The sequence below is a fragment of the Paenibacillus spiritus genome (genome assembly GCF_008710135.1).
In the GTDB taxonomy this organism is placed as follows: domain Bacteria; phylum Bacillota; class Bacilli; order Paenibacillales; family Paenibacillaceae; genus Paenibacillus_AQ; species Paenibacillus_AQ glufosinatiresistens.
On the sequence record NZ_VYKK01000005.1, the window covers coordinates 1 to 458,744 of the forward strand.

427 protein-coding genes, 1 tRNA gene, 1 pseudogene and 1 riboswitch are annotated in these 458,744 nt (G+C 56.9%); of the genes and pseudogenes, 361 read left to right on the top strand and 68 right to left on the bottom strand.

Going from position 1 to position 458,744, the window contains the following annotated elements; all coding sequences use genetic code 11:
- Positions 1 to 380: 380 nt before the first annotated feature.
- The 13 genes from spoIVA to F4V43_RS19650 all read left to right on the top strand — a co-directional run bounded on the left by spoIVA (position 381) and on the right by F4V43_RS19650 (position 10,050).
- Positions 381 to 1,859 carry a stage IV sporulation protein A gene (spoIVA, locus tag F4V43_RS04520; protein ID WP_150457062.1) on the top strand — a complete coding sequence of 493 codons (1,479 nt, stop codon included), beginning with the start codon at positions 381 to 383 and terminating at the stop codon, positions 1,857 to 1,859.
- 259 nt (positions 1,860 to 2,118) lie between these two features.
- Positions 2,119 to 2,391: an HU family DNA-binding protein gene (locus F4V43_RS04525; RefSeq protein WP_038697055.1), complete on the top strand. Its 273-nt coding sequence runs from the start codon at positions 2,119 to 2,121 to the stop codon at positions 2,389 to 2,391.
- Positions 2,392 to 2,492: 101 nt separating this feature from the next.
- Positions 2,493 to 2,741, top strand: a complete 249-nt coding sequence (mtrB, locus tag F4V43_RS04530) for a trp RNA-binding attenuation protein MtrB (RefSeq protein WP_150457063.1) — start codon at positions 2,493 to 2,495, stop codon at positions 2,739 to 2,741.
- 72 nt (positions 2,742 to 2,813) lie between these two features.
- A complete protein-coding gene (locus tag F4V43_RS04535; RefSeq protein WP_150457064.1) occupies positions 2,814 to 3,278 on the top strand; it encodes a hypothetical protein in 465 nt (154 codons plus the stop codon).
- 277 nt (positions 3,279 to 3,555) lie between these two features.
- A complete protein-coding gene (locus F4V43_RS04540) occupies positions 3,556 to 4,323 on the top strand; it encodes a heptaprenyl diphosphate synthase component 1 (protein ID WP_150457065.1) in 768 nt (255 codons plus the stop codon).
- Positions 4,324 to 4,341: 18 nt separating this feature from the next.
- Positions 4,342 to 5,079: a demethylmenaquinone methyltransferase gene (locus tag F4V43_RS04545; protein WP_150457442.1), complete on the top strand. Its 738-nt coding sequence runs from the start codon at positions 4,342 to 4,344 to the stop codon at positions 5,077 to 5,079.
- Positions 5,072 to 5,947 carry a UbiA-like polyprenyltransferase gene (locus F4V43_RS04550; protein ID WP_150457066.1) on the top strand — a complete coding sequence of 292 codons (876 nt, stop codon included), beginning with the start codon at positions 5,072 to 5,074 and terminating at the stop codon, positions 5,945 to 5,947. Before F4V43_RS04545 ends, F4V43_RS04550 begins: the two co-directional genes overlap by 8 nt.
- A complete protein-coding gene (locus F4V43_RS04555; RefSeq protein WP_150457067.1) occupies positions 5,944 to 6,552 on the top strand; it encodes a UbiX family flavin prenyltransferase in 609 nt (202 codons plus the stop codon). The genes F4V43_RS04550 and F4V43_RS04555 overlap by 4 nt, the downstream gene beginning before the upstream one ends.
- Positions 6,549 to 7,409 (top strand): menaquinone biosynthesis protein, encoded by an 861-nt coding sequence (locus F4V43_RS04560; protein WP_150457068.1) that lies wholly within the window; start codon positions 6,549 to 6,551, stop codon positions 7,407 to 7,409. The genes F4V43_RS04555 and F4V43_RS04560 overlap by 4 nt, the downstream gene beginning before the upstream one ends.
- Positions 7,406 to 8,374, top strand: a complete 969-nt coding sequence (locus F4V43_RS04565) for a polyprenyl synthetase family protein (RefSeq protein ID WP_150457069.1) — start codon at positions 7,406 to 7,408, stop codon at positions 8,372 to 8,374. Before F4V43_RS04560 ends, F4V43_RS04565 begins: the two co-directional genes overlap by 4 nt.
- A 90-nt stretch (positions 8,375 to 8,464) precedes the next feature.
- On the top strand, positions 8,465 to 8,908 hold the full coding sequence (ndk, locus tag F4V43_RS04570; RefSeq protein ID WP_150457070.1) for a nucleoside-diphosphate kinase: 444 nt from the start codon (positions 8,465 to 8,467) through the stop codon (positions 8,906 to 8,908).
- 28 nt (positions 8,909 to 8,936) lie between these two features.
- Positions 8,937 to 9,734 (top strand): CheR family methyltransferase, encoded by a 798-nt coding sequence (locus tag F4V43_RS04575; protein WP_150457443.1) that lies wholly within the window; start codon positions 8,937 to 8,939, stop codon positions 9,732 to 9,734.
- A 151-nt stretch (positions 9,735 to 9,885) separates the two neighbouring features.
- Positions 9,886 to 10,050: a hypothetical protein gene (locus tag F4V43_RS19650; RefSeq protein WP_191089476.1), complete on the top strand. Its 165-nt coding sequence runs from the start codon at positions 9,886 to 9,888 to the stop codon at positions 10,048 to 10,050.
- 141 nt (positions 10,051 to 10,191) lie between these two features.
- On the opposite strand, the gene F4V43_RS04580 is transcribed toward F4V43_RS19650, so the two are convergent.
- On the bottom strand, positions 10,192 to 11,346 hold the full coding sequence (locus F4V43_RS04580) for a hypothetical protein (RefSeq protein ID WP_150457071.1): 1,155 nt from the start codon (positions 11,344 to 11,346) through the stop codon (positions 10,192 to 10,194).
- A 633-nt stretch (positions 11,347 to 11,979) separates the two neighbouring features.
- Here F4V43_RS04580 and aroC point away from each other — a divergent pair.
- The 19 genes from aroC (at position 11,980) to F4V43_RS04675 (ending at position 29,693) form a co-directional block, all read left to right on the top strand.
- Positions 11,980 to 13,149 carry a chorismate synthase gene (gene aroC / locus F4V43_RS04585; RefSeq protein WP_150457072.1) on the top strand — a complete coding sequence of 390 codons (1,170 nt, stop codon included), beginning with the start codon at positions 11,980 to 11,982 and terminating at the stop codon, positions 13,147 to 13,149.
- 3 nt (positions 13,150 to 13,152) lie between these two features.
- Positions 13,153 to 14,256: a 3-dehydroquinate synthase gene (gene aroB / locus F4V43_RS04590; RefSeq protein ID WP_150457073.1), complete on the top strand. Its 1,104-nt coding sequence runs from the start codon at positions 13,153 to 13,155 to the stop codon at positions 14,254 to 14,256.
- A complete protein-coding gene (gene aroH / locus F4V43_RS04595) occupies positions 14,250 to 14,618 on the top strand; it encodes a chorismate mutase (RefSeq protein WP_150457074.1) in 369 nt (122 codons plus the stop codon). Before aroB ends, aroH begins: the two co-directional genes overlap by 7 nt.
- A gap of 345 nt (positions 14,619 to 14,963) precedes the next feature.
- Positions 14,964 to 16,514, top strand: a complete 1,551-nt coding sequence (trpE, locus tag F4V43_RS04600; protein ID WP_150457075.1) for an anthranilate synthase component I — start codon at positions 14,964 to 14,966, stop codon at positions 16,512 to 16,514.
- Positions 16,515 to 16,548: 34 nt separating this feature from the next.
- Positions 16,549 to 17,598, top strand: coding sequence for an anthranilate phosphoribosyltransferase (gene trpD / locus F4V43_RS04605; RefSeq protein WP_150457076.1), 1,050 nt, complete (start codon positions 16,549 to 16,551; stop codon positions 17,596 to 17,598).
- Complete coding sequence (gene trpC / locus F4V43_RS04610) at positions 17,585 to 18,406, top strand: indole-3-glycerol phosphate synthase TrpC (protein WP_150457077.1); 822 nt, start codon at positions 17,585 to 17,587, stop codon at positions 18,404 to 18,406. The genes trpD and trpC overlap by 14 nt, the downstream gene beginning before the upstream one ends.
- 4 nt (positions 18,407 to 18,410) lie before the next feature.
- Entirely contained in the window at positions 18,411 to 19,109 is a 699-nt protein-coding gene (locus tag F4V43_RS04615; protein WP_150457078.1) for a phosphoribosylanthranilate isomerase, read from the top strand.
- Positions 19,109 to 20,311, top strand: coding sequence for a tryptophan synthase subunit beta (gene trpB / locus F4V43_RS04620; protein WP_150457079.1), 1,203 nt, complete (start codon positions 19,109 to 19,111; stop codon positions 20,309 to 20,311). The genes F4V43_RS04615 and trpB overlap by 1 nt, the downstream gene beginning before the upstream one ends.
- Positions 20,308 to 21,135, top strand: coding sequence for a tryptophan synthase subunit alpha (gene trpA, locus F4V43_RS04625; protein WP_150457080.1), 828 nt, complete (start codon positions 20,308 to 20,310; stop codon positions 21,133 to 21,135). The genes trpB and trpA overlap by 4 nt, the downstream gene beginning before the upstream one ends.
- Before the next feature lie 61 nt (positions 21,136 to 21,196).
- Positions 21,197 to 22,294 carry a histidinol-phosphate transaminase gene (hisC, locus tag F4V43_RS04630; RefSeq protein ID WP_150457081.1) on the top strand — a complete coding sequence of 366 codons (1,098 nt, stop codon included), beginning with the start codon at positions 21,197 to 21,199 and terminating at the stop codon, positions 22,292 to 22,294.
- A 62-nt stretch (positions 22,295 to 22,356) separates the two neighbouring features.
- A complete protein-coding gene (locus tag F4V43_RS04635; RefSeq protein WP_150457082.1) occupies positions 22,357 to 23,448 on the top strand; it encodes a prephenate dehydrogenase in 1,092 nt (363 codons plus the stop codon).
- A gap of 599 nt (positions 23,449 to 24,047) precedes the next feature.
- Complete coding sequence (locus F4V43_RS04640; RefSeq protein ID WP_150457083.1) at positions 24,048 to 24,644, top strand: RNA polymerase sigma factor; 597 nt, start codon at positions 24,048 to 24,050, stop codon at positions 24,642 to 24,644.
- Complete coding sequence (locus F4V43_RS04645) at positions 24,641 to 25,231, top strand: zf-HC2 domain-containing protein (protein WP_150457084.1); 591 nt, start codon at positions 24,641 to 24,643, stop codon at positions 25,229 to 25,231. The genes F4V43_RS04640 and F4V43_RS04645 overlap by 4 nt, the downstream gene beginning before the upstream one ends.
- A 109-nt stretch (positions 25,232 to 25,340) precedes the next feature.
- A complete protein-coding gene (locus F4V43_RS04650; RefSeq protein WP_150457085.1) occupies positions 25,341 to 25,928 on the top strand; it encodes a histidine phosphatase family protein in 588 nt (195 codons plus the stop codon).
- Positions 25,929 to 26,031: 103 nt separating this feature from the next.
- Positions 26,032 to 27,114 (top strand): hypothetical protein, encoded by a 1,083-nt coding sequence (locus F4V43_RS04655; RefSeq protein ID WP_150457086.1) that lies wholly within the window; start codon positions 26,032 to 26,034, stop codon positions 27,112 to 27,114.
- A 31-nt stretch (positions 27,115 to 27,145) separates the two neighbouring features.
- A complete protein-coding gene (locus tag F4V43_RS04660; protein ID WP_150457087.1) occupies positions 27,146 to 27,697 on the top strand; it encodes a gamma carbonic anhydrase family protein in 552 nt (183 codons plus the stop codon).
- Positions 27,672 to 27,851 carry an IDEAL domain-containing protein gene (locus F4V43_RS04665; RefSeq protein WP_150457088.1) on the top strand — a complete coding sequence of 60 codons (180 nt, stop codon included), beginning with the start codon at positions 27,672 to 27,674 and terminating at the stop codon, positions 27,849 to 27,851. The genes F4V43_RS04660 and F4V43_RS04665 overlap by 26 nt, the downstream gene beginning before the upstream one ends.
- A gap of 183 nt (positions 27,852 to 28,034) precedes the next feature.
- On the top strand, positions 28,035 to 28,694 hold the full coding sequence (locus tag F4V43_RS04670; RefSeq protein WP_150457089.1) for a DUF1405 domain-containing protein: 660 nt from the start codon (positions 28,035 to 28,037) through the stop codon (positions 28,692 to 28,694).
- A 57-nt stretch (positions 28,695 to 28,751) separates the two neighbouring features.
- Entirely contained in the window at positions 28,752 to 29,693 is a 942-nt protein-coding gene (locus tag F4V43_RS04675; RefSeq protein ID WP_150457090.1) for a sporulation protein YpjB, read from the top strand.
- 116 nt (positions 29,694 to 29,809) lie between these two features.
- Here F4V43_RS04675 and F4V43_RS04680 read toward each other — a convergent pair whose 3' ends face one another.
- Complete coding sequence (locus F4V43_RS04680; RefSeq protein WP_150457091.1) at positions 29,810 to 30,679, bottom strand: YitT family protein; 870 nt, start codon at positions 30,677 to 30,679, stop codon at positions 29,810 to 29,812.
- A 175-nt stretch (positions 30,680 to 30,854) separates the two neighbouring features.
- Between F4V43_RS04680 and F4V43_RS04685 the strand changes: the two genes are divergently transcribed.
- The 22 genes from F4V43_RS04685 to F4V43_RS04790 all read left to right on the top strand — a co-directional run bounded on the left by F4V43_RS04685 (position 30,855) and on the right by F4V43_RS04790 (position 52,905).
- Entirely contained in the window at positions 30,855 to 31,184 is a 330-nt protein-coding gene (locus tag F4V43_RS04685; protein ID WP_150457092.1) for a nucleotide pyrophosphohydrolase, read from the top strand.
- 46 nt (positions 31,185 to 31,230) lie between these two features.
- Complete coding sequence (locus F4V43_RS04690; RefSeq protein WP_150457093.1) at positions 31,231 to 31,755, top strand: tetratricopeptide repeat protein; 525 nt, start codon at positions 31,231 to 31,233, stop codon at positions 31,753 to 31,755.
- A 32-nt stretch (positions 31,756 to 31,787) separates the two neighbouring features.
- The gene (gene dapB, locus F4V43_RS04695; RefSeq protein WP_150457094.1) at positions 31,788 to 32,591 is read left to right on the top strand and encodes a 4-hydroxy-tetrahydrodipicolinate reductase; all 804 of its coding nucleotides are present in this window, start codon (positions 31,788 to 31,790) and stop codon (positions 32,589 to 32,591) included.
- Between the two features lie 18 nt (positions 32,592 to 32,609).
- Entirely contained in the window at positions 32,610 to 33,029 is a 420-nt protein-coding gene (gene mgsA / locus F4V43_RS04700; RefSeq protein ID WP_150457095.1) for a methylglyoxal synthase, read from the top strand.
- The gene (gene bshB1 / locus F4V43_RS04705) at positions 33,026 to 33,721 is read left to right on the top strand and encodes a bacillithiol biosynthesis deacetylase BshB1 (RefSeq protein WP_150457096.1); all 696 of its coding nucleotides are present in this window, start codon (positions 33,026 to 33,028) and stop codon (positions 33,719 to 33,721) included. The genes mgsA and bshB1 overlap by 4 nt, the downstream gene beginning before the upstream one ends.
- Before the next feature lie 338 nt (positions 33,722 to 34,059).
- Positions 34,060 to 35,208, top strand: coding sequence for an N-acetyl-alpha-D-glucosaminyl L-malate synthase BshA (gene bshA, locus F4V43_RS04710; protein WP_150457097.1), 1,149 nt, complete (start codon positions 34,060 to 34,062; stop codon positions 35,206 to 35,208).
- 31 nt (positions 35,209 to 35,239) lie between these two features.
- Positions 35,240 to 36,514: a CCA tRNA nucleotidyltransferase gene (locus tag F4V43_RS04715; protein ID WP_150457098.1), complete on the top strand. Its 1,275-nt coding sequence runs from the start codon at positions 35,240 to 35,242 to the stop codon at positions 36,512 to 36,514.
- Positions 36,501 to 37,274 (top strand): biotin--[acetyl-CoA-carboxylase] ligase, encoded by a 774-nt coding sequence (locus tag F4V43_RS04720; protein WP_223879778.1) that lies wholly within the window; start codon positions 36,501 to 36,503, stop codon positions 37,272 to 37,274. The genes F4V43_RS04715 and F4V43_RS04720 overlap by 14 nt, the downstream gene beginning before the upstream one ends.
- Before the next feature lie 469 nt (positions 37,275 to 37,743).
- Positions 37,744 to 38,610, top strand: a complete 867-nt coding sequence (gene panB / locus F4V43_RS04725; RefSeq protein WP_411898449.1) for a 3-methyl-2-oxobutanoate hydroxymethyltransferase — start codon at positions 37,744 to 37,746, stop codon at positions 38,608 to 38,610.
- Complete coding sequence (gene panC, locus F4V43_RS04730; protein ID WP_150457101.1) at positions 38,607 to 39,497, top strand: pantoate--beta-alanine ligase; 891 nt, start codon at positions 38,607 to 38,609, stop codon at positions 39,495 to 39,497. Before panB ends, panC begins: the two co-directional genes overlap by 4 nt.
- The gene (gene panD, locus F4V43_RS04735; protein WP_150457102.1) at positions 39,490 to 39,873 is read left to right on the top strand and encodes an aspartate 1-decarboxylase; all 384 of its coding nucleotides are present in this window, start codon (positions 39,490 to 39,492) and stop codon (positions 39,871 to 39,873) included. The genes panC and panD overlap by 8 nt, the downstream gene beginning before the upstream one ends.
- Before the next feature lie 108 nt (positions 39,874 to 39,981).
- Positions 39,982 to 40,662: a tetratricopeptide repeat protein gene (locus F4V43_RS04740; RefSeq protein WP_150457103.1), complete on the top strand. Its 681-nt coding sequence runs from the start codon at positions 39,982 to 39,984 to the stop codon at positions 40,660 to 40,662.
- Between the two features lie 120 nt (positions 40,663 to 40,782).
- Positions 40,783 to 43,641, top strand: coding sequence for an ATP-dependent DNA helicase DinG (gene dinG / locus F4V43_RS04745; RefSeq protein WP_150457104.1), 2,859 nt, complete (start codon positions 40,783 to 40,785; stop codon positions 43,639 to 43,641).
- Positions 43,642 to 43,713: 72 nt separating this feature from the next.
- Complete coding sequence (locus F4V43_RS04750; RefSeq protein WP_150457105.1) at positions 43,714 to 44,364, top strand: redox-sensing transcriptional repressor Rex; 651 nt, start codon at positions 43,714 to 43,716, stop codon at positions 44,362 to 44,364.
- The gene (locus F4V43_RS04755; RefSeq protein WP_150457106.1) at positions 44,354 to 45,652 is read left to right on the top strand and encodes an amidohydrolase; all 1,299 of its coding nucleotides are present in this window, start codon (positions 44,354 to 44,356) and stop codon (positions 45,650 to 45,652) included. Before F4V43_RS04750 ends, F4V43_RS04755 begins: the two co-directional genes overlap by 11 nt.
- Positions 45,653 to 45,670: 18 nt before the next feature.
- The gene (locus tag F4V43_RS04760) at positions 45,671 to 46,183 is read left to right on the top strand and encodes a DUF5590 domain-containing protein (RefSeq protein ID WP_150457107.1); all 513 of its coding nucleotides are present in this window, start codon (positions 45,671 to 45,673) and stop codon (positions 46,181 to 46,183) included.
- A 293-nt stretch (positions 46,184 to 46,476) separates the two neighbouring features.
- A complete protein-coding gene (locus F4V43_RS04765; RefSeq protein WP_150457108.1) occupies positions 46,477 to 47,010 on the top strand; it encodes a hypothetical protein in 534 nt (177 codons plus the stop codon).
- Positions 47,003 to 48,505, top strand: a complete 1,503-nt coding sequence (locus F4V43_RS04770) for an AAA family ATPase (protein WP_150457109.1) — start codon at positions 47,003 to 47,005, stop codon at positions 48,503 to 48,505. The genes F4V43_RS04765 and F4V43_RS04770 overlap by 8 nt, the downstream gene beginning before the upstream one ends.
- A 131-nt stretch (positions 48,506 to 48,636) precedes the next feature.
- Complete coding sequence (locus F4V43_RS04775; RefSeq protein ID WP_150457110.1) at positions 48,637 to 49,509, top strand: 3-hydroxyacyl-CoA dehydrogenase family protein; 873 nt, start codon at positions 48,637 to 48,639, stop codon at positions 49,507 to 49,509.
- On the top strand, positions 49,506 to 50,711 hold the full coding sequence (locus tag F4V43_RS04780) for an acetate kinase (RefSeq protein WP_150457111.1): 1,206 nt from the start codon (positions 49,506 to 49,508) through the stop codon (positions 50,709 to 50,711). The genes F4V43_RS04775 and F4V43_RS04780 overlap by 4 nt, the downstream gene beginning before the upstream one ends.
- 100 nt (positions 50,712 to 50,811) lie before the next feature.
- A complete protein-coding gene (gene asnS / locus F4V43_RS04785; protein WP_150457112.1) occupies positions 50,812 to 52,107 on the top strand; it encodes an asparagine--tRNA ligase in 1,296 nt (431 codons plus the stop codon).
- Positions 52,108 to 52,122: 15 nt separating this feature from the next.
- A complete protein-coding gene (locus F4V43_RS04790; RefSeq protein ID WP_150457113.1) occupies positions 52,123 to 52,905 on the top strand; it encodes a DnaD domain protein in 783 nt (260 codons plus the stop codon).
- 132 nt (positions 52,906 to 53,037) lie between these two features.
- Here F4V43_RS04790 and proC read toward each other — a convergent pair whose 3' ends face one another.
- From proC to proB, 3 genes are all read right to left on the bottom strand, one after another.
- Positions 53,038 to 53,922: a pyrroline-5-carboxylate reductase gene (gene proC, locus F4V43_RS04795; protein WP_150457114.1), complete on the bottom strand. Its 885-nt coding sequence runs from the start codon at positions 53,920 to 53,922 to the stop codon at positions 53,038 to 53,040.
- A 37-nt stretch (positions 53,923 to 53,959) separates the two neighbouring features.
- The gene (locus tag F4V43_RS04800) at positions 53,960 to 55,231 is read right to left on the bottom strand and encodes a glutamate-5-semialdehyde dehydrogenase (protein ID WP_150457115.1); all 1,272 of its coding nucleotides are present in this window, start codon (positions 55,229 to 55,231) and stop codon (positions 53,960 to 53,962) included.
- A gap of 293 nt (positions 55,232 to 55,524) precedes the next feature.
- On the bottom strand, positions 55,525 to 56,628 hold the full coding sequence (gene proB, locus F4V43_RS04805) for a glutamate 5-kinase (protein WP_150457116.1): 1,104 nt from the start codon (positions 56,626 to 56,628) through the stop codon (positions 55,525 to 55,527).
- A gap of 415 nt (positions 56,629 to 57,043) precedes the next feature.
- Here proB and F4V43_RS19655 point away from each other — a divergent pair, with 415 nt between their 5' ends.
- Entirely contained in the window at positions 57,044 to 57,211 is a 168-nt protein-coding gene (locus tag F4V43_RS19655; protein ID WP_191089477.1) for a hypothetical protein, read from the top strand.
- Positions 57,212 to 57,317: 106 nt separating this feature from the next.
- Here the strand turns inward: F4V43_RS19655 and F4V43_RS04810 are convergent, their stop codons facing one another.
- Positions 57,318 to 58,229, bottom strand: a complete 912-nt coding sequence (locus tag F4V43_RS04810; protein ID WP_150457117.1) for a LysR family transcriptional regulator — start codon at positions 58,227 to 58,229, stop codon at positions 57,318 to 57,320.
- A gap of 201 nt (positions 58,230 to 58,430) precedes the next feature.
- Here F4V43_RS04810 and F4V43_RS04815 point away from each other — a divergent pair, with 201 nt between their 5' ends.
- The 27 genes from F4V43_RS04815 (at position 58,431) to F4V43_RS04945 (ending at position 95,543) form a co-directional block, all read left to right on the top strand.
- Positions 58,431 to 58,778 carry a DUF898 domain-containing protein gene (locus tag F4V43_RS04815; protein WP_223879779.1) on the top strand — a complete coding sequence of 116 codons (348 nt, stop codon included), beginning with the start codon at positions 58,431 to 58,433 and terminating at the stop codon, positions 58,776 to 58,778.
- 235 nt (positions 58,779 to 59,013) lie between these two features.
- On the top strand, positions 59,014 to 60,438 hold the full coding sequence (gene leuC / locus F4V43_RS04820) for a 3-isopropylmalate dehydratase large subunit (RefSeq protein WP_150457119.1): 1,425 nt from the start codon (positions 59,014 to 59,016) through the stop codon (positions 60,436 to 60,438).
- A gap of 23 nt (positions 60,439 to 60,461) precedes the next feature.
- The gene (leuD, locus tag F4V43_RS04825) at positions 60,462 to 61,070 is read left to right on the top strand and encodes a 3-isopropylmalate dehydratase small subunit (protein ID WP_150457120.1); all 609 of its coding nucleotides are present in this window, start codon (positions 60,462 to 60,464) and stop codon (positions 61,068 to 61,070) included.
- A gap of 262 nt (positions 61,071 to 61,332) precedes the next feature.
- The gene (locus tag F4V43_RS04830) at positions 61,333 to 62,817 is read left to right on the top strand and encodes an N-acetylmuramoyl-L-alanine amidase (protein ID WP_150457121.1); all 1,485 of its coding nucleotides are present in this window, start codon (positions 61,333 to 61,335) and stop codon (positions 62,815 to 62,817) included.
- A 109-nt stretch (positions 62,818 to 62,926) separates the two neighbouring features.
- A complete protein-coding gene (locus F4V43_RS04835; RefSeq protein ID WP_150457122.1) occupies positions 62,927 to 63,595 on the top strand; it encodes a GerMN domain-containing protein in 669 nt (222 codons plus the stop codon).
- 98 nt (positions 63,596 to 63,693) lie between these two features.
- On the top strand, positions 63,694 to 66,768 hold the full coding sequence (locus F4V43_RS04840; protein WP_150457123.1) for an S-layer homology domain-containing protein: 3,075 nt from the start codon (positions 63,694 to 63,696) through the stop codon (positions 66,766 to 66,768).
- Positions 66,769 to 66,951: 183 nt separating this feature from the next.
- Complete coding sequence (gene nth, locus F4V43_RS04845; protein ID WP_150457124.1) at positions 66,952 to 67,638, top strand: endonuclease III; 687 nt, start codon at positions 66,952 to 66,954, stop codon at positions 67,636 to 67,638.
- A 25-nt stretch (positions 67,639 to 67,663) separates the two neighbouring features.
- Positions 67,664 to 67,930 (top strand): NAD/NADP transhydrogenase alpha subunit, encoded by a 267-nt coding sequence (locus tag F4V43_RS04850; RefSeq protein ID WP_150457125.1) that lies wholly within the window; start codon positions 67,664 to 67,666, stop codon positions 67,928 to 67,930.
- A 245-nt stretch (positions 67,931 to 68,175) separates the two neighbouring features.
- Positions 68,176 to 71,826: a dynamin family protein gene (locus F4V43_RS04855; protein ID WP_150457126.1), complete on the top strand. Its 3,651-nt coding sequence runs from the start codon at positions 68,176 to 68,178 to the stop codon at positions 71,824 to 71,826.
- Positions 71,827 to 72,055: 229 nt separating this feature from the next.
- Entirely contained in the window at positions 72,056 to 72,511 is a 456-nt protein-coding gene (locus tag F4V43_RS04860; RefSeq protein ID WP_150457127.1) for a GNAT family N-acetyltransferase, read from the top strand.
- A 243-nt stretch (positions 72,512 to 72,754) separates the two neighbouring features.
- The gene (locus tag F4V43_RS04865; RefSeq protein ID WP_150457128.1) at positions 72,755 to 74,398 is read left to right on the top strand and encodes a response regulator; all 1,644 of its coding nucleotides are present in this window, start codon (positions 72,755 to 72,757) and stop codon (positions 74,396 to 74,398) included.
- 3 nt (positions 74,399 to 74,401) lie between these two features.
- Positions 74,402 to 76,246: a sensor histidine kinase gene (locus tag F4V43_RS04870; protein WP_150457129.1), complete on the top strand. Its 1,845-nt coding sequence runs from the start codon at positions 74,402 to 74,404 to the stop codon at positions 76,244 to 76,246.
- A complete protein-coding gene (locus F4V43_RS04875) occupies positions 76,243 to 77,307 on the top strand; it encodes a substrate-binding domain-containing protein (RefSeq protein ID WP_150457130.1) in 1,065 nt (354 codons plus the stop codon). Before F4V43_RS04870 ends, F4V43_RS04875 begins: the two co-directional genes overlap by 4 nt.
- A 176-nt stretch (positions 77,308 to 77,483) precedes the next feature.
- Positions 77,484 to 78,341, top strand: coding sequence for a DUF5050 domain-containing protein (locus F4V43_RS04880; protein ID WP_150457131.1), 858 nt, complete (start codon positions 77,484 to 77,486; stop codon positions 78,339 to 78,341).
- 183 nt (positions 78,342 to 78,524) lie between these two features.
- Complete coding sequence (locus F4V43_RS04885; RefSeq protein WP_191089478.1) at positions 78,525 to 79,220, top strand: DUF5050 domain-containing protein; 696 nt, start codon at positions 78,525 to 78,527, stop codon at positions 79,218 to 79,220.
- Positions 79,221 to 79,516: 296 nt separating this feature from the next.
- Positions 79,517 to 80,278: a carbohydrate-binding protein gene (locus F4V43_RS04890; protein WP_223879798.1), complete on the top strand. Its 762-nt coding sequence runs from the start codon at positions 79,517 to 79,519 to the stop codon at positions 80,276 to 80,278.
- A gap of 217 nt (positions 80,279 to 80,495) precedes the next feature.
- Complete coding sequence (locus F4V43_RS04895; RefSeq protein ID WP_150457134.1) at positions 80,496 to 81,572, top strand: galactose ABC transporter substrate-binding protein; 1,077 nt, start codon at positions 80,496 to 80,498, stop codon at positions 81,570 to 81,572.
- A gap of 153 nt (positions 81,573 to 81,725) precedes the next feature.
- On the top strand, positions 81,726 to 83,237 hold the full coding sequence (locus F4V43_RS04900; RefSeq protein WP_150457135.1) for a sugar ABC transporter ATP-binding protein: 1,512 nt from the start codon (positions 81,726 to 81,728) through the stop codon (positions 83,235 to 83,237).
- Positions 83,238 to 83,306: 69 nt separating this feature from the next.
- Complete coding sequence (mglC, locus tag F4V43_RS04905; RefSeq protein ID WP_150457136.1) at positions 83,307 to 84,314, top strand: galactose/methyl galactoside ABC transporter permease MglC; 1,008 nt, start codon at positions 83,307 to 83,309, stop codon at positions 84,312 to 84,314.
- A 172-nt stretch (positions 84,315 to 84,486) separates the two neighbouring features.
- Entirely contained in the window at positions 84,487 to 86,430 is a 1,944-nt protein-coding gene (locus F4V43_RS04910; RefSeq protein ID WP_150457137.1) for a WG repeat-containing protein, read from the top strand.
- 239 nt (positions 86,431 to 86,669) lie between these two features.
- On the top strand, positions 86,670 to 87,377 hold the full coding sequence (locus F4V43_RS04915; RefSeq protein WP_150457444.1) for a CAP domain-containing protein: 708 nt from the start codon (positions 86,670 to 86,672) through the stop codon (positions 87,375 to 87,377).
- A 141-nt stretch (positions 87,378 to 87,518) separates the two neighbouring features.
- Positions 87,519 to 88,385, top strand: coding sequence for a GDSL-type esterase/lipase family protein (locus tag F4V43_RS04920; protein WP_150457138.1), 867 nt, complete (start codon positions 87,519 to 87,521; stop codon positions 88,383 to 88,385).
- A gap of 17 nt (positions 88,386 to 88,402) precedes the next feature.
- Positions 88,403 to 89,389, top strand: a complete 987-nt coding sequence (locus tag F4V43_RS04925; protein ID WP_150457139.1) for an ABC transporter ATP-binding protein — start codon at positions 88,403 to 88,405, stop codon at positions 89,387 to 89,389.
- A complete protein-coding gene (locus F4V43_RS04930) occupies positions 89,382 to 90,368 on the top strand; it encodes an ABC transporter permease (RefSeq protein WP_150457140.1) in 987 nt (328 codons plus the stop codon). Before F4V43_RS04925 ends, F4V43_RS04930 begins: the two co-directional genes overlap by 8 nt.
- Positions 90,369 to 90,427: 59 nt before the next feature.
- A complete protein-coding gene (parE, locus tag F4V43_RS04935) occupies positions 90,428 to 92,407 on the top strand; it encodes a DNA topoisomerase IV subunit B (protein WP_150457141.1) in 1,980 nt (659 codons plus the stop codon).
- A gap of 40 nt (positions 92,408 to 92,447) precedes the next feature.
- Positions 92,448 to 94,883 (top strand): DNA gyrase subunit A, encoded by a 2,436-nt coding sequence (gyrA, locus tag F4V43_RS04940; RefSeq protein WP_150457142.1) that lies wholly within the window; start codon positions 92,448 to 92,450, stop codon positions 94,881 to 94,883.
- Positions 94,884 to 95,099: 216 nt separating this feature from the next.
- Positions 95,100 to 95,543 carry a MarR family winged helix-turn-helix transcriptional regulator gene (locus tag F4V43_RS04945; protein WP_150457143.1) on the top strand — a complete coding sequence of 148 codons (444 nt, stop codon included), beginning with the start codon at positions 95,100 to 95,102 and terminating at the stop codon, positions 95,541 to 95,543.
- A 144-nt stretch (positions 95,544 to 95,687) separates the two neighbouring features.
- On the opposite strand, the gene F4V43_RS04950 is transcribed toward F4V43_RS04945, so the two are convergent.
- Both F4V43_RS04950 and F4V43_RS04955 read right to left on the bottom strand, forming a co-directional pair.
- The gene (locus tag F4V43_RS04950) at positions 95,688 to 96,452 is read right to left on the bottom strand and encodes an RluA family pseudouridine synthase (RefSeq protein ID WP_150457144.1); all 765 of its coding nucleotides are present in this window, start codon (positions 96,450 to 96,452) and stop codon (positions 95,688 to 95,690) included.
- 6 nt (positions 96,453 to 96,458) lie between these two features.
- The gene (locus F4V43_RS04955) at positions 96,459 to 97,322 is read right to left on the bottom strand and encodes a class I SAM-dependent methyltransferase (protein WP_150457145.1); all 864 of its coding nucleotides are present in this window, start codon (positions 97,320 to 97,322) and stop codon (positions 96,459 to 96,461) included.
- A 208-nt stretch (positions 97,323 to 97,530) separates the two neighbouring features.
- On the opposite strand from F4V43_RS04955, the gene F4V43_RS04960 reads away from it, so the two are divergent.
- Together F4V43_RS04960 and F4V43_RS04965 are read left to right on the top strand one after the other, a co-directional pair.
- Positions 97,531 to 97,986 (top strand): flavodoxin, encoded by a 456-nt coding sequence (locus F4V43_RS04960; protein WP_150457146.1) that lies wholly within the window; start codon positions 97,531 to 97,533, stop codon positions 97,984 to 97,986.
- Positions 97,943 to 98,665: a hypothetical protein gene (locus tag F4V43_RS04965; protein ID WP_150457147.1), complete on the top strand. Its 723-nt coding sequence runs from the start codon at positions 97,943 to 97,945 to the stop codon at positions 98,663 to 98,665. The genes F4V43_RS04960 and F4V43_RS04965 overlap by 44 nt, the downstream gene beginning before the upstream one ends.
- 137 nt (positions 98,666 to 98,802) lie before the next feature.
- On the opposite strand, the gene F4V43_RS04970 is transcribed toward F4V43_RS04965, so the two are convergent.
- Positions 98,803 to 99,657 carry a GNAT family N-acetyltransferase gene (locus F4V43_RS04970; RefSeq protein WP_150457148.1) on the bottom strand — a complete coding sequence of 285 codons (855 nt, stop codon included), beginning with the start codon at positions 99,655 to 99,657 and terminating at the stop codon, positions 98,803 to 98,805.
- A gap of 58 nt (positions 99,658 to 99,715) precedes the next feature.
- A complete protein-coding gene (locus tag F4V43_RS04975) occupies positions 99,716 to 99,991 on the bottom strand; it encodes a GNAT family N-acetyltransferase (protein ID WP_150457149.1) in 276 nt (91 codons plus the stop codon).
- A 274-nt stretch (positions 99,992 to 100,265) separates the two neighbouring features.
- On the opposite strand from F4V43_RS04975, the gene F4V43_RS04980 reads away from it, so the two are divergent.
- Positions 100,266 to 100,886, top strand: a complete 621-nt coding sequence (locus F4V43_RS04980) for a 50S ribosomal protein L25 (RefSeq protein WP_150457150.1) — start codon at positions 100,266 to 100,268, stop codon at positions 100,884 to 100,886.
- A 95-nt stretch (positions 100,887 to 100,981) separates the two neighbouring features.
- Here the strand turns inward: F4V43_RS04980 and F4V43_RS04985 are convergent, their stop codons facing one another.
- Together F4V43_RS04985 and F4V43_RS04990 are read right to left on the bottom strand one after the other, a co-directional pair.
- Positions 100,982 to 102,466, bottom strand: coding sequence for an N-acetylmuramoyl-L-alanine amidase (locus F4V43_RS04985; protein WP_150457151.1), 1,485 nt, complete (start codon positions 102,464 to 102,466; stop codon positions 100,982 to 100,984).
- Positions 102,467 to 102,541: 75 nt separating this feature from the next.
- Positions 102,542 to 102,964 (bottom strand): MarR family winged helix-turn-helix transcriptional regulator, encoded by a 423-nt coding sequence (locus F4V43_RS04990; protein WP_150457152.1) that lies wholly within the window; start codon positions 102,962 to 102,964, stop codon positions 102,542 to 102,544.
- A gap of 176 nt (positions 102,965 to 103,140) precedes the next feature.
- On the opposite strand from F4V43_RS04990, the gene F4V43_RS04995 reads away from it, so the two are divergent.
- Positions 103,141 to 104,601, top strand: coding sequence for an MFS transporter (locus tag F4V43_RS04995; protein ID WP_223879780.1), 1,461 nt, complete (start codon positions 103,141 to 103,143; stop codon positions 104,599 to 104,601).
- 86 nt (positions 104,602 to 104,687) lie between these two features.
- Here F4V43_RS04995 and F4V43_RS05000 read toward each other — a convergent pair whose 3' ends face one another.
- On the bottom strand, positions 104,688 to 105,812 hold the full coding sequence (locus tag F4V43_RS05000; RefSeq protein WP_150457153.1) for a glycoside hydrolase family 99-like domain-containing protein: 1,125 nt from the start codon (positions 105,810 to 105,812) through the stop codon (positions 104,688 to 104,690).
- Positions 105,809 to 106,810, bottom strand: a complete 1,002-nt coding sequence (locus F4V43_RS05005; RefSeq protein ID WP_150457154.1) for a glycosyltransferase — start codon at positions 106,808 to 106,810, stop codon at positions 105,809 to 105,811. Before F4V43_RS05005 ends, F4V43_RS05000 begins: the two co-directional genes overlap by 4 nt.
- Positions 106,811 to 107,069: 259 nt before the next feature.
- On the opposite strand from F4V43_RS05005, the gene F4V43_RS05010 reads away from it, so the two are divergent.
- On the top strand, positions 107,070 to 107,579 hold the full coding sequence (locus tag F4V43_RS05010) for a hypothetical protein (protein ID WP_150457155.1): 510 nt from the start codon (positions 107,070 to 107,072) through the stop codon (positions 107,577 to 107,579).
- Positions 107,580 to 107,705: 126 nt separating this feature from the next.
- Here F4V43_RS05010 and F4V43_RS05015 read toward each other — a convergent pair whose 3' ends face one another.
- Positions 107,706 to 109,064, bottom strand: a complete 1,359-nt coding sequence (locus tag F4V43_RS05015) for a PFL family protein (RefSeq protein ID WP_150457156.1) — start codon at positions 109,062 to 109,064, stop codon at positions 107,706 to 107,708.
- A 28-nt stretch (positions 109,065 to 109,092) separates the two neighbouring features.
- Positions 109,093 to 109,362, bottom strand: a complete 270-nt coding sequence (locus F4V43_RS05020; RefSeq protein WP_150457157.1) for an ACT domain-containing protein — start codon at positions 109,360 to 109,362, stop codon at positions 109,093 to 109,095.
- A 186-nt stretch (positions 109,363 to 109,548) separates the two neighbouring features.
- Here F4V43_RS05020 and fumC point away from each other — a divergent pair, with 186 nt between their 5' ends.
- From fumC to F4V43_RS05080, 11 genes are all read left to right on the top strand, one after another.
- Complete coding sequence (gene fumC / locus F4V43_RS05025) at positions 109,549 to 110,925, top strand: class II fumarate hydratase (protein ID WP_150457158.1); 1,377 nt, start codon at positions 109,549 to 109,551, stop codon at positions 110,923 to 110,925.
- Positions 110,926 to 111,214: 289 nt separating this feature from the next.
- Positions 111,215 to 112,132: a hypothetical protein gene (locus F4V43_RS05030; protein WP_150457159.1), complete on the top strand. Its 918-nt coding sequence runs from the start codon at positions 111,215 to 111,217 to the stop codon at positions 112,130 to 112,132.
- Positions 112,133 to 112,181: 49 nt separating this feature from the next.
- The gene (locus F4V43_RS05035) at positions 112,182 to 117,761 is read left to right on the top strand and encodes an RHS repeat domain-containing protein (RefSeq protein ID WP_150457160.1); all 5,580 of its coding nucleotides are present in this window, start codon (positions 112,182 to 112,184) and stop codon (positions 117,759 to 117,761) included.
- A complete protein-coding gene (locus F4V43_RS05040) occupies positions 117,758 to 118,264 on the top strand; it encodes a hypothetical protein (protein WP_150457161.1) in 507 nt (168 codons plus the stop codon). Before F4V43_RS05035 ends, F4V43_RS05040 begins: the two co-directional genes overlap by 4 nt.
- 152 nt (positions 118,265 to 118,416) lie before the next feature.
- Positions 118,417 to 119,481 (top strand): IS110 family transposase, encoded by a 1,065-nt coding sequence (locus tag F4V43_RS05045; RefSeq protein ID WP_411898450.1) that lies wholly within the window; start codon positions 118,417 to 118,419, stop codon positions 119,479 to 119,481.
- 115 nt (positions 119,482 to 119,596) lie between these two features.
- Complete coding sequence (locus tag F4V43_RS05050) at positions 119,597 to 120,244, top strand: hypothetical protein (RefSeq protein ID WP_150457162.1); 648 nt, start codon at positions 119,597 to 119,599, stop codon at positions 120,242 to 120,244.
- Between the two features lie 13 nt (positions 120,245 to 120,257).
- Positions 120,258 to 120,656: a DUF4279 domain-containing protein gene (locus F4V43_RS05055; RefSeq protein WP_191089480.1), complete on the top strand. Its 399-nt coding sequence runs from the start codon at positions 120,258 to 120,260 to the stop codon at positions 120,654 to 120,656.
- A gap of 536 nt (positions 120,657 to 121,192) precedes the next feature.
- A complete protein-coding gene (locus tag F4V43_RS05060) occupies positions 121,193 to 121,456 on the top strand; it encodes a hypothetical protein (protein WP_150457164.1) in 264 nt (87 codons plus the stop codon).
- A 138-nt stretch (positions 121,457 to 121,594) separates the two neighbouring features.
- Positions 121,595 to 121,849: a hypothetical protein gene (locus tag F4V43_RS05065; RefSeq protein ID WP_150457165.1), complete on the top strand. Its 255-nt coding sequence runs from the start codon at positions 121,595 to 121,597 to the stop codon at positions 121,847 to 121,849.
- 1,812 nt (positions 121,850 to 123,661) lie between these two features.
- On the top strand, positions 123,662 to 124,039 hold the full coding sequence (locus tag F4V43_RS05075) for a hypothetical protein (RefSeq protein ID WP_223879781.1): 378 nt from the start codon (positions 123,662 to 123,664) through the stop codon (positions 124,037 to 124,039).
- 150 nt (positions 124,040 to 124,189) lie between these two features.
- On the top strand, positions 124,190 to 124,594 hold the full coding sequence (locus F4V43_RS05080; protein WP_150457167.1) for a hypothetical protein: 405 nt from the start codon (positions 124,190 to 124,192) through the stop codon (positions 124,592 to 124,594).
- 532 nt (positions 124,595 to 125,126) lie between these two features.
- On the opposite strand, the gene F4V43_RS05085 is transcribed toward F4V43_RS05080, so the two are convergent.
- Both F4V43_RS05085 and F4V43_RS05090 read right to left on the bottom strand, forming a co-directional pair.
- Entirely contained in the window at positions 125,127 to 125,531 is a 405-nt protein-coding gene (locus F4V43_RS05085; protein WP_150457168.1) for a CBS domain-containing protein, read from the bottom strand.
- Between the two features lie 128 nt (positions 125,532 to 125,659).
- Positions 125,660 to 126,643, bottom strand: coding sequence for a LacI family DNA-binding transcriptional regulator (locus F4V43_RS05090; protein ID WP_191089481.1), 984 nt, complete (start codon positions 126,641 to 126,643; stop codon positions 125,660 to 125,662).
- 184 nt (positions 126,644 to 126,827) lie between these two features.
- On the opposite strand from F4V43_RS05090, the gene F4V43_RS05095 reads away from it, so the two are divergent.
- Complete coding sequence (locus tag F4V43_RS05095; protein ID WP_150457170.1) at positions 126,828 to 128,549, top strand: glycoside hydrolase family 13 protein; 1,722 nt, start codon at positions 126,828 to 126,830, stop codon at positions 128,547 to 128,549.
- 504 nt (positions 128,550 to 129,053) lie between these two features.
- Positions 129,054 to 131,525 (top strand): starch-binding protein, encoded by a 2,472-nt coding sequence (locus tag F4V43_RS05100; RefSeq protein WP_150457171.1) that lies wholly within the window; start codon positions 129,054 to 129,056, stop codon positions 131,523 to 131,525.
- Positions 131,526 to 131,669: 144 nt separating this feature from the next.
- Here F4V43_RS05100 and F4V43_RS05105 read toward each other — a convergent pair whose 3' ends face one another.
- Together F4V43_RS05105 and F4V43_RS05110 are read right to left on the bottom strand one after the other, a co-directional pair.
- Positions 131,670 to 133,091 (bottom strand): MFS transporter, encoded by a 1,422-nt coding sequence (locus F4V43_RS05105; protein ID WP_150457172.1) that lies wholly within the window; start codon positions 133,089 to 133,091, stop codon positions 131,670 to 131,672.
- A 104-nt stretch (positions 133,092 to 133,195) separates the two neighbouring features.
- Positions 133,196 to 134,104: a LacI family DNA-binding transcriptional regulator gene (locus tag F4V43_RS05110; RefSeq protein WP_150457173.1), complete on the bottom strand. Its 909-nt coding sequence runs from the start codon at positions 134,102 to 134,104 to the stop codon at positions 133,196 to 133,198.
- Positions 134,105 to 134,378: 274 nt separating this feature from the next.
- Here F4V43_RS05110 and F4V43_RS05115 point away from each other — a divergent pair, with 274 nt between their 5' ends.
- From F4V43_RS05115 to F4V43_RS05125, 3 genes are all read left to right on the top strand, one after another.
- Positions 134,379 to 135,473 carry a GIY-YIG nuclease family protein gene (locus F4V43_RS05115; RefSeq protein WP_191089482.1) on the top strand — a complete coding sequence of 365 codons (1,095 nt, stop codon included), beginning with the start codon at positions 134,379 to 134,381 and terminating at the stop codon, positions 135,471 to 135,473.
- A gap of 52 nt (positions 135,474 to 135,525) precedes the next feature.
- Positions 135,526 to 135,873, top strand: a complete 348-nt coding sequence (locus F4V43_RS05120; protein WP_150457175.1) for a P-II family nitrogen regulator — start codon at positions 135,526 to 135,528, stop codon at positions 135,871 to 135,873.
- A 178-nt stretch (positions 135,874 to 136,051) separates the two neighbouring features.
- Positions 136,052 to 137,347, top strand: coding sequence for an ammonium transporter (locus F4V43_RS05125; protein WP_150457176.1), 1,296 nt, complete (start codon positions 136,052 to 136,054; stop codon positions 137,345 to 137,347).
- Between the two features lie 147 nt (positions 137,348 to 137,494).
- Here the strand turns inward: F4V43_RS05125 and F4V43_RS05130 are convergent, their stop codons facing one another.
- A complete protein-coding gene (locus F4V43_RS05130) occupies positions 137,495 to 138,718 on the bottom strand; it encodes an alkaline phosphatase (RefSeq protein ID WP_150457446.1) in 1,224 nt (407 codons plus the stop codon).
- Positions 138,719 to 138,946: 228 nt separating this feature from the next.
- Between F4V43_RS05130 and F4V43_RS05135 the strand changes: the two genes are divergently transcribed.
- Together F4V43_RS05135 and F4V43_RS05140 are read left to right on the top strand one after the other, a co-directional pair.
- Entirely contained in the window at positions 138,947 to 139,669 is a 723-nt protein-coding gene (locus F4V43_RS05135) for an MOSC domain-containing protein (RefSeq protein ID WP_150457177.1), read from the top strand.
- A gap of 383 nt (positions 139,670 to 140,052) precedes the next feature.
- Positions 140,053 to 141,621 carry a DNA-binding protein gene (locus tag F4V43_RS05140; protein ID WP_150457178.1) on the top strand — a complete coding sequence of 523 codons (1,569 nt, stop codon included), beginning with the start codon at positions 140,053 to 140,055 and terminating at the stop codon, positions 141,619 to 141,621.
- Between the two features lie 108 nt (positions 141,622 to 141,729).
- On the opposite strand, the gene F4V43_RS05145 is transcribed toward F4V43_RS05140, so the two are convergent.
- On the bottom strand, positions 141,730 to 142,713 hold the full coding sequence (locus tag F4V43_RS05145) for an aldo/keto reductase (protein WP_150457179.1): 984 nt from the start codon (positions 142,711 to 142,713) through the stop codon (positions 141,730 to 141,732).
- A 210-nt stretch (positions 142,714 to 142,923) separates the two neighbouring features.
- Between F4V43_RS05145 and F4V43_RS05150 the strand changes: the two genes are divergently transcribed.
- From F4V43_RS05150 to F4V43_RS05190, 10 genes are all read left to right on the top strand, one after another.
- On the top strand, positions 142,924 to 144,069 hold the full coding sequence (locus F4V43_RS05150; RefSeq protein WP_150457180.1) for a PTS transporter subunit EIIC: 1,146 nt from the start codon (positions 142,924 to 142,926) through the stop codon (positions 144,067 to 144,069).
- An 88-nt stretch (positions 144,070 to 144,157) separates the two neighbouring features.
- Positions 144,158 to 144,370, top strand: coding sequence for a DUF3139 domain-containing protein (locus F4V43_RS20080; RefSeq protein WP_191089483.1), 213 nt, complete (start codon positions 144,158 to 144,160; stop codon positions 144,368 to 144,370).
- A gap of 94 nt (positions 144,371 to 144,464) precedes the next feature.
- Positions 144,465 to 144,626: a DUF255 domain-containing protein gene (locus tag F4V43_RS05160; RefSeq protein ID WP_150457181.1), complete on the top strand. Its 162-nt coding sequence runs from the start codon at positions 144,465 to 144,467 to the stop codon at positions 144,624 to 144,626.
- Between the two features lie 257 nt (positions 144,627 to 144,883).
- On the top strand, positions 144,884 to 146,272 hold the full coding sequence (locus F4V43_RS05165) for a hypothetical protein (protein ID WP_150457182.1): 1,389 nt from the start codon (positions 144,884 to 144,886) through the stop codon (positions 146,270 to 146,272).
- Between the two features lie 167 nt (positions 146,273 to 146,439).
- Complete coding sequence (locus F4V43_RS05170; protein WP_150457183.1) at positions 146,440 to 146,922, top strand: hypothetical protein; 483 nt, start codon at positions 146,440 to 146,442, stop codon at positions 146,920 to 146,922.
- Between the two features lie 18 nt (positions 146,923 to 146,940).
- A complete protein-coding gene (locus F4V43_RS05175) occupies positions 146,941 to 147,231 on the top strand; it encodes a hypothetical protein (RefSeq protein ID WP_150457184.1) in 291 nt (96 codons plus the stop codon).
- 433 nt (positions 147,232 to 147,664) lie between these two features.
- Positions 147,665 to 148,027 carry a hypothetical protein gene (locus tag F4V43_RS05180; protein WP_150457185.1) on the top strand — a complete coding sequence of 121 codons (363 nt, stop codon included), beginning with the start codon at positions 147,665 to 147,667 and terminating at the stop codon, positions 148,025 to 148,027.
- A 762-nt stretch (positions 148,028 to 148,789) separates the two neighbouring features.
- Positions 148,790 to 152,794, top strand: coding sequence for a hypothetical protein (locus F4V43_RS05185; RefSeq protein WP_150457186.1), 4,005 nt, complete (start codon positions 148,790 to 148,792; stop codon positions 152,792 to 152,794).
- 131 nt (positions 152,795 to 152,925) lie between these two features.
- Positions 152,926 to 153,087 carry a DUF255 domain-containing protein gene (locus tag F4V43_RS19960; RefSeq protein WP_150457181.1) on the top strand — a complete coding sequence of 54 codons (162 nt, stop codon included), beginning with the start codon at positions 152,926 to 152,928 and terminating at the stop codon, positions 153,085 to 153,087.
- Between the two features lie 37 nt (positions 153,088 to 153,124).
- Positions 153,125 to 155,038 (top strand): thioredoxin domain-containing protein, encoded by a 1,914-nt coding sequence (locus F4V43_RS05190; protein ID WP_191089484.1) that lies wholly within the window; start codon positions 153,125 to 153,127, stop codon positions 155,036 to 155,038.
- A gap of 187 nt (positions 155,039 to 155,225) precedes the next feature.
- Here the strand turns inward: F4V43_RS05190 and F4V43_RS05195 are convergent, their stop codons facing one another.
- Positions 155,226 to 156,734 (bottom strand): glycoside hydrolase family 5 protein, encoded by a 1,509-nt coding sequence (locus F4V43_RS05195; protein ID WP_411898451.1) that lies wholly within the window; start codon positions 156,732 to 156,734, stop codon positions 155,226 to 155,228.
- Positions 156,735 to 156,948: 214 nt separating this feature from the next.
- On the opposite strand from F4V43_RS05195, the gene F4V43_RS05200 reads away from it, so the two are divergent.
- Positions 156,949 to 157,311, top strand: a complete 363-nt coding sequence (locus F4V43_RS05200; RefSeq protein WP_150457187.1) for a hypothetical protein — start codon at positions 156,949 to 156,951, stop codon at positions 157,309 to 157,311.
- Between the two features lie 127 nt (positions 157,312 to 157,438).
- On the opposite strand, the gene F4V43_RS05205 is transcribed toward F4V43_RS05200, so the two are convergent.
- Positions 157,439 to 157,726: a YxcD family protein gene (locus tag F4V43_RS05205; protein ID WP_150457188.1), complete on the bottom strand. Its 288-nt coding sequence runs from the start codon at positions 157,724 to 157,726 to the stop codon at positions 157,439 to 157,441.
- The gene (locus F4V43_RS05210; protein ID WP_150457189.1) at positions 157,726 to 158,166 is read right to left on the bottom strand and encodes a hypothetical protein; all 441 of its coding nucleotides are present in this window, start codon (positions 158,164 to 158,166) and stop codon (positions 157,726 to 157,728) included. The genes F4V43_RS05205 and F4V43_RS05210 overlap by 1 nt, the downstream gene beginning before the upstream one ends.
- Positions 158,167 to 158,360: 194 nt before the next feature.
- On the opposite strand from F4V43_RS05210, the gene F4V43_RS05215 reads away from it, so the two are divergent.
- Complete coding sequence (locus F4V43_RS05215; protein WP_150457190.1) at positions 158,361 to 158,990, top strand: NUDIX hydrolase; 630 nt, start codon at positions 158,361 to 158,363, stop codon at positions 158,988 to 158,990.
- A 58-nt stretch (positions 158,991 to 159,048) separates the two neighbouring features.
- On the opposite strand, the gene F4V43_RS05220 is transcribed toward F4V43_RS05215, so the two are convergent.
- Positions 159,049 to 159,615, bottom strand: a complete 567-nt coding sequence (locus F4V43_RS05220) for a beta-class carbonic anhydrase (protein ID WP_150457191.1) — start codon at positions 159,613 to 159,615, stop codon at positions 159,049 to 159,051.
- Complete coding sequence (locus F4V43_RS05225; protein ID WP_223879783.1) at positions 159,612 to 160,022, bottom strand: iron-sulfur cluster biosynthesis family protein; 411 nt, start codon at positions 160,020 to 160,022, stop codon at positions 159,612 to 159,614. The genes F4V43_RS05220 and F4V43_RS05225 overlap by 4 nt, the downstream gene beginning before the upstream one ends.
- 108 nt (positions 160,023 to 160,130) lie before the next feature.
- On the opposite strand from F4V43_RS05225, the gene F4V43_RS05230 reads away from it, so the two are divergent.
- The 9 genes from F4V43_RS05230 (at position 160,131) to F4V43_RS05270 (ending at position 167,266) form a co-directional block, all read left to right on the top strand.
- Complete coding sequence (locus F4V43_RS05230; protein ID WP_150457192.1) at positions 160,131 to 161,660, top strand: carboxypeptidase M32; 1,530 nt, start codon at positions 160,131 to 160,133, stop codon at positions 161,658 to 161,660.
- 85 nt (positions 161,661 to 161,745) lie between these two features.
- Positions 161,746 to 162,393: a PAQR family membrane homeostasis protein TrhA gene (gene trhA, locus F4V43_RS05235; RefSeq protein ID WP_150457193.1), complete on the top strand. Its 648-nt coding sequence runs from the start codon at positions 161,746 to 161,748 to the stop codon at positions 162,391 to 162,393.
- A gap of 191 nt (positions 162,394 to 162,584) precedes the next feature.
- On the top strand, positions 162,585 to 162,941 hold the full coding sequence (locus F4V43_RS05240) for a putative DNA-binding protein (protein ID WP_150457194.1): 357 nt from the start codon (positions 162,585 to 162,587) through the stop codon (positions 162,939 to 162,941).
- 20 nt (positions 162,942 to 162,961) lie between these two features.
- Positions 162,962 to 164,344 carry a signal recognition particle protein gene (gene ffh, locus F4V43_RS05245; protein WP_150457195.1) on the top strand — a complete coding sequence of 461 codons (1,383 nt, stop codon included), beginning with the start codon at positions 162,962 to 162,964 and terminating at the stop codon, positions 164,342 to 164,344.
- 69 nt (positions 164,345 to 164,413) lie between these two features.
- Positions 164,414 to 164,686, top strand: a complete 273-nt coding sequence (gene rpsP / locus F4V43_RS05250) for a 30S ribosomal protein S16 (RefSeq protein ID WP_150457196.1) — start codon at positions 164,414 to 164,416, stop codon at positions 164,684 to 164,686.
- A gap of 22 nt (positions 164,687 to 164,708) precedes the next feature.
- Positions 164,709 to 164,939 carry a KH domain-containing protein gene (locus F4V43_RS05255; protein WP_150457197.1) on the top strand — a complete coding sequence of 77 codons (231 nt, stop codon included), beginning with the start codon at positions 164,709 to 164,711 and terminating at the stop codon, positions 164,937 to 164,939.
- Between the two features lie 78 nt (positions 164,940 to 165,017).
- The gene (rimM, locus tag F4V43_RS05260) at positions 165,018 to 165,542 is read left to right on the top strand and encodes a ribosome maturation factor RimM (protein ID WP_150457198.1); all 525 of its coding nucleotides are present in this window, start codon (positions 165,018 to 165,020) and stop codon (positions 165,540 to 165,542) included.
- Positions 165,542 to 166,342 (top strand): tRNA (guanosine(37)-N1)-methyltransferase TrmD, encoded by an 801-nt coding sequence (gene trmD, locus F4V43_RS05265; RefSeq protein WP_150457450.1) that lies wholly within the window; start codon positions 165,542 to 165,544, stop codon positions 166,340 to 166,342. Before rimM ends, trmD begins: the two co-directional genes overlap by 1 nt.
- A gap of 372 nt (positions 166,343 to 166,714) precedes the next feature.
- Entirely contained in the window at positions 166,715 to 167,266 is a 552-nt protein-coding gene (locus F4V43_RS05270) for a putative glycolipid-binding domain-containing protein (protein WP_150457199.1), read from the top strand.
- A 279-nt stretch (positions 167,267 to 167,545) separates the two neighbouring features.
- On the opposite strand, the gene F4V43_RS05275 is transcribed toward F4V43_RS05270, so the two are convergent.
- Positions 167,546 to 167,619, bottom strand: a tRNA-Pro gene (locus tag F4V43_RS05275).
- Between the two features lie 120 nt (positions 167,620 to 167,739).
- Complete coding sequence (locus F4V43_RS05280; protein WP_150457200.1) at positions 167,740 to 168,753, bottom strand: hypothetical protein; 1,014 nt, start codon at positions 168,751 to 168,753, stop codon at positions 167,740 to 167,742.
- 230 nt (positions 168,754 to 168,983) lie between these two features.
- Here F4V43_RS05280 and F4V43_RS05285 point away from each other — a divergent pair, with 230 nt between their 5' ends.
- From F4V43_RS05285 to F4V43_RS05330, 10 genes are all read left to right on the top strand, one after another.
- Positions 168,984 to 169,271, top strand: a complete 288-nt coding sequence (locus F4V43_RS05285) for a hypothetical protein (protein WP_150457201.1) — start codon at positions 168,984 to 168,986, stop codon at positions 169,269 to 169,271.
- Between the two features lie 159 nt (positions 169,272 to 169,430).
- On the top strand, positions 169,431 to 169,775 hold the full coding sequence (gene rplS, locus F4V43_RS05290) for a 50S ribosomal protein L19 (RefSeq protein ID WP_150457202.1): 345 nt from the start codon (positions 169,431 to 169,433) through the stop codon (positions 169,773 to 169,775).
- A 225-nt stretch (positions 169,776 to 170,000) separates the two neighbouring features.
- Entirely contained in the window at positions 170,001 to 170,609 is a 609-nt protein-coding gene (lepB, locus tag F4V43_RS05295) for a signal peptidase I (protein WP_150457451.1), read from the top strand.
- Between the two features lie 33 nt (positions 170,610 to 170,642).
- On the top strand, positions 170,643 to 171,503 hold the full coding sequence (ylqF, locus tag F4V43_RS05300; protein WP_150457203.1) for a ribosome biogenesis GTPase YlqF: 861 nt from the start codon (positions 170,643 to 170,645) through the stop codon (positions 171,501 to 171,503).
- 162 nt (positions 171,504 to 171,665) lie between these two features.
- Entirely contained in the window at positions 171,666 to 172,361 is a 696-nt protein-coding gene (locus tag F4V43_RS05305; RefSeq protein WP_223879800.1) for a ribonuclease HII, read from the top strand.
- A 61-nt stretch (positions 172,362 to 172,422) separates the two neighbouring features.
- Positions 172,423 to 174,633 (top strand): DNA ligase, encoded by a 2,211-nt coding sequence (locus F4V43_RS05310; RefSeq protein ID WP_150457204.1) that lies wholly within the window; start codon positions 172,423 to 172,425, stop codon positions 174,631 to 174,633.
- Positions 174,630 to 174,938: an EscU/YscU/HrcU family type III secretion system export apparatus switch protein gene (locus tag F4V43_RS05315; protein ID WP_150457205.1), complete on the top strand. Its 309-nt coding sequence runs from the start codon at positions 174,630 to 174,632 to the stop codon at positions 174,936 to 174,938. The genes F4V43_RS05310 and F4V43_RS05315 overlap by 4 nt, the downstream gene beginning before the upstream one ends.
- Positions 174,935 to 175,366, top strand: a complete 432-nt coding sequence (locus tag F4V43_RS05320) for a YraN family protein (RefSeq protein ID WP_223879784.1) — start codon at positions 174,935 to 174,937, stop codon at positions 175,364 to 175,366. The genes F4V43_RS05315 and F4V43_RS05320 overlap by 4 nt, the downstream gene beginning before the upstream one ends.
- Positions 175,367 to 175,472: 106 nt before the next feature.
- Entirely contained in the window at positions 175,473 to 175,889 is a 417-nt protein-coding gene (locus tag F4V43_RS05325; protein WP_150457206.1) for a hypothetical protein, read from the top strand.
- A 77-nt stretch (positions 175,890 to 175,966) separates the two neighbouring features.
- Positions 175,967 to 176,479: a phosphoesterase gene (locus tag F4V43_RS05330; protein WP_150457207.1), complete on the top strand. Its 513-nt coding sequence runs from the start codon at positions 175,967 to 175,969 to the stop codon at positions 176,477 to 176,479.
- A gap of 126 nt (positions 176,480 to 176,605) precedes the next feature.
- On the opposite strand, the gene F4V43_RS05335 is transcribed toward F4V43_RS05330, so the two are convergent.
- Positions 176,606 to 178,300, bottom strand: coding sequence for a YifB family Mg chelatase-like AAA ATPase (locus F4V43_RS05335; RefSeq protein WP_150457208.1), 1,695 nt, complete (start codon positions 178,298 to 178,300; stop codon positions 176,606 to 176,608).
- A 126-nt stretch (positions 178,301 to 178,426) separates the two neighbouring features.
- Complete coding sequence (locus F4V43_RS05340; protein WP_150457209.1) at positions 178,427 to 178,855, bottom strand: organic hydroperoxide resistance protein; 429 nt, start codon at positions 178,853 to 178,855, stop codon at positions 178,427 to 178,429.
- Positions 178,856 to 179,004: 149 nt separating this feature from the next.
- Here F4V43_RS05340 and F4V43_RS05345 point away from each other — a divergent pair, with 149 nt between their 5' ends.
- The 104 genes and pseudogenes from F4V43_RS05345 to F4V43_RS05855 all read left to right on the top strand — a co-directional run bounded on the left by F4V43_RS05345 (position 179,005) and on the right by F4V43_RS05855 (position 285,701).
- On the top strand, positions 179,005 to 179,475 hold the full coding sequence (locus tag F4V43_RS05345; RefSeq protein WP_150457210.1) for a MarR family winged helix-turn-helix transcriptional regulator: 471 nt from the start codon (positions 179,005 to 179,007) through the stop codon (positions 179,473 to 179,475).
- 261 nt (positions 179,476 to 179,736) lie between these two features.
- A complete protein-coding gene (gene sucC, locus F4V43_RS05350) occupies positions 179,737 to 180,897 on the top strand; it encodes an ADP-forming succinate--CoA ligase subunit beta (RefSeq protein ID WP_150457211.1) in 1,161 nt (386 codons plus the stop codon).
- Between the two features lie 50 nt (positions 180,898 to 180,947).
- Positions 180,948 to 181,877 (top strand): succinate--CoA ligase subunit alpha, encoded by a 930-nt coding sequence (gene sucD / locus F4V43_RS05355; RefSeq protein WP_150457212.1) that lies wholly within the window; start codon positions 180,948 to 180,950, stop codon positions 181,875 to 181,877.
- Between the two features lie 140 nt (positions 181,878 to 182,017).
- Positions 182,018 to 183,148, top strand: coding sequence for a DNA-processing protein DprA (gene dprA / locus F4V43_RS05360; RefSeq protein ID WP_150457213.1), 1,131 nt, complete (start codon positions 182,018 to 182,020; stop codon positions 183,146 to 183,148).
- Between the two features lie 36 nt (positions 183,149 to 183,184).
- The gene (gene topA / locus F4V43_RS05365; RefSeq protein ID WP_150457214.1) at positions 183,185 to 185,284 is read left to right on the top strand and encodes a type I DNA topoisomerase; all 2,100 of its coding nucleotides are present in this window, start codon (positions 183,185 to 183,187) and stop codon (positions 185,282 to 185,284) included.
- 31 nt (positions 185,285 to 185,315) lie between these two features.
- Positions 185,316 to 186,692, top strand: a complete 1,377-nt coding sequence (gene trmFO / locus F4V43_RS05370) for an FADH(2)-oxidizing methylenetetrahydrofolate--tRNA-(uracil(54)-C(5))-methyltransferase TrmFO (RefSeq protein WP_150457215.1) — start codon at positions 185,316 to 185,318, stop codon at positions 186,690 to 186,692.
- A gap of 16 nt (positions 186,693 to 186,708) precedes the next feature.
- Positions 186,709 to 187,257 (top strand): ATP-dependent protease subunit HslV, encoded by a 549-nt coding sequence (gene hslV, locus F4V43_RS05375; RefSeq protein WP_150457216.1) that lies wholly within the window; start codon positions 186,709 to 186,711, stop codon positions 187,255 to 187,257.
- Positions 187,258 to 187,287: 30 nt separating this feature from the next.
- On the top strand, positions 187,288 to 188,688 hold the full coding sequence (hslU, locus tag F4V43_RS05380; RefSeq protein ID WP_150457217.1) for an ATP-dependent protease ATPase subunit HslU: 1,401 nt from the start codon (positions 187,288 to 187,290) through the stop codon (positions 188,686 to 188,688).
- 394 nt (positions 188,689 to 189,082) lie between these two features.
- Positions 189,083 to 189,490, top strand: a complete 408-nt coding sequence (gene flgB, locus F4V43_RS05385; RefSeq protein WP_150457218.1) for a flagellar basal body rod protein FlgB — start codon at positions 189,083 to 189,085, stop codon at positions 189,488 to 189,490.
- A 3-nt stretch (positions 189,491 to 189,493) separates the two neighbouring features.
- Positions 189,494 to 189,940 carry a flagellar basal body rod protein FlgC gene (flgC, locus tag F4V43_RS05390; protein WP_150457219.1) on the top strand — a complete coding sequence of 149 codons (447 nt, stop codon included), beginning with the start codon at positions 189,494 to 189,496 and terminating at the stop codon, positions 189,938 to 189,940.
- A 65-nt stretch (positions 189,941 to 190,005) separates the two neighbouring features.
- Positions 190,006 to 190,320: a flagellar hook-basal body complex protein FliE gene (gene fliE, locus F4V43_RS05395; RefSeq protein WP_150457220.1), complete on the top strand. Its 315-nt coding sequence runs from the start codon at positions 190,006 to 190,008 to the stop codon at positions 190,318 to 190,320.
- A 34-nt stretch (positions 190,321 to 190,354) separates the two neighbouring features.
- Entirely contained in the window at positions 190,355 to 191,941 is a 1,587-nt protein-coding gene (fliF, locus tag F4V43_RS05400; protein ID WP_150457221.1) for a flagellar basal-body MS-ring/collar protein FliF, read from the top strand.
- Between the two features lie 4 nt (positions 191,942 to 191,945).
- Positions 191,946 to 192,962 carry a flagellar motor switch protein FliG gene (fliG, locus tag F4V43_RS05405; protein ID WP_150457222.1) on the top strand — a complete coding sequence of 339 codons (1,017 nt, stop codon included), beginning with the start codon at positions 191,946 to 191,948 and terminating at the stop codon, positions 192,960 to 192,962.
- Entirely contained in the window at positions 192,955 to 193,803 is an 849-nt protein-coding gene (locus tag F4V43_RS05410) for a FliH/SctL family protein (RefSeq protein WP_150457223.1), read from the top strand. Before fliG ends, F4V43_RS05410 begins: the two co-directional genes overlap by 8 nt.
- Positions 193,790 to 195,109 carry a flagellar protein export ATPase FliI gene (gene fliI, locus F4V43_RS05415; RefSeq protein ID WP_150457454.1) on the top strand — a complete coding sequence of 440 codons (1,320 nt, stop codon included), beginning with the start codon at positions 193,790 to 193,792 and terminating at the stop codon, positions 195,107 to 195,109. The genes F4V43_RS05410 and fliI overlap by 14 nt, the downstream gene beginning before the upstream one ends.
- 5 nt (positions 195,110 to 195,114) lie before the next feature.
- A complete protein-coding gene (fliJ, locus tag F4V43_RS05420; RefSeq protein ID WP_150457224.1) occupies positions 195,115 to 195,561 on the top strand; it encodes a flagellar export protein FliJ in 447 nt (148 codons plus the stop codon).
- Between the two features lie 18 nt (positions 195,562 to 195,579).
- Positions 195,580 to 196,536 carry a kinesin gene (locus F4V43_RS05425; protein ID WP_150457225.1) on the top strand — a complete coding sequence of 319 codons (957 nt, stop codon included), beginning with the start codon at positions 195,580 to 195,582 and terminating at the stop codon, positions 196,534 to 196,536.
- 36 nt (positions 196,537 to 196,572) lie between these two features.
- A complete protein-coding gene (locus F4V43_RS05430; protein WP_150457226.1) occupies positions 196,573 to 198,039 on the top strand; it encodes a flagellar hook-length control protein FliK in 1,467 nt (488 codons plus the stop codon).
- A gap of 29 nt (positions 198,040 to 198,068) precedes the next feature.
- On the top strand, positions 198,069 to 198,542 hold the full coding sequence (locus F4V43_RS05435; RefSeq protein WP_150457227.1) for a flagellar hook capping FlgD N-terminal domain-containing protein: 474 nt from the start codon (positions 198,069 to 198,071) through the stop codon (positions 198,540 to 198,542).
- Complete coding sequence (locus F4V43_RS05440; protein ID WP_150457228.1) at positions 198,539 to 198,922, top strand: TIGR02530 family flagellar biosynthesis protein; 384 nt, start codon at positions 198,539 to 198,541, stop codon at positions 198,920 to 198,922. The genes F4V43_RS05435 and F4V43_RS05440 overlap by 4 nt, the downstream gene beginning before the upstream one ends.
- A 113-nt stretch (positions 198,923 to 199,035) precedes the next feature.
- Positions 199,036 to 199,851, top strand: a complete 816-nt coding sequence (gene flgG / locus F4V43_RS05445; RefSeq protein WP_150457229.1) for a flagellar basal body rod protein FlgG — start codon at positions 199,036 to 199,038, stop codon at positions 199,849 to 199,851.
- A gap of 108 nt (positions 199,852 to 199,959) precedes the next feature.
- Positions 199,960 to 200,184, top strand: a complete 225-nt coding sequence (locus F4V43_RS05450; protein ID WP_150457230.1) for a flagellar FlbD family protein — start codon at positions 199,960 to 199,962, stop codon at positions 200,182 to 200,184.
- On the top strand, positions 200,181 to 200,651 hold the full coding sequence (locus tag F4V43_RS05455; protein ID WP_150457231.1) for a flagellar basal body-associated FliL family protein: 471 nt from the start codon (positions 200,181 to 200,183) through the stop codon (positions 200,649 to 200,651). The genes F4V43_RS05450 and F4V43_RS05455 overlap by 4 nt, the downstream gene beginning before the upstream one ends.
- Positions 200,652 to 200,691: 40 nt before the next feature.
- A complete protein-coding gene (gene fliM, locus F4V43_RS05460) occupies positions 200,692 to 201,690 on the top strand; it encodes a flagellar motor switch protein FliM (protein ID WP_150457232.1) in 999 nt (332 codons plus the stop codon).
- A complete protein-coding gene (gene fliY / locus F4V43_RS05465) occupies positions 201,680 to 202,999 on the top strand; it encodes a flagellar motor switch phosphatase FliY (RefSeq protein WP_150457233.1) in 1,320 nt (439 codons plus the stop codon). The genes fliM and fliY overlap by 11 nt, the downstream gene beginning before the upstream one ends.
- Before the next feature lie 26 nt (positions 203,000 to 203,025).
- Positions 203,026 to 203,391: a response regulator gene (locus F4V43_RS05470; protein ID WP_019910416.1), complete on the top strand. Its 366-nt coding sequence runs from the start codon at positions 203,026 to 203,028 to the stop codon at positions 203,389 to 203,391.
- A 9-nt stretch (positions 203,392 to 203,400) separates the two neighbouring features.
- A complete protein-coding gene (locus F4V43_RS05475) occupies positions 203,401 to 203,928 on the top strand; it encodes a flagellar biosynthetic protein FliO (protein ID WP_150457234.1) in 528 nt (175 codons plus the stop codon).
- On the top strand, positions 203,925 to 204,692 hold the full coding sequence (gene fliP, locus F4V43_RS05480; RefSeq protein WP_150457235.1) for a flagellar type III secretion system pore protein FliP: 768 nt from the start codon (positions 203,925 to 203,927) through the stop codon (positions 204,690 to 204,692). The genes F4V43_RS05475 and fliP overlap by 4 nt, the downstream gene beginning before the upstream one ends.
- Positions 204,693 to 204,711: 19 nt before the next feature.
- Positions 204,712 to 204,981: a flagellar biosynthesis protein FliQ gene (gene fliQ / locus F4V43_RS05485; RefSeq protein WP_150457236.1), complete on the top strand. Its 270-nt coding sequence runs from the start codon at positions 204,712 to 204,714 to the stop codon at positions 204,979 to 204,981.
- Positions 204,982 to 204,990: 9 nt separating this feature from the next.
- Positions 204,991 to 205,785 carry a flagellar biosynthetic protein FliR gene (fliR, locus tag F4V43_RS05490; protein WP_150457237.1) on the top strand — a complete coding sequence of 265 codons (795 nt, stop codon included), beginning with the start codon at positions 204,991 to 204,993 and terminating at the stop codon, positions 205,783 to 205,785.
- 12 nt (positions 205,786 to 205,797) lie between these two features.
- Positions 205,798 to 206,886 carry a flagellar biosynthesis protein FlhB gene (gene flhB / locus F4V43_RS05495; RefSeq protein WP_150457238.1) on the top strand — a complete coding sequence of 363 codons (1,089 nt, stop codon included), beginning with the start codon at positions 205,798 to 205,800 and terminating at the stop codon, positions 206,884 to 206,886.
- 18 nt (positions 206,887 to 206,904) lie between these two features.
- Entirely contained in the window at positions 206,905 to 208,938 is a 2,034-nt protein-coding gene (gene flhA / locus F4V43_RS05500) for a flagellar biosynthesis protein FlhA (RefSeq protein WP_150457239.1), read from the top strand.
- Positions 208,935 to 210,281 carry a flagellar biosynthesis protein FlhF gene (gene flhF / locus F4V43_RS05505; RefSeq protein ID WP_150457240.1) on the top strand — a complete coding sequence of 449 codons (1,347 nt, stop codon included), beginning with the start codon at positions 208,935 to 208,937 and terminating at the stop codon, positions 210,279 to 210,281. Before flhA ends, flhF begins: the two co-directional genes overlap by 4 nt.
- Positions 210,278 to 211,168 (top strand): MinD/ParA family protein, encoded by an 891-nt coding sequence (locus F4V43_RS05510; RefSeq protein WP_150457455.1) that lies wholly within the window; start codon positions 210,278 to 210,280, stop codon positions 211,166 to 211,168. Before flhF ends, F4V43_RS05510 begins: the two co-directional genes overlap by 4 nt.
- Positions 211,169 to 211,194: 26 nt before the next feature.
- Positions 211,195 to 212,598: a chemotaxis response regulator protein-glutamate methylesterase gene (locus tag F4V43_RS05515; RefSeq protein ID WP_150457241.1), complete on the top strand. Its 1,404-nt coding sequence runs from the start codon at positions 211,195 to 211,197 to the stop codon at positions 212,596 to 212,598.
- 33 nt (positions 212,599 to 212,631) lie between these two features.
- Positions 212,632 to 214,719: a chemotaxis protein CheA gene (locus F4V43_RS05520; protein ID WP_150457242.1), complete on the top strand. Its 2,088-nt coding sequence runs from the start codon at positions 212,632 to 212,634 to the stop codon at positions 214,717 to 214,719.
- A 27-nt stretch (positions 214,720 to 214,746) separates the two neighbouring features.
- Positions 214,747 to 215,208, top strand: a complete 462-nt coding sequence (locus tag F4V43_RS05525) for a chemotaxis protein CheW (protein ID WP_150457243.1) — start codon at positions 214,747 to 214,749, stop codon at positions 215,206 to 215,208.
- A 36-nt stretch (positions 215,209 to 215,244) separates the two neighbouring features.
- On the top strand, positions 215,245 to 215,838 hold the full coding sequence (locus F4V43_RS05530) for a chemotaxis protein CheC (protein WP_408638310.1): 594 nt from the start codon (positions 215,245 to 215,247) through the stop codon (positions 215,836 to 215,838).
- The gene (locus F4V43_RS05535; protein ID WP_150457245.1) at positions 215,831 to 216,328 is read left to right on the top strand and encodes a chemotaxis protein CheD; all 498 of its coding nucleotides are present in this window, start codon (positions 215,831 to 215,833) and stop codon (positions 216,326 to 216,328) included. Before F4V43_RS05530 ends, F4V43_RS05535 begins: the two co-directional genes overlap by 8 nt.
- 1 nt (position 216,329) lies before the next feature.
- Positions 216,330 to 216,764 (top strand): hypothetical protein, encoded by a 435-nt coding sequence (locus tag F4V43_RS05540; protein ID WP_150457246.1) that lies wholly within the window; start codon positions 216,330 to 216,332, stop codon positions 216,762 to 216,764.
- A gap of 81 nt (positions 216,765 to 216,845) precedes the next feature.
- Positions 216,846 to 217,634 (top strand): FliA/WhiG family RNA polymerase sigma factor, encoded by a 789-nt coding sequence (locus F4V43_RS05545; RefSeq protein WP_150457247.1) that lies wholly within the window; start codon positions 216,846 to 216,848, stop codon positions 217,632 to 217,634.
- Between the two features lie 27 nt (positions 217,635 to 217,661).
- The gene (locus F4V43_RS05550; RefSeq protein ID WP_150457248.1) at positions 217,662 to 219,071 is read left to right on the top strand and encodes a DUF342 domain-containing protein; all 1,410 of its coding nucleotides are present in this window, start codon (positions 217,662 to 217,664) and stop codon (positions 219,069 to 219,071) included.
- A gap of 22 nt (positions 219,072 to 219,093) precedes the next feature.
- A complete protein-coding gene (locus tag F4V43_RS05555; RefSeq protein ID WP_150457249.1) occupies positions 219,094 to 219,399 on the top strand; it encodes a hypothetical protein in 306 nt (101 codons plus the stop codon).
- A gap of 24 nt (positions 219,400 to 219,423) precedes the next feature.
- Positions 219,424 to 220,002, top strand: coding sequence for a DUF6115 domain-containing protein (locus F4V43_RS05560; RefSeq protein WP_150457250.1), 579 nt, complete (start codon positions 219,424 to 219,426; stop codon positions 220,000 to 220,002).
- Positions 219,999 to 220,673: an endolytic transglycosylase MltG gene (locus F4V43_RS05565; RefSeq protein WP_150457251.1), complete on the top strand. Its 675-nt coding sequence runs from the start codon at positions 219,999 to 220,001 to the stop codon at positions 220,671 to 220,673. Before F4V43_RS05560 ends, F4V43_RS05565 begins: the two co-directional genes overlap by 4 nt.
- Positions 220,674 to 220,832: 159 nt before the next feature.
- Positions 220,833 to 221,534 carry a 30S ribosomal protein S2 gene (gene rpsB / locus F4V43_RS05570; RefSeq protein ID WP_150457252.1) on the top strand — a complete coding sequence of 234 codons (702 nt, stop codon included), beginning with the start codon at positions 220,833 to 220,835 and terminating at the stop codon, positions 221,532 to 221,534.
- Positions 221,535 to 221,771: 237 nt separating this feature from the next.
- Positions 221,772 to 222,422 (top strand): translation elongation factor Ts, encoded by a 651-nt coding sequence (gene tsf / locus F4V43_RS05575; RefSeq protein WP_150457253.1) that lies wholly within the window; start codon positions 221,772 to 221,774, stop codon positions 222,420 to 222,422.
- A 184-nt stretch (positions 222,423 to 222,606) separates the two neighbouring features.
- On the top strand, positions 222,607 to 223,335 hold the full coding sequence (gene pyrH / locus F4V43_RS05580) for a UMP kinase (RefSeq protein ID WP_150457254.1): 729 nt from the start codon (positions 222,607 to 222,609) through the stop codon (positions 223,333 to 223,335).
- A complete protein-coding gene (gene frr / locus F4V43_RS05585; protein ID WP_150457255.1) occupies positions 223,335 to 223,889 on the top strand; it encodes a ribosome recycling factor in 555 nt (184 codons plus the stop codon). Before pyrH ends, frr begins: the two co-directional genes overlap by 1 nt.
- A 76-nt stretch (positions 223,890 to 223,965) precedes the next feature.
- Positions 223,966 to 224,733 carry an isoprenyl transferase gene (locus F4V43_RS05590; RefSeq protein ID WP_150457256.1) on the top strand — a complete coding sequence of 256 codons (768 nt, stop codon included), beginning with the start codon at positions 223,966 to 223,968 and terminating at the stop codon, positions 224,731 to 224,733.
- 20 nt (positions 224,734 to 224,753) lie between these two features.
- Positions 224,754 to 225,557, top strand: a complete 804-nt coding sequence (locus F4V43_RS05595; RefSeq protein WP_150457257.1) for a phosphatidate cytidylyltransferase — start codon at positions 224,754 to 224,756, stop codon at positions 225,555 to 225,557.
- Positions 225,558 to 225,587: 30 nt separating this feature from the next.
- Positions 225,588 to 226,727, top strand: coding sequence for a 1-deoxy-D-xylulose-5-phosphate reductoisomerase (locus tag F4V43_RS05600; RefSeq protein WP_150457258.1), 1,140 nt, complete (start codon positions 225,588 to 225,590; stop codon positions 226,725 to 226,727).
- A gap of 107 nt (positions 226,728 to 226,834) precedes the next feature.
- Positions 226,835 to 228,109: an RIP metalloprotease RseP gene (rseP, locus tag F4V43_RS05605; protein WP_150457259.1), complete on the top strand. Its 1,275-nt coding sequence runs from the start codon at positions 226,835 to 226,837 to the stop codon at positions 228,107 to 228,109.
- Between the two features lie 75 nt (positions 228,110 to 228,184).
- Positions 228,185 to 229,633, top strand: coding sequence for a proline--tRNA ligase (gene proS, locus F4V43_RS05610; protein ID WP_150457260.1), 1,449 nt, complete (start codon positions 228,185 to 228,187; stop codon positions 229,631 to 229,633).
- A 146-nt stretch (positions 229,634 to 229,779) separates the two neighbouring features.
- Positions 229,780 to 234,108 carry a PolC-type DNA polymerase III gene (locus F4V43_RS05615; protein WP_150457261.1) on the top strand — a complete coding sequence of 1,443 codons (4,329 nt, stop codon included), beginning with the start codon at positions 229,780 to 229,782 and terminating at the stop codon, positions 234,106 to 234,108.
- A 165-nt stretch (positions 234,109 to 234,273) separates the two neighbouring features.
- Entirely contained in the window at positions 234,274 to 234,735 is a 462-nt protein-coding gene (gene rimP / locus F4V43_RS05620; protein WP_150457262.1) for a ribosome maturation factor RimP, read from the top strand.
- Positions 234,736 to 234,763: 28 nt separating this feature from the next.
- Positions 234,764 to 235,861, top strand: a complete 1,098-nt coding sequence (nusA, locus tag F4V43_RS05625) for a transcription termination factor NusA (RefSeq protein WP_150457263.1) — start codon at positions 234,764 to 234,766, stop codon at positions 235,859 to 235,861.
- 30 nt (positions 235,862 to 235,891) lie between these two features.
- Complete coding sequence (gene rnpM, locus F4V43_RS05630) at positions 235,892 to 236,206, top strand: RNase P modulator RnpM (protein ID WP_150457457.1); 315 nt, start codon at positions 235,892 to 235,894, stop codon at positions 236,204 to 236,206.
- Positions 236,196 to 236,520, top strand: a pseudogene (locus tag F4V43_RS05635) (YlxQ family RNA-binding protein); the annotation flags it as partial. The gene rnpM and the pseudogene F4V43_RS05635, both read left to right, overlap by 11 nt.
- Positions 236,515 to 239,172: a translation initiation factor IF-2 gene (gene infB, locus F4V43_RS05640; RefSeq protein ID WP_150457264.1), complete on the top strand. Its 2,658-nt coding sequence runs from the start codon at positions 236,515 to 236,517 to the stop codon at positions 239,170 to 239,172. The pseudogene F4V43_RS05635 and the gene infB, both read left to right, overlap by 6 nt.
- A gap of 20 nt (positions 239,173 to 239,192) precedes the next feature.
- On the top strand, positions 239,193 to 239,552 hold the full coding sequence (rbfA, locus tag F4V43_RS05645; protein WP_150457265.1) for a 30S ribosome-binding factor RbfA: 360 nt from the start codon (positions 239,193 to 239,195) through the stop codon (positions 239,550 to 239,552).
- 16 nt (positions 239,553 to 239,568) lie between these two features.
- A complete protein-coding gene (locus F4V43_RS05650; protein WP_150457266.1) occupies positions 239,569 to 240,546 on the top strand; it encodes a DHH family phosphoesterase in 978 nt (325 codons plus the stop codon).
- Complete coding sequence (gene truB / locus F4V43_RS05655) at positions 240,543 to 241,457, top strand: tRNA pseudouridine(55) synthase TruB (protein WP_150457267.1); 915 nt, start codon at positions 240,543 to 240,545, stop codon at positions 241,455 to 241,457. The genes F4V43_RS05650 and truB overlap by 4 nt, the downstream gene beginning before the upstream one ends.
- Before the next feature lie 50 nt (positions 241,458 to 241,507).
- Positions 241,508 to 242,446, top strand: a complete 939-nt coding sequence (locus tag F4V43_RS05660; protein WP_150457268.1) for a bifunctional riboflavin kinase/FAD synthetase — start codon at positions 241,508 to 241,510, stop codon at positions 242,444 to 242,446.
- A gap of 177 nt (positions 242,447 to 242,623) precedes the next feature.
- The gene (gene rpsO / locus F4V43_RS05665; RefSeq protein ID WP_150457269.1) at positions 242,624 to 242,893 is read left to right on the top strand and encodes a 30S ribosomal protein S15; all 270 of its coding nucleotides are present in this window, start codon (positions 242,624 to 242,626) and stop codon (positions 242,891 to 242,893) included.
- A 202-nt stretch (positions 242,894 to 243,095) separates the two neighbouring features.
- Positions 243,096 to 245,192: a polyribonucleotide nucleotidyltransferase gene (pnp, locus tag F4V43_RS05670; protein WP_150457270.1), complete on the top strand. Its 2,097-nt coding sequence runs from the start codon at positions 243,096 to 243,098 to the stop codon at positions 245,190 to 245,192.
- 303 nt (positions 245,193 to 245,495) lie between these two features.
- Positions 245,496 to 246,518 carry a polysaccharide deacetylase family protein gene (locus F4V43_RS05675; RefSeq protein ID WP_150457271.1) on the top strand — a complete coding sequence of 341 codons (1,023 nt, stop codon included), beginning with the start codon at positions 245,496 to 245,498 and terminating at the stop codon, positions 246,516 to 246,518.
- A 77-nt stretch (positions 246,519 to 246,595) separates the two neighbouring features.
- A complete protein-coding gene (locus F4V43_RS05680) occupies positions 246,596 to 247,885 on the top strand; it encodes a M16 family metallopeptidase (RefSeq protein ID WP_150457272.1) in 1,290 nt (429 codons plus the stop codon).
- Positions 247,845 to 248,291, top strand: a complete 447-nt coding sequence (gene dut / locus F4V43_RS05685) for a dUTP diphosphatase (protein ID WP_191089486.1) — start codon at positions 247,845 to 247,847, stop codon at positions 248,289 to 248,291. Before F4V43_RS05680 ends, dut begins: the two co-directional genes overlap by 41 nt.
- A 184-nt stretch (positions 248,292 to 248,475) precedes the next feature.
- Positions 248,476 to 249,369 (top strand): dipicolinate synthase subunit DpsA, encoded by an 894-nt coding sequence (gene dpsA / locus F4V43_RS05690; protein ID WP_150457274.1) that lies wholly within the window; start codon positions 248,476 to 248,478, stop codon positions 249,367 to 249,369.
- 6 nt (positions 249,370 to 249,375) lie between these two features.
- A complete protein-coding gene (locus F4V43_RS05695; RefSeq protein ID WP_150457275.1) occupies positions 249,376 to 249,972 on the top strand; it encodes a dipicolinate synthase subunit B in 597 nt (198 codons plus the stop codon).
- Between the two features lie 97 nt (positions 249,973 to 250,069).
- Complete coding sequence (gene dapG / locus F4V43_RS05700; protein ID WP_150457276.1) at positions 250,070 to 251,290, top strand: aspartate kinase; 1,221 nt, start codon at positions 250,070 to 250,072, stop codon at positions 251,288 to 251,290.
- 15 nt (positions 251,291 to 251,305) lie between these two features.
- Positions 251,306 to 252,181, top strand: a complete 876-nt coding sequence (gene dapA / locus F4V43_RS05705; protein WP_150457277.1) for a 4-hydroxy-tetrahydrodipicolinate synthase — start codon at positions 251,306 to 251,308, stop codon at positions 252,179 to 252,181.
- Between the two features lie 517 nt (positions 252,182 to 252,698).
- A complete protein-coding gene (locus F4V43_RS05710) occupies positions 252,699 to 254,378 on the top strand; it encodes a ribonuclease J (protein WP_150457278.1) in 1,680 nt (559 codons plus the stop codon).
- A gap of 200 nt (positions 254,379 to 254,578) precedes the next feature.
- Entirely contained in the window at positions 254,579 to 255,391 is an 813-nt protein-coding gene (locus F4V43_RS05715; RefSeq protein ID WP_223879785.1) for a ClpP family protease, read from the top strand.
- A complete protein-coding gene (locus tag F4V43_RS05720) occupies positions 255,388 to 255,606 on the top strand; it encodes a YlzJ-like family protein (protein WP_150457279.1) in 219 nt (72 codons plus the stop codon). The genes F4V43_RS05715 and F4V43_RS05720 overlap by 4 nt, the downstream gene beginning before the upstream one ends.
- 111 nt (positions 255,607 to 255,717) lie before the next feature.
- Entirely contained in the window at positions 255,718 to 258,402 is a 2,685-nt protein-coding gene (locus tag F4V43_RS05725; RefSeq protein ID WP_150457280.1) for an FtsK/SpoIIIE family DNA translocase, read from the top strand.
- Between the two features lie 228 nt (positions 258,403 to 258,630).
- Positions 258,631 to 259,509 (top strand): spore cortex-lytic enzyme, encoded by an 879-nt coding sequence (sleB, locus tag F4V43_RS05730; protein WP_223879786.1) that lies wholly within the window; start codon positions 258,631 to 258,633, stop codon positions 259,507 to 259,509.
- Positions 259,510 to 259,718: 209 nt separating this feature from the next.
- A complete protein-coding gene (gene yfmF / locus F4V43_RS05735; RefSeq protein ID WP_150457281.1) occupies positions 259,719 to 260,999 on the top strand; it encodes an EF-P 5-aminopentanol modification-associated protein YfmF in 1,281 nt (426 codons plus the stop codon).
- Between the two features lie 3 nt (positions 261,000 to 261,002).
- Complete coding sequence (gene yfmH / locus F4V43_RS05740) at positions 261,003 to 262,283, top strand: EF-P 5-aminopentanol modification-associated protein YfmH (protein WP_150457282.1); 1,281 nt, start codon at positions 261,003 to 261,005, stop codon at positions 262,281 to 262,283.
- 1 nt (position 262,284) lies between these two features.
- A complete protein-coding gene (gene ymfI, locus F4V43_RS05745) occupies positions 262,285 to 263,052 on the top strand; it encodes an elongation factor P 5-aminopentanone reductase (protein WP_150457283.1) in 768 nt (255 codons plus the stop codon).
- Between the two features lie 104 nt (positions 263,053 to 263,156).
- Complete coding sequence (locus F4V43_RS05750; protein WP_150457284.1) at positions 263,157 to 263,420, top strand: DUF3243 domain-containing protein; 264 nt, start codon at positions 263,157 to 263,159, stop codon at positions 263,418 to 263,420.
- 188 nt (positions 263,421 to 263,608) lie between these two features.
- Positions 263,609 to 264,376 (top strand): DUF3388 domain-containing protein, encoded by a 768-nt coding sequence (locus F4V43_RS05755; RefSeq protein WP_150457285.1) that lies wholly within the window; start codon positions 263,609 to 263,611, stop codon positions 264,374 to 264,376.
- Between the two features lie 27 nt (positions 264,377 to 264,403).
- Positions 264,404 to 265,366 (top strand): helix-turn-helix domain-containing protein, encoded by a 963-nt coding sequence (locus tag F4V43_RS05760; RefSeq protein WP_150457286.1) that lies wholly within the window; start codon positions 264,404 to 264,406, stop codon positions 265,364 to 265,366.
- Positions 265,367 to 265,447: 81 nt separating this feature from the next.
- Complete coding sequence (locus F4V43_RS19665; RefSeq protein WP_191089487.1) at positions 265,448 to 265,609, top strand: hypothetical protein; 162 nt, start codon at positions 265,448 to 265,450, stop codon at positions 265,607 to 265,609.
- 191 nt (positions 265,610 to 265,800) lie between these two features.
- Positions 265,801 to 266,292 carry a YajQ family cyclic di-GMP-binding protein gene (locus F4V43_RS05765; protein WP_150457287.1) on the top strand — a complete coding sequence of 164 codons (492 nt, stop codon included), beginning with the start codon at positions 265,801 to 265,803 and terminating at the stop codon, positions 266,290 to 266,292.
- Between the two features lie 103 nt (positions 266,293 to 266,395).
- Positions 266,396 to 266,980 carry a CDP-diacylglycerol--glycerol-3-phosphate 3-phosphatidyltransferase gene (pgsA, locus tag F4V43_RS05770; RefSeq protein WP_150457288.1) on the top strand — a complete coding sequence of 195 codons (585 nt, stop codon included), beginning with the start codon at positions 266,396 to 266,398 and terminating at the stop codon, positions 266,978 to 266,980.
- Positions 266,981 to 267,014: 34 nt separating this feature from the next.
- The gene (locus F4V43_RS05775; RefSeq protein ID WP_150457289.1) at positions 267,015 to 268,307 is read left to right on the top strand and encodes a competence/damage-inducible protein A; all 1,293 of its coding nucleotides are present in this window, start codon (positions 267,015 to 267,017) and stop codon (positions 268,305 to 268,307) included.
- 225 nt (positions 268,308 to 268,532) lie between these two features.
- Positions 268,533 to 269,594, top strand: a complete 1,062-nt coding sequence (recA, locus tag F4V43_RS05780) for a recombinase RecA (RefSeq protein WP_150457290.1) — start codon at positions 268,533 to 268,535, stop codon at positions 269,592 to 269,594.
- Between the two features lie 88 nt (positions 269,595 to 269,682).
- On the top strand, positions 269,683 to 270,414 hold the full coding sequence (locus F4V43_RS05785; protein ID WP_150457291.1) for a regulatory protein RecX: 732 nt from the start codon (positions 269,683 to 269,685) through the stop codon (positions 270,412 to 270,414).
- A 277-nt stretch (positions 270,415 to 270,691) separates the two neighbouring features.
- The gene (rny, locus tag F4V43_RS05790; protein ID WP_150457292.1) at positions 270,692 to 272,233 is read left to right on the top strand and encodes a ribonuclease Y; all 1,542 of its coding nucleotides are present in this window, start codon (positions 270,692 to 270,694) and stop codon (positions 272,231 to 272,233) included.
- A gap of 80 nt (positions 272,234 to 272,313) precedes the next feature.
- Complete coding sequence (locus F4V43_RS05795; RefSeq protein WP_150457293.1) at positions 272,314 to 273,108, top strand: TIGR00282 family metallophosphoesterase; 795 nt, start codon at positions 272,314 to 272,316, stop codon at positions 273,106 to 273,108.
- 201 nt (positions 273,109 to 273,309) lie between these two features.
- Positions 273,310 to 273,570, top strand: a complete 261-nt coding sequence (locus tag F4V43_RS05800) for a stage V sporulation protein S (RefSeq protein ID WP_025335291.1) — start codon at positions 273,310 to 273,312, stop codon at positions 273,568 to 273,570.
- A gap of 130 nt (positions 273,571 to 273,700) precedes the next feature.
- Positions 273,701 to 274,699, top strand: a complete 999-nt coding sequence (locus F4V43_RS05805) for a dipeptidase (protein WP_150457294.1) — start codon at positions 273,701 to 273,703, stop codon at positions 274,697 to 274,699.
- Between the two features lie 118 nt (positions 274,700 to 274,817).
- On the top strand, positions 274,818 to 275,390 hold the full coding sequence (pduL, locus tag F4V43_RS05810; RefSeq protein WP_150457295.1) for a phosphate propanoyltransferase: 573 nt from the start codon (positions 274,818 to 274,820) through the stop codon (positions 275,388 to 275,390).
- Between the two features lie 168 nt (positions 275,391 to 275,558).
- Positions 275,559 to 275,789 carry a DUF2188 domain-containing protein gene (locus tag F4V43_RS05815; protein WP_150457296.1) on the top strand — a complete coding sequence of 77 codons (231 nt, stop codon included), beginning with the start codon at positions 275,559 to 275,561 and terminating at the stop codon, positions 275,787 to 275,789.
- Between the two features lie 287 nt (positions 275,790 to 276,076).
- Complete coding sequence (locus tag F4V43_RS05820) at positions 276,077 to 276,631, top strand: hypothetical protein (RefSeq protein WP_150457297.1); 555 nt, start codon at positions 276,077 to 276,079, stop codon at positions 276,629 to 276,631.
- Between the two features lie 194 nt (positions 276,632 to 276,825).
- Complete coding sequence (gene miaB / locus F4V43_RS05825; RefSeq protein ID WP_223879787.1) at positions 276,826 to 278,415, top strand: tRNA (N6-isopentenyl adenosine(37)-C2)-methylthiotransferase MiaB; 1,590 nt, start codon at positions 276,826 to 276,828, stop codon at positions 278,413 to 278,415.
- A 24-nt stretch (positions 278,416 to 278,439) separates the two neighbouring features.
- Positions 278,440 to 278,883 carry a RicAFT regulatory complex protein RicA family protein gene (locus tag F4V43_RS05830; RefSeq protein ID WP_408638307.1) on the top strand — a complete coding sequence of 148 codons (444 nt, stop codon included), beginning with the start codon at positions 278,440 to 278,442 and terminating at the stop codon, positions 278,881 to 278,883.
- A gap of 204 nt (positions 278,884 to 279,087) precedes the next feature.
- Positions 279,088 to 279,858 carry an NUDIX domain-containing protein gene (locus F4V43_RS05835; RefSeq protein ID WP_150457298.1) on the top strand — a complete coding sequence of 257 codons (771 nt, stop codon included), beginning with the start codon at positions 279,088 to 279,090 and terminating at the stop codon, positions 279,856 to 279,858.
- A gap of 45 nt (positions 279,859 to 279,903) precedes the next feature.
- The gene (locus tag F4V43_RS05840) at positions 279,904 to 280,467 is read left to right on the top strand and encodes a cysteine hydrolase family protein (protein ID WP_150457299.1); all 564 of its coding nucleotides are present in this window, start codon (positions 279,904 to 279,906) and stop codon (positions 280,465 to 280,467) included.
- Entirely contained in the window at positions 280,464 to 281,915 is a 1,452-nt protein-coding gene (locus F4V43_RS05845) for a nicotinate phosphoribosyltransferase (protein ID WP_150457300.1), read from the top strand. Before F4V43_RS05840 ends, F4V43_RS05845 begins: the two co-directional genes overlap by 4 nt.
- Positions 281,916 to 282,351: 436 nt before the next feature.
- A complete protein-coding gene (locus tag F4V43_RS05850) occupies positions 282,352 to 283,362 on the top strand; it encodes a 2-oxoacid:acceptor oxidoreductase family protein (RefSeq protein WP_408638308.1) in 1,011 nt (336 codons plus the stop codon).
- Positions 283,363 to 283,397: 35 nt separating this feature from the next.
- The gene (locus F4V43_RS05855) at positions 283,398 to 285,701 is read left to right on the top strand and encodes a thiamine pyrophosphate-dependent enzyme (RefSeq protein WP_150457302.1); all 2,304 of its coding nucleotides are present in this window, start codon (positions 283,398 to 283,400) and stop codon (positions 285,699 to 285,701) included.
- Between the two features lie 304 nt (positions 285,702 to 286,005).
- On the opposite strand, the gene F4V43_RS05860 is transcribed toward F4V43_RS05855, so the two are convergent.
- Entirely contained in the window at positions 286,006 to 286,527 is a 522-nt protein-coding gene (locus F4V43_RS05860; protein WP_150457303.1) for a molybdenum cofactor biosynthesis protein B, read from the bottom strand.
- 168 nt (positions 286,528 to 286,695) lie between these two features.
- On the opposite strand from F4V43_RS05860, the gene F4V43_RS05865 reads away from it, so the two are divergent.
- From F4V43_RS05865 to F4V43_RS05875, 3 genes are all read left to right on the top strand, one after another.
- Positions 286,696 to 287,748: a CobW family GTP-binding protein gene (locus F4V43_RS05865; protein ID WP_150457462.1), complete on the top strand. Its 1,053-nt coding sequence runs from the start codon at positions 286,696 to 286,698 to the stop codon at positions 287,746 to 287,748.
- Positions 287,749 to 287,887: 139 nt separating this feature from the next.
- Entirely contained in the window at positions 287,888 to 288,235 is a 348-nt protein-coding gene (locus F4V43_RS05870) for a four-helix bundle copper-binding protein (protein ID WP_150457304.1), read from the top strand.
- A 130-nt stretch (positions 288,236 to 288,365) separates the two neighbouring features.
- A complete protein-coding gene (locus F4V43_RS05875) occupies positions 288,366 to 288,905 on the top strand; it encodes a hypothetical protein (protein WP_223879788.1) in 540 nt (179 codons plus the stop codon).
- A 142-nt stretch (positions 288,906 to 289,047) separates the two neighbouring features.
- Here F4V43_RS05875 and F4V43_RS05880 read toward each other — a convergent pair whose 3' ends face one another.
- On the bottom strand, positions 289,048 to 291,114 hold the full coding sequence (locus tag F4V43_RS05880; RefSeq protein ID WP_150457305.1) for an ABC transporter ATP-binding protein: 2,067 nt from the start codon (positions 291,112 to 291,114) through the stop codon (positions 289,048 to 289,050).
- Between the two features lie 223 nt (positions 291,115 to 291,337).
- Positions 291,338 to 293,083 carry an ABC transporter ATP-binding protein gene (locus F4V43_RS05885; protein WP_150457463.1) on the bottom strand — a complete coding sequence of 582 codons (1,746 nt, stop codon included), beginning with the start codon at positions 293,081 to 293,083 and terminating at the stop codon, positions 291,338 to 291,340.
- 517 nt (positions 293,084 to 293,600) lie between these two features.
- On the opposite strand from F4V43_RS05885, the gene F4V43_RS05890 reads away from it, so the two are divergent.
- On the top strand, positions 293,601 to 293,912 hold the full coding sequence (locus F4V43_RS05890) for a HesB/YadR/YfhF family protein (protein WP_150457464.1): 312 nt from the start codon (positions 293,601 to 293,603) through the stop codon (positions 293,910 to 293,912).
- A 107-nt stretch (positions 293,913 to 294,019) separates the two neighbouring features.
- Here F4V43_RS05890 and F4V43_RS05895 read toward each other — a convergent pair whose 3' ends face one another.
- The 3 genes from F4V43_RS05895 to F4V43_RS05905 all read right to left on the bottom strand — a co-directional run bounded on the left by F4V43_RS05895 (position 294,020) and on the right by F4V43_RS05905 (position 296,068).
- Complete coding sequence (locus F4V43_RS05895) at positions 294,020 to 294,532, bottom strand: ADP-heptose synthase (RefSeq protein ID WP_150457306.1); 513 nt, start codon at positions 294,530 to 294,532, stop codon at positions 294,020 to 294,022.
- A 98-nt stretch (positions 294,533 to 294,630) separates the two neighbouring features.
- Positions 294,631 to 295,074 carry a DUF441 domain-containing protein gene (locus F4V43_RS05900; protein ID WP_150457307.1) on the bottom strand — a complete coding sequence of 148 codons (444 nt, stop codon included), beginning with the start codon at positions 295,072 to 295,074 and terminating at the stop codon, positions 294,631 to 294,633.
- 10 nt (positions 295,075 to 295,084) lie between these two features.
- Positions 295,085 to 296,068 (bottom strand): YpdA family putative bacillithiol disulfide reductase, encoded by a 984-nt coding sequence (locus F4V43_RS05905; protein ID WP_150457308.1) that lies wholly within the window; start codon positions 296,066 to 296,068, stop codon positions 295,085 to 295,087.
- Between the two features lie 185 nt (positions 296,069 to 296,253).
- Between F4V43_RS05905 and F4V43_RS05910 the strand changes: the two genes are divergently transcribed.
- The 4 genes from F4V43_RS05910 to rsgA all read left to right on the top strand — a co-directional run bounded on the left by F4V43_RS05910 (position 296,254) and on the right by rsgA (position 299,787).
- Positions 296,254 to 296,850 (top strand): metalloregulator ArsR/SmtB family transcription factor, encoded by a 597-nt coding sequence (locus tag F4V43_RS05910; RefSeq protein ID WP_150457309.1) that lies wholly within the window; start codon positions 296,254 to 296,256, stop codon positions 296,848 to 296,850.
- Between the two features lie 118 nt (positions 296,851 to 296,968).
- Positions 296,969 to 297,430 (top strand): DUF3939 domain-containing protein, encoded by a 462-nt coding sequence (locus F4V43_RS05915; protein WP_191089488.1) that lies wholly within the window; start codon positions 296,969 to 296,971, stop codon positions 297,428 to 297,430.
- A gap of 118 nt (positions 297,431 to 297,548) precedes the next feature.
- Positions 297,549 to 298,271: an HAD family hydrolase gene (locus tag F4V43_RS05920; protein ID WP_150457310.1), complete on the top strand. Its 723-nt coding sequence runs from the start codon at positions 297,549 to 297,551 to the stop codon at positions 298,269 to 298,271.
- Between the two features lie 430 nt (positions 298,272 to 298,701).
- Positions 298,702 to 299,787, top strand: a complete 1,086-nt coding sequence (gene rsgA / locus F4V43_RS05925; protein WP_150457311.1) for a ribosome small subunit-dependent GTPase A — start codon at positions 298,702 to 298,704, stop codon at positions 299,785 to 299,787.
- Between the two features lie 81 nt (positions 299,788 to 299,868).
- Here the strand turns inward: rsgA and F4V43_RS05930 are convergent, their stop codons facing one another.
- Complete coding sequence (locus tag F4V43_RS05930) at positions 299,869 to 300,495, bottom strand: FMN-dependent NADH-azoreductase (RefSeq protein WP_150457312.1); 627 nt, start codon at positions 300,493 to 300,495, stop codon at positions 299,869 to 299,871.
- 352 nt (positions 300,496 to 300,847) lie between these two features.
- Between F4V43_RS05930 and F4V43_RS19670 the strand changes: the two genes are divergently transcribed.
- The 4 genes from F4V43_RS19670 to F4V43_RS05945 all read left to right on the top strand — a co-directional run bounded on the left by F4V43_RS19670 (position 300,848) and on the right by F4V43_RS05945 (position 303,838).
- The gene (locus F4V43_RS19670) at positions 300,848 to 300,985 is read left to right on the top strand and encodes a hypothetical protein (RefSeq protein ID WP_191089489.1); all 138 of its coding nucleotides are present in this window, start codon (positions 300,848 to 300,850) and stop codon (positions 300,983 to 300,985) included.
- A gap of 201 nt (positions 300,986 to 301,186) precedes the next feature.
- A complete protein-coding gene (locus tag F4V43_RS05935) occupies positions 301,187 to 302,233 on the top strand; it encodes an ATP-binding cassette domain-containing protein (protein ID WP_150457313.1) in 1,047 nt (348 codons plus the stop codon).
- On the top strand, positions 302,230 to 303,030 hold the full coding sequence (locus F4V43_RS05940; protein ID WP_150457314.1) for an ABC transporter permease: 801 nt from the start codon (positions 302,230 to 302,232) through the stop codon (positions 303,028 to 303,030). The genes F4V43_RS05935 and F4V43_RS05940 overlap by 4 nt, the downstream gene beginning before the upstream one ends.
- A gap of 1 nt (position 303,031) precedes the next feature.
- The gene (locus F4V43_RS05945) at positions 303,032 to 303,838 is read left to right on the top strand and encodes an ABC transporter permease (RefSeq protein ID WP_223879789.1); all 807 of its coding nucleotides are present in this window, start codon (positions 303,032 to 303,034) and stop codon (positions 303,836 to 303,838) included.
- A 116-nt stretch (positions 303,839 to 303,954) separates the two neighbouring features.
- Here F4V43_RS05945 and F4V43_RS05950 read toward each other — a convergent pair whose 3' ends face one another.
- Both F4V43_RS05950 and F4V43_RS05955 read right to left on the bottom strand, forming a co-directional pair.
- On the bottom strand, positions 303,955 to 304,194 hold the full coding sequence (locus F4V43_RS05950) for a hypothetical protein (RefSeq protein WP_150457315.1): 240 nt from the start codon (positions 304,192 to 304,194) through the stop codon (positions 303,955 to 303,957).
- Positions 304,195 to 304,472: 278 nt separating this feature from the next.
- Positions 304,473 to 306,176 (bottom strand): alpha-amylase family glycosyl hydrolase, encoded by a 1,704-nt coding sequence (locus F4V43_RS05955; RefSeq protein WP_150457316.1) that lies wholly within the window; start codon positions 306,174 to 306,176, stop codon positions 304,473 to 304,475.
- A 206-nt stretch (positions 306,177 to 306,382) separates the two neighbouring features.
- On the opposite strand from F4V43_RS05955, the gene F4V43_RS05960 reads away from it, so the two are divergent.
- From F4V43_RS05960 to F4V43_RS06060, 21 genes are all read left to right on the top strand, one after another.
- Positions 306,383 to 307,396 (top strand): ABC transporter substrate-binding protein, encoded by a 1,014-nt coding sequence (locus F4V43_RS05960; protein WP_150457317.1) that lies wholly within the window; start codon positions 306,383 to 306,385, stop codon positions 307,394 to 307,396.
- 5 nt (positions 307,397 to 307,401) lie between these two features.
- The gene (locus F4V43_RS05965) at positions 307,402 to 308,178 is read left to right on the top strand and encodes an ABC transporter ATP-binding protein (protein WP_150457318.1); all 777 of its coding nucleotides are present in this window, start codon (positions 307,402 to 307,404) and stop codon (positions 308,176 to 308,178) included.
- 22 nt (positions 308,179 to 308,200) lie between these two features.
- Positions 308,201 to 309,043 (top strand): ABC transporter permease, encoded by an 843-nt coding sequence (locus F4V43_RS05970; RefSeq protein WP_150457319.1) that lies wholly within the window; start codon positions 308,201 to 308,203, stop codon positions 309,041 to 309,043.
- A 69-nt stretch (positions 309,044 to 309,112) separates the two neighbouring features.
- The gene (locus F4V43_RS05975; RefSeq protein WP_150457320.1) at positions 309,113 to 310,078 is read left to right on the top strand and encodes an aromatic acid exporter family protein; all 966 of its coding nucleotides are present in this window, start codon (positions 309,113 to 309,115) and stop codon (positions 310,076 to 310,078) included.
- A gap of 103 nt (positions 310,079 to 310,181) precedes the next feature.
- Positions 310,182 to 311,201: an HD-GYP domain-containing protein gene (locus F4V43_RS05980; RefSeq protein WP_150457321.1), complete on the top strand. Its 1,020-nt coding sequence runs from the start codon at positions 310,182 to 310,184 to the stop codon at positions 311,199 to 311,201.
- A 114-nt stretch (positions 311,202 to 311,315) separates the two neighbouring features.
- Positions 311,316 to 311,873, top strand: coding sequence for an outer spore coat protein CotE (locus tag F4V43_RS05985; RefSeq protein WP_150457322.1), 558 nt, complete (start codon positions 311,316 to 311,318; stop codon positions 311,871 to 311,873).
- A 136-nt stretch (positions 311,874 to 312,009) separates the two neighbouring features.
- Positions 312,010 to 313,449 carry a putative amidoligase domain-containing protein gene (locus F4V43_RS05990; RefSeq protein WP_150457323.1) on the top strand — a complete coding sequence of 480 codons (1,440 nt, stop codon included), beginning with the start codon at positions 312,010 to 312,012 and terminating at the stop codon, positions 313,447 to 313,449.
- Positions 313,428 to 316,172: a DNA mismatch repair protein MutS gene (mutS, locus tag F4V43_RS05995; protein ID WP_150457324.1), complete on the top strand. Its 2,745-nt coding sequence runs from the start codon at positions 313,428 to 313,430 to the stop codon at positions 316,170 to 316,172. The genes F4V43_RS05990 and mutS overlap by 22 nt, the downstream gene beginning before the upstream one ends.
- 194 nt (positions 316,173 to 316,366) lie before the next feature.
- Positions 316,367 to 318,448 (top strand): DNA mismatch repair endonuclease MutL, encoded by a 2,082-nt coding sequence (mutL, locus tag F4V43_RS06000; RefSeq protein WP_150457325.1) that lies wholly within the window; start codon positions 316,367 to 316,369, stop codon positions 318,446 to 318,448.
- A 334-nt stretch (positions 318,449 to 318,782) separates the two neighbouring features.
- Positions 318,783 to 319,562 (top strand): class I SAM-dependent methyltransferase, encoded by a 780-nt coding sequence (locus F4V43_RS06005; RefSeq protein WP_150457326.1) that lies wholly within the window; start codon positions 318,783 to 318,785, stop codon positions 319,560 to 319,562.
- On the top strand, positions 319,552 to 320,535 hold the full coding sequence (gene miaA / locus F4V43_RS06010) for a tRNA (adenosine(37)-N6)-dimethylallyltransferase MiaA (RefSeq protein ID WP_223879790.1): 984 nt from the start codon (positions 319,552 to 319,554) through the stop codon (positions 320,533 to 320,535). The genes F4V43_RS06005 and miaA overlap by 11 nt, the downstream gene beginning before the upstream one ends.
- 53 nt (positions 320,536 to 320,588) lie before the next feature.
- Positions 320,589 to 320,831: an RNA chaperone Hfq gene (hfq, locus tag F4V43_RS06015; RefSeq protein ID WP_150457327.1), complete on the top strand. Its 243-nt coding sequence runs from the start codon at positions 320,589 to 320,591 to the stop codon at positions 320,829 to 320,831.
- A 148-nt stretch (positions 320,832 to 320,979) separates the two neighbouring features.
- Entirely contained in the window at positions 320,980 to 323,631 is a 2,652-nt protein-coding gene (locus F4V43_RS06020; RefSeq protein WP_150457328.1) for a transglycosylase domain-containing protein, read from the top strand.
- 152 nt (positions 323,632 to 323,783) lie between these two features.
- Entirely contained in the window at positions 323,784 to 324,344 is a 561-nt protein-coding gene (locus F4V43_RS06025; RefSeq protein WP_150457329.1) for a DUF402 domain-containing protein, read from the top strand.
- Positions 324,341 to 325,003 carry a YdcF family protein gene (locus tag F4V43_RS06030; RefSeq protein WP_191089490.1) on the top strand — a complete coding sequence of 221 codons (663 nt, stop codon included), beginning with the start codon at positions 324,341 to 324,343 and terminating at the stop codon, positions 325,001 to 325,003. Before F4V43_RS06025 ends, F4V43_RS06030 begins: the two co-directional genes overlap by 4 nt.
- Positions 325,004 to 325,110: 107 nt before the next feature.
- Positions 325,111 to 326,079, top strand: a complete 969-nt coding sequence (locus tag F4V43_RS06035; RefSeq protein ID WP_150457330.1) for an AAA family ATPase — start codon at positions 325,111 to 325,113, stop codon at positions 326,077 to 326,079.
- A gap of 64 nt (positions 326,080 to 326,143) precedes the next feature.
- Entirely contained in the window at positions 326,144 to 327,457 is a 1,314-nt protein-coding gene (gene hflX / locus F4V43_RS06040) for a GTPase HflX (protein WP_150457331.1), read from the top strand.
- Positions 327,458 to 327,566: 109 nt separating this feature from the next.
- On the top strand, positions 327,567 to 328,820 hold the full coding sequence (locus F4V43_RS06045) for an aminotransferase class I/II-fold pyridoxal phosphate-dependent enzyme (RefSeq protein WP_150457469.1): 1,254 nt from the start codon (positions 327,567 to 327,569) through the stop codon (positions 328,818 to 328,820).
- 85 nt (positions 328,821 to 328,905) lie between these two features.
- Positions 328,906 to 329,316: a MerR family transcriptional regulator gene (locus F4V43_RS06050; protein ID WP_150457332.1), complete on the top strand. Its 411-nt coding sequence runs from the start codon at positions 328,906 to 328,908 to the stop codon at positions 329,314 to 329,316.
- A 27-nt stretch (positions 329,317 to 329,343) separates the two neighbouring features.
- The gene (gene glnA / locus F4V43_RS06055; RefSeq protein WP_150457333.1) at positions 329,344 to 330,672 is read left to right on the top strand and encodes a type I glutamate--ammonia ligase; all 1,329 of its coding nucleotides are present in this window, start codon (positions 329,344 to 329,346) and stop codon (positions 330,670 to 330,672) included.
- Between the two features lie 126 nt (positions 330,673 to 330,798).
- Positions 330,799 to 331,515: a cupin domain-containing protein gene (locus F4V43_RS06060; RefSeq protein WP_150457334.1), complete on the top strand. Its 717-nt coding sequence runs from the start codon at positions 330,799 to 330,801 to the stop codon at positions 331,513 to 331,515.
- Between the two features lie 117 nt (positions 331,516 to 331,632).
- Here the strand turns inward: F4V43_RS06060 and F4V43_RS06065 are convergent, their stop codons facing one another.
- Positions 331,633 to 331,920 carry a hypothetical protein gene (locus F4V43_RS06065; protein ID WP_150457335.1) on the bottom strand — a complete coding sequence of 96 codons (288 nt, stop codon included), beginning with the start codon at positions 331,918 to 331,920 and terminating at the stop codon, positions 331,633 to 331,635.
- A 169-nt stretch (positions 331,921 to 332,089) separates the two neighbouring features.
- Positions 332,090 to 332,716, bottom strand: coding sequence for a transcriptional repressor LexA (lexA, locus tag F4V43_RS06070; RefSeq protein WP_150457336.1), 627 nt, complete (start codon positions 332,714 to 332,716; stop codon positions 332,090 to 332,092).
- A 186-nt stretch (positions 332,717 to 332,902) separates the two neighbouring features.
- Here lexA and F4V43_RS06075 point away from each other — a divergent pair, with 186 nt between their 5' ends.
- The 16 genes from F4V43_RS06075 (at position 332,903) to F4V43_RS06150 (ending at position 349,021) form a co-directional block, all read left to right on the top strand.
- The gene (locus F4V43_RS06075) at positions 332,903 to 333,298 is read left to right on the top strand and encodes a LysM peptidoglycan-binding domain-containing protein (RefSeq protein WP_150457337.1); all 396 of its coding nucleotides are present in this window, start codon (positions 332,903 to 332,905) and stop codon (positions 333,296 to 333,298) included.
- A 154-nt stretch (positions 333,299 to 333,452) separates the two neighbouring features.
- Complete coding sequence (locus tag F4V43_RS06080) at positions 333,453 to 333,659, top strand: DUF896 domain-containing protein (RefSeq protein WP_150457338.1); 207 nt, start codon at positions 333,453 to 333,455, stop codon at positions 333,657 to 333,659.
- Positions 333,660 to 333,712: 53 nt separating this feature from the next.
- A complete protein-coding gene (locus tag F4V43_RS06085; protein ID WP_150457339.1) occupies positions 333,713 to 334,231 on the top strand; it encodes a hypothetical protein in 519 nt (172 codons plus the stop codon).
- A gap of 33 nt (positions 334,232 to 334,264) precedes the next feature.
- Entirely contained in the window at positions 334,265 to 335,050 is a 786-nt protein-coding gene (locus F4V43_RS06090; protein WP_150457340.1) for an HAD family hydrolase, read from the top strand.
- A 139-nt stretch (positions 335,051 to 335,189) separates the two neighbouring features.
- On the top strand, positions 335,190 to 338,627 hold the full coding sequence (gene metH / locus F4V43_RS06095) for a methionine synthase (RefSeq protein ID WP_150457341.1): 3,438 nt from the start codon (positions 335,190 to 335,192) through the stop codon (positions 338,625 to 338,627).
- Between the two features lie 158 nt (positions 338,628 to 338,785).
- Positions 338,786 to 339,733, top strand: coding sequence for a ribonuclease Z (rnz, locus tag F4V43_RS06100; protein ID WP_150457342.1), 948 nt, complete (start codon positions 338,786 to 338,788; stop codon positions 339,731 to 339,733).
- 185 nt (positions 339,734 to 339,918) lie between these two features.
- The gene (locus tag F4V43_RS06105) at positions 339,919 to 340,731 is read left to right on the top strand and encodes a TIGR01457 family HAD-type hydrolase (protein WP_223879791.1); all 813 of its coding nucleotides are present in this window, start codon (positions 339,919 to 339,921) and stop codon (positions 340,729 to 340,731) included.
- A gap of 72 nt (positions 340,732 to 340,803) precedes the next feature.
- Positions 340,804 to 341,619 carry an Fpg/Nei family DNA glycosylase gene (locus tag F4V43_RS06110; RefSeq protein ID WP_150457343.1) on the top strand — a complete coding sequence of 272 codons (816 nt, stop codon included), beginning with the start codon at positions 340,804 to 340,806 and terminating at the stop codon, positions 341,617 to 341,619.
- Positions 341,609 to 342,490, top strand: coding sequence for a deoxyribonuclease IV (locus tag F4V43_RS06115; RefSeq protein ID WP_150457344.1), 882 nt, complete (start codon positions 341,609 to 341,611; stop codon positions 342,488 to 342,490). Before F4V43_RS06110 ends, F4V43_RS06115 begins: the two co-directional genes overlap by 11 nt.
- A complete protein-coding gene (locus F4V43_RS06120; RefSeq protein WP_150457345.1) occupies positions 342,483 to 342,797 on the top strand; it encodes a cyclic-phosphate processing receiver domain-containing protein in 315 nt (104 codons plus the stop codon). Before F4V43_RS06115 ends, F4V43_RS06120 begins: the two co-directional genes overlap by 8 nt.
- Positions 342,798 to 342,844: 47 nt before the next feature.
- Positions 342,845 to 343,180: a thioredoxin domain-containing protein gene (locus F4V43_RS06125; protein WP_150457346.1), complete on the top strand. Its 336-nt coding sequence runs from the start codon at positions 342,845 to 342,847 to the stop codon at positions 343,178 to 343,180.
- Positions 343,177 to 343,959: an ABC transporter ATP-binding protein gene (locus tag F4V43_RS06130; protein ID WP_150457347.1), complete on the top strand. Its 783-nt coding sequence runs from the start codon at positions 343,177 to 343,179 to the stop codon at positions 343,957 to 343,959. Before F4V43_RS06125 ends, F4V43_RS06130 begins: the two co-directional genes overlap by 4 nt.
- Entirely contained in the window at positions 343,956 to 345,035 is a 1,080-nt protein-coding gene (locus tag F4V43_RS06135; protein WP_150457348.1) for an SAM-dependent methyltransferase, read from the top strand. Before F4V43_RS06130 ends, F4V43_RS06135 begins: the two co-directional genes overlap by 4 nt.
- Positions 345,036 to 345,198: 163 nt before the next feature.
- Positions 345,199 to 346,971 (top strand): serine/threonine-protein kinase, encoded by a 1,773-nt coding sequence (locus tag F4V43_RS06140; protein WP_191089492.1) that lies wholly within the window; start codon positions 345,199 to 345,201, stop codon positions 346,969 to 346,971.
- A gap of 79 nt (positions 346,972 to 347,050) precedes the next feature.
- Positions 347,051 to 348,157, top strand: a complete 1,107-nt coding sequence (locus F4V43_RS06145) for a ThiF family adenylyltransferase (RefSeq protein WP_223879792.1) — start codon at positions 347,051 to 347,053, stop codon at positions 348,155 to 348,157.
- A gap of 159 nt (positions 348,158 to 348,316) precedes the next feature.
- Positions 348,317 to 349,021, top strand: coding sequence for a response regulator transcription factor (locus tag F4V43_RS06150; protein ID WP_191089493.1), 705 nt, complete (start codon positions 348,317 to 348,319; stop codon positions 349,019 to 349,021).
- A 29-nt stretch (positions 349,022 to 349,050) separates the two neighbouring features.
- Here F4V43_RS06150 and F4V43_RS06155 read toward each other — a convergent pair whose 3' ends face one another.
- Together F4V43_RS06155 and F4V43_RS06160 are read right to left on the bottom strand one after the other, a co-directional pair.
- Positions 349,051 to 349,551: a C40 family peptidase gene (locus tag F4V43_RS06155; protein ID WP_150457351.1), complete on the bottom strand. Its 501-nt coding sequence runs from the start codon at positions 349,549 to 349,551 to the stop codon at positions 349,051 to 349,053.
- A 280-nt stretch (positions 349,552 to 349,831) separates the two neighbouring features.
- A complete protein-coding gene (locus F4V43_RS06160) occupies positions 349,832 to 350,473 on the bottom strand; it encodes a thiamine diphosphokinase (protein WP_150457352.1) in 642 nt (213 codons plus the stop codon).
- A gap of 147 nt (positions 350,474 to 350,620) precedes the next feature.
- Between F4V43_RS06160 and F4V43_RS06165 the strand changes: the two genes are divergently transcribed.
- Complete coding sequence (locus F4V43_RS06165; RefSeq protein WP_150457353.1) at positions 350,621 to 351,106, top strand: low molecular weight protein-tyrosine-phosphatase; 486 nt, start codon at positions 350,621 to 350,623, stop codon at positions 351,104 to 351,106.
- A 107-nt stretch (positions 351,107 to 351,213) separates the two neighbouring features.
- Here F4V43_RS06165 and F4V43_RS06170 read toward each other — a convergent pair whose 3' ends face one another.
- Entirely contained in the window at positions 351,214 to 351,945 is a 732-nt protein-coding gene (locus F4V43_RS06170; RefSeq protein ID WP_150457354.1) for an alpha/beta hydrolase, read from the bottom strand.
- 256 nt (positions 351,946 to 352,201) lie between these two features.
- Between F4V43_RS06170 and pdhA the strand changes: the two genes are divergently transcribed.
- The 9 genes from pdhA to F4V43_RS06215 all read left to right on the top strand — a co-directional run bounded on the left by pdhA (position 352,202) and on the right by F4V43_RS06215 (position 364,973).
- Positions 352,202 to 353,269, top strand: a complete 1,068-nt coding sequence (gene pdhA, locus F4V43_RS06175) for a pyruvate dehydrogenase (acetyl-transferring) E1 component subunit alpha (RefSeq protein ID WP_150457355.1) — start codon at positions 352,202 to 352,204, stop codon at positions 353,267 to 353,269.
- A 15-nt stretch (positions 353,270 to 353,284) separates the two neighbouring features.
- Entirely contained in the window at positions 353,285 to 354,262 is a 978-nt protein-coding gene (locus F4V43_RS06180) for an alpha-ketoacid dehydrogenase subunit beta (RefSeq protein WP_150457356.1), read from the top strand.
- 39 nt (positions 354,263 to 354,301) lie between these two features.
- A complete protein-coding gene (locus tag F4V43_RS06185) occupies positions 354,302 to 355,642 on the top strand; it encodes a dihydrolipoamide acetyltransferase family protein (protein WP_150457357.1) in 1,341 nt (446 codons plus the stop codon).
- A 4-nt stretch (positions 355,643 to 355,646) separates the two neighbouring features.
- Complete coding sequence (gene lpdA, locus F4V43_RS06190) at positions 355,647 to 357,059, top strand: dihydrolipoyl dehydrogenase (RefSeq protein ID WP_150457358.1); 1,413 nt, start codon at positions 355,647 to 355,649, stop codon at positions 357,057 to 357,059.
- A 228-nt stretch (positions 357,060 to 357,287) separates the two neighbouring features.
- Positions 357,288 to 358,082, top strand: coding sequence for a thymidylate synthase (locus F4V43_RS06195; RefSeq protein WP_150457359.1), 795 nt, complete (start codon positions 357,288 to 357,290; stop codon positions 358,080 to 358,082).
- A 45-nt stretch (positions 358,083 to 358,127) separates the two neighbouring features.
- Complete coding sequence (locus tag F4V43_RS06200) at positions 358,128 to 358,619, top strand: dihydrofolate reductase (protein WP_150457360.1); 492 nt, start codon at positions 358,128 to 358,130, stop codon at positions 358,617 to 358,619.
- A gap of 208 nt (positions 358,620 to 358,827) precedes the next feature.
- Positions 358,828 to 360,315 carry a glutamate synthase subunit beta gene (locus F4V43_RS06205; protein ID WP_150457361.1) on the top strand — a complete coding sequence of 496 codons (1,488 nt, stop codon included), beginning with the start codon at positions 358,828 to 358,830 and terminating at the stop codon, positions 360,313 to 360,315.
- Between the two features lie 460 nt (positions 360,316 to 360,775).
- Positions 360,776 to 362,548, top strand: coding sequence for a proline--tRNA ligase (locus F4V43_RS06210; protein WP_150457362.1), 1,773 nt, complete (start codon positions 360,776 to 360,778; stop codon positions 362,546 to 362,548).
- A gap of 55 nt (positions 362,549 to 362,603) precedes the next feature.
- Positions 362,604 to 364,973, top strand: a complete 2,370-nt coding sequence (locus tag F4V43_RS06215) for a type IA DNA topoisomerase (protein ID WP_150457363.1) — start codon at positions 362,604 to 362,606, stop codon at positions 364,971 to 364,973.
- 136 nt (positions 364,974 to 365,109) lie between these two features.
- Here the strand turns inward: F4V43_RS06215 and F4V43_RS06220 are convergent, their stop codons facing one another.
- Both F4V43_RS06220 and F4V43_RS06225 read right to left on the bottom strand, forming a co-directional pair.
- On the bottom strand, positions 365,110 to 365,883 hold the full coding sequence (locus F4V43_RS06220; protein ID WP_150457364.1) for an HAD family hydrolase: 774 nt from the start codon (positions 365,881 to 365,883) through the stop codon (positions 365,110 to 365,112).
- 40 nt (positions 365,884 to 365,923) lie between these two features.
- On the bottom strand, positions 365,924 to 366,847 hold the full coding sequence (locus F4V43_RS06225; RefSeq protein WP_150457365.1) for an ArsR/SmtB family transcription factor: 924 nt from the start codon (positions 366,845 to 366,847) through the stop codon (positions 365,924 to 365,926).
- Positions 366,848 to 367,014: 167 nt separating this feature from the next.
- On the opposite strand from F4V43_RS06225, the gene F4V43_RS06230 reads away from it, so the two are divergent.
- The 5 genes from F4V43_RS06230 to F4V43_RS06250 are packed head-to-tail and all read left to right on the top strand — an operon-like array spanning position 367,015 to position 372,299.
- A complete protein-coding gene (locus tag F4V43_RS06230) occupies positions 367,015 to 367,743 on the top strand; it encodes a phosphonate ABC transporter ATP-binding protein (RefSeq protein ID WP_150457366.1) in 729 nt (242 codons plus the stop codon).
- A 45-nt stretch (positions 367,744 to 367,788) separates the two neighbouring features.
- Positions 367,789 to 369,084: a hypothetical protein gene (locus F4V43_RS06235; RefSeq protein WP_191089495.1), complete on the top strand. Its 1,296-nt coding sequence runs from the start codon at positions 367,789 to 367,791 to the stop codon at positions 369,082 to 369,084.
- Positions 369,077 to 369,775, top strand: coding sequence for a response regulator transcription factor (locus F4V43_RS06240; protein ID WP_150457367.1), 699 nt, complete (start codon positions 369,077 to 369,079; stop codon positions 369,773 to 369,775). The genes F4V43_RS06235 and F4V43_RS06240 overlap by 8 nt, the downstream gene beginning before the upstream one ends.
- On the top strand, positions 369,772 to 371,211 hold the full coding sequence (locus tag F4V43_RS06245; RefSeq protein WP_191089503.1) for a sensor histidine kinase: 1,440 nt from the start codon (positions 369,772 to 369,774) through the stop codon (positions 371,209 to 371,211). The genes F4V43_RS06240 and F4V43_RS06245 overlap by 4 nt, the downstream gene beginning before the upstream one ends.
- The gene (locus tag F4V43_RS06250; protein ID WP_150457369.1) at positions 371,208 to 372,299 is read left to right on the top strand and encodes a GNAT family N-acetyltransferase; all 1,092 of its coding nucleotides are present in this window, start codon (positions 371,208 to 371,210) and stop codon (positions 372,297 to 372,299) included. The genes F4V43_RS06245 and F4V43_RS06250 overlap by 4 nt, the downstream gene beginning before the upstream one ends.
- 127 nt (positions 372,300 to 372,426) lie before the next feature.
- Here the strand turns inward: F4V43_RS06250 and F4V43_RS06255 are convergent, their stop codons facing one another.
- Complete coding sequence (locus tag F4V43_RS06255; protein ID WP_150457370.1) at positions 372,427 to 373,644, bottom strand: glucose-1-phosphate adenylyltransferase; 1,218 nt, start codon at positions 373,642 to 373,644, stop codon at positions 372,427 to 372,429.
- A gap of 294 nt (positions 373,645 to 373,938) precedes the next feature.
- Here F4V43_RS06255 and glgB point away from each other — a divergent pair, with 294 nt between their 5' ends.
- The gene (glgB, locus tag F4V43_RS06260) at positions 373,939 to 375,972 is read left to right on the top strand and encodes a 1,4-alpha-glucan branching protein GlgB (RefSeq protein WP_150457371.1); all 2,034 of its coding nucleotides are present in this window, start codon (positions 373,939 to 373,941) and stop codon (positions 375,970 to 375,972) included.
- A 36-nt stretch (positions 375,973 to 376,008) separates the two neighbouring features.
- A complete protein-coding gene (gene glgA / locus F4V43_RS06265) occupies positions 376,009 to 377,523 on the top strand; it encodes a glycogen synthase GlgA (RefSeq protein ID WP_150457372.1) in 1,515 nt (504 codons plus the stop codon).
- Between the two features lie 126 nt (positions 377,524 to 377,649).
- On the opposite strand, the gene F4V43_RS06270 is transcribed toward glgA, so the two are convergent.
- Positions 377,650 to 379,401, bottom strand: coding sequence for an alpha-glycosidase (locus F4V43_RS06270; protein ID WP_150457373.1), 1,752 nt, complete (start codon positions 379,399 to 379,401; stop codon positions 377,650 to 377,652).
- Positions 379,402 to 379,597: 196 nt separating this feature from the next.
- Here F4V43_RS06270 and F4V43_RS06275 point away from each other — a divergent pair, with 196 nt between their 5' ends.
- From F4V43_RS06275 to F4V43_RS06290, 4 genes are all read left to right on the top strand, one after another.
- On the top strand, positions 379,598 to 380,425 hold the full coding sequence (locus tag F4V43_RS06275; RefSeq protein ID WP_150457374.1) for a transporter substrate-binding domain-containing protein: 828 nt from the start codon (positions 379,598 to 379,600) through the stop codon (positions 380,423 to 380,425).
- Positions 380,426 to 380,514: 89 nt separating this feature from the next.
- Positions 380,515 to 381,189, top strand: a complete 675-nt coding sequence (locus tag F4V43_RS06280) for an amino acid ABC transporter permease (RefSeq protein ID WP_150457375.1) — start codon at positions 380,515 to 380,517, stop codon at positions 381,187 to 381,189.
- Positions 381,176 to 381,898 carry an amino acid ABC transporter ATP-binding protein gene (locus F4V43_RS06285; protein WP_150457376.1) on the top strand — a complete coding sequence of 241 codons (723 nt, stop codon included), beginning with the start codon at positions 381,176 to 381,178 and terminating at the stop codon, positions 381,896 to 381,898. The genes F4V43_RS06280 and F4V43_RS06285 overlap by 14 nt, the downstream gene beginning before the upstream one ends.
- 127 nt (positions 381,899 to 382,025) lie before the next feature.
- On the top strand, positions 382,026 to 383,555 hold the full coding sequence (locus F4V43_RS06290; protein WP_150457377.1) for a Ppx/GppA phosphatase family protein: 1,530 nt from the start codon (positions 382,026 to 382,028) through the stop codon (positions 383,553 to 383,555).
- On the opposite strand, the gene ppk1 is transcribed toward F4V43_RS06290, so the two are convergent.
- Positions 383,503 to 385,629: a polyphosphate kinase 1 gene (ppk1, locus tag F4V43_RS06295; RefSeq protein ID WP_150457378.1), complete on the bottom strand. Its 2,127-nt coding sequence runs from the start codon at positions 385,627 to 385,629 to the stop codon at positions 383,503 to 383,505. The genes F4V43_RS06290 and ppk1 overlap by 53 nt on opposite strands.
- A 283-nt stretch (positions 385,630 to 385,912) precedes the next feature.
- Between ppk1 and F4V43_RS06300 the strand changes: the two genes are divergently transcribed.
- Positions 385,913 to 386,575 carry a 3D domain-containing protein gene (locus F4V43_RS06300; protein WP_150457379.1) on the top strand — a complete coding sequence of 221 codons (663 nt, stop codon included), beginning with the start codon at positions 385,913 to 385,915 and terminating at the stop codon, positions 386,573 to 386,575.
- Between the two features lie 97 nt (positions 386,576 to 386,672).
- Here the strand turns inward: F4V43_RS06300 and F4V43_RS06305 are convergent, their stop codons facing one another.
- Entirely contained in the window at positions 386,673 to 387,536 is an 864-nt protein-coding gene (locus F4V43_RS06305; RefSeq protein ID WP_150457380.1) for a polysaccharide deacetylase family protein, read from the bottom strand.
- A 185-nt stretch (positions 387,537 to 387,721) separates the two neighbouring features.
- Here F4V43_RS06305 and F4V43_RS06310 point away from each other — a divergent pair, with 185 nt between their 5' ends.
- The 7 genes from F4V43_RS06310 to glp all read left to right on the top strand — a co-directional run bounded on the left by F4V43_RS06310 (position 387,722) and on the right by glp (position 393,528).
- On the top strand, positions 387,722 to 388,756 hold the full coding sequence (locus F4V43_RS06310) for an NADH:flavin oxidoreductase/NADH oxidase (protein ID WP_150457381.1): 1,035 nt from the start codon (positions 387,722 to 387,724) through the stop codon (positions 388,754 to 388,756).
- A 79-nt stretch (positions 388,757 to 388,835) separates the two neighbouring features.
- Positions 388,836 to 389,540 (top strand): dihydroorotate dehydrogenase electron transfer subunit, encoded by a 705-nt coding sequence (locus F4V43_RS06315; RefSeq protein WP_150457382.1) that lies wholly within the window; start codon positions 388,836 to 388,838, stop codon positions 389,538 to 389,540.
- Positions 389,533 to 390,471 carry a dihydroorotate dehydrogenase gene (locus F4V43_RS06320; RefSeq protein WP_150457383.1) on the top strand — a complete coding sequence of 313 codons (939 nt, stop codon included), beginning with the start codon at positions 389,533 to 389,535 and terminating at the stop codon, positions 390,469 to 390,471. The genes F4V43_RS06315 and F4V43_RS06320 overlap by 8 nt, the downstream gene beginning before the upstream one ends.
- A gap of 38 nt (positions 390,472 to 390,509) precedes the next feature.
- On the top strand, positions 390,510 to 390,851 hold the full coding sequence (locus tag F4V43_RS06325; RefSeq protein WP_150457384.1) for a hypothetical protein: 342 nt from the start codon (positions 390,510 to 390,512) through the stop codon (positions 390,849 to 390,851).
- A gap of 70 nt (positions 390,852 to 390,921) precedes the next feature.
- Positions 390,922 to 391,593 carry a PspA/IM30 family protein gene (locus F4V43_RS06330; protein ID WP_150457385.1) on the top strand — a complete coding sequence of 224 codons (672 nt, stop codon included), beginning with the start codon at positions 390,922 to 390,924 and terminating at the stop codon, positions 391,591 to 391,593.
- A 24-nt stretch (positions 391,594 to 391,617) separates the two neighbouring features.
- The gene (locus F4V43_RS06335; protein ID WP_150457386.1) at positions 391,618 to 392,124 is read left to right on the top strand and encodes a DUF4178 domain-containing protein; all 507 of its coding nucleotides are present in this window, start codon (positions 391,618 to 391,620) and stop codon (positions 392,122 to 392,124) included.
- A gap of 129 nt (positions 392,125 to 392,253) precedes the next feature.
- Positions 392,254 to 393,528 carry a gephyrin-like molybdotransferase Glp gene (gene glp / locus F4V43_RS06340; RefSeq protein WP_150457387.1) on the top strand — a complete coding sequence of 425 codons (1,275 nt, stop codon included), beginning with the start codon at positions 392,254 to 392,256 and terminating at the stop codon, positions 393,526 to 393,528.
- A 388-nt stretch (positions 393,529 to 393,916) separates the two neighbouring features.
- Here the strand turns inward: glp and xerS are convergent, their stop codons facing one another.
- Positions 393,917 to 394,999, bottom strand: a complete 1,083-nt coding sequence (gene xerS / locus F4V43_RS06345) for a tyrosine recombinase XerS (RefSeq protein ID WP_150457388.1) — start codon at positions 394,997 to 394,999, stop codon at positions 393,917 to 393,919.
- Between the two features lie 161 nt (positions 395,000 to 395,160).
- Here xerS and F4V43_RS06350 point away from each other — a divergent pair, with 161 nt between their 5' ends.
- Together F4V43_RS06350 and F4V43_RS06355 are read left to right on the top strand one after the other, a co-directional pair.
- A complete protein-coding gene (locus tag F4V43_RS06350) occupies positions 395,161 to 395,670 on the top strand; it encodes a GNAT family N-acetyltransferase (RefSeq protein ID WP_150457389.1) in 510 nt (169 codons plus the stop codon).
- A gap of 16 nt (positions 395,671 to 395,686) precedes the next feature.
- Complete coding sequence (locus F4V43_RS06355; RefSeq protein ID WP_150457390.1) at positions 395,687 to 396,460, top strand: SDR family NAD(P)-dependent oxidoreductase; 774 nt, start codon at positions 395,687 to 395,689, stop codon at positions 396,458 to 396,460.
- A gap of 302 nt (positions 396,461 to 396,762) precedes the next feature.
- Here F4V43_RS06355 and F4V43_RS06360 read toward each other — a convergent pair whose 3' ends face one another.
- The gene (locus F4V43_RS06360) at positions 396,763 to 398,013 is read right to left on the bottom strand and encodes an MDR family MFS transporter (protein WP_150457391.1); all 1,251 of its coding nucleotides are present in this window, start codon (positions 398,011 to 398,013) and stop codon (positions 396,763 to 396,765) included.
- Between the two features lie 154 nt (positions 398,014 to 398,167).
- On the opposite strand from F4V43_RS06360, the gene F4V43_RS06365 reads away from it, so the two are divergent.
- Complete coding sequence (locus tag F4V43_RS06365) at positions 398,168 to 399,961, top strand: ABC transporter substrate-binding protein (protein ID WP_150457392.1); 1,794 nt, start codon at positions 398,168 to 398,170, stop codon at positions 399,959 to 399,961.
- Between the two features lie 370 nt (positions 399,962 to 400,331).
- On the top strand, positions 400,332 to 402,260 hold the full coding sequence (gene thrS, locus F4V43_RS06370) for a threonine--tRNA ligase (protein ID WP_150457393.1): 1,929 nt from the start codon (positions 400,332 to 400,334) through the stop codon (positions 402,258 to 402,260).
- Positions 402,261 to 402,321: 61 nt separating this feature from the next.
- Here the strand turns inward: thrS and F4V43_RS06375 are convergent, their stop codons facing one another.
- From F4V43_RS06375 to F4V43_RS06390, 5 genes are all read right to left on the bottom strand, one after another.
- Positions 402,322 to 406,416, bottom strand: a complete 4,095-nt coding sequence (locus tag F4V43_RS06375; protein WP_150457394.1) for an S-layer homology domain-containing protein — start codon at positions 406,414 to 406,416, stop codon at positions 402,322 to 402,324.
- 125 nt (positions 406,417 to 406,541) lie between these two features.
- The gene (locus F4V43_RS06380; RefSeq protein WP_223879793.1) at positions 406,542 to 408,410 is read right to left on the bottom strand and encodes an ABC transporter ATP-binding protein; all 1,869 of its coding nucleotides are present in this window, start codon (positions 408,408 to 408,410) and stop codon (positions 406,542 to 406,544) included.
- The gene (locus tag F4V43_RS06385; RefSeq protein ID WP_150457395.1) at positions 408,398 to 408,892 is read right to left on the bottom strand and encodes a MarR family winged helix-turn-helix transcriptional regulator; all 495 of its coding nucleotides are present in this window, start codon (positions 408,890 to 408,892) and stop codon (positions 408,398 to 408,400) included. Before F4V43_RS06385 ends, F4V43_RS06380 begins: the two co-directional genes overlap by 13 nt.
- Before the next feature lie 144 nt (positions 408,893 to 409,036).
- On the bottom strand, positions 409,037 to 409,210 hold the full coding sequence (locus F4V43_RS19675) for a hypothetical protein (RefSeq protein WP_191089496.1): 174 nt from the start codon (positions 409,208 to 409,210) through the stop codon (positions 409,037 to 409,039).
- A 116-nt stretch (positions 409,211 to 409,326) separates the two neighbouring features.
- Positions 409,327 to 409,875, bottom strand: a complete 549-nt coding sequence (locus F4V43_RS06390) for a TetR/AcrR family transcriptional regulator (protein WP_150457396.1) — start codon at positions 409,873 to 409,875, stop codon at positions 409,327 to 409,329.
- A 170-nt stretch (positions 409,876 to 410,045) separates the two neighbouring features.
- On the opposite strand from F4V43_RS06390, the gene F4V43_RS06395 reads away from it, so the two are divergent.
- Genes F4V43_RS06395 through F4V43_RS06415 form a run of 5 tightly spaced genes read left to right on the top strand, consistent with a single transcriptional unit; the run spans position 410,046 to position 414,405 of the window.
- The gene (locus F4V43_RS06395; RefSeq protein WP_150457397.1) at positions 410,046 to 410,633 is read left to right on the top strand and encodes an NAD(P)H-binding protein; all 588 of its coding nucleotides are present in this window, start codon (positions 410,046 to 410,048) and stop codon (positions 410,631 to 410,633) included.
- Between the two features lie 54 nt (positions 410,634 to 410,687).
- The gene (locus F4V43_RS06400) at positions 410,688 to 411,746 is read left to right on the top strand and encodes an NAD(P)-dependent alcohol dehydrogenase (RefSeq protein WP_150457398.1); all 1,059 of its coding nucleotides are present in this window, start codon (positions 410,688 to 410,690) and stop codon (positions 411,744 to 411,746) included.
- 19 nt (positions 411,747 to 411,765) lie between these two features.
- Positions 411,766 to 412,524, top strand: coding sequence for a carboxymuconolactone decarboxylase family protein (locus tag F4V43_RS06405; protein ID WP_150457399.1), 759 nt, complete (start codon positions 411,766 to 411,768; stop codon positions 412,522 to 412,524).
- A 12-nt stretch (positions 412,525 to 412,536) separates the two neighbouring features.
- Positions 412,537 to 413,379: an SDR family oxidoreductase gene (locus tag F4V43_RS06410; protein ID WP_150457400.1), complete on the top strand. Its 843-nt coding sequence runs from the start codon at positions 412,537 to 412,539 to the stop codon at positions 413,377 to 413,379.
- A gap of 45 nt (positions 413,380 to 413,424) precedes the next feature.
- Entirely contained in the window at positions 413,425 to 414,405 is a 981-nt protein-coding gene (locus F4V43_RS06415; RefSeq protein ID WP_150457401.1) for an aldo/keto reductase, read from the top strand.
- 134 nt (positions 414,406 to 414,539) lie between these two features.
- Here the strand turns inward: F4V43_RS06415 and F4V43_RS06420 are convergent, their stop codons facing one another.
- The 5 genes from F4V43_RS06420 to F4V43_RS06440 all read right to left on the bottom strand — a co-directional run bounded on the left by F4V43_RS06420 (position 414,540) and on the right by F4V43_RS06440 (position 422,322).
- Positions 414,540 to 415,859 (bottom strand): PQQ-binding-like beta-propeller repeat protein, encoded by a 1,320-nt coding sequence (locus F4V43_RS06420; RefSeq protein WP_150457402.1) that lies wholly within the window; start codon positions 415,857 to 415,859, stop codon positions 414,540 to 414,542.
- Between the two features lie 71 nt (positions 415,860 to 415,930).
- Positions 415,931 to 416,818 carry an ABC transporter ATP-binding protein gene (locus tag F4V43_RS06425; RefSeq protein WP_150457403.1) on the bottom strand — a complete coding sequence of 296 codons (888 nt, stop codon included), beginning with the start codon at positions 416,816 to 416,818 and terminating at the stop codon, positions 415,931 to 415,933.
- Positions 416,799 to 419,243, bottom strand: a complete 2,445-nt coding sequence (locus F4V43_RS06430; RefSeq protein WP_150457404.1) for an ABC transporter permease subunit — start codon at positions 419,241 to 419,243, stop codon at positions 416,799 to 416,801. The genes F4V43_RS06425 and F4V43_RS06430 overlap by 20 nt, the downstream gene beginning before the upstream one ends.
- A 4-nt stretch (positions 419,244 to 419,247) precedes the next feature.
- Complete coding sequence (locus F4V43_RS06435; RefSeq protein WP_150457405.1) at positions 419,248 to 420,501, bottom strand: hypothetical protein; 1,254 nt, start codon at positions 420,499 to 420,501, stop codon at positions 419,248 to 419,250.
- Positions 420,502 to 420,999: 498 nt separating this feature from the next.
- A complete protein-coding gene (locus F4V43_RS06440) occupies positions 421,000 to 422,322 on the bottom strand; it encodes an APC family permease (protein ID WP_150457406.1) in 1,323 nt (440 codons plus the stop codon).
- A 116-nt stretch (positions 422,323 to 422,438) separates the two neighbouring features.
- Here F4V43_RS06440 and F4V43_RS06445 point away from each other — a divergent pair, with 116 nt between their 5' ends.
- Both F4V43_RS06445 and F4V43_RS06450 read left to right on the top strand, forming a co-directional pair.
- Positions 422,439 to 423,383, top strand: a complete 945-nt coding sequence (locus F4V43_RS06445) for a LysR family transcriptional regulator (protein WP_150457407.1) — start codon at positions 422,439 to 422,441, stop codon at positions 423,381 to 423,383.
- Positions 423,374 to 424,276, top strand: a complete 903-nt coding sequence (locus tag F4V43_RS06450) for a tyrosine-type recombinase/integrase (RefSeq protein ID WP_150457408.1) — start codon at positions 423,374 to 423,376, stop codon at positions 424,274 to 424,276. Before F4V43_RS06445 ends, F4V43_RS06450 begins: the two co-directional genes overlap by 10 nt.
- A gap of 269 nt (positions 424,277 to 424,545) precedes the next feature.
- Here F4V43_RS06450 and F4V43_RS06455 read toward each other — a convergent pair whose 3' ends face one another.
- Entirely contained in the window at positions 424,546 to 425,469 is a 924-nt protein-coding gene (locus F4V43_RS06455; protein ID WP_150457409.1) for an L-lactate dehydrogenase, read from the bottom strand.
- Between the two features lie 162 nt (positions 425,470 to 425,631).
- Between F4V43_RS06455 and F4V43_RS06460 the strand changes: the two genes are divergently transcribed.
- The 17 genes from F4V43_RS06460 (at position 425,632) to murB (ending at position 442,687) form a co-directional block, all read left to right on the top strand.
- Entirely contained in the window at positions 425,632 to 427,026 is a 1,395-nt protein-coding gene (locus F4V43_RS06460) for an amino acid permease (RefSeq protein WP_150457410.1), read from the top strand.
- A gap of 32 nt (positions 427,027 to 427,058) precedes the next feature.
- A complete protein-coding gene (locus F4V43_RS06465) occupies positions 427,059 to 428,342 on the top strand; it encodes a VPS10 domain-containing protein (RefSeq protein ID WP_150457411.1) in 1,284 nt (427 codons plus the stop codon).
- A gap of 216 nt (positions 428,343 to 428,558) precedes the next feature.
- Positions 428,559 to 428,732, top strand: coding sequence for a hypothetical protein (locus tag F4V43_RS19680; RefSeq protein ID WP_191089497.1), 174 nt, complete (start codon positions 428,559 to 428,561; stop codon positions 428,730 to 428,732).
- Positions 428,733 to 428,884: 152 nt separating this feature from the next.
- On the top strand, positions 428,885 to 429,286 hold the full coding sequence (locus tag F4V43_RS06470) for a DUF2500 domain-containing protein (RefSeq protein WP_223879794.1): 402 nt from the start codon (positions 428,885 to 428,887) through the stop codon (positions 429,284 to 429,286).
- Between the two features lie 171 nt (positions 429,287 to 429,457).
- Positions 429,458 to 430,213: an SDR family oxidoreductase gene (locus F4V43_RS06475; protein ID WP_150457412.1), complete on the top strand. Its 756-nt coding sequence runs from the start codon at positions 429,458 to 429,460 to the stop codon at positions 430,211 to 430,213.
- 116 nt (positions 430,214 to 430,329) lie between these two features.
- On the top strand, positions 430,330 to 430,752 hold the full coding sequence (locus F4V43_RS06480) for a cell wall hydrolase (protein WP_150457413.1): 423 nt from the start codon (positions 430,330 to 430,332) through the stop codon (positions 430,750 to 430,752).
- A gap of 88 nt (positions 430,753 to 430,840) precedes the next feature.
- Positions 430,841 to 431,206 carry a spore coat protein GerQ gene (gerQ, locus tag F4V43_RS06485; protein ID WP_223879802.1) on the top strand — a complete coding sequence of 122 codons (366 nt, stop codon included), beginning with the start codon at positions 430,841 to 430,843 and terminating at the stop codon, positions 431,204 to 431,206.
- A 277-nt stretch (positions 431,207 to 431,483) separates the two neighbouring features.
- Complete coding sequence (locus F4V43_RS06490; RefSeq protein WP_150457415.1) at positions 431,484 to 432,800, top strand: hemolysin family protein; 1,317 nt, start codon at positions 431,484 to 431,486, stop codon at positions 432,798 to 432,800.
- A 224-nt stretch (positions 432,801 to 433,024) separates the two neighbouring features.
- Positions 433,025 to 433,744: a DsbA family protein gene (locus F4V43_RS06495; RefSeq protein ID WP_150457416.1), complete on the top strand. Its 720-nt coding sequence runs from the start codon at positions 433,025 to 433,027 to the stop codon at positions 433,742 to 433,744.
- Complete coding sequence (locus F4V43_RS06500; protein WP_150457417.1) at positions 433,744 to 434,205, top strand: disulfide oxidoreductase; 462 nt, start codon at positions 433,744 to 433,746, stop codon at positions 434,203 to 434,205. Before F4V43_RS06495 ends, F4V43_RS06500 begins: the two co-directional genes overlap by 1 nt.
- A 178-nt stretch (positions 434,206 to 434,383) precedes the next feature.
- A riboswitch (cyclic di-AMP (ydaO/yuaA leader) is annotated at positions 434,384 to 434,542 on the top strand.
- Positions 434,543 to 434,669: 127 nt separating this feature from the next.
- Positions 434,670 to 436,487 (top strand): APC family permease, encoded by a 1,818-nt coding sequence (locus F4V43_RS06505; protein ID WP_150457418.1) that lies wholly within the window; start codon positions 434,670 to 434,672, stop codon positions 436,485 to 436,487.
- 113 nt (positions 436,488 to 436,600) lie between these two features.
- Complete coding sequence (locus tag F4V43_RS06510) at positions 436,601 to 437,608, top strand: ABC transporter substrate-binding protein (protein ID WP_150457419.1); 1,008 nt, start codon at positions 436,601 to 436,603, stop codon at positions 437,606 to 437,608.
- Between the two features lie 137 nt (positions 437,609 to 437,745).
- The gene (locus F4V43_RS06515) at positions 437,746 to 438,804 is read left to right on the top strand and encodes a FecCD family ABC transporter permease (RefSeq protein ID WP_150457420.1); all 1,059 of its coding nucleotides are present in this window, start codon (positions 437,746 to 437,748) and stop codon (positions 438,802 to 438,804) included.
- Positions 438,801 to 439,826, top strand: coding sequence for a FecCD family ABC transporter permease (locus tag F4V43_RS06520; RefSeq protein ID WP_150457421.1), 1,026 nt, complete (start codon positions 438,801 to 438,803; stop codon positions 439,824 to 439,826). The genes F4V43_RS06515 and F4V43_RS06520 overlap by 4 nt, the downstream gene beginning before the upstream one ends.
- Positions 439,827 to 439,858: 32 nt before the next feature.
- Positions 439,859 to 440,665 (top strand): ABC transporter ATP-binding protein, encoded by an 807-nt coding sequence (locus F4V43_RS06525; protein ID WP_150457422.1) that lies wholly within the window; start codon positions 439,859 to 439,861, stop codon positions 440,663 to 440,665.
- A 24-nt stretch (positions 440,666 to 440,689) separates the two neighbouring features.
- A complete protein-coding gene (locus tag F4V43_RS06530) occupies positions 440,690 to 441,544 on the top strand; it encodes a (2Fe-2S)-binding protein (RefSeq protein ID WP_150457423.1) in 855 nt (284 codons plus the stop codon).
- Positions 441,545 to 441,757: 213 nt separating this feature from the next.
- Complete coding sequence (gene murB, locus F4V43_RS06535) at positions 441,758 to 442,687, top strand: UDP-N-acetylmuramate dehydrogenase (protein ID WP_150457424.1); 930 nt, start codon at positions 441,758 to 441,760, stop codon at positions 442,685 to 442,687.
- Positions 442,688 to 442,875: 188 nt separating this feature from the next.
- Here the strand turns inward: murB and F4V43_RS06540 are convergent, their stop codons facing one another.
- Positions 442,876 to 443,220 carry a hypothetical protein gene (locus F4V43_RS06540; RefSeq protein ID WP_150457425.1) on the bottom strand — a complete coding sequence of 115 codons (345 nt, stop codon included), beginning with the start codon at positions 443,218 to 443,220 and terminating at the stop codon, positions 442,876 to 442,878.
- A gap of 154 nt (positions 443,221 to 443,374) precedes the next feature.
- On the opposite strand from F4V43_RS06540, the gene F4V43_RS06545 reads away from it, so the two are divergent.
- Positions 443,375 to 443,689, top strand: a complete 315-nt coding sequence (locus F4V43_RS06545) for a hypothetical protein (RefSeq protein ID WP_150457426.1) — start codon at positions 443,375 to 443,377, stop codon at positions 443,687 to 443,689.
- 101 nt (positions 443,690 to 443,790) lie between these two features.
- On the opposite strand, the gene F4V43_RS06550 is transcribed toward F4V43_RS06545, so the two are convergent.
- Complete coding sequence (locus tag F4V43_RS06550; protein WP_150457427.1) at positions 443,791 to 444,006, bottom strand: hypothetical protein; 216 nt, start codon at positions 444,004 to 444,006, stop codon at positions 443,791 to 443,793.
- 256 nt (positions 444,007 to 444,262) lie between these two features.
- Positions 444,263 to 444,592: a winged helix-turn-helix transcriptional regulator gene (locus tag F4V43_RS06555; RefSeq protein ID WP_150457428.1), complete on the bottom strand. Its 330-nt coding sequence runs from the start codon at positions 444,590 to 444,592 to the stop codon at positions 444,263 to 444,265.
- A 200-nt stretch (positions 444,593 to 444,792) separates the two neighbouring features.
- On the opposite strand from F4V43_RS06555, the gene F4V43_RS06560 reads away from it, so the two are divergent.
- From F4V43_RS06560 to F4V43_RS06590, 7 genes are all read left to right on the top strand, one after another.
- Positions 444,793 to 445,575, top strand: coding sequence for a GTP cyclohydrolase II (locus F4V43_RS06560; RefSeq protein WP_150457429.1), 783 nt, complete (start codon positions 444,793 to 444,795; stop codon positions 445,573 to 445,575).
- Between the two features lie 80 nt (positions 445,576 to 445,655).
- Positions 445,656 to 446,702, top strand: a complete 1,047-nt coding sequence (locus tag F4V43_RS06565) for an ATP-binding cassette domain-containing protein (protein ID WP_150457430.1) — start codon at positions 445,656 to 445,658, stop codon at positions 446,700 to 446,702.
- Positions 446,695 to 447,540 (top strand): ABC transporter permease, encoded by an 846-nt coding sequence (locus tag F4V43_RS06570; RefSeq protein WP_150457431.1) that lies wholly within the window; start codon positions 446,695 to 446,697, stop codon positions 447,538 to 447,540. The genes F4V43_RS06565 and F4V43_RS06570 overlap by 8 nt, the downstream gene beginning before the upstream one ends.
- 6 nt (positions 447,541 to 447,546) lie before the next feature.
- Positions 447,547 to 448,332 (top strand): ABC transporter permease, encoded by a 786-nt coding sequence (locus tag F4V43_RS06575; RefSeq protein WP_150457432.1) that lies wholly within the window; start codon positions 447,547 to 447,549, stop codon positions 448,330 to 448,332.
- Positions 448,333 to 448,465: 133 nt separating this feature from the next.
- Complete coding sequence (locus F4V43_RS06580) at positions 448,466 to 449,011, top strand: hypothetical protein (protein WP_150457433.1); 546 nt, start codon at positions 448,466 to 448,468, stop codon at positions 449,009 to 449,011.
- A gap of 86 nt (positions 449,012 to 449,097) precedes the next feature.
- Positions 449,098 to 450,567, top strand: coding sequence for a DHA2 family efflux MFS transporter permease subunit (locus F4V43_RS06585; protein WP_223879795.1), 1,470 nt, complete (start codon positions 449,098 to 449,100; stop codon positions 450,565 to 450,567).
- Between the two features lie 33 nt (positions 450,568 to 450,600).
- Positions 450,601 to 451,407 carry a M15 family metallopeptidase gene (locus tag F4V43_RS06590; protein ID WP_223879796.1) on the top strand — a complete coding sequence of 269 codons (807 nt, stop codon included), beginning with the start codon at positions 450,601 to 450,603 and terminating at the stop codon, positions 451,405 to 451,407.
- A 63-nt stretch (positions 451,408 to 451,470) separates the two neighbouring features.
- On the opposite strand, the gene F4V43_RS06595 is transcribed toward F4V43_RS06590, so the two are convergent.
- Positions 451,471 to 451,677 (bottom strand): DUF1657 domain-containing protein, encoded by a 207-nt coding sequence (locus F4V43_RS06595; protein ID WP_150457434.1) that lies wholly within the window; start codon positions 451,675 to 451,677, stop codon positions 451,471 to 451,473.
- Between the two features lie 185 nt (positions 451,678 to 451,862).
- Here F4V43_RS06595 and F4V43_RS06600 point away from each other — a divergent pair, with 185 nt between their 5' ends.
- From F4V43_RS06600 to thiD, 7 genes are all read left to right on the top strand, one after another.
- The gene (locus tag F4V43_RS06600; RefSeq protein WP_150457435.1) at positions 451,863 to 452,723 is read left to right on the top strand and encodes a DUF421 domain-containing protein; all 861 of its coding nucleotides are present in this window, start codon (positions 451,863 to 451,865) and stop codon (positions 452,721 to 452,723) included.
- A gap of 67 nt (positions 452,724 to 452,790) precedes the next feature.
- Positions 452,791 to 453,975 carry an alanyl-tRNA editing protein gene (locus F4V43_RS06605; protein ID WP_150457436.1) on the top strand — a complete coding sequence of 395 codons (1,185 nt, stop codon included), beginning with the start codon at positions 452,791 to 452,793 and terminating at the stop codon, positions 453,973 to 453,975.
- 85 nt (positions 453,976 to 454,060) lie between these two features.
- On the top strand, positions 454,061 to 454,471 hold the full coding sequence (locus F4V43_RS06610; protein WP_150457437.1) for a bacteriohemerythrin: 411 nt from the start codon (positions 454,061 to 454,063) through the stop codon (positions 454,469 to 454,471).
- Positions 454,472 to 454,631: 160 nt separating this feature from the next.
- Complete coding sequence (msrA, locus tag F4V43_RS06615) at positions 454,632 to 455,144, top strand: peptide-methionine (S)-S-oxide reductase MsrA (protein WP_150457438.1); 513 nt, start codon at positions 454,632 to 454,634, stop codon at positions 455,142 to 455,144.
- A 12-nt stretch (positions 455,145 to 455,156) separates the two neighbouring features.
- Positions 455,157 to 456,308: a metallophosphoesterase gene (locus F4V43_RS06620; RefSeq protein WP_150457439.1), complete on the top strand. Its 1,152-nt coding sequence runs from the start codon at positions 455,157 to 455,159 to the stop codon at positions 456,306 to 456,308.
- 204 nt (positions 456,309 to 456,512) lie between these two features.
- A complete protein-coding gene (locus tag F4V43_RS06625; protein WP_191089498.1) occupies positions 456,513 to 457,757 on the top strand; it encodes a TPM domain-containing protein in 1,245 nt (414 codons plus the stop codon).
- Positions 457,758 to 457,830: 73 nt separating this feature from the next.
- Positions 457,831 to 458,643, top strand: coding sequence for a bifunctional hydroxymethylpyrimidine kinase/phosphomethylpyrimidine kinase (gene thiD, locus F4V43_RS06630; protein ID WP_150457441.1), 813 nt, complete (start codon positions 457,831 to 457,833; stop codon positions 458,641 to 458,643).
- Positions 458,644 to 458,744: the final 101 nt, after the last annotated feature.

Genomic DNA, 458,744 nt, shown 5'->3' on the forward strand with positions numbered 1-458,744 from the left:
TGCCGGCCCTTTACATTTACCGTCCACAATCCGGGTCACAGTTCACTCGCGCGGGGTTCTTTTTGGCGCAGGGACCGCATACAAATGACGGGAAGGCTTCGGGCGCCGAAAAGCGTGCGGGTTCGTATCCCGTCTGCCGGCGGCAGACGCAATTTTTGCGGATAACCGGCATAAATGCGATTCGGATACATAGGATGATACTAGTCCAAATGCATGTCCGGGCATTCGGGACTTGGCGCACGGGACAGGGATAATGAGGCCGAAGCCAGGCCGGAAAGCCGGCGCAGATGGAGCCCGGCAGGGCGGACGCAAGGCGCCAAGCGCGAAGTCGATGCTGGAACGGCATTTTTCTTCGGAAGCATATGAGGAGGGGATCTCTTTTGGAAAAAGTGGATATTTTCAAAGACATTGCCGAACGGACCGGCGGCGATATTTATCTGGGAGTTGTCGGCGCCGTCCGCACGGGGAAATCGACGTTCATCAAGCGCTTCATGGAGACGATCGTGCTTCCCAATATCACCAGCGAAGCCGACCGGGTGCGGGCCGTGGATGAACTGCCGCAGAGCGCCGCGGGCAAAACCATCATGACCACCGAACCGAAGTTTGTGCCGAACAATGCGGTGCAGATCAAGGTAGCCGAGGGTCTTGAGGTCAATGTCCGGCTGGTGGACTGTGTCGGTTATGCGGTGGAAGGAGCGAAGGGCTACGAGGACGAGAACGGGCCGAGGATGATATCGACGCCCTGGTTCGAGGAGCCGATCCCTTTTCAGGAGGCGGCCGAAATCGGCACCCGCAAGGTTATTCAGGAGCACTCTACGCTCGGCGTTGTCGTTACGACGGACGGAACGATCGCCGAAATCCCCCGCAGTTCTTATGTGGAATCCGAAGAGCGGGTAGTCGCCGAACTGAAGGAAGTCGGCAAGCCGTTCGTGCTGGTCATTAACTCGACCCGTCCGCGCAGCGAAGAGGTGCAGCAGCTTCGGGGCGAGCTTGCGGCCAAATACGATATCCCGGTGATGACGCTGAGCGCGGCCAGTATGTCCGAGGAAGACGTCACCGGCGTGCTGCGCGAAGTGCTGTATGAATTCCCTGTACATGAGGTGAACGTCAATCTCCCGAGCTGGGTCATGGTGCTTCCGGAGAACCACTGGCTGCGCAGCAGCTACGAGAATTCGGTTCGGGACACGGTCCGCGACATCCGCCGCCTGCGCGATGTAGACCGTCTGGTCGCCCAGTTCGCCGAATATGATTTTATTGACCGGGCGGGGCTCAGCGGCATGAACATGGGCCAGGGCGTGGCCGAAATCGACCTGTACGCGCCGGAAGAGCTGTATGACCGGGTGCTGATGGAAGTGGTCGGCGTCGAAATCCGCGGCAAGGATCATCTGCTTCAGCTGATGCAGGAATTCTCGCACGCCAAGCGGGAATACGACCGGTTCTCGGAAGCGCTGGAAATGGTAAAAACGACCGGATACGGCATCGCGGCGCCGTCCCTTGCGGAAATGGCGCTCGATGAGCCGGAACTGATCCGCCAGGGCTCGCGGTTCGGTGTGAGACTGAAGGCGACCGCTCCCTCCATCCATATGATCCGCGTGGATGTGGAATCGGAATTCAGCCCCATCATTGGCACCGAGAAGCAGAGCGAGGAGCTGGTCCGCTACCTGATGCAGGATTTCGAGAACGACCCGATCAAGATCTGGGAGTCCGATATCTTCGGCCGTTCGCTGCACAGCATAGTGCGGGAAGGAATTCAGGGCAAGATTGCCATGATGCCCGACAACGCCCGCTACAAGCTGCAGGAGACGCTCGGGCGGATTATTAACGAGGGCTCCGGCGGTCTGATCGCCATTATTCTGTAGCCGCTTCTTCTTATCCTCCCATTCTCGCTGACGCGTCAAGGAGGGCGTTTCATGGCCGAAAGGCCGAAGGAACGCCCTTTTTGCGCGCTCTTTTTCAGGATTGCCTTGAAATTGTGGAGCGCCTGTATTACTATAAATTTGTTGCGCATCCTGAGGTAAGGATGGCCATAAGCTTGCTCTTCGCAGTAAATCTACGTATATTTTGCGTTGAAACGGAAAGAGTGAACAGTAACAAGCATTTGTCGGGGAGGTGAAATGAATGAACAAATCTGATCTGATCAACCAGGTGACAGAAGCTACGGAACTTCCCAAGAAGGACGTTACCAAAGCGGTAGATGCCGTATTCGAGGCAATCACTGAAGCTCTGCAGAACGGAGATAAGGTACAGCTGGTTGGCTTCGGCAACTTTGAGGTACGCGAGCGTTCCGCACGCAAGGGCCGCAATCCGCAGACCGGCGAAGAAATCGAAATTCCTTCGAGCAAGGTTCCGGCGTTCAAGCCAGGAAAGGCGCTTAAAGACGGAATCAAATAAGATTCCTACATATCGATTCCTAGTAGCACACACGATGCCGCCTGAAAGGGCGGCATTTGTTGATCTTACACCTTATAGATTATCGGCAAGGAGGCGGCAAGATGAGCGAGAACAAGAGCGTTCCGGCGGCCAAGTCGGCGGAGAACGATTATGTGGTGGTCAAGGCGGTCGAGAACGGCGTCCAGGTCATCGGTCTGACCCGCGGTCTCGACACACGGTTCCATCATACGGAGAAGCTCGACAAAGGCGAAGTGCTGATTGCGCAGTTCACCGACCACACTTCCGCAATCAAGATTCGCGGCAGGGCGGAGATTCACACGAAGCACGGACGAACCGAAAGCGGAGTCTAGCGGATGGCGGTCTTCCGCCCCGCGTCTCCGGCACTCTAGCTGCCAAGCCCCACGTCTGTGGGGTTCTTTTTCATGGAGCGCGGATCCCGCCTCCGGCATAGCCCGCCCTTCTGCTCCATATATTGGGGTATACCGCATTTCGGCAGACGGGAGGGGAGAGGGATGGCGCTTATTCCAAAAGGCCGGCTTGCCGCCGCGCTGCTGGCAACGCTGCTGTTCGCCTTTCTCCTGCCGGCGCTTGCCGGGCTGGACGGGAGCGTGCGCCATGGCGGGGAACGCCCCGTCATGGCATCAAGCGAACCGGTGCAGCTCAGCGGCGGCACCCTCGTCGACGAGCTGGCTGCCCTGCCGCTGACGCTGCCGATTGGCCGCGCAGGCTGGAGCGACGGCGCGCTGTCGCTGGATCTGCAGGTAACGGACAGCGCGCAGCCTCCCGGCGAGGTTTACCTGAATATCGCCGACGTCCTCGACTTTGCCTTCGGGCGCACGGACAACGTCAATCAGGTGCTGCTGCGTATCATCGCGGTGGACAAATGACAGGGGACCTCGCGTCTGCTGCTGGCCGCCGATGTCCGGCGGGGCCGGTGGGACGCATCGGTCCGGAGCGCTCTGCTGTCGCTCGGAAGCGGGCCTCCGACGGAGCCGCTTCGGAATTTGCTGCGCCTGAGGGAGAGCGATCTGTGGAAGAGCGGGTTCCGCTTTTTGACACCCGGGGATTAAGAAGAGCGGCAGGACTGTGCGAGAAGAAATCACATATGATATAATAGACAAGATTGTGAACAACCGGTTATGGAAAAACCGCTCGGAGGCTGACATGAAATCGTATCGCGTACCGCAAACCGCCCAACAATATACCCATTACGACATGATTCAGCGGCACACGGAGCTGCCGCCGTTCGCGGACGCCCGGGGGGCGCTGCTGTACGCCTTTGTGAGCTGCGGCAGCCGTGTCCCTTCCACGAATAGAGAGGAACTGGCCGAACTCTACGCGCTTGTGACGGGACTGGTCCAGCTGGGATTGGACACCCATGAAGAGATCGAGCGGCCCGCGCTTGGAAGCGGGGAAGAGGCGATGCGCTCGCGGCAGCTGAAAGTGCTGGCCGGCGATTATTTCAGCAGTTGGTTCTACCGGCTGCTCGCCGAGAAAGGCGAGATCGAGAGGGTCGGTTCCCTCAGCGAGGCGATTGCCGAATACAATGTGAAGAAGGCCGAATTGTACGGAGAAGGCAGCAGGGCGCCGGAGGGAGAAGCGCGAATGGAAATGCTGGCCGAATTGAATACGGTGCTTTTCCGGTCGTTCACTCCTCTGATCGGGGCCTCTTATCAGGAGCTATGGTTGTCGCTGCTGCGGGAGCTGGGCCTGTATGAAGCGCTGGCCTGGGAAGAACGGAACAAGACAGAGACGGATGCGGGAGATGAGATGCGGGAACGGCTGTCGGACAAGCTGCGCGAGTCCCGGGAGCGGATCGCCGCACGGGTGGCCGGGGTGCGTGAAGAAGCGCTGCGGTCAGCATTGGAACTTGCCTTGGGCGCTTGGATAGCGCAGCCTGCGAGAACCGAACAAGCGTCGGGGGAGGCGTAAGTAGCATTCATGAACAAGATGACAACAGCCGGCGAGGAAGAAATGAAGCCCAAAGAGCAGTATGTTCATTCCGTGTTTGAGAAGATAGCCGGCAAATACGATACGATGAACGATCTTCTCAGCTTCCGCCGGCATAAAGCCTGGCGCCGCTTTGCCATGAAGAAGATGGCGATGCGGGAAGGCGATACGGCGGCGGATCTGTGCTGCGGCACCTGCGACTGGAGCATATCGCTGGCCGATGCCAGCCGAACCGGCAGCATTGTCGGTCTCGACTTCAGCGAGAGCATGCTCGCCGTCGGGCGGCGCAAAATTGCCGAGCGCGGAATGGATAAACAGATTTCGCTCGTGCAGGGCAATGCGATGAGCCTTCCTTTTGGAGACAATTCCTTCGACTACGCGACCATCGGCTTCGGGCTCCGGAATGTGCCTGATCCGAAGCAGGTGCTTGCCGAAATGAAACGTGTTGTGAAACCGGGCGGCATGGTGGTATGCCTGGAGCTGTCCAAGCCGACGGCCCAGCCGTTCAAAGGCATTTATTATTTCTATTTCCGCCGAATTTTGCCCCTGATGGGCAAGCTGTTCGCCAAGAGCTACGAGCAGTATAAATGGCTGCCGGAATCTCTGGCCATGTTCCCGGACCGCAAGCAGCTTGAAGGCATATTCCGGGAGTGCGGACTGACGGCGGTGGAATCCTTCCCCTTGACCGGAGGCATCGCGGCATTACATCTTGGCGTCAAGGAGAATCCGAATGTTTAAGAAAATCGGCGTATTTATGCAAATGATTAAGTTCGAGCATACCGTGTTTGCCCTGCCGTTCGCCTTTATGGGCGCCCTGCTGGGCTCCATGGTGATTTCGGACAAGCTGCCAAGCTGGCCCGAGATCGGCTGGATTGTTATTGCCATGTTCGGCGCCCGAAGCGCAGCGATGGGCCTGAACCGGCTGATTGACCGGATCAGCGACGCGAAGAATCCGCGCACGGCGGGAAGAGCTATTCCTGCCGGATTGCTGAAGGTGGGAGAGGTGATCGTCTTCGTCGCGGTCTCCTTCTTTCTGCTGTTCTGGGCAGCCTTCAAGCTGAATTCGCTGTCGGCGAAATTGCTGCCGATCGCAGTCTTCCTGCTGGTGTTCTATTCGTTCACCAAGCGGTTCACCTGGGCCTGCCACCTGATTCTGGGCCTGACCATTGCGCTTGCTCCGCTGGGCGGGTGGGTCGCCGTTACCGGACATGTGGATCTGACGGCGATGGTGCTGTACATTACCATTGTGTTCTGGACCGCCGGCTTTGATGTGATCTATGCCTGCCAGGACGTAGATTTCGACCGCCGGGAAGGACTGTATTCGATTCCGGTTCGCTTCGGCGTTGCGGGAGCGCTTCGGATCGCGGCGGCGTTTCACATCCTGACCGGAATCGGATTCATTTCGCTGCTCTTCCTGGCCGATCTGAGCTGGTTCTATGTAGCCGGGATGGTCATCGCTTATCTGATTCTGTTCTATGAGCATCATATCGTATCGCCGAGCGATCTGAGCCGGCTTCAGACGGCTTTCTTCACGATGAACGGCGTGCTCAGCATCGTCGTGTTCTCCTTTACTCTGATTGATCTGGTGGTGCAGACATACCGATGAGTACTCCTTCTTCCGCAAGCTATGTGGTTGGTATAACCGGAGCCAGCGGCGCCATATACGGCGTGCGGCTGACCGAGACGCTGCTCCGGCTCGGGATGACGGTGCATCTGGTGGTCAGCAACGCCGGATGGCGCGTGATCAAAGAGGAACTGGGCTGGAATGTCACCGACCGGGAGGGCCTGCTGAACGACAAGTTCGGGGCCGGTCCCGGTTCTCTGTTGTATCACCCCGTGAGCGACATCGGCGCTTCCATTGCGAGCGGCTCGTTCCGGGTCGAAGGCATGATTGTTATGCCCTGCTCGATGGGCACGCTGTCGGCCGTGGCGAACGGAACCTCCGACAACCTGATGACCCGGGCCGCAGATGTCATGATGAAGGAAGGACGCCGTCTCGTGCTTGTGCCGAGAGAGACGCCGCTGCACGCCGTTCATCTGGAGAATATGCTGAAGCTCTCCCGGCTCGGCGTAACCCTGATTCCGGCCATGCCCGCCTTTTATTTCGGCCCCCAGACCCTTGATGATCTGGTGAACTTTATGGTCGGCAAAGTGCTGGACAGTCTGCGGATCGACCATACGCTGTTCCGGAGATGGGGGAGCGGGGAATGACTGGACAAGAGACAACCGTAATCGGCAAAATCAGTTATACCAACTCTTGGCCGGTATACCACGGATTCGACTGTGCATCGCTCGGATTTCCGGCGCGCATGCTGAGCGAGGTTCCGTCGGAGCTGAACCGCGGAATGCAGGAAGGCACGATCCATATCGGAGCCCTGTCCTCCTTCGCCTATGCCGAAGCGAGCGACCGGCTGCTGCTGCTGCCGGATTTATCCGTCAGCGCCGAGGGGCCGGTCGGTTCGATACTGCTGTTTACCCGCGGACCGCTTGAATCAGCGCCGCTGAATACCGTCGCCGTAACCCGGACCTCGGCGACGTCGGTCAATCTGCTTAAGATTCTGATGCATTACGCGCTGGGCCGCTCGCCGGCGTACAGAACGGCTGAACCGGATCTGACGGCGATGATGGCTTCGGCGGATGCCTGTCTGCTGATCGGCGATCATGCCATCCGGGCCGATTGGGACCGGAGCGGATTTACCGTCACCGACCTCGGCCAACTGTGGAAGGATTTCACAGGTTGCAGCATGACGTTTGCCGTATGGGCCGTCTCGCGCAGCGCAGCCGCCTCGCGGCCGGAGCGGCTTGCTGCGGTTTCGGACGCCTTCAGGACGAGCAAGCGCCGCAATCTGGAGGACCTGTCCGGGGTCGTGCAGGCGGCCTGCGCCGCCGTCGGAGGCGTTGCGGACTACTGGTACAGCTATTTCCGCCATTTATGTTATGATTTCGGGGAAAGGCAGCAGGAAGGCCTGAATCTCTATTTCCGCTATGCTCACGAGCTCGGGCTGCTGCCGAAGCGGGTGAAGATGGAGCTTTGGCGCGACAATCTGTTGACACGGGTGAAAGAATGAAACGATTCCAGCTATTCGGGTATTTAAACAAGGACATGGACCTTCTGGAGAAACAGCTCTACCGCAGCGTCGAAGGCGGAGGAGAACTGCTGACCGAAACCTCGCTCCATCTGCTGAAAGCGGGCGGCAAACGGCTTCGTCCGGTCTTCGTCCTCATGGGCGGGAAATTCGGCGAGTACGATCTGGACAAGCTGAGCCGGGTGGCCATTCCGCTTGAACTGATCCACAGCGCTTCGCTTGTGCACGACGACGTCATCGACGACGCCGATACCCGCCGGGGCGAACCGACCGTCAAAGCCAAATGGGGCGACAAAATCGCGATGTACACCGGCGACTATATCTACGCCAAGGCGCTGGCTCTGACGGCTGGGCTGCCGAACCCGCGGATTCACCGCATCCTGTCCAAAGCGATGGTTGAGATGTCCATCGGCGAGATGGAGCAGATCCGCGACTTCTTCAACTGCGAACAGACCGTCCGCCATTATCTGCGGCGGATCCGGCGCAAGACGGCGCTCCTTATCGCCATCAGCTGTCAGCTCGGCGCGCTCGCTGCGGAGGCCGACGAAGAGGCGGTCCGGCTGCTGTACAGCTACGGCTACAACGTCGGGATGGCCTTCCAGATCCGCGACGACCTGCTCGATCTCTCCGGAACGGAGAAGCAGATCGGCAAGCCGCCGGGAAGTGACATGCGGCAGGGCAATATTACGCTTCCGGTTATTTACGCACTGGAAGACGAGCGGCTGCGCGGAGAATTGCTCGGCGAGATTGGGCGCATTCGCGAGAGCCGGTCGGGTACCGGCCGGGCCATTGATCTGATTCTTACCGGCGACGGCATCAAGCGGGCCGAAGAACTGGCTTCCCGGTATGTCGACAAGGCGCTGGCCGCGCTCGATCAGCTCCCCAATAACCGGACGAAGCGCAATCTGCGCGACATCGCTCATTTTGTCACCGGCCGGGCATACTGATTTCGTGCAAATTCCCCGTTAACAGCGGGGGCTGATTCTGGTAAGATATGCTACATGACGAACACAAAGCCAAATACGGAGTGTGAGCCAATGGAGAGAACGTATCTGATGATCAAGCCTGACGGCGTGCAGCGCGGTCTGATCGGGCGCATTGTGGCCCGGCTGGAAGACAAGGGCTTCAAGCTGGCGGCGGCCAAGCTGATTACCGTCACCGAGGAGCAGGCAAGACGGCATTATGCCGAGCATGAAGGGAAGGACTTTTTCGGAGAATTGGTATCGTTCATTACGTCCGGTCCCGTGTTCGCGATGGTCTGGGAGGGCGACGATGTCATTGCTCTGTCCCGGCTGCTGATCGGCAAGACCAAGGTGGGCGAAGCGCTGCCGGGAACCATCCGCGGAGACTTTGCCAGCCATACGCCGCTGAACCTGATCCACGGTTCGGATTCGCCGGAGAGCGCGGCGCGCGAGATTGCCAACTTCTTCACGCCCGAAGAGATCAACACGTACGACAAGACCATATCGGCCTGGATGTAGGGACAGGCGGAAGGCAGGAACTGACATGATGTCTGAACGCGAAACTTCGACTCCCGATCCCGATTACCTCGGTTTCATTCACAATGTGAACAAGAGCACCGGAATCGACCTTTCCCAGTACAAAGAAGCCCAGATGAAGCGGCGTCTGACCACACTGCGGCAGAAGAACGGCTTTCACACGTTTGCCGACTTTTTTGCCGCGATGATGAAGGACAAGGATTTATTCTATGAGTTTCTGGACCGGATGACGATCAACGTCTCCGAATTCTGGCGCAACCCGAACCGGTGGGAGGTGCTGCGGGATACCATACTGCCGGAGCTGACGAAGAGTTCCCGGAAGCTGAAGCTGTGGAGCGCGGCCTGCTCGACCGGCGAAGAGCCCTATACGCTGGCCATGATTCTGGCGGACAAGAAGCTGCTTGCGGCTTCCAGCGTTCTGGCGACGGACATCGACGACGGCGCGCTGGCCAAGGCCAAGCAGGGGATGTATCTGGAGCGCTCGCTCAAGGATGTGCCAAAAGAGGTCGCTGAACGTTACTTCAAGCCTGAAGGCGTTATGTACAAGGTGGACGAGTCCTTGAAGCCAGGCATTGACTTCCGCAAGCAGAACCTGCTGCTGGATACGTTCGACACCGGCTTTGACCTGATTATCTGCCGCAATGTAATGATCTACTTCACCGAGGAAGCGAAGGCCAAGCTCTATCACAAGTTCTCCGCCGCCCTGCGGCCGGGAGGCTATCTGTTCGTGGGCAGCACGGAGCAGATCTTCACCCCCTCCCAGTACGGATTCGAGTCGACCGAAACGTTCTTTTACCGTAAAAAATAAGCTGTATCTCCCGGCCGGGTTCCGCAAAGGACCCGGCTTTGTGCTGCGTCCTTTTGCCTGGCTTCGGGTATACGAAGCGTCTCCCGCAGTCATACTGAAATTAGAAGCCGCAGCTCCATGCCCTCTAAGCCCAATGAAAGGTCGATTCCCAATGGATAAAGATCAAGTCATACACGCGTACCGCCGCGGGCTGATTACGCGGAAAGAATGCGGACAGATTCTCGGCGTAGAGAACACGCAGTTGGACCGTCTGCTCCTCCAGGAGGAAGGGCGGCACCCAGGGCCGCACCCCGGTCCTCCTGTCGGCGGAAGCTGAAGCCATCCGCACCGCAGGTTCGGGCGATACGACAAGAGCAGCGGCACAGTTGCAACTGTGCCGCTTGGGGTGTGTGCGACAGACAGGGGGCCAGGGAACCGGCCCGGATTATAGCGGGTGAGGAGCTGCAAGGACGGAAGCTTAAGGAAGAAGGACTTTTTTTACGGAGGGGGGATTACTACTCTCTTGGGAAGAGAACAGAAAGTATGCCGCGCGTGCATCGGGATCATAGCTTAGAAACAGCCAGGGGCTTGGTAACCCGCTCTGATTCAGAGCAATGGGAACGCCGGAAATGCGATTATACAGACTCCAGGCCCCTGTGCCCAAGTCCTGTACGCATACGTATGCGCCGGACAGCTGCGTCTTCCACCCCGAGATCCGCCCCGGCGTCTGGTTAAATAGATGAGTATCTTGCCGCAGAAACTGTCCGGAATTCAAAAGATAAAGCGAATGAAAGGCCTGCCGCTCCGCTGGTTTAGGTACCGGCGAATTCCCCGAAGGCGTATCCGAGTAAGTGTAGGAACTCCACAGCTCCAGCTTGTTGCGGTCTACGATTTGCAGCCGGGTGTTGTAGGAAGGCCGATTGAGCACTGCGGCGGACCGGGAATACAAGTTAACAGTCTGCACCTCATAGGAATCTGACATGATTCCCTGTAAGTAATATTTAATGGCAAGGTAGGGGTAAGCCGCAAAATCCCAATCGTCGATTTGCAAGAATTCATATCCGGAATTGTCATCCAATGAGGCATTCCAGATTGCTAAAGCCGACTTGCTGGCCGGTTCATACAAGGAGAACTTGCTGCCCGTTCGAATCATTAGACGTTCATTTACTTTGCCGTAGGGCGCCGCCCATTTCGCTTCAGCACTGGAATCAACGGATATGGGGTATTGAAATGAACGGAGTTGGGTTCCCTGGTCATTGTATACCAATTTAATGATTTTGCCGGAAGAGGACCTGCTGATTACAATGAGCTTGTTCGGGTGTGAGAGCGTGTGAACATCCAGAATATCTTGGTTGCTGCTTAAATCCTTGATAAGCGTTCCGTCTTGGAGATCGACCAGAACCAGACGGTCTTTGGCCGCGTCTATGCGGTTATCGACCCGAACGAGAACAGAGCGGTTATCCACGGGATAGACCTGGCTGCCATTGTCACTTAATGCCGAAGATAAGATCGCTGAAGCCGGGGACGCGGCGGAATTCGCAGATGCAGTTGGGGCGGATAAAGAAGTACGACATAGAACAAGACTGGCCAGACAAATCGATCCGATAATGAGCGGGGTTAGACGGGTTCTCAAACCTCATTCCTCCTGTGGTCGTGGTAAGTGATGAACGAGCTTAAATGAAATTTGTAATCAACATATCCATAGGACTCATCTCTATCTGTTGTAGTACTTTGATCTTCACTCGGTGTGTCTCCTCGCTTTGAGCGCTCGGCAGATACCAAGTCTCCATCTTGATTAAAAGTCAGCGTTAACTCGTCATGAATAGCTTCTTGAATATAAGCATCAAATTTATTAGGGACGGGACTCTTTGTAAAACCGAGTATACTAGATTGACATAAAATGTAAATCCATTTTTTTTAAAAATATTAATTTTTATATAAAACTAGCTGTCCCAAATCGCGCAGAAACCGGTTGCCGTCCGGGAAGCGCCGGAGCGCCGGAACTGGGTATACGGCTGTGTGAGCCGGTGCGACACGGCTTCCGTATCGGAAGCGCTGCAAGAGCTGGCCGGTGCTTGAACCCAAGGGGCTGTACGAGGGCGTTCGGACCCTCTTGGGCGCTCCATAACCGGGGGGTCCCTTTTGATGAACGAGGTTATTTGCACTGGCCGTTGCTTCTTGTCAAACGGGAATCCCCTATACTATAATGAGCAAAGACATTAAGATTTTAGTGGTTTACAGTCTGAAAGTATGGGGGGAACGCTGCATGAGTTTACGTTATTTGACCGCGGGGGAAACGCACGGCCCTCAGTTGACGGCGATTATCGAGGGGCTGCCGAGCAACCTGCAGCTTGATTTTGAGCGGCTGAATCACCAATTGGAGCGCCGTCAGAAGGGCTACGGCCGCGGGCGGCGGATGCAGATCGAGAAGGATGCGGCCCAGATTGTGGGCGGTGTTCGCCACGGCTATACCACAGGAGCGCCGATTGCGCTCGTGGTAGAGAATAAGGACTGGACGCACTGGAAGAATATTATGAACATTGAGCCGATCCCGGGCAGCGACGAAGAGAAGCGGCGGGTGCACCGCCCGCGTCCGGGACATGCCGATCTGAACGGCGGCTTGAAATATAATCTGACCGATCTTCGCAACGTGCTGGAGCGTTCCAGCGCGCGGGAGACGGCAGCCCGGGTGGCGGTCGGAGCGGTGGCGCGGCAGTTCCTGGAGCAGTTCGGAATCAAGATCGCAGGACAGGTCATCCGCATCGGGGAAATCGAAGCCCCGGCGAATGATCTGAGCGCAGACGAGCTGATCGAACAGACGGAACGCTCTTCGGTCCGGGTGGTTGATGCCGAAACGGAGAAGAAGATGGAAGCGTACATAGACCGGATCAAGGAAGAAGGAGACTCGGTCGGAGGAATTGTCGAATGCATCGTGGAAGGCGTTCCAATCGGACTCGGCAGCCATGTGCAGGCCGACCGGAAGCTGGATGCCGCCATTGCCGGAGCCGTCGTGTCGATCAATGCCTTCAAGGGCGTCGAGATCGGCATCGGCTTTGAAGCGGGCAAGCTTCGGGGCTCGCAGGTTCACGACGAGATTCTGTACGATCCGGAGCGCGGCTACTACCGGGCCAGCAACCGGCTCGGAGGCTTCGAAGGCGGCATGACCAACGGAATGCCGGTTGTGGTGCGGGGAGTCATGAAGCCGATTCCGACGCTCTACAAGCCGCTGCGCAGCGTGGATATCGACACGAAGGAACCGTTCTCCGCCCAGGTGGAACGCTCCGACGCCTGCGCCGTGCCGGCAGCCTGCGTCGTGCTGGAGAGCGTGGTGGCCTGGGAGATCGCCAAAGCGTTCCTCGACAAATTCGGCGGCGATTCGATGGAAGAGATCCGGGCCAATGTCGAGGCTTACCAGGCCCAGCTGGAGAGGTACTAAGCGATGAGGACGTTGAAGGTAGATCTGGGGGATCGCTCTTATCCGATCCATATCGGGCCGGGCCTTCTGCCGGAGGTCGGCCGGCTCTGCCGGGAGGCGGGATTCCCGCTCCAGAGTCCGCTTCTTATAGTAACGGACAGCGAGGTAGGTCCGCTGTATCTGGACCGTGTAGCTTCCTCGCTGGCGGACGAAGGGTTTCGGACTGTCGTTCACACCATTCCGTCCGGAGAGGCGTCCAAATCGCTGGAGAACTTTGAAGCGATTATGACGACCGCCATTACCGGCGGACTGGACCGCAGCTCTGCCGTGCTGGCTCTTGGCGGAGGCGTGGTCGGCGATCTGGCGGGATTTGTGGCCGCTTCGTATATGAGAGGCATCGCATTCGTGCAGCTTCCTACAACGGTTCTTGCCCACGACAGCAGCGTCGGCGGCAAGGTGGCGATCAATCATCCGCTGGCGAAGAATATGATCGGCGCCTTCCATCAGCCGAAGATGGTCGTCTACGACCTGGACGCGCTGAAGACGTTGCCCAAACGCCAGATTCTGTCCGGACTGGCCGAAGTGGTGAAGCAGGGACTCATGATCGATCCGGAATTCGTCACCTGGCTGGAAGAACATGCGGAGGGACTGGTGGCCCTCCGGCCGGATCTTATCGGAGAGGCGCTGGAACATAGCTGCGCGATCAAGGTAGGCGTTGTCACCCAGGACGAACGGGAATTCGGAATCCGGGCGATCTTAAATCTCGGGCATACGCTGGGTCATGCGATCGAGGCGGTCGGCGGCTACGGAACGTTTCTTCACGGGGAAGCCATTTCGATCGGGATGGCCGGCTCGGCTCTCCTTGCGGTCAAGCTGGGCCGGGACCGTGCGATCTACACCGATACGATCCGTGTGCTGAAGGCCTTCGGGCTGCCGACTGTGCTGCCGGACCGGTACAGCGAAGATGAACTGATCGAGGCGATGATGCACGACAAGAAATTCAAGCAGGGCAAAGTCACCTTTATCCTTCCGGAGTCGATCGGCTCGGTGAGCATCGTGGAAGGCATCGAAGAGAGTGCGGTACGAGAAGTGATCGGCCAATTGAAGAAGGGGGACAGCCCATGGTGAACCGGGGCATACGCGGCGCGGCAACGGTCAGCCGCAACGATGAACAGGAAATTCTTCAGGAGACGGCAATCCTGCTGCGCGAGATTGTGGAACGCAACGGCTTCAAGCCTGAGGATGTAAGCTGCGTCTGGATCACCATGACCCAGGATCTGGATGCCACCTTCCCGGCGCAGGCGGTGCGCCGGCTGGAGGGCTGGGAGCTCGTTCCGCTGATGTGCGCCGTCGAGATTCCGGTGCAGGGCAGTCTGCCGCGCTGCATCCGGCTGCTCGTACAGGTGAACACGGACAAGAGTCAGCGTGAGATCCGTCATGTCTATCTGGGCGAAGCGCAGCGACTGCGGCCGGACCTGGCCGAGGAATAATCCTGATTTCGGGTTGTCAAAGCAAGGCGTTATCGAGTATAGTGGTCTTAGCCGAGTAGAGCAGAGTTGAGCGAAGTTGAGCAGAGCAGAGCGAAGTACATATGGAAGGATGCGGGACACCGGGTAAGAACCGGAATCCGCCTGGCGTAGCCCTTCATTGACCGCCGATTGGCGCACGGGTCCACAGGGACCGGTGGCTGACGGAAGGAAGATGGCGGGAGAACGGCCGCGGCACCTGCGCATCCTCTGCATGGTCCTATGCGAATGCCAACCACCTCTGTCCTATGGGCAGAGGTTTTTTGTATAGTCTTTTTTGTATAGTCAGAAGAAGGAGGAACGAGCGAAATGACGAGTCCCAAGGTAGAGCAAGTCCTGTCCCTGGCACGGCAGTACAATCTGATTCCGGTCGTCAAACGCCTGCTGGCCGATATGGAGACGCCGATCCGGCTGTTTCAGCGCTACGCAGAGCGCGACCGGGCGTTTTTACTTGAAAGTGTGGAGGGCGGGGTCCAATGGGCGCGTTATTCGTTCATCGGCAGCGATCCGTTCCTTCTGATTACCGGGAAGAAAGGCGAAGTTCACGTCGAGATCGGCGGCCAGCAGCGAACGCTCACAGGCAAGCCCGTCGAGGAGCTGAAGACGCTGCTGCGCTCCTACCGCTCTCCGAAATTGCCGGAAATGCCGCCCTTCACAGGCGGAGCGATCGGATTCTTCGGCTACGATCTGCTTCAGTATTACGAGAAGCTTCCGGCGCACGCCAAGGACGATCTGCAAATGGACGACATCCGGTTCATGTTCTGCGACCGCATCATCGTCTTCGATCATGTGAAGCAGCAGATTCTGCTGGTCGGCAATCTGCATGTGAAGGACGGCGATACCGACGAGAATATCCGGACCAACTATGAAGCGCTGGTGCGCAAGCTGGATGAGACGGCGGAGGAGCTTCACCGGGAAGGACCGAAGGAGAACCTCAACACCCGCAGCATTCCGCAGGAGACGGAGCTGGGCCGGATTGAGTCCAACCTGACGAAGGAGCAGTTCATTGCCAATGTGGAACAAGCCAAGGCGTATATCCGGGCGGGCGATATCTTCCAGGTGGTCCTGTCCCAGCGCTTCCATATCGACACCGAAGCTTCGCCCCTTCAGGTCTACCGGGTGCTGCGCACCGTCAACCCGTCCCCCTATATGTACTATTTGAAAATGGATGAGGACATCATCGTCGGCACCTCTCCGGAAGCGCTCGTCAAAGTAGACGGCGACCGGGTGGAGACCCGGCCGATTGCCGGAACCCGTCCCCGGGGCAAGAGCGAAGCGGAAGACCGGGAACTCGCCGCCGAACTGCTTGAGGATGAGAAAGAGCGGGCGGAGCATCTCATGCTGGTCGATCTGGGCCGCAACGATCTGGGCAGGGTATCGGCTTTTGGAACGGTAAAATGCGATTCCTTCATGGAGATCGAGAAGTACTCCCATGTGATGCATATGGTATCGAATGTCTCCGGCACGCTGGCCGAAGGCAAAGATTTCTTCGACGCCTTTCTGTCCTGCCTGCCGGCCGGCACCGTCTCCGGCGCTCCGAAACTGCGGGCGATGGAGATTATTGCGGAGCTGGAGAAAGAGGCGCGCGGCGCCTACGCCGGAGCGATCGGATATCTGGGCTTCTCCGGCAATATGGATTCCTGCATTACCATCCGGACGATCATTTTCCGCGGAGGCCGCGCTTATGTTCAGGCGGGAGCCGGCATTGTCTGGGATTCGGTGCCGGAGAAGGAGTATGAAGAGACCGTCAACAAAGCGGCAGGAATGCTGAAGGCCATCCGCATCGCGGAGGCCATGTTCCCGAGACGCAGTCAGGAGAGCGGCATACTGAATCAGGATTACTTGTACCGGGTGCGTTGACCCGGGGAGGAAGCGGAGGAAGGAGAAGATGAGAATGAGTGCAAATGCCCAGCAGCTTATGCAGGAAGGAATCAGCAGCCTGCTTCAGGGACGGAATCTGGAGCGCGGCGAAGCGCGCGCGCTTATGGGCGCGATCATGGAGGGTGAAGCGACTGCGGCCCAGATCGGGTCGATGCTGACGGCTCTACGAATAAAGGGAGAGACGGTCGAGGAAATTACCGGCTTCGCAGAAGCGATGCGCGGATTCGGCAGCCGGGTCTCCACCGAGAACCGAAGACTGCTCGATACCTGCGGCACCGGCGGGTCGGGCATCCATAAGTTCAATATCTCGACGGTCTCCGCCCTGATCTCGGCGGCGGCCGGTGTGCGGGTCGCCAAGCACGGCAACCGCTCGGCTTCCGGCCGCGTCGGCAGCGCCGATGTGCTGGAGGCGCTCGGCGTCGGCATTCATCTGAATGCGGAGCAGGCCCGCCGCTGTCTCGACAGCATCGGCATCTGTTTTCTCTTTGCGCAGATTTATCATCCGTCGATGAAGCATGCCGCCGCTCCGCGGCGGGAACTGGGCTTCCGCACCGTCTTCAATATGCTTGGCCCGCTGACCAACCCGGCGGGGGCCGACCGCCAGCTTCTCGGCATTTATGACCGCGAGAAGACGGAGACGGTGGCAGCGGTACTGAGAGAGCTGGGTTCGAGACGGGCGATGGTCGTCAGCAGCCTGGAGGGCCTGGACGAGATCAGCATTTCGGGACCAACCCGGGTCTCCGAGCTGCGGGGCGGCGAAATCAGAACCTATGAAATCCGGCCGGCAGACCTGGGGCTTCAGGAGCACCGGCTGCAGGATGTTCTTGGAGGAGATGCTGCCGAGAATGCGGCGATTATCCGCTCTGTGCTGGAAGGCGTCCTCACCCCGTACCGGGACATTGTGCTGGCCAATGCGGGAGCATGCATCTACGTGGCAGGACTGGCCGACAGCCATGCGGAAGGGGTCCGGACGGCTGCCGGGACAATCGATTCGGGCGCGGCGCTCCGCAAGCTGGAGCAGCTTACAGCCCTCACAAAGGAGCTTCAATATGTATCTGGATAAAATTGTCGCCACCAAAAAACAGGAAGTCGCGCTCCTGGAGCGATCTTTTAACCGGCTTGAGGCGGAGCGCGCCGTCTTGGCGATGGCCCCGACCCGCGGGTTCCGGCGCAGACTGACCGAGGGCCGGAACCGGTCCATGGGGCTGATTGCGGAAGTCAAGAAAGCTTCGCCGTCCAAGGGGTTGATCCGGCCGGATTTCAATCCGGTCCGAATCGCCGAAGCCTATGCGGCGGCAGGCGCCGATTGTCTGTCCGTGCTGACCGATGAATCGTACTTTCAGGGAAGCGGGGATTACCTGCGGCAGATTCGCGCAGCCGTGGATCTGCCGCTGCTGCGCAAAGATTTCATCATCGACGAGCGGCAGATTGTTGAAGCCCGTCTGCTGGGAGCGGACGCGGTGCTGCTGATTGCAGCGATCCTGGAGCCTTCCGTGCTTCGGGCTTTGGCCGACAAAGCGGCTTCTCTCGGGCTGGATGTGCTGATTGAAGTGCACAGCCGGGCGGAATTGGAGGCTGTGGCTTCCACCGGAGCATTTGAGCTTCAAGGCGCCATGCTTGGCATCAACAACCGGAATCTGCATACCTTCGAGACGTCGCTGGCAGTGACGGAGGAACTGGCCGCCCTTGCGGTCCCCGGCGTGCCGGTCATCAGCGAGAGCGGGATTGCAGGACCGGAAGACATTGCTTATCTGGCTTCAGCCGGAGCGGTCGGCGTGCTGGTGGGCGAGTATTTCATGTGCCGCGATGACGTAGAGGAAGCGGTACATGGCCTGCTCGGCCGACTTCCGGCCGGCAAAGGGCGAGGGTGAAGAAATGGCCGGGTGCGGGACAAAAGTGAAAATTTGTGGACTTCAGGACGTTGAAGTGCTAAAATCTATGGTAGATTTAGAGATCGACTATATCGGACTCGTCTTCGCGCCGAGCCGCCGCAGGGTAACGGCCGGACTGGCGGCAGAGCTGGCCGCCGAGCTGAAGAACTGGCGGAACGGGGAGCCTCCTCTGGCTGCCGGTGTATTCGTGAATCCGGGCCCGGAGGAACTGGACCGGATTCTGGCCGAGGTGCCGCTGGCCGTCGTGCAGCTGCACGGCGAAGAGAGCCCGGAATACTGCCGGGAGACGAGACGGCGCCATCCGGGTATTCAGGTGTGGAAGGCGCTGTCCGTCGGCGGCGAGGAAGAGGAACGGAATGCAGGCAGCGCCCCCGGACACGGACCTAAGGATCTGGACCCTTACGCCGGAGCCGTCGATGCCGTGCTGCTGGATACCTTCGATCCGGCCCGGCGGGGCGGATCGGGCAAGACGTTTGCCTGGGAGCGGATTCCGGCTTATCGGCAACGGGCCGAGGAGCTGGGCCTGCCGCTCTTCGTTGCCGGAGGACTCCATCCCGGCAACGTCCGGGAGCTGACCGGAGCTTATATGCCATACGGAGTGGATGTCTCCAGCGGAGTGGAGACTGAAGGGGCGAAGGATATCGCCAAGATGAAGGCTTTTGTCGAAAGGGTGAAAGGTTAATGAACCAGCAAGTACCGGACCAGCAGGGCCGCTTCGGCTCATTCGGGGGCCGTTTTGTACCCGAGACCTTAATGAACGCGCTGATTGAACTGGAGGAGGCCTACCGCAAGTTCAGCGCCGACCCGGAGTTCGGGCGTCAGGTGGACTATCTGCTGAAGCAGTATTCAGGACGGGAGACGCCGCTCTACTATGCGGAGCGGCTCACCGAGACGCTGGGCGGACCCCGGATCTATCTGAAGCGCGAGGATCTGAACCACACCGGCGCGCACAAGATCAACAACGCGATCGGACAGGGCATCCTGGCGAAGATGATGGGCAAGAAGAAGGTCATTGCCGAGACGGGTGCCGGCCAGCACGGCGTGGCCACGGCAACGGTTGCCGCCCTGCTCGGCCTGGAGTGCAAGGTCTTCATGGGCGAAGAGGATACGCGCCGCCAGCAGCTTAATGTCTTCCGGATGAAGATGCTCGGAGCCGAAGTGGTTCCGGTGACCTCCGGCAGCCGGACGCTGAAGGATGCAGGCAATGAAGCGCTCCGCTACTGGGTCAGCCATGTCGATGATACCTTCTACGTGCTCGGCTCCGTGGTGGGACCTCATCCGTACCCGATGATGGTCCGCAATTTCCAGCGCGTCATTGGAGATGAGACGCGGCGGCAGATTCTGGAGGCGGAAGGCCGCCTGCCGGATTTGCTTGTCGCCGCCGTCGGCGGCGGCAGCAACGCGATCGGGATGTTTTATCCTTTTGTCGAAGATGAAGGGGTAGGCATGATCGGCGTGGAAGCGGCAGGCCGAGGCATTGATACGCCGTATCATGCCGCCACGATGAGCAGAGGCACGAAGGGCGTATTCCAAGGCTCGATGAGCTATCTGCTCCAGGACGAGTACGGACAGGTGCAGGAGGCCCATTCCATCTCGGCGGGTCTGGATTATCCGGGCGTCGGTCCGGAGCATTCTTACCTGAAGGATATCAAGCGCGCGCAGTACGTTCCGATTACCGACAAGGAAGCGCTGGATGCGCTGAAGCTGCTCTGCGTAACAGAAGGGATTATTCCCGCTCTGGAATCCGCCCATGCCATCGCCCATGTAGCCAAGATCGCGCCCGAACTGTCCAGTGAGGATGTCGTCGTGATCTGTCTCTCCGGGCGGGGCGACAAGGACGTGGAGTCGATTATGGCTTATACGGAAGGAGAGGGATCGCTGTGACTGCACAAACGACCAACCGGATCGACGAGGCCTTCGCTCGGCTGAAGCGGGAAGGGCGCACGGCGCTGATTCCGTTTCTCACCGTTGGAGACCCCGATATTGCCGCGACTCTGGAGATTATCCGGGAACTCGAATCGGCCGGCGCCGATGTTCTGGAACTCGGCGTTCCCTATTCCGACCCGCTGGCAGACGGTCCCGTGATCCAGCGGGCGTCTTCCCGGGCGCTCCGGGGCCGGGTCAATCTCCGCGTCTGCATGGAGACGGCCCGGCAGGCCAGAGAGAACGGCAGCGAACTGCCGTTCATTCTGTTCACCTATTACAATCCGGTGCTGCAGATGGGCCTGGATGCCTTTTTTGCAGAATTAACGAACCATGAGATCAGCGGGCTGATTATCCCGGATCTTCCGGTCGAAGAATCGGCCGATATGCGCCGCCGCAGCTCGGAAGCGGGCATCAGTCTGATTCCGCTGGTTGCGCCAACCTCGGATGAGCGGATCGCCCGAATTGTGGACGGAGCAAGCGGGTTCGTCTACTGCGTCTCTTCCCTGGGCGTTACGGGCGAGCGTGCCTCGTTTCATTCGGATGTGGACCGGTTCATCCATTCGGTGAGGGAAGCTACCGATCTGCCCGTTGCGGTCGGATTCGGCATTTCGACAGCCGAGCAGGTGGAGCGCTTCTCCCGGATCTGCGACGGAGTAGTGGTCGGCAGCGCCATCGTGCGCAAGGTTGAAGAAGCGATTCCGCTGCTGGAGAATCCGCAGACCCTTGCTGAGGGTCTGTTGCAAATCCATGATTTTGTGGCACAATTAAAACCTAAGGCGTGAGCCGACTTGCATGCAGATCCCCTCGTACAGAGGGGGATATTTGAATAGTGGAGGAAGATCGATGAAGCCGAAACCGCATATCGTCAACCTGCCGGTGTATAAGCCGGGCAAGCCCATCGGTGAAGTGCAAAAGGAATTCGGACTGAGCGAGGTCATCAAGCTGGCTTCCAACGAGAATCCGTACGGACCGGCCCCCAGCGCCAAAGCGGCCATTCTGGGCGTCCTGGATGAGATCAGCCTGTATCCGGATGGCTCTGCCATTGAACTGACCTCCGAGCTTGCCGGACGTCTGGGCGTCGAGAATGATCAGATTCTGTTCGGCTGCGGATCGGACGAAATCATAGCGCTGATTGCCAGAGCTTTCTTCCTGCCGGGCGACGAGACCATCATGGCGGATCAGACCTTCTCGGTCTACAAGAGCAATGCCGACATTGAAGGAGCGGTCAGCATTGAGGTGCCTCTCAAGAACGGGACCCATGATCTGGATTCCATGCTGGCGGCCGTGACGGAGAAGACGAAGGTCATCTGGATCTGCAATCCGAATAATCCGACCGGAACGATTGTCTCCCGTACGGCGCTGGAGTCGTTCCTAGACGCCGTTCCATCCTCCGTGCTCGTAGTCCTGGACGAAGCCTATTATGAATATGTGACCGATTCCGATTATCCGGACGGCATTGCCCTTCTGCCCCGGTACCGCAATCTGGCGGTGCTCCGGACTTTCTCGAAGATTTACGGCTTGGCCGCGCTGCGCATCGGATACGGAGTGGCTTCGCCGGGTGTGATCCAGCTCATCAATCAGGTGCGCGAGCCGTTCAACACAACGGCGCTGGCTCAAGCAGCCGCACGGGCGGCGCTGAACGATCAGGCGTATGTGGAAGAATGCCGGGACCGGAATGCCCGGGGAATCGTTCAGCTTCAGGGAGAGTTCGACCGGCTGGGCCTGGATTATTACCCGGCTCACGGCAACTTCATCATGGTCGATGTGCGCAAGCCGGCTGTGGACGTCTTTCAGCAGCTGATGCGCAGAGGAGTCATTGTAAGAGCCGGCTTCGGATTATATCCGACCTGGGTGCGGGTGACGGTAGGGTCCGCGGAGCAGAACCGCGTCTTTATCCGGGAGCTGGAAGCGGTGCTGCAGGAGGAGAGCGTGCAGGCTTGAAGAAGATCGAACCGTAAAGCCTGCGCTGCGGAAACTTAATGGGGAAGGGTTGTACGAAAGACATGACCAAAATTGCGATTTTTGGCGTCGGCCTGATCGGCGGCTCTCTGGCGCTGTGCTTCAAGGGAAGAGACGGAATGACGGTGGTCGGCCATGCGCACCGGCCGGAATCCGCGGCCAGATATGTGAGCAGAGGGGTCGTCGACAGCGCAACGCTGTCTTTCGAGGAGGCGGCGCTGGGAGCCGACTTCATCTTCCTCTGCGTGCCGGTGGGCAAGCTGGAAGAGTACCTTCACCGGCTCAGCGAGCTGCCGCTGAAGGACGGCTGCATTATAACCGATGTCGGCAGCACGAAGGCAGGCATCGCACACTGTGCCAAAGCGCTGGATCTGGGCGGCGCGACGTTCATCGGCGGCCATCCGATGGCCGGTTCCGAGCGTTCTGGCGTTGAGGCGGCTTCGAGTCTGCTGTTCGAGAACGCCTACTACGTCCTTACCCCTCAGCCGGGGGCTTCCGAAGACGCCTATCTGGCGCTTCACAGCCTGCTTCAGCACACCCGCGCGCATATTGTAAGAATGGACCCCGAGCGCCACGACGAGATTGTCGGAGCGATCAGCCATCTTCCGCATGTGATTGCCGTGGCGCTGGTGAAGCAGATTCACGATTACGATGATGAGGATTCGCTCTACAGCACGCTGGCGGCCGGCGGCTTCCGTGACATTACGCGCATTGCTTCCAGCGATCCGGTAATCTGGCGGGATATTCTGCTGAGCAACCGCAGCGTGATGCTGGAGCTGCTTCAGGATTGGAACCGGGGGATTGAACGGTTCATGGGGCTTCTGGAGACGTCGGACGGAGACGGTATTCAGCGCGCCTTCGCCGAGGCGGGAGACTTCCGGGGAAGACTTCCCGAGCGGCGCAAGGGAATCATTACTCCGTTGTTCGATCTGCATATTGATGTGCCGGACCATCCCGGCATCATCGGCCGGATCGCTACCGAACTCGGAGACCGGGGCATCAACCTCAGCAACATGCAGATAATCGAGAGCCGCGAGGATGTGCCTGGCATCCTGAGGCTGTCTTTCCGGCAGGAGAAGGACTGGGAGCGGGCGAGAGAACTGCTTCAGCATCAGGATTATACGGTATATGTCTGAATACCACATTCATGGATAGAGGCGGCCGGGATTCTCCCGGCCGCCTTGCTGCGGATCGGGACATTGGGGCGGGGACATTGGGACGGAGCCCGGACAAGTCTGCACCGAGGTCAGCGAACAAAAAAAAGACCGCTTACAAGAAGCGGCCTCTGCTCACTGGAGCAGTAGTATTGGATAGGAGTGGAGAGAAACCATACTGTACTTTTATTATATGTATACGTTTACATTCTGTCAACCCCTTTTTTGAAAATGCTTACTTTGCGAGAGAGGCTGCGGAAAATCAGTCCCGGGCATCTAAAGATGGCGCTTTCGTGTCGACAAGGAACCGGTTTCTATTAAATGGAATAAGGTTACAAGTCTGTTTTTGTCACAACAGACCGAAGTGTGATACACTGAATTAGTATTTTTAGAGAATAGAGAGAAAGATCGACTCCCCATACCCATTGACTGAACAGCCGAAGTTGTGAATATACATAGTGATTGTGCGAGCAGAATGGTTAATTTATTTTGGAGAGACCGCAACTTTTTGACTCCCGGCCGGTACCTATTGATACATACGGCGGGGAACGACGTGCTATGGCGAGGAGGACTCACCCACCATGACGGATTCCCAGTTAATTCAGCAGATCAAACAAGGCGATACGGAGCTCTATTCGGAGCTGATGCGCCGCTACCAGCGTAAAATTCTGGCTTTTGTCTATCATATGCTTAAGAGTTCGCAGTTGGAGCACGCCGCAGAGGACCTTTGTTCCGAAACGTTCTACAAAGCGTTCAGAAGCCTTCATTCCTTCCGGGAAGTCGATGCCTCGTTCTCAACCTGGCTGTATACGATTGCCCGCAATACGGTTCTGAGCGAGCTGCGCAAGCAGCGGGCTGGCAATGTCTCTCTTGAGGAGAGCGGCTACACGCCTGTGGCGCCTGCGGATGTGGCCCCTGAACAAGCGGTGCTGCGAAGCGAACGAATGAATCTGGTGCGCCAGGCCATTAATAATTTGCCCGAGAAACAGCGCTCCGCGCTTATTTTGCGCGAGTACGACCAGATGGATTACCAGGAAATCGCCCTGGTTCTGGAACAGAGCGTCAGTTCCGTTAAATCGCTGCTGTTCCGCGCGAGAAGCAGCGTGAAGCTTCAATTGGAATCTTACTTTTATGAACCTCTATATGATGAGCACACCGAGAGGATGAACAGCCAATGAATTGCAGGGAAGCGCAGGAACGGATGCCGCTTCTGATCGATGTCAATCCCCAGGACCCCGAACGCAGACAGCTGGAACGTCATCTGTCGGACTGCGCCGGTTGTCAGGCGGAATGGGCGTTGCTTCAGGAAGGCAGCTTTCTGGCGCAATCCCTGCAGGATGCGGTCAGCGATGAACGCGCCGAGGCTATCAACGCCCGGGTTATGGAACGTATTTATCTGGAGAACCCTTGGCTTCTTCCGGGGGACGGCAAGAGCGCAGGGACGTCGGTGCCGTTTCGCCGGCGTCTTATGCTCTGGATCTCCTGCTTCTTGGCCGTGTTCCTGAGCAGTGTTCTCTACTTCGTCTTCTTCCAGCACAGCGCGGAGCCCTCCGCCGCTTCCAGCGGCATGATGCCGACCGGAGTCGCAGGATCGGCGGGCTGGGATCTGGCGCAGCCGGTAGCGTCCAGCCAGAGCGGAATATTCGAACCGCTCGTTGTGAACATGGACCCGACCCATCCGGAATATTGGATGCTGCTGTCGATGCTCGGCATCGCGCTGTCCGTCTTCTCGCTGCTTCGTCTCAATCGCTACCGCAGACAATAAGAGCCTTGTGTCCGCTTCGCCGGGCAGAGGCTCTTTCTTCTGGACGGCGGGACAAATGCAGGCTGCCTATGGTAAAGTAATAAAAACAATGAAAGGTGGATGTCATTTGATGTTAATCGGATTGATTCGTCACGGTCTGACCGATTGGAACGCCGTGGGAAGAATACAGGGACAAAGTGACATACCCCTTAACGACGAAGGCCGCAGACAGGCACAACTGCTCGCCGATCGGCTTCAGGAAGAGCCTTACCGCTGGGATGCCTGCATCACTAGCCCGCTCAGCCGGGCCGAGGAGACAGGCCGGATCATTGCCGGGAAGCTTGGCATTCCTCTTCTGGAGCCCGATGAACGGTTGCGCGAACGCTATTACGGTCAGATCGAAGGATTGACCGCCGAGGAGCGCGAAGCGAAATGGGGAACAGCCTGGGATCAGCTGGACCTGGGCCAGGAGAAAGATGAGCCTCTGCAGGCCCGGGCGCTTGCTTTTATGGAAGAAATCTCTTCCAGGCATCCGGATCAGAATCTGCTTGTCATAACCCACGGCGGCTTGCTGGCGCAGCTATATATCGCGCTCTATAAGAACCAATACCGGGAGCGCATCGGCAATCTGTCCCTGACTATACTGGAGAAAAAGGAAGCGGCATGGAATCCGCTGCTCTATAATTGCACCCGCCATATTTTGCAGAACCAGCGATAACCCGCCAACGATAACCCGTCAGCGGGTTATTTTTTTTGCCAGCAATGGAATAAAAAAAGCTTCATTTCCCATAATGGTATTAAAACGGCGAGGCGATGATGCGATGAATCTGGCGGAAATGCTCAGTTACGCGGATATCGGTCAGCTCCATGAGATGGCGAACCGGTACCGGTGTCCGAGTCAGACCCATTCCAAGCATGAACTGATCCAGTCACTGCTGGTGGCGCTTGGCAGCAATCAAGTGCTGGAATCTCTCATTCGGGAAAGCTCCCGCGCCGATCTCCGGTTCCTGAATGACCTGTTGTTCGATGACCGTCCCTTCCTCACCCCGGAAGATCTGCTGGCAGCCGCCGCCCGGGCGGCCTTCGACGAAGAAGGGAAGGGAAATCCACGGGAGAGAATCGCCCGGTTCAAGAACGGAGGCTGGCTGTACAGTGGTATTTCCGCACAGTCCCGTTACCTGTACCAGGTGCCCCGGGATTTGAAGAAGCGGGCCCGGCTCACCATGGGGCGTCTTCTGCAGGAGTCTGTCGGCGGAGCGGAAGAACCGGAAGCTTACCGGGATGAGGGGAATCTGGCGGCGGCGGATCTTGAAGCGCTGCTGCGTTTTATCGGAGAGTACCGGCCCGAGATCAGTTTGGACGGCGGCATGCACAGACGGTACCAGCAGCTCCTGATGAGCGCCCTGCATATCCAGGAGCCTCTGCTCGCCAAGGGAGGCTGGCGGTTCGGCTACGGCCGGGCCTGCGAGCACTATCCGCCAAGGCTTGCGCTGCTGGCCGACTATGCCAGGCACCGCCGATGGACGGCGGAAGAAGGCGGCCGGCTGGAGCTTACGTCCGCCGGGGCCGAACGGCTGGAAGAAGGAAAATCGGAATCGCTGTTAAACCTTTTCTCGTTTTGGTTAAGACTTTATAAAGGCGCAGTACCCAATCTTCCTTCTCTGGTTTATTGGATCAGCACCGCGGCGGCAGAGAACTGGATTGAAGTGCCTGCGCTCCAGCACAATCTCGATTACCTGATCAAACCGTTCTATTATGATACTCCGGAAACCATTCTGGAGAACCGCATTCTGCGGACGATGCTTCATTTGGGAATGATTCGAGCCGGCGATACCGCTGCCGGCCCTGTTATCCGGATAACGGAACGGGGACGGGAGGCGGCCGCAGCGGTGACAGCGGGTTAGAACGGTCGATCGGGCGCAAAGGAGGGGTAACTTGCGAATCGGGTTAGGGAACTACATACCGCAGCTTCATGAATCGTTCTATGTGGCGGAAGGAGCCAAGCTGATCGGCGATGTGAGGCTCGGCGAGCGCTCCAGCGTCTGGTTCAATGCCGTGCTCCGGGGCGACCTGGCCCCCGTCCTCATTGGTCGGCGCTGCAATATCCAGGATGGAGCTATCGGACATGTAGCTAGCGAACACCCTCTGATACTGGAAGACGACATCACAGTGGGACACGGAGCTATTATACATGGCTGCCGGATAGGCAGCGGCACATTAGTCGGAATGGGAGCAATTGTACTGAACGGGGCGCAGATCGGTGAATATGCTTTAATAGGAGCCGGGTCGGTGGTCACCGAGAACAGTATTCTTCCTCCTTATACGCTCTCTCTCGGAACGCCGGCCAAGGTCGTACGGGAGCTGACCGAGCAGGATTTGCTCCGGATGAAGCGCACCTGCGAGAGCTATATACAGAAAGCCCAAGAATACGGAACTCTCTTACACAGCGGAGGTGTATCGAATGGACAAAATGAAAGCAACCTATGAAGTGATGTTGGGGCTGGCAGCGGAAATGGTCTGGGACGAGGCGCTTCGCAAGCGCCGCTGCGACATCTTGTACCGGGAGATCGACACGGCGCTGGCTGCCGGAGACGAGAACGCATTCCGCCATCTGACCGAAGAGTTGAAGAGCCTTGCATAAGCAGGACACCATACAGCAACCATCAAGAACGGGGACGGCCGCTCTTTCCAATCGGGAAGAAGCGGCCGTCCTTGTCTCGAACGGGCGTCAGCTTGCAGAGCCAAAACCAAACAAGGTAGAATAGGAAGGAACGGCCTGATCGCGTGCGGTCAGGCTTTTTGAGGTCTATAAGGAGGACAAGCTGTGCGTCGCATTGGAGTCTGGATTCAAGAAGGATTAACCCGCCGATGGGTCATCTGGGCCCTGCTGGCGATCAATATTCCGGGTACCGTCTACGGGTATATTTGGTATGGGAATCAAATGGACTATACCGCTTCTACACAGCCGGCCTGGGTGCTTCCGTTTGTTCCCGACAGCCCTACGGCCAGTCTCTTCTTCTCGCTGGCCCTGCTGTTTCTGCTCTATCCGCCCCGGAGCGTAGGGGGAACCGTCGTCCGGAATCTGGTGGAAGCGCTGGCGGTTGTGACTTCATTCAAATACGGCGTCTGGGCGGTCACGGTTATCCTGGCGGGCGGCTATCAGGGAGGAACGCTGGATCTGAAAGACGGGATGTTGATCTTCTCCCATGCGGGAATGGCGCTGGAGGCGCTGCTCTACGCCGGTAAATTCGGCTGCCGCCGCATGATCCCGGCAGCGCTCGGCTGGGCGATTCTCAATGATCTGGTGGACTATACCCTTGGCGTATATCCGTGGCTGCCGAGCGAACTGGAGGATAATGTCGTCCAGGTTCAGTATTTCACGCTCATGCTGAGCCTCTTCAGCGGTGCCTTGGCCTGGCTTGCCTCCCGGGATGACTGGTCGCCGTCAGGCCAAAGACCGCGAACCCGTATGCGGAGGCCATAATTTTTGCAGTTCTACCCCTTGTCCCCCGGCATACATATAGGGCAGGAGGGATGTCTCATGCGACGGCTGTGGGTGCGGATCATGCTGATAGCTGGATTGGTAGGGGCGGCCGCGCCGCCGGCGGCAAGGGCGGCGGCGACTGGAGACCGGATGTTGGCCGGAACCGGAGAGGCGGGGTTCCGTTCTTTTGCAGCGGCTTCCCGCGGACCGCAGCAGACCGGCGAAGCGGAGCGGGCTTCCGCGGCTCCTGCGGCGGATACCATTCTCTCGCCGAAGGCGGGAGCCTTGAAGATGGATGAGGAAGCGCAGGCGCTGTATGAGCGTGTGCTGGAGGGGGATTTGACCAAAGCCCAGGCGGGAATTGATGAAATATCGCGGCTGTTTCTGGCCGGTTCATTCAAAGGACTGACCTCGGTGGAGGGCGTGCAGGCTTTCTCCGGCGCCATTACCGATGTGAAGGACGCGCTCGCCGCCGTACAGATCCAGCCGGACCGGCTGGAGGCGGCAGCGGCCAGGCTAAGATTTGCCGCCGACAGTCTGGCGCATCCCCGGGCCCCTCTCTGGAGCCAGTCCTACAAGCTGATGGCGGAAGACCTGCGGAATCTGGAGAAGAGCGCAGCCGCAGGCGACGGAGAAGGATGGGACCGCGCCGTCTCCTCCATTCAGTCCCGGTACAGCCATATCCGGGCAGCCGTGCTGATCTCCCGGGGCCCGTCCGAAGTCAATGCTTTTGAGAGCTGGCTGAGACAAGCGGCGAACCCCGGCAACGGGGGCGAGCGTCCGGAACGGGCACAGCTTCTTCAGATGGTCTCCTACGGGCGCGATGCCCTGCGGACCTTGTTCGGCAAGGAGAAGGATGAGCCTGCGCTGTCGCTGCCGCTGCCGGAACGAACCTTGGGCGGCTGGGGCTGGTTGGCTTGGGGATTCATTGCCGCCGCTCTGATCTATACGGCCTGGCGCAAATACAGGGGAGGGCAGAAAGCGTGGCGTCCCAGATAGCCGCCTGATTGCGGATGCCGGTCCCTACAAGCAACAAGCAACCCTGCCGGGAAGAGATGCAGCCTCTCTCCCCGGCAGGGTTCTTGCGGTTCCTTATTAGACTTTCTTAGACTTCATTAGACTTCCCGGAAGCCTTCTCCCTGAACGTCGTGGACGTCGCTGATAATGACAAAAGCTCGGGGATCGACAGACTTGACGAGCTGGCTGAGCTGCCGGATCTCCTGACGCGACACCACGCAGTAGACCATATGCTTGGCCTGCTTGGAATAAGCGCCGATCGAAGGAATCAGGGTCGCGCTCCGGTCCAGGTCGGTCGTGACCAGCCGGGCAATCTCTTCGCCGTGGTCGGTAATAATCGTGAAGGCTTTGGCGGCATAGGCGCCTTCCTGGATGAAGTCGATGACCCGGGAAGCGATGAACACGGCAACCAGCGTGTAGAGCACGCGTTCTTTGGTAATAAAGAGCAGGGAAGCGCCGATGATCACCACGTCGGAGGCGAGAATGAACTGGCCCATGCTCCAGCCGAATTTGCGGCCGACGATACGGGCGACGATATCGACGCCGCCGGTTGTTCCGCCGAACCGGAAGACGATGCCGAGTCCGAGTCCAAGCGTGACGCCCGCGTAGAGCGAGGCCAGAATGAAGTCCTGCTTGGTGGCGAAAGGCTCGATCCAGCCGAGGTGGATCGCCCGTTCGAAGAGCCACAGGAAGAAGGACAGGGAGCCGATGCCGACGCCGGTATAGACAATCTGGCGGCCGCCGAGCATTTTCCAGCCCATCAGAAAGAGCGGAAGGTTAATCAGCAGCGTGGTCAGGAAGATCGGAATCCCGAAAGCGTAATTGAGCAGGATTGTAATCCCGGTCACGCCGCCCTCCATTAATTCGTTCGGAAGGATAAAATAGAGAAGTCCGAAGGCGTAAACAGCCGTTCCCAGCATAATCGGGGCAACGGTTCTGGCGATGGCGTTAAGTTTGGATGAATTCATGAGAAATCCCTCGTTGTAGCCCGATTGAACGGGCGGAATAGGCCGCAGCAGGCGCTCTGTTCCTTAGTATAACCCTGCATGCGGAAGTTAAAAAAGATTTGTCTTCAAAACGTCTTTACGATAACATAGGGGCAAACAGAAGGCAATAAAGACCTGAGGGGATGAGAGAGAAGGTATGAGCAAAAGTCTGGAGGACATCCAGCGGGAAGTCGATGCCTACATATCCCAGTTCAAGGAAGGCTATTTCAGTCCGCTCTCCATGCTGGCCCGCATGTCGGAAGAAGTGGGAGAGCTTGCCCGCGAGGTGAACCATCAGTTCGGCGAGAAGCCGAAGAAGGCCGACGAGGCCGACAATTCCATTGAACTGGAGCTCGGAGACATCCTGTTTATTACGATTTGCTTCGCGAATTCTTTGGGAATCGACCTTACGGAAGCACACGATAAAGTGATGCACAAGTTCAATACCCGGGACAAGGACCGCTGGACGAGAAAAGACACCGAGTAGGCGTCTTCCGCATATGCTGGAGCATATGACGGAGGTAGGTGCCAACATGAGTCCCGAGGAATATGTGCAAGAAGCGTACCGCTGCATTTTGCGCAGCGATTTTGCCGAGGCGATTCTGTGCTTCGAGGCGGCCATTGCCGCCCGGCCGGATGACGCGCAGGTGCGCTACCGCTGTTCCATCACCTATGCGCGGAACGGGCGGCTGGACCGGGCGGTAGAACATGCGCAGGCTGCGGTGGATCTGGCGGGGGAAGAGCATCCGGAATACCGGCTCCATCTTCAGCATTTGCAGGCGATGACGCTCGTTCAGGAAGCCCGGAGGCTGTTGGAGCAGGAGAAGGGAAAGGGAATCAATCCCTATCATCCGGTTACCTTATTAAAAGAAGCCGTCTCGCTTGATCCGCTCTACGGAGACGCCTATGTCTGGCTGGCGCTGGCTTACAGCCGGGTCAACGAGCATCTTCCCGCCATTTCCGCGCTTCGGGAAGTCATCGCGCTTCATCCGGACGATGCGGGCTTGCGTGAATTAATGAAGGATCTGCAGAAGTCCCTGCGGGGATACATGAAATAACCATTACAGCCGAAAGCGAGGCGCTGCATGAAATGAACCGAAGAATCAGGGTAGCCGTATCAGGAGCGGGCGGCCGAATGGGCAAGGAAGTCATCAAGCTGGTGCTGCAGGACGAAGGAATGGAGCTGGCGGCGGCAATCGACCGTTCTTCGCATGGCGTGGATGCCGGCGGATTGGTTGGATTGGGCGAAGCGGGAGTGCGGGTGACCGATGATCTGGAGACGGCGCTCGCGACCGCCGGAGCGGATGTTCTCGTGGACTTCACGACCCCGCAGGCCGCGTATACGAATACGTCGCTTGCGATTAAATACGGGGTGCGGCCGGTCATCGGCACGACGGGCTTCACGCCCGAGCAGATTGGGGAACTGGACGAGCAGTGCAAGGAACAGGGAATCGGCGGGCTGATTGCGCCGAATTTCTCGATCGGCGCCATTCTGCTGATGCGGTTTGCGGCGCAGGCCGCCAAGTATTTTCCGCATCTGGAGATCATTGAATACCACGGGGATCAGAAGCTGGATGCTCCGTCGGGAACGGCCGTCAAGACGGCGGAAATGATATCCGAAGTACGCAAGGAAATGAAGCAGGGCAATCCGCGCGAGGAAGAGACCATTGAAGGGGCGCGCGGCGGCTATTACAACGGGTTTCGGATTCACAGCGTGCGGCTGCCCGGCATTTTTGCGCAGGAGGAAGTCGTGTTCGGCGACTACGGCCAGACTTTGAAGATTCGTCACGATTCCTACGAGCGGGCCGGCTATATGCCCGGCGTCAAGCTGGGGATCGAGAAAGTGATGGGTTATACGGGAATGATATACGGATTCGATCATTTTATTGATTAAGTCAGGGGAGAACATCGGATGGAAATCGCATTTATCGCACACGACCGCAAGAAGGATGAAATGGTCAATTTTGTAACGGCTTATGAGCATGTGTTCAAGGGCCACGGGCTGTACTCAACCGGCACGACCGGACAGCGGATCATGGAGGCGACCTCGCTGAAGATCAGCCGCTTCATGTCGGGTCCGCTCGGCGGGGACCAGCAGATCGGCGCCCTTGTCGCGCAGGACAAGCTGGACCTGATTATATTTATGCGTGATCCGCTGATGGCCCAGCCGCATGAACCGGATATCTCGGCTCTGCTCCGGCTGTGCGACGTCTACGGCATTCCGGTGGCGACGAACATCGCCACTGCCGAAATTCTGGTAAAGGCAATCGACCGCGGCGATTTCGCCTGGCGCGATCTGGTGCATAAATACAAGCCGGGCGTAGACGAATGAAGCTCGATATTCTCGTCTTCGGCGCCCATGCGGACGATGCCGAGATCGGAATGGCCGGTACGATCGCGAAGCATATCGCGGCTGGATACGACGTCGGCCTCTGCGATCTGACCCGGGCGGAAATGTCCTCGAACGGCACGGTGGAGCGCCGCCTCGAAGAGGCGCGGCAGGCGGCCGAGACGCTGGGGGTTCCGTACCGCAGCAACCTGAACCTGCCCGACCGGGGGCTGCGCCACACGGAAGAGCAGCTTGCAGCCGTCACGGCGGAGATTCGCCGGACCGCTCCGTCCATTGTGTTTGCCCCGTATTGGGAAGACCGCCATCCCGACCATGTCGCTGCAAGCCGGCTGGTCGAGGAGGCCGTATTCAGCGCCAAGCTGCGCCGTTACATGCCGGATCTCCCGGCTATACCGGCTCCGCAGCTTTATTTTTACTTTATCAATGATGGGGGACCTGCCGATCTGGTGGTCGATGTGTCGACATACTACGAGATCAAGGAGCGCGCGCTGGGGTGCTACCGCTCCCAGTTCGAACGGCCCCCGGGCGAAGACGCGGTTGCGACGCCGCTGACCGAAGGGTATGTGGAACGGGTGCGCAGCCGCGACATGCTAACCGGCCAGCGCCAGGGCTTCGCCTTGGCGGAGGGGTTCGCCGCCAAGGTTCCGTTCGCGCTGGACCTGTTCCGGATGTGACGAGGCAGCTTCCGAAGGAAGTTTTGCTGAAGCAGATTCCTAGTAGCTATATCAACGCAAAACTAGGTGTATGCTCCCGAAGCGAGTTTTGCTGAAGCAGATTCACAGTAGCTATATCCACGCAAAACTAGGTGTATGCTTCCGAAGGAAGTTTTGCTGAAGCAGATTCCTAGTGGCTATATCCACGCAAAACTAGGTGTATGCTTCCGAAGCAAGTTTTGCTGAAGCAGACTCCTAGTAGCTATATCAACGCAAAACTAGGTGTATGCTTCCGAAGCGAGTTTTGCTGAAGCAGATTCACAGTAGCTATATCCACGCAAAACTTTGAGGAGACGGTTATGGAACGATTATTAAAAATTGGCATCACCTGTTATCCGTCCCTTGGAGGGTCCGGGGTGGTTGCCACCGAGCTGGGCAAGCTGCTTGCCGAGAAGGGCCACGAAGTCCATTTTATTACGCACAGCATTCCGTTCCGTCTGGGAACGTTTCACCGGAATATCTACTATCACGAAGTGGAAGTCAACGACTATTACGTCTTTCGCTACCCTCCTTATGATCTGGCGCTTGCGACCCGGATGGCGCAGGTCGCCAAGATGCAGAATCTGGACCTCCTGCACGTTCACTATGCGGTGCCGCACGCCGTCTGCGCCTATCTGGCCAAACAGATGGTCGGCGACCGGCTGAAGGTAGTCACGACGCTGCACGGAACGGATATCACGGTTCTCGGCCAGGATGAGTCGCTGAAGGATCTGATCCGGCTCGGCATCAACGAGAGCGACGCGGTTACCGCTGTGTCCAACGATCTCATCACAGAGACGCGGCGGGCGCTGGACATTACGCGCGATATCGACCTGACTTACAATTTTGTGGACAAGCGGGTCTACTATCCGCGCGACGTGAGCGGCATGCGGGGCGATTTTGCCGAGCCGCACGAGAAGATCCTGATGCACATCTCCAACTTCCGTCCGGTCAAAAGAGTCGGCGATGTCGTAGACATCTTCGCCCGCGTCTCCAAGCAGATTCCGTCCCGGCTGCTGCTGGTCGGAGAAGGCCCGGATCTTCCGAAGATCCAGGCCAAGATCAGCGAGATGGGCCTGGAGGACCGGGTCCGCTTCCTCGGGAAGCAGGATGAGATTGCCCAGGTCATTTCCCTGGCCGATCTGCTGCTGCTGCCTTCGGAGAAGGAGAGCTTCGGGCTGGTCGCGCTGGAAGCCATGGCCTGCGGCGTTCCGACCGTCGGATCGGAAGCCGGAGGCATTCCCGAGCTGGTTCAGCATGGCGTGACCGGCTATCTGGCTCCGATCGGGGATACGGAAGCCATGGCCGAGCATGCGGTGCGCCTGCTCGGCGACGAGGAGCTTGCGGCCCGGTTCCGCGAAGCCTGTCTGCACCGGGCGTGCAGCGAATTCTGCAATAACCGGATTACGAATCAATACGAGGACATTTATTACCGCGTGCTGGGTCAAGCGCAAGGGCTTGCAGACTAGCGTCGGCTGTGCGGGCAGGAGGACTTGAACAATGAATTGGACCATGGCCGAACCCGAAATGGCGGAGGCGGCCCGCTTCGTGGTGTCTTCGCTGGAGGAATCGGGCAGCGAAGCGTACTGGGTAGGCGGCTGTATCCGGGATGAACTGCTGGGACGGCCTGTACACGATATGGATATTACAACCTCGGCCCTGCCGGAGGAAGTGATGTCGGTCTTTCCGCGCTGCGTGCCGACCGGTCTTCAGCACGGTACGGTCACGGTGCTGCACGGCGGCTACGGCTTCGAGGTGACCACCTACCGGACGGAGAGCGGCTATGCCGACTTCCGCCGGCCGGAGCGGGTGGCATTCGTCCGGGATGTGACCGAGGACCTTCGCCGGCGCGACTTCACGATGAACGCCATCTGCGCGGGGCTCGACGGACGGCTGGTGGATCCGTTCGGCGGAGCCGAAGATCTGGACCGCCGGCTCGTCCGCTGCGTCGGCGACGCGGAAGAGCGCTTCGGAGAGGATGCCCTGCGCATGCTCCGGTGCGTCCGCTTCGCGTCGACGCTGGATTTTGCCGTCGCCAAGAACACGTGGCGCGGCCTGCTGCGCCAGCGCGACAAGCTGGCGCATATTGCGGTGGAGCGCGTCTACGCAGAGCTTGCGCGCATTATGGAAGGGCCGCGCCCGCTGCGCGGCCTGGCGATGCTTGCGCGCGGCGGACTGCCCGCGCGCGTCAAGGCCCCGTTCCCCTGGGACGGGGAAGCCCTGGCGGCCGGAGCCGCCGGGCTGGCCCGCATCGGGGAACTGAAGAGCGCCCCCCTGCGGTGGGCGCTGCTGCTCCATACCCTGGGCACCCCGGCCGAGACGGCCGACGGACTGCTGCGGGCATGGACGTTCCCGGGGACGATCCGCCAGGCGGTCGTCCGGGTGCTGCGGGTCCGCGAAGCGTGGGACCCGCGGGCGGCGTCCGCCCTGCCGGGGGCGGACGGGGACGGCCGGCGGCGCTGGGTCGCCGCCGTGCTGAGCTTCGGCCGCGCAGCAGCCGAAGGCTGGCTGGACGTCGCCGCCGCGCTGCCCGGCGGCGGAGAGACCGGCATCGCCGCAGCGCGCGGCTGGATGGCCGGGATGCCGGTCTCCGGCCTCGGAGAGCTCGCCGTAGCCGGCGGAGACCTGACGGCCGCCCTGGAGCGGCGGCCGGGACCGTGGCTGGGCCGCCTGCTGCAGGAGCTGCTGCTGCAGGCGGCGCTGGGCGAACTTCCGAATGACCGGGAGGCGCTGATCGAAGCAGCGGGAAGGATGGATGAGCATGGACAGGCATAACGGGGCCGAAGGCGGCTGGCTGGAGAGGCTGGTGCGGCTGGATACCGTAGTCTCGACCCAGGAAGAAGCAAGACGGCTGGCCGAGAGCGGCGCTCCGGAAGGAACAGCCGTGATGGCCGAGGAACAGACCGGGGGACGCGGCCGCCAAGGCCGGCGCTGGCATTCGCCGCGCGGCCAGGGGATCTGGATGAGCGTTGTGCTGCGTCCGCGTCTTACCGCCGCCGCGGCGCCGCAGCTTACGCTGTTGGCCGGAGTCGCGGTCTGCGAGGCCCTTCGCGAAGTCGCCGGGGTGGAGGCCGGGATCAAATGGCCGAACGATCTGCTGATTGGCGGACGCAAAGTATGCGGCATCCTGCTTGAAGCGCATTTTCGCGAAGGCGTGCCGGATTATTTGATCGCCGGAATCGGGGTGGATTGTCTGGCCGTGGAGGAGGACTTTCCCGAGGAGCTTCGCGCTGTCGCCACCTCGCTGCGGATCGAACGCGGCGGCGTTCCGGTAGACCGGGAAGAGCTGGCCGCAGCCATGCTGTCCGGTCTGGAGGAACGGTACCGGCAGTACTTCGCCGAAGGCTTTGCCCCGATCGCCGCAAGGTGGGAAGAGCTGTCCGTAACCCTTGGCCGGCGGATTGCGCTTGCCGGACCGAAGGAGCAGCGAACAGGGGTGGCGGCCGGACTGGATGAGAACGGGGGACTTCGGCTGGTGAACGATGCCGGAGAGACGTTCACCGTGCTCTCCGGCGAGATTGAGTGGATGAACTGAAGCCTTAACGAACCGCCTGAATTAACGAACCGCTTGACTTAACGGACAGCCCTGACCGCACCTGCGGCCGGGGCTGCTTCTGCAAAGAGAGGCCAAAGCCGACGCCGGGTGCGAAGAGGCAGGAGGCCGGAGCCGGGCTTCGCCCGGGTGGCCCTTTTAAGAATCCGGTTAATGCCGCCGGTTAATCTCTTAACATTCTAGTCGGTTTAGAGGGTTTAATTATGCGTGTATTTAGGCGAGGGATTTGGTATACTGCTAGAGCGAGGCGGAACCGGGTTGCCCGGCCTGCACTTGCAAGCAGTTGGATGGCCTGGAATCAGCTACGTTGGATTCTGCTCTGAGCCGTAAGGACCGAGACAGAAGGGACGATCGCGAGTGACTCTTTTTTGCCCTTCGGACCTTTTTAGCGGACCTGCTAAAGAGGTTTTTTGTTTGCGCTTCTGGCGCGGTCACTCGACAGCAAAGGGGAATGAAGATGGCTCTGAATGTAATCAAAATGAAGAAAATGAAGGGGGAAGGCGTGCCGCTGAGCATGCTGACCGCTTATGATTATCCTTCCGCCCGGCTGGCGGAAGAGGCGGGCGTTGATCTGATCCTGGTCGGCGATTCGCTGGGCAATGTTGTGCTGGGGTATGACTCCACGCTGCCCGTTACGCTCGACGATATGGTCTATCATACGCGTTCGGTGGCGCGGGGAGCGGGCAATACCTTTATTGTAGCGGACATGCCGTTCATGACGTATCACGGCGGGATCGACGAGACGCTGCGGGGCGTGCGCCGACTGATGCAGGAAGGACATGCCCATGCCGTGAAGATGGAAGGCGGTCTTGAGATCTGCGATACTGTGCGGGCCGTCGTGAACGCCGGAGTGCCCGTTCTCGCCCATATCGGCCTGACGCCGCAGTCCGTGCATACGATCGGCGGGTACCGCGTGCAGGGCAAGGACCCGGAAGACGCGCGGCGGCTGATGAAGGAGGCCAAGGCGCTGGAACAGGCCGGGGCCTTCGGCATCGTGCTGGAGCTGGTTACCGAGGAGGTGGCCGAGGCCATCACGCGCGAGCTGGGGATCCCGACCATCGGCATCGGAGCCGGCCGCCGCTGCGACGGTCAGGTGCTCGTGTTCCACGATGTGCTGCAATATGCCTCTCCCTACCGGGAGAAGCGGTTCGTCAAGACGTACGCCGATATCGGCGGCGTGATCCGGGACGGATTGACCCGGTATGTGCAGGAAGTGAAAGAGCGGGCTTTTCCGGCCGAAGAGCATGTGTTCGCGGCCGATGAAAGCGTACTGGACAGTCTATACGGCGCAGCCGGAGAAGGAGCGAATTCGAAATGAAGACCGTAAGAACCGTTGATGAACTGAGACAGGAGCTGCGGCTGCGGCGCGCCCAGGGGACCGGCGCCGTCGGCCTCGTGCCGACGATGGGCTATCTGCACGAAGGACATGCCAGTCTGCTCCGCCAGGCCCGGAAAGCCTGCGGAACCGTAGTCATGAGCATCTTCGTCAACCCGCTTCAGTTCGGGCCGAACGAGGACTACGAGACCTATCCGCGCGACGAAGCCCGGGATTTGGCGCTGGCGGCGCGGGAAGGGGCCGATCTGGTCTTCATCCCGTCCGTGCAGGAGATGTACCCGAAGGAGAACCGCAGCCAAATCATCGTCTCCCGCCTGACCTCGAAGCTCTGCGGCGCTTCCCGCCCGGGGCATTTTGACGGCGTGACGACGGTGGTCTCCAAGCTGTTCAATCTGGTTCAGCCGGACTTCGCCTTCTTCGGCATGAAGGATGCCCAGCAGGTGGCCGTCCTGAAGCAGATGGTCTTCGACCTGAACATGAACGTCGAGATTGTTCCCTGTCCGATTATCCGCGAGCAAGACGGTCTGGCGCTTAGCTCGCGTAATGTGTATTTGTCGGGCGAGGAACGCCGGCAGGCGCTGGTGCTGTCCCGTTCCCTGCGGGAAGCCCGCTCTGCCTTCGAGGAGGGACGCCTGGAGACTGCCGGAGAGCTGCGCAGCCTGCTTACGGAAGTCATCTCTTCTTCGCCGCTGGCCGATATCGACTATGCCGAAGTGCTGACCTTCCCGGAACTGGAGCCGGTCGAAGAGGATGCGCCGCTGTCCGGGGTGGAAGGGGAGATCATCATGGCGCTCGCCGTCCGCTTCGGCCGTACGCGGCTGATCGACAATATCGTATTTACTCCTAAGGAGGTACCTGCCTGTGTTTAGACATATGATGAAATCCAAAATTCACCGCGCCACCGTTACGGAAGCGAACCTGAATTACGTCGGAAGCATCACGATCGACGAGGATCTGATGGAAGCCGCCGACCTGCTGGAGAACGAGAAAGTGCAGATTGTAGACAACAACAACGGCTCCCGGCTGGAGACCTATGTCATTCCGGGCCCGCGCGGCAGCGGGGTGATCTGCCTGAACGGCGCCGCCGCCCGTCTTGTGCAGCCGGGCGACACGGTAATTATTATTTCATACGCGGTCTTATCGCAGGAAGAACTGGCCGGCCACAGACCGACGGTCGTTTTTGTGGATGAACACAACCGTCCGTCGAAGCTTGCCGATCACGAGATCCACGCTACCGTGGGCTAAAGCCCCCAGGGCATCCCATGCACTGCCACGGATATAAGGGCCGTCCGCAGCGAACAATGAACTCAGGCAAGCTGCACTGATTTCATTTCCGCAAGGGGGAATGGCCTGGTGTTTCAACAGATGTTTGCCGAAATGAACGATATGCTGTCCGACATTGCCGCCCGGTATGCCGGAGCGGGCGACTCGGAGCGGCGCGAGCTGATGGAGAAGTACCGGATGCTCCGCCGGCTCAGCGACGAGGCCCTGGACGAATGGCTTGTCTTTGCGGAGCACCTGAGCCGCTTCAGGCAGGCTGCCGGCGTGGGCGACGAGGACGGGGGCGATCCTCAGGAAGCGCCGTTCTCCGGCCCCGCAGGCAGCGCGGCGGAAGAAGCCGAGCCGCCGGAGCTGGCCATGGACCAGTTCGTTCGGGGCCAGGGATACTACAAGCTTCAGATGTATCCCCAGTGCGTCGCTTCTTTCCTGGAGGTCTTGGACAGCTATCCGGACAGCCTCCCGGCCCGGCTGTATCTGGCGATGTCCCATCTGTATCAGGATGAGCGCGCCGAAGCCCGGACCCATCTGGAGCATATGCTTCAGCATGTCAGGGGGCGCAGGCTGAAAGCGATGCTGCTGAATGCCATCGGCTGCATCGCGGCCGGGCAACGGCAGTTCGGGGAAGCCGAAGAGCTGTTCCTGCTGGCGGCAAAGCATGATCCGGCGATGCCGGAGCCGGCGCGCAATCTGGAAGTATGCCGCCGCGGAAGCGGCAAGCTTTTGTACGGCAGCGATCTGACCCTGCTGCTGTGACGGAACATCCGCGCGATTCTCTAATGCGATGCGCCCGCCGGGCCGGCGGCGCGCATCGCCTTTTTTCGCAACTTCTGTTATGCTGATGAAGAGTCTCAATTGAAAGGGAACAAGGACATCATGAAATTTGCCGTGCTTGATTTTGAAACAACGGGAACCCAGTCCGTGGGTGAAATTATCCAGGTCGGACTTGCCATTATAGAAGAAGACCGGTCAATTTCCCGGGTATACGGTTCCTACGTCAAGCCCGGAGGACCGATTCCCGCTTTTATTACCGGACTTACCGGCATCACAGACCGCGATGTCGAGAACGCCCCCGAACTGGAAGAGATGATGATGGAACTTGTGCCGATGCTCGACGATGTCGTGCTCGTGGGCCACAATGTCGCCTTCGACTTCCATTTTCTTCAAAATGCGCTCGATCGCTGCGGATACCTGCCTTTTCAGGGCCGGATTCTGGATACGATCGATTTCCTGCGCATCAGCTATCCTTCCCTGACTTCCTACCAGCTCGGAGCGGTAACCGCCCAGTTCGGCCTGAAGCATGAGCGCCCTCACCAGGCCGACAGCGATGCGCTGGCGACCGCGCTCGTATTTTTGCGTTGTCTGGAGGAGCTGGAAGACCTGCCGCTGTTGACCATGCAGCGAATTGCAGACCTCTTCTCTTCGGAGGACAGCGATCTGGGCTGGTATTTCGACGGTCTCCTTCAGGAGCGGGAACGCCAGACGTTCCAGCCCGAAGACGGGATGAACCATTTCCGCCAGCTGGCGCTCCGCGTATCGGACTGGGCCGAGCTTGAGCCTCCGCGGGCGGACAGCCCTTTGAATCCGCTGGAAGACGAGACCTTCGAGTCCTTTCTGGAGAATGTGAAGATGCGGCTGCAGACGATCCTTCCGGGCTATGAGAGCCGTGAGGCCCAGGACCTGATGTTCGGCGAGGTCCATCGTTCGTTCGCAGAGGAGAAGCATCTGCTGATCGAAGCCGGAACAGGAACAGGCAAGTCGCTCGGTTATCTGCTTCCCGCCATCTACCACAGTGTCCGGAACCGTGAGAAGGTTATGGTCAGCACACATACCATCAATCTTCAGGACCAGCTCCGGGAACGCGACCTTCCGCTGCTGACCGAAGCCGTGCCGTTTCCGTTCAAGGCCGCCATCTTCAAGGGCAGAGGGCACTATCTCTGTCTGCGCAAGTTCGAGCAGCGGATCAATCAGAACCTTGCGGGTCCCCGCGAAGATGCGCTGATTGCCGCCCAGATGCTCGTCTGGCTGACGCGGACGGAGACCGGCGACGACGAAGAGCTGAACCTGGGCGGACGGGGCGGCGACTTCTGGGAGACGGTGGCCAGCGATACCGATTCCTGCCAGGGGCGGTCCTGCCCCTTCTTCCGCAAATGCTATTATCACCGTGCCAAGCACGAGGCGGGAAATGCCGACGTGGTCGTTACGAACCACTCCAAGCTGTTCGCGGACGTGAAGGCGGGACATCAGCTTCTGCCGTCCTATGAGCATCTCGTCATCGACGAGGCGCACCATCTGGAGGACGTAGCCGGGAAGCATTTGGGCATGCACATGAAGCATTTCACCCTTGCGCATACCCTGCTTCGGCTGTATAAGGACAGCCGCAACGGCCAGCTCCCTGCGCTGCGGCAGACGCTCCAGTCCGCCGGAAGCGAACAGGCCTCCGAATGGACCGCTGCCATCGACAGCATCTATCCCGATCTGCTGACGGTGAAGGAGAACTGGGACCAGCTCAGCGAGCGGCTGTTCGCGCTGATGCCGTCGCAGTCGGACGCTTCCGCGAGCGAGGCCGGCCAGCTTGTGCTGCGGCTTCAGCCCGGCAGACGGCCGAAGGGCTGGGAGGAGCTCGTTACGCTTGCGGATGCGTTCCATCTTGCGCTCGGCGAAGCGGTGCGCAAGGGAGACCGCATGATTACGGAAATGCGCGAGCAGGAGGGCCAATCCTCGGCGGACAACCTGGTGACCGATGTCGGCGGGCTGTTCAAGGATCTGGCCGCGATCCGGGAGCAGGTTCGCTTCTTCATGGCGCTGGATGACGAGAAGACGGTCTACTGGCTGGAGGCAAGCGGCCAATACCGCGCCAAATCGCTTCAGATGTACGCCGTTCCCGTCGATGTCAGCGGACAGCTCAAAGAGCTGTTCTTCGACAAGAAGAAAGCGATTGTGCTGACTTCCGCGACGCTTACCGTGGATAAATCTTTTCAGTACATGATTGACAATCTGGGGCTTGGGGCTGCGGCGGAACAGGACCGGCTGCTGACTGCGCAGCTTCCCTCGCCGTTCCGTTACCGGGAGCAGGCGCTGCTGGTGATCCCGCGCGATTTTCCGAGTGTGAAGGGCAGTGTCGGCGATGCGGCATTCGTGGAGAAGCTGGTTCAGTCGCTCTCCGAAGCCGCGGCCGCCACGGGCGGACGCATGCTGGTTCTGTTCACCTCTTACCGGATGCTGCGCCAAGTTTATGAACCGCTGCGCGATGCCCTGGCCGCCTCCGATATCGCCGTGCTGGGGCAGGGCATCGAAGGAGGCAGCCGAACGAAGCTGATCCGGCGCTTCCAGGAGAATGCAAGAACCGTGCTGCTGGGAACCAGCAGCTTCTGGGAAGGCGTGGACATCCCGGGCGAGGCGCTGACCTGCCTGGCGATTGTCCGGCTGCCTTTCCAGCCGCCGAATCATCCGCTGGTGGAAGCCAAATCCGAGCTTTTGCAAGCGCAGAAGAAGAATCCGTTCATGAAGCTGTCGGTTCCGCAGGCGGTCATCCGCTTCAAGCAGGGCTTCGGCCGGCTGGTGCGAACGAACCGGGATAAGGGCATTGTTATTGTATATGATACCAGAGTAATTGAATCTTATTATGGGAAATACTTCCTGTATTCGCTTCCGGGGCCGAAGATGGAGCATATGACGACCCGCCAGATGGTGCCCCGGATTGAAGAGTGGCTTCAAGAGGGCGGCGGTTCCTAGAATTATGGGACCAGCCGCGCTTTAGGTATAGATGCAAGGAATCGCTTGTACTTTGTTTAGGAGGAACGCCAGATGAAATCGGACAAAATTTCGGAAGCGGTCGTGCGCAGGCTACCTGTGTATTTGCGCTTCCTCAATGATCTCAACAAGCGTGAAATTTCCACCGTCTCCTCCCAGGAGCTCGGTCAGAAGCTGGACCTCAATCCGGCCCAGATCCGCAAGGATCTGGCCTATTTCGGCGATTTCGGCCGCAAGGGCATCGGGTATGACGTTCCGTATCTGATTGAGAAAATCCGCCATATTCTGAAGCTTGACCAGCCGATCAACGTGGCGCTGGTCGGAGCCGGCAATCTCGGCCATGCGCTGTCGAACTATAATGCGTATCTGAAGGATACGATGAAGATTACCGCCGTATTCGACGCCTACGAGCCCAAAGTGGGACAGAAGATCCATTCCCTGACCGTTCAGCCGATGAGCGAGCTGCAGGAGACGGTCCGGAGCCAGGGGATCCGCATCGGGATCATCACGGTTCCCGACCAGGAGGCGCAGAACGTCGCGGACCTGCTGATTGAAGCCGGTATCGAAGCGATTCTGAACTTCGCGCCGGTGATCCTGAAGACTCCCCCTTATGTGCGGGTGCATGCGGCGGATTTCACAACCGACCTGCAGAGTCTGGCCTATTATCTCCAGGACGGAAAGGAAGAAGAGCCGAATGAGCAATAAATGGGTGATAGCTGGCGGTTATTTTGCCGTACCCGGAGCGGACAGACCCGTCCTCCAAGGATACATGACGGTAGAGGACGATATCATCGTATCCATCAGCGAGGAGGCTCCTGCGCCCGAAGAGGGCGTAGAGCGCATGGACGGCAGCCGGCTGCTGTTCCTGCCGGGTCTCGTGAATACGCACGGACATGCGGCGATGTCGCTGCTTCGCGGCTATGGCGACGATATGGTTCTGCAGACGTGGCTTCAGGAGAAGATGTGGCCGATGGAAGCCAAGTTCACCGGAGAGGATGTCTACCGGGGAACCGCGCTGTCCATCCTGGAGATGCTCAAGGGCGGTACTACCACCTTCCTCGATATGTACGATCATATGGACCGGGTGGCCGAGGCGGCCGAAGAGTCCGGCATCCGGGCTGTGCTGATGCGCGGCGCCATCGGACTATGTCCGGAAGAGGTTCAGCGCGAGAAGCTGGCCGAAGCGGTGGCTTTTGCTCGCAACTGGCACGGCCGGGCCGAAGGACGGCTTACGGCCATGATGTCTCCGCATTCTCCGTATACGTGCCCTCCGGCCTTTATCGAGAAGTTCGTGCAGGCGGCGCATGATCTGGATCTGCCGATGCACACGCACATGTCGGAGACGCGCGCCGAAGTGGAGCAGAACGTCACGGAATACGGCCTGCGCCCGGTTGCGCATCTGGAGAAGCTCGGCATGTTCACCCGCCCGTCGCTTGTCGCCCACGGCGTGCACCTGACCGACGAGGAGATCGGGATTCTTGCCCGCCACCGGGTCGGCGTCTCGCATAATCCGGGCAGCAACCTTAAGCTTGCAAGCGGAATTGCCCGCGTTCCCGAACTGCTGAAGGCCGGAGTGCCGGTATCGCTCGGTACGGACGGAGCGGCAAGCAACAACAACCTGGATATGTTCGAGGAAATGCGTCTGGCGGCGCTGATCCACAAGGGTGTCAGCGGCGACCCGACGGCCGTTCCCGCTGCGGAAGCGCTGAAGATGGCCACCGAGTACGGAGCCGCTTCGCTGTTCCTGGAGCGCGTAGGCCGTCTGGCTCCCGGGATGAAAGCGGACTTCATTGCCATTGATATCGACCAGCCGCATCTGCTGCCGCACAGCGATCTGCTGTCCCACGCCGTCTATTCGGCGTCAGCCAAGGATGTTGCGCATGTGTGGGTGGACGGCAAGCAGCTGGTTAAGAACGGCGAATGCCTGACGCTGGACGAAGAACGAATCCGCCGCGAGGCCCAGGAAGCCTTTGAAGGCTTGCTGAACCGGTAGGGCAAGGAGGCTGGCAGCTTGAGAACGAAGCGCAAATGGGTCACGCTGGGGATTGCCGTCCTGATCCTGCTGGCCGCAGCTCTATATGCTTTTTATGCTTACGTGCTGAATGACCAGCGGAAGGAGCAGCGTCTGGCCGAGAATGCGGCCCGCTCCTCGGCGGGGCTGACGAAGGTCGTCCGCAGCGACAAATCGGTCTGGGACGCCGACTCGATCTACTGGGTCGTGACCGGAGACGACAAGAACGGCAAGCGCAAGCTGGTATGGGTGAAGTTCACGGAGCAGGGGAAGCCTTCCGGGGAGCCGGTACATACGGAGGATGCGTCCTCCGGCTTGTCCAGAGGCGAAATGGGCTCCAAGATCGCTTCGGCGCTTCCGCGTGCGGATATCCGCCGTCTCCTGCCGGGCGTCTACTACGGGGAATTTGTATGGCAGGCGTTCTACAAAATGGAGGGCCGCTATTATTATCAGTTCTATCGCTTTGCGGACGGAGAGCCGATCGGCGAACCGTACGCGCTCCCGAATCGGTAAATCGCGATATACGATCTATAGATAGATGGGTATATCATTCTGACAGAAGAAGAGATTCCAAATTCAAGAGCCGCAGCGCTAATCGCTGCGGCTCTTGCTTCCGATATAAGAAAAAGGCGAAATTGGAAATAAAAAATTTTAAATATATTCACAATTATATTTCGCCGCGTATATACACCTATGATATACTACTTGTTGTATTACGGCATGACAAAACACATGCCGCTTCGGACGAGTCTCGGCATGTACCCGGGGCCTTTTCTTTTCACATTCATTAAAGGAGGACGTAACCTGTGAAGCTGCGTATTGTCCCCATTCTGCTGACGTCGCTCTTGTCGGTAGCCGTACTGTTCGGCGGATGGTTTCTGTATCGCCACTATGCCGTTCAGGAACCGCTCCAGCGCATTGTTGACCGCTATGAGGGAGTGAAGTCATCCCACATTACTATTAACCGCCATGAGGTACTTTTGAAACTCGATTTGCAGCCGGGAACGAAACTTCGCGACCTGGTTCAATATATCAACAGCGAAGGCAAGTCCGAAATCGGAAGCCGGACGCTGAAGCTCGATGTCGAGCAGCATTCCGGCAAGCAGCTGGATGAATACTGGGACAAGGCGATGTTCAGCGTCGCCGAAGCCATGGAGAGCCGCAAGTACACATTGATCCCGCAGACGCTGGAAGAACTGTCCGGTCAGTACAAGGGCATCACGGTAGAGACGGATATCGATGACCGCAATGTCTATGTCAGCCTGTGGAACGGCACCGAGAGCAAATTTGTGATTCTGCCGCGCGAATCCGATACAATGGGGGTTTGGACCAATGCCTAAATGGATGAAGGAAGCGTTGATCGGCTTTGTGCCGGTGCTGGTGATTTTTCTCGCTTTTATGGGACTTAATATTATTCCCGTCCTGGTGGCCGCCGGAATGATCGGAGCGCTGCTCCTCATTACGCAGATGCGGGGCGGGCTTGCCGTAGGCGCAAGCGCCGAGAAGAAACGCAAGAAGAACGGTCCTTCGAAGCTGACGTTCGAGGAGATCGGCGGACAGGACAATGCGAAGCAGGAGCTGCGCGAAGCGCTTGATTTTCTGATTCGGCATGAAGAGATCAGCAAGTTCGGGATTCGCCCGCTCAAGGGCATTCTGTTGACAGGGCCTCCCGGAACGGGCAAAACGCTGATGGCGAAGGCCGCGGCCCATTATACGAATTCCGTATTCGTTGCCGCTTCGGGCAGTGAGTTCGTCGAGATGTACGTTGGCGTCGGAGCGGGCCGCATCCGCGACCTGTTCAAGGAAGCCCGGACCCGGGCCTCCAAGGAGAACAAGCAGAGCGCCATTATTTTCATTGATGAAATTGATGTAATTGGCGGCAAGCGCGAAGGCGGGCAGCAGCGCGAGTACGATCAGACGCTGAACCAGCTGCTCACCGAAATGGACGGGATTTACAATTCCGATACGCCGCGCATCCTGCTGATTGCCGCGACCAACCGCAAGGAAATGCTGGATAGCGCGCTGCTTCGTCCGGGACGTTTTGACCGCCACATTCAGGTCGATCTGCCGGACAAGAAGGGCCGCCGCTCCATTCTGGAGCTGCATGCCAAGAACAAGCCGCTGCATTCCGGTGTGAATCTCGACAAGATCGCGGAAGAAGCCTACAACTTCTCGGGCGCCCAGCTCGAGAGCGTCATGAACGAAGCTGCCATCTACATGATGCGCGAGAATCTGACCCAGGTCGAACACCGCCATCTGGCGATGGCTATCGACAAGGTCATGATGGGCGAGAAGACCGACCGCGAGACCAACCAGGAAGAGAAGAAGCGGGTAGCCATCCATGAACTCGGCCATGCCATTATGGCAGAAGTGCTCCGTCCCGGCAGTGTGAGCCAAGTTACGCTGACTCCGCGCGGACAGGCGCTCGGTTATGTGCGTCATAACCCGCAGCAGGAGCAGTATCTCTACACGAAGGAATACCTGGAAGAGCAGATCATGATCGCGCTCGGCGGCGCGGCCGCGGAAGAAATGTTCTACGGCGGGCGGAGCACGGGCTCGCGGGGAGATTTTGACCAGGCTCTGAACATTGTGGAGATGATGATGAAGTCCGGTCTGACGTCGCTTGGCATTGCCAAGCTGGATATGGTGACGACGGAAGAGCTGATGAGAGAGAACAGCAAGATCCTGGACGAGCTCACCGCGCGGACCCGGAATCTGCTGGAGAGCCAGCGTCCGGTATTCGAATATTCCCTGGATATCCTTATGAAGGAAGAAGTTCTCTCCGGAGAGCAATTTCGTTGTCAATTTCGTGACAGCGTTCGGTTGCCGGCATAAATCTTTATGCCGGTTATTTTTTTTTACTTTTCAGGCATGCTAAGATATTATTATATGTCGGAGTGTGTGCTATTATGTCGGCTCACTCAGGGTATTATATAAAGAGATACCGAAAGGATGGAGGCTTTTTTATGAATTTTAAAAAGATCGGCGTCATCGGCGGAGGAACCATGGGCCAGGGCATCGCCGAAATGCTGGCGGCCAAGGGCCTGGATGTTCTTCTCGTGGAGAAGACGCCGGAGCGGCTGGAATACTCGTACAGCATGATTGAGACCAGCCTCGACAAGCAGCTTGAGAAATGGGCCATTACCCAGGCGGAGAAGAAACTCATTCTCGGCCGCATCCAGAAGGTAATCCACTTCGCGGAGCTCAGCGCCTGCGACATGGTAATCGAGACGATTACGGAAGACCTGGAAGCCAAGAAAGCGGTATTCAACCAGCTTGACCAGGTATGTCCGAGCCATATTATCCTTGCCAGCAACACCTCCACGCTCAGTCTGACCGAGCTGGCCAGCTCCACAATGTATCCGGAGCGCGTCATCGGCATGCACTTCATTTACCCGGTTGCGAAGGTCAACGTCGTTGAAATCGTCCGCGGTCTGAAGACGTCCGAAGAAACATTCGAGAACACCAAGGCTTTTGTCGACGATGTGGTGGAGAAGAAGGGCGTTATGATTTACGAATCCCCGGGATTTGTAACATCTCGCCTTATTTGTCTGTTCATCAACGAAGCGATGCATGTTCTTCAGGAAGGCGTAGCTTCCGCCAAGGACATCGACGACGCCATGCGGATCGGCTACCAGTTCCAGTACGGACCGCTTGAAATGGCCGACCGTTTCGGTCTGGACTCCGTACTTGCCGCTCTGGAGCGGATGTTCCGCGAATACGGCGAACTGAAATACCGTCCTTCGACCATCCTCAAGAAGATGGTGCGCGCGGGACAGCTCGGCATGAAATCGGGAGAGGGCTTCTTCCAGTACGACAAGGACGGTGACCGGATATGAATATTCTCGTAATCAATGCAGGCAGTTCCTCGCTGAAATACCAGCTCTACAATATGGAAGATGAATCCGTTCTGGCTAAGGGTCTGGTGGAACGTATCGGAATGGATTCCTCCATTCTGACGCACAAACCGACCGGCAAGCAGGAAGTGACCGAAGTCAGTGAAATTCTGGAGCATACCACCGCAATCCGCAAGGTGCTGTCCAGTCTCACCGACAAGGAACACGGCGTCATCGGTTCCATCAACGAGATCAATGCCGTCGGCCACCGCGTCGTACACGGGGGCGAAGTGTTCAAGGAGTCGGCACTCGTGAACGGGGAAGCCAAATCGGAGATCCGCCGCCTGTTCGACCTGGCACCGTTGCATAATCCGGCTGCCATCATGGGGATTACGGCTGCCGAAGTCAACATGCCCGGCGTTCCGCAGGTTGTCGTGTTCGATACAGCGTTCCATCAGACGATGCCCGAGAAAGCCTACATGTACGCCATCCCACGTGTCCTGTACAACAAGTACAAGGTTCGCCGCTACGGCGCGCACGGCACGTCTCATGAATTCGTCAGCAAGGCAGCTGCCGAATATCTGGGCCGTCCGCTCGACGAGCTGAAGATCATTACCTGCCACATCGGCAACGGCGCGAGCGTCACTGCCGTTCAAGGCGGCGTCTCGGTGGATACGTCGATGGGTATGACTCCGCTGGAAGGCCTGATGATGGGCACGCGCAGCGGCGACATCGACCCGGCTGTCGTTCCTTATGTAATGAACAAGGAAGAGCTGACTCCGGGCGAAGTCAACTCGATGCTGAACAAGCACAGCGGTCTGCTGGCCATCTCGGGCACAAGCAGCGACATGCGCGATATCATCGACGGCTACGAGAAGGGCGATGCCAACTCGACGCTGGCCTTTGAAATGTATGAATACCGGCTGCGCAAGTACATCGGTTCCTACGCGGCAGCGATGAACGGCGTTGACGTGATCGTATTCACGGCCGGCGTCGGCGAGAATGCCGCTCTGCTGCGCGAGAAAGTGCTGAGCAATCTGACTTTCCTCGGCATCGACCTGGACAAGGAAGCGAACAAGGTGCGCTCCGGCGATCCGCGCCGGATTACGAAGGAAGGCTCCAAGGTTGAGGTGCTGGTCGTACCGACGAACGAGGAGCTTGTCATCGCCCGTGATACGCTGCGCATCGTGCAATCTCAGGCGTAAGGCTGTACAATAATATACAGGAACGTCCGCAGCCAAAGGCCGCTCCCGCGGTCTTTGGCTGCGTTAGCCTTATCAGAAGTCAAGAGGAGAGATAGAAGGCATGTCCAACAAAACCGTCATCCGCAATGTGAACGAGCATGTCGGGGAAAGCGTCATCATCGGCTGCTGGGTCAACAACAAGCGCTCCAGCGGCAAAATCCAGTTCCTGCAGCTTCGCGATGGAACCGGCTATATTCAGGGCGTCGTGGTGAAGTCCGAAGTATCGGAGGAAATCTGGGACGCCGCCAAGAGCCTGACCCAGGAGAGCTCGCTGTATGTTACCGGGATTATCCGGGAAGAACCGCGCAGCCAATCCGGGTACGAAATGACCGTAACCGGCATCGAAATTCTGCACCTTACAGAGAATTATCCGATTACGCCCAAGGAACATGGCATCGACTTCCTGATGGACCACCGCCATCTGTGGCTGCGCTCGACCAAGCAGCGCGCAGTTCTGCTGGTACGCGCGGAGATTATCCGGGCGATTCAGGAATTTTTCAATACGAACGGCTTCACAAAAGTGGACCCGCCGATCCTTACGCCGACATCGGCAGAAGGGACGACGAATCTGTTCCACACCAAATACTTTGAAGAAGACGCCTATCTGACGCAGAGCGGCCAGCTCTATATGGAAGCCGCCGCGATGGCGCTCGGCAAGGTCTACTCCTTCGGTCCGACGTTCCGCGCCGAGAAATCGAAGACCCGCCGGCACCTGATCGAATTCTGGATGATCGAGCCGGAAATGGCGTTCACCGATCATGAAGAGAGCCTGCGCGTTCAGGAGAACTTCATTACGCATGTGGTGCAGTCGGTCGTCAAGAACTGCCGGACCGAGCTGGAGACGCTCGGACGGGATATCTCGAAGCTGGAGAACATTCAGGCTCCGTTCCCGCGCATCAGCTACGACGATGCCATCCAGTTCCTGAACGAGAACGGGTTCGAGCTGCCTTGGGGCGAAGATTTCGGCGCACCGCACGAGACGGCGATCGCCGAAGCCTATGACAAGCCGGTATTCATTACGAATTACCCGGCCGGCATCAAGGCGTTCTACATGAAGCCGGACCCGAACCGTCCGGAGGTTGTTCTCTGCGCCGACATGATCGCGCCGGAAGGGTACGGAGAAATCATCGGCGGATCGCAGCGGATCGACGATCCGGAGCTGATGGCCGAGCGCTTCAAGGAGCATGAGCTGCCGATGGAATCCTATCAGTGGTATATGGATCTCCGCACGTACGGTTCTGTACCGCACTCGGGATTCGGCCTGGGTCTGGAGCGGACGGTAGCTTGGATCTGCGGACTGGACCATGTCCGCGAGACTATTCCGTTCCCTCGTACGCTGTACCGCCTCTACCCGTAAGGAAGGGAGCCATTCATGGAAGGCAAAGACTGGAGCGGCTGGAGCGAAGGAGCAGCCTTCGGCCTGGAACAGGGCATGGCCGTTATCCCTTACGCCCTTCTGAAATCCTACCGGAAGCTGCATCTGACCGGAAGTGAAGCGATGCTGCTGATTCATCTGCTGTCCTTCCGCCAGGTGGAGGGGATGGACTTCCCGACGCTGGAGGATCTGCAGGAGGTTACCGGACGAAGCATTCCTGTGATTGCCGGAGAACTGCGCAAGCTGATTCAGGAAGGCTTCCTGAGCATTGAAGGCGGAAGTGACGAAGAACGCGGGGTCCATTACGAGCGCTATAACTTCGCCGGCCTGTATTCGAAGCTGGGACGCCATCTCGCGGAGCAGGCCCGCGAAGGACGAACGGGCGAAGCGCCGAGGTATTCGGTACAGCAGGCAGGAAGTGCCGCTTCCGGGGCCGAATACCGTCCGCCGGAAGCGGCAGCGTCCAGGTCCGCCGGTTCTGACGGAATGGGCCGGGACAACCACCCGGCAGGGCTGGAGGAGAGCAAGAGCCTGTTCGGAATCTTCGAGAAGGAATTCGGACGTCCGCTCTCTCCGATGGAATGCGAGACGATCTCGGGCTGGCTGGATCAGGACCGCTATGCGGAAGAATTGATTCTGCTGGCCTTGAAGGAATCGGTCTTCGCCGGAAAGATTCATTTTCGCTATATTGACCGGATTCTGCTGGAATGGAGCCGCAACCGGGTGAAGACCGCCCAGGATGTCAAGGCATACGCGCAGAAGTTCCGGGGAGGCCGCTAGATCGGGCTGCGCGCTGAATAGGCCGGAGCAGCTCCAACAGCAGACAAGCCGGGCCGCAGGGGATACCTTGCGGCTCGGCTTGTTTTGGCATGGATGCGACATGGCATGGATGATACGATAGGGCAGGCCCGGCTATTCTTCCCCGGCGCTCTTCTTCAGTTCGGCGTCCAGCGCCGCGCCCATCTCGCGGGAGCGTTCCGCGCAGCGCGCAACAGCGGCGATGACCGTCTCGTAGAAGTCGCCTTGGTCCAGCACTTCCAGGGCAGCCTGGGTGGAGCCGTTCGGAGAAGTGACCTTCTTCCGCAGAGCCGCCGGTTCCTCGCCGGTCTGCTGGACCATCCGGGCGGCGCCCAGCACCGTCTGGACCGTCAGCTCGGCCGCCTGCTCCTTACCGAGACCGCCGCGGATGCCGGCGGCGATCATGGCTTCCATCATGTAATAGATATAAGCCGGTCCGCTGCCGGAAATGCCGGTCAGCGTCTCCATCCGCTCCTCGTCAATAACCGCCGTCGTTCCTACGGCTTCGAAGATCTGCATCGCAAGCTGGCGCTGTCCCTCGGAGACTTCGCGCGAGAAGGCGATCCCGGTAGCCCCCAAGCCGATGGAACTCGATGTATTCGGCATGGTGCGGACCACCGGCTGTGCGGTGCCGAGCAGACCCTGGATGGTGCGGATCGACAGGCCGGCGATGACGGACAGGATGAGCTGTTCGCCGGACAGGGCCGGCCCCAGCTTCCGCAGCGCTTCAGCGGCGTCCTTGGGCTTCATGGCCAGAACGATAATCGGGGAGGAGGAGAGGTACTCCTCTTTCTGGACCGGATCATTCGTAGCTCTGACTCCATAGCGCGAGCGCAGTTCGGCGAGCCGATCGCTGCCGTTGCGGTTCAGCATCACAACCTGATCGGAAGCGACCACCGAGCGGGCCACCAGTCCGCGGACGATGGCTTCGGCCATGGAACCGGCTCCGTAAAAGACAATTCGTTCCTTGATAAGCGGTTTTGCGGGTTGCTGACACATTCAAGTGTCCTCCTTATCTGTGACGGGCCATCGGGGACTAGCCCCGGATTTGGCCGGTGCCGTAGATTTTGTATTTCGTTGAGGTCAGAGCGGGCAGACCCATCGGTCCCCGGGCGTGCAGCTTCTGGGTGCTGATGCCGATCTCCGCGCCGAATCCGAATTCGAAGCCGTCGGTAAAACGGGTGGAGGCGTTATGGAACACCGCCGCCGCATCGACTCCCTGCTGGAACTTCGCGGCTTCCTCTGCGTTTCCGGTGACGATGCACTCGGAGTGCATGGTGCCGTAGCGGGCGATATGGGCCATCGCCTCTTCCGTAGAGCCGACGATTCTCACATTCAGGATGTAATCATTATACTCCGTAGCATAATCCTTGTCCGTCGCCTGAACTGCCCAAGGGACCAGAGCGAGCGTCTCTTCGCAGCCGCGGAGCTCCACGCCGGACCGGCGGAAGGACTCGGCGAGCGATGGGAGGTGCTCCCGGGCGAAGGAGCGGTGAACGAGCAGCGTCTCCATAGCGTTGCAGACGGATGGCCGCTGGACCTTGGCATTCAGGCTGATCGCTTCCGCCATTGCCGGATCGGCCTGGGCGTCGAGATACGTATGGCAGATTCCTGCGCCGGTCTCAATGACCGGCACCGTGGCATTCTGCACGACATTCTGAATAAGCGACGCGCCGCCGCGCGGAATAATGACGTCCAGCAGGCCGTTCAGCTTCAGCATCTCGTCTACCGAAGAGCGGTTCGGGTCTTCGATCAGCTGCAGGGCAGCCGGCGGCATCACCGTTGCGGCCAGCGCTTCGTGAAGAATTCCGACAATGGCCCGGTTCGAGGACAGAGCCGAAGACCCGCCGCGCAGCACAACGGCATTGCCGGTCTTCAGGCAGAGTCCCGCTGCGTCCACCGTGACGTTCGGCCGGGCTTCGTAGATAATGCCGATAACGCCGAGCGGAACGCGAATCTTCTCGATGTGCAGCCCGTTGGGCCGGTCCAGCACCTCCAGCGTATCACCGACGGGATCGGGCAGCAGCGCAATCTGCCGCAGTCCTTCCGCCATCGCATGAATGCGGGAGGAGTCCAGCGCCAGCCGGTCCAGCAGCGAAGACGGGGTGCCGTTCTCGCGGCCGCGGGCCAGGTCTTCGGCGTTCGCTTCAATCAGCGCCTGCTCGTGCACAACCAGCGCATCGGCCATGGCCAGCAGCGCGTCGTTCTTCTCCGAGGTGGTCAGGGCAGCCAGCGTACCGGCTGCTCCGCGGGCAAGGCCGGCTTTGGCGGCGACTTCGCCGCCGGTATAAACAATCGCTTTGTTCATGGGAAAACCTCCTAAAAGTTTTGTTAGGATTCACTTCTATGAATATGAGTCGGCAAAACTTGCATCGAAAGCATAAGCTAAGTTTTGTTAGGATTTACTTCAATGAATAAGGGGCGGCAAAACTTGCATCGAAAGCATAAGCTAAGTTTTGTTAGGATTCACTTCTATGAATAAGGGTCGGCAAAACTTGCATCGGAAGCATAGGCTAAGTTTTGTTAGGATTCACTTCTATGAATAAGGGTCGGCAAAACTAGCATCGAAAGCATAAGCTAAGTTTGGCTGGCCAAGTCCGCCTATTTCAGCGTAATCCATTCGTCCCGGTGGATCACTTCCAGCCGGTGAATCTCGCCCAGCCGGGCGACGGCTTCTCCGCTGCCCAGTCCTCTGATCGTCCGAAGCTGGGCGTCATCATAATTGACGATGCCCCGGCCCAGCAGGGAGTTGTCCGGCCCAAGCACTTCGACTACATCCCCGGCGTGGAAGCTGCCCTGTATCTCGCGGACTCCTACCGGAAGCAGGCTGTGTCCACCGTGCAGCAGCGCTTCGGCCGCGCCCGCATCTACGGTGAGCGTACCAAGCGGCGTCGACATGAAGCCGAGCCACTGCTTCTTCACCGGGAGCGCGGAGAGTGTTGTGGCAAAATACGTTCCTCGGCCTTCCCCGTCCGCAGCTCGTGCAATGTCGCCGGGCTCCGTCGCGCGCCCGACAAAGACCGGGACGCCGCCGCGCGTGGCGATTTTGGCGGCGTCAATCTTGGAGCGCATGCCGCCGGTGCCGACCGCCGACCCGGCCCCGCCCGCAATGGCATAGATTTCAGGCGTAATCTCTTCGACCTCGCGCATGCGGACCGCATCGGGATTCTTGCGCGGGTCGGCGCTGTAAAGCCCGTCCGTGTCCGTGAGGACGAGCAGGCGGGACGCCTTCAGCAGGTTGGCGACGAGCGCCGACAGCGTATCGTTGTCGCCGAATTTCAGCTCGTCGACCGAGACGGTGTCATTCTCATTAAAGATGGGGATGGCCCCTTGCCGCAGCAGCTCTTCCACCGTCATCACGGCGTTGTTCATTGCCCGGCGGCTGCAGAAATCGGTGCGCGTCAGCAAAATCTGGGCGGCCGTCAGGCCATGCTCGGCCAGTGCCTGCTGATACGCCTGCATCAGCAGGGCCTGGCCGACGGCCGCGGCGGCCTGCTTCTCATGCAGCAGCTTCGGCCGTGAAGCGTAGCCGATGCTGCGGAAGCCGGCGGCTACGGCTCCCGAGGTGACCAGCAGCACCTCGTCGCCGCGGCGGCGCAGCGCGGCCAGCTCGGCCGCGAAATAGGCTACGGCCGGACGGCTGAGGCCGCCCTCCGGCGCGGTGAGGGAGCTGCTCCCGATTTTGACGACAATTCGGTTCGACATCCGAGTCACTTCCTTCAACAAAAGAATACAAAAAAGCCCCCATCCTGAGACTGTGCAAAGGACGAAAGCTTGGTCGACTTCCGCGGTACCACCTTCATTGATGAGGGATCATCCGGCTTATGGCCTCGTAACGGGAGGTGCCGTCCTGTTTTGGGCAGGCCGTTCAGGGGTAGGATTCGGAGCGGTAGCCGCGGTAAATTCTCTCAGCCCATGGAATTTACTCTCTGGCGCAGCCGGGTAACGCTCGTACTGGTCCCGTCTTCACGTGTATCATTTGCCATACAGAATACCACGGCGAAGAGGAATTTGCCAAGTGCCGATTGCCGGAGAAGCGAATGCGGCCTGTGCAAATGGCCGTTTATTCCTGACGAAGACGGGTAAAATAAGAGTATCCCATACCTGGAGGTGGCACACCATGTCAAAGGAACCGGAGAACACCCAGGAAGCCCAGATCGAAGCAACCCGCGATTTTCTGGAGAACCGGACGGGAGAGCCCGCAGCGCCGGGACCGGTCAACGAAGATACCGCCCGCCTGCCCGACAATCAGAACCGCCTGATCTCGCAGCACAATCTGCGTAAATAAGGAAGAAATGAAGAAATAAAGAAATGAAGCGTTCGCCCTGCGCCTTTCCGGTCACGGAAAGGCGTTTTGCGTTGCAGCCGGAACTTGTGCGCGGAATCAGGGAGGACTATTCCCCTGCAAGCTCTGCCACGGTCGCCTGGAAGGTCTGGATGAACGCTTCGGCAGCGACGGACAGATAGCGTCCTTTGCGGTAGGCGAATACGAGCGTCCGGCTCGGTACCGGTTCGGCCAGCGGCAGATAGACCGGAACGAACTCGCCGCGCGGCGCTCTGGCAATGAAGCGGGGAACGAGCGTTACGCCCATGCCGGCGGCAACGAGCGACTGGACGGTCTCCATATTGCTGCTCTCAAAAACCACCCGCGGCTCGAAGCCGGCCTCGCCGCAGAGCTGGATCGTCATTTTGCGGAAGCCCTGGCCTTCCTTCAGCACAATAAAAGGATCATCCTTCAGCTCGGACAGCGAAGTCCGCTGCCCGGCCGCGGCCCGCTCCGCCAGCGGATGGCCGGGGGGAACGGCCAGATCAATTCGCTCCTCCCCGATCACACGGCAGGACAGAGCCGGGCTCTCGATCGGGAGAGACAGCAGGCTGAGGTCGGTCTGGCCGACGGCAGTAAGCTTTTCCAGATTCATGGAGGAGTCTTCCAGCAGGGTAATCTCGACTTCGGGATATTTATTCTGGAAGACAGGAAGCACATGGGGCAGGAGGTGGGCGCCGGTAATCGGCATGCTGCCGACGACGACATGGCCGGTCCGGAGCTGGGAGATATCCGACATCTCCTGACGGAGCAATTCAACGGCATCGATAATATGCTGGGCCTGTTCGACGAACCGGGCTCCGGCGTGCGTAAGCTCGACGGTGCTGGTATTGCGCTGGAACAACAGAACGCCAAGCTCCTTCTCCAGCTTGGAGAGCTGCTGGCTGAGCGAGGGCTGGGCGATGTGCAGCTTCTCGGCGGCCCGGGAGAAATTGCGCTCGGCTGCAATCTGCAGCGCGTACTGCAATTGGCGAAGCTCCATGGAAGAACATCCTTTCTGTACTATAGAGTAAAAAACTGTATCTGACAGGCTGGCCCTGTACGGGTCTGTTACTTCTCGTCTGCTGGAGCAGGGAGTGAGTCTAAAGATTTATTTTATTTGCAAATTATACACATTTTAAGCGGGTAAATAGTCCTAAGAGAACGAATGTAATAATGTAGAAAACTGGAAGGGATGATATGTGTGAGCACCGTGTTAAATGTCAATGTGTCCGGCTACGAGCCGCGCACCGAGCAGCAATCCTACTTTGACGGCGGCCTGTTGCAGTACATTGGATGGAGTATTCTGGGGGCGCTGGTCACAATCTGCACCCTGGGAATCTGCTCCCCTTGGGCGCTTGTCATGATTTACAGATGGAAGATCGAACATACGGTTATCGACGGTCGCCGCCAAACGTTTGACGGTACGGCCATGCAACTGTTTGGCAACTGGATGAAGTGGTGGCTCCTATGCATTGTAACAATAGGTATCTACTCCTTTTGGCTGAACATCAAGCTGGAGCAGTGGAGAGTCAAGCATACTCACTTCTAGTACATATTCGATTAACTGAACCGCCTGGGATACTCCGCAGGCGGTTTATGCTATTCTCGCCCTCGGATAAGACCGGAACTATCTCTCCATACAGCTGCTGATGTGATAGGTCTAGACTATAACTTCTATAGCTATTATATCTTAGTATTATAAAGCAGCCCGTGTTATATTTAAACCATTCAAGAGAGACTCCACGCTCTCTTCAGACGAACGATTAAACCGACGAGGTGAGAACATGGGCAAGAAGACAATGTTTGAGAAGATTTGGAACAACCACGTGATTCATTCGGAAGAGGGCAAGCCGAGCATCCTGTATATCGATCTTCATCTCGTACACGAAGTGACCTCTCCCCAAGCGTTTGAGGGCCTGCGTCTCAGCGGGCGCAAGGTGCGCCGTCCGGAGCTGACCTTCGCCACTATGGACCATAACGTGCCGACCCAGGACCGTTACAATATCAAGGACCCGATCTCCAAGCAGCAGATTGATACGCTGTCCAAGAACTGCGCCGACTTCGGCGTCCGGCTGTTCGACCTTGACGACATCGACCAGGGAGTCGTGCACGTCATGGGACCGGAGATCGGACTCACCCATCCCGGCAAAACCATAGTCTGCGGCGACAGCCACACCTCCACGCACGGCGCCTTCGGCGCTCTGGCTTTCGGCATCGGAACAAGCGAAGTCGAACACGTGCTGGCGACGCAGTGTCTCCAGCAGGCCAAGGCGAAGACGATGGAAGTCCGGTTCGTCGGCAGACGCAACCCGGGCGTGACGGCCAAGGATATGATCCTCGGCGTAATTGCCAAGTACGGCACCGATTTTGCCACAGGCTATGTCATTGAGTATACCGGAGAAGCGATTCGCGAGCTGTCGATGGAAGAACGCATGACGGTCTGCAACATGTCCATCGAGGGCGGAGCCCGGGCGGGGATGATTGCTCCGGACGAGACGACGTTCGAGTATCTCCGCGGCCGCCAGTATGTGCCGCAGGGCGCCGAGTTCGACGCCGCTGTGGAACGCTGGAAAGCGCTCGTGACCGATGAAGGCGCCGAGTTCGATACCGTGGTTGAATTCGATGTGGAATCGCTGATTCCGCAGGTAACCTGGGGAACAAGCCCGGGCATGGGCACCGATATCAATTCCTCCGTGCCGAATCCGGCCGATTTCCCGACCGAGAACGAGCGGAAGGCCGCCGAGAAGGCACTGGAATATATGGCGCTGACTCCCGGCACGCCGATGTCGGAGATCGAGATCGATTATGTGTTCATCGGCTCCTGCACGAACGGGCGGATCGAAGATCTGCGGGCGGCGGCCAAGGTGGCCCAGGGCCACAAGGTATCCGGCCAGGTTACGGCCATCGTCGTGCCGGGTTCGGGTCGGGTGAAGATGCAGGCCGAGAAGGAAGGACTGGATGTCATCTTCAAGGAAGCCGGATTTGAATGGCGCGAAGCAGGCTGCAGCATGTGCCTGGCGATGAACCCCGATGTGCTTCAGCCGGGACAGCGCTGCGCCTCGACCTCCAACCGCAATTTTGAAGGACGGCAGGGACGCGGCGGACGCACGCATCTGGTGTCGCCGGCAATGGCAGCGGCGGCGGCGATTACCGGCCGGTTCACCGATGTGCGGGATTGGAACTACAAGACGGAAGCCGTTGGCGTATAAGAAGAGAGCGGAGGGGATCGAATATGGAAGCTTTTAAGAAATGGACAGGAATTGTCGCCCCGGTGGACCGGGTCAATGTGGATACAGATGCTATCATTCCGAAGCAGTTTCTGAAACGAATCGAACGCACAGGTTTTGGCCAGTTCCTGTTCTACGAATGGCGCTTCGACGAGGAAGGGCGGGTCAATGAGAACTTCGAGCCGAACAAGCCGCGTTACCAAGGCGCTTCGGTGCTGATCTCGCGGGCGAACTTCGGCTGCGGCTCTTCCCGGGAGCATGCGCCCTGGGCCATCCTGGATTACGGCTTCAAGGTAGTTATTGCGCCTTCGTTCGCCGATATCTTCTACAATAACTGCTTCAAGAACGGAATTCTTCCAATCCGTCTGTCCGAAGAGCAGGTAGAAGACTTGTTCCAGCGGACGGCTGCACACGAAGGCTATGCGCTGACGGTTGACCTGGAGAACAAGACGATTACCGACGAAGCGGGACTCCGCATCGACTTTGATCTGGACGAGCACCGCCGCCAGTTCCTGCTGCAGGGATTGGACGATATCGGCCTCACGCTGAAGCATGAGGATGAGATCGCCGCTTACGAGCAGCGAAATGCCGATACCCTGTTCGCCCGGGCCTAATCGCCAACAGAAACAGCCTTTCCGATAGATGCCGGAGCAATCCGGTTATCGGAAAGGCTGTTTTTATTTGCGGACAACCATTCAATGTGCCGGGTTCTATGACGAAGATAAGAGTAGAAAAGATGCCGGAACCTGCCAAAAGAAATGGGAGATATTCGCAACTTTTGCGGAAGAAAGGCGTCTAATAGATGTCAAAGGTCGTCGCAGGAAGCCCCAACAACGCCAATTCCAGGGCGGAATACTAGATTCTTAGAGGTGAAAGATGAAGAAATTCGGTTTTATGCTGCTGCTGCTTCTGTTCGTACTGGTATGGCCCCGGGAAGGGCATGCCGCCGCTGGAAACAACAAGATCATCCTCGACGGAACGGATGTGACGGCCGGGCAATCGGTCCCGGTTGAGAATGTGAAGGGAACCATTATGGTTCCGCTGCGTATGATTAGCGAGAATCTGGGGTACAAGGTCGATTGGAATCAAGCTTCCCAGACCGTAACAATTACCCAACAGAGCCAGGAACTGAAGCTGGTCGTCGGCCAGAAGACCGCCTCGGTAGACGGCAAGTCGCTGGAGCTCAGCCAGGTTCCCTATATGAAGAATTACACGACGCTGGTTCCGATCCGCTTCATCAGCGAACAGTTCGGCGTCTCCGTCAATTGGGACAACACCCAGAAGATCGTATCTCTTATTACCCCGAATTCGGCCCCGGTAACCGGACCGTCCGGCAGCACAGGCGGAACTTCGGGCGGGGACGCATCCGGTGCCGCCGGCGGCGGAACGGCAACGTCTCCATCGGCCGGTACAGCAGCGGGTCTGAGCCAGATCAACGGCATCAGCTTCAGCGACAATATGTTCATGATTGCCATGAGCGGGGACGCGAAGCCGGTCACCTCGACGATGACAGGCAAGATCATCATCGACATTCCCAACGCGACGTTCTCCGATTCGTTCATCACAGGCCAGCAGCTCAAGCCGGAGTTGGTCGGAACGCTTGCGGTCGACGGCTATCCCGACGTCAAGCAGGTCCGTTATTCGCTCTACAGCAGCAACCCTTACACGGTCCGGTTCGTTATTGATTTGACCGGAAGCTCGAAGAGCTTCGCTGTCGAAACGACCGGGGACTCCGCTTCCCGGCTGGCGGTCGTCAATCTGAACGCGAGCGTCCCGTCCGCCGGAGACAGCGGGGGAGGAGTCCTGCCGGGCAGCGATGGACGCAAGGTTATCGTTCTGGACGCCGGGCACGGAGCGAAGGATTCGGGAGCGGTCGGAATTACGGGCAAATACGAGAAGAATTTCAATCTGGCTGTTGTGCTCAAGGCCGCCGAGCTTCTTCGCAAGGAGGCCAATATCGATGTGGTGACGACCCGCAGCAATGATACCTTCCTTGAATTGAAGGAACGGGTTGCAATTGCGGAGAACCTGAATGCCGATCTCTTCATCTCGGTCCATGCCAACAGCAGCTCTTCTTCCGCGGCAAGCGGAACCGAGACGTACTACAAGCGTTCGGGAGCCAGCAAGGATTTTGCCGGCGTTATGCACAAGTATCTGGTCGAGGCGACCGGCCTGAAGGACAGAGGCGTGCAGTATGGCAATTTCCATGTCATCCGGGAGACGACGATGCCGGCTATTCTGCTGGAAGTCGGGTACTTGAGCAATAAGAACGACGAGGCCCTGCTGTTCACGGAGGATCTTCAGAACCGGGTGGCGGCTGCCATAGTCAAAGGCGTCAAAGAATATCTGGGTATGAAATAAGACACTTCTATAAGTTCAAATAAAGAGCCGGACCGGGCCGTTCTGATACGGGAGATTCTCCCGCTTTATGGAGCGGACGGTCTTCGTTCAATAGGGAGGCGTTATGATTATGATGAAAAAAGTATTGCCCATTGCCGCTGCCGGAATGACCTTGGCGGTTCTCCTTGCCGGCTGCGGATCGAAGCCGGCCGCCGCGCCGTCGGCCGCTTCCGCATCGCCTGCCGTGCAGGCGGAGGGGAGCGCGGCCAGCCCTGCGCCGTCGGCGACGGCCGCACCGTCCCCATCTGCTTCCGCTTCCGCCGCCGCAGAAGCGACGCAGGCCCCTGCTGCAACTTCGTCTTCGCCGGCGGATACGGAAGAGAAGCAGAGCCGCGAAATCAATGTGTATTACACCGATGCCGAACAGATGGATCTTGTCCCGGCAAAGGCGAAGATTTCGTTCAAAGACGAGGCCGCCGACAAATACCGCGAAGCGTTCCGGGCGCTGCAGACCAGCGACAATCCGGATCTCGTGCCGCTGTGGGAACGCATTGAACTGAAGTCGGTCACCTTCACCAACGGATTGCTGACTCTGGACATCCATAAGCCGCAGGAAGCGCAGCTCGGAGCTGGCGGCGAGTCATTTGCCATTCAGGCGCTGACTTCCACGATGTTCCAGTTCACGGAAGTCCAGAATATCGAAGTGCTGGTAGACGGTGAGCAGACAGAGAGCCTGATGGGCCATGTCGATCTGCTCTATCCGTTCACCCGGGCCAATTCGGCGCCTTCGCAGGAATAAGCGCATCCTGTGGCGAATGGTTATCCATCCGGCCGCAGGGGCCGCTTGAAATCAAATCAGATCTTCAGGAGAACCATGCAGAGAGGGGAATCATGCGTTTGTTCAACCGAAATCATACGGAGTCTCATGTAGAGCCGAATCCCGCAGCATCAGCCGGAAGCCGTCTTGCTTCCAAGACCGTGGCGGCGCTGCTTGCAGGCGCCATGACGCTGGGAGGGGGCGCCTCTGCACTGGCAGCGTCCGCTTCATCGTCCCTGGCCGCAGCGGCTGCCCCGGCAGCCACAGCCAAGCCGAGTGCCACCGCTGCACCCGCAGCTACGGCCAAACCGACCGCCACCGCTGCACCCGCAGCTACGGCCAAACCTACCGCCACCGCTGCCCCGGCAGCTACGGCCAAACCTACTGCCACCGCTGCCCCGGCAGCTACGGCCAAACCGACTGCTACCGCTGCACCCGCAGCTACGGCCAAGCCGACTGCTACCGCTGCACCCGCAGCTACGGCCAAGTCAACCGCAACCGCTGCACCCGCCGCTACCGCTGCACCCGCAGCTACCGCTGCACCCGCCGCCTCCGCCACACCTTCGGCAGCCGGATTCTTCAGCGATGTAGCGAAAGGCTTTTGGGCCGAGAAGCATATCTACAAGCTCGCCGGACAGGGCATTATTATCGGGAACAACGGCAAGTTCCGTCCCGGCGATTCCGTTACCCAGCAGGAAGCGGTTCTGATGGCGCTTCGGTTTATGGGCGCTGATACGAAGGCCGCTGATGGCACAGTGGACACCGCACTGCCTGGGGGCATCGAAGTGTCCAATTATTACAAGCCTTACGTTATTCTTGCCTTTCAGATGAACCTGCTGGACAAGGCCGAAGTGGCCGCAGAGGCAGCAGGCAAGACGGCATGGGGAATGCGCCCGGCAAGCCGGGAATGGATCGCGGAGCTGCTGATCCGTTCGCTCGGCAAGAGCGGCGATGCGCAGGCCGCTTCGGGAGAAAATTCAGGTTTTGCGGATGATGCGAAAATTTCTGCCGACAAGCGGGGATACATAAACACAGCGGTTGATCTTGGCCTGGCAACCGGTCTGAACGGCAACCTCTTCAGTCCGAAGGGGGAAGTGACCCGGGCGCAGCTCGCCACCTTCTTCAGCCGGGCGGAGGCGTACTCCACCGTGGCTTATGCCGATACGGCAAGCGGAACAATCCTGGAAATCAAAGACGGCCGCCTGACGCTCTATAACGGGGCAGCCAAGACCGTATACACCTTGTCGTCCGGCACGGGATATTTCAAGGCGGGTTCCGAAACCGCAATCGCTCTGACCGAGCTTCAGCCTTACACCAGAGCAACGGTGATCGCCAGCGGAACCGTCGCTTCCTACATTGAAGTCACGGATACGACTCCGCAGATCGAGACCCTTCAGGGAAAGCTGGCCCGGATTTCGGCAGGGACGAAGAAGCTGTGGCTCATGACGGATGACGGTTATCCGGAGTACAGCTATGACGATACGGCGGTGTTCACGGATGCGGCGGGCAATGCGGTGGAGCCGTCCGCCATTACCGAGAACAGCGCAGTTACGCTTCTGCGCGAGAAGTATACGGGACAGAACAAGATCATTAAAGTGGTCGTTACCTCGGGCGTAGTCAACAAAACGGCGACCGGCGTCCTGAAGGCCATCGACCGGACCGCACAGACCCTAACATTCACCGCTTCGACGGGCGCCGAGGAGACCTTCGCGTGGACTTCCGATACGCTCTTCACGTACCAGAGCAGTATTCTGACTCCAGCCGATCTGACGGTTGGCGCTGCGGTCAAATACAAAATTCAGAACAGCAAAATTGCGTCCGTTGAAGCCACGGATCTGAAGAACCGTTCCTTGCAAGGTACGCTGACCGAGAAGACGTCCAATTCCCTGATCTATAAGAAGGCTGACGGATCGCTGGAGGTCAAAACGCTGGCGGACAAGCCGCTTGTGACCATTCCGGGCGTGACCTCGCCGTCGCTGGATGATCTGGTGGCGGATGCGTCCGGCGGCGATCTGGTGGAGCTGACGCTGGACTCGGCCAACAAGGTCACCGGCATCTCGGTGGTCAAGCGGCAAATGGATCAGTATTACGGCGTTACCGTCGCCGGGTACAACAATACAACCAAGCTGCTTACCGTTCTGGATGCTTCCGGCAACGCCAAGGCCGTGAAGCTGGACGACAAGACCAAGTTCTCCGCCAACTTCGGAATCACGCCGACGCTGGCTACGGTCGGCCCGATGCTGACGGAAGACCGCAAGCTGAACCTGAACGCCATTGGTCAGCGTCTGCTGTCGCTGGAGTTCGTCAGCCAGTACGACGGAACGTTCACTTCTTATTCGGCAACGGCCCGGACGATCGCAATCAAGACGAGCGATGGCAGAACGCTAACGCTGCCTTATCCGGGCGCCGTCGAGATCTTCGGCCAGAACAACAAGACGGTTGCGGATGTGCCGACCGGCGCTATGGTAACGGCAACGCTGGCGCCGAACCAGTCGACGGTCACTTCCCTGAAAGTGAAGACGACGCAGCAGTTCGCGATCAGCTTCCTGGATGCGGCTGCTAATAAATTGAAGGTGAACACGCCGGCAGGTACTCTGGACATCTATACGCTGACCGTGCCGATGACCGATGAGAACGGTACTGTGATTAAGATCGGTGATCTGAAGAGCGGGGACCTCCTCAATGTTACGGCTGTCGGAGGATCGCCGGTCTCGGTCCAGCGGGTGCTGCAGACGACCGGACGCATCTCGGCGGTGGACACGGCAGGCTCCAAGCTGACGGTGCAGGAGTATGGCGGCCGGGTTCGCGTCCTGGATGCATCCAAAGGGGTACAGGTTCTGCGTTCCGGCGCCGCAAGCAGCACGCTTGCAGGGCTGACCGCAGAGGACCGGGCGGTGATTCGCCAGGATGCCGACGGCAAACTGACCGTTCAGGTGCTGGCTTCTCTGAGCCGCACACTGGCCTGGTACGAGTCCTCCACCAATCAGATTGTGGTCACCCGGAGTACGCTGGATGAGAAGAATCAGTTTATTCTAAGTCCGAATGTATACATTCACCAAGGCGACACGACTTTATCCGTGCAATCCTTGAAAGAAAATGATAAAATAACGCTATATTTCAATGACAATGTCGTTGTTGAAATCGTGAAATTATAATGGTGGCTTCTTGGCAGACGCCGTCTTGGCGCGAATCCCGCGATTCGCGTCAGGACGTTTTTTTTGAGGCCGGGCGAAAATGACGGAACGATGCCCCCGGACTTCTTGTCAGGCGGTAAGGCGTTCGGTATAATGAATCTTCCGCCATGCCGGAGAAGTCATTCGTTTGGAGAGGGACAGGCTATGAAGTCTTCGGCAGTTCGATACATTCTCGACACCATCGGTGAAATGTTCCCGGATGCCCACTGCGAGCTCAATCATGCCAATGCGTTTGAATTGACGATTGCGGTGCTGCTCTCGGCGCAGTGTACGGACGCTACCGTCAACAAGGTGACGGCCGATCTGTTCCGGAAGTACAAGACTCCGCAGGATTACGTATCCGTCCCGCTGGAAGAGCTGGAGCAGGATATACGGCGCATCGGGCTGTACCGGAACAAAGCGAAGCATATCCGGAATTTGTGCCTGATTCTGATGGAGCAGTACGGGGGAGAAGTACCGGAACGCCATGACCAGCTGGTGACGCTGCCGGGCGTAGGACGGAAGACCGCGAATGTGGTCGTCTCGAATGCCTTTGGCGTGCCGGCGATCGCCGTGGATACCCATGTCGAGCGGGTGGCCAAGCGGCTGGCTCTGGCCGGCATCGGCGACTCGGTGCTGGAGGTGGAGAAGAAGCTGATGAAGGCGGTCCCCCGCGAGGAATGGACGCTTACCCATCACCGGCTGATCTTCTTCGGCCGTTACCACTGCAAAGCCCAGAATCCGCTCTGTCAGGTATGTCCGCTTCTCGATGTGTGCCGGGAAGGCAAGAAGCGTATGAAATCTGCGCAGATCAGCAAAACTAAGAAACAGGCGAAAGCCCCAAAAAGCTAGAGATGAAGAAGAGGATGGGATAGGAATGAAGTGCATTTCGGTCTACACGAACAATTTTGAGCTGTTCTCCGATATTTTCGACCGCGTTGTGGAGAGCCCGCTGGAGGAGAACGAAGAGCAGGAAGTCGAAGGGATTACAATCAGCCATTCCGGCGACGTGCCCGAGCACTACCTGGAACGGATGGCCCAGAAGCCTGAAGTGGTGGTCATGAAGGACAAGACCCGTGGTCTGACGATTTTGCAGCACGGCAAAGTATTTGAGATTCTGCTTCCGGCGCTGGAGATTGCCTAGACGGATTCTTTCATTCAGAGAGCGTACTACCCGAACAGATGACCGCGCCGCTCGTCGTTTTGAGCAGCGGCCGCGTCAAACAGCCGGACGGATTCCCCGTCCGGCTGTTTGACGTTGGGTTTCTTCAAAGAATGCTCGGATTGCGGACAGCGGCGCTTTCCTGCTTTAAATTGTGGCAATCTGGTGATAAAATGGATTCATATTAAAGGGGCTCTTGAATTCATCGCAAAGGTGGCAGCAAATCCATGGAAGCGGAACGGGTGGAGAAGCATACGGACAGCAGCGCACAAGAACTATTGAAATCGCTTGCGCAGTGGAGCGAAGAGCAGGGGAATCCGGAGGCTGCGGACATCTTTCGGGACCTGGCGGGTAAGCTGGCGGACGGAGAGCTGACACTGGCGTTCTGCGGCCATTTCTCGGCAGGCAAATCCAGCCTGATTAATGCGCTCTGCGGCAGCACCGTTCTGCCTGCGGGCCCGGTTCCGACGAGCGCCAATGTCGTCGCAATCCGCAGCGGATCTCCGCGGGTGGTGGTCTATCCGAGGCTTCAGGAAGGCAAGGGCCAGCCGTTCGAGACGACGCCGGAGCGTCTGGCGGAGCTATGCCGGGACGGCGGCCGGTACGAGTCCATTGAGGTCTGGGCTGAGGTGCCGCTTCTGGGCGCGCACGGCGTTCTGCTGGATACGCCAGGCGTGGATTCCACCGACGACGGACACCGCTCAGCGACCCGTTCGGCGCTGCATCTGGCGGATGTCGTCTTCTACTGTATGGACTATAACCATGTTCAATCGGAAGACAATTTGGCTTTTGCCAAAAGTCTCAGCGATTGGGGCAAACCGCTATACCTGATCGTGAACCAGATCGACAAGCACCGGGCGGACGAGATTGACGCCGGTCTGTACCGGCTGCAAGTGGAAAGCGCCTTCAAGGATTGGGGCATCCGCTATGCCGGTCTGCTGACCACTTCCCTGAAACCAAAGGATCACCCGCTCAGCCAGTGGCGGGAGCTCCCGGCGCTGATTGCCAAGCTTCTGGAAGAACGCCGGGAACTGCTGGCCTACAGCGTATCCCGGTCGGTCCAGCATACGGTTCAGGCCATGCAGGAACGGTTCCAATCGGAAGAAGCCGGGCAGCGGGAGCCCCTGGAATCGATGACCGGCGGGAGAACGTCGGCAGAGCTTCAAGAGGAGGCCGCTGAACTTGAGGCAGAGGGGAAGCGGCTGGATAATCTTGAAGACGAATCCCGCGGCCGTCTGCGGCAGCGGCTGGACACTCTGCTGGAGAGTGCCAATCTGATGCCGGCCGCTCTGCGCGAGCTGGTGGGCCGGTACGCGGAGACTCTGGGACCGGGCTTCCGTGTCGGACTGCTGCCGTCAGCGGCCAAGAAGGAGCGTGAACGGGAGCGCCGGCTGGAAGAGCTTGCCGCGGACTGGTCAGAGACGACACGGGCGGCGCTGGACTGGCATGTGCGGGCACTGCTTGCGGAATGGACGGCAGAGACAGGACTCCCTGAAGCCGCGGAGGCGGCCCGGGAGGCGCCGCTGCCCGTCTGGGACAAGGACGCGGTGGCGGCTGCCGTGCCGCCGGGCTCGCCCTCCTCGGGCGGAGGGCTGCTGAACCTCTGCCAGAGACTGGCGGCGGATATCCGCGCCGCCGCGCGCAAGTCCGCGCTCCGCTTCGCGGACGAGGCGCTCGAGGGTCTCCCGCCACTTGTGGCCGAGCGGCGGGAGGCCCTCTCGGCCCGCGCTGCGGCCGCGGGCGAGGCGCTGGCGGCCGCTAAGACGCTGGCCGCCCTGGACCGCGCGGCGAAGGCGCGCGCGGACGCCCTGGCGGCGCAGACCCCCGCGCCGCTCGCCCTTACCCCCGGCGTCCTGCCGGGGGTGACCCCGCCGCGCGTCGCGCCGGACGGCGCGCCCAAGCCCGCTGAGCCGCGGCGTACGGCCGCGGCTCCGGCGCCGGCGGCTCCGCGCCGCGGCGGCGCGGAGCCGGACGCACCGCGCCGGCGGCTGCGCAGCGCCGCAGCGGTGCTGGACGCCGCCGCAGAGCGGCTGCGCCGCGAGCCGGCTCTGGCGCCGCGGGCGCGCGGCCTGGCGGAGCGGGCGGCCGGCCTGGCCGGCGGCCGCTTCACGCTCGCGCTGTTCGGCGCCTTCAGCGCCGGCAAGTCTTCCTTCGCCAACGCTCTGCTCGGCGAAGACGTGCTGCCCGTGTCGCCTCACCCCGCCACGGCTGCCGTCACCCGCATCCTGGCGCCGGAAGGCGGGTATGTGCATGGTACAGCCGCCGTAGCCATGAAGACGGCGGACGAGTTCCGGGACGATCTTCGGCATTCCTTCTCCGTACTGGAGCTCGGCGAGCCGGACCCGGAGGAATGGCCGAAGACAGCCGCCTGTCTGGAGGGCCGGGGCCTGCACCCTTCGGCGCTGCCGCATATCGGCTTCCTGCGGGCCGCCGCAGCCGGATGGGAAGCGTCGCGCGGTCTGCTCGGGTCCGTGCGGACCGTTGACCTGGACGAATACCGGGGACTTGTCGCCGACGAGACGAAGGCCTGCTTCGTCCGGCGGATCGATCTCTATTATTCTTCCCCGCTGACGGAAGGCGGCATCGTGCTGGTTGATACGCCGGGAGCGGACTCGCTGCATGCCCGGCACACCGGGGTCACCTTCGGTTATATGAAGGAAGCCGATGCCATTGTCTTCCTGACCTACTACAACCACGCCTTCTCCAAAGCCGACCGGGCGCTTCTCGCCCAGCTCGGCCGGGTGAAGGACAGCTTCGCCCTCGACAAAATGTTCTTCATTATCAACGCCTCCGATCTGGCATCGGACGAGGAGGAGCTGGATGCGGTCGGAGAGCATGTGCGGACCGAACTGCGGACTGCCGGTCTGATCGCCCCAAGGATTTACGCTTTGTCGAGCCTGTTGGCTCTGCAGGGACGCCGGCCGGGCGAAGAGGCTGCCCGGGAAGCGTCGCGCTTCGACCGCTTTCAAGAAGAACTGATGCGGTTTGCCGGCGAGGAGCTGCCCGCGCTGTCTCTCCGAGCGGCTTCCTCGCTGTTGTCCTCCACCCGCCGAAGGGTAGAGGAATGGGCCGCTCTGGCTTCACGGAATGCGTCCGAGCGGGAAGAGGAGCTTCGGCGGAGACAAGACTGGCGGAGCGAAGCCGAGGCCGGGCTGCGGAAGCTGGCCTGCGAAGAGATGCCGCTGGCGGCCCTTGGCCGTGAAGGCGAGGAGCTTCTGTATCATGTGCGCCAACGCATCGGCTTCAAGTTCGGCGCCATGCTTCAGGAATCTTTCCATCCGTCGCTGCTGCGGGAAGAGAGCGGTCATCTGAAAGGGCTGTTCACGGCCAGCGGACGGGAGCTGTGGCGGACGGCGCAGCGGGAGCTGGAGGGAGAACTCTGGGCGACGACGCTTCGGCTGGAGGCGGCCGGACGCCGACTCGCGGCGGAAGCCGCCGCCGAAGAGGCGCTTCGGCTGGGCCTGGACCCATCCGATTTGGCGGATCGGGAGCCGGACGCATGCTGGCCCTCCCCGGAAGGGCTGAAGGCCGAACTGGAACCGGTGGACTGGAGCGCCTATACAGGCCTCTTCCGCTCTCCGCGGCATTTCTTCGAGGGCGGCGGCCGGGACCGGCTGCGGTCCGTGGTCGAACCGCTGCTGAAGAATGCGCTGGCGGCTGCCGTGCAGGGAGCGGCCGGAGAACTGCTGCACCATTACCGGAATTTGACCTCGGAAGCGCTCAAGCGGGCGGCGGACCGGCTTCGTCAGATGCTGGCCGAGCAGGATGAGGCGATGGAGGCAACGCTGAAGGGAGGTGAATCGGGAGAGCATTGGACAGCCCTGGCCGCCGAGCTGCAAAGCCGCGAAAAGGATCTGGAAGCGCTATCAAAAGGATAGGTACTCATGTAAATTAAGACATTTTGTCGAAGAGTCTTGCAATCTGCCGCAGCTTGGAAGAAAATAAAGAGGCATGAAAGTTTCCGAAAAAGAATGGAATGCGTCATGCGGGGATTGGAGCTCCGGATAGACGACGGATGGCGGCGGGTTCAACCGGCCGAATCCGTGGAACCAGCGCGGGTGCCGGCCCATGGGACGGCTTCCCTGTTAAAAGTGGAGGTATACGATAATGAACAGTAGTATTCAGACAGCGACGCTGCAAATTCGCAAATGCCGAAGCTGCGATCTGGAGGCTGTGACATCGCTCGTCAAGAGCTGCGGCTATCCGACAACGCTCGGGGTTATGAAAGAACGGATGGAAGCGTCGGAGAAGGACGATCACCATGGAACCCTGGTTGCCTTGCTGGACGGCCGGACAGCCGGCATGGTCAGCTTGACCCGGGTGGGATCTTACTACATGCAGCGGGATATGGCCGAGATCACCGCAATTGTCGTATCGGAAGAGCATCGGGGCGAGGGCCTCGGAAGACGCCTCATGGCAGCCGCCGAGGAGTGGGCGAGAGCCCGCGGCTGCGCGCAGATTTTCCTGCGGAGCGGCAACCGGGTCGAGAAAGCGCCGGCCCATGCTTTTTACCGTCATCTCGGCTTTGAACAGAACGGATACCGATTCTCCAAATCCGTATAACCGTAGCCCATACACAGCCGATCATCCATCCCGTTTACGGGGTGGCTTTTTTTTGCGCATAAGGGTCTATTAACCTTCCCGGCTCCTCATGAAACGGCGGCAGCCGTTTGGAGGGATTTTCATTTGGCAAACGGAAGGAACCTGTTTACAATGAAAGCGAACCCATGAAAGCGAACCCATGAAAGTGTACGACAGTTGCCCATTGCCGGATAGCCCGGATGGCGGCGTCTTGAGGAGGACTTAATGTACAAGCTCATCTTGGTGGAAGACGAAGAGGAAGTACGGGAAGGCATTGCTTCCCGAATCGACTGGAACGCCCACGGCTTCGAGGTGGTGGATCAGGCGGAGAACGGCCGGGAAGCGGCCGAGCTCATTGACCGTCTGCAGCCCGATGTCGTGGTAACCGATATTCAAATGCCGTTCATGAACGGGCTTCAGCTGGCGGAATGGATTCGCAGCCATCACCCCGGCACGAAGATTATTATCCTGACCGGCTATGACGAGTTCGAATACGCCCAGCGGGCGATTAAGCTGCAGATTGACGAATATTTGCTGAAGCCCTTCTCGGCCGCCGAGCTGGTGGAGGTGCTGTCCAAAGTCCGCACGGCAATCGAGGCGGAGATAGCGGAGAAGGAGAACATTCATCTGCTGAGCGAGCATTATCGCAAAAGCCTCCCGCTGCTGCGCGAGCAGTTTCTGTCCTCTCTGGTTTCGCGCCGCCTGCGGCTGGCTGAAATCAACGAGAAATGCGCCGAGTTCGGCCTTTCCTTTGCAGGAAATCACTTTCTGTCCTCGGTTATCCGTCTGGACCATATCCGGGGAACAGCCGGGGACGATCCGGGGGGGAGGTTGTCGCTCCGCGACACCGGCGACCGGAATCTGCAGCTCTTTGCCGTACTCAATGTAGCGGAAGAGAGCTGCCGCAAGCACCAGCTGGGCCGGGTGTTCATTCACCGCGACGATGCGGTCCTGCTGACGCATTCAGTCTCAGGGGGCGGTTCCGATCTGCTGGAAGCAACGCTGGAGATGCTGGAGGAGATTCGCAGCAATGTCCAGCGCTATCTTCGCATGACTGTTACGGCAGGTACGGGCACCGTTCGCACTTCGCCCGCCCAATTCTACGACTCGTTGGATGAAGCGGTGCAGGCTCTCGACTACCGGCTGCTGCTGGGGAATAACCGTGTCATCTGGATCGAGGATGTGGAATCCCGGAATGAGCGGATGCCCGTGTTCGACGAGCTGACCGAGCAGGCGTTCATCCGGACGATCAAGCTGGGTACGGTTCAGGAACTGCGGGGAATGCTGGACGAGCTGTTCGGAGGCTTCGATGACAGCCGGGCGTCCGCGAGGGAATACCAGATCTTCCTGCTGGAGATTGTCACTTCCCTTATGCGGGTGGCGAAGGAGACGGGAACCGAGACCAATGAGCTGTTCGGCCAAGGGCTGCTCGCCCTGGCGGATGTCCGCCATTTCAACAACATGGCTGAAGCCCGGGACTGGATCGCGGAGGTCTGCCTGCGGCTCATGGACAAGATTGCGCAGGAACGCCAGTCCAGCTACCGCCAGCTCATCGACGAGGCGAAGGAGTTTATCAAGGCGCATTACGGCGAATCCGATATGTCTGTCGGCCGGGTCTGCCAGCATCTTCATATCAGCACCGGTTACTTCAGCAGCATCTTCAAAAAAGAGACGAAGACTACCTTCGTCGCCTACCTGCTTCATATTCGGCTGGAGGCCGCCAAGGAGATGCTCCGGTCGACCGAGCTGAAAGCTTTTGAAATTGCGGAACGCATCGGCTTCTCCGATCCCAACTATTTCAGCTTCTGCTTCCGGAAGAAGTACGGTCTGTCGCCCAAGGAGTATAAGAACGAGGCCAGAGGGGGGTAGGCCATGCCGAGATCCCGTCAACCGCTTTTTCCCTTCCGTCCCGGCCGAAGAGCCGGAAGCGGGGGGCGGCTGCTGCCCAAGCTGCGGAGCATCCAGATGATTATTACGCTGACCTTCACGGCGGTTACCGTTCTCGCTGCGGTAGTGGTCAGCCTGCTGATGTATAACAAGTTCGCGAAGACGGCGGAGCAGAATGCGACGCTGAATATGCAGCAGATTATCGAGCAGGTTAACTACAATCTCAATCTGTACGTGGAAGGGATGCGCGGAATTTATGAAAAAGCCGAGCAGGAGATCGGCGAGACCGATGCCATCGGCTCCACTCTGCTGAAAGAGCGGCTGATCGCCCTTTTGGAATCCCGGGCGGATATCGTGTCCTTCGCCGTGTTCACTCCCGGCGGGGATCTGGTGCTCGACGTACCCGAGACGCCGATGCGGTCCAATACCCGTCTCTATGACCAGAGCTGGTTCAATGCGCCGCAGAAGAATTCCGATATTTCCTTCTCCGCGCCTCATATCCAGAATCTGTTCAAGAACCGGTACACCTGGGTCGTCTCGCTGAGCAAGAAGGTGCATTACCGCGACCAAGGGGTGCTGAAGGAAGGCATCCTGCTTGTGGATTTCAACTTCCGCACCATCGACCAGCTCAGCCGGCAGGTCAAGCTGGGCAAGCGGGGATACGCCTACATTCTCGATTCACTGGGCAATATCGTCTACCATCCGCAGCAGCAGCTGATCTATGCAGGACTGAAATACGAGAACGTCGAGCCGGTATTGGAATACACCTACCGGAGCTACACAGACAGCGCCAGCGGCGAGAAGCGGCTGATTACGCTCCGCACGCTTGCGGCTACCGGGTGGAAGATCGTCGGGGTGGCCTATTACGACGAGATTATCACGACTCGCCGGGACCTCAGCCGTTATCTGCTCGGCCTGCTCGCCGCAGTGTGCCTGGTCGCCATTGTCGTGTCGGTGCTGCTGTCGGCGCGGATCGCACGCCCGATTGCCAAGCTGGAGCGGACCGTCCAGCAAGTAGGGGAAGGCGATCTTCATACCTCCATCAATGTCCGGGGAGCCTACGAGGTGGAGCAGCTCTCCAGACGCTTCAATCTGATGCTGCAGCGGATTCGTCAATTGATGGATCAGATTATCTTTGAGCAGGAGACCAAGCGCAAGGGAGAGCTGGAAGTGCTCCAGGCCCAGATCAATCCCCACTTTCTCTATAACACGCTGAATTCTGTGATCCGTCTGGCGGAGCAGGGGCGAAACGAAGAAGTGGTCACGATGATACAGTCGCTGTCCCGGTTCTTCCGCATCAGTCTCAGCAAGGGCAAGAACGTGATTACGGTTCAGGAAGAATTGGACCATGTCCGTCACTACCTCGTCATTCAGAGCTTCCGCTTCAAGAACAAATTCCGCTACGAGATTCAGGCGGACGAAGAAGTTCTGAGCTGCCAGACCATCAAGCTGATTCTTCAGCCGATTGTCGAGAATGCGATCTACCACGGCATCGAGATGATGCCCGATGAAGGGCGGATTGCGATCCGGGCCACCGTCCGCGACGGACTGGTGGTCATTCAGGTGACGGACAACGGGCTCGGCATGTCCCGCGAGACCATGAGCCGGCTCCTGACAGGGGGGGCAAGAAATCCGGGGAATTCCGGGGCAGGCTCGGGCTCCGGGGTCGGTGTACGCAATGTGAATGAACGAATTATACTGTACTTCGGCCGCGAATACGGACTGTCCTTTGAGAGCGAGCTGGAGGAAGGCACAACGGTGACTGTCACCTTCCCGGCTGTCCGCAGCGATGAGGGCGGGAACCCGGGCCGGGAGGAGGAGTCTTCATGAAGTACCGGACACTTCGGCTGGGGCTGCTTCTGGTCGCCCTCCTGAGCCTGGGTTTAAGCTCCTGCTTCCAGGCTCCCGCCGCCCGAATTGATACCAACAAGACCCGCAGCATCCATATGATTGTCAAGATGAGCCGGGGCGACTATTGGAATACCGTCAAGCTGGGGGCGGAAGCCGCTGCCCAGGAATTCAATGTCAAGCTCACCTTCAAGGCCCCTGCTTCCGAGAGTGACGTCAGCGGTCAGATCGGGATGGTGGAACAGTCCATCAAAGACAAGGCCGATGCGATCATTCTGGCCGCGAGCAGTTATATGGGCTTGGCGCAGGTGGTGGATAAGGCCTCTTACTATGGCATTCCCGTCATATCGGTAGACGCGGAAGTCGGCTCGGCGCGGGTGGCGACCTATGTCGGCTCCAACAGCTACGAAGCCGGACAGAAGTCGGCGGAACGACTTGTGGAGCTGCTTGGGGGCCACGGAGAGATCGGAATTCTGAACTTCACCAATTCCGAGAGTCAGGCCGGTTCCATAGGAACCGGAGATACGGTGCAGTCTGCGGACCCGGAAGCGGCACATTCAGGCTCCATTGATTACGGCGCCCGGGACGCCGGCGAGCGGGAGAAGGGATTTCTCGACTATGTGGCACGGTTCCCGGATGTGCATGTGGTCGATATTTTCTACACACCCTCCAATATAGAGGAAGCCCGGAAGCTGACCCGGCTGATGCTGGCGAAGCATCCGGATCTGCGCGGCATCGCCGCACTGAACGAGACGGCTTCCCAGGGAGCGGCGGAAGCGCTGATGGAGAGCGGCCGCGCCGGCATCCGCATGGTCGCGTTTGACAGCTCGGCTTCCATGCTGGAGATGCTTCAGGACGGCATCGTCCAGGCGACTGTCATTCAGAATCCGTTCAGCAACGGCTATCTGGCCGTCAAGCATGCCGCCGAAGCGGCCCAGGGCATCCGGGTGCCGGAGCGCGTCGATACCGGAACCAAGCTGATCGATCTTGACAATATGCTCTACCCCGAGAACCAGAAGCTGCTATTCCCGTTTGTGCGTTAAACCTTTTCTGGGTGCTAAGACCCAGTCCTTCATCAACAGCTTTCAAAAGACGCCGGTTTCTGGCGTCTTTTTATGTAAACACCGAAAGTATTATGGGAGAAATTGCATAGAAAAGAACCGGGACAAAAGTTATAATATAGCAGATACAGATAAAAGATGCAGAGGGGAAGAAGAAGATGTTTCTAAAGAAGACTGTAACGCTGCTGGGGGCGACCGCACTCCTGCTTGGGGGATGCGGCAACAGCGGGGGCGAGTCCAATGACTTATGGTTGTATCATAATTTGGGGTCCAATATTATCATGAGGTACAACTGGGTGCCTCCTGAGAAGAAGAAAATTGAACTTTTAGCTGCTGTAGATGCTTATGGAGAAGTCATAAACAGCGGGAATTGGCTTTATTACTTGGCGAGTGATGACAGCATTAAGAAAACAAAATTTAATCCCGATAAAAAAATAACAGTGACATATAAAGATATAACTTTCATTTCAAAGAAAGATAAGCAAAAGCATTTAATGTCAGATACTGCTGCTCTTCAAAAAGATCTGGGAGTATCGGACGAGATACTCCTCTTCAACGGCAGGGCCAGTAATCTTGCGCTTGACAAAGATACACTCTATTTTGTCAATGAAGACGAAGAAGACAATATATATTCAATGAAAACCGACGGAACGGATCTGACCCCAATTACTAATGAGGAACTGGTGGTCGAGGACCTGGACCTGGCAGAAGACTGGGTTGTATACGCCACGATGGATGGTTTGTTTGCCGTTAAGAAGGACGGCAGCGATCACAAACAGCTGTTGGATGAAAGTGTTGATTGGGTTGGAACAGGAAATGACTGGATTTATTATTCGGATAGTATGGCGGATGAACCGGTTATTCAGCGGATAAAGATTGACGGCTCACAGAAGATGGATGTCCTGAGCGGTGAATTTGACGAGCCGCACGTAAAGGGGGACTGGATCTATTACTACCGTGGCGAGGATCTTTACCGGTGCAAGGGAGACGGTACCGGCGAAGAGAAAATAAATTAAACAAAAGATGCAGAGGGGAAGAAGAAGATGTTTCTAAAGAAGACTGTAACGCTGCTGGGGGCGACCGCACTCCTGCTTGGGGGATGCGGGAATAGCGGGAGTAATTCGAAGGACGTCTGGAGGTTTGAGGGTTTTGACGACTTCATCGCACGGGCTAAATGGGCACCGAAGGAGAAGTTGAGCTTGGATATTCTGGCCGTGGCCTCTACCAGTGACGATATCGTCCATGACAAGAAGTGGCTGTATTACGTAAAAGACGACGATGGCAGTATTCGAAAGATCAAGTACAATCCGAATAAAGCGATACATGTTAAGGTAAACGAAGAGAATTTTACTTCGAAGAAAGATAAGAAAGAATACAGCCTGGCTGATACGGAAGCGCTCCAGAGAGAACTGGGGGAAGCCGACGAGATTATGGTATACAGCGAGGGCGCCGATGAACTGGCGATGGGCAAGGATACCCTCTATTTCATTGATGATGAAGATTATTATTTATTCTCCATCAAGACAGATGGCACGAATCTGACCAAGCTGGTTGATAATGATACGATATTCGATGTAGCCGTTGAAGGGGATTCGGTCGTTTATACCAATTACGATGGAATCTTCGTCATGGATCAGGACGGCGGCAACAAGCGGCAGTTGACGGACGATTCGGCCGATTGGCTCCAGACCGGAAACGGGTGGGTCTATTATTCCGATACGATGGAAGACGATCCCGTCATCAGCCGAATCAAGCTGGATGGCTCAGGCAAAGATGAAGTCCTGAGCGGGGATTTCTCCGAGGAACAAGTGGCGGGAGACTGGATCTACTTCGTTCGCGACGATGAGACTTACCGCAGCAAGGGCGACGGCTCCAAGATCGAGAAATTGAAATAAACCGGTGCTGAAATTGGGTCCGGGAAGCAGTCCTGCCTTCAAGGCAGGACTTTTTTTGACAAAATACGATTCATTGCAGGGGATAAATAGCATACTTTTTTACTATTTACATGAAATGAAGATAAAGTTATTGTATTTATGGCAATCATTTACTTTCCGAAAGTGCAAAATCTTTCTGGAAAGAACGAAAGGAGGCCAAAGTTTTCTCGGGTTAAACGAATAAGTTCTTTGTCGGCTTTGTCGGCGCGTGGAGGTAAGACCCAATTAAAATTAGAGGAGAGAGAACTGTGAAAGCAATGAAAAAGAGATTTGCTGGATTAATGGTGCTTGCTCTGATTTTTAGTCTGTCTTTCGTGGGATCGGCCTTTGCCAGCAGCAATGAGGTCAAGCTGATCGACTCGGATATCAGCGTTATTTATAAAAACGGTTACGTAGGATTCAGCGGCGATATCGAAGTGGCCAATCTCGGGGCTTCAAAGAGCGTGACGGTCCATTATACGCCGGATAACGTCAATTGGTATGATGCAAGCGCGTCTTATGTAGGGCCGACGGATTCCACGCATGAGAAATGGCACTTCCTTATTTACACCAACGATTCTACAAATGCGCAGCATACGGAACTGAAGAATCTGCATTCCCTGAAATTTGCCGTTAAATACGTGGTGAACAACCAGACCTACTGGGACAACAACGGGGGGGCCAATTACTACAATGAAGTGAACAGTAACTATCCCCTGACCTCCATCATTCTGGGGGTGCCGAACGTGCTGAACGCCAACAGCAAGCTGAGCGACGGTGCGTTCAGCGGCAATATCTATGTGAAGAACTTAAGCCCGGTGAAGAACGTTAAAGTAGTCTACACTACGGATAACTGGGCTACAACGCATGAAGGGAACGCCTCGTACGGCTACTCCCTGAATAATTTCAACAGTGTGGAAGACTGGACATACAGCTTCAACGTTCCCGGAGCCACCAATGTCCAGTACGCCATTTCTTATACGGTAGACGGCCAGACGTATTGGGACAACAACTACGGCCACAATTACAGCGTGAACTGATGCGTTCTTTTCTCTAGAAAAGGCGTGTTGATCGGAGGACCGCAGGAAGCCCAGCGCTTCTTGCGGTCCTTTTTCGGCTGGATGTGAGAATTTTAATAAAACAAATCAGGATTTTATATTCGCAACCGCTTACACGAAGAGCATAATAAAGACGTACCCCGGATACACCAAGGGGATTGAATACAAACAAACATAATCGTAGGAGGTCAAATTCAATATGAAAAAAATAACTCCGGTATTACTCGCAAGCGCACTGCTCGGAGCGGCTCTCGCAGGATGCGGCAACAATAACAACAACGACAAGGCGGCAGGTTCCAGCAATGCACCGGCTTCGAGCGCGGCAACATCCGGCGATTCGGGCAAGACTCCGAAAGTCGGCGTAGCGATCTATAAATTTGACGATACCTTCATGACCGGCGTCCGCAACGCAATCGAGAGTTCCGCCAAGGGCGTGGCCACCGTGGATATCGTAGACAGCCAGAACTCGCAGCCTACGCAGAATGACAAGGTGGACCTGTTCATCAACAAGAAATATGACGGCATGCTGATCAACCCGGTTGACCGTACGGCGGCAGGCGTTATCATCGACAAAGCCAAGTCGGCGGACATTCCGGTCGTATTCCTGAACCGCGAACCGCTGCCGGAAGATATGAAGAAATGGGACAAAGTGTATTACGTAGGCGCCAAGGCCGAAGAGTCCGGCACCCTGTCCGGCCAGATCATTGTAGACTACTGGAAAGCCCATCCCGAAGCCGACAAGAACGGCGACGGCGTTCTGCAATACGTCATGCTGAAGGGCGAGCCGGGGCACCAGGATGCCGAGCTCCGCACCACGTACTCCATACAGGCGATTGAAGATGCCGGCATCAAGGTCGAGAAGCTGGCCGAAGACACCGCAATGTGGGACCGCGTCAAAGGCCAGGAGAAGATGGCTGCGTTCCTCGGTTCGCACGGCGACAAGATCGAAGCCGTACTGGCCAACAATGACGACATGGCGCTCGGTGCCATCGAAGCGCTGAAAGCCGCCGGATACTTCACCGGCGACAAGTACATGCCGGTTGTCGGCGTTGACGCTACCGCTCCTGCCGTTCAGGCGCTGCAGGAAGGCACGCTGCTCGGAACGGTGCTGAACGACGCGAATAACCAGGGCAAGGCGGCAATCACGCTGGCCGCGCTGCTGGCCAAGGGCGAAACGCCGACCAAAGACAATGTGGGCTTCGACATCACGGACAATCAGTATGTATGGATTTCGTACAAGAAGATCACCAAAGACAATGTCGGCGACGTGAAATAAGCCTGAACAGGCCGATTGCGAGGATATCCCGGGGAGCCGCTGATGAGGGCCTCCCCGGGCTTCCTTTGCCCGGCCGATTCGACGAAGTGGAGCAGGAAACAGGAGAACCGCTGTGCCTCTCATGCAAAGACAAATAACAAGGGGGCGTCATACATGGCTCAGAGCGAGTTTTTGCTTGAAATGAACAATATCACCAAAGAATTTCCCGGCGTCAAGGCGCTGGACGGCGTGACCCTGAAGGTCCGTCCCGGCAGCGTGCATGCGCTGATGGGCGAGAACGGCGCCGGCAAGTCGACGCTGATGAAATGCCTCTTCGGCATTTATTCGCCGGACGGCGGCGAAATCTTTTTGAACGGGGAGAAGGCCCGTATCACGAATTCAAGCGAAGCGCTTGCGAACGGAATTTCCATGATTCATCAGGAGCTGCACCCGGTGCCGTTCCGAAATGTAATGGAGAATATCTGGCTGGGACGTTTTCCGACACGGGGAATCGGCCCGCTGCAATTTATTGACCACAAGAAGATGTTCACGGATACCGAAGCGCTGTTCAAGGACCTCGACATTGATCTCGATCCCGAGGTGCTGGTGGGCAAGCTCTCTGTCTCCAAAATCCAATCCATCGAAATCGCGAAAGCCGTCTCCTTCAATTCCCGGGTCATCGTCATGGACGAACCGACTTCATCGCTGACCGCCGTGGAAGTGCAGCATTTGTTCCGGATTATCCGGGACCTGCAGAAGCGGGGCGTGGCCATTATTTATATATCGCACAAAATGGAAGAAATCCTCGAAATCTCGGATGAAGTTACGATTATGCGAGACGGCCGGAAGATCGGCACCTGGCCTGCAGCCGAGCTGACCACCGATCTGATCATCTCCCGGATGGTCGGACGCGATCTGACGAACCGTTTCCCCGAGCGGCATAATGTGCCGGGTGAAGTGTTCCTAAAGGCGGAAGGCCTGACCTCCCCGAATCCGAGGTCGTTCAAGGATGTCTCGTTCGAACTGCGGCGCGGCGAAATTCTCGGCGTCGGCGGTCTTGTCGGAGCGCAGCGGACCGAGGTGATCGAGGCTCTGTTCGGGCTCCGGTCTCTTCAGTCCGGCAAAATTATGATCCAGGGCAAAGAAGTGCGGATTCATTCGCCGCAGGATGCCATGAAGCACGGACTGGCCCTGCTGACCGAGGAACGGCGCGTTACCGGGATTTTCCCGGTGCTCTCGGTGCATGAGAACGGCGCGATTGCCAACCTGGACAGTTATATGACGCCTTATGGTCTCCTGGACGGCAAGAAGAAGCGAGAAGAAGTCGATGCCATGATCGCCAAGCTGCGCACGAAGACGCCGACAACCAAGACGCGGATTATGAACCTTTCGGGGGGCAACCAGCAGAAGGTGCTTCTGGCCAGATGGCTGCTGACCGAACCGGAAGTGCTGCTGCTCGACGAACCGACCCGCGGAATTGACGTCGGCGCCAAATTTGAAATCTATTCGATCATTGCCGATCTGGCCCGGCAGGGCAAGAGCATTATCATGATCTCCTCCGAAATGCCGGAACTGCTCGGAATGTCCGACCGGGTCATGGTCATGTCGGAAGGGCGGCTGACCGGCATCCTGGAAGGCGACAAGGCAACCGAGACCGAAGTGATGCGCCTGGCGGCCCAGCATTAGTCCCGCCCCGGTGCGATTGATAAGAAGAGAGAGATTATCCGAGCCAAGTTTCGAAGGAGGAACCCATCCATGAACGCCAAAAAAATGCAAGGCTTTATCTCGCAAAACGCGATTTACATCGTGCTCGTTGTCCTGATTCTGGGCATTTCCATCTATGAGCCCAATTTCGTCTCCGTCAACACCCTGCGCGACATCCTGATTCAGTCGTCGACGCGCGTCATTATTGCCCTTGGAGTCGCCTTCGTTCTCATTACAGCCGGCACCGACTTGTCGGCGGGCCGCGTCGTCGGTCTGACCGCTGTCATCTCGGCGTCGATGCTGCAAATTCCGGATTATTCCCGGAGATTCTACCCGGACCTTCCGCAGCTTAATGTCCTGATTCCGATTCTGCTTGCTATCCTGGCCGGTCTGGTCTGCGGCCTGGTCAACGGTCTCATTGTCTCGAAGCTCAATGTTCCGCCGTTCATTGCGACTCTCGGCACGATGGTTATCGTGCTCGGCGTCAACTCGCTCTACTTCGACATGAAGCCCAACCAGTCCCAGCCGATCGGCGGCCTGCGCGAAGACTTCACGACCATCGGCTCCGGCTTCATCGGCAAAGGGCAGTATTCCATCCCTTATATTGTCATCATCGCCATTGTCGTGGCGGCCATCGTCTGGGTCGTCTTCAACAAGACGAAGCTGGGCAAGAACATGTACGCGATCGGCGGCAACATGCAGGCCGCGAAGGTATCCGGGATTAACGTCTCCCGCAATCTTGTGTACCTGTACGCGATTGCCGGCGCTCTCTACGGCCTGGCCGGCGTGCTGGAAGCAGCCCGGACCGGCGGCGCGACGAACAACTACGGCAACATGTACGAACTGGACGCTATCGCGGCCTGCGTAGTCGGCGGCGTCTCCACGACAGGCGGTATCGGCACAGTGCCGGGCGTGCTGGTCGGGGTTATCATCTTCACGCTGATCAACTATGGCCTGACCTTTATCGGCATCAGCCCTTACTATCAACTGATTATCAAAGGGATCATCATCGTGGCGGCGGTAGCCTTCGATATGCGCAAATATTCCGCCAAGCATTGATTGTCAGGCATCCTCCCCTCCCGATATCCCATCGTACAGCCCTTCCGCTCTTCCTGCGGAGGGGCTGTACTTGCGTTCATTCAGGCCGCCGAACGCCGCACCTTCCCGGCTCTCCGTCCATATGATGTAGGCGAGAGTCCCGATAACCGGGAGAACGGGAGGAGAGGAAAGCATGATTGCAATCAGATGGGACGGAGAAGAGGGACAGGGAACGAGGATCAGGGAGGTATGGCGGTGGAACGGCGAGGGCTGGAACGAGCCGGTTCCGCAGCCGGACAGGAACGCCCGGCAGTCCGGGGCGGCCGAGGTTCTGCTTCCGGTACAGCCGGGCTGGTACCTGGTCCGCTACTCGAGGGAGACGGCATCCGATGAAGATTCGTCCGGGGCGCGCAGAATGCCGCGGGTCTCCGGGCTTCATCCTGCGCCGTTCCGAACGGGCGAAGGGACCCGCTGGGGATACATCGACGACCACGGCCGGACGGCGGTGGAGCCGGTCTTTGAGTACGCGGAGCCCTTTCAGGAGAACGGTCTCGCCATTGTTCAGCAGGACGGACGAAGCGGGCTGCTGGATGCGAACGGCCGCCTTCGCGTCAAGGCGGTATTCGAGGTGCTGCTGCCCTTCAGCGAAGGACGGGCGGTAGCCAGCGATCAGAAAGGATACTTGCTGATCAACGAGAACGGCAGGGAGATCACCGGAAGCCGGCGGTATCCGTTCCTGAATACGCTGGAGAACGGCCGTGCCCTGTTCGGTACCGCCAGCAGCGGCGGAATGCTGTACGGTTATCTGGACAAGGAAGGCAGGGAGGCCATTCCCGCCCGCTACCCGGAAGCGGAGGATTTCCGGCAGGGGCGGGCGCTTGTGAAGCTGCCGGACGGCAGCTATGCCCTGATCAATCCCGACGGGCAGATTCTGCATGCGTACAACTATGTCTTTGTCGGCAGTCCGGGGGATGGCCTTCTGCCGTTCCAGCTGGAGGAGAACGGCAGGTACGGATATATCAGCGAAGAAGGCGATGAGGTTATCGCCCCCCGCTTCACCTCCGCGCTGCCCTTCAGCGAGGGGCGCGCGGTTGTCAATACCGCGCCGGATTACGGCAGCGCCTTCGGTCTGATTGACCGGTCGGGAAGCTTCATCACCGAGCCGAAATACGCGGATGTACAGCAGCTCGGAGAAGGCGTGGTTGCCCTCGGTACGCCGGTCTCGCAGCAGGAGCCGTACCGGGGAACCCGCTACAAGCTGGCTTCGGCGGAAGACGGGCGGATTCTCCATCCGGGTCCGCTTCAGAGCGTGAGCCGGTACACCGAAGGGTATGCGTCGGTATCCGACGGCGCGCAGACGTATTGGGTCGATCCGTCGGGAAGACGGGCCGCCTTTCTCCCGGCTGTAGAGGGCAACGGGATGATGACTTTCAGCGGAAAGCTGGTCCGGGCGGATGTCAATCTCCGCACTTCCTACTATGAACGGAGCGGCAGGCAGGTATGGCAGGAGAACAAGCTGATTCCGCTGAAGCCGCCTTATGCCGTCGCCGAGCAGCTCTTTCATCCGGGTCCGGAGATTCTGGTCTACTATCCGAAGGTTCGGGGAATTTCGGATGAGAAGGCGTCGGAGGAGGTTAACCGCCGCCTCAGGGAGCTGTCCATCCCCCGGGACAGTCCGGGCGAGCCGGGACAAGGGGACTCCAGCTATACGGGCGATTTTGACGTTGTCTATTTCCACAAGAATCTGCTGGTGCTGGAGCTGAACGGCTACCGGATGCCTTACGGCGCCGCCCACGGCATGCCGACCCGGATATACACGCCTCTTAATCTCCGGACCGGCCGCTTCTATACGCTGTCCGACCTGTTCAAGCCGGAAGCTCCCTATACCCGGAGATTGGGGGAGATTGTGGGCAGACAGATCGCGAACGATCCGCAGTACAGTTATGTTTTTCCGGACAGCTACAAGGGCATTGCTCCCGATCAGCCGTTCTATGTCGACAGCGGCGCGCTGTATCTGGTGTTTGCTCCTTATGAAATTGCGCCCTATGCCGCCGGGTTCCCCGTCTTCCGCATTCCATTCGCCGAAATTATGGGGCTGATCTCCACCGAGGGCGACTTCTGGCAGTCCTTCCACTGAACCCAAAGCCCAATCTGTGAAGAAATAGGCAGTTCGACGGATGCACCCTCTCCTTCCGGCAGCCGATAACGTTAGAAGAACGGCGTTCTATTGAGGTGTAAATAATTGGATAGTTCCTTGGGAGTAGATATGTGCTACAATGACCGAGGAACTTATTACAGGTTTGTAACTTTTGCCGCCTCAACGTTACCGGCACACCAATCGACAACATGATCTACAAGGAGATGGGGACATTGAAGATGAACAAGAAGATGCGGACACTTATGGGTACGGGTGCGGCAGCGGTGCTTGCACTGGGTCTTGCTTTCCCGGTCAACGCCTCTACGGCTTCGGCACAGACAGTTAAAACGATATATTCCTATTCGAGCACATCCGGACAGGCGGATTGGCTGAAATTCTGGCAGAATTTCTACAAGGTCTCGGCCGCTAAACCGGCTGCTTCCGCGGTACCGACCGCAGCGCCTGTGGCTTCGGCGAAGCCGGCGGCAACGCCGGCACCGACCCCGGCTCCAACTACAGCTCCAGCTCCGACGTCTGCTCCGGCAGCTACGCCTGCGGCGGCCCAGAGCGAGAGCGGAACGTTCGTTCAGCAGGTCGTAGCTCTCGTGAATGCCGAGCGTGCCAAAGCCGGTCTCGGCGCGGTTGCGCCGCTTGAGAGTCTGAACAAGGTAGCGGCAGCCAAGGCGACGGATATGCGGGTGAACAACTATTTCTCCCATACGTCCCCGACCTACGGTTCTCCGTTTGATATGATGGCCGCCTTCGGCGTGACTTACCAGTATGCCGGCGAGAATATCGCCATGGGCCAGAAGACGCCGCAGGAGGTCATGACAGCCTGGATGAACAGCGCCGGTCACCGGGCGAACATTCTGAACGCCAACTTCAATTATATCGGCGCCGGCTTTGACGGCGGCTACTGGGTGCAGGAGTTCATCGGCAAAAAATAATACCGGCTTTCAGCCGTGCCGGCAAGCCATTCCTTCCGCTTACGCGAAAGGGGTGGCTTTTTGCCGTGCATTTGCAAAAGCTCCCGGGAAGAATTATGTTTAGATATAAACCAGATGGAAGTAATTGACGGAGGGATTATAATGAAGGACTCCAGATGGACCTGGCGAAGCGTCGGCATTCTGTCGCTTGCGGCCAGTCTTTTGCTTGCAATCGGCTTCCTCTATGCCGTGCGTGATATTGTAAATCCCCGGGGTGAGGAGCTTGCCGCCGGAACGCCGCAGGCCACCGCGCCTCCGGTGGAAGAAGAATACCGCATTGTGGCCCTCGGCGATTCCCTGGCCAAGGGAACGGGCGACCGGGACGGCAAGGGCTTCGCAAGACGTACGGTCGATGTGCTGACGGACCGGGGATTAAAGGCGAGCCTTGTGGCCAACCTGGGCGTCAACGGCTTGACGACAGCGGGTCTCCAGGACCGGCTGAAGGAAGAGGGGGTCCGCTACGCCGTGAAGAAGGCCAATGTGATTCTGGTCTCCATCGGCGGCAATGACCTGTTCCGGGGCTCGGGCATCGCGGACGGGGGTGTCATTGCGGACGATGCCGGCACAGCCGCCGGGGAGACGCAGCCAAAGGCCTCCGCTCCCGCCCCCGCTGCTCAGGGCGAACTTGATCCGAAAGCGCTGCTCGGCGCGCTCCCCGCAGCCGCGGAACGGATGCGCTCCGCGCTCGACACGTTGATTGAACTGAACCCGCAGGCGAGCATTTACCTGATCGGGCTGTACAACCCTTTCGGCGATATACCGCAGCTTCTGCAGCCGGGCAATCAGGCGGTAAGCGCCTGGAACGGCGCTGTTCTGGATCTCGTCAATGTGCGGCCGGCGGTAACGCTGGTGCCGACCATGGACCTGTTCAGCGGCCGGCAGGCGGAATACTTGTCCAACGACCATTTTCACCCGAACGGGAACGGGTATGAACGGATGGCCCAGCGGATCGCCCAGGCGATCCGCTAAGAGAGGAGAAGGCAGCGATGAAGAACGACACGGCCGCCGCAGGCGGCGCCCAAGAGCAGACCGTACTTGCCGTTCGTCATGTCCGCAAGCGAATCGGCCGCAAGTGGATCATCGACGACGTGACCTTTGATGTCCAGGCCGGGGAAGTATTCGGCTTCCTGGGACCAAACGGAGCGGGCAAAACGACGACCATCCGCATGCTCGTCGACCTGATTCGTCCGACGTCGGGCGATATCGCGGTCTGCGGCTACAATGTGAACAAGGAGCCGGAGAAAGCGCTGGCCTACGTTGGCTCCATCGTGGAGAATCCGGAGGTCTATACGTATTTGACCGGCTGGGAGAATCTGCAGCATTTTGCCCGGATGCAGCCCGGGGTCGACGAGGCGCGCATCGCCGAGGTGGTGGACATCGTCCGGCTCGATCAGCGCATTCACGACAAGGTGCGCACGTATTCGCTCGGCATGCGTCAGCGTCTCGGAATTGCCCAGGCCCTGCTCGGCAGACCGAGACTGCTGATTCTGGACGAGCCGACGAACGGCCTTGATCCGAAGGGAATCAAGGAACTGCGGGAGTTCATCCGCCGCCTGGCGGGCGAAGGGATGGCCGTCTTCGTCTCCAGCCATCTGCTGAGCGAGATCCAGCTGCTGTGCGACCGGGTGGCAATCATCAGCCGGGGCCGGGTACTGACCGTGGGAGGCGTCGAAGAACTGGTATCCCGAAATTCGCCCTATGTGCTCTGGGAGCTGGACCCGCCGGAAGCGGGGCGGAAGCTGCTGGAGGCGGCCGGAGCCGTCACCGCCGACCCGGCCGAAACGCTGCTGGACGATGCCATCGTCGCCGGAATAGGGCCGAATTCCCTGCTGACCGTCATGAACGAAGAGAGTATCCCCGAGCAGGTTGCGGCGCTGACGGCGGCCGGGGTCCGCGTCGGAGGCGTGCATAAAATCAACCCCACACTGGAACAGCTATTCTTGAAACTGACGGAGGGTGAATCCATTGAATAAACTGCTTCCCCTCATTCGCAACGAATGCCTCAAAATCATCAAGAAAAAGCGATTTTACGTCATTCTGTTGATTTTGGCCGTGCTCGTGCCGATGTTTACGTATGCGCAGATGCGGGCGGCGGAGCGCAGCCGCGACAAATTCACCGACTGGCGGATCGAAGTCCAGCAGCGGATTACCGACAACGAGAATTCGCTGGACAGCAGCCGGATTCCGGAGGAATGGAAGACGTACCGCAAAGTTTTTGTCCAGCAGCTTCAATATTATCTGGATCATGACGTCAATCCGAACGCGCCGAGCGGCGTTACCTTTACCCGCGAATTTCTGGACAACTCCGTCAGCCTCTTCATTCCGCTGCTGATTATGGCCGTCGCTTCGGACCTTGTATCGGGCGAGCGGACGACGGGGACGATCAAGATGCTGCTGACCCGGCCGGTCAAGCGGTGGAGAATTCTGTTCAGCAAAATGACCGCGCTCCTGATGTTCGTCTCGCTGATTATTCTGTCCACTTATGTGGTCAGCTACCTGATCTCCGGCCTCGCCTTCGGCTACCGGGGCTTCAACGTCCCGGTGTTCACCGGCTTTCGAATCAGCGGCGACGCCGTCGACATGTCGGCGGTCCACGCCGTTCCGCAGTGGAAGTACATGCTCATGCAGGCCGGCCTGATCTGGTTCGTCAGCATTGTCGTAGCGCTGCTGGCGTTCATGGTCTCGGTCCTTGTCCGCAGCACGGCGGCCAGCATTGTGGTCATGATGGCGGCGCTGATCGCCGGAAGCATACTGACGAACATGGCGTCGTCCTGGACGGCCGCCAAATATTTGTTCATGGTCAATCTCGGATTGACCAATTATCTGGCGGGTATGCCCGCCCCGATCGAGGGGATGACGCTTCCGTTTTCTCTGGCGGTTCTGGCCGTCTGGGGAGGCGTTTCCGTGGCGGTTTCATTCGCCGTCTTTACGAAACGGGATATTTTGAATTAGAATGAACAAGGTAAGCAAAAAGAAAACAAGTGTTTGCATTTTGTGAAGGAGGAGCTTGAATGGTCGAACAGGTCGATTTGTTTGCAGCTTCCAAGAACGGCGCGGCAGAGCCGACCGGATACGATGCTGACGACATTCAGGTGCTCGAAGGTCTGGTTGCGGTCCGCAAACGGCCCGGCATGTATATCGGAAGTACGAGCGGTTCGGGACTGCACCATCTCGTATGGGAAATCGTAGATAACGCCGTCGATGAGCATTTGGCCAAGTATTGTTCCAAAATTGAGATTACGCTGCGCAAGGACGGTTCCGTCACCGTGGTCGACAACGGCCGGGGCATCCCGACCGGGATGCACAAGACGGGAGTTCCGACTCCGCAGGTCGTGTACACCATGCTGCATGCGGGGGGCAAGTTCGGAGGAGCGGGATACAAGAAATCCGGCGGTCTTCACGGCGTCGGCGCTTCCGTTACGAATGCCCTGTCCGAGTGGCTGGAGGTTGAGATATACCGGGAAGGCAAAATCCACCGGATGCGCTTTGAATACTGGGTCGACGCTTCCGGCCGGGAACATGTCGGCGAGCCCGTAACGGGACTCGAGGTTCTCGGCAATACGAACCGGACCGGCACGAAGGTTACCTTCAAGCCGGATATTCGCGTCTTTCAGGGCGGCATTTCGCTGAATTACGATACGCTGGCCGAGCGGCTGCAGGAGATTGCCTTCCTGAACTCCGGTCTGCGGATTACGCTGACCGACGAGCGTTCCGGCCGGCAGGATGAATACCACTATGAAGGCGGCGCCAGCCAGTTCGTCCAGTTCCTGAACGAAGGCAAGGATGTGCTGCACGAAGTCGTTCATTTCAGCGCAGAGAAGGACGAGATCGAAGTTGAGGTGGCGCTGCAATATAACGGCGGCTATACGGAGACGATCGTCTCCTTCGTCAACTCGATCCCGACGCGAAGCGGCGGGACGCACGAGACAGGCTTCAAGACGGCCTATACGCGGGTGATGAACGAGTATGCGCGCAGAACCGGACTTCTCAAGGAGAAGGATAAGAACCTGGACGGAGGCGACCTGCGCGAAGGCATGATGGCGGTCATCAGCATCAAGATGTCCGAGGTGGAATTCGTCGGTCAGACGAAGGACCAGCTCGGCAGCGCTTCCGCGCGGGGGATTGTCGATTCCGTTGTGGCGGAGCACATGCAGACGTTCCTGGAAGAGAATCCCCAGGTCGGGCAGAGCCTGCTGAAGAAGTCGATTCAAGCGGCCAAGGCCCGCGAAGCGGCCCGCAAGGCGCGGGACGAAATCCGCAGCGGCAAGAAGCGCAGCGAAGGGTCGAATCTCGGCGGCAAGCTGACGCCGGCGCAGTCCAAGGATTTTACACGGACCGAGCTGTTCATCGTGGAAGGCGACTCCGCCGGCGGCTCCGCCAAGCAGGGGCGCGACTCTAAGCTCCAGGCGATTCTTCCGCTGAAGGGCAAGCCGATGAACCCCGAGAAGGCCAAGCTGGCCGACATCCTGAAGAATGACGAATACCGGGCGATTATTTCCGCCATCGGAGCGGGAATCGGTCCCGAGTTCGCCGTAGAAGACAGCAATTTTGCCAAAATTATCATTATGACCGACGCCGACACGGACGGCGCCCATATCCAGGTGCTGCTCCTGACGTTCTTCTACCGCTATATGAAGCCGCTGATCGATGCCGGAAAGGTCTATATCGCCCAGCCGCCGCTCTACAAGCTCACCCGCAAGTCCGGGAAGCTGGAGACCGTACGCTATGCCTGGAGCGACGAACAGCTGGCGAATTATTTGAAGGAGTTCGGCAAGAATTTTGAATTGCAGCGCTACAAGGGACTCGGCGAGATGAACCCGGAGCAGCTCTGGGAGACGACGATGAATCCGGAGACGCGCACGCTCCTGCAGGTCCAGATCGAGGATGCCGCCAAGGCCGAGCGCCGGGTATCTACTCTGATGGGCGATAAGGTCGATCCCCGCAAGCGCTGGATCGTGGAGAACGTCGATTTCACGGAGACCGAGGAATAAGCGCGGCAAGCCCGACATATGAGAAACAGAAGGTGAAAGCATGAGCAGTCTAGAACAATTTTTGCCGGCCTTTCTGGAAGAGGTCGTGGGCGACCGGTTCGGCCGCTATTCCAAATACATTATTCAGGACCGGGCGATTCCCGATGTCCGCGACGGGCTGAAGCCCGTTCAGCGCCGCATTCTCTACGCCATGTACGACTCCGGCAATACGCCGGACAAGCCCTACCGCAAATCGGCCAAGACCGTCGGCGACGTGATGGGGAATTATCACCCGCACGGCGATTCGTCGATCTATGAGGGCATGGTCCGGATGGCCCAGCCCTGGAAGATGGGGCATGTGCTGGTGGACGGGCACGGCAACTGGGGTTCCATGGACGATGATCCGGCCGCGGCCATGCGTTACACCGAGGCGCGGCTGTCGCCGATCGCCATGGAGATGCTGCGCGACATCGAGAAGCGGACGGTTCTCTTCAAGGATAACTTCGACAATACGGCAAAAGAGCCCGTCGTCGTGCCGTCCCGCTATCCGAATCTGCTCGTCAACGGAGCGAGCGGAATCTCCGCAGGCTTCGCCACCGAAATCCCGCCGCATAATCTCCGGGAGACCATAGACGCCTGCATCGCCGTCATGCAGAAGCCGGAGATCGAGCTGGAAGAGATCATGACCTTCATGAAAGGTCCCGACTTCCCGACCGGAGGGCTCATCATGGGCGGCGAAGGCATCATGGACGCTTACCGGACAGGCAAGGGCCGCATCTATCTGCGTTCCAAGACAGAGATCGAGAACCTGCGGGGCGGCAAGCAGCAGATTGTCATCACCGAAATTCCGTTCCAGGTCGTGAAGTCGCGGCTCGTAACGGCGATGGAGAACATTCGGCTGGAACGGAAAGTGGAAGGGATTGCGGAAGTCCGGGACGAGAGCGGACGGGAAGGCCTGCGCATCGTCGTAGAACTGAAGAAGGACGCCGATGCCCAGGGAATTCTTGCTTATCTCCTGAAGAAGACCGATCTTCAGATCACCTATAACTTCAATATGGTGGCGATCGTTAACAAGGCTCCGCATCAGCTCGGGCTGAAGGCGATTCTGGAAGCGTATATCAGCCACCAGCGCGATGTGGTAACCCACCGCACCCAGTACGACCTGGAGCGGGCGGAAGACCGCGCTCACGTGCTGGAGGGACTCGTCAAGGCGCTGAACATCCTGGATGAAGTCATCGCGGCGATCAAAGCATCCAAGAACCGGCAGGATGCGCAGAATAACCTGGTCTGGATGTTCGGGTTCAGCGAGCGTCAGGCCGACTCCATCCTTACCCTCCAGCTCTACCGTCTGACGAATCTGGAGATTGTCACGCTCCAGAAGGAGCTGGAAGAGACGGAAGCCAAGATAGCCGCCTTGCGGGGCATTCTGGAGAGCGACAAGAAGCTGATTGCCGTCATCCGCAAGGAGCTGCTGGAGATCCGCAATAAATACGGCATCGACCGCCGTTCGGCGATCCAGGAAGAAGTCGAAGAGCTGAAGGTAAGCCTGGAAGCGCTGGTCAATGCGGAGGATGTGCTGGTTGCGCTCTCCGGCGACGGTTACATCAAGCGGACCTCGATGCTCAGCTTCACGCGCTCCGGCGGAGAGCGGGAGACTTCCGGCGTCAAGGACGGGGATCATATCGTTCAAGTGCTGGATGTCAACACCCGCGACAATCTGCTGGTCTTCACCCGCAAGGGGCAATACTTCCTGCTTCCGGTTCACCAGATTCCCGAGTTCAAGTGGAAAGAGCCGGGAACAGCGATTGTCAATGTCATCACGCTCGCCAAGGGAGACGGCATCGCCGCCGTCATGCCGGTCGCCAGCTTCGATGAACCGGAACGGAGTCTGCTGTTCATCACCCGCAAGGGCCAGGTGAAGCGGACGGAACTGAAGGAATACTTCACGTCCCGCTCGGGAGGCGTTGCCGCCTGCAAGGTCGGCGAAGGCGATGAAGTGCTGACGGTGCTGATGAGCGGCGGCGACAAGGAATTGATGCTGGTCAGCCGGGAAGGAATGGGCATCCGCTTCCGCGAGCAGGAGGTGAATCCGATGGGCCGGGTGGCCGCAGGCGTGCGCGGCATGCAGTTGAAGGACGGGGACGAGCTGGTGGCGGCTTTCTACACCGCCGAGGACGAGGGCGAGGTGCTGGTCATGAGCGATCTGGGCTATGCCAAACGCAGCCTGTTGGCCGACTACCCGATTCAGAGCCGGGGCGGCAAGGGAATGCCGACCTTTGAATTCAAGGAAGGGAAGCGGGTCCGTTCCAACGGAACGGTCATTGCCGGCGCGTTCTATGTCCGGGAACCGCTTCGCCTTACCGCAATCACCGGGGAAGGGGAGCTTCACGCCTTCACGTCGGATGCGGCTCCGATCTCCGACCGTCGCTCAACCGGCAAGCTGCTGGTTCATGCCGACAAGAAGAACGGGATTACGGAGATTCTTCCGTCTGTTTAATGGAATTCCGTACGGCTCACCGAAGAATTAGCCGGTGCTTTTGAATTTACAACCGGGTCTGCCCGCCGCAATCATCCAGCGGCGGGTATTTTACATTTCGGATAGCTGATATGTGAAATATTTTCCTTTTTGCAGGAAAAAGCCGGCTTTCGGCGAATAGGTATTAGACAGGGACGCAGCAGGTTCGGAAAGATGGCCAGAAGGGAAGGTACCCCAGTGAACGCCTTTGAATTCAGTAAGATTTGGCATAAGCTGTACAAAGATTACAAGATTCATATGGACAGCAAGCTGTCTCCGTCGTTAACCGATGCGCAGTTGACCGTTCTGGAGCTTGTAGAGGAACGGGGGGCTGCGAAGCCTTCGGATCTGGCGCCGCATCTGGCGACAAGTCCGGCCGCCGTTACGATGCTGCTTGACCGGATGGAGCGCGGCGGATTGATTCACCGGGACCGGGATGGGGCAGACCGCAGAATTGTGTGGGTCAGCATTACCGACCTGGGCCGCAATGAGATGAACCGGGGGATGAAGGTGCGAAGCGATTTCTTCGCGGAGGCGCTTGATCATATCTCCGCCCATAATCAGCAGCTTCTTCTGTATTTGATGGGCAAGCTGGTGGCTGCTCCGGCTGCGGATGCGCCGGTTGTCGAAGCAGGCCGCTAGCCGCTTCGCATGGCGAGGGTCATTGCAATCGTTCGTCTAAAACCCAAACAACAAAGCTCCAGCCCAAGGATCATCTCCTCGGGCTGGAGCTTATTATTATTCTCACTTTTGGCACGTCCCCATGCCGGAGGAAGGATTCTCCCGTTAATCGCGGACGGCCCGTTGATAGACTTCGCGGGGCCACTGGTTCCATGGATACGTAGCGGGCGGAAGGGAGATCAGAGTGACGTCTTCCTTCGCGACCGGGTGCGGAAAGCCGACGACGGCCGACCAGAGCGCAATCTGCCAGCCCGGCTTGTTGAGGGCGGCTCCGTATTTCTGATCCCCGTAGAGCGGACAGCCGGTCTCCGAGAGCTGCACCCGGATCTGGTGCGAGCGTCCCGTCAGCAGCTCGATCCGCAAGAGGCTGAGTCCGTCCTCCGTGCCAAGCACCGTGTAGTCGAGAATGGCTTCTTTTGCTCCGGGGGTCCCGGAGCGCACGGCCCGGACCGTATTGGTCTTGGCATCCTTCAGCAGCCAGTGCTTCAGACGTCCGCTCGGGGAAGCGGGCGCGCCGTGTACGACCGTGAAGTACAGCTTGCGGAAGCTGCGGCTGCGCACGCTCTCCGAGAGGCGGGAGGCGCCTTTGGACGTTTTGGCAAAAATCATGGCCCCGCCGACCGGCCGGTCCAGCCGGTGCACAAGGCCGAGGAAGACGTTCCCCGGCTTGCCGTAGCGGCGTTTGAGATCTTCTTTCAGCAGAGTCAGCAGGTCGGGGTCGCCGCTTGCATCCTCTTGGACCGGCACATTGACGGGCTTGACGATGCCCAGAAGATGATTGTCTTCATAAAGAATCGGGAAATCCGAAGCGTCGCCTGCCTCCGGTCCGGGAGACCGTCCGCTGCCGTCGCTCGGAGGCGTTGTCGTCATCGCGTCCTACGCCTCCCAGCGGCCGAGAATGCCGCAGGGCAGATTCAGGCCGGACGCCGTAATCGGCAGCCCGATTTCGCCCGAAGTCAGTCTGCCGCCGTAGCGCGGCTTCATCGTCATCGCCAGCATATTCTCCAGAACGGTCGGCGAAATGCCGGTCGTATACGAGTTAATGAGCAGGAACAGCGGCTTGTCGCTCAGGATGCTCATGCAGCTCTCCAGGAAGGGGAAGAGACTCTGCTCCAGCTTCCACATCTCGCCGCCGGGTCCCCGTCCGTAGGAAGGCGGATCCATGATAATGGCATCGTACTTGCTGCCCCGGCGCTGTTCGCGCTGAACGAACTTGAAGACATCGTCGGTAATGAAACGAACCGGGCGGTCTCCGAGGCCGGACAATTGGAGGTTCTCCTTCGCCCACTGAACCATGCCCTTGGCGGCGTCAACATGGACGACGGAAGCGCCGGCGCTGGCTGCCGCCACAGTAGCGCCGCCCGTATAGGCGAACAGGTTCAGGACACTGATGGGCCGTTTCACAGAGGCGATCTTGTCCATCATCCAGCTCCAGTTGGCCGCTTGTTCCGGGAACAGGCCGGTATGCTTGAAGTTGGTGGGACGCAGGTGGAACTTCAATTTGCCGTATTCAAGAGTCCAGTTCTCGGGAATCGGCTTCTTCATTTCCCACTGCCCGCCTCCCGACGAGCTGCGGTGATAGTGGCCGTGCACATCGCGCCAAGCCGGCGTCTCCTTCTGCAGAGGCCAGATAATCTGGGGATCAGGCCGCCGAAGAAGAATATCGCCCCAGCGTTCGAGCTTCTCTCCGCCCCCTGTATCAAGAACTTCGTAATCTTTCCAATCGCGAGCGATATACATGTTCAATCCATCCTTCAAAAAGTCAAGTAGCCTTTATTGTACATCATTTCTTGCAGACTCCACAATCTGCCGGGCAGAAGAGAAATATATTGACAATGAGAATCATTATCAATTAAACTGAGGGCAAATAAATTCCCCTTGTTGAAGTCCGTACAGGGACACCTTTCCATTCAGAGCAGGGGGGATAGCGAGCAAAGGAGCGACGACCATGGCGTCCATTATGATTGTCTATGCCAGTCTGACCGGCAATACGGAAGATATCGCGGAACGGATTGCGGAAGGAGTCCGGGAATCCGGCTGCGAGGCCGTGCTGAGGGAGGTGGACAGCTGCAGCGCCTCGGATCTGGTGCAGCATGACGGCCTGCTGCTGGGCGCTTATACCTGGGGAGACGGCGAGCTGCCCGACGAATTCCTGGATTTTGCCGAAGAATGGGATGAGATAGAGCTTGAAGGAGTCAAGTGCGCAGTATTCGGAAGCGGGGATACCGGATATGCGGTCTACTGCGGCGCGGTCGACATCATTGAAGCCAAGCTGCGGGAGAAGGGGGCGGAACTCGTTCAAGAGAGCCTGAAGATCGAGTACGGCCCGAACGCTGAGGAAAAAGAAGGCTGCCGCGACTATGGACGCCGGTTCGCCCGCCGCTGCATGGCGGCGGTGTCCTGAGACGATTTCGATGCCTCTGCGCCTGCATGATTATATCGTCGAGCACGCCGTGCTCGATATGGCCTCGGACTGCGACTGCTGCGGAAGCCGCAACCGCGGAGTCCCGCTGTGGCGCAAGCAGACGCAGTACGCCGCAGGCCATACGCTCAATGACTACTACAGCCTCACTCCCGAAGTAAGGCGGCAGACCCCCGTCTTGTTCCTGCTGGAGCGGCGCTGGCCCTCCAAGGGCACAGGCGGATTCCGTTCGCTGATGCAGGAGTGGGAGGTGAAGAACGCGGTCTCCGATTCGCTGATCCGGATCGTCTCCTCCAACCATGTGGGCGAGGTTCCCTTCATGCTCTACGAACAGTGGCATGTTCCCGTGCCGGAGCTCGGCATCGAACTGTCCGTAATCTTCCAGCTGGCCTGGCATTCGCAGATGCCGGGAAGAAGCCTCTCCATTCAGAAATTCATGGCGGGCTGCACGCAGGAGGTGGCGCTGGGGTTCATGCATATGGCGAATGTCTTCTGCCGCATCTCCTACGGTCTTCCTCCGGAGAGCGTCGAGATTTATAATCTGCTGGAGGGCCGGAGCGACCGGCATGACTGCGGCGCGGTGCCGCTTCAGGAATCGCTGGACTATCTCCGGCTGCTCGCTCCGCTTATGGAGCAAGAGCTTCATCGGCCCTACGTCTAGCGGGGAGTACAGATCATACGGGCCCGAAGCAAAAAGAAAAGGGATGCGCGCCTCCGGCCGGAAGCCGGATGGCAGCGCATCCCTTGTTCGGTATCTGTCCGATTCAGAGCGGGTTCCGGTTCCTTAACCGGCCCGCCTCAGCCGCTGAAGCGGTAGTAGTTCTGCTGATTCAGAACATCGAACCCGCATTCCCGGTACAGCCGCAGTGCGTTCGGATTGTCCACGGCTACTTCCAGGAAGATACGGTTGCCGTTCAGCCGTTCCCGCTCGACCACCTGGAGCAGGGCGCTTCGCCCTATGCCCCGTCCCCGGAAGGACGCTTCCACCACGAAGCCGTACACCCCCGTCGTTCCGTCCTCTTCCATCTCCAGACGGAGCTTGCCCGCCGGTGTCCCGTTCCATTCGATAATGATCCATTCCGTTCCCGGCTCCCGCTCGATCCGTTCGAACATCTCTTCGGCATCAGCCTGCGGAATGCCGAATCCCTCCCGGTCGAGCGCGATCTGGAAGCTTCGGTCATTCGGTTCCGCGGGCCGGAGCGACACCGACTCCGAAGCAGACGCGCCGGCGAACGCAGCGGATGCCTCTTCCTGCCACAGCATCTGGTATTCGGCCGAATAGAAGGCGGCTGTTCCGAGCTGGCGTATCCAGGCTTCTCCCGATGCGGAGGCGGCCGGTGTGTTGAGCAGCAGATCTTCAGGCGGATAGCTCTCCATCCGTTCCCGGGCCTGCCGCCAGAGGGAGGTGAAGAGACCGCGCCGCCGGTAACCCGGACGGACCATACCGCAGATCTCCATTTGCGAACCAAAGCCATAGAGCCCGATGAAGCCGACCAGCAGACTTCCGTCCCGGACCGTTATGTACTCGGTGCCTTCAATTCTGCCACGCAGCATGCTCCAGTTCAGCTTCAGCGAAATTCCGTCAAACGCTTCAACCCGCTGCTGCAATTCTTCAATCTCATCCCAAATAGCCAAAGTAGGGTCTGTATTCATGTTCCGGTTCCTCCCGTTAAATCAGGCATGCCGGAGGCGCGAATCAAGGGAAGCGCTCTTACGCCTTCCTGACATCCTGGTATTCTGTATGTTTCTCGAACTGATGGGCCGCATAGCTGCACTGCGGCACAATCTTCAGATTCTCCTCACGCGCTTTGTCCACAACGGCTCGGACTAACTTCTCGCCGGCACCCTGGCCGCGAAGATCCTCGGAGACGAAGGTGTGGTCAATCACCAGAGTCCCTTCCCCCTCCTTGCGGAAGGTGATCTCGGCCAGATCGCGGCCTTCTCCCGCGATATAGAAGCGGCTGTCGTCCGATTGAATGGTTGGCATTTGTCATCACTCCTTTTTCCGTTATTGTACTACCCGGGATTTCAAAAAGCGAGGCAGCCGCCGGAAGAAGGCGAACTGCATGGAAATGAGGCCCTGTTCACGCCATCTTTCGACGACACCCGGCTGTTAGAAGAAGCGGAGCCGTTTTGACTCGGCCTCTTTACAGTGCTATACTGATTCCACAACAAGGCAAGCTGGTTAATAAGAGACTGATTAGACCCTACATAATCTAATCGGTCTTCTGCTTTTTAATCCCAGACAGGAGGAATTGGCTATGAGTGAAACAGTACGCTTGACTGAAAGAACCGGGAAGGCAGCCGCCCAGCGGCGGCAGGGCTTCGTGCCGGTCGTTGTATACGGCGCGGGTTCGGAATCGCTTGCTCTGAGCGCGGACGCCAAGACCATCGATCATATTCTGGTCCGCAATCCCCGTGCAGTGCTGAAAGCGGAGCTGCCAACCGGCACCAAGGACGTTATTATTCATGAGGTCCAGCGCCAGCCGCTGTCGAACAAGCTGCTGCACGTAGACCTGCACCTGATTGATATGAAGGCGGAACTCGACACCAAGGTTGCGCTGCATTTTACAGGAACGCCGGAAGGCGCGAAGAGCGGCGGCGTCCAGACGGTAGAACTGCATGAGATTGACGTCCGCACTCTGCCGGACAAGCTGGCGCCGGTGCTGGAAGTCGACGTAAGCGGACTGGAGATTGGCGACCAGCTGTTGGTGTCGGATCTGAAAGCTCCGGAAGGCTGGACCATTCTGAACGACGCCGAGACGCTGGTTGTGAAGCTGGCGCCGCCTGCGGTAACGGAAGAACTGGAGAGCGAAGAAGGAACCGCTCCGGAAGCCGAGACGGCACAGGCTGCCGAAGGCAGCGAGGGCGAGGAAGCCTAAGAACGACGTTCAAGGAAGTCATTCAACCAAGAGAAGGGCGGCAGACTCCGCTCCCGGGAGGGAGCGGGGCCTGCCGCCCTTTTGATAGCAGCCGGTCAGGGGTTCAGATGAAAATAATCAAGGATGCCGTCCGCGATGGCTGCGGCTACCCGGTTCTGGAAGTCTGCGGAATTGATGACCGCCTCCTCCTGCGGATTGGAGAGGAAGCCGACTTCCATCAGCGTCGCGGGCATTGTCGTCTCTCTCAGCACCACATAGCGGTTGGTCTTGACCTTCCGGTCCTTGAACCCTGTGGCGGCGAGGAGATGGCGGTGCATCGTCTCCGCCAGAGACTTGCCGCCGTTGCCGTAATAGTACGTCTCCGTGCCGCCCACGGTGGGCTTGCCGGGAGCCTTGTTGGCATGAAACGATATAAAGGCATCGGCATGAAGCTGGTTCGCGATCTGCGCTCTAGTCGAGAGCGGAATGAACGTATCGTCCTCGCGCGTCATGACAATCTGCAGATCCGGACGGGACGATAGAATGTCCCGAACCTTGAGGGCCAGCGAGAGGTTCACGTTCTTCTCCAGCGTCAGCGCTGCTCCGACGCCGCCTGAGTCGCCGTCTCCGTGGCCGGGGTCCAGTACGACGAGCTTCTTGCCCGGAACCGGTGCCGGCATCGACGGCAGCGGGACGGCCGAAGCGGCAGCGCCGAACTGGACGACGAACAGGACTGTGCTGCCGTCGCCTTCCGTATAGGTGGTATACACCGGGGCCAAGGTTCCGGACAGTGTCAGCGTCAGCAGCGCCGTAGATGGAACGGAAGGGTCGGCGCTGTAGTGAACGGCGGTAACCGGGCCGGAACCGGCTACCGGAAGATCGCCGGTACCGGTCAGCAGGTTGAAGCCCGACGTGGCGGCAAGAGCCGATGAGAGATCGGTCTTGGGCAGCGCAACGGACATGGAGCCGGCGCTCCGGGTGCTCACAACAGGCTGGACCGCCCCTTCATACGTAATCATCAGCCGGTTCTCACTGAAGCTGATGTCCTTCACGACCGCAGAGGCGGAGGCGGAAGCGGACGGAGCCGGGGTAGCAGACGGCAGAGGAGAAGCCGGCGCTGCGGAGGCCGACGGAGTCGGCACAGCGCTCGGCTGCGGCGTCTGCGCCGGCACAGCCGAGGTTAGCGACACGATTTTGGCTTGATTGTCCCAACCGACCTTGAGTCCCATCGCTTCCCCGATGAACCGAAGCGGCACCAGGGTAGTGCCTCCCCGGTTCACGGGGGAAGCTTCCAGTCTTGTCGACTTGCCGTCGATCGCCGCCGTTATGTTGCCCACCGTCAACTCAATCTCGCCGAATTCCCGATTGATGACGATCCGGCCCGTGGCCTGCTCCCAGCTTACCGGAAGACCGAGGTTCTCGGCAATTACGCGCAGCGGCACCATGACGCTTCCGCCCAGATTCTCCACCTTGTCTTTCTTCTGGAGCGAGAGCGTCTGGCCATCCACGACAATCGCCGGCTGCCGCCCGCTTGCCAGGGCCTGTCCGGCCGATGGAAGCAGCAGGAGCAGCAGCATACAACAAATTACTAACCTTCTCACCTCATTGCACCCACCTTTCCTTATACAATCAGACGCTAAATTCTGGGAAAGGTTGCGTAACGAAGCAGAAGAGAATCAGAGTTTGTCGTCGCCGATCATCTTCTGAAGCAGGCCGATCAGCTGGTCTTCTTCGGCATCGGTCAGATGCCGGGCCAGTCTGCGGTTGTTGTTCTCCAGAATTCGCTCGAGAACCGGCTCGAAATCCTTCGCCTTGCCGGTAGGAAAGAGCAAATGGGAACGCCGGTCCAGGGGGTCGACCTGACGCTCGATGTAACCGGAGTCTTCCAGCTGTTTGACGGAGCGGGCTGTCGTCGCCTTGTCGAACTTCAGCCGGACCGTCAGCTGGTCCTGGGTGATGCCAGGCTCGGAGAGAATCAGCTTCAGGAAGCTGTGCTGCCCGCCTCCGCCGATGCCGTAAGGCACGAGCTCCTTGATCAGCGTCTTCTGGTTGTTGCGGTGAAGGTAAGAGAGCAGCTTGCCAATCGGTTCCTTCTTCAACAGGTTAACACCTCTTTAAATGAGCTTAACGGCTGTGTCAGCCGGTCCGCCCACATTGTAACCGATAAGTGTTGCGTGCGCAACTAAGTTGCGGTACACTGGTGAATGCTGCCGGTTGCATCTGCAACTAAAAGCCGCCGGTAAGCCAATCCATTCCAACATTCGAGGTGCTTCGCTTGAGTCCAGGCTCTATTCCAACGTACCAGCAGGACCCGAATATCCAGAAACGGCGCTGGATTATTCTGATCGTGCTTAATCTGTTCACTTTCATGTCGACACTCGACGGGAGCATTGTCAATATTGCGCTTCCGGTCCTTTCCCGGGATCTTGGCCTGCCGATGGCCGATATCGAGTGGGTGACGACCGGCTACCTGATGGCGATCTGCGCCGCCATTCTGTTCTTTGGCAGACTGGGAGACATTGCCGGCAAGATTCGCATCTTCAAGATCGGCATGCTGGTCTTCATTGTCGGATCGCTGCTCTGCGGGCTCAGCGGATCGCTGCCGCTTCTGATTGCTTCCCGGGTCATTCAGGCGCTCGGCGCTTCGATGACAATGGCCAACAGCCAGGGAATCGTAACCGATATCTTCCCTCCTACCGAGCGGGGCAAGGCGCTGGGACTGATCGGCACCTTTGTCTCCCTCGGAAGCATCGCAGGCCCCAGCCTCGGAGGCGTCATACTGTCCGGCTTCGGCTGGCCGTATATATTCTGGATCAACGTGCCGATCGGCCTGATTGCCTATCTGATCGGGATGAAGCTGCTGCCGAAGGACCTGGTCCGGGTAAAAGCCTCCGTCGACGTTCGGGGCAGCGCCCTGTTCGCCGTCTTCATCGTGCTGCTGTTCGCCGGCCTTCTGATCGGCCAGCAGACCGGTTACGGAGACGTCCGCATCATCGCCGCGCTCATCGCAGCGGCCCTGACGCTGGGAGCGTTCCTCTGGAGCCAGGTCCGCAATCCGCAGCCGCTTCTTCAGATGAACCTGTTCCGCAATCCGCTGTTCTCGGTCAGTATTCTGTGCGGCTTTCTCGTCTTCACCGCCAATTTCTGCTTCAATATTATCGCTCCGTTCTATACCCAGAACATGCTGGGTCTCGATCCTGCCCAGGCGGGCCTTCTGCTCATGCTGATGCCGATTTCGATGGTCATAGTCGCGCCGCTGAGCGGGGCGCTGTCGGACCGGATCGGCTCGGAATTTCTTACCTTCGCGGGGCTGGTGGTCATGATGATCGCCCAGATCGGACTGGCCCGGCTGCACGACGGCAGCCCCGTAGGGCTGGTCGGTCTGTGGATTGTGCTCCTGGGAGTCGGAGGCGGACTGTTCCAGTCTCCGAACAACTCGCTCGTCATGTCCCAGGTTCCCCGAACCCAGCTGGGCTCGGCTGGCAGCGTCAATTCGCTCGTCCGCAACATCGGCATGGTGGTCGGCATAACAGTGGCGACGACCGTCTTGTTCCAGGTGATGAGCCATCGCGCGGGATACCGGGTAACCGGTCTGGTTGCCGGCCGGCCGGAGATCTTTCTGGCCGGCATGCACACCGTCTTTCTGACTTCGTCTTCCATCTGCGCCGTTGCGGCCATGCTGACCGGGTGGCGTCTCCTGCGGGCGAAGCGAGCCAAAGTTCAGGCCCGGAGCTGATCCGCCTTCCCTTGCCGGCGGCCGCGCCACGTCCTCTTTATAGTCAAGTCTCGTGACACGGGAGCAAGGCGCATCCTTATCTCGCTTTAATCGGTGCGAGGCGTCCTGGCGGGCTGGTCCGCCGGGGCGCCTTGTTCCGCATTCTCCCCGGGATTCGCCGATTCGGCCAGAGCGCGGCGGACCGCCTGCAAATAACGGTCCCCATGGTCTTCGTCAGGTTCCAGGAAGGCGCCTTCCGCCCATTCATTCCAGGCGTTCAGAAAGAGGAAGGGACTCTCATAGACCTCCCTGGCGCGTTCAATCTGCCGGGCGAGATAGCGCCCGAACTTCTCGGGGGTGCCGCCGAGCGTGCTCTGCCCGCGGGCTCCCTTCCGGGGGGTATTGTCCCAATCGACAAATGCGCCGGGGTAGACCGGTTCTCCGTCCCGGTGCGGGCTGCGATCCAGAATGGAGCGCCACAGCTGATCGTAGTCCAGAACGAGCAGCTCGCCTTCCCGGGTGGGCACGGCGCTCCAGAGCTCCGGCGCTTCTCCCGAAGCGAAGGTATAATGCGGCTCGAATTCCAAGCTGGCGGCAAAACCCTCCGTCTTCGCTCCGGCCGGAAAGCCGCCGAGCGTTCGCACCACATGCAGGCCGGGCAGCCCCGCAGCCCGGGCCAGCCTCTGCCAGCATTCCAGCATTTCCGCGCAGCGGGGAATATCGGCCGGGCGGTATAGGACGAACAGAGGCCTTCCTTCAACCCGGATGTACCGGGAATCAAGGAAGGCTTCCCGCAGGACATCGAAATGCCGGACCCAGTCTTCTTCCTCCCCGTAAGTCTGCGGCATCAGAACGTCGCTATCCATACCGTCCCAGCGCCGGGTCCAGGGCTCGTTGGCCCAGGAGAGACAGAAGGGGAAGTCCGGACGGCGCGTGGCCAGAATGGACTGCACCGGTTTCTCAAGCAGCCGTCTGCCTCCGCCGAACCAGTAATGATAGTAACAGAACCCGTAGATGCCGAAGCGCCGCGCCAGCATGGCCTGACGCTCGCGGACGGCGGCTTCCGTCAGGTTATAATAACGGCTTCCCAGCGGCACCTTCGGCTGGCGGTGACCGGGGAACAGCGCCTGTGCCTTCCGGACATTCGTCCATTCGGTAAATCCCGGACCCCACCAGCGGTCATTCTCGGGAATCGCATGGAACTGAGGGAGGAGAAAAGCAATAATTTTCATCGTTCGTCCACCTGAGAGACCGCGGACAGCCGGGTCAGGAGCTTCATGCTCTGATTCAGTCCGGACCGGTTGTAACGAAGGTCGGCAAGCGCCCGGGAGGCCTGGGTCCGCCGCCGGTCGGGATCTTCCCAGTAGTGATGGAACAGCTCCCGGAGCTTCCCGCCGCTGTGGAATACAGCCAGGGCCGGATTGTTCGCCGTGTAGTCGTAGAGAGCCGGATCATCCCGAATCAGCTGGAATGTTCCGCAGGCGCTTACGTTCTGCGCCGTTCCGAGCTTGCCTGAAGCGTTGATGACCATCCGGGCGCCGCTGAAATAATCGGCTTCTTCGGCGAGGGGGAGCGTCCCGTCCCGAATCCGCAGTACCTTTTTGTCCTCCAGCGGGAGTTCCTCCAGCCAGCGGTTCAGTTCCTTGTTCGAATAGTTCCCCTCCAGAATCAGAATATCCGAGCGGAACCCGGCATTTGCGGGACGCGGACGATAGAGGGCAGTGTCCGGAGGGAGAGGAAGGTAATGGACCCCTTCCGTACACAGAGCCCGGTAATTCGTGAGATTTGCGTAGCGCTGCGTGAACATAAAGTCGAACAAAGGCCGGGGGGTTGGAGTGAATCCGGCAGGCGTCTCTTCATCGCTCACCCAAGCTGCGCGGACAGCACCGGATGCAGCCAGCATCCGAAGATTGCGCTCCGGCAAGCCGCACCCGTCTCCGGTTACCAGCACCAGCTCCGGACGGGAGCTTCCGAGGTAGCGCTCCAGAGAATGTGTGTATTTAATGGTTACTACATCCCGAAGCAGATGCCGAAGCGGCTCCTCCAGGACGGGGACGAGCGAGGAGGCCGGCCCCCGCTCGGGGGCGATTAAGAGAATCCGCAGCTCCTTCCAGTTCCGAAGTGGAGTGGACCTGCGCCGCTGTCTTTCGCTGTCCGGCCGAAGGGCAGGTCTAAGATAGTGGCCGCGGAAGAGAGGGGATGAGGGGGAGAAGTCAGGCATTATATTCATCCGGCATGCTCCTTTTCACAAGAAGGCTCGCTTGTTTCTTCGAGACAGTGTATGAGCGGAGCGGATATTCAGTAAGGGGCAGCCGACCATGCCCGGGAACGCATCTCCGCCGAAGCGGAGCTTCCAGATAGATGAATGTCCGAGCCCCGGTCCGTCCTTGGCGCATAGGGTATATCGTACCGAACGCGGCGGAACGGTGCTGCCGTTCTTCCGGCAACCGTGCAGGAAGTTCGAACACACAAGCGGGAGGATGGATGAAATGCCTACATTCGACAATGTGCTGGTAACCGGAAGCCAGACCATCAATCAGGATTTGCAGGTCAATGGCAACCAGACAGTGCTCGGTTCATTCCAGGTGAACGGCAACGAGACCATTGACGGCAACTTCAATGTCAATGGCAGCGAGACCGTGGATGGCAACTTCAATGTCAATGGCAGCCAGACGGTAGACGGTAACTTCAATGTCAACGGCAGCGAGACGGTGGCGGGCAACTTCAATGTGAACGGAAGCCAGACGGTCGGAACGCATCTCGGTGTTCTCGGAGAAGCCAGTGTCGGTGGCAGCATGACGGTAGCCCATCGGACCAATATGACGGGGGTACCGACGGCTCCCGGTGCCGGTGCGGTCTCCGGCCTGCCGGTATTGTTCTATGCCGCAGCCGTTCCCAACCAGCCGGGTGTAATCGTGAAGGGAACCGATGGACAGAGCTACGTGCTGTTCGTGGACCTGACGAGCGGCGCGCCGACCCTGGCGATTCATCTGGCTTAAATGCTTCTTCTTCAGGCAAAAAAAGGCGGCAGGGAGCTCCCGTGAGGGGACTCTCTGCCGCCTTTGCTGTATCGGCGGAGCAGATGGAAGCAGCATCTGGGAGAGAACACGGCTTCCTTCCAGCTGCTAGTTCTTGAAGCTGTGGATCGGGGCCGGGATACGGCCGCCGCGGTTGACGAACCCGGAGCAGTCGAACCGGTTCACGGCCATGACCGGCGCGTAGCCGAGCAGTCCGCCGAATTCGACCATTTCGCCGACTTCCTTGCCGATGACAGGGACCAGCCGGACGGCGGTCGTCTTGTTGTTGACCATGCCGATGGCGGCTTCGTCCGCGATAATGCCGGAGATCGTCTCCTTCGTGGTGCTGCCGGGAATGGCGATCATGTCTAGTCCGACGGAGCAGACACAGGTCATGGCTTCCAGCTTCTCGAGGGTCAGCGCGCCGCGCTGCACGGCCTGGATCATGCCGTGGTCTTCGCTGACGGGGATGAAGGCGCCGCTGAGACCGCCGACATAGGAAGAGGCCATGACGCCGCCTTTCTTGACGTTGTCATTCAGAATGGCGAGTGCGGCTGTCGTGCCGGGAGCTCCGGCTTCCTCCAGCCCCATGACCTGAAAAATCTCGGCGATCGAGTCTCCGACCAGCGGCGTAGGAGCCAGCGACAGGTCGATGATGCCGAACGGCACGCCAAGCCGTCTGGAGGCTTCCTGGGCCACAAGCTGGCCGACGCGCGTAATCTTGAACGCCGTCCGTTTGACCGTCTCGCACAGCGTCTCGAAGTCCTGGCCCTTGACCTCTTCCAGCGCCCGCTTCACGACGCCCGGGCCGCTGACGCCGACGTTGATGACGGTCTCCCGTTCGCCGACTCCGTGAAAAGCGCCGGCCATGAACGGGTTGTCCTCCACGGCGTTGCAGAAGACGACCAGCTTGGCGCAGCCGATGGAATCGCGGTCCTGCGTCGCAAGCGCGGTTCTCCGGATGATGTCGCCCATCAGCTTGACGGCGTCCATGTTGATGCCGCTGCGCGAGGAGCCGACATTGACGGAAGAGCAGACCCGCTCGGTAACGGCCAGCGCCTCCGGAATGCTCTCGATCAGCTTGCGGTCGCCGGTGGTGCAGCCTTTCTGCACAAGAGCGGAGAAGCCGCCGATGAAGTTGACGCCGACTTCGCGGGCGGCGCGGTCCAGTGCTTCGGCGACGGGCACATACGTATCGGTCTCGACCGAGCCGGCGGCGATGGCGATGGGAGTGACGGAGATGCGTTTGTTGACAATCGGCACGCCGAATTGTTTCTCCAGATCATTGCCGGTCTTGACGAGATGCTCGGCGGACCGGGTGATTTTATCATAGATCTTCTGATTGAACGTCTTCAGGTCGGTATGCGCGCAGTCCATCAGGCTGATGCCCATTGTAATGGTCCGCACGTCCAGGTTCATCTCCCGGATCATCTTGTTCGTCTCTTCTACTTCCACCAAAGAAATCATGGGCTTCCTCCTGTGAATGCCGCCCGGCTCAGATCCGGTGCATAATATTGAATATATCCTCGTGTTGGAGCTTGATCTCGACGCCGATCTCTTCGCCGACCCCTTGCAGCTGCTCGACCAGCGTCTCCAGCGGGTCCGAGGATTGCGAAATATCCACGATCATCATCATATTGAAATATTCCTGTACAATCGTCTGCGAGATATCAAGAATGTTGACGTTGTGCTCCGCGAGATACGTGCACACTCTGGCAATAATGCCGACTTTGTCCTTGCCCAGTACGGTAATGATTCCTTTCAAGCTTGGCTCCCCCTTGTCCTTTTGTCTGTCATTTATTATGGGCCAAGGAGGGGCGGGGGGCAACTGAATGTTTTGTGGCGGCGGATTGTTGTGTGCGGGGAGAAGACAGTGCTGGCATTTTGGCGCAAAAGTTGGTTAAATAGAATAGGAATTACATAGATTTCAGTCCTGGAAGGGAGAAATGTCATGGAATTTCGTACGGAACGCGACACAATGGGAACCATTCAGGTCCCTGCCGACAAGTATTGGGGGGCCCAGACGCAGCGAAGCCTGGAGAATTTCCGGATTGGCACCGAGAAAATCCCGCTGGACGTCATCTGCGCCCTGGCCCGCATCAAGAAAGCCGCAGCCTCGGCCAATGCGGACCTCGGTCTGCTTGCGCCCGCGAAGGCGGAAGCGATTGCCCGCGCGGCGGATGAAATTATCGCCGGCCGGCACGACGGCGAATTTCCGCTTGCGGTCTGGCAGACCGGCAGCGGCACACAGAGCAATATGAACGTCAATGAAGTCATCGCCCGGCGCGGCAATGAGCTGCTGGCGGAGGCCGGCGCAGAAGGATCGATCCATCCGAACGACGATGTCAACAAGGGGCAGAGCTCCAATGACACCTTCCCGACGGCGATGCATATCGCCGCGTATATCGCCGTTCAAAGGCAGGTGCTTCCGGCGATCTCGCAGCTGGCGGATACACTGGGACGGAAGTCCGACGAATACAAGGAATTGATCAAGATCGGACGCACGCATCTTCAGGATGCGACACCGGTCACGCTGGGCCAGGAGATCGGGGCCTGGAAAGCGATGCTGGACAAGACTTCAGCCTTTATCGCGCAGAGTGCGGAGTCGCTCCTGGAGCTGGCCATCGGCGGCACCGCCGTAGGAACGGGCATCAACGCCCATCCGGAATTCGGCGACCGGGCGGCGGCAGGGATCGGCGGAGAGCTCGGCTACGGCTTCGTATCCGCAGCGAATAAATTCCACTCCCTGACCAGTCACGACCAGCTCGTCTACGTACACGGCGCTTTGAGAGCGCTCGCGGGCGACTTGATGAAGATCGCCAACGACGTCCGCTGGCTGGCGAGCGGGCCGCGTAGCGGCATCGGCGAAATCTCGATTCCCGAGAACGAGCCGGGCAGCTCCATTATGCCGGGCAAAGTGAACCCGACCCAGAGCGAAGCCTTGACGATGGTCGTCTGCCAGGTGCTCGGGAACGACACGACCATCGGCGTGGCGGCGAGCCAGGGGAATTTTCAGCTGAACGTCTTCAAGCCGGTCATCATCCATGCCTTCCTGCAATCCTGCCGCCTGCTGGCCGATGCCATGATCTCGTTCGAGGAACACTGCGCGCGCGGCATCACGGCGAACACCGAGGCCATCCGTCAGGGCCTGGAGCGCTCGCTGATGCTGGTAACGGCGCTCAACCCGCACATCGGCTACGAGAAAGCCGCCGCCATCGCCAAGCTGGCCCATAAAGAGGGCCTGACGCTGAAGGAAGCGGCCCTGCGGCTGAACTACCTCTCGGAAGAAGAGTTCGACCGGATTGTGCGGCCGGAGAAGATGATATAGGGGAAAGAAGAGAATACGGCTGTTTCCGCGAGATAAGCTTGCGGGAGCAGCCTTTTGTTGTTCTAAAGGAGGCTGCAATTTCAGAGGTAATTGCTTTTGGAAAGGAATAAGTGCCGGTCTTCGGCTCACAAAAATGTAAAATTAAACCCCATAAAACATGATTCGACAGCACGTTCTATGGGATTTCGAAATGTCTTTTTGATTATAGTAACGCTGTTGCTCTGATAAGAAGGCATTATTCTACAAATGGGAGTGGTAGGGTGTGAGAAGGAACTCGGTGGTCATCAGGTTGGGATTTTTGCTGGGGTGCTTGGTCCTGCTCTCGGGAAGAAGCGGTCTAGCTTCTGGTCTAGGTTCAGCCCTTCCGGGGAGTTATAAGTATGATGACAATGGAAGGCTGACTTATTTTGAATCTTCAGAGGGCTATATTTTCTATGAGTACGACAGGAACGGGAATTTGCTCAAAAAACGAATCAAGGGTTTTGGGGATCTGGAAACTCCGACAGGCGCCGATCAAATTGTGACCGGCCTGAACGTGAAAGGCTGGCACCTCGACAAGACAGGCATTCAGAGCATCAAAATTTATTTGAATGGAACATACCAGGGTTTGGCAAGCTACGGAGATCCGCGTGAGGATATTTACAGCAAGTATCCTAAGTTTGGCAACCACAATTCGGGATTTCACTATAACATCAGTCTTCCGAAACAGAATGCATCCTATGAGGTTAAGACAGTGGTCCGAAACAATGGCGGCGAAGAAACCGTTTATACCAAGTCTTTCCGATTCGTAGCCTTGAACTCTGTCGGACATCTAGACTCTCCTTCGGAAGGGGTAACCGTATTCTATTATTTAAGATATCCCAATACAAATTACACGCGTATGACGGTAAGCGGATGGCAGTTGGACACGGAAGGGATCAAATCTGTCCAAGTTTATTTGGATAATAATTACATAAAATCAGGAAGTTTGACTGTCTCAAGGTCGGACGTTAAGGCGGCCTACACTCAATATAATCAGAGCATAAGCGGCTATGCAATTGATTTGGATCTTCCTGTGGCCGGGAATGGAGCCGCTGGACAGACCGCTGCCCATCAAGTGAAAGTGGTTGTAGCCAATATGAAAGGCGAACTCTCCACTTACGTGAGGAATTTCGTGGTTAAAAATTCCAATCAGTTTTTTGAAGTGGGACCTTCTGGCCAAAACTAAGCTTATACATTCAAATAATTGAAAATATAAAGAGAACTGGGGAAAAGAAATGATAAAAACAAGCTTAATCAAAAAAGCCGGTGTTGCTCTGTTAGCACTTCTTTTGCTTGTACCTGAAATGGGTGTGTTTGCTGCCGGAGGTACAACGGCAAAAGCTGTACCGGTCAGCATCGCTGCACCGCTTGAAATACCGAAACAGGAACCTCCAAGTTCAGACGGCTCGTACTCGGCTCCATCGACTATACCGGAAAACCTACCGGTTAGCCGTTCGGTTTATTGGACGAATGCTAAGGATCGCGGTGTCCTGTCTTCTGAACAACTGGCTGAGATGTCGCTTACTTTAAAGAATACGGATGCCCGCATTCTCAGAATTAAGGACAAATACGCCGGTTCAGGGAAAATGAAAAACGGCATGGCAGCCTCTAACTTGGGCGCCGCAGAGCCTCGCTTGTCCGACGAGCAAGTCCGCTCGCTCATGCTTCAAGGGGCCACAACGGAAGATGTATTCGAAGCCGCCTACTTGGCTCGGGAGACCGGGTTAGACCCGATCGAACTGTACCTCCAGAAGACAAAGTCTCGAAAGTCCTGGGAGGACCTTAGAACGGTCAAACAACGCGAGAACAAGATCTCGGCCGAGAAGACGGGGAATGTGACTGGTTCGGTATATGCTTCCTCCCTTGACGTCACTGGCGATACCGGTCAGTTCGAAAATGCTTTGCTGAAGGCGGCAGACGCTAGTCTCATAGCCAATTCACCTTTGACAGCCCAGATCAACGGGGTTATTAAAGACTTTGCCTTGGAGAGCATTAAGCAACTCAGTAAGCCGCAGTATTCGGATCAAGATGCAACTGCTGAAACCGTCGATCCAACTTCCACTTCTTTGATTTGGAAATCAACTCAAATCAGTCTCCCCGGGCGAGACGGGTTAGACTTAAATCTTGGCGTCATGTATAACTCAACTGACAGCGAAATGGAGCAAGTCAATTTTAACAACACGATTTATAATTTGGGGACAGGCTGGAGCTTTCGCTTTCCTTCCATACAACCGGCACCCGACAACAAATATTACTACCGGGACGGGGAAGGGTCTATCTATGAATCAACCTTTTCAGCCAATGATACTGGATTAGAGGCCTACACGCATCTCAAAGGATACAAAGGGAAAGATCGTCAGCTTGTTCAGGATCTGGACCATTCTTATTCCAACGGACAATTCAGCTCTACCTACTATATGGAGTATCCTGACAAGAAAAGAGAGTATTTCGGTGGACCCAATAATCGATTGCTGGCTATAGTAGATCGGTTCGGTAATACGATTACTTTTCGATATTCTCCCGAAGGCATGCTCAGTTATATTCAGGATACTGTAGGCAGAAAGATGACGTTTACTTATGACAATCAGGCGGTCTACTCTGTTGAGAACAATAATGCAAACCCGATAACCGAGAAGCTGGTCGTCCAAGTCTACGATGCCTCCGGAAGTCCGCAGCAAAAGGTTACTTATTCCAGAATTCGTGTCGGACATACTTTTATTAATGGCCACCCTGACGGAGTGATTGACCGATACTGGGCAGGCACCCCATTTATACAGCTTCAGTCCATTACGCTCCAATCCGGCGAGGAGATTAACTTCAGACATTATGATAATTACTATTTGTATCATCCGACCTTAAAGACTTCAGACGTTCGGGATCCAGATACGGGATTCTTGTATTTTGATCTGCTCTCCAGTGTGGAATATACACATTCCCAGAGTGTGTTCGTCTGGGGTGACCTTCCGGGCAACCTCATGGGAAAAGGAAACATCCATCATCCGAGCATCACGGAGAGATACGATCAACTGAAGAAAGGCAGCGGTTTTAGCGGAAAGTACAATGATCTGAGTTACGAACATGACAGGTATTCTGACGGGTACCCCGATTACTTCAAAGACGAATATTCCAGTTCTATCCCCGATACGTATACCTATTCAACAATCATTAAAAATCTGAACGGCCAACGGACGACTACTTATACCTTTAATAATAAGGACCAATTGATGACAACTAAAGCAGAGGCCGCCAACGGTGAAAAGATCATTGATAAAAACACCGGCTTTCATGCTGTCTTTACGCAATCTCCCACGACCAGCGAACACTGGGAATATGGTATTGGCGACACGGATATTACCGCTAATAAGCTTTACTCTGAAACTTCATATGATGACCTGGGATATGTGACATCTACAACCCGTCCAGTGACCGGGGAACAATGGGCCAATCCGACGTTGAGGGGGAAAAACACTACCACTTACGAATATGACAGCAGCTTTCACTTGATAAGCCGCAAGACCTGGTACAAAAGCGAAAGCGATCCTTTGCCTCTTACAGAAACTTATCTGTACCATAATGGGGGGGATAAGTCCGGCCGACTGGAAACATACACCGGGCCCGATGGAACCACAGGGTTCACTTACGAGATGGTACAAGACGGAGGGGCGGGCGGAAACAAAGTATCCAAAGTGACTGCCATACGAACCGCGGGGGGGAAGCTGGCCTCCCGGTCAGTTACGACTTTCGGATCCGAGTACGGGTATGCCTATCCGACCGTAATACAGCAGCTGTTCAATGTAAGTTTGCCTACGGAGAAAGCAATCACAACTACTAAAAAATATGATGCTGCAACAGGTCTGGTCACGGAACAGAAAGACAGCAACGGTCAAACGACGAACTATGACTATGACAATCAGGGACGAATCAAGAAGATTACATACCCCAAAATGATCAGCAACGACAACGGTACGCCATATCAGGATACCGAAGAATACAATTATTACCCTAACATGGTTTCGGATCACTTTGACGAGACAAATGCGGGAATTCATGTACTAAAGGTGGACACCTTCAAGATCCGCACCCAGCTAACGAGCGGAGCCAAATCCATTACTTACTGTAATTACTTGTATAATGGTTTGGGGATGCTGCTAACCCAAGAGCAATGGGATGAATACCAGGCAAAATGGACCTTCGACCAATTTCATTACAATGAATCCGGGCAAGCTACCTACGCCAAGGATAAGAGCGGAAACACAGTAACTGCAGGCTATGACGTCTGGGGACGGCAGAATCTGGGCGTGGACGAGTTCGCTAACCGATATATCTCAGAGTATGACCTGAAGCAACGGAAAACGACCAATTATAGGATAAGTGCGGCGGACGGGAAGACATGGAATCGGGTAGAAGAGACCCAAAATCCATGGGGACAAGTGACTTCTCGGACAACGACTTACACGGATCTTCATCAGAAAGCCCAAACGATTTCTGAGCAATATCGCTATGATCTTGCCGGAAATCTTACCGGTTACACGGATCCCAACCAGAATATGAACGAGGACGGAGTGACAACCAGCTTTGTGTACGATGGCCTGAACCGCTTGGCTCAGGTGAAGAATGCCCTGAATCAAAGTACGTTCTATATCTATGACGGGAACAATCAGATCACCAAGGTCAGTATGCAGGAGAAAGGCGGCGCTCCGCAGACCTTGAAGACGGGTGTCTATAATGAAGTCGGCCTGCCAATTGCTAAACAGGACGGACTCGGTCAAAGCGAATCACTCAGCTATAACAGCATGGGGCAGTTGGAGCAACGAACAGACCGCAACAGTACCGTGATTTCCAACCATTACAATGAAGCCGGAGTGTTGGACAAGACAGTATGGAGTGGAACAGTGAACGGAGCGGCAGCGAACCGGGAAGTTCGGTTATTTCTCGGTGACAGCCGCGGAAGCCGGTACAACACGACAAGATGGTACGACAATAACGTCGCGGCCCCGTCAGTGTCCCAGACCAATCTTTTTGACAGTCTTGACCGTTTACGCTGGGTAGATTCCCAAGGAAACGGCTATTCATCTCAGTTGAACCTGAAAAGAGATATATTGGGTCAGGTGATTCAGCAGATCAGTACGAGCTCGGCTTTCGGCAATTTCTATACCAACTACACGTACAACAAAACTCGGGTAGAGACCGTTCAGACAGATGGAAAGGAAGTACCCAGCGGAAATGAGACGGCCAAAGCCTGGTATACGTATGAAGGCAACGGGTTGGTCAGCTCCATCCGCTACCCGCTGCTCAGCGATGGAACTACGCTGAAAGCCGTCTTTGTACATGATGCCAATTTGAACTGGCTACAGCAGGTGACGAATACCAAGGGGGACAATGTCCTAACCAAGTATGAGTATGAGTATGATTGTAACGGGAATATCATGAAGGTGACGGAACAAGGTAGCGACCGTATGGCGCGTTGGAGCATGTATACGTACGATGCGCTGAATAGGCTGAAGACGGTTACTCGCTCGGACGGCAGCGCAGCGGAGTATATGTACGACCTTAGAGGCAATCGCAATACCTTGAGCGATACTTCACCAGGAAGCACGGATTTCTCAGCGGTCAGTTACTCCTATGATCTTATGAACACCTTGACGGGGCTCACGAAAAACAACGTCTCTACCAATTTCGCATATCTGCCGGACGGACTGCGATATCAAAAATCCAGCGGGGGTAATACGACGCAGTATGGCTATAACGCAAATGGCGAAGTGGTCACCGAAACAAAAGGAAATGAGAAGGCAGAATATGTCCGTGGCGATCGTTTACTGGTGAAGAAAGACGTCACCATTAGTACGGCGGTGAAGGACTATTACTATCTTTACAACGGGCACGGCGATGTAGTCCAAATCGTGGATACAACCGGGAAGGTGCTTAACAGCTATGGCTACGATGAATGGGGGAATCTAACAAGCCAAATAGAGGGCATCTCGAATTCGTTCAAATATGCGGGTGAGATGTACGACGATGAGACAGGGTTGTACTATCTACGTGCGCGCTATTATGATCCAGGAACTGGACGGTTTTTAAATGAGGATACGTATGAAGGGCAGATTGATAATCCGCTGTCGTTGAATCTTTATACGTATGTGAGCAATAATCCATTGATTTATACGGACCCGACGGGACACCGAAAAGCTTCAGACAACGACGAATTGGCTGGTTATACGCAACAATATGCTGACGACTATGAAAAGGCAAAGCGTAACGGTGATAAAGAGGGTATGGTTTATGCTGAAAAAATGGCAGATACTATGCGAGTTTCATATTATCGTATGTATGGATTAGAAGTTCCTTCAGATGTCAAGTACACTGATGCTAGTCTTAAAATGCAAAAAGCATTTAGATTTGGATATTTCACGTATATAGCAGCTGCCAGAATGCCACCTCAAAGTTTTTTTAATGGAGAGAGTCCTTTAAACGTTGCTTATCTTACTAAGAATCCGGAATTTATAGCGAACCTAGGTCCTGATAATGTTGCTAAAATATTCCAAAATGAAGGTTTTGAGGTTACCAAGGCTACGCTTAATAGTGGCAATGGTGTTAAACTAATGATTAAAGGTAATCAAATTAATTACATTCAGTTTTCTAACGGGGAAGGCAGACATGGAGTTCCATATATAAAGGTGAATGGAAATGAAATTAAGGTTAAAATTGTTATTGGAAACCCTGGGCAATATAAGGGCAACGTTCAAGAAGAAATTAAAACTGGAACTAGATTCTACTGGCTAGAAGGAAATCAATATAAAGGATGGAGAGGGGAATGACAAAGATTATAGATTTAACCGCACCAATTGATAAATATGGAGGGAAAGTGGGGGTTTTCAAATTAAAATCACATATTAAAGAATACTATGAGATTATTCATGAATATTTATTTGGTATTATTACGCCCTTTTCTCCAGATTTCAAAAAGCATGCTTATTTACAGTCACCGTTTGAAATGGTTTATGTTATCGCTGAGTGTATTCAACTTACATTCAGTACTTTTAATGGTAAGTTGATGAAAGTGACCGTTTTAGAAGGGTATAAAGGTTATTTTAAAGGTATTATTAATATCGGAATGAGTGTTACAGAATTAAAAAATTTAGAACCAGCACTAGTGTATGATGAACAAGCTGAGTGCTATAAGTACTCAGGGTTGAAGGGACTTTCTATAATTTGTGATCCGTATGATAGGTTTATTGAATCAATTTCAATATATATCGAAGAATGGGACGAAGAGGAAGATTTTTATAAAATAGAAAAAATAAAGAAGGGGGAATGGTAAAGTAATGCACCAATTCTTAAGGATTTAATAATTTTTTAACCACATTTGGGTTTTATACTCAATGTGGTTTTTTTTAGAGGAACTGATTCGATAACAAGCCGTCTGCCTTTCCTTAACTGCTTAAGGAACTGAAGAAGTACACCAGGAAGGGCTTGTCCGTAGTCTATGGACTGGAGGATGTCGGAGGTTACGGTAGAGGACTTGCCGTGTATCTAAAAGACAATCGTTGCTGGGTGAAGGAAGTGAACGCAAAGCTCGCTAACGCCAGACGAAAAAGCCATAGGACCGTTCAGAAGTCGGATAGCTGGGATGCGGAATGTGTTGCCAAGGTGCTCAGAGACGAGTTGGAGCGCCTGCCAGATGCTCAGCCTGTTGATCTGTTCTGGGCGATTAGCCAGCTTGTGACGCAGCGGAAATGGTTGGCTAACAGTTTAACGGAAACGGTAAAAAAGATGCATCAGCAGATTAGCTATTCCTATCCCAGTTACAAAAAGTTCTTCTCTGAAGTAGAGGGGAAAACGGCGCTTGCCTTCTGGGAGACCTACCCATCACCGTATACCTTGAAGGACACGTCAGAGGAAGCCCTTGCTGCCTTCTTGCGAAAGCACAGCAACAATGGAATGTCTCATAAGAAAGCAAATCAAATTCTGACTCTGATCGACGCAGATGGAGAAACGTATCGGGATTTTCAGGATTCAAGAGATTCAGTTGTGGTGAGTCAAGTGGAATCCGCTCGGTTTTTTCAAGAACAATTGGTCAGTATCGAGGGTAAGATTGAGCATTTGATGCAGCAGCTTGGCTTCCAGCTTGAATCCATGACAGGGATCAATGTGGTGACAGCAGCCAAGCTTGTGGCAGAGATTGGCGATATTCACCGCTTCTCTTCCTCTGATAAGCTTGCCCGATTTGCTGGAATTGCACCTGTAACGGTTGGTTCAGGAAACAAGTCACGAAATTTCAAGAGTAAGCAGGGCAATCGGGAATTGCATGATATTATCAAGAGTCTTGCAATTCGTCAGATTGGTGTCACCCGTACCAAGAGAGAACCAAAGAATGCCTATTTTCATGCTTATTATGAGCGAAAGATAGCAGAGGGGAAGACGAAGCAACAAGCGTTGGTCTGCTTAATGAGGAAGCTGGTAAATATCATCTACGTCATGATGAAGAAAAAGTCAGCCTACGTGATGCCGAATACACCTGCACAGCAGGCGGGATGATAGAATGGGTGGTAGCTGGGAGTGCTTTCTCAGTTGCCACCTTCTTTATTCAAAGCGCCGCTTTATAAACTAGGATACGGTTGAGGGACAGATTGATAATCCGCTGAGTTTGAATTTGTATACGTATGTGGAGAATAATCCGTTAGTTTATTTTGACCCAACTGGACACTATAAAGATTCAGATAATTCTGAATTGAGGAGTATTTTAGCACCTTTGACTCAAGCCTATAATGTAGCGAGAAATGCCGGTAATAAACAAGCTATGATTGATGCTGAGAAGATGGCAGATGCTATAAGAGTCCAATACTATATTTGCTCGAATGAAGGTTATTGCACAAAAAGCAAATCCCTTCTGCCAAAAGATATTAAGTATACTGACAATACGTATGATATGCTTATGGAGTCGAAATATGGAAATACACATGAGGTGCCGTTGATTGAAGACCCAACATTCTTTTTAGTTGATGGATCAGCAGCCTTAGGGAAATTACTAATAAAAAAAGTGACTACAGGAATAGCTTCTGGCATTGTAAGGGGATTAGGTGCCGAAGATGGTTTTTTAAAACTTGATCTTCAACTCTTTGCAAAAAAAGATTTGAAGATGGTTAATGATGCAGCAAAAAGTGTTGGAGTAGATAGGGATGCCTTCGGAGAATATATCCATGAGTTAAAACAAGCTTTTGGCATGCGTGCCAATCAAAACTTTACTTATCAAGAGTTGATAGAGTATGCAAAAGAGCTTAAAAACGCTATGGGCAAATGATAGGGGGATAAACTTGAAGGGTGAATTTTCATTTGTTACTGTCGATGATTCTATAAACTTTGATGAAATGAGTAAGGATATAAATTTGGTTCCAAGCAGGGTTATCAGAAAAGGAGAAATGGTTGGTTATACTAAACAAAAGGCACCTTTTGATGTCTGGTCCTTTAGCATTAAATTTGATAAAGGAGAAGATATATCAAGCACTCTGGAGCAATTGTTACAGCTATTGATTTCAAGAAGTGAAGCTATTAAAGCATTGTCCAAACAGTATAAACAAGTTCGCATTGATTTGTACTTGAGGTCTGAATACGGACAGTTGGGAATTGAATTTACAAAGGAAAGTTTTGATAAACTAGCTCAGTTAGGGATTGGAATGGACATCCATATTCTTTCCTTCGGTAAAGCTGATTAATCTTATACTCCATTTTTAAGTTTAATTATTGTTTAAATTATGAGAAAACTGGAACATCATTTACGCTATGGTGAAGACAAAATCAGCTTATATGATGCCGAATACACCTGTACAACAGGCAGGATGATAGAATGGGTGGTAGCTGGGATTGCATTCTCAGTTGCCACCTTCTTTATTCAAGGCTCCGCTTTATAAACTGGGATACGTATGAGGGGCAGATTGATAATCCACTATCGTTGAATTTGTATACTTATGTGCAGAATAATCCGTTGCTGTATAGGGATCCTAGCGGGCATATGTCAGAACCTTTATGAGGTACACGAACTAAGATACTTACTGAATGATGCTATTAATAAAAACCTCAATAAAGGAAGTGAACTTTATCAAGCATAGCATGATAAAATATGGGAACGATACGGCTTTGCATCCTTTTTGGATACCAATCGGTACAATTACTTATTTGGTTTATTGACAGGAACAAGTGCTTACGAGAACAGCGTAGGAAACGCAAGCTGGCAAGAGAAGAGTTAATCACTGTGTTTTATGAAGCAAAAGAGTCAGAGTATGTCGCAATATTTGCTTTAGGAATGGCAGGTTGCTTAGGTGGCGGGAATTCTAATGTTTCTAAGGGTATTGGTAAACCTCTAACTACTAGTCAGCTTGGGTTAAAAGACGGAATGAAAATGAAGATAAATGATGTACTTGAAAATGCTGAGAAGTTTTTAGGTCAAGGATACAAAGATATATGGGGAATCGTAACCCAGGTAATAAAACTACAAGAATTTCCTTGTTTCTTTTGATATGCAAAAAATTGCTTGATAGCAATCCCTGAGTAACACAATTAATATATTTTTAATTCAGTATAAAAAGTTAACTTTTACGAAGAGTTCAAGATGGCGACATGCGTGCTTTGATTATTATCTTCAAGAGATCAATAAATGAAAGGAGAAAAAATGAATTCTGAATATTGTAATGTCTGTGGGCTTAAGTTAGATGAAATTCCATCTTCTTTTGATATATGTCCGTGTTGTGGGGTCATGTGGGGATATGAAGATCAAAATAAAAGATCATTGATGAAATTTAGAGAAGAATGGATTGAAAAGGGTTGTAAATGGTTTGATGAGGAGGAACGACCTAATAAGTGGGATGCGAAAGTTCAATTAGCACAAATAGGAATTTACATTTACGTTTAGTAATAGAATGGGTGGTAGATGGGACATCTCCTGTTTGCCACCTTCTTTATTCAAAGCCTCGCTTTCTAAACTAGGATACGTATGAAATTTATGGGGGTAAATATGCAATATTTTACTCGGATTTTCTTTGAAAAAGAGGTTTATTTTGGGTATGAGGAGGACAAAAAACTAAACCAGTTATGGGAGGAAGCTCATGAAAAATATCAACAACATTAAAAAAACTTCAACATAAGATATCAAAAAAGCTATATAAAGTAATTGAAAAGAACGAGTTGCATGATGCTACTTTTAAAAAGATAGAAATGGAATATACCAAGAGAGGAAGTTTTCCAGTTGATATTAATCTTTACTTAGACAGAAAACGAATAAAATATAAGGGGGTAAGAAATCTCATTACAGATATTCACAAGGGAACGGAAGGTAGTAATAAAGGCCTCGGTGATTGTATTATTACTGAATTGCTTGAGATAGACTATAATTATTTTTCACACGAGTTATTGTTTTCTACTGGGGCTATAATACATATTGAATCCAAAAAAGTAATCATTTAGTTTCATAATTACAAAACCCAAGACGAAATCAGTTTATGTGATGCCGAATACATCTGTACAGCAGGCGGGGTGATAAAGTGATGGCAGCTGAGAATGTTTTCTCTGTTGCCGCCTTTTTTATTCAAAGCTCCGCTTAATAAACTAGGATATGTTGTTTGAATTTGTATACGTATGTTGGCAATAATCCCTTAATAACTAGTTCTTTCTTTGAAACTTTAACTGACAGAACTGCTGAGTTCACTCATGTCGACCCTTTTATCTTTAAGAACGGGACACTTATAATTTATCTTGAACATTTAGAGGAGTTCTATAAAATTATACAGGCAATTAATCCTAAATATTAATATTAGGAGAATTATATATGCTTAAACTGAATGTAATAGTGACTTTTAGTTCGGATAAACTTTCACACAACCTGAGTACCAGAAATATTCTTAGACCGGGAGTAAACTTTGGAAACAACTTATTATTCTCAGGAACAATTATTACTAAACCGGACGTAGGAGAATTAGTAAGAGATATTCAATATTCAGTGTCGATTGAACTTCCAACTATTGATAAAGACTCTTTTGAATATATTAAGACCTAGCCAAAGTTGGTGATAATATCACTCTTCAACTCGCTTCAAAAATATTAGGGCAAGGATTCATCGAAAGCTACACTTTCGAAAGTGAGTAATGAAAGTGGCCACAGGCGTGTTCAAGTGCGTATACTTTGTGAACAGTTGATAATAGCAAAATAGACAGTGGTTACTTCATGAATATTCAATTGGAAAATAGGTGGAAATTGAGAAATCCCTCTCAGTTGCCACCTTCTCTTTTAAAGCTCCGCTTTATAAACTGCGTATGAGGGGCAGATAAGCAACCTGTTAATATATATGTGAGCAATAATCTGCTGATCTAAACGGACCCCACGGGGCATGCCCAAGGTTTAGGGTAGCGGGGAAGTGACACCCGCTGATAAAGCAGAAGTAAGTCTTACACAAAAAGTTGGGCAGTGGATTAAGGTAATAGTTAAGAGAAGGAAAAGTTTTAAAGGCCGCTTCAAAAATAATAGGCGGTGCAGAGTATAAACTAGTTGGAAATAATACAGTTGTAAAATTCACTAACAGAAAACATTTTAGAGTAATACCGACTTAACTGGATACGAAGTGCTGCAGAACAATTTTTTATAAGGAACTTAAATTCATTTTGTATATCACACTAAGACAAGACAAAGCAATTTGATGACCTTAAGTTCAAGTAAAAAGGCGGATGGAAAGATGGATGATAAGAATAGAATGATTAGTACCGAAAACTATTGTACGACAATGGAATATTTGTATAAAGTTGAAGGGTATTTAACTCTAACTATCGGCGTTAAGTCTGGAGTATTCATGGGAAAGTCGAATTTTTGTATTTCAGAGGAACAGCTTGAAATTTTTATTGATTCTCTTAATGAGATTAATTTGAGACTTTCGGGAGACTTTAGAATGGATGATTATGATTCGGACGCTCATATCATCTTTGAAGCAACAAAGTTAGGAAATGTTGTTGTCACGGGTCAATTGGAGGAAGTCATGAAGAACACAGTATGCGGTTCAAGTTTACTTCTGACCAAACAATATTTGAGGGGCTTGTGCAACTGCTTGAATCTCTAATATAAGCGTAACCAAAAAATAAGATGAACTTAACGCCCACTATCCCCGTATGAGATAATTTCAAAACCCCTGTACTTACAATTCATATCAGTTAATCAAGCAAGAAGGCAAAACGAAGGTGCTCAGAGATGAAGGATAGGAGGAACTTATTTGACTTTATTTGAAGAGCTAGTGAACTTATTAGGCAACAATGTGGAGATTGCGACGATTGAAGGGACCGAGAAGTTGTTTCAAGCTTTTGTGGAAAAGTATCCAGTTACAAGGTGGGGAAGAATAGATTGGGGTGTTCTGAAGGAAAAATACGAAACCGCTTCAATAGAAGGGGCAGCGGAAATTATCGATACCAAACTTAAAAACAGTCGTCTGCAAAAAGTAAACGTACTTTGGAATTACTCAGATGCACCAAGTGTCCAGGTCGAACTCGATCAAGTAATTAATTTTATAGATGATTTTATCACGGTAGGATCGGATACCTGGATAGTAGGTTTAGATTTCTCGTTTGTTATTGAATTTTTTCATGAAGGAGAAATTACACTGGGATTCTTGTCACTTTGATAAAGCGTTATGAGCTAGTAATAAGAATACAGCACTTACCGTCAAAACCAATTATCGTCGATAATTCTAAAAACTTTGATGAAAGGAGTAAGAGTATAAATTTGGTTCAAGCAGGCTTGTCAGAAAAGGAGAAAGGATTGGTTAGACTAAACAAAAGGCACCGTTTGATATCTGGTCCTTTAGCATTAAATTTGATAAAGAAGAAGATATGTCAAGCACTCTGGAGCAATTGTTACAGCTGTTGATTTCAAGAACTGAAGTTATTAGAGCATTGTCCAAGAAGTATAAACAAGTTCGTTTGGAGTTGTACTTAAGGTCGGAATACGGACAATTGGGGATAGAGTTTACAAAGGAAAATTTGGATAAACTAGCTCAATTCTGAATTGGAATGGAAGTCCATATTTTATCCAGAAGGAAGGCAATGTCCGAAAATTGCTCCTTCCTTCAGATATACTTATTCACGCAGCACGAATACCCCGGCACCCCGGCGTATCTCTGCGAGGCTGCCGGGGTATTCGTCTTTCCCTTCGTATCAATCCGTTATGTTCCTCGTATAATACTCGATAATGTCCTTGCGGCGGATGATGCCTAGGAACACGCCGTCCTGATCGACGACGGGGACGAAGTTCTGGTCGGCGGCAAGCGTCAGCATGTCTTCCATCTCGGCACGGATATAGACGCTCTCGTTCAGAACATGCCGCTGGATGGTACTGACCGGCACGGAGGCCATGCCTTCAAAGGTCAGGCCGGGCGTGCGCTTGAGCTTCCAGAGCAGGTCGCCCTCGGACAGGGTGCCGGCGTATTTGCCGGTTTCATCAATAATGGGAATGGCGGTGTAAGAGTGCTTCTCAAGCTGCTCCATCGCTTCGAGCATGGAGTGGGAGGAGGAGATATAAGCGACTTCTTCCTTGGGGAGCAGAAACGCGCTGATTTCCATGGGCGGATTCTCCTTTGCGCTGGAATTGGTAACCGGGCATAGGTCTATTAAAACATAAAATTTATGTAATCGCTTAATAAATGTTACGGGGCGGTGTGATTTAATGAGCCGGCTGCGGCCGGGGAGCGCTATTTCGCGCTCCCGCGGATGGCCAGGTAGTGAGTGACGTTGGCGTGCAGGGGATCGACGGCTCCGCCTTTGATGAGCCGGATCAGGGTCCGAGCGGCCGTCATGCCCATCTCGGTCGCCGAATAGTCGACGGTGGACAGCTTCGGGCGGACGATGGTCGACATGTAGCTGCCGTCGAAGCCGAAGACGGACACATCGCCGGGAACGGCGAGACCCCGGTCGAGCAGCTCGTTCATCGCGCCGATGGCCATCCAGTCCGTGGCGCAGAAGACAGCCGTAGGCCGGCCGTGCTCCAGAATGCGCCGCATGGCGGCGGCCCCGTCTTCGGTAGAATGATGGCTCTCGGCGACCCACTCCGGCCGGACGGCAAGCCCGGCGGTCTCCATAGCCTGAAGGAAGCCCCGGTAGCGCTCATCCCCGACGCCCATGCCGCCGCCGACCCGGATCATGGCAATGTCGGAATGGCCGTGCTGAATGAGCCAGGTGACGGCTTCATAGGAGGCCATGAGGTTATCCACATGAACGGACGGCACACCGGGAACGTCCGACACCTGGCCGGCGAGCACGCAGGCGATTCCGGAGTCCGCCAGGCATTCCTGATGCTGCGGACCGAACTGCGAGCCGACGAAGAGGATGCCGTGCGCGCCGATGCCGCGGAACCGGTCGAGATAGTGCAGCTCGCTCTCGACGCTGCCGTCGGTCAGACCGATCAAGAGCTCATAGCCGTGAAGCGGCAGCACGCTGCCGATTCCCGTCACGAGCTCGCTGACGACGGTCTGGGTGAAGGCGGGCGCAATGAAGCCGATGAGGCTGCGCTCGGCGCCTTCGCCGAGCATCTCCAGGCGGTAGCCCGTCTGGCGCATCGCTTCGAGGACGCGCCGCCGGATGTCGTCGTTCACCGGCTTCGTATGGTTGATAACCCGGGAGACGGTGGCCATGGACACACCGGCCAGCCGGGCGATATCGCGGATGGTCGTTTTCATCAGAATCACCACTTGAAGAGATTTGAGAAAATATTTTCCTGATAGCATCATATCAGAACGGTTTTGGAAAGCCAAGGGTCTATTGCTATCTCTATTGACCGGGAAAATAAATGACTATATACTGACCTTAAGGAAAATATTTTCCCACAACCGAGAACGAGCGAGCGCAAAGGAGATTTCAGACATGGAACGGATCTGGTGGAAGGAAGCGGTGGCGTATCAGATTTACCCCCGCAGCTTTATGGACAGCAACGGCGATGGCATCGGCGACCTGCGGGGCGTAATCTCCAAGCTGGATTATTTGAAGGAGCTGGGCATCGACGTCATCTGGATCTGTCCGGTCTACAAGTCCCCGAACGACGACAACGGCTATGATATTTCGGATTATAAGGACATTATGGAAGACTTCGGCTCAATGGCCGATTTCGACGAGCTGCTGGCCGAATGCCACAAGCGCGGCTTGAAGCTGATTATGGACCTGGTCATCAACCACACCTCCGACGAGCATCCGTGGTTCATTGAGTCCAGTTCGAGCAAGAACAATCCGAAGCGGGATTATTATATCTGGGCCGATCCGAAGGACGGGGCTGAGCCCAACAACTGGGACAGCCTGTTCGGCGGCTCGATCTGGGAGTACGATCTGGTCACGAACCAGTACTATATGCACGTGTTCTCGAAGAGACAGCCGGACCTCAACTGGGAGAACCCCGAAGTGCGGCATGAGCTGTACGACATGGTCAACTGGTGGCTGGACAAAGGGATCGACGGCTTCCGGATCGATGCGATCTCGCACATCAAGAAGCTGGCGGGCTTCCCCGATCTGCCGAACCCGGAAGGACGCAAGTATGTGGCGGCGTCGGCGGGCCATATGAACCGCGAGGGCATCCACGACTTCCTGGAAGAGCTGAAACGGGAGACTTTTGATAAATACGATATTATGACTGTCGGCGAAGCAAGCGGCGTAACGGCGGACGAGGCGGACCTGTGGGTCAGCCGCGAGAACGGCAAGTTCAATATGATTTTCCAGTTCAACCACATCAGTCTGTGGAAAAAGGACCTGGCCGAAGCGCTCGATATTCCGCGCCTGAAGGCGGTTCTTACGGAATGGCAGATTGCCCTGGAGAGGGACGGCTGGAACGCGCTCTTCCTGGAGAACCACGACAACCCGCGTTCGGTATCCACGCTTGGCAATGACAGCGAAGAATACCGCGTCCTGTCGGCGAAGGCGCTGGGAACGATGTTCTTCAACATGCAGGGCACCCCGTTCATTTACCAGGGAGAAGAAATCGGGATGACGAACGTGAAGTTCGACTCGATCGACGATTACGATGATGTCTCGATGCGCAACTGGTACCGGATGGGACGGGAGGAAGGGAAGACGCACGAGGAACTGATGCCGGTGATCTGGACGAACGGACGGGACAATTCGCGGACGCCGATGCAGTGGGACGATTCCGAGAATGGCGGATTTACGTACGGAACGCCGTGGATGAAGGTCAACCCGAACTACCGAGAGATCAATGTGGCGAAGGATCTTGCCGATCCCGATTCCATTTATCATTACTACAAGAAGATGATTGCCCTGCGCAAAGCGAGCCCTGTTGCGGTCTACGGCCGCTATGAACTGCTGCTCTCCGAGCATCCGCAGATTTATGCCTATACCCGCACGCTGGACGGGGTGCGCTGGCTGGTGATCACGAATCTGACCGCCGAGAACGCCGTCTTTAAGCTGCCGGTCAAAATCCGGTTCAGCACGGTTAAGCTGCTGCTGTCGAATTACGGCGAACCGGCGGGCGACCGCTTCCGCGAACTGCCGCTCCGGCCGTATGAGGCGCTGATCTACGAGCTGGATGTGCTCGGGGAGACCGATGCGGAAGCCTTGGCAGAAGCGGCGGAAGAAGCGTAATTACGTCATTTGTGAAGCTGTAAAATGAGACCCCCTTCTACTCCTTATCGGGGTAGGAGGGGGTTTTTGGGCTGTCATGAGGCAGCCGGCGAATAGAGCGGCGACTAAGCGCAAACGTTGTGCAACGGTTGCGCAGTGTGGGAAAGATTAGGAGAAAAGTTGCGTATCCCGCAATTGGGTAAGATTCCTAAGTCCTATTGACGCTGTGTATTTGCGATGCCATAATGTAAGCGATTCCAGATTGAGAGCAGGCAATTCAACCTTACTCGGCGTGCGGCGAACGCGGATTGTAGCAGGTTGATCTTTTTTTCAGCTTTGTGCAAACGTTTGCGTCGCTTGTCCGGTAAGGAAGCTCGATTTCAAGGTCAGAATGGCCAACACGGTTGATCCAGACCGATCTAGAAGGAAAGGAGGACCCGGGCGGGATAAGGAACAGGTTTCTTGTAAGCGAATACACCATTTAGCTTATCAACTGCACAAACCAACGGCAAAGGGGAATGAGAGTTGAAGAAGAGTGCCAGATCGCTAGCCAGCTTTATATTGTTTGTGGTTCTGCTGCTCCAGACTTGGAGCGGAGCCTTGCTTGCGCCGAGCAGCGCCCAGGCGGCGGCGTCCGATTACGGCCTGCCGGCCAAGACGGCGGACGGGGTTATTTTTCACGCATGGAACTGGTCCTTCGATAACATAACGGCCAATCTGCCGGCACTGGCGGCGGCGGGCTTCAAATCGGTGCAGACGTCGCCGGTTCAGCCGACCAAGGAAGCGCAGACGAGCGGAAGCGCCTGGTGGGTTCTCTACCAGCCGGTCGGCTTCAGCGTCGGCAATGCGCAGCTCGGCACCCGCGACCAATTCAAGCGGATGTGCGACGAAGCGGAGAAATACGGGATCAATATTATTGTGGACGTGGTGGCGAATCATACGGCCAACGCAGGCGGCGATTCGCTGAAATATACGCCGGCCTACAATGTCGATCCTTCGATCCGGAACAATTCGGCATTCTGGCATGAGGCTAAGGGGGTTCAGAACTGGAACGACCGCTGGCAGGTTACGCAGTGGGGAATCGGTCTGCCGGACCTCAACACCTCCAATGCCGATCTGCAGCGCATCATTATCTCCTTCCTGAATGATGCCGTCGCTCTCGGCGCGGACGGATTCCGGTTCGACGCCGCAAAGCATATCGAGCTTCCGGACGATGCCTACGGCGCAGGCTCCAACTTCTGGCCAAACGTGCTGGGCTCTCTGACCAACAAGAACAATCTCTACATTTATGGCGAAGTGCTTCAGGACGGAACTGCGGACCGTTTTGCAAGCTATGCGAACTACATGAATCTGGCGGCTCCGAACTATGGCCATAACGTCAGATCGGCCGTCGGCTTCGGCAGCGGCGTCAATGTCGGCTCGGCGACTTCGTTCGATGCGGCGGGCGTCAGTCCGAGCAAGCTCGTGACCTGGGTAGAATCGCATGACACGTACGCCAACGACAGCAGCGAATCTACCGGAATGACTGATTATCAGATCAAAATGGGCTGGGCCATCATCGCTTCCCGCGCCCAGACGACTTCCCTGTTCTTTGACCGTCCGGGTGGCAGCGGCAAATTCGGCACCCCGATCGGCGCAACGGGAAGCACGCTCTGGCAGGACCCGGACATTGCGGCAGTCAACAAATTCCACAACGCCATGACCGGCGAGAGCGAATATCTGCGTACGCAGGGCAACGCCATTATGATGATTGAACGCGGCACCAAAGGGATGACCATCGTGAACCTGGGCGGCAACGCCACGATCAACAGCCCGACGAATCTGGCGAACGGAACGTATGCCAACAAGGCCAGCGGCGGCGGCACGTTCACGGTCTCCAACGGAACCCTTACCGGATCGCTGGGCGGCGGCAAAATTGCCGTGCTGTACCAGACGAGTACGGCAACTCCGACGCCAACGGTCTCGCCGACGCCGACCCCGACCGCAAGCGCTACGCCGACCCCATCGCCGGGCACAGGCGTCACGGTGCATTTCTACAACCCGTCCGGATGGGGGACACCGAACATCTATGCCTACGAAGATACCGTATCGCCGGCGAAAACGCTGAGCGCCTGGCCGGGAACGGCCATGACGAGCGAAGGGGACGGCTGGTACAAATACACGCTTGCCGGCTGGAATTCGGCTAAAGTCGTCTTCAACAGCGGAAGCAACCAGACGCCGGGAGCGAATCAGGCGGGTTACTCGGTCAGCGGAGAGAAATGGGTGAAGGACGGCGTTGTCTACGCGTCCAACCCGATGGCTACGCCGACGCCGACCGCCACGCCGACGCCAACACCAACACCAACGGCTACGCCGACTCCGACTCCGACGGTCACGCCGACACCAACGCCGACCGCCACGCCGGGCAGCGGAGTCACGGTCCATTTCTACAAGCCATCTTCGTGGGGCACACCGAATCTGTACGCGTACGATGATACGGTGACGCCGGCGAAGACGAACGCCGCCTGGCCGGGAACGGCCATGACGAGCGAAGGGGACGGCTGGTACAAAGCCACGCTCTCCGGCTGGACCAGCGCCAAGGTAATTATGAACAGCGGCAGCAACCAGACGCCAGCTGCGAATCAGGCCGGATACGCGGTCACCGGCGAGCGGTGGATTAAGGATGGAGTGGTTACCCAGTCGAAGCCGGGAGGTTCTTCGACAGTTGCCGTCACCTTCACGATTAACAATGCGACGACGACTCTCGGACAGAACGTGTATATTGCCGGCAATATTGCCGAGCTCGGGAACTGGGACCCGGCCAAGGCGGCCGGGCCTGCCAACAGCGCCAGCTATCCAACCTGGAAGCTGACGGTCAATCTGCCGGCCGGCACCGTCATTCAGTTCAAGGCCATTAAGAAAGACGCCGGCGGCAACGCGGTGTGGGAGAGCGGCGGGAACCGCAGCTATACGGTGTCCGCTTCAAATCCGAATGTCACTTTTAACTTCGGAAGCTGATCAAGCAAGCCGGCCAGCGGGAGCCTTCCCGGTGGCCGGCTTTTTTAGTATCGGACGGGAGGGAGCGGAGGAGACCGAAGCCGTTAGCGGGCTGGCATAAGCCATTTCCCGGAGCTGTGCCTGATCCGATTCGACGGGGGCCCATCACCGGTAGCGCCGCACCGCCGGACAAGCAGCCTGCGCAGCGAGCGCGAACAGAAGCAGGAGTCCGCCCAGCACCGCCATCACCGGCTGCGGGGACCAGCGGTCAGAGAGGACGGAGACGACGGTCAGTCCGGCCGAAGGGGCAATGCCGAGCACCGAGCCCAGAACGCCGAAGACCCGGCCCTGAAGCTCGGGCGGCACTTCAAGCCGAAGAATAATCTGCACCAGCAGGGTCGCGAAGGCGAACAGGAAGCCGATCAGCAGAATGACGGGGATTGCCGACAGTGCGGACGTACAGCGGGACAGCAGCATGTATGCCGGGCCGAGCGCGAGCAGACCGGCCATAATGAGCCGTCCTCTGTGCCGCAGCGAGGACCCGAAGAAGACGATGACCGCCGACCCGGCCATATACCCGAGCGGGATGGAGGCTTCCATCAGCCCGAACTGGGCGGAGCTGGCCTGCCAGACCTGGACGGCCATGACCTGCGTGAGCATCATCGACGGCATGAAGAAGAGCGTCAGCAGCGGAAGGATAACCATAACGGCTCTGGCAAAAGGATGCTCCCAGGCAAAACGGAAGCCTTCCCGCAAATCTCCGGCAAAAGAGCGCCGGACGCCCGGCTCCGGCGGAGCTTCCTTGTCCGCAGCCGCTTCATCTGCCGCCGCCATTTTCACCGCCGAAGATTCAGCTCCCGCCGCTGTCTGTCTCTCCGCCAAGGCTTCGTCTGCCTCCGCTGTCTGCCTCTGCCCGGTTCTCGGCAGAGGCGAAGCCCAGGGTTTCGGCTGAAGCGAGCCGGTCAGCAGCACCAGCAGATACGACAGCAGGAAGGCCAGACCGTCGATCAGGACGGCTCCCGAAGCGCCGATCGCGGCAATCAGAATGCCGCCGGCGGCGAAGCCGAAGGTCCGGCACAGATTCTCGGACAGATTCAGCAGGCCGACCGCCTGCTGAATCCGGGAAGGACCGACAATGACAGACACGGAGGCTTGGTAGGCGGGCGACTGGAAGAGGCCCGAGACGGTAATGAGACCGTGCAGGATGAGGAAGAACGGCAGCGGAACCGTCTCGGGGAGCGCCAGCAGAAGCGCGGCCGTCAGCACCAATAGAGCGCTCGCCAGATCGGCGGCCAGCATGACGGACCGCCGGTTGCGGCGGTCGGCGGTGGTGCCCGCCACTGACCCGAGCGCGAAGCTGATGAGGAGGCTCGCAATCGTGAAGCCTGCCATGGCGGCTGCGCTTCCCGTAGTCCGCAGCACCCAGAGATTCAGGGCAATGCTGTAGAAGGTATTGCCGAAGGTTGTGATCGAGTAAGAAGCCAGCAGCAGCAGGAAGCGCCGGTTCCGCACCAGCGGTTCGGGCTTTGTATCCGCCGTAGCGGCGGTCGGGGCCTCTCCGGCCTGAAGAGGCAACGGTTCAATCATAAGAAATCCTCCTTAAATAGAATATAACCGACCGACTTAATCGTTTAAGTCAAGGGGCGACCGTCTCCCTCCCTGAAGGAAGCCGGGGGAGGGGGAAGCCGCAATCAACGGATACAATGACGGTTGTTGTCTCCGAGCTGCTCGGGGTGATGAAGAAGAATCTCCAGCAGGCGGCAGGCTTCCTGGGCCTTGCTGCCCTGGAACGGATAGACCCGGACATTCGGGCCGAGCAGCTCGGGGCAGTCTCCGGTCGGGATCGCCATAAGAGGCGAGAATACGCCGGCCGCGGCGATGCGGCTGGCCAGAAATTCGTTGATGACCACCGCCGGTCCGCCGGGAGCGTTCTCCAGCAGGTGATCGAGCTCTTCGGAAGAGCCGATCCGGTAAATCCGGGAGGCCGGAAGGCCGGAGCTGTCCGCGATATATCGGTTGAGTTCTCCGTTATGAAAGCTCTCGGTTATCAGGCAGAGGTCTTCACCAGCGTCTCCGAGCGCCTCCTTCAGGACGGCGCCATAGTCATAGGCGATCTGGTGGAAGAGCCGGTCTTCAATGAAGCTGTCGATTGTAATCAGCGGAACCCCTTCGACAAAATGCCGCGAGACGGGATAGAAGGCGTCTTCCGGAACATCGATTACCAGCACGGCGTCCAGCTTGCGGAGGGCCACAATATCCAGCAGACCGGGGCCGGGGCCGATCGTCATCAGGAGCACATGATATCCGCCGGCGGTCAGCAGGCGTTCCAGACTGCGGATGAAGGAGGACTGGCTCTGCTGCTTCCAGAACGGCTCGGCGGGAAGGCCGTACACGAGCAGGCCGATGAGCCCGGTCCGCCGGCTCCCGAGCGAACGGGCCGCCAGGTTCGGGACGTAGTGCAGCTCTTCGGCAATCTCCCGGATCAGGGCCTGCGTCTTCGGAGGAATGCTCTGGCCCTGCACCCGGTTCAGCACATAGCTGACGGTAGCGACGGAAACGTTCGCCTTGGCGGCGATATCCTTCATGGTTGCTTTGCGCAAGACGTAATCTCTCCTTTCGGTGCCTCCAGACTATCACCGGAGAAGGAAGGCTGTCAACGGTTAACTTAATCGTTTAAGTCTATCGGCGGGCTGGCGGTTGCCGAGCATGGTATAATCAGGCTGTAGCCGCTGGTATGGACAAGGACAGAAATGAACAGGGATGAACAGCATGAACAGAATAAACAGAATGAACAAAATGAACAAAATGGACATAGATGAACAGAATGAACAGGGATGTACAGGAACGGGAACAAGTGAGCGGAGGGGCATACCGATGAAGGAGAAGGTGGCCGGGCTGCCGGCCGGACCGGGCGTCTATCTGATGAAGGACGGCCGCGGGGATATTATCTATATCGGGAAGTCAAAGAACCTGAAGCAGCGGGTGAGCTCCTACTTCCAGCCTTCCGCTGCGCACTCCAGCAAGATCAGACGGATGGTACCCCAGATACGCGATCTGGATATTATACGGACGGATACGGAATTCGAGGCGCTCATGCTGGAGTGCAGGCTGATCCGGGAGCGGCGGCCGATCTATAACCGCAAGATGAAAACCCCCCGGGCTTATGTCTATGTGGCAGTGGCCCCCGGCGAGGGCGCGCGCGCCCTCCGGCTGGTGCGGGAACCGGATGCAGCCGCGGAAGGACGGGTATTCGGTCCCTATACCGCCGGTGCAGGCTCGATAGAGCGGGCCGCCGCCGCCGTCCGGGAGCTGCTCGGGCTGGCCTGTCTGAAGAACCGGCCGGACGGCATTCCCTGCCTCAACGTGAAGCTGGGCAAATGCCTCGGCTTCTGCCGGGGCGGCGAAGATGGCCAGCGGCACCGGGAGCAGGCCGAAAGACTGTCGGAGCTTATGGAAGGCAGCGATGACGGCGTCTACCGGGAATGGGAGCGGAAGATGGAGGAGGCGGCCGGGCAGTTCGACTTCGAGCGGGCGGCCAAGCTACGCGACGGACTCGCATCGCTTCGGCTGCTGATGTCCAAGCAGCGGGTAGCGTCCTTTGCGGCGGAGAACCGCAATCTGATTGTGCTGGAGGAGCTGGACGCGAACACTGCGAAGGTGTTCTGCGTCCGGCGGAACGCGGTGCTGCACAGCGAGAAGGTCGATTGGGCCGGAATCGGAGGGCCGGAAGGTCTGCTGCTTCGGCTCCGCGAAGCTGCAACGGGGATCTTCGCACCCGTGCAGCAGGAGGTCGGCGCAGAAGCCATCCGGCGGGAAGAAATCGACGAAGCCCAGATTATCTACAGCTATCTGCGGAGCGGAGCGGCGAAGGCGGTAGAGATTCCGGCCGAATGGCTGGCGCCGGGAGCCGCAGCCGCGCTGGAGGAAGGTCTCCGTCGGCTGACGGAGACGGGCAGTTCCGACTTGTGATACAATCGGGGAAGCGGTTGATTCCGGATTGTACATATATGGAGGTACTCTTATGAAGAAGATTGAAGCGATCATCCGGCCCGAGAAATTAAGAGAGGTCATCGAGGCGTTGCGGGCGGTGGAAGTCACCGGATTCACCGTGACCCAGGCCCAGGGCCGCGGCCAGCAGAAGAACCTGACGGGCGTCTACCGGGGCAAGACGTATACCGTCAATCTGCACCACAAAGTCAAAATGGAAATCGTGGTCTCCGACCACAAGGTCAAGGAGACCATCCGCACCATCATCGGAACAGCGCAGACAGGCGAGATGGGGGACGGCAAGATCTTCGTTCTTCCCGTTGAAGAAATGTACAATATCCGGACCGGCAGACCCGACGACACGATCGACGAGCTGCTCTGACACATTTTGGCTAAAAGTTAAAAAAGCCCGCCGCTGCGGGCTTGCAGACCTTCTAAAGAAACGAAGAAAGACCTTCGTTTCTTTTTTGTGTAATAAAACCTGACATGAAGTGTTGACAATTTAAAGCCCTGCTTTTACTATTAGAAAAGTCAGTTCATGTCAGGGAGGTTGACATCTAATGATTGTCGATACCGGTGTGGCGTTGAATACGGTCTGGGTCGTGCTGGCAGCCGCGATGGTGCTGTTCATGGAAGGCGGCTTCAGCCTGCTGGAAGCGGGTCTGGTGCGGACCAAGAACGCTGTGAATGTAACAATGAAAATATTCGTGGATCTTACGGTGGGGGTGCTGGCCTTCTTTCTGGTCGGCTTCGGCATTCTGTTCGGACCGGACGCAGGCGGAGTGTTCAGCTTCGACTTCTGGGGAGCCTCGCAGTCGCTGCATCTGTCCCTGAACCTGCCGCTGTCCGCCTATGTGCTGTTCCAGATCGGCTTTGCGATCGCCGCGATCTCCATTATCTCGGGTGCGGTAGCCGAGCGGATGTCCTATAAAGCTTATATTCTGATTGCATTGTTCGTTGCGGCTATCCTGTACCCGGTCTCCGGCCACTGGATCTGGAACGGAGAGGGCTGGCTCGCCCGGCTCGGAATGAAGGATTTTGCGGGATCGGCGGCGATTCATGCCCTGGGCGGCTGGGCCGCCTTTGCCTTCGCCAAGGTGCTGGGTCCCCGGAGAGGCCGCTTCAATTCGGACGGAAGCGTCAACGTCTTTGCTCCGAGCAATATTCCGCTGGCTTCGGCAGGCACGTTCATTCTGTGCTTCGGCTGGTTCGGCTTCAATGCGGGCAGCACGCTGAACGCGGCGGATGCGCAGCTTCCGGTCATCGCGCTCAATACGCTGCTTGCCGCCGCTTCCGGCGGCGCGGCCTCGATGCTCTATACGATGTTCCGCTTCGGCAAATCCGATCCCAGCATGACCATGAACGGCGCGCTTGCCGGACTGGTGGCCATCACGGCGGGTTGCGCCTATGTCAGCCCGTACTCCTCGATTGGCATCGGTCTTATTGCCGGTCTTCTGGTGATCTGGGGAACGCTCGCCATCGACAAGCTCAAGGTGGATGATCCGGTGGGCGCGGTAGCGGTTCATGGTGTCAACGGGATATTCGGCACACTGGCAGTCGGGCTGTTCGATGCCCAAGACGGACTGCTGACGACCGGCCATACCCATCTTCTCGGCATTCAGGCGCTGGGGATCGCTGCGGTGGTCGTCTGGGGCCTGAGCATGAGCTTCCTGTTCGCCAAGCTGCTGGACCGCACCGTCGGTCTGCGGGCTACCGATGCGGAAGAAGAGGAAGGGCTCGATATGGCGATGCACGGCATCCCGGCCTACAATGAGCTGGAGCGCTTCAGCGACCAGCCGGGCGGCGATCTGCTGGACTTCGCCAAGGCGGGCGCCGCTCTCCGGGTCGCCGACTAGGCGGAGCAAAAGGATGAACGAAGGCAAGCCTTGGCTTGTCGGAAGTGCAGCCCTATCGCCGGGGTCCGGTGAACCCGGCTAACCAATGAACAAGCCATCCGCTCACGGGGAACTGCCCGCGAGCGAATGGCTTGTTCTGGTTGTGGTTTATTTGGACGCCCCGAGATTCTGGGCCTGGAGCAGCTTGCTGAACACCTCCGTGTTCTCGAAGACGCCGGTGAACAGCTGCGCTCCCGGTCCCATAGCCGTGACCGGAATATCTACAGCTGTATGGCCGGATGTTGTCCAGTCCACCACGAAGTTCTGCTTGGACCCGGCGATGGCGAACGGCCCGTCTTCCATAGAGATGCCGTCGCCGGACTCGTCCTCATCGTCCACAGGCTCGATCGAGAACCCGCCGGTCTCATGGTCGGCCAGTACGAGCACCAGCGTCTCCGGGTGCTTCTTGGCAAAATTCTTGGCGACCTGGACAGCCTTGTCCAGCTCCTGGCCGGACTTGATCGTCAGGCGGGCGTTGTTCTTGTGGGCGAATTCGTCCGTGCCTTCTTCCTCGACCATCAGGAAGAAGCCTTTGGAATTGGAGGAGAGCGTGTCAATCGCCTTTTGCGTCATCACAGGCAGCGGAACGACCGGGTTGTAGAGATCGCCCTTGCCTTCCTCGTTCTGCTGGAACATTTCTTCGTTGGCGAACAGTCCCAGCAGCTTCTTGCCCTTGGCCTGCTTCAGGCCGTCCGGAGTCGATACGTACGTATAGCCGAGCTGCTTGGCCTTCTCCACGAGATTGCCCTGGGTTCCCTTGCTCTTCTCTTTGGGGTCTTCCGCCGGTTCATCCGGGAATTTGCCGGGATTGCCGGCCGGATACCAGAAATCCTCGCCCCCGCCGAGCATGACGTCGGGCTTGCTCTGGGTCAGCAGCTGGAGGGCGATGTCGCTCTGTTTGGACCGGTCTTCCACATGGGCGCCAAAAGCCGCTCCCGTCGCATCCGTCACCTGGCTGGTGGTGACGATGCCGGTGGATTTGCCGGCCGCTTTTGCGATTTCCATAATGGTCCGGACGGTCTGCTTGTCCGCGTTGACGCCAATCGCTCCGTTATACGTCTTGACGCCGCTGGCGTATGCCGTCGCCGAGGCGGCCGAGTCCGTCACCGGCGAAGTCGAGCTGGTATGAATCAGCCCGGCATAAGGCATGGCGTCCATGGCAAGCTTGCCGTTCTCGCCGACGGTAGCGAGCCGGATGGCGTTCCGCTGTGCCGTGCCCATTCCGTCTCCGACGAACAGAATGACGTTCCGGGCTTTGGCGGAGGCGGCGTCCGCCTGCTTCGGCGCATGACCGGCGGTGGTTCCCCCTGCAAGTAAGGCTGCTGCGGCCATGACGGCGGCTGTTCTGGTCCAAACTGATCGGTTACGAAGCTTCAACTGAATTCCCTCCCGGTATTGGTTTACTGGACTATCGTAAAGCAGAAAAGTCAGCGCAGGACCTGCTCCGTGTTCGGACAATGTAAATGTTGGGAGCCGGATGCTTCATATCCGGGGGGAATTTCGGTATAGTGAATTCCGAGAGGGTGGAGCAACCAGAAGTTAAAATCGGGGGGACCGCGTATGGAATTGACGAAGACACGGCTTGGAACGGTCCGTGAAATTCGCCGGTATCCGGTGAAATCTTTCGGCGGAGAGGCGCTGGAGGCGTGCATGGTGGAAGAGACGGGACTGGAAGGGGACCGCATCTGCGCGTTTTACGATGAATCCAGAGAAGGTTGGCAGCGCTTTATAACAGCAAGGGCCCTACCTGATATGCTGGCCTATGAGGCCCGCTACGCCGACGGAGAAGTATGGATTCAGACGCCGGACGGCCGCGTTCTGGAATGGGGACCCCGGCTGCTGGAAGAGATTCAGCGCAAGAGCCGGGCTGCGGTGACGCTGTCTGGGCTGAGCGCGCCGCATCCCGAGCAGGACGGTCTGCTGTCGGTGGACGGCGCGAGTCTTTTGCTGCTGACCGATACCAGTCTGCGAAGACTGGAGGAGCGGTGGGGACAGCGGCTGGACCCCCGAAGATTCCGTCCCAATCTGATTCTGAATGTTGACGACGAGGCTCCGGACGACGGGCAGTGGGTCGGGAAGCGGGTATCCGCCGGTGACGCTGAACTGCGAATCGACAGTCTGTGCGAACGCTGCTCGCTGATTACAATCGATCCGGATACCCGGACCCGGGATGCCTCTCTGCTGCGGACCGTCAAGGAGGAACTGGATCTGTGCTTCGGTCTGTACGCTTCGGTGGTTAAGCCGGGTATGATCCGGGTCGGCGATGAAGTAAGATTCTATTAATGGAGAACGAAGGTGGCGGAGCAGGCGAAGCTCGCCGGAGGGCTGGAGGGGGAGGATATTCTGGAACGGCTCGGCAACACAGCCGGGTTCCGCGGAACCCCTTCGGAGTCGGCGGATTGGGATTCGGATGAGCGAGGGCGAGGAGAACAAGAGCTTGACGATTCCGGGCTTCGGTTATACCGGGTAGATACAGGATGTTTCATGCTGCGGCGTGTTCGAATTAAGGGAAGGTTAACCGGAGATCAAATTTTTGTGCGTCTCCCACAAAGTTCGATCAAAATTGTAAAAATAGTAAACTTCTAACGGACTCCTCCTTGTTTCGTGCTATTCTGGTAACGACCTGCCAAGGCGGGCCAATCCCTGTTAAGAGTGGAGGAATGTTCATGGTTCACAGCTTTCCCCGGTGGCGGTCTTTCTGGACGTCGCTGACGGCCGCCGCTGTATTGGCGGCGACGCTGGCGCTTCCGTCTGCCCCAACCTTTGCGGAAGGGCCGTCCGATCCGGCGCCCAGCCTGACTCCGGCTACGGCGAACGGCAAGAAGGTGCTGTTCGACAACACGCACGGCCAGACGGCCGGCGCGGCAGACTGGGTCATCGACGGCGGATTCTCGGATTTTGCCAACGGGCTGGCGTCTGCGGGCTACTATGTCAAAGAGCTGCGCAAAAGCGCGCCGATTACGTTATCGGACCTGTCCGGCTATGATGTCTTCGTCCTGCCGGAGGCGAACATTCCTTACAAAACGTCCGAGCAGTCTGCGCTCCTGAGCTATGTGCAGAGCGGGGGAAGCCTCTTCTTCATCAGCGACCATTACAATGCTGACCGGAACAAGAACCGGTGGGATGCCTCCGAAGTATTCAACGGCTACCGGCGGGGGGCCTGGTCCAATCCGGCGCTCGGCATGACTTCCGAAGAAGCCGCATCTTCCGCTATGTCGGGCGTTGCCAGCTCGGATTGGCTGTCGGCCAATTTCGGCGTGCGGTTCCGCTACAACGCGCTGGGCGATATCACGGCCAATCAGGTTGTCGCGCCGGCCCAGGCCTTCAACATTACGAGCGGCGTCTCGGCGGTGGCCATGCATGCCGGCTCCACGCTGGCGATCACCGATCCTTCCAGAGCCAAAGGCATCGTCTATGTGCCGACGACGGCAGCCTCGTGGTCGAGCGCGGTTGACCAAGGCGTCTATAACGGCGGTGGGACGGCCGAAGGCCCGTTCGTTGCCGTATCGAAGGTCGGGGCAGGCAAGGCCGGGTTCATCGGCGATTCTTCTCCGGTCGAGGATGCAACGCCCAAGTATAAGAAGGAAGAGAACGGCGGCGTCAAGACGACCTACGACGGATACCAGGAGCAGAATGACGCCAAGCTGCTGGTCAATATGGTCAACTGGCTCTCGACCAAAGAGAGCTATACTTCCCTGACGGCCGTGCCGGGACTGACGCTGGATTCACCAACCGCTCTCTACAGCTGGGAAGCGCCGGCAAGTTCGACAGAGCCGGTGGCCGAGCCTTGGGCAGCGCCGGCGGCAGGCTACAAGTGGTATGATCCGGCAACCTTCAAGAGCGGATCGTACGGCGCCGGATCAAGCGGAAGCATTCCGTCTTCGGGCTACGCCTTCAATCATCAGGCAACGCTCCCGAATCACTACGAATTCCAGGTGGAGGTCGTCGTCAGCGGACTGACTCCGGGTTCCACCACTTCGGGTTACAGTCTGGGCGTCTACAACGGCTCGGGCACCCAGGTTGCGAAAGTGAAGAACAGCGACGGCTCCTGGCCTTCCGCCTACGGCTACAGTTCGGCCTTCTCCCTGACGGCCGATGCAAGCGGGGTGGCGACCAAGGTCCTTACGCTCTCGATCAATTCGAATATAACCGGAGCGGCGAGCATGCGGCTCAGGCTGAACAGTACGGCGAAATACACCGAAGCGGTGACCATCGGCAATGTGCCGGTAGAATGACGGGAAAATAAAACGGCAAGAGGCGATTCCCTCGCTTGCAGGGAATCGCCTCTTGCGTTGATCGGAGCCGGTCCGGCTTACGCCTACGGTCTGGCCGGATTCAATCTGTCAGTAGGCGCCGCGGATATGCTCCTGCACCTGCTCTTTGTAGAAGTCGCGGAGCCGGGCGTGCTCCTCCGCGCTGAACGGCCCGGCTTCCCGTACGCCGAGGTTGTCCTCCACCTGGCGGACATTCCGGAATCCCGGAATGACGCAGGTAATCTCGGGGAAGTCCAGCAGCCAGCGGAGCGAAGCGCGCGTCATATTCCCGCGTCCTTCCGCAATCCAGGACAGCTTCGACGCCAGTTCGACCCCTTTCTCGAACGGAAGGCCGGCGAAGGTCTCGCCGACGTTGAACGCTTCGCCGTTGCGGTTGAAGCTGCGGTGATCCTGCTGCTCGAAGCGGGTATCCGAGGTGAATTTGCCGGTCAAGAGTCCGCTTGCGAGCGGCAGCCGGACGAGCAGACCGACTCCCTGCGCAGCGGCGCGGGGAAGAAGCTCGGCGATCGGTTTTTGCCGGAACAGGTTGAAGATGATCTGCAGCGCCTGAACGCCGGGCTGTTCCAGACAGAAGAGCCCTTCTTCCACGGTCTCGACGCTGACGCCGTAGGCTCGAATCTTGCCTTCGCGCTGAAGCTTGTCCAGCACCTCGAACACTTCGCCGCGCTTCAGAATCTCCAGCGGCGGACAATGAATCTGGTACAGGTCGAGCGTCTCGCGCTCCAGACGCTTCAGACTGTCTTCGCACCACTGGCGGACCCGCTGCTCGGAGTAGGTCTGCGGATCGGAAATATCGCCTTGGCGGCAGAATTTGGTGGCAATGTGAATCCGGTCTTCCTTGCCTTTGGTGGCGCGGGCGAGCAGACGCTCGCTCTTGCCGTCGCCGTAGACGTCGGCGGTATCGAAGAAATTGACGCCTTCCTCCATCGCTTTGGCGAGAGCTCGAAGCGATTCGGCGTCGTCGGTCTGTCCCCAGGACCCTCCGATTGCCCAAGTGCCGAAGCTGACTTCACTGACGGTAAGACCGGTTCTTCCAAGCGGACGTTGATTCATCTGCCATCCTCCTAAGTTAGTCAAATGTCCATTCGAGAGTATTGTAGCAAACTCGGCATGAACGCGCTATCATAAGAGAAGAAAATGGCGGCGACGGCAGGGGACAGGGGCAGCGGCACCCGGTTCTCCTTCCCTGCCGCTTATGCTATAGTAGACGACAAAAGCGAAGCCGGAGCAGCCCTGCTGCTGACGGGAAGCTAACAGGGGGTTATGGTTATCAATCAGCAAGCTGCACCGCAGCGCACATCCGGACGAAACCTGATTCAGATTCTAATCGACGGAATATCGGGTATTTTCCTCCCGATTGTCAACATTCTGAGCGCGGCGGGCATTATGAAGGGGCTGGTGGCCGGAGCGGCGGCGATGGAGATCCTCTCCAAAACAGACGGAACCTACATTGTGCTGAACGCGATGGCGGACAGCCTGTTCTACTATCTTCCGCTGCTGCTGGCTTACACCTCTGCGCGGAAGTTCGGCGCCAACCCGTATACGGCGGTTGTCATCGGCGGGGTGCTTCTGCACCCGAGCCTGACGGCACTGCTGGGAAATGACAAGACCGTTCCGTTTCTTGGCATGAACATCCAGCCGGCCAACTATCCGGCCAGCGCGATTCCGATTATTATGGCGGTCGGACTGCTGGTCTACGTCGAACGGTTCTGCAACCGTATCCTGCCGGAAGTGATCCGCAGCTTCTTTACGCCGCTCATTTCCATTCTCGTGGTGGCTTCGGCGACCCTGCTGTTCTTCGGTCCGATGGGCATGGCTGCCGGGGATGTGCTGGCCGACGGGTACAGGTATGTCTATGAGCTCAGTCCAGTCGGAGCGGGGATTGCGCTCGGAGGAATCATTCAGCCGATGGTCATCTTCGGGCTTCAATGGAGTCTTGTTCCGCTGGCGATCAATAACATTAACCTCTATGGTTCGGACACGATTCTGGCCTTGATGGGACCGGCCGTCTTCGCCCAAGGGGGAGCGGCGCTGGCTGTCTTCCTGAAGTGCAAGGACCCGAAATTCAAGACCTTGTCGTTGTCGGCTTCCATCTCGGCCCTGTTCGGCGTTACCGAGCCAGCGATGTTCGGGGTGAACCTGCCTCTGCGCAAGCCGATGATTGTCGTCTGCTGCGCCGGCGCCATCGGGGGCGGCATGGTCGGCGGATTCGGCTCGGAGGCGATCTCGTTTGCTTTTCCGGGACTCGCAACGCTTCCGGCCTATCTGGGCGACGGGTTCGGCGGTTTTGCCTTCGCCTGTCTGGTCGGATTCGTGATCGCACTGGCAGCGACCCTGATGCTAAAGCTGGGACCGCTGCCGGAGACGGCTTCCGCGCCCGCGATAACGGAAGAAAGCCGGAAGGTCTAAATAGAGTTAGCTGGCGTGAAGCGGCTGAATAGGGAGTGGTCCTTATTCAGCCGTTTTTTTACTGTGCGGTGGGGGAATTTACGCCTATTTGCAGTTTAAATTTCATTCCCTAGAGAGTGACCTGAAAAGATATTTAGTTAAAGAACAAGGATATAGTGATTCAGATATTGTAAGTATTGAAGCAACGTATAGTAAAATGCCGCAGTATCCTGTTTATGTGAAATTTGCGGACGATCCTGATACAACCTATTTATTTACAGACCGGGGAATCGGAGATTGGACACAAATAGAAGTTTATTAGTTCATTTCAACTTCCTGCGCCCTCCCCAGCCAATTTGGGTAAACTAACCCTAAGCAACGCTTTACCCCAACTACTTGAAAAGAGGTGATGCCCCATGACAACTCACAAAGTACCCAATAGATTAGCCAAGGAAAAGTCACCATATCTGCTGCAACATGCCCATAACCCGGTGAATTGGTTCCCTTGGTCTGAAGAAGCTTTTGAAGTCGCTAAGCGCGACAACAAGCCTGTCTTCTTATCTGTTGGGTATAGCTAGTTGTTGATTCACAAGTACTTGTCACTGGTGAGATGTTCGTGTGAATCAATTTTTTTATGAAGGTTCTGCAGATGTTTTGGCGGGAGTTTTTTGTTTGTAAGTATAGGATCAGTGGTCGTAATATTTTTCCATTTCATTGTATAATAAGAGCATAGTCTATAGGCAATTTGAGTCTCGATAGTTCGTTTATTTATTTGTATTCTGTAGATTGACGAACTTTGTCAATAATACGTTAGATGACATAAAGGGGGATTGATATGGGGAAAATAATTTTTAGTCAGAATACTTATGCTTATGAATTCACCAATATTGAAGTCTTCTTCAAATATAAAAATATAACTTTTTTTAGTACTGATGACCTTACAAAGGTTGGTAAAGCTAATGGTGTTTCTCAAGCAAGAGAATTTAAATTAAATTGCATTACTCGTATTGAAGATCACGAAGGAATAAATGAAAGTAATAGATACAACAGAGCAAATATACTTACTGTACTTGGAGTTGTTTCTTTTTTTGTAGGGATTCCATTAACGGTTTACCATAAAACAACAGGGAAAGACACATTAAGACCAAATACTTCAATTGAAGAGAAAGCTTTAAAATTAATTATTGAAGATGAAGATTACACGCAGCAATTAAAGTCTGTACTAGAGAAATTAGAATCTGATGAAGAGGTTATCGTTTCTTTATTAGATCGTTGGAGGAAAGCCAATTATTTAGTAAATGAAAGCGTTGATGCAAACCTCTATCATGATGAAGCGATTCTCAATTATTTTCATATAATAGAATTAATTTGCGAAATCTATTCGAAAGGCTTACGAATTGATCTAGAAAAAAATATAGAGAAGTATGTTGAAGAATTTTATAAACAAAATTTCTTCTTCAATGAAAATCAACTTCAGTCACAGGTCAATTCAGTGAAGAAAGTCTTTACTGAACTTTTGATTGGTAGAGACTTGGCATTATCACATAAAATTAAATTTGTTCTAAACAAATTTAATATGCTGAATCCCTTTGTTGAATATTTTATAGACTCTGTCATAAAAACAAGAAATGCTATTGCTCATGGTAGATTTACGTACCAAGACAAATTATCTTGGCCTTTACCGCCATTTTTTTTCATGTCTAATGATTCATCCGAGATATTAGATTCCTTGAATTTTCTTACGGCAAGATTGATTGCCTGTTATTTAGAGATTGAATGTTGGAAAAAAGAATGGGAAGAAGTAGACGAGGATTTAATGCCGCCTGATAAATTGCTAGAAAAATTCTTAAAAGATGTTACAGAATTTCCAGAATTGAATTCTGAAAGTATTAATGAACCAAATCAGTATCATATCACATGGAGGTCAATTTTCAAACACTATGTAAGTAACCCCAAAAAGTTCAAAATAGATCAAATTGAGATTGCTCTAAAAAGTTTTTTTATAAATTGTACATTGAATGAGTCTACTGCCAATGATTTATTTGATATATCTGTGGTCTTAAGTGACTCGAAGGATGAGGAAATTCAAAATAGAGCTATAAAGAACATAGATTTGATAGTTCAAAATAGATGGTATGCTTGGTCTAATAAAAGAGATATTTATAGCTATTTAGAAAAAATGAATGTTCCACCTGTTTGGTATCTAAGTTATTTAAAGCAGTAAATATAATTACGTCATCTAACAAAATATTTACGCTGGGGGCATACCTCTTGGGTCCGACATTCGCCGGACTTTCAGCATATGTTGAGTCGTGAATACAGGAACGTTAGCTGAAATTGCTGAATGAAAAATGATTTTTGAAATTACTTATAAGGAGTAGGTGAATCAATATGAGGTTTGATTTAAGGACTGTTGATGATGCAAAGAAATTTTTGATTGATTGGTTAGAAGTTAATAACCGTATCTTAACGGAATATATATTGTTGAATAGTGATGGAATCGATGTTGATGACTTCTGCCGAGAGCATAAGATCGATTTAAACGAGATAGAAATACATAACTTAACCTATATTGCATCTCATGTCACAACTTCTTCGGATGAGCTTGAATCTATTAAAACCTATGGCCTAATGGATTTGAAACTGGTTTTAAGTTTGCCGACACCATTGAAAAAATTTCTTGCAGAACATGGAATTGAATTTGATATAGTTTCGAAAACTATGAAACTAGGTACAGAAGTTTTTGATGTAAGTTACAAAAGAGAGAATTTTATCGATAGAGATTCACTAGAAGAAAAAATAAACAGTGTCGCTCATAAGCTCTTTTATGATAGTCAAATATCATCTTTTTTTTCAATGGAAGGTGATAAATAATATGGCGGGATTGTTCATATGAGGCCGGAATTTTTATTGAATGTTTCAGAAGCAAGTAAAAAAAATCTTGAGAAATATTGGACGAGAGATACTAAAGCTTTTGTTTTAGAATATGAAGAAAAATTCGAGAATTTCGAATGGTTCACATTTTATGAAAATATAAAGCATAAAAAATGGCTTGTTGAAAAAGCATTATATAGATTATGGAATGACTTCTTTTACAATAACAATAAAGAAGAATACGCATACATGAAATCTTCGTATACAATTTCTTGGGAAAACATAATTAATGTGAGAGGAATCGATTAAGTGATAAGCTTAATAAAATATAAACAAAGCGTTTTGGGAGATTAGTAGAAGCTAGCAACATCATTTAACATAATATTCACGCTGCGGGTATGCGCCTGGTCGTGAATACGGGAACGTTATCGGAAATTATTGTGCATATTAAAACTGATGCTTCAAATAAAATGAATTAAAGGTGGAAAAATTATGGATAAGGAAGAAGTCTTCAAGCCACTAAATACTTTAACTATGAAGTACTCAATGATGCTGAATTTGGAAAAGATTCAGTTCGTAAAGAAATTATTTTTCCTATTATTAAGTCACTTGGATATAATTCGTATGGAAGTAATAAGATAATTAGAAGTCGCAGTTTAACTCATCCATTTGTTTCGATTGGAAGCAAAAAAAAATTAATATTATTTCCCGACTATATAATGGAAATTGACAGTCGACCAAGTTGGATACTGGAAGCAAAGGGACCGAATTTGTTTTATATCATGTTAGTGAATATAAACCTCTAATACATTTTAAAATGGAACATTTGCCATTTTATTGGGCAGATTTAAAGCGACTTTTATCTCCTGATCAACTGTTAAGTAATTGTGATAAGTATAATAAATTAGATAAAGACTTTGGCTTGCATTTAAAAAGATTAGGATTTGAATCTTTTAAAGGACTTCATTTTTTACAAGTTCCTGTTATATCTCTAACAAAATTAAATAATGATTTGTATACATTTGCAACCACCATTAAACAAGAAGATGATTACTGTGTTTCTTTTGATTTTAATCTTAATACGTTTTTGAACTATGAAGGGTAAAATTCCAGATGAAGCCTTCTTTAAACTTATAGAACCAGTAACAATTCAATAACTCAAGTTAGATTGGTTGATATGAGATATTATGTGAATATAAGGTGCGAGCTAGGAACAAGCTTAGAGGAGAACCGTGATGAAATTTTCATGCCACTCATTATTAACGAGTTTTTGTAATATACTGTTTTAAGATAGCATTATTCCTTTTATCAGGGAAAATGTTTAACTGAATTTAAAGGATATTATCACTTCCAATAACAAAATATTCACGCTGCGAACTAACGTCTCGATTTTAGGAAAGTGAATTAGATCTTTTACATAAATTAACTCCCACAACTATAGGAGTGGGAGTTTTACAATCCTTCAGATGATACTTTTTTACCTCAATTACTTAGTTCATTATAACTGCTCTAATTTACTATACCTCAAATACAAATCCCCAATTCGCTTCAACATCTCTTCATTATCTGGTTGAAAGTGAACCGCCCATTCCATATATTCAATGGCTTTACTTAATTCCTCTGACTCCAAGTAGGCCTCAGACATGAACTGACTAAGCGTAAAAAGTTTTTCTTCCCATTTATTACGCAAGCTCAATATCCAATCATCGGACAATGTTCTAAATGAGTTCTTATGAAGCTTAGGTTAGAAGAGTAGTTGTAAAGTTATTTTGAATATCTGTTGATAAAAAGTGAGGGATTTAATTCATCAGTTATCCGATATTTTAGTGAAATTATAAATTGAAAAAAACTTAGGAGGCACAAAATAATGCCATTCACCAAATCTGATTTAGGAGCACAAGCCTCATGGAAAGGCTATTCTTCCCAAACTTTATATATTGCTACGCGAATAGTTGAGGATATAGACTCACTAGAGTATTATCCAGAACAGCTTGAAGATTTACTGATTAAAAGTGATGGTGAAGTATCTGAGGTAGTACAAATTAAAGACTTAGGTTCTGATTTAAGTATATCAAGTCTTGCTTCTACTAGTGCCTCACTGAAAAATGAGGGTTTCTTTCGAAGAGTGTTAAGTTTGCGAAAGTCAGAATCGAAGAGGTTAATTGCAAAGGTTGTACATTTTGGAGAATTAGGAGATGAACTTAATGGTTTTATTAATGGAGTCACTACTTCTTTAGAGAGTATTAAGGATAAACTTGTGAAAAACCATAATTTATTGTTAGAAGAAGCTGAATGGATTACAGAGAGAATGGTATTTGAAAAAGTTGATAAAGAAGCTCTTCAACTTAAAATAGCAGAACAAATTAAAGGCTATATACCAACAATGATTGCTCCTACTATTATGCAGGATTTACTGATCCAGTATGTTTCAGATCTTTCAAAAGCTAAAGGACATACTTCAAAATCAATCTGGCAAGAAAAGATACATAAAATTGGTCGTGATATGGCTGCAATAGATGGATATTTCAGAGAATATGGAAGTTCTCTTATAAGGTTGTCCGATATTGAGAATTATACAAGTTATGAAGAGATGAAGTCAGAATATGAACAAGGTATATCTGCTCATCCTGCTCATATACGCTTTTCACTGGATTTCGAACGAACAAACTGGCTGGAAAAAATTGAAGCTGCGCTTGCTGAAAATAAAGCAGCAATTATTAAGGGGGCTTCTGGACAAGGGAAAACTTCGTTATGTTATAAATATTTGATTAAAAACTATGCTGAAGAACTTGTGTTTTGTGTAAGACAAATTCAAACACAAGGACAAGCTGAAAATCTAGTAAAAGCGATATTGGGACTATCTAATCATTCAACTAATATTATTTTATATATTGATGTCAATCCGGGACAAATACACTGGACTTGGTTAATTCGAGAGCTTCAAGTAAGAGGGGTTAAATTGCCTGTTATTATATCAATTCGTGAAGAAGACTTCAAACAGTCAAATGTAGACATGAACGAGGTAGCTTTTGAGTTGATCGAATTAACACTCTCCGAAGAGGAAGCAATGAATATATATTATAAAATAATAATGCATAATCCTCATGCCTCATTTCGAACCTTCGAAGAAGCTTGGCAGCAGTTTGGTCATGAAGGGCCATTGCTTGAATTTGTATATCTTCTTAACAATAATGAGAGTTTGAAGCAACGGTTGAGTACTCAAATAGATCGTTTAATTGATGAAAGTGTTGATGATACATGGTTGAATCTTTTACTTCTTGTCTGTTATGTTGGGAAACTAGATGGTTGCATATTGTTTGACAAAGCTATACAAGCAGTGAAATGTACAAATGCTATAGCCGCTTTGAAACGACTAAGTGATGAATATTTAATTCGTAGTTCTTTGGATGGAAACTATATTGAATCGTTGCATTCTCTAAGAGCAGATATAATTTATTCAATTCTTCAAAATCGTATGGTATTTAAAGAAAAAGATTTGTTATTACAAAGCTTAACTTGTATAGAAAATCTGTTTCCACAAATGCTTCTTCTTCATTATTTTACGAATAATGAAATTGATAGCAGAGTAATCAGTGATATTGCAAGAATACATTATGATGATTGGGTTGCATATGGTAGAATTTTAAACACTATGCTCTGGCTTGATGTCAAACAATATGTTGTACAGAACAGGGAGGCATTTGAGCGTATTGTTGCTGAAAGAGGAGCAGGATGGTTGCCATTTGCACCAATGGATATTACAGGGGAAATATTACCTGGAGAATTTGCAGCCGCAGGGCTTGTTCAATTTAATGCTCAGATCCTTCCGTACCTTGAAGAAATTAAAAAATCCCTTCTTAGCTTCACAATTTCATATTCAATAACTGATAGATGGTTAGAACTATCGTCGATTCCGCAAGGACTTCCATCCAGTGACCTTGAATGGTCTAATCTTGGATACACATTATTTTGGGCTGCGTTACGAAAGAAAAAAATTATAATGAATTTTTCAAATCAAGAAATACTATCTTTAATGAAAGACGGAAATGTAGAAAGTAAAATTGATGCAGCTCTGGGCTTTTATAAACAGGGATTTTTAGAACTGTATACTATGAGTGAATTCGTTTTACGTGAAAGATTAATTCAGCATTATAATATACTATTTTTGAACATAGCTGAGTCTGATGTTCAATGTCGCTTTGTCCCACCGTATTTTAAACAAAATAATGAAGTTGAAAAGCAGGAGAACTTGAATCACTATTGGACTATGAATATGGTTGATCTTCTGAGTCGCTTGTATCCAGAGAAAGAAACAATTTCAGTAAAATTAATAGGTGTAGATTTATTAAGTGACTTAGGTATCAAACCCTTTGACTTTGAAAAAAAAATTACAAAAGAGCATCGTCCTGATCGATGGATTACCGAAGTAAACTCATGGCTTATCTCACGTATTGAACTAACGCATCGCCCCAATAACTGGATAAATTATTTAGATGAAGTTTATGTTCTTCGTAGGCTAATTACAGAAACTTTACGTGAGTTTATATATTTGGTTGATAATCTATATAAAAAACGTTATTGGGATAATGTAAAAGCCAAAAGAACTATGACGAAGATAGAATTGTTGAAAAAATCTCTTCAAAAAGATTATCTTCTACCCAAAACCATTCTTGATCCCTATGGTTTACACAGTGAAAGTCATGCATCAGATTCGATGCCACAGTTTATCAATATATCTATTCAGCCTTATAAAAATTTCAGGAGATCTTTAAGAGATATGATCTCTGGTCTTCATAACTTTTTTAACCAGTTTGAAGATGTATTAGTTTCCCGAATTAAAAATGAGGAAATAAAGTCAGACTTATCGCTGAAAAATATATATGAATCATCTAAGGCACTGTCATCAGTGCAAAAAGAGTTCAGGACATTATTTAAAGCATATGTTGATCATAACTACTCTATTTTTGCTGATGAAGAAATTGAGGGAATGATAACAGCTCTGAATGTCTGGGAAAGTGTTTTAAATCAAAAACCTAGAGGTTTTATTTTATCGTACAACGCTAAACAAACGTATAAAAAATCAGAATCTTTTATATTTAATAAATTTGAGGAAGCGATAGTATCTTTAGGACCAAAAATTTCGGTGATTAATCAGGAAATGGAAGGGAATAGCGGAGTGAAATTTGTATTATATGAAGATTTTATATCTGAGACAAATACAATTGAAGAACAATATAAATTGCTTTGTGGTAAACTTCATAAATCTTGGATCACTGCTGTGAAATTAAACAGTTCAAGATGGATATTAGAAACACATTGGCCCAAAATCGTTTTCGTACCCTTGTATAAAGGACTTCCGATATTAAGCGGTTTTGACGTGCCAATGCATCGAGTTGTTGATATGTATGGAGATCCATCGTCTCCAATGTCTCCAGTAGAAATTCCTTTAGAGTTATACTCTTTATTTGGTTTAGATATTGCACCATTTACAGAATGGAGAGATGCTATTGCAAATGTGGGAAGATTAAGGCTAATTATTTTACAGTATAATCAGGCCATAGATGAAATTGTGGATCACCAACATGGTATAAGCGTAGGGTTTTCTGCTTATTTAAATACGCTATTGATAGAAATTGCAAAAATCTTCGGAGATTTCAATGGTGATTTCATACAAAATATTACTGCATTAAGCGATTATAAGGAGCCTGAAGTGCTAGAATTATTAAGTATTATAATTAATGGTTTGAGTGATTTGGACATCATAGTAGAACACATTAGTTCGGCGCAAAAAATTGATGATATATCTGAAATATTACAAGAAGCAGCAACAGCGATGATTTTAGTAACACCATACCTGAAACACATTGAATAATCAAAAATAAGTGGGCGTGGTTAGTCATCGAGTAAAAATCACTTTCGTTCATGAGCCTTCCCCCATCATTCTGGGTAAACTAACCCTAAGCAATACTTTACCCAAATCCAAGTGAAACGAGGTGATGCCCCATGACAACTCACAAAGTACCCAATAGATTAGCCAAGGAAAAGTCGCCGTACTTGCTGCAACATGCACATAATCCGGTGAACTGGTTCCCTTGGTCTGAAGAGGCTTTTGAAGTCGCTAAGCGCGACAATAAGCCTGTCTTCTTATCTGTTGGGTATAGCTAGTTGTTGATTCACAAGTACCTGTCACTGGTGCCATGTCATGGAACGGGAGAGCTTCGAGGATGAAGAAGTCGCTGCGCTGCTGAATGACCATTATGTGGCGATCAAGGTGGACCGCGAAGAGCGGCCGGACATCGACGCGCTGTACATGTCGGTGTGCCAGGCGCTGACCGGATCGGGAGGCTGGCCTTTGACGGTGCTGCTGACGCCCGACCGGAAGCCGTTCTATGCCGGGACGTATTTTCCGAAACGCAAAATGTTCGGACGCATGGGGCTGATGGACCTGCTGGAGCAGATCCGGACCAAATGGCAGGAGAACGGCGCCGCTATGGCGCAGTATGCCGATGAGCTGATCGGCGAGCTTCAGCGGGTGAATGCGGGCAGCCGGACGGAGGCGGGCGAAGGCGGCGGAGAAGGAACGTCCGAAGAACTGCTGCATCAGGCATACCGCCAGTTCAAAAGCACGTTCGATCCCCGGTGGGGCGGCTTCGGCGGCGCGCCGAAGTTCCCTTCGCCGCATCAACTGTCCTTTCTGATGGCCTACAGCCGGGCGTACGATGAGCCGGAAGCGCTGGAGATGGCGGAGAAGACGCTGCTCGGCATGTATCAGGGCGGAATTTACGACCACATCGGCTACGGGTTCGCCCGGTATTCCACGGATCAGCGCTGGCTCGTTCCTCACTTTGAGAAAATGCTCTACGACAACGCGCTGCTCGCTTATGCGTATCTGGAGGCGCATCAGCTTACCGGCAAGCCGCTGTATGCTGAAGTCGCCGAGCAAATCTTCACTTACGTGCTGCGCGATATGACGTCGCCCGGCGGCGCTTTCTATTCGGCGGAGGATGCGGATTCGGAAGGAGAAGAAGGCCGGTTCTACGTGTTCACGCGGGAAGAACTGGAGGATGTTCTGGGCTTGGAAGACATGCATTCCTTCTGCCGGGTGTTCGGGATCGAACCGGGCGGCAATTTTGAAGGACGGAGCATTCCGAATCTGCTGGACGGCTTGCCGGAAGAAAGGGCGGAGGAACTTGGTCTTAATCCGCTGGGACTGCGTACCCGGGTCGGTGAATGGCGGGAGAAGCTGTTCGCCTACCGGGAGGAGCGGGTTCACCCGCTGAAGGACGACAAGGTGCTGACCGCCTGGAACGGTCTGATGATTGCGGCGCTGGCCAAAGGCGCGAAAGCGCTGGACAAGCCCGAGTACGCCGGAGCGGCTGCCCGCGCCGCCGAATTCATCTGGACGAAGCTTCGCCGAGAGGACGGGCGCCTGCTGGCCCGTTACCGCGACGGCGAAGCGGCGTATCCGGCCTATATCGACGATTACGCCTTCCTGATGCGCGGACTGCTGGAGCTGTACGAAGCGACGGGCGACGCGCTGCATCTGGAACGCGCGCTGGCGCTCAAGGACGGGCTGCTGGCGCTGTTCCGCGACGGGGAAGGCGGCGGTTTCTTCTTCGCCGGTTCGGACGGCGAGGCGCTGCCGGTGCGGACCAAGGAATTGTATGACGGAGCGCTGCCGTCGGGCAATTCGGTGGCCGCGCTGACGCTGTGGAAGTTGGCGGCGGTGACGCAGGATGCCGCGCTGAAGGCGGAGGCGGAACGTACGGCCAGGGTGATCGGGCTGGATGCGGCAGAGTATCCGGCGGGTTTCTCTCTGTATTTGCAGGCCCTGCTGGCAATGGTCCGCGGAGGCCGGGAATGGGTGCTGACCGGTAAGAAGGACGATCCGGTCCTGCACAGCATGCTGGCACATGTCCGCCGGGCGTACCAGCCGGACGCTGTCCTGGTCGTCCGCTGGGAAGAGGCGGACGAGCCGATCGACCGGTTGCTGCCGCATCTGGCAGACAAGCCGGCCATTAGCGGAGCCGCGACCGCCTATCTGTGCAGGGATTTTGCCTGCCGGGCGCCCGTCACCAGCCTGGAAGCAGTGCGGGAGCTGCTGGCCGGCAAGTAAGGCGAAGCCGGAAGACCGCCGGAGGGGGATGACTGGAAGAGGGGATCCGGAAGCCATAACCGGAAGCCACACCGCGAAGCGTCAGCTTCGCCGCGATGAGGGCGAGGCCCATCGCACAGCAAAAGGGACCGAGTGATCGGTCCCTTTGTTTGTGCTGCGTCCCTTACAGGTGCAGCCGGTCTACCTTTTATTTTACCGCCACGTTGTCGACATAGACGGCCGACTGACCGCTGCTGTTGGAAGACGCCTGGAACTCGACGCCGATCTCCTTCACGTCCGAGAGATTGGGAATGCTGCCCAGCGACAGCGACAGCGTGGTGCCGGAGCTGGCGTTGATCGCCACGGCTCCGCTGTCATACCAGGTCCAACCCGAGCCGGTCTTCACATACAGCTTGGCCTTGATACCGCTGCCGATGGTTCCCCAGGAGGCATGCTTGACTACAGCAGTCAGCGTGCTCTTGCCGGAGAAGTTCTGGCCGGCGCTCAGGTACAGCGAATGGGTCGAGTTGGCGGAGAGGCTTACATCGGCTTTCAGCGCGTTGGAGCCGGAGGATTTCCACTCGGTGGTCGTCCAGGGTCCGCCCGATACGCTTCGCCCGGCCCAGCTCTGCGTTCCGGATTCAAAATCATACAGGGTGGTTGAAGTGCCGGTGCCGGAGCCGCTTCCGCTGCCCGAACCGGACCCCGAACCGCTGCCCGAACCCGAGCCCGATCCGCCGAAGACGCCGCTCAGAACGCTAGTCGCCTTAATGCCATTGCTGCCGTTGACTACGGTGTTACCAAAAGAGGTCAGCGAGCCGCCGGCCCAGTCATTGGCCATATCCAGGTAGGCCAGGTCGCTGCTGTTGCCCTTCCACGACCAGGCGAGCCAACCGACCGATTTCTCCCGGGAATAACTCATAATCGTAGCTTCATCGACATCACCGTTCGTATGCTGCCCGCCGAATTCGCCGATAATCAGCGCGAGGTTCTTGTTGAGCACGCCGTCGATATTGGACTTAACGGTGGAGGCGTTGCCGCCCGCATATTCATACATATGAATCGAGAACATCGTATTCTTGTTCGGATCGGCGTTCAGAACTTCCGTTCCGTAATTCATGATGGAGGCGGGATACTGGCCCCAGCCGGCTGCATCGACAATGAGCGTATGGTTCAGACCGGCGCTGCGGAGTTTCGGAATGGCCTGCTTGTAGCCGCTGGCCCAGTTGGCGCCGTCCCAAGTGCCGTACCATTCGTTGGCAATGTTGATGATGACGCGGTCTTCCTTGCCGATCAGGGCGCTCTTTATCGCGATCCAGTAGTTGACGGCAGCGTTGAGATCCGAGACATTGTCGCTGCCCGTGGCGTCGTGGACTTCAAGAACGGCAATCAGCTTGTTCTGTTCGCACAGGCTGATAATATTCTTAACCGTATTGACGTCGTCATAGGACCACTTGGCTCCGTCCGACAGGACGATACGGACTGTGTTGGCTCCGGTCTTGGCAATGGCGGCGATCGCCGTGCCGAGTTGATCCTTGTACCAGTTGTGGGCGTGGTTCGCTCCGCGCATTACGAATGTTTTGCCGGTAGAATCAATCAATTTGGTTCCGCTTACATAAAACCCGCTGGCTGCGTGCGCCTTGGACGGGGAGAACCCCGCAACCGAGAACACCATCACCAATGCGGCCAATGCCATCGACCACTTCCGAATCTTCAAGAACTACCACCTCTTCGTCAAATTTTTTGGTTACGCTTACAAGGTAACATAGGCTCCAACAGAACGGGTATAACGGTCTTGTCTCTTTAAATGGAGAATGTTGCGATTTATAGGACGGATTTGTTGGAACATTTTGTGGTTGGAAGCGGCGTAACTTCCTTCTGGGCGAATGCATATACTGTGGCAAAATCCATCCGATGAAAGGTTGAAGCCTATGTCGAACTATCCCGGACAGCAGCCGACCCTGATCTATCAGGCCGATCCGGCGGTTGTCCACCATGTTCGCAAGGTCCGCGATACGATCCATACGAACCTGAAGCCCTGCCTGAACCGCAGACTCCGGGTACAGACCATGGACGGAACGCTGCATGAAGGGGTGCTGAGCGGCTACGACGGCAGTCATCTCTACCTGACCGTTCCCGCCGCTCCTGTTCCGGCGACTGCGCGGGCGTTCTTTCCGCCTCCCCGGCCGCCCTATCCGCCGTATGCACCGCCTCCGCCGCCTCCGCCAGTCAATCCGGGGAACGCGGTTCTGCCGCTCGTTCTCTACAGTCTGCTGGCCATCTCTCTGATATAGAGCAGCATTTTGCTTGCCCGAACGACGCAACAGGCAGGAGCCGCTCGGCTCCTGCCTGTTGCTGTGTACGGTTAGATTCTTGGCGGTACGCGCTGCGCTCCGCCGGGCGGGGGAGACCCGGGGGGACTTAGCGGCGTACAACGGCGATGATCTCTTCGTCCAGCTCGAGCCGGACTTCTTCGCGATAGGCGCGAATGCCGTATTCCGTCTCCAGATAACGGAGAATCGCTTCCATGAGATTGGCTTCCACGAGATATTGGCTTCTTCCCTGGACCCATACCTCTGCGGTATAACCCGTATCCTCGTCCCAGCTGAGCTCGACTTGAACCTCGGAAGGGCGGACGCCTTTGCGGCTGGCCATGTGAAGACAGACCGCATTGATAATCTCATCCATGGAGAGAACGAGCCCGTTCATCAGTAACGGCCTTCTCTCTGCGCTTCATAGCGGCGGCGCTCCCGTCTGCGGCGGAAGAAGGAGAGAACCAGCACGACGACCAGATACAGAGCCAGCATGTTGACCATCAGGCCCAGGAAGCTGCCAAAAGCGCCCATGTTGGCGAACATTCCGCCGAACAGCAGGCCGGCGATGCCGCCGATCATAATGCCCTTCATCAGACTGCCTCCGCTGAAGAATCCGCGCTTCTTCGTCTGGGCTGCGGCGGTTCCGGACTTGGTGCTGGAGCTGTCGCTCTTGCTTACTCCGCTCTGCGTCGATTTCTTCGGCGTCGTCTGGTAACTGCGCACGCCCGACTTGAAGCCGCCGCCCTTGCGGGCATCCGCCAAATCGTGAACGCTGGTCGCGAAGAACAGCGTGAACGCCATCATAATCATCAATACTCGTTTCGTGTGTTTCATGAACGGGATGCATCCTCCTGTTGGTGTGTAGAATCATATGCTTACGGGTTAATACGGACAGGCCGGGGAAGGGTTTCAAATTTTAATATAAAAAATTCTTGGGGCCGGAATATCGGAATGGACTTTCCCGGGCTGGTATGACTCAATAGAAGAAGCACAAGGATCGCAATATCCATAAAGGAGAGGGACATACGATGGCAAGCCAAGAACAATTGGATATTCTGGACAGGCAGGGGAGAGTGATCGGGCAGGACACCCGGGAGCAGGTCCATTCGCTGGGGCTCTGGCATCAGACCTTTCACTGCTGGGTGCTTGATCCCGACATGGGAGCCGGAGGCAGCCTGCTCTTTCAGCTCCGCCATCCCTCCAAGGATACGTTCGGAGGGCTGCTCGATATTTCCTGCGCCGGCCATCTGCTGGCCGGGGAAGAGCCGAAGGATGGCGTCCGGGAGCTTCGGGAGGAACTGGGGCTGGCCGTTGCCTTCGAGGACCTTCTGCTGTGCGGCACGATAGCGGAAGAGAGTCTGCCGGGTCCGGGGCTGATCGACCGCGAATTCAGCCATGTCTATCTGTATGTCAGCGACCGGGCTGTCGAGAGCTATGATTTTCAGAAGGAGGAAATCTCGGGCCTATTCTTCATAGGGGTGGAGGATATAACGAGTCTGCTGAGAGGGGAGCGGGAGAGCCTGGACATTCGGGGGGTGCTGGCGGACGAAGCGTCAGGCGTTCTGCGTCCGGAACGAAGAGTGGTGCGTCCCGAAAACTTCACGCCCAATTCGGCGGAATATTACCGGCTGTTGTTCCAGGGAATCGGGAAGCTCTGACCAAAAAAGGCGCGGACCCAGGGTCCGCGCAAACAGCAACAGCAGTATCAGAGAGATGTCAATTGCTTCCGTACCCGTCCACGACCAGCTCCAGAGCCCCGGTAGCAGGGTCCATGACCATACCGTGAATCGGCACGTTGGGGGGGAGTAATGGATGGCGCTTAATTAGCTCCACAGTTTGAATTACCCCCTCTTGAATGGTGTCAAACCCGCGCAGCCACTTGGTGAGCTTGATTCCGGAATTCTCCAGCGTGGAGAATACTTCCTCGGATATGCCGCGCTCCTTCATGTGGCCGATCATCTGCTCGGCGTTCAGGGAAGCCATTCCGCATTCATGGTGACCGACGACTACAACTTCATCCGCGTTCAGTTCGTACAGCGCCACCATGACGCTGCGCATGACGCTTCCGAACGGCTGGGAGATGATCGCGCCGGCATTCTTGATGACCTTGACATCCCCGTTCTTGAAGTTCATGGCTTTGGGGAGAAGCTCGACCAGCCGGGTGTCCATACAGGTGATAATCAGCATTTTCTTGTTCGGAAAGCGGCTGGTCAGATAAGACTCGTAGGCTTTTTCTTCGACGAATTTCTTGTTGTGTTCGAGGATTTGGGAAATCTGGGTCACTGTAGGTTGCCTCCCGACGTATTGGATGAGGAATGAAGTTCACAGACGGCGGCGGGCGGCGGACTGGCCGGTGGCAAATCGCGCTCGTCACGGACACGCATATTGGAACTGTAGATCTGGGAATCGCTGCTCAATCGGAAAATCGGAGCATGTTCATCTGCGTCCAGCCGCAGCTCGGACTCATAGAACAGCTCATGCTCGGCCGTTATGACCAGCGGAAGATTTCCCGCTTCGACGGAAATATCGCCCGGTTCCGGCTCCTTCAGCAGCCGCAGGACGCTGATGCCGTCGCAGCCGCACCCTGCGCCAGTATCGTAGTAGAGCTTGAACGTGCCCGGGCGGTCTTTCAGCAGGGCCTTCAGTTTCTCTTCGGCACGCGGTGTCGCCTTCAGCTTCACTGCTCTCACGCTCCCTTCGCCTTGTCTGTTTAGTCATTCTTAAATGTTGATTATACGTTCTCAAAAAAGTATCATCAAGAGGGTTGAGCATTTCAAGCGAAGAACGGAGGGTATCTATTGGAACAGCATTTGGAACGGGAATGGGAGCTGTTCAGCGGTCTGCTGGCCAAAATCAGCGGATACCGCGAGGCGATCGGTCTCCTGCAGTGGGATTTGCGGACAGGGGCGCCGCGCAAAGGTGCGGACGTGCGGGCGCGGACCATCGGGACGCTTGCGGGCGAGCTGTTCCGGCTGGAGACGTCGGACGAAATGGGCCGCTATACGGACCTGTTCAGCCGTCCGGCGTCATCGGCGACGCTGACGAAGGTGCAGCGCAAGATCGTGGAGGACTGCCGCAAGGAATACGAGCGCAGCCGCAGTCTGCCGCCGGAGCGGTACGAAGCCTATACGGTTCTGGCCATGCAGTCGGAGACGGCGTGGGAGGAGGCGAAAGCGAATGACGACTATGCGTCGTTCGAGCCTTTTTTGCAGCAGATCGTGGCCTTCAAGCAGGAGTTCATTGATTACTGGGGCGTCAAGAACACGCGGTATGACACGCTTCTGGACATGTATGAGCCGGGGCTTACGACAACCAAGGTGGACGAGGTATTCGGACGTCTGCGCAGCCGGCTGGTTCCACTGGTTCAGCGGATCGCTTCCTCGGCCAATAAGCCGAAGACGGATTTCCTGGACGGGCTGTTCGACAAGGAGCAGCAGGAGAAATTCGGCGTATATCTGCTGGAGCAGATCGGCTTCGACTTTGAAGCGGGCCGGGCCGACGAGAGCGTCCACCCGTTCGCGACCGGACTGAACCCGGGAGATGTGCGGATTACGAACCATTATCTGGCCGACAATCTGATTAGCTCGATCTTCAGCGCGCTGCACGAAGGCGGTCATGCCCTGTATGAGCAAAATATTGCGCAGGAGCTCGTCGGCACGCCGATCGCGCAGGGGGCTTCCATGGGCATCCATGAATCGCAGTCCCGGCTCTGGGAGAATATGATCGGCCGCAGCCTTCCTTTCTGGAAGCGGCATTTCGGGAAGCTCCAGCAGCATTTTCCCGAACAGCTCGCCCGGGTGACGCCGGAACAATTCTACCTGGCCGTGAACAAGGTCGAGAATTCGCTGATCCGGACGGAAGCGGACGAGGTCACCTATAACCTGCATATCATTATCCGCTATGAGATCGAGAAGCAGATCTTCAACGAAGGGCTGTCCGTCCAGGATCTGCCTGCCGTATGGAACGCCAAATATCAGGAATACCTCGGCATTACGCCTCCAAGCCATGCGCTGGGCGTGCTGCAGGATGTGCACTGGTCGGGCGGGGACTTCGGCTATTTTGCTTCGTATTCGCTCGGCAATATGTATGCGGCGCAGATGATGAATACGCTCCGCCGGGAGCTGCCGGACTTCGAAGAGCTGATTGCTGCGGGCAACCTGCTTCCGATCCGGGACTGGCTCAAGGAGAAGATCTATGTATACGGCATGAGCGAGACGCCTTCCGAAATTATCGAACGCGTGACCGGCGAGCCGCTGAATCCGGATTATCTGGCCGATTATCTGGAAGCCAAGTACCGGGAGATTTATCACCTGGAGGCTTCCGAGTAGAAGCCGGGCCGCTCCCTGGCGGGTGGCGCCGGGGCAGCGGGAGGGATATAATAGAAAGAAAAAGGCAAGAGGAGGGATTGTGCCCATGGCCAATACGCATACTTACACACGCAAGGAAGAAGTCGTCAACGCGATCACACACGGCATCGGAGTCGTGCTCAGCATTGCCGGACTGGCTCTCCTTGTCGTCTTTGCGAGTCTTCGGGGCACGGCCTGGCATGTGGTCAGCTTCTCCATCTACGGGACCACCATGCTGCTGCTGTATTTGAATTCAACCGTCGTTCACAGCCTGAAGGAAGGCAAGGTCAAAGATCTGTTCGAGTTCTTCGACCACTCTTCCATCTATCTGTTCATTGCCGGGACCTATACGCCGTTCCTGCTGGTCGCCATCCGGGGAACGCTCGGCTGGAGCCTGTTCGGAATTATCTGGGGAATCGCCTTCTTCGGCGTCGCCTTCAAAGCGTTCTTCACTAAGCGGTTCCTGTTCATGTCCACCATCTTCTATCTGGCGATGGGCTGGCTGATTGTCATTGCCTGGCATCCGCTGAGCCTGGTTGTCGCGGACGGAGGCATGGCGCTGCTGATGGCGGGCGGCCTGTTATACACGCTCGGCACGATCTTCTACGTGTGGCGCGGATTTCCGTTCCACCATGCCGTCTGGCATGTGTTTGTCCTGCTCGGCAGCGTGACGCATTTCTTCGCGGTTCTGCTGTACCTGCTGCCCATCCGCTGAACCAAGCTGCGACAAGCGCGCCTGAACGGAATTCAAGCCTTGGCCATGACCAGACATGGCTGAGGCTTTGTTTGTAAGAACCCCGATTCAGATGACAAGGAATAGTGCTTGACATCTTTCTTTGTTTTCGGTATTATTAGGAGCGTTGAAAAGCTGTAAAGTGTTTTTCCTTGACGAAGGGAGTGCCCTTGATGAGTCAGGGTAACCGGTTGGAGAAGACCACCCGCATCAATCTGCTTTTTGCGTTCTACGAGCCTCTGCTGACCGACAAGCAGCAGACGTTCCTTAAATATTATTTCCACGATGATTTCTCCCTGGGAGAGATTGCCGCTGAATTCGACATCAGCCGACAGGCGGTATACGAGCATATCAAGCGCGCCGAAGTGGTGCTGGAGAATTATGAAGATAAGCTGGGGCTGCTCGGCAAGCACGAGACCCGCGTCCGGGTTCTGGACGAGCTGAAGGGCTTCACGGCGGAAGCCGGCCTGGCGCAGCCGGATCAAGAACGGCTCATGCGTCTGATCAATCAATTGCGAAGTCTGGAATAGCGTGAAGGGAGAAGCAGCCTATGGCGTTCGAGGGATTGACCGGAAGACTGCAAAGTGTATTCAGCAAGCTTCGCGGCAAGGGCAAGGTGACCGAAGACGATGTCAACGAGGCGATGCGCGAGGTACGGCTGGCGCTGCTGGAGGCCGACGTCAACTTCAAAGTCGTCAAGGATTTTGTAGCGAAGGTTAAGGAAAAAGCGATCGGCCAGGAAGTCATGAACAGCTTCACGCCGGGCATGGTCATTATTGATATCGTCAATAAGGAATTGACGGAGCTGATGGGCGGCAGCCAGTCGAAGCTGGCCAAGGCGAACAAAGCTCCGACCATCATTATGATGGCGGGCCTGCAGGGCGCCGGCAAGACGACGACCTCGGGCAAGCTCGCCAAGCTGCTTCAGAAGGGCGGCCACAAGCCGCTCCTCGTAGCTGGCGATATCTATCGCCCGGCTGCAATCAAGCAGCTTCAGGTATTGGGCGAACAGCTCAAGGCCCCGGTGTTCAGTCTGGGCGACCAGGTAAGCCCGGTGGAGATTGCCCGCCAAGGCGTTCAGCATGCCAAGGACAACGGTCTGGATTATGTGATTATCGATACCGCCGGCCGTCTGCACATCGACGAAGCGCTCATGGAGGAACTGAAAGAGATCCACGAGACGGTGAAGCCGGATGAAGTTCTGCTGGTGGTCGATGCCATGACCGGTCAGGACGCCGTCAATGTGGCGGACAGCTTCAACAAGCAGCTACAGCTCACCGGTGTTGTTCTGACCAAGCTGGACAACGATACGCGCGGCGGCGCGGCGTTGTCGGTCAAGGCGGTAACAGGCTGTCCGATCAAGTTCGCGGCGCTCGGCGAGAAGCTGGATGCGCTGGAACCGTTCCATCCCGAGCGGATGGCGTCCCGGATTCTCGGCATGGGCGATATGCTGTCGCTGATCGAGAAGGCGCAGGCCAATATCGACGCCGACAAGGCGAAGGAAATGGAGCGCAAGATGCGCACCGCAGAGTTCACCTTCGACGATTTTCTGGAGCAGATGGACCAGGTCAAGAAGCTCGGGCCGCTGGATCAGATTCTGGGGATGCTTCCCGGCATGTCAGGCGCCAAGGGAATGCAGGACCTTAAGGTCGACGACAAGCAGATGGGCCGTGTGGAAGCCATTGTGAAGTCGATGACGAAGGCGGAGAAGAGCCAGCCGGAGATCATCAATCATAACCGCCGCAAGCGGATTGCCGCCGGCAGCGGGACCTCGGTCGCCGAGGTCAACCGGCTGATCAAGCAGTTCGACGAGATGCGGAAGATGATGAAGCAGTTCTCGGGCATGATGGGCGGCGGCGGTAAGTCCAAGAAGAACGCCATGAAGCAGCTGAAAGCGCTGGGCGGCAAAGGCATGAAGTTTCCGTTCCGCTGATGCGGGCTTGACGCCTGCACAGTATGGAAATTCAATAAGAAGTTAATTCTTTAAGGGAGGTGAATTTTCGTGGCAGTACGTATTCGTCTGAAACGCATGGGTGCGCATAAAGCGCCTTTCTACCGTGTAGTGGTTTCCGATTCCCGGTCCCCTCGTGACGGTCGTTTTATCGAGGAAATCGGTTACTATAATCCGGTTGAACAACCGGCAGTAGTGAAGATCGACGAGGAAAAAGCACTCAAATGGCTCCAGAACGGAGCTCAAGCTTCCGACACCGTCCGCAACCTTCTGAGCAAGGCTGGCGTGATGAAGAAGTTCCATGAACTGAAGCTGCAGAAATAATGACTGATTGCGAGGGTCCTCTATGGAAGAATTAGTTGCAGTTATTGCTAAGGCTTTAGTGGATCATCCCGAAGATGTGGCGGTGCGGGCCGTCGAGAAGGATCACCTCGTTGTCTATGAACTTTCCGTTCATCCGCAGGATGTCGGCAAGGTGATAGGGAAGCAGGGGCGGATTGCCAAGGCGCTTCGCACCGTGGTCACATCCGCAGCAGTCAAGAGTGAGAAACGCGTCACCGTCGATATTTTATCATGACAAGTTCGCAAAGAGGGGCTGGGGTAACTCCCGGCTCCTCTTTTTAAACATAGAAAGAGATTGGAAAGGAGAACGGCCATGAGCGAAGTTCTGTTAACGGTTGGCAAAATGGTCAATACCCACGGCATCCGCGGCGAAATTAAAGTGCTGTCCCGTACCGATTTCCCCGAGGTCCGGTTCGCTCCGGGCAGCAAGCTGCTGATCTCTCCGGAGACAGGCGGGCGGCTGGAGGTAACCGTGGAGTCGGCCAGAGAGCATAAAGGAATGTATATCGTGAAGCTGGAAGGCGTCACCGATATTAACCAGATCGAGAAGTACAAGGGCAGTCTGGTGCAGGTGCACGGGGATAACCGGGTCGAACTGCCGGAGAATGAGTATTATTTTGACGAAATTATCGGCTGCACGGTGGTGACGGACGAAGCGGAGAACCGTGAACTCGGTGTAATCCGGGAGATTCTGACACCGGGCGCAAACGATGTCTGGGTGGTCAAGCCGCCGAAGGGACCGGATATACTGATCCCGGTTATTCATGACGTCGTGGTGGATGTGGATATTGCCTCCAAGCGCATCAAGGTTCATCTGATGGAAGGCCTGCTGCCATGATCCGGATTGATCTCATTACGCTGTTCCCGGAGATGTGCGAGATGGTGCTGGGGACAAGCATTCTGGGCAAAGCACGTGAGAAAGGCATTGCCGAACTGCAAGCCTTGAATTTCCGCGATTATGCGAACAACAAACATCATTCTGTCGACGACACGCCGTACGGCGGAGGGGGCGGCATGGTGTTGAAGCCGGAGCCGATCTTTGCGGCGGTTGAAGACCTGCTGCACAAGGTCTACACAGATCCGGAGACGGGAAGAACAGTGAGCGGTGAGCCGCACACGGCGCCGTCCGGGCGTCCGCCGCGCATTATTCTGATGTGCCCGCAAGGAAGACGCTACAATCAGGCGATCGCGGAAGAACTGGCGCAGGAGAGCCATCTGATCTTTATCTGCGGCCACTATGAAGGCTACGATGAGCGGATTCGGGAGCATCTGGTGACGGACGAACTATCGATTGGCGACTATGTGCTTACCGGCGGCGAGCTGGCCGCTCTCACTGTGGTGGATTCGGTGGTTCGGCTGCAGCCGGGAGCGCTCGGCAACGAAACGTCGGCGGTAACAGATTCATTCAGCACCGGTCTGCTGGAATATCCGCACTATACGCGTCCTCCGGAGTTCAGGGGCTGGAAGGTGCCCGACATGCTGCTGAGCGGTCATCATGCCAACATTGAACAATGGCGGCGTGAACAAGCGCTGCGCCGTACGCTGGAGCGCCGTCCCGACCTTCTGGAGCAGGCGGAGCTGACGGACAAGGACCTGCGGATGCTGGAGAGAATCAAGGCGGAGACAGGGCTGTCATAAAATATTCACCTCTCGCATAAATTGGTAAAGTGTTCATTTGTGGGGATACGGGGTAATAAGAAGAGGCGCCGTAAATCACAGAGAAGGCTAACCACGCGAAAGGATGAAATGAAACGATGGCAACCAAGACGCAAGACACATATAAACCGGAAATGAATGCAGCACTGAGACCGGCGGAGCCGCTCCGCACCGTAAGCGATATTATCAACTTCTATACCGGCAAGAAGGAAGCTTGAACGGTGATTCGTCCGGTGAAAGACCGTCCGGACCGACAGGCTCGATGACCAACCAATGAATCCGATTCAGCCGTACCCCGGCTGTGCGGCGGCATTGGTTTTTTAATGAAAGGGTTCGGGAAGGAAAGGAGTGTCCATGAAGAGAACGGCAGTATGGGAGAACAATCGAACCTATGGCTCCGAATTGCTGGAAGTCACCTTATCGGGAACTTCACTGCGGGCCCAGAGCACCTTAATCACCTTGGAGGATGCGGTACCTTTGAAGATCGAGTATCAACTCGAGGCTGCGGATGGATGGATGAAGCGGGTACACCTCGAAATTCCTGCACTTAATCGGTCGCTGTATCTGGAAAGCACTCCCGATCATCGGTGGCTGGACTCTGACGGAGAAGAGGCGCTCGAACTGGCCGGTGCGATTGAGGTGGATATTTCATGCACGCCTTTCACCAATTCGCTGCCTATTCGCCGGATCGAGTGGCGCTTGAACCGGCCCGAGGTCTGTCAGATGGTGTACATTAAAGTACCGGAATTGACGCTTCATAAGGTGGAGCAGGTATACACACTGATCGAAGAGAACAACGACTGCCGAAGCTTTGAGTACAGCAGTCCGACGTACCGCGCCACTTTGGAGGTCGACTCGGACGGGCTCGTCAAGGATTATCCCGGTCTGTTCACCCGGAAGTATTGAGGGACAGACATGAAAAAAGACCGTCCGAAGACGGTCTCTCTACCCGTGGCGCTAACCTGCGTGATCCGTATCCCGCGCCACCGCCTGCTGCTTATGCGAAGGCGGCCCGGGTAAGGGATACGTTCGACATATCATAATGGATGTGAACGCACCTCCTTTCCTTGTACGGCCAGTATAGCACAGCTGCGGGCTGAAATCTATCTAAAAATTGAAATAATCGCAAAATCAACTCCAAAAAAGCAGCCGATTCATAGAATCGGCTGCTTCCTGAAGAAAGAATCGGAGTAGCGGGATTCGAACCCACGGCCTCACCCACCCCAAGGGTGCGCGCTACCAGACTGCGCCATACCCCGATGATAAGAAGATATGTATGCTTCGTCGAAGACATTTAGTATTATACCTTAAACGCGCTGAGTGCTGCAAGGGAAAAAAGTGAAGGCGCCCGAGCCGGGCACCTTCTGTCATCCTGCCCGTCAGTGCTGGATATCAATCGCGCCGACGGAAGATACGAGCGTCACTTTAGGGCCGCCGCCGTTAATCTTCTCGGTCCCTTTCTTGGCCCCGGTCACCGAGCCGAGCTCTGCGTCGGTCTTCAAGGTAAAGGCAATACCGGGGTCGAACGAGGCGTGAATAGCGCCGACATCCGCCGTTGCCGTCAAGCTCGCGTCATCCGCCAGAGCGGCGACCTCCACGCTGATCGAGCCGGTATCAGTGCTGAGGCTGGAAGCTCCGTCGATGCCGGCTCCGCTCAACCGGACGATGCCTACGTCACTGGACAGCTGAAAACGACCGCTGACGCCGGACACATCCAGGTTGCCGACATCGGCCGTCAAATCAAAGCGTGCGATAGACGGAGGGACCATCACCGTATACGAGATGGACAAGTTATCATTGCCGTATTTACTGCGGGCCCACTTCCAGATATCCCGGCCGTCCCGGGAGACGGCATGCACGTTGAATCGCTTGCCTTTCTGCTCGATGCGGACAGCGGCCTCGTCGAGAATCTTCTGCTGGGACTCCTGCTTCAGACCGTATACCTTGACTTCCGCCTGTACAAGGATCGAGTCGCCTGATCCGCTGCGAACTTCAATATTGCCGACCGGGTTATCCAGAGCGAGCGTACCACCTGCTACCGCTTGCCGATCGGCCGAGACTGTCCGGCTTGCCGCGGCTTGGTCCAGAGAATCGGCAAGGCCGGCGGCAGCCTGATTGGCTGCGTCCTTCGCGACTTGCCCGGCCTGCTCCGCAACAGCGGAGCCGATGCCCTCTACAGCCTGATTAACTTCTTCACTTATCCGTCCAGCCGCACTTCCGGCCTGCCCGCCGATCTCATTGACGGCCTGGTTCACCTGTTCCTCCACGCTTACCGAAGAGGCAGGTGTGCCGTTCTCGCTGTCATTGCGGCCTCTAAGCTCGGTACAGCCTGATACGATAACCGCGAACACTAGGGCTGCGGCGAGAAAGGGACGATTGGGATAACGCTTCATGACGTTCCTCCTGTCTGTGTTAGCTCCATGATGCCAAGGGTTCCAAAGATGTATGTATGCTATGTCTATTGTAAAGGCTGGTAAAAAGATGAAAAAGAGACCTTAGACGGTATTCTTCCTAGACCTTAGGCGGGGCCTACTTGTGCGGCTGCGGGGGGTTCATTATAATGGAAGAAACCCGGATGGGGTCTTGACGGTTGGACCATTCTCAAGCAGAAAGGAACCTGCCTATGACTTATTTGCTGATTGCTGTACTGCTGCTGGCAATCGCGGGAGTAATGATCTTCCTGCGTAAACAGGGCGTCCCGCCGCACAGCGTACAAGAAGAGACGAATCGGAAAGTCATCCCGCTTGATCGGCACAGGCAGCTCCGGTCCAAACCGGAGGAACAGCCCTGCTCCTCCTGCAAACGGAAGAACGGCAAACTGATTTTCTACGCGCAGGACAATGGATCGGTAGTCGGATTATGCCGGGATTGCCGGGATAAGGCCAAGAAGCGGGATATGCTGCCGCTCTAGAACAAATGTCTTTTTTATGAGGAAATAGGCTTGCCCGGAGATTTAGAATATGATAGAATAATTTTTGTTGTGAATACGGTGGTCCGCTGCGGATAATGAGGGAGAGCACGGCTCTCCGGAAGAGGCATGAACACCTGTACGGGAAGGAGGAAATCCTTAATGAATATCCTGCAACAGATTACGCAAGAGCAGCTTCGCAAAGATATCCCGAGCTTTCGCCCGGGCGACACGCTGAAGGTGCATGTTAAGGTAATTGAGGGCACACGTGAACGCATCCAGCTGTTCGAAGGCGTTGTGATCAAGCGTCACGGCGGCGGCATCAGCGAGACTTTTACAGTACGTAAAATCTCTTACGGTGTCGGCGTTGAAAGAACATTCCCGCTGAACTCGCCGAAGATCGATAAGATCGAAGTGACACGTCACGGTAAAGTTCGTCGTGCCAAGCTGTACTACCTGCGCGAACTGCGCGGTAAAGCTGCCAGAATTAAAGAAATCCGTCGCTAATCCGGCGGTAAGGGGGAGGGCTTGGTTACAAGCCCTTTTCGTTTATCCAAAATATCCGATGCGAGGCGCTCGCCTTGCATAGATGAAATAAGACGGCATACCAGCCCCACCTGCGTGGGGTTCTTTAACGCCTGCGGGATTGGAAACCCTGCTTGCACTTGTGATATGCTGAAGTGTAGGAAAGTGAGAGGATGGAAAGGACGGTGAACCATGCAGCAGGATCAATTGCAGCAGGAACCGGGAGAAGGCGGCGAGATCGCCGAACGGCGGCCTCCCAAGAAGAAGAATGAGGTGCTGGAGTGGATCAAAGCCATCGCCATCGCGCTGGTGCTGGTCATTCTGATACGCTGGCTGCTCTTCAAGCCGTTTATTGTGGACGGTCCGTCGATGAAGCCCAGTTTTCATACCGGCGAGCGGGTAATCGTGAATGAAATTCTGTACAAATTCCGTGAACCGGAGCGGGGAGAAGTGATCGTCTTCCATGTGCCGCAGGAAGGCCGGGACTTTATCAAGCGCGTCATTGGCGTTGCGGGAGATAAGGTTCAGGTGGAAGGAGACGTCGTTACCGTCAACGGCAAGCCGATCGACGAGCCGTATCTCAAGAAGGCTCTGGAACAGGCGCATGAGAACAACCAGCTGTGGAACGATAAAAACTTCCCGAACGAAACGTTCCCGAACGGCACGGTTCCGGACGGACATGTCTTCGTAATGGGGGACAACCGCTCGGACAGCACGGACAGCCGGATGATCGGCTATGTGTCGCTGGATGAGATCGTAGGTCGCGCGGATCTGGTCTTCTGGCCGCTCAAGGATTTCACTTGGATCAAGCATTAACCATGAATCGAATACCCAAGGAGGCATACGGCATTGACCATTCAATGGTTCCCCGGTCATATGACCAAAGCCCGGAGGCAGATTGAAGAGAAGCTGAAGCTGATCGACGTTGCCATCGAGCTGCTCGACGCCCGTCTGCCGCTGTCCAGCCGCAATCCGATGATTGACGATATTCTGCGGGACAAGCCCCGTCTGATTATTCTGAACAAGGCCGATCTGGCCGACCCGGAGAGCACACGGAAGTGGATCGCGTATTTCAAGGCGGAAGGCCATGCGGTTCATCCGGTGGATGCGTCAACGGGCACCGGCGTGAAGGAGATCCCGGATCAGGTCCGTCTGCTCCTTAAGGAGAAGATCGACAGGCAGATTGCCAAGGGTATCAACCCCAGGGCGATGCGGGCGCTGATTGTCGGCATCCCAAATGTGGGCAAATCCACGCTGATTAACCGGATGGCGGGACGCAATATTGCGGTGACGGGCGACCGTCCCGGTGTAACGAAGGGCCAGCAGTGGATCAAGACGGGCGACAGTCTGGAACTGCTCGATACGCCCGGAATTCTGTGGCCGAAATTCGAAGATCAGAGCGTAGGCTACCGTCTGGCGATTACCGGGGCGATCAAGGAAGAAATCCTCAATGTGGAGGACATTGCCTTCTACGCCGTGAAGTATTTGCTGAACGATTACGGCGACCGGTTCAAGGAGCGCTTTGGGATTGACAAGCTGCCGGAGGACACCGAGAATCCGGATGAGATTGTAGCGGTCATGGAGGCCGTTGGACGCAAGCGGGGCTGCCTGGTGAGCGGAGGACGGGTCGATCTGGAAAAAGCGTCGCGCGCGCTGCTGCATGAGCTGCGCGCCGGCAAGCTCGGCCGCTTCACGCTGGAAACGCCGTAAGAAGCGTATAGAACCGCCGCCGGGCGATGAACCGGCGCAATTGGACCCGAACAACCGTGCTCCCTCAGGAGAGCGCGGTTTTTTTGTGCGGGAAAAGTGCTGGCGTTCTTTGGATGGATGTACGGGCTGGCGTCGTGTGGTAAGCTGGAAGAGAGAGCAAGGATTCGAAGCGGGTCCGTTAGACGACTCGAGGAAACGGGGAGAACACACTTGAAGAAGAGCATGGAACCGGAAATGGAAATCGACCGGCTGGCTTACGAGAAAGAATGCTGGAGCCTGTCTTATCGAAGAATTGCCGGAGTAGATGAGGTGGGCAGGGGCTGTCTGTTCGGCGACGTGGTCGCAGCGGCGGTGATTCTGCCCGAAGGACTGGTCATAGAGGGCGTTGATGATTCCAAGAAGCTGTCGGCCAAGAAACGGGACAGCCTGTATGAACAGATTATGGAGCAGGCGCTGGCGGTAGGCGTGGGGTTCGTGGATGCCGGAAGGATCGACGAAATCAACATCAAGCAGGCTGCCCGGCTGGCGATGCGCCAAGCGGTGCTGGCTCTGGGAGAAGAGCCGGATTATTTGCTGGTCGATGCCGAGACGGTAGATCTGTCGCTGCCGCAGAAGGCGATTATCAAAGGAGATGCCAATAGCCAGTCCATCGCTGCAGCTTCCATCGTGGCGAAGGTTACGCGGGACAGGCTCTGCGAGGGGGCCTGGGACGAGATGTATCCGGAATATGGAATCTCTGTACATAAAGGCTACGCCACCAAGCTGCACCGGGAGAAGCTTGCGGAACTTGGGCCGACGCCCCTGCACCGGCGCAGCTTTCTGGGGCGGATTGCGGCTGAGCAGATGACGTTGTTCTAGCTTCAGCGGGAAGGGTGCGAAGCCGATATAAGGGAGAGAAAGCGGAAGGAGGAGAGGGAGTATGAACATCGGTTCGTTGATTCGCGGTCTTCTGGGCGACAGCAAGCCGGGCGAACCCAAGTCGCTGGAGCTTCGCGAAGGCCAGGTCGTGCGCGGCGTCGTCTTGAACGTATCGGAGACAGGCCGGGAAGCGGTTGTTCAGATTCAGGGAACGCCGGTTCGGGCCGAACTGGAGACGCCGCTGCAGCCTGGCCAGACCTTGTCGCTTCAGGTCGGCGCGCCCGGCGAAGCGGGACTCCCGGTACTGAAGGCGGTTCCCGATTCGGCCGCCGCCGCTGCCATGAGCGTAGGAGACGCCCTAGAAGCCCTCGGACTTGCGAATGAGCGCGAAGGAAAAGCCATTCTGGATGTAATGCGCGGAGCCCAGCTTCCGCTGGATAAGGAGACGGCAGGGCGGCTTAGTCAGCTCCTTGCCTCCAAGCCGGGTCCGATTCCGGTCTCCCAGTGGCTGGAGGCGGCGGCCGTATCGCTTAAGCGGGGTCTGCCGCTGACCGCAGAGACGGTAAAGGGGCTTCAGCAGGCGATCTTCGGTCCGCGCCTGCATGAGCTTCTTGCGAAACTGGAGCATGAACTGGAGCAGTGGGCATCCGGCGATTTGCCGGATGAACAGGCGCCTCAGCTCCGCGGAAATGAAGCTGCGGTGCGGCCGTCGGCACAGCCGGCCTCCGGGACACAGCCCGGAGCCGTAGGGGAGGCAGTCGCCCGGGCGGCCGTGAGCGACGCGGGGCTTCCGGCAGCCTCCGCCGGTCAGCCGTCGCCGCGAAGCGTGCAGGGCGCAGCGGGAGGGCCGGGCGGAGCCTCCGGTGCGGCAGCGGCTGCCGCGGCTGCCCAGGTTGGAGAAGGAACGGTCCGGGCAGAGAATGCCGGGAGCCCGGCGGCTTCTGCCGGAAATCCAGGCGTCTCCGGCGGGCAGTCTCCGCCAATGCCGGAGAGCGCCTTGACCGGGGAGGCCGCAGGTCCGGCCGCTGAACCGGAAGCGCCGTCTCCCGGAGGATCGGCCCCCCGTCAAGCGGCCGCGCCTGAAGGACAGCGGACGCCGGAATCCGGCGGGGAGGCCGGATCTTCCGTGTCCCGGCCTATGTCCGGCGGGGTCCCGGAGACGGGGACGACGGCGGGCACGGCGGTTCCGGTGGGCCGGGACAGCGCTCCGCGAGGCGCGGATTCTGCTGCCGCCGCGCCCGGCGCTGCCCTCCCGGGAGCGCCTGCGGGCGATGCGGCTTCGGATAGCGCCGGCGCTCCGGCAGGGCGCTCAATGGAAGCCGCCCGAGCGGACCAGGCGCCGCCTGCGCCCGCGGGCCGCGCAGCCGCGGGGTCCGATCCCGCCGCCGCTGCGCGAGGCGGCGCGGGGAACCCCGCCGTGCCTGCGGGCGGCGGGGGAGACGCCCTGCTGGCGAAGCTGCAGGGCGTGCTGGCGGAGCTGCGGCGGACGCAGCCGCAGCTTGAAAGCGACCGGCCGCCGGGGGAACCGGCGGCCGCTGCCGGCGGCGGGCGCGCCTCCGCCGCCGGCGCAGACGCGCCTGCCCACGCCGATGGCGCGTGGGTGGCGCGCGTGCTGAAGCTGCTCGGCGCGGAGCACGAGCAGCAGGCGGTCCGCGGGCTCGCCGCGGACCCGGGGCAGAGCCCGGCAGCGGCGCAGCCGGGCGGACCGGCGGCCGCCGCTGCGGACGGCGGCCTCAAAGGCACGCTGCTGCAGCTTCTGGGCAGCAGCGATGTGCCGGCGGCGGTCAAGGAGACCGCCGGGCAGCTCGTTCAGCAGCTGACGGGACAGCAGCTGCTGCTGAACACCGACCGGACGACGCCGTTCGCCCAGGTGACGCTGTTCCTGCCGCTGCGCGGGCCGGACGGAGAGGAGACCGCTTCGGTTCAGATCCAGTCCCGGCGCGGACGCAAGGGCGAACTGGACGCATCCAATTGCCGGCTCTGGTTCGACCTGGACATGAAGCGGCTGGGACAGACGCTGGTGGATGTGCAGGTCGTGGACCGGATTGTCAGCCTGAGGCTGCATAATGATCTGGCATGGGTGCAGGAAGCCTTCGAAGAATCGCGCGAAGACATCCGGGCCGCGGTTGAGAACATCGGCTATCAGTTGTCCGGGTTTAGAACGGAAGGGCTGCCCGTCCCCGCAGAGAAGACAGGCACGCCCGCCGGGCTGAACGGCGGCGTGGCCGAGTATACGCCCGAGTCCTACAAAGGAGTGGATTATCGGATATGAAGGACCGGCCGGAAGAAACAGGTCCCTCTCTTTTACAGAAGAAGGCGGTGGCCTTGAAATACGTCCCCGGCCAGACCGAAGCTCCGGTTGTGGTCGCCAAGGGGAAAGGCCATCTGGCAGAGGCGATACTGCAGAGGGCCAAAGAGAACGGGGTAGCGGTGCAGGAGGATGCCTCTCTGGTAGAAGTCCTCTCCAAGCTGGATCTGGATCAGCAGATTCCATCCGAGCTGTACCAGCTCGTTGCCGAGATTCTGAGTTATGTCTATCGCAGCGATGCGGAGGCGGGAAGAAGGCGGGACTCTTGAAGATCAAGGCGAACGGTACGGGCGGAGGCGACTGCCTCAGGCGGGAGCAGCCGCGCCGGGACCGAATGGATGGACGCCGGATGAAGGGCCAGGCGGGAGAAGATGCCGCCGAACAGTACCTGCGTTCCCGCGGATACCGGATTATCAAACGGAATTGGCGCTGCCGGGCCGGAGAGCTGGACCTCATTGCGGAGCTGAAGGGTGTGACGGTCTTTGTAGAAGTCCGCACACGCAGCGGCGGTTCGCTGCTGGGTACTCCCGAAGAGTCGGTAGACGTCCGCAAGCAGCACCGGGTGCGGCGGGCCGCGTCCATGTTTTTGCATGCTAGCGGCGGGGCGGAGCGGCCCGTATCCTTTGACGTCATTGCCGTAAGGCTGGAGGACGGGATGCGGGTGGCTTCGCTTCATCATATCCGGGATGCCTTCTGACAGGGCGATGCGAAGGTGGCGGCTCGGCGGCTTAAGTGTCAGGCCGGACAGGAAGTGGGTATAGATGTAGTATACTTCTTGCGTCACCAGGAGGAGGGCTGGCACCATGGATCAGGATCCATCGAAGATTGAAGTCCGTTTTACATGCAAAACATGCAAACAGGATATCACCATTACGTTTATGGATAGCCCGGTCTCCTCTGTAAGCTGCTCGGACTGTGGACAGGTATATACGGTGATGCGCCCGGCAGTTGCCGATGAGATATTGTTCGACTGGGAGAATGAAGCCATGTTCCAGAAGTTCCGCGCTGACCAGTCCGAGAACAGCAACGAGAGTCTCATGTCCTTAATTATTAAGGTCATTGAACAGCTGACATGGAGAGACCAGGGCAACGGTCAGGTCGAAGCGATCAAGATGATGCGCAACTGGCTGATCGAGAATGAAAGTGTTCCCATGCTGTCCGAGCTGATTAAGACGAGGAGCGACAACCGCCCTTATCCTAAACGCGACTTTCGCAGCTAACCGGCGCGGGACGACGGTATTCGCTGCTTCGGCAGTGAATACCGGATACATAGAAGCGGGATGGAGGAAGGATCAAAATGGCAGACGTATTTTTCACCTCAGACCATCATTTTGGCGACCGGTCTATTCTGGATGTGGAATCCAGGCCGTTCCCGGGTGTGCCGGAGATGAACGAAGTCATGGTCGCCCGCTGGAATGAGACGGTAACGCCGGAAGACCGGGTCTACCATCTGGGAGATTTCTCGGTGCTGGATCAGGAGGAGACCCGGCGGGTCGTGTCTCGTCTGAACGGCTACAAGATTCTAATCCTCGGCAATCATGACCGCGAGCACGGACGCACCCGTTCCTGGTGGCTTGACGCCGGATTCCAGGAAGCCCACGAGACGGGGCTGATCTATCAGAACTTCTTTCTGCTGACCCACGAACCGCTCTATATGAATAAGCATATGCCTTTTGTAAATGTGCACGGTCATATTCACGGGCAAAAATACGCAGACAAACAGCATTTCAACGTCTGCGTCGAACATTGGAATTATCGCCCGGTGTCGTTCGGTGAGATGCGGCGTATTCTGGCAGGAGAGATAAAGTGAAGATTGCAACCATAGACGTCTCATGCGGGTTGATCAAGCCGAAGAAGCTGCCTTGGGCCAACAGGTTCCCAGGCAGCTTTTTGGTGCATGCCTCTTCGTTAGGGCACTGCTTTATTCTGCGTTATTCTACTCCTCCTCATGCCCCTTCCGGTCCAGTATCCGATACTGCAGCGCCTCCGCAATATGGGAGGGGGCGATGTCTGCTGCTTCTTCCAGATCGGCGATCGTGCGGGCGACCTTCAGGATGCGGTCGTAGGAGCGCAGGCTCAGGCCTAGCGTCTCCATAAGGTCCTGGAGCCGGGCCTCCCCATCTCTGCCGGGGGAAGCGTACTGCTGCAGCGCAGAGCCCGACAGCTCGCTGTTCCAGGAGAAAGGCCGCCCGGCGTAGCGGGCCAGCTGCATGCGCCGGGCCCGCTCGACGGCTGCCCGCATATCGGCGGTGCTCATCGCAGGCTCGGCGGCAGTGGCGGCGGAATCCCGGGGACGGGGAACATCGACCTGGAGGTCGATGCGGTCCAGCAGCGGGCCGGAAATCCGGGAGCGGTAGTGGGCAATGCGCGCCGTGGAACAGGTGCAGCGGAGGTGGGGGTGATTGCTCCCGAGAAGTCCGCAGTGGCAGGGGTTCATGGAAGCCGCCAGCAGGAAATGAGCCGGATAGGTAAAAGAAGCCCTTGCCCGGCTGATTGTCACCAGACGGTCCTCCAGCGGCTGGCGCAGGGATTCCAGCACTCCGCGCGGAAATTCGGGCAGTTCGTCGAGGAAGAGAACGCCCCGGTGAGCAAGGCTGACCTCACCCGGTTTCGGAATACTGCCGCCTCCGATGATGCCTGCGGCAGAGATCGTATGATGCGGCGACCGAAAAGGACGGCTGCGCAGCAAGCCTTGGCCGGGTTCCCGGAGCAGACCGGCAGCGCTGTAGATTCTCGTCGCCTCCAATGCCTCCGTCTCGGTGAGCGGAGGGAGAATGCCGGCCAGCCGTTTGATCATCATGGTCTTGCCGGTACCGGGAGGGCCAAGAAGCAGAATATTGTGCATCCCGGCGGCCGCGATGGTCAGCGCGCGCTTGGCCTGATGCTGGCCCCGGACGTCGCTGTAGTCTTCTGCCGGCTCCAGTCCACTTCCTGCACCGGAAGATGAGGGGACAGGGTGGTAGCGCAAATGCTCCAGTGACCGGAGAACAAGCGGCTGGGACACAGAATGCAGCGGCCCGCTCTCGTAGACCGGGAATGGGAGTGCTTCACTGGAGACCGGGAACTGCCCGATTCCGCTGATCTCCAAGCCGCCGGACGCTAAGCCGGGAGCGGACGATTCACCGGCCGGTTCGGAGTCCGCTAGTTCTTTCAGGTGGTTCAGCGCATATATCTGCATGCCCGAGACCAGCGCGGCCTCCGCCGCATTGCTTCTGGGGAGCAGTACGGCGTTCAGGCCGCAGCTCCGCGCAGCCGCAACCATCGGCAGGACCCCGGTGACCGGGCGGAGGCTGCCGTCCAGCGCCAGCTCGCCGATCAGCAGCAGCCGGTCGGGCTCCGGAAGAACGAGCTGGCCGCTGGCGGCGAGAAGTCCGAGCGCGATGGCCAGGTCAAAGGCAGAGCCTTCTTTTCGCAGGTCTGCAGGGGCCAGGTTAATCGTAATCCGCTGCTGCGGGTAGCGGTAGCCGCAGTTCTTGACCGCAGCGCGGACGCGTTCAACCGCCTCCCGAATGGCGGAGTCCGGCAGTCCGATAATATGGGTCTGGGGCAGACCGCTCGACAAATCCACCTCGACCTGAATCATCACCCCTTCGATGCCGTACAGACAAGCGCTGTTCAACGTTCCGTACATGACAAAAACACCCTCTCTTCTGTAAAGTGTCCAGAAAAGGGGTGCTTCCGCCATTCTCCGCCGGTTCTCTGCAAGAACCGCAAAAACTTTCCTTCATTATATAACCGGCTTCTCCCAAAAATCAAATCAGAGAACTTCGATCTCCACCGCAATGTTGCCGCGGGTAGCGCGGGAATACGGGCAGGCTGCATGGGCGCCTTCCACCAGCTTCTCGGCCGTCTCGCGATCAACGCCTGAGACCAGCACCGCCAGCTTCACGCCGATGCCGAAGCCGCCGTCTTCCACCTTGCCGAAGCTGACCGTAGCCGTTACTTCGCTGCCCTCGATCTTCGTCCGGCTCATCCGGGCCACCATGTTCAGCGCACTGTCGAAGCAGGCCGCATAACCGGCTGCGAACAGCTGTTCAGGATTGGTCCCTTCTCCGCCGGCTCCGCCCATCTCACGGGGGGTAGAAATCTTGTGGGAGAAGACCGGGGAAGCGGATTCGACATAGCCGTCGCGGCCGCCGACAGCCTTAACCGTGGTTTCGTACATTTTTTGCTGAATGGTCATCATGGGTTCTTCGCTCCAATTCATTTTAGTAAATTATATTTTACACAATCTAATTTATCATAATAAAAGAAAATGTCAATTCATTTTTTGCTATTATCATGAATTCCGTCCGCATTTATGATATGATCGTCATAAGAAAGCAGGTGACCATAATGGATGAAAAAACAACAACGCCCGAACTGCTGCTGGATAATCAGCTATGCTTTACCATTTATGCTTGCTCTCGTGAAATCACGAAGCTGTATCAGCCTTATCTGGACACGCTCGGCGTAACGTATTCGCAGTATCTGGTGCTCCTTGTGCTGTGGGAGAAGAAGCAGTGCACGGTCAAGGAACTCGGCGCAGAGCTTTATCTGGATTCCGGGACCCTGACGCCGCTTCTCAAGCGCCTTCAGGCTGCGGGACTCATCAACCGTGACCGGTCGCTCGAAGACGAGCGCAAAGTGCTTATTACTCTCACCGACACCGGTTGGGCCCTTCAGGAGAAGGCAAGGGAGATCCCCGGCAAAATTGCCGAAGGAACCATGCTGTCCGAGGAGGAATTCGGAGCGCTGCTGTGCCAGTTCAAGGACCTTCTGGGCCGGGTACATCAGGCGAATTTCAAGTCTCCATCCAAGGTGTGAGGTTCTGTCTATAAAATCAATCGCGTTTTGATATGAAATCATGCGAAAATGTATGTATAAAGATCGACAACTTTTTGAGGTAAGCGTTTTTAAATCATGTTACAATATTCTCGGCTTCAGGTGACTCTCAACCTGTTCCGGGAGTATTGGCATGGCTACATATCTTCTCCCGGACCTGACCTTGCGGCAATCAAAACGGAATGCGGAATGAACGGCAGGCAGCCTGCCGCGATCCCGCAACACTTTAGGAGGCTTCCGTCAATGAATATCCACGAGTACCAGGGAAAAGAAGTGCTTAAGAAGTACGGCGTTGCCGTACCGAACGGCAAAGTCGCTTATACGGTGGAAGAAGCGGTTGCTGCGGCGCAGGAGCTTGGCAGTCCGGTAACGGTCGTGAAGGCGCAGATCCACGCCGGCGGCCGGGGTAAAGCCGGAGGCGTGAAGGTCGCGAAGAATCTGGATGAAGTCCGCAGCTATGCGGGAGAAATTCTGGGCAAGACGCTGGTTACCCACCAGACGGGACCGGAAGGCAAAGTGGTCAAACGCCTGCTGATTGAAGAAGGCTGCCAGATTGTCAAGGAGTACTACATCGGTCTTGTGGTGGACCGCGGAACCGGACGCGTCGTGCTGATGGGTTCGGAAGAAGGCGGCACGGAGATTGAGGAAGTGGCTGCCGAGCATCCGGAGAAGATTTTTAAGCAGGTCATTGATCCGGCCGTCGGACTTCAGCCTTTTCAAGCGCGGGAGCTGGCCTACGGAATTGGCATTCCAAAAGAATTGACGAATAAAGCGGTCAAGTTTATGCAAGCGCTGTATTCCGCATTTGTGGATAATGACTGCTCCATTGCCGAGATCAATCCGCTTGTCGTTACAGGCGACGGAGAGGTGCTGGCGCTGGATGCCAAGCTGAACTTTGATTCCAATGCGCTGTTCCGCCATAAGGACATTCTCGCTCTGCGGGACCTGGAGGAAGAGAACGAGAAGGAGATTGAAGCGTCCAAATATGACCTCAGTTATATAGCCCTGGACGGGAACATCGGCTGCATGGTCAACGGTGCAGGTCTGGCTATGGCTACAATGGATATTATCAAATATTACGGCGGCGAACCGGCCAACTTCCTGGACGTAGGGGGCGGCGCGACGGCGGAGAAGGTAACGGAAGCCTTCAAGATCATTTTGTCCGACGATAAGGTGAACGGAATCTTCATTAATATTTTTGGAGGCATCATGCGCTGCGACGTGATCGCGAGCGGTGTGGTGGAAGCGGCGGGACAGCTGGGACTCACCAAGCCGCTCGTTGTCCGTCTGGAGGGTACGAATGTCGGATTGGGCAAGGAAATTCTGGCCGGCTCCGGGCTGAATATCGTTTCGGCCGATTCCATGGCGGACGGGGCCCGTAAAATTGTGGCTCTGGTGCAGTAGGCGGATGATTCGCTGCGTATTTTACCAACCTTAAGGGGATGTGACGTTGAATGAGCATTCTTGTCGATAAGCATACGAAGGTGATTACACAGGGGATTACGGGATCTACGGGTCTCTTCCATACCAAGGGAGCGCTTGATTACGGTACCCGGATGGTCGGCGGGGTAACGCCCGGAAAAGGCGGAACGAATGTCTCCATTACACTCGACAACGGCAGCGAAGTTACCCTTCCGGTCTTTGATACCGTGAAGGAAGCCAAGGCGGCGACAGGCGCTACGGCGAGCGTGATTTATGTGCCGCCGGCGTTCGCCGCCGACTCGATTATGGAAGCAGTCGATGCCGAGCTTGACCTGGTGATCTGTATTACGGAAGGGATTCCGGTGCTGGATATGGTCAAGGTCAAACGCTATATGGAAGGCCATTCCACGGTATTGATCGGACCTAACTGTCCGGGCGTCATTACACCGGGCGAATGCAAGATCGGCATTATGCCGGGCTATATTCATATGCCGGGTTATGTGGGCGTCGTCTCCCGAAGCGGGACGCTGACGTATGAAGCGGTGCATCAGCTGACTTCGCGCGGAATCGGCCAGTCCTCGGCAGTCGGCATCGGCGGCGATCCGGTCAAAGGCTCGGAATTCATCGATATCCTGAAACGCTTCAATGACGATCCGGGCACCAAGGCCGTAATTATGATCGGCGAAATCGGGGGGACGGCGGAGGAAGAGGCGGCCGAATGGATCCGCGAGCATATGACCAAGCCGGTTGTCGGTTTCATCGGCGGAACGACTGCTCCTCCGGGGAAGCGGATGGGCCACGCCGGAGCGATCATCTCGGGCGGGAAAGGGACGGCGGCGGAGAAGATCGCGGTGCTTGAAGCCTGCGGCATCCGGGTGGCTCCAACTCCGGCTGAAATGGGCGCAACGCTTGTCGAAGTGCTGGAAGAGCAGGGCATTCTCAACGCCTGCACGACACATTGATTCCGGCAGGCCATTGATGGAACGGTTTATTCGAGTATAATGGAAGCAAGAGGTAAGCAACCTTTCATTCCCCGCGCGGGAGGAGAGGTTGCTTTTTTGCGTTGGATGACTTGTTAAGACCATTTGAAGGAGGCCATGAAATGAATCGCAGCGAATTGCTGTTTGGACTGCATGAAATGGAAGGGATCGGCTGGGCCAGCCTGAACCGGATTGTGCGATGCGGGATGCTGACCGAAGCGTCTTTCTCTTGCTCGGAAAAGGAATGGCTCGGAATTGGGCTTCCGCCTGCGGCGGCGGACCGTCTGGCGAAGCAGTGGTCGCCGGACTGGATCGCCCGCCGGCTGGAGCTGCTGGAGGCTTCCGGGTACCGCTATCTTGCCGTCACGGATGAAGCGTATCCGTTCCGGCTGCGCGAAGCGGCCGAGCCGCCTTGGGTGCTCTATCTCCGCGGCCGGACCGAACTGCTGACACGGCCTTCCATTGCCATGGTCGGTACCCGGGCTCCGACCGTCTACGGCCGCCGGGTCGGAGAAGCATTGGCCTCGGCGCTCTCGGCCAAGGGGATGACGATTATCAGCGGGTTGGCCCGCGGGATCGACAGCATCTGCCATGAAGCGGCTCTGCCGGGACCGGGCGGCACGATTGCCGTCATGGCGACGGCAATCGACAAAATTTATCCGCCCGAGAATCGGAGCCTGCTGCGGGCTATTAAGCGGGAGGGCCTGGTGGTCAGCGAATACCCGATCGGAACGAAGAGCCATCCGGGTCTCTTCCCCCGGCGCAACCGCATTATCGCGGGACTTGCGCTCGGGACGGTGGTGGTGGAGGCGGACAGCCGGAGCGGTTCCCTGATTACAGCGGACGCGGCGCTGGAGGCGGGACGCGATGTTTTTGCCGTGCCGGGACCGATCACTTCTCCCAAGAGCCGGGGCTCGAACGATCTGCTGAAACAGGGGGCGAAGCTGGTCTCAAGCCCGGAAGATATCTGGGAGGAATACCGCGAACCCTGGCTCCGGACACTGCCCGGAGAGGGGGCGGGCAAGGCGGACGGAGGACCAACAGGCGAAGGGGGAACGCTCGCTCTGGACGAAAACAATTTGACAAGTGAGGAGTCCCAACTATACCATATACTGCATCAGGGCCCCTTTACTTTCGACGAACTGCTGGGCCGGAGCGGGTATGATTTTGGACTTTTGCATTCGCTTCTGCTATCTTTAATCATAAAAAAAGCGGTGGTTCAATTACCGGGCGCTACTTATAAAATCGTATAAAAGAGGAAGCGTTAATTTTACGAGGAGGACGAACCTGTGGCGGATTCACTGGTCATTGTCGAGTCGCCGGCGAAGGCGAAGACGATCGGCAAATACCTGGGCAGCAAATATATTGTCAAAGCATCCATGGGACATATTCGGGATTTGCCCAAAAGCCAGACCGGGGTGGAAGTCGAGAACAACTTTAATCCCAAATACATTACCATTCGGGGCAAAGGCTCTGTACTGAAAGAACTTAAGGACGCCAGCAAGAAAGTCAAGAATGTCTATCTGGCGGCTGACCCGGACCGCGAAGGAGAGGCTATCGCCTGGCATCTGGCCCATGCGCTGGATTTGGACGATACCCAGGAATGCCGGGTAGTGTTCAACGAAATCACGAAGCAGGCGGTCAAGGATGCGTTCAAGACGCCGCGCAAAATCAACATGAATCTCGTCAACGCCCAGCAGGCGCGCCGGATTCTCGACCGACTGGTCGGCTATCAGATCAGCCCCTTATTATGGAAGAAAGTCAAAAAAGGACTGTCTGCGGGCCGGGTTCAATCGGTGGCCGTCAAGATTATCATGGACCGGGAGAATGAAATTTCGGCATTTGTGCCAGAGGAGTACTGGAGCATCACCGCCCGCCTTGGGATCAAGGATTCCGTGTTCGAAGCGAAGTTCCATAAGATGAACGGTGTGAAAAAGGAACTTGGCCGCGAGAGCGACGTCCAGGAAGTGCTGAAGGCGATTGAAGGCGCCGATTTCATAGTCGGCGAAGTGAAAGAGAAGGAGCGTCAGCGTCATCCTTCCGCTCCCTTCACGACGAGTTCGCTTCAGCAGGAAGCGGCGCGCAAGCTCGGCTTCCGGGCGTCGAAGACCATGTCCGTGGCACAGCAGCTCTATGAGGGCGTCGAGCTGGGCAAGGAAGGAACGGTCGGTCTGATTACGTACATGCGTACCGACTCGACGCGAATTTCCACAACGGCGCAGGATGAGGCTAAAGAGCTGATCGTAGGCAAGTACGGCGAGAAATTCGCCCCGGAAACACCGCGGCAGTATTCCAAAAAAGCGGCCGGGGCCCAGGATGCCCATGAAGCCATCCGGCCCACATCCGTTCTTCGGGAACCGGACAGCGTCAAAGAGTATTTGAGCCGCGATCAGTTCCGGCTCTACAAGCTCGTCTGGGAGCGGTTTGTCAGCAGCCAGATGTCGTCTGCTGTGCTCGATACGCTCTCGGTGGACATTCAGGCAGGGCCGGCGGTCTTCCGGGCCGTCGGTTCCAAGGTATCCTTCCCGGGCTTCATGAAGGTATACGTCGAGGGCAACGACGACGGTACGACCGAGGAAGATAAATATCTGCCCCCGCTCGCGGCCGGAGACCGGCTGGAGCGCCGCGAAGTCGAGCCGAAGCAGCATTTCACCCAGCCGCCGCCGCGCTATACGGAAGCCAGACTGGTGAAGACGCTCGAGGAACTGGGCATTGGCCGTCCGAGCACGTATGCGCCGACGCTGGAGACGATCCAGAAACGCGGCTATGTGGCCATTGAAGAGAAGAAATTCATGCCGACCGAGCTTGGCGAACTGATCATTGAACAGATGGAGCAGTTCTTCCCCGAGATTCTCGATGTGGAGTTCACGGCCCATATGGAGGAAGATCTTGACCATGTCGAGGAAGGCTCCGAGGATTGGGTGGAAGTGCTCGCTGAATTCTACGGGCCGTTCAAGAAGCGTCTGGATGTAGCGGAAGAAGAAATGAAGGAGATTGAAATCGTTGACGAGGTCTCCGACGAGCTCTGCGAGAAATGCGGAAGCCCGATGGTCTACAAGCTGGGCCGGTTCGGCAAATTCCTGGCCTGCTCGGGCTTCCCGGACTGCCGCAACACGAAGCCGATCATCAAGGATATCGGAGTCGGCTGCCCGAAATGCGGCGAAGGCAAGGTGGTGGAGCGGCGGAGCAAGAAGGGACGCGTCTTCTACGGATGCGACCGGTACCCGGAATGTGATTTTGTCTCGTGGGACCGGCCGTCTGCCAAGTCTTGTCCCGAATGCGGCGCGTGGATGGTGGAGAAACGCAGCAAGCAGGGCGTGAAGCTGCAATGTACGTCCTGCGATCATACGGAGATGGTGGAAGAAGCCGATGATGAGGCGGCGGAATAAGGCATTTGCGATTTAATGGAGGGTACACATCTTGAGTCAATCAACGAAGCAGAGAACAACCGCTCCGGTAACCGTTATCGGAGCAGGCCTGGCGGGCAGCGAAGCCGCCTGGCAGATCGCGTCACAGGGCGTGCCGGTACGCCTGTACGAAATGCGGCCGGTCGTGAAGACGCCGGCCCACCATACGGACAAGTTCGCCGAGCTGGTCTGCAGCAATTCGCTCCGGGCGAACGGCTTGGGCAACGCGGTTGGAGTGCTCAAAGAGGAAATGCGGCGGCTCGGATCGCTCGTCCTCGGCGCTGCCGACCGCAACGCGGTTCCGGCCGGCGGCGCGCTGGCCGTTGACCGGGACGGTTTTTCCGGAGAAATTACCGATACGCTGCATAATCATCCCCTGGTTGAAGTTATACATGAAGAGGTAGGGCGAATTCCGGCGGAAGGCATTGTAGTCATTGCCACCGGACCTCTGACTTCGCCGGAGTTGTCCGCCGAGATCGGCAGATTGCTGGGCGAAGAGTACTTCTACTTCTATGATGCGGCGGCGCCGATCGTGGAGAAGGATTCCATCGACATGAGCAAGGTCTATCTCGCCTCCCGGTATGACAAGGGAGAAGCGGCTTACCTGAACTGCCCGATGACGGAAGAGGAATTCAACGTCTTCTATGATGCGCTGGTATCGGCCGAGACGGCGGCTCTGAAGGATTTTGAGAAGGAGATTTATTTCGAGGGCTGCATGCCGATCGAGGTCATGATGAAGCGCGGCAAGCAGACGGCGCTGTTCGGACCGATGAAGCCGGTCGGCCTCGTCAACCCGCATACGGGCAAGCTGCCGTTCGCCGTCGTCCAGCTCCGCCAGGACAATGCGGCCGGAACGCTCTATAACCTGGTCGGATTCCAGACGCATTTGAAGTGGGGCGAACAGAAGCGGGTATTCTCGCTCATCCCGGGTCTGGAGAACGCGGAATATGTCCGTTACGGCGTCATGCACCGCAACACTTTCATCAATTCGCCGAAGCTGCTGCATCCCACCTATCAGCTAAAAGGGAACGAGCGGCTGTTTTTTGCCGGTCAGATGACGGGAGTTGAGGGTTACGTCGAGTCGGCTGCTTCCGGGCTCATCGCGGGTCTGAACGCTGCCCGGGCTGCGCTCGGCGAAGAACCGGTGATCTTCCCGCAGGAGACCGTGCTTGGCAGTATGCCGGCCTATATCACCACAGCGGACCCGGCGCATTTCCAGCCGATGAACGCTAATTTTGGCCTGCTGCCGAAACCCGAGAAACGGATCAAGAGCAAGAAGGAGAAGAATGAAATGCTGGCCCTCCGGGCGCTGGACAGCCTGGAGCAGTTCGCGGTAGAGAGCGGCCTGGCTTATAAGGCCCCGGCTGCCGAAGTCCGGAATCCATCCTAGGAGGAGGTAGGGGAATATGCTGCCAAGCTTTCATGCCACCACCATCTGCGCCGTCCGCCACAATGGCGAAGCCGCCATTGCGGGAGACGGGCAGGTTACGTTCGGAGAAAGCGTCATCATGAAGACAACGGCCAAGAAGGTGCGCCGGTTGTACCGGGGTCAGGTGATTGCGGGCTTTGCCGGCTCCGTAGCCGACGCCATTACGCTGTTCGAGAAGTTTGAGGGCAAGCTGGAGGAACATCACGGCAATCTGCAGCGGGCCGCCGTCGAGCTCGCCAAAGACTGGCGGCAGGACCGGGTGCTTCGCAAGCTGGAAGCGCTGATGATCGTAATGGATAAGAACGGGATGCTGCTGATTTCGGGAAATGGCGAGATCATTGAACCGGATGATGATGTGCTGGCTATCGGATCAGGCGGCAATTTTGCGCTGGCTTCGGCTCGGGCGCTGAAACGGCATGCTTCCGATATGAGCGCCGGCCAGATGGCCAGAGAAGCGCTGCAGATCGCTTCGGAAATATGCGTCTATACGAATTCCAATATTATTGTGGAACAGATCCAAGCGTAGCCAAGCGCCAGGAAGGAAGGGAGCATTCTTATGCTGAATGAAGCTCTGACTCCGCGGCAGATTGTCGCCGAGCTGGATAAATACATCGTTGGCCAGAAGCAGGCCAAACGTTCGGTAGCAGTTGCCCTTCGCAACCGCTACCGTCGCAGCCGCCTGTCCGAAGAGATTCGCGACGAGATTGTACCCAAGAATATACTGATGATCGGCCCGACCGGGGTCGGGAAGACGGAGATCGCCCGCAGGCTTGCGAAGCTCGTCGGAGCACCGTTCATTAAGGTAGAGGCGACCAAGTTCACCGAAGTGGGTTATGTGGGCCGCGATGTGGAGTCTATGGTCCGCGATCTGGTGGAGACGTCCATCCGTATGGTCAAAGCGGAGCGCACGGAGAAGGTGAAGGATAAGGCCGAGGAATTGGCTAATGAACGAATCGTCCAGCTTCTCGCTCCGTCTTCGTCCAAGAGCAAGAGCCAGCGCAACCCGTTCGAGATGCTCTTTGGAGGCGGCGGGGAAGAGGCGAAGCCCGAGGGCGAGGGTGAGCAGGAAGCCGGTCTGGGCGAGCGGCGCAGAGGAGTTCGCTTCAAGCTGCTGGCGGGCCAGCTCGAGGATGAGTTGATCGAAGTCGATGTGCCGGATACCTCGCCGACCATGCTGGATATGTTCGCTGGCCAGGGCAATGATCAGATGGGCATGAACATGCAGGAGATGTTCGGCAGCCTTCTGCCCAAACGGACGAAGAAACGGAAGCTTCCCGTCCGGGAAGCGCGCAAGGTGCTGATTCAGGATGAAGCCGCCAAGCTGATCGATATGGATGACGTCATTCAGGAATCCATTCTTCGGGCCGAGCAATCCGGAATCATTTTTATCGACGAGATCGACAAGGTAGCCAGCCAGGGCAAGGGGTCGGGGCCGGATGTTTCGCGCGAAGGCGTTCAGCGGGATATTCTGCCGATCGTGGAAGGATCGACAATCATGACCAAATATGGTCCGGTCAAGACGGATTATGTGCTGTTTGTGGCCGCTGGAGCTTTTCATGTATCGAAGCCTTCGGATCTGATTCCCGAGCTTCAGGGACGCTTCCCGATCCGCGTCGAACTCAGCAGCTTATCGCTGGATGACTTCGTCTCCATACTGACGGAGCCGCAGAATGCGCTGACGAAGCAGTATGTCCATCTGCTGGCGACCGAGAATATCGAAATTGAGTTCCAGGAGGAGGCGATCCGGGAGATCGCCCGCATTGCCGCTTCCGTGAATGAGAACACGGAGAATATCGGTGCGCGCAGGCTGCATACGATCCTGGAGAAGCTGCTGGAGGATCTTTCGTTTGAAGCTCCGGAGCTGACACTGGAGAAGATGACGATAACGCCCGAATATGTTCGCGAGAAACTGGCAGGAATCGCCCAGGATCGCGATTTGAGCCAGTACATTCTATAAGTTCGGGTACGTTTGCCTTACAGATTGCTTTCTAGGTAAATAGTACCAGGGACAAGGCGTTTGACTGGATTTTTGCTGGGGAATGAAGCCTGATAACGGAATTTGGTAGAAATAATTGGGATATAAATGTAAATAAATAGATGATATGAGCTTAAAGCCCTCTCTTTCGAAGAAAGATAGGGCTATTTTCTTATTGTAATATTATTCAAATTCGCCGAAAATCTATATATGTAAAAAAAGTCGATCTTTCTGGTGTTTTTTTGTACGACAAAATTCGACGAAAAACTAACCTGAATTACAAAAAACTTCATCAGGGTGTCGAATTTAAAGAGGATTTCAGGAATGAATGTGGAATTCTTTCATAGACGACAGCATAAGTGGAAGGGTGAACAGGATGGGCTTGTTAAATGGTATCAGCTTCCAGAGGCTGCAGGGAGGAATGGAAGCGGCGACTTTGCGCCAAAATGTCCTCGCCAATAACGTTGCCAATGCCGAAACTCCCAACTTCAAACGTTCGGATGTTTCCTTTGAATCGATTCTGCAGGCAGCGGCGGAAGGCACCGCTCCCGCTCTGGGGGCTCGGGTAACAGATAGCAGGCATTTCAGATTCGGGACTGCCGCAGTTCCCCAGCCGGTGACTACAACGGACCGGAGTTCGAGCATGAACAACAACGGCAACAACGTGGACATCGACAGGGAGATGGCGCTCGGCGCCGAGAATCAATTGAGATACAACTCCTATATCACTCAGCTCAACAGCCAATTGAGTATGATGCGCACGGCAATCGGAGGGAGTCAATAAACAATGAACTTTGGCAGCAGTTTCGGGATCAGCGCTTCGGCCCTGACCGCCAACCGTTTGAGAATGGATGTAATTTCTTCTAATGTCGCCAATGCCGAGACGACCCGCGCTTCTGTGGTCGACGGCAAAGCCGTGCCGTACCGGCGCAAGATGGTTGTGCTGGAATCGACGGAAGGCGACAGCTTCTCCAATATTCTGAAGTCCAAGATGGGGAGCGGAGATGAAGGCGTGAGAGTCAAATCGATCGTCGAAGATCCGAGCCCGCTTAAGCCTGTCTACAACCCGACGCATCCCGACGCGGACAGCGACGGCTACGTATATATGCCTAACGTGGATATCGCCAAGGAAATGGTGGACATGCTCTCGGCTTCGCGTTCCTATGAAGCCAATGTAACCATGCTGAACGCGACCAAAGCGATGGTCAGCAAGGCGCTGGAGATTGGGAAATGAGTTTAGTTTGATCCAAAAAGTGTTAAATAATAAGTAAGATTGACGCCTATTAAGGAGGAACTGATTTGGTACAAAACATCATGCTCGGTACACAGTCCATTCAGCCGCTTGGCTTAAAGACGACGACCGCAGCTTCCACTACAGATTCAGCGGGAGGAGCGGGAAAGAGCTTCGGCACTTACCTGGAAGATGCGCTTAATCAGGTGGCCGAACAGGAACAGAACGCCAAAGATATGAACAACAAGTTTGTGCTTGGCGAAGTGAATGTCGATGATACGATGATTGCCTCCCAGCAGGCTCTGCTCAGTCTGCAGTTGACTACCCAAGTCCGAAACAAAGTCATCGAAGCCTACCAGGAAATTATGAGAACGCAGATCTAAATAATCCTAGCTTAGTTTCGGATGAGGTGACACCGTGAATGAAAGATTCGCCCAGTTCAGGGACCGTATAGTCTCGTACTGGAATAAATTCAGCGTCAAGCAGAAGATTCTTTTCTTTTCGACGCTGTTTATTATTTTATTAATCATTATTGTAGTAACCATGCAACTCTCCAAGACCCAGTATGAAGTCGCTTTTCGGGACCTCGATGCAACCGATTCCGCTGGGGTCATCAACTATCTGGAAACTTCGGGCATCTCTTATAAGCTCAGCGCTGACGGCAAGACCATTTCGGTGCCCAGCACGGATGCAGCCCGCATCAAAATTGATATCGGTTCCCAGGGGATAGTTCAGGAAGGTTCAATCGGCTTCAAAGTGTTCGACCAGAGTTCTTCCATGCTGGGCACCACCGACAATGAATTCAATGTGAAATACAACAATGCCTTGAACGGTGAAGTAGCCCAATTGCTGCGCAAAATGCAGGGAGTCAAGGACGCCAAGGTCCTCATTAATCTTCCCAAAGAGACGGTGTTCGCCTCCCAAGATGACCAGGAGCGAGCGTCCGCTTCAGTCGTATTGACTTTTGATCCCGGCTTCCGTCCCTCGCAGGAGAATGTAGACGGTTATTTCAACCTCGTCAAGACGGCGGTTCCGAATCTGCCGATCGATAACATTACCATTGCCAACGACGAGAGTGAACTGATGCCATCGGCCCGCGGCGGCCAGGCGGGGATTTCCAGCCAGGTGGAAGAGAATTTTGCCCTCCAGAAGAAGTTTGAAGAAGAAGTTCGGAAGAATGTTAAGGCCTTCCTGTCCAAATTTACCGGTCCTGACAAAGTCGATGTGCTCGTAATGTCGAAGCTGAATTTTGACAAAGTCACCAGCCAGGAGAAATTGGCAACACCGGTCGATACGGAGAATATGAAAGGCATCGAGATCAGTTCCCAGATTATCAGCAATACGTATTCGGGTCAGGGAAGCAGCGACGGCGGCGTTGCCGGCACCGGTTCGGGGGATGTCCAAGGGTATCCTTCAACCAGCGGAGCGGGGACGACCTCTTCGGAGGAGACTTCGGAGACGAGGAACTATGAGGTCAACCATATTACGCGCGACATTATAGCAAGCCCATATACAGTTAAAGACTTAACCATAAACGTAGCCGTTGAACCACCCGATGGGCAGACCGCTCTGGATCAGGCTACGACAGACGCCATTCAGAATATTCTGGTCAACATTGTCCGGGCGTCTCTTTCCGATTCGGGAGCTACGTATACGGACGCGGATTTGGCCAAGAAAGTGCTCGTCTATGCGCAGCCTTTCGTCGCGGAAGATACCGTGGCGGCAGCCGGAGGGATGGCGACCTGGATGATCTGGGCCATCGGCGCCGGTGCGCTGCTTCTGGGCGCAGGGGTCGGTTACATGATCTACCGCCGCCGCCGCGGAAGCGAGGAAGAGGAAGAAGAAGAAGTTCCGCTGCAAGTGCCGACGGAGTTTCCGTCGATCAATCTGGACAGCGTGACGAATGAGAGTCAGGTACGCAAGCAGCTGGAGAGTCTGGCCAAGAAGAAGCCGGACGAATTCGTAAATCTGCTGCGGACATGGCTTGCCGACGAACAGAGGTGAGGTCATGGCAAAAGCGCTTCAGCAGGGGCTGAGCGGACGCCAGAAGGCGGCGATCCTGCTCATTACGCTCGGGCCCGAAGTATCGGCCCAGATATTCAAGCATTTGCGTGACGAGGAGATCGAACAGCTGACGCTGGAGATTGCCAACGTCCGCAAGGTGGACAGTTCAGAGAAAGAATCGATTTTATCGGAATTCCACCAGATTTGTCTGGCCCAGGAATATATCACTCAGGGCGGTATCAATTACGCCAAGGAGATTCTGGAGAAGGCGCTCGGTTCCCAGAAAGCGCTGGAAGTCATCAGCCGCCTGACGGCGACGCTTCAGGTGCGGCCATTCGATTTTGCAAGAAAAGCGGACCCGAGCCAGATTCTGAATTTCATTCAGAACGAGAACGTTCAGACCATTGCGCTGGTGCTCTCCTACCTTCAATTCGAACAAGCGGCGGCCATTCTATCATCGCTACCCCAGGAGAAGCAGGCGGAGGTGGCGCGGCGAATCGCCGTTATGGACAGCACTTCTCCGGAAGTAATCGCTCAGATCGAGCGGGTGCTGGAACAGAAGCTGTCCGCTACGGTGACACAGGATTACACCAATGCAGGCGGCATCGAGTCTATCGTTCAAATCCTCAATGGCGTCGACCGGGGGACCGAGCGCACCATTCTCGATTCGCTGGAGATTCAGGACCCGGAGCTCGCCGAAGAAATCAAGAAGCGCATGTTCGTCTTCGAGGATATCGTCAATGTGGACAACCGCTCCATTCAGCGCATTATCCGCGATATCGAGAATGCCGACCTGCAGCTGGCGCTCAAAGTGGCAAGCGAAGAAGTGCGGGATGTTATCTTCCGGAATATGTCCAAGCGCATGGCGGAGACATTCCGCGAAGAGATGGAGTATATGGGGCCAGTGCGGCTGCGTGACGTCGAAGAAGCGCAGACCCGCATCGTAGGCACTATCCGCAGACTGGAAGAATCGGGCGAAATCATCATAGCCCGCGGCGGAGGAGATGACATCATTGTCTAGATTGATCAAGCACTCCCAATACGTCCCGGTCGATGTGCTGAAACGGCTCGAGCAGGCCCGTCAGCATGCCGGACTTGCAGAAGAGCAGGCTTCGCCGGAGATTCCGGGCGAGACGCATTACGCGGACCCTGCGCGGGAAGCGGCAGAGCAGTCGAGACGCCAGATGCTGAGCGACGCCAAGGCCTTTGCGGAGGACCAGGTGCGCCGGGCCGCTGCGGAAGCCGAACGGATTGTGGAGCAGGCCCGGCGGGAAGCCGAAGAGTGGTGGCAATCCCGCAGGGAGCAGGATGAGCACTTGATCGAAGCCGTCAAGGCCGAAGCTTTTCAACAGGGCTACAATGAAGGCGCGGTTCGAGCCGAAGAAGAAATGAAGGTCAAGACGGTAGAGCTGATGGAAGAAGCCCGTGCGGTTTTGTCGGAAGCGTATAAAGCCCGCGATGTGATTATCCAGGAGGCGGAACCGTTTCTGGTCGAGCTCAGCTGCGACATTGCGGAGAAAATTGTTGAAAAACAGCTGACGGTGGAGCCGGCGTTCGCCGTTGATCTCATTAAACGGAACTTGGCCCGCAAACGGGAGCAGGGCGTGATTTCGCTCTGCGTCTCGCCGTCCCAGTTCACGTTCGTCAATGCGGCGAGAGAGGAACTCTCGCTGTCGATTGACTCCCAGGCTGAACTGCAAATTTTGCCGGATGCGACGGTTCGGGACCATGGCTGCGTAATCCGGTCTTCCTTCGGAAGTATAGACGCCCGGGTAGACACCCAGCTGCAGGAGATCAAGAAAGAGCTGCTGCGTCTGGCGCTGGACAATGAGGAAGGCAAGAACGGTGATGACCATGCTTGATCCGCATAAATACAAACATCAGCTTCGCAGCTTTGATCCGGTCCGGATCAACGGCAAGGTTACGCAGGTTATCGGACTGATGGTGGAGTCGGAAGGTCCTGATGCGAGCATCGGCGATGTCTGCTACATCTATCCGTCCAAGGGCAACAAACCTTTGAAAGCCGAAGTCGTCGGATTCCGGGACAATAAAGTGCTGCTGATGCCGCTGGGGGAGCTGCAGGCCATTGGGCCGGGCTGCGATGTCGTCGGAACAGGCAAGCCGCTGAGCGTTCAAGTCGGCTCCGAGCTGCTCGGCAAAGTGCTCGACGGTCTGGGCCAGCCGCTGGACGGCTCGCTCATTCCCGCCCGGATGCCTCACAGCTCCACGTTCAATATCCCGACGAACCCGCTTAACCGTCCGCGCGTGCATGAGCCGATCAGTATCGGCGTTCGCGCTATAGACGGGCTGCTGACCATCGGCAAAGGCCAGCGTGTCGGCATCTTCGCGGGTTCGGGCGTCGGCAAGAGCACCTTGATGGGCATGATTGCCCGCAACACCTCTGCGGACGTCAATGTAATCGGACTCATCGGCGAACGCGGACGCGAAGTGTTGGACTTCATTGAACGCGATCTGGGGCCGGAAGGACTGCAGCGTTCGGTCGTGGTAGTGGCGACTTCCGATCAGCCCGCGCTGATCCGGATCAAGGGCGCCTTGATTGCAACCACCATCGCCGAATATTTCCGCGACCGCGGACTGAACGTCATGCTGATGATGGATTCGGTAACCCGTTACGCGATGGCTCAACGCGAAGTGGGACTGGCTGTCGGGGAACCTCCGGCAATGCGGGGCTATACCCCGTCCGTATTCGCCAGTCTGCCCAAGCTGCTCGAACGGGCCGGCACCGGAACAACAGGCTCGATAACGGCTTTCTACACGGTGCTCGTAGACGGGGATGACATGAATGAACCGATTGCCGATGCCGTCCGGGGAATTCTGGACGGGCATATCGTTCTGAACCGGGCGATTGCGAACAAAGGGCATTTTCCGGCCATTGATGTTCTGGCAAGCATCAGCCGGGTTATGAAGGACATCGCTCCGTCGGAACAGATTGAGGCGGCGGAGAACGTGAAGCGGCTGATGGCGGTCTACAAGGAATCCGAGGACCTCATCAATATCGGAGCCTATCAGCGCGGGTCCAACGCGCAGATTGACGAGGCGATCCATTTTATCGACAGCGTCTGGGATTTCACGAAGCAGAAGGTTAACGAAAAGGTTACGTTGCCTGAGGTGCAGCAGCGCTTAATTTCCGAGTTCTCGAGGAGATGATCAGCATGAAGGGATTTCATTATTCATTTCAGAAAGTGGTTGACTTGAAGGGCAACGAGAAGACACAGGCCGAATGGATGCTCTCAAGCGCACTTGGAGAACTGCAAGCCCAGGAACAGAGCCTTGGAGAGCTGAAGCGGCAGCGCAGCGAACTCATGGATGCATTGCTGAACGCGGCCGAGCAGAAGACTCCTGTCGCCAAGATTTGCGAAATGCAGAACTATGTCGATTATCTCGACGCCTGTATCGCCCGCAAGCTGGGAGACATCTCCCGGGCCCACAAGCAGGTGCAGGAGAAGCAGGATCATCTCAGCAGCAAGGTGTTGGATGAGAAGGTATGGCTGAAAGCTCGCGACAAAGCGAAGCTTGCTTTTCAGCAGGATATGAATCTTAGGGAACAAAACGAATTGGATGAAATGGCAACCGTCCGCTTCGCGATGAAATCCCACTAGGGCGGAGGGGATTCGCGGGTGGAACAAAATGAATTTGACTTGGAAAATGAAGGGTCGGCCAGCAAGTTCGAACGCTTCCTGTTTCTGATGATTCCGATCATCTTTACGCTTGTGCTGATCGGAGTGCTGCTGACGCTATTCAATATGGATATCCGCAACAACGTGCTTCAGGCGTTGAACAAGATTCCCGTAGTAGAACAGTGGATCCCGGATCCCAAAACGGACTCCGCCGGAACTTCTGCCGGTTCGCAAAAGACGGACAGCACCAAGGCAGACGAAACGGCAAAGGCTTCCGATCCGACCGTAAAGGAACTCAAGGCTCAACTGGCCCAGCAGCAGGAGCAGGTCAAGAAGCTTACCGACGAGAAGACGGCTCAGGATCAACAGATGAAGGCGCTCAAGACCCAGATTACGGATCTTCAGAATGCCGGCACGGCACAGGCCGCGGCCCAGGCTGACGAGAACTATGAGAAGAGCGTCAAGGATCTGGCCAAGCTCTATGCCGGAATGAAAGCAGCCAAAGCGGCTGCCATCATGCAGAATCTGACGACCGAAGAGATGGTTCAGCTGTTCAGCGCCATGAACAATGAGAGCAAGACGGCCATTCTGGAGAAGATGGACCCGAAAATTGCCGCCGATGTCTCGATTAAGCTAAAAGAAGCGACGGATTCCTCCGATATGGCGATTGCGGCCCTCCAGTCTCGGCTCAAGAAAGAGTCCGGAACGCAGGCATCCGCAGGAACCGCATCCGGCGCCACTCTGGGCCGCGACCAGCTCAGCACCACTTTTACTTCAATGCCTGCGGAAGATTCGGCCAAGCTGCTTAACCAGATGTACAGCGTGACGCCGGACAAGGTGATCACCATTCTGAAATCCGTCAATGACAGCACACGGTCCTCCATTCTGTCCCAGATGACGAAAGACAATGCGGAAGTTGCTGGAAAAGTGGTCAATCGGTTAATGGGAGGCAAGTGATCTGCCGATATACTAGAAGGAGGAGGTGATACTTAAATGAGTTTAGTATTCAATATGGTTTCGGCAGGCAAAAGTTCAGGAAGTGCCCGTGCTGCAGGAGCAGCCGCAGGCGGCGAGGTCCAGGGAGCGCTTCTCCCTTTCTCCCAGACTCTCGTTCAGACACTGGCTGGTACAGCACAGACTTCGGCTGCGGCGGCAGAGACCGGCGCTTCGGCTTCTCTGATCCAGGCGAGCCCGCTACTGGCGCTTCTGGCTGGACAAGCCTCTGCGGAGACGGGGCAGAAAGTGTCGGACGGAGCCGGACTGATCGCGAAGCTGGAACCTGAGCTGGATCAGCTTGATGAGCAACTGAATGCCGATCCGGCGCTGCTGGCGACTCTGCAGCAATGGTTGGTCCAGGCATTTGTAGCTCTGAAGGGCTCCGGTGATGAGCAGACGGAAGCCGATACTTCATCCGACTTGCCACCAGTGGCCCAGAATGCGGGCACGGTTCGTTTTGCCTTGCAGGACGCGCTGAACCGCCTCGTAGCGGTGATGGAGCAGACGGAAGGAACAGACGGACAAACGCAGAAAGCGCAGGTCTTAACCGTGCTGAACCAATTCTCCGAAGTTCTGAATGAAGCGGCAGCCGGCAGCGGGAAGAGTCAGGACGCCGTAATGGACCCGTCGGCAACGCCGACAGCTTCTCTGGAAGATGGAGCGAATGAGACAGGGCGTAACTCGGCTGCTGAACAAGCTCCCCGCTTGGTGATGCCTGCTTCCGACAATGCCAGACATGCAGCTGTCATGAACCCGGCTGGCCATGCCACTCTTGCCGAGACATCCGAAACAAAGAACGATTCTCCGAAGCTGGCTGAAGCTGCTGTTCTCTCCGTCAAGGCGGAAGCCTCCGGTGACAAGGACAGCGCGAAGTCTGAGCACGCTAGTGTCGGCGGGGAAGAGAACCGGGTCGTAACGGCAGGACAGCTGTCGCTTCGGGACGGTCTGAACCCATCGGTTAAGAACGAGACGCCGCAGGTGCCTGTTCAGCGGTTCGCCCAGGAGATGAACACGTATATCGGCGGCAAGATGGAAGTCATTAAGCGCGGCGACGCTCTTGAAGCGACTCTGTCGCTGTTTCCGGAGCATCTCGGTCAGGTAGACGTCAAGATTACGATGCAGAACGGCCTGCTGGTTGCCCATTTTGCTACCGAGCATGCAGGCGCCAAGGATCTTCTCGAGAATCAGATGGCGCAGCTTCGCTCGGCGCTGCAATCCCAGGGACTTCAGGTAGAGAAGCTTGAGGTTACCCAGAACACAAGCACGATGCAATCCCAGATGTACCAGGACGGACGCCGTTCGGGATCGGGACAGCAAGGCGACCAGAAGCGTTCCAAGAGCCGTTCGGACAGCCAGGACGACGCCGTAGCGGCGGCAGAGCTGGAGGACGACTGGAGAGAATTGATGAACGCGGTCCGCAATCCGTTCGATTCGCTGCGGAGTAATTTCACAGCGGAAGCATAAACGTTCAGATGAAGGTGAGGTGAGAGAAAATGGCAAGCTCAGATTTAATATCGACTACGAATATGTGGCCCAACTACGCGGTTGGCAACACGGCGACTCCGGGCAAGACGACCGGAAGCTCGGAGCTCGGCAAGGACCAGTTCCTGAAGATTCTGGTTACCCAGCTGTCCAATCAGGACCCGATGCAGCCGATGCAGGACAAGGAATTTATCGCCCAGATGGCTCAATTCAGTTCGGTCGAGCAGCTAATGAACATTGGGGAGAAGGTCGATGCCCTAAGCCAGTCGCTCGGTTCGGCATCCAGCCTGATCGGCAAGGAAATCAGCTGGGTAGACAATGTCACTCAGACCGGTCAATCCGGGGTCGTCGACTCCATTCTTGTGAGCGGCGGTACCCATTATGCGATGGTCGGCAAGGATAAAATCGCATTGAATGCCGTCACCGGCATCCGCAACCACACCGAGGCGGCGAACGGCAGCACGCCGGAAGGGACGGCATCATGAATGACAAGATGACCGTCGGGCAGTTATATCCGGGCAAGATCCATCCTTCCGCGTTGAATCGCAGCAAGGCGGCCCCGTCTGCGGCGGCCGGACAGGAATCGTTCGAGAATGTGCTGCAGCGCAATATGCTGAAGTTCAGCACACATGCGGCCAAGCGCCTGGAACAGCGGGGCATTCAGCTTGGCACAGGGCAATTGGACCAGATCTCTTCTGCCGTGGACAAGGCGGCGGCCAAGGGAAGCAAGGAATCCCTGATTCTCATGAAAGACATGGCGCTCATCGTAAGTGTCGAGAACCGGACGGTGGTAACCGCAATGGACGGAAGCTCGATGAAGAACAATGTTTTTACCCAGATTGACAGCGCAGTTATTATTTCCTGATCGTAACGGCTTGGTCCTAACGGAGAGCCGAGCGGCTGCCGACCGACTGACGCGGCCGCATTCAACCCCAATTTGCAGGAGCAGAAAGCTCCGGTTCCAGGAGGATATTATCCATGTTAAGATCCATGTATTCCGGTGTTTCCGGTATGAAAGGCTTCCAGACCAAACTTGACGTTATCGGCAACAATATCGCCAATGTCAATACGACGGGCTTCAAATCAAGCCGCGTCATGTTCAAGGATATTATGAGCCAGACCGTCTCCGGCGTAACGGCGCCCGGCAATACAAGCGGCGGCGTGAATGCCAAGCAGATCGGTCTTGGCGTCAGTGTCGGTTCGGTAGATACGATGCATCTGGCAGGCAGCGCGCAGACGACGAACAATCCGACCGATCTGCGGATCGACGGCGACGGCTTCTTCCTGGTCAAGCTGTCCGACGACCAAGCTACGCCTTTTCTGACCCGCGCCGGTGACTTCCATGTCGATGCAGGGCGCAATCTCGTTACCTCAGACGGACTTCGGGTTCTGGATTCCACAGGAGCAGCCATTACTTTGGGCGAAGATGTGACGTCCTTTACCATTGCCAACGATGGAACGATTGTGCAGACCATGGCGGACGGAACGACCCAGCCCGGAGTACAGATCGGCGTAGGCAAAGTCAGCAACCCGCAGGGTCTCGAGAAGATCGGGGGCAGCCTGTACCGGATGACTCTCAATGCCAATGCGGAAGGCGCCCTTGAGCCGACTACGGCCAATAATACAGAAGCGGGAACCGGATCGATCGTAGCCGGTCAGCTGGAAATGTCGAACGTCGACCTGACCAGCGAATTCACGGAAATGATTGTGGCCCAGCGCGGCTTCCAGGCGAATTCCCGGATCATTACGACTTCCGATGAAGTGCTTCAAGAAGTGGTGAATCTGAAACGTTAATTTCTGCTGACGGTTTAATGTCGAATAAGGTATAATGATAGCGTTTGTCCGGTATGATCGGGGAAAGCGAGAGCCTTCCCCTCTTTTTAAAGACTGGAGGGTCTTGGAATGATTGCAGTAACACGGTTGAACGGTTCTTCCATGTGGCTCAACGCCCTTCTGGTCGAAACGGTTGAAGAAAGTCCCGATACCTATGTGACCCTGGTGACGGGCAAGAGATTGATCGTACTCGAAAAGGCCGAGGAGGTTATTGCCCGAATTCAGGCATACAACCAATCCATCGGCGCTCATTCAGCCACAATTAAAGTCCAATCCTTGGAGGAGCTTTCATGAAAAAGATGCTGCCGTGGCTCATTACGATTTTGCTGGGGATAACCTTGATCGTAGTGGCCGCTTTTCTGCTTTACGGTAAAATGTTCTCGGACACTACGGCGAATGCGGTAGACACTGCCGTCAAGCAGGTTGAAACCAAGAAATTGACCGCCGATGAAATTGTAGAAATGACTTCTGAAATTACTGAAATCAAGACTAACCTTGCTGATCCCGACTATATCGTTCTCATAAATTTTGCTTTCCAACTGGATTCCAAAGCAGCCAAAGAAGACTTCGAGAAGATCAAGGAGCTTAAGATCAAGCCTATTCTGATCAAGACCTTGGCGGATGAGAAGCCGGAAGCGCTGAATGGCTCGGCCGGCAAGGATCAGCTCTGCAGCAAGCTGGTCAATCAGATCAATAAAGCGCTGCCTGAAGGGAAATTGACTCAGATTGATATCACCAATTTTGTAATGACGCAAATCTGATTGCGGGTTCGCTGCAGCTTGCTTACTCGGGGGTGAATGAATGGTTGACGTACTATCGCAAAATGAAATCGACGCCTTGCTGGCAGCTCTTTCTTCAGGCGAAATGAATGCCGATGAGCTTAAGAAGGAAGAGACCCAGCGCAAAATTCGAGCCTATGACTTCAAACGGGCCGTTCGCTTCTCGAAGGACCATATTCGCAGCTTGACCCGGATTCACGACAACTTTGCCCGTTATTTGACCACCTATTTCTCGGCGCAGCTGCGCACCTTCGTTCAGATTAATGTGGTTCAGGTCGAGCAGCTTCCTTATGATGAATTCATCCGTTCCATCCCGAAAATGACCATCCTGAACATCTTTGAGGCCGAGCCTCTGGAGGGCAGGATGGTTATGGAGGTTCATCCCAACATCGCCTATGCGATGCTGGACCGGCTGCTCGGGGGCGTCGGAACCGCCCCGTCCAAGATAACGGCGCTGACCGAAATCGAGACGACCATTATGGAACGAATCTTCAGCAGATGCTTCGAGAGTCTTCAGGAAGCGTGGAAGACGGTTCTGGACATCGAGCCTCGGATGGAGGCGTTGGAGACCAATCCTCAGTTCATGCAGATTGTCTCTCCCAATGAGACCATAGCGCTGATCTCGCTTAGCACGAAGATCGGGGATACGACAGGTATGATCAATCTCTGTATCCCGCACGTCGTGCTCGAACCGGTGATGTCCAGGCTTTCTGTACATCAATGGTTCGTCTCGGAGAAGAAATCCCGGAACGAAGGCGAACTGGAAGCGATCAAGTCAAGTGTGAACAAGGCTAAACTGCCCATTGTCGCCGAACTGGGCGAGTCCAACCTGTCCATTTCCGAGTTTCTGGGTCTGTCGGTCGGGGATGTTATTTCTCTGAACCGCACGGTGGATACCGGATTGTCGATTCGAGTGGGCGACAAGCTGAAGTTCATCGGCAGTCCGGGTATGGTCAAGGACCGGGTAGCCGTTCAGATTGACGAGATTGTCAATGAAGGAGTTGAAGAGCTTGACGAGTAAAGACTATTTATCCCAGGAAGAGATCGACGCTCTTTTGAGACAATCCGCAGAAGCCGAGAGCAGTGCTCCGGCCGAGCCGACCGTCGATGACTTCCTGACTCCTTTTGAGCAGGATGCCCTGGGCGAGATCGGCAATATTACATTTGGCAGTGCAGCCACGGCATTATCTACGCTGCTCGGCAAAAAGGTCGACATCACAACGCCGCAGGTTTCGATTATTACCCGCAGCGAATTTGAAGCCACCTTCCCGAAACCGCATGTTGCCGTTCACGTTCAATATGTGGATGGCTTTCAGGGGATCAATTCGCTCGTCATCAAGATTCGTGACGCCCAGGTGATTGCCGATCTCATGCTCGGCGGAGAGGGCAATCCCAAGGATGAAGAATTGAATGAAATTCATATCAGCGCCGTGCAAGAAGCCATGAACCAGATGATGGGCTCCTCTGCGACGTCGATGTCTACCATCTTCAATCGATTCGTCAATATCTCGCCTCCGGGCATTGATATTCTGAATATGACCAGCGGCGAAGGCGTGGATAATCTTCCGGAAGACGAAACGCTGATCCGCATCTCGTTCCGGCTGAAGATCGGCGATCTGATCGATTCCACGATTATGCAGCTTCTGCCGGTTCACTTTGCGAAGAGCATGGTCAATATGCTGATCGGAGATCAATCGGCAGAGGAAGCGGCTCCGGCCGCAGAGGCGCCGGCCAAGCCGGCAGCCCAGCCGGAGCCGGCCGCAGCGGCTCCGCAGCCGCAGACGCCTCCAGCCCAGCCGCAGGCTCCCGCCGCTCCCGAAGGACAGCCTTATCCGGGCATGCCGCCGGAAGGCTATTACTATCCGCCGCAGGGGATGCCGCCATACGGAATGCCGGGCTACGGAATACCGCCGTATGGCATGCCCGGGTACGGGATGCCGCCCCAAGGGCAGCCGTATCCTCCGCAGGCTCAGGCGCAGCCGCAGGCGAATCCGGCGGCCAGCCGCAATGTGAATGTTCAGCCGGTCCAGTTCGCCAATCTGGGCGGCAGTGCTTTTGGCGGGATGGACGAAAATAATCTGAACTTACTGATGGACATACCGTTGCGTGTGACCGTAGAATTAGGTAGGACCCAAAAACAGATCAAAGATATTCTGGAGATGTCGCAAGGCTCCATTATTGAGCTGGACAAGCTTGCGGGCGAGCCGGTGGATATTCTGGTCAATAACAAGCTGATTGCCAAAGGGGAAGTCGTGGTTATCGACGAGAACTTCGGCGTTCGTGTTACCGATATCGTGAGTCAATGGGACCGCATGCAAAAATTACAATAGCACACATTTAGGGAGGACTTTTTAAGATGGCTAACCGAATTCTGATCGTAGACGACGCTGCATTTATGAGAATGATGATCCGTGATATTTTATCCAAGAACGGCTTTGAAGTCGTAGGAGAAGCCCAGGACGGCTCGCAGGCGATCGAGAAATTCAAGGAACTCCGCCCTGATCTCATTACCATGGATATCACCATGCCGGAGATGGACGGAATCGCCGCGCTTAAGGAAATTAAGAAGGTCGATGCCAATGCCAAGGTTATCATGTGCTCCGCCATGGGGCAGCAGGCGATGGTTATCGACGCTATTCAAGCGGGCGCCAAAGATTTTATCGTCAAACCGTTCCAGGCCGATCGTGTTATCGAAGCGATCAATAAGACGCTGGGCGTCTAAGGTCGCGCCATGCCCCTTCAAACCGAATCGTTCGGCTCAGGGAACCTCATCTGGAATGTAATCAATGTGATTCTTGTTCTCGGAGTCATTCTGGTTCTGATTGTTCTGGTGATTCGTTTCCTGGGCCGCCGCAATCAGATGTTGATGAGCGCACGCTCTATCCGGACCATCGGCGCCACCGGGCTGGGCCCCAACAAGTCGCTGCAGATTGTCGAGATCGGCAACAAGCTGTACCTGATCGGGGTAGGGGACGATGTGACCCTGGTGGACAAAATCAGCGATTCTATGGAAGTGGCGCTGGTTTTGTCTGCCTTTGAAGATCAGAGTGCCGGGAGCGGAAGCGGCATCCGTGCGCTGGTCGCCGGACTCAAAAGCAAGTTTCGTGGAGAAGTTCCGTCTCAGGAAATTGATCTGAACGAAACTTCTTCTTTCTATGAGGTGCTGCAATCGAAGCTGCAGCCTTCGCCGGAACGCAAAGAAAGAATTGAGGAACTGCTGCGCGAGGAATCGGCCGGCAACCGCCGGGAGGAACCATGAAGAAGAAACTGCTGTTGTCCCTGCTGATGATTGGCGTCCTCAGCCTGCTTCGCTTTCACCATGTGTTCGCCGATCCGATTCCGGATATCGATATTCAGGTCGGCGGCGGAGACGGGCAGGGCGGCTCGGGTACCAGTTCAATTTCCATTCTCCTGCTGATCACTGTCCTGAGCGTGGCGCCCGCTTTTGTAATGCTGATGACGAGCTTTACACGCATCGTGGTCGTACTCGGCTTCGTCCGGACTTCGCTCGGTACCCAGCAGATGCCGCCCAATCAGGTGCTGGTAGGGCTCGCTCTTTTTTTAACGCTGTTTATTATGACGCCGACGTTGTCCACTGTGAACCAGAATGCGCTTCAGCCCTACATGAAGGGGCAGATCACACAGTCTCAGGCATTGGACCGGGCGGCGGTGCCGATGAAGGCGTTTATGTACAAGTATACGCATGAGAAAGATCTGCTGCTCTTCATGAAATACAACGGGTACACCGGCGACAAGAAACCGGCTACGTATCAAGATATCCCGCTGACCGTGATGGTGCCGGCCTATGCCATGAGTGAGATGAAGACCGCTTTTCAAATGGGATTCATGATCTTTATTCCTTTTCTCATTATTGACGTGGTCGTAGCGAGTACGCTCATGGCGATGGGGATGATGATGCTCCCGCCGGTCATGATTTCGCTTCCGTTCAAAATCATGCTGTTCGTTCTTGTAGACGGGTGGTATCTGGTTATCAAATCGCTGCTGTTGAGCTTCAGCCCTTAGATAAAGGAGGAGACGCTAGATGAGTACGGAGTTTATCATCGGTCTGGCCGGCCAGGCCGTATACCTCGTGCTGGAGGTCAGCGCTCCCATGCTGGCGCTGGGGCTGATTGTGGGCCTGATCGTCAGTGTATTTCAGGCGACGACACAGATTCAGGAGCAGACACTGGCTTTTGTGCCCAAAATTGTCGCCGTGCTGTTGGCGCTGCTTCTTTTTGGCCAATGGATTATTACCAAGCTTGCGGATTTTACTTCCCAGATTCTCGGCAATCTTCATATGTATATCGGGTAAGGCATGTCTATGGAGAGCGTATTGCAGAGCTGGCCGGTCTTTCTGCTAATCTTTTGTCGAATCACCTCATTTTTTGTGGCGGCGCCGGTGTTCTCTTCCCGAAACGTGCCGAATGTCTTCAAGATCGGAATGGCCTTCTTCGTATCGCTGGTCGTCTTCAGTTCACAGGGAACGAGCGTAAAGGTCGCAGGCGATCTCACTATCGTCCTGCTGATCCTTCAGGAAGTGCTTGTAGGTCTATTGCTGGGCTATCTGGCTTATCTCATGCTCATGGCCATCCAAATTGCCGGGTCTTTTCTAGATCTGCAGATCGGGTTCAGCATCGCCAACGTGATTGATCCCATGACAGGATCCTCTGCGCCTCTGCTCGGGAATTTCAAATATATGATAGCCCTCCTGCTGTTTCTGAGCATGAACGGCCATCATTATCTGCTGGACGCCATCATAAGCAGCTACCGCTGGGTTCCGCTGCAGGCGGATCTGTATACGCCGATTACCAACGGCAGTCTGTCGGGGTTCGTCATTCAGTCGGTAGGCCAGGCGTTTATGCTGGCTTTTCAGATGTCGGCTCCGATTGTGACGGCCTTGTTCCTGACGGATATCGGGCTTGCCTTTCTGGCCCGTACAGCGCCGCAATATAATGTCTTTGTTATCGGAGTGCCGCTGAAGATCATCATTGGCCTCCTTCTGTTGGTGATTCTGATGCCGACGCTGGCTGCCCTGTTTCAGAGCCTGTTCGGCATTCTGTTTGAATCCATGCGCAATTTGCTGAGCGTGCTGGGCAACCAATCGCCCGCTCCTTAGGAGGAAGCGTGTATGTCTTACCGTTATCGGCTGGACCTTCAGTTGTTCGGAGGAGAAAAAACCGAAAAGGCGACACCGAAAAAACGGGGGGACGCTCGAAGAAAAGGCCAGGTAGCGCGAAGCGCGGAGCTGGGCAGTGCGATTGTGCTTCTGGCGGGAGTGCTTAGTCTGGTCATGTTCGGCGGTTACATCAAGGAACGGTTCATGAAACTGTTCATGGATGTATTCGTGAACCGGCTTACCATGGAAGTCACTCCGAACAATGTGATGGGGATGCTGAGCCACTACGCCGTGCAGATTCTGCTTCTTCTTGCTCCCATGCTGCTGCTTACCTTTATCTTGGCCTTTATTACAGGCATTGCTCAGGTAGGCTTCATGTTCAACGGTACCGGACTTACGCCGAAGCTCGGCAAGCTGAATCCGATCAGCGGCTTCAAAAACATCTTCTCTATGCGGGCTTTGGTGGAGCTCTTCAAATCCCTTCTCAAGCTGGGCGTGATCGGCTATCTCGTCTTCAGTGTTCTGTGGGGAAGGAAGGACGAACTGGCGGATCTGGCCCATTTCAGCGCCGAACAGACGTTTCGCTTCGCCTCCGGCATTACGATTAATCTGGGCATTCGGATCGGCGCCGCGCTGCTCGTGCTGGCCGCTCTGGATTTCATGTATCAGCGTTATGAGCATGAGAAGAGTCTTCGCATGTCCAAGCAAGACATCAAAGACGAGTACAAGAATATGGAAGGCGATCCGCTCATCAAAGGGAAGATTCGGGAGCGGCAGCGCCGGATGGCGATGCAGCGGATGATGCAGGAAGTCCCGAAGGCGGATGTCATTATCACGAACCCGACTCATTTTGCGGTCGCGCTGAAATACGAGGGTTCTTCTATGGATGCGCCGCAGGTCATTGCCAAGGGGCAGGATTATATCGCCCTCCGGATCCGGGAGATCGCCAGACAGAACGGTGTGACGACGATGGAGAACAAGCCGTTGGCACGCGCTTTGTTTCAGCGGGCGGAGATAGGAGATTCCGTGCCGGCCGATCTGTTCCAAGCCGTTGCCGAAGTATTGGCTTATGTATACAAGCTCAAAGGAAGAACCAGATAAAGCGGGGAGGTCAAGGCATTGAAAGCAAAAGATTTAACGGTGCTGCTGGGTATCATCGGCATCGTACTGATGATGATTATTCCGATCCCCGCCTGGCTTCTGGATATCCTGCTCGTCATCAATATTTCCATTGCGCTCACCATTCTTCTGGTAGCGATGAACTCTAAAGAGGCGCTTGAGTTTTCCATTTTCCCCTCTTTGCTGCTCATCACTACCTTATTTAGATTGACGCTTAACATTTCGACCACCAAGCTGATCCTGACTTACGGTGACGCCGGGGAAGTAGTCCGGACGTTCGGAAGCTGGGTAGCCGGCGGACAGATTGCCATCGGTTTTATCGTCTTCCTGATTCTCGTGGTCGTCCAGTTCATCGTGATTACGAAGGGTTCGGAGCGCGTGGCGGAAGTCGGAGCCCGCTTCACCCTCGATGCGATGCCGGGCAAGCAGATGAGTATTGACGCCGATCTCAATGCCGGCATGATCAATGAGCAGCAGGCACGCGAGCGACGGCAGAAGGTTGAGCGCGAAGCGGACTTCTACGGCGCCATGGACGGTGCCAGTAAATTCGTCAAGGGGGATGCCATTGCGAGCATCATTATCCTGCTTATCAACCTCATCGGAGGCTTTGTAATCGGGATAGCGGTTCACGGAATGTCATTCCAGGACGCGATGTCCAACTACTCCATTCTGACGATCGGCGACGGTCTGGTCAGCCAGATTCCGGCGCTGCTCATATCGACGGCTTCGGGGCTGATCGTTACACGGGCTTCGTCGGAAGGCAATCTGGCGGAAGACCTTACAGGTCAGCTGCTGGCCTATCCCAAGCTGTTGTACATCGTGGCTGTGACCATAGCCTTCCTGGGTCTGTTCACGCCCATTCATATGATCACCACACTTCCTCTGGCAGGGCTGATGGCGTATGCGGCCTACCGCATGAACACGAACCTCAGCCGCAGACAGATTGCGGAAGAGCAGTTGGTCGAAGAGAAGCAGATCGAGGAGGTAAGAAGCCCGGAGAGCGTTATCAGTCTGCTTACGGTCGATCCGATCGAGTTCGAGTTCGGTTATGGTCTCATTCCGCTTGCGGATACACAGCAGGGAGGGGATCTTTTGGACCGGATCATCATGATTCGACGCCAATGTGCGCTTGAGATGGGCCTGGTCGTCCCTGTGATTCGCATTCGCGACAATATTCAGCTTAAACCGAATGAATACGTCATTAAAATAAAAGGAAACCAGGTGGGCGGCGGTGAATTATTACTTAATCACTATCTCGCCATGAGTCCCGGGTATGACGACGAATCCATCAACGGCATTGAGACCATAGAACCATCGTTCGGATTGCCGGCGCTCTGGATCGACGAATCGGTCAAAGAACGGGCCGAACTCGCCGGTTATACGGTAGTGGATCCGCCTTCTGTGGTGGCTACCCATCTGACTGAGCTGATTAAGCGCCACGGTCATGAACTGCTGGGCCGTCAGGAGACGAAGCAGCTGGTCGACAATCTTCGGGAGAATTACCCGGTGCTGGTCGACGAGCTGATCCCGTCGGTGTTGTCGGTCGGCGATGTGCAGAAGGTGCTTGCCAAGCTGTTGCGGGAGAAGATCTCTATCCGGGATCTCATTACGATATTCGAAACCTTGGCAGACTATGGCACCTATACGAAGGACCCGGATGTGCTGACCGAATATGTGCGGCAGGCTCTGTCGAGACAGATTACGCAGCAATACTCCAGACAAGGAGAGACGCTGCGGGTAATCACCGTCGGTCCGTCCCTGGAAAAGAAGATAGCCGACAGTGTTCAACAGACGGAACAGGGCAGCTATCTGGCGCTGGACCCGGTATCTACCCAGACCGTCTACCAGCGGCTGATGGAGCAGATCAACCGTCTGCTGCAATCGGGCCAGCAGCCTATTGTTCTGACATCTCCGGCGATCCGCATGTATCTGCGGCAGGTGATTGACAGAACCATGCAGGACATTCCGGTTCTCTCCTACAGCGAACTGGAGCCGAATATTGAAATTCAAAGCGTCGGAGTGGTGAACTTATGAGAGTAAAGCGTTACGTGGTCGATACGATGCCGGACGCCATGCATTCCATTCGCAGCGAACTCGGCAGCGATGCGGTCATCCTGAGCACCAAGGAGATTCGTACGGGGGGCATCCTGGGAATGTTCCGCAAGAAGAGGATTGAAGTCGTGGCCGCCGTGGAGAATGAAGCTCCGCCCCGGGCAGCCTCTGCTTCACCGAGAGGACTAACCCCCGTCCCCAAGGGATTCGCCTCGCAGGCATATCGCCAGGCCGCTGCCGGCGCAGGCGCTTCTGCGGTAGCGGTGGCTTCCGCCGAACAGCAGGAGCCGCCCAAGAGTTTTGCCGAAATGGTGGCCGCTCTGACGGCGGAGACGAATTCGCCCGCTGAACAGGCGCCGGATACCGACGCAATTCGCGAACCCGCTCTCCACAATGTCGACACAAATACCGATAATACGCTTACGGAACCGAAGTCAGCCGGGCCGGATGATACCGCGCTGCTGCGCGAAGTCAGAGAGATGAAGCACTGGATGGAACGCATCGCCAGACAGTCGCCCGGGGCACCGGAATTTCCGGAAGAGCTGGAACGCTTGCGAAGCCGGTTGATGGAACAGGAACTGGATGCCCGTCTGATCGACCGCTGGAGCGAGGAAGTCATGATAAGCTGGAAGACCGAAGGGCAAGCTTGGGAACGGCCTGATTTTGAAGCGGCTTTTGACCGGTGCATTAGAGAGTTTCTCGACGGCAGAGTCGGCGGAGGCATCCCGGCTTCCACCAAGGTGCTGTACATTGCAGGTCCTACCGGAGTGGGCAAAACGACGACGATCGCCAAGCTGGCGGCCGATCAACTGTTCCGGCATGGCCGGAAGGTCGGAATGATCACTTCCGACACTTACCGGATTTCAGCGGTGGAACAGCTGAGGACGTATGCTTCCATCCTGAATGTTCCGCTTGAGGTAGTGCAGTCACCGGGCGACATGCAGCGCGCGCTGTCCCGTCTGGAAGCTTGCGACTTGATTCTCATGGATACAGCAGGGCGGAACTTTCGTAATGAAATGCTGGTCGCCGAGCTTCAGAGCATGCTGGCTCCAAGCCTTAAGAGCGAGACTTATCTGGTGCTTAGCCTGACATCGAAGAGCAGAGACATGAAACAGATCACGGAGCACTTCAGCAAGTATCAGCTGGACAAGGTCATCTTCACGAAGATGGATGAGACCGGAAGCTATGGCTCTCTCTTTAATCTTCTGGAAGACTATCCTTTGACTCTGTCCTATATGACGAACGGGCAGAATGTTCCGGACGATCTGCTGATGTGTTCCGAAGCTCTGCTGTCCGGTCTGCTGCTTGGAGCGGGAGGGCACTGATGGACCAAGCGCAATCGCTTCGCAGACTGGTTGCCGACCAGAGACGGGAAGAGGGCTCCGAATGGGGCTCAGCCCGCATTATCACCGTATGCAGCGGCAAAGGCGGAGTGGGGAAGTCCAACTTCTCGTTGAATTTCGCGCTTAAGCTGAAGTCTATGGGCAAACGGGTTCTGCTCTTTGATGCAGATATCGGAATGGCTAACATTGATGTGCTGATGGGAGTCTCCTCCAAGTACAACCTGTATCATCTGCTGAACCGCGAGGCGGCAATTGCAGATATTATTCAGTACGGACCGGATCGGCTGCCGTTTATTGCAGGCGGTTCCGGCATGCAGGAATTGTTTGCGCTCTCGGATGAAGATTTGGCTTATTTCACTTCCCAGATCGCTTCGATTGCCGACAGCATGGACTACATTCTCTTCGATACCGGGGCCGGCCTCTCCAAAGAGACGCTGAAATTTATCGTCTCGGCGGACGACTGCCTGGTCGTCACCACCCCGGAGCCCACGGCCATAACGGATGCCTACGCGTTAATGAAGGTCGTTCACAGCAGTTATCCTGATATATCCTTTCAATTGATTGTCAACCAAGCTTCTGACGAGAAGGAAGCCTTCGCAACCAGTGACAAAATCCGTATGGCAGCCCAGCGATTTCTGGAGCTGGACCTGCCTTTCCTGGGTTATATCAGCAGCGACAGCCACGTGGTACAGGCTGTCAAGAAACAGGTCCCTTTCTCTATGGCATTTCCCAGCAGCACTGCCGCAAAAGACGTTCACCGATTAACCCAGAAATATCTGACGGCTGGCCCGAGCATGACGGCAAGCAGACCGCAGGGGATCAAAGGTTTTATCGGCAAATGGCTAAGACGGAATACAAAAATGTTCTGAAATCCGAGAACAAAGGTGGAAATGAGATGAAGCCCTATAACGTTTTGGTTGTAGACGATTCGGCATTCATGCGGAAGATCATTTCAGATCTGATCGAGAGCGACCCCCGGTTCAAAGTGGCGGCAACGGCCACGAACGGGCAAGAAGCGTTGGATAAGGTCAAGGAAATCAAACCTGACCTGGTGACCATGGACGTCGAGATGCCCGAGCTCAACGGTCTGGAAGCTCTGAAACAGATTATGGAGACCCATCCGCTGCCCGTTATTATGCTCTCCGGCATCAACGAACAGGGCATGCGGGAGACGATCCTTGCTCTGGAGGGAGGGGCTTTCGACTTTATCCGGAAGCCTTCGATCTCCAACTCGCAGGATATTATGGCAGTCGGCGAATCTCTGCGCGAACAGATGAATGCGGCGATGCAGGCCCGCGAACGGAGAGAAGCCCGCTCTGCCGAGGCGGCAGCCCAGGCGTCTGCCGCTCCGCCGGCCTCATCGGTTCCCGGCGTACCGCCAAGTCCGCCTGAGCCGGCCGGCGGCCGGCCAACGGAGCCGTTCCGGCCCGCGGCTTCGGCCCTGCCGCGCACGGCTCCGCCGGCCCGGGAGCTCCCGCGGCCCGGCAGAGAGAAGCCGGCGGCCCCAGGCCCGGCGGGCCCCGCTGCCGGCGAGGCTCCGCGCAAGGGCGGCGTTCGGCCGCCCGCCAAGGAGGCTCCGGCGAAGCCGCTGCTGCGCCGCGAGGCGTCCAGGCCGGCCGCCCTGGAGCGTCCGGCCGACGCTGCGGCCAGGGCCGTTCGGCCGGGGATGGCGTCTGTGCCACCGTCCAAGCCGGCAGCCGCGCCGGAGCCCGGAACCAAAGGCCTGCGCAAGCTGGTGGCGGTCGGCACTTCTACGGGCGGACCAAGGGCCTTGAAGACGCTGCTGGAGAACATTCCCGGCGACTTTCCGGCGCCGATTGTTATCGTGCAGCATATGCCGCCCAGCTTCACCAAATCTCTGGCTCAGCGTCTGAACTCCTTCAGTCCACTGGAAGTGATGGAAGCCGAGCACGGAATGGTGCTGAAGAACGGAACCGCCTATGTGGCGCCTGGCGGATATCACATGAAGGTGGTGGAGATGGGAGGCGGACAATACGCTATTCAGCTAACCAGGGAAGAGGCTCGGAACGGACATCGGCCCTCCGTGGATACTTTGTTTGAATCGCTGCTTCCGCTCGAACAACTCGAACGACACGCGGTCATCATGACGGGCATGGGAAGCGACGGCGCCAAGATGATGAAGGCGCTCTACGACGCGGGCGTAACTTCTACTTTTGCAGAGAATGAAGAGACCTGTGTGGTCTATGGCATGCCTCGTTCCGCCGTCGAGCTGCAATGCGTCACCCATGTCTTGCCGCTGCAGGAAATAGCTCCAAAACTGGTTCAGGTCGTTAGATAACGGAAAAGCGAACTCGAAGGGGAGGTGCTCACAATGGACATGAATCAATATTTATCCATGTTTATTGATGAGTCGAATGACCATCTGCAATCACTCAATGAAAATATGATGAGCCTGGAGGCCAATCCGGAAGACATCAGCATCGTCCAGGTTATTTTTCGCTCCGCGCATACCTTGAAGGGCATGGCCGCGACAATGGGATTTGAAGATCTTGCGTCGCTCACGCACCAAATGGAGAACGTGCTGGATTTGGTCCGCAACGACAAGCTCAAGATGCAGGATTATATATTTGACACCTTGTTCAAAAGTCTGGACGCCTTAGAATCTATGGTCAAGGACATCATGGCCGGCGGTCAGGGCAAGGCCGATGTCGCAAGCATCGTATCTTCCCTTCAAGCCATTGTCCGCGGAGAGAAACCGGGAGGTTCCGAGTCCACCGCTCCGGCGACCAAACCGGCTGCCGCCGAAACGCCGGCGCTCTTGGACGAGTTCCAGTTCTCGGTACTTTCACAGTCGATTCAGGAAGGTCATCAGGTTCTCTTCATCGAGGTCAAGATCCGCGACGACTGCCAGCTGAAAGCGGTAAGAGCCTATATGGTATTCGAGCTTCTGGAGAGATACGGCGAAGTCGTCAAGTCCTATCCGTCTGTCCAGGACATTGAGCAAGAGAAGTTCGACCGCGGCTTCTCTCTCTACTACATCACGCAGAAGAGCGCCGAAGAAATGCAGGGACTGGTGCTCGGAATCTCCGAGATTGAGAAGGTGACTGCGGTTAAGCTGGACCAGGAATCGCTGGCTCAGATGGGACAGGCAGCGGTTGCCGCTGCCGCCGAGGCGCCGGTACCAAGCGCGCAGCCTGCTGCGGCTTCTGCCGCAGCAGAACAGCCGGCAGCTTCGGCACCGTCAGCTCCGTCAGCTCCGCCGAAGGAGCAGGGCGCCAAAGCGCCGGCACGCAGCGCAGCGCCTTCGCCTTCCCGTACGATCCGGGTGGATATCGACCGGCTGGATGTGCTGATGAATCTGCTCAGCGAGCTGCTGATCGACCGTGTTCGTCTGGAGCAGATTGCTTCGGAAGTCCAGAAGAACGAGCTGACTGAAACGGTGGAACATATGAGCAGGGTCAGCAGCGACCTGCAAAATATTGTGATGAAGCTCCGCATGGTACCGGTAGACACGGTGTTCAACCGGTTCCCGCGTATGGTCCGCGATTTGGCCAAATCGCTGGACAAGAAGATTGATCTGGTGGTCACGGGGGCCGAGACGGAGCTGGACCGGACGGTAGTCGACGAGATCGGCGACCCGCTCGTTCACCTTCTGCGCAACGCGATCGACCATGGCATAGAATCTGTTGCCGACCGCGTAGCCAAGGGGAAATCGGAGACCGGAACGGTCAATCTCCGCGCTTTCCACAGCGGGAACCATGTGTTCATCGAGATTCAGGATGACGGTGCAGGCATATCGCGCGACAAGGTGCTCAATTCGGCGATCAAAAAAGGCATCGTCACCCCGGAACAAGCCGAGAAGATGAGCGACAGCGAAGCCCATCAGCTTCTTTTTGCCGCCGGATTCAGTACAGCCGAGGTTATCTCGGACATCTCCGGCCGGGGCGTCGGCCTGGACGTCGTCAAGGCGAAGATCACCTCGCTTGGCGGGAACGTTACCATCTATTCGACGCTGGGCAAAGGAACCAACTTCTCGGTGCAGCTCCCGCTTACCCTGTCGATCATCGCAGCCATGCTGATTCGCCTCGGGTCGGAGAAGTACGCGATCCCGCTGTCTTCCATCGTAGAGACGAGCATTCTCAAGGCGTCTCAGATCCGCACGGTGCACGGCACCAAAATGATGGAGTTCCGCGGTTCCCATATTCCGCTGCTGTCGCTGAGCGCGCTGTTTGAGGTGCCGGATTACAGCGAGAAGGATGAGGAAGAAACCGAGATCGTGGTCATTCGCAAAGGCGACCGTATGGCGGCCCTTGCTGTGCAGGATTTTATCGGACAGAGCGAGATTGTCATCAAGAACCTGGGCAAATATCTGCCTGAAGTGCAGGGCATCTCCGGAGCTACGATTCTGGGCGACGGCCAAGTAGCGCTGATTCTCGATCCGAACGCTTTTATCAAATAATTGACTTGAACCAGGGAGGTTCTTCACATGGCTGAAGACATTAAAGTAATTGTCTTTAAACTGGGTACCGAGGAGTATGGAATCGAAGTCGATAAGGTACAGACGATTGAGCGGATGATGCCGATTACGCGTGTGCCCAAAACGTACGCTTTCATTAAAGGAGTCATCAATCTCCGCGGCGTGGTTATTCCTGTTATCGATCTGCGCGGCCGCTTCGGTCTTCCGGAAGGCGAGTATACCGAACAGACCCGCGTCATTATCGTCGCGGTCGATGAGATGGAAGTCGGCTTCATCGTCGACTCCGCCAATGATGTCATTGATCTCAACCGGAACGCGATTGATACGCCGCCGGAAGTGGTCGGGGGCATCAAGGCCAAATATCTGGACGGCGTAGCGAAGATCGGAGAGGATCGCCTTCTGATTATGCTTAATCTGTCCGAGGTGCTGAACAAGAGCGAAATCGTGCAGTTGGAAAGTCTTGAGGGCTAGCCTGTGGAGCTGTTCAAACATTCCAAAGACTTTAAGATGGACGTCCTTAAGGAAGTCGGCAATATTGGCGCCGGGAACGCGGCAACCGCGCTGTCGCGGCTGCTGAACAAACCGATTGATATGGCGGTGCCCAAAGTCCAGATGCTCACTTTTGACGAAATTACCGACAAAGTCGGCGGAGCCGAGAATCTTGTCTATGCGGTGTTTCTGCGGGTGGAAGGCGACGCGCCGGGCAATCTGTTCTTTATTCTTACACCGGAGGCTGCAAAGAATCTGCTTGGACGTGTGGCCGGTATGGAAGCCAGTGAGGAGGAAACGCTGAGCGAAATGGAATTGTCCGCTTTGAACGAGATCGGCAATATACTGGCAGGCTCCTACCTGTCCTCGCTGGCTGACTTCACTTCGCTGACGATGTATCCGACCGTACCCGCACTTGCAATGGATATGGCAGGCGCCATTCTGGGCTATGGACTTCTTCAGTTCGGCCAGATGGGCGATGACGCGCTGCTGATCGATACCACCTTCTTGGAAGGCCAGGACGAAATCGAAGGTCAGTTCTTTCTGATTCCTGATCCGGAGTCCTTCCCTAAAATTTTTGCGGCTCTGGGAGTACCATTCGATAATGATTGAAGAACAAAGTCTGATTAAAGTTGGAATGGCCGACTTGAATGTCGGCGGACCATACCATTTAATCCGGACCACAGGACTCGGCTCCTGTGTCGGTGTAACGCTGTATGATCCCGTAAAAAAGCTGGCGGGCATGGCTCACGTCATGCTGCCTTCTTCCGATATCGCCCGTGAAGGACAACTGAATATCGCCAAATTTGCGGACACAGCCGTACCCGAGCTTCTGCGCAAGCTGCTGGAGCTTGGGGCCATGCGGTCCCGTCTTGTGGCCAAGATGGCGGGGGGTTCCCAAATGTTTGCATTCGCTGGAGGGAACGATACGATGCGGATCGGACCGCGGAATGTCGAAGCCTGCAAAGAAGCGCTGGAGCGGCTCGAGATCCCTCTCATCGCCGAAGATACGGGCGGCAGCACGGGACGAACCATCGAAATTGCTTGCAGCACCGGCATTTTATATATTCGCAGTGTGCAGAAAGGCGTCAAGGAATTATAATATGATTGGGACCATTTTACTGAACGTGCTGCTTGGCCTGGTTGGTTTTGTGGTAACCTTCCTGATCGCTTTAGGGAACAATTTGCTGGTGACGAGCCTGATTCGCGGATTTTTCGGATTTATTGTCTGGTTTCTGCTTGCTTTCGGGATAAGATGGGTACTGGGTTTTATTGGCGGATTATCCCCTAAGCAGGAAAACACAGAGACCGAAATCTACGGCGAACCGGAGAACAGAGGGTCCCAATTGGACTTGACGACCCCGGATGAAGACGAGGAGCTTATGAATCTGCTGAGACCGGAGCCTGAATCCTCATCGGGAGCGGCCCGGTCCGAGAAATCGGAGAGCAGTTTTCAGCCTTTGCGGCCTCCGAAATTGGTCTCAACGCAGAATCCTGAAGAATTGGCCAAGGCCGTCCGTCACCTGAAGGAAGAATAAGCAGCGCTTTAGCGTGATCGCGGGGATGATCCATTGGTTCACGCGGGCCTGCTGACTACACTTTGGGAAGGGTGAAAGCTGTTGAACGAGCATAATGCTTCTCATTTGGACCACCAGGACCTCTGGGAACAATGGAAAGAGCAAGGAAATCCGGAGGCCAAAAAAAAGCTCATTGAGCTATACCTCCACATCGTAGACTATGTCTCGAGCCGTTTAGCCGTTGGTCTGCCCAAGAATGTCTCGAAGGATGACTTGGCAAGCAATGGCGTGATGGGTCTGATCGATGCCATTGAGAAATTTGATTATAAACGGGGCCTGCAATTTCAGACTTACGCTTCCTGGAGAGTACGGGGAGCTATTCTGGATTCATTGCGCCAAGGAGACTGGGTGCCCCGCTCGGTAAGAGAAAAGGCAAAGAAAATCGAGGACGCCTACCAGCATCTGGAGCAGAAGTATCTGCGCTCCGTTACCGACGAGGAAATGAGTGAATACCTGAGCATCAGCGAACAGGAATTCCAGACGATGCTGCAGGACGTCTCTGTCATGTCGCTCTGTTCATTGGAGGATCCCATCCGCGATGAGGAATCCGAGACCCGAATGTCCATTCTGGTGGACGACAAAGCCAAGAACCCTGACCGTAAAGTCAATGAGTTCTATCTGAAAGAAACGTTGGCCAAAGGCATCGAAAAGCTCACCGTGAAAGAACGGACCGTCGTGTCCCTTTTATATTACGAAGATCTTTCGTTAAGCGAAATCGCCGAAGTCATGTCGCTGTCGCCATCACGAATCTCACAGTTGCATTCCAAAGCGATTCTTAGGCTGCGCGGTACTCTGGAGAAGAACCGTGATCTTCTGATGCAGAATGATTAGCCATTCATGGCAGTGGGAGGGGATACAATGATTGGCCAGTACGCTTTGCATCAGTACTTAAAGGTCAGCATTGCGGATGACAAGAGCGTTGCCTATCTGGAATTTATCAAGCGTGAGGAAGACTTCGCCTGTCCGGCGGAGGATGTTTATGATTTTTTGAAGGACCATGGCATCCGGCACGGCATCCAGCAGGAGACGGTGGATCGCTTTGCCGGCCATCCGGACGAGTTCTTCTTCAGCAAAGTACCTATCGCCCTGGGAACACCTCCGCAGAATGGAGAAGACGGGCGTGTGGTACTTTCTGTTCAACTGGAGGAAGAAGAGAGCCGCCGTCCGATGGAAATGGAGAACGGGCAGGTGGACTATAAAGAAATTGTCCGCTTAAGCAATGTCCGGAAGGGCCAGCTGATTGCCGAACAATACCCGCCGGACCCGGGCGTGCCCGGGTTGAACGTACTCGGGGAAGAGGTTCCGGCCAAGCCGGGCAAGAACGCTCCGTTCCGGGTCGGCAAGAATGTCCTTATCAGTGCGGACGGCAGTTCCATGTATGCGGCAATAGACGGCCTTGTGTCCACGACGGATAAGGGAAAAATCAATGTCTTCCCGGTCTATGAAGTCAAGGGAGACGTCGATTACAGCACGGGGAACATCGACTTTGTTGGAACCGTAGTCATTCGCGGCAATGTTCTGACCGGATTCTCGGTCAAATCGGCCGGCGATATCCGCGTTATCGGCGGCGTAGAAGGTGCCGAACTGACGGCGGCAGGCTCCATTGAAATTACCGGCGGAATCATCGGTTATAACAAAGGGCTTGTGTCAGCCGGACAGAATGTGAAGGTCTCCTTTATCCAGGACGGCAATGTGACGGCCGCCCAGGATGTGATCGTCTCGCAGAGCATTATGCACTCCAACGTGCGTGCGGGCCGGGATATTCTGTGCAACGGACCGAAAGGACTCATTGTAGGCGGGGTAAGTCAAGCCGGGGAGAGGGTCGTTGCCCGAACAATCGGCAACACCATGTCAACGGCCACCTCGATTGAAGTCGGTGTCCTGCCGGAGCTTCGGAACGAGATCAATGAGCTTCGCCAAGAGCTTCGCCTGCTGCTTGAGAATGCGGACAAGACCCATAAAGCTCTCTATCTTCTGAATCAGCTGGCCATGGCGGGAACGCTGTCTCCCGACAAGATGGCTATGCGTGTGAAACTGAACGCCACCAAGCAATCGCAGCAGCGGGAAGAGAACCGGGTCAGAGAACGGATTCTGGAAATCGAGCGGATGCTGGAAGATACGGACCGCGCCCGGGTGGAAGTGATACGCACCATCTACGGAGGCGCCAAAATTGTGATCGGACGGTATACGCGGTTTATCAAAGATCCCGCCGAGCGGGTAAGCTTCCGGTATTCCGATGGGGATATTACCTTCTCGCCCAATATCTAAAATCCAGGAAGCAGGTGCGGCCATGAGTTTCAAGCCGGTAGAGCTGCAAATCGCCGTCCCCCGGGTTACGGAAGCCGCCAAGCTTCACCAGGAGGCGCTTCATCGTCCCGTTCAGGATCAGCAGATGCTGGCAGCGATGAACGTCAAGCATTCGAGAGAAGAGGCCCAGCGGAGCGCCGAAGTGGACGAGACGGCGGAATCCGCGATTCGGGATGACGGAAGAAGAGGACGTTCCAACCATGGCTCCGGCGAGAGCGGTCGCCGGGAGACGGAGGAGAAGCAAGCCGAGCATCCTTTCAAGGGCAAACGCATTGACTTGAGCTTGTGAGATTCAGAGAAAGGGAGAAGACTTGTGCAACCATGGGGGTATATTGTGCTGCTGGGTTTCGTGGCGATTGCATTCGGCCTGACTCTGCCGGCCCGCGCCAAGACGAAACCGGCGGATAGCGACCGCCAGGCGCTCAAGGAAGTCGAGGCGGCGCTTGAACTGTATATGGCGGACATTGAGCGCGAGAACGGAGAGCTGGTCAACCTGCTCGGCACGATCAAAGCGCAGTCCCAGAGCGGACAGGCTGCTCTTCAGGAGCAGGTTGCCGAGCTCAAGGGACAGCTGGAGGAGCTTCGGCGGACCAGCGCGCAGGTGGAAGCGAGGGTAGCGGCCAACGAGAACGGTCTTCTTCAAGTCGCGCTGTCTGGCGCAGCAGGTTCGGTCCGGCAGGAGCAGACGATAAGCGAAGACAAAATCGGGGCGGATCGGATACAGGAAGAGAATACCCGGACGGCCAGTACAATCAAGCCGAGATATCCGCAGCTTTTTGAACTGCATGAACAGGGCAAATCGATCGATTACATAGCGAAGAAGACCGGCATGCAAAAAGGAGAGGTCCAACTGATCCTCCAACTGGCGAAGCAGGAGGAGGAATCGGTGTGATCAAGAATCGTTCCTTTATGATCGGGCTGGGCTCCGGACTGGTCGCCGGAGCTCTTTTGCTGCAGCTAATGAATGCTGCGGGGCTCTCGGCGCCCAGCCGCGGGCAGCTGCTCCGGGAAGCGGCCGAGCGGAACCTGAGAATTGTCGATGCGGATGAGCGGCTGCTGACGGAAGACGAGTGGAGAGCCATGGCTTCCCCGTCGCCGGCAGGTTCTCCCGCTCCTTCTGTACAGCCGTCCCCGTCATCTTCTCCGGCCCCGAAGGCTAAGCCGACGTCCAAGCCGGCAGCCGGGAAGAAGCCGGCCGCTTCTTCTGCGGGAACAGCGGGGGGGGCCGCCGGCGCAGCTGCGCCGGCTGTGAAACCGGCAGAGCCGGGCAAGCCGGCTTCTCCTTCGTCTTCTCCGCTTGTTAAGCCGGCGGCGCCGAAGGCGCCGTCTCCGGCATCCGCATCAGCGAAGGAGCCGATTGTGCTGCGTATTCCGAACGGCGCCACGCTCAGCGAGGTTGCCGATATTTTGGCGGCATCGGAAGTCATCACCGACAAGGACCAGTTCCTGGTCGCTGCCCACAGCAGCGGTATTCAGCGCAAAATCCAGTACGGTCTCTACAGCTTCAAGCCGGGAGAAAGTCTGGATTCAATCATTGTCAAGCTGATTACAGTCAAGGATTAGCTTGCAACGGGTGTGCCCATATGCTATATTAATTAGCGGTGTTAAAACACACGCCGGATGGATCGGCGCAAGCGGTGCTTTCTTCCGAAGAAAGTCTTGCGGCGAGATGAGAACGGCGGAGGGAACACACAAATAACCATACTTAGGAGGTGTGTGAAGATGGCAGTAATCTCCATGAAGCAGCTTCTCGAAGCTGGGGTACACTTCGGTCACCAGACTCGTCGTTGGAACCCAAAGATGGATCGTTATATCTTCACCGAAAGAAACGGAATCTACATTATTGACCTGCAGAAGACAGTCAAGAAAGTAGAAGAAGCGTACAATTTTGTTAAGAGCGTAGCAGGCGAAGGCGGCACTGTCCTGTTCGTAGGCACGAAGAAGCAGGCTCAGGATTCCGTTAAGGAAGAAGCCGAACGTTCGGGCATGTTCTACATCAACCAGCGTTGGCTGGGCGGCACGCTGACCAACTTCTCGACGATCCAGAAGCGTATCGACCGTCTGAAGAAGCTGGAAGCTTGGGAAGTAGACGGCACGTTCGAAGTGCTGCCTAAGAAGGAAGTTATCATTCTCCGCAAGGAGAAGGAACGTCTGGAGAAATTCCTGGGCGGTATCAAGAACATGAAGGGTCTGCCAAGCGCCCTGTTCATCATCGACCCTCGCAAAGAGCGCATCGCAGTAGCCGAAGCTCGCAAATTGGGTATCCCGATTGTAGCGATCGTCGACACGAACTGTGATCCGGACGAAATCGACTATGTAATCCCGGGCAACGACGACGCCATCCGCGCCGTTAAGCTGCTGACTGGTAAAATGGCCGATGCCGTTGTGGAAGCTCACCAAGGCGAAGATACAACGACTGCGTAAGCCGTTATCGGATATCGCGCATTACACATGAACTTAAACAAAAAGGGTGGTTGGCAGGTGGATAACCTCTCACTGCCCTTTTTTTAAAATATCAGCGTATAAACCTTCTGGTCTTATACGGGTCTGATATTCCCGCAGAAACGGACGCCGTCTTCATGGAAGACGATTGAACCCGCTTCTGCTTATCATGCAAGAAATCAGGGCGCTAATTCGCCCATAACCTGGAGGGACTAACCTATGGCAGTAGATGCAAAATCCGTTAAAGAACTTCGTGAAAGAACCGGCGCCGGCATGCTGGACTGCAAAAAAGCGCTGGAAGAAGCGAATGGCGATCTGACGAAAGCCATCGAAATCCTTCGCGAGAAGGGCCTGTCCGCAGCCGCCAACAAAGCCGGCCGCGTAGCTACTGAAGGCGTCGTAGAATCCTACATCCATGCCGGAGGCCGCATCGGCGTGCTGGTCGAAATCAACTGCGAAACGGACTTTGTCGGCAAAACCGACCAGTTCAAGGAATTCGCCCGCGATATCGCCATGCAGATCGCAGCCGCCAGCCCTCGCTATGTTCGCCGTGAAGAAGTTCCGGCTGAAGAAGTCGAGAAGGAGAAGGAGATTCTTAAGGCTCAAGCGCTGAACGAAGGCAAGCCGGAGAAGATTGTCGAGAAGATGGTCGAAGGCCGCATCAGCAAGTTCTACGAAGAACACTGCCTGATGGAACAGGCGTTCATCAAGGACCCCGACAAGACGATCTCCAGCATGCTGAACGAGAAGATCAGCACAATCGGCGAGAACATTTCGATCCGCCGCTTTGCCCGCTTTGAACTGGGCGAAGGCCTGGAGAAGAAAGTCGACAACTTCGTAGAAGAAGTTATGGCTCAAGTCAAACAATAATCCGGCAAGCGGCCGACCCGCTTTCTACGAATCCATAGGGCATCGTCAAGAGCGGAACACATTTTACGGTGTTCCGTCTTTTGTACGCAAAAGGCCTTGATTTCACCGCTGCTCCCGTACACCCGTGCGGAGCGCGCCCCAACCCGGGCCCGAATGGGCGCCATGTAAAGTGAGGTATAACGATTTGGAACAGCCGGTATTTAAAAGAGTAGTGCTGAAGGTCAGCGGAGAATCGCTGGCAGGACCGAACGGATACGGCATCGATGCGGATACGATCCAGTCCATTGCGGAGCAGATCAAGGAAGTCGTCGAGCTTGGCGTTCAGGTAGCCATCGTATGCGGCGGAGGCAACATCTGGCGCGGCATCGCCGGCAGTGCGAGCGGAATCGACCGGGCAACCGCAGATTACATGGGAATGCTGGCTACAGTCATGAACTCCTTGGCGCTGCAGGACGCGCTGGAGCAGATCGATGTGCCGACCCGGGTTCAGACGTCGATTTCGATGCAGCAGATCGCCGAGCCCTACATCCGGAGACGGGCGATTCGCCATCTGGAGAAGGGACGGGTCGTTATTTTTGCGGCGGGAACGGGCAATCCGTTCTTCTCGACCGACACGACCGCAGCGCTGCGCGCAGCCGAGATCGAAGCCGAGGTTATACTGATGGCCAAGAACAAGGTCGACGGCGTATATTCGGCCGATCCGTTCAAGGACAGCACGGCAGAGAAGTACGAACAGCTTACTTACCTGGACGTCTTGAACAAGAATCTGGGCGTCATGGACTCCACGGCCTCGTCGCTGTGCATGGATAACAACATACCGCTGATTGTCTTTGCGATTACGGAGCAAGGCAACATCAAACGCGTCGTCCTGGGCGAGAAGATCGGGACGATTGTCAAAGGGAGTGTAGAATAATGCCGCAATCGGTTAAGAAAAACGCCGAAGAACGCATGGAAAAAGCGATTTCGGCGCTGAAACGCGATCTGGCCACGCTGCGCGCGGGCCGTGCGACCCCGGCTCTGCTCGACCGGATTCAGGTCGAATATTACGGAGCGCCGACGCCGGTCAACCAGCTGGCGAACATTAATACACCGGATTCCCGGACGCTGCTGATCCAGCCTTGGGACAAATCGTCGCTCTCCGACATTGAGCGTGCGATCATGAAGTCGGATCTCGGCTTGACGCCTGCCAACGACGGAATGACGATCCGCCTCTCCATTCCTGCGCTGACGGAGGAACGCCGGGCCGAGCTGGTCAAGCTGACGAAGAAGTTCGGCGAAGAGTCGAAGGTAGCGATTCGCAACATCCGGCGCGATGCCAACGACGACATCAAGAAGATGGAGAAGAACGGCATCTCCGAGGACGAGTCCCGGGGACACCAGGAGAGCATCCAGAAGACAACGGACAAGTTCATTGCCGAAGTCGACAAGGTGCTTGCAGCCAAAGAAAAGGAAATCATGGAAGTCTAGGATAATCTCGAGATAACGGCCCCTCCTCCAACGGTGGGGTTTGTCTCTTTCTCGCAGGAGCTTGGAGGAAACGGCGATGATCAAACGGGTACAATCCTGGCTGGGCCGGGAAGAGAGGCAGCAGCCGGTCGAAATTTCACCGGACAATATACCGAAGCATGTGGCGATCATCATGGACGGCAACGGCCGCTGGGCCAAACGGCTCGGTCTGCCGCGGATTGTGGGCCACCAGAACGGGATGAAGGCCGTCAAACGCGCGACGATTGCCGCCGACGAGCTCGGCATTGAATACTTGACGATGTATGCTTTCTCTACGGAGAATTGGAAACGACCGAAAGAAGAAGTGGATTTCCTGATGAGGCTGCCCGAAGAATTCCTTGCGATTGAACTGGATGAGCTGATTGAGAAGAATGTGCGGGTTCGGGTCATGGGAGATGAAGATGCGCTGCCTTCCTTTACCCGCAGGGCGATGGAAGAAGCGGTGGCGCGGACCCGGCACAATACCGGACTGGTGCTGAATTTTGCCTTGAATTACGGAGGACGCAAGGAACTGGAGGTCTGCATGCAGGAGCTCGGCCGCGAGATTGCTGCCGGCCAGCTGTCACCGGAACAAATCACGGCTGAACTGATTGACAGCCGGTTATTGTCGGGCGGTATGCCGGACCCGGACCTGCTGATCCGCACGAGCGGTGAAATGAGGCTCAGCAACTTTATGCTCTGGCAGCTCGCGTACAGTGAATTATGGTTTACCGATATATACTGGCCCGAATTCAACAAAGAACATCTGCTCCAGGCGGTGGCGGAATATCAGCGCCGCACACGCAGATACGGCGGGTTGAAGTAGGCGAGGGGAGACGATAGTCGTTGAAGCAGCGATTGATTACCGGTCTTTGGGCCGGAGCCTTGTTCTTGGGATTGACACTGCTGGGCGGGTGGGGTTACCATCTGCTGCTGACTGCAATGGCTCTGATCGGTTTATATGAATTTATCAAAATGACGAAGACGCCGCCCATCGGGACAGCGGCTGCAATCGCATATGCCGCTCTGATCGGCTTCATGATTCCCTGGCGGCTGCTTGACAGATCGCCGATCTTTTCCTTTGAGCAGGGCATGTGGCTCCTGCTGCTGCTGTTCCTGCTCCTTACGGTGTTCACCAAGAACCGGGTGAACATCGGAGCCGCTGCGCTGCTCTTCGTTGGTACGGTGTACATAGGGACTGGCTTTGCTTACATGGCCGCCTCCCGCGCGGCAGGCGACGGCCATGGGATTTACTGGACCTTTCTGCTGCTCTGCTGCATTTGGGGCAGCGATGCGGGCGCTTATTTTGTCGGCCGCGCAGTCGGCCGCAACAAGCTGTGGCCGGCCATCAGCCCGAACAAGACGGTGGAAGGAGCGGCCGGCGGAGTTCTGATCGCCATGATTATCGCCGTCGTATTCTGGCTATTCCATACCGATTTGTTCTCCGCCGGGCGTGCGCTTCTTATCGGCCTGTCCTGCGCAGTGGTCGGTCAGCTTGGAGACCTGGTGCAATCGGCGTACAAACGCGTCTACGGCATCAAGGATTCCGGATCGCTGCTGCCCGGACACGGAGGCATTCTGGACCGCTGCGACAGCTGGCTGATCGTCTTTCCGTTTGTCCATTTGATGACGCTGATGCCTTATATGTGAGATAAAATAACCTAAAGGACGGATTCAATCGTGAAACGAATTGTAGTGCTCGGGTCCACCGGTTCCATCGGGACCCAGACCCTGGATGTCGTAGCTCATCATCCCGAGGAATTCGTAATCGACGGTCTGGCGGCCGGCGGCAATACAGACCTGCTTCTGGAGCAGGTCCGGCGCTTCAGACCCCGCCGCGTATCCGTAGCCGGTCCCGAGCAGGCAGACAAGCTTGCTCCTCACCTGCCGGCAGGGACGGAACTCTTTTACGGGAACGAAGGACTGGTCGAACTTGCCGCAGGCGGCGATGCTGAACTGGTCGTTACCGCTGTAATGGGCAGCGTAGGTCTGCGCCCGACGCTTGCGGCTCTGGAAGCCGGAAGGGATATCGGACTTGCGAACAAGGAGACACTGGTCACCGCCGGCCATCTCGTTACCGAATTGGCCCGGGCCCGCGGAGCGGCTATTCTTCCGGTCGACAGCGAGCATTCGGCTATCTTCCAGTGCCTGAACGGAGAGCCCCGCGAAGATCTGGCCGGCATTACGCTGACGGCCTCCGGCGGTTCTTTCCGGCACTTGAACCGGGAACAGCTGAAGGATGTGACCGTTGAGGATGCGCTGCGCCACCCGAACTGGAGCATGGGCGCCAAAATCACCATCGATTCGGCGACAATGGTCAACAAGGGGCTTGAAGTCATCGAGGCCCACTGGCTGTTCGGGCTTCCGTATGAGCAGATTTCCGTATTGCTGCACCCGGAGAGCATCATCCATTCCTTTGTCGAGTTTCAGGACACCAGCATCATTGCCCAGCTCGGCAACCCTGACATGCGGGTGCCGATTCAATATGCGCTGACTTACCCGCGCCGGCTTGCATCGCCGGGCGAACGGCTGTCGCTTGCCAAGGTAGGGCAGCTCCACTTCCGCGAGATGGATTACGAGCGCTATCCGGCGCTGCGTCTGGCCATTGAGTGCGGCAAGGCCGGCGGCCTGCTGACCACCGCCTTCAACGCCGCCAACGAAGCGGCCGTAGCCCGTTTCTTGCGCGGCGAGATTTCGTTCCTGCGGATTGAAGAAATTCTGGAAGAAGTGATCCAGCGTCAGGCGAATATCACGCTGCCCGGCCTCGAGGCGATCGAAGAATGCGACCGGGCCGCCCGGAAGCTGGCAGCCGAACTGTAGGAAGACCCAAAATTAGGAAGAACCCGTTGATTCTCTTGTGCCCGGTCCTTGAATAATGATAAATTAATAGGACATAGTCGGGTCTCACCTGAAGGGGGTATTTACGCTTGCATATGGTTCAGGTCGTATTTATGACGGTGCTCATGTTCTTCGTCCTGGTGACGGTGCATGAATGGGGGCATTATTATTTTGCCAAGCGTGCCGGTATTCTGGTTCGGGAATTTGCGATCGGTTTCGGTCCGAAACTGTTCTCCTATAAACGCGATGAAACCCAGTTCACCCTCCGTTTGCTGCCGTTTGGCGGATATGCCCGCATGGCGGGCGAAGATCCGGAAATCGTCGAGATCCAGACGGGACAGACCATTGCGGTGCGGCTGGGCGACAAGGACATCATCAAGAAGATCTACGTCGATCAGCTCGATACCCGCCGCAATGTCATTCGCGGCGAAGTGCAGTTTATTGACCTGGAGCAGGAACTGAAGGTCCGTCTGGATGTCGACGGGGAAGTGGCCGTCTATGACGTCGATCCGAGAGCGATGATGGTCAAGGGCAGCCAGCAGATCCAGATTGCGCCGCGGGACCGCCAGTACGGCAGCAAGACGGTCGGGCAGCGCGCTCTGGCGATTTTTGCCGGGCCGCTGATGAATTTCCTGCTTGCCTTTATTCTCTTTGCCCTCTACATCCAGATGGCAGGCGTTGCGGTAGAGAATCCCACTTATGTCAAGATCGGCGATATGGCCGCCGGGATGCCGGCGGAGGAAGCCGGCATGCATAAAGGGGATATCGTATACTCCATCAACGGCGAACTGATCGGAGCCGATTATCAGAAGATGATCGACATGACGTCCGCATCCAACGGCAAACCGATGGACTGGGCAGTGAAACGCGGCGGCGAGACGCTGAATTTCACGCTGACGCCGCGTACCATGGAAGGCCAGGAGGGAGCCAAAGTCGGCATTACGCCGGTGCTTCCGACTCGGTCGGCTACGATCGGCGAGACGATTACCGGGTCAGGACACGCCATGGTCGATACGACCAAAGCGATTTTCCTTGGATTCAAGCAGCTCATCAACCGCTTCAACATGGACGACATTGGCGGACCGGTCCGCACGTTCGAGCTGACGGGGCAGATTGCCCAGCAGGGGATTGAGTATTTGACCCACTGGGCCGCCATTCTCAGCCTATATCTCGGGATCTTCAACCTGCTGCCGATTCCGGCGCTGGACGGAAGCCGGCTCGTATTCCTCGGCGTGGAGGCTCTCCGCGGGAAGCCGGTCGACCCGGGCCATGAGGGCATGGTCCACTTCGTGGGCTTCGCAATGCTGTTCCTGCTGATGATTGCGGTAACGTACAACGATATTTTGCGCCTGATCAGCGGATAATCCGATCATGCCCGGCAGCTGGTTCTCCTTCAAGGAGAGCCGGACCGGACTCATTAACGGGAGGAAATCCATTCTATGTCCAAAGACAAACAATTCGTTACGGAAATTACACCGCAGGGAGAAGACTTCTCCCGCTGGTATATCGATGTTATCAAAAAGGCCGATCTGATGGATTACTCGCCGGTCAGAGGCTGCATCGTCTTCAAGCCGGACGGTTATGAAATCTGGGAGCATATCCAGGAAGAGATGAACCGCCGTTTCAAGGAGACAGGCCACCGGAATGCCTATTTCCCGCTGTTCATTCCGGAGAGCTTCTTCCAGAAGGAAAAGGAGCATGTGGAAGGCTTCAATCCCGAGCTGCCTTGGGTAACCGAAGCGGGCGGAGAGAAGCTGGAAGAGCGTCTGGCCATCCGTCCGACCTCGGAGACCATGATCGGCCATATGTACTCCAAGTGGATTCAGTCCTACCGCGACCTGCCGGTGCTGATTAACCAGTGGGCCAACGTAGTCCGCTGGGAGAAACGGACGCTGCCTTTCCTCCGGACAAGCGAATTCCTGTGGCAGGAAGGCCATACTGCCCATGAGAACGAGACGGAAGCCCGGGAAGAGACCATGCAGATGCTGGAGGTCTACCGCGATTTTGTAGAGGGCTTCCTTGCTATCCCGGTCATTACCGGACAGAAGACGCCGTCCGAACGTTTTGCCGGCGCGGTGGATACGTATTCCATCGAAGCGATGATGAAGGACGGACGCGCGGTGCAGGCGGGCACGTCGCATTATCTCGGCACGAAGTTTGCCGTCGCTTTTGATATCAAATACCTCAGCCGGGACAACAACCTGGAGTATGTGCACACCACTTCCTGGGGGACAAGCACCCGCCTGATCGGTTCGATGATCATGGTGCACGGCGACGACCGCGGTCTGGCGCTGCCGCCGAAGGTGGCTCCGACGCAGGTGATCATGATTCCGATCGGTCCTCCGAAGACACGGGATGCCGTGGTAGACCGGACGGACGAACTGTTCCGCGAGCTGAAGAAGGCCGGTATCCGGGTGCGGGTCGATGACCGGACGGATGTAACGCCGGGCTGGAAATTCAACGAGTACGAAATGCGCGGCGTGCCGGTTCGTCTGGAACTGGGACCGCGCGATATGGAGAATGGGGTCTGCGTACTCGTCTCCCGCATCAGCGGAGAGAAGAAGGTGGTCCGGCAGGAGAATCTGGTTCAGGAAGTGCAGGACATGCTGGAGCAGGTACACCGCGAAATGTTCGAGCGGGCGCTGAGCTTCCGCGAGGAGCATTTCCATTCCGTAGACACGATGGAAGAAATGAAGGCGCAAATGGAAGAGAAACGGGGCTTTGCCCTGGCCGGATGGTGCGGTTCCGACGAATGCGAGAGCAAGGTCAAGGAAGAGACCGGCGCAACCAGCCGGAACATTCCGTTTAAGCCGGCCGAGAAGAAGACGGTATGCGTCTGCTGCGGTGAAGCCGCCGCTCATACGGTTGTTTTTGCCAAAGCGTACTAAAGCAGCAAGCCCAGCCCGCTTCCGCGGACTACATGATGATGCCGTCCTTGTCTCAAGGGCGGCATTTGTTTGCCGGAAAGCGCGGTGTAATAGATACAGGCCGGTACCAGGCGAGAGGATAGTTTCAGACAAAGGCAGGAGGAAGCATGGAGCACAACGGGGAACAACGCAAACGGTTCGAGCTGCTGATGAGACAGGGCGAGCTGCCGCCGGCTCTGATTGACGAGCACTTTACGGATGGCTATATTGAGCGGGTAGAGATCAGCCGGGGCAACCGGGACTGGCATGTCGTCGTCGTCAAACCGGCTCTGGTGCCCGCACAGGCGTACCGCACGTTCAGTCTGCGCATCCGGGAACGTCTGTCGCATATCGCCCAGGTCAGCTTCTTGTTCCGGTACGGGGAGGCCGTGAGCCGAGCCGACATCGTGCAGGAATACTGGGGGCTGTTCCAGGAGTGGGTACAGCGGAAGATTCCGTCTTCGAGCGGATGGCTGGCCCGTTCCTCGCAGACGCTCGAGGGCGAGACGCTGCATTTGAGCATGAGCGACGGCATGTCGCTGGAGCTGGCCCGCAAGAAAGAGATTGACAAGGCCATCATCACGTTCTATTCCCGCTATTTTGATCTGCCGCTGAAGGTGAAGATTGACCAGGCCGAGACGGCGAACCCGACTGAAGTCTTCGAGGAATTCCAACAGAAGCTTCAGCGCGAAGAGCGCGAATACATCGAGCAGATGATGACGATGGCACGCGAAGCTGACGAACTGGCGGAAGCGGCGGACGGTGCCGAGGCGGTGCCGCTCCTGATCGGCTATGACATTAAAGAGCCGCCGGTTCCGCTTGTCGAGCTTCAGGATGAGGAGAAGAAGATTACCGTTCAGGGAACGATCTTCGGACTGGACAGCAAGGAGCTCCGCAACGGAAGCACGCTGTTCACCTTCTTCGTTACTGATTTTACCGATTCGCTGCAAATGAAGCTGTTCGCCAAGAACAAGGAAGATTTGAAGGTCATGGGCCAGCTGGCCAACGGCAAATGGATCAAGGCGCGCGGCCGTGTCGAGTATGACCGGTTCATGCAGACGCCGGAGCTTGTCATGATTCCGTCGGACCTGGCGGAAGTATCGGCTCCGCCGGTCCGCAAGGACAACGCCGAGCGCAAGCGGGTGGAATTCCATCTGCACAGTGCGATGAGCACGATGGACGCGGTAACGCCGATCGACGTCTACATCAAGACGGCAGCCAAGTGGGGACATCCCGCCATCGCCGTGACCGACCACGGCGGGGTGCAGTGTTATCCGGAAGCCGCCAAGGCGGCGAAGAAGAACGGCATCAAAATGCTGTACGGCGTGGAGGCCAATGTGGTCAACGACTCCGTCGCGGTCGTGGAGAATCCGCAGCCGCTGGACCTGAAGACGGCAACCTATGTCGTCTTCGACATCGAGACCACGGGTCTTTCGATTACCCGCAACAACATTACCGAACTTGCAGCCGTGAAGATGCAGGGCGGGCAGGAGATTGACCGCTATACGACGTTCGTGAACCCGCATGAGAAGATTCCGTATCATATTCAGCAGCTGACCAACATTACGGACGAAATGGTCAAGGATGCCCCGGACATTGCGCCGGTGCTGGACGAATTCACCGCTTTTGCCGGGGATGCGGTGCTCGTTGCGCACAACGCCCGGTTCGATATGGGCTTCATTCAGGCCATGCTGGCCAAGCACGGCAAGCCGCAGATGACCAACCCGTTCCTGGATACGCTGGAGCTGGCGCGGCTGCTGCATCCGAATATGAAGAACCACCGGCTGAACACATTGGCAGACAAATACAAAGTGCTGCTGGAGAGCCATCACCGGGCGGTGGACGACACCGTGGCGCTCGGCGGCATTCTGAACGGCCTGCTGGCCGATGCCGAGAAAATGAAGGGACTGACGATGCTGGATCGGCTGAACGATTATGTCGGCAAGGATCTGTCCAATACGCGGCCGTTCCACTGCGGCATCTATGCCTTGAACGCGGTCGGGAAGAAGAATCTGTACAAGCTGATTTCTCTCTCCCACACCGAATACTTCAAACGGGTGCCCTGCATTCCCCGCTCCAAGCTTGTAGAGCTGCGGGAAGGGCTGCTGGTGATTTCCGGCTGCGAGCGCGGCGAGTTCTTCGAGGCGGTCCTGAACAAATCGGTGGAAGAGGCGATCGAAGTCGCCGCCTTCTACGACGTGCTGGAGATTCAGCCTCTGACCATGTACATGCATCTGGTGGACAAGGGCTTCGTCGCAAGCCCCGATGAGCTTCGAGACTGCGTGCGGCGGGTATGCGACATCGGCGAGAAGCTGAACAAGCCGGTCATTGCCACCGGCAATGTCCATTATCTGGACCCGCGGGACAAGCTGTTCCGCGACATTACGATTCATGGAATCACCGGCTTCAGCCCGCTGAAGGACCAGCGCAAGCCGGATGCCCATTTCCGGACAACGGACGAGATGCTGGAGGAGTTTGCTTTTCTGGGTGCGGAGAAGGCGATGGAGGTCGTCGTGGACAATACGGTGGCGCTTGCCGACCGATTCGAGGATTATCCGCTGTTCCCGTCCGAATTGTTCACCCCCAACATTGAAGGGGCGGAGCAGGAGATTCGCGATACCTGCTACCAGACGGCGCGTTCGATCTATGGCGAGGAGCTGCCTGAAGTCGTCGTGGCCCGGCTGGAGAAGGAACTGGAGCCGATTATCAAGTACGGCTTCTCCGCCAACTACCTGATCTCGGAACGGCTCGTCAAAAAGTCGAACCGCGACGGCTACCTGGTCGGTTCCCGCGGTTCCGTAGGCTCTTCGGTCGTGGCGACCTTCCTCGGCATCTCCGAGGTGAACCCGCTGCCGGCGCACTATATTTGCCGCAACGCCGACTGCCGGTACAGCGAGTGGTTCCTGGACGGGAGCGTTCCGAGCGGGTTCGATCTGCCGGACAAGCTGTGTCCGGACTGCGGCGGCATGCTCAAGGGCGAGGGCCAGGACATTCCGTTCGAGACGTTCCTCGGCTTCAAGGGAGACAAGGTTCCCGATATCGACCTTAACTTCTCCGGGGAATACCAGCCGCAGGCGCACAACTTCACGAAGGTCATGTTCGGGGAGAAAAGCGTATTCCGCGCCGGCACCATCGGCACCGTGGCCGAGAAGACTGCGTACGGCTTCGCCAAGAAGTACGAAGAAGACCACCACAAGCGCTGGCGCGGAGCGGAGCTGAGCCGGCTTGCGGCCGGCTGTACGGGCGTCAAGCGCAGCACCGGCCAGCATCCCGGCGGCATCGTCGTCGTTCCGGATTACATGGAGGTCGAAGATATCACGCCGGTGCAGTACCCGGCGGACGATGTGAACGCCGAGTGGAAGACGACCCATTTTGACTATCACGCTTTCGATTCGAACCTGCTGAAGCTCGATATACTGGGACATGACGATCCGACCATGATGCGTATGCTCCAGGACCTCACCGGGGTGGACCCGACATCGATTCCGATGAACGACCCGAAGGTGATGAGCCTGTTCAACTCGACGGAAGCGCTTGGCGTGACGCCGGAGCAGATCCGCACTCCCGTCGCCACCTACGGCGTTCCCGAGATGGGGACGAAGTTCGTCCGCCAGATGCTGGTGGAGTCGAAGCCGTCGAGCTTTGCCGACCTTCTGCAGATTTCGGGACTGTCGCACGGAACGGGCGTCTGGCTCGGCAATGCGCAGGAACTGATTAAGAACGGAACCTGCAACATCAAGACCGTAATCGGCTGCCGCGACGACATTATGCTCTATCTGATCTACAAGGCGGGCATGGATGCGGGTCTCGCCTTCAAGATCACCGAGAGCGTCCGCAAAGGCAAGGGTCTTACACCGGAATGGATCGACGAGATGAAGAAGTGCAAAGTGCCGCAGTGGTACATTGATTCCTGCCTCAAGATCCAGTACATGTTCCCGAAGGCCCACGCCGCCGCTTATGTCATCTCGGCCGTCCGGACCGCTTATTTCAAGCTGTATTACCCGATCGAGTATTATGCGACCTATTTCTCCGTGCGTGCGGCGGATTTCGATATTGAGCTCTGCTGCAAGGGATACGACGCGATTCTCAAGGCCATAATTGAAATAGAGCAGAAGGGCTTCCAGGCCCAGCCGAAAGAGAAGGCGCTGCTGCCGATTCTGGAGATGGCGCTGGAGATGACCGCCCGGGGCTTTACCTTCAAAAGCCTTGATCTGTACCGTTCGGATGCGACCCGCTTCACCGTCGACGGCGACAGCCTGATTCCGCCCTTCTCGGCGATGGCCGGCATCGGCGACAACGCGGCGCGCAATATCGCCGCCGCCAAGGACGGCGGGGAATTCCTGTCGATTGAGGATTTCCAGCAGCGGTCGAAGGCGAGCAAGACGATCGTGGAGATGCTGACGAATATGGGCTGCTTCCGCGGTCTGCCGGAGAGCAACCAGCTGTCGCTCTTTTAACCGGCGCGAAGGTACGGTCAAGGTTCGCCACTTGTCAGTCTTGCCCTCGCTATGGTATAATTTTTCTTGGTAATAATGAGATAAGTCCGTTTGCGAGAGAGTGGGGAAACCCACTCTTTAGCTTTGAAATGCCAGAATTTACGAGTTCGTGGAGGTTATTTTCATTTGAGCACATCCAAAATTAAAGGTACGGTCGAAGAAATGCTGAAACCCTACCTGGACGACAACGGTTTCGAGCTGGTTGACGTAGAGTATGTCAAGGAAGGCTCCAATTACTTTCTGCGTGTATTTGTGGACAAGGAAGGCGGCATCGACATCGACGACTGCGGCGTGATCAGCGAATACCTGAGCGCCAAGCTGGACGAGAACGATCCGATCGAGGGCGCCTATTTTCTGGAGGTATCTTCGCCCGGGGCGGAGCGGCCGCTGAAGAAGGCCGACGATGTGCGCAAGGCGGTCGGCAAGGATGTATTTGTTACGACCTATGAGCCGATCGGCGGTCTGAAGGAATTCGAGGGCCGGCTGTTGTCGTTCGAGAATGAGGAACTGCTTATCTCCGCGGGCAAGAAGCAGCACACTGTTCCGTATGCCAAAGTTGCCAGCGCGCGATTGGCGATTATTTTCTAACGTACTTGAAAGGGGGACCGGATTTTTCATGAGTATGGATTTTATCGAAGCTATGAATGAACTGGAAAGAGAGAAAGGTATCAGCAAGGATGTGCTGTTCGAGGCCATCGAAGCTGCGCTGATCTCCAGCTACAAGCGAAACTTCAACGCCGCGCAGAACGTGCGCGTAGATATGAACCGCAATACGGGCGTCATCAAGGTGTTCGCGCGCAAGCTGATCGTGGAAGAGGTGCTGGATTCCCGCACCGAGATTTCCCTGCCGGCGGCCCGGGAGATCAACCCGCATTTTCAGCTGGAAGATGTGGCGGAACTTGAAGTCACACCGCGGGACTTTGGACGGATTGCCGCCCAGACCGCCAAGCAGGTTGTGACGCAGCGTATTCGCGAAGCCGAGCGCGGCCTTATCTATAACGCTTTTATCGACAAGGAAGAGGATATTGTGACCGGTCTCGTGCAGCGCCAGGACCTTCGCAATATTTATGTGGATCTCGGCAAGATTGAAGCCGTGCTCCCGCTGACCGAGCTGATGCCCGGAGAGAAATTCAAGCACGGCGAACGGATCAAGGCTTACATTACCAAGGTGGAGAACACGACCAAGGGGCCGCAGATTCTGCTCTCCCGTACCCATCCCGGCCTGCTGAAACGTCTGTTCGAGCTTGAAGTTCCGGAAATCTTCGACGGCGTGGTCGAGATTCGGTCCGTTGCCCGCGAAGCCGGCTTCCGCTCCAAGATTGCCGTCTACTCCCGCAATGCGGAAGTCGATCCGGTCGGCTCCTGCGTCGGTCCGAGAGGAACGCGCGTGCAGACCATCGTCACGGAACTTCGGGGCGAGAAGATCGACATCGTCCGTTATTCGGAATCGGTGGAGGAATATGTAGCCAATGCGCTCAGCCCTTCCAAGGTGCTGGAGGTGCAGGTGTTCGAGGCAGAGAAGATGGCCCGCGTCATCGTGCCGGATTACCAGCTCTCGCTGGCGATCGGCATCAAAGGACAGAACGCCCGCCTGGCCGCCAAGCTGACCGGCTGGAAGATCGACATCAAGAGCGAGACCCAGGCGGAGCAGGAATTCGGCAGACCGAAGACGCCTGGCGATGAAATGCCTCAGGATTCCGTCTCGATCGACTAAGTTCCAGGAAGAGGCGGTGCTAGAATCATGGTGAAGCAGAAGAAGGTTCCGCTGCGCAAATGTGTGGCGAGCCAGGAAATGATGCCCAAGAAAGAGCTGATCCGGATTGTGCGTACGCCGGAGGGCGAAGTGCTGATTGATCTTACCGGCAAAAAGTCCGGACGGGGCGCCTATATTTGCGGCAAGCTGGAATACTTCCGGCTGGCCCAGAAGAACAAGGCGCTGGACCGGGCGCTCAAAACCACGGTGGGGCCTGAAATCTACGAGCAGCTGATGCGGGATTTCATCAAAGTGGAGGACCGGTTCCTCGCCGCCAAGGAAGGGCCGGATGATGATGACGAATAGAGCGCTCTCCAATCTGGGACTCGCCATGCGCGCCGGCAAGGTGCAGACGGGCGATGAAATCGTACTGAAGGCCATCCGCTCCAAAGAAGCGAAGCTTGTAATCTTGGCAGAGGATGCTTCGGAGAATACGCACAAGAAGTTCCGCGATAAGTGCGGGACCTACGATATTCCGCTGGTGATCGGGGCTAGCCGCGATACCCTTGGCGAAGCGATCGGCAAAGAAAGCCGTGTCGTCATCGCCGTTACCGATCAGGGATTCGCGAACATGATCTCCAGACAGCTAGGAGACAATGTCGGAGGTGGAGTTATTGACTAAACAGGATAATAAGGACAAATTGCGTGTTTATGAATATGCCAAGTCGCTGAACATGAGCAGCAAAGAAATTATCACCATCCTGAAGCGGCTCAACGTCCCTGTGAATAACCATATGAGCGTAATGGAGAACGACTCCGTCTCCAAAGTGGAGCAATTCTTCAAAGATGTCAAAAGCAATGCGGCGGCCAAGCGCGAGAACTCGGCCGCAAGCCGGCCGGTTCAGACAAGCGCTGCCGCCGATAGCCAGAGTGCCAACAAAAATCAAAATGAAAAGCAGGTAGGTATGAACAGTAAACCGAACAACTCATCGACAACGTCACAACGTCCGCAAGGCGGCCAGGATAACCGCCGTACTTCCAGTTCGAACAGCTCCCGCCCTCAGGGTCAAGGCAGCGCACCCCGCCAGGACGGACGTCCGCAGGGTCAAAGCGGCGGCCAGAGCCGTCCGCAGGGCCAAGGCGGCCAGGGCAGCCGTCCGCAAGGCCAGGGCGGCCAGAACCGTCCGGGCGGCAACCGTCCGCAGGGCCAAGGCGGCCAAGGCGGCCAAGGCGGCAACCGCAGCGGTGAAGGACGCCCGCAAGGCCAGGGCGGCGGAGCACCGCGTCCGCAGGGCCAAGGCGGCCAGAGCGGCCCCCGCACAGGCGGCGGCAGCCGTCCGCAAGGCCAGGGCGGCGGAGCACGCCCGGGCGATTCCCGTCCGGCTGCACAGGGCGGCGGCGCAGGCAGCAATGACCGGAACCGCAGAGGCGGCAACGGCAGCGGCAACAACCGCCAGAACGGCAACTCGAAGCGCTTTGAAGACGGCAAGGGCGGCTTCCGCGGCGGCAACAACCGCGGCGGCAAGAACCAGCGCGGCCGGAATCAGTACTCGGGGGAACGCCGGGAGAAGATTGACAATACACCGAAGAAGATTATTGTCCGCGGCGAGATGACGGTCGGCGAGACCGCCAAGCTGCTGCACAAGGATGCTTCCGAGGTTATCAAGAAGCTGATTCTGATGGGCGTTATGGCGACCATCAACCAGGAACTGGATATTGATACCATCCAGCTGCTCGCCGGCGAATTCGGCGTAGAAGTGGAAGTCAAGATTCCGGTTGAAGAAGACCGGTTCGAGACGGTAGAAGAGAACGACGCTGAAGAAGATCTGGTGTCTCGTCCTCCGGTCGTCACGATCATGGGTCACGTTGACCACGGCAAGACGACTCTTCTGGATGCGATCCGCAAGACGAACGTGACCGGCGGCGAAGCCGGCGGCATCACGCAGCATATCGGCGCTTATCAGGTGGAGATCAACCATAAGAAGATTACCTTCCTCGATACGCCGGGCCACGAAGCTTTCACGGCCATGCGTGCCCGCGGTGCGCAGGTTACCGATATGACGATTATCGTCGTTGCAGCCGATGACGGCGTGATGCCGCAGACGGTCGAAGCGATTAACCATGCCAAGGCCGCCGGACTGCCGATTATCGTAGCGGTCAACAAGATTGATAAGCCGGGCGCCGATCCGGACCGCGTGAAGCAGGAACTGACGAACTACGAGCTCGTTCCGGAAGAGTGGGGCGGCGATACGATCTTCGTCAACGTCTCCGCCAAGCAGCGCATCGGTCTGGAGGAACTGCTTGAAATGATTCTGCTCGTTGCGGAAGTCAACGAGTACAAAGCCAACCCGAACAAGCGGGCGCGCGGTACGGTCATCGAAGCCGAGCTCGACAAGAGCCGCGGACCGGTGGCTCGGATTCTCGTCCAGCACGGTACGCTGCATGTGGGCGATGCTTTTGTCGCCGGCAACTGCTTTGGCCGCATCCGGGTTATGGTCAGTGACAAGGGACGCCGCCTGAAGGAAGCCGGTCCTTCGACTCCGGTCGAGATCACCGGTCTGACCGAAGTACCGGGAGCCGGCGATCCGTTCATGGTATTCGAGGATGAGCGGAAGGCCCGCTCCATCGCCGACAAGCGTGCGATTACGCAGCGCCAGTCGGAGCTGAATACGAACAGCCGCGTCACGCTGGACGACCTGTTCAAGCATATCAAGGACGGCGAAATCAAGGACCTGAACGTCATTATCAAGGGCGACGTTCAAGGGTCGGTTGAAGCGCTGAAGAGCTCGCTGGCCAAGATCGAAGTGGAAGGCGTGCGCGTCAAGATTATTCACAGCGGAGCGGGAGCCATTACGGAATCCGATATTACGCTGGCCGCGGCATCGAATGCCATTGTCATCGGCTTCAATGTTCGTCCGGACGCCCAGACCAAGGCGGCGGCCGAGCAGGAGAAGGTGGATGTTCGTCTCCACAACATCATCTACAATGTAATCGAAGAGATCGAACAGGCCATGAAGGGCATGCTCGATCCGGTATTCAAAGAGAACGTCATCGGCCACGCCGAAGTGCGCAACATGTTCAAGATCAGCAAAGTCGGCACGATTGCGGGCTGTATGGTTATCGACGGCAAGATCGCGCGCAACGCCGAGCTTCGCCTTATCCGCAGCGGCATCGTCGTCTTCCAGGGCAAGATTGATTCCCTGAAACGCTTCAAGGATGATGCCAAAGAAGTGGCGCAGGGTTATGAATGCGGCATAACTTTGGAACGCTATAACGACATCCAGGTGGGTGACATTATCGAAGCGTTCGTTATGGAATCCGTCGAGCGCTAAAGACAAGAGGTGACAATAACATGTCCAAGATCAGAGCGGAGCGGGTTGGCGAGCAGATCAAGAAAGAGCTCAGTCTCCTGATCCAGAAAGAGTTGAAGGATCCTCGGGTCGGTTTCGTTACCGTAACCGGCGTTGATGTGACCAATGATCTGTCCCAGGCCAAAGTCTATCTCAGCGTATTCGGCAGCGACGAGCAGAAGGCTGCTTCCCTGAAGGCAATTGAGAAGGCGAACGGCTTTCTGAGATCCGAACTGGGCAAAGTGATCCGCCTCCGGCATACGCCGGAGCTGATCTTCAAGTTCGACGAATCGGTTGCCTACGGCAGCCGGATCGAGAAGCTGCTCGGAGAGATCGGCCGAACGGATGAGAAGGAGTCTTAATTAAAGGAGACGGCGAATGCAGAGCTACGAACAATGTCTCCGGCAGACCCGCGAGTTTCTGCTGGAACACGACGATTATTTGATAGTGTCGCATGTTCAGCCGGACGGAGATGCAGTCAGCTCCACCCTAGCGGTGGGCTGGCTTCTCTCATGTCTGGGCAAGAAATACGTTATGATCAACGAAGGCCCGATTCCGGCGCGCATGCGTTATCTGTGGCATGCCGGTGAGATTCTCGATATGTCCGTTTCGCAGCCCGACCGCAAGTTCAGCCATGTCATCTGCGTCGATTGTGCGGATTTCCAGCGCGTCGGCGGGACCCAGCGGCTGTTCGCCGAGGATGCGCGGATCGTGAACATTGACCATCATCCAACCAACAACGGATACGGGGAGATTACGCTGATCAAGCCCGACGCTGCGGCAACCGCGGAGATTCTGTTCGATCTGCTGAATGAATTCGGGGCAGCTTGGGATAAAGAGATTGCGACGGCCATCTACACCGGCCTGCTGACGGATACGGGAGGGTTCAGATACTCCAATACTTCGCCGAAGGTAATGGCGGCGGTATCGAAGCTGCTTGAAATGGGCGTGAACGGCCCGGAACTGGCCGAGACCCTGCTGGAGGAGATGACGCTTCCCCAGATGAGGGTGCTGACGAGAGCGCTGAATACGCTGCAGATGTCTCCCCGCGGAGACATCGCCTGGGTAGTCGTCACCCCGAAGGACATGGAAGAGTGCGGAGCGGCCAATGAGGACCTGGAAGGAATCGTGAACTATCCGCGCAATATTCAGGGCGTGGAAGTGGGACTCCTCTTCAAGGTCATTCATGACGGCGCCGTCAAGGTCAGCCTGCGTTCAGCAGGAAGAGTGGACGTGGCGGCACTGGCCCAGGTCTTCGGAGGAGGCGGCCACACACGGGCAGCGGGAGCCCGCCTTGAAATGAAGGTAGAACAGGCGGTCGAGCAGGTTCTGGAGGAGGTCAACCGGAGATTATGACGGAACTGGAAGGCGTATTGGCCGTCCACAAGCCAGCAGGCATGACCTCCCATGATGTCGTATCCCGGGCGCGCCGCCTGCTTGGTATGAAACGAATCGGCCACACCGGGACGCTGGACCCCATGGTAACCGGCGTTCTCCCCCTTTGTCTCGGCAGAGCAACCCGGGTGGTCGAATATATTCAGGATCTGCCGAAGGAGTATGTCGCCGTTCTTCGGCTTGGGGTCAGCAGCGACACCGAAGACCTGACCGGAGCTCTGACCGAGTCGGAGGAAGATATTCGGGTGACCGAGGAAGAAGTGCGCGGGGCGCTCGAGCGCTTCCGCGGCGTCATTTCCCAGGTTCCTCCCATGTACTCGGCGGTCAAGGTGGACGGAAGACGGCTCTATGAACTTGCCCGGGAAGGCAAGGTAGTGGAGCGCAAGAGCCGGGAAGTCGAGATTTACGAAATTGAAATGCTGGGAATGACGCCGACGCCGGATGGGCGGCACCGTGACGTAGCCTTCCGGGCGCTCTGTTCCAAAGGAACCTATATCCGGACGCTGTGCGTGGATATCGGCCGGGCGCTCTCGGTGCCGGCGGCCATGGTGAAGCTGGAGCGGACGCGGTCCGGCGGCATTACGCTGGACCGGTGTCTGACGCTCGAGCAGATAGCTGCCCGCATGGAGCGCGGAGACCTGCAGGAGGCGTTGATTCCGGCGGATCAGGCCATTGCCCATCTTCCGGAGCACCGGGTCATGGAAGAGAAGCGCAAGGCGGCTCTTCAGGGGCAGCGGCTGGCTGCGCGTTTTGTGGCGCCGGAGGTCGGAGCATCCGGTCCGATTCGGCTGTACGACGAAAAGGGCGAATTCCTGGGCATCTTTGAACGCGAAGAGAGCGGGGCCATCGCTCCGGTAAAAGTATTCAATTAAAGAAACCGTGAACTTATAAGAACCTATGTGAATTGCAGGTGAGGAGCAACGTGAGAACCGTAATGTTAAGCTTCCCGTTATCGGCGGAGGCGGCCGGAGAATGGGGAAGACTCCAGATCGCAGCGCTGGGTCAGTTCGACGGCCTTCATCGCGGACATGCCAGCGTAATTGCCGCCGCTGTTGCGCGTGCGCGCAGGGAGGGGCTGCCATGCGCGGTCATCACCTTTCATCCGCATCCCAAAGATGTGATGGGCAAGGGAAATTACGACGGATACCTGACGCCGCCGCGCGACAAGCGCGAGCTGCTGGCGGATATGGGCATCGATGTCCTGTACATTCTGGAATTCGATGAGCCGTTGTCCCGGATCAGTCCGGAGCAGTTCGTAGACGAAATGCTCCGGCCGCTGCGCCTCTCCGCCGCGGTAGTCGGGTTCGACTACCGCTTCGGCTACAAGGGCGAAGGCGACGCCGAGATGCTGCAGCGCCTTGGAGAAGGCTGGATGCAGGTCGAGACCGCGCCGCCGTTTCTTCTGGACGGCGTCAAGGTCAGCAGCTCCGGCATCCGCAGAGCCTTGCAGGAAGGCGACATCGAGACCGCCAATGCCTGGTTCGGACGGCCCTACCGGATCCGGGGGACGGTCGCGCACGGCGAGAAGCGCGGACGGACCATCGGTTTTCCAACGGCCAACGTGAAGCTGGAGGACCGCTATGTCATTCCGGCAACGGGCGTCTATGCGGTGCGGGCCGGAATTGACGGCCGGCGGCTGGACGGAGTCATGAATGTCGGAGTCAAGCCGACCTTTCACGAACAGGCGCTGGAACCGAGCTTTGAGGTGCATTTGTTCGACTTCGAAGGGGACCTGTACGGCCGTGAAATGGAAGTGGAGCTGATCTCGTTCATCCGTCCCGAGCGCAAGTTCGATTCGGTGGACGCGCTGATTCGCCAGATCGGCGCCGATGCCGAGGTGGCCCGGCAGCAGCTCCGCTGAAGAGGATGAAGAAATTTGGCTGCGGGAGACGCCAATTTGTTTTACTTTTGCCGCGCATAATGCTATACTGTTAAACGTTGCCGGCTTTTTGCCGCTGACGATAACCTTGGCTTGGTTGTACGAGCTTCACCGACGGCGACGAGGCCACAGGCGATTATAGAGAAGGAGGTGAACAGAGTGGCATTGACTCAAGAACGGAAGCATCAGCTGATCGAAGAGCACAGAACGCATGAATCCGATACCGGATCTCCTGAAGTGCAGATCGCGATCCTGACTGAGAACATTACGAACTTGACCGACCACCTGCGTACGCACAAGAAGGATCATCATTCCCGCCGCGGATTGTTGAAGATGGTAGGTCAGCGCCGTAAGCTGTTGGCGTACCTGAAGAACAAGGACGTTAGACGCTATAGCGCCCTGATCGAGAAACTTGGATTGCGTCGCTAATCATCATACGTTTACCCCTAAAGCAGCCTGGTTGTATACCGTATGTGCTTCCTTGAAGCGTCAGCGGGTCGCCGGGTTGCTTTTTAAAAATTTGGGGATAATCAGAGTGATGCCCAAAGGCTGGTCAGCCGCCGCCTGCGGCGGCTTTTTTCCATAGAAGACGAGAACATCAAGGAACAAGCCCAATTCAAGGAGGGGTTTTATGGAACAACGTGTTGAAATGCAGCTTGGCGGAAGAACGCTGGTGCTGGAGACAGGCCGTCTCGCCAAGCAGGCGAACGGAGCCGTGATGGTTCGTTACGGCGATACTTCGGTGCTCTGCACCGTAACCGCTTCAAAAGAGCCGAAGGATCTCGACTTTTTCCCGCTTACCGTCAATTATGAAGAACGTCTCTACGCGGTGGGCAAAATTCCCGGCGGCTTCATCAAGCGTGAAGGCAGACCGAGCGAGAAGGCGATTCTCTCCAGCCGTCTGACCGACCGTCCGATTCGTCCGCTCTTCCCGGAAGGATTCCGCAATGATGTACAGGTGCTGAATCTCGTCATGAGCGTGGATCAGGACTGCTCGCCGGAGATCGCCGCGATGATCGGCACCTCCGCTTCCCTCAGCATCTCCGATGTGCCGTTCAGCGGCCCGATCGGCGGCGTGGTGGTCGGTCGGGTGAACGGCGAGTTCGTCATCAATCCGACGATTGCCCATCAGGAAGCCAGCGACATCTATCTTGTTGTGGCCGGTACGAAGGATGCCATCATGATGGTGGAAGCGGAAGCCAACGAGGTTCCCGAAGAAATCATGCTGGAAGCGATCATGTTCGGACATGCCGAAATCCGGAACATTGTAGCCGTCATCGAAGAACTGGTGAAGCTTGCAGGTAAAGAGAAGATGGAAGTCAAGCTCCATGCCGTGAATGTCGATGTGAACCGGGAAGTCCGCGATTTTGCGGCCGAGAAGCTGGTTCAGGCGGTCCGTATCGCCGAGAAGCATGCCCGGCAGGATGCCATTGACGCCGTGAACGCGGAGACCGTCGAGTATTTCTCCGAGAAATACATAGAGACGCCTGAGCTGATTGCCGATGTTAAAGAAGTGCTGCACGATATCGTCAAGGAAGAAGTCCGCCGGCTCATCACCCATGACAAGGTGCGTCCGGACGGCCGGAAGCTCGACGAAATTCGTCCGATCGAGTGCGATACGTCGCTGCTGCCGCGCACGCACGGATCGGGCCTGTTCACCCGTGGACAGACCCAGGCGCTCAGCATCTGTACGCTGGGAGCGCTCGGCGATGTGCAGATTCTCGACGGCATCGACCTGGCCGAGACGAAGCGGTTCATGCACCACTATAATTTCCCGCCGTTCAGCGTAGGCGAAGCCCGTCCGCTGAGAGCGCCGGGACGCCGCGAGATCGGTCATGGCGCTCTGGGCGAGCGCGCCCTGTCGAAGGTCATCCCGAACGAAGCGGAGTTCCCGTATACAATTCGTCTGGTCTCCGAAGTGCTGGAATCCAACGGTTCCACCTCCCAAGCGAGCATCTGCGCCAGCACGCTGGCGATGATGGACGCAGGCGTTCCGATCAAGGCGCCGGTTGCCGGTGTGGCCATGGGTCTGATCAAGGACGGCGAGCATGTCTCGATCCTGACGGACATCCAGGGGATGGAAGACCATTTGGGCGACATGGACTTCAAAGTGGCCGGTACCGCGGAAGGCGTAACCGCCATTCAGATGGACATCAAGATCGACGGCATCGACCGCTCCATTCTTGAAGAAGCGCTGCAGCAGGCGAAGGAAGGCCGCATGTTCATTCTCGGCAAAATGACGGAAGCCATTTCGAAGCCGAGAGAGAGCCTGTCTCCGTATGCGCCGAAGATCATTATCATCAACATCAACCCGGACAAGATCCGCGACGTGATCGGCGCCGGGGGCAAAATCATCAACAAGATCATCGACGAGACCGGCGTCAAGATCGACATCGAGCAGGACGGACGCGTATTCATTTCGTCTTCGGATGAAGCGATGATTCAGAAGGCCCGCGGCATTATCGAAGGCATCGTACGTGAAGTCGTCGTCGGCGAAATCTATGTCGGCACGGTGAAGCGGATCGAGAAATTCGGCGCATTTGTCGAGATCCTTCCGGGCAAAGACGGCCTCGTGCATATTTCCCAGCTCTCGACCGAACGGGTCGGCAAGGTGGAAGATGTCGTGGCGATCGGCGATACCGTGACGGTCAAAGTTACCGAGATCGACCAGCAGGGCCGGGTCAACCTGTCCCGCAAGGCCGTGCTCACTGCTGAACCGCAGGCTTGACCTGTCCGGGTTCCGGCAGCGCATGAAGAGTGAATAACGATTGCGTCAGCGGCTGTCCCTTTCACAGGAAGGGGACGGCCGCAAGGACGACCTTCGGCCGGCAACGGCAAAGAGGCAGAGGCTTTTGCGATCTGGCTCTTTTTTATTGGAATGGAATGCTCCTCATATTCGTTCAGCGGCGCTCATAGAATGGGACAAAGTCCTGCGCGGGCCCGGCCGGCCGCGCCGGAAGACGCCGGCTGCGCTTCCCTGCCAGAAGCGGTAAATCCCGGCGATTCGAGGTACGCGGGAGGAAGCTGGAGTATGGGAGCAAATGTGAATAAGGCGGCGATGGTTCTGGCCTGTCTGGCCGTCGTCATCGGCATCGGGCGGAGCGCTCCGCCGGTGCGGAATATGCTGGCGGCCGTGCACGGCGAGGCGCCGGACGAACGCGGGAGCGGAGCGTCTGCGGCGGCTGCGGCGCCGCAGAAGAATACCGGGGAGCCGAAGGAGCCGCTGCGGCGGCTTATTGAGCGGAAGGCTTCCGAGCTTCGGCAGGAGCCGCTGAATGCCCGGGTGGACCGGGTCTGGAAGGCGATACCCGGGTATAACGGACGGGAAGTCGATGTAGAGGCAACGTACCGGAAGGCATCCGTGCTGCAGCCGGGAGAGCAGATTCCTTACGTATTCCGGCAGATCAAGCCGGAAGTCTCGCTTGAGGATCTGGGGGCGCAGCCGATCTACCGCGGCAATCCGGCGAAACCTTTTGCATCGCTGATGATTAATGTGGCGTGGGGGAACGAGTTCATTAAGCCGATGCTGGACATTCTGGACGAAGAGAAAGTGAAGGCGACGTTCTTCCTCGACGGCACCTGGCTGAGCAAGAACCGGGAGCTGGCGCTGGAGATCAAGAACCGGGGCCACGAGATGGAGAACCACGCCTATACGCATCCGAATATGAGCCGGCTCAGCCGGGAGAGAGCGCAGCTTGAAATCGCGAAGACGAAGGATCTGCTGAAGTCGAGCCTTGGGGTCGAGAACAAGTGGTTCGCTCCGCCTTCGGGAGATTTTAATGCGCAGACGGTTGAAATCGCCCAGGGACTCGGACTGAAGACGGTGCTCTGGACGCTCGATACGGTGGACTGGAGGCATCCGCCCGCCGACGCCGTCGTTGCCAAAATCACGTCCAAAGCCGAGCCGGGCAGTCTGATTCTGATGCATCCGACGGATACATCTTCCCAGGCGCTCCGGGGGATGATCCGCGGCATCCGGGCCAAGGGGCTGCGGCTGGCAACCGTCTCGGAGACGCTCTCGGCTGAACGCCCCGAAGACGATGCGGTTGAGTGAGCGGCCTGATTTTGATAGGATATGTAGAGCCCGTTCTTCATGAGAGCAGGAACATGGCATGAACCAGGAGGAACCGAATGAACAAAATTGTACTGTCCAACGGATTGCGGGTCGTGATGGAGAATATTCCAACCGGGAGGTCCGTCGCCTTCGGCATTTGGGTAAAGACCGGATCGCGCAACGAAACGCCGGACATCAACGGGATTTCCCATTTTATCGAGCATATGCTGTTCAAGGGGACGGACCGGTTCGACGCCAAAGGAATTGCGGAGCAGTTTGACGCCATCGGCGGCAATCTCAACGCTTTTACGGCTAAGGAATATACCTGCTATTATACCAAGGTGCTGGATGAGCATCTGCCGATTGCGGTGGATGTGCTGTCCGATATGTTTCTCAAGTCGCAGCTGGACCCGGAGGAGCTGGCGAAGGAACGCAACGTCATTCTGGAGGAAATCTCCATGTGCGAGGATACGCCGGACGATCTGGTGCATGAGCTGATGTCCACGGCCGCTTACGGCAGCCATCCGCTCGGCATGACCATTCTCGGACAGAAGGACGTTCTGCTCGGCATGGGACCGGATGATCTGCGTTCTTATATGAAGAAGCAGTACACGGTGGAGAATACCGTGATCAGCCTGGCAGGCAACATCGGGAATGAAGAAGCGGTCGTTCAACTGCTGGAACGGTATTTTGCCGGATTCGACAACCCGGGCAGCGAAGCGGCTCTGACGCCTCCCGAATTCCAGGGAGAACTTCTGTTTCAGCGCAAAAAAACGGAGCAGAACCATATCTGTCTCTCGCTGCCCGGCTGCGCCATCGATGATCCGCTTCAATACGCCATGGTGCTGCTGAACAATACGATCGGCGGCGGGATGAGTTCCCGCCTGTTCCAGGAGATTCGCGAGAAGCGCGGCCTGGCCTACTCGGTCTATTCCTACCACAGCGCACAGGCGGACAGCGGCCTGTTCACGGTCTACGCCGGGACCGCTCCGAAGCAGACCCGGGAAGTGCTGGAGCTGACCAAGGAGATGCTGGCCGATCTGGCGGCGAAGGGCTTGTCCGAAGACGAGCTCAGCAAGGGCAAGGAGCAGCTCAAGGGCAGCCTGATTCTCTCGCTTGAAGGCGCCAGCAGCCGAATGAACCGGCTCGGCAAGAACGAGCTGATGCTCGGTCGGCACGAATCGCTCGACGATGTGATCGAGCGGATTCAGAACGTGAGCATGAAGGACGTGGACGCGCTGCTGGACCGGATGTTCGCCCGGCCGCTTGCCGCCGCCATGGTGGGTACCTCCGATAAACCGATTCTCAATGTAAGGAGAGATGATCTTGTTGCCATACGTGCAAATTCGCAAGCTTCCGGGCTCTGAGGATGTGGAGGCGCCGCGCAAAATGTCGCAGCAGGCTTCCGGCTACGACCTGTTCGCGGCCGTGGAGGAAGAGGTCACGCTGACGCCGGGCGCCCGCGCGCTCATTCCGACCGGCATTGCGCTGGCCATGCCGGAGGGGCTCGAAGCGCAGATCCGTCCGCGCAGCGGGCTTGCGATCAAATACGGCGTGACCTGTCTGAATACGCCCGGGACGATTGATGCCGATTACCGCGGCGAGATCAAAGTGATCCTGATCAATCTGGGGCAGGAATCGTTCACCGTCAAGCGCGGCGAGCGGATCGCCCAGATGGTGTTCCAGACGGTGCCGCCCACCGAGCTGGCCTGGGTGGAGGAACTGGACGAGACGGCCCGCGGCGCGGGCGGCTTCGGCCATACCGGCCGTTAAACAGACGGAAGACAAGCGAAAGACAAGCCCGGCGGGCCTGCTCATGCAGGCGGCGCGGGCTTTTTTTATGGAAAAATGCCGGTTCGGTTACCGGCTGCCCGCGCTTCCGCATTCACCCATCGCCCTTGCCCGGCATACAATGCTCCAGAGTCGTTAGCGTAAGTGGTGAAAGGAGCGTCATCCTATGCTTACTGGCGTCCGGATCGTCTTCCTGGGCGGGGATGCAAGACAAATTGAAATCATTCGCAAATGCGTAGAAATGGACGCCGGCGTGAGTACGGTCGGATTCGACCTTTGGGAAGGGCAGCTGCCGGGGGCGGCGAAGGCGGAATTGACAGATTCCCTGCTGTCGGAGGCGGATGCATTGGTGCTGCCTGTGGTCGGCTGCGATGATCAGGGCCAGGTCGGAGCCAAGTATTCGTCGGTGCCGCTTCGGATCGGACCGGAGCAGATTGCGGCGCTGCCGGCCCACTGCACGGTATACACGGGAATGGCAAAGCCGTTCCTGCGCAAGCTCTGCCGGGAGCGGGGGCTGCGGCTGACCGAACTGCTGGAGCAGGATGATGTGGCCATCTATAACTCCATTCCGACCGCGGAAGGGGCGCTTGCTATGGTGATCCAGAATACGGATTTTACCATACACGGCTCGGCAGCCGTGGTGCTGGGGATGGGACGTACCGGGTTTACGATGGCGAGAAGCCTTCAAGGCCTTGGAGCGAGGGTGCGGGTTGGAGTCCGCCGGAGAGAGCATTACGCGCGGGCGGAAGAGATGGGCTGGCAGGCGTTCATGACGGAAGACCTCGGACGAAATCTGGCGGATGCGGATCTGGTGTTCAATACGATTCCTTCGATGATTCTGAATGCGCAGATGATTTCCAAGCTGCCGGCGCACGCCTGTGTAATCGACCTGGCTTCTTCGCCGGGCGGCACGGACTTCCGCTATGCCGAGAAGAGAGGCATCCGCGCTCTGCTGGCTCCGGGTCTGCCGGGGATTGTCGCTCCGAAGACCGCCGGCATCATCATGGCGAACGCTCTGGTGGAGTGCATACGCGCGGAGAGCCGCGAACAGGAGGGGTGAGAATACATGAACTGGCACGGGAAAACTGTCGGGTACGCCATTACAGGCTCCCACTGCACCTTTGAGGAAGTCATGCCGCAAATTCAGCGTTTTGTGGATGAGGGAGCCAATGTCGTTCCGATCGTCTCGGCTTCGGTGAAGGGAACGGATACCCGGTTCGGGACGTCGCAAAATTGGCTAAAACAGTTGAAAGATATAACGGGGAATGATATCATTTCTACAATTGTTGAAGCGGAACCGCTGGGCCCGTCGAAGCTTCTGGATGTGCTGACCATTGCGCCCTGCACGGGCAATACGACAAGCAAGCTGGCCAACGCCATGACGGACGGACCTGTCCTGATGGCGGCCAAGTCGCAGATGCGCAACGGGCGTCCGGTTGTACTGGCGATCTCGACCAACGACGGTCTGGGCCTCAACGCGGCGAATATCGCCAAGCTCCTGGTGGCGAAGAATATTTATTTTGTTCCGTTTGGTCAGGATAATCCGCAAGGAAAACCGAACTCGCTGGTGGCCCGGATGGACCTGATTCCGGAAGCTTGTTATGCCGCCCTGTCGGGCGTGCAGCTTCAGCCGATGATCATTGAACGGTTTCATTCAGCATAAATTTGCAGCACGAATGGCAGCAAGAGCCTCCCTGCCGCCCGCTAAGGGTACCGGCAGGGAGACCCCGTTGTTTCGTTTACTTAATGGAGGAATAGTCATGGGCATTTTGGTGCAAAAATTCGGCGGAACGTCGCTGTCGACCCCGCAGGCAAGAGAGCATGTCATCCGTCATGTCAAACGGGAGCTTGCGGCCGGGCACAGCCTGGTCATCGTCGTGTCGGCCATGGGCCGCCGCGGCGAACCGTATGCGACGGACACGCTTCTGGATTGGGCGGTACAGAACGGCAATGCGCTTCCGGAACGGGAGAAGGACCTGCTGATGTGCTGCGGGGAGATTATATCGGCTGCCACGCTGTGCGGATTGCTGGAGAGCGAAGGCGTTCCGTCCACAGTGCTTACCGGCGCGCAAGCCGGTTTTTTAACGGATGCCAGCTTTGGCAATGCCCGGATTCTCGATGTGCGGCCGGAACGGATTCTCCGTGAACTGCGTGCCCAGAAGGTCGTCATTGTCACCGGATTCCAGGGACAGACGGAAGAAGGCGACTTCACGACGCTGGGCCGCGGCGGCAGCGATACCTCGGCGACTGCGCTTGGGGCTGCGCTCCGGGCGGATATGGTCGATATTTATACGGACGTGGACGGCATTCTGACCGCCGATCCCCGAATCGTCGAGGATGCGCGTCCGCTTGGTTTTGTCAGCTATACGGAGATCTGCAATATGGCGTACCAGGGAGCGAAGGTCATTCATCCCAGAGCCGTGGAGATCGCCATGCAGGCGCAGATTCCGGTGCGCGTCCGCTCCACCTTCTCGGAGAGCGAAGGGACGCTGGTTACACAGCCGGAAGCCTTCAAGGACGCCCAGCCAGGCATCGTGGACCGGTTCGTTACCGGCATTGCCTATGTCAACAACATCACCCAGATTTCCGTGGAATGCCCGGACGGGAACGTCTCCGGCGTTCAGCTTCAGATCTTCAAGGCGATGGCCGACAACGGGATCAGCGTCGATTTTATCAACGTGACCCCAACCAGCGCCGTCTATACGGTCTTTGACAACAATTCAGAAAAAGCGATTGCCGCGCTGCAGGAGCTTGGCCTTCGGCCCAAGAGCTTGTCGGGCTGCGTCAAGGTGTCCGTCATCGGAGGGGGCATCAACGGCGTTCCCGGGATCATGGCCCGGATCGTGGAAGCCCTCAGTACGCAGAATATCCAGATTCTGCAATCCGCGGATTCCAACACGACGATCTGGGTGCTCGTGAAGAAGGAAGACATGGTGCAATCGCTGCGCGCGCTGCATTCCAAATTCGAACTACACCGTTAAGGGGAGGAATACAGAGTGGAATTCGGAAGACTGATAACAGCCATGGTGACTCCTTTTAACAAGGAGGGGGAGATTGACTGGGAGGCGACCGCGCGCCTGGTGGACTACCTGATTGAAGAGCAGAAGTCGGAGGGACTTGTCGTCGGGGGAACGACGGGCGAGTCGCCTACGCTGAGCGATGAAGAAAAGCTGGAGATGTTTTCCTTTGTGCTGAAGAAGGCCGCCGGCCGCTGCAAAGTCATAGCGGGCACAGGCAGCAACAGCACGAAACACTCGATCGCCTTAACCAAGCAGGCCGAGCAGCTGGGCGTCGATGCGGCGCTTCTGGTCGTGCCGTATTACAACAAGCCCAATCAGGAAGGGCTCTACCGTCATTTCTCGGCTGTCGCCGCCGAGAGTGATCTGCCGTTGATTCTGTATAATGTTCCGGGCCGGACAGGGGTATGCCTGTCTCCGGAGACCACGGTCCGCCTCTCCCGGGTACCGGGAATCGTGGCCACGAAGGAATGCGCTTCCTGCGACAATGTGGCGCTGATTGCGGCGAACTGCGCTGACGGGTTCCACGTGTATTCGGGGGACGACGCGGCTGGGCTGCCGATGCTGGCTGTAGGCGCGCACGGCATTATCAGCGTCGCCAGCCATATCGCCGGAGCCCAGATGTCCGCCATGATCCAATCCTTCATATCGGGGGATATCGCGTCGGCGGGCCGGGTTCACCGGGAGCTGTTCCCGCTGTTCAAGGGCTTGTTCGAATGTCCCCAGCCGCTGCCGAACCCTTCCGCCGTCAAGTATGCGCTTGAGCTGCGCGGCGTGACGGTGGGTTCCGTCCGTCTTCCTCTGGTGGACCCCAGCGAAGCGGAAGCCGAATTCATCCGTCAACTCCTTCAATAGAACGCCCGGACGTCCGGTAAATTCGGTGAACCGGAATGTTATAGAGGCCGCCTTCCTTCCCGAAGGCGGCCTCTTCGCGCCTAAATAAAGAGAGACAATTGCGGATAAAATAGCGGAGAGAAGGTCCTGACTTGTCTTTTGTTAAATTTATCATGTATAATGGATGCAAGTGACTGGGTGCGGTTAATTAAAAATGCAGTGATTTTCTGTCATGCGACACGGCATGACTGGACACGGTGAGAGCCTATCGGGCCGATTTGCGCCCGAAACCGGAAGTGTATGGGCCGGGTTCGGCGTCAGGCTTGACATCAGCGTCCGCTTTGAAGAATGGAGATCGCTTTCCTTGGAACAAGGGGGCTTTCGTTGTTGTATCTTTTTTCGGAGTTTCGGACGGCATTCGCCCGTGTCTGAAGGGAAATCAGCAGTTTCAATGATGTGTTCAGCGCTGCCTGGATTGTGGAAGCCATGAAACAACCATATATTTTGCGTCCAAATTTACTAGGAGGGTTAGATTCATTTGTCCAAAAAAAACAACAATGATAAACTTACGATCTTCGCATTAGGCGGAGTCGGCGAAATCGGGAAGAACATGTACGTCGTCCAATACGGCAACGACATCGTCGTCGTGGACGCCGGGCTTAAATTCCCCGAAGAGGACATGCTCGGTATCGACATCGTTATTCCGGACATTTCGTACTTGACGGAGAACCGCGATAAGGTGCGCGGCATTCTGCTGACGCACGGCCACGAAGACCATATCGGCGGATTGCCTTATGTGCTCAAGCATCTGAACGTTCCGGTCTACGGAACGAAGCTGACGCTGGGTCTGGTGGAGAACAAGCTGAAGGAAGCGAATATGCTCGGCGAGACGAAGCGCATTCTCATCCATGAGGATTCGGTCGTGAAGCTGGGGAACACCCTGGTGGCAACCTTCTTCCGGACGAACCACAGTATTCCGGATTCTGTCGGCATCTGCATCGAGACGCCCGAAGGCAACGTCGTTCACACCGGCGACTTCAAGTTCGACCACACGCCGGTCAACGGACAATATGCCAACCTGCACCGGATGGCCGAGATTGGACAGAAGGGCGTGCTTGCCCTGATGTCCGACAGCACCAATGCCGAGAAGCCGGGCTTCACGCCTTCGGAGAAGAATGTGGGCGTTGTGCTGGAAGATATCTTCCGCAAGGCCGACCAGCGCGTCGTGGTGGCGACCTTCGCTTCCAACGTGCACCGCATTCAGCAGGTTGTCAATGCCGCTGAACAGACCGGCCGCAAGATCACGGTCATCGGCCGGAGCATGGTCAACGTAGTGTCGATCGCTTCCGAGCTGGGTTATCTGCATCTGCCGGACGGCATGCTGATTGAACCGGAAGAGATGAACCGCATGGCCGCCAACCGCGTTGTCGTGCTCTGCACAGGCAGCCAGGGCGAGCCGATGTCGGCCCTTACCCGGATGGCCCGTTCCAGCCACCGCAAGGTGGACATTCTGCCGGGCGATACGGTCATCATCGCCGCCACACCGGTTCCGGGCAATGAGAAGTATGTCGGCCGGACGATCGACGAACTGTTCCGCCTGGGCGCCAACGTTATTTACAGCGGCTCCAATTCCGGCGTGCACGTCTCCGGTCACGGCAGCCAGGAAGAGCTCAAGCTGATGCTCAACCTGATGAAGCCGAAGTTCTTTATTCCGATCCATGGCGAATACCGGATGCAGCGCAGACATTCCCTGCTGGCGGAATCCGTCGGCGTGGATCCCGACAATATCTTTATTACCGAGATCGGCGAAATGGTCGAAATCCAGAACGGTTCGGCCCGCCGCGCCGGCAAGGTGACTTCCGGCAATGTGCTGATTGACGGTCTTGGCGTAGGCGACGTCGGCAATATCGTTCTCCGCGACCGCAAGCTGCTGTCCCAGGACGGCATCCTCGTTGTCGTCGTTACGCTGAGCAAGCAGAACGGCGCTATCGTATCCGGTCCGGACATCATTTCCCGCGGCTTCGTGTATGTGCGCGAGTCGGAAGGCCTCCTCGATGAAGCCAACCGCATCGTATCCAGTACACTGCAGCGCCTGATGAGCGAGAAGGTCAACGAGTGGGCTTCGCTCAAGACCAGCGTTAAGGATTCCCTGGGCCGGTTCCTCTTTGAACAGACCCGCCGCAGACCGATGATCCTTCCGATCATCATGGAAGTCTAAGGGGCCTTCAAGGACTCTATCTGAATAACGGTTAAGATCAGGGCCCTTCCTCCGGAAAATGGACGCTTTCCGGCGGGGAGGGCCTTTGTGTGTCGGTTCCGCCTGTCTGCCGCGTACTACCCTTCAGACCGCGTGCATAGACCCTCTTGGTCTATAGTCATACTAACCCCGAGAACGCAATGGAGAAGGAGTGGGTTCAGATGACGGACAACCGTGCCGCAGACAGCGGCAACGCCCGGCGCTACCTTGCCGAGGAGCCGGCCCCCGCGCCGGAGGGACCCGGCCCCGGCTTAGTGCCGGGAGCGATTCCGCAAGTTTCGGTTCCCGGCCCGGCCGGAGCCGTGCGGGAATTTGGACAGAACGCCGTGCTCGGAGGCGAGCCGGATATTTTTTGCATGACGATCATCGGGCAGATTGAAGGTCACTTCGTACTGCCTCCGCAGAACAAGACGACGAAGTATGAGCATATTATCCCGCAGCTGGTGGCAGCGGAGCAGAGCAAGACGGTTCAGGGCATACTGCTGATCCTCAACACGGTGGGCGGGGATGTCGAGGCGGGGCTGGCGATTGCGGAGATGATTGCTTCGCTGTCGAAACCGACGGTAACGGTTGTAGTGGGGGGAGGCCACAGCATCGGGGTGCCGATTGCCGTAGCTTCCACCTATTCCATTATTGCCGAGAGCGCCACGATGACGATTCATCCCATCCGGATGAACGGGCTTGTGATCGGAGTTCCGCAGACGTTTGAATACCTGGAGAAAATGCAGGAGCGGGTGGTGCGGTTCGTGACTTCGCACTCGCGGATCAGCGAGGAGGTCTTCAAAGATCTGATGTTCAAGACGGGAGAGCTGAACCGGGATATCGGAACGGCGGTGGGCGGCTATGATGCCGTGAAATTCGGACTGATGGATGAAGTCGGGGGAATCGGCCAGGCGCTGGCGAAGCTGAACGCGATGATTGCTTCAAACCAAGCGGCCGACGCGGCAATGCCCGAAGGGAGGCTGACGCAATGACGCTGTATACCGTCGCCAGCATGGATCTGGTCTGGGAGGGCGCGCTTGCGCCCGGTACGCCTCTTTGCGAGCTGAAGATCGGAGGGATGCTGATGGAGGCGGAGCCCCTGCCCGAAGGACAATACCGGATTGTCCGCCTGCTCGCCGGACCGCTGAACCTGTATCTGGACAGCCGGTTCGCGCCGGGCTCCGTCATTGGTTCAAGCCTCGGATAGCCGAGCCCGGACAAGCGGGAAATAGCGACCCGAGCCGCCTCTTTCCGACAAAAGAGAACATAGGTACGCCATGCCAAATTGTGCTATAATGATAGCTCGGGGGTGGCTGGCGTGGCTAAACGGAAGAAACGCAAAAAGAAAAAACAGGCGCTGCTCGGCAGCTTCTTGAAATATGAAATTTATGGAATTATTCTGATTACCTTGTCCGTCATCGCGCTGTCGGGCGAAGCGGCGGTCGGCCGTTCCCTGTCCAATCTTTCCGGGTATTTGCTGGGGCGGTTCTATTTTGCGCTGCCGCTGGCCGGGATCTGGTACGGACTGATGGTCATGATTCACCGCAGATGGCCGTCCTCCTGGAGCAGCAGGCTGACGGGCGTTCTGCTTCTGGTCATGGCGCTGACGCTCATGAGCAGCATTTCGGCTATGGAGCACAAGCTTGGACCGATCCATCTGCTTCAGCCGGGACAGGTGCTCGCCCAGACCCAGCGCGATCTGGCCGGAGCCTTGACGCCGGGCGGGGATGAGCACGGAATGTACATGCTGGGCAAAGACATCAGCGGCGGCTATGTCGGCGCCCTGCAATTTGCAGTGCTGCTGTGGCTGTTCGGTACCCTCGGAGCCAAGCTGCTGATGATCGTCATGCTGGCGATCAGCTTCATGCTGATTACGAATTTGTCCTATGTGGAGCTGGCTGTGCTGCTCCGCACTCGGGCGGTCAAGCTTGCCGAGAACCTGCGCCAGCGTTCCGCCAACCGTCCCAAGGCGGTGCCCGCAGCTCCTCGGACGGGTGGGCGCAAGCCGGCCGCTGCCGCTATGCCGGCGGTTGCCGTGCCGCAGGACGAGGAGCATGAAGAACCGCCGATTGCAAGCCCGGGACGCTCGGGAGCGGCGCTTCTGAAGCGCCTGAACATTCGGGCCCGTTCCGAAGAACGGGAAACGGCCGGGGAACCGCAGCAGACGGAGAGAGAGGCGGCCGCAGGCAGCGGGCCGATTCTGTCGGGATTTACCGAGCCGGCCGATTGGAGAAGCCTGGCCGATGAAGAGGACCCCGAGGACCTGGACGACGAGGCGATGGAAGTGACCCCAATCATCCGGGACTTCTTCGAGCACATCCGAAGCGAAGGGTTGAGCCGGGAGGACCGGGAAGAGTGGTCGGAATTCTCTCCGACTGCCCGAATCGACGGCCTGAAGCACTCCGCCCGCCTGTCGGAACAGAGCGGCGAAGGAGATCCGGCGGAAGCGGCTGCCTTGATGGCCCGGGCGGCAGCCGACGCCGGAATCCCGGACGGGGCAGAAGGTTTGCCGGGGGACCCTCCGGCTGCGCCGGGGGAGGAAAGGGAAGCTGTCGCTTCGCCTCCGCCTCCGCCGCCTAAACCTTATAAGCTGCCGCCGTTCCGGCTGCTCTCCAAGCCAAGCGGCGCCGGCAAGGGCGGCGATCAGAACGACTACATGCAGACGGCCCGGAAGCTTGAAGCGACGCTCGAGAGCTTCGGGGTGCGCGCGAAGGTGCTGGAAGTGGTCCGCGGCCCTGCGGTGACCCGGTACGAGATTCAGCCGGATATCGGCGTCAAGGTCAGCCGGATCGTCAGTCTGACCGACGATATCGCCCTCGCGCTGGCCGCCAAGGATATCCGGATGGAAGCGCCGATTCCCGGCAAATCGGCCATCGGCATCGAAGTGCCGAATCCTGAAGTATCGCTGGTCACTATGCGCGAGGTCATGGAGACGCAGACGTTCCAGGACGCGGAATCGAAGCTGACCATTGCCTTCGGCCGGGATATTTCCGGGCAGACGATCATCGGGAATCTGGCCCGTATGCCCCATCTGCTTGTGGCGGGGGCAACGGGCTCGGGTAAATCGGTCTGCATCAACGGGATTATTACCAGCATTCTGTACAAGGCGAAGCCCAATGAAGTCAAGTTTCTGATGGTCGATCCGAAGATGGTCGAGCTGAATGTATACAACGGCATACCTCATTTGATGGCGCCCGTTGTAACGGATCCGAAGCGCGCCAGTCTGGCGCTGAAGAAGATTGTCGTCGAGATGGAGAAGCGCTACGAGCTGTTCTCGAAGTCGGGCACCCGGAATGTCGAGGGCTACAATGCGCTGATGAAGGATAACCCGGCTGCGGTTCTGCCTTATATTGTGGTCATCGTCGATGAGCTTGCCGATCTGATGATGGTCGCTGCGGGAGATGTAGAGGATGCGATCTGTCGGCTGGCCCAGATGGCCCGCGCCGCAGGCATCCACCTGATCATCGCTACGCAGCGTCCTTCGGTGGACGTCATTACCGGCGTAATCAAGGCGAATATCCCGTCCCGCATCGCGTTCGGCGTGTCCTCCCAGGTGGACTCGCGGACCATCCTCGATATGGCGGGCGCCGAGAAGCTGCTGGGCCGCGGAGACATGCTGTTCATGCCGATGGGTTCTTCGAAGCCGATTCGCGTTCAGGGCGCCTTCATGAGCGACGGCGAAGTGGAAGCGATCGTGCAGTATGTGAGCAGCCAGGGAGAGGCGCAGTACGACGAATCGCTCGTGCCTGAAGTGGACGAGTCCGGCGACAGCCCGGACGAGCCGCAGGATGAGCTGTACGATCAGGCGGTCCAGATTGTGCTGGAGGCGAAGCAGGCCTCGGTCTCGCTGCTGCAGCGGCGGATGCGCGTCGGGTATACCCGGGCCGCCCGTCTGATTGATTCGATGGAAGCCCGGGGCGTCATCGGCCCCTATGAGGGCAGCAAACCGCGCGAGGTGCTGGTCTCGCTGGAGCAATACCAGCAGAGCCGAATCAGTTCATAAGTTTTTGCGCTAGGACAGAAGCTGTGTGTGTCAACGGGAGTTCATTTCTCCGCTGGCGCAGCAGCTTTTTTTGGTGCGCGCAATCAGGAAGAGAGAGCCTGCGAAGTCAAGGAGGGGAGAAGCGGGGAGAAGGCTTGAAAAGGACAATGCATAGGAACGGCGCGGCTTCGTCATAATAACTTTAGCCATCCATGCAGAACTTACAAGAGAAAGGTAGAGCGAAGCCAAATGAACAAAACGAAGCTGTGGATCATGGCCGCACTGACTCTTACGCTCGCTGCGGCTCCGCTGACCGGACACTACTACAGAGGAGGCGCGCATCCCGAACGGGACTCCAAGCCATCCCCCGCACTTGCCAGCCAAGAAGGGGTCCTCACCGGGCCGGATGAATTTGGCAATGAGGCCCTTCCTGCCTTCGGAACGGCGCCGCTTCGATACGGTGCTTCCGGTCAGGATATTTACGAATTGCAGGGCCGGTTGAAATACCTCGGCTACTACGACGGCAAGATTGACAGCCAGTTCGGTTCCAAAACGCTGAACTCCGTCAAATGGTTCCAATGGAAATTCGGAATGACAGCCGATGGTATCGTCGGAGCGAAGACGAAGCTGAAATTGTATAACGCAACCAAGGACTGGAAGCCGACTGAACCGAAGACGGCTTCGGGAAATGAAGGTCAGAACGGAACAGCAGGCTCCGGCGGGAACCAGACGAAGAATACGGCGGAGCTGTCCTCCGGCAACACGATGGGCTTGTCGGAGAACGACCTGCGGATCATGGCCAACGCCGTCTACGGCGAAGCGCGCGGGGAGCCTTTTGAAGGCCAGGTTGCCGTTGCTGCGGTTATTCTGAACCGGGTGAAATCCCCGAGCTTCCCGAATACGCCGTCCGGCGTCATCTTCCAGCCGGGCGCCTTCACGGCCGTTGCGGACGGACAGATTTATCTGGAACCGAACGAGCAGGCCCGCAAGGCGGTTCAGCAGGCGCTGAACGGATGGGACCCGACCGGCGGCTGTCTGTATTATTTTAATCCCAAGACGGCAACCTCCAAGTGGATCTGGAGCCGTCCGCAGGTCAAGACGATCGGAGAGCATATTTTCTGCATGTAATTCAGCACCCCTTGCGGAGCAGGCTGCTTCCGGGATAGCCGGAGGAATCCGGCAGCCGACTGAAATGGAGCAACCGGAGCCTCTTCCTCCGGTTGCTTCCTTTGTTTGGAATGGTTTAGAATAAATATTACTTCATAAACATGGTAACAAGCACCTTATCCCGCAGGCATTGACTTCAGAATGCCTCCCCACGAAAAGGAGTTTTGGAATTGACCAATCACACGTTCCAGCATGGTTCCGTCGGCGGACTCCGCCTGCATGTGCTGCCGACCAAGACATTCAAGACCTTCGCCATTTCGCTGTACGCCGGTATTCCGCTGGCGGAAGACACGGTTACGCAGACGGCGCTTATTCCGTTCGTGCTTCGCCGGGGCACGGCCGCTTATCCCGAAACGTCTGAATTCCGGAAGCGGCTGGAGGAGCTCTACGGAGCCGGATTCGGCTTCGATGTCTACAAGCGCGGCGATTATCAGATTGTGCAGTTCCGAATGGACACGATCAACGACGCTTTTGTCTCCAGTCCGAAGAGCCTGCTCGCCGAATCGTTCGAGTTTCTCGGCCAGGTGCTCACGCATCCGCTGCTGGACAACGGCGTATTCCGTTCCGCTTATGTGGCCACAGAGAAAGAGACCGTGCGCAAGAAGCTGGAAGCGATCATCAACGACAAGGCCCGCTATGCGGCTGAACGATGCATTGAAGAGATGTGCAAGGATGAACCTTACCGCTTGTATCCGCTGGGTCAGCGCTCCGATCTTGAACCGGTCACGCCGGAGAGCCTGTACAGCTCCTACCGCAGCTGGCTGGACGGCGCGATTCTGGATCTGTACGTTGTTGGAGATACAACCGCCGAAGAGGTGGAGCGGCTGGCCCGCCAATACTTCTCCTTGGAGCGAAACGCCACGCTTCCGTATGAGTCCCGCGTTCAAATTCCCCAAGCGCGCGAGGTCCAGACCGTGGTGGAGAAGCTCGATGTGGGACAGGGCAAGCTGAACATGGGGCAGCGGACCTCCATCACCTATAAGGACGATGCTTACCCAGCGGCCCTGATGTACAACGGAATCCTGGGCGGATATCCGCATTCCAAGCTGTTCGTGAACGTCCGGGAGAAGGAGAGTCTGGCTTACTATGCTTCCTCCCGTTACGACGGGCACAAAGGAATCGGCACGATCCAGTCGGGTATCGAGATCCCGAATTACGACAAGGCGGTGGATATTATCCGCCGACAGCTTGAAGACATGCGGAACGGAAATATCAGCGATCTGGAACTCAACCAGACCAAAGCGATGATTCGCAACCTGCTGCTGGAAATCCAGGATTCGGCTTTTGAAATGATCTCGTTCGACTTCAACCGCCAGCTGTCCGGCAAGGACCGGACGACCTCGGAACTGATCGATCTGGTGCAGCAGGTGTCGGCGGACGATGTGAAGCAGGCGGCGGACGCGTTCCGGCTGGATACGATCTATTTCCTGACCGGACAGAAGGAGGTTTAACCGATGGAGACTCTACATTATGAACGCCTTCAAGAGACCCTGTACCGCGAAGTGATGGACAACGGGCTTCAAGTCTACGTCCTGCCGAAGCAGGGATTTACGAAGACCTATGCCACGTTTGCAACCAAATACGGTTCCGTGGACAATCATTTCCGGGTAGCGGGGCAGGAGGAAGTAACCGTCCCTGACGGAATCGCCCATTTTCTGGAGCATAAAATGTTCGAGGAACCCGAAGGCGATATCTTCGCCACCTTTGCTTCCAACGGAGCTTCCGCCAATGCGTTTACCAGCTTTGAACAGACGGTGTACCTCTTCTCGGCGACCGAGAAGATTGAGACCAACCTTTCGACGCTGATCGACTTTGTGCAGCGGCCTTATTTTACGGAACAGAACGTGGAGAAGGAGAAGGGCATCATCGGCCAGGAGATCAACATGTATGCCGACAACCCGGACTGGCGCGTCTATTTCGGACTGATCGAAGCGATGTATACGAAGCATCCGGTCCGCATTGACATCGCCGGTACGGTGGATTCCATCTCCACAATTACAAAAGATACGCTCTATACCTGCTACAATGCGTTCTACCATCCGAGCAACATGCTGCTGTTCGTTGTAGGCGGCGTCGATCCCGAAGCGGTCTTCAAGCTGGTGCGGAAGAATCAGAGTGCCAAATCCTACGGCCCGCAGGGCGAAATCGAGCGGATCTTCGAGACGGAACCGGCGGAGGTCGGCCTTAAGCGCAAGGAGTGCAGACTCCCGGTCTCCCTTCCGAAGTGCCTCTTCGGGTTCAAGGAGGCGGAAGCCGGCCTTGACGGCCCGGAAGCGGTGCGCCGCGACCTGATCACCAAGCTGATGCTGGATCTGCTGGTCGGCAGCAGCACCAATCTTTATCAGACGCTCTATGAAGAAGACCTGATCTCCGACAGCTTCGGACACGAATTCAACAGCTCGCCGCAATATGCTTTCTCGGCAATCGGCGGAGACACAAGGGACCCCGATCTGCTGCTTGGCCGGTTCCGCGAGCTGGTAGAGCCAATTCTGGCCTCTGGCTTCCGGGAAGACGATTTCGAGCGGGCGCGGAGCAAAAAAATCGGCTCCTACCTTCGCATGCTGAACTCGCCGGAGAGCATTGCCCATGAATTCACGCGTTACCAGTTCCGTGGAGGAGATCTGTTCGAGGTGCTCCCGACTTATGAATCGATCACGCTTGAGGAAGTCAATGAACGTCTGCGCTCCCATGTGGACTGGAACCGGCTTGCCGTGTCCCTGGTGGTGAGTCCCTGAGATGAGAGAGGAGACCGGGGGAGCCAAATCCCTTCGGGAGATGAACGTGCTGGTCACGGGGGGAAGCGGCGGCATTGGGGGGGCGGTCGCCGAACGGTTCGCTTCAGTCGGAATGGGTGTGGCGATTCACTACATGCAGTCCCATGAAGCGGCGAATGAAGTGGCCCGCCGGTGTCTGGAGCAAGGCGCCCGGGCGATGACCGTCAAGGCGGACTTGAGAGACCGGGTCCAGCTGGAGCGTATGGCGGAGCGGCTGGAGGCCGAAGGGATGCGGCCCGATATTCTGGTGAACAACGCGGGACGGGCGCATTACGGCATGCTGGCGGATTTGACCGATGCGGAATGGGACGATCTGATGGCCGTGAATTTAAAAAGCGCCTTTATGTGCAGCCAGATCTTCATGCGGCACATGGTCTCCCAGCGGTATGGCCGAATTATTAATATTTCGTCGGTGTGGGGAATCTCGGGCGCTTCCTGCGAGGTGGCCTATTCGGCCAGCAAAGGCGGGATGAATGCATTCACGAAGGCTCTGGCCAAGGAACTTGCGCCTTCCGGCGTGACGGTGAACGCCGTCGCTCCGGGAGCCGTGATGACCCGGATGATGGAAGGCTTTGCCGATGAAGAGGTCCGTTCGCTGGAAGAAGAAATTCCTGCGGGACGGCTCGCGTCGCCGGAGGATGTCTCTTCGCTCGTCTATTTCCTCGCGCTGCCGGAATCCGGTTACATTACAGGCCAGGTCATCAGCCCCAACGGGGGCTGGATCACCTGAGAACGTCTTCGGAGAGCTTGGGAACACTCACCAGGCATAACCGGGATGGCGGAAGGACATAGTAAGACTGTTGCTATTAAATCTCATCATGAGGAGGATTTAAGATGTCAACAGAGTCATCCGTTATCAAGAATTTTGATACGTGGAAGAAGTTTCTGGGAGAACGGGTCGTGCAGGCCGAGAAGATGGGAATGAGCGAAGATACCATTTCCAAGCTGGCCTTTGAGATCGGGGAGTTCCTCGATAACAAAGTCGATCCCCAGAACCCTTCCAACCGGGCGATCAAGGAGCTGTGGGACGTCGGCGACGAAGCCGAGCGCCATACCATTGCGTCGCTCATGGTAAGGCTGGCCAAAAAAAACGCGTAGCCTGCCGCAGTGCAAGAAGCTCCCCTTAGCGGGGGCTTTTTACATATGCGGTTTTTCACGGCTTGCCTTTCATTTTCTTTTTATATATCATTAACATGACCCGGACCCGTCAACGGGCTGTCGATTTTTTGCCTTTCCCGGCGGGAGAGGTCGAATCCGGGAACTAGGAAGTTACGGGGTGTAATCGCTTGGAATACAAACAATGGTATCTGGAATACAAGATACATAAGAACCGGCCGGGACTGCTCGGCGACATCGCTTCCATGCTGGGCATGTTGGAAGTCAACATATTGACCATCAACGGGGTGGAGGGCAAGACCCGGGGGATGCTGCTGGAGACCAGCGACGACGAGAAGATCAGCCTTCTGGGCCAGATGCTCAAGAAGGTGGAGAATATAACGGTGACCGCGCTGCGTTCGCCGAGACTGGTGGACCGGCTCGCGGTAAGGCATGGCCGATACATCGACCGGGATTCCGACGATAGGAAGACCTTCCGTTTTACCCGGGATGAACTGGGGCTGCTTGTCGATTTCCTGGGCGAACTGTTCAAGCGGGAGGGCAATCAAGTCATCGGTCTTCGGGGAATGCCGCGCGTCGGCAAGACCGAATCCATTATTGCGGGCAGTGTCTGCGCGATGAAGCGGTGGACGTTTGTGTCCTCGACGCTGCTGCGCCAGACGGTCCGAAGCCAGCTGGCCGAGGACGAGATGAATCCGCATAATGTGTTCATTATTGACGGCATCATCAGCACCATCCGTTCCAGCGAGAAGCACTATCAGCTGCTGGAGGCGATCATGTCGATGCCGAGCACCAAGGTGATCGAGCATCCCGATATTTTTGTGAGAGAATCGAACTACACGTTCGATGATTTTGATATTATTATCGAGCTTCGGAGCACTCCGGGCGAAGAGATTGTGTACGACAACTTTACAGCCAGCTACAGCGACGACCTGTAGGCCGGACGGATAAAAGGAGATGAGAGCATGTCGGAACTTGGCCGGCAGCTGAAGGAAGCGCGACTGCAGAAGGGGATGAGCCTGGACGATGTCCAGGAAGTCACCAAGATCCGCAAGAAATACCTGGAAGCGATTGAAGCCGGAGATTACAAGGCTCTGCCTGGAAGCTTTTATGTCCGGGCGTTCATCAAGACGTATGCGGAGGCGGTCGGAGTCAACCCCGACGAGCTGATGCAGGAGCAGGGAATGGTCCAGCCTCCGGCTGCCGAGCCGTCGACGATGGAGACTGTCATGTCGCAGCGGAGCCGTCGTTCGGAGAGTCAGCGGAGCGTCAAGTGGCTTCCGACGGTGCTGATGTGGGTGTTCCCCGTGTTGATTCTTGCGGTGATCTATATCTATGCCTCGAACTGGGGACATTCCGACAGCGAGAAGACGGACCCTGTTAATTTAACGGAGAGTTCCAAGCTGCCGAGCGCCGCCCCTTCGGCCGGACAGGCCGCAAGCCCGGCGCCTACCCATGCGGGAGCCGGTGCCGATCCTTCGGCTGCGCCGTCGGTTGAGCCTTCCCCGTCGCCGTCTCCATCCCCGTCTCCGGAGGCGGACGGGACAGTCGTTCAAGACCGCAAGTCGGGCAAGACCACCGTCTTCAAAGTGACGGGCAGCGCCCCGCAGGTCGTCATTGACGCCACCGGAGAGAGCTGGCTGGAAGTATACCGGGGAACGAATTCCAAGGGAGAGAAGCTGAATTTCGCCACAACGGCCTCGGGCGATCACTTCACGTATACGCTGGACAGCGCGGGCCTGTACATCAAATCCGGCAATTCGCCGTATACCACCATTACCGTGAACGGACAGACGGTGACGGACGGCAAGACGACCTCGCGAATTTTGCTTGAATTGGACAGCGGCGGGACCGGCACTTCCGCGGACGGCGGTGCAGCCGGCGATGCTGCCGGAACAGAAGCAGGCACGGAACAATCCGGCGATTAAGCCCCGATGCATACCCTTGTGGCAGATGGAGAAACTAACGTTGATTTACAGTTTCTTCACACCAAAGCGAGGTGTATGATCATGACGGTCAGTTGGATCGTAACCGGTCTGGGCATCATTGTCAGCCTGCTCGGTTATTATTTGACCCCGGGGGCCTGGGGCTACGGTATTCTGGGATTCGGCCTGGCCCATATCGTGCTGGGCATTCTGGATATGTTCCGGAACCCTGCCCGCAGCAGATAGGCTGCCTTAAAGGGGCAGGCGCGCCATGCCCCGAGCCGGCGGAAGCCGCAAGGAGAGAGGACCCGCGTTCGCGGGTCTTTTCCATGGGTGGAAGGATAATCCTGCTGCTCCGTTCACGGGTTAGACTTGGATGGAACTTTTTCATATAATAGAGTAGCTGCAAGAAAGTATTGTAAAAAGGACGTGGAAGCATGAGTTCGGAAAGCTCGTTTGATATTGTATCGAAGATGGATATTCAGGAACTGACCAATGCGATTCATCAGACCGAGAAGGAAATTGAGAACCGGTTCGATTTCAAAGGAAGCAAGAGCAGCCTGAAGCTGGAGAAGGACGCCCTTATCATCGCCTCCGACGATGAATACAAGCTGAATGCTGTTATTGACATTTTGCAGTCCAAGATGGTCAAACGGGGAATTACGCTGAAGAATCTGGATTACGGCAAGATCGAGCCTGCATCTCTCGGCACGGTCCGTCAGCGTCTCGGGCTGAAGCAGGGCATCGACCAGGACAATGCCAAGAAGATCAACATCCTGATCCGGGACTCGAAGCTTAAGGTGAAGAGCCAGATTCAAGGTGACCAGATCCGGGTTACGGGCAAGAGCCGCGACGACCTGCAGCAGATTATCGCGCTGCTCCGCAAAGCGGATCTGCCGCTGGATTTGCAGTTCACGAACCTGAAGTGATGGACGCGCCCCGCCGGATGCCAGCTTTCCGATGGCGGGGTGCTTTGCTGTTTGCTTCGACCGTTTAATGGCTAAATTATAAGAGTCCGGGGGAGGAAGATTCGTGAATTTGCCCAACCGCATCACGCTTGCGCGGATATGTCTGATTCCGATCATGATGTTTTTTTTGCTGGTGGATTTTGATTTTTATGCACAGCTGCATTGGGGTTCCTTTGAACTGTCCGTCAATCATTTGATTGCAGCTATATTATTCCTGCTTGCTGCGAGTACGGACGGGATCGACGGCTATATCGCCCGCAAGCACAACCTGGTGACCAATCTGGGCAAGCTGCTGGATCCGCTGGCGGACAAGCTCCTGATTTCGGCCGTCCTGATCTCGCTGGTCGAGCTGGGACGCTGCGATTCGTGGATTGTCATTGTCATTATATTCAGAGAATTCGCGGTGACCGGTCTTCGCCAGATCGCTCTTCTGGAGGGGAAGGTCGTCGCGGCGAGCAAATGGGGCAAGCTCAAAACGATTCTTCAGATCGTGGCGATTTCACTGCTCCTGCTTAACAATTTCCCGTTCCAGTTCATCAGTATTCCGTTTGACGATATAGCCATCTGGGCTGCGGCCATTGTAACGATCATTTCGGGCGTGGACTATTTTGTCAAGAACAAGGAATTGCTGCAGCTGGACAACGCTTGAATACAAATACAGACCCGAAAGGCGCGAGGCGAGGATGAAAGCAGAAATTATTGCAGTCGGAACGGAACTGCTGCTTGGCCAAATTGTGAACAGCAATGCCCGCTTCCTGTCGCTGGAACTGGCGGCGCTCGGTATTGACGTCTATTTCCAGACCGTAGTCGGGGACAACCCGGCGCGTCTGCAGGAAGCGGTGGAGATTGCCCGCGGCCGGGCGGACATCCTGTTGTTCACCGGCGGCATAGGGCCGACCGAGGATGATTTGACCAAAGAGACGCTGGCGGCCGTTCTGGGCCGGGATCTCCATACCGACCGCATTGCCATGGATCAGGTGGAACGCTTCTTCACCGACCGCGGACGCGAGATGACGGAGAACAACCGGAAGCAGGCGCTTATGATCGACGGAGCGACTCCGCTTCCCAACGGGACAGGGCTAGCCGTAGGGCTGGCGCTGGCCGAGAACGGCCGGTTCTATATTGTCCTTCCCGGACCGCCCCGGGAGATGGAGCCGATGTTCACGGAACAGGCGAAGCCTTGGCTGCTGCAGCATGCGCTGACCGATGAAATGCCGCTGTATTCCAAAATGCTGAAGTTCGCCGGGATCGGCGAATCGCAGCTGGAGACCCGTCTGATTGACCTGATTCGCAATCAGACGGACCCGACGATCGCCCCCTATGCCAAAGAGGGCGAAGTGACGATTCGCATCTCCACCAAGGCTCCCGGGGAGCGGGAAGCTATGGAGAAGCTGGGTAAGCTGCAGGACAAGATTCAGGCGCTGCTTCCCGAGCATATGTATGCGGACATTGACGTGCCCTTGGAGAAGATTATCGTCGACTGGATGGCCGATGCGGGACTTACCGTCAGCGCCGCCGAGAGCTGCACCGGAGGGCTGCTGATGAGCAGCATTACGAGCGTTCCGGGCAGCGCCTCGATGTTCCTTGGCGGTGTAGTCTGCTATTCCAACGAAATGAAGCAGAAGCTTCTGAATGTGCCCAAGGATTATCTGGAAGGTCCGGACGCCCCCGGAGCCGTCAGCCGGGAAGTCGCCGAAGTGCTTGCCGAGCAGGTGCGGATGCTGACCGATACCGACTTCGGCTTGTCGATCACGGGAGTGGCGGGTCCGGCCTATTCCGAGCGCAAGCCGGTGGGGCTGGTCTATATCGGCATCGCCGAGCGGGGAGGAAGAACGGAAGTGTTCGAGCTTAACCTGAGCGGTAACCGGGAGACGATCCGCATCCGTTCGGTGAAGTCGATTCTGTACCGGCTGTGGCGCCGGCTGGAGGAGCGCGAGGATGTAGAGACGCCGCTGGGCGGCTCGGATCTCGCTTGATTTTAGTACCTGCATCCTATATAATGGAAGTATACGGAAGGACCGTGGCAATCTATTGTTTGCCGCGGTTTTTCCTTTTTTAAGCCGGCTGACCCCTCCCGCCGGAGGGGCCGTCCGCGCTTGAAGGGGAACAAAAAAAACGAATGTATGTTCGAGAAAATGCTTGGCAAAGGCCTCAAAACAAGGTATTATATATATATAAACAGGGAAAAGGATGTGATCTGATTGTCAGATCGTCGTGCAGCGCTGGAGATGGCGCTTCGTCAAATAGAGAAACAATTCGGTAAGGGTTCGATTATGAAGCTTGGCGAATCCACCCATATGCAAGTGGAGATTGTACCCAGCGGATCGCTGGCTTTGGATATTGCTCTGGGAATCGGCGGAATCCCTAAGGGCCGCATTATAGAAGTATACGGACCGGAATCCTCCGGTAAGACTACGGTTGCGCTGCATGCCATTGCCGAAGTTCAGAAAGCGGGCGGACAGGCCGCCTTCATCGACGCGGAACATGCGCTCGACCCGAGCTATGCAAGCAAGCTTGGCGTCAACATCGACGAACTGCTTCTCTCTCAGCCGGATACCGGCGAACAGGCGCTGGAGATTGCCGAAGCTCTTGTCCGCAGCGGTGCAGTAGATATTATTGTCGTGGACTCGGTAGCAGCCTTGGTGCCGAAGGCGGAGATTGAAGGCGAGATGGGCGACTCCCACGTGGGCCTCCAGGCTCGTCTGATGTCCCAGGCGCTGCGCAAGCTGTCGGGGTCCATCAACAAATCGAAGACCATTGCCATCTTCATTAACCAGCTTCGCGAGAAGATTGGCGTCATGTTCGGCAATCCGGAGACAACGCCGGGCGGCCGCGCCCTGAAATTCTACTCGACCATCCGCCTGGATGTGCGCCGCGTAGAGAGCATTAAGATGGGCAACGACATTGTAGGTAACCGTACGCGAATCAAGGTTGTGAAGAACAAGGTGGCTCCTCCGTTCAAGCAGGCCGACATCGATATTATGTACGGCGAAGGCATTTCGAGAGAGGGCAGCATTATCGATATTGCCACCGAAATGGATGTAGTGAATAAGAGCGGCGCCTGGTACTCTTACGAAGGCGAGCGTCTCGGTCAGGGACGTGAGAATGCCAAGCAGTTCCTGAAAGAACATCAGGATATCGCCTTAGTAATCGAGAACAAGATTCGCGAAGCGAGCAATCTTACTACACTGGTTGCAGCTCCGACGGAAGCGCAGCTGGAAGAAGAGAAGCAGGAAGAGCAGGCACTGCTGGAAATGGAATAAGCGGAATTTAGAGCGGGACGCCCTGTGAAAGAATGCAGGGCGTCTTTTTTGCTACAGCCAATGACAAATTAAGGGAGAGACAATTCACATGGTTATTCAGCTGAATCCCGAACCGGAGGAGGAGAAAGAAGACCCGCTGCTGGCATTCCCGGAACATACGGAATTGGAGATTACCCGGGTAGAGAGAATGAAGAAATCCCGCAGCCGGTATATCATTTATTTTGGAGAGATTGCCGTTCCGATCCACGAAGATATTATGATTAAGTACCGGATGATGTCTGGCCGGAGCTTCGGGAAGACGGAACTGCTGGAGATCATCCAGGCGGATGAACGGCAGCGGGCTTATGCGGAAGGTCTTCGGTATCTGGAGAGCAAGCCGAGAACAGCAGTCGAAATCTCGCGTCGTCTGCGCCAGAAGGAATTCAGCGAGTCTGTGGTGGAAGTAGCGGTCGAACGGCTTACCCGGGAGCGCTTCGTCGACGACCGGCAGTATGCTTCCCGCTGGGCGGAGCAGCGGATTACCGGACACCGCAAGGGCAAGCTCTGGGTGCGTCAGGAACTGAGGGAGAAGGGGATCGAGAAGTCGCTGATTGCGGAGGCGCTTGAAGGAATCAGCGAGGAAGAGGAGTTCGACGGGGCCTTGCAGCTGGGACGCCGGAAGTGGAGTTCCTCCAAGGGAGAGGCAATCGACCGGCGGCGGAAGACGGGCGCATATTTGATGCGGCGGGGGTATTCCGGCGATATCGTGCGCCGGGTGTTGAATGAACTGCGAAAGCTGGAAGCGGAAGAAGGCGAAGAGGAAATTGAAGACTTCTATTGACTTTGAAGCCGTGAACCGCTCTCTTGACAACGTCTTTTTGTAAAGAATAAAATATATCATGAATCGGCATGACCTCAAAAGCCCTTTTTCCTTCCCAAAAAGGGTCTTAAAGGCAATCCGGCTCTTGTCTCCACTTATATGAATGTTAATCGCCGGATTCGGCGGGCTGTGACCATGCGCAACAAGTGTGCAGTATGGCATCCGTTATGGATGGTTCAACGACAGCTGCACAAGTCCCAGGGAATGCCTTGGAGGAACCAACGAGGAGGTGAAACAGATGGCAACTTGGATCTGGATCATCATCGTTCTCGTTGTAGCGACATTATTCTTTGGGTTCGGTTATTTTATTCGCAAATCCCTTGCAGAAGCCAAGATTTCCAGTGCGGAAGAAGCCGCCGCCCTTATCGTGGAGAACGCGAAGAAGGAAGCGGAAGCGCAGAAGAAGGAGACGGTACTGGAAGCGAAGGACGAAGTTCATCGTATCCGTACCGAGGCCGAGAAGGAAACCCGTGAACGTCGGAATGAAATCCAACGTCAGGAAAGACGGTTGCTGCAAAAGGAAGAATCGCTGGATAAAAAAATGGAATCGCTTGAACGAAAAGAAGAACAAGTGGCTAACAAAGAGAAACGAATTGATGAGACCCAGCAACAAATCGATGTCATCTACCGGAATCAGGTCACGGAGCTGGAACGTATCTCCAACCTGACGATGGAAGACGCTAGAAGCATTATTCTCAGCAATGTAGAACAGGAAGTTCGCCACGAAACTGCGCAGATGATCAAGGAGATTGAGCAGCAGGCCAAGGAAGAAGCGGATAAGAAATCCCGCGAGATCATTACATTGGCCATCCAACGCTGCGCCGCCGATCATGTGGCGGAAACAACAGTCTCGGTGGTTACTCTGCCGAACGAAGAGATGAAGGGACGCATTATCGGCCGCGAGGGACGCAACATCCGCGCGCTCGAGACGCTGACCGGAATCGATCTGATTATCGACGATACACCGGAAGCGGTCATTCTGTCGGGATTTGATCCGATTCGCCGCGAAGTAGCCCGTACCGCTCTGGAGAAACTGGTTGCCGATGGACGTATCCATCCGGCCCGGATTGAAGAGATGGTGGACAAATCGCGCAAGGAAGTGGACGAACGAATCCGCGAGTATGGCGAGCAGGCCACCTTCGAGGTAGGCGTGCACGGTTTGCATCCGGATCTGATTAAGATTCTGGGACGTTTGAAATTCCGGACCAGTTACGGCCAGAACGTGCTGAAGCACTCTATGGAAGTGGCTTACTTGACTGGACTTATGGCGGGCGAGCTTGGGGAAGACATCGTGCTGGCTAAACGAGCCGGTCTGTTGCATGATATCGGCAAAGCGCTCGACCATGAGGTGGAAGGCTCGCACGTTGAAATCGGCGTAGAGCTTGCCAAGAAATACAAGGAACATCCGGTCGTTATCAACAGTATCGCTTCTCATCACGGCGATACCGAAGCGACTTCAGTCATCGCCATGCTGGTTGGAGCAGCCGACGCCTTGTCGGCGGCAAGACCGGGAGCTCGGCGCGAGACGCTGGAGACGTATATCAAGCGTCTGGAGAAGCTGGAGGAAATCTCCGAGTCTTTCGAGGGCGTCGAGAAATCGTACGCCATTCAGGCCGGGCGCGAGGTTCGCGTGATGGTGCAGCCTGACAAGATCGACGACGCGGAAGCCTTCAGACTGGCCCGTGACATCACGAAGACCATCGAGAATGAACTGGATTATCCGGGACATATCAAGGTTACGGTAATTCGTGAGACCCGCGCGGTGGAATACGCTAAATAAGGCAGGAAATCCTAAAGTGGCGCCGATCCGGCGCCACTTTTATTGATACGGCAGTCAATCAGAAATCGGAGGAGATTATCATCAAGGTTCTGTTTATCGGAGACATCGTCGGCAATACCGGACGCAAGGCGCTGCGCGAAATGCTGCCGAAGCTGAAATCCAAGTACCAGCCGCATCTTATTATCGCCAACGGCGAGAATGCAGCGGCGGGACGGGGAATCACCTCGGCGATCGCCAACGAGTTTTTTAACTGGGGCATTCACGGCATTACGATGGGCAACCATACCTGGGACAATAAGGACATTTTTGAATTCATTGATGACGAACAGCGCATGGTGCGTCCGGCCAATTTCCCTCCGGGTACACCCGGTCGCGGCTATACGGTCGTCAAGGGGAACGGCAAGCAGCTGGCGATTGTCAATCTTCAGGGCCGCACGTTCCTGCCGGCGATTGACGATCCGTTCCGGATCGGTGAAGAGATTGTGGAGGAGCTGCGCAGAGACCACAAATGCATCCTTGTGGATTTTCATGCAGAAGCGACGTCCGAGAAGATAGCAATGGGCTATTTTATGGACGGCCGCGCTTCCATCGTGGTAGGTACCCACACCCATGTTCAAAGCAACGACGATGTTATTCTTCCAGGAGGAACCGCTTACCTGACGGATGCCGGGATGGTTGGTTCAAGAGAAGGAATATTGGGTATGGAAAAAGATGCAGTACTCTATAAATTTACCACCCAGCTTCCATCCCGATTTACGGTAGATGAGGGGAAATGGCAGCTTCATGGCCTGTATGCGGAACTCGATGAAACCACGGGCAAAGCGGCGAAATTACAGAAAATCCGTATCCTGGAAGATGAATGGGTAATGGATTAGAGAAGGATGGTGGTAGTAGGGCTTTTGGCAGTTTGCCTTAATTATCTGGGAGTAGTGTGATATTTCTAATATCCAACAAGAGTATCTTTAGTACCATTTTTGGCCGGGACATTTGCAAAAAGAAGGAATAGATTCTTCTCTCGCGAATAACATCATACAGTAGTGGCAGGATACTATTTTCTCCCAGGGGAGGTACTTACTATGGATGTATTAAAAGTATCAGCTAAATCCAATCCGAATTCTGTTGCCGGCGCATTGGCGGGCGTTCTTCGCGAACGGGGAGCCGCCGAGCTGCAGGCGATCGGAGCGGGTGCCTTGAACCAAGCCATCAAAGCCGTTGCCATCGCCCGGGGATTCGTTGCGCCTAGCGGCGTCGATCTGATTTGCATTCCTGCTTTTACCGATATTGTGATCGACGGCGAGGACCGTACTGCCATCAAATTGATTGTGGAGCCCAGATAGAGTGTATTCATAGATTGCGAGCAGCGGACCGCAGCCCTGCGCAGGGAGGCGGTCCGCTGCTTTTTTGCTGTTCCGGAAATAGGGACTTGACCGGCTGCATACGCTGTTACAAGAGAGGGAGGAAAGCAATATGCCTTTACGTTCACAATGGCCTGTCGCCGATCTTCACTGTGATGTGCTCAGCAAGCTGGCGCGGAATCCCGAACTGGAATTTGCAGATTCTTCCGGTCTGGATGTCACCTTGAAGCGCATGCGCCAAGGCGGGGTGAGCTTGCAGTGCTTCGCCGTATTCGTGCTGCCCGGCTCCGGCTCTCCGCGGCTGGAGCAGGCGCTGCGTCAAATCGAATGCTACCGGAGAGAAGTGATCGGAGCCGGAGGGCTTCGGCCGCTCTGCTGGAGAGAGGAAGCCGCCGAGCTGAATCGTCTCCAACGTCCGGATCAGCGCTGGGCGCTCCTGTCGCTGGAGGGAGCGGACTGCCTGGAAGGGAGCCTGTTCTACGCGGAAGTGCTGTATGAGCTTGGAGTCCGATTGTTGAGCCTTACCTGGAACGGGGCCAACTGGGCGGCGGACGGAATTGGGGAAGAGCGGGGCGGCGGATTGACTGCCAAAGGAAAGCGGCTGGTGGAATGGTGCAGCGAGCATGGGATGCTGCTGGATGTGTCGCATCTCTCGGAACGGGGGTTCTGGGAGGTGGCAGAGAATTTCGTACGGCCCATTATCGCCTCTCATTCCAATGCCAGAGCAGGCTGCCGCCATCGGCGCAATCTGGAAGACGATCAGATTCGGACCATTGCCGAACGCGGAGGCTTGATCGGACTGAATTTTTTTCCGTGGTTCGTGACTGACGGCGGTCAGGGAAAGGCGGAAGATCTGATCCCGCATATTGAGCGGATCTGCGAATTGGGGGGTGAACGCAGTCTGGCGTTCGGGTCGGATTTTGACGGGATTGATGACAAACTTCGCGGCTTGGAGCATCCGGGCCGATTCCCTGCCTTCCTGGATCTTCTGCTGAAAAGGTATCCCGAGAATGCGGTCCGGGACTGGAGCTGCGGGAACGCGGTGCGCTTCCTCTCCGACCATCTGCCTTCCAGCGCTGTGAATAAAGGGAATCCGAGGGGGCCCAAATAAGAAGAGATTGTGAAAAAGGGACCCGTAAACGTGGGTTCCTTTTTCTTTTGGGTAATTAGAGGTATAATGGTCAATGGCTTGTACAGATACTAGAGAAAATTCAAGGAGTGACTTGACAATGAGCAAGACTGTACCCGTAGGTGTGTCGGCCCGACATATTCACCTTACGCAGGAGCACATCGAGGCGCTGTTCGGCGCCGGTTATCAGCTGACAGAATTCAAACCGCTCTCCCAGCCCGGCCAGTTCGCGGCGAACGAGCAGGTTGCCGTAATTGGTCCGAAAGGCCAATTCGACAAGGTTCGTATCCTGGGCCCGGCCCGCCCGGCTTCCCAGCTTGAAATTTCCCGCACGGATTCGTTCGCGATCGGCGTGAAGGCGCCTGTCCGGGAATCCGGCAAAATTGAAGGAACGCCCGGCATTCTGGTTAAAGGTCCGGCCGGGGAGGTCGAACTTGAGACAGGCGTGATCGTGGCAGCCCGCCACATTCATTTCCATACCTCCGAAGCGGCTGCCTGGGGCATTGCCGACCAGCAGCTTTTGAAGGTCCGCCTTGGCGGCGAACGCGGTCTGGTGCTTGAGAATGTCATTGCCCGCGTATCCGACAACTTCAAGCTGGATATGCACATTGACACCGACGAAGCCAATGCCGCCGGTGCTAAGAACGGCGACACGGCGGAGATTGTAGAATAAGAATCGGCCATTATTATTCTGTGGAAGGCTGTCCCGAGAGGGACAGCCTTTTTGGATGGGGCGGAAAGTCAAGGCGGGCGGACCGCGCAGCAGCTTCGTTTGAAGTAGGAGTTCAGGCGGGTAATACATTAGCAGAACGGATTCTCGCAGCCGAAGGGAGCAACGAACATGAGTGACAAGCGCAAGGAGAATATTCACGTTACGCCGGACGGAGACGAAGGCTGGGTCAATCAGAGCCAAGGCAAGGAGCTGAGCCGGCACCGAACCAAGGAAGAGGCCGAGGAGGCGGGACGCGAAGAAGCCAAAGAGGCGCATACCGAGCTGAAGATTCACAAGAAGGATGGCGTAATCTCCGAATCGCACAGTTACGGCAATGATCCGTTCCCACCCCGGGGATAGCCCATGAACGGCATGCGAACAAGCGGAGAACAACTGGAAGGCGCAAGCCGGTCACTTGGCCGGCTTTTTGAGCTGTCGGCGTACAGCGCGTCAACACGGCTGCCGTGTGGCAAAGGAACGAACCGGCATTTCGGAATGGAGAATTCTCGCGCTGCTCTCCGCCCGAAGCTGACTGCAATGGAGATTCCTGACATTTTCCCCGTAACATTTTTAACTGACCAACGGTCAGGACAGCCTTAAAATAAGAATGTAAACGCTTTATATTATTTGGATCTGGGGGAATGTTTGTGAAAAAGGGAACAAAAATCTTCGCAGCCGCCGGTCTCTCGCTGGCCCTGCTGGGCGGCGGCGCAGCCGTCGTCAACAATGCTCATCCGGTATCGGCAGCCGCGGCTCCGCTGAAGGTCGGACGCGTCGAAGCAGCCGCTCACGGGAAGAAATGCTTTACTGTGGCCGTAGCCGTTGTACAGAACGGCGTAATTGTCGCCGCTTCGGTGGATGACTACCAATTCATGGACAAGAGCACGGTAACGGGCGTACCGAATTCCGATTCGGATTTCGGCGCGAACTATAAGGACCCGAACATGGTCCTGGCATCCAAGAAGACCAACGCCGCTTACTACAGCGAGCATATGAAGGAAGCTGCCGGTTCGACGGTCTCCTATGACAAGAATCTGGCCGCCATCGAGAAATTTGCCACCGGCCGGACGATCAAATCACTGGAAATGTCGCTGAAGGCGAAATCACCGGAGCAGATGGTCGACGCCGTAAGCGGCGCGACGCTGGTGGACACCAAGGGCTATCTCCAGGCGATTCTGGACGCAGCCAAAGCTGCCAAATAGGCAGAACGCCAGCTCTGTACAGACTTCCCCGGATGCCGGGGAAGTCTTTTTGATATGCCCGGGTATCCGGTTCGGAGAAACGTGCAATGCCGGTGCGATCTCGTCGCGCAACGCGGCGGGGTATGCTATAATTTTAAATTGCAATGAAATTCAATTCAGCGATTATCTGTATACGATAAAAGGACGTGACCTCTATGACGATGGAGAAGCCAGGCTCACCGGACTTAAAATCCGGCAAGGGAACCAAGGATTACTCCCGGTATTTTGATTTCAGCGGCGCCAAGCTGATCTCGGAAGAAGACGGCAAAGCGACCTACCGCATCAAGGGACGGACCATTCAGGTCAACAGCCAGCCGGACTACAAGGAAGGCAAACGGCGGGGCAAGGAAGAAATCCAGATTCATTACGATTTTGCCATTCCCGAAGAGATGAAGCGCTTCGGCGAAGGCAAGCTGTATTCGATCACCACCTACGGCTGCCAGATGAACGAGCACGATACGGAGACGATGAAAGGGCTGCTCGAACAGATGGGCTACCGCGGGACGGACAACCGGAATGAAGCGGATCTCATCCTGCTGAACACCTGCGCCATCCGGGAGAATGCCGAGGATAAAGTGTTCGGCGAGCTGGGGCACCTGAAGCATCTGAAGACCGAGAAGCCGGGGCTGCTTCTGGGCGTCTGCGGCTGCATGTCCCAGGAAGAAGGAGTCGTGAACCGGATTCTCTCCAAGCACGGATTCGTTGACATGATCTTCGGCACGCACAATATCCACCGGCTGCCGGCGCTCATCAAGGAAGCGGTGTTCAGCAAGGAACTGGTCGTCGAGGTCTGGTCCAAGGAGGGCGACATTATCGAGAACCTCCCGAAGAAGCGGGAGGGCATGCGCGCCTGGGTCAATATCATGTACGGCTGCGACAAGTTCTGCACGTACTGTATCGTGCCTTACACCCGGGGCAAGGAGCGGAGCCGTCTGCCTGAAGATGTCATTGCGGAGCTGCGCGAGCTGGCGCGCCAGGGCTTCAAGGAAGTCACGCTGCTCGGCCAGAATGTGAACGCCTACGGCAAGGATTTTGAGGACCGGGACTATACGTTCGGCGACCTGATGGAAGACCTGCGGGGCATCGGCATCCCGCGCATCCGGTTCATGACCTCCCACCCCCGCGATTTCGACGATAAATTGGTTGCGGCGCTGGGCAAGGGGGGCAATCTGATGGAGAGCATCCATCTTCCGGTGCAGTCGGGCAGCAACGCCATACTGAAGCGCATGAGCCGCAAGTATTCGCGGGAGACTTACCTTGAGCTGGTCGGCAAGCTGAAGGCGGCCGTGCCGAATCTCTCGCTGAGCACCGACATTATTGTCGGCTTTCCGGGAGAAACGGACGAGCAGTTCGAGGAGACGATGTCGCTGGTCCGGGAAGTCGGCTACGATATGGCCTATACTTTTATATATTCACCCCGGGAAGGTACCCCGGCGGCGGCCATGGAAGACAATGTTCCGGTAGAAGTCAAAAATGAACGGCTGCAGCGGCTGAACGCCCTGCTTGCCGAACAATCCCGGGCCGCAAGCGACGCGCTGCTTGGCCGGACGCTGGAAGTGCTGGTCGAAGGAGAGAGCAAGAACAATGCGAACATGCTGTCCGGCCGGACGCGGACGAACAAGCTGGTGCATTTTGAAGGCCCGGCGGAATGGATCGGCAGCTTCGTCCATGTGAAGATTACCGACACCAAGACCTGGTATATCAAGGGAGAGGCGGTCCCGGCCGAGGCGCTGGCCGCCAACTGATCCCGGTGGAAGGAGCGAAGCCAAGTGACTGAAGAGAAGGACGGAAGAACCGGACAGAGCACGGCTGCCGGAGACACGGTGGAGCGCAACCGGATTATGGGCAAAGCCAAAGAACTGGCATCCCTGATCTCAACCAGCGAGGAAGTTCGGCATTTCCGGCAGGCCGAGGCCAAAATCCGCGACCATGAACGGGTGCAGGGGCTCATCAGCACCATCAAGAAGAAGCAGAAGGAAATTGTAGCTTTTGAAAGCTTCGGCAACCGGGAAATGGCCGCCCGGATTGAAGGGGAGATCGCCGAGCTTCAGGCCGAGATCGACAGCATCCCGCTCGTCAATGAGTTTCAGCAGAGCCAGAGCGAGATCAATGATCTGCTCCAGCTCGTCATCCTGGCCATCAAGGATACCGTATCGGAGAAGATCCATGTCGAGACCGGCGCGGAAGCGCCCCCGCCGAGCTGCGGGGACTGATGAACCGAAGCAGATACAGATAAGAGGACGACAGATGAACAAGGAGGCCGCCCGGTGGGCGGCCTTTGGCGTAGATCGGAACAACCGGATGCGACAACTTTTGATAATGTTCGATCTGGCGCCCCCTATATTGCTTTTGCCGGAAAAGGTCTGTTACATTAATAGGTGCGAAACAACCACCAGGACGGCAAAGGATGAAGACTATTGAACGAGAACGCGGAAATTCGATACAATGCGAGCAAATACCGCACGCCCGACGGCGTGCCGGCCGACATCGTGATGTTCACGCTCACCAAGCGCGAGCGCAAGACCGTGACGAAGACGCTGCCGCTCCGCGAGCTGAAGGTCATGCTGATCAGACGCAAGAAGTGGCCCTGCGCCGGCATGTGGGCGCTGCCCGGCGGCTTTTGCCAGGAGGATGAATCCATCTATGACGCGGCCAAGCGCGAGCTCAAGGAGGAGACGGGCGTCGACGGCGGCCATCTGGAATATTTGGGCGTATACAGCACGCCCGGACGGGACCCCCGGGGCTGGATCATCAGCCATGCTTTTTTTGCCCTGGTAGAAGAATGGATGCTGGAACAGCGGCAGGCGTCGGACGACGCCGGCGAGGTCGGACTGTTCACGCTGCAGGAAGCGCTGGAGGAGCTGGAGCTTGCTTTTGACCACCGGGAGATTATTACCGATGCCTATCACCGGATTCAGCAGCAGATGCTTCAGACGACGATTGCCCGGCAGTTCCTTCCGCCGCATTTCACGCTGAGCGAGCTGTATCAGGTCATTCAGACCGTGGTGCCGGAATTCAAGGAGCCTAATTTTATCCGCAAAATTACGTCAACCCGCAGCCGGCAGGGTATATTACAGGAAGTCAGGGATGAAGAGGGGCGGCCGCTGAGCTCCAATCAGTATTCGCAGCGTCCCGCCCAGCTCTATATGTTCACCGACCACGTTCCGCTGCTGTCCATTTATACCTGAGGCCGGACAGCCGGACGAATAACGCCAACGAAGGAGTGCGGATCTGTGAGAGCGCTGATTGTCATTGACTATACGAAGGATTTTGTGGACGGAAGTCTGCCGGTGGGGCAGCCGGGCATCGACATCGAGGACCGGATCTGCGAGCTCACCCGCGAATTCGCCGATGCCGGCGACGAGGTGGTCATGGCGGTCGATCTGCATGAACCGAATGATCCCTACCATCCCGAGAGCGCGCTCTTTCCGCCGCACAATCTGAGAGATACGGCCGGACGCGAGCTCTACGGCAAGCTGAAGGCCGTCTACGAGGCGCATCAGGACCAGATTCACTGGATGGACAAAACGCGCTACAGCGCCTTCTGCGGTACCGATCTGGATCTGCGCCTGCGGGCCCGGGGCATCACGGAGCTGCATCTGATCGGGGTGTGCACCGACATTTGCGTGCTGCATACCGCCGTGGATGCGTACAACCGGGGCTACGCCATCGTCGTCCACAAGGACGCGGTCGCGAGCTTCAATCCGCAGGGCCATGACTGGGCTCTGGGCCATTTTGCCGGAAGTCTGGGAGCCGAGGTTGTCAGCAAGGGCGAGAGACGGGAGATGACGAATTGAATCAGGAACTGGCACTTCACACCGACAAATACCAGATCAACATGATGTACGCCCATTGGGTGAACGGCACCCATAAGCGCCGGGCCGTGTTCGAGGCCTATTTCCGCAAGCTGCCCTTCGGCAACGGATTCGCCGTATTCGCCGGTCTGGAGCGGATTGTCCGCTATATCTCCACGCTCCGCTTCTCCGAAGAGGACATCCGCTATCTCTCGGAGCAGGAAGAGAATTACGATCCGGCCTTCCTGGAGGAGCTGCTGCGCTTCCGTTTCCAGGGCACGATTCATTCGATGCAGGAAGGCGCGGTCATCTTCCCCGAGGAACCGCTGGTGCGCGTGGAAGGCTCCATCATGGAAGCCCAGCTCGTGGAGACGGCGATTCTGAACTTCATGAACTACCAGACGCTGATCGCTACGAAGGCGGCCCGCATCAAGCAGGTGGCCGCCGGCGATACGCTGCTGGAGTTCGGCACCCGCAGGGCGCAGGAGGCTGACGCCGCGGTCTGGGGCGCCCGAGCGGCCTATGTGGCCGGCTTTGACGCGACCTCCAATATGCTGGCCGGACGCCTCTTCGGCATCCCGACCAAGGGCACGCATGCCCATTCCTGGGTGCAGAGCTTCAGCAGCGAGCAGGAAGCGTTCGATGCCTACGCCCGGGTGCTGCCGGACGGGGTGACGCTGCTCGTTGATACGTTCGATACCCTGCGCAGCGGCGTTCCCCACGCCATTGCGACCGCCAAGAAGCTGGAAGCCCAGGGCAAACGGATGAAGGGGATCCGGCTGGACAGCGGCGACCTGGCCTACCTCTCGATTCAGGCCCGGAAGATGCTGGACGAAGCGGGACTGCCTTACGTGGGAATTGTAGCCTCGAACGATCTGGACGAGAATACCATTATGAACTTGAAGTCCCAGGGTGCCCGGATCGACACCTGGGGCGTGGGCACCCAACTGATTACCGCATCCGACCAGCCTTCGCTCGGCGGGGTCTACAAGCTGGTGGAGATTGAAGGATCCGACGGCCGGATGGTGCCGACCATCAAAATCTCCAGCAATCCCGAGAAGGTCAGCACCCCCGGGAAGAAGGAGGTCTACCGGATTATCGGCGAGCAGGGCAAAGCGCTGGCGGATTATCTGGCTTTCCCGGAAGAAGAAGCGCCCCGCTCCGGCCGCAAGCTGAAGATCTTCAACCCGCTGCACCCGTATCTGCGCAAAAAGGTCGAGCGCTACGAAGCGATGCCGATGCTTCAGCCGATCTTCACGAACGGTCTGCAGGTCTATGAACTTCCGACACTGGAAGCCATCCGCGCCTACCACCGCTCCCAGCTTGATTTGTTCTGGCCCGAGTATTTGCGCAAGCTGAATCCTGAAGTCTACCGGGTCAGCCTCAGCGAGACGGTCTGGAACCGCAAGCAGGAGCTGATTGCGGAGCATCTGCATACCGAAGAGGAATAGAAACAACAATAGAACACCTGTCAAAGCGGATTTCTCAAGGAGCAAGCCTCTTTCCCGGCCGTACGGTTGGGGAAGAGGCTTTTTGGCGTTCACGGGATGAATTTGTGATTTTTGTCATGAAGACTGTGAGGAATTTAACATCTTAATTTTTAATTTTATTGCTAAATTAAGGGGACTTCTTGTGGGCCGAGCAGGCTTCAGCCACTAAATGTTCACTCTGCTGAATTTCGTGGGAGGTTATCTCTGGTTGGATTTACGCAGTGCTGTCGGGTGCTTGTTGCGTATAAGAGAAACCCTGCTGCGCCGATAAAATAATATGATTTTGGAACCGGACGGACTGCAAGATTTGTCACTTTAAAACAACTGGAAACACGATACAATCGTGAAAAAGTCAAAGTGCATGTTATTCTAGCTAACACTGAAAGGGGTTATGTCGGTGGTACAGTTGCCTGCAATCAATGAACGGGGCTTCTTCGAAATCCGCCTGGAATCCATAGGAGGGCTGGGAGCCAATCTGGCCGGCAAAATGCTGGCCGAAGCCGGCGTCGTCGGCGCGGGCCTGAACGGAGTCAGCTTCTCCTCTTACGGTTCGGAGAAGAAGGGCTCGCCGGTCAAGGCACATATCCGGTTCTGCGATCTGAATACGCCGATCCGCGATACGTCGCCCGTGGAACGGCCGCATGTTGTAGCCGTCTTCCATGAAGCGCTGGCCAAGACGGTCAATGTCGTCAGCGGAGTCTATGCTTCGAGCACCGTACTCGTCAACTCGTCCCGCACGCCGGAAGTCCTGAAGGAGACCCTGCGCCTGACAGCCGGCACGCTGGTGGTTGTAGATGCCACCGCCATCGCGCTGGAGGAGAAGAACAAAGTTAATATGGCGATGCTCGGGGCCATCTTCCGTCTCTGCCCGTTCCTCGACCCGGTTACGATGAAGGGCGTTATCGAGAAATCGCTCGGTAAGAAATATCCGCAAGCGGTGCAGGCTGCCCTGACGACGTTCGAGCGCGGCTACAATGAAGTGAAGATTCAGCAGTTCGGCCTTCCGGACGGCGTGAGCATGCCGGCGTTCGTCCGTTCCGACGTCTCGGCCCTGGGCTATGAGACGCAGCCGATGGGCGGTACGGTGGTCAATCCGGGAATGAGCTTTCTCAAGGACCTCAGCATCTCCCGTTCGGGAATGATGCCGAGCTATGACAGCGAATCGTGCATTCACTGCGCCGAGTGCGATTCCGTCTGCCCCGATATGTGCTTCGTATGGGAGGAGACCGTGAACAAGAAAGGCCGGTCCATGATGTTCTTGAAGGGGATCGACTACCAATATTGCAAAGGCTGTCTGAAATGCGTGGAAGTCTGCCCGACCTCGGCCCTGTCCCGGGTCCGGGAGAAGGAAGGACTGGCGGAGGAGCGCACGGTTCGGCACAGCTTCGAGCTTCTGCCCCAGGCTTGAGAATTCCGATTAAGGGAAGGTAAGGTGAGTTCAGAATGGCGATTGACTATGAGAAGGAAATGGGCTCCGCCACCGTGGAGCAGAAATTCCTGTACGAATCCGGCAACGAGATGGCCGCCTACGCGGCGCATCAGATCAATTATCATGTCATGGGGTATTTTCCGATTTCGCCGTCTACGGAGGTAGCACAATTCCTGGATACGATGAAGGCAAGCGGACAGCATGACATTATGCTCGTTCCTTCGGACGGCGAGCACAGCTCGGCGGGCATCTGCTACGGAGCATCCGCCGCCGGGGGCCGCGTATTCAATGCTACGAGCGCCCAGGGCTATCTCTATATGCTGGAGCAAATGCCGGTCCAGTCCGGCACCCGGATGCCGATGGTCATGAATCTGGTCTGCCGCTCCGTGTCGGGGCCGCTGAACATTCACGGCGATCACTCCGATCTTTATTTTGCGCTGAATACCGGCTGGCCGATCCTGATGTGTCCGGACCCGCAGTCGGTCTATGACATGAACCTTATGGCCATCAAGCTGGCCGAGCATGCAAAGGTGCGCCTGCCGGTGCTGGTGGCGATGGACGGCTACTTCACCTCGCACCAGAAGCGCCGGGTACAAGCCTTCGCGAACCGCGAGGATGTGCATAAGTTCATCGGTCCGCAGCCGGCGGGCTACGACGATGCGCTCGACCGCAATCATCCGGTCTCGATCGGCCCCTACATGAACGAGCCGGATTATATCAATAACAAATACCAGCAGTCCGTTGCCATGTACAATGCCGGCGAAGTGTTTGAAGAGATTGCCAAGGAATTCGGCGACCTTACCGGCCGCCACTATCCGATCCTGTCCCAGTACCGGATGGAGGACGCCGAGGTTGCCGTATTCCTGATGAACTCTGCTTCGGAGATCATCAAGGATGTGGTGGACGATCTCCGCGCCCGCGGCATCCGCGCGGGCTCCGTCTCGCCGAATATGATCCGCCCGTTCCCGCAGAAGCAGATTGCGGAAGCGCTCCGACATGTCAAAGCGATCACGGTCGGCGACCGCGCCGACTCCTACGGAGCCTACGGCGGCAACATGGTGAATGAAATCAAAGCCGCCCTGTTCACGTACGGCAACACGACGACCCGGGTCATCAGCCGCATCTACGGGCTCGGCGGCAAGGACTTCTACGCGGAAGACGGACATCATCTGTTCCGGCTTGCCATTGAAGCCGCCGAGACGGGCCGGGTAGAAGTGCCGTTCGACTACTACGGACACAATCCCGGACTGCCGGGCAGCGAGCCGAAGCGGACGCTGAAGCCGCTCCCGTTCGACAAGCTGAAGAGCGGCCTGATTGCGGTAGACAAGGACCCCGATACTGGCAAGCTCAAGGTCAAGATTCCGCCGCTGCGGAGTCTGACCGCGAAGCCGAAGCGCTTGTCGCCGGGACACGGCACCTGCCCGGGCTGCGGCATTTTCTCCGGACTGGAATTGTTCTTCAAGGGAATTGAGGGCGATGTCGTGGCCCTGTATCATACGGGCTGTGCTTTTGTCACCACGATGGGTTATCCTTACTCGTCCCACAAATCTACGTTCATCCATAACCTGTTCCAGAACGGAGCTGCGACAATGTCCGGCGTCGTCGAAATGTTCTGGGAGCGCAAACGGCGGGGCGAGCTGGATCATCTGGGGCTCCAGGACGACTTTACCTTTGTGATGGTCACCGGCGACGGCGGCATGGATATCGGCATGGGCCCGGCCATCGGAGCCGCTCTTCGCGGCCACAAGATGATCATTGTGGAATACGACAATGAGGGCTATATGAATACCGGGGCCCAGCAGTCGTATTCGACGCCGATCGGCCACCGGACCTCGACGTCCAGTATCGGCAAGACGCAGCAAGGGAAGAAGACCCAGCATAAGGACACGCCGCAGATTATGGCGGCTACGAATGTGCCGTATGTCTTCACCGGCTGCGAAGCCTTCCCGCAGGACCTCGTCAAGAAGGCGGCCAAGGCCCAGTGGTATGCCCAGAATGAAGGATTGGCTTACGGGAAAATCCTGTCGGCCTGCCCGCTGAACTGGATGTCCGAGGATGCGCTCGGCACAAAGCTCGTCGGCAAGGCGGTCGATTCCTGCTTCTTCCCGCTGTATGAAGTCGAGCAGGGCATTACGACGATTACGTACAATCCCGAAGAGAAGGAGAAGCGCGTGCCGGTAACCGAATGGCTGAAAGGCATGGGCAAGACGAAGCATCTGCTCAAGGAAGAGAATGCCGAAGCGCTCCGCAGCTTTGAAGAAGAAGTGGAGCGGCGCTGGGTGCGCCTGAAGGCGAAGCACGAGCATCCCGATCTGTAAAAAAGACAGGGGGAGCCCGGAGGGTTCCCTCCCGATTAAGAAATTTCTGACAACCGAAAAGGCTCCCGATGGCTTAGACAAGCCGTCCGGAGCCTTTCTGTTGTTGCTTGGCTGCGCCCCGTCAGAACAGGCTCCAGCTGCCCTTGCTGCGCGCGTGCCGCTCGGCGGCCGAGAGCAGAAGGGCGCGGTTAGCGCGACCATCGCGAGACAGCCGGCAACCAGCGCGGCAAGCGAAGCGTACCAACAGATCCCGATGTTGTCGCAGACAGGTTGAACAGCCCCGTACCGGGGGCGGCAGAAGAAGTCAGCTCTCCTTCTTGTATATCTCGCGCATGACATGGCCGAGCTCGGGAAGAATGAGCCGGTTCATCGCCAGCCGGACGGCTGCGGCCGATCCCGGCATGGAGAAGACGGCTTTGCTGCCGATGGTGCCGGCAATGGCGCGGCTCAGCATGGCCGCAGGTCCGACGTCTTCCTGGAAGCTGAGCAGACGGAAGAGCTCGCCGAATCCCGGGAGATTTTTGTCCATCAGGGAAGTGACGGCTTCATAAGTGGAATCCCGGGGCGAAATGCCCGTTCCCCCGGTCAGCAGAATCGCTTCGACGCCGGCGCGGGTGGAAGCGGAATAGATCGTCTCCCGGATCAGATCGTAATCGTCCTTGACTATCGTGTAGCTCTCTAATCGGTGCCCGTTCTCCTGCAGGAGATCGCGGATGAGCGTACCGCTCTTGTCCGTCTCCGGTGTGCGGGTGTCCGATACGGTGATGACGCAGCAGGCAACGGAGCCCGGCGCCTGGCTTCGGTGTTCCTGGGCAGAATCCTTCATGGCAATCCCTCCTTGTCCTTCCATCATAGGATAGACCGGAGGCTCCCGCAAGGTTGTGCTTCCCCGCCGGTTTATAGTACACTCGCAGATGACAACAACGGGGCAAGGGAGCTATCGAAGATGAATAATGAGGTTGTTATCGGAACCGGGTACGATGCCGGCGAACGGATGGAAGCATCCAAGCCGCTGCCGGTCTATATTTTGTCGGGATTTCTGGGAAGCGGCAAAACGACGCTGCTCCAGCGCCTGCTGGCCCACTGGAAGAGTCAGGGCCTTCGTCCGGCGGTCATTATGAACGAACTGGGAGAAGTCAATCTGGACGGACTGCTCGTGGAGCAGACCGTGCCGATGGCGGAGCTGCTGGGCGGGTGCATCTGCTGCACGATCCGCGGCGATCTCAGCACCGAGCTGGCTACGCTCATCAAGCGGGAATCGCCGGATCTGGTCATTATCGAAGCGACGGGCGCGGCCAACCCGATCGAGATTATCGACAGCGTCACCGAGACTTCGCTCTATCAGCGGCTGGAGCTGAAGGGGCTGATCACCGTGGCCGACGCCGCCCATCTGCTGGAGCTGCACCGCACCCAGAAGGGTTCCACCTACCGGCTCATGCAGGAGCAGATTCGCTCTGCGTCCGTGCTGATTCTGAACAAGACCGACCGCGTCAGCGCGGAGGAGGAGGCAGAGGTCGCCGATGTGCTGCGCCGCTGGAACGCGTACGCCGATCTCCTTCCGGCGGTGAACTGTGCCGTGGACCCCGCCGAGCTGCTCGAACGGATGGAGCAGGCGGACATCCACGCCGGATGGGAAGCGGAGGCGGAACCCGGGGATGCGGGCGATGAGGCGCAGGGCAGCGCCGGCACCGGGGAGGAAGGAGCCGGAGCGCCGGGAACCCACCGGACCCATGACCATGTGATGGCCTACACCCATTACTTTACTTTTCCGGTGAACAGTGAGGAATTTGAAGCTCTGATCCGGGATCTGCCCAGCGATGTGTACCGGGCGAAGGGCGTGGTGAGCTTCAGCGATACGTCCAGCCGGTTCCTGTTCCAGTATGCTTACCGGGAAGCCGATTTTATGAAAATCACCCCTCAGGGCGATCTGCCCGACGTGGCCGTTTTCATCGGGGAGCATTTCTCGTCCTCGGAGCTTCGCAGCAAGCTGCTGAAGCTGGAGCGCCGGGCGGCCGGACGCCCGGACAGAGTGCGCCGCACTCTCTAGGGAGTCCCTGAAGAGCAGGCCGGCAGGACGGCGGCAGTCCATGGTCGGGTACCGCCTATGGGCATTCTGGTTCGGAGCTTGGGGCTTGCGGTTATATAGAAGGCATAACCTAATTCATACGACCCGGAGGTACAAGGCGATGACCCGAATTCTATACCAGGATTGCATTGACGCTTGTCTGAAATGCATGGAAGCCTGCAACTACAGCTATGTCTCCAACCTGAAGGAGTATGAGCTCGCCCGGCTTCGCGACTGTGTGCTGCTTGAACGCGAGTGTGCCGATATATGCGGCTTCGCCATGGAGGCGATGACGCGCCAGAGTCCTTTTGTCGCCGATATTTGCCGGCTGTGCGCCGATATCTGCGAAGCAACCGCCGAGGAATGCTCGCGCCATGAGCAGACGCACTGTCTGGACTGCATTGAGTCCTGCCGCCGCTGCGCCGAGCTGTGCCGCGAAGTCAGCAGCCTCGTGACCGTGCTTGCCTAAACGAAGGGCAGGCTGGTACAATAAACAATATTGTTCGGAGCCAGTTTCCGCTTGCAGGTCCGGCGGAGGCTGGCTTTTATCATGAACCGGCCCGGGTAACAGGGAATACGCAGACGTAACGGGAGGGACAATGAAGGGAAGCCAACTGCCGGAAAGCGAACATTCCAGAGAGCTGTTCGCCTATTTTGGCCTCGCCGTCTTCTACGGCCAAGCGCTGGAACAGCAGCTGACCAACCTCCTGCTGCTGACCAAGCTGTCGCAGGGAAAGACACTGTCCGAGGAAGAGCTGACTGATCTGTACCAGCGCAAGCTGAGCAATTCGCTGGGTCAGCTGATCCGGGAGCTGTCTCACTACTTCCCTTTCTCCGAGGAAGAGACGCGACAGCTTCAGGAGGTATGGAAGCAGCGCAATTATATCGTACACGACTATTTCAAAGAACGGATTCAGGATACCTTCACCCCGGCCGGCCGGACCCGGATGATCCGCGAGCTGAAGCGGTTCAAGAACAAGGCCCGGCGGCTGGAGGTGAAGCTCCAGGGATACTGTGACGAGATGTATGCCGGGCTGAACCGGGAGAACGCCCAGGATATCAAAGGGCTCTATAAGCCGATGGCCGCTTCTGCAGCCGTCACGGCTGCGGAGAATTCGCCCGAATCCAAGCGGAACTGACCCCTGGCAGAAGGAGAAGTCAGGAAGCCGGGCGGCCCCCGGCATTCAGGCGAGAGCAACGCCGCCGCACACGAACAACGCCTCCGGGCTCCCGATCAGGGAAGCCCGGAGGCGTTGTTCGTTGCAGTAGCCGCAGAAGCGTCTATTTGCCCGGAAGCGGAGAAAGCACCGGCGCAGGGGAAGGTGCGGCCGCACCGCCTGCATTGCCCGACTGAAGCTGGTACATCCGGTAGTACCGGCCCTCTTTTGCCATCAGCTCCTCGTGGCTGCCCCGTTCGACAATCTCGCCGTGATGCAGCACCAGAATCTGGTCGGCGCTTCGGATGGTGGACAGGCGGTGGGCGATGATGAACGTCGTCCGGCCCTTCTTCAGCACCTCCAGCGCTTCCTGAATAAGACTCTCGGTCTCGGTATCGATATTGGAGGTCGCCTCGTCGAGAATCAGAATCGCCGGATCGAAGGCGAGCGCCCGGGCGAATGAAATGAGCTGGCGCTGTCCGGCGGACAGCGTGCTGCCCTTCTCCACGACCGGTTCATCGAAGCCTTGGGGCAGATGCGCCAGCAGCCGGTCGGCGCCTACCTCGCGAAGCGCGCGCTCGGCGCGTTCCCGCGTAATCCGCTCGTCGCCGAGACTGACGTTGGACGCAATCGTGCCCGTGAACAGATACGGGTCCTGCAGCACGATGCCCATATGGCTGCGCAGCCACTGCTTCGGAATGGAGACGGTCTCCTTGCCGTCGATCGTGATGGAGCCTTTCTGCGGATCATAGAACCGGAACAGCAGGTTGATGATCGAGCTTTTGCCCGAACCGGTATGTCCGACCAGCGCCACCGTCTCGCCCTGCGCCGCCCGGAAGGAGATATTCTTGAGCACCTCATGCCCTTCCTTGTAGGCGAACGAGACGTTCTTGAATTCCACATGGCCCTTGTAGCGCGGCATCGATCCGTCCGTAACCGGCTCGCCTTCTTCGTCCATCAGCTTGAAGACGCGTCCGGCGGATACCATCGAGGAATCCAGGTTGGCCAGCTGGTTGACCATGCCGGTGATCGGCTGGAACATCCGGCCCAGCACATCGACGAAGGCATAGAGCACGCCGAGCGAAATAGCGGTGGAACCCGACAGGCTGCCGAAGCCGAAATACCACAGCACCATCACAAAAGCGACATTCCGAAGCACCCCGACCAGATTGTGGGAGGTGAAGGAGTTCAAGTTCAGCATTTTGTTCTGGTATTTCAGGTAATCGTCGTTCAGCGTCTCGAACTCCTCCAGCCGCTCTTTCTGGCGGCGGAAGATCCGGATGATCGACATGCCCTGGATGGATTCATTAATAATGGCGTTGATCTCGCTCAGACGGGAGCGGATGACCGTATTGTACTTGGTGGCCACCTTGCGGTAGAGCACAATCCAGAGCACGATGACCGGCAGAATGAACAGGCTGACCAGACCGAGCCGGTAATCGAGCAGGAAGAGCGCGATGTATACGCCTGTGATGTTGATGATGCCGGTACAGAAATTCGAGAGCACGGCAATGAACAGATCCTTGACCGCTTCGGTGTCGTTGGTCACCCGGGAGACGACCTTGCCTGCCGGCAGGTTATCGAAGAAGTGAACCGGCAGCCGCTGGATATGGGCATACACATCGGTCCGCAGCTTCCGGACGACCTGATTGGCCGAGGATTGCAGCCAGTACGTCTTGCCGAACTCCGCGATAATCGAGACCAGCAGCAGAATGCCGTATAGGCCGACCAGCCGGTAGATGCCGGGGAACTCCGGTTTGTAAAAAGCGAACAGTTCGCCCGCCGACAGCTTCGCCGCCGGATAGCTGACGGACTGTCCGTCCCGGGCGATGGTCAGGGTCCCGTCCCGGAAGCTGCGTTCGCCTTCCGTCCGGGGTACCGCCTCGCCAATGAAATAGAAGCTCCGGCCGATCTGGAGCAGCCGGACCTCCCGGCCTCTGGCTTCCCCCGGCTCGAACCGGTCACCGCGCTTGTAATAAGCGCCCCGGTATTCCGCAGCCTGATGAGAGGATTCCGAGACAAAGTAAGGCTTCTCGATGGCCAGCATATGGTTGTCGATCATTGATTTGGCGATAAAAGGCCCGGCCAGCTCGGCCGCTACCCCGATGGAGAGCAGCAGCAGAGCTGCGATGAATGTCTTCTTGGCATGCAGCGCGTATTGGAACAAGCGCCTGCCTGTATTGGATTTCATGAGGGATAACCTCCTAAAAGTTTTACTAGCTTCCGCTTCATCGGGTTTTCTTCGGTAAAACTGCATCGGAAGCATAAACCTAGTTTTACTAGCTTCCGCTTCATCGAATGTCTTCGGTAAAACTGCATCGGAAGCATAAACCTAGTTTTACTAGCTTCCGCTTCATCGAATATCTTCGGTAAAACTGCATCGGAAGCATAAACCTAGTTTTACTAGCTTCGGCCTAGTTGTTCAGATTATTCTCCAGTTGCTGCCGGTCGTACTGCTCCCGGTACCAGCCGTTCTGCTTCAGCAGCTCTTCGTGCGTACCACGCTCGATAATGGCGCCGTCCTCGAGAACCACGATCTGGTCGGCATGCTCGATGGCGGACAGCCGGTGAGTCGCGATCAGAGTGGTCTTGCCCTGGCGGTGTTCGCGGATGTTGTCTACAATCCGGGCTTCCGTGCGGGCGTCAACGGCGGAGAGCGCGTCGTCCAGAATCAGAATGTCCGGCTCGGCGATAAAAGCGCGGGAGAGCGAAACGCGCTGCTTCTGTCCGCCCGAGAGCGAGACGCCCCGTTCGCCCACGAGCGTATCCAGGCCGCGCTCCAGCGTGCCGAGATCCTGGTCGAAGGCCGCAGTGGCGATCGCTTCCATGATGGTATCGTCGGAAGCGCCGGGCTTGCCGAATTGAATATTCTCGCGGACGGTCTTCGAGAAGAGAATCTGCTCCTGGGGCACATAGCCGATCCAGCTGTGCAGCCGGTCGAGCGGGATGCGGTTAATCGGAACCCCCGAGACGGCTATGGTGCCGCTGCCGGTCGGATATTCATGCAGAAGCTGCTTGAGCAGCGTGGATTTGCCGCTGCCGGTCCGTCCCACAACGCCGAGCGTTTCGCCTCGGCGGAGCGTAAGGTCGATTTCCCGCAGATTGTCCTGCGCGGAGGTCGGATAGCGGAAGGTGGCGTCCTTGAATTCGATGGTCTCCGGTGAGGAGACCTCCACGGTGTCTTCCGGGTCCTGAACATCCGGCCGGGTGTGAAGCACCTCGTCGATCCGGTCGAGCGAAGCGCCGCCCCGCTGCATGAGGTTAATCAGCTCGCCGATGGCGAACATCGGCCAGACGATCATTCCGAGATACATATTGAACGAGACGAGGTCGCCTAGCGTAATTTCACTGTGAAAGACGAGGTACATGCCGTAAGTCAGGCCGATGATGTAGCTGAGACCGACGCAGAACCGGATCGTCGGCTCGAAGAAGGCGTCGATTCGGGCAACGGCCATGTTCTTGCGGTAGACGTCGTCGGTGATGTCGCCGAACCGCTTCTCATCCAGGCGTTCCTGGACATAGGCGCGGATGACGCGGATACCCGAGACCGATTCCAGCACCTGGTCGTTCATATCGCCGAAGGCGTCCTGGGCCAGGGTGTAGCGTTTGTGGATCGCTTTGCCGTAGACCACCATCGCCAAGGCAATCAGCGGAAGCGGAAGTACGGCGGCGAGCGTCAGCTTCCAGCTGATCAGCACGCCCATGGCCAGCAGCACGACAGAGAAGTAGATAGTCGAATCGACCAGGGTCAGCATCCCGAAGCCGACCGTTACGGACACGGCGCGGATATCGTTGGTGGCGCGGGCCATCAGATCACCGGTCCGGTTGCGCTCGAAGAACGAGGGGGTCATCGTCATCAGATGATTCATGAACCGGGAGCGAAGGAGACGCTCCACCAGATTGGAGCCGCCGAACAGGCTGTGCATCCATATGTACGTAATGCCGTAAATGACAGCCAGCAGGCCGACAATGCCCGCGATGTAGGCGATCAGGGCGCCGGACGTGATGGAGCCCCTGACGATCCTGTCGATGGCGTTCCCGAGCAGCCGTGGAGGCAGCAGTTCGAGGATGCCGACGAGGACCAGCATGAAGAGGCCGATGGTGTACCGCTTCTTCTCGCGGCGGAAGAACCAGCCGAGATTGCGGAGTACAGAAAATATCATCCGTATTTCATCCTTTCGTTAAAAGCTTGCGTCAATCGGGTAGCGACCGGAGCGGCGGGGAGGACAATTCCTTCCTGGGCTCCGCCATTCAACCAAAAAAGGCATACCATCCGTTAACGGATGATATGCCTGTAGGAAGCAAACGCATCATGTGAACGGTGCTAAGCGCACCGCACTCATTATGAACGATTCTTCCTGTAGATGCAGGGCGGCGGACGCCGTGCGCTCAGGAAGACTTCTTCACAAAAGGGGACGCTTCGGTATTCGGTTGGGGACGGAGAATAGCCTGGAACGAAATGGAATAAAGTCTATGTTTAAACACCGAGATCACCCTTTCTAAGAAATTGGTAATTACTAGAAGTTGAATCGCTACGTCTACACTTTATCATCCGGTCCGAGAAATTGTCAAACGTAATTTTGAACAAAATGCGAAAAATTTTAAGTATTGACCGGCAGCCGGTTTGGAAACAGGGGAATTTTAGCTATGATGAAGAGGATAAGGAGATGAGCTATGATGAGCATCACGGTTAGTTCGGAAGCCGCTTCCTGGTTCAAAAGAGAGCTGTCCCTCCAGGAGGGAGCCCAGCTCCGCCTGTTCCCTCGCTACAGCTCGGGCGGCGGACTGCATCCCGGCTTCTCGCTCGGCATCGCCGCCCAGCCGGCCGTCCGCCCGGGGATGCAGGAGACGCGCGAAGGCGTCTTCTTCTACCTGGAGGAGCAGGATCTGTGGTATATGGACGGCTACAACTTGAGCATCGTCTATGACAAGGCGGAAGACGACATTGATTATGTCTACGAACCGGCTTCTGCCAGGGAACAAGCTTAAATGCCGCCGGTTCCGGCGTCAGAATAGACGGACGTTCCTGCAGCAACAGCAAAGCCCCGGCCTCTTCAGGCCGGGGCTTTGCTGCGTAAGCAAGGACCATTCATCCGTCAGTGCGAACGAAATGGTTCTTCTTCCATGGCATACTCGAAATCGTCGATATCATAGACCTGCACTGGAACTCCGCCTTCTATAATCCGTTGAATCAGCTCGAGCTGATCGGTCAGGATCGGCGCATTCTCGCGCTGGGAAGCCAGCAGCAGCTCGGTCTCGATCGGATCGAACAGCTCGCCGTAAGCGGCATTGTCAACGCCGTTGACCACGGTAATCCGGGCTCTCTCCCCGACGAGAATCGAAGGACTCTTCGACCAGGGCATATTCAGGCACCGCCGCAGCTTCTTCTGGTTCAGCGGTTCCTCGAAGTAGGAGATCAGCTCGGCGATCTTCTCCTTCACATGCCGCTCGTCTTCGGGGTGGTTCATCAGCGGCTCGCTGCTGTCTTTCAGCTCGTAGAGCTCCAGCACCGTGGTGTAGGGAACGAGATATTCCACCGGTTCCGCGGGGACGAGCAGTTGACCGTATATGGCCATCATGACGGCTTCCGTCACAAATTGTCTGGACATCATTATCCTCCTGGGGCTGTCGGGACTGCGTTTAACGCGGGATATAGCCTAGAATTATCAAAACACTGTCACCGGCAAAAGTCAACCGGAGCGGTCGCCTACATCCGTCCGATCAGAAGCGACAGGATGCCGGCGGCAATCAGCGGGCCGACGGGAACGCCCTTGAAGAGCGCCACCCCGAGCACAGTGCCGATCAGCAGCCCCGCGACGACGGTGGGCTGGCTTCCCAGCAGGGAAGCGCCGCGGCCTCCGAGCCAGGCGACGAGCATGCCAACGCCGACCGCGAGCAGCGACTTCCAGTGCAGGAAGGATTGCAGCGCAGTGCCGGGCGTAATGCGCCCGCTCGCCAGCGGGGTCATGACACCGATGGTCAGGATGATGATGCCTGCCGTCAGCCCGTATTTTTCGAGCCAAGGAAAAGCCTGGTGCAGCCCGGCCACCCGAACCAGCAGCAGAACCAGCATAGAGATCGTAATCGCCGAATTGCTGCTGACAATGCCCAGAGCCGCCAGTGCCAGCAGCAGCAGAGAGGTCATGTCCATGGCGCTGCTCCTACAGAGACTTCGCCGCGATATGCGCAGCGATGAGCTTGCCGTGGCCCCGCCCGGTCTCAATGAAGACCTCATTGGCGTTGCGTCCGGATGCGATGACCCCGGCAATATACAGACCCGGCACATTGCTCTCCATCGAGGACGGATTGAACACCGGCTTATCCATATTGTCGTCCATGTCCACGCCGGCCGAAGACAGCAGCTCGCGGTTCGGACGGAAGCCGGTCATGGCCAGTACAAAATCGTTCTCGATCTTCAAGCTCTCTCCGCCGTCATTCGGAGTTACGGTTACGGTGTCGGCCGTAATTTCGGTAACCCGGGAACGGAGATGCAGGGTGATTTTGCCCTTCTCGACCATACTTTCGAAGATGGGGCGGACCCAAGGCTTGATATTGTCCGAGACGCTGTCGCCGCGGTAGATCATATCCACCTGGGCGCCGACCCGCATCAGCTCGAGAGCGGCGTCGACGGCCGAGTTGCTGCCTCCGATGACGGCTACGCGCATGCCGGTGTAAGGATGGGCTTCATTGAAATAATGAGTGACCTTCGGGAGCTCTTCCCCCGGTATTCCAATCCAGTTCGGCTGGTCAAAATAGCCGGTGGCAATGACGACATGGGCGGCCTCCCGCACCTGCCGCTGGCCGCGGTTATTCACGGTATGAACTTCGAAGCTCCCGTCGGCGCGGCGCTGCACCGAGACGGCTTCTTCATAGGCGGCAATCCGGAGGCCGTAGCGCTCGGCGGCCCGCCGGTAGTAGACCAGCGCTTCCTGGCGGTAAGGTTTGTCGTTCTGCGAGGTAAAGGGAACATCGCCGATCTCAAGCAGCTCGGCGGTGCTGAAGAACTGCATGCCGTTCGGATACAGGTAAATGGAGTGGACAATAAAGTGCTTCTCCACAATCAGCGCGGTAAGCCCTTGGCGCCCGGCTTCGATGGCGGCGGACAGGCCGCAGGGCCCGGCGCCGATGATGATGACGTCAATCATATTCCTTGAACTACCTCCGTATCGAGTAGGGTAATGGAGCATGCGCAACGGCATGCGGATAACTCAAATCCTACAGCAAAAGCAGGAATTTATCCAATCGGATAGATCCGGGTTGCTAATCTGATTAGACAAATATATAATTAGATATATATCTATACTATTGATCGAGAAGAGAGTGATTCGGGATGCAGCTTGCAGCCATTGTCCAATATCACAAAGCACTGGCCGATCCGACCCGGCTGAAGATGCTCCTGCTGCTTGCAGGAGGCGAGCTGAACGGCCAGACGCTGGCCGAGAAGCTGAACTTGTCGCAGCCTACCGTGACGCATCATGCGTCCAAGCTGCGTTCGGCCGCGCTTATCAAGGAGCGGAGAGACAAGAATACGGTTTATTTTCAGCTCAATGAGGAATTTATCCGGTACGGCGCAGACGCGTCGCTGCAATTCATTTTGAACAAGGGGGTACAGCAAATGCAGGAGAAGAGCGGAGCAAGGTCGCAGAAAGAGACGGTGCTGTCCAATTTCTACTCGAAGGACGGCAAGCTTCGGCAGCTTCCGGTTCAGTACAAGAAGAAGCTGATCGTGCTGGAGCACATGGTCGAACAGCTTAAGCCGGATGTGGTGTATACCGAGAAGGAGATCAATGCATTTATCAAGACCTATCATGAGGATTATGCCACGATCCGGCGGGAGTTTATTATGCACCAGTTCATGTACCGTGAAGACGGGAAGTATACCCTTAATCCGCCTGAAATATGGACGCATTGGGAGAATGTCAAATAAACATCACAAAGTTTCAACAAAAAAGTGAAAACGGAGTTTTAGCTATTAATATTCGGCAATCTCGCATAAAATGTAATTGTAAGCGTATTCTATTACGTTATGTGGGAAGGAGACGAACATGGTGATTTTCAAAAGAAATCGCAAAACCGAAGACGCTCCCCGCCAAATCACCGTCACTCTGCCGGATGTCAAGCAGGCTGTCCGGCAGTTCGAGAAGGATATGCCCGCCTCCATTAACCGTACCGTGCTGCTGCGAGAGGACAAGAGTCTGGATCTGAACCGGCTGACCCGCTATCTCGGGGGAACCACGGAACAGAAATTCTATATGTCGAGAGAGACGTTCGAAATTTTCTCCGAGGACGACCGGCTGATTCCGTATTATCTGGATATGGTTCAATCCGCCGTCGACTGCTACCTCAGCGACACGGGCAAGCTTCCGCTTATGGAAGACGTCAGGCTGCCCCAGGTTCATTACCGGCTGCTGGCCAGCGGACGGTATCTCAAGGAAATGCCGCCGTTTCCGCTGTATATTACAGACGAGGAAATGATGCTGACGCACCGCGAAGAGTATTTCAAATAAGGGGATTGCCGATACTGCCGTTCTCTGCTTCTTCTGGCACCGCAAGGTGCTTTTCTTTTTGCCCTTGATCTGCTGTACGCGGTACAATGGACGCTGTGGCAAGCGAGAGACGAAAGGAATGGATGCAGTGAACGGTGGAGAGAGAGACGCGAGAGGGATTCTGTTTGATCTGGACAATACGCTGATGGACCGGGACGCGACGTTCCGCAGCTTCTGCACGGCGATGACAGGCGAGTTCATGGCTCATCTGGACGAGGCGGAGCGGGAAGCGGCCGCCGAGGACATGATTGTCCGCGACGCGGACGGGTACCGGGACAAGGACGGTTATTTTGCCGAGCTGAGCCGGGAATTGCCGTGGAGCCGGCCGCTGAGCCCCGAAGAAATCCGCGCCTATTACGACCGGACGTATACCGGGCATTTTGCCGTGATGGAGAAGGCGGAGCAGGTGCTGGAGGATTGCAGGAACCGTGGGCTTCGGCTGGGGCTGGTAACCAATGGCAAGACGGCGCTTCAGAACGGTAAAATCGACCGGCTTGGCCTTCGGCGCTACTTCGACGCCATTGTCATTTCGGAAGAAGCGGGGATTGCGAAGCCCGATCCCGGAATCTACAGCTTCGCGCTGCGCAAGCTCGGCGTGGAGGCGGACAGGACGCTGTTCGTAGGCGACCATCCCGTCAATGACATTCAGGGCGCGTGGGACGCCGGAATCCCGGCTGTCTGGCTGAGGCGCCGCCACGGCTGGGACGAGCGCCTGACGGCGCGTCCGTTCGCTGTGATCGATCGATTGGCGGAGCTGCCGGAAGCCGTCGGCGCCTGGCTGACGCCAAAATTGAAGAGTTGACAATTCCTGCCGCGACCCGTTATGATGGCTTCAGATTAACCGGAAGGAGACGATGTATTATGATGGCTTATTGCGTACAGACCCGTCAACTGAATAGCGATCCCTATACGCGTCCCCCGGAAGCAGGCTTTCGCCGGTCTTAATGCCGTGCGATTGTTGAAGTGCCGCTGCTGAACTTTGGCAGCCTATATCTTTGGCGTCAATTACAGCGCCGCCGGAACCGTTGGGGTTCCGGCGGCTTTTTTGCAGGTACGCCAGCTTTGCTGTGCCTTTTGACGGGCGGCGTTGCCAAGCCCGTCTCTAATATGCAGGACCCTGCCCGCCGGAACTCTGGATGTTCCGGCGGGCTTTTTGCAGCGCAGGCAGGCCTGTAATCCGGGAGAACGCGGTTGCAAGACCCAACCTAAACTCTTGGAGGAATCCTTTAACAATGAACATGACGACTTATGGATGGAATGAAGAATGGCATCGGCGCTGGCAGGAAGGACGCTGGCCCGAAGAGCTGGAGCCCGCACGGATTATCGGAGACTTCGGCAGCGAATTTGAACTGGCGGCGGAGGGCGGAGAATACCGGGGCAGCCTCTCCGGCAAATACCGCCACCGCCTGGAGGCAGGCGGAGACTATCCCGGCATCGGCGACTGGGTGGCCGTCCGGCGGCCCGCCGGCAGCCGGCTGCTCCAGATCGAAGGGGCGCTTCCGAGAAACAGCGCGATCCTGCGCCAGGCAGCCGGAACGGTAGTGTCGCAGGGACAGCTGATTGCAGCCAATGTCGATACGCTGTTTCTGGTAGCCGCCTTGAACGATGACTTTAATGTCCGCCGGATGGAGCGTTATCTGATTATGGCTTGGAACAGCGGGGCAATGCCGGTAATTCTGCTGACCAAAGCCGACTTGTGCGAAGACCGTGAGCGGCGCATCGGCGAGATGGAATCGGCAGCGCCCGGCGTTCCCGTTCATGCGGTAAGCGCTTTGAGGGACGACGGGCGGGAACAGCTGGAGTCCTATCTGGGCCCAGGCCGGACCGTAGCCCTGACCGGGTCTTCCGGCTGCGGCAAATCGACGGTGGTCAATTGGCTCTGCGGCCGGGAGCTGCAGCGGACCCAGGAGGTCAGAGAAGATGACAGCCGGGGGCGTCATACGACAACGCACCGGGAGCTGTTTGTTCTGCCCTCGGGCGCTGTCCTGGTCGATACGCCCGGAATGCGGGAGCTTCAGCTTCGGGACGACGAAGGCGGTCTGGAGCAGGCTTTTGCCGATATCGGTCTGCTGGCCGCAAGCTGCCGCTATGCCGACTGCCGGCATGAGCGGGAAGAGGGATGCGCCGTACTGGAAGCGGCGGCAGACGGCAGACTGGAAGAGAAACGGCTGCTGAATTTCCGCAAAACCCAGCGCGAGCTGCTCTATCAGAGCGCCAAGGAGCAGAAGAACAAGCGCAAGGCCGGCGCGGCTTCGGTCAAGAGCGGCAGCCGGAACGCCGGGCGGCAATCGTGGCGCAGAGATTGGGAAGAAAATTAAGATCAATCCGAACCATGAAATTATAAAGAAAGCCGGATCAGGAGTTCCTGACCCGGCTTTTAACGTTGCAGCAGATGAAATTTAGAATGTCAGAGCGGCTTCTCTTGCGTTCTCCAGCCCTTTGCCGATAATCTCGGCAGCCTGCTGCGGCATCTGGTTGTGGCCTTCGATGATGATCTCGTGGATGTCCGTGAAGCCGAACAGCTTCAGGTTGCCCCGTACGTAGTTGACGGCCATTTCGGCTGCGGCAGCCGGTCCTTCGGAATAGACGCCGCCCCGCGCGTTCAGCAGCACGGCCTTCTTGCCGGTCAGCAGGCCCACCGGACCATTCTCGGTGTACTTGAAGGATTTGCCGGCCTGGGCCAGGTAATCCATGTACGTGTGAAGTACGGCCGGAACGGTCATGTTCCAGAGCGGGAAGCCGAATACCACCTTGTCGCTGTCGGCGAACTGAGTGAAGTATCCGCCCACCAGCGCGGCCAGCTTGGCTTCTTCGGCGGTCAGTTCCAGCCCGTTCGCTTCCTTGTACAGCGCAGTCAGAATGGAGTGGTCATAGTAAGGAAGCTCCGCGGCGAAGAGGTCCAGTTCGGTGATCTCGTCTTCGGGATGCGAAGTACGGTAGGCATTCAGAAATTCTTCATACAGCTTAACGCTGACGGCTTGCTCGGCAGGACGGTTATTGGCTTTGATAAACAACACTTTCGACATAATCACGGTCTCCTCTGTATGTGTAAGTAATAATCATTAACTATAAATAATATAGTTGATAACAAAGTTAGTGTCAACAGCGATCTTCAAGCCGGCATGAAACCGGAATTCCAAAAAAAATTTTTCGACAAAATGGTCCTCGGAGGCTCCCAGATAAAGGGATGGAAATGTTCTCTTGCCAAAGCGAGCCCCCAGATATTGGGGGCGGGTCGGATTATGGCGTTCTGCGCCCCTTGCCGCGCGCCGATTGGCGGGTTTAAGCGGGGAGAGGTCCGGTTATATAGGGGATACAAGGGCCCCGGAAGGACCGGCGAAGCAAGGCCCGAATCCAAGGAAAAGGGAGCGATCGGACATGTCCATAGACCGCTTTATTATTAAAAAATTGGACAACTGTCATGAGGAGCATACCAAGGTCAATCTGGTCAAGCTGTTCCAGCTTCGTATTCAGAAGGCCGAGAAGGCCGAGAAAGGCCATTATAAAATTGGCTGACCGCAGAGGCTTCAGACGGCCATCGCGGCTGTGGACAGGCATGCCCGCCGGGCATGCCTTTTTTGATGGGCAGTCTTACGGTCTTAACCGAGCGGAACAACTAATTATGACCGGTTATTGCACTAATCGGGGTGGTATGGAGGAAGAAGGGCATCCCTTATAATGGAAGAGGTTTCACGGCATACATAAGAGGGGTGCTCAATGAGTCAGATTGAAGTCAGCGGTCTGAACAAGGTATTCAGGCAGGCGGTGAAGGAACCGGGTCTGTCCGGAGCGCTTAAACATTTAATCCGGCCGCAGTATGCAGACAAACATGCGGTCAAGGGAATTGACCTGAAGATTGAAGAAGGAGAGAGCGTCGCTTATGTAGGCCCGAACGGAGCCGGCAAATCGACTACAATCAAAATGATGTGCGGGGTGCTTGTTCCTACCTCGGGGCAGATTCGGGTGAACGGAATAGATCCTTACCGGCAGCGCATGGAGAATGCTGCGGGCATCGGAGCCGTCTTCGGCCAACGGACGCAGCTCTGGTGGGACATTCCGGTTCTGGAATCGCTGAATCTGCTGAAGGACATTTATGAAGTGCCGAGCGGCGATTTCAACCGCAACATGAAAGCGTTCACAGAATTATTGGAGCTGGACGAGTTTCTGCATTTATCGGCGCGCAAGCTGTCGCTTGGCCAGCGAATGCGGGCGGACCTCGCGGCCGCCCTGCTGCACGATCCCCGGATTGTCTATCTGGATGAGCCGACGATCGGACTCGACGTATCGGTCAAGCTGCGCATCCGCAGCTTCATCAAGCAGATGAACCGGGAGAAGGGAACCACCGTCATGCTGACGACCCATGATCTCGGCGATATTGAGGATCTCTGCGAGCGGCTCGTGATAATCGACCGCGGCGTCATCATTTTTGACGGGAGATTGAAAGAGGTCAAGGATGCCTTTGCCAGAGAACGGACGATTCATCTGGAACTGGCTTCTCCGATTCCCGATCCCGGAAGGCTGTTCAGGGATATTCCGGGGCTTGCGCCGGAGGAGGACGGGCCGCTGCGGCTGGCTATCTGCTTTGATCGGTTCCGGATTACGGCCAGTGAAATTGTGAAGAGGGTAATTGCCTGCGCGGAGGTGATCGACTTTCACATCGACGAGCCGGGCATTGAACAGATTATCCGCCAAGTCTATGAAGGGAAGCTGGATTTGAATCTGCCGGAGCCGGCGTACGCGGCGGGAGGTGACCGCCTGAAATGAAGGGATTCAAGAAATACAGGTCGCTTGCCGTATGCGCCATGCAGAACACGTTATCTTACAGGTTGTCCTTTATTCTCAGCTTTCTCGGGAATTTCGTGACGCTGATCGCCATGTTCTATCTGTGGCAGGCGATCTATGCCGGCCAGACGGAGATTGCCGGGTACGGATGGGGAGAGATGAAGACGTATCTGCTGGTCACTTTCTTTGTGAATTCGATGCTGTCCTACTATTCCGAGTCGGGAATTACAGGCAAGGTGATCGACGGTACGGTGGCGATGGATCTGTTGAAACCGATTGACTTCCAAAAAGCGAGGCTTGCCGAATCGCTGGGCTCCTGCGTGCTGGAAGGGATTCTAAGCGCGCTGCTGATCGGAGCAGCGGCAGCGCTCGCCTTCGGCATCCCGATGCCGGAGAACGGGCTTAACGCCGCCCTGTTCGCGGTCAGCCTGCTGTCCTCGATCCTGGTCAAATTCGGACTGATCTACTGCACTGCCATGCTCTGCTTCTACACGACAAGCGGCATCGGCATCATCTGGACCCGGATGGCCGTCACCAATCTGCTCTCCGGCGCACTCGTGCCGCTGGCGTTCTTCCCCGGCTGGCTGAGAACGGCGGCGATGGCGCTGCCTTTCCAGGGCATCGTCAGCACTCCGACGACGATCTTCCTTGGCATGCACACCCCGGTGCATGCCGCCGAACTGATCGCTATCCAATGGTTCTGGATCGCGGCGCTGTGGCTGCTGGGCAAGCGGCTCTGGAGCTGGGCTGTGCGGCAAATTACAATTCATGGAGGCTAGGATGAAGAAGATGTCATTGCGCCGAATCCTTTTCCTGTACCGACGGCTCTTCACGCAGCAGTTGAAGGCGATTCTGGAATATACATCCGACTTCTATATCATGATCGGAGCGGCGGCTCTGACCCAAGTTGTCGGGTTTCTGTTCCTGTGGGTGGTCTTCTCCCGGATTCCGGACATTCAGGGCTGGACGATGTGGGAGGTGGCCTTTATGTATGCGGCTGTGTATTTCTCCGAAGGAATCGGCTCGCTGTTCTTTGAGGGGACCTGGCGGCTGCTGCGGCTGGTGAACATGGGGGAGCTGGACCGTTATCTGGTGCGTCCCGTCCCGCTGGTCCTGCAAGTATTCTGCGCCGGCATCGGCATGAACGGCATCGGCAATGTGCTGATCGGCGGTACGATCATCGGAATGTCCCTGGCCCATATCCGGATCGATTGGAATGTATGGACCGTTCTGGGCGGTCTCGTGATGATGGCTTCGGCACTGACGATCCGGGTGGCCATCAACCTGGCCGCCAACTGCTCGGCGTTCTGGATCAAGGCGTCCGGCAACGCCTTTCCGCTGATGGTCCACAATCTCAGCGAGTTCGCCAAGTATCCGATTACGATATTCTCGCTTGGCATGCAGCTGTTCATCTCACTGGCCATCCCGTTTGCCTTTGTGAGCTTCTTCCCGGCGGCCGCTCTGCTGGGGGCGGGAGAATGGGCCGTATACGGGTGGCTGGCTCCCCTGGTCGCCGTCTACTGCACGGCAGCCGCGCTCCTGCTCTTCCGTACCGGGCTGAGACGTTATGAGAGCGCAGGCAATTGAGAGACGGCAGAATACGGGAGATAAGCGAACAGACACAAGCGGCAGTTCAGGAAGGCTCTTCCTTGAACTGCCGCTTGTGTCTGTCCCAATGCGGCGCTGTCCGTACTCCCTTGCCCTTAATAAAGGGAAAGCGCCAGGGTATCATTCTCGCTATAACTGTGCAATATGGCCTCTGAGCCTTTGATTTCGATGCTTATCAGAGAATTCAAGCATGTTTTGATTGCGTTCTTGCCTTTCTTGATCTTCAGGTCCAGCGCACTGGTCAGCAGACGGAGCACTTTCTGCGTCGGCTGTTTGTTCTCGGTCGTGAAATAGACGGGGATCATCTTGTTCTGGAACGGAATCAGCATCCTCACTTGAAATCACCTTCTTCAAAAGTTATTTCATGACATCATAGTATCCTCCTTATCTTAAATTTACCTTAAAATCAGCTTATGATAACATAAAGAATAAAAGATTCAGCCTGATCCGGAAGGAATAGATCCCCCGGGGGCCATCCGCACCGGCGTGCCGAATGCATCCGGCAGCCCGCCTTCGGAGGACGGATGTCAGCGGCGCCGCTCGGCAGACAACAGTCTGCGGGAGACGCTGGCCGGCTGGCTGCTCCGTCCTCCCGGGGCTGTTCTCCGGCTCTCTAAGGCTGAAGAACGACGGTAGTATAAGCAGGAAGAGAGAGCGAACCGTCCTTAAGGGATGCCTGCCCGGAAGTGTCGCCAAGAACCGAGGCATATAGAACCCCGTCTGTCGTCTTCTCCAGCTTCACGGTCTGGCCCGATCCGGTCAGATTATGAACCACAAGCGCACGGCCGTCTGCCGCGATGCGCTCATAGGCCATTACTCCGGCGTTGCCCGGGCTATATTCCTTAACAGCTCCGTCCCGAAGCGCAGGAGTCGATTTCCGAAGCGCAATCAGCTTGCGGTAATGGCTGAGCAGCGAATCGGCCTTCTGGTTCTCCGACTCGACGCTGGCCCCTCCGGCCGGATTGTTCGCCGCCTGTTCCCAGGTGGTCTGGCCCTGTCCGCTTCCGGACGGGTACCACTGCATCGGCTCGCGGATGCCTTCGTCGGGCTTCTGCCCCCGCATGCCGATCTCTTCCCCGTAATAGATAAACGGATTGCCAGGCAGCGTAAGCTGGATCGCGGCTGCCATTCTCGCATGGTTGGCGTTGTCCTGAAGCTGGGTCATCGACCGGTTGACGTCGTGATTGCCGAGGAAGGTAGCATCGGTGAAGCTGCCCTCCGATACTTTGCCGTAGAGCTTGTACGTCCGTTCGAGAGAGAAGGCGAGGCCATTGTCTTTCTCCGAGCCGGCCGCGCTGAGAATGGACTCGGACAGGCCGAAGTTGAACCCCGAATCAAACGCTTTGTTCAGATAGGCGCCGACTGTGGCCGCCGAATCCTCCCAGACTTCCCCGACCAGATAGACGTTCGGGTTGACCGCAGTCAGGGAACTGCGGAATTCCTGCCACCAGGCCACGTTCTTCGCGGTTGTGGCGTCTCCGCGGTCCGCCGCCGTATCCTCATAGATATGTTTGGCCGCGTCCAGGCGGAAGCCGTCGAGTCCCTGGTCCAGCCAGAACTTGCCGACGGATTTCATCTCTTCCCGAACCTTCGGATTATCGAAATTCAGATCCGGCATCTTCTCCCAGAAGGTAGCCATGTAATGAGAGCCGCGAACGGAATGCCACGGATTGCCCGAGCCGGCTGCGCTGACGCCCTCCGGCGAGCGGCCCTGGTCTTCCGCCCAGACGTACCAGTCCCGGTAAGGGCTCTTGGGGTCGGTTGCGGCCGCCTTGAACCACGGATGCTCGCTGCTGGTATGGTTGACCACCAGGTCCATAATCACCTTGATCCCGCGCTTATGCGCCTCTGCGACGAGTTCGCGCAAGTCCTCTACCGTGCCGTAATCCGGATTCACGCTCCGGTAGTCGGTCACATCATATCCGTGATAGCTTGGAGACGGATTGATCGGCATGAGCCAGATTCCGCCTACGCCGAGATCGTCGTGCGTGTCGGGATTGCCGTCGTTCAGGTAATCCAGCTTCTCGGTGATCCCCTTGAGATCGCCGATGCCGTCTCCGTTCGAATCGTAGAAGGAACGCACGAAGATTTCATAATAGACGGAGGAAGGCTGTTCATCGACTGCCGTTTCCGCTGCCGAAGGCGCTGCTGCGGCCGGAGCCGCGGAAGCCGGGGACGAGGCTGTAGGCCTGGCCGCAGCTGAAGAAGCGGCAGAAGTATCTTGGTCGTTGCCGGACGAACAGCCGGCGAGCAGAGCAGCGGTAAGCGCGCAGGGCAGAAGCGCCGCTCCGGCTCTGCGCAGATAAGTGGAGTGCATAGTGAAATTAAGTTCTCCTTTCGTAGGGGCGGTACTCTCGCGGCCGGTTTCGTAAGCGTTTTAGAAACCGGCGGATATCGTCATCATACACTTTCCGGCAAACGTTTGCACTTCTTTTTTGCCCTCTCTGAACCGATTGAATCTCCTCCGCATATGATGCCAAAAAAGGGCATCGGCCCGAAAGAACGGAAAGGAGAGAACAGTCCATGAGGAAGACAAAGGATAAAGCCGTTGCGCTCATGCTTGTTGTGCTGATGCTTGCGGGACTCGCCGCCGGCTGCGGGAAGAAGTCCGCCGATGTGAAGATCCGGGTCGGCGAGGTGACGCGTTCCGTGTTCTATGCCCCGGAATATGTGGCGCTGAGCCAGGGCTTTTTTGCCGATGAAGGGCTGGACGTGGAGCTGCAGACGATTCCGGGCGGCGACAAGACGATGACTGCACTGCTCTCCGGGGCGATTGACGTAGCGCTGGTAGGCGCGGAAACGTCCATTTATGTATACCAGCAGGGCACCAAGGACCCGGTCATCAACTTCGCCCAGCTGACGCAGCGGGACGGTACCTTTCTCTTTGCCCGCAAGCCGGACCCCGATTTCAGCTGGGAGAAGCTGAAAGGCTCCACCTTTCTGGGACAACGCCAGGGCGGAATGCCGCAGATGGCGGGAGCCTACACGCTCCATGCGAAAGGAATCGACGCTAAGAAGGATCTTACGCTGATTCAGAACATTGACTTTGCCAATATTGCCGGCGCCTTCGCTTCCGGGACCGGAGACTATGTCCAGCTGTTTGAACCGCAGGCCTCCATCTTCGAGAAGGAGGGGCGGGGAGCCGTAGTCGCCTCGTTCGGCGTGGAGAGCGGCTACCTGCCTTATACCGTGTTCATGGCCAAGAGCAGCTACATCAAGAAGAACCAAGAGGCCGCCGGGAAATTCACGAAGGCGATCGAACGCGCCCAGCGGTGGGTCAAATCGCATGACGCCGGCCAGATTGCGGATGCGGTCATGCCGTATTTTGACAAAACCGACCGGAGCATCGTTGTCTCGGCGATCACCCGCTACAAGGAGCAGGACACCTACGCCGAAGATCCGGTCATCGACGACAAGGAGTGGAACAATCTGCTGGATGTAATGTCCTTCTCCGGCGAACTGAAGAAGAGGGTTCCGGCCTCGGCCATTGTCGACAATTCATTCGCCCGGCAGGCTGTCCGGGACAACGGGGAGTAGCGCTCATGGAGCCGGCTATCCGACTGAACGACATCACCCACGCTTACCTGGGGGAGCAGGCGGCTTATCTCGCGCTGGAAAAGGTCAATCTGAGCGTCATGCCCGGCGAGTTCGTCAGCCTGGTCGGACCGAGCGGCTGCGGCAAGACGACGCTGCTGTCGATTGTGGCCGGTCTGCTGGTTCCGTCCAGAGGCGAAGCCGGCGTGCTCGGACGCCCGGTGACGGGGCCGTCGCCCGGCGTCGGGTACATGCTGCAGTCGGACTATCTGTTCCCGTGGCGGACCATTCTTGACAATGCTCTCCTCGGGCTGGAGCTGACCGGCCGGCTGGATGAAGCGGGCCGGGAGAAGACGCGGGCGCTGCTTGCCGATATGGGCCTCGGCGGCAAGGAGAACGCGCTGCCCTCGGAGCTCTCGGGCGGCATGCGCCAGCGGGTTGCGCTGGTGCGGACGCTCGCGACCGATCCGGCGCTGCTGCTGCTCGACGAGCCGTTCTCCGCGCTCGATTACCAGATCAAGCTTCAGCTTGAGGACCTCGTATCCGAGACGCTCCGCCGCAGGGGAACGACGGCGCTCCTTGTCACCCATGATCTGTCCGAAGCCATTGCCGTCAGCGACCGGGTCGTTCTGCTGGACCGCAACCCGGGCCGGGTCCGGCGCATCTTCGAGATTCCCGCTAGCATCCGGCAGACGCCTCCGCTGTATGCGCGCGATCTGCCGGAGTTCGCCGGTCTGTTCCATCAGGTGTGGAAGGAAATGGAGCAGGCCGGGCAGGAGAATTAATCTTCAATAAGGAGGTGATCGCATGCAGCAAGCGGCCGATGAACATCCAGCGGACGCCGAATCCCGCCAGGCCTGGCTCGAGGACCGGCAGGCTTCGTTCCGGCAGGCGCGCAGACGACGGAAGCGGGCCGTCAATGCCGTCCGGGGAAGTGTGCTGATCCTGCTGTTCGTCTTCTGGGAAGGCGCCGCCCGCCTCGGCTGGATCGATGAGCTATTGTTCAGCAGCCCGGATCGGGTGTTCAGGCAGATTGCTTCCGATATGGCAGACGGAAGTCTGTGGCACCATCTCGGCGTCACATCGGCCGAGACGGCGGCAGGCTTCGTGCTGGGAACCCTGATGGGCACGCTGCTGGCGGTGCTGATCTGGTGGTCTCCTTTTCTGTCCGCGGTGCTGGACCCTTATATGGTCGTCTTCAACAGCATGCCCAAAGTTGCGCTCGGTCCCATCTTTATCGTCATGTTCGGCGCAGGCTTCACTGCCATCGTCGCGACGACCCTGTCGATTACGGTGATCGTGACCACGCTGGTCGTATACAACAGCTTCGTCTCCGTGGACAGCAATTATATCAAGCTTGTGCGCTCATTCGGCGCGTCGCGGCGGCAGGTGTTCGCCAAGGTCATTCTCCCCTCGTCCTATCCGGCCATCGTCTCGACGCTCAAGGTGAACGTCGGCATGTCCTGGGTCGGCGTTATCGTCGGCGAATTTCTGACGGCCAAGAGCGGCCTCGGCTATCTCATCATCTACGGCTTTCAGGTCTTCAACTTCACGCTGGTGATGTCCAGCCTGCTTATCATAGCCGCCGTAGCGACGGCCATGTACCAGATCGTTGTCTATCTGGAGAAGCTGCTGCTGTCCAGACGGTGAACTCCCCCGGTTGTCGGTCCCTTCAAAATCAAGTACCATGGGAAGGACAGGTACGGGAGGATGAAAGGTATGGGTTTTCGCATCATCAAAACGGCCGCGGCCACGCTGCTGTCGATTCTGCTGGCCGCCGCGGCCGGCATACCGAACGCCCAGAGCGCCGGCCTGCTGGCCATTCTGGGCGTGGAAGTCACACGGAAGCGGAGTCTGAAGACGATCTCCGCCCGTTTTTTTGCCTCGCTTGTCGGACTGGCCTGCGGAACGCTGCTGTTCTGGCTGCTCGGGTTCCATTACTGGGTGCTCGGGCTGTTCGTGCTGCTCGGATTCCCGCTGATCGTCAAGACCGGCTTCAAGGAAGGGATCGTAACCAGCTCGGTTATCGTGTTCCGGGTGTTCGGACAGGCGGAGCTCAGCCTGCATATTCTGCTCCAGCAGGTGCTGCTGCTGGTGATCGGGCTGGGATCTGCCGGTCTGGTGAATCTGGTGTATATGCCGAAGACCGAAGGGCTGATGTACGGCATCCGCCAAGAGGTGGACGGGCTGTTCGCGGTCATCTTCCGGCAGATGGCCGCCACCCTCCGCGATCCCGGCCATGTCTGGGACGGCAGGGAGCTGCTGCTGGCCCAGAAGACGATTGAACAGGGACTGGCCGCAGCGGCCCGCGAGATGGAGAACGCCGTTATCCGGCACGATGAAGCCTGGAACGTCTATTTTTACATGCGAAGAGAACAGCTCGAATCGGTTCAGAATATGCTGCAGCTGCTGTCCCAGGTGTACCGGCACATGCCTCACGGCGATATGACCGCCGAACTGTTCGAGCAGCTCAGCGGAGATGTCGTCGAAGAAGCCTATACCGGGAGAACGGAAATGCTGCTGAACCGGCTGGAGCAGGAGTTCCGGGGCATGGAGCTCCCGGGGACACGGGAAGAATTCGAGGTGCGTTCCGCGATTCTCCAGCTGTGCCGCGAGCTTGCGCTTTATCTCAAAATCGCCAAGGATTACAAGGCGCCGGTCATGCCGCGCAGGGTCCGTTCCTGACGCTCGGTGTCAGATTCGGCCTCCAGAAACTAACAATTGACCGTCCAGATGCCGATATAAAGGTTGGATATTGTGCCTTTTACGACTATTTGAGGTGAGTACAATGGAGAGTTTCAATCATCAGTATCTGGGCAAGGAATTGGCCAGGGATGTGTTCAATCACCGGGGGGTGCTGGTGCTGCCCGCCGCTTCCAGACTGGATGAGAACAATCTGCGGCTTCTGACCAGCCACCGGATCTATCTGGACCCGAGCGATGTGGCGGACCGGCGGGGGAAATCGAAGGAGTTTCAGAAGGCGGTAGACAGCGGAACGCTCGCCATGGAGCAAATTTTTGAAACGGCCAGACATACCAAGAGCATTCCCATGATGGAGCTGCGTTATGAAGTGCTTCCTTTTATCCAGGCCGTATCGGAGAGCAACGATTTCTACGGTGTGCTGGAGACGCTCCAATCCAAGGACGACTATACCTTCCGGCACAATATCGCCGTCGGCATCCTCTCGACCCTGCTCGGCAAATGGATGGGGCTTGGGCAAGACCATCTCATGCAGCTGACGATTGCGGCTACGCTCCACGACATCGGCAAGGTGGTCATTCCCGAAGAGGTGCTGAACAAGCCCGGCAAGCTGACGAAGGAAGAATTCGACCTGGTCAAGCAGCATACCACCTTCGGCTATGAAATTATCCGCAAGACGGTCGGGACGAACCACAATGAAGCGCTGGTCGCCCTTCAGCATCACGAACGCATGGACGGCAGCGGCTATCCGCACGGCATACCGGGCGACCAGCAGCTGGAGATCAGCCGGGTTGTGGCGGTAACCGATGTGTTCCACGCCATGTCGTCGGATCGGCCCTATCACAAGGCGTCCCCGCTCTATGAGATTCTCAGGCAGATGGAGGAGAACGTATTCGGCGTGCTGGACCCGTTCATCTGCCGGTTGTTCATTCATAAAATGATGGAATCGATGGTCGGCAACCTCGCCGAACTCAGCGACGGACGGCTGGGCGAAGTGCTGCTCATCCATTACCACGACCCGCTCCGGCCCTTGCTTCGCGTCGAGGACACCTTCATTGATCTCAGCCGGGAGCGCCAGCTTGAAATGGTCCGGATTATTCAGCGATAACAGGGAAGAAGCTTGATGACGGGCGCTTGGCTCCGAACCAAAAAATACATATCAACAAACGCCCATGTCCTGCATACACATGATAGTGAATGATTGTATGGAGGAGGTTTAAGAATGTCATTAAGCCATAAACGCCAGACCAGGGAAATTATCACCAAAGCGATTTGCGGCAAGGGACGCAAGTTCTCGACCGCCACCCACACCGTAACGCCGCCGCATCATCCCACGAGCATTCTGGGGGCTTGGATCATCAACCACCAGTACGAAGCGGTAGCGGCGGGAAGCGGCATCGAAGTCATCGGGTCCTACGATATCAACATCTGGTATTCGTATGACAAGAACAAGCAGACCGAAGTCGCCAAAGAGACCGTGTCGTATGTAGAGGTTGTGCCGCTCAACTATCTCGATCCGAAGCACCGCGCTTCCACGGCTCAGGTCTCTGCGGAGGCAACGCAGGAACCGAACTGCGTGGAAGCGGGCGTCTCGCCGGGAGGCGGCAGCGTGACGATTCGCGTGGAGCGCGAATTCGAGGCGGAGCTGGTGGCCGAAACGAAAGTCCGTGTTTTTGTCAGCGACCAGACGGACGAGGATGCCGACAAGGATTACGACTTTGAGGAAGACGGCTTTGATTTCGAGGATCTGGACCCCGACGCGCTCGATGATGAACTGTAAGGCCAGCGACACCGCCCGCCGCTGCTGGCGGAAGACGGGAGCGAATTTTAGAGGTAATACATGATATGTACCGAGGGCGGCGGCGTAGAGGGCGGATGCCCTCTTTTTTATCGGAAAAATTCGGGAGGCGCGGAGCATGAACGAAGGAATCGGAGTCTTTCGGGAACTGTCGCGGGAGCAGAGAGAGGAGCGGCTGCGCCGAAGCGGCCTTGCGGCGGCTCTGGAGAAGGAGAGCGCTGAAGAGGGACGGGAACGGCAGGGAAGGGAGCTGCTGCTGCAAAATCGCGCGTCCGGAATGTACCGGCCCCGGGGGAACGCCGAATCGCCGCCGGGGCCCGGCAGTCCGCAGCTGTGCTGCGCCGTTCGGGTCCACGACCTCCGGCCGCTCCAGTACCGGCTGACGGGCGCCGGCGCGGCGATGGGAGCGGCTTCCGTCTGGCGGCCGGCCGCGCTTCCGTTCCCCGGCCGGTCTGCGGAGGCGCCCCCGGGCCCGGGGGAGAGGGCGGAGCAGGGCGGAGAGACGGGCCCGCTGCTGCGGCGGGCCTGCCGTACCGCAGTCCGGGCGCTGTATGCGCTCGGGCTTGACAGCGGCGAAGCCGAGCTGGCGGCGCTCGGCGGCGGACGCTTCGCCGTGCTGGCGGTCCGTCCGGCGACGGCGGGCCGGGACGGCCGCCTGCCGGAGCCGTACGCTTCGGCGGAAGCGGCGCTCCGCCGGGCTCTGGCCGGGGAGCCGGGCGGGCGTCCCGGCCTTCTGATGGGCATGGACCCGGAGTTTCTCGTGCTCCGGGAGGACACGGGCCGCGTCGTGCCGGCGTCGCGGTATCTGCCCCGGGACGGCGTCGCCGGCTGCGACGCTGGTCCTCCGGGAACGCGCGGCCTGTTCCCGGTCGGCGAGCTGCGCCCGGCCGCGCAGGCGGCGCCGCGCGCGCTGCTGGCGCAGCTCCGGTCCGCCGCCCGCCTGGCGGACCGGCTGATGCCCGACCGCCGGCTGGCCTGGCGCGCGGGAGGGATGCCGCTGCGCGGCTGGGCGCTCGGCGGACATCTGCACTTCAGCGGCGTGCAGCTGACGGCGCCGCTGCTGCGCGCGCTCGACAACTACCTGGCGCTGCCGATGGCGCTGCTTGCGGACAGCCGGGCTTCCGGGCGCTGTCCCCGCTACGGCACGCTCGGGGACTTCCGGCTCCAGCCGCACGGCGGCTTCGAGTACCGGACGCTCCCGAGCTTCCTGGTGTCTCCGTCCGTCGCCGAGGGCGCGGTCCATCTGGGCCATCTGATCGTTGCCCGGTATGAGGAGCTGCAGCTTCGTCCGCTGGACAGCGAGAGGGCACACCGCGCGTACTATGCCGGCGACAAGGAGCCGCTGCTGGCGGTCTTCCCGGCGCTGGCGGACGATCTCCGGCGGCTGCCTGGCTATGCGGCGGCCGCGGAAGCGGCCGAGCCGCTGTTCCGCCGGATCGAAGCGGGGCTGACCTGGGATGAATCGGAGGATGTACGGGAACTGTGGCGCGGGTGTGATATAATAGACAACAGCATGAAGAGGCATGGAGGAGAACCATGGCAAAATACACGCCAATGATCGAACAATATTTGCAGGTCAAGGAAGGGGCGAAAGATGCCTTCCTTTTTTTCCGGCTGGGCGACTTTTATGAAATGTTTTTTGACGATGCCCTGCTGGCTTCCAAGGAGCTGGAGATCACCCTTACCGGCCGCGAAGGCGGCGGAGGCGAGAAGATTCCGATGTGCGGGGTGCCCTACCATTCCGCCGAAGGCTATATCCAGCGTCTGATCGAGAAAGGCTACAAGGTCGCCATCTGCGAGCAGCTCGACGATCCGGCGACGACCAAAGGCATGGTGCGGCGGGACATTGTGCGCGTCGTGACGCCGGGAACGGTCATGGACGGACGGATTGTAGCCGACAAGACCAACAACTATCTCGTCTGCGTGACCGAATTGGAAGAAATGGCCGCCCTGGCCGCATGCGATTTGACCACAGGAGAGCTGTACGTGACCAGTTCGCCGGCGGAGACCGATTCGCTGCGCGGGGAGATCGGCATCTACGAACCGGCCGAAATTATCGGCGACCCGCAGCTCCTGGAGCTGCTGAAGGGCGAGACGCTCCCGGGAGCGCGGCCGGTCGTCTACACCCCGTGGGAGAAGCGCGACGACGAGCAGGCCCGAAGCCAGTTCGGCGAAGGGGCCTGGACGCGGCTGGAGAAGGAGCGGGCCCGGTGCGTGGCGCTGCTCATTGCCTATCTGGGCGAGACCCAGCGGCGTTCGCTCGGCCAGCTCAGCCAAATTTCGTCCTACGAACCGGGACACTACATGATTCTCGATCCGTTCACCCGGCGGAATCTGGAGCTGACCGAGACGGTGCGGGAGCGTTCTAAAAAAGGCTCGCTGCTCTGGCTGCTCGACCGCACCGAGACTTCCATGGGCGCTCGCCTGCTGCGCCGCCGGATCGATAAGCCGCTGCTTCAGCGCTCCGCCATCGAGCGGCGTCTGGACGCGGTGGATCATCTGTACCATCAATTTATTCTGCGCGAAGACCTTCGTCTGGCGCTCAAGGAAATCTATGACCTGGAGCGGCTGACCGGGCGGGTCGCCTACGGCAGCGCCAACGGCCGGGACTTGAACGCACTGAAGCTGTCGCTGGAGCAGATTCCGGCGCTTAAAGAGCTGTGCCTGTCCTCCGGCTCGGCCACGCTCCGTGAGATCGGGAACGCCATCGACGAATGCGCCGATCTGCGGGAAGTGATCCAGGCGGCCATCGTGGATGATCCGCCGGTGTCGGTCCGCGACGGCGGGATGATCCGGCCGGGCTATCATGAACGTCTGGACGAGCTGCGCAGCGCCAGCACAAGCGGCAAACAGTGGATTGCGGAGCTGGAGGCGCAGGAGCGCCGGATCACCGGCATCAAGTCGCTGAAGATCGGCTACAACAAAGTGTTCGGCTATTATATTGAAGTAACCCGGTCCAACCTCGGAGCGCTGCCCGAGGGAAGGTATGAGCGCAAGCAGACCTTGGCCAACGCCGAGCGCTTTGTCACGCCGGAGCTGAAGGAGAAGGAAGCTCTCATTCTCGAAGCCCAGGACAAAATGACCGATCTCGAGTACAGCCTGTTCACCCAGCTGCGCGAACTGCTCGCCGCCCAGATACCGCGCCTGCAATCGCTCGCTGAGAAAGTGGCCGAGATCGACGTGTATCAGGGCCTCGCCTCCGTCAGCGCCGAGCAGCGGTTCGTGCGTCCGGCGCTGACGGACGGCTTCGATCTGACGATCGAAGGCGGCCGCCATCCGGTCGTGGAAGCCGTCCTGCGGGACGGCTCGTTCATCGCCAACGGCAGCCGGCTCACGAAGGAAGACGGACGCATTACGCTCATTACCGGCCCCAACATGGCCGGCAAGAGCACCTATATGCGCCAGGTCGCGCTCATCTGCGTGATGGCCCAGATCGGCTGCTTCGTGCCGGCCGACCGGGCGGAGGTTCCGCTGATCGACCGCATCTTCACGCGGATCGGGGCGGCGGACGACCTGATCGGCGGCCAGAGCACCTTCATGGTGGAAATGGCGGATATTCAGGTGATGACCGAGAAGGCGACGCCCCGCAGCCTGATAATCATCGACGAGCTCGGACGCGGAACGTCTACCTCGGAGGGAATGGCGATTGCCCAGGCGGTCATCGAATTCGTCCATCACGAGATCGGCTGCAAAGCGCTGGTATCGACGCATTTTCACGAGCTGGCCCATCTGGAAGACAGTCTGGACAGCCTCCGCAATTATTCCATGGCTGTGCAGGAGAGCGGCGACAAGGTCAACTTCCTGCGCAAGCTCATTCCGGGAGCGGCGGACAGCAGCTACGGCATCTACTGTGCCCGGCTTGCCGGACTGCCGGAGAGCATTATCGGACGAGCCTACGGTCTGCTCCAGGCCATTGAGCAGAGCGCGGCCGAGGTCGGCGCCGCAGCCGCAGCGCCGGCGGTTCCTGGAACCGCCGGAGAGAAGACTTCGGCAGGTAGAATGCCTCTCTCTGCCGCTGCCACTGCCTCTCCGGAACCGGCAGATGCCGGGGAAGCGCTGACGGTCACAAGCGCCAGGGACAGGGAGGAAGTCGTGCAACTCTCCATCTTCGGCGACGAGGAGCCCCGCAAGGGGCGCAAAGGAGCCGCCCCTCCGACGCGCGAGCAGGAGCTTGCCGCCGAGGTGGTATCGGCTCTCGAGACCGCCGATCTTATGAACATGACGCCGCTTCAGGCGATGCAGCTGCTGAACGATCTGAAGGGCAGAATCCGCAGCCGGTGAACGCTCTGAAGAGCAGAACCCTCAGCCGCAGAATGCCTCAGCGGCCGGTTCCGTCCGGTGTCCACCGGCGTGGACGGGGCTCGTTCCGGAAAGGCAAAGTTTAGGTCCGAGTAAAGGCTGAAATACAAGTACAAGTATGCAGGCCGGAAGAGCGGCAGCGACGCCCGCCGCCGGCCTTAACGGGAGGGATGGCTATGGCCAGAATCCATGTGCTGGATGAACATATCGCGAACCAGATTGCCGCGGGGGAAGTGGTCGAACGGCCGGCCTCCGTCGTCAAAGAGCTGGTGGAGAATGCCATCGACGCCGGGGCCACCCGGATTGAAGTCACGGTGGAAGAAGGCGGACTGCAGCTTATCCGCGTCAAGGACAACGGCTCGGGGATCGAACCGGAAGACTGCGAGACGGCGTTCTACCGGCACGCGACCAGCAAAATCGCCAGCGGCCGTGACCTGTTCCAGATCACGAGCCTCGGATTCCGGGGCGAGGCGCTGCCGAGTATTGCGGCAGTAGCCAAAGTCTCGCTGCTGACGGCAGCAGGCGACGACGGCCGCGGCCGTCTTCTGGAGATCGAGGGCGGCCGGCTGGTGACCCAGGAGGACGCCGCATCCGCCCGGGGGACGGAGATGACGGTCCGCGAGCTTTTTTACAATACGCCGGCTCGCTTGAAGTACATGAAGAGCATCCAGACTGAGCTGGGACATATCTCGGATGTGATGTACCGGGTGGCGCTCGGGCATCCCGGCATCTCATTCACGCTACGCCATAACGGCAACCCGCTGCTGCAGACGCTGGGCAGCGGCGACCTGCTGCAGGTGATCGCCGCCGTCTACGGGACATCCGCCGCCAAAGCGATGCTGCCCGTAAGCGCCGAAGATCCGGATTATACGCTGTCGGGCTACATCAGCCGCCCCGAGTGGACGCGCGCGAACCGCAACGGCATTTCGACCATTATCGGGGGGCGCTCTATCCGCAGCGGGGGACTGAACGCCGCCATTCTGCGGGCTTACCATACGCTGCTGCCGATCAACCGCTATCCGCTGCTCGTGCTGAATCTGGACATGCACCCGTCGCTTGTGGACGTCAATGTGCATCCCGCCAAGCTGGAGGTGCGGTTCAGCAAGGAGACGGAGCTGTATGCGTTCGTGGAACGCGAGCTCCGCCAGGTGCTGCTGGGCGAGAATCTGATTCCGCGCCCCGGACGCGAGCCGATCGGCTCCAAAGGCAGCTCGTCTTTTATTCAGGAGCAGTTTGCGTTCTCCAAAGACAGCCGGGGCGCTGCGCCGTCCCCGGCTGAAGGCTCCGGCGGCCCGGTCGGGGACGCGGCCGCCGCCCCGCTGCCGGACGTGCCGGCGGCGTCCGGCGCGTCTGTGCCGGACGGCATCGCTCCGTCCGGCAGCCAGCCCGGGCCCGGCGCCGCCCAGGCCCGCCCGCAGCCGCCGGCCTACGGCACCGGCGGCTATCCCGGCGGCGCCTGTTCCGGGGGCGCCGATTCGGCGCCCGCCTCCGGTGGGCGCCCCGCAGCTGCGGCTGCGGCCGGTCCCCGGGGCGCCGGTTACGGCGGCGCCTCGGGGCAGCCGCCCCGGCTGCGGGAACCCGGGGCCGGCTACGGCGCGGCCGCCCGCAGACCCGCCGCCGGGGTGCCCGGCGGCGAAGCGCTGTACGCCCCGGCCGGGGAAGCCGCGGGGCTGCCGCCGTTTCCGGAGCTGGCCTATATCGGCCAGCACCACGGCACCTACATCATCGCCCAGAACGACGAGGGGCTGTATCTGATCGACCAGCACGCCGCCCATGAACGGATCAATTACGAGTATTATTACGAGAAGTTCGGCCGTCCGGCGGACGCGTCACAGGAACTGCTCCTGCCGATTACGCTTGAATTCACGCCGTCGGAGAGCCGCCAGCTTGCCGAACGGCTGCCGGTCTTCGAACAGGCCGGGGTCTATCTGGAGCATTTCGGCGGCCAGACCTTCCGGGTCCGCGCGCTGCCGTACTGGTTCCCGCAGGGAGATGAGCGGGAGATTGTGGAGGAGATGGCCGAATGGGTGCTTGGCGAGAGAAATATAGATCTCGCCAAGCTGCGTGAGAAATCTTCCATCCTCTGCTCCTGCAAGGCGTCGATCAAAGCCAACCAGAAGTTGACCGAGCAGGAAGCCGTGACGCTGCTGGACCGCCTCGCCGCGTGCCGCCAGCCGTACACCTGCCCGCACGGCCGCCCAATCGTCATCTCGTTCACCGCCTACGACCTGGAGAAATTATTCAAACGTGTTATGTAAGCACGCCTTCCCGAAGAAAGAACTCCTAGTTCGCAGAATGCGAAAAACACCGCAGGGTGCAACAGGATAAAGTCACTAGGCGTGCAAGCCGCACGCCTTCCCGTAGAAAGATATTCCTTGTTCGCAGAACGGGAAAAACACCGCAGGGTGCGACAAGATAAAGTCACTAGGCGTGCAAGCCGCCCGCCTTCCCGTAGAAAGATACTCCTAGTTCGCAGAACGGAAAAATAACGGATAACGCAATTCAGATAAAGTCACTAGGCGTAACAGAATCAAGTATAGTATCAACGGATTACCCGCTGCCGGTTGCCCGGGCGGGAGAAAGCGAGGCTTCATGATTATTACTACCGGGGACCGCCCCCAGCCCGAAGTGGTCCGGCGGGCGGAGCAGCTTGCCGCCGAGGTGGGAGCGCCTTACGTTCCGCGCGGCCACTTCTCGATAGCCAAACTGTCCGCCAGCCGGGACGGGGCCGAGGTGCTTGTGGTTCTGCAGGAGGACGTCCGGCTTCTCCGTCCCGGACGTCCGCCGCTGGAGTTCCATCCCAGCATGGGGTTCGTCCGCGCCAAGCGCATTCTCCGCGGCGAGGGGGACCCGATGCTGGAAGCGGCGGACATGAGGCCCGGCGACAGCGTGCTGGACTGCACGGCCGGCCTCGGTACGGATTCCCTGTTGTTCGCCGTGTACGGCGGTCCGGAATCCGCGGTGACGGCGCTGGAGAGCTCGCTTGCGCTGCATGCGCTTCTGAAGGAGGGCATGACCTCGTACCGGTCGGGACTTGCGCCGGTTGACGACGCGCTGCGGCGCATCCGTGTTGTCCGCAGCGAGCATCTAGAATATATGCGGAGCCTTCCGGAAAAGAGCCTCGACATTGTGTATTTCGATCCGATGTTCCGGGAACCGCTGGAGGACTCTTCAGCGATTTCGCCGCTTCGCGCCTATGCGAACGACGCGGCGCTGTCGGAGGAGAGCGTCCGGGAGGCGGTTCGGGTCGCCCGCAAGCGGGTGATATTGAAGGAGAAGAAGGGCAGCAGCGAGTTCCGCCGCCTCGGTTTTGACGAAGAGGCCCGGAACCATGCCAAAACCTCATATGGAGTGATACGGATTGACGATTAACGAAGACCGGGCTTCCGCAAGAGAGGCCCCGCAGCCGGACAAACCGCGCCTGCTTGTGCTGGTCGGTCCGACGGCGGTCGGCAAGACGAAGCTCAGCGTTGCGCTGGCCAAGGCGTTCAACTGCGAAATCATTTCAGGGGATTCCATGCAGGTCTACCGGGGGATGGATATCGGCACGGCCAAAATCCGGCTGGAGGAAATGGACGGCGTTCCCCATCATCTGATCGACATCCGCAGCCCCGACGAGCCTTATTCCGCCGCCGACTTCCAGACGGAAGCCCGGCAGCGGATTGCCGAGATTACGGAACGGGGCCGCCTGCCGTTCATTGTAGGCGGTACAGGACTCTATATCGAGTCGCTGTGCTACCATTTTCATTTCTCGAGCGTATCGGCCGACGAAGCGTTCCGTGACGAACAGGAGCGCTTCGCGGAGGAACACGGAAATGCGGCGCTGCATGGCCGGCTGGCCGAAGCGGACCCCGCCGCGGCAGCCCGGCTGCACCCCAATGACCGGCGGCGCGTAATCCGGGCGCTGGAAATTGCGCTCCAGGGAGGGCAACGGGAGGCGGAAAGTCTGGCGGGACGGGAACGGGAGCCGCTCTACGATCTCTGCCTGCTCGGTTTGACAATGGACCGGCAAATGCTATATAACCGTATTGAAGACCGGATTGACGAAATGCTGGAAGAAGGACTGGAAGACGAAGTCGGACGGCTTCTGTCCCGGGGCTATGAACGGTCGCTCCCCAGCATGCAGGGGCTGGGCTACAAAGAGATCGCCGCCTGGCTTCAGGGCGAAACGACGCGGGAAGAAGCGGTGGCGCTGCTGAAGCGCGACACCCGCCGTTTTGCCAAACGCCAGCTCTCGTGGTTCCGTCATATGCGCGACATCCACTGGATCGACGTCTCGGACGGGTCAAATTTTTCCGGGAGTTTTGCAGATTTAAGTGCTATAATAGCAGGAAAGTTTCGCTGATTTCTTGAATATACTTTCCGAACAATCTAATCGAACCATTGGGGGTACGGCTGATGAACAAATCCATTAACATCCAAGACACGTTCTTGAACCAACTGCGCAAAGAAAATATACCGGCTACCGTCTATCTGACCAACGGCTTTCAGATTCGCGGAATCATCAAGGCGTTCGATAACTTCACGATCGTGATCGACAGCGACGGACGCCAGCAGATGGTGTACAAGCATGCCATCTCCACCTTCACACCGCAGCGCAGCGTATCCCTGCTTCAGGACAACAACAGCCCCGAGGAATAGGAGCCGTACCGGTTTGAAATGAAACTTTTACGTGTGATCGTCGTTTGAATAAGGGGTGAGAGAGCAACCTGTGAAGGTTGTTCTTTTCATTCGGCGGCATATATTCGGCAACAGCTGTTCCACAACCCTAAGGGAGTCAGGAGGCATCATGTCTAGAGAAGAATTGTCAAGGGTGAAGCGCAATCCGAGCGTATACCGCCGGGAGGCCGGCGGAGGCGGAGGAAAGGGCGGAGGAGGCAACGGCGGACCGCCCAAGAAGAAAAAGAAGCGGCTGACCCGCAAACGGGTGCTCTGGACGCTCTTTTTTGCGACGGCTCTGGCTGTATTGCTGGCCATGGGCGGCTACCTGTTCATCACGCTCAGCGGCGAGAAGCTGCTGAACGAGAATCAGGATAAGCTGACGGTCAATCCGCCGACGAAGATTTATGACCGCAATGCCAATCTGATCGCCGAGCTCTCCCTGGAGAAGATTGATCCTGTCGAGAGCGAGAAGATCCCGGACCTCATCAAGCAGGCGTTCGTCGCTACCGAGGACAAGCGCTTCTACGAGCACAAAGGGGTGGATCTCTGGTCGATCGGCCGCGCAGCGGCCAAGGACGTGGTGGCCCGCAGCATGGTGGAGGGCGGCAGTACCATTACGCAGCAGCTCGCGAAGAATATCTTTCTGACACGCGACAAAACGTTCTTCCGCAAAGCGACGGAGATGTCGATTGCGATGGCGCTGGAGCGCCAGAAGACCAAAGACCAGATTCTGACGATGTATTTGAACCGCATTAACTTCGGCGGTACGGTGTACGGCATCAAGGCGGCGTCCGAACGCTACTTCGGCCAAAGCGATCTGAACCAGCTCAAACTCTGGCAAATCGCTACGCTGGCGGCCATGCCGAAGGGGCCTTCCCGCTACAATCCGCTGAAGAATCCCGAGCTCTCCAAGGAGCGCCGCGGCGTCGTGCTGGAACTGATGTATCAGCAGGGCTATATTACGGAGCAGGAGCGCGATGAGGCCAAGGCGGTCAACTACAACTACAAGCCGCCGGAGAAGAAGCAGAAGTACCAGGCTTTCATCGACTTTGCCATCGACGAGGCCGAAGACAAGTTCGGGCTTACGGAGGACGACCTCAACATCGGCGGATACAAGATCTATACGACGATGGACAAGGACGCCCAGCAGACGGTGGAGGATGCCTTCGCCGACAGCGATAATTTTGAGAAAAGCGTTGACGATAAGCCCGTCCAGGGCTCTATGGTCATCATCAACCAGGACAACGGCAGCATTGTGGCGCTGCTCGGCGGACGCAATTACGAGAAGAAGGGCTACAGCCGCGTGACGGGCAGCCGGCGTTCGCCGGGATCGTCGATCAAGCCGCTGGTGGCTTATGCGCCCGCCCTGGAATCCGGCAAGTTCACGATGGAATCCTCGGTCAGCAACGAGAAGCAGTGCTTCGGCGACTATTGTCCGACCAACCTGCACGGCTACTCGAAGTCGATCAGCATGAGCGAAGCGCTGACGAAGTCGGAGAATATTCCGGCGGTCTGGCTGCTGAACGAGATCGGCGTCAACACCGGATTCAAATTCGCCCGTCAGCTCGGCCTTACGCTCAGCGACACCGACAACAATCTGTCGCTTGCGCTCGGCGGGATGGAGAAAGGAACGAATACGCTGGAGATGGCGCAGGCCTACACCGCCTTTGCCACCGGCGGCGAGCTTCGTGAAGCCTATGCCATTAAGTCGATTCAGGACAGCAGCGGCAGCACGGTCTACAAAGCCGACACTACCGCCAAGCGCGTCATGAAGGAGAGCACCGCCTATCAGATGACCGAAATGATGCAGGAGGTTGTGCAGAGCGGCACCGGCCGCAAAGCCCGGATCGACCGTCCGGTCGCCGGCAAGACCGGTACGACGCAGAGCGGATACTCAGGCGTGAGTTCCAACCGCGACGTCTGGTTCGTCGGCTACACGCCGGAACTGACCGCTGCCGTCTGGATGGGCTATGACGACCCTGACCGTCAGCATCTGCTGAAGAACAGCAGTCCGCTGGCCGCTGCCTTCTGGGGCAAGGTGATGGAGAAGGTCGTTCAGAACTATCCGGCCAAGTCGTTCCCGAAGCCTGACAATCTCAAGCTTCCTTCCCCGTCGCCGACGGAGAACCCGAACGAGCCGGTAACCGGACTTTCCGCTTCCTATGACGCTTCGACCGGTACCGTCAATCTTGCCTGGCAGCCGGTCGCGGCAGCAGGAGCTGAATACCGGATTTACCGGAAGGAGTCTTCGGAGTCCGATTTCACGCTCCTCCTGAGCACGATGACTCCGGGCGCCGGTGACCTCAGTGCCATGGCCGGTCTGACGTACGAATACTATGTAACAGCTTATTATTCGGACACCCAGACGGAGAGCGATCCGTCGAACAAGGTGACGGTGCTCGTGGAAGGCGCTTCGCCTTCACCGTCGGCTTCGCCTTCGGCCTCGCCGCCGCCTTCGGTTCCGCCGACCGACGACCAGAGCGGCGTTGTCCAGCCGGGCGGCGAGCAGGGCAATCCGGACGCGGGCGGAGAGAACGGAGGAGGCGAGAATACGCCTCCGGCCGTATCGGTTCCGCCGTCGCCGAGCCCTTCACCGTCGCCGAGTGCCGATGATCCGGCGGCTGCGCCCGCCGCAGAACCGGCCACTCCGGATAGCGGAGCGAAAGAAGGCCAGACCGGCCCTGCCAGCGGCCGGGGCAAAGGCCAGGGCAACGGACAAGGCAACGGCAATGGCCTTGGAGTCGAAGATGCCCAGCCGGTCGACGGACTGGGCGGCTGACGGGACGGCCCGGCGGCCCAATGCCGGCCTATCATTGAATCATCACGGGCTCCCGCTTGAAGCGGGGGCTCTTTTTTGTGCGGAATTGCAGGCTTTGTGAGTCCTCTGTAAATGTGGTAAGCTGTGGTTAACATGATGGAGAGGGTCATTCTATGAAACGTAAATTCGGAGATCGGGCCAATTGGCGCAGGATTACCCGCCGGGGGTTCGCCTGCCGGTATGTCGAGACCCGGGAATTCAGCGGTTACATTACCTTGTATACCATCTACGGACTGAAAGAGCCGCTGTGGAAGAGTTACGGGCGGCATACATACCGCATTGCGGACAAAGGGTACTCCTGGCTGCAGTATTTTCCCAAGGACAGCCATTATATCGTCACCGCCATGTTCGACGACCGCCAGAATATCGTGCAGTGGTATATCGATACCTGCAAGGTGCAGGGCGTCACCGATCAGGGGGTGCCGTGGTTCGACGATCTTTATCTGGACGTGGTCGTCTTATGGAACGGCGAGGTCTTTCTTCTGGATGAAGATGAATTGGAAGAGGCGCTGGAGCGGGGCGATATCTCGGACAGCGACTATAATCTGGCCTGGAAGACGGCACGTTCGCTGCTTCACAGCATTGATGCGCATGTTTTTCCTTATTTCACCCTCTCGCTGAAGCATCGGGCCGAGCTGTTCTCGCACGGGGAATTTAGGAGGAAGCCGCAATGATGGGGAATATGGGCGGTTCTTCACCGATCCGGATGATTGACAGCCGTCGTCGACGTCGCCGCCGGGCTCCCGGTGCCAAGAGAGCGCTAACTGCCGTGCTCGCCATGGTCGCCGTCTCCGGAATTGCCTGGTGCATCTGGCTGCTGGTAACGATCAACAGCGCATCCACGAGCGAACCGTTGCAGAAGGCCGACGCGGGAATTGTGCTGGGAATGGCCATGTGGGGTGATGAACCGAGTCCCGGGCTGAAGGAACGGCTGGACAAAGGGCTTGAATTATACCGGAACGGTACGGTCCGCCATTTGATCGTAAGCGGCGGACTGGACAAGCCCGGACTTCCCTATACAGAGGCAGAGGGCATGAAGAATTACCTCGTTGCCGCCGGTGTACCGGAAAGCGCTGTCCTGCTGGAGAACCGGGCGACCTCCACCTATGAGAATCTGAAATTCAGCCGGGCGGTCATGAAGGCTCAAGGCTGGGAATCGGCCGTGATTGTCACGCATACCTTCCATGGCGCCCGCGCCCTGGAGATGGCGGAAGAGCTGGGATACCGGCAGCCGGAGCTGGCGCTGACGGATTCCAAGGTCATGTCGATGTGGAAATACAAGAGCCGTGAAATTCTCGCTTTTACCAAATGGAAGCTTCAGGACTGGTTCTAGGCGGCGGTCCGTTTCGGGGGAAAATGGGTAATCTGCTAATAAGCATTGCCTTGGGGGAATAGACTGATATGGAACAATCAGCCCTTCTAAGGTGATGAGGTGAATTCATGAACGTACGCGGCGCGGCAGCGGCGGACGGGCGGGAGGAAGGCAGACCGTCCCGGCAGATCAATATTGTTCTACGAAATTCGGATACGCCGCCGGGCGGCGGCTCCTCGGCCACCAGCGAACCGGCCAAGCCGAAGACGGCTGTCCGGGGAAGCCTGTTCCAGGAGATCAGCGGAGAGCTTGACGCTCTCGTAGGTCTGGACAACATTAAAGAGCTGGTATTTGAGATTTACGCGCTGCTGCAGATCGCCCAGATGCGCTCCCAGGCAGGGCTGACGAGCGGCGGGCAGGCGTATCATATGATCTTCAAAGGCAATCCCGGAACCGGCAAGACGACGGTGGCGCGGATTGTCGCCAAGCTGCTTCAGCGTATGGGCGTGCTGGCGAAAGGCCATCTGATCGAGGTGGAGCGTGCGGATCTCGTCGGCGAATATATCGGCCACACCGCTCAGAAGACGCGCGATCTGGTCAAGAAGGCGCTCGGCGGCATTCTCTTTATAGACGAGGCCTACAGCCTGGCCCGGGGCGGAGAGAAGGATTTCGGCAAGGAAGCGATTGATACGCTGGTTAAGTCGATGGAGGATCACCGCAGCCAGTTCGTGCTGATTCTGGCCGGCTATTCCGGCGAGATCGATTATTTTTTGCTGAGCAATCCCGGACTGCCTTCCCGGTTTCCGATTCAGGTCGAATTCCCGGACTATACCATCGACCAGCTGGTACAGATCGCGGAGCTCATGGCTAAGGAGCGGGATTATTTGCTCATGCCCCAGGCCATACTCAAATTGAAGCAGCAGCTGATGACCGAGCGGGAGGAGAGTCTTCATGCGTTCAGCAATGCCAGATACGTCCGCAATGCCATCGAGAAAGCAATCCGGTCTCAAGCGGTCCGGCTGCTGGGACAGTACGAGCAGGGGAATCCGGGCAAGCAGGAACTGATGAGCCTTCGGGCGGAAGATTTTAAATCGTAGCAAGTCCTTGGGTCATGCGGCGCGCTCTGCGCGCCGGACTTCGGGGGCGGAGGAGGAATAACCGATGGCGATTACGACCCACGAGACGGACACCGATATTCAGGACCGGGCAATCCTGGTCAGCCTGGTAACTGATGAGATCAAACGGACGGGACTGGACCCTGAATATTCGCTTCAGGAGCTGGTTCAGCTTGCCGAGACGGCAGGCGTCGAAGTGCTGGATGTGCTGAGGCAGAACAAGGAAACACCGGATTCCAGATGGTTCATCGGCAAAGGCAAGGTGGAAGAGGTGCGGATGGCTGCCGAAGCGCTGGGCGCGAATACCGCGATCTTCGACCAAGAGCTCTCCGGGGCGCAGGTCCGCAACCTGGAAGAGGCGCTGGATTTGAAGATTATTGACCGGACCCAGCTCATTCTGGACATTTTTGCCGGACGGGCCAAGACGCGGGAAGGCATCATCCAGGTAGAGCTTGCGCAGCTCTCCTATCTGCTGCCCCGTCTGTCGGGACACGGCAAGAATCTGTCCCGGCTGGGCGGCGGCATCGGGACGCGGGGACCGGGTGAGAGCAAGCTCGAGACCGACCGGCGGCATATCCGCGACCGGATCGGAGAGCTGAAACGGCAGCTTGACGAAGTGGTCAAGACGCGCACGCTTCACCGCGAACGCCGGCGCAAGAGCGGGGCCGTGCAGGTCGCGCTCGTAGGCTATACCAACGCCGGCAAATCAACGCTGCTGAAGCAGCTCACCGATGCCGACGTATATATCGAGAACCAGCTGTTCGCGACGCTGGACCCGACTTCCCGGGCCTTTGAACTCCCGGGCGGCAAGGAAGTGGTGCTGACCGATACGGTCGGTTTTATTCAGAACCTGCCCCATGAAGTTGTGGCGGCCTTCCGGGCAACGCTGGAAGAGGTGAACGAAGCCAGTCTGGTGCTTCATGTCGTTGACGCTTCCTCTCCGAACCGCGAAGAGCAAATGGAAGTCGTACAACGTATTCTCGGGGAACTCGGAGCTGCCGGGAAACCGCAAATTGTTTTATTTAACAAGATCGATATCTGCAGTCCGGAGCAGCGGGAAATGCTGCCGTCCGGACCGGGATATCTCAAGATCAGCGCCTTCAGTCCGGACGATCTCGCCCGGGTGGCGGAAGCGGTGCAGGACGAGCTGTCCGGCGAGACGCTGACCTTCCGCATTCCCGGCAACCGCGGCGATTTGTCGTCCCTGCTGTACCGGGTAGGCGATGTGCTGGATCAGACCTTTGACGGCAGCGATATTCTCTATCATGTCCGGCTGAATAAGGATGATTATGAGAAATGGGGCTATCAGCTGGCAGAGTACGTAGATGAGTCGGCCGAACAACCGGCTGAGGAGTCCTAGATGCTTGAAGCATAACCGGCGGGTATCGCCGGGCAGCCATATGAAGCGGCAGCTTGCTGCCGCTTTCTGTTATGAGAATGGGATGTACAGGTTAGGAGAGAAGAAGAAGATGTCAGTCTTTGCAGAGGATCTTTTACAAGCCGCGGAAGCTGCGGAACAGGTTATCGGGGAAGCGGTCCGCAAGCTGGAGCGGACGGTGGACCGCAACCAGTGGAAAGTGATCGAAGCGTTCCAGCGCCACCAAGTCAGCGATTTTCATTTTGCCGGTTCTACCGGATATGCATACAATGACCGGGGCAGAGAGGTGCTGGAAGCGGTCTATGCCGATGTGTTCGGAGCCGAGGCTGCGCTGGTGCGCCCGCATTTTGCCTCCGGGACCCATACGATTGCGACGGCGCTCTTCGGCGTGCTTCGTCCGGGAGACGAGCTGCTCTATATCACGGGCCGTCCTTATGATACGCTGCATAAAGTAATCGGGCATGCGGGCGACGGGACCGGCTCCTTGGCGGATTTCGGCATTGGCTACCGCGAGGTGGCCCTTCTGCCGGACGGCAGCGTAGACTGGGCGGGTGTGGAGCAGGCCGTGAATGAACGGACGCGTGTCGTCGGCATTCAGCGCTCTCGCGGGTATGACTGGCGCTCATCCTTCACCGTGGCGGAGATCGGCGAGATGGCGGCACGCATCCGAAGCCTGAGCCGCAGCGCGGTAGTGTTCGTCGACAACTGCTACGGCGAATTCTGCGAAGAGCTTGAGCCGACACAGGTCGGCGCCGACCTGATGGCCGGATCGCTCATCAAGAATCCCGGCGGCGGAATCGCCGAGACTGGAGGCTACATTGCCGGCCGCCGGGATCTGGTGGAACGGGCCGCCTACCGTCTGACGGCGCCTGGAATCGGCGGCGAAGTCGGGGCGATGCTGGGGACGACCCGCGGCATTTATCAAGGCTTGTTCATGGCGCCCCATATTGTGGGACAAGCGCTCAAGGGCAGCCTGTTCGCCGCGGCCGTATTTGAGCAGTGCGGGTTCGAGACGAAGCCCTCCTGGCGGGATCCGCGAACCGATCTCATTCAGGCGATCCGGTTCCATGAACCGGAGCATCTGATTGCTTTTGTCCAAGGGATTCAGAATGCCGCGGCCGTGGACAGCCATGTCGTTCCGGAACCGTGGGATATGCCGGGGTATGAGCATCCTGTAATCATGGCCGCCGGTACGTTTATTCAGGGCGGAAGCCTGGAATTGTCTGCCGATGCGCCCATCCGTGAGCCTTACATTGCCTATATGCAGGGAGGGCTTACTTATTCCCATGTAAAATTCGGAGTAATGAAAGCTCTGCAAATGATGCGGAATCGTAAATTATTGTGAGTAAATCTCACACGCCATTGACACGCCATATAAGGAAATGTACAATGATAACCAGATAAAAGATCATTGGAAGGTTGGATGAGTCATGGGCGATGAAATCCGCAGAAATATGGCCTTATTCCCGATAGGCATAGTTATGAAGCTAACCGATCTGTCCGCTCGCCAGATCCGTTACTACGAGCAGCACAATCTGATTGTTCCGGCGCGAACGTCGGGGAATCAGCGCCTGTTCTCCTTCAACGATGTGGAGCGGCTCCTGGAGATCAAGGCCCTGATCGAGAAGGGGGTCAATATCGCCGGCATCAAGCAGGTTATGAATCCCGTATCGAAGGAATCCGAAGAAGCGACGGTCATTACCCCGGATACGGAGGTAAGGCGCAGGGAATTGTCCGATTCCCAGCTGCACCGTCTGCTGAAGCAAGAATTGGTCTCCGGGAAGAGACCGGGGCAGGTCTCGCTTATTCAGGGAGAACTGTCCAGGTTTTTCAATAAATAATATATAGAGTTGAAAGGGAGAGGTATCGTGAGCTACAGCAAAGAGGATATTATGCGTATTGCCAAGGAAGAGAATGTCCGTTTTATCCGTCTTCAGTTCACCGACTTGCTCGGAACGATCAAGAATGTGGAAATTCCGGTCAGCCAATTGGAGAAAGCGCTTGACAACAAGATGATGTTCGACGGCTCTTCCATTGAAGGCTATGTGCGGATCGAGGAATCGGATATGTACCTGTATCCGGATCTCAGCACATGGGTCATATTCCCTTGGGTAACCGACAGCAAGGTCGCCCGTCTGATCTGCGACATCTACATGCCGGACGGCACGCCGTTCGCCGGCGACCCGCGCGGTATTCTCAAGCGCTGTCTGAAGGAAGCCGAAGAAATAGGCTTCACATCGATGAACGTCGGACCGGAACCGGAATTCTTCCTGTTCAAGACCGATGAGAAAGGCAACCCGACTACAGAATTGAACGACCAGGGCGGTTACTTCGATCTGGCGCCGATGGACCTTGGCGAGAACTGCCGCCGCGAAATCGTTCTGACCTTGGAGAAAATGGGCTTTGAAATCGAAGCTTCCCACCATGAAGTGGCTCCGGGCCAGCATGAAATCGACTTCAAATATGCCGACGCCATCAAGGCGGCCGACCAGATTCAGACCTTCAAGCTGGTCGTGAAGACGGTAGCCCGTCAGCACGGCCTCCATGCCACGTTTATGCCCAAGCCTTTATTTGGCATGAACGGCTCCGGCATGCACTGCCATCAGTCGCTGTTCAACGGCGGCATCAACACCTTCTACGACGAGAGCGACGAGCTCGGCCTGAGCGAGACCGCTCGTTATTATATGGCCGGCATTCTGAAGCATGCGCGCGCTTTTGCCGCCATTACCAATCCGACCGTCAACTCGTACAAGCGTCTTGTGCCGGGTTACGAAGCGCCTTGCTACGTGGCTTGGTCCGCGAGCAACCGCAGTCCGATGATCCGCATTCCGGCTTCCCGCGGTCTTAGCACACGCGTCGAAGTCCGCAACCCGGACCCGGCTGCGAATCCGTACCTGGCTCTGGCTGTGATGCTGAAGGCCGGTCTGGACGGCATCAAGCGTAAGCTGGAGCTTCCGGCTCCGATCGACCGGAACATCTACGTGATGTCGGAAGAAGAGCGGATCGAGGAAGGCATCCCGAGCCTCCCGGCCGACCTGAAGGATGCGCTCAACGAGCTGATCCGCAGCTCGGTCATCACGGAAGCGCTGGGCGAGCACGCTCTGGCTCATTTCTATGAACTGAAGGAAATCGAGTGGGATATCTATCGTACCCAGGTCCACGACTGGGAGCGCAATCAGTACATCACGCTGTACTAAGGAAGCGGGAGAAATCCCCGGGGCCGAATGGCTCCGGGGATTTTTTGCGTGCAGAGGGCTGCACCCTTTACCGGCTCTGGGCATATGGTGGATAGACGTTTACCCAGAGAGGATGGAGATTTCTGTATGCACAATGAGCTTCTGCAGTCCCCGGATTTGACCTTGGCCGCCGACTCCAATGTGACGCTGTATTACAAACGGGACGACCGGAATTATGTGACGGAGCTGTTCGGCAAAGAGTTCCCGGCTATCGTCAACGGCTTCTTCAGTATTCACCTGGACAAAGGTTTTGTGGTTCAGCCGCATTGGCATCCGAGCGTGAATGAGATGGTCTATGTAATCTGCGGAGAAGTCAAGACCACGGTCTTTAATCCGTTCACTCAGCACCGCATGACCTACTGTCTCAGACCTGGCCAGGTTGCGGTGTTCCCCAAGGGGTGGTTCCACTGGATTGTCGGAGTTGGGGAGCACTCGCATTTCCTGACGATCTTCGACCGGCCGACGGCTGATGTGGTTCTCGGTTCCGATTTCCTCCGCTGTACGCCGCCGGAGATCATGAATATGGCTTACTGCATCGATCCGGCAAAATATGCAGAAGCGGTATCCCCGATTACGGAATCGGTGATTCTGGGCCCGCCGCTGTGCTGCGATCCTTCCGCCGCCCAAGGCGCCTGGCCGGCAGCCCACTATCCCCAGTCCTATCCGCAGACCGGAGCCTGGGGATACGGTTATGGCCCGGGTCAAGGAGTTCCGCAGCACCACGCAGGGGCGGGATATTCAGGGGCCGGATACCCCGGCATTGGTAACGGAATGATGCCCATGATGCCGGGTGCTGGAGTCTGACTTGCCTATACCGGCAAGCATGAACGTTAACATGCAGAGAGGCAGGCCGCGGATAAGGTTCCGCGGGCCTGCCTCTTGCCGTGAAGAAGGGGACACCCTGATACAAGTACGATACTTTTAAGAAGATGATGGTCCGCCTCTACCGGGATTCGGTGAATCCGAAGGCGGGGTTGAAGGGGGATCATTGACATACGGCCGCAGGTAGGAAGCATTCTGTGAATGTCGAATCTCCTGATTCTTCGAGTAATTATACAAGTCCAGCGCTTCAATGGCTCTCTTCATCAGTTTAATCAGCAGAACGAGCAGATAAAGGCCAATGACAATAAATACAAGCCAGATCAGAAAAAACAGAACGCCCAATGCACCGGAACCTCCCCCATAGCTAATGGTCTGTGTCGTTGTCATTCTTGTCGTACGCTCCCTTCCGGAAATAGCCGAAATGCTGGCTCCTTATAAGGAGAACGGCCGGCTGTAACGGTATATACGTTCCGGGAACCAAAAGGAAACAAAGGAATGGAAAAATAAAGAAGCCTTCCTTAAGACAGGAAGGCTCCGGATAGACAAACGGCAGGATTCAGTGAATATCCCGGAACAGACCGATGACTTTACCCAAGATGCTGACCCGGTTCAGACGCAGCGGTTCGTACGCGGGGTTCTCGGGCTGAAGGCGGATATGGTCGCGTTCCTTATAGAAGGTCTTGACCGTTGCTTCATCTTCTTCGGTCATCGCAACGACAATATCGCCGTTGTCGGCAGTCTGCTGCTGACGGACGATGACGTAGTCGCCGTTCATAATGCCCGCTTCAATCATGCTGTCGCCGGCTACAGAGAGCATGAATACTTTGTTCTCTCCAATAAAATGGGTCGGAAGCGGGAAATAGTCTTCAATATTCTCCGTTGCGGTAATCGGCAGACCGGCGGTGACTTTGCCTACGACAGGGACACGGGCAACCGTATGGGCGAACTGATGCGAGTTCTCGGACTCTTCCTGGCCCAGCAGCTCGATGGCACGGGGCTTCGTAGGGTCGCGGCGGATCAGGCCCTTCTTCTCCAGGCGGTCCAAATGGCCGTGAACGGTGGAACTGGAGGCCAAGCCGACGGCTTCGCCAATTTCTCGGACGGAAGGCGGATAGCCCTTGCTGCGGACTTCGTTGCGTATGAATTCCAGAATCGCCAGTTGGCGGCTCGAAATCTTGGACATTGGAATCATCCCCATCTAGTAATGTATGGGAAAATTATAGCATAGAACCTCCGTTCGCACAAACATAAGTTCTAAAGAAACGACAGTTTTTGCGGGAACAATTGTTCGAAAAACCTGTTGAACAAAACACATGTTCGTGTTATATTGTTTTTGCGAGTAAGAACAAGTGTTTGGAGGTCGATATCCATGTTGAAATACAGTACATATCGGAGCATTTATGAAGAGAAGCCCGCAGCGCCTTCCGAGCTGCACAGAGGCATCATTGACTATACATCCGGAACGCTGACCGTGTCCCGCAGGCTGTTCAACCGTGAGAACCTGATCAGCTTGATGATTGTTCTGCTCCTCACGGTATCGGGATTTACGGTAGTCGGCAGTGTGTTCGCCAATTCGGTCTCGTCGCTTGCCCCCGAGAAGCGCATTGTGGTCTCCTATGGCGATACGCTCTGGGAGATCGCGAGAGAACATAAGCCTGAAGCCATGCGAACGGTAGTCTATGTAGAAGCCATTAAAGATCTCAACGGATTGGAGGACGGCAGCATCCAGGCCGGCGATATTCTGTCGCTGCCCCGGATGGAATAATCCGGGCGCTTCAGCGAATTTATATCTCCCTTGTTCCTTCGAAGAGCTTCTCAGGGCGCCGCCTTGACAAGCTCTTTTTCTCATGGCACAGTTAGAATGTCATGGCTGCGGACAGGTGCCCGCAGTCTTGAACCGTATAGGGGAGGAAAGTGAATTGGACATAGATGAACTGGTGGCCCGCATCAATGAGCTGGCCCGCAAGCAGAAGGATACCGGACTGACGGAAGATGAACTGGCGGAACGAAGCCGGCTGCGCGAGATCTATCTCGGCAACATCCGGCGCAATTTCCGCGCGCAGCTGGAATCGATCGAGATTGTGGACGAAGACAACGGCAAGGACGGTCCGGGCCAGACCCGCTGAGCCCGGCCGTTTTTTTCATAAGAAGCATTGAATTTATTCTAGGGGGAAGCTGCATGGCCCGCTCATGGGAAAGAATGGTACAACGCAATCAGAAACAACTGAATGCCCGCCGCAAAAAAGAAGGAAAAGGAGCTTCCGCTTCCGTTTCGGCTGCGGGGAAGGCCGATATTTATCGGGGACGCAATATTATTTTCCCGACATTGCTGTTTGTCCTGGGGCTTCTGTATGCCTTCGTCGGACTCGTCGGAACGCCGGAGGGCGTGAACTCCGCTTGGAACTGGATCGGCATCGCTCTGTATATGCTGCTGGCCGCGCTCATCTTCTTCCGTCGTCCTTACCTCAAGATCGAGCGCTCGCGGCTCTCGACCTTCAAGTTCAACCGGGAGCGTATTCTGGCCGCCGGAGACATCGGGAAGATTGTAGTGTCCCGCGGGACAGTTACGATTGTGCCGAAGTCCAAACGCGGCAAGTGGGTGTTCGCCCGGCTGACGAACCGGTATGATATCGAAGCGATGTCGAAGGGCGTAGAGGCGTTCGCCGCACAGCACAAAATCACGCTGGTTCGCGAATAGGCGGGACAACAGAAGGGAAAAGGGGAGAAGAGGATGTCAGTAGCTGCCGTATTGTTTGATCTGGATGACACCCTGCTCTGGGACGAGCGCAGTGTGGAAGAAGCCTTCCATTACGCCTGTCTGGGGGCAGGCGGCGAGGTGGACCCGGAGGAGCTGGAAGCAGCCGTACGAAGGGAAGCCCGCAGTCTGTATGAATCGTATGAGACGTTTCCTTTTACGCAGATGATCGGCATCAATCCGTTCGAAGCATTGTGGGCGAACTTCACGGCCGGCGAACAGCCGGAGTTCCGGAAGCTGGAACAGCTTGCGCCGGCCTACCGGACCGAATCGTGGCGCAGAGGCCTCGCCTCGCTTGGCATCGAAGACGAAACGCTTGCCGCAGAGCTGGCGGCCCGCTTCGCGGCGGAACGAAGAAGCCGTCCCTACATCTATGAAGAAACGCTGGCCGTCCTGAACGAATTGAAAGGCAAGGTGAAGCTTCTGCTGCTGACCAACGGATGTCCGGCACTGCAGCGGGAGAAGCTTGACGGGGTGCCGGAGCTGGTCTCCTTCTTCGACCATATCGTGGTCTCCGGTTCCTTCGGGAGAGGCAAGCCGGATGTGTCGATCTTCAAGCATGCCATGGAACTGCTGTCGATCCGGCCTGAAGAGGGCCTGATGGTAGGCGATAAGCTGACGACCGATATCAAAGGCGGTCTGGCTGCGGGATTGACCACAGTCTGGATCAACCGTACCGGCAAGCCGTCCGATCCGGACATTGTCCCCCATTATGAAATTCAGTCGCTGACCCAGCTTCTGCCTATGGTCGATGCTACATAGAAATAAGCTAAGCCGGTCCCCGTTCGGGGGCCGGTTTTTTCGCAAGAGGAAGGAGAAGGCCTTCACGGCGATCGAGACTTTCCGAATTCCCTTTATTCTGCTAAACTTACTCTAATGTTTTTTCGGGGGGATCACACAATTGGCGAAACCGACTTTGGCTGAAGCGCTGAGGCAGCGCATCTTGATTCTTGACGGAGCAATGGGCACTATGATTCAGCATGTGCCGCTTGCCGGAAGTGATTTTGGCGGAGATGATCTGGAAGGCTGCAATGAAATGCTGGTCCTGACCCGGCCGGATGTCATTCAAGACATTCACGAGCAATATCTGGAGGCCGGCGCCGACCTGATCGAGACGAATACCTTCGGGGCGACTTCGGTCGTTCTGGCGGAATACGATATTCCGGAACGCGCGCGTGAGATTAACCTGGCCGCTGCAGCGCTCGCCAGAGCGGCGGCGGACCGTTACGACACGGCCGATAAGCCCCGGTACGTTATCGGAGCCATGGGGCCGACGACCAAGACGCTCTCGGTAACCGGAGGAGTAACCTTTGACGAACTGGTGGAGAGCTACAGGGAACAGGCTGAGGCTCTGATAGAAGGCGGTGTGGATGCGCTGCTGCTGGAGACGTCGCAGGATACCTTGAACGTCAAGGCGGGGAGCATCGGGATTGCGCGGGCGATGGAACAGGCAGGCTCAACGCTGCCGCTGATGATTTCGGGAACGATCGAACCGATGGGGACGACCCTGGCCGGACAGAATATCGAAGCGTTCTATATTTCGCTGGAGCATCTGAAGCCGGTGTCGGTCGGACTGAACTGTGCGACAGGCCCGGAATTTATGCGCGACCACATCCGTTCGCTGGCCGCGATTTCTTCGGCTGCCGTCAGCTGCTATCCGAATGCCGGCCTGCCCGACGAGAACGGAAATTATCATGAATCGCCGGACTCTCTGGCCCGCAAGCTGGCCGGTTTTGCAGAGAAGGGGTGGCTGAATATTGCCGGCGGCTGCTGCGGCACAACGCCGGATCATATCCGGGCCATCGCCAAAGAGATGGCCGCGTACCCGCCGCGCCCGCTGGACGGAAGTCATCCGCCTGCTCTGTCGGGGATCGACCCGGTGTACGTGGAACAGGAGAACCGGCCGTACATGGTGGGCGAACGGACGAATGTTCTGGGCTCCCGCAAGTTCAAACGGCTGATTGTGGAAGGCAAATATGAGGAAGCTTCGGAGATCGCCAGAGCGCAGGTCAAAGGCGGAGCCCAGGTCGTCGATATCTGTGTGCAGGACCCGGACCGGGATGAAGCGGAGGATATGAAGAAATTCCTCGAACTCGTCGTCAAGAAGGTCAAAGTTCCGCTGATGATCGACACGACGGATGCGGCGGTGATCGACCTGGCCCTTCAGTACAGCCAGGGCAAAGCAATTATTAACTCCATTAATCTTGAGGACGGCGAGGAGAAATTTGAACGTGTCGTTCCGCTGCTCCACAAGTACGGCGGAGCGGTGGTCGTCGGTACAATCGACGAAACCGGACAAGCGATCAAGGCGGAGGACAAGCTGGCGGTTGCCCGCCGCTCGTACGACCTGCTGGTAGGCCGTTACGGCCTTCAGCCGGAGGATCTGATCTTCGATACGCTGGTGTTCCCCGTCGGAACGGGAGACGAGCAGTATATCGGTTCGGCCAAGGAGACCATTGACGGCATCCGCCTCATCAAAGAGGCTCTGCCGGGTGTCCACACCATTCTGGGCATCAGCAATGTCTCGTTCGGTCTGCCGGAGGCGGGCCGGGAAGTGCTGAACTCTGTTTTTCTGTATGAATGTACGAAGGCGGGACTGGATTATGCCATCGTCAATACGGAGAAGGTGGAGCGCTATGCTTCCATACCTGAAGAGGAACGGCGCCTGGCGGAAGAGCTGATCTACCGGACGAACGACGAGACGTTGGCCGCTTTTGTCGCTGCCTTCCGGGAGAAGAAGGTCGTCAAGCAGGAGAAGCTGTCCACACTGACGCTGGAAGAGCGGCTGGCTTCGTATGTCGTGGAAGGAACGAAGGAAGGGCTGATCCCCGATCTGAACGAGGCTCTGTCCAAGTACACGCCGCTCGATATCATCAATGGCCCTCTGATGGAGGGAATGACCGAAGTCGGACGGCTGTTCAACAACAATGAGCTGATTGTCGCCGAGGTGCTGCAGAGCGCCGAGGTGATGAAGGCGTCGGTCGCCCATCTGGAGCCGTTCATGGAGAAGAACGAGACATCGGTCAAGGGACGGGTTCTGCTCGCAACGGTGAAGGGGGACGTCCATGATATCGGCAAAAACCTGGTCGAAATCATCCTTTCGAACAATGGTTACCAGATCATCAATCTGGGTATAAAAGTACCACCGGAAAGCATCATTGAAGCATACCGGCGGGAAAAGGCCGATATCATCGGCCTCTCCGGCCTGCTGGTCAAATCGGCCCAGCAGATGGTTACGACCGCCCAGGACCTGCGGAATGCGGGCATAGGCGCTCCGATTATGGTCGGCGGCGCAGCCCTGACCCGGAAGTTCACGCGGACGCGGATTGCCCCCGAGTACGAGGGCATGGTGCTGTACGCCAAGGACGCCATGGACGGTCTTGCGCTGGCCAACCGGCTGATGAATCCGCAGGAGCGGGAGCGGATGGTCGAGGATATGAAAGCGGAGGCGGAAGCCGCCGCAGCCGCGCCGGCCAAGCCGGAGCTTCCGCCGCTTACGCGGGCGGTGCGCTCCTCCATATCGAAGAAGGCGCCGGTCTACTTGCCGCCGGACTTGGACCGTCATGTACTGAGAAATTATCCTCTGGGACATATTATCCCTTATATCAATATGCAGATGCTTCTTGGACACCACCTTGGCCTCAAGGGATCGGCGGAGGCGCTGCTCGCAGCGGGAGACCCGCGTGCGACCGAACTGAAGGCGACGGTGGATGAATTGCTCCGGGAAGCGATGGACGACAGAACGATCTCGCCACAGGCCATGTACCGGTTCTTCCCAGCCCAGTCCGACGGGGACCGTATCCTTGTCTACAACCCGGAAGATCCAAGCGAAATTCTTCATGCCTTTACGTTCCCCCGTCAGAGGGTGGAACCGTATCTGTGCCTGGCGGATTTCCTGAAGCCGGTAGACAGCGGCGTCATGGATTACGTCGGATTCCTGGTGGTGACCGCGGGCCACGGCGTGCGGGAACGTTCCGAGGCGCTAAAGGAGAACGGCGATTACCTGCGTTCGCACGCCATTCAGGCGCTGGCGCTTGAAGTGGCCGAAGGATTGGCCGAACGTGTGCACCATATGATGAGAGATACCTGGGGCTTCCCGGACCCTGCCGATATGACCATGAAGCAGCGCCACGGCGCGCGCTATCAGGGCATCCGGGTATCCTTCGGCTATCCGGCTTGTCCGGATCTGGAGGATCAGGAGCCGCTGTTCAAGCTGATGAAGCCGGAGGACATCGGGGTTCATCTGACCGACGGGTTCATGATGGAGCCCGAGGCTTCGGTATCGGCGATGGTGTTCGCTCACCCGGAAGCCCAATATTTCAACGTGGACAAGGCTTGATGAACGGGAGTCCCGGCCGCCGCTTCAGCAGCGGCCGAAGCAGCGGGCGGCCTTAAGGACCCGCAGATTATGCATCGGATGACAGGAACCTCCCGGTCGCGGGAGGTTCTGTCGTTCTGCAAGCAAATAATGCTTAAGAGAAAGGAGGTGGAGGAACGATGGAAGTGTATTTTCTGGGAACCAATGCAGGGGTTCCAAGCATTCAGCGCAACGTGACGTCCATTGCTCTGCGGCTGTTCGAGGAGCGGCGTACTTTTTGGATGTTCGACTGCGGCGAAGGCACGCAGCATCAGGTGCTGAAGTCGCCGCTTCGCCTGGGGAAGCTGGAGAGAATCTTTGTCACCCATCTGCACGGAGATCATATCTTCGGACTTCCGGGGCTGCTGTCGAGCAGGGCTTATCAGGGAGGGACAGCGCCGCTTACGGTGTACGGTCCTCCGGGATTGAAGGCGTTCCTTGAGGTGTCGCTGAATATCAGCCAATCCCGTGTTCCCTATAAGCTCGATATCGTAGAGCATACCGGCGGATTGATCTTCGAAGATGAGGGATTTAAAGTGGAAGCTTCGCTCTTGGACCACCGGATTGACAGCTATGGCTACCGGATTACCGAGAAGGACCGGCCCGGCAGCTTGAATACCGAGCGGCTCCGCGAATGGGGACTGAAGCCCGGCCCGGCATACGGACGGCTGAAGAAGGGGCTGGATGTGACGACCGAGGACGGAAGGGTGATCGCCAGCAAGGATGTGGTCAGCGAGCCCAAGCCGGGACGAGTGGTAACGATACTGGGAGACACGCGCCCGTGCCCGGCCATTGTGCCGCTGTCGCGCGGAGCGGATCTTCTGGTCCATGAAGCCACGTTCGCCAGCGATCTGGCCGACCTGGCGCATGATTACCATCACAGCACGACGATTCAGGCGGCGGAAGCGGCGAGGGAGGCAGGCGCCGGCGAACTGGTGCTGACTCATTTCAGTTCGCGGTACAGCGTGCTTGACGACCTCCTGCCGCTGCTGGACGAGGCGCGGACGGTATTCCCGGACACGCTGCTGGCCGAGGAGTTCCGGCTCTTCCCGGTGGTGCGGCGGGCGGATAAGCCGGCGGGGAAATGACCGGGTAGGGATAAATTATTTTCCGGGAAACCGCAGGAATTGACAGGTCTGTCGCTTGCTGAACCGTCTTGTCGGAAGCGCGCGAAGGAAGAATGATGAGAAGAATGAGCCGGATTCTCATTTAACGGGTTGTAATATTAATAACATGAAATGAATGAACAGCAGCAGGAAAGGGGCCATCCCTTATGAAGAACAAGGAACAGGACCAATTGGCGCCTGTCCGCGGGTTATTAATTGATCTGGACGGAACGCTCTATCAAGGCGGGACGATAATCGCCGGTGCGGATGCTCTGATACGGAAGCTTCGGAGGGCCGGCATTCCTTTCTTATTCGTGACGAACAATTCTTCCCGGACCCCGGAGGATGTAGCCGTCCATCTGCGCGAAATGGGGATTGAAGCGCAGGCGGAGGAGGTCTGCACTTCATCGCAGGCGGCTGCGCGGTATATCTCAGAGGAATCCCCGGGTGCCAGAGTGGCGATACTGGGAGAAGAAGGACTGCGGTCCGCCTGCAAGGAAGCAGGGCTTGAAATAACCGAGGATGAGCCCCAGTATGTCGTTCAGGGGATTGACCGTTCCTTTACATACGAATCGTTGGCCAGAGCCTCCCGGTGGATCCAAGCCGGTGCAGGCTTCATACTGACCAACCCGGATCTGATGCTTCCCACCGACGGCGGAATCATGCCCGGAGCGGGTACGCTTGGAGCGGCGATCGAAGCGGCCAGCGGCGTGAAGCCGGTGGTCATCGGCAAGCCGAATCGGCCGCTTGTCGCCTATGCCGCCGAAAGACTCGGCATCCGGCCGGAAGAAGGGGTTATGGTCGGCGACAACCTGCGGACGGATATAGCCGCAGGCGTTCATGCGGGCTGTACCTCGATTCTGGTGCTGACGGGCATAACGAACAGCAGCAATCTGGAACGGTATCAGGAAGAAGCGGGCGTAAAGCCCGATTATATTTGCAGCGACCTGGAAGAACTGGCTGTACTGCTGAACCTGTGAATCTGCACGAGCCTTTTATCCGGAGGACAACAATCGAAGTAAGCAATCAGAGACAAAGGGGAAGATACGACCATGCCCGAACTGCCGGAAATGGAGAACTACCGAAGACTGCTGTCGCAGCATATTCTGAACAAGCCGATTACGGAAGTCATCGTCAACCGGGAGAAGAGTCTGAACGTCGAGGCGGATGTGCTGCGGCAGACGCTGCCGGGCGCGCGGATCATCTTCGTCGAAAGGCGCGGCAAGCACCTGCTGTTCCATCTGAGCGACGGACGGCGGCTCCTGCTGCATTTAATGCTTGGCGGCCTCCTGTTCTATGGAACCGAAGATCAGCGTCCGCTGCGGAGTACGCAGATCGAAATTGTCTTCGGCGAGAACCGGCTGTACATGATGGGACTCCGGCTCGGTTATCTGCACCTGCTGTCCGTCAAGGAGACGGAAGCGGCGCTGTCCAAGCTCGGACCCGAGCTGCTGGACCGGCGCATGAGCGCCGAACGCTTCAAGGAGAGAGTCCGGGGCAGAAGAGGAGCGCTGAAGACTATGTTCGTCAACCAAACGGTGTTTGCCGGTATCGGGAACTGCTATTCGGACGAGATCGCCTTTCAGGCAGGGCTTCGCCCGGATTCTCCGGTCCAGGGGCTGGGGGATGATGCGCTCGGGCGTCTATATGAGGCGGCGGGTACCGTCCTGCGGAATGCGACCGATATCGGAGGCTATATGGAGATGCCTTTTATGGAAGGCGATACGGTCACGGGCCGTTACAATGACCGCTGTCTGGTCTATGACAGAGGCGGCGAAGCCTGCTACCGGTGCGGCGGGACGATTCTGAAGGAGGAACTGTCGGGGCGCAAGGTGTTCTACTGTCCGGACTGTCAGCATGACCGCTGAGAAAGCCCTCACCCGGGAGGGTGTGGGGGCGCATGTCAGCACCCGCGGCGGCTATGCCGCCGCAGCCAGAAGAGCCTGGGAGAGCGGTGCGGGCGCTTATCAGTATTTTCCCAAGAATCCGAGGAGTCTGCGTCCCAAAGCTTTCGATTCTGCCGATGCGGCCCGCTGTGCCGTCTATGGTCTGGACAAAGGAATTCAATCCATCGCCCATACGCCGTACCCGACCAATCCGGCTGCCGGTCCGGCCGATTCGGTGCCGCGCCCGGTCATGACCGCCTCCATCCGCAACGATCTTGAAATCGCGGAGGCTTGCGGTTCGGCGGGCATCGTCGTGCATTTCGGGCATTTCAAGGGGAACGATCCGTTACAAGGCTATCAAAATATTATACAATGTATCAATGAGAGCCTGGACGGCTGGCGCGGGCGCTGCCGGCTGCTGCTGGAGAACCAGGCGGGCCAGGGAGGAACCGAAGGGGCGATGCTGGAAGAGCTCGTCAAGGTCCGCGAATTATGCCGGTATCCCGAGAAGGTGGGCTTCTGCTTCGATACCTGCCATGCGTATGCATCCGGGTTGTGGAATCCCGAGCGTACCGGGGAGCTGCTGGAGAAAGGCGACCGGCTCGGGTATTGGTCCGGACTGGCGGCTGTTCATTTGAACGACTCTGTGTACGGCTTCGGCTCGCGCAGGGATCGCCATGCCCGGATCGGAGAAGGCCAAATCGGAGCGGAAGCGCTGCGCGGCTTCCTGACGTCGCCGCCGGTCGTTGGAGCGATCGCGGTGCTGGAGACAGAGCCCGGACCGGACGGCACGCACCGGCAGGAGATCGGTCTCGTTCGTTCCTGGCGGACAGGAGACAGCCCGCATGATTAATATCTTCATGGATGATTACCGCCGGCCGCCGGCCGGGTTCGCGCTGGCCCGGACGACGGAGGAATGCCTGCTTATGCTGAGAGAATGCGAGGTCGGAATTCTGTCGCTGGATTATGATATGGGTCCTTCGGACCGTACGGGCGGCGATGTGGCGCGCAGTCTGGTGCTGGAAGGGCTGTATCCGAAGCGGATCTATCTCCATACCTCCAGTCTGGCTGGGCGCAAGGAGATGTTCGAAACGCTCTACCCCAATATTCCGGAAGGGACCCTTCTGCACAACGGTCCGCTGCCGGAGCCGAAGGAATGAGCCGGTTATGGTCCGTATGATCCGTATGAGCCGGGAAGAGGGTGACTATGTTGACGATCAGGGAGCTGGACGAGCAGGAGCTGCTTCAGAAGCTTGAGAATCCGGGAACACCGCTGGCGATTCTGGCCGTTTCTCCCTTCTGCGGGACTTGCCAAGTGGCGCTTCGCATGCTGGACATAGCGGGCCATCTGCTCCCGGAAGAAGTGGAACTGATCCGGGCGGATGTCAACCGGATGCCGGCCTTCGTGCAGAGCCTGAGGATATCCAGCGTTCCCGCACTGCTTGCCGTCCGGCAAGACCGGTCCGTTGCAGAGCCCGTCCTCTATGCCGTACAGTCGGTAGAGCATATCCTGGATTACATAAGGAGGGGAACCGCAACATGATAAGACTGGAGCATCTGACGCTTCGCCGGGAGGACAGTCTGATCCTGGACGATGTGTCGCTTGAGATCCAGCCGGGCGAGAACTGGGTAATTCTGGGGCGAAACGGCTCGGGCAAGACGACACTTCTGGAAATGATGACAGGCTACCTGTTCCCGAGCAGCGGCTCGGTTACTGTTCTGGGCCATACTTACGGGGAGGTGGACCTGCGCGAGGTGCGCAAGGAGATCGGTTATATTGGTCCCTCGCTGATGGAGAAGCTGACGCTGCGGGACCCCGTGTGGGAAGTGGTGGCGACCGGGGCTTTTGCCTATCTCCGATTCTATCAGCGCATCCCGCAGGAAGTGAAAGAGAAGGCGCTTGCTCTGCTGGAGGATATGAAGCTGGGACCGCTGGCGCACCATGCCTTCGGAAGCCTCTCCCAGGGCGAACGGAAAAAGGCGATGCTGGCCCGCTGCCTCATGGTCGATCCGAAGTTGCTGATAATGGATGAGCCCTGCGCCGGTCTGGATCTGTATGAACGGGAAAAAATGCTGGCGGAGGTGGATAAGCTCCGCCGCCGCGATACGGGCGTGGTCTATGTCACGCACCATGTCGAAGAGATCATGCCGCTCTTCACCCATGTCGCCCTGATTCATGGCGGCCGGCTGGCCGGAGCGGGCCCGAAGGAAGAAGTGCTGAACGAAGACATGCTGAACCGTGTCTACGATCTGCCGATTGCCCTGGAATGGGCCTACGGACGGCCCTGGATAAAAATGAAACCTGGAGGAATTCCCAGTTGAACGAGTTGGAGAGCAATGTGAAACAACAAGAGCAGGAACAAGGCGGAAATGCTGGGGCAGCGGCTGCGTCGCGATTCATCTGTACCGCGAACCACGGCTTTGCCCCCTATGCGCAGGAAGAGCTGCGGCGTCTGTTCGGAGCGGTCAAGAGTACGCCGCTGCTTCCCGCCGAGATCTTCCTGGCAACGCTGCCGCAGGAAGCAGGCGAGGTAGTAAGGACGCTTCAGGAGCAGCCGCCGATCTTCCTGCGCCATCTGATGCCGGTGCAGTTCCAGGATGAGCCTGCCCATGAGGCGCTGGAGCGTCTTGCCGTCTACCTGAACCGGCGGAGCGAGCTTGAAGGCCAGCGGGTGGCGCTGCAGGCGCGCCGTAGCGACGATGCGTTCTGGAAGGAGAGCCCCGGCGAGCTGCGGGAATGGCTTCAGGAGCGGCTCGCCGATCTGGGATGCGAGTTCACGGTGGATGAGCCGGAATGGACGATCTCGGTTTATGCCGGAGCCGCCGGGCTGTATGCCGGGGTATCGAGACCGGCGGATAATCTGTCGGACTGGAACGGCGGCGCCATTCGGTTCAAGCGCGAGGAAGGCCAGATTTCCCGGGCGAAATTCAAGCTGATGGAGGCCGAGAAGGAATTCGGCATCCCGTTCGGGCACTTTCGCAAGGCGTTGGATATCGGCGCGGCGCCCGGCGGCTGGACTTCTTTTCTGCTGGAACGGGGAATGCAGGTCACGGCGGTCGATCCGGCCCGGATGCATGAATCGCTGGAAGGTCATCCCGGCCTGAAAGTGCTGCGGAAGAATGCCGGCGAAGTCAAATTCCGGGAGAATGAATTCGACCTCTTGGTCTGCGATATGAGCTGGAGTCCGAAGCTGATGGCCAAGCTGGTCAGCGGCCTGCTCTACAGTCTGGCGCCGGGCGGGACGGCGGTTGTGACGGTCAAGCTGCTCTACAAGAAGCCGCTGGCGCTCATACGGGAGATCGCGGCGATCTTTGAAGGAGAGCGGATGCAGATCCAGCGGATCAAGCAGCTGTTCCACAATCGCGATGAAGTGACTATTCATATGATTAAATATTAATAGATTGAATTCATAGACGGACCGCATATCGTTGATTTCTCTCATGGACTTGCGGCGGACCGCGAAGTATACTGGTCCTCATATACGGGAAAGCATCCCTTCATTTCCGCCAAGGCGGAGAGAAGGGATGCTTTTTTTATGTGGAAAGAGAGGGGATGGGCGCGTGAAAGAGCAGACGTCCCTGCAGCCGGGCGACCGGCTGGGGGAGAGGTACCGGATCATCGGGAGGATCGGGCAAGGGGGAGCAGGTTATGTTTATCTGGCCGAAGACATGCGTCTGCCTGGAGCCCGGTGGGCTGTGAAGGAGATTGCAGACCCGCCGGGCGATGGAGCTGAGCAGGAGAGAAACCGGAGCCTGGCGGAGGAGGAGGCGCGGCTGCTGAGTGTGCTTAGGCATCCGCGGCTGCCGCGGATGGCGGATTGGATCCGGCCGCCGGGTGAAGGACGGGCCTATCTGGTTATGGAATATATCGAAGGGCTTACCCTGTCGGATTGGCTGAACGAGTGCGGAGGCTGCCTGCCCGGAGAAGAGATCGCCGAAATCGGCATGGAGCTGCTGGAGGTGCTGGATTATCTGCACCGGCAGCGTCCTCCGGTCATTTACCGGGATATCAAGCCTTCCAACCTGATGCTGACGCCGGACCGGGGAGTGATGCTGATCGACTTCGGGGCCGCGCGCAGCTTCAAGGCCGGGGCGGGGGACGATACGGTCAAGCTTGGAACGGTCGGTTTTGCAGCTCCCGAGCAGTACACCGGCGGGCAGACCGACGCCCGTTCCGATCTGTACGGACTCGGAGCCTTGCTGCTGTACCTGTCTACCGGCGGACAGTACAGCCAGTGGAGCGGCGGCATGGAGCGGCGGCTGGCGGGCCGTCTGCCTCAAGGCTGGATTCCGGTTCTGCGCCGGCTGCTGCGGCATCGGCCGGAGGACCGGTTCCAGAGCGCTGCGGAGGTGATGGCGGCGGCGGGCTCCCTGCGATCCCGGCCGTTTAGGGCAGCAGACCGTGAAGCCGGGCGGAAGGCTGCGGAGAGAATGGCAGGCGGCCATGCGGAAGCGGACAACATAAGAACATGCGCAGCAGAAGTCTCCGGCAGAAGGAGCCTCCGTTCCCTGCTTCGCGGCGATGCGGCCGGAGGAAATCCGGCCGGCGCCAATCCGTCCTGGATCAATCCGGCCGGAGGACGGACGGACAGCGCAGAAGCCCGCTTCTCCCGAGCGGAAGGACGGTCTTCAGACGGCTGCCGGCCCCGGAAGGCGGCGAACGCTGCGCATGGTGAACCGCTGCGCATCGGTCTGCTCGGCGCCGCGCCCGGCATCGGCGTCACCCATGCGTCGCTGGCGATGGCCGCGCTTCTGTCGCGCCGGGGCTCGACGCTCTGGGTCGACGACCGCCCGGAGTCGGCCGTTCTGCGCGTCATCGCCGAGTGGGCGGCCGGCGATGACCTCCCGCCGCCGGAGCAGGCCGGGCCGGTGCCCGGCCCGGTGCGCCTCGGCGGCGTCGACTATGCCTGCCGCGGCGGGCACCGCGGCGGGCTGCCTCCGGACGACGGCTATGCCTTCACCGTCGTCGATCTGGGCTCGGCGCCCGGCGAAGCGGCGCCGGGGACGGAGGGCCGCATCGGTGAATGCGGCCTGCAAATCCTGCTCGCGCCGGCCGCCGACTGGCGGATCGGCGAGTCGCTGCGCTGGCTGCGGCGGCGGCTGGCGCCCGCCGGGACGCCCGGTGCGGGGCGGCAGGCTGTGGCGCTGCCGCTCGGCACCCCGCAGGCGGCGGCTCTGCTTCGCCGGGCGCTTGGGGTGCCCGTGCTGCCGCTGCCCTGTCAGAGCGATCCGTTCCGGCGGGGCGGCGAGCTGGAAGCCGCGCTGGCGCGCCTGCTTCGCCCGGCAATCGGCCGGGCATCGTGCCGCAGATCCGGAGAGTGGCAGCAGTCTTAGAGTGAAACTCGCCATACAAAAAGAGCGGCGGGGTATGGTAAAATTCCTTTTAATAAGCGGAAGAGAGGGGCTGGCGGTCATGGGCACAGAGCGGGAGATGGAAGCAGGAGCCGGACGGGGAGCGGAAGAAGCCCCGGTGAACAATCCGGACCCGAACGAGGGGCGGAACGGCCGGTATTCGCGGCAGATTCGCTTTGCTCCCTTTGGCGCGGAGGCCCAGAAGCGTCTGGGAGCGTCTTCGGTGCTGATTGTCGGAGCGGGGGCTCTCGGAGCCGGAATGGCCGAGACGCTCGCCAGAAGCGGAGCCGGAAGGCTTGTTCTTGTTGACCGGGACTATGTGGAATGGAGCAATCTTCAGCGTCAGCAGCTGTACACCGAAGCGGATGCAAGGAGCCGGACGCCCAAGGCGATAGCCGCGAAGCGGCGGTTGATGCAGCTGAACTCGGAGATCACGGTCGAGGCGCATGTCGCCGACGCCCGGATAGAGGAATTGGAAGAACTGCTGCCCGGCACAGATCTGATCCTGGATGCAACCGATAATTTCGATACCCGTCTCATTCTGAACGATTTGGCGCAAAAGTACCGGATTCCGTGGATTTACAGCGCCTGCGTCGGCAGCTATGGCATCACCTACACGGTGATTCCCGGGGAGACGCCCTGCCTGAATTGCCTGCTGGGAACGGTACCGCTCGGAGGGGATACCTGCGATACGGCGGGCATTCTTCCGCAAGCGGTGCAGCTTGTGGCGGCCCATGCGACAGGCGAAGCGCTCAAGCTGCTGGGCGGGCGGCGGGAGGCGCTGCGGAGCCAACTCCTGACCTTCGATATGTGGCGGAACGAGCATCAGGCCTTCGGGGTGTCTTCGGCGAGAAAAGCGTCCTGTCCCTCCTGCGGGGACAAGCGTTCCTACCCTTATCTGTCGGCAGGCGGCGTTGAGCGCAGCGAGGCGCTCTGCGGCCGCGACACGGTTCAGATCAGACCCGCCGTCCGCTCCTCCGTGCCGCTTGAAGAGACGGCGAACCGGCTGGCGCGGCTCGGGGCGGGCCGGGTCGAGCGCAATCCCTATCTCGTCACTTACACCGAGGGGGCTTACCGGATCGTTATCTTCGCCGACGGCCGGGCGCTGGTTCACGGGACAAGCGATCCGGCCGTGGCGCGCAGTCTCTATCACCGCTATTTCGGCTGAGCCGCCGCAAGGGGCGCTAACAAAGAACGCTCCCTTGACGAATGCAAGGGAGCGCGGACAGAGCTTGTGCGTATGCTTCGCCTCTTCTCGGGGAATGCTACCGCCAAATACAGCCGTTCCCGGAGGAGCCGGGAACCAAAGAAGGCGAAGCGCACAAGAATGGACGAGGTGCTGGTATGGTACAGTGAGCGGGGCGAGGCTCCGCCCGGGGGGCTGCGGACAGCTTGCATTGAAGACGGATTCCGTCTCTTCCCGTGCGAAGACTTGAATGAATTCCGGCTCAAGCTCCAGAGCGGAGAAGCGGCGGTATTGGTCGTAGAGCTCGCCGATCCGGCAAGCTGGACGGCTTGGCCGCTCGTTGAAGAGTGGCGGGGCTCCGTCCGCTTCTTCCCGGTTCTGGTCCTTACGGAACGGACGGGTCCCGAGGCCGTGGTGCAGGCTCTGGAGGCGGGAGCCAACGACTGTATGGCGACGCCTGCCGACCTTGAGGAACTGCTGGCGCGGAGCCGCAATCTGATCCATCTGGTCTGGCGGAGAAGAGGCGGTGTCCCCCTGACGCTGGACGGGCTGCGCCTTGAACCGAAGCGGGGAAGAGCTTACCGGGACGGCATTGATCTGGAATTGACGCCGAAAGAGTTCGCTCTGCTGTATTATCTCGTGTCCAATGCCGGGGACACCTGCTCCCGGGGCGAAATTCTGCGGGAGGTATGGGGGTACGACTTTCACACCGCCACGAATGTGGTCGATGTCTATATCCGCCATGTCAGAGTCAAGGTGGACAAAGGGCGGCGGCGGAAGCTGATTCATACCGTCCGGGGTATCGGTTATGTAGTCCGGGCGCCGGAAGAGGCGCCGCAGACGTAAAGATCGGTTTTCAAAGGCCGAGGGCCGTATTAGAGAACGCGGCGCGCTTTGAGATAGGTCTTTTTCCAGTTGCCGGAATTCAGGTTCGAGACGGTAACGCCCGGCGAGCCGTAGGTATGCAGGATTTTGCCGCTGCCCATGTACACGGCGACGTGCGTTACGTTGCGTCCGTTGGCCCGGCTGCCGCTGGAGAAGAAGACGAGATCGCCGGCCTTCAGATTGGACTTGGATACAGCCCGTCCGGCCTTGGCTTGGTCGGCGGAAGTCCGGGGAAGCGTGACGCCGTACTTCTTGAAGATATATTTGGTGAACGACGAGCAGTCGAAATAGCGAGTAGTGGAGGTTGCGGCTCCGAATTTATATGGGGTTCCCAAGAACGTTTTGCCTAAGTTGACGACCTTCTGGCCGGTGCTTGCAGTAGCGGCGGCTGCCGTCGGTGTGCTGACGCCGGAAGCGGCCACTGCCGTAAATCCCATAGCGGTGCACATTCCGATAATCAGAGCCTTGCGGATCAGATATTGCTTATTCATGCTGTAGTACCTCCAGTGATGATTGTCCGGGCTGCCCCGGCTGATTCGTAGTATAACAGGTCCGAAACAGCCTAATAATTGGATGGACTCTGTGAATCCGGCTCTCCGGGCGGGTTGGAAACGCTTTATTAAAATTCAATTAAAAGTTACAGAAAATTAATATTTACAAGGCCGGAAAAAGCAAAAAACCCCCGAAATCCCTTGAATATAAAGGATTTCCGGGGCGTGGAGTCGTGGGGCAATCCGGTTACAAACCTGTATTTATTAGAAGCTTGCGGGTTCAATCCCGGCTCTGTATAACCAGCAGGAGACCGCTTGTAATGGATACAGTCCCGGAAGCTCCGGTCAGCTTGTTGCTGACGCCCAGCGATTGGCCCAGACGGAGCGTGGCGTTCTCCAGCGGATACAGAAAGCCGCGCAGAGTGATGCCGGTAACTGCCGGAGTCAAGGGCAGCAGGGAGACATAGGTATATCCCCGGTCCTGAATTTCCGCATGGGAATTCAGGATAGTCACCAGGTTATTACGGTTAAGCAGCGAGCATGCAACCTGCCGGTCGGTCGCCCGGGTCATCATCTGGATGCTGGCCAGAGAGTGGTCCAGTCTCGAGCCGGTAACCCCGACCAGAAGAATCTCGGCGGGCTGCCGCTCCAGGGCAAGCTCAAGCGCCAGTTCGCTGTCGGTTAAATCTTTGTCGAAGGCGTCGCAGGCAATCAGACTGCCGCTGTTCTCGCGGATCCGTTCCAGATCCTCCGCCGATACCGAATCGAAGTCGCCGACAGCCGTATGCGGCGAAATTCCATGCTCGACCAGGAACAAAGCCCCCCTGTCCGCTCCGATTACAAAATCACCTTCCTTTAATACCTCCACAAAGTCATCCGACAGCTCGCCGCCGCCGAAGATTACTACCCGTTGGGAAGACATGCCTGGTATTCCTCCTGTGTGCCAGTCAATGGCCGTCTAATTCCTCCACAGTATAGCTGAGAAGGACAGGTTGTACAATTCGGTGCAGAACGCTAGAATGAAGCTGTGTGCGCTCGCCCAACCGGGTGCGGAAAGGACGTGGGAAGGATGCTGAACGTATTGTTTGTCTGCCTCGGCAATATCTGCCGCTCGCCCATGGCGGAGGCGGTGCTTCGTCACAAGATTAGAGAGAGCGGACTTGAAGCGGAAATTTCGGTGGATTCGGCCGGCACAGGGGACTGGCATACCGGCAAGCCGCCGCACGGCGGAACCCGGGAGCTGCTGGACCGCTATGGCATCAGCTATGCGGGGCTTGTGGCCAGAACCGTGCAGCCGGAGGATCTGGACCGGTATGATTTTATCGTCTGCATGGACCGCTCGAACGAGGCGAATGTCCGCAAGCTGGCCGGCGGAAGCGGGGCGCGGATTATGGGACTGATGGACCTGCTGCCGGACGAAGCGTTCCGTGAAGTGCCGGACCCCTATTTCACCGGCAACTTCGATGAAGTTTACCGATTGGTAGATGCGGGCTGTGAAGCGTTGTTATTCCGGTTGAAAGAGGAAATCTCCGGGAAGCGGACGGCCGGGGAATAGACAAAAGAGGGCCGCAGCCCTCTCGCAAGAATAATGAAAGCGCCATCTTTCTCCTGACGCTCCGAAGTTTTTGCCAAATGTTCATAAATTCGGCGATCAAAAGCGTTTCAAGCGTTTAAGAAATAAAGGAGTGACTCTCGAAGCTCATTCTGCCAGAACCCCCAAAGGTGCTTGCCGTCCTTCTCCCGGTAATCGACGGTGGCCCCGCGTTCCAGGAGAAGATCCCGGGTGAGCCGGTTCATCTCGACAAAATCATAAAGGCCCGTGTCGGTCTGGTATTCGGTCTCTTGAAGTCCGACAACCATATTAAGGTTCAGACGTGACAGGTCGGTCTCGTCTTCGATCCATGCCTGGGTCTCGGGATAGAAGGCGCCCGAAAGGCTCAGGATGCGGGTGAACAGATGCGGATACCGCAGGGCGATATGCAGCGATACGCTGCCCCCAAGCGAGTCTCCGGCTATAATTCGCTCGTCCGGCGTCCGGCGGACAGGATAATTCTCTTCTATATAGGGAAGAATTTCTTCAGCGAAGCAAGCCAGGTAGGCATCGAAGCGGTCGCCAAAAGGAGCGTACTCCGCCGTTCTGGTTTTTACATTGACTTCCACCCCTACAATAATGAAGGGTTCCACGTCTTCTTCCAGAATAAGCTGACCCGCCAAGGTGGCGATTCGTCCGAAGTTGAAGAATTCCTCGCCGTCCTGACAGTAGACGACCGGATAGCTGAGCAGTTCATTATAGCCGGGCGGGAGGTAGATGCGGAGCTTGCGGTCTTCGCCGAGATGCCGGCTGTGAAGGGTATGTTTGGCAATTGTACGTTTCAGAAAAACAGGTTCGTTCATGGCGCTAACAACACCTTTCCTGTCGTTTTTGCATTGACTCATGCAATAGGATACAATGATGGTTGTGGCAAAAATCATTTACTTGGGTTTTTCAGGGGTTAACTGTTATATGATTGCCAGACACCTGTAATACATACAAATTCGTTGAGAACATAAATTTTATGCGTATTTCTTTGACGAAATGAACGAAACAGGTGTATAATAATTCTATAACAGAGGCAGCTGATATTCAAATATTTTTGTTGAGGTGAAGATGATGAGTAAAGTTCCTTATGAAGTGTACACTGAGGACGTAGAAGCCCTTTCGGTACTTTCTCCGGAAGGAGAAGTCATCAATAAGGATAAAATGCCCGAGCTCAGCGATGAACAGCTGAAGCAGATCGCTTACCGCATGATTTTTACCCGCACATGGGACGACCGTGCCGTTAACCTTGGCCGCCAGGGCCGCCTCGGATTCTATGCTCCGGTCTCCGGACAGGAAGCAACGATGGTCGGAAGCGAATTCGCGCTGGAGAAGGGCGATTTCGTCGCACCGGGCTACCGCGATATTCCCCAGCTCGTCTGGCATGGACTTCCTCTGTATCAAGCATTCCTGTATTCCCGCGGACATCAACACGGCGGTGAGATTCCGGAAGGTGTGAATGTACTGCCGCCGCAGATTATCATCGGCGCCCAGATCCTGCACGCCATCGGCCTGGGAATGGGCTTTAAGTTGAAGAAAGAGAAGAATGTCGTTATCACTTATACCGGCGACGGCGGTTCTTCCGAAGGCGACTTCTATGAAGGTTTGAACTATGCGGGCCGCTTCAAGCTGCCGGTTATTTTCTTTGTGCAGAACAACGGCTATGCGATCACTACTCCTTTTGCGAAGCAGACGGCTGCCAAGTCGATTGCTCATAAAGCGGTTGCCGCCGGCATCACGGGCGTTAAGGTGGACGGCATGGACGTGTTCGCCGTTATCCGCGCCGTACAGGAAGCCGCAGAACGCGCCCGCAATGGCGAAGGCGCTACCTTGATCGAAGCGGTTACCTACCGTTTCCGTCCTCACTCCCTCTCCGATGATGCGAGCAAGTACCGGACGAAGGAAGAAGAAGGACAATGGAGCGAGAAGGACCCGATCGCGCGTGTAGTCAAGTATCTGGAAGCCAAGGGCCTCTGGAGCGACGAAGAGACGCAGCGCGTGAAGGACGAAGCGAAAGCGACCGTGAACGAAGAGATCAAGAAAGCGGAGAAGACCGAAAAAATGACGATTGCCGGCCTGCTCGACTCGATGTTTGAAAAGACACCGCAGCATCTCGAAGAGCAAAAAGCCGATTTTCAATAAGGGGGATGTCTCGCAATGGCACAAATGAACTTGAAAGAAGCGATCCGCGACGCGATGCGCGTCGAATTGAAGCGTGACCCGAACGTTCTGGTCTTCGGCGAAGACGTCGGCAATGTCGGCGGCGTGTTCCGCGCGACGGAAGGACTTCAGAAGGAATTCGGCGAAGACCGCGTATTCGATACGCCGCTTGCGGAATCCGCGATTGGCGGCCTGGCCGTCGGTCTGGGCATTCAGGGCTTCCGTCCGGTTGCCGAGATTCAGTTTGTCGGTTTTATCTTTGAAGCTTTGGACCAGATCGTGGTACAGGCTGCGCGTCTCCGGTACCGTACCGGCGGCAAATATAACGCTCCGATCGTATTCCGCACCCCGTTTGGCGGCGGCGTGAAGGCGGCCGAGCTGCATACCGACTCCCTGGAGGGACTGATTGCGCAGAGCCCTGGCATCAAGGTTGTCGTTCCTTCCAATCCGTATGACGCCAAGGGTCTGATGATTGCCGCCATCCGCGACAACGACCCGGTCTTCTTCATGGAACACCTGAATCTCTACCATGCTTTCCGCGCTGAAGTGCCGGAAGAAGACTATGTTGTAGAGATCGGCAAAGCCAATGTCGTCCGCGAAGGCAGCGACGTGACCATCATTGCCTACGGTCTGATGGTTCATACCGCAACCAAAGCCGCCGATGAGCTGGCCAAGGAAGGCATCAGCGCCGAAATTATCGACCTGCGCACGATCAGCCCGATCGACATCGACACCATCGTGGCTTCGATCAAGAAGACGAACCGTGCCGTAATGGTTCAGGAAGCGCAGAAGAGCGCCGGCGTTGCCGCCGAAGTGATTGCCCAGATCAACGAGAAGGCGCTGCTGCACCTCGAAGCTCCTGTGCTGCGCGTAACCGCGCCCGATACGGTGTATGCGTTCGCCCAGATCGAGGATGCCTGGCTCCCGAGTCCCGCCCGCGTCGTAGCAGGCGTGAAGAAAGTGCTGGAATTTTAATTATCCGTACTACCATTTATATAGAGGAGGTTGTCGAACGTGGCAAAATATAATTACCCGTTCCCGGAACTGGGCGAAGGCCTGCATGAAGGCGAAATTATTAAAGTGCTCATTAAAGCCGGCGACAAAGTAACAGACGAAGATATCATCATGGAAGTGCAGAACGACAAGGCAGTGGTGGAAGTTCCCTGCCCGGTCAACGGTACGGTGCTGGAAGTATTGGCGAAGGACGGAGACGTGTTCCATGTCGGCCAGACCGTAGCGGTTATCGACGCGGAAGGCGATCTGCCGGAAGGCGCGGAAGCTCCTGCCGAAGATCAGGCTCACGGCGCCCAGGAAGCGGATTCCTCCAAGGGCAACGTGGATACGACTTCTTCCCCGGCCGCTTCGAGTCCTTCGGATGCCAAAGCCGGCGAAGCAGGCGGCGCATCGGTACCGGCTCCGGACCATGATGTGCTGGCTACGCCAAGCGTGCGCAAGTTCGCCCGCGACAACAGCGTGGACATTTCCAAAGTGAACGGAACCGGCAAGGGCGGCAAGATCACCCGCGAGGATGTTGAAGCCTTCATGAACGGCGGGCAGACCTCCGCAGCACCGGCCGCATCCAGCGCGCCTGCAGCCGAGAAGTCTTCCGCTCCGGCCGCTTCTGCAGCTTCCTCTGCTTCCGGCAACGTCAGCCAGGAAGAAGAGCGCGTGCCATTCAAGGGCATTCGCAAGGCGATCTCGAACGCCATGGTCAAGTCGGCGTACACGGCTCCTCATGTTACGATCATGGACGAAGTGGACGTTACCGAACTGGTGGCCTTCCGTACCCGCATGAAACCGGCTGCCGAGAAGAAGGGCATCAAGGTAACTTACCTGCCGTTCATCGTGAAGGCGCTGGTAGCCGCTTCCCGTCAATTCCCGGCCCTGAACGCCATGATCGACGAAGAAGCCAACGAAATCGTCTACAAGAAGTACTACAACATCGGTATCGCAACGGATACGGACAACGGTCTGATTGTACCGGTTATCAAGGATGCGGACCGCAAGAGCATCTGGATGATCGCCCAGGCGATCAGCGACCTTGCAGCCAGAGGCCGCGAAGGTAAGCTGTCTCCGAACGAAATGAAGGGCAGCACCATTTCCATCACGAACATCGGTTCCGCCGGGGGCATGTTCTTCACGCCGATCATCAACTACCCGGAAGTGGCCATCCTCGGAACAGGCCGCATCAGCGAGAAGGCAGTTGTCAAGAACGGCGAGATCGTAGCCGCTCCGGTTATGGCGCTGTCGCTGAGCTTTGACCATCGCCTTATCGACGGCGCTACGGCGCAGAACTTTATGAACTACATTAAATCGCTGCTCGCTAACCCTGAGCTGCTGGTTATGGAGGTGTAATCATATGGTAGTGGGAGACGCTTCACTCGATATTGATACATTGGTGATCGGTGCCGGACCTGGCGGATATGTTGCCGCCATCCGCGCCGCACAGCTGGGACAGAAAGTTCTGATCGTAGACAAATCCGAAGTCGGCGGCGTGTGTCTTAACCGCGGCTGTATTCCTTCCAAAGCGCTGATCTCGGCGGCTCATCAATATGAGTCCGCCCAGCACGGCGAAGCGTTCGGCATTTCGGCCGAGAACGTGAAGGTGGATTTTGCCAAGACGCAGGAATTCAAGCAGGGCGTTGTCAAGAAGCTGACCGGCGGCGTTGCCGGCCTGCTGAAGGGCAACAAGGTTGAAATCTTCAACGGCGAGTGCATGTTCATCAGCACAACGGAAGCCCGGGTATTTAACGATCACGAATCCCCGCGCTACCGCTTCAAGAACTGCATCATCGCTACGGGCTCCCGCCCGATCGAGCTGAAGCCGTTCCCGTTCGGCGGACGTATCCTCTCCTCGACGGAAGCTCTGGATCTGCCGGAAATTCCAAAGAGCATGATCGTAATCGGCGGCGGCTACATCGGCGCCGAGCTCGGCCAGATGTACTCCAAGTTCGGCACGAAAGTGACGATCATTGAAGGCATGGATACCGTGCTGCCGGGCTTTGACAAGGATATGACCCGTCTGGTTGCCAAGAACATGGCGAAGACAGGCATCGAGATCGTAACGAATGCGAAGGCCGAGAGCGCTACGCAGACCGATAAGGACGTTACCGTGAAATATTCGGTTGGCGGAGAATCCAAGGAAGTTACAGCCGAATACCTGCTGGTAACCGTAGGCCGCCGTCCGAACACCGATGGCGAGCTGGGCCTCGACCTTATCGGCGTAGAGCTGGACGAACGCGGTCTGATCAAGGTTGATCATCAGGGACGCACCAACATCCCGCACATCTTTGCCATCGGCGACGTAGTGCCGGGTCTGGCTCTGGCTCACAAAGCTTCTTATGAAGGCAAGATCGCAGCCGAAGCGATCTCCGGACATAAATCCGTTGTGGACTACAAGGTTATTCCTGCCGTTGTCTTCACGGATCCGGAATGCTCCAGCGTCGGTCTGACCGAGAAGGAAGCCAAGGAGAAAGGCTACAAAGTGAAGTCCGGTAAGTTCCCGTTCGCGGGCAACGGCCGCGCCTTGTCGCTGAACAGCCCTGACGGCTTCATTAAGATTGTCGCGAATGCAGACAACAACCTCGTGCTGGGCGCGCAGATTGTCGGTCTGGAAGCCTCCAACCTCATCGCCGAGCTGGGCCTGGCGATTGAGATGGGCGCTACTCTGGAAGACATCTCGCTGACGATTCATGCCCACCCGACACTGGGCGAAATCGTGATGGAAGCTGCCGAACTGGTAGAAGGCCATCCGATTCATGTCCTGAAATAATCTGACTGGCACAGCGGGCCCCGGGGGCCGCTTGCGGCCTGCAGGGAAAGAGCGAAGCGCCTGAAGAGGCGGCTTCGCTCTTTTTGCAAGAAGGAGAAGCTGCAAGAGGCTCTGCGTCCGGCTCCAAAAGGCGGAAGTTATTGTGGCAATTGTTCGCAGGAAGTTACAAGGCGCGTCCGGTCATGGTAAACTAGGATGAACCAATATATAGAGAGAGGGGTGCTGCAAGTGCGCAAGTATCTGGATTTACTCCAGGATATTCTGGATCACGGCACAGAGAAGAGCGACCGCACCGGAACCGGAACGGTATCCGTCTTCGGACGGCAGCTTCGGTTCGATCTGTCGGAGGGATTCCCGCTGCTGACGACGAAGCGAATCCATCTGAAGTCGGTGATCCACGAGCTGCTCTGGTTCCTGAGCGGAGACACGAACATCCGGTACCTGAAGGAGAACGGGGTCACCATCTGGGACGAGTGGGCGGACGAAGAGGGCAACCTCGGCCCCGTATACGGCTCGCAGTGGCGGACTTGGGAGAGCGCCGACGGACGACGGATTGACCAGATCACCGAAGTGATCGAGGGGATTAAGCGGAATCCCGATTCGCGCCGGCATCTGGTCAGCGCCTGGAACGTAGGCGAGATCGAACAGATGAAGCTGCCGCCGTGCCATTATGCGTTTCAGTTCTACGTGGCGGACGGGAAGCTGTCGTGCCTGCTGAATATGCGGTCGGTGGATACGTTTCTCGGCCTCCCGTTCAATATTGCCAGCTATGCGCTGCTGACGCATATGGTTGCCCAGCAGACGGACCTGGAGCCGGGAGAATTTATCTGGTCAGGCGGCGATGTGCACATTTATACAAATCATCTGGAGCAGGTTCGTACACAGCTGGCCCGCGAGCCTTACGAACTGCCGCAGCTCCATATCCGGCGGAAGCCGGACAGTATCTTTGATTACGAATACGAAGACTTCGAGTTTCTCAATTACCGGCATCACCCGGCCATCAAGGCGCCGGTGGCGATCTAGCCGCCCGACAGGCGTCCGGCCGGATTCGGGACTGGAGGGATGAATATGGAGACGACGCTGATTTGGGCGATGGACCGAAACGGTCTCATCGGACGGGAGAACGGAATGCCTTGGAGCATTCCCCGGGATTTCGCTTTTTTCAAGGAACGGACAATGGGCAAGACGATGCTGATGGGCCGCAAAACCTGGGAATCGCTCGGAAGCCGGCCCCTGCCGGGCCGCCGCTCGATTATATTGACCCGGGACCCGGACTACCGGGCGGAGGGAGCCCAGGTGGCTGCAAGCACCGAAGAAGCGCTGAAGCTCGCCAAGGGATCGGATGAACTGATGGTCATTGGCGGAGCGGAGATCTACCGCTTAACCCTGCCGTACGCTGACCGGCTCGTCGTCACCCGCATCGACCATGAGTTCGAAGGGGATACGTATTTCCCGGAAGTGGACTGGAGCGAGTGGAAGGAAGTCTCCTCGGAGCAGGGAATTCGGGATGAGAAGAATCCGTATGATTACCGTTTTATGGTGTATGAACGTTCGGAGTAAGCGTTTTAACCATAAACGATATTAATCACCACTGATAGCTTTTTTTGCTGACATGACATGTTAAATAGTGCAAACAATGTGCAGAAAAGTCCATGCAGCTAAGGTGGTGCGAATGCTACTATAATTAAAATTAGTATTGTACAAATTAGAAATGTACGGATTTGGCAGCTACAGCTATAAGAAGAGAACGGATGGGGGATACAAGCAGATGTCTACACCTACGGGGTTTATGGAGTACAAGCGGCAGCTCCCGGCCGACCGCGATCCGCAGCAGCGCGTTAAAGATTGGGAAGAATTCCACCTTCATCTGTCCGAGGAGGAGCTGCGCACGCAGGGCGCACGCTGTATGGACTGCGGCACGCCTTATTGTCATACGGGGATCGACATGGCGGGCGGCACGTCGGGCTGTCCGGTGCACAATCTGATTCCGGAATGGAACAACCTGGTCTACCGGGGCCTGTGGAAGGAAGCGCTGGAACGCCTCCACAAAACCAATAACTTCCCGGAATTCACCGGGAGCATCTGCCCTGCACCGTGCGAGGGTTCCTGTACCGTCGGCCTGATCGGCCAGCCGGTGACGATCAAGACGATCGAGCTGGCGATTATCGACAAAGGTTTTGAGGAAGGCTGGGTCGTTCCGCAGCCGCCCGAGAAGCGTACCGGCAAAAAGGTTGCAGTCGTCGGCTCCGGCCCTGCCGGCCTCGCCGCCGCCGCCCAGCTCAACAAGGCCGGTCACAGTGTGACCGTCTACGAACGGGCCGACCGCGTCGGCGGTCTGTTGACCTACGGCATTCCGACCATGAAGCTCGACAAGCGCGTCGTGCAGCGCCGGGTCGATCTGCTCGCGGCGGAGGGTGTGAACTTTGTCGTGAATACCGAGATCGGGAAGGACATTCCTGCCCAGCAGCTCGTGGACGAATACGACGCCGTCGTTCTGTGCGGCGGCGCGACCAAGGCCCGCCGCTTCACGGCTGAAGGAAGCGATTTGAACGGGGTCATGTATGCAATGGATTATCTAAACGGTACAATCCGCAGTTATCTGGACTCGGGTCTTGAGGACGGCAACTATGTGTCTGCGGAAGGCAAGGATGTCATTGTGCTCGGCGGCGGGGATACCGGCTCCGACTGCGTGGCAACGGCCCTCCGTCACGGCTGCAAAAGCATCACGCAGTTCGGCACGCATGAGAAGGCGCCGCTGACGCGCGATACGGTCGCCAATCCGTGGCCGCAGTTCCCGAATGTCTACCGTCTCGATTACGCCCAGGAGGAAGCTAAGGCGGTCTTCGGCGAAGACCCGCGCGAGTTCTCCATCATGACGACCAAGTTCGTCGGCGATGAGAACGGCAATCTGAAAGAGCTGCATACGGTCAACATCCGCCGGACGGTGGACGAGAACGGCCGGAAGATCTATGAGCCGATTCCGGGAACGGAAGCCGTCTATCCGGCTCAACTGGCTCTGGTTGCGATCGGTTTCGACGGACCCGAGCAGGAACTGATCCGGGAGCTGAAGCTGGAGACGGACCGCCGGACGAACGTTAAGGCCCGCTACGGCAAGTTTGCCACGAATGTGGACAAAGTATTCGCGGCCGGCGACATGCGGCGCGGCCAGAGTCTGGTGGTATGGGCCATCAACGAGGGACGCGAGGCCGCCCGTGAAGTAGACAAGTATTTGATGGGTTCTACCGTGCTGGTCTAGTCCGAACTTCTGTGATCCGCCTAATCCCATGCAATTGTAGCGTCCGCGGCCGAAAAGCCGCGGTTTTTGCGTCGGGCAAGGCTGCTTAAGCCAGCAGTCTGCTGCTGCCTTGCGGCCCTGCCGGGTTGACGAATCCGGACAGATCGGGTACAGTAGTCTAAATTCATGAGCTGACACAGCGTTGACCAAGGAACGCCTTCCGTCCAGCGTCCGTACAGAAAGGGAATCCACCGGCTGAGAGATTCCCCATGGGCAGACGGAAGGTTCCCCCGCCTTGCGAGCTGCGGCGGGAATTAACCGCCGCCGTCCTGCCGGACGTTATCCGGCTGAAGGATCGTTTCCGGCGCGCTAAGCAAGGCCCGCACTGAATCGGTTGAATTAGGGTGGTACCACGGCACATTCGTCCCTGACGGATGTGCCTTTTTGCGTTCTCATTCCCTCCCCAGAAAGGTGGATTTCCATGAAACAGAGCCAAATGCTGATCCGCACCCTCCGCGAGCAGCCGGCCGAGGCCGATACGAAGGGCCATGCCCTGCTGCTGCGGGCAGGCTATATCCGGCAATTGGCAGCCGGCGTCTACTCCTATCTGCCGCTTGCCCAGCGCGTGCTGTCGCGGATCGAGCGGATTATCCGGGAAGAGATGGAGGCCGCAGGTGCAGCCGAGCTGCGTCTGCCTTCGCTTCATCCCGCAGAGCTCCTGCGGGAATCGGGCCGATACGAGCTGTACGGCCGGGATCTCATGCTGCTGGAAGACCGGCACGGCCGCGAATTTGCACTCGGTCCGACCCATGAAGAGGTCGTTACTGCACTGGTCGGCAGCGAAGTCTCCAGCTACCGTCAGCTTCCGGTCAGCGTGTATCAGATCGGAACGAAGTTCCGCGATGAGCGCCGTCCCCGGTTCGGTCTGCTGCGGGGACGCGAATTTCTGATGAAGGATGCGTATTCATTCGGCCGCTCGGAACAGGAACTGGACGCTGCGTATCAGAGCATGTTCGAGGCGTATCACCGCATCTTTACGCGGTGCGGCCTGAATTTCCGGGCGGCAGAAGCCGACTCGGGCGCAATCGGAGGCAGCGGCAGCCATGAGTTCATGGCCTTGGCCGCCATCGGAGAGGACGATATCGCCGTCTGCAGCTGCTGCGGCTATGCGGCCAACGTAGAGCGGGCAGAGACCCGGTCTCTGAAGAATGACCGCCGGACGGACGGGGAAGCGGCCGCCTCCGGTGTTGCGGGAGCAGGCTCAAAGGAAGCTCCAAAGGCCGCTCCGAAGGCCGCTCCCGAGCGCTTCGCAACCCCGGGCATCCGCACGGTGGAGGAGCTGCAGGATGCCTGCGGTCTGCGGGCGGAGGACATCCTGAAGACGCTGATCTACGCAGCGGACGGCCAGGTGATCGCGGTGCTGGTCCGCGGCGATCATGAGGTGAACGAGCTTAAGGTGAAGGCGTTCCTGAAGGCCGACACGATTGAGCTTGCGGATGAAGAGACGGTCCTGGCCGCAGCGGGAACCCGTCCGGGCTTCGTCGGTCCGGTCGGCCTGTCGCTGCCGCTCCTTGCGGACCATGCGGCGATGGCGATGGCGGAAGCGGTAGCCGGGGCGGGCGCTCAGGATGAACACTGGCGGCATGTCGTGCCGGGACGGGACTTCTGCGCCGACCATACCGGCGACTTCCGCTTGATCCGGGCCGGAGACGCCTGCCCGCGCTGCGAGTCGGGATCTGTCGGGCTGGTGAAGGGCATTGAAATCGGGCATGTATTCAAGCTCGGCACCCGGTACAGCGGAAGACTGCACGCGACCTTCCGGGATGAGCGCGGTCAAGAACAGCCGCTGATTATGGGCTGCTACGGCATCGGCGTATCCCGGCTGCTGGCAGCCGTGGCCGAGCAGAGCGCCAGGGAAGACGGGCTGTGCTGGCCTCCGTCCCTGGCCCCGTTCACGGTCCATCTGATTCCGGTTGCGGCTCAGGACGGGGTTCAGATGGAGCTTGCCCGCCGGCTGTACGAGACGCTTCGCTCGCAGGGAATGGAAGTGCTGCTGGACGACCGGGAAGAGCGGCCTGGCGTGAAGTTCAAGGATGCCGAACTGATCGGCATTCCCTGGACGCTCATTGTAGGCCGGGGGGCGGCAGAGGGCAGGGTGGAGCTGCGCAGCCGGTCCGCGGGGACGGGCAGAGAGCTTGCGGCGGAGGAAGCGCTGGCGGAAATTATTCAGCCCGGCCCGGACTTAATGCTATAATAGAATTTCAGGGTTTAGACAGAGCTGAAATTTGAAGGAAGCGGAGCGAGGGTACTTGAAGACACTGATCATTGCGGAGAAACCCGATATGGGACGGAATATTGCGGCTGCGATCGACCCCAAGGCCCGTAATTTCCGGACCTATCTGGAAGGAGATGAATATATCATCACCTGGGCGATCGGCCATCTTGTCGAGCTGGCAGAGCCCGATCTGTACGATCCCAAGTACAAGAAGTGGAACATTGGCGACCTGCCGATCATTCCGGCCGAATTCAAGCTGGTGGCGAACCGGAGAACGGCCGACCAGCTGAAGGTCATTCAGGAGCTGGCGCAGCGCAGCTCGCTTCTGATTAATTCCTGCGACGCCGGACGGGAGGGACAGCACATTTTCTCCCTCATTCAGCGGCATTTGAAGCTGACCCAGCCGGTGAAGCGGCTGTGGATTTCGGACTTGACGCCCGAGACGATACGCCGAGGGTTTCAGGAGCTGAAGGACGGCGCGGAATACGACAATCTGACCAGAGCGGCCCGGGCCCGCAGCGAAGCGGACTGGCTGATCGGCATGAACGGTTCGCGGGCGTTCACGACCCGGCATAATGTGCTGCTGTCGGTCGGACGGGTACAGACGCCGGTGCTGGCTCTTATCTATGACCGCCAGAAGACGATCGAGGCGTTCTCTTCGCTGAAGTATTTTGAGGTGGAGGGCCAATTCAGGCAGTCGGAGTTGTCCTACCGGGGAATGTGGCAGGGCGAACGCTTGACGGACCGGGCCAAGGCGGAAGCGATTGCGAACAAGGTCAAAGGGAAGCCGGGCCGGATCGCCTCTTATGAGGTGAAGGAGACGAAGGAGTATCCCAACAAGCTGTACGACCTGACGCTTCTGCAGCGGGAGGCGAACGGCAAATTCGGATTCTCGGCAAAAAAAACGCTCGATCTTGCCCAGGCGCTCTACGAGAAGCACAAGGTCATTTCCTATCCGCGGACGAATTCCAACTACGTCACCGAGCAGAACATTCCGGAGATGCACAAGACGCTGTCTTCCCTTCAGGGCACGGCTTATGATACCTGGGTCCAGGGCGCGAACCGCAGTCTGGTTCACAAAGGGAACAAGTTCGTCTGCAATCCGGCGAAGGTAGAGGATCACCATGCGATCCTGCCGACCTACCGGAAGGCGAACGGTCTGAATCCCGACGAGGACAAGCTGTACGACCTGATCGTAAAACGATTCCTGTCCCAGTTCTATCCCGCTGCCGAATATAAGCAGCACGCGGTTCTGACCGAAGTCGAGGGAGAGACGTTCAAGACGAACGTCAAAGAGCTGCTCAGCCTCGGCTGGAAGGCGCTGTATGCCGGCGAGGGCCCGGCAAAGCCGTCCCGGGGGAACAAGAAGGGCAAGGAAGAGGAGGAATCGGAGGAGATCGAGGTCAGCGAGCCGTTCTCTGTCGACCGGAACGCTCCGGCGGACTGCCGGGATGCGTCCGTTAAGGAGAAGGAGACGCAGCCGCCGAAGGCGTTCACCGAAGGGACGCTGCTGAAGGCGATGGAGAGCGCGGGCAAGCAGATTGAGGACGAAGAGCTGAGGGACGCCATGAAGGACTCGGGTCTGGGCACACCGGCGACGCGGGCGGCGACGATCGAGCGGCTGAAGAAGGTCGGCTATATCGATATGCAGGGCAAAAAAATTGTCCTGACGCCGAAAGGCCGCACGGCCGTCGAGCTGGTCCGGGAAGCCGGCGTGGAGCTGCTGACTTCGCCCGAGATGACCGGGCAGTGGGAACGCCGGCTGAACGAGATTGCCCGCGGAACGGCTTCGGACGAGACGTTCATGGCGAACGTGAAGCGGTTCGCGGCCATGATCGTCGAGAAGGTCCGGGCGCAGTCGCGGGCGGACCGGACCGCCTTTGAAGGCGGCGGTCCCAAGGAGACGGGAGCGGCCCGCGCATCGGGCCGCGGCCGCTCCGGCGCCGGGTCAGGCGCCGCCGGAGGCAGGGCGCGCGGCCAAGGCGCCGCGGCCCCTGCGATTCCCGCAGCGCGCAGCGCTTCTGCGGGGACGCGGCGGACCGGCGCCTGCGCGGCCGGCGCTGCGGCGGACGCAGGCGATCCGGCCCGCAAGGCCGCACCGGCAGCGGCGGGGGAGCAGGGGCCGAAGATCGTCGGCCCCTGCCCGCGGCCGGGCTGCGGCGGCCACATCTTCATGGGCCGCAAAGGCTACGGCTGCTCCCGCTACCGGGAAGGCTGCCGGTTCGTCATCTGGCAGGAGCAGGAGGAATTTGGCCGGAAGCTGACCGAGTCCCAGGTGAAGGCGCTGCTGGAGAAAGGGCGCACGGCCAAGCTGAAGCTGACAGGGCCGGACGGTTCACCGGCGGAGGGGAGACTGGCGCTGGCCGACCTGCAGACCGGAGGGCTGAAGCTGGAGCGGTTGTAGAACTCGGAGCAGCGGGAACGACGCCCGGACACCGGACCTATCTTGGATACGACAGGAACCGAAGAAGACCGGCTTCGCCGCATGCCGCGGCGGGGCCGGTCTTCTTGTTCCTGTGCAGGCCGCACGGGAAGAGGGTTCACCCGTGGCTCTTCTTCCGGTGCGAGGCGGCGCCGCGAATGACCGGCACGACTTCCTCTACCTTCGTAATGGTGATAACGGACTGATGAAGCTCGCGCTGCAGCTCGATCATGTTATAGAGCCACTCATTCTGCTGCTTCAGATAGATGCTCTTGATCCCGGCCGTGACGGCGGGAAGGACATCCGTTCTCAGCGAGTTGCCGATCATCCAGGTGCGTTCACGGTCGAAGCCGCCTTGGACCAAAATATCTTCCAGCGCTTCGACATTCTTATGCTGGCGGATGAAGATCCGGTCATCGAAATACAGGTCGAGCTTCATCTGCTCGATCTTCCGCTGCTGGATCACGGCGTCGCCGCCCGTATACAGATACAGCTCATGTCCGTCGCTCTTGAGCGCGTCCAGGGTTTCTACCATGCCCGGATAAGCTTCGATCTCCTGGTCATAGACGCTCAGACCCAGCTTCATCAGCTGCTCTTCCTCAAAGGGTTCGGCCGGTCGGCCGTATCTTCCGCAGAAATGCCGGTAAGTGGCAATGAGCGATTTCGGGAAATTATCGCTTGCCAGGCCGCTCGCGCTGACCGTCTCCACATCAATCTCTACTTGCTTGGCGCGCATTTCGGCAGTCGTCGGGCCGTAGGCACGGAACCAGTCGCCCATGGTCTCGAAGAACTGGCCGAGAATCAGGTCGAAATACTTGTTGCAGTGGACGAGCGTGTCATCCAGATCAAAAATGACTTGCTGGGCCTTATAGGGCGGTGTCCAATAGTTCATCGCTCATTCACTCCTTGTGTCCAATCTCTGTATTGTTCTTTTAACCCTGACGATGAACGTACGACTCAAGAAAGAGCTGCAGCTCCGAGGCGCCGTCGGGCCGGATGCTGAACCGCTCCCCGTCCGGGTCGGACAGGTGGATGCGCAGCAGCCCCGCCACCCGGAGCATCATCAGATGATGCATGAGCATATCGCCGGACTGGCCGAGATCGTTCTTCATCTCCCACAGCGACTTCGGCTCGTTGGCCAGATAGCGCAGCAGCCGGAGCCGGACGGGATCGGAGAGCGCCTTGGTCATCCGCAGCAGCTCGGTGGGAGGGTCGTCGTCATTGTCGACGGGAATGTCGACAGGGTACTGCACCATAATCAGATTCCGGTACTGACAGTACGTATTGATCGGACGGTTATGAACCGTCGGAAGCAGCACGATTGTCGAAAGGCCCGGGATCTCCTCGATCACGACGCCGCCGGAGGCATACTCGACGAGGGCGACGGAATCCATCTTGCTCTGAAGGAGCTTCTTCTCGTTCCCGTCCTCGATCAGCAGCGGGAGCATCTGATTCTCTACACGCCGAAAATAGGATTCATGCCAGATCCGCAGCAGCGGAGCGTATCCGCGCTGAATCCGCCCGCTCTCCTGCGCCGTCAGCGAAGGAACAAATTCCAGCGCGCGGGCGTGCCACCAGGCTTCCTCTTCGGAGTCCAGCTCCTCCAGGAAGCGTGAAATGTTGGCGGCCGGTCCCGAGCTGTACGCCCAGGCGTACAGAATATCATAGTCGTCGATGGGCCAATCGGCGGCGCTCATCAGAGCGGCGGTCTTCTGGGGCGGAATCTGGTCGTCCACCTGCCGGACCCAGTCCGGGCCGATGTCCAGATTCGAGAGCCATTTGCGCGTGACGTACAGCATGAAGCTGTCCAGCAGCTCGTACACCGGCGATACGTCGATGATGACTTTATAATCCATGAAGCATGCAGTCCTCCTACAAAGCACACTCTTTCACAGTGTTTGGCGAAAACCCGATTTCTATTTATTATCCCTTGTTTTGATTGTCGTTGTCCACTATAATGTTGGGATGAAATCTCAGGGGAATACGATATTATTATAGGTACGGAAATGGAGAGGCTTCGCTTATGGTAATCGTAGAGCATTTGGCCAAATCGGTCGGACCGGAGAAGGTTCCGGTGCTTCGCGATGTAGGCTTCCGGCTGGACCCGGGCGAATTTGTGAGCGTTCTCGGAGAGAGCGGCAGCGGGAAGAGCACGCTGCTGCGCTGCCTGGCGCTTCGCGACCGCTGGGACAAGGGCGCCTTCCGGATTGACGGCAAGGACATTCTCAAGGGCGGCTGGTCCGGTAAGCGGAACGTCCGCCGGGAGTGGGCTTTTCTTGAACAGAACGTCACGCTGGACCCGAACCGGACGGCGCTCAAGAATGTGCTGATCGGACAGGCGGCCCAGACGCCGTGGTGGCGGCGGGCAACCGGAATGGTCCGTTCGGACGATTACATGGGCGCGATGGACGAATTGGAGCGGCTCGGCCTTCTGGACAAGGCCAAGCTGAAGAGCGGACAGCTCAGCGGGGGCGAGCGGCAGCGGATTGCGATCGCGCGGGCGCTGGTGCACGGCGCCCGGTATATTCTGGCCGACGAGCCGGTAACGGGTCTCGACCCGAGATCCGCCGAGAAGGTGCTGGAGACGCTGCGCGACCTCTGCAAGACGACCGGGCTGACGGTTATTGCGGTGCTGCCGCTGGAACTGGCAGAACGCTTCAGCACCCGGCTGTGGGTGCTCAAGGACGGGATCATCAAGCACGATGTCACCGGCCGGCGGCTGACTTCCCAGGAGCGGGCCGGCCTTCTATGAGCGGGAGCGGAAGCTGCCTATTTTACGTGAAATGAGTGATGATTCGTGAGGAGGATCGGGCCGAGACGGCTGGCGGCGGGACTAATGCTGATTCTGCTGCTGCCGGGCTGCAATTATATCAACGATCCGGTGTCCATGATGAAATCTCCCGCACTCCCGCAGGACAAGGCGACGCTGATGACCGCCATCAACGCGCTGAAACCGGCCGGTTCGGTGCTGATTCGTCCGACGAACGACGACGACAGCTCCATTCGCACCGAGGATCTCAACAAAGACGGCATACCGGAGACGCTGGTGTTCTATGAGACACCCGGCGAAGCGGTGCAGATCCACGGCATGATTCTGGAGAAGCAGAAGAACGCCTGGGTTCGGAAGCTGTCTTTTGACGGGGAAGGCACGGTGCTGGAGACGGTGGAGATCCGCGATGTGACCGGCGACGGCCGTCCCGAGATCATTGCCGGCTATTCCCGGGGAGACGAGGGGCTGCAGAAGGGGCTTGTCATCTACAGTTATTCGGGCGGACCGCTGGAAGAGCTGCTGTCGCTGTCCTATACCCGTTATGTCATCGACGACCTGAACGGGGACGGCAAGCCCGATATTTCCGTGGTCTCGCTGAAACGCAATGAAGCGGCGACGCTTACGGCGTACCAGTTCGACGACGGATTCAAGGAGCTGGACCGGCTCGATAACCTGGACCCGTACATCAACAACTATTACAACGTCATCGCGGGCCGGGTAGCCGAAGGCAAGGAGGGCATTGTGCTGGATGCGGCGGTTAACTCGCATTCCGCTTACAGCTATCTGGTGGTGATGGAGAACAACCGCTTCCGCATCGCGCTGCCGGGCGATGACCGCACCTTCAAAGACAGCCGGATTCCAAGCACGGATATCGACGGCGACGGCATCATCGAGATCGGTCTGCTGGAGCGGCCGGCGGGCTGGGAGTTTTTTGACACGGCATCCGTTCCCTGGTTCACCTCCTACTACAAGTGGGACGGCAAGGAAGGGCTGGATTTCACGCTCCAGCAGTACCGCGATCCGTCCAATCGGTTCTTCATGAATTTCCCGCCGGAGTGGCACGGCAAAGTAACGGTGGATACAAAATCGGTGCAGAACGAATATTTGAAGTTCATCATGCAGGAGACCGGCGAGACGGTAGCCGAAATTTCGTTCTTCTCGCCCCAGGAGTGGGAGCGGGCGAAGAACAGCGGCGGCTGGGAGCTCTGGGGAAGAGACCAGGACCGGATCATCGGTTATCGGGGCAAGCTGGAACAGAACACGGCAGGAGGAAGAACGGGCGCTTCGGGCGCCGCCGCGGAGAGGAAGGGTATGGATGAGTAAAGTGTTGATTCTGGAGGATGAAGAGTCCATCCGCAGTTTTATCGTCATCAATTTGAAGCGCAACGGCTTTGAGGTGCTGGAAGCGGGAGACGGGAATGAAGCGCTCCGGATTCTGACCAGCGTTCCGGATATCGACATTGCGCTTCTGGATGTTATGGTGCCGGGGATAGACGGCTTTGAAGTATGCCGGAGAATACGCGAGAAGAACGAGCGGCTCGGCATTATTTTCCTGACCGCCAAAGTACAGGAGCAGGACAAGGTATACGCCCTTTCGGTAGGCGCCGACGACCATGTCAGCAAGCCGTTCAGCCCGACGGAGCTAATTGCCCGCATCCAGTCGCTGCTCCGCCGGGTCAACGTCCACCGGGAACCGGCGGCCAAAGTCTCCTTCGAGTCGGGACCGTTCACGCTGGACCTGATCTCCAAGCAGTTCAAGCGGCGCGGAGAGATCATTGAGCTGACGCCAACCGAGTTCTCGCTGGTTCAGTTCTTCCTGGAGAAGGAGAACACGCCGCTCAGCCGCGATGTGCTCCTGGATCATGTCTGGGGCAAAGAATACATGGGCGATCCGAAGATCGTGGACGTCAACATCCGCCGGCTGCGGCAAAAAATCGAGAGCAACCCGTCTGAACCGGAGTACCTGCAGACGGTATGGGGGCACGGCTACAAGTGGAAAGGCCAGGGACAATAATGAAGAAGGGGATGCGCAGACAGATCGTCCTGCACTATATTCTGGTCGTGTTCCTGGCGCTTCTCCTCGTGGAAGTTATTTTTCTGCTGGCCATCCGGACTTATTATTACGACAGCGTCTACAACAGTATTACGACGCATATCAGCGCAGCGGAGGAGTTCTACCAGAAATACCAGCTGACGAACGAGAATTCCCCGTTCGCGCTGGAAGAGCTGCTCGACAGCTTCGAGCTGAGCAATACGGAGCTTCAGGTGCTGACGCTCGACGGCAAAATGATTACCAATTCAACCGGCTTTCAGCCGGACCGGACGATTACGACGAGCGACGTTCCGGAGGCGGTGGGCGGCAGCATCGGCCGCTGGGTCGGCCGGCAGCCGGGTACCAACGAGAACGTGATGGCCGTCTCCAAAGTTCTCCAGATCGGCGGGCGGGACGCCTATGTGCTCCGCTACCTGACCTCGGTTGAAGGCATTAACAGCAACCTCTTCAACGTCACCCTGCTGGCCATCGGGATCGGGGGCGCGGTGATGGCCGTAGTCGCCTCCTTCAGCTTCGGGCTGGCGAATTCCATCGTTAAGCCGCTGAACAATATTACGGCGGTCTCGGCCCAGATGGCGAAGGGTAAATTCGACGTCCGGATCAAGGGGAACTACCGCTACGAAATTGCAGATCTGGCCTCGACGCTGAATTACATGGCGCAGGAGATCGTCCGCAGCAACCAGATCAAAGATGACTTCATTTCTTCCATCTCGCACGAGCTGCGCACGCCGCTGACCAGCATCAAGGGCTGGAGCGAGACGCTGATCTCAGGCGGATATGATCCGGAAGAGACGAAGCTCGGCGTCGGCATTATCTCCAAGGAGAGCAACCGGCTGATCGGGCTGGTGGAGGAGCTGCTCGACTTCTCGAAGCTTCAGCAGAACGAAATGCGGCTCTCGATGGGGGCGGTCGGCATCAAGGAACTGCTGCAGGAGATTGTGCTGAACGTCTGGGCCAAGGCGGAGAAGAAGCAGATCCGGCTCGTGCTCGATGCCGAGGAAGGACTGGTGGTCTACGGAGACGCCAACCGGCTGAAGCAGGTCTTCCTGAATATCGCCGACAATGCCATCAAGTTCTCGCATGAAGGCTCGGATATTATGATTCATGCCTACCGGCTCTTTGAGGATCAGGTCGAGGTGGTCGTCAGCGACACCGGAATCGGGATCAGCGAAGAACATCTTGCCCGGGTGAAGGACCGCTTCTTCCAGGTCGATTCCCTCAACGGCGGCACGGGTCTGGGGCTCGCGATCAGCCAGCAGATTATCGAGCTGCACGGAGGGCTTCTGGAGATGGAGAGCGAACTTGGCCAAGGCACGCGGGTACGCGTTCAGCTCATGCTGGCGGACGCCGCCTCCGGCACGATTAACACCGAAGAGAAGATGGAGGGGACGGAATGAGCCGAAATGACAGCGAAGAGAGGGCGCCGGGGAAGAACGGACCGGGCATCGTCATCCGGCAGGCCGGACCCGAGCGTGCCCGTGAGGTGCTGGAGCTGCTGCGCGGCGCGGCGGAATGGATGAGAGAGAACGGGCTGACGCAGTGGAAGCCCGAACAGTTCACAGAAGCGGGCGTAGCGTCGTATTTCGCGGAGCGTGAAGTGTATGTAGCCGAGGATGAAGGCAAGGCGGCCGGAGTCTTCACCCTGCAATTCAGCGATCCGGAATACTGGGGCCGGCGCAACGACCCGAGATATGCTTATCTGCATCGTCTGGCCGTGGGACAGGCTTACCGGGGCGGAGGGCTGGGCGCGGCCATGCTTCAATACGCCGCCGATCTGGCCCGCCACCGCGGCTGCTTGGGGCTGCGCCTGGATACTGTAGCGAACAATGTCAAGCTGAACCGATATTATCAGACCCGGGGCTTCCGGCTGATGGGAATGAACGAGATAAGCGGCGGCAAGAAGGTCAACCTGTATGAACGGCTGCCGGAGCAGGCCGGTGCGAACGGCATCGGGGTCCGCTTTTTTGCCCCGGATGATTTTGAGGCCTTCACCCGATGGACCGAGCCTCCCGAATTTCTCAAGCAATGGGCCGGTCCCTGCTTTCAACATCCGGTAACGGCATCTGCCTTGAGCGCCTATCTGGAAGGAGCGAATCATACGGTTGAATCCGACAAGCTGGTCTTCAGCGTCTTCCTCCGGCAGACGGGGGAGACGGTCGGACACTTCCGCCTGGCGGCAATCGACCGCGACAACGGTTCGGCCCGCATCGGAACGGTCGTGATGGATGAAGCCTGCCGGGGACGCGGCATCGGCCGCCGGATCATCGCGGAGGCGCAGCGGATCGGCTTTGAGGTGCTGGAACTGCACCGGCTCTCGCTGGGCGTCTTCGACTTCAACCGGCAGGCCAGGGCGACCTATGAAGCCGCCGGGTTCCGGACCGAGGGATGCCAGCGCGAAGCCGCATTGTTCGGAGAGTCCTACGTCGATCTGATTGAGATGGGCATTCTGGACCGGGAATGGAAAGAACGCTCGGAGAACAATTAGCATCGGAAAGACAGACAGCATAAAGAAGGGCGACCCCTTATCAGGGATCGCCCTTTGTTTATACCTAAGAATGCTTAAGAATACTAATGAGAAGAGAATAGCGGGGCTGCGGGTAAGGTCAGCCGAATCAGGAGGGAAGCCCTTCCGCCCGGAGACGTCCGGTCTTCTCGTAGACTTCCTGCAGCAGGCGTGCCGGCTGGGTGCGGATGACCGGTTTTGCGGCCACTACTTCCTGCGGGCCAACGACCACGATCTTGCCGACGCTGCCCTTGATTACCGCGCCCTCCTTCACTAGTGCGCCTTCTCCGATGATAGCGTTCTCGACGACGGCTCCGCGTCCGACGTGGGCTCCGGGCATGATGACGCTGTTCTTGATAAGCGCCGACTTGCCGATTTCGGCTCCGGCGAACACTACCGAGCGCTGAACGAATCCGGTCTCGGTTACCGCATAGTCGCTCACGAGGCTGTCCGGGAAGGTGGGGCGAAGCCGCGGCTTCGCCGATGCATACGAGCCTGCGCCAAAACGGCTGTACATCGGCCAGCGGGCGTTGTCCAGTCGGAAGCCTCCGTCTTCACGCAGCAGGTCCATATGGGCATCCCACAGGCTCTCGACGGTGCCGACATCTCTCCAATAACCTTTGAACCGGTAGGCGAAGAGCGGGTCCTGGCTGTTCAGCATTGCCGGGATGACGTCTTTGCCAAAGTCGTGGCTGGAGTCGGGATTGGCAGCGTCGCGAAGCAGGTGTCCGCGCAGATAATCCCAGCGGAAGAGATAAATGCCCATGGAAGCGAGATTGCTCTTGGGCTGCTTCGGCTTCTCCACAAATTCGGAGATGCGCAGGCTGTCGTCGACATTCATCACACCGAAGCGGCTGGCTTCGTCCCACGGCACCTCCATGACGGAGATGGTCGCCTGGGCGCCTTTTTCCATATGATAATTCAGCATTTGCCGATAATTCATGTGATAGATATGATCCCCCGAAAGAATCAGGACATTCTCGGGAGCGTGGCGGTCGATAAATTCAATGTTCTTATAAATGGCATCAGCCGTGCCTGTGTAGGTATTGTCGCCTGATGGCAGAAGTTGAACCCCTCCGTCCGGTCTGTTCTGCAGACCCCAGGGTTCGCCTTGGCCGATATGGTTATGAAGGGATTCTGCTTCATATTGGGTTAGTACCCCGACCGTATCAATCGCCGAATTAACACAATTGCTGAGGGGGAAGTCGATTATTCGGTATTGTCCGCCGAACGGGACGGCCGGTTTGGCCATCACAGAAGTAAGCGGCGCAAGACGACGGCCTTCTCCTCCCGCCAGCAGCATGGCTATGCAATCTTTTTTACTCATAAAATGTCCCCTCCAAAAGTGTGTAATTGCCAATGTGTTGTCAATGCTTGTTATTTAAACGAACAGTCTGTGAATGAAACGTGAATTTGAAGTGTGAATGAAATATACTCCGAATTTTTTAGGAAAATTACACGAAATAATGAGTGGACGCCATTTTTCTTTCTTGCGATTTTCAAACCCTTGGAATTGGGGTAATGTTAATAATGAATACTGTCCAAAAACATCTCATCGACCTTGGACTTCCGGCCTATCTCCAATAACGCACAAAAAGGTGGTAATCAATTGGAAGAGCGAATGAAGACAAACGGTTCGCCGACTTCGGAGGATGTGTATCTGTTTCATGAAGGCACCCATTACCGCAGTTACCGCTTTATGGGCGCGCATCCCGCAGTTGAAGACGGCGTTGCCGGGTTCCGTTTCACCGTCTGGGCTCCCCATGCGCTGTATGTAGGACTGGCTTGCGACCGCAACGGCTGGGATGGAAGCCGCGAAGAGGACTCGCTATATAAGATACCCGATTCGGGAATTTGGAGTCGGTTTTTCCCGGGAATCGAAGAGGGAACCATTTACAAATACAGAATGGTCGGGCAGGACGGAAGCAGCTTCCTGAAAGCCGATCCTTACGCCTTCTCCGCTGAAGTCCGTCCGGCTACGGCCTCCGTGGTCCGCCGCATCGACGGCTACCGTTGGGGCGATTCGGCCTGGCGGCGCCGCAACGCATCGCCCTATGCCAAGCCGGTCAATATTTATGAGATGCACCTCGGCACGTGGCGGCAGAAGGAGAATGGAGACCTGTACAGCTATACCGAGCTGGCGGAGATGCTTGTCCCTTATCTGCTGGAAATGGGATATAATTACGTAGAATTCATGCCGCTTGCCGAACACCCGTATGATCTGTCATGGGGGTACCAGGGAACGGGATATTATACGCCGACCAGCCGATACGGAGAGCCGCGGGAACTCATGCGGCTGATCGATAGTCTGCACCAGAACGGCATCGGCGTAATTCTGGACTGGGTACCTGCGCATTTTGCCCGCGACGCCCACGGTCTGCGTCTGTTCGACGGTTCGCCGGTGTTCGAGTACGCCGACCATCTGAAAGCCGACAAACCGGGCTGGGGAACGCTCTCATTCGATTTCGGCAAGCCCGAAGTCCAATCGTTCCTGATCTCCAACGCTCTGTACTGGTACGAGATGTTCCATATCGACGGCATGCGCGTCGATGCCGTAACCAGCATGCTGCGGCTAGACTTCGAGAAAGGCGAGCATCAGTACCGGCGGAATCAGCACGGCGGGCTTGAGAATCTGGAGGCGATTGCTTTTATCCAGAAGCTCAACAGCGTCGTCTTCGGCGAATACCCGAACGCGCTGATGATGGCGGAAGAATCGAGCGCCTGGCCCGGGGTTACCGCGCCTTCGCATGACGGTGGGCTCGGCTTCAACTACAAATGGAACATGGGCTGGATGAATGATACCTTGTCATACATAGAGAAGGATTTCGGGGCCCGTCCCCATCATCACAACCTGCTGACTTTCCCCATTGTCTATGCCTATTCCGAGAATTATACGCTGCCGCTGTCGCATGACGAAGTGGTGCACGGCAAGCGTTCGCTGCTGAACAAGATGCCGGGCTCCTATGAGGAGAAGTTCGCGGGTCTGCGGCTGCTGAAGGCGTATCAGCTCACAAGTCCCGGGAAGAAGCTGATCTTCATGGGCGCGGAGTTCGGACAGTTCATCGAATGGAAGGATCAGGACCAGCTGGATTGGCTGCTGCTCGATTATGAGACTCACCGCCAGGCCCTTGCCTATACGGCGGCGCTGAACCGTTTCTACCTGGGCGAGAAGGCGCTGTGGGAGCAGGACCATACTTGGGAGGGCTATCAGTGGATCAATGCCGAGGACCGCGGGCAGAGTGTGATCTCGTTCATCCGCCGGGGCCGGAGACCTTCCGACGAGCTGGTAGTCGTCATCAACTTCCAGCCGCGCCATTACGAGAAATACCGGATCGGCGTGCCCAAGAGCGGCGTGTATGAAGAAGTATTCGGCTCCGACTGGGCGGAGTTCGGCGGCTCCGGGCTCCGCAACGAACCGATCAAGACAGAGAAGACGGCCTGCAACGAGCAGCTTCAGAGCCTGGAGCTGATGCTGCCGCCGCTTAGCGTGGTCATTCTGAAGAAAAGCGCCCGGCGCGGAAAAGGCGCCGCAGTGAAGAAGACGGCGGCGGATTCCGCCACCGAACAGACCCTGCCCGCCGGCGGCGAGACGACGGCGGCGGCTGCGTCCGAGCAGCCGAAGCGACGTACGCGAAAGGCTGCGACCCAGAAATAAGAAGGCATTCTATTTATCCACGGGGGGACATGAACCATGAAGATCCTGTTTGCTGCTGCGGAAGGCCATCCGTTTATTAAGACAGGCGGGCTGGCCGATGTCATCGGCGCCCTGCCGAAGGCGCTGAGAGCCGCCGGTATGGATGTGCGCGTCATTTTGCCAAAATATAAAGGCATCGCGGAGAAGTACCGCCAGGCCATGCAGCCCGTTGCCGTCACGACCGTTCCGGTCGGCTGGCGCAACCAGTACTGCGGCGTGGAGATGCTGGTGCATGACGGCGTACCGGTCTATTTTATCGACAATGAATATTACTTCGGACGCGACGGAATCTATGGCTACATGGATGACGGCGAACGGTTCTCCTTCTTCAACCGCGCGGTTCTGGAAGTGCTGCCGTCGATTGATTTCCAGCCGGACGTCCTGCACTGCCACGATTGGCACGCTGCCGTTATTCCGATGCTCCTCGAAGGGCACTACCGGCACAATCCGTTCTACAGCGGGATGCGGACGGTGTTCACCATTCACAACCTGCTGTATCAAGGGGTATTTCCGTATGAGGTGCTGGGCAACCTGCTGGGGCTGGACAGCCGCTACTTCAACGGGGTGGAATACTACGGCAATGTCAACTTCATGAAAGGCGGGATCGTCTTCAGCGACTGGATCACGACGGTAAGCCCGACTTACGCCGACGAGATCCGCACCTCCCATTATGGTTACGGACTGGACGGACTGCTCAATGCCCGTGCGGATCGGCTGAGCGGCATTGTGAACGGCATCGACACGAAGATGTACAACCCGCAGTCCGACAGCCAGATCTATGTCAAATACCGCAATAACCTGGCCAAGAAGACCGAGAACAAACTCGGGCTTCAGCAGGAACTGGGCCTGCCCATTGCGCCGCATATTCCGCTGATCGGCATGGTAACCCGGCTGGTCGATTCCAAGGGACTGGACCTGGTGACCCGGATTCTGGATGAGCTGCTGTACTTCGATACGCTTCAGTTCGTCATCCTCGGGACCGGAGACGAGCATTATGAGCGCTGGTTCCGGGAGGCGGCGTGGCGGTACCCGACGAAGCTCTCTTCCCAGATTACGTTCAGCGATGCCCTCTCCCGCAAAATCTACGCCGGCAGCGATCTCTTCCTGATGCCGTCGAAATTTGAGCCCTGCGGCATCAGCCAGCTGCTTGCCCTGCGGTATGGCAGCATTCCAATCGTGCGGGAGACCGGCGGCCTGAATGATACGGTGCATTCATACAACGAATTCACCGGGGAAGGCAACGGATTCACCTTCCACGACTACAACGCCCATGACATGATGTACACCATCCGGCGCGCGGCATCGTTCTATGCCCAACCGGAGCATTGGAAGAAAGTGACCCGCAACGCATTCGCCGGCGATTACAGCTGGGGCGTCTCGGCGCAGCAGTACATCGACATTTACGATCACATTACAGGCCGGACGGAGACATCGCTTGCGGCGGAGGAGCCGGAAGCTCCTGATGCTGCGGTCGTTCCGCAGCCGGAACAGGAAGTGCCGGGCGAGATCTAGGTGCCTCGCTAATGAGGTACACCATAACGCATATAAGAAAGCGGTCCTCCGCCGGATTTCCGGCAGCGGACCGCTTCTTTGTTGCTCTGGCAGACGGAGAAGAGACGAAGGGAGAAGCAGCCGCCGTCAGGCGTTCTGCACCTCTCGGTGCAGAATGCGGAAGCCGAACGGCTCAAGCGTGACGGACAGCCCGTCTTCGCCGCCTGCGACTTCCTCCCCGGAGAAGGCGTCCTTCCAGCCTTCGGCGAGGTCCGGCAGCGACAGCGTCTGTTCCTCGTCGGAATTATTCATCCAGATCAGGAATTGCTCGTTCCCCTCGGAACGTTCGTAGACGAAGCAGGGAGTGTCGGCGCAGGCCTGATGAATCCGGTAGCGGGAACTGCGCAGCGCAGGGTGTTCCCGGCGGAGGCGAATGACCATACGATAGAAATCATGGAGATCGCGGTCCTGCTTCTCCGGGTCCCATTCCATGCACTGGCGGCAGTCCGGATCGCCTTCGCCCTCAAGGCCGATCTCATCGCCGTAGAAGAGACAAGGCGTGCCGATGAACGTCATCAGGAACGTGACGGCCAGCTTCATCTTCCGCTTGTCACCTCCGAGACGGGTCAGAAGGCGCGGCGTATCGTGGCTGCAGAGCAGGTTGAAGATCACTTCATTCGTCTGCTGCGGATAGCGCATCAGCAGAGCTCCGATTTTGTTGCTGAAGTCAAGGCTGTTCATCTCGCCGTTGAAGTAGGACAGTACGGTATCCGAGAACGGATAGTTCATGACGGAATCGAACTGGTCGCCGGTCAGCCAGGTCAGGGAGTCACTCCAGACTTCGCCGATAATATAAGCCTCCGGATTAATCGACTTGACGACGTTGCGGAAATCCCGCCAGAACGCGTGGTCGATCTCGTTGGCCACATCCAGACGCCAGCCGTCGATCCCCACTTCTTTGATCCAGTATTCGGCCACTTCCAGCAAATAGTTCTTCACATCGGGATGCGCCGTGTTGAATTTCGGCATTTCTTCGAAGAAGCCGAACGTGTCGTAGCTCGGAATGCCGTCTTTGACCTCGACCGGGAAGGAACGAACATGGAACCAGTCCTGGTAGACGGATGCTTCGCCATTCTCCCGGACATCCTTAAAGGCAGGGAATTCCGTACTGCAATGATTGAACACTGCATCGAGAACCACGCGGATGCCCCGGTCGTGACAGGCGCCGATCAGCTTTTTGAGCAGTTCCGTATCTCCGAAATGCGGATCGATCTTCTTGTAGTCCACGATATCGTATTTGTGGTTGGACGGAGACTCGAAGATCGGCGTAAAATAAATGGCGTTCACGCCCAGGTCTTCCAGGTAATCCAGATGGTCGATTACGCCTTGAAGGTCCCCGCCGAAGAAATTCTCGCGCGTCGGGACGCCGCCCCAGTCTTCGGTTCCTTCGGGATCGTTGGAAGGATCGCCGTTCGCGAACCGCTCCGGCATAATCTGCATAAAGACAGCTTCCTTGGCCCATTGGGGCACCTTGAACAGATCGACATCGTGGATATAGGCGAATTCATAGTAACTGCCCGAAGGTTCAGGGAACTCCTCGACAATGCCCCGGTCGGTCATATAAAGGGTCTCCTCCTCCGACTCTAACCGGAATATGTAGGACATCCGGCGGTAGAAGGGAGAAACGGCGGCTTCCCAATAATCGAACAGTTCGTCCGAAGTCACAATCTCAAGGGCGGTCTCATCGTGGAACCGGTCCCAGTCATACTTGTCGCCCCACTGCGCCACGACGCGGCTGACGTCGCCGCGCTTGGTCCGCACACGCAGCCGCACGGTTTCGGTATCGTAGGCATAGGCCCATTTATAGCCGGGAATATGGTACAAAGCTTCTTTCTGCATGAGAGCACCTCCATGAATTCTGGTAGTTCTGTCCCATAATACCCTTGTTGTTTGTCCGCTGAAACCAAAGCTTGTCTTTTGCGAAAAAACTCTTTGCATATTCATGCGTCGTCGTTTATAATAAATCGGTCTGAAAATTCCGTTTATTAATTCACATAAGGTCAATTCATGCATGCAGAACAGGAGAGAGAATACGATGAACAAGTGGATCAAAGGTTCGATGGGGATGATTCTGGCAGCGGCACTGCTGTCCGGATGCGGTCAGAACAATAATAATGAGAAGGGGGGCGCCTCCGCTTCGGCTCAGCCTTCTTCGGGCAGCGAGGCGTCCGGCAAGACGCTGACGCTGGGCACGAGCGCCGATTACCCGCCTTATGAATTCCATAAAGTCGTCGACGGCAAGGATACGATTGTCGGCTTTGATATCGAGATTGCGAAGGATATTGCGGAAGATATGGGAGCGAAGCTGGAAGTGAAGGATCTTCCGTTCGAATCGCTGCTGAACGAGCTGGCCAGCGGCCGTGTGGATATGGTAATCTCCGGTCTCAGCCCGACTCCGGAGCGCGCCAAGGCAGTGGATCTGTCCGACATCTACTACAAGGCAGAGCAGGCGGTTGTTGTCCGCGAAGAGGACAAGGACAAGTTCGCTACGATGGATGCGCTGAAAGGCGCGAAGCTCGGCGTCCAGACGGGATCAATTCAGCAGGATATCGCCAAAGGCATCGAAGGCGCGAAGCTGACCTCGCTCGGCAAAATTTCCGAAATCGTGCTTCAGCTGCAATCGGGCCGGGTAGACGCTTCCATTATGGAAGGGCCGGTCGCGAAATCGTTCGTCCAGAATGTGAAGGGCCTGGCCATCGCCGACGCCAAGCCGCCGGTTGAGGATGACGGCTATGTCATCGGAGTGAAGAAGGGCAACAAGGAACTGCTGGATTCCGTCAATCAGACCATCGCCCGTCTGTCCAAGGACGGGAAGATTGACCAGTATGTGACCGAAGCCAACGAGCTTGCCGAGAGCAAATAAGAAGCGCTCCAAGCCTACTTCTCAGAAAATGGCGGTACTTACCCGCCGTTTTCTGTTTTTTTGATTAGAAGAGAGGAAGTGAAGAAGGAATGAGCTTGATGGATATTCCGATCCTCCGGATGGCCTATGATTACCGCGATTTTTTCCTGACAGGCATCAAATATACGCTGCTGCTCTCGGTAATCGGCGTCTTCTGCGGTTTTGTACTTGGAATTATTGTGGCGCTGATGCGGATGTCGCCTTGGCGGGTGCTTCGCTGGATTGCAACGCTGTGGGTAGAGTTTCTGCGGGGTACCCCGATGTTGGTGCAGCTCTTCCTGATCCATTACGGTCTGACCAAGTACGGGATTGAATTCACGGCCGTACAGTCCGGCGCGATCACGCTGTCGATCAACAGCTCGGCCTATCTGGCGGAGACGTTCCGGGCCGGCATTCAAGGCGTTGACCGCGGCCAGTCGGAGGCGGCGCGCTCGCTCGGCATGCGCCCCGCGATGACCTTCCGCTACATTGTGCTTCCCCAGGCGATCAAAGCGGTGCTGCCGGCCATCGGCAACGAATTCATTACGATTATCAAGGAATCTTCCATTGTATCCATGATCGGCGTCTACGATTTGATGTTCCAGTCGCGTTCGATTACGACCATTACGTATGAGCCGATGAACCCGCTGATTATCGCGGCGCTGCTGTATTTCATCCTGACCTTTACACTGTCCCGTCTGCTGGGCCGTTTTGAAAGGAGGTTGAACGCGAGTGATAACCGTTAAGAATCTGCACAAAAGCTATGGCAAGCTTGATATTCTGAAGGGCATTGATCTGGAGATCCGCAAGGGAGAGGTCGTCGTTGTCATCGGACCGAGCGGTTCCGGCAAAAGCACTTTCCTGCGCTGCCTCAATCTGCTGGAACAGCCGACCGACGGCGTGATCGAATTCGAAGGCGAATCCATCACGGACCGCAAGCACAATATCAATGCCACCCGCGAGAAGATGGGAATGGTATTTCAGCAGTTCAATCTGTTCCCGCACAAGAACGTGCTCCGGAATATTACGCTTGCGCCGATCAAGGTGAAGAAGCAGAAGCCGGAAGAGGCGGAGGCCATTGCGGTCGATCTGCTTCGGACGGTAGGACTTGAGGACAAGAAGAGCGCCTATCCGTCGCAGCTTTCCGGAGGACAGAAGCAGCGCATTGCCATTGCGCGCGCGCTGGCGATGCAGCCTCACGTGATGCTCTTCGACGAGCCGACATCGGCGCTGGACCCGGAGATGGTCGGCGAGGTTCTGGAAGTCATGAAGAATCTGGCGGAGCAGGGAATGACCATGGTTATCGTCACCCATGAGATGGGCTTTGCCCGGGAAGTGGGCGACCGCATTCTGTTCATGGACGGCGGAAATATCGTGGAGGAGGGAACGCCGGAGGAAGTGTTCGGCAGCCCGAAACATCCGAGGACCCAGGACTTCCTCAGTAAGGTGCTCTAAAGACACAATCGGCCGCGGGGCAAGCCCGCGGCCGATTTTTGTAGGAGGCGGTCCGGTTAAATTTGCCGGTCCGGTGTAAAATGGTAGTAGACCCTGTCCATCCTGACAAGCAAAGGAGCACCGTCCTATGAGCGACAACTTGAAGCGAATCGGCATTATAGACATCGGGTCCAACTCGATCCGTCTGGTCATCTACGATACTACGGAGGAAGGCGGCTACCGCATTGTGAAGGAATGCAAGTATTCCGCCCGCCTGAGCGAGAAGATTACCGCCGAAGGGCGGCTGGAGCTGGAGCGGTTGGAGCCCATTCTGCCGGTGCTGCGGCAGTTCGTCCGCATCTGCGGCGTATTCGGCGTCGGCCAGATCCGCGCGGGCGCTACGGCAGCGATCCGCAACGCCGCCAATTCCCGGGAGATCATTGCGTTTCTGTCCGAAGAGTCGGGCATCCGGATTGAGCTTATCAGCGGCAGCCAGGAGGCTTATTTCGGCTTTCTGGGCGTCATCAACGCCTTTGACGTGCAGGACGGCTTTGTCATCGACATCGGCGGAGGCAGTACGGAGATCACGCTCTTCCGGGGCAGAGAGTATATCAGCAGCGTCTCGTTCCCGTTCGGAGCGGTCAATATGAATGTGAGATTCGGACAAGGCGGCAACTGGACCGAGGAACAAGTGCGGAAGCTGAAGGCCTATGTCATGGGACGCCTGGTTGAGCATGACTGGCTCAGCACCGGCTCGGGCCTGCCGCTGTACGGCCTCGGCGGAACGCTGCGCACCCTCGGCAAGCTGGATATGAAGCAGCACGATTACTCGCTGCCCAACACGCATGGCTACACACTCTCTACCGAGACCGTGCGGCGGTTCGCGGAGACGCTCCCGGCCATGCCGTACGACAAGCGCAAGGACCTGGAGGGACTGTCCAAGAGCCGCAGCGATATTATTGTATCGGGTGTGGTTATCTTTCATACCGTCTACGAATATCTGGGAGCGACCCGGGCCGTCATCAGCGGAGAAGGCTTGCGGGAAGGCATGCTTCACGATCTGCTTGATCCCGGGCATCCCGTTCGCAAGAGTGCGCTGGAATACAGTCTCGGGACAATTCTCCGGCTGGATGCCGGCGCGTCTTCCGAACACCTGCGCCGTGTGCACGAGCTGGCCCTGGAACTCTACGAGGGGCTGCTCGGAGACGAAGGGACGGATGAGCAGCGGATGCTGCTCTATGTCTCGTCCCTGCTGCACCGGATCGGCTCGAACGTCAACTATTATCAGTCGAAGCGCCATACGCGCTACTGGCTGATGAACGCTCCGGTTCGCGGGCTCAGCCACCGCCAGCTCGTTCTGTGCGCGTTCATCGCCTCCTACAGCACCAAAAGCCGGAAGCAGAAGCTGTCCCTTCTGCATAGAGACATTCTTCTGCCTTCCGACGAGGAATGGATTCACCGGCTGGGCTCGCTGGTCCAGCTCGCGGCCGCGCTCGATGCCGGCGAGACGGGGCAGGTTACCGGGCTAAAGGCCTCACGGCACGGCGCCAGCCTGGATATCAAGCTTCAGACCGAAGAACCTCTGCTTCTGGGTCAGGAAGAGATCGAGAACGCCCTCAAGGCGTTCAGGAATGCCTGGGATCTGAAGGTGAAGCTTGAGGCTCCTTCCATCGGCTGACTTCCATCGCGGCGAACTGGCTCCGGAACGGAGCCTTTTTGTCGTCCGCCCGTTCGTAATATCCGCCGGGCAGCAGGAAGCTGGCCTTGACATTGTCCTGAAGGGACAAGCCGAGAATATTGACGATCTGGCCGCGGATAACCGGGTCCTGCACCGGACACATCAGCTCCACCCGGCGCGTCAGATTCCGGGTCATCCAGTCCGCGCTGGACAGATACACCTCGGGCTTGCCCCCGTTCTCGAAATAGTAGATTCGGGAATGCTCCAGGAAGCGGTCGACAATGCTGCGCACCGTAATCCGCTCGCTGAGCCCGGCGACGCCGGGCCGGAGACAGCAGACGCCCCGCACGATCAAATCAATCGCCACGCCGGCGCCGGCGGCTTCGTAGAGATCGTCGATCACCTGCTGGTTGGACAGGGAATTCATCTTGCCGATGATGCGGGCGGGCCGCCCCGCCGCAGCATGGGAGGCTTCGCGCTGAATCAGCTTCTGCAGCGACAGACTCATGCCGGAGGGAGCGACGATGAAGGCGTTCCAGTCCTTTTGCTCGGAATAGCCGGTGATCTGGTTGAACAGCTCCGAGGCGTCGAGACCGATGTTCTCCCGGGCGGTGAACAGACTCAGGTCTGTATATACCTTGGCGGTGCTGTCGTTGTAGTTCCCGGTTCCGATATGCACATAGCGGCGAAGCTCGGGACCCTCCTGGCGGACGATCAGGGTAATCTTGGCATGCGTCTTGAGTCCGACCAGCCCGTAGACGACATGGCAGCCCGCCTGCTCCAGTTGGCGCGCCCAGGCGATGTTGCGCTCCTCATCGAACCGGGCCTTCAGCTCCACCACAACCGTGACCTGCTTGCCGGATTCGGCCGCTCGGGCAAGGGCGGCGATCAGCGGCGAGTTGCCGCTGACGCGGTAGAGGGTCATCTTGATGGCCATCACCTGGTCGTCCTCGGAAGCCTGCGTTATGAAATCAACCATGGCGTCGAACGATTCGTAGGGGTGATAGACGAGCACATCGCGCTGGCGAAGCACTTCGAAGAAATCCTCATTCTCCGCGAATTCGGCAGGATAGACCGGGTTGACCGGCGGATAGTTCAAATCATGATATCCCTTGAGGCTGTTGGCAAAATGACGCAGAAACCCGAGGTCCAGCGGACCGTCGATTTCGAAGACGAAATCTTCCAGTTCAAACTCTGCCTGAAGCTGTTCCAGCGCATAGGGATGAATGTCTTTCTGGACCTCCAGCCGGGCCGGAATGCCGCGGCGGCGTTTGCGAAGCTCCTTCTCGATCTCTTCCAGCAGATCCTCTGCCCCTTCCTCGTCGATCGACAGGTCGGAATTGCGCGTCAGCCGGAACTCGTTGACCGCAATCGGCCGATAGCCGCTGAACAACGTATGGATATGCCGGCGGATTACTTCCTCAATGAACACGAACTGCCGCTTCTTGCTGTTGGCACGGTGGGGAAGAGGGATCAGGCGTGGCAGGCTTGAAGGAATTTGCAGAATGGCAAAATACGGTTCCGTGCCGTCCTCGGCTTCGTCTTCGCGCTCCAGAAGAACGGCCAGGTAGACATACTGGCTGTGCACGAGCGGGAAGGGACGGCTCTGGTCCACGGCCATCGGGGTAAGTACCGGAAAAATAATATCCTGGTAATAAGTCTCCATGGCAGCTTCCTGCGAATGGCTCAAATCGTCGTAGCGGGTCAGCACGAGCCCTTCTTTCTGAAGTTGTCGGGCGATCTCCCGGTAGGTGCGGTACTGCTCGCCGATCATTTTGCCTACCCGTTTGAACAGGCGCTTATACAGGCCGGACGGCGTGTAGCCGGTAAAATCCTTCTTGGTGTAGCCGGCCCGGATCTGGTCCTGAATGCCTGCGACGCGCACGCTGATGAACTCGTCCAGATTGCTGGAGACAATGCTCAGGAACCGGGCGCGTTCCAACAGCGGATTCTCGGGGTCTTGGGCTTCCTGAAGAACCCGGCGGTTGAATTCAATCCAGCTCAAATCCCGGTTCAGATAGGGAATGGCGGGAGCGGGGGCGGTATTCGGCTTCTTCTTGTCGTCGGCGTTCATGGGGTTCTCCTCCATAAATTCTATAGTATGTAGGCGGCCAAACTCTCATTCTATCAGATTAACCTGCTTCTATTAGTTTACCCGTTTGCGCCACCGGTTTTGTTAACGGAATGTAAAATATATTTAGGTTAACATATTCTTTAATATGTAACCAAAATCTCTTGGCTACAACCTGTGGTTTCAAAGTGGTAACAATTACATAGGCATAGGTTACAAAATTGTGATATATTCAGAGCTGTGAGGAATTGGTACCCTACATAGAAATTTGTCTAAGGAGGAAGAAATGAATTTGCAACGTATATGGAAAACGGCAGCCGCTGCGGCTGTCAGCCTATCCGTTCTGCTGACGGCGCTTCCAGCGCAGGCCGACCGGATTCATGTTGCCCAGGAGGGCACTACCTACTATCGTATCGCTCAAAAATACAGCGTAAAGCTGGATTCGCTGCTGAAGGCGAATCCGTCCATTGCTCCGAACAACATCTACCCGGGTCTGCGGATTGTTGTCCCGGTTGCCGAAGCCGGCGCGGCATCCCGTGAGACCCTGCCCGCAGGCGGTGCAGCCGCGCTTCATGCCCTTTCAGTTACCCCTGCGGAGAAGACGGTTGAAGCATGGGGAAAGACGTTCAATTACTCCGGAACGCTTCAAGTAAAAGCAACGGCGTATTCTTCGGCGGCAAGCGAGAACGGCTGGGGACCCATCGACTACTTTGGCAATCCGCTGAAGCTTGGCACCATCGCGGTCGATCCGAGCGTGATCCCGCTGGGTACCAAGGTGCTGGTGACGGGGCATTCCCATCCGGGACTGCCGAAGACCGCATTTGTTGCAACGGCAACCGATACGGGCAGCGCCATCAAGGGCAACCGGGTGGACATCTTCATTCCGGGAAGCCAGAGCTTCGTGTCTGAATTCGGCTTCCAGTACGTTACGCTCTACTTCATTGATTGAGCGTCTTCATCATGACCCTGAACAGCAGAAAGCTCCGTCCCATCCGGGAACGGAGCTTTCTGCTGTTACTCAGGGGCGGCACACGGAGTATCTTGGCTTACCGCTCGGGCAGATCAAGCAGTTCAGGCACTGTCACCAGCCGGTAGCCCCTGGCCCGAAGAGTTCCGATAATCTCGGGCAGCGCCTCGATCGTTCCGCTCAGGTCGCTGCCGACTCCGCCGCCCCCATGCTGAAGAACGATGGAACCTCTAGCTGCCCGGGAGAGCACATTCCGCTTGACCTGCGCTTTGTTTAGCCCCCGCCAGTCCTGGGAATCCACGTTCCAGTTGATGATCCGGTAGCCGTTGGACCGGGCCCAATGAAGCTGCTTCTCGGTAATTTCTCCGTAAGGAGGACGGATCAGTCTCGAACGGTACCCTGCCGTCCGCTTCAGGATAGCGTCTGTACGCAAAATCTGCGATCGGAACCCCGCCACCCCCATTTTGGTGAACAAAGGATGGTTGTAGGAATGGTTGCCGATGCTGTGTCCTTCCCTGATAATTCGGGCGACCAGATCCGGATGCTTCTCCGCTCTGCTGCCGACGATAAAGAAGGTCGCCTTGACCCCCGAGCGCTTCAGAACATCGAGGATGGCCGGTGTGAACCGGGGATCGGGAACATCGTCGAAGGTCAGGGCTATCTCCGGCGTCCGCGGACCGCGGGCACGAATGATCTCCGGATAGCGGCGGATCAGTTGGGACAGGGTCAGCGGCGATTCGGCCTTCTCCAGGGAAGCCGCCGGCCGCTGGCGGCCGGCCGGTTGCGAAGCGGGCGCCGGAGCCGTCTCCGAGTCCGAGGCCGCCGGAGAACGGGCACTCCACCGGGCGGCTTCGGCGCCCGCTCTCCGGGAATCGGCGTTCCCCGGGAACGGAATCAGCAGGAGCAGAGCCGCTGCAAGGATCAGAAACAGGCGATGAAGCATATTCAAGACTCCCTTCCGGCATATTCCTTGGTTTGCCCCGGCTCCGGAGGATTTATCCGCCGCGAAGAGTTCCTTACTTTTCTTAAGAGGGTGAAGAGGTGTATACTAGCGGATAGCAAAGCCGGGGACCTTACCCTATGCAAATACAATAAAAAGCCGGAAGCGGCGGAAGGATGGAGAAAACAATGGCTCAGCTGTTCACGCCTTATGAAATCAAGAACCTGAAGCTGAAGAACCGGGTGGTGATGCCCCCGATGTGCCAATACAGCGTCGTGGCCGAAGACGGAATTCCCAACGATTGGCATTATGTTCATTATGTCAGCCGTGCGGTCGGCGGCACGGGACTGCTGATCGCCGAGATGTCGGGCATTGAGCCGGACGGACGGATTACCAATCAGGACACAGGAATCTGGAGCGACGACCAGATCCCGGCCTGGAGACGGATCACGGAGGCTGTGCACAGCTACGGCGCGAAGATCGGCATCCAGCTCGGCCATGCGGGCCGCAAGGCGCAGGACGCGGAGCCGCCGGTCGCTCCGTCGGCCATCGCGTTCGACGGAAAGTCGAAAGTTCCGGCCGAGCTGTCCACCGAGGATGCCGAGCGCCTCGTTGCCGCGTACGCGGCGGCTGCCCGCAGAGCGGTGGAGGCCGGGTTTGACACGGTCGAAATTCACGGCGCCCACGGCTACCTGATTCATCAATTCCTGTCGCCGCTGTCCAACAAGCGGGAGGACCGGTATGGGCAGGACCGTCTGCTCTTCGGAGAAGAAACCGTACGCGCCGTAAAAGCCGTATTGCCGGAAGGCATGCCGCTCCTGATGCGGGTCTCCGCGCGCGAATACGTGGACGGCGGCTACGGTACGGACTATGCGGTGGAGTTCTGCTCCCGCTATCATGCGGCGGGCGTTGACGTCTTCCACATCTCTTCGGGCGGCGAAGGCCCGATCGGAGCAGGCGGACTTCCGACTTCCGGCCCCGGTTACCAGGTGGGGCTTGCGGAAGCAGTCCGCCAGGGTGCCGGTGTGCCGGTTATTGCGGTGGGCCGCCTGGAGGACCCCAAGGAGGCAGAAGCGGCGCTGGCGGAGGGACGGGCCGATCTTATTGCCGTCGGCCGCGCCATGCTGAGCGATCCGTACTGGGCGCTGCATGCCCAGGAAGCGCTCGGCGGCGTACGCGATATTCCCGAAGCCTATGTCAGAGGCGTGTGGAAAAAAGCCTGACCGATGTGAACTAAATCACAGAAATCCGGCTCCTTCTACGGCATGTTTAATAAGATAAAATTTGAAGGAGCTTGATAACGTGGGGACGGTATTGTTTAACGAGCGATTGAACGAGGGGGTGTATCATCTCCGGGTCGGAGGCGCCTACGGAGGAGCGATGGGACAATTCTATATGGTAAGAGCCTGGAGCTCTTACCCGGTGCTGTCCCGCCCGCTGAGCATTCATGACGTAGGGGAGGACGGCATCGACTTCCTGTACCATGTGGTCGGAGAAGGGACGGAGCTTCTCAGCCGTCTGAAGCCGGGAGACCCGATATCCCTGGAAGGGCCGCTCGGAACCGGATTTCCCTCCGTTCAGGGACGCGTTGCCCTTGTCGGCGGCGGCATCGGCATCGCCCCGCTGTATTACTGCGCACGGGAGCTGGGGGCGAGCGACATTTACCTGGGCTTCAGCCGCGCACCGTTCCGGACCGAAGCGTTTGAACCGTTCGCCTCGCGTCTGACCGTCGATGTCGGCGGATTGATTCTGGACCGGATCGACTTTGCGGATTACGACCATGTCTTCGTCTGCGGTCCGCATCCGATGCTGAAGGCCGCCCAGCTCAAAGGCATAGCGGCCTCCTCGTCGGGAAGCTCCTCTGCGGTCTATCTCTCGCTGGAGAACCGGATGGCGTGCGGCATCGGCGCCTGTCTCGTCTGCAGCGTCTCCTGCCGGGACGGGCAGCGCAAGGCATGTGCGGACGGCCCCGTATTCCTGTCGGAAGAGGTGATCTTCCATGACTGAAGTGAATATGAACGCCGTCATTGCCGGTGTGCGCTTCAAGAATCCGGTCGTTATGGCATCCGGCACGTTCGGCTTCGGCCATGAATACGGGCAGCGCTACGACCTGAATCTGCTAGGCGGCATCTCCGGCAAGGGTCTGACGCTGAATCCGAAGGCCGGCAATCCGGGAACCCGGGTGTATGAGACGCCGTCCGGCATGCTCAACAGCGTCGGTCTGGAGAACCCCGGCATTCCGGCCTTCCTGGAGAAGGAGGCGCCCTATTGGGCGACGCTCGACACCGCCCGGATTGTCAATCTTGGCGGCGGGACGCTGGACGACTATGTCCGCGGCGCGGAGCTGATTCAGTCCGACAACGCCCGGCGGGAGGCCGCCGGTGCCAAGGCCGTCGATATGATTGAGCTGAATATCTCCTGCCCGAACGTCAAGGAGGGCGGCATCGCCTTCGGCGTGCGCACGGTAGCGGCCCGGGAAGTCCTCCGGGCCGTTCGGGCGGCGACCTCGCTGCCGCTTGCGGTGAAGCTGTCGCCGAACGCCGAAGACATCGCCTCGATGGCGGCGATGTGCGAGGAGGAGGGAGCGGACGCCGTCTCCCTCATCAACACAATCAGCGGAATGAAGATTGACATCCGCCGCCGCGCCAGCGTTTTTCACAATCTCTATGCCGGTCTGTCGGGCCCGGCGGTCAAGCCGGTTGCGCTGCGAATGGTGCATCAGGTAGCCCGGGCTGTCCGGATTCCCGTCATCGGCATGGGCGGAATCGCCAGCGCGTCCGATATTCTGGAATTCATCATGGCAGGTGCGGCCGTCGTCCAGGTGGGGACGTATAATTTCATGAACCTGGATGCGGGACGGGACCTGGTTGCAGATCTCGAAGCGCTGATGCTGTCCGAGAATATCCGGACACTGGATGAAATTCGCGGCATCGTTTAGAATGTGGGTATAATTTAGGATAGGGAAGGGGACTGAACTTGCCTTCGCAGCGCTTTAACCCGGATGACATCACCTTGGTCGAATCCGCCGTCGGCGACGATCTGCTGCTGTTGATTACCGGCGGCGTCCGCCATATCGGGGCCTGCAGCACGGCCTATCTGGCCGATGACGGCTCCGTGCAGGTATTGACCCAAGGGCTGCCGCATCACAAAGAGCATACGATCAGCGAGTCGGTGGCGGTTCGCGCAGCGCGGGAACTGCAGACAACGGTAACCGTGGTCATGGGCATCCACTACGATAATCTGACCCGCGCCGAGATTGAAGAAGTGGTTCAGGTGGTCGGTGAACGGGTCAAAGAATATTTAGTGGGTAAAATTTGAAACGTCCAACCCCGTCCTGCGTAATACTAACCAAACGCGTTTCCCAAACTATTCTTGGAGGAATGAACCCATGTCGATTTTCAAAAGATTGCGCGATTTAACGATGTCCAACATTAACTCTATTATTGACAAGGCCGAAGACCCGATTAAGATGACGGATCAGTATATCCGCGATATGACGGAAGACCTGGAAGACGCCGAGAAGGCGGTCGCCGCCCAGATCGCCATCGAGAAGAAATTCAAACAGCTCTATGAAGAGCAGGAAGCGCTGGTAACCAAGCGCAACCAGCAGGCCCATGCAGCCGCCCAGGCCGGCAATGCGGATCTGGCCCGCCGCGCGCTGGAAGAGAAGAAGACGGCCGAAGGCAAGATGGCCGAGTACAAGACCAGCTACGACCAGAACAAGGCTTCCGCCGACAACCTGCGCGCGAAGCTGGAAGAAATGCGCAAGCAGCTCGGCCAGATGAAGAGCAAGCGTGAGACGCTGGTCGCCCGCTACAATGCGGCCAAGGCCCAGACCGAGATCAACAAGGCCATGAGCGGATTCAGCTCCGATTCGGCTACGGCCGGACTCAAGCGGATGGAGGAGAAGATGCTGCAGGCGGAAGCCCATGCCGAAGCCAGCAACGAGATGAACTCCGGACGCAAGTCGCTCGACGACGAGTTCGAGCAGCTCGGCAAGGATCAGGGCGTAGAGGACGAGCTGGCCGCCCTGATGAAGCAGTACGACAAGCAGCAATAACCGGAACCGGGAGGAACGGCCTCAATGAGCGTATGGAAGCGTATCGGCAATCTATTCTCGAAGGCTCCGGCGCCTGTAGCCGAGAAGAGCGTCCTGCAGCTGTCGCCGGGGGATATCTGCGAAGTGTCCCTCGTTACCTATGAAGTGACGGGCCGGGTCAGCAACCGCAGCCGCAACACGGTCCTGCTCACGCTTCGCGACGGGGCCGACATCGCCTATCTCCACATCGAACAGAGGGAGCAGCTTCAATTCGCGCTGTACCGCTCCATCGATGGGCGTATGGACAGTCTGACCGAGGTTCCGGCCACAATGGTGCTGGATGACGAGACTTACTATCTGGAAGAAGAATACGAAGGATACGTGGCCGTCAGCGGGCAGACGCCGTTCATGAATGCGGGAGAACAGCATGTCTGGCAGTTCCAGGCTGACAACAGCCGGCTGCTGCGAATCGAGTGGCAGAACGGCCGGTTCGTCCTCTACGAAGGCGAGAAGACAATCCCGGGCGATGTCCGGGTCATCCGGGCATCTTGACCGGAAGGCATCCGGCGTTCTAAGGTTAAGGGGTATTCCGTACGGCGTGCAGCCGGCGGGATACCCCTTTTTTGATCGTTGCAAGTAGCACTGCCAAGTCCCTAAGGAGCAGGAAGGGAGAGAAGAAGCATGGGTGAAGAGAAGGAACGGACAGGCCGGTTCGAGCGGCAGGCGCTGCCGCTAATGGAAGCGCACCGCCTGCTGATGGAACAGGCGGTGCAGGGCGGCAGCGAGAAGGTGCCGCTGGCGCAGGCTGCGGGACGGGTGCTGGCCGAAGAAATTCGGGCGTCTCATCCTTTTCCGGCGTTTGACCGTTCGGCAATGGACGGCTACGCGATCCGGGCCGCCGATACGGAGCGTTGCCAAGATGGAGAGAGCCTTACGCTTCGGATTGTCGAAGAGATTCCGTGCGGCTCGGTGGGAACGGTGCCGATTGTGTCCGGTACGGCAGCGCGGATAATGACCGGCGCGCCGATCCCGGAAGGCGCCGATGCGGTGGTGATGCTGGAGATGACCGAAACGCCGGAGACCGGCGGGAAGGACGGCGGCGGGGGAACTGTCCGGATTCAGGTCCGGGCCGAACGGGGCCAGCACATCACGCGCCGCGGTCTGGAGCTGGAGGAAGGAGAGGCGGTCCTGCTTCCCGGGACCGATATAGGTCCCGGAGAAATCGCCATGCTCGCCGCTCTGGGAATCCCGGAAGTTCCGGTTATCCGCAGACCGCGGGTAGCCGTATTCGCCACCGGCAGCGAGCTGCTGGATGCCGGCGTGCCGCTGGAGCCCGGCAAGATCAGAGACAGCAATTCGCCGATGCTTACGGCGCTTCTCTCGCAGTGCGGCGCAGAGGCTGTGCCGCTTGGCGTCATCGCCGATGATCTGGAGCAGGCTCGCAGCCGGATTCAGATGGCGCTGGAGCTGTATGACCTCGTTCTGACGACCGGGGGAGTGTCGGTGGGCGATTATGACATTATGGGCGATCTTGTGCGCGAGAGCGGCGCCGGCATGCTCTTCAACAAAGTGGCGATGCGGCCGGGCAGCGTCACCACGGCGGCTGTCCGGGGCGGCAAGCTGCTGCTGGCGCTCTCGGGCAACCCGGGGGCCTGTTACGTCGGCTTCCAGCTTCTGGCCCGCCCGCTGATCGGCCGTATGCTGGGCCGCCGGGAGCCCGATCTGCCGGAATGGAAGGCGGTGCTGGCGGAGGATTACCGGAAGAAAGGCAATTTTACCCGCCTGGTGCGCGCCCGGCTGGAAGCTAGGGAAGGCCGTCTGTATGCGGTCCCGTCAGGCATAGACGAGTCGAGCGTGACGGTCACGATCATGAAGAGCGACTGCCTGATCGTCGTGCCCGAGGATGAGACCCGCCTGGCCGCCGGTTCAGAAGTGACGGTGATTCGGCTTCCCTGAGGAGGGGATCTCCGAGAAGCTTCGGCGATAACGGACGACTGAGAACGGCCGCCAGCTTAACAGCGCCTTGCACGATTCGCCCAGAACGGCCAATCGCCCAGAACGGCGGCAGCCAAGAAGAGCCGCCGTTCATTTACGCTACTTATTATCAAATTACAACATATGAAAAATTCACACAAGGAATATCACGCTTCTTTCTCTTTCGTTATTCCCGCCGACCCTCCGCAAGAGCCGTCTTTATCACTCCGCCAAACTTGGCACAAAAAGTAAAAAGGGCGGCCGTCTTCCCGAACCGGCCCGCCCTTGTACCTTCTTGCAGCTCCGGAATCCTCCGCCATTCGAGCGCTGCTTGCCGTCCGGGTATCGCGTGCCGAAAGGCAAGCCTATCCTAGTTTCCGTTTCGCCGCTCGATGGCCTCGGACATGGTCTTGTCCGTCAGATGCGCATAGACCTCCGTGGTCTCCGTAGAGGCATGGCCGAGCTGCTCTTTGGTCTTGTAAATATCATTCTGGAGATAATAATCCGTCGCGAACGAATGTCTTAGCTTGTGCACGGTCAAAAACGGCTTGCCGAAGCGTTTGGCATACTTGATAATCATCTCTTGAATGGCCCGTTTGGTCATCCGCTTGCCTTCGGAAGCGCCGTTGGGAAGCGTGATGAAGAGGGCCTTCTCGCGTTTGGGCGTATGGTACCGGGCCTGGCGGACAGCCAGATAGGCGGACAGCTCATCCTTGGCCTGCTCGCGGAAATAGACCGGTGTCTTGAAGGTCTCATCATTGTTGCCCTTCCGGTAGACGTAGAGCAGCTTATTGTTCAGATCGAGATCGTCCAGGTTGAGGTTCACCACTTCCGAGACGCGCAGCCCGGAATTCAGGATCAGACTTGCAATGCAGGCATCGCGTTCCCGGTTCTGCAGATGGGCATAATGCGCCTGCTTGTTGCGTTCGACGTCCCGGCCGTAGCCGTCCAGAATATAGCCGACAAATTCCAGCAGTTCCTCCTCCTCCAGAATTTTGCCCTTCAGCTTGGCGGCCGTATCCTTCGGCTTGTGGATGCGTTTGATCTCAACCTTGGCCATTACATTGCGCTTGAGGAGCGGGTAGAAGTGCTCGTCCTCGGCGATCTGGCTCAGATAATGGAACAGAGAGCGGAGGGCGGACAGCTTGCGGGAGACCGTCGTCCGCGAGTTGGTTCCTTCCATTCGTGTGGTCAGGTACAGACGGTAGCCGACAATGCTGTCCATGTGGAGGCGCTCCAGATCCAGCAGTGTAATGTCGGCGTTCTTCCCGGCCTCGGACAGCCCCTCCATGCGAAGGTAGCCGAAGAAGAACTCATAATCCCGGACATACTCCAGCAGCGAAGAGGGGGAGAGGTCAGGCAGCTTGTAATCAATGAATTGCTGTACGAACCACGGAAGCGATGGAAGATGCTCTTCCAGCTTCCTGCGGTCGCTTGTTTTCTGAATGCTCACGAAGGTTCACCTGCGCTTAAGTAGAATCAGACCGATCAATCTTCATTGTATCACAGGCAGGGGCAGAGGAGAGGACGGTCCGAGACCGGGCCGCCTTGCGGCAGGAGAAGCAAAGCGCTATGATGTTTAACAGAATATGGCGAACATACAGAGGTGACTACATGGAACTCGGACTTGAACGGGTCCCCTACGAGCGCAAGACCGTGATTTCACGGCTGATGCAGTTCTATCTGTACGACTTTACCCGGTACCTCGATATCCATGTCGACCGCAGCGGGGCATTTCCCGAGTATCCGGGGCTGGAAGCTTACTGGAACAGCGGCAGCAACAAGTATCCGTACTTGATTACATGCGACGGCCATCCCGCCGGTTTTGCGCTGGTGGATCGGCTGCTGAGAAGTCCGGAGGGCGACTTTTATATGACGGAATTTTTTGTCATGCAAAAATACCGCCGCTTCGGCGTCGGCACCTGGGCGGCCCACCGGCTGTTCGATATGTTCCCCGGAGACTGGAAAGTCTCCCAGGTGCGGGCCAACACGCCGGCGCGCACCTTCTGGCGGCGCGTAATCGGAGAATATACGAACGGAATCTATGAAGAACGGTATGACCATCGTCAGGGCAACCCCAGCCAATATTTTAATACATTAAAAGTTAATAATGTTAACGATTAAAAAGGAGATGAAAGGCTTGTATTTGCCATCCTTTCAGTTGACTGGCAAGACCGCGCTGGTTACCGGCGCGGGGAAGGGCATCGGCCGGGCGCTCGCTGTCGGCCTTGCTGAAGCAGGCTGCGACGTGGCGCTCGTGTCGCGGACAATGGCCGATCTGGAACAGACGTCGGCCCTGATCGAACAAGTATCGAGCGCCCGCAGCTTCCGATATGCCGCAGATGTCAGCGACCGTGCAGCGATGGAGAAGACGGCCGCACAGGCCTTGGCCGATCTCGGGCGGCTGGACATCTGGATCAACAACGCCGGCATGAACATACGGACGCCAGCCCTTGAAGTCACGGATAGCGAATGGGAGACCATCGTCGGTACGAATCTGAAATCGGCGCTGATCGGTTCGCAGCAGGCTGCCGGCTTCATGAAAGAGCAGGGGGGAGGGAGCATCATTAATATCGCTTCGGTGGCGGGTGTGACCGCTCTGCGGACCGGGGTCGTCTATGGAGCGACGAAAGCCGGGATAATTCAGATGACCCGGAATTTGGCGCTGGAATGGGCGCCTTACGGAATTCGGGTCAACGGAGTGGGGCCATGGTATTTCAAGACTCCGCTGTCGGAGAAGGTGCTTGCGGACGAAGCGTATCTGAGCCGCATTCTGGACCGGACACCGATGGGCCGGATCGGTGAGCTTGGCGAACTGGTCGGTCCCGTCGTGTTCCTGGCATCCGAGGCTTCGTCCTACATGACGGGCCAGACTTTGATTGTTGACGGGGGAATGAGCATCTTCGGCTTTTAGCAACTAAATATAATAAATATTATGTAAACTTAATCTACTGTATATCCCGGTTATCACCCCCGATTGAAACCCAAAGATTGACTTTTGAATTTAGAATAGGCGATTTCCGTGCCAACAAAACAAAATTTCAACATATGAAAAATTCAAAATAGAAAAATCCATTCCATCCTCACCCGCCGCCACAATTCAGCAAACGCAACCAACGAACACCGAACCCCTTAAACCCGTGAAAAAGCGAACCCTGCCAGGCCCGCTTCTGCTTCAACCAGAACCGCATATGTAAAAAGGGTATGCCAGGACAATCATCCTGCGATTGTGTCGCAGGGCTGTTCCTCTTTCGCTTCCGCGGCTTCTCGCGCCATCAGCCGGCGGTGAGCCAGCCACAGCAGCGGAAGACCGAGCGCCGTTGTAATTGCCAAGGGGATGAAGAGCGCCGGGCCGCTGCCCGCGCCGAACTGATCGAGCATCATGCCTCCCATTACCGGAGCCAGGACGTAGCCGAATCCGTTGAAACCGATCGTGCCGAAGTAGGTGCCTTTCCACTGCGGTTTGGCGATCCGGTCGATCAGCATGTCCATCATGGTGAAGATCAGCACCTCGCCGACGGTGAACACGACAACGCCTGCCATCAGCAGAGCAACTCCCTGAGCCGCTCCGAACATCAGCATGGAGCCGCAGATGCACAGATTGCCGATCATCAGCGGCACCACGGGTGGAAGATTGCGCGTGCTGCGAACAAGCGGGAACTGGACAACCAGCACAATTACAGCGTTAAGGGAGAGCATGTAGGAGAACAGCTTCCCGCCGTTGGTGAAATGCGGACTGAGCACCAAATACTGCGACATGGTTGAGCCGAAATGCGCATAGCCGAGAACGCAGAAGACGGTCCCAAGGAGCACCGGCAGGAAGACCGGGTCGCGTCCGGTAATCGCCATGGCTTCCCGGAGGCGGGGCGCTTCAACCCGTTCCGGCACAGGAAGCGTATCCCGGTTGCGCGAGAATTGGAAAATCAGAACGAGTCCATAGAGCACATAGACGATGCCGCCCAGAAGAAACGGGAAAGTATTCTCCGTTGACCCCAGCTGAGCCCCCACCAAGGGACCAAAGACCACCCCGATATTGATCGCCGCATAGCGCAGATTGAAGATCAGAAGCTTCTTGTCAGGAGAGGTAATGTCGGAGAGCAGCGCCCGGGAAGTCGGTTCGAACAGCGCCCGGCACAGACCGTTCAGCGTGTTGACGACGAAGAACATCCACAGAACCGTCGAACCCGAGAAAGCGACGAATACGGAGGCCCAGCCGAAGATAGAGAAGAGCATGACTTTCTTGCGTCCGATAATATCTGAGATGTACCCCCCGTAGAAAGAGACCAGAACGCCTGCGAGGGAGCTGACTGCGATGGTCATCCCGGTCTGTGTGGTGGATGCGCCCAGATGGCGAACCAGGTAGATGGAGAGAAAAGGAATGCTCATGGATGAGACGAGACGGCCGAACAGCGTCCCGAGAATAATGGTCCAAGCCAGGGGGTGAATCCCCCTAAGATGGCTTTTCATGGCTACCTCCTTTGAGATTAGAAGAAATTTGGAAGATCAGGGATTGTAAACCTAATGTAAACCTCGCTATAATTGTACCTGATAAAAGGGGAAGGAAAAGTGTAAGGAGCATTCATTCCTTTTCACCTTTAAGGATTTCGAAGGAGGAACGCCATTGGACCCGGGAATTGCCCACTATCTGCGTCTTGCCGACCTGCTGGAAGGTTCGGAAGCCGAACCGGAGGGTTGTCCGGTTACGATCGAGCAGTTATCGGACTTCCTCTACTGCACGCCGCGCAATGTGAAATTTATACTTCGCAAAATGGAGGAGCGCGGCCTGATTGCCTGGCGCCCCGGACGGGGAAGAGGTAACCGATCGCGGTTGCAGCTTCTCAAGAGCCGGGAAGACGTGCTGGAGGGAAGCCTGGATCAACTGCTGGCCAAAGGGAGAATGAAAGAAGCGGCTGAGCTGATCGGCCAAATCACGGAGGAAGTTCATCTCCGGGAGCGCCTGTGGCGGCGCCTCAGCTCGGAAATGGGCTTCCGCAGCGAAGCGAACGTCTCCGCCGAACAGGATGTGCTGCGGATGATGCGCAACCGAAGGCTGGAGAAGCTGGAGCCGGGCTTTCTGTTCACTGCCTTTGAAGCCTATCTGCTGAGCCAGATTTGCAGCACGCTTGTGGTTTACAACGGACAGAGAAACGGCTTCGAGCCGGGACTGGCGCATACGTGGGAATCAGCCGAAGACGATCGGATCTGGACCTTTTACCTGCGCAAAGGGGTCAAATTTCACCATGGCCGCACCTTCTTCGCCCGGGATGTCGCCTTCACAATTGAACGGCTTCGGGATATGGGAAGTCCGGCCTTCTGCCACTATGAGGACATCGAGGAGATTCGGGAAGAGGGAGACTATACGGTCTCGTTCCGTCTTCGCCGGCCCAACCGCTTCTTTCTTCATCTGGTTGCCTGCTTTCACCTCGTTATTGTCCCGCATGATGCCGATTTTGCGAGAAAGCCCGTAGGGACCGGACCGTTCCGCATTGCGCATCTGGATGAGGATATCCTGTCTCTGACCGCATTTGATACATATTACGGCATGCGGCCGCTGCTTGACCGGGTGGATATCTGGTTTCTCCCCGACCAACATACCCATACCCGGTTCTACAATCTGCCCGGGGACGAGGAGAAGGCGGATGCGGGCGACCTGCTGGCGGACGGGCTGTACGGGAGCAGCGTCGATTATCCGGCGCTCGGCTGCCGGTATTTGCTGTTTAATATGCGCAGGGAGGATATTCAGCGCAGCCGGGAACTCAGGGAAGCGATTGCGCTTCTCTATCACCCGCAGGGTCTGATCCGGGAGCTGGGCGGGAACCGCTATTTGCCGGCTGCGAGCTTCTTGCCGTGGAAGAGCCGGGCGTTCGTACTGCCGGAAGAATCGCCGGAACGGGTAAGAGAGCTGCTGCGTCTGGCCGGATACCGGGGTGAGCCTGTGTCGGTGGGCTTCAAAAACAAGCAGAGCGAGCTGGAGGAGATCGCCTGGCTTAAGCGCCGCAGCGAAGCGGTCGGCCTTCGTCTGGAGCCCGTACCGCTGCCGGCCCATCTGCCGGAGGAAGCCATTTTGGAGACGGATATGCTCCTGTCTGAAGAAGTGCTGGAGGATGACTGGCAATGGGGCCTCCTGAACTTCTACCGGGGCGGGGGCAACCATTTCAGCCTGCTGATTGACGATGAAGGAAGCGGACTGCTGGAGGAGCTGTTCCGGGACTTTTGCCAGAAAGAAGAAGGAGCGCGAATCGCCGTGCTGGACGCTGCCGAAGAGCTGGCGCGGGAGAACCGGTGGCTGGCCTATGGCTGTCACGTCAACAAGAAGGCGCAGCTCAGCGACGGTCTGCTGGGATTGTCTCCGGGCGCGTTCGGGTTCATGGATCTCAGCAAGCTGTGGGTGAAGCGCTCTTCATCCAGGACTTGACGGAAGGGTCGTCTATCTTGTAATGTAAGGGACAACAAATTCATACCGGCGATGACAGAGACATGATATCCGGCCAAGGGCCGTTCCAGAGAGAGAGGCGAACGCTGCAAGCTTCTTACGGAACCGGACGGATGTTACCCCTCTGAAGCCGTGGCTCTGAACCCGTCTTCCCGTGAAGACGGCGGTAAGCCCCACCGACCGATCCCCGATACCGGATTCCAATGAAGGGCCTTCCGCGTGCATGAATCTGCCTGCCGAAGCGCCGAATTAGGGTGGAACCACGAGCGCAAGCGCACCTCGTCCCTTCGGACGAAGTGCGCTTTTTTGCGATGACACAAGGTTAGGATGACGAAAGGAGGAAGTCGCAGTTATGGAAATTTACGTAGAACTGCCGGGATCGGGGAATGGAAAGGTGGAGCGGGGAACGACGGCGGGCGTAGCTTTGGGCCTGCTCAAGCCGGGCAGCCGCAAGACGGCGGTAGCGGCCCGGGTGAACGGAGAGCTGACCGATTTGGCCTCTCCGCTTGAGTCGGACAGCCGTCTGGAGCCGGTCCCGGGAGACAGCCCGGACGGACGTGAGATCTGCCGCAGAAGTGCTGCCGTCCTGCTCGCGCAGGCCGCTGCCGCTCTGTACGGAGACCGCAGCCTGCAGGTGGCGGAGATGCGGGTCACAGAGGACGGTTTCGTCGTCGATCTCCATTTGGACGGCAGTCTGTCGGAAGCGGACCTCCGCGAACTGGAAGCGCAGATGCGAAGATTGGCGGAAGCCAATCTGCCGATGATCGGGCAGAAGGTCAGCCGGGAGGAAGCGGCCGCCTTCCTGGAGACCGGCGGACAGACGCTGAGGCTGGAAGCGCTGCTTCAGGACCCGGAGAAGAACGCGGCCGGTCTGCTGTATCAGCACGAAGACTTCGCCCTGCTCTGCCGGGGGCCGCTGCTTCCGAGAACAGGGATGCTGAAGGCGGTCAAGCTGCTGGGCGTAGCCGGCGCGTATTGGCAGGGAGATGCCAAGCGTCCGATGCTGCAGCGCATTCACGGCACGGCGTATTCGAGCGGAGCCGAGCTTGCCGGGCACCTGCAGCGGCTGGAGGAAGCCAGACGGCGGGATCACCGCAAGCTTGGACGCGAACTTGAACTGTTCCTGTTCTCGGAGGAAGCGCCGGGCATGCCGTTTTATCTGCCGAACGGAATGGTGCTCCGCCAAGAGCTTCAGAACTTATCCCGCCGCCTGATGCGCCGGTCCGGCTACCAGGAAGTGCTGACTCCGCTGATGATGAACAACCGTCTGTGGGAGAAGTCGGGGCATTACGATCACTACAAAGCGCATATGTACTTTACGAACGTCGATGAAACGCCGTATGCGCTCAAGCCGATGAACTGTCCGGGTCATATGCTGATCTACAAAAGCGCGCTGCGCTCCTACCGGGATCTGCCGATCCGCCTGGCGGAGTTCGGCCAGGTGCACCGCCATGAATTCTCCGGCGCTCTGGGCGGCATGACCCGGGTGCGTTCTTTCTGTCAGGATGACGCCCATCTGTTCGTTGCCCCCGGTCAGATTGAGGAAGAGATCGCTGCAATTATCGCGCTGATCGGAGAGGTGTACGATCTGTTCGGACTCTCCTACCGGGTTGAACTGTCCACCCGGCCCGAGGATTCCCTGGGCTCGCCGGAGCTGTGGGAGCAGGCCGAGCAGGGCCTGCGCCGCGTCCTGGAACGGATGAAGCTGGACTACCGGCTGAATGAAGGGGACGGCGCCTTCTATGGACCGAAGATCGACTTTCATCTGCAGGATTCGCTGGGCCGAAGCTGGCAGTGCGGGACGATCCAGCTGGATTTTCAGATGCCGGAGAAATTCGATCTCGCCTACATCGGCGAGGATGGAGAAAGGCATCGTCCGGTAGTCATTCACCGGGCGATCTATGGAGCGCTGGACCGGTTCATCGGCGTGTTGACCGAGCATTACGGCGGAGCTTTTCCGGCATGGCTGTCACCTGTGCAGGCTGTGCTCCTGCCTGTATCCGTCTCGACCGGTGACTATGCGCATGCGGTGCAGGTTAAGCTGGAGAGGGAGGGCATCCGGACGAAGCTGGACAGCCGGTCCGAGAAGATCGGATACCGGATCAGAGAGGCGGCGCTTCGTCAAACACCGTATATATTGATAATCGGAGAGAAAGAGAAGGAATCAAATTCAGTCACCATCCGGCTCCGCGGCGGGGAGAGCCTGGAGCTGCTTCCGCTTGACTCAGCCGTGAAGTTGATTGCGGAGGCGGCTCGGCCGGATCATTCATCTCGAATTTAAAGAACAAAAAAGCCGCTGCGCATCCGTACATGCGCAGCGGCTTAGCCGTGTCTAAATGGAGTTAAATCATTTTAAGGGTCAGCAGCATGCGATAGATCAGCAGCGCGCTCTCGGCCCGGGTCGTTGTTTTGCCGGCTTGAAGAGCAAATTCTTCAGCCTGTGCTCTCAGGACCCCCGCGTTCAACAGCGTTGCAACAGCTTCACTGGACCAGGCTTTGTAGCCCGAACTGGCTGGAAGTGCGGCGGAAGGAGCGGAAGCGCCGGGTGAATAATTGGCATATGCCAGGGCGTTGCTGATGATGCTGACCATTTCCTGCTGCGTAATCGTCTGATTCGGCCGGAACGTGTTGTCCGGATAACCTTTCAGCAGCCCTGCCTGTACAGCAGCAGATATCGGGCCTGAGTACCAGGCGGCGGACGCAACATCCTTGAACCCGCCACTGCTACCGGCGAACAAAGACGGATCCAGTCCGAGCGCTTTTACCAGCAAAGATGCCGCTTCTGCCCGGGTTATGGTACCCTCCGGCTTGAAGCTGCCATCGGCGTAGCCGGCAATGACTCTTCTGACGCCCAGCTTGCCGATTGCATTGCTGGCGAAGTGAGAAGAAGGCACATCGGTAAACGAAGCGTCTCCGATTACTGCGGCATAGGTCGAGTTGCCTTGACGGTAGGCAGTCACCTTGATCTTGTCGCCTTCTCTGACAAAGGTAGCCGGAACAGTTATCCATTCACCCGAGGTTTCATCAACCATTACAGCAGACAAGTTGTTCTCCGTTACGCCATTCTGGACCGGAAGATAGAATACATGGCCAATATATTGATTGACGCTTGTATACTCCATATTATTGTGGCCGTCGGCTGACATCTTCGTAAGCGAATATCGATAAGGCTGACCGGCTAGATTCAAGGAGGATTTGCCCAAAAGGGTCCGTATGGATTCGCTCATGGAAGCGCTAGCGGCAGATACGGTCAACGACAGCGAAGAACTGTTATCGATTCCCATATTCATAAGAATACGAACGGGCAGAATGAGGCCTTTATCGGTACCTTGAATATCAATAACGGCTGATTTATCTCGGCCGGAAATCTTGTCAAGCTGGGATCCCTTTACGGTTAGAGTCATGGTCTCAGCAGATTCGACAATCGGAATGACAAGTCTGTTGTCGTTGCCGGACCATTTGGATAAAGCGGCACTGAGCGCTTCATCACTGAGAGTTGCCGTAACTATGGTAGGGAAATTGGGGATTTTCACAAGGCTGGTTATGGCTAATTTGCCGTTTGAATCGGCAGTTTTGCTCGGGATTCCAATAGTAGAACCACCACCGCCGCCGCCGATACCTCCACCGATACTGCCACCGCCGCCACTGCCTCCTCCTCCGCCAGCGCTGCCCCCTCCCGGGTTGCCGCTGAATGAAGCTTTGTACTCGACATAGACATAGAAACTTGGCAAAAGCGGAGGTGTCGTGACGGAGACCACCACCAGCGGATAATTATTATTCAGCGTTAACCCATTAAATAGAACAGAACTGGCAGCGGCTCCAACCTTCAGCTCGCCCAAGAGTTTTCCCTGATAATCGTACAGATTAACCTGATCACCGGGAGTCAAGCCCTTGACCTCCACCTGATCAGGTCCGCTGGCATTGTTGGTCACCGTAATTTGCGAAAGATCAGGGGTCTTGGACATACGGTCCAGAACTTCGGTGATCATGCTGTCGGGAGCTTCTATCCCCGCATCGTCCGCCAGTACGACTCCAAGCGCGTATGCACCTTGAGGAATCGGAGTACCTTGCGGAATGTCGAACTGGTAAGACGATTTGCCTCCGTTCAGTACGGCAAGGGGTTCGCCAATGAAGCCCTCATCGCCAAAGAAATAAATCCGATAGGTATAGGAAGGCGAATTATCGCGGGCGGCTCCAAAGGTAACCCTTCCGCCAATGCTATCCTTCGATGGATCGGAATCAAATAAAGCAAGGTCCTGGACAAAGTAATCATCCGCTTCCCAGATATGGGTCATGCGCTCTAAATCGGTTCGGACAAAATCCCCATCAGCATTGGAAATCACGGGAATTACGCCGATCTTTACAGGTCTCTGACTTAGGGAAGCATAGATCTTCGTCAAAAAGGAACCGTCAGACTGGCGGTTACTGTTATATGCATACGCGCTGTACCGGTCAACGCCCTGGGCGTCATAGAGTTTGATGATGTAATAAGATGCCGACAGGGCGGCAACTCCGGGTTCAAAGTATACGGCGCCTTCGAAGTGGAGCGGATTGGAATTGTCGTCATAGGCGTACAGGTGGGACGGAGCTAAGTTTTTCTGGACATTGTCGCGCATTTCTTCAAGATTTCCATAGTGAAAGATATGGGTCTGCGGATTCGAAGCATCCCAGTTAAAGGTTCCGACAAGCATTGATCCATCGCCGAGCAGAAGCCCTGAGGTGATTTTGAAAGGAGGCGCATACAGTTGCTGGAAGGTATCCCGGTCGTAAATTCCTTTCATCCCCAGCACGATATCTTCATTGGCATCCAGAATCACATCGCGCTCATACGTATTGGGGCCGTATTTATATTCACCGTACTTTACGGAAAGCTGCTCCGCCGAATAGCGGGCTCCACCGTAATAGACATAATTGCCGTCGTGGATCGCTTTCTGTCCCGAATTCGCCAGGTAGGAGCTGGACTCGATCACTCGATTATTATGGGTGTCCCACTTGCTTAGACGGTCGGACTCACCAATCCACAGCCATTTGTCGTCCGGTCCCGCCGACAATTTCGGGGAGTACTGGAAGTAGGAACTTAGAATCGCGTAGGTAGAGTCCACGACTCCCAAGTGCTTGTTCCGGGCTACAGTTGAAGAATAGTAGACCTTATTCCCGATTAAGGCGATATTCTCGGTCTGCTCACCGACCTCGATAGGTTGAATGCGGGCCATGAATTCACTTTCGTTGCGGGTATCAATCTTCGCAATATAAGAAGAGCCATATAGTGAAATATAGAGCACGCCGTTCTTCATGACGATATCCGTCGGCTGCGAACCGACAAAACGGTCTGCGACAATCTGCATTTGTTCCGTGTCGATTTGCAGCAGGCGATTGGATGACCGAGAGATGGCGTATACATACCGTTCTCCTTCTCCGGCAGCCCATGCCGTAATCTCCTGGTTCAAGTCAATCCGGCTATCTGTGGAGGAGTAGGAGACCGCTTGTGGATTTGACGGCGGCATAAAGGCCATCCGGCTAATCGAGCTATCCCCGGACCCTACCTTATATACATTCCGGGCTGCGTCCACCTGAATGAGAGAGTGTCCGTTCCGTCCGGAAGACGAATAGACTTTCACTTGCTCGTCCCGGGTGTAAATATCACCGTTGTTAAGGTAGACGTAGCCCGAGTCCAGTGCAGCGACCGATCCGCCTCTCCACATTTTCAGAATGCTGTGATCGGATGGATTGAGGGAATAGACACCATAGAACAGAGTCCCCTCCTGATAGAGAATACCGCTGTCATATCCCCCAACCGGCTCATAGGTCCAAAGCTGTTCTCCATAGACCGAAGAATAGGCGGATACCTCACCCTGCGAAATGCCAATGGATCCTACGAACAGCCGGTGATTCTCGCGGTCTATTGCAAGGCGGGGGCTATAGATATTGCGTGAGCCGATAATGGTATCCGACAAATTGGTTAGATTCAGCAGCCGAATGTTGCACCATTGGTCGCCGTTCGAATAGAACAGCGAGTTGCCGTCGACGGCAACTACTGTAGGTCTATCTTTCGTCACCCAATTCCGGCTAACCTGCCGGGTATCCAGGTTGACTTCGGCAATCAGGGTAGCCCCGCTCAAAGCTACGTACAATTTATTTCCCTCTTGATCCATGTCGGTCGGCTGCGACCCTACGGCAAGCTCCTTTACAACCGACATGGAGACCGGGTCGATGAACAAAAGCTTGTTCTTGCCGGGAATGGTGGCATAAATCACCTTCCGGCTCTCATCCAAAATCATGTCTCGGATCGGTGATCCCACATCCAAGGTTGCTTCCGTGGCCGCCGGCTCAGCCGATGCCACACGGCCTCTTTCTGTCCCTCCCCACGGTGCAATCAGCGAAATGCACATCGCGATAAGGCTGGCATAAATCCATTTCTTCTGTCTTTTGCGATACATATGTATCCCCTTCCCCCAAGTAAGTGGTGCTCAAATCCTATCATATCGTGCAACCACCAACTGGAAATAGAGGATAATCAAATAAAGGTTGGGGATTTCTTCGCTCTTTCATAATTTGTACAAAATTAGGGCTGCGGTACTGCCTGTCCGAACTGCTTGTCGTACAGCTCCCGGTAGATGCCCCCTCGATCCAGCAGCTCGGCATGGCGGCCGCGCTCGGCAATCTCGCCGCCGGAGACGACGAGGATCTGATCCGCCGCCATGATGGTCGAGAGCCGGTGGGCAATGACGATGCCGGTCTTGCCCCGCAGCAGTTCGGCCATGGCCTGCTGGACATAATACTCGGATACGGTATCAAGCGCCGAGGTGGCTTCATCCAGAATAACGATGGACGGATTCTTGAGCAGAACCCGCGCGATGGCGATGCGCTGCTTCTCTCCGCCGGACAGCTTGATTCCACGGTTGCCGACAACGGTATCATAGCCTTCAGGAAGCGACGCAATAAAGTCATGGATATAAGCGGCGCGGCAGGCCCGGATCAATTCTTCTTCGCCTGCCGTCTCCGAGGCGTACAGCAGGTTCTCGCGGATGGTTCCGTTGAACAGGTACGTATCTTGCGTCACGAGACCAATCTGCGAACGGAGGGAGTGGAGCGTATAGGAAGTAATATCCTGCCCTGCAACCCGGATCTGCCCGGAGGCGGCCTCATACAATCTTGGAATCAGGTTGGTGATCGTCGTCTTCCCTGCGCCGCTGGGTCCGACCAGAGCTGTCATGGTTCCTGCCGGTGCAGTGAACGAAATGTTCCGGAGCGACGGCTTGTCCGATTGATAAGCAAAGCTGACCTCGCGGAATTCAATTTCGGCGGTCGCCGGCGTGTTGGAGTCACCCGAAGCCTGGGAGCTCCCGTAATTTGCGCCTAACCGGAGAGGCGAAGCGCCGGGCCGGTCGACAATCTGCGGCTCCATATCGAAGTAGGCAAAGATGCGCTGAAACAGTGCCACCGAGCGTTTGATTTCGACGTACAGGTTCGTCAGCGCGCCGGCCGGCGCATACAGACGGCCAAGAAGCGCCACGAAAGTCAGGATAGCGCCGACCGAAATCTCGCCCTGAATGAATAAGTAACCGCCGTAGAGATAAATCAGCATCGGACCGATGGAGGCGAAGGTGTTCACCAGCATCATGAACCAGCGGCCTGCCATGGATTCCCGGATCTGCAGCGAAGTCGTCTCCGCATTGGCTTCCCTGAACCGGTTCCACTCCCGCTGTTCGCGAGTGAACAGCTTCATCAGCATATAGCCGCTTAAGGAGAGCGTCTCTTCCACAATGTGATTCTGCTCGGCCGTCTTCTCCTGGGTCCGCTTGGCAAGCTTCCACCGGATGCTGCCCATCCGCCGGGTGGGAGTAATGAACAGCGGGATAATGATCACACTGACCAAGGCCAGCTTCCAGTTCATCCAGAACAAGGTGCCCGCCGTGGAAGCCAAGATAAGCACATTGCTGGCTACACTGACCACCGTACCGCTGAAGACGCCCTGAATCCCGGCGATGTCGCTCGTCATCCGGGTGATCACTTCACCCTGCTGAACCGTCGAGAAGAACTGCAGCGGCATCCCCTGAAGGTGGCGGTACATCTGGTTCTTCATGTCATACACAATATTCTGCGAGATGTAGGAGTTCAGATAGCTCTGGAGCACACCGAGCAGGCCTGAGGCCAGCGTGGCGGCGAGCGATGCGCTTACCAGCCAGACCAGCAGAGACATATCTCCCTTGGGCAACGCCCGGTCCACAATCTGCTGAACGAGCAGAGGAGGGAGGAGTCCAAGCACAGAGGTGGCCAGAAGGACGAGAAGAACACATGCCGTCTGTTTCCAGTAGGGGGCAAAATACCGGCCGATGCGCAGCAGCATCGCCCGAGAGAGATCCGGCTTCTCCGTCAGGTCGTCGAACTTCATCTTGCCCATTCCCATGCCTTGGCCGCTCATTCGGGACATGAAGCATCACCTTGCTGGCGGGCATGTTCTTCCACAGCCAGTCCTTCACGAATCTGTCCCAGGAGACGGATCAGCGTGTCGATATCGCCATCGTCCATACGGCTGAGAACATCGGACAGCGCTTGGCGGGACAGGTCTCGATCGCGAATCGAAGCTGCGGATTCCGATCCCCGGGGAGTGGGCTGAAGCACAGTCTCTCTTCGGTCCACCGGAGAGCTCTCGCGGAGAACAAGGCCTTTCTCCGTTAACTGGTCGAGATGGAGGCTGACCCGGCTCTTGGACAGACGAAGCCGTTCGGCGACTTCCTTCTGGGACAGACCGGGGGAAGCGGAGACCAGGGACAGAATCTCCAGCTGATGAACCGTAAGCTCATGGTCCGCAGCGCTGCGGTGGGCCAGGCGTTTAAGCTGCCGGGCGGCAGTGAATATGGCGGAGAATACTTCGCCGGAGCGGGAATGGTCGTGAGAACAGTGTTCGTGCATAGAATAGCTCCTTATGGATATTAGTTATCTTCGTTAACAGTTTACATGGATAACCAATGAAAGGCAAGTTCCTTCCCCCGAAACGATACGACCAGCGCATAAAAAAAGAGACGGCGAGTGAAACCCGCCGTCTCTAGGCACTTCTTACTGCCCGGCCGCCTGTTTGCCGTCGCATTTCTTGCAGACCGTCAGATTGCCGCCGCCGGCATCCTTGGCGGTGTAGAGCAGCTTGATCCGTGTGCTCCCGCAGAGCGGGCAAGTGCCTCTGGCACGCGAGGGCATCCGCCAGAGCGCCTTGCCGCGCTTGTTCTTGGACATCTTCTGTTCCCACCTTTGCCGATGTTGGTTGAGCTGTCACTTATCCTATGCCGGCGGACCGGGATAATTGCCTGCCTGCCTAAACGTCTGTCAAGTTTGTAAAATCGGACACGGATTCAGCCGCAGTTCCTCTCCAACAACGCCCCCAGTTGCTCCGCTAAAGCTTGATGCGAGATTGGTCGTTCATTCATAAACCACCATTCCACCACCCCTACATAAGCAGAAGCCACAAAGCGGATCAGCATTTCCTCATTGAGGCCCTTATTTTTTCCCTGGGTAACGTCTACTTCATCTGTAAATTCTTCAATTAAAAAATCGAGGAACCGGCTGCGGAAGTAAGAGGCTCCTTTGCTTGCCAACATCATCGAGAAGAAGGGGAAGTTCTCATCAAAATATTCGGTCCAGATAAGTGATCCTTCCTCGAAATCCAAGTCAGCTGCAGCCTTGCATCGATCCCCGAGTTCGTTGATATGTGATTCAATCAGCTTGTCCAGCAGGTCGTACTTATCGAGGTAGTGAAGGTAAATGGTACCCCGACTGACGTTGGCCCGGTCAGACAGGTCTTGAATCGTAATGTCATCAAAGCTCTTTTCGACCATCAGTTCTAATAAGGCATTTTTCAAGGCATCTCGGGTTTTCTTTATTCGTCGATCAACTTTAGCCATAGGTGAACACCTCATTAATTATAGTTAGACAATAATGCTCCATTTGTTCATAACTTAACAAACCGAATGGATCTAACCATTGCAGACTTACTGTATCTGTTTATAATTTTAGACATAAGTTCATTAATGTATCAAGTGTTATTTTTCTAATATTAGAAGGAGCGATGATCATGCAGAAGGTTCTGATCCTCGGAGCGAACGGAGGAATTGCCCGTGTGGCCATTGATTTGTTCCTCCGTCAAACAGACGCGCAATTAACGCTTTATTTGCGCAATGCACGAAGACTGAAGCACTTGGAATCTGATCGAGTCAAGGTCATGGAAGGCAATGTACTGAATCTGGATGAACTGAAAGAAGCCATGACCCAGCAGGATGTGGTATATGCCAATCTGGCCGGCCCATTAAAGCAAATGGCTGAAACTATTGTCGATGCGATGCATGCAACGGGATTAAGACGTCTTATTTTTATCAGTTCCATGGGGATTTATGGGGAAGTCCCCGGAGAGGAGTATAGGAGCATATTGGACCCTTACCGAGATGCTGCTGCAGTCATTGAAGCCTCGGACCTGGATTACACGATTCTAAGACCGGCTTGGTTTACCAATGCCGACGAAGTGGATTTTGAAACCACTACCAAAGGGGAACCATTTAAAGGTTCGATCGTATCGCGGAAAAGTGTAGCCGATCTGGTTGTTAAACTGGCGCTTGATCCTCATTTGAAAGTTCGACAAAGTGTAGGGATGAATAAACCCGAGTAGGCGCCAGACAGAGAGCGATTTATACATTCATAATCGAAAGGACTGTTTTATTCCATGTGTGAACATCATCAAAGTATGACGGTTCGTGCGTTAAGTGTACCGAATGCCAAAGCACCATTTGAACCAACAACCATCGAGCGAAGAGAATTGCGGCCAGATGATGTCCTGATCGATATTCAATACTGCGGCATCTGCCATTCGGATATTCATAATGCGCACAATGATTTCGGCCGCGGCGTTTTTCCGATGGTACCCGGTCATGAAATTGCAGGAGTTGTTGCCGCTGTAGGCTGTGAGGTCACGAAATTTGCTGTAGGAGATCGGGTTGGGGTCGGCTGTTTTGTTGACTCCTGTGGGGAATGTGATTTCTGCCGCAGCGGTGAGGAGCAATTTTGCCGGAAAGGCGTGGTCGTTGTCTTCAACTCCACCGGTTATGACGGGGAATTGACATACGGCGGTTACAGCCAGAAGATTGTAGTCAAAGACAAGTTTGTTGTCCGCATTCCGGACGGTTTGGAAATGAACGTGGCGAGCCCGCTATTGTGCGCAGGGATTACCACTTATTCTCCTCTAAAGCATTGGAACGCCGGTCCAGGTAAGAAGGTTGCTGTACTGGGAATGGGAGGACTCGGCCATTTGGCTGTTCAGTTTGCTCACAAAATGGGAGCGGAAGTTACGATTCTAAGCCATAGTCCGAATAAAAAAAGCGAAGCGCATGGATTTGGCGCAAGTCATTATTATGTGACCACGGACCTGGCAACGTTTACAGAGCTGGCCGGTCAATACGACCTGATCTTAAACACCGTTTCCGCCAACTTCAATGTAGATGCCCTGCTCTCCATTCTAAAGGTGGATGGAGCGCTCGTTCATCTTGGTCTGCCGAACAAACCGGAGCAGTATAATGTCTTCTCGTTGTTTGCCGGGCGTCGGATCATTACGGCTTCCAACGTTGGAGGCATCCGGGAAACGCAGGAAATGCTGGACTTTTCGGCGGAGAACGGAATTACACCTATGATTGAAGTCATCCGGGCCGACCAGGTTGACGAAGCCTACGAACGGGTCATGAACAGCGATGTGCGGTATCGGTTTGTCATCGATATGGCTACGCTGTAATCCATCCTAGGAGGTTATAATGAGAATTAACGAAGCCGCCCGACGCTACCATGAAGGAATGTTTCCGGATTACGAATCCAAGTTCATGGAGACAGATCCGGAGTTTGTTGAACGGTTTGATAATTTTGCGTTCGATGAGGTCGTCAATCAAGACGATTTGGATGATCGCACGCGCATGATGGCCATCTTGTCCGTATTAATCGGCTGTCAAGGTATCGACGAGTTTAAAGTCATGCTACCGGCAGCACTCAATTTCGGCGTTACGCCTGTGGAAGTTAAAGAAATTGTTTATCAGTCCGTACCGTACCTAGGCATTGGACGGGTCTTTCCTTATCTGCATGCCGTAAATGAAATTTTCGTTTCACGAGGGATTGAACTCCCTTTGGCGGATCAAGCAACGACAACAACGGATAACCGTCTGGAAGCAGGGATTCAGGCTCAGGTGGACATTTTTGGAGAAAGCATGAGGGACTTCTGGCAATCGGGACCGGAGGAAAGCAAACACATTAATCGCTGGCTGGCCGATAACTGCTTTGGTGATTACTATACCCGGCAAGGCCTTGACTATAAGCAAAGAGAGATGATCACCTTCTGCTTTCTGCTCGCCCAAGGCGGGTGTGAATCTCAGTTGACCAGCCATGCTGCTGCCAATATGCGCCTTGGGAATGATAAAATGTTTCTCATCAAGGTAATCTCGCAATGCATTCCCTTCATCGGTTATCCGCGCAGTTTGAATGCGCTGCGGTGTGTGAATGAAGCGGCAGCGAAATCGGAATAAGGAGGAAGCGCCTTGAATAATCGTACTTGGCTAATCACGGGAGTAAGCAGCGGATTTGGGTATGAACTGACCCGGCAGCTGCTGGAGAAGGGCGACAATGTCATCGGCACAGTCCGTGATAAGAGCAAGGTCAAAGACCTCATGGAGAGACATCCGGAGACGTTCACTTGCGAAATTCTGGACGTGACCGATGTTCCGGCGATCCATCAGCTTGTCGACCATTCGTTTGGGAAATTCGGCCGAATTGATGTCATCGTCAGCAATGCAGGCTATGGACTATTTGGAGCTGCCGAGGAACTTACAGATGAGCAAGTAAACCACATCCTCGCCACCAACCTAACGGGTTCCATTCAGCTCATTCGTTCGGCGCTGCCGCATTTGCGCAATCAAGGCGGCGGCCGCATGATTCAGCTTTCTTCCTATGGCGGACAAGTGGCCTTCCCGGGGAACTCCATGTACCATGCGACGAAGTTCGGCATTGAGGGCTTCTGCGAATCGGTAGCTCAAGAGGTTGCCCCGTTTAATATCGGAATAACCATTGTGGAGCCGGGCGGAGCGCGTACCGAATTCCGTTATGAAAGCGCACGGGTAGCGAACTTGATGCCGGAATATGAAGGGAATCCGGCGCATGGGTTTTTGAGCATGCTGGACGCTTCTAACGGCCTTGCTCCGGGTGACCCTGTGCGAATGGCTGCCCGCATTATCGAAAGTGTTGACAAAGAACCGGCGCCACTGCGTATGATGCTTGGTTCGCAAGCCTTGACAAACACGATTTCGAGGTTAGAAGCACGGATTGCCGATTATGAGAGACAGACCGAGCTGGCGGCTTCTACTGATTTTCCTGCAGGGGAATAAAGGGGTATTGTCATCTGAATTTAGTAGGAAAGGGACGGTTATCTTATGGATTACATGAAGCTTGGGAACACAGGTATGGATGTCTCGAGAATCTGTCTTGGCTGCATGAGTTTTGGTGAAGTGAAGCCAGGGGGGCACCAATGGGTGCTGAACGAAGAGAACAGCCGTCCGATTATCCAACGGGCGTTTGAACTCGGGATCAACTTCTTCGATACGGCGAATCTTTATTCCGGCGGCACCAGTGAAGAAATGGTCGGACGAGCCTTAAAAGATTATGCGAATCGCGATGAGATTGTCCTCGCTACAAAGGTTTGGGGGCGTATGCATCAGGGTCCCAATGGCATGGGGCTCTCCCGAAAGGCGATAATGAGCGAAATTGATAAAAGTCTGAAGAGACTTGGAACCGATTATGTGGATCTGTACATTATTCACCGCTGGGACTATAACACGCCCATTGAAGAAACGATGGAAGCCATGCATGATGTGGTAAAGTCGGGCAAGGCCCGATATATCGGAGCTTCGGCCATGTATGCCTGGCAGTTTCACAAGGCTCTGTACACAGCCGAGAAAAATGGCTGGACCCGTTTTGTTTCCATGCAAAATCATCTTAATCTTATCTACCGCGAAGAAGAGCGGGAAATGATGCCGCTTTGTAAGGATCAGAAAATTGCGGTCACGCCTTACAGTCCGCTGGCATCGGGAAGATTGATCCGGGACTGGTCTGAAACCACTTACCGGTTCGAAACCGATGCTGTTCAAAAAGCAAAGTATGATGCGACAGCGGATAAAGACCGGTTGATCGTTGAACGAGTGGCAGCAGTGGCCGAGAAGCGAAGCGTACCGCGCAGTCATATCGCTCTGGCGTGGTTGCTGCAGAAGGAGCAGGTGGCGGCTCCTATCGTGGGTGTGACGAAAATAACGCAGCTGGAGGAGGCAGTGGGTGCTCTATCGGTCCAATTAACTTCGGAAGAAATTTCATTCCTGGAAGAGCCGTATGTTCCGCACCCAATCGTGGGGGCTCAGTAATCTCTGAAATACCGGCAAAAAAACCGCGCATAACATATATTATGCGCGGTTTGGCGTACAATCGATCAGGATCGCTCCCAATGAGCACTTGTGCGGCTCAATAAACGAATAATATCCAATTATTCGCAGTAATCTTAGCGGCTGCCGACCTTCACGGCCAGCAGCTTCTTCTCGGTCGGAATCAGCAGCACGCCTTCTCTGACCGCGACGTTGCCGAATTCGGCGTCGCCGGTCTGAATACGGCCGATCGCTTGACCGGTCCCGGCATTCATCACGTAGACGCTGCCGTCGGCCAAACCGGCGACGACCAGAGAATCAATGATCTGGACCCGCGTGAAGGCGGCGGGAAACCGGCCGTAGTCGATTCGGGAACCGTCGGCCAGACGAAGTCCGATGAGGGAGTTCCCGCCGCTGAACAGCGCCAGCCCTTGCGCCGGTCCGGCGACCCAGGTGCCGTACTGCTCATAGCTGACCGGGCTGGCCTGCCCCGCGGAGTCCAGATCGTATCGGCGCAGAATGGCATCCCCTTGGTCAAGGTCGCCGTCGACGCTGTATAAGGAGGAACCTTCAAGCGTATTGCTGTAATTGGCCATCCGCCTTAGATCGGAGACCGGAATATACCGCCCTACAGGCGCTAATCCTCCGTTAAGCGGATTCAGCCGGTACAGGGAGACGAGATTTCCCGGAACCGCCTTCTTGGACTGCTGGATGGCCAGGCTGGTATTCTCTCGCAGCAGAAGTCCGCCTTTATAAGACCCGAGAATATCGTAAGGACCCTTCAGACTCCAGAGCTCTGTTCCGCGAGCGGCATTCAGCCCGAACCAGTGTCTGCTGACATTGTCGATGGTGCCGGAGACCATCAGGATTTTGCCGAACTGCCCGAACGGACCGCCGGCATACAGGTCCAGTTGGCTGTTGCTCCATAACAAAGCGCCGGTTACCGGGTTGAAGGCGGCCAACCCCATTCCTTCGTTGCTGAACAGCAGAGTGCCGTTCACCAACTGGAGATAGCTTCCCGCGTCCGAAGGGCGGAGCGGCGGTTTGACCGACCAAATCCGCTTGCCCGTCCGCGCATCGACTTTAACTACCTCCCGGGTGCGGCTGAGGTAGAACAGAGAGTTGGCCGTCATCGCTTCGGGCCGCCCCCCTTCCCGAACGGACCAGCGGATTTTCCCGGTTCGAAGCTCGGCGGCCACCAATCTTTGGTTGTCCGCATAATAGACCATACCGTTTATCTCCGGCATGAAGTCGCTGTATAATCCGCTTCCGTTCGTCGCAGCCTGCCAGAGCGGCCGGATCAGCGGCGCGCTGACGGCGGCTTCGCTCGAGGAGGAAGCGGGAGCGGCCGAAGCCGCCGCGGCGGTATCACCGGAGGCAGGCCATGCGGCCAGCAGGGCGGATAGGCCGAGTGCGCCGAGCAGAACAAGGCGCGCTGGGAATTTTGTACCGGACATCCAATCATCTCCTTACTCATCGTTACTCTTTGGACGCGCCGGAAATGATTTGGTTGCGGTCCGGATTTCATTCAGGAAGGGAAGGAACGGTTGCCTTCAAATAAATACAGATAGACATCCTCAAGGTTGGGCTTAACGGACTGCGCCTCCCACTCGGAGGGGCATTCGTCGCCGACGATGCGGACGCTGACTCCGTCGCCTTCGCTGAGGATATTGCTGACGTTGTACTTCCTCTGCGCCTGCTCCAGATCCTCGACAGGAATGTGGACCTCAAAAACCTTATCCCGCATCCGGTTCAGAATGGGCTGCGGCTCGTCCTGAATAACCAGCTGGCCCTGCTTCATCAAGATAATCTGCTTGGCGATGAACTCGATATCCGGCACGACATGGGTCGCGAGGATCACGATTTTGTTCATGGCGATCGTGGAGATGAAGTTGCGGATGCGAATGCGTTCCTTGGGATCGAGTCCGGCCGTCGGCTCATCCAGTATGAGAATCTTCGGGTCATTCAGGAGCGCCTGGGCAATCAGAATCCGCTGCTTCATTCCGCCGGAATAGGAGCCGAGTCTTTTGTTGGCGTCCTGCTCCAGATTGACGATCTGCAACAAATGCCGGATGCGTTCTTCCGCCAGCGATTTGGGCAGACCTTTGAGGGCGGCCATGTACCACAGGAACCGCCGTCCGGTGAAATCCTCGTACAGCCCCTGCTGCTGCGGCATGTAGCCCAGAATATCGCGGTAGCTTTTGCCGAGCTCCGTTATGTTCTGTCCATTGAAGGTCACTTGTCCGGAGTCCGGCTTCAGGTTGTCGGTGATAATGTTCATCAGGGTGGACTTTCCGGCGCCGTTCGGACCCAGAATACCATAGACCCCGGGAGTCAGTTCCAGCGATAAATGATCCAGCGCTCTCTTCTTGCCTTTGTTGTAACGCTTGCTGATGTTATGAATGGAGAGTTTCATTTCGTATTCGCTCCAATCGCCAGGAAATGGAATATCCTTTATAGCTGCCCCAGGATACCCAGCTGAGCAGGAGTCCTGCACAAGTCAGTACTCCCAGGTATCCCAATGTGTAGGAGAAGGAATGATCGGCGAGCTGGAAATAGAGCAGATGGACGCCGTTGAACGAAAAGGCTTGAATGCTATCCAGTCCGGCGCTCTGGATAACCAGCGGGATGACACCGAGAGCCAGCGTGAGCAGAAGGGCCAGTGAATGTCTCTTCAGCAGAACCGACAGGGCCAGCGCAACCTGTACAAGAAGAAGAATTCCCCAGAGCTGCAGCATGGCCGTAACGATGACGAATTCCCGGATGCTGACCGACAGACCGAGATTGCCGTAGAGCTTAAGGCTCTGAATCGGAGCGTCCCAATCCAGCGGCGCATAGCCGTGAATTAAATTCAGGAATCGAGGTGCGCTGAGGATGGCCAGCATCCCGATCGCGAGCAGATAGGCAATCAGATGCTTGCTGCCGTACAACGAGAATCGCCCTTTGCGGGTGCTCCGGATCACAGATACCATTCCGTTCTTGTAATCCATGGTGAAGAGAGGCGTCAGGGTAAGCAGCAGAAGGCTGGAGTAGACGATTCCGACCATTTGGTCTCTGAAGCGATTCTGGAATAAGTAGTTGGACGAGATCTCATTGACGAAGCTGCCGGTCAGGTGCCGGGAAGTCTGAAGCTGCGCCAAATGGCTGTACTGCTGGGCAACGCGTTCAAAAGCCTTGCTCTTAAGCTGGAACACTTCCAGTTCGCTCTTCTTGAGGCTGTATTGATGATAGGAGATCTTATGGCTACTGAAAGCCGATTCATTGTCGGCCATTTCCACGGGCAGATTGCGGAACCGCCCTTTCTCCGCTTCAATGAACTGAGCTTTCTCGGGAGTGAGCGGCCCTGCAAGCTGCTTGAGGTAAAGATTATAGAAGCTGTCGTCCTGATCAAAACGCACCTCTTCCAGATTGACGGTATAGAAACCGACGATCAGGGCGATGACCATGTACAGGAGCCCCCTTCCGGTAATCAGCGCTTTATAGCTCTCGTGAACGAACAGACGATTCGATCCCCGCTTGCTGCGGATTCGGGTGATGAAGAGCTGCCACCAGCGGTTCGGCGACGGCTGCAGGGAGGCGATGTTCTGCTTGATGTAGACAGCCACGGAAGCCGCAGGCAGTGCGAGAATCAGAACGGCGATGCCCAGCAACGACAAGGGCAGGCGGTTCACGGGGTGGCCCCCTATGTTCAGATTATGGTACACGCCCAGCAGGCTGAAGGTATCATAGTAAGAGACCGGGTTCATGTATTTGAAGAATCCCAGAGACGATAAGGGATGAATGGCGACTTTAGCCAAATAGCTGCTTACCAAGAGCAGCGCCAGAGTCAGGTAGATTTTGCCGGCATGATGGAGAGCGACAAAGACGACGGCGAACAGCAGAGCGAGCAGGGTGGAGGCCGCGACTTTTAATAGTACAAAATAAAGCAGATACTCCCGGACCGTGAGCAGCAAATCGCTGTACTTGAAAGGGAGCATGGACTGCACATACCGGGACATATCTCCGAATCCGTATAAAGAGTACGCGATCAAAAGGATGGAGCTGTAAAAGACGGCTGCCGCGGCAGCCGACAGAAGGGTAAGCGCAGCCAACTTGGCTGCGATGACAGGGAACCGCCCGTTCTTGCTGGTCCGGATTAGCTTCAGCAGTCCGGATTCCTTTTCCTGCAAGAAGATGTAGATACACAGAAGAAACAGAACAACGCCCATGAACAGATCGGTTGTCGAATATTGGGTTCCCGATACAATCCCGTTCTCCAGCCCGCTCTTCAGCGGAATTCCTTCCAGATGTTTAAAATCAGCCGCCGTCTTCAGGATATTGCGGTAAGCGAAGGAGCCCTTCTTCTGGAAGACGGACACTGTCAGCAGCTCATCGGCCCGGTCCTGGATGCCGCTGACGTATTCTTTATACCCCTGCATGTTCTGGTATTGGGAGAACAGGAGGTTGGATGTAAACAAATCGGCCCGAAATTGATCCGGGTCCTTGCTGTAAGGACTTTTATCAAAACGTTCGACCAGATCAGGATGGTCCTGGATAAAGGAGCGAAGCAGTTCCTGGTAGCCTTGCGTCTCCAGATTTACGCGATAGACCACTAACGTACCGAAGTCGCTCAGTTCTTGTTGGACCCGGCTCATTCTGGCGAGGGTCTCTTCTGACGAGCCTCCCTGGTATCGCTGCTCCCATTCCCGGTATTGATTCATATGCTGGAGTAAATAATCGTCCGCTTTCGTTTGTTGGTTGTAATACAGAAATCCGTTGCTCAACAGAAAGAAAGGAAGGACCAGCCAAATTAGACGCTTACGGCTAACCTTGAACAACTCATACCGGATAAGCTTCAGCATCGTTCTACTTCTCCATTTGAGTGATGACCGTGTCCGGGTGATCGGTTTTAATCAGCGTCTTAAACTTGGCTTTTCCAGAACCCAGTTCCTGTTTGTCCAAATAAGCGATGTAGCTGGCATCTTCTTTACGGTAGTGGGCAAACATGTAGCGATCATCTCCGGGCAATAGATTATGATCCTTGGGCAGAAAGGAAAGATCCACGGTATCGATCGGCTGATATTGCTGGTCGTATACGGTCATCCGATAGGCATCCGGAGCAGCCTTTAATTGTTCAGGTGTCATATAGATAGAGGCAGGTTGTCCAAATATGTACTTGTCTGCCGCATAATAAAAGGTAAAAAAATCCCGCTCGATCGGCAGCGGCGCTTCATGGTTCCCTTGCAGGTCGGCTTCGTAAATGACCCAAGACTTTGGATCCTTCACATCTCCGTAGAACTTGTTAAAGATCAATCTGTCGTGGAGAATTCCAACTAGTGCGCAGTTTGCTTTTGGATCCCCGGTGAACATTCCGGTGACTGTTTCGTCTTGGATATCATATCTAAATGTCCGATAAAGATTAGCCCCATTCTGGATGCCGGCCTCCAGAAAATAGACATTCTTGCCGTATGGAATAATGTCGCCGATGCTTCCTTTCTCCAGTTTGCCCAGGTACACCTGCTTAGGCTTGGCGAACCTTTTGTTCAGATCATACTGGAAGATCTGATATTTCCCGTCGGAATTTACGTCAAAATCCTGGGAGGAATAATAGACAATTCCGCGATGAATGGCGATTGCCATAGGACGAAATTTGAATTCAAGCACCTTGGTTCGCTTGGTTCCGTCGAGAGACAGACGGATAAGTGAATACCGGGTTACCGCCCGGTCCTTGTCCAGCACTTGTGCAGATTCCAGTACATATAAATGGTGATCGTTGTAGGCCAGGAATCCGCCGAATAATCCATCCAGGTTGGAGACGTAGGCGTTACAGTTGCTGATGGGGGCGGTAGCGGTCTGCTTCAAGCAGTCCGACTCAGGCCGATTATCCAGCAGAACGGGCTTCATGGCACCTTTGTCCATATAATAGATGTAGTTATTGTTCAAAAAGTAATAGCCGGTGTCGCTTTCTCCACTTTGTATGGCGCGACCTTGCTCAAGGAGAAAGTATTGATAATCCGTATCCGGATTATAGGTATCGCTGTAATCCTTAGCTTCGCCGCAGCTTGACAGGATGAGGAGCATGAATCCGAACAGGCTTGCAAGGAGAACGATTTTCTTCATTGGTATTCCCCTCCATAATCAATAACAGGAATTCGAACGCATTTCGGCGAACGAATTCCTGTTCAGACGGCGAACGAGGAACCCAAGAAAGACAGCGAAGCGGTAAGGATCAGTCCTGCCAACAAACCTTTGCTCATTTTCTTCAATTTTGCTACCTCCCAAGAATAGTAGTTACAAGTTTTCGCATTCTTTCGTATGTAGGCTCTCGATGCCAGGAAAAGGTTCTGTACGCTGGCCGGCGGTACACATTTCTGCTGCGCAAACGTTTTCTTTTGCTCAGCAACCCAATAATACCAAATTATCTCATTTAAAACAATAGGTTGATCACTCATTATTTATGCGGTTTATATAAAAATATGTAAATTTATCATGGAAAGAGCAACTGTTCATATTAAATATTATGTAAACATATAGCTGGTAAAGCAGGCGAGAATGAATGATCCCGCCTGTTCCAGCGATAATTCCCCGTGTCTCGGCTTCGGGGAAGATACGCGCTTTCTAGCCGGTTTCGGTATGTCCAGCCGACTCCTCCTGCCGTTCCGTTATCTGGTGTGCATGGCGTATCCGTCTCTCCTTATAAAGAAGGAACCCGACAAAAAAGACAATGATGACGAGCGGATAAGCAATCGCTCTGCCCGTGAACGGGAACACCGCCGCTGTCGCCGCAAAGGAAATCCAGCTGATGGCTACACCCAGGCGGCTCCCCTTTAATAACCGGATTCCAGCCGCGCAGCCTCCGATATAAGTCAGAATGAAAGTGGCGTTCGGAAATTGAATCAGCTGCGAGAGGGAGACAGCGCCGGTGCCGTAGAGGGCCATCACGAGGGTGAAACACAACAGCAGAAACAGCAGCGCTCCGGTCGGCGTTCCCCGCGAAGCCGAGAGCTTGCCCATCCAGCCGGGGGCGCTTCCTTGGCGCGCCAGCGCATACGCTACGCGTGAGGCGGCGCCGACATAAGCAATGATGGTAGCGGCGCAGATGAACATGCCGGTCAATCCTGCAATGAGACCGCCCCAAGCCCCGAGCGGCTCGCTGATGATCCGGACGAGCGAAGCGTCTGAGGCTCCCCCGGTATAACTGGCGGTGCCTACAACAGCCAGAGCGGAGAGGAAATACAGAACTCCGACTACCAGCGCGGCAATGGTAACGCCTTGGATCGCAGCCCGTCTGGGATCGCTGAATTCCTCCGAGAGATGGGAGACCGCTTCCCAGCCGATGAAGCACCAGAACAGGATCGCGGCGGACTGTCCCACGCTTCCGTAGCCATGCGGGGCGAAGGGGGTGAAGTTCTGCGAATGTATCTCCGGCAGCGCGGCGGCAAAAGCGAATACGAGCACCGCCACGATGGCGATGACGACGGCGATTTGGACTTTGCCGGCCAGCTGCATGCCGATGATGTTCATGCCAAGCCCCGCTGCCAGAATGGCAATGGCCAGCAGCAGCCGAACCGGCTCGCCCCACCCCATGGCGGCGGACATATAGCCGGCGCCGGTGAGGGCGGCGACCGGGGCGCCGATCGGAACGGACATGAGAAAGAACCAGCCGACCAGTGTCCCGGCCTTGCGCCCGAAGGCCAGCGTCACGAAGTGGGAGACTCCGCCTGCGTTCGGATATTGGGCCGACAGGAGACCCATGGACAGCGCCAGCGGCAGGATCAGCAGAACCATGAATCCCCAGGCCAGCAGCGAAGCCGGGCCGGCCATTTCCGCAGCGAGTCCCGGAACAATCAGCACGCCCGACCCCAGAACGGAGCTGATATAGAGAGCGACCGCCTGAGGCAGTCCGATTGTAGATTTCAAGGAAGGGGATGAAGTAGTCATTATGGGAAGCCTCCTGATCTTGTCATTTATTCAAGCTTATCAGATAATAGATCCATTGGAAAAACAGAAACTTTCAATTCAATCCATTCAAAATTCCGATGGAAGGAGGCCCATCTATGGAATCAAGGCATCTGTTTACTTTTCTGGTAGTGGTGGAGACGGGAAGCTTCACCCGGGCAGCCGCCAAGCTCGGGTATGCCCAGTCCAGCATTACGGCCCAGATTCAGTCGCTGGAGCAGGAGCTTGGACAGCCGTTGTTCGACCGGATCGGCAAACGCATCCTGCTGACCGATGCCGGCTCCAGACTTTTGCCGTTTGCCCAGGAAATCGCCAAGATGCACTCTCTTGCCGAGGATGCCGTCCGCTCGCAGAGTCGGATTGGCGGTTCCTTAAAGATTGGCGCACCGGAATCGCTGGCCGTCTACCGTCTGCCAGATGTGATTCGCGACTTCCGCAGCCGCTATCCGGGGGTCGAGCTGGTCCTGAAACCAGGTCCCTGCGGGCATCTGCTTGACCTGGCGCGGACCGGAGAGCTGGACCTGGCGCTGATTCTCCAGCCAGTCACGGAAGACCGGGACCTGGAGATTGCGACGCTGATTCAGGAGGACATGGCGCTTGTCGCACCGCCCGGTCATCCCCTCGGCAAGAAGGACAAGGTGGAGCCCGCCCATTTAATAGAAGAAACCCTTCTGCACACCGAGTCGGGCTGCTCTTACCGGCTGCTGTTCGAGCAGTATTTGAACCGTCACGGCGTGTTCCCTGACCCGCAGATGGAATTCTGGAGCATTGAAGCCATCAAGCAGTGCGCTATGGCGGGACTGGGCCTTGCCTTCCTGCCCATGGTAGCGGTGCGAAGCGAGCTGGAGGATGGCCGCCTCCTCGCGCTGGACTGGGACGATACCGATCAGCGCGTAGCTACCCAGGTCGCCTGCCACCGCAAGAAATGGAGATCCCCGGCGCTTGGTGAATTTCTGAGAACGCTCCACGACCATGCAGGGCGTTGGCGGAGCGAAGCGTTGGCCTTGGCATCCGGGAGAGGAGAGGAAGCAGGATGGAAATGACAGCGGAATACGAAGAAGCGCTGGAAGCTTTTGAAATCTGGATGAAAGATGCCGGCTATACCCCCCATACCCGCTCGTCCTATCTCTCGGACGCCCGGCAATTCCTGCTTCGTCTCGGAGGCAGGGAGCTGGCATCCGTCAAGAAGCTGCATGTGATTTCGTATTTAAGCGCCATGCGGGAGATTGGGAGCAGCGACTCCAGCCGCAACCGCAAGCACGCTTCGGTCAACTGTCTGTTCAAGGCGCTGAATGAACTGGAGCTCTTGACGCATAACCCCGCAGAGGGCATCAAGAAAGCCAAGACGGAGCGCAACCGGGAGCCGGTCTATCTGGATGAACGGGAGCTGCAGAATTTCTTGTCGGCTGTGGAGGGCAAATACAAGACCCGCAATCTGGCGATCTTCCTCCTGATGGCTTATATGGGTCTGCGGGTAGGAGAGGTGCATACGCTGAACATCGGGGATTATGATGCGGAGCGCCGGGTGCTGCGGGTGTTCGGCAAGGGCCGCAAGTGGCGGACCGTACCGGTTCCCGCAGATGCGGCGATTTATTTGGATCAGGCGGTTCAGGAGCGGCTGACGCCGTGGAGAAGCCGAGAGGAAGCGCTGTTCATTTCGCAAAAAGGACGCCGGCTCTCCATCCGCACCATTCAGGAAATTGCGGCGGAGACCTTCGCCCGTTACCAGGAGGGACTGCCGGAGTCGGCGCGGCGTCCTTACTCCAGCCACAAGCTTCGCCATTCCTTCGCTACCATGCTGCTGCGCAAAGGCGCGGATATTCGGACCGTACAAGAGCTGCTGGGCCATTCATCGATTCAGACGACGACGGTCTACACGCATATTACGGACCGGGATAAGGAGGATGCGATGTCGCGTCTGAATCTGCACCTTTAGTGCAGAAGGGGTGAAAGTCTTTCATAATATTAATTATGTAAACCTTTAAATATGAACAAACTGCATCTTCTGCAATTTGATGATGACAAGCCTTCTTTGACTTGTTAACATGGATAGGGGTTTTGGACAGCATGCAACTTCAATCCATTAACGCGTCTTCGCATAGGGCGAGTCGAGCGAGAGGAGAGTCTGAAGCGGCGGTAGCAGCCGCGTTATCACAAAACTGCCGGGTCCCTTGGACCCGGCAGCCTCTCTGTTGACATCCTTTTTTACAGATCGAGCTTGGAAATTTCACCCTTCAGCTTCTCGGCCGATTGCTGGAACAGGGCCTGCTCCTGGTCATTGAGCGTCAGATCCAGCACTTCGCGCACTCCGGAACGGTCGACTACGCATGGAACGCCGAGGAAGACGTCGGATACGCCGTTGTAGTTGTTAAGGAGGGTGGAGACGTTCAGCACGGCGCCTTCATTGTGCAGAATGGCGTCGACGATCCGGTCGAGAGCCAAGGCGATGGCGAAGGAAGTCGCGCCCTTGGCGTTAATGATCTCATAGGCCGCGTTCTTGGTGTTCTCGTAGATCGACTGCCGTTCCTCTTCGGTGAAGTTCAGGTCAATCCCGGCTACGTTGGCGAGCGACCATACAGGCACTTCGGAGTCGCCGTGTTCTCCGATAATCTGGCCGTGAATGCTGCGCGGATCGATTTCTTTTTGCTTGCCGATCAAATAACGGAAGCGGGCGCTGTCCAGCACGGTACCCGATCCGATCACGCGTCTGCGGTCGAAACCGCTGATTTTGTGCGTGGCATAGGACAGGATATCGACCGGATTGGTTGCAATAAGGAGAATCCCGTGCGAATTGTATTTCGTGATTTTCTGAATAATGTCCCGGAAGATCGAGATGTTCTTACGCAGCAGGTCAATCCGCGTCTCGCCCGGTTTCTGCGAGGCGCCGGCGGTAACAATGATGATGTCGGCTTCCCGGCAGTCTTCATAGGTTCCCGCCCACAGTTTGACACCGCCGATGAATGGCATGCCGTGGTTCATGTCCAGCGCTTCGCCCAGCGCTTTTTGATGATTGACATCAATCAGCACCAGCTCCGGCATGCGGCGGCGAAGCAACAGCGTATAAGCGGTTGTCGTTCCGACTGCGCCTGTGCCGATAATTACAACTCGGTTCGGTTTATAAGGGGCCATTCCGTCCATCTCCTCCGCTTAAAAAGAATTTTTTGTGTCCAATCTTATCCATCATAGTATCTGTACTTAGGGTTTTCAAGTAGGGCGCTTTTAATCCATTACCCAGATTAAAAGCATAGACACCCGCAATTTTGTCAATGAACAGGAGCGAACCGATTAATTATGAACCTTTTTCGCAAAAAGTCGATTCAAAACAGCACCACCACGCTGAACAAAACGCTGGGAGCCCTTGATTTGACTGCGCTCGGCGTCGGAGCGATCATCGGCACCGGCATCTTTGTCATGACCGGGGTTGCCGCGGCTGAACATGCCGGACCGGCCCTGGTGCTCTCCTTCGTCCTGGCCGGAATCGCCTGCGTGCTCTCCGCGCTCTGCTACTCCGAGCTCGCTTCGTCCATCCCTGTATCGGGGAGCGCCTATGCTTACAGCTATGTCGCATTCGGCGAACTGCTGGCCTGGATTCTCGGTTGGGACCTCGTCCTGGAGTACGGCGTTGCCGCCGCAGCGGTCAGCAGCGGCTGGTCCGGGTATTTCCAGGGACTGCTGGAAGGCTTCGGCCTCCATTTGCCGACCGCGCTGTCGGGAGCGTATAATGCGGACAACGGAACCGTTGTGAATCTGCCGGCCATTGTCATTATTCTGCTGATTACGTGGCTGCTCAGCCGCGGGGTCAAAGAGACTGCCCGGTTCAACAGCATTATGGTCATCGTGAAGCTGGCTGTCGTTGCTCTATTTATTGCAGCCGGTATCTTCTATGTGAAGCCGGAGAACTGGACGCCGTTCATGCCGTTCGGCTTCAGCGGCGTCGTGAACGGCGCGGCCACGGTATTCTTCGCCTATATCGGGTTTGATGCCTTGTCGACGGCGGCGGAAGAGGTCAAACAGCCGCAGCGCGATCTGCCGATCGGCATTATTTCGTCCTTGGCGGTCTGTACGGCGCTTTATATTATCGTCTCGCTGATTCTCACCGGAATCGTGCCGTATGCCAACCTGGACGTAAGCGATCCTGTATCGTACGCGCTTCGTTTTGTACACCAGGACTTTATTGCCGGTCTGATCTCGGTTGGCGCCATTGCCGGCATGACGACAGTGCTGCTGGTTATGCTGTTCGGGCAGACGCGGCTTCTCTTCGCCATTTCCCGCGACGGCCTTCTGCCCAAGAGCCTGTCCGCCGTCAGTCCCAAGACCCAGACTCCGAACCGCAGCACCTGGATTGTTGGCGGATTGATTGCGGTATTGACCGGATTTGTACCGCTGGACCGGCTGGCTAATCTGACGAATATAGGAACGCTCTTCGCCTTCCTGGTCGTGTCCCTGGGCGTAATTGCCCTGCGTTATCTGAATCCTGAACTGAAACGCGGATTCCGCGTGCCCTGGGTTCCTGTTGTGCCGCTGCTGAGTGCGGCAGCCTGCGCGTACCTGATGCTGAATCTGGACCGGGACGCCTGGATCGGATTTTTTCTCTGGCTGCTGGTCGGACTTGTGATTTATGCCGTCTACGGATACCGGAACAGTGAACTGAATCCGAAGAAACTTCGAAGAGGCAATTCCGAATAGAAAGCAACCAGCCGCTTAAAGAGGAGGAGACAGTGAAAGTGAAGAGGCAGAGCAACTTCTGGATTCGCACACTGCCGGCTCTGCTGGCCGTTCTGCTGCTGGCAGCCTGTTCGTCTTCGCCGGCTCCCCGGGCTTCTCTTCCGCCGCAGCCGACGGAACCGCCGGAAGAAGGGCAGACCATCACCCTGATTACACCGGATGCGGGCAATCTGGACAATACAAATACGAAGAAGTACCAGATTCAGACCCGGCTGACCGATTTCTATCTGATGAACGGGAAGGAAGGGATCGCCTGGGGAATTACCAAGAATGCGCTTCGGATGTACATGACCCGCGACAATGGTCAGACCTGGACCAACATCTCTCCGGCAGCGACCGTGCAGTTCACGGCGAATCCGGTGTACGGACAGGATATCTTCTTCGCGGATTCCCGGCATGGCTGGATTGTTCGGACCGGTTCGGGAATAACGGAGACAATTGTGCTGCACACCTCGGATGGAGGACAGAGCTGGAAGATCTCCGCGCTGAACCCCAGCAGCCGGATCGCGGCCATTTATTTCGATTCCTCGGCGCACGGCTGGCTGATGACGACCTGGGACAATACCGAGAACAGGGAGAGCAAGGCGCTCTACGTCACCGGAGACGGAGGCGCTACCTGGGAGACGATCATGCAGAATGAACAGTATACGCCCCATTCAGACCAGCCGCCGCTTCCGATTACCGGCGTCTCGCGCGGGATGGTCTTCCGCGACCGGTTCAACGGTCTAGTCTCTATGCAGTTCGGAGAAGAAGTGCGGCTTTTTGTAACCGGAGATGGCGGGGTCAGCTGGAAGGCGGCAGACACGCTGCCGCAGCCGGCCGCCTTGAAGACATGTTCAAAGCTGATGGCGGGAAGTCCGCAGTTCTTCACCGAAACGACGGGCTGGCTCCCGGTGAGCTGTGAGGCCGACGTCGGTGCTGAGGTAACGCAGCACGGCTATTTTACAGCCGATGGCGGGGTTAGCTGGAAATATGCGGATTTCAGCCTTCCGGGGCGAAGCGACCCGAACCGCGGGATTCCGCCGACTTTCCTGAATACCCGGATCGGCTGGTGGCTGAACGGAGATCTTCTGTATTGGACAGGCAACCAGGGCCAGGCTTGGCGGGCGCTTCCGGCCAGTTCCGTACTTCAAGCCAAGCTCAAGGAATACCCAGAAGTCGTCAAGCTGCAGTTCATCGACGAGAAGACCGGATGGCTGCTGATTCAGCGAACCGAAGCCAAACGATCCATTCTTCTTCAGACCATCAACGGAGGTGTCACCTGGAAGGTCATGTAGATGGTTTAACGCCGCCTTGCCAATGCCCGACTTTCTAGAATGCAGGACCGGACCTCCCGGAAGAGGCCCGGTCTTTTTCATCTTAAAACTTATCTAAAATTTTTCGATAAATGTGAAAAAAATCACATGACAAACCTTAATCCTTGTGATATATTTAACACATAGAGAGCAAGTTCAAAATTTCACAAACTTAAAACCCGATGGGAGAGAACAACCATGACATTCGAAACGGATTATGTAACCCGCAACCTGCTTCAGCTCTGCTACAACTGCGAAGACGCCTATCTCTGCGAGACGGAAGAACAATGCAGAGCCTGCTGGGCCGAGAACGGCATGATGCCTCAGAATGAAGACGAAACCAAGCAATTGCTGGACCTGGTACATGCGTAAGACGAATCGCCCTTATCCCCGCTGAAAGCGCCGCTTCCAATAGAAGCGGTGCTTTTTTGTCGTGAAGACATGGGTTCCGGGCTCCTGCATATACATGAAGTAGACCCCGCCCGGCCGTCGGACGAGGAGAACTTGTGACGGGAGGAATGCTGATGGGACTGGGAGAAGAGACAGTCTGGATGTTCGATCTTGTCGGAACCGTCATTCCGATCTTCATTGCCGTAGTGCTGGGCATTCTTGCCGTGTCCGCCGGAGGGGGACTGTGGAACTGGGTCCGCAACAGCAGGCTGCCGCAGCAGACTGTACCGGCCCGCATTGTCGGCAAGCGAAGCGAAATCCGGCCGCGTTTCCGGGAAGAAGGGGAGCCGGCCCGGACACAAATGCAGTACTATCTCACCTTTGAGCTGGAGGATGGAACCCGGAAGGAATTCATAGTCGGCGGTACGGATTATGGGGCTGCCGTTGAACAGGACCGCGGGTCTCTTCGCTATCGGGGTACCCGATACCTTGGTTTTGAGCGGGAACGGCATTACCGGGCGGCTCAGACCTGGTAAGGGGAGGAAGGAGCGGCAGGGGACGCACCCGCTCCAAGTGGTTGCGAAGCCTGAACGATTCCCGGCGCAAGGATGACGTATCCTTCGGCAGCCGGGTGTCGGTCAGGCTTTTTTGTTATACTCTTCATGCCGGAGCACCCGGCCAGACTGAACGTTCAGGAGCTGATAAGAATGCGTTACAAGGATCATTCGGTCATCGTGACGGGGGCGGCACGGGGCATCGGGGCGGCCATTGCCCGCAGCTATGCGGCGGAAGGGGCGCGGGTAATTCTGGCTGACCTGCTTGTTGAACAAGGCGAGAGAACGGCGGACGATATCCGTTCCGGAGGCGGACAAGCCCGGTTCATTGCCTGTGATGTAAGCCGCGAAGAGCAGGTGGTTGCTCTGATCGCCCGGACTGTGGAACACTACGGCGCCGTTGATATTCTCATCAATAATGCAGGCATCGCCGATCCGCACCAGGCCTCTTTCTATGATCTGACGGGAGACCAGTGGGACCGGGTGATGAATACGAATGCCAAGGGATGCTTCCTGACGTCCCGCGAGGCTGCCAAAATCATGCGCCTCAACGAACAAGGAGGCGCGATTGTTCATATTTCCTCTACCCGGGCTCTCATGTCCGAGCCTCATACCGAGGCCTATGCGGCCTCCAAGGGAGCCATCGCGTCTTTGACGCATGCCATGGCGGTCTCGCTAGGCCCGGACGGCATTACCGTGAACTGTATTTATCCCGGCTGGATCGAGACCGGGGATTACCGGGAATTAAGAGAGATCGACCATGCCCAGCATCCCGCCGGTCGGGTCGGCAAGCCGGAGGATATAGCCAGGGCTTGTCTGTACCTGACCGATTCGGTGAACCGCTTCATCACAGGGGCCGGACTGGTGGTCGACGGAGGAATGACCGTCAAAATGATCTACGAACCCTGACCAAGAAAAAGGGATTCCCCGGGACAGTCACCCATTGGGCATTCGCACATACAATACATCATGCAACACGAGAGCGGTCGGCTTGAAGGAGCCGATTGTTGGGGAGGGAACAGCGCGTGGCTGTAATCAAGGCGAATTCCGAAGATGTCAAAGTGCTAGCCCGGTTGATGCGCGCCGAAGCGGAAGAGGACGGCGACCCCGGAATGCTCATGGTCGGGAATGTCGGAGTCAACCGGATTCTGGGCAATTGCCTCGACTTTCGGAATATCCGGAGCATCGACGATATGGTCTACCAGTCTCCGGGAGGATTCGAAGCTCCGCAGAAGGGCTACTTCTACCAGCGGGCCAGAGAGCGCGATATCCGGCTGGCGAACCGGGTCATAGCGGGCGAGCGCACCTGGCCGGCCAGCAATGCCCTCTGGTTCTTCCGTCCCGAAGGCGATTGTCCGGCAACTTGGTACAACCAGCAGAATACCGGACGCTACAAGGCGCACTGTTTCTTCAGTCCTTCCAGCGAGGAATGCCCGGCGGTGTACTAGAGAATCCCAAGATTATTTTGTCAGGAGGAAATTATCCATGTACCAAACGTATCGCCCCGTTACTTACACAACAGCTCACGGATCCGCAATGCCCCAAATGGGCGCCGTGCCGCCCCAGGTATCGAGCGGAGGGGTCATGACGCCGGGAGGAACCGTCGTATCCACGGCGCCGCCCGTATTCGAGCAATCCTATATCGAGAACATTTTGCGGCTTAACCTCGGCAAAGTCGGTACTTTCTATATGACTTACGAGAACAATTCGGAGTGGAATGCCAAGATCTTCAAAGGGGTGCTGGAAGCCGCCGGCCGCGACCATATCATCATCAGCGATCCTAATACCGGCCAGCGCACCATTCTGCTGATGGTTAATCTCGACTATGCGACCTTCGATCAGCCGCTGGTCTATCAGTACCCGGGAGTCATCGGCAATCCGCCGGTATCCCGTTCGCGCTGAACGCATAAACGGCAGGTAACAGCGGAAGAGGACGCTTCCCGGATGCGGGCGGCGTCCTTTCGTCCTTTTTGCAGAGGGACAGGCATGGTTGCGAAGTGGCCAAATATATCTATATAATGATTATTATAATTCTAATCGTGATGACAGGCAGGAGATGAATGCGTTGGGAAATTGACCTTGAAGGAGAAGTCGGCTGTCGCATTGGCCCACATTTTTAGAGAGCGAAGGAGGTGGCCTATCCGCCGGCGATTTGCTCTGGAGCGGATAGGATAATCAGTTGAGCGACCCTTTACCCGATTTATTAAGGCTTGGACTTATTTTTCTTTTAGTGCTGTTGAATGGTTTTTTTGTTTCCGTGGAGTACGCCATGGTCAAGGTGCGCGCTTCGCGTCTTGACCATCTCATTGAAGAAGGCAGCAAGCGGGCGGTGCCCGCACGCGGAATTCTGCGCCGCATGGACGCCTATCTGTCCGCCTGCCAGCTCGGCATTACGGCGGCTTCCCTGGCGCTTGGCTGGCTGGGCGAACCGCTGGTCGCACAGGCGATCTCGCCGATGCTGAGAGGAATGGGCATCGGCGCGGCAGGGGTTCATGCCGTATCCGTCGTACTGGCCTTTCTGTTTATTACCGTGCTGCACATTGTGCTCGGCGAGCTCGCTCCGAAGACGATTGCCGTCAACAAAGCGGAGCGGGTTCTGCTGCTGATGGCCGGGCCGATGAACGTCTTTTACCGTCTGCTCTATCCGCTGATCTGGCTGGTCAACGGCATTGCCGGGGGACTGCTTCGGATCTTTCGTCTGACTCCGGTGTCGGAGCTTGGCACCGCGCATACCGAGGAAGAAATCCGCAGTCTGATGCAGGAGAGCAACAAGAACGGATTGATTGACAACACCGAAATGGCGCTGGTAGACAACATCTTTGAGTTTGTCGATACGACGGCGCGCGAAATTATGATTCCGCGCACGGAAATGATCTGCCTCAGCAAACATCTAACCCTCCAGGAGAATCTGGAGATCGCATTCGAGGGGATGCGGACCCGCTACCCGGTCTGCGAAGGAGATAAGGACCATATCATCGGGTTCATTCACATCAAGGATTTAATTCGCGGCAACTCGCACAGCTATGAGGAATTGGTACGCCCGATTCTGACCGTGCCGGAATCGATTCAGATCAGCGCGCTGTTGAAGCTGATGCAGAAGGCGAAGACGCAGATCGCCATTCTGATCGATGAATACGGCGGGACCTCCGGACTGGTCACGCTGGAGGATATCATGGAGGAAATCGTCGGCGAGATTCAGGATGAATTCGACGAGGAGCGGCCTGCTCTTGAAGTCATCGGAGAGGACGAATATTCGGTCGATGGCCTCATGCTGATTGAAGAGATCAACGAGCAGTTTGGCCTCCAGCTGGAGACGGAGGACTACGACACCATCGGCGGCTGGTTGTACGCCAAGCTGGAGGACGGACCGCCGCAGAAAGGCCAGCGCTACGAGACCGAAGGTCATCTGTTGCTGGTCGAAGAGACGGATCACAAGCGAATCTCCCGGATTCGGCTGGTGAAGCTCGATTATCTGGCGGAAGAAGAAGGAGCCTAAGGCCTCTAAGGTCCCGTAAGGATGGCCGCGAAGCTTCGACTTCTCCGTTTCGATTGTTCTATCTTGCCTTAATATGCAAGACCGCTGACCGCTCCGCCCTCCCCGGCGGAGCGGTTTTTGCGGCAGCGGCAAGATGCAGTACGGCGGGGCAGCGTTGCCAAGCGGGAAGGCAAGCCTTTATAATCGGATTGATTTCATTTTGGGAGAGAAAGGACTTATGCCACTTGAATAAGCAATCGTCCAAGACAGCAGCCAAGGCTGCAAGCAAGAAGGAACAGCGCCGCGCCGAACAGGAACGGGCCAAACGCCGGAACCGGATTATGCTGATCTTCACAGCTGTCGTCGTCATCGCCGTGATCGCGGCTCTGGCGCTCTGGTCCAAACAGGACCCGGAATTCAACTACAGCGAGCTGCCGCGGCTGGGACAAGCCGATGCGCCGGTGAAGCTGGTGGAATTCGGAGATTTTAAATGTCCAGCTTGCGCCGATTTCACGAATACCGTGAAGCCGAAGATCGTACAGGACGCCATTGATACCGGCAAAGCTGCGTTCTACTTCGTCAATATGTCGTTCGTCGGCCCCGATTCCGAGACGGCTTCGCTTGCCGCCCTGTCGGTCTATCATCAGAACCCGGATGCCTTCTGGAAGTTCTATGATGCCGTCTATGCAAGCCAGGGAGATGAACAGACCGAGTGGGCAACCAAGGACTATCTGGTCAGTCTGGCCCAGAAAGAGAAGCTGGAGATTGATTACGACCGGCTGGCCAAGGATATCGAGAATGCCACCTACCGCAAGGAGCTGGAAAGGGACAACAAGACCGCAGAGAAGTTCAATGTTACAAATACGCCTTCCTTGTTTATTAATGGAGTAAAGACAAAAGACCCCTTTAATTACAGCGCCGTTGCCGCAGAGATTGACAAGGCGGCAGCCAAGGCCAATCCGTAATGGGCGGGGCGGTACGTTTCCTGCGCCGCAACTGCCTGTATCTGGCCTGGCTGGTTGCCGTCGTCGCCACGGCGGGCAGCTTGTACCTAAGCGAGGTGTTGCATTACGAGCCCTGCAGGCTCTGCTGGTTCCAGCGGATCTTCATGTATCCGCATGTCATTTTGCTCGGAATTGCCACCTACCGCAACGACCGGAAGATCATTCCTTACGCGCTGCCGCTCAGCTTCATCGGCGGTGCGATCTCGATTTATCACTATGCCGAGCAGAAGATACCGGCCTTCGGGCGCGTATTCTCCTGCACGGTTGGGGTTCCGTGTACGCAGGATTCCCTTGATTTTCTCGGCTTTATCACCGTCCCGCTGCTTGCGCTGATTGCCCAGATTCTGATCGTGCTGCTGCTGTGGGCGGGCAGAAAGGGCGAAGAAGACAATGCCGGGCAAGAGGACGGCAGCATCCGTTAATAAAATGTACGCAAATGAACATAAAAGTAAGGGCAACAGGGATAATAGAAGAGAATGAAAGAGAAAAAACGAACTTCTTGAGGTTTTGACGGAAACAGCTTGTTTTTCATTCTATTTTCATTTTTTTCACCGCTTTACGGCGGATGGTTTTTTATTCTAATATTAGACCTTGTGAGAAGTTGAATATGCGCTGAATTTTCCAAGGAAAAACGGGGGAACCAACTGACCGCTGTTGGGGTCAAAGGGGTGAATCGACGCTGGGCCGCTTGGTCCGCGCCGTAGGGCTTCCACAGTCCGAATCCGCCAGCTAACCTCGTAAGCTGCTGTGGAATGATGAACCATGCCCAGGCATGCGGCTCATTTCCGCATGCCTGTTTTCGTGCCTTTATTTATGAAAATTCGCTTCTGAAAACAGCGCACGGCATAGCCGTTTCAACTCACCCAAAGAGAGGAACCGAACCCATATGGTAAGCAAAGTAAAACGTCTGCTGATCGGGCGGCCGCGAAAGTCGACCGAACTCGAACAGGAGAAACTGACCAAAGTAAAAGCACTTGCGGTCTTGTCGTCGGACGCCCTGTCGTCCGTCGCTTACGGCACCGAGCAAATCCTGCTCGTTCTGGTCGCCGCCGGCTTTACGGCGATTTGGTATTCCCTCCCGATTGCCCTGGCAGTTTTGGCGTTGCTGGCAATATTGATCTTATCCTATCGCCAGACGATTTACGCTTACCCGCAGGGAGGCGGCGCTTATATCGTCGCCAAGAACAACCTTGGCGTATCTACCGGCCTGCTCGCCGGCGGTTCGCTGCTGGTCGATTACATCCTGACGGTTGCGGTCAGCGCATCGGCAGGCACCGATGCCATCACCTCCGCTTTTCCGAGTCTGCACAATCACAGCGTAGGCATTGCGGTAACCGTCATTCTGATTCTGACCATTATCAACTTGCGCGGAGTAACGGAATCGGCCTCCTTCATCGCCATTCCGGTCTATCTGTTCGTGGTTGCCATCGTTGTGCTGATTCTCTCCGGCGTTGTGAAATATATGACCCAGGGCTCCCACGCCGCTGTTCCGGAGATTGGCACCGCCGTATCGAATGTCAGCCTGTTCCTGCTGCTGAAGGCATTCAGTTCCGGCTGTTCGGCTCTGACCGGGGTAGAGGCGGTATCCAATGCCATCCCGAACTTTAAGGCGCCTTCCGAGAAGAACGCAGCCAAGACCCTGATGATGATGGGCGTGCTGCTGGGCTTCATGTTTACCGGCATTACGCTGCTCGCTTACTGGTACGGCATCACGCCGAACGAGAAGGCGACCGTCGTCTCCCAGATCGCCGAATCGACCTTCGGCCGCGGCGGCATCTACTTTATCATTCAGGGACTGACCGCCGTTATCCTGTTCCTTGCGGCCAATACCGCCTATTCGGCCTTCCCGCTGCTGTCGTTCATGCTGGCCAAGGATAAATACCTGCCTCACGCTTTCATGATTCGCGGCGACCGTCTGGGCTTCTCCAACGGCATTATCTTCCTGGGCGTGCTGTCGGCGCTCCTGGTGGCAGCCTTCCACGGCCATACCGAGAATCTGATTCCGCTGTATGCCGTCGGCGTATTCATTCCGTTCACCCTGTCCCAGCTGGGCATGATGATTCGCTGGTACCGGCTCAAGCCGAGCGGCTGGAGAACCAAATTTATTATCAATACCATCGGGATGCTGACGACGCTGACCATTACGCTGATCTTCATCATTACGAAGTTCGCCAATGTATGGATGGCATTCCTCTTCCTGCCGATCGTCATGTTCATCTTCATGCGCATCCATCGGCATTATCAGAACACGGCCGACGAGCTGCGCATCCAGCTGGATAAAGATAAACCCTGCATTAAAGGAAGCACCGTCATTGTTCCGGTCTCCGGCGTTACCCGGGCCGTCCTGCATTCCATCAGCTATGCCAAATCGCTGACCGACAACGTGGTGGCTGTCTACATTGGCTTCGATGAAGAAGAGATTCACAAGATGGAACAGAAGTGGGAGGAGTGGAATCCGGGCGTCCGACTGATTGTGCTGCGTTCCCGTTACCGGAGCATCATCCGGCCGCTGCTGAAATTTATTGACACCGTCGAATGGAAGACATCGGCAACCGACCACATCACCATTCTGATTCCGCAGTTTATCACCAAGCATTGGTGGCAGGCGGCCCTGCATAACCAGACGAGTATCCTCATCCGTACGTACCTCATGAACCAGAAGGATGTCGTCGTTGCAACCGTTCCTTTCCATCTTCATAAGTAAAAGCTTGGCGCCCGGTTCCCCGGGCGCTTTTTTTGTCTCTCTTGACAGAGATAATGATAATCAATATCATTTGTAATGATAATGAGACAGGTTGATTTTTAGGAGGAAAATAAATGTTCAAGTTTACGAGTTCCCGTAAATCCCGGTCTGCCGCTCTGGCCGGTGTCCTGATGATTGCGCTGCTGGCTTCCGCCTGCGGCAATTCCAATAACGGCTCCGCCAGCAGCCCGGCCCCGGCCGAGAGCCCGCCACCGGCAACCGCTGCGTCGGCCGAACCGCAATCGGCCGGGAAGACGGTGACCGATGCCATGGGGCACGAAGTGAAGATTCCGGCGAACCCGCAAAAGGTGCTGGCCTCCTACCTGGAAGACTACCTGGTTACACTGGGGGTCACACCGGTAGCTCAGTGGTCCGTTCCGAACGGCGTCCAGGACTACTTATCCGACAAGCTGTCCGGTGTCCCGACGATCAGCTATGATCTGCCGCTGGAGGCGGTGATCAGCTTCGCGCCCGACCTTATCCTCATCGGATCGGAATCGGCTGTGCAGAACGGTCTGTACGACCAGTACAGCAAAGTAGCGCCAACCTATGTACTTGGCGACGAGACGGGCAAAGACTGGCGCAAGGCGCTGACAACGATCGGCGGTCTTCTCGGCAGAAGCGGGCAGGCGGAAGCAGCCATAGCAGAATATGACCGGAAGGCTGCGGATGCCAAGGCCAAGCTGGCAAAGGCGGTATCCGGCCAGTCGGCGGCAGTGGTCTGGCTGGTTCAGAAGAATTTCTACCTGGTGGATGAGACACAGTCGAGCGGTTCGGTCCTGTACCGTGATCTGGGGCTCACGCCTCCGAACCTGGTCACGGATATTCCCGAAGCGAACCGGGCCAGTTGGAATCCCGTGACGCTGGAGAAGCTTGCGGAACTCAAGGCCGATCATCTTTTCCTTGTCAACAGCGATAAGACCGAGGGCTCCGATGTGCTGAACAGTGCGATCTGGAAGGGCATCCCTGCCGTCAAGGCCGGGCATGTCTATGAACTGGAAGCGTCCAGCAGCTGGCTCTACAACGGACCGACGGCCGGTTCCCAAGTAATCGACGACGTTCTTAAGTTTCTGGTCAAATAGAACCTTGCAGGCAGGCACCGGGCGAACCGGTGCCTGTTCTTTTTTGGCAACCTGTGCGCCTGTCTTGTACAACCGTCTCGGATTTGCGATAATGTAGCTACTGATATTGGTTATCATTATCAAAAGGAGCAGGCCGAATGGTTCACAATTCCGCATCCATCCCCCATACATCATCTACGGCCAGACCGGACCTGCGCTCCAGACCCCGCTTTGCTTGGTTCATTCTTGCGTTCGGATTCCTCGCGCTGCTCCTGGCCATGGCGGTCTCCATCGCTGCGGGAGCGGTAGACATCGATCTTGGCACGGTCATGCAGGCGCTGCTTCGCTATCAGCCGGAGCTTCAGACCCATGTCGTGATCCGTGAAATCCGGCTGCCGCGCACGATCGCCGGCGCTCTCGTGGGCGCATGCCTGGCCGTCGCGGGCGCCATGATGCAGGGCATGACTCGTAACCCGCTGGCCGATTCCGGCCTGCTGGGGCTGAATGCCGGAGGAGGCGCGGCGATGGCTGCGGCCTTCGCGTTCCTGCCGTCGGTGAGCTTCTGGGAGCTGATGCTGTTCTCCTTTGCCGGGGCGGCCGTGGCGGCTCTAGTCGTCTTCGGCGTCGGTTCGCTATCCTTCAGCGGTCTGACGCCTCTTCGGCTGACGCTCGCCGGAGCGGCGGTAAGCGCTCTGCTGTCCGCTGTCAGCCAAGGCATCGCCCTGATGTTCAATCTGAGCCAGGACTTGGCCTTCTGGTATGCCGGCGGCGTTGCCGGAGCGACCTGGGATCAGCTGCGCCTGATTGCCCCTTGGTCTGTCGGCGGTCTTGTTGCAGCTCTGATGATGGCCCGCCCGGTTACCGTGCTCAGCCTGGGAAGCGACGTGGCCAGCGGCCTCGGGCAAAGAACCGGGCTGGTTCAGGCGATTGGCCTGGCCATCGTGACCATACTGGCCGGCACCGCGGTTGCCGCGGTGGGGCCGGTTGCTTTTCTCGGACTGATTGTTCCGCATCTGGTACGCTTCCTGGTGGGTCTGGATTACCGCTGGATTATTCCGTGTTCGGCTGTGCTGGGCGCGCTGCTGCTTGTCGCGGCCGACACAGCGGCCCGGCTGGTCAGTCCCCCTTATGAGACGCCGGTCGGCGCGTTGATCGCGCTGATCGGTGTTCCCTTCTTCTTCGTCCTTGCGCGCAGGGAGAGGGGGAGCGCCCGATGAGAAGAAGACCTGTACGTGCAGGCGGCGGAGCGGGCGGAATGGCGGTGGTGGCGGTTCTGGCCCTCCTCGTTGCCGTTGTAGCAGTTCTCGGCATGAATACCGGCTATATGAAGCTGTCGGCGCCGGATGTGCTGCGCACGCTGGCCGGAAAGGGGAGTCCCCAGCAGCATCTGATCCTGTTCGATTTCCGCCTGCCGCGGATTACCGTTGCCCTTCTGGTGGGCGCAGGCTTCGCGGTATCCGGCTGCGTGCTGCAGAGCCTGGCACGGAATGCGCTGGCCGAACCCGCTACCCTGGGCATAACGGCCGGCGCGGGCCTGGCGGTCATCCTGTTCATCTCCTACTTCCCGGCGGTTACGGCCGCTCCGGTCTATGTGCTCCCGGCACTGGCGCTGGGAGGTGCGGCCGCTGCGGCGGCGCTCATCTATCTGCTGGCGTACCGGAAGGGAGAAGGCGCCGCGCCTACCCGGCTGATTCTCTCGGGCATTGCCCTGACGGCGGGAATCAATGCGGTTCAGATCGTATGGGCCTTGAAGCTGAATCCGCAGAATTATGCCTTTGTCGCGACCTGGATCGCAGGGAAGATCTGGGGCGGAGGCTGGCCCTTTGTCTGGGCGCTGCTGCCTTGGGCAGGCGTTCTGCTGCCGCTCATCTTCCTGAAAGCGCGCGTACTGAACGCGCTGAATCTGGGCGACGCTGCGGCATCCGGCATCGGCGTTGCCGTGGGCCGGGAGCGGCTGCTGCTGATGGGGGCCGCCGTGGCGCTAGCCGGCGCCTGCGTCGCCGTCAGCGGCGGAATCGGCTTCGTGGGCCTTATTGCGCCGCATCTGGCGCGGCGTCTGGTCGGCCCGCGGCACCAGATTCTGCTGCCGGCCTCGGCGCTGACCGGCTCGCTGCTGCTGCTCGCGGCCGATACAATCGGCCGCTGGATCATGCAGCCGGCGGAGATTCCCGCCGGCGTCGTCGTCGCCGTCATCGGCGCCCCGTATTTCCTGTATTTGCTGGCCCGTGCGAAGGCCTGAATCCTATACGTTGAGCTGAGGAGTGTTGAACCATGCGGGAACGTCTGAACGCCCGGGAGCTGTCCATCGGTTATGCCGATACCTTGATTGTAAGCGACTTGAACCTGTCGATTCCGACAGGGCAAATTACTGCGCTGGTCGGCGCAAACGGGTCCGGCAAGTCTACCATTCTTAAGACCATGGCGAGGCTGATGAAGCCCAAGAGCGGGAGCGTCATGCTGGACGGCAAGTCGATTCACAGCCAGTCCACCAAGGAGGTCGCCCGCCAGCTTGCCATTCTGCCGCAGAACCCGACGGCTCCCGACGGACTGACCGTATCCGAGCTGGTCAGCTACGGACGCTACCCGCATCAGAAAGGCTTCGGCGCCATGACGGCGGAAGACCGGGCAATTGTCGCCGAAGCGATCGAAGTGACCGGCATGACCGCATTTGCCGACCGGCCGATTGACCGTCTCTCGGGAGGACAGCGTCAGCGGGCGTGGATCGCAATGGCCTTGGCCCAGCAGACCGAAATCCTGTTCCTGGACGAGCCAACGACCTTCCTTGACATGGCGCACCAGCTGGAAGTGCTGCAGCTGCTTCAGCGTCTGAACGAACGCGAAGGACGGACCATTATCATGGTCGTCCATGACCTGAACCACGCCTCCCGCTATGCTCAGCACATGGTGGCGATCAAATCGGGCAGCGTGGTCAGCGAAGGATCTCCGGAAGTCGTCATGACGCCGGATGTGCTGCGCGAAGTATTCGGCATCGAAGCCGACATTGTGACCGATCCGCGGACCGGGCTGCCGCTCTGTCTGCCGTATGAACTGGCGATGCGACAGGCTTCGGGCGTGTAAAAAGAGGAAGGAGGCGGATTAACAATGACGAAGACGAACCAATCGACCTGGACGGAGGGCGAGGAAGCTCCACTTCGGGACCGGCATAGACTCTCGGACGGTCTCGCCGATCATCTGGATATTCACCTGGACGCGCCTGCCGGTTCCGTTCATTCCGTTCCGCTGGCGGCGCTCGCTACGGCCGAAGGGATGGCGGCCTTTGTCTGCGCCTATACCCCTTTGATGAAGGCGCTGGATCCCAAGGCCGTGGGCGCCTACACCGCTTCCGCCTGCTCGGTAGCGGCGCTTGGACTTCAATATGCCGCTTTATTCCATGACCGGATGCCTGATTTTTCCCTGAATGAGCTGGAACTGCATCTGATTCCCGCTGCGGGCTACTGCCGGACGGCCTTTGTCTGGTCGGGCAAGGAGAGTACTGCCGCGCCGGAAGGGCCGGAGCTGCGGACAGCCTGGTTGGAGGGAGCCTATACCCGTTTCTACCGGGATACGCTGCTGCCGGTCATCGGCCGCTTGTCGGCCGCGACAGGCCTCGCTCCGGGAGAACTGTGGGGCCAGCTGCCCTCGCGGTTCAATTACTACGCCGATCTGCTGACCGGTCCGGCAAGCGATCCGGCCGTCGCGGCCCGGCTCCGGGCCGACTATGAAGTGCTGAAGAAGCTCCCGGGTTCGCTCTTTGGCATGGCGAAGAATCCGTTCGACGTTCCCGTCCGGCTCATCGAAGCTCTGGATGAACCCGGCAAGTACGTCCAGATGGGCAATAAATGCTGCCAGTATTTCAACACGGAAGGCGGTTCTTACTGCTATACGTGTCCGCGGATCAGCGAGAAGGAGCGCAGCCGCAGACGGGAGGCCTATTGCCGGCCGCATCCTGAAGACTGATCTCAGCCGGGCCGCATCGATCTCTGCCAAACGGCCCGATCCCCCTTATAGCATTAAGGACGACAGAGACTGCCGACTCGCCTGGCGAAGAACAGCGGTCTTTTGCTGTGCGCGTCTCCGCCGATACGCGCGGTCATTGACAAGAAAGCCTGTTCGTTGATACAGTTGGGGTTGCTTAAATACGACCGACAACGTACAAAGGAGTATAGTTCCATGACGATAGAGCAAATGCAGGAGGAGCTTGCGGCCCTGGTTCCAAAGGGAACCGTCCGCAGCCGGGAATCCCTCAAGGAATATGTGTTCACCCGGATGGGAGGGGTCGCGGATCTTCTGGCGATTCCCGCCGATTATGAGGAGTTCTGCGCCATCGCGGCTTACGCGGCCAGGAACGGTGTCCCCCTGACGGTGCTTGGCAACGGCTCGAACGTCATCATTCGCGACGGCGGAGTCCGGGGCATTGTTCTCTATACGGCAGGTCTGGACCGGATCGAACAGGACGGCGAATGGCTCGTGGCCCAGTGCGGCGCCCGCATTATTGATGTATCCCGCCGCGCGCTGGAGCTGGGTCTGACCGGACTCGAATTTGCCTGCGGCATCCCGGGAACGGTCGGAGGCGCCCTCTATATGAACGCCGGAGCCTACGGCGGAGAAATCGCCGACGTGCTGCACAGCGCCCTTGCGGTGAACCCGGAAGGCAAGCTGGTGAAGCTGGAGGGGGAGGCGCTGTCCTGGGGCTACCGCTCCAGCATCTTCGCTGAGGGCGGTTATCTGGTGCTGGAAGCGCGGTTTGCGCTGAAAGAAGGAGACCGGGCGGATATCCGGGAGAAGATGGACCATTTGACCGAGCTGCGGGAATCGAAGCAGCCGCTCGAATACCCGTCCTGCGGCAGCGTGTTCAAACGGCCGCCGGGCCGGTATGCCGGACAGCTTATCCAGGAGAGCGGACTTCAGGGAACGCGGATCGGCGGGGCCGAAGTCTCGCGCAAGCATGCCGGCTTTATTGTGAATGCCGAGAATGCTACGGCCGGAGATTATATTTCCTTGATTCATCACGTGAGAGCCACCGTACTGGAGAAATTCGGCGTGGAGCTGGAGACGGAAGTCCGGATTATCGGAGAAGATGAGGCAGCGGACCGGGCCTGATCTCCAGGCAGTCAAGGCTTAGCCTGCCTGATGTCCGATCGTCTGCTCTCGAGATTACGCGCTGCTGCCGTGCAGAATGAACAGCCCGCTTGCTGTGCCCCTTTCGGGGCCGCAGCATGCGGGCTGTTCGCGTTATGGAGAGCGGCGAAGCCGGTCTGTCCGTATATTGGCTCCCGGGTAGAGAGCGCCTATTCGCCAAACGGCGACAGGGTGTATTCAGCCCGCTCGGTATGAAGAACGAGAGAGTCCCCTTCCGGGCGGACGGAAAGGCCGGGTACGGCGATTTCATAACTGGAAGTGGGCAGCGGAACCCGTTCGCCTTCTGCGTTGAGGGTGCTGCCCAGTCCGCGGAGAATAAAGGCGCTGTCGAGGTAATCGTCAATGACGCCCTGCGCCTCCGCGTCCCGGTAATCGACGCCGCTTAGTTCAATCTGGACCGAATCCAGATCGTCCTGCTCTCTTTTGTCGATTGCAATGGTTCGGCCCATGCGTTCTTCAAGCCATTGGGTAATTTGCTGGATTTCTTTTGCCATTATCGCCCACGTCCTTTCCTGATCCTACAGATTATTTTACCCGCAGTGCCGGGAATGAATCCATTCGAGGAAGGACCGGGGATGGAATGCCTCTTGCTTTTCCTTAAATACCTAGTATAATACTTGGTAATGAAGAAACAAGGAGCCGGTTACCATGATGATGGACGATTATTTGGATCTCTATAATTATGCCGCCGCGCTCGGCGACAGGGAGTGGCAGAACGACTTGCTGGAACAGATGAAGACCCTGTCCAGCGTGCCGGCTAACGAACGAAGCCGCCGGAGCATTCGGGAATGGTGGGTCCGTTTTGACGAGATTAACCTGATGCTGGCCGAATTGTATCAGAAGCTGCGGGACGAGGGAGAAGAGCAGGAGCAGTGCCGGTGGAAAGAAGAGATTTGGGAGCTGAAACTGGAGCGCATCCAGCTGGCCAGATGCATTCAGAACGAGTATTTCCGGATTCAATAGGTTGCTGAGAACAAATAAAAAAGGCATGCAGTTGTCTGCTCTGCCTGACTGCCGTGCGTTCGCCATTCCCGGACAGCGGGAACGGGCGGCGCTTGAAATTCTTACTTGGACATCTCCATCTGATTGCGCATCATCGTCATGCACATCGTCATCATTTCATCGCAGTCCTGCATTTTCTTCATCATCATGTCCATGTTCATTCCGTCCATCATCTTCATGGAGGACATCTTCTCCATACACATCTTCATGGTGTTCATCTTGGCCATCATGTCGTCCATACACATACCCATCATCATTTCCATGCACATTGATTCCATTCTTTCTACCGCCTCTCCTATAGTTGGGCCTCCAAAGATTCCCTATGAATAAATTACAATAAACAAGCGGGCTTTTCAATATAAAATTAGAAAAAAATGTAATATCTGATTATACATACCGATCTTATAAGCTTGCTTGGTTTGAACAGGCTACGCTACTCAAGCTTCCTATGTACCCGCCGTCCCCGTCCAGCCAACGCTGGCACGGGACGGCTGTTGTCGCAGATTCCGTTCTGCTTGCCAAGAAGTCTGCGCTTTAACGAGTACTCCCTTCCAGCTCGATCCATTCGGAAGACCAGCTGCCGATTTCGCCCAGAATGGGAGCGAGAGCCTGACCCTTGGCGCTCAGGGAATATTCAATCCGTACAGGAATTTCGGGATAGACATGGCGTTCCACTATCCCTTCATGCTCCAACTCCTTCAGGCGCTCGGAGAGGACCTTGCCGCTCAAGTTGGACAGGCAGCTCTCGATTTCACCGAACCGCCGGGGTCCGGGAATCAGAACGAACACAATCAGGGCGACCCAACGCTTGCTGAGAATATCGACCGCTTTCTCGAAACGGGGACACATGTGAAAATCGTTCACTTCGCATCACCTCTATAGGGATAAATTAAACGTCCGTTTAAAAACTTACCAAAAGTAATCACAACTATTTAGTTACTATTATAACTTGACGATATAATATTACAATGGTAAACTTACTTACAATTAGTTACTTAAAATAACAAGGTAACCGCCCGGCTGATCAGGCCGCTGCGGACAGCATGCAAAGGACGGTGCGCAAAATGACGAATTCTCAAGTGGCTGCTCTGCTAAAGGATAAAATACAGACGCTTCCTGCCGGAGACGGCGCTCAAGTATTGGTCGGACCTATCCGGCTTCCGGTCAATCTGGACGGCAGCACCGTTACGTTTCAATGGTACAACTGGGTGCATCTGAACGAGGAAGAGCTTGCGGACTTGGACGGAGGACGGGATGTGGAGGCGCTGATCGGCAAGCTGCCCGCTATGAGGCTGGCCGAAGGACAACAGTCCAGCGTGCTCGTATACGGCGATTTCGAGCATCAGGAAGACGCCCTGATTCGCATGCACAGCATCTGCCACACCGGAGATATCTTTGGAAGCAAGCGCTGCGACTGCGGGTTCCAGCTGCGCCAGTCCATGCGGATGATCGTGCAGAACGGGGCAGGAGCGCTGTTCTATCTCGCCGATCATGAAGGCCGCGGCATCGGGCTGTTCAGCAAGGCGCTGGCCTATCTTCTTCAGGAGGAAGGGATGGATACGGTCGAGGCGAATCTTGCGCTTGGCTTCACGGACGATTCCCGGGATTATTCGGGAGCGATTGCGGTGCTGCGAGCGCTTCGAACCAAGCCGGTTACGCTGATTACGAATAATCCGAAGAAGCTCGAAGCGCTGAAGAACGCCGGTATGAATGCCGTCAAGCGGATTCCGCTGTGGGGAGACGTCTCGGCTTTTAACGAGAAGTACCTTCGTACCAAGATTGCGCGCTCCGGCCATTTGAAGGCGGACGATACGGATGAGATTCTTGAAGACCGTATCGCACAGTAAGCGTCAGAGACTGGCGATTTCGCAGCGGCTCCTTTATAATGAGTGCTTGAACTGAAACTGATAGAGTAGCGAGGTACCCTATGGCAGCGATCGAAACTCATAATCTGCGCAAGACGTTCCGTGTGCAGAAAAACCGCGAAGGCCTTACCGGGGCCTTCGTTGATTTGTTTAAACGGGAATACCGCGAGGTAGCCGCGGTCAAGGATATTTCCTTCACGATTCCGGAAGGGGAAATCTGCGGTTATATCGGCGAGAACGGGGCCGGCAAGTCGACCACCATCAAGATGCTGACCGGCATTCTGGTCCCGACATCGGGTAAGCTAACGGTCGGCGGATTTGTTCCCTACGAGGAGCGGGAGCGCTTCGTGAAGAATATCGGCGTTGTATTCGGCCAGCGCAGCCAGCTCTGGTGGGACATCGGGGTCATCGAGTCGTTCCAGCTTCTGCGGAAGGTGTACAGCGTCGGGGAAGCCGATTACAAGAAGCGTCTGGACGAATTGGTGGAACGGCTCCAGCTCCAGGAGCTGCTCAACCGTCCGGTGCGCAAGCTCAGTCTGGGCCAGCGGATGCGCTGCGAGCTGGTAGCCGCGCTGCTTCATAATCCGTCCATTGTTTTCCTGGACGAGCCGACGATCGGTCTGGATATTGTCGTCAAATCGGAGATCCGCGACTTTCTGAAGGACATGAACCGGGAGCATGGAACGACCATTCTGCTGACGACACATGACTTGCAGGATATTGAGGCTCTGTGTTCGCGGGTTATCATGCTGGATGACGGCAGCATTATCTATGACGGCGGTCTGGAGGATCTGAAGCAGCGCTGGGGCACCGGACGCGAGGTGATTTTTCAATTCGGCTCGCCAACCAAGCTGGAGAATCTGCGCGCCAAGACGGAAGGGCTTCCGGTGAACTGGTCGGCAGACAATGAACTCGGCGCCAAGGTGTGGCTGCCGCTGGAGCTGAACGTGTCGGATGTACTGGTGCGTGTGGTCGGCCAGACCGATATCACGGACATCAAAATCGTGGAGACGAACACGGACGAAATTGTCCGCAGCATCTATCAGTCCGGCTCTGCCGAGCGGAGCGAGGATGTTTCGGAGGCGGCAGCGGGAGGGACTCATGGCTAGAACGTTCTCTCCAGCCGCGGCGCCGGGCAGTGCCCGGTCGCTGAACCTGTCGGCTTACTTCGATTTTATCCGGATCCGGTTCCTGACAATGCTGGCCTATCGGGTAAACTACTACACCGGCATTCTGATCTATTCCCTCAATATCGGCGTCAATTACTTCACTTGGATGGCGATCTACGGAGAGGGCCAATCGCTCGGCGGCTTCAGCGCTGCCCAGATGTCCACGTATATCGCGGTCTCCTGGATGGCCCGGGCATTCTATTTCAATAATCTAGACCGGGAAATATCGGCGGACATCCGGGATGGCAGCATCGCCATTCAATTCATCCGCCCCTATAATTATGTGCTGGTGAAAATGATGCAGGGACTGGGCGAGGGCGCCTTCCGCTTCCTGCTCTTTATGATTCCCGGCATGGGCATTGTCATGCTGCTGTTCCCGGTGACCCTGCCGACCGATCCGGCCGCCTGGGCGGGATTTCTGGTCATGCTCTTCTTCAGCTTCCTGATCAACTCCCAGCTTAACGTGATCACCGGCCTGCTGGCCTTCTTCGTGGAGAACAATGAAGGGTTGATGCGGATGAAGCGGGTGGTGGTCGATCTGTTCTCCGGCCTCATTATTCCGATCAGCCTGTTCCCGGGCTGGCTGTCGCCGGTTCTGAAGTGGCTGCCGTTTCAGGCCATTACGTTTCTGCCGGGTTCGGTCTTCACAGGCAGAGTGAAGGGCGTGGGCATCTGGAACGTCTTGGGCATCCAGGCGCTGTGGTTCGTTCTTCTGCTGCTGCCCATGATCGCGCTCTACAAGGCTTCGCGCCGGCGGCTGTTCGTGCAGGGAGGGTGACCACGAATGTACTATATCGGACTTATGAGCGAATATATCAAGAACTATATGAAGACCCGGATGACCTACCGCGCCGACTTCTGGGTGGAGGTGTTGTCCGATCTGCTCTTCCAGGTGACGAATCTGATCTTTATCTTCGTCGTCTTCATGCATACGGATAGTCTGGCAGGCTGGAGCAGGGGAGAAGTCATCTTTGTCTACGGATTCTTCATGGTGCCTTACGGAGTATTTAACTGCTTCGTGAATATGTGGAACTTCAGCGAACGCTATATCGTCAAGGGAGAAATGGATCGGATTCTGACGCGCCCTGCGCACAATTTGTTCCAGATCTTCCTGGAGAATGTGGACCCGCCTTCGCTTTTTGGTTCTTTAATCGGGTTAATTATTATGGCGGTCAGCGGGGCGCAGCTGGGGCTTCCGCTGGAGTGGTGGACCCTGCCGGCGCTGCTGGTGCTGACTCTCAGCGCCGTGGCAATCTATACCGGTATCTATACCGCGCTAACGTCGCTCTCCTTCTACTCGGATGCACCGACCGGAATCATCCCGCTGATGTACAACATTCAGGGCTACGGCCGCTATCCGGTAACCATTTATAACCGGGCCATTCAGGTGCTGCTTACTTGGATTCTTCCCTTTGCGTTTGTTGGGGTATATCCGGCCTCGCTGTTCCTTCACCGGGACGGCATGCAACGCATGGCCCTGCTGACGCCTGTCATGGGAGCAATTTTTCTGGGGATCGGTCTGATTGCCTGGAACAGCGGCGTTAAACGCTACAAGGGAGCGGGGTCCTGACCGGGAATGATCATTTGTTAACAGGGTTAATTAAACATATTCATACCATTAACTAAAAGAGGAACCCTTCGTCCCGTTTGGACCCGGCCTGCCTGAGGTATGATAAGCGCAAATCCGAAGGAGGCGCAGCAGAATGAGAAGAGAGCAGATTCACGTCCCGTACGGCTATGAACCGCCAGCCGAGAAACGCAAGGGAACGCTTGTGTATTATGACTCTTTTGAAGACGCAGAGGATGCCGGGCTGGAGAAAGCCGCCGAAGAGGCGAAGCGCCGGAATTTTTCCCGGCTTGTCCTTTATCCGCTGCATGAAGAGACGGTCAGAAGAATGTCCAAGGCTCCGGTGAGTTCGTTCTACCGGCGGGAGGACCGGCTGCATGATTGGAAGCGTTCGTCCGGCCGCTCCTGGATCGCCGTGGAGGGGTGGGAAGGCAAGCGGAAGAAATATACTCCGGTCGAAGCCGCACTCCGGCACCTGGAGGAACGGTACGAGACCCCGCTGTTCCTTTACCTGAGTCCTGAGAATGCCAATGCCTTTGCTTCCTATTCCACCTTCGAGGAGTGGATCAAGCGCATCCGGCTGATTCTCTCGGAAGCGCCGCAGCAGGTCCACCCCCGGCTGCTGAAGTCTGCCGGCAGATGGTCGGTGGCCGGAGACGAAATTCAGAAAGAGCCGCACTAGAAGCGGCCGCCGTCCGCCTGTTCAGAGAAGAGAACGGGCGGACGGCGATATACTTATTTGCCCCATAACTTAGGAGGAATCAGAGAGTGAGCAACCATACAGCAACCCCTGTACTAGACAAGGAAAGGCCGAAGTACAAGACGATACCCATCCTGACCGCACTGCTTCTCAGCGGCTTCATCGGCATGTTCAGTGAGACGGCGCTCAACGTAGCGCTTAGCCAGCTGATGGAACTATTGAATATCTCGACAGCGACGGTTCAATGGCTGACCACCGCTTATCTGCTGACCTTGGGGATTCTGGTGCCTATTTCCGGACTTCTGCTTCAGCGCTTTACCACCAGACAGCTCTTCGTGGCGGCCGTCTGCGCTTCGATTACCGGCACCTTCCTGGCTGCAATCGCCCCGAACTTCAGCTTCCTCCTGACGGCCCGCGTCGTTCAGGCCGTAGGCACGGCGCTGCTGCTGCCGCTGATGTTCAATACCATTCTTGTCATCATTCCTGCCCATAAAAGAGGGGCCGCCATGGGGATGATCGGACTGGTCATTATGGTCGCTCCGGCTGTCGGACCGACCATTGCCGGTCTGCTGATCGAGAATCTGAGCTGGCACTGGATCTTCTGGCTGTCGCTGCCGGTTCTGTTCATCTCGCTGATCTTCGGCATTCTCTTCATGCAGAACGTCAACGAAGTCTCGAAGCCCCCGATTGATGTCTTGTCGATTCTGCTGTCCTCGCTGGGCTTCGGCGGCGTCGTATACGGATTCAGCAGCGCCGGTGAAGCCGACGGCTGGGACAGTCCCAAGGTTGTCATCGCCCTGATAATCGGAGCCGTAGCGCTCGCTCTCTTCACCTGGCGCCAGCTGACGCAGGAGAAGCCCATGATGAATCTCCGGGCCTTCCGGTATCCGATGTTCACCATCGCCGTTGTAATGGTGCTGATCTGCATGATGATTATTCTGTCCTCCATGCTCATTCTGCCGCTCTATCTGCAGAAGGGGCTGGGCAAGACCGCCTTCGAGGCCGGTCTGCTGCTGCTTCCCGGCGGCTTGATCAACGGCTTGATCTCGCCGGTCATGGGCCGGCTGTTCGACCGCTTCGGTCCGAAATGGCTTGTGATGCCCGGACTTGTGGTAGCCGGAGCCGCGCTGTGGTTCTTCTCCGACATCTCTGCCGCTTCCACGGCTGCGTTCATCATTTCGCTGCACAGCACGCTGATGATCGGCATTTCCATGGTGTTCATGCCGGCGCAGACGAACGGAATCAATCAGCTCCCGCTGGAGCTGTATCCGGACGGCACAGCCATCATGAACACGCTGCAGCAGGTGGCCGGAGCCATCGGCACCGCCCTGGCGGTAAGCATTATGACGGCCGGAAGCAAGAGCTACTTGAGCGGATCGGCCAACCCGGCCGATCTGATGGAGATTCTAGCCGGCTTCACGCAGGGTGTGCAGCGGGTGTTTATATTCGGATTGATTGTGGCGGCAGCCGGGCTTGTCCTGTCGTTCTTTATCAAGCGTGTGAAGATCAAGCATGAGATGCCAAAAGCCGGCCACTAAACGATCCGCTAGGGAAAGGGAGGGCCCCGAAGAATGCTGACGCAAGCCAAGAGGATGAAGAGGACTGAAGGAATAGCAGGGCAGAAAGGGAGGGGAGCGGCAAGTACCGCCCAAGCTCTCCGGCTGGCAGCGGCCGTTCTGGCGCTCTTTCTGTTGACAGCCGCAATGGTGACAGCCGAAGCATCCGCTGCCAAGGCTGCGGCGTCAACATCGGCGGCGAAGCAGTATCCTTTTCCCAAAGGCTTCGTCTATCTGGATGAGGTCCTTCCCAAAGCCCAGTTCGAAATCCGCTATTATAGCGATTACAACTTCGTCGGCGCCCGGATTGACGGCTACAAAGCGCCCTATGCGATTGTGACCGAGGAAGCCGCGGCGGCTCTGAAGAAAGTGAACGACAGCTTGGCTGCCAATGGGTACACGCTGAGGATCTACGATGCTTACCGGCCCACGGCGGCCGTGGCCCATTTCATCCGCTGGTCGAAGACTCCGGGAGATACGCGGATGAAGGCCGATTTCTATCCGGCGCTCAACAAGAAGAATCTCTTCAAGCTTGGCTTCATCTCCTCCCGCTCGGGTCACTCGCGCGGCAGTACCGTGGACCTGACGCTGGCGAGCCTCAAGACGGGCAAGGCCGCAGACATGGGCTCTCCTTATGATTTCTTCGGGGAAATCTCCTATTACAATACAACCAAGGTCAGCGCAGCCCAGCATGCGAACCGCAAGCTGCTGAGAGATGAGATGATCCGGGGCGGGTTCGAGCCGTACCGCAAAGAATGGTGGCATTTCACCCTGAAGAACGAACCGTATCCAAGCACTTATTTTAACTTTGAAGTGAAATGACAGACAGGGCTGCCCGCTCATCGCCGATGAGCAGGCAGCCCTTCTGAATTTCCGGGGGAGGGATCAGAAACCTCTGTACTGAGGTTCTTCCTGTTCAATCTTCTGTACCCGGCTCTCTACCTGCTGCACAATCTGCTGGGTCTGTGCGGCGGCTGAGGTGAACATTTGCTTGGCATCTTCATTCTGCGTCTCCAGCGCGAACTGTTCCAGGCTGGCCTGGGCGCTCTTCAGCGAGGCAACGCAAGTCTTCACTTGGGAAGCGACTGTCATCGCGGGTCCTCCTTTTTGGCCGATGGGGTGTGGATTGCTGCGACGGTTAGTATGGAGTCCGGGCAGACCTTTTATCCCCGGCAGACTATACCACAATAAGGAATAGGCTTCGGCGGATGGAGAAGCCTCTCTGTGAGCCATCCTGTAGAATGGCGTGAATTTATTCGGACAGGAGGTATGCGGACATGATGGAATCTTTGGAAGTGATCGTGCGGACGCTCTTCGCTATTGTGGTGCTCTTCCTGCTGACCAAGCTGCTCGGCAAGCGGCAGGTGTCACAGCTGTCGTTCTTTGAATATATTACGGGGATCACCATCGGGGATTTGGCTGCGACGATCTCGCTGGATACGGACAAAACCTGGCATCTCGGGCTGATTGCTCTCCTCGTGTGGGTAGCCGTTTCGTATCTCATTGAGTTTATCCAGTTGAAGAGCAAGAAGGCGCGAGATTTCATTGATTTCCGCTCCACCGTGCTGATCCGCAACGGCAAGATTCTGGAAGAGAACCTGAAGAAGGAGCGCATCAGCTCGGATGAACTGCTGGAGGAGCTGCGAAAGAAGGATGTGTTCAAGGTGGCGGATGTGGAATTCGCCATTCTGGAGTCCGATGGAGCCATCAATGTGCTGCTGACCCGCGAGAATCAGCCGTTGACCGCGAAGCATCTCGGGATCAAGGTAGCGCCGGAGCGGGAGACCCAGGCGGTCATAATGGACGGCCAAATGCTGTCCCAGCCGCTCGATGCGGTCGGCCTGACTCCGAAGGGGCTGAACGACAAGCTGGAGAAGCTGGGCGTGCGGATGGAGGAGGTCTACCTGGGACAGATTGATTCCTATGGAGAGCTTACGGTCGATCTGTATGCGGACGGGGTGCAGACGCCGAAGGCGCAGGACAAGCCCCAGCTCTATGCGCTGCTCAAAAAATGCGAGGCCGACCTGGAACTGTTCAGCCTCTCGACCAAGGATACCGCCGCCAAACAGCTGTACGGCGGCTGCTCCGAACAGCTTCAGCGGCTGCTGGCCGACTTGAAGCCGTATATTCAGAACTGAGCGCCCGGCAAGTGTGCCAAGCATGTGTTATAGTAAATAACAAATGCCGGGAGAGGAAGATCAGAGCTTGACGAACCAACTGTATGACTCATCGCCGTACCTGCGGGAATGGCGCAGCACCATAGAGTGGAAACGGCCCGCCGGGGGCGGCGGATGGGAGGCCGGACTGGCCGAGACGGCCTTCTATCCGCACGGAGGAGGACAGCCCTGCGATCGGGGTGAGATCGCAGGTATTCGGGTGACGGATGTAACCCGGGACGGCGAAGCGGTGATTCATCGCCTGGAGTCCGAGCCTCCGGAAGGAGAGGTGCTCTGCCGGATCGACTGGGAACGCCGATTCGACCATATGCAGCACCACAGCGGGCAGCACCTGCTTTCCGCCGTCTGTCTGGAGGAAGCGGGCGCGCAGACGCTAAGCTTTCATCTGGGAACGGAATACGCCACCATCGATATTGAACGGAGCGAGCTCTCTCCGGACGAGATGGCCGGGCTGGAACGCGAAGCGAACCGGCTCGTTATCCGCAATGTTCCCATTCACTCTTATTGGGTGACGCCGGAAGAAGCTGCGGAACTGCCGCTGGTGAAGCCGCCGTCCGTAACCGGCAATGTCCGGATCGTCGAGATGGAGGGCGTGGAATACAACGCCTGCGGCGGAACCCATGTCGCCCGTACGGGCGAGATCGGCCCGGTCAAGCTGCTTCGGTCCGAGAAGCACAAAGGGCATGTGCGCCTCTACTTCAAATGCGGCTTCCGGGCGCTGGAGGATTACGCCGAGAGCGCGGGAGTATTAACTGCGCTCTCGGTGAAACTGGGCGCGCCCCGGCTTGAGCTTATGCAGCGGGTGGAGAAGCTGGAGCAGGAGCAGCGCGGGCTGCTGGCGGAGCTGCAGCGCCTCCGGACCGAGAGCGACGGCTTCCTGGTCCGGGAGCTGCTCAACGCAAGGCAGGGCGGCTTCATCGCTCACCGCGTCGGCAGCCGGACGCTCAAGGAGCTGCAGGCGCTCGCCGTCCGGATCGCCGAAGAAGGCGGGACCCCGGCTCTGCTGCTGGACGAGGACGCCGGCAAGGTCGTACTCGCAAGCGGCGGAGAGCCTCCTTGCGGAGCCTGGTTCAAGGCGGCGCTTCCCGGAACGGGAGGCAAGGGCGGAGGCGGAGAGAAGCTGGCTCAAGCGGCTTTTGCTTCCTCTGACGAAGCGGAACGCTTTTTTCGGGACATAATCGATAAATTAACCGCTCACTTCGACAGCATGTGATGTTATTAACAGTTTCTTCATGCCGGACAGGAGACAATGTTCTTGACGATGAACACGAATTCTGGAACGAGAGCGGTGGTTTGGAATGATAGCATGGAAAGAATCGTATGACATTGGAGTAGAGAAGATTGACTGCCAGCACCGGCAATTGCTGCTGAAGCTGAATGAATTCTTCGACGCCTGCTCCAATCAGCAGGGCCGGGACAAGATTGAAGAGACGCTTGGTTTTCTGAAGGAATATACGCTGGAACATTTCAGTAATGAAGAAGAACTAATGGACGAGATTCATTTTCCCGAGCTGGGCGATCACCGGAAAGAGCATGCGGAGTTCGTGAAGACCGTGCTGGAGCTGGAGGAAGCCGTCAAGACCAAGGGCGTATCCGTCCTGACGACGATCAAGCTCAACCGGATACTGACCGACTGGCTGCTGACGCATATCAGCAAATGCGACAAGCTGATCGGCGAGTATCTCGCCAAGCGGGGCGAGACGGCTTAGAAGCTCAAGCGGAGATATCCGAAGAAGAGAGGCGCTTCCCGGAAGGGGAGCGCTTTTTGGGCGTTCCGGGGGCTTATGCGGCATTTGACCTCGCACGCATCCAGCGTGTTAAATAGAAGGTGGACTAGACGGGCGAAGCGCCCTTAAGGAGAGAGACAAGATGGAACAAGCAATGTTCGCCGGGGGATGCTTCTGGTGCATGGTGACGCCGTTCGAGGAGCTGCCCGGCATCGTTAGCATTGTGTCCGGGTATGCTGGCGGCCACACAGCAAATCCGACCTACGAAGAGGTCAAGACCGGAGATACCGGCCACTACGAAGTGGTGCAGATCACCTTCGATCCCGATAGGTTCCCCTATGAGCGGCTTCTGGAACTGTACTGGCCGCAGATCGATCCTACGGACGACGGAGGACAGTTCCAGGACCGGGGTTCCCAGTACCGGACGGCGATCTTCTATTACAACGAAACGCAGCAAGCAGCGGCCCTGGCCTCCAGAGAACAGGTAGCCGCAAGCGGCCGGTTCGAGGGACCGGTCGTCACGGAAATTCTGCCCGCACCGGTATTCTACCCGGCGGAGGATTATCACCAGGACTATCACAAGAAGAATCCGAAGCATTACAAGGAAGACCGGGCGCAGTCGGGGCGGGATGAATTTATCGCCAAGCACTGGTGAGGAGGCACGACTGTGAAGAAACTGCGCTTTCTGCTCACCGCCCTTGCCGCCGTAGCTGTGCTCGGAGCGGTCAATCTGTATATCGGGTATCACCTTCTTCTGCTTCTGGACAGCATCGTCCCCGCTCTGCCGCGGGCGCTCTACTGGACCGTGTTCCTGGTGGTTGCCATGGGCTATCCGCTGGCCATGATTCCCTGGCCCTCCCGGATTCGTCCTTTCTTCCGTCCTTTCAAAGTGCTGGGCTCCTACTACCTGGCGGTCATGGAATTCGCGCTTCTGCTGCTTCCGTTGGCCGATCTGGTCTACGGCATTCTTCGTCTGGCCGGAGCGGATGCGGCCGCTTACGCACGGATTGCCGGCTGGGTGCTGGCCGCGCTGCTGGTCGCCTTCCTGGTATGGGGTTCCCGCAACGCCTGGAATACGGTGCTTCGGAAGTATCCGATAGCGATTGAAGGAGACAAGTCGCTTCGGGAACCGCTGACCGTGGCGGTAGCGAGCGACCTGCACCTGGGGAACATCGTCGGCAACCGTCATTTGAAGCGGCTGGTGGCCCGGATCAATGCCATGCAGCCGGATCTGATTCTGCTGGTCGGCGATGTGCTCGACGACAGCATTGAACCGTTCCTCCGCAACCGGATGAGCGAGAATCTGGCGAAGCTCAAGGCCCGCCACGGCGTGTATGCCGTACTCGGCAACCATGAATATTACGGAGGTTCGATAGCGGAATACACCGAGGTTATGAAGTCCATCGGCATTCCGGTGCTTCAGGACGAAGTCGCCGAAGCGGCGGGGGTCTATATTGTCGGACGCAAGGACAAGACCGCAGAGACGATGGACCCGAACGGCCGGCGCAGCGTCGCCGACCTGCTGAAGGGTCTCGACCGCTCCCGCCCCATCATTCTGATGGATCACCAGCCGACCGGCTTCGACGCCGCAGCGAAGGAGGGCGTCGATCTGCTGCTGTCCGGCCATACCCACCGGGGCCAGATTGCGCCGAACCACTGGATTACGCGGCGGCTGTTCGAGCTGGATTGGGGTTATCTGCGCAAGGCCGGCCTTCATGTCGTAGTCTCTTCGGGTTACGGAACCTGGGGCCCGCCGATTCGGCTGGCCAGCCGGTCCGAGATTCTCGGACTGTCGCTGGTGACTGCCCAAGCCCGCTGAAGCGGCTGAAGACCGAAGGCCCTGCAAGAGAAGAAGAGTAATGCCCGGCAAGGGACGCCCGCCTGTCATGCGGCTGCGTCCCTTGCTGTTGTGTGGGGGGACGACTTAGAGAATTCAAATCTTCTGTCAGAGAAATAGGAAGATTTCCTGACCGGCCGAATAGACTAAGAGCAAATGCTGCTATTAGAAGGAGGCTTGAAGTCCATGACAGCACCTTGCGCACGGATACGGCTGCTGCTGCCTTTATCTTTATTCCTGCTGCTTGCCTGGGTTCCGCTCCGGGTCCAGGCGGCATCCGGTCTGCCGGAGCCGGAGGACGGCTATTATGTCAACGATTTCGCCGGCGTGATCGGCGAGAAGACCGAACTGGATCTGCTTCATACCGGAGTTCTGCTGCACCGGCTGTACGGGGAACGGCTCGTGCTGGTGACTGTCCCGGATACCGGGGACCTCTCGGCCGAAGAATATGCGCGTTCCCTCTTTGACTCTTGGCGTGTAGGCGCTGAGGACGGCAACGGAACGCTGCTGCTGGTCTCGGCCGGAGACGGGGCTTATGCCGCAGTCCGGGGCCCGGCGGCGGAAGCCCGGCTCGGCGATGCGCGGCTGTCCGCCATTCTCGGCACGGCACTGATTCCGAATCTGGCTGAAGGGAAAGCCAACCGGGCCGCGGCCTCCGCCTACTACGCCTTGGCCCAGGCGCTTGACGGCGTTCCCGGACCTGCCCCCGGACAAGCTCTGCCCCCGGGGGATTCGTCCCGGTACACGGCGGACAACGCCGGTGTGCTGGACGCGGCGGCGAGCCGCTTCATCAACCGGACAAGCGCCCGTTACCGCACCTCAACCGGCAGCGGGCTGTATGTAGCTACCGTCAATAACGGAGGCGGGAACACGCTCCCGGCGTATGCCCGCAAGAAGCTGGCCGGGGTCGGCGCCGGCGGGGACGACGTGCTGCTGGCGCTGGATATTGCCGCCGACGACTACTATCTGCTTCAGGGAGAGAGCGCTGCCGGCGTGCTGACGAACGCGGCAGCGGGCGCCGTGCTGGACGGCCGGCTGGAGCCGTTGTTCGCGAAGGGCCGCTACGAGGCCGGGGCGGTGCAGACGTTCCTCGGCGTCTACGCCTATCTGCTGGAGCGGGCCGACGGAGCAGGCGGAGTAACGAACGCGCAGGCAGCGGCAAGCCAAGCTGCGCCTGTGCAGGCGGGTGAGCCGGCGGTCCGGTCCGGGGCCGCGGCTGTCGGCCTTGCCGGCGGACAAGCCCGGACCTTCGGAGAAGAATCCGAAGCCGCCGGAGGGGGAACGGTCCGAGCGGCACTTGTTGTGCTGTGTCCGCTCCTTGTCCTGCTGGCGGGACAGAGCTGGCGCACGGTGAAACGGCGGACAAGGGAGCAGCGGCGAAGCCGTTCGAACCGCCCGGTGCCCGCGGCCGGCTGGAACCGCCGGAAATGAGGGTTGCCATCCCCTGGATTCTGTAGGAGAATAGAACCGAATTACAGAGACTGCATATAAAGGGGAGCCATGTATGAACAAAGTCATCAAAACCTTGACCATAGCCGGCAGCGATTCCAGCGGCGGCGCCGGAATCCAAGCGGATCTCAAGACGTTTCAGGAGTACGGAACCTACGGATTCAGCGCACTGACGACGATCGTGACGATGGACCCGGAAGACAACTGGCATCACCGCGTCTACCCGATGAGTCCCGAGCTTGTGGCCGAGCAGCTCAAGACGATCTATGCCGGGGGACCGATGGATGCCATGAAGACCGGCATGCTGGGAAGCGCCGAGATCGTGAAGGTAGCGGAAGAAGCCATCCGCCGCAACGGACAGGCCAATGTCGTCATCGACCCGGTTATGGTATGCAAGGGCGAAGACGAGGTGCTGAACCCGGAGAGCGCGGATGCGATCCGCGATCTGCTGCTTCCGCTGGCCGAGGTCGTGACGCCGAATCTGTTCGAGGCGGGCGTCCTGTCCGGACTCGGCCGGCTGACAACCGTCGAGGCCATGAAGGAAGCGGCCGCGGCGATTCAGGCCAAGGGCGCGAAGACGGTCGTCGTCAAGGGCGGCAAGGCGCTGGGCGGCGACGAGGCCATCGACGTCTTCTATGACGGCAGCGAGTTCACGGTGCTGGCAACCGGCAAGATCGAGCCGGCTTACAATCACGGCGCAGGCTGCACGTTCGCCGCTGCTGTAGCGGCGGGTCTGGCGACAGGGCTGGCGACGCGCGAAGCGGTGCTGAAGGCCAAGGATTTTGTGACAGCGGCGATTGCCTCGGGTTATGCGTTCAACGAGTATGTCGGCCCGGTGTTCCACGGCGGCTACCGGCTGAACCGCTAAGCTTCCGCCCGCCGGGTACGGATACCCGGGTTGCCGGCAAATAAGCAGAACTCCGAAGGGGCTGTCTCAAAAGGGTCATAAAATGATCTGAGAGACAGCCC

Coding starts and splice junctions, on each gene's coding strand:
- F4V43_RS04525 (WP_038697055.1), top strand. CDS start 2,119: ATGAACAAATCTGATCTGATCAACCAGGTGACAGAAGCTACGGAACTT.
- mtrB (WP_150457063.1), top strand. CDS start 2,493: ATGAGCGAGAACAAGAGCGTTCCGGCGGCCAAGTCGGCGGAGAACGAT.
- F4V43_RS04535 (WP_150457064.1), top strand. CDS start 2,814: ATGGAGCGCGGATCCCGCCTCCGGCATAGCCCGCCCTTCTGCTCCATA.
- F4V43_RS04540 (WP_150457065.1), top strand. CDS start 3,556: ATGAAATCGTATCGCGTACCGCAAACCGCCCAACAATATACCCATTAC.
- F4V43_RS04545 (WP_150457442.1), top strand. CDS start 4,342: ATGACAACAGCCGGCGAGGAAGAAATGAAGCCCAAAGAGCAGTATGTT.
- F4V43_RS04550 (WP_150457066.1), top strand. CDS start 5,072: ATGTTTAAGAAAATCGGCGTATTTATGCAAATGATTAAGTTCGAGCAT.
- F4V43_RS04555 (WP_150457067.1), top strand. CDS start 5,944: ATGAGTACTCCTTCTTCCGCAAGCTATGTGGTTGGTATAACCGGAGCC.
- F4V43_RS04560 (WP_150457068.1), top strand. CDS start 6,549: ATGACTGGACAAGAGACAACCGTAATCGGCAAAATCAGTTATACCAAC.
- F4V43_RS04565 (WP_150457069.1), top strand. CDS start 7,406: ATGAAACGATTCCAGCTATTCGGGTATTTAAACAAGGACATGGACCTT.
- ndk (WP_150457070.1), top strand. CDS start 8,465: ATGGAGAGAACGTATCTGATGATCAAGCCTGACGGCGTGCAGCGCGGT.
- F4V43_RS04575 (WP_150457443.1), top strand. CDS start 8,937: ATGTCTGAACGCGAAACTTCGACTCCCGATCCCGATTACCTCGGTTTC.
- F4V43_RS19650 (WP_191089476.1), top strand. CDS start 9,886: ATGGATAAAGATCAAGTCATACACGCGTACCGCCGCGGGCTGATTACG.
- aroC (WP_150457072.1), top strand. CDS start 11,980: ATGAGTTTACGTTATTTGACCGCGGGGGAAACGCACGGCCCTCAGTTG.
- aroB (WP_150457073.1), top strand. CDS start 13,153: ATGAGGACGTTGAAGGTAGATCTGGGGGATCGCTCTTATCCGATCCAT.
- aroH (WP_150457074.1), top strand. CDS start 14,250: ATGGTGAACCGGGGCATACGCGGCGCGGCAACGGTCAGCCGCAACGAT.
- trpE (WP_150457075.1), top strand. CDS start 14,964: ATGACGAGTCCCAAGGTAGAGCAAGTCCTGTCCCTGGCACGGCAGTAC.
- trpD (WP_150457076.1), top strand. CDS start 16,549: ATGAGTGCAAATGCCCAGCAGCTTATGCAGGAAGGAATCAGCAGCCTG.
- trpC (WP_150457077.1), top strand. CDS start 17,585: ATGTATCTGGATAAAATTGTCGCCACCAAAAAACAGGAAGTCGCGCTC.
- F4V43_RS04615 (WP_150457078.1), top strand. CDS start 18,411: ATGGCCGGGTGCGGGACAAAAGTGAAAATTTGTGGACTTCAGGACGTT.
- trpB (WP_150457079.1), top strand. CDS start 19,109: ATGAACCAGCAAGTACCGGACCAGCAGGGCCGCTTCGGCTCATTCGGG.
- hisC (WP_150457081.1), top strand. CDS start 21,197: ATGAAGCCGAAACCGCATATCGTCAACCTGCCGGTGTATAAGCCGGGC.
- F4V43_RS04635 (WP_150457082.1), top strand. CDS start 22,357: ATGACCAAAATTGCGATTTTTGGCGTCGGCCTGATCGGCGGCTCTCTG.
- F4V43_RS04640 (WP_150457083.1), top strand. CDS start 24,048: ATGACGGATTCCCAGTTAATTCAGCAGATCAAACAAGGCGATACGGAG.
- F4V43_RS04645 (WP_150457084.1), top strand. CDS start 24,641: ATGAATTGCAGGGAAGCGCAGGAACGGATGCCGCTTCTGATCGATGTC.
- F4V43_RS04650 (WP_150457085.1), top strand. CDS start 25,341: ATGTTAATCGGATTGATTCGTCACGGTCTGACCGATTGGAACGCCGTG.
- F4V43_RS04655 (WP_150457086.1), top strand. CDS start 26,032: ATGAATCTGGCGGAAATGCTCAGTTACGCGGATATCGGTCAGCTCCAT.
- F4V43_RS04665 (WP_150457088.1), top strand. CDS start 27,672: ATGGACAAAATGAAAGCAACCTATGAAGTGATGTTGGGGCTGGCAGCG.
- F4V43_RS04675 (WP_150457090.1), top strand. CDS start 28,752: ATGCGACGGCTGTGGGTGCGGATCATGCTGATAGCTGGATTGGTAGGG.
- F4V43_RS04680 (WP_150457091.1), bottom strand. CDS start 30,679: ATGAATTCATCCAAACTTAACGCCATCGCCAGAACCGTTGCCCCGATT.
- F4V43_RS04685 (WP_150457092.1), top strand. CDS start 30,855: ATGAGCAAAAGTCTGGAGGACATCCAGCGGGAAGTCGATGCCTACATA.
- F4V43_RS04690 (WP_150457093.1), top strand. CDS start 31,231: ATGAGTCCCGAGGAATATGTGCAAGAAGCGTACCGCTGCATTTTGCGC.
- dapB (WP_150457094.1), top strand. CDS start 31,788: ATGAACCGAAGAATCAGGGTAGCCGTATCAGGAGCGGGCGGCCGAATG.
- mgsA (WP_150457095.1), top strand. CDS start 32,610: ATGGAAATCGCATTTATCGCACACGACCGCAAGAAGGATGAAATGGTC.
- bshB1 (WP_150457096.1), top strand. CDS start 33,026: ATGAAGCTCGATATTCTCGTCTTCGGCGCCCATGCGGACGATGCCGAG.
- bshA (WP_150457097.1), top strand. CDS start 34,060: ATGGAACGATTATTAAAAATTGGCATCACCTGTTATCCGTCCCTTGGA.
- F4V43_RS04715 (WP_150457098.1), top strand. CDS start 35,240: ATGAATTGGACCATGGCCGAACCCGAAATGGCGGAGGCGGCCCGCTTC.
- F4V43_RS04720 (WP_223879778.1), top strand. CDS start 36,501: ATGGACAGGCATAACGGGGCCGAAGGCGGCTGGCTGGAGAGGCTGGTG.
- panB (WP_411898449.1), top strand. CDS start 37,744: ATGAAGATGGCTCTGAATGTAATCAAAATGAAGAAAATGAAGGGGGAA.
- panC (WP_150457101.1), top strand. CDS start 38,607: ATGAAGACCGTAAGAACCGTTGATGAACTGAGACAGGAGCTGCGGCTG.
- dinG (WP_150457104.1), top strand. CDS start 40,783: ATGAAATTTGCCGTGCTTGATTTTGAAACAACGGGAACCCAGTCCGTG.
- F4V43_RS04750 (WP_150457105.1), top strand. CDS start 43,714: ATGAAATCGGACAAAATTTCGGAAGCGGTCGTGCGCAGGCTACCTGTG.
- F4V43_RS04755 (WP_150457106.1), top strand. CDS start 44,354: ATGAGCAATAAATGGGTGATAGCTGGCGGTTATTTTGCCGTACCCGGA.
- F4V43_RS04770 (WP_150457109.1), top strand. CDS start 47,003: ATGCCTAAATGGATGAAGGAAGCGTTGATCGGCTTTGTGCCGGTGCTG.
- F4V43_RS04775 (WP_150457110.1), top strand. CDS start 48,637: ATGAATTTTAAAAAGATCGGCGTCATCGGCGGAGGAACCATGGGCCAG.
- F4V43_RS04780 (WP_150457111.1), top strand. CDS start 49,506: ATGAATATTCTCGTAATCAATGCAGGCAGTTCCTCGCTGAAATACCAG.
- asnS (WP_150457112.1), top strand. CDS start 50,812: ATGTCCAACAAAACCGTCATCCGCAATGTGAACGAGCATGTCGGGGAA.
- F4V43_RS04790 (WP_150457113.1), top strand. CDS start 52,123: ATGGAAGGCAAAGACTGGAGCGGCTGGAGCGAAGGAGCAGCCTTCGGC.
- proC (WP_150457114.1), bottom strand. CDS start 53,922: ATGTGTCAGCAACCCGCAAAACCGCTTATCAAGGAACGAATTGTCTTT.
- F4V43_RS04800 (WP_150457115.1), bottom strand. CDS start 55,231: ATGAACAAAGCGATTGTTTATACCGGCGGCGAAGTCGCCGCCAAAGCC.
- proB (WP_150457116.1), bottom strand. CDS start 56,628: ATGTCGAACCGAATTGTCGTCAAAATCGGGAGCAGCTCCCTCACCGCG.
- F4V43_RS19655 (WP_191089477.1), top strand. CDS start 57,044: ATGTCAAAGGAACCGGAGAACACCCAGGAAGCCCAGATCGAAGCAACC.
- F4V43_RS04810 (WP_150457117.1), bottom strand. CDS start 58,229: ATGGAGCTTCGCCAATTGCAGTACGCGCTGCAGATTGCAGCCGAGCGC.
- leuC (WP_150457119.1), top strand. CDS start 59,014: ATGGGCAAGAAGACAATGTTTGAGAAGATTTGGAACAACCACGTGATT.
- leuD (WP_150457120.1), top strand. CDS start 60,462: ATGGAAGCTTTTAAGAAATGGACAGGAATTGTCGCCCCGGTGGACCGG.
- F4V43_RS04830 (WP_150457121.1), top strand. CDS start 61,333: ATGAAGAAATTCGGTTTTATGCTGCTGCTGCTTCTGTTCGTACTGGTA.
- F4V43_RS04835 (WP_150457122.1), top strand. CDS start 62,927: ATGATGAAAAAAGTATTGCCCATTGCCGCTGCCGGAATGACCTTGGCG.
- nth (WP_150457124.1), top strand. CDS start 66,952: ATGAAGTCTTCGGCAGTTCGATACATTCTCGACACCATCGGTGAAATG.
- F4V43_RS04850 (WP_150457125.1), top strand. CDS start 67,664: ATGAAGTGCATTTCGGTCTACACGAACAATTTTGAGCTGTTCTCCGAT.
- F4V43_RS04855 (WP_150457126.1), top strand. CDS start 68,176: ATGGAAGCGGAACGGGTGGAGAAGCATACGGACAGCAGCGCACAAGAA.
- F4V43_RS04860 (WP_150457127.1), top strand. CDS start 72,056: ATGAACAGTAGTATTCAGACAGCGACGCTGCAAATTCGCAAATGCCGA.
- F4V43_RS04865 (WP_150457128.1), top strand. CDS start 72,755: ATGTACAAGCTCATCTTGGTGGAAGACGAAGAGGAAGTACGGGAAGGC.
- F4V43_RS04870 (WP_150457129.1), top strand. CDS start 74,402: ATGCCGAGATCCCGTCAACCGCTTTTTCCCTTCCGTCCCGGCCGAAGA.
- F4V43_RS04875 (WP_150457130.1), top strand. CDS start 76,243: ATGAAGTACCGGACACTTCGGCTGGGGCTGCTTCTGGTCGCCCTCCTG.
- F4V43_RS04880 (WP_150457131.1), top strand. CDS start 77,484: ATGTTTCTAAAGAAGACTGTAACGCTGCTGGGGGCGACCGCACTCCTG.
- F4V43_RS04890 (WP_223879798.1), top strand. CDS start 79,517: ATGAAAAAGAGATTTGCTGGATTAATGGTGCTTGCTCTGATTTTTAGT.
- F4V43_RS04895 (WP_150457134.1), top strand. CDS start 80,496: ATGAAAAAAATAACTCCGGTATTACTCGCAAGCGCACTGCTCGGAGCG.
- F4V43_RS04900 (WP_150457135.1), top strand. CDS start 81,726: ATGGCTCAGAGCGAGTTTTTGCTTGAAATGAACAATATCACCAAAGAA.
- mglC (WP_150457136.1), top strand. CDS start 83,307: ATGAACGCCAAAAAAATGCAAGGCTTTATCTCGCAAAACGCGATTTAC.
- F4V43_RS04910 (WP_150457137.1), top strand. CDS start 84,487: ATGATTGCAATCAGATGGGACGGAGAAGAGGGACAGGGAACGAGGATC.
- F4V43_RS04915 (WP_150457444.1), top strand. CDS start 86,670: ATGAACAAGAAGATGCGGACACTTATGGGTACGGGTGCGGCAGCGGTG.
- F4V43_RS04920 (WP_150457138.1), top strand. CDS start 87,519: ATGAAGGACTCCAGATGGACCTGGCGAAGCGTCGGCATTCTGTCGCTT.
- F4V43_RS04925 (WP_150457139.1), top strand. CDS start 88,403: ATGAAGAACGACACGGCCGCCGCAGGCGGCGCCCAAGAGCAGACCGTA.
- parE (WP_150457141.1), top strand. CDS start 90,428: ATGGTCGAACAGGTCGATTTGTTTGCAGCTTCCAAGAACGGCGCGGCA.
- gyrA (WP_150457142.1), top strand. CDS start 92,448: ATGAGCAGTCTAGAACAATTTTTGCCGGCCTTTCTGGAAGAGGTCGTG.
- F4V43_RS04950 (WP_150457144.1), bottom strand. CDS start 96,452: ATGACGACAACGCCTCCGAGCGACGGCAGCGGACGGTCTCCCGGACCG.
- F4V43_RS04955 (WP_150457145.1), bottom strand. CDS start 97,322: ATGTATATCGCTCGCGATTGGAAAGATTACGAAGTTCTTGATACAGGG.
- F4V43_RS04960 (WP_150457146.1), top strand. CDS start 97,531: ATGGCGTCCATTATGATTGTCTATGCCAGTCTGACCGGCAATACGGAA.
- F4V43_RS04965 (WP_150457147.1), top strand. CDS start 97,943: ATGGACGCCGGTTCGCCCGCCGCTGCATGGCGGCGGTGTCCTGAGACG.
- F4V43_RS04970 (WP_150457148.1), bottom strand. CDS start 99,657: ATGAATACAGACCCTACTTTGGCTATTTGGGATGAGATTGAAGAATTG.
- F4V43_RS04975 (WP_150457149.1), bottom strand. CDS start 99,991: ATGCCAACCATTCAATCGGACGACAGCCGCTTCTATATCGCGGGAGAA.
- F4V43_RS04980 (WP_150457150.1), top strand. CDS start 100,266: ATGAGTGAAACAGTACGCTTGACTGAAAGAACCGGGAAGGCAGCCGCC.
- F4V43_RS05000 (WP_150457153.1), bottom strand. CDS start 105,812: ATGAAAATTATTGCTTTTCTCCTCCCTCAGTTCCATGCGATTCCCGAG.
- F4V43_RS05005 (WP_150457154.1), bottom strand. CDS start 106,810: ATGAATATAATGCCTGACTTCTCCCCCTCATCCCCTCTCTTCCGCGGC.
- F4V43_RS05010 (WP_150457155.1), top strand. CDS start 107,070: ATGCCTACATTCGACAATGTGCTGGTAACCGGAAGCCAGACCATCAAT.
- F4V43_RS05015 (WP_150457156.1), bottom strand. CDS start 109,064: ATGATTTCTTTGGTGGAAGTAGAAGAGACGAACAAGATGATCCGGGAG.
- fumC (WP_150457158.1), top strand. CDS start 109,549: ATGGAATTTCGTACGGAACGCGACACAATGGGAACCATTCAGGTCCCT.
- F4V43_RS05035 (WP_150457160.1), top strand. CDS start 112,182: ATGATAAAAACAAGCTTAATCAAAAAAGCCGGTGTTGCTCTGTTAGCA.
- F4V43_RS05040 (WP_150457161.1), top strand. CDS start 117,758: ATGACAAAGATTATAGATTTAACCGCACCAATTGATAAATATGGAGGG.
- F4V43_RS05065 (WP_150457165.1), top strand. CDS start 121,595: ATGAAAGGAGAAAAAATGAATTCTGAATATTGTAATGTCTGTGGGCTT.
- F4V43_RS05075 (WP_223879781.1), top strand. CDS start 123,662: ATGGATGATAAGAATAGAATGATTAGTACCGAAAACTATTGTACGACA.
- F4V43_RS05085 (WP_150457168.1), bottom strand. CDS start 125,531: ATGGAAATCAGCGCGTTTCTGCTCCCCAAGGAAGAAGTCGCTTATATC.
- F4V43_RS05090 (WP_191089481.1), bottom strand. CDS start 126,643: ATGAAAACGACCATCCGCGATATCGCCCGGCTGGCCGGTGTGTCCATG.
- F4V43_RS05095 (WP_150457170.1), top strand. CDS start 126,828: ATGGAACGGATCTGGTGGAAGGAAGCGGTGGCGTATCAGATTTACCCC.
- F4V43_RS05105 (WP_150457172.1), bottom strand. CDS start 133,091: ATGATTGAACCGTTGCCTCTTCAGGCCGGAGAGGCCCCGACCGCCGCT.
- F4V43_RS05115 (WP_191089482.1), top strand. CDS start 134,379: ATGAAGGAGAAGGTGGCCGGGCTGCCGGCCGGACCGGGCGTCTATCTG.
- F4V43_RS05120 (WP_150457175.1), top strand. CDS start 135,526: ATGAAGAAGATTGAAGCGATCATCCGGCCCGAGAAATTAAGAGAGGTC.
- F4V43_RS05125 (WP_150457176.1), top strand. CDS start 136,052: ATGATTGTCGATACCGGTGTGGCGTTGAATACGGTCTGGGTCGTGCTG.
- F4V43_RS05130 (WP_150457446.1), bottom strand. CDS start 138,718: ATGGCCGCAGCAGCCTTACTTGCAGGGGGAACCACCGCCGGTCATGCG.
- F4V43_RS05135 (WP_150457177.1), top strand. CDS start 138,947: ATGGAATTGACGAAGACACGGCTTGGAACGGTCCGTGAAATTCGCCGG.
- F4V43_RS05140 (WP_150457178.1), top strand. CDS start 140,053: ATGGTTCACAGCTTTCCCCGGTGGCGGTCTTTCTGGACGTCGCTGACG.
- F4V43_RS05145 (WP_150457179.1), bottom strand. CDS start 142,713: ATGAATCAACGTCCGCTTGGAAGAACCGGTCTTACCGTCAGTGAAGTC.
- F4V43_RS05150 (WP_150457180.1), top strand. CDS start 142,924: ATGGTTATCAATCAGCAAGCTGCACCGCAGCGCACATCCGGACGAAAC.
- F4V43_RS05160 (WP_150457181.1), top strand. CDS start 144,465: ATGACAACTCACAAAGTACCCAATAGATTAGCCAAGGAAAAGTCACCA.
- F4V43_RS05165 (WP_150457182.1), top strand. CDS start 144,884: ATGGGGAAAATAATTTTTAGTCAGAATACTTATGCTTATGAATTCACC.
- F4V43_RS05170 (WP_150457183.1), top strand. CDS start 146,440: ATGAGGTTTGATTTAAGGACTGTTGATGATGCAAAGAAATTTTTGATT.
- F4V43_RS05175 (WP_150457184.1), top strand. CDS start 146,941: ATGAGGCCGGAATTTTTATTGAATGTTTCAGAAGCAAGTAAAAAAAAT.
- F4V43_RS05185 (WP_150457186.1), top strand. CDS start 148,790: ATGCCATTCACCAAATCTGATTTAGGAGCACAAGCCTCATGGAAAGGC.
- F4V43_RS19960 (WP_150457181.1), top strand. CDS start 152,926: ATGACAACTCACAAAGTACCCAATAGATTAGCCAAGGAAAAGTCGCCG.
- F4V43_RS05190 (WP_191089484.1), top strand. CDS start 153,125: ATGGAACGGGAGAGCTTCGAGGATGAAGAAGTCGCTGCGCTGCTGAAT.
- F4V43_RS05200 (WP_150457187.1), top strand. CDS start 156,949: ATGTCGAACTATCCCGGACAGCAGCCGACCCTGATCTATCAGGCCGAT.
- F4V43_RS05205 (WP_150457188.1), bottom strand. CDS start 157,726: ATGAACGGGCTCGTTCTCTCCATGGATGAGATTATCAATGCGGTCTGT.
- F4V43_RS05210 (WP_150457189.1), bottom strand. CDS start 158,166: ATGAAACACACGAAACGAGTATTGATGATTATGATGGCGTTCACGCTG.
- F4V43_RS05215 (WP_150457190.1), top strand. CDS start 158,361: ATGGCAAGCCAAGAACAATTGGATATTCTGGACAGGCAGGGGAGAGTG.
- trhA (WP_150457193.1), top strand. CDS start 161,746: ATGGCCAATACGCATACTTACACACGCAAGGAAGAAGTCGTCAACGCG.
- F4V43_RS05240 (WP_150457194.1), top strand. CDS start 162,585: ATGAGTCAGGGTAACCGGTTGGAGAAGACCACCCGCATCAATCTGCTT.
- ffh (WP_150457195.1), top strand. CDS start 162,962: ATGGCGTTCGAGGGATTGACCGGAAGACTGCAAAGTGTATTCAGCAAG.
- F4V43_RS05255 (WP_150457197.1), top strand. CDS start 164,709: ATGGAAGAATTAGTTGCAGTTATTGCTAAGGCTTTAGTGGATCATCCC.
- rimM (WP_150457198.1), top strand. CDS start 165,018: ATGAGCGAAGTTCTGTTAACGGTTGGCAAAATGGTCAATACCCACGGC.
- F4V43_RS05270 (WP_150457199.1), top strand. CDS start 166,715: ATGAAGAGAACGGCAGTATGGGAGAACAATCGAACCTATGGCTCCGAA.
- F4V43_RS05280 (WP_150457200.1), bottom strand. CDS start 168,753: ATGAAGCGTTATCCCAATCGTCCCTTTCTCGCCGCAGCCCTAGTGTTC.
- F4V43_RS05285 (WP_150457201.1), top strand. CDS start 168,984: ATGACTTATTTGCTGATTGCTGTACTGCTGCTGGCAATCGCGGGAGTA.
- rplS (WP_150457202.1), top strand. CDS start 169,431: ATGAATATCCTGCAACAGATTACGCAAGAGCAGCTTCGCAAAGATATC.
- F4V43_RS05310 (WP_150457204.1), top strand. CDS start 172,423: ATGAACATCGGTTCGTTGATTCGCGGTCTTCTGGGCGACAGCAAGCCG.
- F4V43_RS05315 (WP_150457205.1), top strand. CDS start 174,630: ATGAAGGACCGGCCGGAAGAAACAGGTCCCTCTCTTTTACAGAAGAAG.
- F4V43_RS05325 (WP_150457206.1), top strand. CDS start 175,473: ATGGATCAGGATCCATCGAAGATTGAAGTCCGTTTTACATGCAAAACA.
- F4V43_RS05330 (WP_150457207.1), top strand. CDS start 175,967: ATGGCAGACGTATTTTTCACCTCAGACCATCATTTTGGCGACCGGTCT.
- F4V43_RS05335 (WP_150457208.1), bottom strand. CDS start 178,300: ATGTACGGAACGTTGAACAGCGCTTGTCTGTACGGCATCGAAGGGGTG.
- F4V43_RS05340 (WP_150457209.1), bottom strand. CDS start 178,855: ATGATGACCATTCAGCAAAAAATGTACGAAACCACGGTTAAGGCTGTC.
- F4V43_RS05345 (WP_150457210.1), top strand. CDS start 179,005: ATGGATGAAAAAACAACAACGCCCGAACTGCTGCTGGATAATCAGCTA.
- sucC (WP_150457211.1), top strand. CDS start 179,737: ATGAATATCCACGAGTACCAGGGAAAAGAAGTGCTTAAGAAGTACGGC.
- sucD (WP_150457212.1), top strand. CDS start 180,948: ATGAGCATTCTTGTCGATAAGCATACGAAGGTGATTACACAGGGGATT.
- dprA (WP_150457213.1), top strand. CDS start 182,018: ATGAATCGCAGCGAATTGCTGTTTGGACTGCATGAAATGGAAGGGATC.
- hslV (WP_150457216.1), top strand. CDS start 186,709: ATGCTGCCAAGCTTTCATGCCACCACCATCTGCGCCGTCCGCCACAAT.
- hslU (WP_150457217.1), top strand. CDS start 187,288: ATGCTGAATGAAGCTCTGACTCCGCGGCAGATTGTCGCCGAGCTGGAT.
- flgB (WP_150457218.1), top strand. CDS start 189,083: ATGGGCTTGTTAAATGGTATCAGCTTCCAGAGGCTGCAGGGAGGAATG.
- flgC (WP_150457219.1), top strand. CDS start 189,494: ATGAACTTTGGCAGCAGTTTCGGGATCAGCGCTTCGGCCCTGACCGCC.
- fliG (WP_150457222.1), top strand. CDS start 191,946: ATGGCAAAAGCGCTTCAGCAGGGGCTGAGCGGACGCCAGAAGGCGGCG.
- fliI (WP_150457454.1), top strand. CDS start 193,790: ATGACCATGCTTGATCCGCATAAATACAAACATCAGCTTCGCAGCTTT.
- fliJ (WP_150457224.1), top strand. CDS start 195,115: ATGAAGGGATTTCATTATTCATTTCAGAAAGTGGTTGACTTGAAGGGC.
- F4V43_RS05430 (WP_150457226.1), top strand. CDS start 196,573: ATGAGTTTAGTATTCAATATGGTTTCGGCAGGCAAAAGTTCAGGAAGT.
- F4V43_RS05435 (WP_150457227.1), top strand. CDS start 198,069: ATGGCAAGCTCAGATTTAATATCGACTACGAATATGTGGCCCAACTAC.
- F4V43_RS05440 (WP_150457228.1), top strand. CDS start 198,539: ATGAATGACAAGATGACCGTCGGGCAGTTATATCCGGGCAAGATCCAT.
- flgG (WP_150457229.1), top strand. CDS start 199,036: ATGTTAAGATCCATGTATTCCGGTGTTTCCGGTATGAAAGGCTTCCAG.
- F4V43_RS05450 (WP_150457230.1), top strand. CDS start 199,960: ATGATTGCAGTAACACGGTTGAACGGTTCTTCCATGTGGCTCAACGCC.
- F4V43_RS05455 (WP_150457231.1), top strand. CDS start 200,181: ATGAAAAAGATGCTGCCGTGGCTCATTACGATTTTGCTGGGGATAACC.
- fliM (WP_150457232.1), top strand. CDS start 200,692: ATGGTTGACGTACTATCGCAAAATGAAATCGACGCCTTGCTGGCAGCT.
- F4V43_RS05470 (WP_019910416.1), top strand. CDS start 203,026: ATGGCTAACCGAATTCTGATCGTAGACGACGCTGCATTTATGAGAATG.
- F4V43_RS05475 (WP_150457234.1), top strand. CDS start 203,401: ATGCCCCTTCAAACCGAATCGTTCGGCTCAGGGAACCTCATCTGGAAT.
- fliP (WP_150457235.1), top strand. CDS start 203,925: ATGAAGAAGAAACTGCTGTTGTCCCTGCTGATGATTGGCGTCCTCAGC.
- fliQ (WP_150457236.1), top strand. CDS start 204,712: ATGAGTACGGAGTTTATCATCGGTCTGGCCGGCCAGGCCGTATACCTC.
- fliR (WP_150457237.1), top strand. CDS start 204,991: ATGGAGAGCGTATTGCAGAGCTGGCCGGTCTTTCTGCTAATCTTTTGT.
- flhB (WP_150457238.1), top strand. CDS start 205,798: ATGTCTTACCGTTATCGGCTGGACCTTCAGTTGTTCGGAGGAGAAAAA.
- flhF (WP_150457240.1), top strand. CDS start 208,935: ATGAGAGTAAAGCGTTACGTGGTCGATACGATGCCGGACGCCATGCAT.
- F4V43_RS05515 (WP_150457241.1), top strand. CDS start 211,195: ATGAAGCCCTATAACGTTTTGGTTGTAGACGATTCGGCATTCATGCGG.
- F4V43_RS05520 (WP_150457242.1), top strand. CDS start 212,632: ATGGACATGAATCAATATTTATCCATGTTTATTGATGAGTCGAATGAC.
- F4V43_RS05525 (WP_150457243.1), top strand. CDS start 214,747: ATGGCTGAAGACATTAAAGTAATTGTCTTTAAACTGGGTACCGAGGAG.
- F4V43_RS05530 (WP_408638310.1), top strand. CDS start 215,245: ATGGACGTCCTTAAGGAAGTCGGCAATATTGGCGCCGGGAACGCGGCA.
- F4V43_RS05535 (WP_150457245.1), top strand. CDS start 215,831: ATGATTGAAGAACAAAGTCTGATTAAAGTTGGAATGGCCGACTTGAAT.
- F4V43_RS05540 (WP_150457246.1), top strand. CDS start 216,330: ATGATTGGGACCATTTTACTGAACGTGCTGCTTGGCCTGGTTGGTTTT.
- F4V43_RS05550 (WP_150457248.1), top strand. CDS start 217,662: ATGATTGGCCAGTACGCTTTGCATCAGTACTTAAAGGTCAGCATTGCG.
- F4V43_RS05555 (WP_150457249.1), top strand. CDS start 219,094: ATGAGTTTCAAGCCGGTAGAGCTGCAAATCGCCGTCCCCCGGGTTACG.
- rpsB (WP_150457252.1), top strand. CDS start 220,833: ATGGCAGTAATCTCCATGAAGCAGCTTCTCGAAGCTGGGGTACACTTC.
- tsf (WP_150457253.1), top strand. CDS start 221,772: ATGGCAGTAGATGCAAAATCCGTTAAAGAACTTCGTGAAAGAACCGGC.
- frr (WP_150457255.1), top strand. CDS start 223,335: ATGCCGCAATCGGTTAAGAAAAACGCCGAAGAACGCATGGAAAAAGCG.
- F4V43_RS05590 (WP_150457256.1), top strand. CDS start 223,966: ATGATCAAACGGGTACAATCCTGGCTGGGCCGGGAAGAGAGGCAGCAG.
- proS (WP_150457260.1), top strand. CDS start 228,185: ATGTCCAAAGACAAACAATTCGTTACGGAAATTACACCGCAGGGAGAA.
- F4V43_RS05615 (WP_150457261.1), top strand. CDS start 229,780: ATGGAGCACAACGGGGAACAACGCAAACGGTTCGAGCTGCTGATGAGA.
- nusA (WP_150457263.1), top strand. CDS start 234,764: ATGAGTATGGATTTTATCGAAGCTATGAATGAACTGGAAAGAGAGAAA.
- rbfA (WP_150457265.1), top strand. CDS start 239,193: ATGTCCAAGATCAGAGCGGAGCGGGTTGGCGAGCAGATCAAGAAAGAG.
- F4V43_RS05650 (WP_150457266.1), top strand. CDS start 239,569: ATGCAGAGCTACGAACAATGTCTCCGGCAGACCCGCGAGTTTCTGCTG.
- truB (WP_150457267.1), top strand. CDS start 240,543: ATGACGGAACTGGAAGGCGTATTGGCCGTCCACAAGCCAGCAGGCATG.
- pnp (WP_150457270.1), top strand. CDS start 243,096: ATGGAACAACGTGTTGAAATGCAGCTTGGCGGAAGAACGCTGGTGCTG.
- F4V43_RS05675 (WP_150457271.1), top strand. CDS start 245,496: ATGGGAGCAAATGTGAATAAGGCGGCGATGGTTCTGGCCTGTCTGGCC.
- F4V43_RS05680 (WP_150457272.1), top strand. CDS start 246,596: ATGAACAAAATTGTACTGTCCAACGGATTGCGGGTCGTGATGGAGAAT.
- dpsA (WP_150457274.1), top strand. CDS start 248,476: ATGCTTACTGGCGTCCGGATCGTCTTCCTGGGCGGGGATGCAAGACAA.
- F4V43_RS05695 (WP_150457275.1), top strand. CDS start 249,376: ATGAACTGGCACGGGAAAACTGTCGGGTACGCCATTACAGGCTCCCAC.
- dapG (WP_150457276.1), top strand. CDS start 250,070: ATGGGCATTTTGGTGCAAAAATTCGGCGGAACGTCGCTGTCGACCCCG.
- F4V43_RS05715 (WP_223879785.1), top strand. CDS start 254,579: ATGACGGACAACCGTGCCGCAGACAGCGGCAACGCCCGGCGCTACCTT.
- F4V43_RS05720 (WP_150457279.1), top strand. CDS start 255,388: ATGACGCTGTATACCGTCGCCAGCATGGATCTGGTCTGGGAGGGCGCG.
- sleB (WP_223879786.1), top strand. CDS start 258,631: ATGAACAAAACGAAGCTGTGGATCATGGCCGCACTGACTCTTACGCTC.
- yfmH (WP_150457282.1), top strand. CDS start 261,003: ATGGAGACTCTACATTATGAACGCCTTCAAGAGACCCTGTACCGCGAA.
- ymfI (WP_150457283.1), top strand. CDS start 262,285: ATGAGAGAGGAGACCGGGGGAGCCAAATCCCTTCGGGAGATGAACGTG.
- F4V43_RS05750 (WP_150457284.1), top strand. CDS start 263,157: ATGTCAACAGAGTCATCCGTTATCAAGAATTTTGATACGTGGAAGAAG.
- F4V43_RS05760 (WP_150457286.1), top strand. CDS start 264,404: ATGTCGGAACTTGGCCGGCAGCTGAAGGAAGCGCGACTGCAGAAGGGG.
- F4V43_RS19665 (WP_191089487.1), top strand. CDS start 265,448: ATGACGGTCAGTTGGATCGTAACCGGTCTGGGCATCATTGTCAGCCTG.
- F4V43_RS05765 (WP_150457287.1), top strand. CDS start 265,801: ATGAGTTCGGAAAGCTCGTTTGATATTGTATCGAAGATGGATATTCAG.
- F4V43_RS05775 (WP_150457289.1), top strand. CDS start 267,015: ATGAAAGCAGAAATTATTGCAGTCGGAACGGAACTGCTGCTTGGCCAA.
- F4V43_RS05785 (WP_150457291.1), top strand. CDS start 269,683: ATGGTTATTCAGCTGAATCCCGAACCGGAGGAGGAGAAAGAAGACCCG.
- rny (WP_150457292.1), top strand. CDS start 270,692: ATGGCAACTTGGATCTGGATCATCATCGTTCTCGTTGTAGCGACATTA.
- F4V43_RS05800 (WP_025335291.1), top strand. CDS start 273,310: ATGGATGTATTAAAAGTATCAGCTAAATCCAATCCGAATTCTGTTGCC.
- F4V43_RS05805 (WP_150457294.1), top strand. CDS start 273,701: ATGCCTTTACGTTCACAATGGCCTGTCGCCGATCTTCACTGTGATGTG.
- pduL (WP_150457295.1), top strand. CDS start 274,818: ATGAGCAAGACTGTACCCGTAGGTGTGTCGGCCCGACATATTCACCTT.
- F4V43_RS05815 (WP_150457296.1), top strand. CDS start 275,559: ATGAGTGACAAGCGCAAGGAGAATATTCACGTTACGCCGGACGGAGAC.
- miaB (WP_223879787.1), top strand. CDS start 276,826: ATGACGATGGAGAAGCCAGGCTCACCGGACTTAAAATCCGGCAAGGGA.
- F4V43_RS05855 (WP_150457302.1), top strand. CDS start 283,398: ATGGCGATTGACTATGAGAAGGAAATGGGCTCCGCCACCGTGGAGCAG.
- F4V43_RS05860 (WP_150457303.1), bottom strand. CDS start 286,527: ATGAAGGATTCTGCCCAGGAACACCGAAGCCAGGCGCCGGGCTCCGTT.
- F4V43_RS05865 (WP_150457462.1), top strand. CDS start 286,696: ATGGAAGCATCCAAGCCGCTGCCGGTCTATATTTTGTCGGGATTTCTG.
- F4V43_RS05870 (WP_150457304.1), top strand. CDS start 287,888: ATGACCCGAATTCTATACCAGGATTGCATTGACGCTTGTCTGAAATGC.
- F4V43_RS05875 (WP_223879788.1), top strand. CDS start 288,366: ATGAAGGGAAGCCAACTGCCGGAAAGCGAACATTCCAGAGAGCTGTTC.
- F4V43_RS05880 (WP_150457305.1), bottom strand. CDS start 291,114: ATGAAATCCAATACAGGCAGGCGCTTGTTCCAATACGCGCTGCATGCC.
- F4V43_RS05890 (WP_150457464.1), top strand. CDS start 293,601: ATGAGCATCACGGTTAGTTCGGAAGCCGCTTCCTGGTTCAAAAGAGAG.
- F4V43_RS05895 (WP_150457306.1), bottom strand. CDS start 294,532: ATGTCCAGACAATTTGTGACGGAAGCCGTCATGATGGCCATATACGGT.
- F4V43_RS05900 (WP_150457307.1), bottom strand. CDS start 295,074: ATGGACATGACCTCTCTGCTGCTGCTGGCACTGGCGGCTCTGGGCATT.
- F4V43_RS05905 (WP_150457308.1), bottom strand. CDS start 296,068: ATGATTGACGTCATCATCATCGGCGCCGGGCCCTGCGGCCTGTCCGCC.
- F4V43_RS05910 (WP_150457309.1), top strand. CDS start 296,254: ATGCAGCTTGCAGCCATTGTCCAATATCACAAAGCACTGGCCGATCCG.
- F4V43_RS05915 (WP_191089488.1), top strand. CDS start 296,969: ATGGTGATTTTCAAAAGAAATCGCAAAACCGAAGACGCTCCCCGCCAA.
- F4V43_RS05920 (WP_150457310.1), top strand. CDS start 297,549: ATGGATGCAGTGAACGGTGGAGAGAGAGACGCGAGAGGGATTCTGTTT.
- rsgA (WP_150457311.1), top strand. CDS start 298,702: ATGAACATGACGACTTATGGATGGAATGAAGAATGGCATCGGCGCTGG.
- F4V43_RS05930 (WP_150457312.1), bottom strand. CDS start 300,495: ATGTCGAAAGTGTTGTTTATCAAAGCCAATAACCGTCCTGCCGAGCAA.
- F4V43_RS19670 (WP_191089489.1), top strand. CDS start 300,848: ATGTCCATAGACCGCTTTATTATTAAAAAATTGGACAACTGTCATGAG.
- F4V43_RS05935 (WP_150457313.1), top strand. CDS start 301,187: ATGAGTCAGATTGAAGTCAGCGGTCTGAACAAGGTATTCAGGCAGGCG.
- F4V43_RS05940 (WP_150457314.1), top strand. CDS start 302,230: ATGAAGGGATTCAAGAAATACAGGTCGCTTGCCGTATGCGCCATGCAG.
- F4V43_RS05945 (WP_223879789.1), top strand. CDS start 303,032: ATGAAGAAGATGTCATTGCGCCGAATCCTTTTCCTGTACCGACGGCTC.
- F4V43_RS05955 (WP_150457316.1), bottom strand. CDS start 306,176: ATGCACTCCACTTATCTGCGCAGAGCCGGAGCGGCGCTTCTGCCCTGC.
- F4V43_RS05960 (WP_150457317.1), top strand. CDS start 306,383: ATGAGGAAGACAAAGGATAAAGCCGTTGCGCTCATGCTTGTTGTGCTG.
- F4V43_RS05965 (WP_150457318.1), top strand. CDS start 307,402: ATGGAGCCGGCTATCCGACTGAACGACATCACCCACGCTTACCTGGGG.
- F4V43_RS05970 (WP_150457319.1), top strand. CDS start 308,201: ATGCAGCAAGCGGCCGATGAACATCCAGCGGACGCCGAATCCCGCCAG.
- F4V43_RS05975 (WP_150457320.1), top strand. CDS start 309,113: ATGGGTTTTCGCATCATCAAAACGGCCGCGGCCACGCTGCTGTCGATT.
- F4V43_RS05980 (WP_150457321.1), top strand. CDS start 310,182: ATGGAGAGTTTCAATCATCAGTATCTGGGCAAGGAATTGGCCAGGGAT.
- F4V43_RS05985 (WP_150457322.1), top strand. CDS start 311,316: ATGTCATTAAGCCATAAACGCCAGACCAGGGAAATTATCACCAAAGCG.
- F4V43_RS05990 (WP_150457323.1), top strand. CDS start 312,010: ATGAACGAAGGAATCGGAGTCTTTCGGGAACTGTCGCGGGAGCAGAGA.
- mutS (WP_150457324.1), top strand. CDS start 313,428: ATGGCAAAATACACGCCAATGATCGAACAATATTTGCAGGTCAAGGAA.
- mutL (WP_150457325.1), top strand. CDS start 316,367: ATGGCCAGAATCCATGTGCTGGATGAACATATCGCGAACCAGATTGCC.
- F4V43_RS06005 (WP_150457326.1), top strand. CDS start 318,783: ATGATTATTACTACCGGGGACCGCCCCCAGCCCGAAGTGGTCCGGCGG.
- hfq (WP_150457327.1), top strand. CDS start 320,589: ATGAACAAATCCATTAACATCCAAGACACGTTCTTGAACCAACTGCGC.
- F4V43_RS06020 (WP_150457328.1), top strand. CDS start 320,980: ATGTCTAGAGAAGAATTGTCAAGGGTGAAGCGCAATCCGAGCGTATAC.
- F4V43_RS06025 (WP_150457329.1), top strand. CDS start 323,784: ATGAAACGTAAATTCGGAGATCGGGCCAATTGGCGCAGGATTACCCGC.
- F4V43_RS06030 (WP_191089490.1), top strand. CDS start 324,341: ATGATGGGGAATATGGGCGGTTCTTCACCGATCCGGATGATTGACAGC.
- F4V43_RS06035 (WP_150457330.1), top strand. CDS start 325,111: ATGAACGTACGCGGCGCGGCAGCGGCGGACGGGCGGGAGGAAGGCAGA.
- hflX (WP_150457331.1), top strand. CDS start 326,144: ATGGCGATTACGACCCACGAGACGGACACCGATATTCAGGACCGGGCA.
- F4V43_RS06045 (WP_150457469.1), top strand. CDS start 327,567: ATGTCAGTCTTTGCAGAGGATCTTTTACAAGCCGCGGAAGCTGCGGAA.
- F4V43_RS06050 (WP_150457332.1), top strand. CDS start 328,906: ATGGGCGATGAAATCCGCAGAAATATGGCCTTATTCCCGATAGGCATA.
- F4V43_RS06060 (WP_150457334.1), top strand. CDS start 330,799: ATGCACAATGAGCTTCTGCAGTCCCCGGATTTGACCTTGGCCGCCGAC.
- F4V43_RS06065 (WP_150457335.1), bottom strand. CDS start 331,920: ATGACAACGACACAGACCATTAGCTATGGGGGAGGTTCCGGTGCATTG.
- lexA (WP_150457336.1), bottom strand. CDS start 332,716: ATGTCCAAGATTTCGAGCCGCCAACTGGCGATTCTGGAATTCATACGC.
- F4V43_RS06075 (WP_150457337.1), top strand. CDS start 332,903: ATGTTGAAATACAGTACATATCGGAGCATTTATGAAGAGAAGCCCGCA.
- F4V43_RS06085 (WP_150457339.1), top strand. CDS start 333,713: ATGGCCCGCTCATGGGAAAGAATGGTACAACGCAATCAGAAACAACTG.
- F4V43_RS06090 (WP_150457340.1), top strand. CDS start 334,265: ATGTCAGTAGCTGCCGTATTGTTTGATCTGGATGACACCCTGCTCTGG.
- rnz (WP_150457342.1), top strand. CDS start 338,786: ATGGAAGTGTATTTTCTGGGAACCAATGCAGGGGTTCCAAGCATTCAG.
- F4V43_RS06105 (WP_223879791.1), top strand. CDS start 339,919: ATGAAGAACAAGGAACAGGACCAATTGGCGCCTGTCCGCGGGTTATTA.
- F4V43_RS06110 (WP_150457343.1), top strand. CDS start 340,804: ATGCCCGAACTGCCGGAAATGGAGAACTACCGAAGACTGCTGTCGCAG.
- F4V43_RS06115 (WP_150457344.1), top strand. CDS start 341,609: ATGACCGCTGAGAAAGCCCTCACCCGGGAGGGTGTGGGGGCGCATGTC.
- F4V43_RS06120 (WP_150457345.1), top strand. CDS start 342,483: ATGATTAATATCTTCATGGATGATTACCGCCGGCCGCCGGCCGGGTTC.
- F4V43_RS06125 (WP_150457346.1), top strand. CDS start 342,845: ATGTTGACGATCAGGGAGCTGGACGAGCAGGAGCTGCTTCAGAAGCTT.
- F4V43_RS06130 (WP_150457347.1), top strand. CDS start 343,177: ATGATAAGACTGGAGCATCTGACGCTTCGCCGGGAGGACAGTCTGATC.
- F4V43_RS06145 (WP_223879792.1), top strand. CDS start 347,051: ATGGGCACAGAGCGGGAGATGGAAGCAGGAGCCGGACGGGGAGCGGAA.
- F4V43_RS06150 (WP_191089493.1), top strand. CDS start 348,317: ATGGACGAGGTGCTGGTATGGTACAGTGAGCGGGGCGAGGCTCCGCCC.
- F4V43_RS06155 (WP_150457351.1), bottom strand. CDS start 349,551: ATGAATAAGCAATATCTGATCCGCAAGGCTCTGATTATCGGAATGTGC.
- F4V43_RS06160 (WP_150457352.1), bottom strand. CDS start 350,473: ATGTCTTCCCAACGGGTAGTAATCTTCGGCGGCGGCGAGCTGTCGGAT.
- F4V43_RS06165 (WP_150457353.1), top strand. CDS start 350,621: ATGCTGAACGTATTGTTTGTCTGCCTCGGCAATATCTGCCGCTCGCCC.
- F4V43_RS06170 (WP_150457354.1), bottom strand. CDS start 351,945: ATGAACGAACCTGTTTTTCTGAAACGTACAATTGCCAAACATACCCTT.
- pdhA (WP_150457355.1), top strand. CDS start 352,202: ATGAGTAAAGTTCCTTATGAAGTGTACACTGAGGACGTAGAAGCCCTT.
- F4V43_RS06180 (WP_150457356.1), top strand. CDS start 353,285: ATGGCACAAATGAACTTGAAAGAAGCGATCCGCGACGCGATGCGCGTC.
- lpdA (WP_150457358.1), top strand. CDS start 355,647: ATGGTAGTGGGAGACGCTTCACTCGATATTGATACATTGGTGATCGGT.
- F4V43_RS06200 (WP_150457360.1), top strand. CDS start 358,128: ATGGAGACGACGCTGATTTGGGCGATGGACCGAAACGGTCTCATCGGA.
- F4V43_RS06205 (WP_150457361.1), top strand. CDS start 358,828: ATGTCTACACCTACGGGGTTTATGGAGTACAAGCGGCAGCTCCCGGCC.
- F4V43_RS06210 (WP_150457362.1), top strand. CDS start 360,776: ATGAAACAGAGCCAAATGCTGATCCGCACCCTCCGCGAGCAGCCGGCC.
- F4V43_RS06220 (WP_150457364.1), bottom strand. CDS start 365,883: ATGAACTATTGGACACCGCCCTATAAGGCCCAGCAAGTCATTTTTGAT.
- F4V43_RS06225 (WP_150457365.1), bottom strand. CDS start 366,847: ATGGATTATAAAGTCATCATCGACGTATCGCCGGTGTACGAGCTGCTG.
- F4V43_RS06230 (WP_150457366.1), top strand. CDS start 367,015: ATGGTAATCGTAGAGCATTTGGCCAAATCGGTCGGACCGGAGAAGGTT.
- F4V43_RS06240 (WP_150457367.1), top strand. CDS start 369,077: ATGAGTAAAGTGTTGATTCTGGAGGATGAAGAGTCCATCCGCAGTTTT.
- F4V43_RS06250 (WP_150457369.1), top strand. CDS start 371,208: ATGAGCCGAAATGACAGCGAAGAGAGGGCGCCGGGGAAGAACGGACCG.
- F4V43_RS06255 (WP_150457370.1), bottom strand. CDS start 373,644: ATGAGTAAAAAAGATTGCATAGCCATGCTGCTGGCGGGAGGAGAAGGC.
- glgB (WP_150457371.1), top strand. CDS start 373,939: ATGAAGACAAACGGTTCGCCGACTTCGGAGGATGTGTATCTGTTTCAT.
- glgA (WP_150457372.1), top strand. CDS start 376,009: ATGAAGATCCTGTTTGCTGCTGCGGAAGGCCATCCGTTTATTAAGACA.
- F4V43_RS06270 (WP_150457373.1), bottom strand. CDS start 379,401: ATGCAGAAAGAAGCTTTGTACCATATTCCCGGCTATAAATGGGCCTAT.
- F4V43_RS06275 (WP_150457374.1), top strand. CDS start 379,598: ATGAACAAGTGGATCAAAGGTTCGATGGGGATGATTCTGGCAGCGGCA.
- F4V43_RS06280 (WP_150457375.1), top strand. CDS start 380,515: ATGAGCTTGATGGATATTCCGATCCTCCGGATGGCCTATGATTACCGC.
- F4V43_RS06290 (WP_150457377.1), top strand. CDS start 382,026: ATGAGCGACAACTTGAAGCGAATCGGCATTATAGACATCGGGTCCAAC.
- ppk1 (WP_150457378.1), bottom strand. CDS start 385,629: ATGAACGCCGACGACAAGAAGAAGCCGAATACCGCCCCCGCTCCCGCC.
- F4V43_RS06300 (WP_150457379.1), top strand. CDS start 385,913: ATGAATTTGCAACGTATATGGAAAACGGCAGCCGCTGCGGCTGTCAGC.
- F4V43_RS06305 (WP_150457380.1), bottom strand. CDS start 387,536: ATGCTTCATCGCCTGTTTCTGATCCTTGCAGCGGCTCTGCTCCTGCTG.
- F4V43_RS06310 (WP_150457381.1), top strand. CDS start 387,722: ATGGCTCAGCTGTTCACGCCTTATGAAATCAAGAACCTGAAGCTGAAG.
- F4V43_RS06320 (WP_150457383.1), top strand. CDS start 389,533: ATGACTGAAGTGAATATGAACGCCGTCATTGCCGGTGTGCGCTTCAAG.
- F4V43_RS06330 (WP_150457385.1), top strand. CDS start 390,922: ATGTCGATTTTCAAAAGATTGCGCGATTTAACGATGTCCAACATTAAC.
- F4V43_RS06335 (WP_150457386.1), top strand. CDS start 391,618: ATGAGCGTATGGAAGCGTATCGGCAATCTATTCTCGAAGGCTCCGGCG.
- glp (WP_150457387.1), top strand. CDS start 392,254: ATGGGTGAAGAGAAGGAACGGACAGGCCGGTTCGAGCGGCAGGCGCTG.
- F4V43_RS06350 (WP_150457389.1), top strand. CDS start 395,161: ATGGAACTCGGACTTGAACGGGTCCCCTACGAGCGCAAGACCGTGATT.
- F4V43_RS06360 (WP_150457391.1), bottom strand. CDS start 398,013: ATGAAAAGCCATCTTAGGGGGATTCACCCCCTGGCTTGGACCATTATT.
- thrS (WP_150457393.1), top strand. CDS start 400,332: ATGGAAATTTACGTAGAACTGCCGGGATCGGGGAATGGAAAGGTGGAG.
- F4V43_RS06375 (WP_150457394.1), bottom strand. CDS start 406,416: ATGTATCGCAAAAGACAGAAGAAATGGATTTATGCCAGCCTTATCGCG.
- F4V43_RS06380 (WP_223879793.1), bottom strand. CDS start 408,410: ATGTCCCGAATGAGCGGCCAAGGCATGGGAATGGGCAAGATGAAGTTC.
- F4V43_RS06385 (WP_150457395.1), bottom strand. CDS start 408,892: ATGCACGAACACTGTTCTCACGACCATTCCCGCTCCGGCGAAGTATTC.
- F4V43_RS19675 (WP_191089496.1), bottom strand. CDS start 409,210: ATGTCCAAGAACAAGCGCGGCAAGGCGCTCTGGCGGATGCCCTCGCGT.
- F4V43_RS06390 (WP_150457396.1), bottom strand. CDS start 409,875: ATGGCTAAAGTTGATCGACGAATAAAGAAAACCCGAGATGCCTTGAAA.
- F4V43_RS06395 (WP_150457397.1), top strand. CDS start 410,046: ATGCAGAAGGTTCTGATCCTCGGAGCGAACGGAGGAATTGCCCGTGTG.
- F4V43_RS06400 (WP_150457398.1), top strand. CDS start 410,688: ATGTGTGAACATCATCAAAGTATGACGGTTCGTGCGTTAAGTGTACCG.
- F4V43_RS06405 (WP_150457399.1), top strand. CDS start 411,766: ATGAGAATTAACGAAGCCGCCCGACGCTACCATGAAGGAATGTTTCCG.
- F4V43_RS06415 (WP_150457401.1), top strand. CDS start 413,425: ATGGATTACATGAAGCTTGGGAACACAGGTATGGATGTCTCGAGAATC.
- F4V43_RS06420 (WP_150457402.1), bottom strand. CDS start 415,859: ATGTCCGGTACAAAATTCCCAGCGCGCCTTGTTCTGCTCGGCGCACTC.
- F4V43_RS06425 (WP_150457403.1), bottom strand. CDS start 416,818: ATGAAACTCTCCATTCATAACATCAGCAAGCGTTACAACAAAGGCAAG.
- F4V43_RS06430 (WP_150457404.1), bottom strand. CDS start 419,243: ATGCTGAAGCTTATCCGGTATGAGTTGTTCAAGGTTAGCCGTAAGCGT.
- F4V43_RS06435 (WP_150457405.1), bottom strand. CDS start 420,501: ATGAAGAAAATCGTTCTCCTTGCAAGCCTGTTCGGATTCATGCTCCTC.
- F4V43_RS06440 (WP_150457406.1), bottom strand. CDS start 422,322: ATGACTACTTCATCCCCTTCCTTGAAATCTACAATCGGACTGCCTCAG.
- F4V43_RS06445 (WP_150457407.1), top strand. CDS start 422,439: ATGGAATCAAGGCATCTGTTTACTTTTCTGGTAGTGGTGGAGACGGGA.
- F4V43_RS06450 (WP_150457408.1), top strand. CDS start 423,374: ATGGAAATGACAGCGGAATACGAAGAAGCGCTGGAAGCTTTTGAAATC.
- F4V43_RS06455 (WP_150457409.1), bottom strand. CDS start 425,469: ATGGCCCCTTATAAACCGAACCGAGTTGTAATTATCGGCACAGGCGCA.
- F4V43_RS06460 (WP_150457410.1), top strand. CDS start 425,632: ATGAACCTTTTTCGCAAAAAGTCGATTCAAAACAGCACCACCACGCTG.
- F4V43_RS19680 (WP_191089497.1), top strand. CDS start 428,559: ATGACATTCGAAACGGATTATGTAACCCGCAACCTGCTTCAGCTCTGC.
- F4V43_RS06470 (WP_223879794.1), top strand. CDS start 428,885: ATGGGACTGGGAGAAGAGACAGTCTGGATGTTCGATCTTGTCGGAACC.
- F4V43_RS06475 (WP_150457412.1), top strand. CDS start 429,458: ATGCGTTACAAGGATCATTCGGTCATCGTGACGGGGGCGGCACGGGGC.
- gerQ (WP_223879802.1), top strand. CDS start 430,841: ATGCCCCAAATGGGCGCCGTGCCGCCCCAGGTATCGAGCGGAGGGGTC.
- F4V43_RS06500 (WP_150457417.1), top strand. CDS start 433,744: ATGGGCGGGGCGGTACGTTTCCTGCGCCGCAACTGCCTGTATCTGGCC.
- F4V43_RS06505 (WP_150457418.1), top strand. CDS start 434,670: ATGGTAAGCAAAGTAAAACGTCTGCTGATCGGGCGGCCGCGAAAGTCG.
- F4V43_RS06510 (WP_150457419.1), top strand. CDS start 436,601: ATGTTCAAGTTTACGAGTTCCCGTAAATCCCGGTCTGCCGCTCTGGCC.
- F4V43_RS06515 (WP_150457420.1), top strand. CDS start 437,746: ATGGTTCACAATTCCGCATCCATCCCCCATACATCATCTACGGCCAGA.
- F4V43_RS06520 (WP_150457421.1), top strand. CDS start 438,801: ATGAGAAGAAGACCTGTACGTGCAGGCGGCGGAGCGGGCGGAATGGCG.
- F4V43_RS06525 (WP_150457422.1), top strand. CDS start 439,859: ATGCGGGAACGTCTGAACGCCCGGGAGCTGTCCATCGGTTATGCCGAT.
- F4V43_RS06530 (WP_150457423.1), top strand. CDS start 440,690: ATGACGAAGACGAACCAATCGACCTGGACGGAGGGCGAGGAAGCTCCA.
- murB (WP_150457424.1), top strand. CDS start 441,758: ATGACGATAGAGCAAATGCAGGAGGAGCTTGCGGCCCTGGTTCCAAAG.
- F4V43_RS06540 (WP_150457425.1), bottom strand. CDS start 443,220: ATGGCAAAAGAAATCCAGCAAATTACCCAATGGCTTGAAGAACGCATG.
- F4V43_RS06545 (WP_150457426.1), top strand. CDS start 443,375: ATGATGATGGACGATTATTTGGATCTCTATAATTATGCCGCCGCGCTC.
- F4V43_RS06550 (WP_150457427.1), bottom strand. CDS start 444,006: ATGGAATCAATGTGCATGGAAATGATGATGGGTATGTGTATGGACGAC.
- F4V43_RS06560 (WP_150457429.1), top strand. CDS start 444,793: ATGACGAATTCTCAAGTGGCTGCTCTGCTAAAGGATAAAATACAGACG.
- F4V43_RS06565 (WP_150457430.1), top strand. CDS start 445,656: ATGGCAGCGATCGAAACTCATAATCTGCGCAAGACGTTCCGTGTGCAG.
- F4V43_RS06570 (WP_150457431.1), top strand. CDS start 446,695: ATGGCTAGAACGTTCTCTCCAGCCGCGGCGCCGGGCAGTGCCCGGTCG.
- F4V43_RS06575 (WP_150457432.1), top strand. CDS start 447,547: ATGTACTATATCGGACTTATGAGCGAATATATCAAGAACTATATGAAG.
- F4V43_RS06580 (WP_150457433.1), top strand. CDS start 448,466: ATGAGAAGAGAGCAGATTCACGTCCCGTACGGCTATGAACCGCCAGCC.
- F4V43_RS06590 (WP_223879796.1), top strand. CDS start 450,601: ATGCTGACGCAAGCCAAGAGGATGAAGAGGACTGAAGGAATAGCAGGG.
- F4V43_RS06595 (WP_150457434.1), bottom strand. CDS start 451,677: ATGACAGTCGCTTCCCAAGTGAAGACTTGCGTTGCCTCGCTGAAGAGC.
- F4V43_RS06600 (WP_150457435.1), top strand. CDS start 451,863: ATGATGGAATCTTTGGAAGTGATCGTGCGGACGCTCTTCGCTATTGTG.
- F4V43_RS06610 (WP_150457437.1), top strand. CDS start 454,061: ATGATAGCATGGAAAGAATCGTATGACATTGGAGTAGAGAAGATTGAC.
- msrA (WP_150457438.1), top strand. CDS start 454,632: ATGGAACAAGCAATGTTCGCCGGGGGATGCTTCTGGTGCATGGTGACG.
- F4V43_RS06625 (WP_191089498.1), top strand. CDS start 456,513: ATGACAGCACCTTGCGCACGGATACGGCTGCTGCTGCCTTTATCTTTA.
- thiD (WP_150457441.1), top strand. CDS start 457,831: ATGAACAAAGTCATCAAAACCTTGACCATAGCCGGCAGCGATTCCAGC.